We start from the raw sequence: 352,497 nt of genomic DNA, 5'->3' as shown, positions 1-352,497 counted from the left end.
CTACCCCTCGCCGCCCCCCCCCTTGGGTGCCCTTTATCATCCCCCCCGGGCCGCGCCGCGCGGGGCGCCGCGCCGCCGGCGCGCCCCCGCCGCGGCCGTGTCACCCAGGGACTTGCTCAGCGTGCGTCGGTGAAGGTCTCCCCCCACTCCGCCTTCTCGACCAGCAGGGCGGGCGGCTGGAACCGATCGCCGTAGCGCTCGGCGAGTTCACGGGCGCGTGCCACGAAACCGGCGACACCGGCACCTGCCCCGGCGCCCCCTTCGTAGCCGTTGATGTACTGGAGCACACCGCCGGTCCAGCCCGGGAAGCCGATGCCGAAGATGGAGCCGATGTTGGCGTCGGCGACGGACGTCAGGACGCCCTCTTCGAGGAGCCGGACGGTGTCGAGCGCCTCGGAGAAGAGCATGCGCTCCTGCATGTCCCGGAACGGGATCTGGTGTCCGGGCTTCGTGAAGTGCTCGCGCAGCCCCGGCCACAGGCCGGCCCGCTTGCCGTCCTCGCCGTACTCGTAGAAGCCCGCGCCGCCGCTGCGTCCGGGGCGTCCGAACTCGTCGACCATGCGGTCGATGACGGCCTCGGCGGGGTGCGCCTGCCAGGTGCCGCCCGCCTCCTCGACGGCCCGCTTCGACTCGTTGCGGATCTTCCGCGGCAGGGTGAGGGTCAGCTCGTCCATCAGGGAGAGCACCTTGGCCGGGTAGCCGGCCTGGGCGGCCGCCTGCTCGACCGACGCGGGCTCGATGCCCTCGCCGACCATCGCGACACCCTCGTTGATGAAGTGGCCGATCACCCGCGAGGTGAAGAAGCCGCGGGAGTCGTTGACGACGATGGGCGTCTTGTTGATCTGCCGGACCAGGTCGAAGGCGCGCGCGAGGGCCTCGTCGCCGGTGCGCTCGCCCTTGATGATCTCGACGAGCGGCATCTTGTCGACGGGCGAGAAGAAGTGCAGTCCGATGAAGTCGGCCTGGCGCTCCACGCCTTCGGCGAGGGCGGTGATGGGCAGGGTGGAGGTGTTGGAGCAGAGCAGCGCGTCGGGGGCGACGACGCTCTCGATCTCCTGGAACACCTTGTGCTTGAGGGTCGTGTCCTCGAAGACGGCCTCGATGACCGCGTCGCAGCCGGCGAGGTCGGCCGCGTCGGCGGTGGGCGTGATGCGGGCGAGCAGCGCGTCGGCCTTCTCCTGGCTGGTGCGGCCCTTGGCGACGGCCTTGGCGCACAGCTTCTCGGAGTAGCCCTTGCCCTTCCGTGCCGCCTCGGCCGACACGTCCTTCAGGACGACGTCGATGCCCGCGCGGGCGCACGAGTAGGCGATGCCCGCGCCCATCATGCCGGCGCCGAGGACGGCGACCTTGTGGACCTTGCGCGCCTCGATGCCCTTGGGGCGGTTGGCGCCGGAGTTGACGGCCTGGAGGTCGAAGAAGAACGCCTGGATCATGTTCTTCGAGGTCTGGCCCGCCGCCAGTTCGACGAAGTAGCGGGCCTCGATGACCTGGGCGGTCTCGAAGTCGACCTGGGAGCCTTCGACGGCGGCCGCGAGGATGTTGCGCGGGGCCGGGTACGGTGCGCCGCCCGTCTGCTTGCGCAGGGTGGCCGGGAAGGCGGGCAGGTTGGCCGCGAACTTCGGGTTGGCCGGGGTGCCGCCGGGGATCCGGTAGCCCGGCTTGTCCCAGGGCTGCTGCGACTCGGGGTTGGCGTCGATGAAGGCGCGGGCCTTGGCGAGCAGTTCCTCGGGTGTGGCGGCCACTTCGTGGACGAGGCCGTTGTCCTGGGCGCGCCGCGCATTGTACTGGGTGCCCTGGAGGAGGACCTTCAGCAGCGCGTCGGCGATGCCCAGCAGGCGTACGGTGCGCACGACTCCGCCGCCGCCGGGGAGCAGGCCGAGGGTGACCTCGGGGCAGCCGATCTTGGTGCCGGGGGTGTCGAGGGCGACGCGGTGGTGGCAGGCCAGGGCGAGTTCGAAGCCGCCGCCCAGGGCCGCGCCGTTGATCGCCGCGACGACCGGCTTGCCCAGGGTTTCGATGCGGCGCAGGTTGCGCTTGATGGCGAGGCCGCCGTCGAGCAGGTCCTGGGCGGTCTCGGGGGTGACGCGGATGAGGTCGCGCAGGTCGCCGCCCGCGAAGAAGGTCTTCTTGGCGGAGGTGAAGATGATGCCGCGGATGGAGTCCTGCTCCGCCTCCAGGCGGTCCGTGATCGCGGCGAGCGAGTCGCGGAAGGCCGCGTTCATGGTGTTCGCGGACTGGTCGGGGTCGTCGAGGACAAGGGTGACGACGCCGGTGTCGTCCTGTTCCCAGCGGATGGTGGTGCTCTCGGTCATGTCAGGGGTCTCCGTTGAGGTCTGAAGTCTCTGCTGCCGCTGGGGACTAGATGCGCTCGACGACGGTGGCGATGCCCATGCCGCCGCCCACGCACAGGGTGGCGAGGCCGTACCGCTTGTCCTGGCGCTCCAGTTCGTCGATGAGCGTGCCGAGGATCATCGCGCCGGTGGCGCCGAGCGGGTGGCCCAGCGCGATCGCGCCGCCGTTGACGTTGACCTTGTCCAGGGACAGGCCCATGTCCTTGACGAAGCGCAGCACGACGGCCGCGAACGCCTCGTTGATCTCGACGAGGTCGATGTCGTCGATGGTCAGCCCGGCCTTGGCGAGCGCCTTGCGGGTGGCGGGCGCGGGCCCGGTGAGCATGATGGTCGGCTCGGAGCCGGAGACGGCGGCGGAGACGATCCGCGCGCGCGGGGTGAGGCCGTGGCGCTCGCCGACCTCCTTGGAGCCGATCGCGACCAGCGAGGCGCCGTCCACGATGCCGGAGGAGTTGCCCGCGTGGTGGACGTGGTCGATCTTCTCGACCCAGTGGTACTTCTGCAGGGCCACCGCGTCGAAGCCGCCCAGCTCGCCGATGTCGGCGAAGGACGGCTTCAGCTTGGCGAGCGAGTCGGCGGTGGTGCCGGGGCGCGGGAACTCGTCGTGGTCGAGGACCACGAGTCCGCTGCGGTCCTTGACGGGGACGACGGAGCGCTCGAAGCGGCCCTCCTTCATGGCGTTGGCCGCACGCTCCTGCGAGAGGGCCGCGTACTCGTCGACGTCGCGCCGGGAGAAGCCCTCGATGGTGGCGATCAGGTCGGCGCCGATGCCCTGGGGCACGAAGTTCACGGCGAGGTTGGTCATGGGGTCGTTGAACCAGGCGCCGCCGTCCGAGGCCATCGGCACCCGGGACATCGACTCCACGCCGCCGGCCAGGACGAGGTCCTCCCAGCCGGAGCGCACCTTGGCGGCGGCCAGGTTGACGGCTTCCAGGCCGGACGCACAGAAGCGGTTCTCCTGGAGGCCCGCCACGGTGTCCGGCAGTCCGGCCGCGATCGCCGCGATCCGGGCGATGTCCGAGCCCTGGTCGCCGACCGGGCCGACGACGCCGAGGACGATGTCGTCGACGGCGGCCGGGTCGAGACCGGGGAAACGGTCACGGATCTCGTGGATGAGTCCGACGACCAGGTCGATGGGCTTCGTGCCGTGCAGGGCGCCGTTCGCCTTGCCGCGGCCGCGCGGAGTGCGGATCGCGTCGTACACGTACGCTTCGGTGCTCACTGACAAGCCTTTCCGGGAGGGTGAGGGTTTTCTACAGCCAGCTCTTGACGGTCTCGACCAGGCGGGCCGGGTCCGGGCCCACCGGGACGACGTTCAGCATCGTCACGCCCGCCTCGCGGAACGCGGCGACGCGCTCACGGACGTAACCCTCCGGGCCGCACAGCGACATGAGCTCGCAGAGTTCGTCCGGGACGGCCGCCTCGGCCTCCTTCTTGCGGCCGGACAGGTACAGCTCCTGGATGAGCCGGGCTTCCTTCTCGTAGCCGTACGCGACGGCGAGGTCGTTGTAGAAGTTCTTGCCGGGCGCGCCCATGCCGCCGACGTACAGGGCGATGTTCGGGCGGGCCAGGTCCCGTGCGGCGGCCGCGTCCTCGCCGATGGCGAGGAGTCCGCCCGCGACGATCCGCAGCGGCCCCAGGGCGGGGTCGCGGCGGGCGGCGCCTTCCGCGAGCGGGGTCCCCCACACGTCTTTGGCCTTCTCGGGGACGAACAGGGTGGGCAGCCAGCCGTCGGCGATCTCGGCGGTCATACGCACGTTGGCGGGGCCGAGGGAGGCGACGTACAGGGGCACCGCGGGGCGCACGGGCTTGGTGAGGATCTTCAGGGGCTTGCCGAGGCCGCCGGGCCGGGGCATGTCCGTGATGCCGTGGTGGTCGATGACCTCGCGGCGCAGGATGCGCCGGGTCAGCTCGATGGTCTCGCGGGTGCGGCCGAGGGGCTTGTCGTACGCCTTGCCGTGCCAGCCCTCGACCACCTGCGGGCCGGAGGCGCCGAGCCCGATGACGGCGCGCCCGCCCGACATGGCGTCGAGGCCGGCGGCGGTCTGGGCGATCAGGGCCGGGGTGCGGGAGTAGACGTTGAGGATCGCGGAGCCGATCTTCATCCGTTCGGTACGGGCGGCCAGATAGCCCATGATCGTGGGGGCGTCGAAGCCGTACGCCTCCGCGACCCAGACGGCGTCGAGGCCCGCCGACTCCAGTGCGGCGGCCCGGTCCGCGGCCGCGCGCGGGTCGCTCGCGTAGTCGAGGGGGATCGAGAGTTCCATCAGTCGCCGTCCTTCTCGGGGTCGGTGATGAGCCGGGGTACGTCCCAGTCGCGGGCCACTTCCGTGGTGTCGGCGCCCGGCAGGACGGGGCCGGTGCGGACGGTGGTGGGGGTCTCGGTGAAGCGCGGGGCCGGCGCGGGCTGGGTGATGCCGCCGTGGTCGGTGAAGGTGCCGCGGGCGGCGAGGTGCGGGTGGTGCGGGGCCTCGCGCAGGGACAGGACGGGGGCCACACAGGCGTCGGAGCCCTCGAAGACGGCCGTCCACTCGTCCTGGGTACGGGACTTGAAGCGGGCGGCGACGCGTTCGCGCAGCTCGCCCCAGCGGGTCCAGTCCTTGCGGGCGGGGGCCAGCTCGTCGAGGTCCATCAGATGCAGGAACTCCTCGTAGAACTGCCGCTCCAGGGCGCCGACCGCCATGTACCTGCCGTCGGCGGTCTCGTAGGTGCCGTAGTAGGGGCAGCCGCCGTCCAGGAGGTTGGCGCCGCGCCGGTCCTGCCAGCCGCCGGCGGCCAGCATGCCGTGGATCATCGCGGAGAGGTGCGCGGCGCCGTCCACGATGGCGGCGTCGACGACCTGGCCGGTGCCGGTCGCGCGCGCGTGGTGCAGGGCGGCGAGGACACCGACGACCAGGTAGAGGGAGCCGCCCGCGTAGTCGCCGACCAGGTTCGCGGGGATGGCCGGGGGCTCGTCCGGGGCGCCGATCATACCGAGGGTGCCGGTGAGGGCGATGTAGGCGATGTCGTGGCCGGCGCGCTGGGCGAGCGGGCCCTCCTGGCCCCAGCCGGTCATCCGGCCGTACACCAGCCGCGGATTGCGGGCGTGGCAGTCCTCGGGGCCGACGCCGAGGCGCTCGGCGACGCCGGGGCGGAAGCCCTCGATGAGGATGTCGGCCCGTTCGACCAGGTCGAGCACGCGCGACGGGCCGTCCGCCGACTTCAGGTCGACGAGCACCGAGCGCTTGTTGCGGTTGGTGACGTCGTAAGCCGGGTCGATGCCCAGGCCGTTGCCGCCCGGCCGGTCCACCCGTACGACGTCGGCGCCCAGGTCGGCGAGGAGCATCGCGGCGAACGGGCCGGGTCCGATCCCGGCCAGCTCGACCACGCGCACGCCCGTGAGCGGGCCCTGTCCCGGTGTCGGCGTCCCGGCCGTCCTCATGCCACCCCCATGTGACACAACTGATGTAACACCAGTGATGCTAAGAACGTGTTCCACCCGGCACAAGACCTGGCGAGCAAGCGCTTAGCCAAGTTACCCGGAAGTCCCCTCGTCCAGCGTGGTCCGCCGGAGGTCAGCGCGCGTCGAGTTCCGCTATGAGCCGCTTGGGGGCGATCACCCGGTAGCTCTCCTCGACCCAGTCGCACAGCAGCCCGGCGGCCGGGGCACCCGGCTCCTGCAGCGGGATCCGCACCCAGCCCGCCCGGCCGAGGCCGTTGACCTTCGCGACGCTCTCGTCCCAGGGGAACTCCTCGACCGTGCCCGGCAGCCCGAGAGCGAACTCTCGTGCTTTCTCCCACTTCTTCAGGGCGTTGCTGGACACGGCCATCGGCTGCCTCCGGGCTGGTCGTCGTGCTCCGCACACCTCACGCTAGCCTCAGCCACCGACAGCGGCGCGGGTTGCACGACCGAGAGGTGTCATGAGCAGGCTGAGCAGAACGGACCGTCCGTACGACATCGTGCTCTTCGGAGCCACGGGCTTCGTCGGAACGCTCACCGCGGAGTACCTGGCCGCACACGCGCCCGAGGACCTGCGCTGGGCGATCGCCGGCCGTGACGAGAGCCGGCTGCGGGCGCTGCGCGAGCGGCTGCCGGGCGGTGCGGAGGTCGGGGTGCTCCGGGCGGACGTCACCGAACCCGGGACACTGCGCGAACTGGCCGGGCACGCGCGCGTGGTGGCCTCGACCGTCGGGCCGTACGTGCGCCACGGCGAGGAACTCGTCGCCGCCTGCGCGGACAGCGGTGCGGACTATCTCGACCTCACGGGCGAGCCCGAGTTCGTGGACCTGATGTACGTCCGCCACGACGCACGCGCGCGTGAGACCGGCGCCCGGCTGGTGCACGCCTGCGGTTTCGACTCGGTGCCGCACGACCTGGGGGTGTACTTCACGGTCCGGCAGCTGCCCGAGGGCGTACCGCTGACGGTGGACGGATACGTGACCGCCGACGCCACCTTCTCCGGCGGCACCCTCGCCTCGGCACTGACCCAGATGGGGCGCGGCCGGCAGATGCTCGCCGCCGCGCGCGACCGCGGCCGGCACGAGCCGCGGCTGATGGGACGCAGGGCTTCGGCGCCGACCGGCGCGCCACGGTTCGCCAAGGAGGTCGGGGCCTGGGCCCTCCCCCTGCCGACCATCGACGCGCAGATCGTCCGGCGGTCGGCGAAGGCCGTGGACCGGTACGGCCCGGACTTCCGCTACCGGCACTACGCGGCCGTCAAGCGGCTGCCAGTCGCCCTGGGCTCGGTCGCGGCCGTGGGCGCGGTGGTCGCCGCCGCTCAGCTGCCGCCCGCCCGGCGCTGGCTGTCGGACCGGCTCAAGCCCGGGGACGGGCCGAGCGCCGACAAGCGCGCGAAGAGCTGGTTCTCGGTCAGGTTCGTCGGCGAGGGCGGCGGCCGGCGGGTGTTCACGGAGGTCTGCGGCGGCGACCCCGGTTACGACGAGACCGCGAAGATGTTCGCCGAGTCGGCCCTGTCCCTGGCCTTCGACGAGCTGCCGCCGACGGCCGGACAGGTCACGACGGTCCAGGCGATGGGCGACGCCCTGACCGAGCGGCTGCGCACCGCGGGGATCACGTTCAGGGTGGCGGCGGCCTTCTAGCGGCGGCTAGAGCGACCACCCCAGTACGGTGTAGATCATCCCGCCTATCCAGCCGAGCCCCGCCAGCACGGCGAGTACCAGCACGGCCGTCACGGCGCGCTCGACGGGGCGGTTGGGGTCTGCGAGGGGCTTCGCGGCACGTGATGTCGTCATGCGCCACAGCGTGCCGGTCGCCGCGGGGCCGTCACATCCGTACAGCTACTCACACGACGTACTCAGGCGTCGTACTCAGTCGTCGTACTCAGGCGTCGTGCTCGGCCGGCGGCCAGTCCCCCAGCGCTTCCGCGATGCGGTCCCGTACGGCCGGATCGTGTGCGGCGGTGGCGAGCCGGACCGCGATGGGGCCGATCCGCCACCCCGCGTGGTAGTCGAAGAACGGCGGGGGTCCCGCCTCGTTGTGGGCGAGCTTGCCGACCAGCTCCGCGAGGCTGACCAGGAGTTGCTGCTCCTGCGTCGGATGCTCCCAGGCCGCGAGTCCTCGCCCGCGGACCAGCTGGAACACCTCGCGCCCCCGGCTCCAGCGGTCGCGGTCGTCCGCGAGGTCCAGCGCGGCGTCGATCTCCGGTGTCCGGCCCAGCCCCTCCGCCGCCGCCCGGAGCACCCGGCCCGCCCAGACGACGGGAAGGGACTGGCGCTCGAACAGGGAACGGCCCCAGCTCCGTTCGGGATCCGCGGCCGCATGCTCGACGAGGGGGCTCCGCCCGCGCGTCGCCTCGCGCAGCGCGCGCCGGCAGAGTGCGTCCGCCCGGCGCGTCGTCTCCGGGAGCCGGTACCGCGGGGTGAGCGCGAGGGTGTGGGCGCAGGCGTTGTCCAGGCTCACCCGGTGGCCGACGGAGACGAAGACCGGCTTGACCGAGTCCCGGGTGCGCAGGGCGCGGCCGACCTCCTCGGCGCCCGCGAGGAGCGGAGTGCCGCTGCCACGCCGGGGGTCCGGGTCGTCGTACGTGAAGGTGAACGGGTTCTTGGCGACGCCGACGGTGGGCAGTCCGGTGAGCACGCCGAGGTGGCTGGCGAGGCCGAAGCGGCGCGGGTGGGCCAGTCCGTAGCCGTCGCACACCACCAGGCCCGGCGGGTGGGGAAGGGCGTCGAGGGCGGCCAGGACGGTGGGAATCTCGCGGAAGGCGAGCAGCCCGGGGACGTACGGGAAGGAGATCCGCCCGACGGCCGTCGCCTCGGCCACCACGTCCAGCGTCGCCGCGTCCAGCACGACGGCCGCGGCCGCGACGACGTCCCGCTCGTCGTCGTAGGCGACGTCGACCCCGGTGACGTACCCCGTCCCGGGCGGCGGCCCCGGCTCGTCCAGCACCACCCGTCCGCGCAGTTCGTCCTGTACGGCGCGGGCCTGCTCCTCGGTCGCGGGCCAGCCCGCGGGCACACGTACGGTCGTCATGGTGGGGTCGACTGTACGGGCCCGGACGGCCGCGCGGGCGCCCAGGGGTAGCCTCGTGATCATGTTCGTACTGGACCTCATCTACACCGCACCGCTCGACGCCGTGGACGCCGTGATGCCGGCGCACGCGGCATGGCTCGACGAGCAGTACGAGAAGGGCCTCTTCCTCGTCTCCGGGCGCAAGGACCCCCGCGAGGGCGGGGTGATCCTGGCCGTCGCGGAGGACCGCGCGCGTATCGAGGACGTCGCCGCGGGCGATCCGTTCGTCGCCGCCGGGGTGTGCACCTACCGCATCACGGAGTTCATCGCCACCAAGGCGGCGCCCGGGCTGGAGCGCTACCGCGAGACGCTCGGCTGAGCGCGCGGGCTCAGCTCTTCTTCCCGCCCAGCGCGCGCCGCAGCTGCTCCTTGTTCATGTCCGAACGGCCCTTGACGTTGCGCTGCTTGGCCTCCTCGTACAGCTGGTCGTAGGTGGGCCCCTGGGCACCCTGGTGGGACCGCCTGCCGCCGCGCTCGCCGGACGACATGTCCTGGGTCGAGGTGCGACTGGCGGTCTTCGACTCACCGGCCCTGGCGCGTTCCTTGTTGACCGTCCGCGCCGCGATCTCCTCGGCGCGCTCCGTGCTCTCGCCCCGGTCCAGGGCGCTCTGCTTGATGTGCTCGTACTGACGTTCCCGCTTGGGACCTGCACCGCGTGGCACGGCCGCTCACTTCCTCTCGTGTCGTGTGCGGCGACCTCTCGTGTCGTGCACGACGACCGAGTACCCGCGTCGCGGCCCGCCGCATCAGCTCTCCAGCCGCGCCACGCGCCCCTTCTCCCCGGCCGCCCAGCAGCCCAGGTCGGGGGTGCAGTCCACGGTGTCGTACGAGCCGGTGTCGACCGTCCGCCAGGTGCGCCCTGCGTCGGTGGTCAGGTCGGTTCCGGTGGGGCCGACGGCGAGCGCGGCGCCACGGCTGTGCGGGAGCCAGGCGGCGCCGGAGCGGTAGGCGGGCGGCGGCGTGCCGGCGGGCCGCCAGCTGCGGCCGCCGTCCGGGGTGAGCGCCGCCGCCTGCGGGGAGGGCTGGTCCGCGCGGTAGTCGCCGCCGACGGCCAGGCCGTGGGTGCGGTCGCGGAAGGCGAGGGCGAACACGCCGCGGGCCGGGTCGCCGGCCGGGACCGGCGTGTCGGTGGCCGTCCAGGTCAGGCCGCGGTCCGTGGAGTGCAGCACGCGCGCGCGTGCGCCGCCGCCGGTCGCCAGCCACGCGTCCTTGGGACCGGAGGTGACCAGGCACTGACCGCTCGCCGCGAAGCCCGCCTCGCCGTCCAGCGCGGCGGGCATGCCGTCGGAGGCCAGCACCCGCCAGGTGCGGCCGCCGTCGCCGGTGGACAGGATGCGGAACCTTCCGTCCACCGGGTCGCTCATGGCGAGGCCGTGGCGGCGGTCGAAGAAGGAGAGGCAGTCGTAGAACGCCTTCGGGTCGGTGTTGCGGAACGACTCCGTCCAGGTCGCCCCGCCGTCGTCGGTGCGGTAGACGCGGGAGTCCTCGCCCTCGCCGATGGCCAGCACCACCGCGCGGCGCGCGTCGAACGCCTCGATGTCCCGGAACTGCAGAGCGGCCGCGCCCGGCGGGGAGACGTTGCGCCAGCTCGCCCCGCCGTCCGTGGTGCGCAGGACCGTACCGCCGGATCCGGCCACCCAGGCGGTGTCGCGGCTGACGGCGGACAGCCCGCGGTAGCGGATGTCGGGGGTGCCGGTGTCCTTGAGTTCCCAGTGCGGTGCGCGGTGGCCGCCCCGCGGCGCGGCGTGCGCCGGTGCGAGCGTCAGCACGGCCAGCGCCGCCCCGCAGGCCACCCCCGCGGCCACCATCCGGCTGGTACGGGTCGTACGTCTCGTTCGTCGCGTGCTCCCCAAGCGCCTCATGGCGGGCGAAGCTAGCCCACCGCCCCGGCGTCGTCCAGGGGGCCCGGGCGCCGCTCACGGCGGTGCGGAACACACCTGCCCCTCGCGTGCATGGACGCGGTGACCGAGGTCACTCGAATTTCGTGTGCACGGATTGGCTGATTCCGTCGTCTCTTCCAGTGCCAGGTCTCAGCCACCCGGAAGTTCGTCCAGCCGTCACGAGGGAGCAAGGCGTTGTCCATCGTCATCGAGCAGCCCGTAGAGGCCCGACTCGTCGCCGCCGCACCGCGCATGCCGAGCATTCCCGCCACGCTGCGCTACGACCGGCAGGACCCGTTCGCCGTCCGGATGACCTTCCCCGCCCCGGCCACCCTGGAGGGCGTGGAGGTGTGCTGGAGCTTCGCCCGCCAGCTCCTCTCCGCGGGCCTGCACGGCCCGGAGGGCCACGGCGACGTCCGGGTGCGGCCATACGGGTACGACCGCACCGTGCTGGAGTTCCACGCCCCCGAGGGCACCGCCGTCGTGCACGTCCGCACGGGCGAGATCCGCCGGTTCCTCCAGGCCACGAACGAGCTCGTGCCCGAGGGCCTGGAACACCTCCAGCTGGACCTCGACCACCAACTGGCCGAATTGATGCGCGACGCCTGCTGACCTACCGCTCCCGCGTCAGCAGGGTGTTGAGCTCCCCGTAGTCCAGCCCCTGCTCCTGCGCCCGGTACGTCCCCCGCCCGGTACGTCCCCGCGTCCAGCAGCTCCCGCGCCGCGTGGCGGACGACCGCGTAGGCGGCCTGGGCCGGGCCGGACACGGCGCTCACCCGGGCCACGCCCAGGGCGGCGAGTTCGGCGACGGACGGTGCGCCGAAGGTGTCGATCCGGGCGTTGACGAACAGCGGCACACCCTGCGTGTCGGCGGCCTCGCGGGCGACCGCGATGCTCCCCCAGACTTCGTCCGGGGGGACCCCCATTTCGCTTCGCTCGCCTGTTCGGCGAGCGGCCGCAGCGGGCCGCTCCCCTCCTCGTACAGCGCGTCCTCGATGTTGATGCCCACCGCGCCCGCCGCGAGCACCGCGCGGACGGTGTCGGCGACACCCGCCGGGTCCTTCGCGTAGCCGCTCTCGACGTCGGCGCTGACCGGGACGCGGACCGTGGCGGCGTCCTCGGCGAGCCGGGCGCTCATCGCGTTCCAGGCGTTCGGCAGGACGAGCGGACGCCCCGGGATGTGCAGGGCGCGGAAGGCGAGGGCGCGCTCTCGCAGGGTGTTCTCGTTCGTCATGCGGACGACTCAACCAGCCGGGGCGGGGCGCGGGCTGGCAGGAACCCGGCGTGTACGTGGGGCCGGTGCGGGCTCGCGGTGCGGGCTCGCGATTAATTGCGTTGACGGCCCGGCGCGCCCCTCGTAGGTTGTTCAGCGGTCCTGTTGCCGTCGATTGGAGAAGGACGTTGCTCGTCTGAGGTCCTGAGACACCGCGTCACACCCGTCGGGTGTGTGCGTCGTGTGCGACCTCGGCGTCCGAGCCGTCCTCCGGCACAGGGCCTTCGTGTGCCCCCGGTTCCCCGGTCCGCGCCCCGCGGTGTCTCGACACGCGTTCACCCCGACCGCACCCAGCAACCGCGAGGCCTTGTGTCCACTTCTCTCAGCTGTACGTCCCTGTCCTTCGGCTGGCCCGACGGCACCACCGTCCTCGACGGCCTCGACGTGGCCTTCGGCCCCGGCAGGACCGGGCTGGTCGGCGTCAACGGGTCAGGAAAGTCGACCCTGTTGAAGCTGATCGCCGGTGAGCTCACCCCGTCGGACGGCACCGTCAAGGTGACCGGCGAGGTCGGCTACCTTCCACAGAACGTCACGCTCGACACCGCCCTGCGCGTCGACGAGGCGCTCGGCATCGCCGCCCGGCGGGCCGCACTGCACGCCATCGAGGCGGGCGACGCGTCCACGGAGCACTTCGAGACGATCGGCGACGACTGGGACGTCGAGGAGCGCGCGCTCGTCACCCTCGGTGAACTCGGTCTCGGGCACATCGGCCTGGACCGCACGGTCGGCGAGGTGTCGGGCGGCGAGTCGGTACTGCTCCGCCTGGCCGCGCTGCTGCTGCGCCGCCCGGACGTGCTGCTGCTCGACGAGCCCACCAACAACTTGGACCTGTACGCGCGCAGGCGGCTGTACGCGGCCGTCTCGTCCTGGCCGGGCGTGCTGGTCGTCGTCAGCCACGACCGCGAACTCCTCGAACTGGTCGACCAGATCGCGGATCTGCGTGCCGGGGAGATCACCTGGTACGGCGGCAACTTCTCGGCCTACGAGGAGGCCCTCGCCGTGGAGCAGGAGGCGGCCGAACGCATGGTGCGGGTCGCCGAGGCGGACTTTCGCAAGCAGAAGCGCGAACTGGTGGACGCCCAGGTCAAACTGGCCCGCCGCAAGCGCTACGGGCAGAAGATGTGGGAGCAGAAGCGTGAACCGAAGATCGTGATGGGGGCACGCAAGCGCGCGGCGCAGGAGTCCGCGGGCAAGCACCGCATCATGCACGAGGAGAGGCTCGCCGAGGCCAAGGACCGGCTCGACGAGGCGGTGGACGCCGTACGGGACGACGACGAGATCCGCGTCGACCTGCCGTACACGGCCGTGCCGCCGGGCCGGAACGTGCTCACCCTGCGCGGCCTGGAACTGGCGCACGGGGCGCGCGTGGAGGGCATCCTCGACCTGCGCGGTCCCGAGCGGATCGCGCTGATCGGGCGCAACGGCGCGGGCAAGACGACCCTGCTGCGCACCATCGCCGGGGAGCTGGCGCCGGTGGCGGGCGAAGTGGAGGCGCATGTGCCGCTGCGGTTCCTGCCGCAACGGCTGGACGTCCTCGACGGCGAGCTGTCCGTCGCCGAGAACGTGGCCCGGTTCGCGCCGGGCGCCACCAACAACCGGGTCCGGGCGCGTCTGGCCCGCTTCCTGTTCCGGGGCGCCCGCGCCGACCAGAAGGCGGCCACGCTGTCCGGCGGCGAACGCTTCCGGGCGGCCCTGGCGGCGCTGATGCTGGCCGAGCCCGCGCCGCAGCTCCTGCTGCTCGACGAGCCGACGAACAACCTGGACATGGCGAGCGTGCGCCAGCTCACGACCGCCCTGGAGTCCTACGAGGGAGCGCTGATCGTGGCCGGCCACGACGTGCCGTTCCTCAGGTCCCTCGGCATCACCCGCTGGCTGCTCCTGGAGGAGGGAGAACTGAAGGAGACGACACCCGAGGAGGTCGGGGACCCGGCCTGACCGTCCCCTCGGAGCGCCTTCGCCGGGACACGGCCCGGCACCGGGGTTTTGTACACCCGGTCCGGGCCTGCATGATGGCGGACCGGCGTCGCATCGTGGGCGCCGTATCGACCCGCCGATTCGGAGACCCGTCGTGCCCAGCAAGAAGGCCCTCGTCCGCCACCCCAGCCCGCGCCTCGCCGAAGGCCTGGTGACGCACATCGAGCGGGAGAAGGTCGACGCAGAACTCGCCGTGGAGCAGTGGGAGGCGTACGTCGAGGCGCTGCGTACGCACGGCTGGGAGACGGTCGAGGTGGACGCGGCCGACGACTGTCCGGACTCGGTGTTCGTCGAGGACACCGTGGTCATGTACAAGAACGTGGCGCTGATCACCCGGCCGGGTGCCGAGTCCCGGCGGGACGAGACCGCCGGGGTCGAGGAGGCCGTGGCCCGCCTCGGCTGCTCCGTCAACTGGATCTGGGAGCCGGGCACCCTGGACGGCGGTGACGTCCTGAAGGTCGGCGACACGATCTACGTCGGCCGGGGCGGGCGCACCAACGCGGCCGGGGTGCAGCAGGTGCGGGCCGCCTTCGAGCCGCTGGGCGCGCGGGTGGTGGCCGTACCGGTGAACAAGGTGCTGCATCTGAAGTCGGCGGTCACCGCGCTGCCCGACGGCACGGTGATCGGGCACATCCCGAACGTGGACCGCCCCTCCCTGTTCCCGGGCTTCCTCGCGGTGCCCGAGGAGGCCGGCGCGCACGTGGTGCTGCTCGGCGGCAGCAAGCTGCTGATGGCGGACAGCGCGCCCAAGACGAAGGAACTGCTCACCGATCTCGGCCATCAGGTGGTCACGGTGGACATCAGCGAGTTCGAGAAGCTCGAGGGTTGTGTGACGTGCCTCTCGGTGCGACTGCGGGGGCTGTACGCCTGATCGAGTGATCCATCACCCCAACAGCCCCGGGACCTGCGCCTCCCGGGGCCGCTTGACATGTCCTGGTACAGCAGGGGAATGGCGTCTGATCAGCGATCTTTACGCCGCGCTTAACCTACGGCTTCGTAACCTACGGCTTCGTAGCCTACGATCTCGTAGGTTCCGGCACCGCTCGCCGGTTCACCTCCTTCATCCCCCTTTGTACGGCGTCCCCCTGGAGTTCCCGTGACGATCACCTCTCCTCACCTCGGCAGCCCGTCCGTGTGGACCGACGCGAAGCTGCTGTACGCGCTCGAGGAAGTGGTCGAGAAGGAGCTGAACCGCCATCTGAAGGTCGCCAAGGACTGGATGCCCCACGAGTACGTCCCGTGGACCGACGGCCGCAACTTCCCCGGCCAGTTCGAGGACGGCGAGGCCTGGGACAAGGAGCACTCCAAGGTCACCGAGATCGGCCGTATCGCCCTCGTGGTCAACCTTCTGACGGAGGACAACCTCCCCAGCTACCACCACGAGATCGCCTCGCTCTTCGGCCGGGACGGCGCCTGGGGCACCTGGGTACACCGCTGGACGGCCGAGGAGGGCCGGCACGGCATCGTGATGCGCGACTACCTGCTCACCTCGCGCGCGGTGGACCCGGACAAGCTGGAGCAGTTCCGCATGTCCCACATGAGCGAGGGCTTCGAGTCCGACAACCGTCACTCGATGCTGCACTCGATCGCCTATGTCGCCTTCCAGGAACTCGCGACCCGTATCTCGCACCGCAACACCGGCCACCAGTCCGGCGACCCGGTCTGCGACCGCATGCTGACCCGCATCGCGACCGACGAGAACCTCCACATGGTCTTCTACCGCAACCTGCTGAAGTCCGCCTTCGAACTCGCCCCCGACCTGACCATGCAGGCCGTGCGGGACGTCGTCGTGAACTTCCGCATGCCCGGCCACGGCATCCCCGGCTTCGAGCGCGCCGCGGCCCAGATGGCGATCGGCGAGGTCTACAACCTCCGCATCCACCACGACGACGTCCTCCAGCCCGTGCTGCGCTTCCTGAAGATCATGGAGATCGACGGGCTCGGCCCCGAGGGGAAGCAGGCGCAGGACGAACTCGGCCTGTTCATGGGCGGTCTCGACGCGGAGGCGCTGAAGTTCGACGAGAAGCTGGCCGCGCGCAAGGCGCGGATGGCGGCGCGCGCCGGGGCCTGACCGGCAGCACCCGACCGTACCCTGCGGGGCGCACCGATTTGTCGGTGCGCCCTGTCAGTGGCGTGCGGCATCATGCCGCCATGCGTGACCACACCAGGGCGGAACAGGCAGTCGGCTTTCTGCTCGGCCTGATCGACGAAGAAACCGCCGGCCGGATCCGGGCGCGGACCGGCCTGCCCGGCCCCGAACACCCCGCGGCGGTGCGGCGCCGGCTCGACCGCGCGTGGGCCTGGGCCAATGTGCTGCCGTCCTCGGTGGTGCTGTGGGTCCTCGAGGAGGACGACCCGGACCTCAACGCGGTGGTGTGGCGGTTCGTCGGCACCGACGCCGCGCTGCGCCGGGCCGTCGCGCGGGGCGTGCCGTTCGGTCCCGGGCGCACCGAGCCGCTCCCGGTGCACCCCACCCTGCGGGGCGAGGAACCCGAGGTGCCCGAGAGCTATGTGCGGCACGGCCTCGTGGGCGCGCTGCGGGAAGTGACGTCCCTTCAGCAGGCCCGGGCGGCCGGGTCCATGGTCCTGACGCGCACCGACTGGGCGGCGGTCGCCGAGGCGCACGGCGAGCGTCCACTGCCCGGGTACGCGCGCTGGGCGCTGTCCGTACGCCCGGACTGCCCGCCCGCGCTGCGCGAACGGTTCGGTTCGCACCGCAAGTTCACCCACCGGGTCCGTCTGGCGGGTGTGCTCGACGGCCCGGCCGAGTACGCGACGGCCCACGGCCCCGCCGTACACGCGCTCCAGGTCCTCTCCATGGGGCATGTGCTGTTCCCGACCCGCATCAAGGAGGCCGAGCAGGCGTTGCGCCCGCTCGTCCAGGACCAGCTGGGCGACCGCGAGGACGCCTGGGCGGTACTGGCCCAGCTGGTCGAGACGTTCCACGGCAACGCCACCGAGCTGGTGCTGACCGCGAGCGCCATCGCCTGAGCCGAAAGGGCGAAAGGGCGAAGGGGCGAAGGCGGCGGGCGGGCGTCCCGGACTGCGTGATCGCGGCTCTTGCCGGACGATGGAAGTCGGGGCGCCGGGACATCGTGGAGGTGCGGAACAGTGTCGGACAAGGAACCACAGACCCGTACCGGCGAGGAGCCGCTGTCCGAGGCCTGGAAGACGGCGGTGACGGTGCTGCAGGAGGTCAGACCCCCCTTCGTGCCCGAGGGCGCCTCGGGTACGACCATCGTGGTCGAGTGGCCTCCCGGCGACCCCGGGACTCCTCCGCACCGGCACCCCGGGCCGGCCTTCGGATACGTGCTCGAAGGCGCGGTCCGCTTCGAGCTGGAGGGCGAGCCGGAACGTGTGGTCGAGGCCGGCGGGACGTTCTGGGAGCCGGGCGGTGACGTGATCCACTACCAGGACGGCAACGCCCTGCCGGACGCACGGACCCGATTCGTCGTGACCATGCTCTGTGCGCCGGGCCGGCCGATGCTCACGCTGGTGGACGAGGAGGAACTGGCTCGGCGGGCGCATCTGCGCGCCCCGCGGCCCGTGGATTAGGGGGGCGGGGCGGCCGGATTCGAACCGGCGTGTTCTGGTTTTGGAGACCGGTGCGCCTGCCTCTGCGCTACGGCCCCGCCCTTGCCGCAGAGCGTAATGCCTTGGCCCGTTGTCAGTGCGGGCTGGTACCAATGAAGCACCGGGGGAAGCGCGTTACAGGGGGCACGGGGGCTTCGCATGGCGTACGGGGAGCGGGGGCGACGGCGCCCTCATGTGGTCGACCTCACCGACCGCCGGGCACTTGAGCGGTACCGCCCGGCGGATCCGGCGGTGGTCGAGGAGGCGCGGCGGCTGAAGGAGGCCGCGCTGCTGGACTTCGGCCTGACCGAATCGGCGGTGGCGTCCTGGCTGTACGCGAAGTGCCATCACCAGATCCCGACGACCGCGGTGGACACGGCGGCCGTGGTCGCCTCCGGCGACGGCTCCTGCCTGCTGCTGTACAACCCGGACTTCTTCGTCGCGCTGGGCCTGGACGGCGTGAAGTTCGTGCTGTTCCACGAGGCGCGGCATCTGGTGCACCGCCATCTGTTCGCGGACGCCGAGCTGCGCGAGGACCCGGTGTTCGAACTGGCCGCCGAGGTGTCCATCAACCATGTGGCGCTGGTCCGGCTGGGCCGCGAGGAGCTGCCACCGCTCGACGGCCGACCCACGGGCGTCGACCCGCGCAAGGTGTACGACGCCTACTGGGAGGACCTGACGACGCACGGCCTGGAGCCGGTGGCGTACGAGACGTTCACCCACACGGACATGCGGGTGTACGGCGAGCTGAAGCGCATGCGCCATCCTCCCGTCCCGGAGCGGCGGTTGTGCGTGCATCTCGAGGGCGGGCTCGTCCCGGCCGACCAGGAGACCGTCGACGCGGTGACGTCCTCCGCGCTGCTCAACTCCCTGCTGGCGGCCCGGCGCGGGCACCCGGGCGCGGAGCGCGAGCTGCTCGACCTGATGGGCCGCACCGAGGAGGGCTCGGCGCGGGCCGCCCGCATCTGGGGCAACCTGGGCGCGGGCATGCTCCGCGGCGAGACCACGCGCACGCGTACGGTCGACTGGTGGCAGCGCTGGCTGGTCGACGTGCTCGGCTCGAAACTGCGCGACGGTGAGCGGCTGGTGTACCCCAAGAAGCGGGGCGCGCTGCTCGCGGCCCTCGGCCAGGACCCGATGCTCTCGCGGCGGGGCCCGGTGCGGGACAAGGTGCTGGTCATCGCGTACGACACCTCGGGCTCGATGCCGGACCACGTCATCACGTGGCTCACCGAACTCGTCGGCCGGATCGACGGGGTGGAGGCGCACTGGCTGTCCTTCGACGCCGTGGTGATGCCGTTCAGACCGGGCGAGCGTGTGTACGGCGGCGGTGGCACGAGCTTCCAGGCGGTCGCGGACTACGTGGAGGGCCGCACGGAGGTGAACGGGCGCCGCTTCGACGTGACCCCGGACGCCGTGGTGATGCTCACCGACGGATACGCCCCGGCGATCACCCCGGCCGAGCCGGGCAAATGGATCTGGCTGATCACCCAGGGCGGCAGCGACTGGCCCGAGACGCACACACCGGCGATGGACTGCCATCGCGTCACCACAGGATCACGGTAGATGACCACGAAAGCACAGCACACAGACCACACGGGCCACACAGACCACATGGACCACATGGACCACACGGGCCCACGGCAGTCGACCGCCTCACGCCTGGAGGCCTTCATCGACGCGATGATCGACATGGGGCAGACCGGGCAGGTCTTCGGCGAGCACGGCATCGGCAAGACGGCGACGTTCTTCTCCCACCTCGCCCGCGCCCACCCGGACGCCACGCTGGTGTACGTACCCGCGGCGAACCTGACACCCGACGACCTCCTCGTCAACGCGCCGGTGCGCGACCCGCGGACCGGTGAACTGGTCCTGCGCCAGCTGGTGATGAGCCAGCTCAAGCCGGGCAGGCCCTTCGTGCTGCTCATCGACGACTCGCTGCAAGCGGGCGACACGATCCAGTCGCAGCTGATGCAGATCGCCTGCAACTGGACGCTCGGCGAGCACGATCTGCGCGCCCTGGGCTGCGTCGGCGTGTTCCTGACGGACAACGAGTCACTGGCCGAGACGTCGGCGCGGCGCGGCGACCTGGCGCTGCTCGACCGCATGGTGACGATCCGGATCACCGCGAACGACACGTCCTGGCGGCGCCATCTTGCGGCCAAGTACCGCCAGTGGGACCTGCGTCCGGTGTTCTCCCTGTGGGCCTCGCTCTCCCCGGAACTGCGCGAGCTGCTCTCCCCGCGCACCCTGGACCACATCCTGGCCAACGCCAGGGAGGGCTTCCCACTGCGCTGGGGCCTGCCCCTGGTCGACGGCGAGCGGCTGCGGCTGGCCGAGCCGGGCCCTGACGGCCGCCCGGGTCACAACCGCACGTCGGAGATCCTCGACCGGATCGCCGAAGCGCTCGGCACACGCAACCCCGCCACCGTCCCCGACCCTGTGCGGCAGGTCGTCCGGGCCGCCCTGCGCAACCGGTGGACGGTGCTGCTGCAGGGCCCGCCGGGCTGCGGCAAGACGGAGCTGGTGCGCGAGACCCTGCGCGAGGGGCTCGGCCGGGAGGCGCTGTACTTCTCCCTGCCCGTGACGAACGTCGAGGATCTGTGCGCACCGATCCCGTCCCCGGACGGCACGCTGGACAACCTCCTGGCCGCGCCCTTCACCGGCCCCGAGCCGAAGGCGATCGTGTGGGACGAGTACAACCGGCCCAAGGACAAGGCCGCGTTCGCCAAGCTCATGGAGGTCACCCAGGAGTGGTCGCTGGCGGGGCGGCGGATCGAGAACCTGCGGGCGCAGATAGCGGTCCAGAACCCGCCGTACCACCTGGGCCGCAAGCTCCTGGTGTCCCGGAACAACATCGCCCAGGCGACCCGTTTCACGGCGTCGCTCACCGTGGAGCCGGAGGACATCCCGGCCAACGAGTGGCTCCTTGCGCGGTACGGCACGGACGCCGAGACGGTCCTGGAGTGGTGGAAGCACGACATCGACGACGACGGGCGCGCCTGGATCACCAAGCGCACCCTGGAGCGCCTCATCAAGCTGCATCGGCGGGGACTGCCGCTGGAGATGGGCACCGTCTACCTCGGCGACGGCGAGTACGCGCCCGTGCCGCTCACGGCCCTGATGGACCGTCTGCGCGGCCGCCCGGTCACGGGCCTGCACGAGCTCGCCCAGGACGCCGACATGTGGGAGGAGCGCCTGCGCCGAGCGGCCGGTCGCTCGGACGAGGGCGAGAACGACAGTGACGTGGTCCATCAGATCCTCGCCAACGCGGAGCTGTCCCAGCTGAAGAAGCACCGGGCGGTGGTGGCCCGGCTGGTGGCGCTGCTGCCGCCCAAGCTGCGGGCGACGTATCTCGTGGGAGCGTCGCAGCAGCAACAGCGCTTCTGGACGGAGGTGTTCACCAGGCTGCGGCGGACCTGAGGCGGCGCTGGGCCCCGGCCCGGCTCAGGCCTGAGGCGGGGCCGTGCGGTGCACGCTGCGGATGGCCGCCACGTCCGCCGGGACGGCGGGTGCGGGGATGTGTGCGCTCAGAGCGTCCAGACGGCGTTTGACGCTGGCCGCGATGCCGTTGCCGAGCCGGAAGCGGGTGGCCGTGGTGGCGTGGGCCGCGTGGTCGAGGAGGCGGTGGGCCTCGCGGCTGCGCATCCCGGTGTGGGTCAGGACGAGGTGGACGAGCCGGTGCTCGCCCTCGGCGAGGGCCGCGGCGATGGTCTCGGCGGCCGTCAGGTCGAGCCGGTTGTCCTCCGCCGCGAGCACCGCCGCCGCCCGGACCCGGCCGAGGTCCAGCAGCGTCACGCCGGCCGCGGTCGCCGCCGTCACCAGACGGGCCGCGGCCGCCGGTCCGATGCCGTTGCTGGCCACGGCGAGCCGGGTGAGCCGCCCGTACGGTGCCCGTTCCAGGGCCTCGGCCAGCCGGAGTGCGCCCGCGTCTCCCAACCGGGCCGCGGACACGTACAGTTCGTCGACCGTTCCCCCGGCGACGACCGCGGCGAGCGCCCGCGCGCCCGCCTCCCCCAGCGGGTTGCCGCCGACGAAGAGCCGCTCGATCCGGCGCCCGCCCTCGGCGGCCGCCAGCAGCGCGTCGGCCAGGACGGCGGCGCCCGGTGCGTCCAGTTCGGTCTGGACGAGGTCGAGGGTGCGCAACGACCGTGCGGAATCGATGAGTTCGGCCGCGGCCTGCCCGCCCCCGCTGCCCAGCGGGTTCCTCTTCAGCCACACACCGGTGACGACCTGCGGCGAGGCGCGCAGACTGTCGGCGATCCGGCAGGCGCCGCCCGCGGTGATCCCGTTGCAGCCGAGGTACAGCGTCTCGACGTCCCCCGTGCTCTCGGCGACGGCGGCCGCCCCGTCGTCGCCGAGCGCGTCGGTGCCGAGCAGCAGGTGCCGTACCGGAGACGGCCCTTGGGCGAGCGCGTCGGCGATCAGCGCGGCGCCCTCCGCTCCGACCCCCTGCTTGCACAGGTCGAGCCGCCCGTCGGGCAGCGCCGTACCCGCCGTGAAGTCCAGCCGCTCACCGGCCGGGCGGCCCGCGCGCAACCAGTCCAGCAGGGGCGCCAGTTCGGCGAGGGGACGCGGCACGACGTACGGCACCCCGGCGAAGCCGCCCATCTCCTCCTCGGGCTCCTCGCTCACCACTCCGCCTCCCGGTAGTCCTTCAGGAACACCCCCGACACCGGGTCCCCGGCCTCGCCGCGCACGATCGGGTCGTACACCCGGGCCGCCCCGTCCACGATGTCGAGCGGTGTGCGGAACCCGGCCTCGGCCATACGGGCCTTCTTCGGGACCGGGTTCTCGTCGGTGATCCAGCCGGTGTCGACGGCGCACATGTGCACGCCCTGGGCGGCGAGTTCCGCGGCGCTGGTGCGGGTGAGCATGTTCAGGGCCGCCTTGGCCATGTTGGTGTGGGGGTGGCCCGGCATCTTGTTGCGGACGGCGAAGCGGCCCTCGACGGCGGTCACATTCACCACGTACCGGCGCGGATGGGGCGCGGTCAGCAGCAGGGGCAGCAGCCGGTCGCAGAGCAGGGCCGGGGCAAGGGCGTTGACGAGCTGGGTCTCCAGGACCTCGGCCGGGTCGAGCGCGCCGAGCCGGGCCGACCAGGAGTTCTCCGGGGACGGGTCGGGCAGCAGCCCGGCCTCGTCGGCCTCGCGCAGGGCGACCGGCAGCGCGGCGGCCGAGCCCTCCAGCATCCGCATCGGCCGGAACCCGGGCGCCTGCCGGGCCCCCGCGGGCAGCGCGTCGTACTCCCCGGCGGCCAGCAGCGCATACGACTCGGGCGGCCGCCGCACGGTCTGCGCGGCGTTGTTGACGAGGATGTCCAGCGGCCGGCCCTCCTGCCGCAGTTCCTCGCACAGCCCGAGCACCTGGCGCGGGTCGCGCAGGTCGACGGCGAGGACGGTGAGCCGGTCGAGCCACTGCGCGCTGCCCTCGGCCGCCCGGAAGCGGCGCACGGTGTCGTGCGGGAAGCGCGAGGTGACGAGCACTTCGGCGCCGTCCCGGAGCATCATCAGGGCGAGCTGGAAACCGATCTTCACCCGGCCGCCGGTGAGCAGCGCCCGGCGGCCGCTCAGGTCGGTGCTCAGGGCGCGGCGGGCGGTGTTGTCGGCGGCGCACCCGGGGCAGAGCCGGTGGTAGAAGGTGTCGACCTGTCGATAGGTCGACTTGCAGACGTAGCAGGTGCGCGGCCGGAGGAAGACTCCCCCGGCGCCGGACGCGGCCAGCGGGGCGTCCTCGCGGCGGTCCGGGGCGCCGGTCGCGGTCGCCGCCATGGCCGCCGCGTCGGCCGCGGACACCTCGGCGCCCCGCGCCTTGCGGCGCCGCAGCCGGCCGTCGCGCGCGAAGGACGCGGCGACCTGCTCGGCCCGCAGTCGCACCGGGTCGTCGACGGGCAGCGCGCGCAGCTTGCCCACCATATGGTGGAAGGCCGCGAGTTCCGCCTCGGTGATCATGTCCGCGGTCGTGTCGGTGATCGCCTCGCCCATCCGTACCCGCCCCGTGTCCGCCGTGCCGTGGTCCCGGCCGGATTCGAACCGGCGTATCCACCTTGAGAGGGTGGCGAGTCTGCCTCTGCTCTACAGGACCGAGAGACACATCTGGACGCCATATCCGGATGCTCACCCGGATCCTAACCGCTCTCGTGGTCGCGCTCTGCCGTCGTCGTGCTCTGCCGTGGATCGGACCGGATTCGAACCGGTGTGTCCTTCAATGCCATGAAGGTGCGCCTGCCTCTGCGCTACCGACCCCCGCACGCCCGGACGACCGGATTCGAACCGGTGTGGCCGCCCTGGCAAGGCGGTGCGCCTGCCTCTGCGCTACGCCCGGACGCGTTCCCGGATCTTAACGGCCGGTGCGGGGTGACGCACCGTCCGGGCTTCACAGCGATGCCCGCCGGAGTTCCAGCCGTTCCTTCTCCGACAGGCCGCCCCAGACGCCGAAGCGCTCGTCGTTGTCGAGCGCGTACGCCAGACAGGCCGAGCGGATCGGGCACAGGCCGCAGATCCGCTTCGCCTCCCGTACCGAGCTGCCGGGCTCCGGGAAGAAGAAGTCCGCCCCCGTTTGCGCGCACAACGCCTCCTCCTGCCAGGCAAGGTCGGGCGAGGTGATCGTTTCGATGTGCATGAGCAGGATCGTGCCGCCCCGCGAAAAACGTTCGATCAACGCCGGGTCAACGCCGCGGCCGGGGCGTGTACGGGGCCTGCCTGCCGCCCCGATGATGCTCCCCCGGCACGCGGCGGCGCACGGCGGCGCGCGGGGCCGGGATGAAAACATGAGGAACGCGGCTGGTCACCCAGGGTAGCAGCGGTGGGCGCTCGGCCCGCGGACGCGCTGCGGCGGCGGTTGTCAGTGGGCGGTGCAAGACTCGGCAGTGCACTGAGAACGGGACCCTTTTGAGGAGGGCGAAGATGCTCACCACCCGTTTCGTCAACGGCGCACCCAACTGGATCGACGTCGGCACATCCGACATCGAGGGCGCCACCTCCTTCTACGGCGGTCTCTTCGGCTGGCGGTTCCAGTCGGCGGGGCCCGAGGCCGGCGGTTACGGCTTCTTCCAACTGGACGGCAAGACCGTGGCCGGCGGTATGCAGACCACTGCGGAGCAGGGTCCGCCCGCCTGGACCGTGTACTTCCAGACCGCGGACGCGCAGGCCACCGCCAAGGCCGCCGAGGGGGCGCACGGCAGCGTGCTGCACCAGCCCATGGACGTGATGGGGCAGGGCCACATGGCGATCCTCGCCGACCAGGCGGGCGTGCCCTTCGGGCTCTGGCAGCCGGGCCAGACCAAGGGTGTGGACAAGGCGAACGAACCCGGTTCGCTGTGCTGGGTCGAGCTGTACACGCCGGACATCGCCGCGGCCGCCGCGTTCTACAACCAGGTGCTCGGTCTGGAGACGTCCGCCGTGCCCTTCCCCGGCGGCACGTACACCTGCGTCAACCCCACCGAGGGCGGTGAGGACGCGATGTTCGGCGGAATGGTCCCGCTGGCCGACGACCCCACCGAGGCCGAGGCCGGCGCCTACTGGCTGCCGTACTTCGAGGTCGAGGACACCGACGCGGTGGTCGAGAAGGCGCAGCAACTGGGCGGCAAGGTCCGCATGCCCGCCACGAGCATGGAGGGCGTCGGCCGGATGGCCAAGCTCGCCGACCCGTACGGCGCCCGCTTCGCGGTGATCAAGAGCGAGTCGCAGGGCTGAGACCCGGCATCCCCGGCGAGGGCGTGAGGCACCCCGGCCCGTCAGCGGCAACGAGGGCCGGGCCGGGGGCCTACGCGGAGGCGCGTCGTACCAGCGTGGTCGGCAGGATGACGCCGGAGGGCGTGTCCGCCGCGGAATCACCTTGGTTGCCGCGGTCCAGGCCGCGCAGCAGGAGGCGGGCCATCAACCGGCCCATCTCCTCTATGTCCTGACGGATCGTGGTCAGGGGCGGGTCGGTCTGTTCGGCGACGGGCAGCATGTCGTCGAAGCCGATCACGGCGACGTCCTCGGGCACCCTCCGTCCGCTCGCGCGCAGCACCCGCAGCGCTCCGGAGGCGCCGAGGTCGTTCGCGGCGAACACCGCGTCCACGTCGGGGCAGCGGTCGAGGAGTTCCCGCATCGCGCGCTCGCCGCCGGCCGGGGTGAAGTCGCTCTCCACGATCAGCAGCGGGTCGGCGTCCCCCATCACGTCCCGGAACCCGTCGAGCCGGTCCACCGCGGAGGTCTGGTCGAGGGCGCCGGTGATGTGCGCGATCCGCCTCCGGCCGAGGCCGACGAGATGGCGTACGGCCTCACGGGCCCCGCCCCGGTTGTCGCTGTCGACGTACACCGCGTCGGGCGTGCCGTGGCTCCAGCCGGGCCGGCCGCCGAACACCGTGGGGACGCCCGCGCCCCGGATCAGCCCGGGCAGCGGATCGTCGAGGTGCAGCGAGAAGACGAGCGCGCCGTCGACATGGCCTCCGGCGAGATAGCGGGCCACGCGGGCGTGATCGTCCCGGCCCTCGGTCAGCAGCAGCACGAGCTGGTTGTCGTGCGCCGTCAGCTCCTTGCTGATCCCGCGCAGTTGCAGGGCGAAGAAGGGGTCGGCGAAGACCCTGGTCTCCGGTTCGGCGATGACCACGGCGACGGCGTCGTGCCGCTTGGTCACCAGGCTGCGCGCGGCCTGGTTGGGCACATAGCCGAGCTCCTCGACCGCCCGCCGGACCCGCTCCACCAGCGGCTCCCGGACTCCGTCCCCACCGTTGACCACCCGGGACACGGTGGCCCGTGACACCCCCGCCCGCGCGGCCACGGCCTCCAATGTGGGACGCGGCGCTGTCTCGGTCACTTCGCGACTCCTCATCGGCGATTGCGGATCAGGATATCCCCGAGCGAGGACCGTCGTGAGAGCGCTCTCGACATGGGAAAGGAGTTGCGGCCCTTCGAAGGTGCGTAGGTCGTCCTAGGCGCCGTTCGGCTTCGGCGGTGGTGGGTCTTGTTCTTCGCGTCGGGCTCGGCTCGGCTGGACGCGCTTGGGCTCTCCGGGCATCTTCGGGTACTCGGGCGGGTAGGGCAGGTCGCCCAGTCCGTGGTCGTGCTCATCCTTGCGCGCGAGTTCGAGCAGTGCTTCGAGGGAGAAGGCGTGGTCGTCCATGTCGGCGTGCACGTCGCCGAGTTCGGCGAAGCGGGCGGGCATGGTCGCGAGGTCGAAGTCGCGGGGGTGGGCCTCGGCAACTTCCTCCCAGCGCAGGGGGGCCGAGACCGGGGCGTGCGGGCGGGGGCGTACGGAATAGGCGGAGGCGATGGTGCGGTCCCTGGCGGTCTGGTTGTAATCGATGAAGATGCGCTCGCCGCGCTCCTCCTTCCACCACTTGATCGTCACGTGGTCCGGCATCCGCCGTTCCATCTCCCGGCCCACGGCGATCGCGGCGCGGCGCACCTGGGTGAAGGTCCAGCGCGGTTCGATGGGCACGAAGACATGCAGTCCGCGGCCGCCGGAGGTCTTGGGCCAGCCGCGCAGTCCGCCGAACTCGTCGAGGACGGTGCGCAGTTCGTGGGCGGCGCGGACGGCGTCGGCGAAATCGGTGCCGGGCTGCGGGTCGAGGTCGATGCGGAGCTCGTCGGGGCGGTCGACGTCGGTGCGGCGCACCGGCCAGGGGTGGAAGGTGAGGGTGCCGAACTGGGCGGCCCAGAGGACGGCGGCCTCCTCGGTGGGGCACATCTCGTCCGCGGAGCGGCCGCTGGGAAAGGTGATGTGGGCGGTGGGGATCCAGTCGGGCATGTTCTTGGGCGCCCGCTTCTGGAAGAAGGACTCCCCCGTCACACCGTCCGGATAGCGCTCCAGGGTGGTGGGGCGGTCGCGCAGGGCGCGCAGGATGCCGGGGCCGACCGCGATGTAGTACCGGGCCAGGTCCAGCTTGGTGAAACCGCGCTCGGGGAAGAAGACCTTGTCCGGGCTGGACAGCCGCACGGTCCGGCCGCCCGCCTCCAGTTCCACCGCGTCACCCATGCGGCCACGGTAGGCGTACCACGCACAGCGCGCACACCGGGCGGGGGCCGCGGTATGCGCGCAGAATCGGAGCATGGATCTCCCGGTGATGCCGCCCGTGAAGCCGATGCTCGCCAAGTCGGTGGCGAAGATCCCGCCGGACATGCACTACGAGGCGAAGTGGGACGGCTTCCGGGCCATCGTGTTCCGTGACGGGGACGAGGTCGAGCTCGGCAGTCGTACCGGGAAGCCGCTGACCAGGTACTTTCCCGAGCTGGTCGCGGCGTTGAAGGAGCGGTTGCCCAAGCGGTGCGTGCTGGACGGCGAGATCGTGATCGCCCGGGAGGGGCGGCTCGACTTCGACGCGCTGACCGAGCGCATCCACCCGGCGGACTCCCGGGTGCGCACGCTGGCGGAGCGGACGCCCGCCTCCTTCGTCGCGTTCGACCTGCTGGCCCTGGCCGACGAGTCACTGCTGGACGTCCCGCTGACGGACCGCCGGGCGCTCCTCGTCAGGGCGCTGTCCGGGGTGACGGCACCCGTCCATCTGGCACCGGCGACGACCGACATCGACGTGGCGCGGCAGTGGTTCGAGCAGTACGAGGGGGCGGGCCTGGACGGGGTCGTCGCCAAGCCGCCCGCCGTGCGCTATCTGCAGGACGAGCGGGCGATGTTCAAGATCAAGCACGAGCGTACGGCGGACGTCGTCGTGGCGGGCTACCGCTTCCACAAGAGCGGTCCGGTTGTGGGCTCGCTACTGCTCGGTCTCTACGACGACCGGGGCGCCCTGCAGCACGTGGGCGTGTCGGCCGCGTTCGCGATGAAGCGCCGCGCCGAACTGGTCGAGGAACTGGAGCCGCTGCGTATGACGGATGTGGCCGGGCATCCGTGGGCGGCCTGGTCGCAGGAGGCCGCGCACGAGACGGCCCGGCTGCCCGGGGCCCCCAGCCGCTGGTCGGGCAAGAAGGACCTGTCCTGGGTGCCGCTCAGGCCGGAGCGGGTGGCCGAGGTGGCGTACGACCACATGGAGAACGGGGTCCGCTTCCGGCACACGGCCCGCTTCCGCCGCTGGCGCCCGGACCGCACCCCGGAGAGCTGCACCTACGCCCAGTTGGAGGAGCCGGTGCGCTACGACCTCGCGGAGATCCTCGGCAGCCCCGGCTGACCGGCCCATCCGCCAAGCTCGATCAGAATCACGCGGGTATGGCCATCAATGAACTTACGAGCGCACAATCGACGCACAGAATTGGTGGCAACGGTGGCGACGGTGGGCATGGGGCACAGAGCGCGCACACGACGCGCCGCGACGACAGCATTTCTGGCCGCCGCGCTGACGGCTTCTCTCGCGGCGGGCTGCACCTCGGGACACGCCCCCGGCCCGGTCGACGACGGCCGCGGCGGGACCAGCGGGCCGGCCCCGGCCCCCGGCGGCGGCACCGGCCAGGTGCTCGCCGTGAAGATCGACAATGTGCCCGCGGCCCGCCCGCAGACGGGACTGGACTCCGCGGACGTCGTGTACGCGGAACAGGTCGAGGGCGGGCTGAGCCGGCTGATGGCGGTGTACGCGACCAAGCTGCCCAAGGTCATCGGGCCGGTGCGCAGCGCCCGCGAATCCGATCTGGAGCTGCTGCGCCAGTTCGACCGGCCGACGCTCGCCTTCTCGGGGGCGCAGACCAAACTGCTGCCGCTGATCGACAAGGCGCCGCTGCGGCCCGAGACACCCGACAACGCGTCCGACGCCTTCTTCCGCGGCAGCGACAAGGCCGCGCCGCACAACCTCTATCTGCACCCGGACCGGCTGCTGTCCGCCACGCCGGGCGCGGCCGCGCTGACCACCGGCTTCCACTACGGCGCGGCACCTGCGGGCGGGCGGCCCGCGACCTCGCGCACCGTGCGCTACCCGGTGGCCGAGTTCACCTTCACCTGGTCCGCCGACCGGCACCGCTGGCTGGTCGCGATGGACGGCACGCCCACGAGGACGACCGACGGGAAGCGGGTGGCACCCGCAACGGTCGTCGTGCAGTACGTGAAGGTGCACGAGTCCGCGTACCACGACGTCCTCGGCAACAACACGCCGTACACCGAGACGGTGGGCACGGGGAAGGCGGAGGTGCTGCGGGACGGGCGCGCCTTCGACGCGACCTGGACCCGCGCGGCCGCGGCCGACGGCACGGAGTTCACCACCGCCGACGGCACGCCCATGAACTTCGCCGAGGGCCAGGTGTGGGTGGTGTTCGCGCGGTCCAGCCGCTGATTGCGCGTGAGGGTGACCCTGTTGGGCGTAGCTTCGGCGGCACCAGGCAGCCTGCGCCGGAGCGTGCCTAGGGTGGGGACATGTCCACTGTTCTGATCACCGGTGCCACCTCCGGACTCGGCCGGTACGTCGCCTTCGAGCTGGTCCGTTCCGGTCATGTCGTGCTCGCCCACGGGCGTGACCCGGAGCGGACGCGGCGGCTCGTCGAGGAGTTGCGTGCCGAGGGCGAGGCCGAGGGGTTCGTCGCGGACCTCGCTTCGCTCGCCCAGGTGCGCGAGCTGGGCGCCCGGGTGGCACAGGCGCGGCCCGGGCTCGACGTGCTGATCAACAACGCCGGGGTGGGCGCCGGGCCGCGTGGCTCCGGCCGCGAGCTGAGCGCCGACGGGCACGAGCTGCGGCTGGCCGTGAACTACCTCGCCCCCGTCGTGCTGACCCGCGCCCTGCTGCCGGTGCTGCGCGCGAACACGCCGTCCCGGATCGTCAACGTCGGCTCGGTCGGCCAGGAGCCGGTCGACTTCGCCGATCCGGAGCTCACCCGCGGCTACAGCGGCGTGTCGGCGTACTGCCGCAGCAAGTTCGCCCTCGCCGCCCATACGTTCACGCTGGCCGAGGAGCTGGCGGGCAGCGGTGTGTCGGTCAATGTGCTGCACCCCGCGACCTACATGGACACCGCGATGGTCCGCGAGGGCGGGATCACCCCCTGGAACACGGTCGCGGACGGAGCGACGGGCGTCCTGGCCCTGGCCACCCGGGACTTGGGCTCGGGCGGCTACTTCGACGGCACGCAGCCGGCCAGGGCGCACGAGGGGACGTACGACCCCGAGGTACGAAAGCGCCTGAAAGCGGTCACCGAACAGTTGCTGGCGATCTGAGGCGACGCGGTCAGCTGAGGTCCCGGCCCGTCTCCAGTGCCTCTCGCGCCTGCGCCACCAGCCCGTCCGCCCCGCACGAGCGCGCGAGTGCCATGCCCCGGTTGAGCTCGGCGACCGAACGGGACGCGATGCCGTACTCGACACGGGCGGCCGCGTGTTCGTACTGGCAGGGCGAGGCCTCCAGGTAGGCGACGGCCTGCGCGGCCGGCCGTACCGCGCGCTGCCCGGTCTCCAGGGCGGCCGCGCAGCGCAGGGCCTCGCCGATGGCGGTGTCCGTGCCGAGGCGCTCGGCCTGGCGGCGGGCCTCGGTGGCGAGCCGGGCGGCGCGCGGCGGGTCCTGCACGGCGAGGGCCTTGGCGAGGTCGACGGCCCAGGGCGCGAGGACCGGATGGTGACCGCCCCGGGCGGCCGCCGCCTTCTCGGCCGCCTCCAGTTCGTTGATGCCCTCCTCGGTGCGGCCCACGGCGAGCAGCAGCCGGCCGCGCACGGAGCGGGGGCAGGGCAGCACGATCGTCGACGGGTAGGGCGGTGCGAAGCCGTACCGCTCGGCCACCGCCCAGGCCTCGTCCACATGGCCGCGGGCCAGCAGCGTGTCGACGAGTCCGCAGGTCGCCGACCAGTACAGGGGCAGGCCACGGCCGACGCGTTCGGCCAGTGCGAGGGACTCGCGCAGGATGGTCTCCGCGTCCCTGAGGCGGCCCTGGCGACGGTAGGCGAGGCCGAGGAACGCGTTCGCCAGGGAGAGATGGCCGCCGCTCCATCCCGCGGTCGTATAAGCCCGTAAGGCCTCGGCGAACAGGCTCTCGGCGCGGTCGAGCCGGTCGGCGTAGGTGTAGGCGCTGCCCAGCATCATCAGCAGTTCGACGCCCCACTCGGTGTCGGTCCAGCCCAGACCGGGGGCGAGGCGGCCGTTCACGAGGGCGCGGTCGCACAGTTCGACGACCTCCTCCACGCTCTCGCCGTGGGTCATGGCGTCGAAGCCGCGCAGGATCAGCAGGGCGCGCTCGGAGTTGTCACGGCCGGTGCAGGTGCGGGCGAGGTCGGCGAGGCGTTCGGAGCGGCCGGGTGAGGCGGCCTCGCCGTGGATGCCCTCCCACATGAAGTGCACGGCCTGCAGCCGCAGCCGGGCGGGCCCGGGTTCATGACGCGCGGCCTCGGCCTCCACCGTGCGGACGGCCTCCTCCAGCTGGTCGTTGTGGAGCAGCGCCTGGGAGAGGCGGAAGACGGCGTCGACGCGTTCGTCGCCGTCGAGACCGGGCATGCCGAGCGCGCTCTGCAGATGGTCGATCGTGGTCGCGGGCGCGGTCAGCAGCGTGGCGCAGCCCAGTTCGTAGAGCACGCGCGCGTGGACCTCGGGCACGGGCGGTTCGACCAGGGCGCGTTCCAGACAGCGGCGGGCCGCGTCCGGGGCGCCGACGGCCAGATGTTCCCGGGCCGCCTCGCGCAGCTGCTCGACGAGTTCCTCGTCGTCGTCCGGGTGCACCTGGAGGAGGTGCCGGGAGGCCGCGGCGGCACCGCGCCCGGAGTCGGTGACGACCTGGGCGGCGATGCCGTGCATGGCGGTGCACAGGGCCTCGGGGATGGAGTTGTAGACGGCGGAGGCGATCAGCGGGTGGACGAACTCCAGGTCGCCGTCGTCGGGCCGGGCGGCGGCGGGGTCGGGTTCGGTGAGGATGCGGGCGCCGCACAGCAGTTGGGCACAGCGTTCGGCGTCGTCCATGCTCATGGTGGCGAGCTGGGCGACCAGGTCCACGGTGATGCCGGTGCCGAGGATGGCGGCCGCCCAGGCGAACCGGGTGGCGTCGATGCCGAGGCCCTCCAGCCGGGCGACGAGTCCGCCGCCGCGGGCGGAGCGGTTCAGGGGGCGGAGTTCACCGGCGTGGGCCTCGACCGGATGGAGGTCGCTGTCCTGCACCTTGGCGAGGAGTTCGACGGTCTCGTACGGATTGCCGCCGGTGACGGCCCAGACCTCGCGGCAGAACGGGGCGTCGGCGTGCCGGCCGAGGGTGGCACGGGTGAGTCCGGCGGTGGCGTCCGGGGTGAGGGCGCTGAGACTGCTGACGGGGCGGCCCGCGGTGGCGGCGATCGCGTCGAGGTAGCGGGCGCTGTCACCGGACACCTCACCGGGCCGGCGGGCGACCACGACCAGGACGGACAGATCGTCGAGGCGCTCGGTGAACGCGGTGAGCCAGCGCAGGGTCTCCTGGTCGGCCCAGTGCGCGTCGTCGACGAGCAGCACCAGCGGCCACTCCCGTTTGGCCAGTCTGCGGACGGCCGCGACCAGGCCGTCGCACACGCCCTGCGGGTCGGCCTGCCGCTCACCGGGCTCCGTTATGCCGAGCGCGGGCCCCGCGATGTCGTACCAGTCGCCGAGGTACTCACGGGCCTCCTGTGGCATCAGCGAGACCAGCGCGGGCTGCAGCAACTGCCGTACCACGTTGAACGGGACGGACTTCAGGTTCTCGCCGCCCCGGGTGGACCACACGGTGCACCCGCGCCGTTCGGCGATACGGCGGATCTCGGTCAGCAGCGCCGTCTTGCCCAGTCCGGCGTCACCCCGGAACACGAGCAGGTTCCCGGAGGACGAGCGGTCCGCGCACAGGGCGTCGAGCGCCTGTGTGACGGCGGCGATCTCCGCGTCGCGCTCCCACAGGGAAGGCGAAGCGGCCACAGGGGGCCGTGCCTCCGTCATCCCGTTACCTCCCCTGGTGTCGCCCGAACGACGTACAGACCACGAGCGTATCCGTCGGATTGGCTGTGCGGAGGCCGCTCCGGGCACGTGTTGCCACGACGGGGGAACAGGGACGCGTGAGGACGACGTGCCCCTGCCCGGACCTGCCGCTGTGGTGTCGACAGACCGTCAACAGGGCTGGGAATGAAGCTGACTTTCGAAGATCGCCGGACCCCGCGACAGGCCTCGTCCGCAAGGGCGCTGGCCGCTGGGTCGGTGGGCAATTTCATCGAGTGGTACGAGTTCGGTGTGTACGGGTATTTCGCGACGGTCGTCGCGCAGCGGTTCTTCACGCCGGAGGGCGGCGGCGCGGTCGAGGGGCTGGTGAAGGCGTACGCGTCCTTCGCGCTGGCGTTCTTCTTCCGGCCGGTCGGCGCCGCCCTGTTCGGCCGGCTGGGCGACCGGATCGGGCGGCGGCCGGTGCTGATCCTGGTGGTCGCCCTGATGACCGGGGCGACCACGCTGATCGGCGCGCTGCCGACCTACGCCACGGTGGGCGCCCTGGCCCCCTGGCTGCTCACCCTTCTGAGGGTCGTTCAAGGGCTGTCCGCGGGAGGTGAGTTCGGGGGCGCGGTGTCGGCGATGACGGAGTTCGCCCCGCCGGGCCGGCGCGGGCTGTACGGCGCCTGGCAGTCGTTCACGGTGGCGCTGGGGCTGCTGGGCGGGGCGGGTGCGGCGGTCGGTCTGGCGACCGTGCTGACGGAGAATCAGTTGAGCACCTGGGGCTGGCGGTTGCCGTTCCTGCTGGCGCTGCCGATGGGGCTGGGGGCGCTGTGGCTGCGGGTGCGGCTGGAGGAGACACCGTCGTTCAGGGAGCGGGCGCCGGACGCGGAGCGCCTGCCCCCGCGCGGGGTCGTGCGGGCGGTCGCGCTGGGGGCCGGACGGGTGATGGGCTGGTCGGCGGCCGGGTACACCTTCCTCGTGGTCCTGCCGTCGTATCTCCAGACGGCGCTGCACGCGGACTTCCGGCAGGCGCTGACCGCCACGGTTCTGGCCAATCTGGGCTTCGCGGCGGCGATCCTCCCGGCGGGGCTGCTCAGCGACCGGATCGGGCGGCGGCCGGTGATGCTGACGGGGGCGGTGCTGGTGGTGGGGGCGGCGGTGCCGCTGTTCGACCTCCTCCAGGACGCGGGGACTTCGTCCCTGGTGAAGGGTGCGGCCGTGTGCGCCGCCGGGGCGGTCGTGGGGCTCATGGCCGGGCCGGGGCCGGCGATGCTCGCCGAGCTGTTCCCGACGCGTGTGCGCTGTACGGGGCTGGGACTCGCCTACGCCCTGTCCAATGCCGTGTTCTCGGGGTGCGCCGGGCTCATCATCACGGAGACGGTGAAGCGCACCGGAAACGTGGACGTGCCCGCGTACTACGCGGCGGCGACCTGTGCGGTGAGCGCGCTCGCGCTCCTCGGGCGCCCGGCCGGGAAGGCGGATGGACCAGGTGCTGGTGATCGGACTGATGTCCGGGACGTCGTACGACGCCGTCGACGCGGCGGCGGCCGAGCTGCGCCTCGGCGGTGACACGCTCGTCCTGAAGCCGCTCGGGATGGTGAGCGAGCCGTACGACGACGCACTGCGGGAATCCCTCGCGGCGGCGCTGCCCCCGTCGGCCGTCCCGCTGGCGGACGTGTGCCGGCTCGACACCCGGATCGGGCAGGCGTTCGCGGCGACGGCCGTCCGGGCCGATCGTGAACTGTGCGACGGGCGGGCCGAGTTGATCGCCTCGCACGGGCAGACCGTCTACCACTGGGTGGACGGCGGCCGGGTGCACGGGACGCTGCAGCTCGGGCAGCCCGCGTGGATCGCGGAGGCGACGGGGCTGCCCGTCGTGGCCGACTTCCGGCCGCGCGACGTCGCCGCCGGCGGCCAGGGCGCACCGCTGGTCAGCCTGGTCGACCTGCTGTGGCTGCGGGGCAGGCAGGGCACGCCGGTCGCGCTGAACATCGGCGGGATCGCCAACCTCACCGCGCCGGACGGGACGGCCTTCGACACCGGTCCCGGCTGTGCGCTGACCGATGCCGCGGCCCGGGAGTTCAGCGGCGGGCGGCTGGCGTACGACGCCGACGGCGCGCTGGCCGCCCGCGGCCGGGTGCACGGCCCGCTGCTGGACCGGCTGCTGAGGGAGCCGTACTACACCCGGCCCGCGCCGAAGACCACCGGCAAGGAGCTGTTCCACCCCGGATATGTGCGGGCGGCCGGGCTCGACGGCCTGCCCGCGGACGATGTGCTGGCGACACTCACCCAGTTGACGGCGCGCACGGTCGCGGACGCCGTACGGTCCGTGGGCGCCACGGAGGTGATCGCCTCGGGCGGCGGCACGCGCAACCCGGTGCTGATGGCGATGCTGCGGGACCGGCTGCCCGGGGTGGCGGTGCGCACCTCCGACGAGTTGGGCCTGCCCTCGGCCGCCAAGGAGGCGTACGCCTTCGCGGTCCTCGGGTTCCTCACGGCGCACGGGCTCGCGGGCACCGAACCGGTGAGCACCGGCGCCCGGCATCGAAGCGTCCTGGGGTCGGTGACCCCGGGGCGGGGCGGGCTGCGGCTGCCCGCGCCCGCGCGGCACGGGCCGGTGCGGCTGGAAGTGGAGTGACCATGGCCGGGAGAGCACGGTCCCGGATCGCCGACACGCAACTGTTGCGGGGCCTCTCATCCCGCTTTCACCGACGCCTCATACGGTGGGGGGCATGACGCAGGTGACTCCTCCGGGGTGGTACCCCGACCCCGGGCAGACGAATGACGGTCCACCCACCGAGCGCTGGTGGGACGGCGGGGCGTGGACGGACCAGACCCGCCCCGCCGGGTCGGGGGCCGCCTGGGGTCCTCCGACGCAACCGCAGGGCACCGGCCCGTACCCGGCCTATGGCGGCCACTCCGAATATCCCGGGTATCGCGCATATCCCGGGTATCCCGCCCAGCCACCGGCCGGCTCCCGGCGCGGTCTGCGCACGGGGATAGCCGTAGCGGTGGCCGTCGCGGTGCTCGCGAGCATCGGGGTCGGCGTGTACGCGCTCGCCAAGCACGACTCCGGCGGCGGTGACCGGGCCGGTTCGCGGCAGGGCCAGGACGGGCCGGGCGGGCGGGGCGGCCCCGAGGGACAGAACGGCGGCCAGGGCGGACCGGGCGGCGGCTCGGGCGGCCCCGGCGGTCAGTCGCCGTCGCCGGGCCAGTCCGAGGCGCCGAAGGTCGAGGGCGGCGGCAGCGTGCCGGACCCGATCAACGGGATCAGCCTGCCCGTGCCCGAGGGCTGGACCGGGCAGGCCATGAACGTGGGCGCGCAGATCACGTCGAACGACTCGTACAAGTGCCCGGGCGACACGTCCAAGTCGTGTGTCCCCGGCGGCGCCTACTCGGCACCCGCGGCGCTGTTGCGCACCAAGGGCAGCACGGCCGAGGAGGTCGCCAAGGCGGACATCGCGGCGAACGCCAAAGAGTCCTACGGCGGCACCACCTACGGCAGCATCACCTCGCACGAGGTGCTCGCCTCCGAGGCGGTGACCGTGGCCGGGCAGAAGGGCTATCTGGTCCGCTGGAAGGCGGTCACCAGCAAGGGTGCCGACGGCTACGTCGAATCGCTCGCCTTCCCCTCCCCTGCGAGCCCCGCCCGGATGGTCGTGGTCCGCTTCGGCATCGACGTCGGACAGAAGCTGTCGGTCATCGACGAGATCACCAAGGGGATCAAGGTGTCGTCCGGCGGCGGCAACGGCCAGAACGTCTGACTCCCCCGGCCCGGCCCGCCCCGGCACATGATGCGGCCGGGTGGGGTGCCCCTCCGCTCAAGGGGAACCCCACCCGGCCGGGGGTGTGCGCCGCCCCCGTCCCCACGGTGCGGCGCGAGCAGGTCACCGTCCAGTCATCCCACGGACGGCGGCCTGGGTCTCAGGTCAGTCCGAGCGAGGGCAGCACGGCGGCCTCCACGAACCGGACGAGATAGTCGGAATCGGCGTACTGCCCGCTCAACACGGGCCGCACGCGCAGCACTCCGAACATCATGGCGGGGATGTACTCGAGCGCCGGATGACCGGCCCGCACCTCGCCCCGCTCGACGCCCCGCCGCAGGATCTCCTGGAGTGCGGCGATCTCGGGATCGACGAGGGCCTCGCGCAGCGCCTGCTGCAGCTCGGGGTCCTGGGTGATGGCGTGGCTGAGGGCCTGCAGCAGCCGGGTGTCCTTGCCCGACCAGTCTCCCGCGTCCCGCGCGGCCTGGCGCAGGTCCTCGGCGAGTGATCCGGTGTCGATGCCGGCGAAGCGCGCCTGGCGGTTGGACCGCAGCGCCGCGGCCACGAACTGGGGCTTCGTCTTCCACTGGCGGTAGAGCGTGGACTTGCTGCACCGGGTGCTCGTGGCGACGCCCTCCATGGTGACGGAGTCATAGCCGCACTCGCGGATCTGTTCGAGCACGGCGTCGAAGAACTCCTGCTCACGCTCGGGCGTGATCTTGGAGCGGCGCGAGGCGGCGACCGTCTCCGGTCCGTCCGCGGCCTGCGACGTCATGCGTCTCTCCTCACTCGTGTGCGACTCGTGCGCCCTGCCGTTGCTCAAGGCTGCCTGAAGCGGTCCTCAAGCGCGGCTTCGAAACCTGTAACCAGTGTGTCGTACGTCTATCGATACGCCAGTGTACCGGTACTCGCACGTATCGGTACACTGGCGTATCGGTACGGAGACGTCTCGATGAGTTCGGACTGTGGTCCGGGTCTCAGTACGCACCACCACACGCACCGCCGTCAGCGAAGGGGCCGGGGGATGAATGCCCGCACCGAGCCTGCAGAACCCGGGCCAGGAGCCATAGCCAGGCCTCCGCTCGGCCGTGAGCTCCTGCTCGTCGCAGGGCTCTTCCTCGTCTACAAGCTCGGCCGGCAGCTGGCCACCGGCCACACCGGTGAGGCCCTGCACAACGCCCGTCGCGTATGGGACCTGGAACGGGCGGTGCACCTTCCCGGCGAGGGCGACGTGCAGTCCGCGCTGCTGCACAACGGCACCCTCGTGCACCTCGCGAACACCTACTACGCGACCGTCCACTTCCCGGCCACCCTGGCCTTCCTGGTCTGGCTGTATCTGCGGCGCCCGGCGCACTACGTCTGGGCCCGGCGGGTCCTCGCCGTGGTCACCGCGGCCGCCCTGGTCCTGCCCTTCACGTTCCCGCTGGCCCCGCCGCGCATGCTGGCCGCGACCGGCCTGGTGGACACGGCGCGGCTGTACGGCCCTTCGGTCTACGGACCCCCGCGCACCGACCACCTCTCCAACCAGTACGCGGCGATGCCGTCGCTGCACTTCGGCTGGGCCCTGATGGTGGCCGTCGGGCTGATCGTGGCGACCAGGTCCCGCCGGCGCCTGCTGTGGCTGCTGCATCCGGCGATCACGCTCGCGGTGATCGTGGGCACGGCCAACCACTACTGGCTGGACGCGATCGTCGCCACGGCCATGCTGGGCGTCGCGCTCGCCCTCATCCCTCCGCCGCACCGCACGGCGACCACGGCGGGACGGGGCAGGCGCACGCTCGTACCGGAGGAGCCCGTCCTGGTGGGAGCGGCCCGATGAGCGCCGTCCTGGTCGCCGTCGTCCTGTCGCTGGTCTCGGCCGTCGCCTACGCGGCCGCCGCGGTGGCGCAGGAGCGGCTCGCCTCCCGCGGCCCGGACGCGGGCCTGCTGCGGCTGCTCGGCACCGGCGCGTGGTGGTCGGCGGTCGGGCTGAACGCGGGCGCGGCGCTGCTGCATGTCGTGGCTCTCAAGTACGGCCCGCTGACCGTGGTGCAGCCGCTGGGCGCGCTCACCCTGGTCGCGGCGGTCCCGATGGGGGCGCGGGCGGCCGGACGGAAGGTCAGCACGGCCGAGTGGCGGGGCACCTCGCTGACGCTGCTGGGGCTGGCCGCCCTGCTGGTGACCGCCTCGGGCCCGGCTCCCGACCGGGTGCTGAGCCTCACCGAGGCAGTGGCGGTCGCCGGGGCGACCGCCACCCTGATCGGCGCGCTGTCCTGGCCCGGCGCCCGGCCCGGTCTGCGGCACGCGACGGCGTCCGGCTTCGCCTCCGGCGTGGCCTCGGCGCTCACCCAGACGGTGACCGTGGCGGCGACGGACCGCACGGGACCGGCGCTCGGCGTGGAGGAGGTCGTGGTGGCGCTGCTCGTCGCCGCGTTCGCCACCGGCGGGCTGCTGCTGTCGCAGACGGCCTACCGGGGCGGTCTCGGCGCCCCGCTGGCGGTGGTGACGCTCGCCAACCCGGTGGCGGCCGCGGTGATCGGCCTGACGCTGCTCGGGCAGGGGCTGCGGGGCGGCGGCGCGGGTGTGCTCCTCGCGCTGGCCGGGGCGGGTCTTGCGTCCTGGGGTGTGGTGCTGCTGACCCGGCAGACACCCGCGCCGGACGCGGGCGACGAGGAGCATCCCGTGGCCGCGGTGCTCGCGCTGGAGCGGGGGACGGCGTCGCCCGAGCCGGTCCTGGTGCCACGGCGACCGGAGCGCGGACACCTCACTCCGCTGTAGCAATTCCCCCGGAACGTCACATTCTCCCGTCAAGACACAAAGGCGGCGGCCGGCGCGTGCGAATCCCGCACGCACCGGCCGCCGTTGCCGTTGTGTCTGTTCGAGCCGTCGCCCGGCTGGGTCAGCCCAGGCCCCGCGAGTCCTGCTTGAGCGCCGTGTCGACGGTCAGCGCCGTCGCCACCACGAGGCTCAGCAGCGGCTCGGGGAGCTGGTAGTGGATCTGCAGGACGTAGTTGTCCGCGGTCGTGAACAGCGTCTTGGCGAGGCCTTCCCAGGTCTTGGTGATCCGGGCGACCTCGTTGTCCGCGTGGTCGACGATGGCGAAGTTCCACGCCCGCCAGTTCTCCGCCTTGATCGCGCCGACCTGCTGGCCGTTCGCGTTCATCGCGAAGTTGATCTTCCCGATCATGTTCTGCTGGACGATCTCGCCCACCGGCGAACCGTCCGGACGCGACACGATCACGCGCGACTTGAGGAACTTCGCCGGCCGGGTCAGCAGCAACTGCGGCCGGCCGTGGGCGTCGCGGATCTCCAGCTTGTGCGTCAGGAACTGGTCGAGGCTGGAGACGAACCGCAGGATCTTCCTGAGCACGCCCTGGCCGACCTCGGTGACCGAGCCGATCTGGTTGCCGTTCTGATCCATGACCTTGTACTCGTTGGTCAGCTCGATCAGCTTGGCCTTCTGGTTCACCACCAGGACCGGCTCGGTGAACAGGGTGCCGCCACCGGGGCCGCCCGCGGCGACCCCGGCCTGCTGCTGCACCTGACGCTGCACCTTCGCGTCGGCGCCCGCCTGGTGCGGGACGCCGGCCTGCGGAGGCGCCTGCTGAGTACCTTGCTGGGCCGGGCTGGTGTGGTCGGTCCACTGCGCGCCGTCCCAGTAGCGGAGCGTCTGGGCTGCCCCGTGGGGATCGGGGTACCAGCCTGCAGGAGTGTTCGATTGCGTGGTCACCGGGGCACACTACCCCGAGCCGACCAGGAGCTGACCAGCCCCCACGATGCGGTATTCATCGCCCTGTTACGCCGTGAGGATCGCGGGGTCACTGACACCGGAACACCCATTCTCGACATGTCCGGCGAAACGTCGCAAAAACACGGGGTCGTTGTCGGACGTGACGGTGAGGTCGTACCAGCGCCCGCTCGCCGCGAGGTCGACGGCGTGCCGCACCCTGGCGCCCGGGCGCACCTGGAAGGTCAGGGGCCGGCCGGTGTAGCCGTTGACCAGCTCCAGCTCGACGGTGCGCGAGCCCTTGTTGGTGAAGGTGAGCTCGACGTGGTCGCCGCCGTGCCGTGCGGTGACCTCGGGGCCGGCCGCCTTGCCCGGGCCCTTGAAGACGCGCAGGAAGCCGTTGGGGCCGTGCACGGTCAGGTCGTACGAGCCGTTCGAGTACGCGGAGTTCCAGGTGTCGGCGACCGTCCTGCCGGCCTCGGTGGTGTAGCTCCAGGGTCCGTCGGTGCGGTTTCCGGAGGTGACCAGGAAGGCGGCGCCGGCCTCGGCGCCGGAGGCGAAGGTCAGCGTGAACTTTCCGGCCGCACTGTCGGCCGAACCGTCCACGAAGGGGACGTACTTGAGCGGGCGGGTGGGCTTGCGGCCGCGCTCCTGCCGGGGCAGGGCAGGGTTGGCGGGCGGGGTCGGGACGTAGTCCGGGTGGCGGTCGTGGTCCGGCGGACGGTAGCCGTCGGTGTCCGGGAGCGCGACCGGGCGGGTGTCCTTGCGGGAGAAGTCGAACGCGGCGGTCAGATCGCCGCATATCGCGCGCCGCCAGGGCGAGATGTTCGGCTCGTGCACGCCGAAGCGGCGCTCCATGAAGCGGATGACCGAGGTGTGGTCGAGGGTCTCGGAGCAGACGAAACCGCCCTTGCTCCACGGGGAGACGACGAGCATCGGCACGCGCTGGCCCAGACCGTAGGGTCCGGCCACATGGCCGGCGTCGCCCTTGAAGAGGTCCGGTCCGGCGTCGACGGTGGACCTGCCCTGGGCCGCGGAGGCGGGCGGGAACGGCGGGATCATGTGGTCGAAGAAGCCGTCGTTCTCGTCGTACGTGATGAACAGGGCCGTCTTCGCCCACACCGCCGGGTCGGCGGTGAGCGCGTCGAGGACCTGGGCGATGTACCAGGCGCCGTAGTTGGCGGGCCAGTTGGGGTGCTCGGTGAAGGCCTCGGGGGCGACGACCCAGGAGATCTGCGGCAGCTTGCCGCCCTTGACGTCGGCCTTGAGCTGCTCGAAGAAGCCCTCGCCCGTGCGGGCGTCGGTGCCGGTGCGGGCCTTGTCGTAGAGCGGGTCGCCGGGCTGGGCGTTCTGGTACTGCTTGAAGTAGAGCAGCGAGTTGTCGCCGTAGTTGCCGCGGTAGGCGTCCGGGATCCAGCCCCAGGAGCCGTTCGCGTCGAGGCCGTCGCCGACGTCCTGGTAGATCTTCCAGGAGATCCCGGCCCGCTCCAGGCGCTCGGGGTAGGTCGTCCAGCCGTAGCCCGCCTCGTCGTTGCCGAGGACGGGGCCGCCGCCCTGGCCGTCGTTGCCCGTGTAACCCGTCCACAGGTAGTAGCGGTTCGGGTCGGTGGAGCCGATGAACGAGCAGTGGTAGGCGTCGCAGATGGTGAAGGCGTCGGCGAGCGCGTAGTGGAACGGGATGTCGTCGCGGGTCAGGTACGCCATCGTCGTGGAGCCCTTGGACGGCACCCACTTGTCGTACTTGCCGCCGTCGAAGGCCGCGTGGCCGTCGTTCCAGCCGTGCGGGAGGTCCTGGAGGAAGGCCATGCCGAGGTCGTCGGCGTCGGGGTGGAAGGGCAGCAGGTCCTTGGTGCCGTCCGACTGGTACCAGACCGGCTTGCCGTCCTGCCGGGTCACCGCCGGGCGCGGGTCGCCGAAGCCGCGGACGCCTCCGAGCGAACCGAAGTAGTGGTCGAAGGAGCGGTTCTCCTGCATCAGGACGACGATGTGCTCGACGTCCTCGATCGATCCCGTGCGGTGGTTCGCGGGCAGCGCGGCGGCGCGCTGGATGCTGTTGGAAAGTGCGGTGAACGCCGTGGTGGCGCCCGCGAGTTGGAGGAATCGGCGCCGGTTGACTTCGGGCATGAGCGAGGAACCTCTCATCCTGATGTGCGGGATGGCCGGAACGTGGAACGGATGACGGAACGTGCGCGGTGCGAGTGTTCCAAGAGCAGCAAACGACAGGGAAGGGTGCGATGGCGCCGATGTGACGCCCGACGGTACGCGGGGTCAAGTCCTCATCAAGTAAGCGCTTCGCGGAAATTGACGCCGCCCCGCCGGAGCGGAACTGACTCCCCGGTCGCCGGAAAAGATCATATTGGCGTCTTTTTGCATTGCATGCTCTCGGACGGCCGCTTTCTGGCCTAATAGGTACCCTCACGCCGCCGCGACGAGCGGCGCCGGATGAGCACATCGGGGGCAGAGCGTCAGCGCGCGCTCTTCGTACGAGGGGGATCCGCAACCATGGCCGAGCAGTTAACCCTGCCCGAAATGCGGGCATTTGCCCAAGAAACGCTAAAAATGCTCGGTGTGCAGCAGACCGACGCGCACGAGCAACGTTCGGCGGTGCAGGCGCTGGCCGAAGAGCTGGCCGCCCGCGCGGCCCAGCCGGTCACCTTCGGCGTCGTCGGTGAATTCTCGGTCGGCAAGTCCCTGCTGCTGGGCACGCTCCTGGGCAAGTCCGACCTGCTGCCGGTGGAGAACCGCAAGGCCACCGGCAACATCACGGTGCTACGGCTGCGACAGCAGCCGGCCGGCGACGAGGAGGGCCGCCCCCAGCAGACGTACGCGGACCCGACGGCCGAGATCCACTACCTCACGGCCAAGCGCCTGGGGGAATGCGTACGGACCATCCTCGACGAACTCGCCGACGGCCTCGACCACGAGCACCCCGAACTCGTCGCCGGCGCGGTCCTGCGCAGCCTGGACCCGCTCAACAGCCCCGAGGGCTGGACCCTGTTCGACCAGTGGGTCGGCTGTCTGTGGCCGGAACAGGGCCCCGGCCGGCCCGATCCGCTCGTGGATCCGCTGCGCATCGCCTCCACGCACCGCGCGGCCGCCGCCGAACTGTGCCGGATCCGCGACGCCTGGCTGAGCCAGGACGGCGTCATGGGCACGGTCCAGCGGCTGCCCTCCAAGCATCTGCGCGAAGCCCTCGACCACGGTGTGGAGGAACGGATCCCGGCCAGGCTGCCGCTGCGCCGCGTCCAGCCGTTCACCCCGGCCGAGATCAGGAACGACACCGAGGCGCTCAGCCGCAGCTTCGACCTGATCGAGCGCGTCGTGCAGGACGTGTACGTCTCCCCCGGGCACTGGGAACTGAACGAACTGCTGGCCGACCACGAGGTGCAGTTCCTCGACTTCCCCGGTATAGGCGGCGCCGGCTCGTACGGCCGCGACACCCATCTCAGCCGCCGTGAACTCGCGGACGTGCACACCATCCTCGTGGTGCTGGACGCCCGACGCGCGGGCACCCAGGGCGTCGAGAGCTTCTGGGGGATGCTGACCCAGGACGGCCGCAGCACCGAGGTACTGGGCAAGGCCGCCCTCGTCGCGGCCAGCTTCTTCGACCAGGTTCCGGTGCCCGGCGCCCCGGAGACCGCGGCCGACGCCACCGAACTGCTGCACGCCTCGGACGAGTTGAACGCCATCCACGTCCACTCCGACAAGTTCGTCCGGGGCCGCGAGGAGGCGGTGGTGCTGACCTCCGCGATCACCGCGATCCGCCGCTACGGCCTGCCCTACGCCGCCTTGTCGCCGGGTTCGCAGGCCCGGATCGACGACGCCCAGCGAGCCCTGGACGCACGCGACGAACAGGGCGGCGGCACGGGGTGGACCGCGCTGGCCGACCGCTTCCAGTCCCTCGCCCCGCACGGCCACTGGGCGGACCGGCTGCGCGCGGTCGCCGACGACGGCGGAGTGCGCAGGCTGCACCGGCTGATCGAGGAGCATCTGAGAGCGAACGGCGTGGCCCTCAAGCAGGAGCTCGCCGAACGCTCCCGGCGCAAGCTCTGGGACGCGCTGCGCGCCCTGCAGTACCAGGTGCGCCAGGAGACCGGGCCCACGGTCGCCACCTCCGCGGAATTCCGTGAACTCACCGAACGCCTCGGCCAGTACCGCGGGCTGCTGGCCGCCCTCATGGCCGAGCTCGACGAGCTGCGCGCCACGGCTCCGCAGGACGTCGCCGCGTCACCCCCACCGCTGAGCCTGGCCGGTGCCGCGGCCGAGGTCCGGCAGGCGGTGTACGAGTGGGGCGAGTGGGACCTCCTGCTGCAACGGGCCCGGAACGACGAGAACGGCCTGGTGTCGCGCAGCGCACCACCGCGCCCGGCCGGTGAGTTCAGCATCGTGCTGCCCGGCCGGGTCAGCGCGCCCGCCCCGGCCACCGGGGTCCGCTCGACCGACACGACCAAGGGCTACATGACGCGCTTCGCCGCCCTCGTGGAGGGTCACACGGACCGGGACCGGGAGCGGCTGGACACCTGGCTCGGCGCCTGGCAGGAGAGGTGGGAGGCCGAGTTCGAGGGCCTGCGCTCCTGGTTCGAGGAGCCCGGCACGCTGCCCCTGCTGAGCGAGGTCTATCTGAGCCACCTCGGCGACCCGGAGGAGGTCGAGAACCGGCTGACGCAGCTGTGGACCGCGCTGCACCCCGCGGAGGTCGTCGGCCACCAGCGCCGCCAGCACCACCAGGACGGCGGCCCCCGGGAGAACCCGGCCGACCGCTTCCCGGGACTGGCCGACCACGCGCTGCCCTGGCACCACGCCATGCCGGAGGGCGAGCTCATGACCGAGCGTCAGGAACGCCACCCGATCATCGTGACGCGGCTGCGGCAGTACACCGCCGACGCGGCGGCGGCCGTCGTCACCGAGCGCCTCAACCGGCTGCTGAGCGGCCGGGTCGACGTACTGCACACCTTCTACGAGAAGACGGCGCAGTGGGTGCTCGCCGATCACGACATCCGCCCGCCGCGCGGCACTCCCGGTGCCCGGCACGCGGCCCAGGGCGAGGCGCCGGCCGACGGTCCGGGAGGTGCACCGGGTCCCGCCGACGATCGCGGCAACCAGCCCATCGACGTGCTGATGAGGACTTGGAGGAAGGCCTGATGCCCGAGCTGGTGCTCTCGTTCGACGTGCCGGACACCACTGACGGCGCCAAGTCGCCGTACGTCCGCTCCCGGGGCTCCCGGGAGTTCGTCCTGCACGCCCAGGACGGCCGCTATCCGCTGCCCGTGGTCACCCTGCGACTGGCCGCCGCCCACGACAACCCGTACTTCAACACCACGCTTCCCGGCAGACTCACGATGCGGCCGGGCGACGGTTCGGTCCTGCCGCCCCGGCTGGAACAGGCGCTGCGGGCGGCCTGGCTGCAAGCGCACTCGTCCACCAAACACATGCTGGCCGACACCGTGCTGTCCAGGGGCGCGTTCGTCGACACCTCCTTCCTGCTGTCCGGGTCCGCCACGCAGCCGAACGAGCCGTGGACGAACGGCCTCCCGGTGCGCGTCGACGTGACCTGGGAGCTGGACTACCAGAGCAAGGCGGGCCGCGACATCGTCCAGGGCACCGTGCTGCTGGAGTTCCGGCCGCCGCACGAGGAACCGGAGCCCACGGCCGGGGAGGAGGAGTCGTCGCTGCCGGAGTTCCTGACCCTGCGCAAACCGTCCGACCGGCACTTCCAGGAGTTCGTGGTCGTCGACTTCGGCACCACCGCCTCCACCGTCACACTGCAGAGCGCCGCCAAGGTCACCCAGTTCCCGGTCGACCCCGCCCAGGGCAGGGCGCTCGGCACGATGCTCGGCGAACTGCTCGACCCGCGGCCCGACTGGCCCGCCCCGTACCGGACCGCCGTCGACAACCTGCTGGCCTCTCAGGTGCGCCTGGGCTCGGGAGAGACCGTCCGCGGACGCGAGGCCCTGGACCTGATGCGCGAGGAGAACCCGGACGCGGTGGACGCCCTCCTCCTGGCGATGGAGCAGATCCGCCAGCACGGCGACACGGAACTGCGCGAGTGGCTGGTCCCCCGGCTGCACCGCGGCTACTCCCGGGTCACCGATACGCCGCCGCTGCGGATGCACTCACTGCGCCCCGTCCAGTTCCAGGGGAAGAACGCCGAACTCACCTACGCGCCCGCGAGCGCCCTGCTGGAGGACGACTCCGACGGTCCGGCCGGGGCACCCGAGCAGCGCCGCTTCCAGCTCGTCGACGCGCCCGCCGCGATCACCGGGCTCAAGCGTCAGGTGATGCGGCTGCGGCCCGGCGACGTCCCCGGCTCCGACCTCAGCGCGATCCATCTCACGCAGCACATGTATCTCCAACTGGTCAGCGCAGCCGAAGAGTTGACCCGGGACTCGGCCACCGACAGCAGCACCGTGCAGACCGTCGTCGTCACCTATCCGACCACCGCCCTGCCGGAGGTCAAGGACCGGCTGCTGACGCTGGTGAAGAAGGCGCTGAACGCCCAAGTCGTGGTGATGGACTACGACGAGGGCCTCGCCGCCGGTCTGTTCTTCGTCATGCGCGAGCTGTCGGGCAATCTCAACCTGGGCCTGGAGGCACTGCGCGCCCGCTCCCGCCGTGTCGTACGGGTGCTGCCCGCGCGGTCCGCGGCGGGGCCGGAGGACGAGGCCGCCCGCGAGCGCCGGGTTCCGGTGCTGCCCGCGACCTGGCACCGCACCATGCTGGTCATCGACATCGGCGGCGGCACCACGGACATCGCGCTGCTCAGGCTGGTGCTCACCGACGTCACTCCCGAACGGCCCGGCGGCGACCCGGCGTTCCTTGGCCGGCGCTACCGCCTTGAGCCCCTGCTGCTCGGTTCCACGGGACACGAGCAGCTGGGCGGCGACCTGCTCACGCTCCAGGTCTTCCACTGGCTCAAGGCCGTGCTCGTGGACGCCCTGTGGGAACCCCCGGGCGGCACGCCACCGAACCGCCGGTCACTGGCGGCCCAGGTCGCCGAACAGGCCGGACGGCAACTGGAATCGGTGGTGAGCGCGGACATCAAGGAGGTGCTCGACCGCTGCATCCCGACGCGTTACGACGCCTCGACCCTGCAGCCCCAGCTCGCCCGGGACCGGTTCCACGCGCTGTGGCAGCTGGCCGAGCGGACCAAGTGCCTGCTGGGGGCCGCCGATCCCGCCGAGCCCCCGGTGCTGCGGAAGGACGACGTGCACGAGATCGTGCAGAGCGCGGACGTGCCGCTGAGCAATCCCACCGGTGACCTGCCCCTGGATCCCGGGCAGTTCCGGCGGCTGATGCGACCGGTGCTGGAACGGGCCGCGGAGATGGGCGCCGATCTGGTGCGCAGCACCTTCGAACGCGAATGGGACGTCGACGCCGGGGCCGCCGGGACAGGACGGGCCGCCGCGTTCCCGCCCGTGCTCGATCAGGTCGTCATCTCCGGCCGGACCAGCAGCATGCCCATGGTCCAGGAGACGATCGCGGACGTGCTGACCCGGGCGGACGCGGGCTCACGGCGCAAGTTCGGCTGGAACCCCACCGCGCTGGCCATCGAGACCGGGTTCGCGGCCAAGCAGGCCACCTCCCTGGGCGCGGCCTGGGCCCATGCCATCAGCAAGCGCGCGGGCGTGGCCGCCGCGGCGAAGCAGCAGAACATGAGCGAACTGGACATCGTCACCCACGGCCTGTTCGCCAGCCTGCCCTGCGACCTCGGACCGCTCGGCCAGGCGGGACGCCGGCTCGTCCTGCTGCGGGCCGGCGAACCCTTCGTCGAACTGGACGAGGTCGGCACCCGCGGCATCCGCTCGCGCCACTGGAACGAACTGCCCGAGCTGCTCGAACTGCACCGGTTCACCTCCTCCTCCCGGTCCATCCAGTGGGGCAGCTTCGACCTCGCGCTGGCCGCGGCCCGGGACCGGCTGGACCTGTCGGCACCGGTCTGGAGCGGCCGCCGCGCCAAGTACCTGATCGAGGTGGACCAGCAACTCGTCCCGCAGATCCTGATCTGCTCCGGCGCCCCCCACTACTACGTCGACTCCGAGAGCCACCACCTCCCGCTCGCCGACCTCGTCCCCGACGCCCACTTCGACCCCGAGGTCAGCCGCTGCCGCCTGCCCGGACGGCTGTGCGTCCCGGACGCCGGCGGCGCGCTCGTCGAGGTCTTCCCCCGGCCCGCCGCCGGATCCTCCGAGGAGGAGTACTTCCCGGACGTCTTCCACCCGGACCGCGACGGCACCCAGCGCACCGTCCCCGGCCGCAGGGCCGTGATACCGGTGCCGCCCATCGGCCGGCAGTACGAGTTCCACCTCGACGACGGCAGCGGCAACACGCGGAAGCTGGAGAGCCTGGCGGTCCTCGACGCCGCCTCCAACGGCCCCCAGCGCCTGCACATGGCGACGCTCGACGCCCGCGGGCACCTCCGTGTGTTCCGTGGCGCGGTGCCCTTCGCCGAGACGAGGCACCTGCCGGAGGTGGAGCGGTTCCCCGGGCGGGTCTACCGGCGCCGTATGGACGAGGGCCGCCCCGACTTCAACGACCTCTGGAATCCCCTGACGGGAGAGCACTGATGGACGACACCGGAGCACTCGCCGCGGCGACTCCGGCCGCGCGCCGGAGCACGGCCCCGGCCGGCCCGGCGGACGTCGGCGACCTCCTCGGCTCCTTCTCGGCCGCCGTCACCGAACTGGCGGACCTGCCGTCCGCGAGCCGGGACGTGCTCATCGACGGCCTGCGTGCCTGCTGCGCACGGATGGCGGCGCAGCTGCACGACGAACGGCTCAGCACCGACCCCGAGCGCGCCCAGGTGCTGGCCTACGACGCGCTGAGCGCCGTAGGGCTGCTCGCCCACCGGCTGGGCCGCAGCACACCACCGGCCGCCCGACGGACCACGCCTGCACCGGATTCCCCGGCCGCGCCCACCGTGCGGCACGGGGCGGGCAGCGCGGCCGGGGCCGCCCGGGCGAGTGACGCCGACGAGGCCGACGCGGACCGTACGGACAAGGACCCCCTGCCCGCACCGGTTCTCCCGGCCCACAGCGGGTCGGCCCACAGCGGGTCGGCCCGCGCGGACGGCGCCGTTCCGGTGGGGCAGGGCGCGGGTCTTCCGCCTCGGGAGGGCAGCCCCGCCGCACGGACGGTGAGCACGGCCGGGCAGCCCGCCACGCCGCCCAGACCCACCTATCCGCCGCTGCCGGTGGACCACACGGAGCGGCTGCGCGGGGCGCTGGCCGAACGGTTCGAGAGCCTGTACAAGGACCCGGACACCAAGCCGTGGCTGGACACGCCGATCCCGCAGCTGAAGCCGAAGGGCTGGGGCGGCATCGCGGAGCCGACGACGGTCGAGGAGATCTGGTGCGCCGCGCACATGGCCCTGCTGCATCTGCCGGCCGAGCAGATGGACCGATGGCGCGACGACCTGTGGCGGACGGCCCGCTCGGCGGCCGAGGACGACATCCGGTTCACCTCCGAATGGAGCGCGGCCAGGGCTCCCGAGGACCCGAGCGTCATCATTCCGGCCCTGCCGGGTCACTGCACGGAGGAGCGACTGGCCGTCCGGCCCGACACGGAAGGGGAGTTGCCGGCTTCGCTGCCGCCCGCCCTGGCCGCCGCGGCGCGGGCGGGCGAGCCGGACCCGCGGCACGAACGATGGCGGGTGTGGGCGGTGCGGGCCGGGCAGATCCTGCGGCTGACCGCGCTCGACTCCGCTCTGGTGCTGCGCTGGAAGGGCAAGGTCGCCGGGCCCGTCGACCAGGACTACTTCACCACGCTGCTGGAGGAGCGGCTGCGCAGGCTCATGACGGACGGCACGTTCCGCGCGGAGTACGAGCTAGACGCCCTGATCGGTTCCGTGCTGCGGCCCACGGTCGCCGCGCTGGACAGCTGGTGGTGGCAGTGGCGCATCGCGCCCTGGGCGGACCTGGCCGGCTCCGCACCGCGCGCCGGCTACGAGTTCTTCCCGCACCAGAACATGAAGTTCATCGATCGTGACCAGGTGTCGCGGTTCACCGTCGGGGAGAACGTCCCGGGGCGCGCGCAGCCCTCGGCCCCGCTGGTCCAGTGGGTGCTGCACGCCCTGGTGCGCCGCCCCGGCTCCCAGGAGAAGGGCCTCGGTGTGGTCGTCGTCCAGCAGCCGAGCGTGTCCGGGAGGACGAGATGACGGTTGTGACTGCCCTGCTCGCCGCCCTCGGCGCGCTCCTCGCGGGCGCCCTGTCCCTGCTCTTGCGGCTGCGCCACCTCTTCGGCCGGGAACGCCGGCAGCTGCGGGACGAGATCGCCCGTCTGGAGGCGGCGCTGCCGCCGGCGGACATCGCCCAGGAGCTCTGGCGCTCCCGGGCCGAGGCCGAGGACGCGGTCCGGGAGCGGGAGACGGCGCGCACGAGGGCGGCGCTGTTGGAGAACACGTTGGCCGAGGCCCTCACGGACCGGGAAGAGCTCGGCAGGGGGCGCGACGAACTCCTGGCGGAGCGGGACCGACTCGCCGAGGAACGCGACCGCCTGACCGCCGCCCGGGACGAACTCACCGATCGCCACGGCAAACTGACGGCGAAACTCGAACGCCTCCGCAAGGACCACAAGCGGCTGTCGGAGCAGCTGGCCGAGACCCGGTCGCAGCGTGACGAGGCGCAGCGCGTGGCGGACGAGGAGGCGTCGCAGCGCAAGCTGGCGGAGGAGCGCGCGCTGCCGCGCGACAGCGCCCAGATGAGCCATCCGGGCATGCGTGCGCAGCTCGACCGCATTCGCAGACTGATCGATCCCGGCGGCACCTCGGCACAGCCGCTGTCGAACATCCGCGACCTGTTGCCCGTGATGCCCCAGCACCCCTCGCTGAGCGCCGACGCGGTGGCCGACAGCGTCGTCGACGGTGCCGATCTGGGCGCGGTGGTGGTCCGGGCGGTGTCGACGTGTGGCGACCGGCACCGAAGGGAGCGGCAGCACCGCCGCGATGCCGTGCTGCTGCGGATGCCCACGGCGCGGGGCCGGCGCCATCTGCTGAGTACGGTCGCGGCCGGAGCGCCGGACGGCGCGTGGTCGCAGTCCGCGGCGGCACATGTGTGCCGGGCGCTGGAGATGCAGGTGGTGCGGAGCGCGGACGCCCTGGCCGAGGGGCTGTACGGCCCGGCGACCGATCCCGTTCCGTCGGGGGCGCAGGCGGCACTGCGGCTCGCCCTGCGCGATGTCGGCCGGGCCGTCGAGGTGGAGGGCAAGCAGCGCGGGTGGATCGCCCTGGACGGCTCGCCCGCGGAGCGGGCGACCGCGGCCGGGGTGACGGCCGTGCTGACCCCGCTGGACGACCGGCAGTCCCGGACGCATCTCGTGTTCGGCGTCGGCGACGGGTCCGTGCTGCGGCTGCGCAAGGGGCGCTGGGAACAGGTGTTTGCCGCCGCGGGAGCCCCGGGCGCGACGGCCGGGCCGCTGCCGGACAACACCGCGGTGAACTGGGCCCTGGTGGAGACCCTGCCCCGGGAGCTGCTGGTGGTGTGCACCCGTCCGGTGACGGACCTGCTGCTGCGGGAGGACACGGGACGGCAGTTCGCCGACCTGTGGTCCGCGGGGCAGCCGACGCTGCCGTGGTTCCTGTCCAGTGTCGTCGCGAAGGTGGAAGCGGCGGTGGAGGACCGCAGCCTGGTGTGTCTGTGGGACTTCGGGTACGGGGCCGACGCGGAGGAGGACCTCTTCTGGGACGCGGGCCACGTCGGCTCGCCCGGTTCACCCGGTTCGCCGGTGGGCTGAGGACCCGTCAGCCGACCAGGCCGTGGCGTTGCCCCAGGGCGTCCGCCCTGGGGTCCGCGGGGTTCCGCCGCCGCAGGATGGTCACGAGCACTCCGGCCACCGCGCGCACACCGGCGTCGGACCTGTCGGCTGCGGGGCCGAGGCGGTCCCGCAGCCTCCGCAGAGCCTCCTCGGCATGGGCCACGGCCTTGTCGTGCTCCCTGGGGTCGGACACGCGCCGGGCGAGGTCGGAGTGGTATCCGGCGAGATTGCACAGCGACTGCGCGAGGCGCTCCTCGAAGGCGGGGTTCTCGGCGGCGAGCAGCTCACGGGTGCGGACCGCGGCCCTGCCCCGTCTGAGCGCGGTCGGCAGGTCGCCCGCGTCGGCGGCGAGGCGGCCCAGCAGGTCGAGGACCTCGCTGAGTTCCTCGAAGCCGGACGTCCCCCCTGCGTGCAGCTGCCCCAGGATCGCCAGCGCCTCGTCGCCCGCCTCCCGCGCCTTCGGGATGTCGCCCACGCTGCCGTACGCCGCGCACAGCACCGACAGCGCGTCCGCCAGCCCGGCCTCGTGCCGCCGGTCGGGTCCCGGTTTCGCCGCGCGGAACGTCTTCACCGCCTCCTCCGCCAGCCGCACGGCCGAGGCACGTCGGTCCTCCTCGGCGGCCTGCTGCAGGACGCTGGCGATGTTCACGAGGATGCGGGAGCGCTCGGTCGGCTTCAGCACCGGCTCCTCGGTCCGCCGCACGAGCAGCAGCGCCTCCTCGACGGACTGCCACGACTTCTCGGTCTGTCCGTCACCCAGTTCCAGCGACCCGAGCGTGGCCAGGGCGCTCGCCAGGCCCGCCCGGTGCGCGGCCGGATGGTGCTCGGCCAGCACACGCCATGCGTCGACCGCGCGGCCGGCCTCGCGAAGGGCCTCATGCGACTGGCCCGCCCGGGAGTAGGAGCGGACACGTTCGTCGGCGCTGCGGGCCAGGTCCACGCCCGTGGTGGCCCGGTCCGCGTCGTAGGGGGCGAGGCGGCGGTCGATCGCGGCGACTCCGACCGCGAGGTCGGCACCACGGTGCCTGGGCAGCTCCGCACGGATCCGCACCAGCAGGTCGGTGTGCTCGGTGGTCTCGGCGAAGGTGGCGAGGAAGGTGCCACCGGCGCGCACCGCGAGCTTCGGGTGGTCCCGCAGCAGCGGATGCAGGACCGCGCTCGCGACATGGGACCAGCGGCGTGAGGTCTCCGCGAGCATGGTCATCGCGTACGGCGTCCACGGCGGCCCGTCGGGTTCGGAGCCCGACGGGAGGAGCAGCCGTTCGGCGAGTTCCTGCGCCTCCATCTGGGCGGGGTAGTCCGCACTGTGGCCGGGGATGGTGAGCGCCAGGAAGTCCTCGCCCAGCCGGTCCGGGTACAGCGGCTCCAGGGCGGCGCTCTGGGCGCCGTCGAGGGGCGGATAGCACTGGCGGTGGAGGTTCAGCAGCGGGTCGATGACCTCGTCGGCCCCGATGCCGGCGCGGCGCAGGGCCCTGCGCGCCTGTCGCACCGGAAGTCCGCCGGTGACCGTGGCGACGAAGACGGCTCGTCTGACCTGGTCGAGCGTGAGCCCGAGGAAGTCGCGGTGGCCCAGGACGTCCTCCCACTGGGCGCGCTCGCGGGCGAGCAGATCCGCGGACACGGCGACCGGGTCGACGGGGGCGGGCGTACCGGACAGCTGTGCCAGCACGTCCACCAGGGCCGCCATGTGCACCGTCAGGACGAGGGAGAAGTCGCGCAGGTTCCAGTCGGGTTGCCTCTGGACGGGTTTGGGGCGCACCCGTTCGAGGGGGATGCCGAGTGCCTGGGCGTAGCCCTCGCGCGCGGTCTGGAACTCCATGGGCCGGTGGCTCGGGTCGGGGGTGTGCGAGATGAGGGGGACGGCGTTGTGCAGGGCGATGACGGTCGGCAGGCGCGAGGTGAGGGCGGTCCACCAGTGGCCGGTCATCCGGGCGAGCAGCAGGACCCGTAGGGGGCCGGAACCGGACGAGGCGACGAACTCCAGCAGCGTGCTCAGTTCCTCGGTCGGCCACCGGTCGGCGTAGTCGACGACGACGAGGGTCCCGGCGCCGGCGGAGCGCCAACGGCCCCCGGTGGCCTCGCGCAGCACGGAGACCTGCTTCGGGCGTCGGACGGCGTGCCAGGCCTGCCAGCCCTCCTTCGCCCATTCCTCGGCCAGATGGCGGGCGAAGCGCGTCTTGCCCTGGCCGCCACCGGCGTACAGGACCCTGAGGCGCGCGCCGCCGCCCTCGCGCCAGACGGCGAAGCTCACCAGTTCGCGTTCCCGGCCGTGGAAGGGGACGACGGCGCGGTCGGCCCGCAGCAGGAGGCTCGGGGTGATCCGGGCCCCGTCCGGTTCGACGGGGTCGAACTGCTCGGGGTAGCGCCGCAGTACGCAGCTGGAGCCCGGGACGCTCACCACGTCGGGCGTCTCGTTGTCGACGGCCCCGACGACATCGGACCCGGGGTCCGGCGGGGGACGCCACTGACGGTTGCGGACGAGGGCGAGGTGATCGCCGTGGCCGGCCTGGCTGTGCCGGGGACGGGGCATCCGGCGCTCGCGCAGCCCGCGGACGACGGCGGTCGTGACGGCGCGCAGGGTGAGAGCCCGGTCCGGTGAGGGCACACCACCGCGCAGCGTCTTGAGCAACTCGCCCGTGAAGACGGTGTGTTTCTCGCCAGGTACGGCGATCGAGACACTGTCGCGGGCGGACGAGGTCAGGATGTAGGCACTGCTGGGTTCGATCTCCCGGTCCATCACGGACTCCATGTCCGACATGGCGGTCGCCATACCGCTCCAGCAGCAGTCCAGGATGATCACCGCATGGCGGGCCCTGCGTTCGGTGACGATCTCCCTGATGTCGGCGAACGGAATCTTCCGCGCGCTGAGGGTGTCACCGGTGGAGGCGACGGTCGGCAGGACGAGCTGTGACTTGAGGACGGCTCCGTGGCCCGCGAAGTACACCACCACGGTGTCCTCGGCGCTGTTCGCGGCGGACAGCACGCGCACGAGGACTTCGGTGGGGTCCTCGGGGTCCTCGATCACATCGCAGTGTTCCGGGGGCAGGCCCCAGAGGTCCGGGTCGGTGAGGACCTTCTTGAGGTCGGCGAGGTTCGCCGCGACCGCGGGCAGGGGTTGCCAGCGGGCGGGGTCGGCGTAGCGGGTGACCCCGATGAGGACGGCCCGTGACTTCGCCGGGTCCGGGTGGTGGATCACGCTTCGCCACCGGGGACGAGTGGTTCTTCCTCGCCCGACGGCTGCTGGTCCTCGCCCGACGCCTCGTCGCCGCCCTGGGCGAGAAGTTCGAGCAGTTGCCGTGACATCCCAATGGCGGCCTGATGGTCGCGGGCCTGGCGCACCTCGAACTCCACGCTCCGCGATCCGCACGTCACCTTCATGGTGATGCTCCGCTGACGGCCCGCCAGCCAGGCGGTGAGGGCCTGGACCAGGGCGGCACCCACCCCGCCCGCCCCGAGCACCATCACCAGGTCCTTGATCACGCCGCTCATCGCACCGTCGACGGCGGGCGCCGGCCGCGCTTCGACGGCGAGCGGGCGCAGCTCCGGGTCCCGGGCCAAGTCGTGACGCAGCTCGTCGAGTTCGATGTGCGGCCGCTCAGTGCCGAGGATCTCCACCACCAGCTTCATCGCCTCAGCTTGGCAGATCCCGCACCAAACCATATGACGTTCGGGCAAACCACTGAACGCACGGATGTCCCATGACATGCCCCCGGAGGAGCGGACCCGCGCTTCGCCGCGCTGCGCACCCTGTGCGTGAGCAGAGACGAGCGGCGGCGAAGCGCGGAACTCCTCGGGCTACGACGTCAGATATGCCTCCACCTCACTGAACTGGCCAGCGGGCCAGCCGGTGTTGGCGCTGACCGTCAGTCGCAGATGGCGCAGGCTGGTGCCAGCCGGCAGGGAGACGGTCGCGGTGTTTCCGGTTGCCGGGTCGAAGCGGTAGCCCTGCGGGCCGACCACGGTCGAGTAGGTGGCACCGTCGGTGCTGCCCAGCACGGTGATGGTCTGGGTCCGTGCGCCCCAGGCGGACGACGGCGGCAGCTTCAGCACCAGTCGGCGCACGGCCTCGGTCGAGCCGAGGTCCACCGTCCAGGACTGCGGGAAGGCGTTGTTGGTGGACTCCCAGTAGCTGTTCGGGTCGCCGTCGACCGCCTTGCCGGGCGTGTAGACGTCCTGCGAGCCGGTCGCGGTGGCCGGGCGGCCCTTGGCCAGGTTGCGGTTCGGGTCGGGGTCCGGGTTGCCCTGGCCGGGCTGGGGCCAGGTCGAGCAGTCCGACCAGGTGCTGCTCCAGCCGGAGTTGCCGCCGCCGTCGGTGAGCGCGAACGATCCCGAACTCGCGGGGTAGGGGCAGTTGTAGACACCGGCCGCGCCGACACCGGTGGCGGTGACGTTGCGGAAGGTTGCGGCGCCCTGGGCCTCGGCCTGGACCACGACCGTGCCGGTGTTCCGCACCGTCGCGCCGTCCACGGTGACGTTCCTGACCGGGTACCCCTGCCCGCCGCCGGAGACGAACTCGAAGGCGCCGTAGGGGCTGTCCGTGATCGTCGTGTTGGTGATGCTGACGGTGGCGTTGATGGCGCTGTCGTACGAGTCGACGCGCAACGCCCCCATCGGATGGTTCCAGTTGGGATTCATGGCCCCTGTGCGGACGAGGGTGTTGCCGTCAACCGTGATGGTGCCCGCGAGGGGGTGGAAGGGGTCGAGGAACTTCTGGTTGGAGATCGCGATGCCGCTGCCGAGGGCGTTGGTGTCGGAGATCAGGTTGTTCCTGACCGCGATGTCGGTGCCGCCGTAGATCGCGATGCCGTTGGCGAGGTTGGGCTGCGAGATGGTGTTGTTCTCGAAGCTGCTGTTCGTGTCCGGCGCGTACAGGGACCACATCGCGAGCGAGTCGTCGCCCTGGTTGCGCAGGAAGTTGTTGCGGACGCGGACGCCCCTCGCGGTGCCGTTGAGGTTGAGGCCGTCGGCGGTGGTGTCGAGGATGCGGTTGTTCTCGACGACCAGGTTGTCGTTGTTACCCATCAGCCAGAGGCCGACCTTGAGGTGCTGGAGCCACATGCCCGATACCGAACTACCCGGTCCGAGCGACCCGTTGACGAAGTTGTCCGGGTTCGAGTCCACCCGCTCGGTGACCTCGCCCAGTACCGCGAAGTCCTTGATGTGGACGTTCCCGGAGGAGGACGACTGGTCGATGAAGCGGGAGGTGTGCACGACGGAGTACCAGCTGCCGGCGCCCTGGAGGGTCACGTTCTGGACGCCGCTGAGCGAGGACGTGAGCCGGTAGTCGCCGGGCGGGATCCAGACCACTCCTCCCTGTGCGGCCGCGACGGCGTCCCGGAACGCCTGGGTGGAGTCGCTCTGACCGCTGGGGTCGGCGCCCTTGGAGGTGACGGACACCGAGCCGGCGGGCTGCGACGCGGCCGCGGCGACCTGCTCGAAGTCGGCGACGTCGACGGTGACCTGGGTGCCGGTCGACTGGAACGCGATCCTGTCGCCCGCCTGGACGTCCCGGCCGAGCAGCAGCCGGGCGTCGTCGAAGAAGTGGTGCGTCCTGGCGCCGGGGATCCAGCCCGTGTCGATGTACGAGTACTTGGAGGTGACGGGCAGGGATTTCGCGAGCCTGGTGCCGTTGACGTACACGTCGAGCGTGCCGGACTGACCGTCCGGGACGCTGTAGGCGACGTTCACGGCATTGGCCGCGCGGGGCACGGTGAACTCGACCCGTTGCCCCGAGCCGAGCCGGACGGCCTTGCGTCCGGAGGCCTCGGAGGCGAGGGTGCCCTGGGTGTAGTCGGGTCCGATCTTCGTGCCGTCGGTGGTCGCCGACTCGGCCTCGACGGAGGTGAAGGGGAGGTTGGCGCCCGCTGCCGCGTGGGCGGCCGGGGCGAGGGCGACGAGCATGCCGGCGGCGAGGGCGACGGCCGCGCCGACGACCGGCACGCGCCTGACATCTCTGGGGGTGCTCTGCTGCATGTGCTGATCCCTTCGTGGTGGGGGTGCGGGGATAGCAAGGGGCGGCGGGCGGTGGCTCAGACCCGGAGCCAGGCCGCCGTGTCCTGCGGGAGGCGGCCCCGGTGGTCCAGCGGGCCGCTGGCGAGCAGGAGTCGGGTGTGCGGGGGCAGTTCGGCGGGGGCGGCCGCGAGGTTCACCACGCAGACCGCACCACCGGCTCCCTCCGCGCGTGTGAAGGAGAGGACGCCCTGGGGGGCGGGCAGCCAGGTGAGGGGGCCGTCGCCGAACGACGGGCGCAGCCGGATCGCCTCGCGGTAGAGGCGGAGCATGGAGTCCGGGTCGCTCTGCTGCCGGTCCACCGCGTACGAGGGCCAGGCGGCCGGCTGCGGCAGCCAGGGTTCCTCGTGGGAGCCGAAACCCGCGTACGGCTCCCCCGCCGCCCAGGGCAGCGGCACCCGGCAGCCGTCGCGGCCCGGGGCGGTGCCGCCCGAGCGGAAGTACATCGGGTCCTGTGTCCGGTCCGGGGGGATGTCGGCCTCCGGCAGCCCCAACTCCTCCCCCTGGTACACATAGACCGCCCCGGGCAGGGCCAGCGACAACAGCGCGGCCGCGCGGGCCCGGCGGGTGCCGAGGGCGAGCTCCGTCGGCGTACCGAAGGCCTTGGTGGCGAAGTCGAAGCCGGTGTCCTCACGGCCGTACCGGGTGACGGTGCGGGTCACGTCGTGGTTGCACAGCACCCAGGTGGCCGGTGCGCCCACCGGCGCGTGTTCGGCGAGGGTGGTGTCGATCGACGTGCGCAGCCTCGTGGCGTCCCAGGGGCAGGCCAGGAAGGAGAAGTTGAAGGCCGTGTGCAGCTCGTCGGGGCGGAGGTAGCGGGCGAAGCGTTCGGGGTCGGGGAGCCAGACCTCGCCGACGAAGACGCCGTCGTACTGGTCGGCCACCGCACGCCAGGAGCGGTAGATGTCGTGCAGCTCGTCGCGGTCGACGAAGGGGTGCGGGTCGCGGCCCCCGGCGAGGTCGGGGAGGTCCGGGTCCTTGGCGAGCAGGGCCGCGGAGTCGATGCGGACACCCGCCACGCCCCGCTCCAACCAGAAGCGCAGGATGTCCTCGTGCTCGCGGCGGACGGCCGGGTGCGCCCAGTTGAGGTCGGGCTGCTCGGGTGTGAACAGATGGAGGTACCAGTCGCCGTCGGGCAGCCGGGTCCACACGGGCCCGGTGGAGCCGACGAACTGGGACGGCCAGTCGTTCGGCGGGAGTTGGCCGTGCGCTCCGCGCCCCGGCCGGAAGTGGAACAGCTCGCGCTCGGGGCTGCCGGGGCCCGCCGCGAGCGCCGCGCGGAACCAGACGTGCTGGTCGGAGACATGGTTGGGCACCACGTCGACGATGGTGCGGATGCCCAGCTCCCGCGCCTCGGCGATGAGTTTCTCGGCCTCGGCGAGTGTCCCGAAGGCCGGGTCGACGGCGCGGTAGTCGGCGACGTCGTAGCCGCCGTCCTTCATGGGCGAGAGGTACCAGGGGTTGAACCACAGGGCGTCCACGCCGAGTTCGGCGAGGTACGGGAGCCTCGCCCGGACGCCCGCGAGGTCGCCGACGCCGTCGCCGTCGCCGTCCGCGAAGCTGCGTACGTACACCTGGTAGATGACGGCGGAGCGCCACCAGTCAGCGTTTCGGGCATGGGTGGGCTGTCCCACGGTGCCTGCCTTTCTGTGTCGGGGAGAAGGGCGGTGTCAGCCCTTCGTGCTGCCCGCGCTGATCCCGGCGATGATGTGCCGCTGGAAGACGAGGAACAGGGCGACCATCGGGATGCTGGCGATCACCATCGCGGCGATGAGCACGGTCAGCTGGATGTTCTGCGACAGCTGGACGAGGGCCACGCTGATCGGCTGCTTGTCGGTGTCGGAGAAGACCATCAGCGGCCACAGGAAGTCCTGCCACACGGCGACCAGCGCGAAGATCGACACCACTCCCAGGACCGGCCGCGACATGGGCAGCACGATCGACCACAGGATGCGCAGCCTTCCGGCGCCGTCGATCTCGGCGGCCTCCAGCACGTCGCGCGGCAGCTGGTCGAAGAACCGCTTCAGCAGATACAGGTTGAAGGCGTTGGCGACGGCCGGCAGCCAGATCCCGAGGGGGTCGTTGAGCAGGCTGGTGTGGATCAGTGGCAGGTCGGCGACGGTGAGGTACTTCGGTACGACCAGTGCCTGCGCCGGGACCATGAGCGTGGCCAGGATGCCGCCGAGGATCACCTTGCCGAAGGCGGGCCGCAGCCGGGAGAGGGCGTAGGCGGCGGCCGTGCAGAACACCAGCTGGAACAGCCAGGCTCCGGACGCCTGGACCACCGTGTTCCACAGATGCCGGGGCAGTTGCATGAGGTCCCAGGCGTCGGTGTAGCCGCTGAGGTGCCAGTGCTCCGGCACGAGGGTGGGCGGGGTCCGCGCCACCTCGTCCGGCGACTTCGCCGCGCCGGTCACCATCCAGTAGACCGGGAAGAGGAAGGCGAGCGCGAAGAGGACGACGACGCCGGTGAACACGGTCCAGTAGACGGCCTTGCCGCGCGGGCGGGCCAGCGTCGCCGGGGAGACGAGGGTCCGGGTGCTCATGCGTCCCCCTCGGAGCGGGTCAGCCGCAGGTATACGGCAGAGAAGAGCCCGAGCAGCACCAGGAGCATCACGCTGAGCGCGCAGGCGCCGCCGAAGTCGTTGTAGAGGAAGGCGTACTTGTAGATCAGATAGAGGACCGTGACGGTGGCGTTCTCCGGTCCGCCGCCCGTGATCACGAAGGGTTCGGTGAAGACCTGCATGGTGGCGATGATCTGAAGGAGCATCAGCATCAGGACGACGAAGCGGGTCTGGGGGATCGTCACATGCCGGATGCGTTGCAGCAGTCCGGCTCCGTCCAGTTCGGCCGCCTCGTACAGCTCGCCGGGGACGGACTGGAGCGCGGCCAGATAGATCAGGACCGTGCCTCCCATGTTGGCCCAGGTCGCGACGATGACGAGGGAGACGAGGGCGGTGTCGGCGCCGTTGGACCAGTTGGAGGTGGGCAGATGCAGAAAACGCAGCGCCTCGTTGGCGAGGCCGGCTCCGGGGTCGTAGAACCACTTCCACAGCAGGGCGCTGACCACCGGCGGGATCATCACCGGCAGATAGACCACGACCCGGAAGAACGCCTTGGCGTGCCGCAACTCGTTGAGGACCAGGGCGAGTACGAAGGGGATCGCGAAGCCGATGAGCAGGGCGAGCAGGGTGAAGGTGAGGGTGTTGCGCCAGGCGGCCGTGAACTCCGGGTCGTGCCAGACACGGGTGAAGTTGGCGGTGCCGACCCACTGGGGCGGGGAGCCGGGCGTGTACTTCTGGAAGGCGATGACGACCGCGCGGATCGCCGGGTACCAGGAGAACAGGGCGAAGCAGAGCAGCCCGCCGAGGAGGAAGGCGTAGGCGCGGGCCTGGTCGGCCAGGCGGCGCCGCCTGCGGTCCCCTGCCGGAGGCGGCGCCTGTACGGGGTGTACGGCGAGCTGCTCGACGGGTCGCGGCGCAACCGTCTTCGTCATCGGTGTCAGCCCCTGGCCAGGATGCCGTCGATCTTGCCGGAGGCGTCCTTGAGGAGCTGGTCGATGTCGGCGTCCTTCTTGGTGAGGACGGCGGAGACGGCCCCGTCGAGGACGGAGTAGATCTGCTGGGCGTCCGGCGGCTCGATCTTCATCCGCAGCCGCTGGTTGCCGTCGAGGAAGGCCTGGTAGTTCTCCACCGGGACATTGGCGTTGGCCTTCTTGACCTGCTGGTCCTTGGCGTCGGCCGGGCCGGTGAACAGCCGCGGCTCGGGCAGGCCCACCGGCGCGTCGTGCTGCTTGGCGCGGGCGTAGTCGCCGAGGAAGCCGTCGCCCGGGGTGAGGAACATGTCGTCGAGCCACTTCAGGCCGGCCCTGATCTGCGCGGGCGTGTCCCTCTTGTTGAACATGTAGCCGTCGCCGCCGATGAGCGTGCCCTTGCCGCCGGGCATGGGGGCCAGGGCGAGGTCCTTGTAGCTGCCGCCCTTCTCCTTCACCAGGATCGGGATGTTGTCCGGCGCGGAGAGATACATGCCGAGCTTGCCCGAACCCATCAGCTGCTGGACGTCGTTGATGACGAGGAGCTGCTTGCTGCCCATCGAGTCGTCGGTCCACCGCATGTCGTGCAGGTTCCGCAGGACGGCGTGGCCCTCCGGGGTGTCCACGGTGGCCTTCTTGCCGTCGGCCGACACGACGTCACCGCCCTGTGAGTACAGCTCGGCCGTGAAGTGCCAGCCGCCCTGGTTCTGGGCGCTGTAGTCGGCGTAGCCGACGGTGCCGCCGCCGAGCGCGGCGATCCTCTTGGCGTCGGCGCGCACCTCGTCCCAGGTCGCCGGGGGCTTGTCGGGGTCGAGGCCGGCCCTCTCGAAGAGCCTGCGGTTGTAGATCAGCCCCATGGAGTAGCCGGTGCGCGGTATGCCGTAGACCTTGCCGTCGACGGTGTAGATGTCGCGCAGCTGCTGCTGGATGGTGGGGTAGCTCTTCAACTCCTTGAGGTACGGGGTGAGATCGGCGGCCTGGCCGATGTCGACGACATGGCGGGCGTCGGTGAAGTACGTGTAGAAGACGTCCTCCATCTGCCCGCCGGCGAGCTTGGCGTCGAACGTCTTCGGGTCCTGGCAGGGGAACGCGTCGTGTGCGACGACGTCGATGTCAGGGTTCCGCTTCTCGAAGGAGGCGATGTCCTCCTCGAAGAACGCGCGGTCGACCTTGGCGCTCTTGGGCGGCTCGCAGTTGACGGTGATGCGGGTCTTGCCGCTCGCCGTGTCGTCGCCCGATCCGCAGGCGGAGGCGGAGAGCGCGAGGGAGGAACAGACGCCTAGCGCGAGGAAGGTACGGCGGAACCCGGTGCTTCTCATCGGTGGACCCCTCTGGGCAGGAGCGGTGGGCGTCGCACACTCAAGCACCGGCGACATCCATCCGCAAGATGTCGCGCAGAATCTGTAATTATTTGACAGCTGAGTGGATCTCAGCAACGAGGGGCTTGCGCGGTCGATCCGCGGACCACCAGTTCCGGCTCGAAGAGCAGTTCGTCGGCCGCTACGGCACTGCCGCCGATCTGCGCGTTCAGCAGTTCCACGGCGGCCTTGCCCATGGACTCGATGGGCTGGCGGACCGTGGTGAGGGGCGGCTCGGTGCAGTTCATCAGCGCGGAGTCGTCGTATCCGACCACCGAGATCTGTGAGGGCACGTCAAGTCCCTTGCGCCGGGCGGCTCGTACGGCTCCCAGGGCGAGCGGGTCGCTGGCGCAGATGAACCCGGTGACCCCGCGGTCGATGAGCTTGGCCGCCGCCGCGTGGCCGCCCTCGATGGAGAACATGGCGCGGGCCACGAACTCGTCGGGCAGCGCTCCCCCGGCGATCGCCCGCGCCGCCGCCAGCTTCCGCGCCGACGGCACATGGTCCCCGGGACCGAGCACCAGGCCGATCCGCTCGTGCCCCAGGGAGGCGAGGTGCCGCCAGGCCTGCTCCACGGCGACCGCGTCGTCGCAGGAGACGCCCGGGAAGCCGAGGTGCTCGATGGCCGCATTGACCAGCACCACCGGGATGTTGCGGTCGGCGAGCAGCCGGTAGTGGTCGTGCGGGGCATCGGCCTGGGCGTACAGCCCGCCGGCGAAGACGACCCCGGAGACCTGCTGCTGCAGCAGCAGCGTCACATAGTCCGCCTCGGAGACCCCGCCCTTGGTCTGGGTGCACAGCACCGGGGTCAGTCCGAGCTGGGCCAGCGCGCCACCGATGACCTCGGCGAACGCCGGGAAGATGGGGTTCTGCAACTCCGGGAGGACCAGCCCCACCAGCCGCGCGCGCTCGCCGCGCAGCTGGGTGGGCCGTTCGTAGCCGAGGACGTCGAGGGCGGACAGCACCGCCTGTCGCGTGGCTTCGGAGACACCGGGCTTGTTGTTGAGCACCCGGCTGACCGTTGCCTCGCTGACCCCGACCTTCTTCGCCACTTCCGCAAGTCGTCGCGTCATGAACGCAAGAATAGCGCAAGAAACGCAAGTCATTTGCGTGAAGTGACCGAGGAGATGCGCGCCTCCAGTTCGAGGGCCATCGGAGCGGCGGTGAAGATCGAGGAGTAGGTGCCGACCACCAGCCCCACGAGCAGGGCGAGGGCGAAGTCGCCGAGCGCCTCGCCGCCGAGCACGGCCAGGGCGGTGAGGATGAACGCCGCCCCCATGCCGGTGTTGACCGTACGCGGCAGCGTCTGCAGGATCGCCTGGTTCGTCAGGTGCGCGAGACCGGCCCCGGTTCCCGAGCGCCTGCGTTCCCTGATGCGGTCGAAGACCACGACGGAATCGTTGACCGAGTAGCCGATGACGGTGAGCAGGGCGGCGATGAAGACACCGTCGACCGGCTTGCCGAGCCAGGCGAAGACACCCACGAGGATCAGCACGTCGTGGGCGAGGGCGGCGACCGCGGCCGTACTGAAGACCCACCGGAACCGTGCCGCGAGGTACAGGAGTTGTGCCCCGAGCGCCACGGCGAGGGCGATCAGCGCCCCCTGCCGCAGTTCCTTGCCGAGGCTGGGACCGACCATGTGGTCGCGGACCTTCTGGGTCGCTCCCCCGAGGCCACGCACGGTCTCGGTGACCCGGGCTTCCTCGGCATCGGTCAGCCGGCCGGTGCGCAGCGCGAGTTGCTCCTGTCCCGAGGACTGCACGACGACACGTGGGAATCCGGCGTCCGCGAGGGCGGCACGGGCCCGGTCCGGGTCGACCGGGGTGGCGGTGGAGTACTCGATGAGCCGTCCGCCGGTGAACTCGATCCCGAGGTCCAGTCCGCGGGCCGCGATGCCCGAGGCGGCCAGGACGAGTGCGGCACCGGAGAGGGCCAGCCACCGTCGCGGGTGGCGCATCAGCTGGGGGTTACGGCGGACGAGCCGGTCCCGGACGGCGCCGGTCCCCGCGATGCCGGTCAGGCGGGGGCGCCGGCGCACCCATGCACGGTCCACGGCGAATTCGGCGAGGACACGGGTGATCACCAGGGCGCTGATCATGGAGGCGAGCACGCCGATGCCCAGGGTCACCCCGAAACCGCGCACGGGCCCGGAGGCGAGGAAGAAGAGCAGCGCGGCGGCGATGAGCGTGGTGATGTTGGAGTCGGCGATGGCGCTCAGGGCGTTGCGGAATCCCGCGGCCAGGCTGGAGCGGGGACTGGGGCGCCGGCGTGCGGCGAACTCCTCTCGGGCGCGCTCGAAGACGAGCACATTGGCGTCCACGGCCATGCCGATCGCCAGCACGAAGCCCGCGAGACCGGGCAGGGTGAGGGTCGCCCCGAGGGCGGCGAGAGCGGCGTAGGAGACGAGGCCGTAGCAGAGCAGGGCCACGGTGGCGAGGACGCCCATGAGCCGGTAGACGACCATGACGAACAGGGCGGTCAGCGCGGTGCCGATGACGGCCGCCCAGGCGCCTGCCCTGATCGCCTCGGCGCCCAGGGTGGGGCCGACCGTGCGCTGTTCGACGGTCTCGACCGGCACCGGCAGGGCTCCGCCGTTGATGAGCAGGGCCAGCTCGCGGGCTTCGGCGTCGTCGAAGGCGCCGGTGATCTCGGTGGAGCCTCCGGCGATGCCCGACCGGCAGGGGATGGACGGCGCGACCTGCGGGGAGGAGATGACGGTGTCGTCCAGGACGATGGCGATACGGCGCGTGGGGTCGCCCACGGGGCGGCAGGCGGCCTCGCCGGTCAGGGTGGCCCAGCCGGCGCGGCCCGCGCCCCTGAAGTCGACGGCGACGTGCCAGCCGGAGCCGCTCTGCTGGTCGAAGCGTGCCGCGGCCTCCTTGACGTCCTCACCGGTCAGGGCGGCGCCGCCGAGCCGCAGCAGCCGGCCGGACTCGTCGGGCAGGACGTGTTCACCCGGACGCTTCGACTCCGGCCGGGAGCCGTCGCCCTCGGCCGTGCCGAGCACGGGGTGAACGGTGAGCTGGGCGGTACGGCCCAGGACGGCGGCCGCCTTCTTCGGGTCCTGCACGCCGGGCAGTTCGACGATGATCCGGTCGGTGCCGGAGCGGACGATGCCGGCCTCGGACACGCCCAGCGCGTCGACACGCCCGCGCAGCACCTCCGCGGCGCGGTCGGTGGCCTCCGCGCCGGAGGCGGAGGAGGAAGAAGAAGGAGCGGGCCGGGTTTCCAGCACGATCTGGGTCCCGCCCCGCAGATCGAGTCCGAGGTGGACGGGCACGGTCAGGGCGACGTACAGCGACACGGCGACGACAGCGAGCGCGACGCATGCCCGTACACGGACAGAGCGCAACAAGGGGAGCCTCCAGCAGGCGCGTGGGGGCGCACCACGGCCGTGGCGGCGGTGGTGCGCGAGGGACGAAGGTCTCAGCTGTCCCTGGGTGCGGGAGGCGCCCGCCCGCAGTCGTCCGTCGTGAACCGCGCGGAGACCGGCGGGCCGGTCGTGAAGGGTGACGTGGTGGCCCCGGGAGCGCCGAACGACTCCACCCGGGCGCTGGGGGGAAGGTGACCCGCCTGTGCCGGTCGCTCGCCGGGACCGGAGCGGTCGGCCCGGGCGACGACGCAGGCGTCGGCGTGGGCGTCGGCGGCGGTGAGGGCGGGGTCGGTGATGGAGGCGGTGGTGGAGGAGGTGGCGACCGTACGGGGCGGTGCGCTGCTCGGTGCGGACGGCGGTGTGCCCGCGACGAGGCCGGTGAGCAGTGCCAGAACCGCGGTCACCAGGACGGCGAGCGCGTACACCGGCCGCCGGCCAACAGGGGCAGGGGCGGTGCGCGGCGACCGGGGCATGCCCCTCCCCCTCTCTCAGGTGTGGTCGTGCTCTCGTGGTGCGGTCGTGCGCCGGTTCAGAGTTCGATGAGGCCGACGCGGATGGCGTAGCGGGTGAGTTCGAGACGGTCCCGCAGGCCGAGCTTGTGCAGCAGGTTCGCGCGGTGCCGCTGGACGGTCTTGACGCTGATGAAGAGAATCTCGGCGATCTCCTTGGAGGAGTGGCCCTCGGCGACGAGCTTGAGGACCTCCTCCTCGCGGGGCGTCAGGACCTCGTCGCGGGCTTCCTCGCCGTGGCGGACCCGGTCGAGGTAGTTGCGGATCAGGGCGGTCACCGCGCCGGGGTACAGGAAGGGTTCGTCGCGCATCGCGGCCCGGCAGGCGGCGACCAGGTCCCGGTCGGCCACGGACTTCAGGACGTATCCGCAGGCGCCGGCCTTCAGCGCCTGGAAGAAGTACTGCTCGTTGTCGTGCATCGTCAGCATCAGGATGCGCAGCCCCGGCTTGAGCGCGGCCAGTTCCCGCGTGGCCTGGAGACCGGTCAGCCGCGGCATGGCGATGTCCAGGACGGCGAGGTCGACGTCGTGGGTGCGGGCCAGGGCGATGGCCTCCGCGCCGTCCCCTGCCTCGGCGACGACCTCCAGGTCCGGCTCACGGTCGAGGATGAGCCGTACCCCGCGACGCACCAGGGCATGGTCGTCGGCCAGAAGGATGCGGATCGGGGACGACGGGTCGGAGGCGGTCATGACTGCTTTCCGGGAACGGGGACGGCGGGGACGGCTGGGACGGCGGGAGCGGAAGGGGCGGCGGGAGCGGAGGTGGCGGGTCCGGGCCGGAGCGCCGGAACGGGTACGGTCAGCCGGATCCGCGTGCCGGATCCGGGCGTGGAGGAGATGTCGAGCGTGGCCCCGATCAGCAGGGCCCGCTCACGCATACCGCGGATTCCGGCGCCTTCGCAGGTGGCGCCCGTGCCCCGGCCGTCGTCGGTGACACCGAGCTCCAGCGTGCCCGGGCCGTGGCGCAGGCTCACCTCGGCGTGCTTCGCGTCCGCGTGCCGGGCGACGTTGGTCAGCCCTTCCTGCGCCACCCGGTAGAGCACGAGTTCGGTCTCCGGCTCCAGTGCGGGCAGATCGGCGTCGAAGCGGCGCCGTATCCGCAGACCGGTGTGCTCGGCGAACTCGGTGCTGAGCGAGGTCAGGGCGCTGACCAGGCCGAGGTCGTCCAGCACCCCCGGCCGCAGCCGGCGCACCAGCCGGCGGACCTCGTCCAGACTCTCCCGCGTGATCTCCTGGACCTGCTGGAGCTCACCGCGCAACGGCTCGGCCGCGTCGTCCGACGCCCGCTTCAGCGACAGCAGGATCGCGGTCATGCTCTGGCCGACCTCGTCGTGCAGTTCCTGGGCTATGCGGCGCCGCTCGGCCTCGGCCGCGAGCAGGACGCGGGCGCTGCTCGTGGCCCGTTCGCTCTCCAGCCGGTCGAGCATGAGGTTGAACGTGCGTATCACATCGGCGACCTCGCCGCTTCCGTCCGCCGGCAGCCGCTGGCCTGGACGCAGCAGGTCCACGGTGGTCATCAGCCGGGCGAGCCGGGCGAGCGGGGCCAGGCCGAGCCGCAGCAGGGCCGCGTTGGCGACCAGCATGACGACCAGGCCTCCCACCAGCACCACCGCCTCGGTCAGCACGACGGGTACCGAGACGGTGACCGGAGCCCACAGCAGCAGGGCCGTGGCGCTGCCCAGCACCACGCCATTGAGCGCGAAGATCCGCCAGAACAGGGACACAGGGGTACGCCTCCTTCCAGGCACTGTCTTCCTCCACTGTCGGTCATCGCGCGCCGAGAAGTGACCCACGGGGCCCCTGCCGCGGTCGGGCCCGCGGCCAGCCTGCCGTGCCGCGGCGGCCCGGGCGATGGGATACGGACCCCATTTACCGGGGTGCGCGGCCCCCATGCCCGGTCGGATGGGGCCTTCGACCGCGGGGAGATGGGTATCGCGCCCCATGGGACTTTCCCGTCCGGACGGCGAAGGTGAATACGGAGCATCCGACCGACCGAGGGAGAGGACCGCCTTGTCACTCGACACGTCCCGCAGCGAGCTTCCGGCCGCGCACGAGGCACGCCGACGCCTCCAGCACGCCCGCGACGCACGGCTGATCCAGCTGCAGGCCCTCGGGGAGGTCGGCGGCCCGGCGCACGACGATCCGCTCGTCTCCCACCAGCAGGAGGCCATCCGGCGGGTACTCCAGCAGATCGACGACGCCTTCGACCGTGTCCAGGACGGCACCTACGGCACGTGCCTGGGCTGTGCCAGGCCCGTGCCCCCGGAACGCCTGGAGATCCTCCCGTACACCCCGTACTGCGTCGCGTGCCTGCGCCATTCCTCCTGACCGTGCCCCGGCCGTCCCGGCCGTCCTCCGTTTCCCGCCCGAGGGGTGAAGTGGTGAAGAACCCGGTCACCGGCGTGCCGAAGCCGGCTCTGTCCGTCGAGGACCTCGTCGCGCTCCGTGAGCTCCTGCACGAGCAGCGTGTGTTCCGCCGGGAGCAGCTGCGGCAGATGACGGCCGCTTCCCCGACCCGCGTGGACGGTCCGGGCGAGCCGTGGGCCCCCTCGCAGGCCGAGGTGCGCGTCAAGCTCGCCGCCTCCGCCCACATGGTGCTGGCCGACGTGGAAGCGGCTCTGGAGCGCATGGCCCGGGGACGGTACGGCGTCTGCCATCTGTGCCGGCGTCCGATAGCCCGTGAGCGGCTGATGATCGTTCCCCAGGCCCGCTACTGCTCCCGCTGCCAGCAGGTGAGGGAGGCCGGCCGGTGAGTACGGCACACCGCCTTCGCGTCACCGCGGAGGAGCCCGCACCACGGCCGGGGTACCGGCCCCGCTCCGGCGTCGCCCTCGACCTGGGCAGTGCCCGCACCCGAGCCTGGATCGGCGACCCGGAAGTCGTTCTGGAGGGGCCGACCATCGCCTGGCCCGGCGCCGCCCGTCCCGTGCGGCGCGGCGCCATCGTGGACACCCCGGGCACCTCCCGGGTCCTGGAGCAGCTGCTCGGCGACCGTCTGTCCGGCCCGTGCCGCCCGCTGGTGGTCGTGACCGTGCCCGCCCTGGGAGGTGTCGCCTTCCGGACCGAGGCCCGTACCGCCGTCGAGGTCCTGCGGCCGCGGTCCGTGCTGACCGTCCCGGCGGCGCGGGCGGTGGCGTGCGCCGCGGGCGCTGATCCGGCCCGCACGCTGCTCGTGGTGGACGTCGGCGCCCAGCTCACCGAGGTGGTGCTGCTGGCGGACGGCGCCGTCGTCGACGCCCGGTGCACGGTCCTGGGCACCGACGACCTCGACGACGCCGGCACCGTCACGGATCTGGTCGACGCGGTGGCCGGCATGGTGCACGCGATGCTCGGGCAGGACCGCACGTCACAGACCGCCGACGCGCTGCGCCGGGGGCCGCTCCTGGCCGGCGGAGGTGCGCTGCGTCCGGGGTTCGCCGATCGTCTCGCCGACCGGTTGGACGCTCCCGTACGGGCTGTTCCCGCACCCCACACCGCTGCCGTGCGCGGTGCCGCGGCGCTCCTCGCCGCCGCCCATGCCCACCCGTCGGCCGGCGGCGAGGTGCGCCCCGCAGCCCGTCCCCACCAGGGCCCGTCCGGCGGACCGGGCGGGCACGAAGCAGCGGTGCCGGATCGGCCGGGGTGAGCCGGCCGGCGAACGTGCCCACGCGCAAGGAGGACCACATGGCCGACGACATACCCGAGGCCCAGCCACCGCCCGCGGACCCGCTCCCCGTGCCGCCGTGGCGGTGGCGCCACAACCCGCTGCGCCGCCCCACGGACGTGCTGCGGGCGTGGTGCGGGCTCGTCGTGCTGCTCGCCGCGGCGGTGGCCGCTCCCGTCACCGCGCTGCTGGTCGACGCCGCGGTCCACCGTCACCACGAGCGAACCGCCCTGGAGGAGGGCCGCACCCTGCACCGCACCACGGCGGTCCTGGTGCACGACGCCCCTCGCCATCCCGAACCGGGCTCGGCCGAGGCGCGGCATGCCCGCTATCCGGTCGAGGTCCGCTTCACCGACGCCCATGGACACCGGCACACCGGACGGACGGACGTGATGGCCGGCGCGGCCGCCGGTGAGACGGTCGCCGTCTGGCTGGACGGCGACGGCAGGATCACCGATCCGCCCCTGACCCCGGACGAGGCACGAGACCGGGCCGTGGGCTGGGCCGTGCTGGCCGCGCTGGCCGTCGTCCTGGGCGGGGCCGGAGTGCACAAAGTGGTCTGCACCGTGCTGGACCGGCGCAACCTCGCCGCGTGGGCCAGGGAATGGGCCGAGACGGCACCCCGCTGGTCGGCCCGCGGGTGACACCCGGAGCACCACCTCCACCTCACGACCGGGCTCGGCTCACCCGGAACCGGCTGACCCCGACTCCGCTCGGCTAGATCCTGCTCTCCGTCGCCGTGTCCGACGACAATCGCTGTGCGACGTAGATCGGGATCACCGACAGCAGGACGAGCACCGCCGCCACCACGTTCACCACCGGCGCCTGCTGGGGCCGGGTCATGTTGTCGAAGATCCAGATGGGCAGGGTCTGGATGCCGGGGCCGGCCGTGAACGTGGTCACCACGATCTCGTCGAAGGAGAGCGCGAAGGCGAGCAGTCCGCCCGCGAACAGCGCCGAGCGCACCAGGGGGAAGGTGACGTCGGCGAAGGCCCGGAACGTGTGGGCACCCAGGTCCATCGCCGCCTCCTCGTAAGAGCCGGAGGTGCGGCGCAGCCGGGCGACCACGTTGTTGAAGACGATGACGATGCAGAAGGTGGCGTGTCCGACGACCACCGTGAACAGGCCCAGGCCCACCCCTAGCGGCTCCAGGACCGTGCCGAACGCCGAGTTGAGCGCGATGCCGGTGACGATGCCGGGCAGCGCGATCGGCAGGACGACCACGAAGGAGAGGGCGTCACGGCCGAAGAAGCGGTGCCGGGCCACGGCGAAGGCGATCAGTGTGCCGAGGACGAGGGCGATGGCCGTGGCGCCGAGCCCGGCCTTGACGGAGACCCACAGGGCGCTGCGCGCACCGGAGTTGTTCCAGGCCACCGACCACCAGTGGGTGGTCAGTCCGGGCGGCGGCCAGCTCGCGCTCCGGTCCGGGTTCAGCGAGTTGGCGAGGACCAGCAGCAGCGGCACGTAGATCACCGCGAAGCCGAACCCGGCGGCGACGCGCAGCGCGATGCGCGCGGAACGCGAGAGCTGCATGAGGAGAACACCCCTTTGGAGGCTGCTGAGCGTTGGAGGCTGCTGAGCGTCAGAGGCTGCTGAGCGCGCCCGTGCGGCGCATCGCCAGCAGATAGACCACGATCACGACGACCGGGACCGTGCCGAGCGCGGCGGCCATGGGCAGGTTGAGTTCGATGTTGGAGTAGACGAGATTGCCGATCAGCTGCGTCTTGCCGCCGACGATCTGCACGGTGATGTAGTCGCCGAGGCTGAGCGAGAAGGTGAAGACCGAGCCGGCGGCGACGGACGGCAGCACCATGGGCAGCACGACCGAGCGGAAGGTGCGGCCGGCCCGGGCGCCCAGGTCGGCGGAGGCGTCGAGCAGATTGGCGGGCAGCTGTTCGAGGGCCGTGTGGATCGGCAGGATCATGTACGGCAGCCAGAGGTACGTCAGGGTCAGTACCGCGGCCGGGAGTCCGAACCCCGGCCCGCTCAGCCCGAACGGCTCCAGCATCCAGTCGGCGAGCCCGCCCTGGGACAGGATCAGCCGCCAGGCGTACACCTTGACCAGGTAACTCGCCCACAGCGGGGTGAGGATGGCGACCACGAGCAGCGGGCGCCACTTGGGGCGGGCCACCCGGGCGGTGTAGAAGGCGACCGGGAACGCGATCACCACGCACAGGACGGTGACCGCGAGGGCCACGCCGATGCTGCGCAGGATCACCTGCCGGTAGACGGGGGTGGTGAACAGCTCGTGGAAGTTGTCGGTCGACCAGACCTTCACCACCTCGGAGGTGAAGGAGTTCGTCGTCCAGAAGGCGGAGACGAACAGCACGGTCAGCGAGCCGAGGTAGAGCATGACCAGCCACAGCAGCGGGGCGGTCAGCAGCAGGGCGAGTCCGATCCGCGGGCGGCGGTGCAACAGCCCGGCGGCCCGCCGGACGGTGCCCCCGGAGGGCTGCCCGGCGGTCTGCGCGACGACGGTCATGGCAGGTTTCAGCCCTTGATCTCGGTCCAGGCCTGGACCCACTTGGCGTACGGCACGCACCTGACGTCGGTGCGGCCGTCCAGGCACTGCTCGATGGGCGTGTTCCAGAAGGCGATGTTCTTCCAGTAGGCGGTGTCGGCCGCGTGGTAGGTGGCGCAGAAGTTCTTGTCGCTGGTCTCGTCGCAGGCCCTGGCGTTGGCCGGTGCCTCGCCGAAGTACTCGGCGACCTGGGCGTTGACCTTCGGCGAGACGATCCAGTCCAGCCACTTGTACGCGCAGTTGGGGTGCTTGGCCTTGGCGTAGAGCATCCAGGTGTCCGACCAGCCGGTGGAACCCTCCTTGGGCACGAAGGCCTTGACCTTGGCGCCCTCGTCGGCGGCGAGGTTGGCGATGACCTGCCAGGTGGTGCCGACCACGGAGTCGCCGCTCTTGAAGGCGGAGGTCTCCTTGAGGTAGTCGCTCCAGTACTCACCGATGTTCGCGTTCTGCTTCTTCAGCAGGGCGACGGCGTCGTCGAACTGCTTCTGGTCGAGCGCGTAGGGGTCCTTGATGCCCAGCTCCGGCTTGGTGGCCTTGAGATAGAGCGCCGCGTCGGCGATGTAGATCGGGGAGTCGTAGGCGGTGACATGGCCCTGGTACTTCGCGGCGTCGTCGAAGACCGCGGACCAGGACGTCGGGGCGGGCGTGACCTTCTGGGTGTTGTACATCAGCAGATTGGCGCCGCGGCCGTGCGGGATGCCGTACGCCTTGCCCTTGACCGAGTTCCAGGCCTGGAGCTTCAGGTCGCCGAAGACGTCCTTGTAGTTCGGTACGAGGCCGGTGTTGACGGGGGCGGCGTCGCCGGAGGCGATCAGGCGCAGGGACGCGTCGCCGGAGGCCGACACGGCGTCGTACTCGCCCGTCTTCATCAGCTTGACCATCTCGTCGGAGCTGGCCGCGACCTTGGAGTGGACCTGGCATCCGGTCTGCTTCTCGAAGTCGCCGACCCAGTTCACCTTGGGGTCGTTGGAGCCGTCCTCGACATAACCGGCCCAGGCGATCAGGTTGACCTGGCCCTCCGTCTTGCCGAGCTTGGACTGCGCCTTGAGGTCGGGGGGGTTGAGGCCGGTGGACGAGGAGCCGCCGGAGCCGGAGGATCCGCAGGCGGTGGCGACGAGGAGCAGCGCGGCGGCGGCCGCGACGTGCAGGGTTCGGGTGTGGCGCACGGCGTTCTCCATGGGTGAGCAGGGGTTCAGCGGGCGGCGTCGGGGACCTGGACCGTGTGGCGCGGATGCCACTGGAGGCGAACCCGGGCGCCGCGGTAGGCGGCGACGTCCTCGGCGGAGGTCTCCAGGTTCTGCTGGAGGGCGGTGAGGCGGCCGCCGGCGTCGAGGTCGACGAGGAAGCGGGTCGCGTCGCCCAGGTAGACGACCTCGGCGACGGTGCCGGTGGCCGAGGCGTGCTCGGACTCGTCCGCCGTCGCGGACTCCTTGAGGACGCGGATCTTCTCGGGCCGGATGCTGTAGGTGCCGGGGGTGCCGACGACGCGCTGGGCGGACTCGCCCACCAGGAGGTTGGAGGTGCCGACGAAGGACGCGACGAACGGGGTCGCCGGGCGCTCGTAGATCTCGGCCGGGGTGCCGACCTGTTCGACGACGCCCTGGTGGAAGACGGCTATGCGATCGCTCATCGTCAGCGCCTCCTCCTGGTCGTGGGTGACGAACACGAAGGTGATGCCGACCTCGCGCTGGAGCGCCTTGAGCTCCATCTGCATCTGCTCGCGCAGTTTGAGGTCGAGGGCGCCGAGGGGTTCGTCGAGCAGCAGGACACGGGGGCGGCCGACCAGGGCGCGGGCGAGGGCGACGCGCTGGCGCTGCCCGCCGGAGAGCTGGGCGGGGCGGCGCTTGCCGTATCCGTCCAGGCGCACCTCGGCCAGCGCCTTGCGGGCGCGGACCAGGCGCTCCGCCTTGGGCACCTTGCGGACCCTGAGGGGGTAGGCGACGTTCTGTTCGACCGTCATGTGCGGGAACAGGGCGTAGTCCTGGAAGACGGTGTGCACGTCCCGCTCGAAGGGGGCGAGGCCGGTGACGTCCTGCCCGGCCAACTCGATCCGGCCGTCGGTGGGGGTCTCGAAGCCGGCGATCAGGCGCAGGACGGTGGTCTTGCCGGATCCGGACGGGCCGAGCATCGAGAAGAACTCGCCGTCCCGGATGTCCAGGTCGACACCGGCGACGGCGGCGGTCTCCCCGAACGACTTCCGCAGCCCTTCGAGCCGGATCGCAATTCCCTCCATGGGCGGGAACCTTTCTGGCGCTCTTGATCGTTGAAGGGAAACCTATGAAGTCATATGTCAAATCTCAAGACTCCCTTAGGGTAAAGCTTGAGTCAACGTGCAAGGTGGTGACCGTGAAGCAACCGACGGACGGTGGGGCGCGCAGAGCCGTGTTCGCGCCGGTCGACAACCGGGCGCGGGTGGAAACGGTCGTCCGCAGGCTCGGCGACGCCATAGAGCTGGGGCTGCTCGCCGACGGGGAGCAACTGCCCGGGGAGAGCGAGCTGGCCGGGCAGCTCGGCGTGTCCACGGTGACCCTGCGGGAGGCGCTCATGGCGCTGCGCCAGCAGGGCCTGGTCACCACCCGCCGGGGACGCGGCGGAGGCAGCTTCGTCTCGCTGCCCGCCGTGCCCGGCGAGGAGCGGCTCAAGGCCCGGCTGCGCGGCTGGAGCACCGAGGAGCTGCGCGACCTCGGCGATCACTGGGCCGCCCTGTCGGGCGCCGCGGCCCGGCTCGCCGCACAGCGCACGGAACCGGACGACCTGATCCAACTGCGGCGTACGGCGGTGGAGTTGGCCAAGGCCGAGGACGCGCCGGCCCGCAGCCGGATGTACGGCCGCTTCCATGTGGAGCTGGCCGCGGCCGCGCAGTCCGCCCGGCTCACCCGCGAACAGGTGGCCCTGCAGACGGAGGTGGGCGCGCTGCTGTGCCTCGTGTTCGGGGACGACGAATATCGTGAAGAAGCCGCAGACCGTCACCGCTCCGTAATCTCGGCCGTGCAAGATGGGGCGCACGCCTCGGCCGGCACGCTGGCCGAACGGTGCGTACAGGAGTCGACGGCACGGCTCATCGCGGTGCGCCTCACGCTGTAGGACTCGTCACCGGTCCCCGTCCGCTGGAGGGCGCCATGAGCAGGAGCCCCGGTTTCGGCGCCGCCACGACGCTCGACGCGTCGGCGGAGGAACGCGTGGCGGCCCGGGTGGGCGACGCGATGGAGGCGGTCTTCGCCGCGGTCGCCGAGACCCGCGCCGACACGGCCGAGCTGCTGGCCCGGGTGCACGCACGGGACGGCCGGCCCGCCTCCGCCGACCTGGCCGCGCTGCGTCCGGGGCTGCACCTTCGGCTGGCACGCCAGGAGTTGGTCTCCGGTGTCGGCTTCGTCGCGGCACCGGGTCTGCTGGCCGACGTACCCGCCTGGCTGGAGTGGTGGCAGTCGACCGCCGAGGGGGACGTACGGCCGCTGCTGCTCGACCTCGACCCGAACCGGTCGGCGTACTCGGACTACACGCACTGGGACTGGTTCGCGCTGCCCCGTGACACCGGGCGGCGGGCCGTGGCCGGGCCGTACGTCGACTACCTCTGCTCCGACGAGTACAGCCTCACCCTGTCCGCGCCGGTGGAGGTGGCGGGCCGGTTCGTGGGGGTGGCCGCGGCCGACGTGTATCTGCGGCACTTCGAGGCGACCGCGCTCCCCCTGCTGCGCGAGCTGTCCGGCCCCGCCCATCTGGTGAACGCCCGCGGCCGCGTGGCGGCCTCCGCGGACCCGGCCCACCTGGCCGGCTCGCTCACCAGGGGCCCGGACTTCGCGACGGTGCTGGAGCGGGCGCGCGCCACGGCGTTCGGCGGGACGCGACTGGTTCCGTGCCGCGGGGTGCCGCTGGTGCTGGTCGTGGGGGCGGGCTGAGCGGGGCGCGGCCCGGTGGAAACGGGGCGGGTGTGCCGCCCGGCGCCGTCGGCGACCTGAACGCCGACGGTGCCGGGTCAGGCGTCCGTGGTCGGTACGACGCTCAGGTGCGTGGCGCTGCCACGCGCGCGGCGGGGGCGGCGCGGGGCCGCGCCGGGGCGGCGGGAGTCGCGCAGGACCAGGGTGAGCCGCGTGTACCCCATGGCCTCCAGCATCTTGGGGGTGTCACCGACGATGCGGCACTCGGTCGCGCCCCAGCGCGGGTCGGGGTGGAGCAGGGGGCGGACGGCGCCGTCGTGCTCCACCGCCTCGTCCCCCACGGCCCGGATCCAGTGCGGCAGACCGTGCCGGTACGCGGCCTCCATGATGGGGTCCTGGGAGATCTCCCGGCGGATGGCCTGCAGTTCGTGGTCATGGCCGTAGCGCTCCATGGCCGCCTTGAAGTGCGCCAGCATCGGCAGGCACCAGCGCGCCTCGTGCTCCCCGAGGACCGTTCCCGCGTCGGGGTGGAACAGCACGAACCGGAGCAGGTTGTCGCCCGGCATGGCCGTGGGGTGCGGGCCGATCCCGCGGAAAAGTGTCTCGAACGCGCCGTTGGCCAGGACCACGTCCCAGCGGTGGTCGAAGACAACGGACGGGAAGGCGACGGCCTCCAGAAGCGTGGCGTAGTCCTGGAGATATGCCTGGGCCTCGAGACTCTCGGGGACGGGCCGCGGCGCCGACCGCTGCCCACCTGCCTGATATGCCATCGGGAGGTCACCCCTCTTGCCTATGCGGCCTTCACGCGGCGATGTGATCCTGCTGCCCCGACAAGAGTCGTGTCAACTATCGTGGCATTTCATGCCTGTTGACGGCTGAAATTGGCCACAGTTGTGGCGAGACCTGGATGTGAGTTCGAACCACCCGCTACTCTCCGGGAAGTTCACGCCACTCGCTTGTGAGAACCCCTTGAAGCCCCTGAGAGACGTAGGAGTTCTGTCGGTGACGGATGGCTACGAGGATCCGGGCGCCACGGCGACCGCCCAGCTGCCGGCCGTCGTCGCCCGCGTCGCCGCGCTCGCCGACCGGCTCGGCGTACCGAACGCCGAGGTCTTCGACGTCCGGCGCCTGAGTGTCGCCAGCGGCGTCCCCGAGCCCGTGGTCAGGGCCTTGCTGAGCGGGCGGCCCGCGGGCGAGCCCGATGTGCAAGCCCGGTTCCTGCAGCGCCTCGACCTGCTGCGCCGGACCCGGCTCAAGCCGAACGGGCGCAAGTACACCCAGCAGGAGATAGCCGACGGCGCGGGCATGTCCCGGCAGCAGGCCGGCGCGCTCATCAACGGCGACCGGCGCCCCACCATGGAGCACTGCGACGCCATCCAGCGCTTCTTCCGGGTGCACGCGGGCTTTCTCACGGCGGAGGACCCCGAGGCCCTCGCGGGCGCTCTGCAACGCACCGAGCAGGAGTTGCTGCAGAAACTCGCCGACCGTGAACGGGCCGCGGCCGAGTCCGTGGCGGACCCGCTGGAGCGGCTGCTGCAGGACCACGGCGTCCGCGGGATCGCCTGGCGCGCCGCGCAGCTGCCCACCGACCAGCACCGGGACAAGGTCGCGGAGTGGCTCGACATGCTCCTGGAGAGCGTCAAACGGCCCGAGTCGTGAGCCGGGGGAGAACTGTGGGCATCGGCAGGGACATGCGCAGGCTGTGCGGCGAGCTCGTCGGGGAGCTGACGCTGCCCGCACCGGCCCGGCCGCACGACCTGTACACCGCGCTGTGCGAGGCGATGAGCCGCCGCCGCGGCCGTCCCGTCCTCTTCCGTGCGGCCGCCTTCCCGCCCGGGACGGCCAGCGGGCTGTGGCTCGACATGACCGACCGGGACCTCATCGTCGTCGAGGAACGCACGGCGCCCGACCACCAGTTGGTGATCCTCGGCCACGAGCTGTGGCACATGAAGGCCGACCACGGCGGCCACCACGTCGAGGGCGTCTCGGTCGCGACCCGGCTGCTGGACAACGACACGGACCAGGCGGCGCTCCAGGCGACCGTCCAGCGGGTGGCCGCCCGCACCCGCTTCCATCTGGACGAGGAACGCGACGCCGAGACCTTCGGCCTGCTGCTGGCCAGCAAGTGCCGCACCTGGCTGGCGGGTTCGGCCCTGCGCGGCCCGGTGCAGCGCAACCACCTGGCGGGCCGTATCGAGGCCTCCCTGGGCTATCTGGGACCGCAGGGCTGAGCGTCGCCCCGCCCCGGCCGGTGCGGTTCCGCCTGCGCTGAGCGGGCGAACCGGGGCGATGGGTCCCCCCGCACGAGCGAAGCCCGGAGTGCGGGAGAAAGGGCGTTGTCAGTGGTGGACGGCAAGCTGGAGGTACGTGTCCTGCGGGCGCGTGACCGTGAAGCCGACCGGGGAGAGCCGACCGATGCCCACCGCCGTACTGACCGACCATGAGCGCACCGCCGTACAGGCCTACTTGCGACTGCTGCATACGGTGCGTGCGGCCTTCGACGGCCCACCGGACGGCAGCCGCGGCGGCCGTCCGGCCGTGGTCCCGCCCACCGTGCTCGCCGAGGCGGAGCAGGCACTGGCGGACGCGGGGCTCACGGGCAACGAAGAGGCGTTCTTCCGGCTGCTGCAGATGTGGTGTCCGCAGCCCTGAGGCCGACGCCGGCCCTCAGGAGTGGGGCACGACCACGGCCGTGGTCACGACTCCGCGCCGGACGCTCCACCGGCCCTCGAACCGCTGGACGCGCCGACCGTCCACCAAGGGGCCGGGGACGAGGAGTTCGGCGCGCAGATCGCCGTGCGGCCGCTCGCCGGGGTCCGCGAGGACCTCGATGTCGGCCTCGGTGAAGTCCAGCCAGCGTCCGGTGAGGGGGAACCACGCCTTGTAGACGGACTCCTTGGCGCTGAACAGGATCCGGTCCCAGTGGATGCCGGGGCGCTCCGCGGCGAGCCCGCGCAGGCGCTCGCGCTCCGTGGGCAGGAAGACGAAGGAGACGACGTCCTCGGGCAGCGGTTCGTCCGGTTCGGCGTCGATGCCGAGGGAGGCCAGGTCGGCGGCGCGGACCAGGGCGGCGGCGCAGTAGCCCTTGCTGTGGGTCATGCTGCCGACCAGGCCGGCCGGCCAGCGCGGGGCTCCGCTCTGGCCGGTCAGAACGGGCTGCGCGGGTACGCCGAGCTTCTCCATGGCCCGCCGGGCGCAGGCGCGCACGGACGAGAACTCGCGGCGGCGCTTGGCCACGGCCCGGACCATGAGCGCCTCCTCCTCGGGATAGAGCGGGGCTTCCTGGATCGCGTCGTCACCGTGCAGTTCCACGGCCACGACCGAGTCCGGGAGCAGCTCCTCGATCACCGGATCCGACCTCCATCGGCAGAATGCGGCGCAGCTTTCCCGGGGGTTCCGGGCGCTTGCGCCACTCGCGGGGATATCCCACGGACACCTCTTCGAAGCGGACGCCGTCGAGCCAGGTGGTCCGCGGGATGTGGAGATGACCGTAGACCATGGTGTCGACGCGGAATCGGCGGTGCCAGTCGGCGGTGAGGCCGGTGCCGCACCACATGGCGAACTCGGGGTGCCACAGGACGTCGGTGGGGTGCCGGTCGAGCGGATAGTGGTTGATCAGTACGGTGGGCAGGTCGTCCGGGAGTTCGGCGAGCCTGCGTTCCGTCGCGGCGACCCGGGCGCGGCACCAGGCCTCGCGGGAGGGGTGGGGGTCGGGGTGCAGCAGGTACTCGTCGTTGCAGACGATGCCGGTGCCGTGCGCGTAGGCGAGGCCCTCCTCCTTCGTCGCGCAGCCGTCGGGCAGGAACGAGTAGTCGTACAGGAGGAACAGCGGCGCCACGGCCACCGGACCGCCGGGGCCGTCCCAGACGGGGTAGGGGTCCTCCGGGGTGGTCACGCCCAGCTCCCGGCACATCCCTACCAGGTACTCGTAGCGTGGGACGCCGCGCAGGGTGACGGGGTCCTTGGGGTGGGTCCACAGATCGTGGTTGCCGGGGACCCACAGCACCTTGCGGAAGCGGCCGGCGAGCGTCTCCAGGGCCCAGCGGATGTCGGCGACGGTCTCCGCGACGTCTCCGGCCACGATCAGCCAGTCGTCGTCCGTCTCGGGGCGCATCTGTTCGACGAGCGCACGGTTCTCGGCGTACGCGATGTGCAGGTCGCTGATGGCCAGCAACTGCCCGGCACCATCGGCCGTGGACTCCACCCGTCACCCCTTCCGATCACGCCACTGGCAACACGAGAACATATTCACCGCCCCCGGACAAGGGGCAACCGATCCGGACGGCGCGGCGCCACGGCCCGGGCCCCGCCGGCACCGCTCACCCGCCCTTTCCGCACGGCTGCGTCGTCCGGGTGAGCCGGGGCCGGGAGGCGTCCCGCTGGGGCGGGAGAGTGGTCGTGAGGGAGATGGTTTGGCAGCAGCCGGGAATCCGTAACATTCGCGTTGCACGACGGGGCCCTTGAAAGCCGTATGATCGCCCCAACACCACCGCCACGAACTTCCCTTCGCGTAGGGCGGTTTGGTGTCCCTCCAACCACCCTGCCCGGGCACGGGCCGCTCCGCCCTGCCCGAAATCCCCGAAAGGCGGCCTGCATGATCTCTCGCGTACGCGTCTGGCTCAACCGCACGTACGCGGAGAACGTGTTCTTCATGGATCAGCTGCGGAGAAATCCCAGCGACCGCGCGGTCGAGATCCATGCCACGCACGGCGACGCCGACTCCCCCGTGCTGGCCGCCGCCGACACCGCCGACCTGGAGCCGGAGTGCCTGTCCCCGGCCGCGTACGTCGAGTACGCCCTGGACCAGTGCGCACGGCGCGGCATCGACGTGTTCGTGCCCCGGCTGCACCAGGCCGCGATCGTGGCGCACCGCGCCGACTTCGAGGCGGCCGGTACGGCCCTGCTGGCGCCGACGCCGGAGGCGGTGGCCGTGTTCGAGGACAAGGCGACGGCCTACGAGGCGGTGCGCTCGGTCGGCGTGCCGGTGCCGCCGTGGTGGCGGGTGCGGACGGCCGAAGAGCTCGTCACGGCCGTCGAGCAGCTGGAGGCGGACGGTCACAGGGCCTGCTTCAAGCCGGCCGCGGGCGCGGGCGGTGTGGGCTTCCGCGTCATCACGCGCGCCCCGTTCTCGCTTCTGCACCTCAATGGCTTCCCGGGTCCCCACGTCCAGCTGGACCTGGTCGTCGAGGCGCTGGAGAAGGCCGATCACCCCGTGGACTGGCTGGTGATGCCGCGTCTGGAGCAGCCGGAGGTGTCGGTCGACTGCCTCACCGGTCCCGACAACCGGATCCGGCTGGCCGTCGGACGCACCAAGAACGGCCGCCGCCGCGGCTTCACGCTCGACGAGCGGTGGCTGGCGCCGGCCCGGCTGATCGCGGGCGGCTTCGGGCTGCACCACCTGTCCAACATCCAGTTCCGGATGTACGGCGACCGTCCGGTGCTGCTCGACGTCAACACGCGTCCGGCGGGCGGCCTGCACCAGCTGGCGCTGTGCGGGGTCAACGCCCCCTGGGCGGCCGTACAGCTGGCGCTCGGCGAGGACCCCGGCGAGATCGAGCCGCCGTTCCTGGGCCAGGACTACACGGTGGTGTCCGGACCGCGCCCGCTGCGCCCGGTGACGCTGCCGCACCAGCGCTCGACGGAGACCGAGCCGCTGCTCCCGGCGATGCCCGCGCCCGCCACCGGGCCCGCCGCGGAGCACACGACCGAGGCCGGGACCCCCGCCCCTGCCCCCGCCACCGCCTCGGCCATCGCACCGGCCTAGGCCCGGCCGTCGAGTCCACACCGGTCTGGACCAATCTTGGCGCAGCCCCTTGACACCAAGATTGGTCCATACCAACTTGGTTGCGCACCCCATCCACACTTCCCTGCACTCCCGAACACCCCCATTCCTACAGGGAGATCGCGTGCGCAACACACTCAGACGTTCCAGACGTCGCCTGCTCGCCCTGGTCGGCTCCGCGGCCCTGGCACTGGCCGGAGCCATCGCCCTGCCCGGTACGGCCCACGCGGCCAACATCCTCACCAACCCCGGCTTCGAGTCGGGCGGCCTCTCCCCCTGGACCTGCACCGGCAACCTCGGCTCGGTCGTCTCCTCCCCCGTGCACAGCGGCTCCAAGGCCCTTGCGGGGGCGGCGAGTTCGAGCGACAACGCACAGTGCACCCAGACCGTCGCCGTCCAGCCGAACACCACCTACTCGCTCAGCGGCTGGGTCCGCGGCTCCTATGTCTACCTCGGGGTGAACGGCGGCGCCTCGACATGGACGACCTCCCCGTCCGCCTACAGCCAGCTGTCGGTGTCCTTCACCACCGGCGCCTCCCAGACCAGCGCCACCATCTACGTCCACGGCTGGTACGCGCAGGGCACGTACTACGCCGACGACATCAGCCTGGACGGCCCGGGCGGCGGAGGCGGCGACACCCAGGCGCCGACCGTGCCCACGGGTCTCACCTCGACGGGCAAGACCTCGTCGAGCGTGTCGCTGAAGTGGAACGCCTCGACGGACAACGTCGGGGTCACCGCCTACGACATCTACGCCGGCTCCAACCAGCTGCTCAGCGTGTCCGGTACGACGGCCACGGTCAGCGGGCTCTCGCCGAGTACGGCGTACACCTTCACCGTCAGGGCCCGGGACGCGGCCGGCAACAGGTCCGGGGCCTCCAACTCCGTCTCCGTCACCACGGACGCGGGCAGCGGCGGTACCGGCTTCAAGCAGGCCGCGCCGTATCTGTACGAGGGCTGGGGCGACCCGCCGAGCCCGACCACGGTGATGAGCGCTACGGGCGTCAAGTGGTTCACGATGGCGTTCGTGCTGGACTCCGGCGGCTGCACCCCCGCCTGGGACGGCAGCCGGGCGCTGACCGGTGGCGTCGACCAGACCGCCATCAACCAGATCCGCTCCGCGGGCGGTGACATCGTCCCGTCGTTCGGCGGCTGGCAGGGCAGCAAGCTCGGCGCCAACTGCTCCACCGCGAGCGCACTCGCCGGGGCGATCCAGAAGGTCATCGACGCCTACGGCCTCAAGGCCGTCGACATGGACATCGAGAACTCCGACGAGTTCGAGAACGAGGCCGTCCAGGCGAAGATCCTCACCGCCCTCAAGACGGTCAAGGCCAACAACCCCGGCCTGAAGACCATCGTCACCTTCGGCACCTCGACGACCGGCCCGACCTACTACGGCAACCGCCTCATCGAGCAGGCCCAGTCGCTCGGCGCCAACATCGACGTCTTCACCATCATGCCGTTCGACTTCGGCGGCGGCTCCGACATGTACGGCAACACCGTCAACGCCGCCGAGGGTCTCAAGGCCAAGCTCAAGTCGACCTTCGGCTGGGACGACGCCACCGCGTACTCGCACATCGGCATCTCCGGCATGAACGGACTGTCCGACCAGCAGGAGACCACCACCCCGGCGATCTGGACCCAGATCCGCGACTGGGCCAACTCCCACCACATCGCCCGGCTCGCCTTCTGGTCCGTCAACCGCGACCGGCCCTGCGCGGGCGGCGGCGTGGTGAGCAACTGCTCCGGCATCAGCCAGAACAACTGGCAGTTCACCTCGATCACGGCCGGCTTCACCGGCTGAGCGCACCACCGCGCACCACCGAGCACCACTTCTGACGTCCTCCCGGCCCCTGGGCCGGGGGGACGTCTTCCTTCCCTGAAATTTTTTCTGGCCGGGGTGTATCAGATGCCGTTCCGCGCGCTCATAAGGGTGAAGCACCAAGGGGGGAGCACGGGGGAAGTACCGGGGGGAAGTACGGGGGACAACGGGGGAAGCACACGGGGGAACGGGGGATCGGGCCGGCCGGCCGCTGTCACGGGGAGCGACCGGCCGGCCTGAATGAACCCACCGATCAACCCACCGGCGTGAAGCGCCGTCAGGAGCGGCCCGCCCCGCGGTAGAGCTCCAGTTCACCGTCCAGCTCCACGGCGAGCACCGTGGCATGCGGGTCGAGGTCGGCCGCGGCGGGCGGATCGATCCACAGCACACCCGGCGCCTCGTGCAGCCCGCCGATGACCCGATGGCCGAGCTCCCTGCCGCTGCGCAGCACCGTCACCCGGCGCACCCCGCTGCGCAGCCCACGCACACCGAACGCGGCGCGCGGGGCGTCGAACAGCATCAGGTACAGGGTGCGGTGGTCCTGCGAGAGCGTGCTCGGGCCGTGGTGATGGCCGGCCGGCAGCCCCCGTACGGTCCCGTACACCGCCTCGGCGTGCCTGCCGATCCAGTCGCCGAGCCCCTCCAGCCGCTCCGCCTGCTCGGCCGGTACGGTCCCGTCCTCCCGCGGGCCGACGTCGAGCAGCAGGTTGCCACCGCCGCCGATCGTCTCGGTGAAGTAGCGGATCAGCTGGTCCACCGACTTGTGGTGATGGTCGTGGTGCTGGAAGCCCCAGGAGTCGTTGATCGTCAGACACAGCTCCCAGGGGCCCTCCGGCGGGACCACGGGAGCTCCTTGCTCGGGCGTCGCATAGTCGCCCTCGCTCAGCATGCGCGCGTTGAAGACGACGTCCGGCGCGTACGAGCGGACGAGCGCGGCGAGTTCACGGATCCGCCACTGTTCCTCGCTGCGCTCCCACTCGCCGTCGAACCACATCAGATCGGGCCGGTGACGCTCGGCGAGTTCGCGGATCTGGCCGTCCCGGTAGGCGATGAACCGCTCCCAGGCCGCCAGGTCCTCGCACTCGGCCGCGACCTCGGAGTAACGGTTGTCCTCCTGTTCCGGTGGGCGGCCGGGCCTGCGGGTGGAGGCGTAGTCCGGGTGGCTCCAGTCGGAGTGCGAGTAGTAGAGACCGACCTTGAGGCCCTCCTCGCGCAGGGCGTCCGCGTAGCCGGTGATCAGATCGCGGCCCACGTTCAGCCGGCCGTGGGCGCTGTCCCACAGGGCGACGCCGTCGTGGTGCCGGCTGGTCAGCACGACGTACCGGGCGCCCGCGCGGGCGAACAGCCTCGCCCAGTCACGGGGGTCGTAGCGGGCGGCCGTGAACCGGTCGAGCTGGGACATGTACCGGTCGTAGGGGACGATGTCGTCGTAGAACGACCATGATTCCTGGACGCCGTCGACGGCGTAGATGCCCCAGTGGACGAAGATCCCCAACTTGGCGTCGGTGAACCAGGGTTGTATCGCCACGGGTCAGCTCACCTCGGCGCGCCGCAGTCGCAGGGTCAGGATCTGGAAGGGCCGCAGCGCGACCGGGATCGCGCCGGTGGCATCGGTGTCGAGGTCCGTGTTCTCCAAGGGGCGCTCCAGCAGGTCGGTGACCTGGGCGCCGGCGAGCGGGAAGCCGGTGCGCAGGGCGCCCTGGGCCCGGCCGCCGCGGGACTCGTAGAGCCGGACGACGACGTCGCCCGACCGGTCGTCGGCGAGCTTGACCGCCTCGACCGTCACACCCGCGCCGTCCACCGAGACCACCGGCTCCGGCTCGCCCGCCGCCTCCGCCACGCGCAGCGGCAGATTGAGGGCGTAGCCCTCGGCGACCGCGTCCTCGATGCGCGCGCCGGGCAGCAGGGAGTAGATGAACCGGTGCCGGCCCTGGTCGGCCTCGGGGTCGGGGACACGCGGGGCGCGGACCAGGCTGAGCCGGACCGTGGTGGTCGTGCCTCCGTCCTCGCGGACCGTGCGGGAGACGTCGTGGCCGTACGTCGAGTCGTTGATGACCGCGACACCGTAGCCGGGTTCGCCGAGGTGCACCCAGCGGTGGCCGGACACCTCGAAGCGGGCCGCCTCCCAGCTGGTGTTGGTGTGGGTGGGGCGCTGGACATGGCCGAACTGGATCTCCGCGGAGGAGTGCGCGGCCCGGATGTCCACCGGGAAGCCCGCCTTGAGGATCTTCTCGGCCTCGTGCCAGTCGATCTCGGTCTCGAAGTCGATCCGGGGGCTGCCCGCCCGGACGGTGATCGTCTGGGTGATCCTCGACCCCTTGCCGAAGGAGCGCTCCACGCGGATCGCGCCGACGAGCGGACCCTGATCGACCACCGTGACCGACTCGGCGTCCAGGAGGTCCGTGTACCGGTTCTTGTAGTGCTTGTCGATGTCCCAGGCGTCCCAGTAGTTGGGCAGGTCCGTGTGCAGGCGCAGCAGATTGCCCCGGTCCGCGAGGACCTCACGGTTCGCCCGCAGGTCGACGACGGACGACAGTGTGCCGTCCCGGGCCACCGCCACCCGGACCAGCCCGTTGTCGAGGACCCGCCCCGACACCGTGACCGGCCGCGAGGGTTCGGCGTCGCCGAGGGGCGCGCTGCCGTTCGCGGGCACCTCCAGGTACGCCGGTGTGCCGTCCGACGTGCGGACGACCTCGGCGCGGTCGTACGGGCTGGTGTTGAAGACCCGTGCCCCGCCGTTGCCGAGCGCGGCCACGGCCTCGGCGGTGAGCTGCTCCAGCTCCCCCGCCACCCGGGCGTACTCGGCCTCCGCCTCGCGGTGCACCCAGGCGATGGAGGATCCGGGCAGGATGTCGTGGAACTGGTGCAGCAGCACCGTCTTCCAGAGGCGGTCGAGCTCCTCGTACGGGTACACGTATCCCGGTGCGTGCAGCGCGGCCGTCGTCGCCCACAACTCCGCCTCGCGCAGCAGGTGTTCCGAGCGGCGGTTGCCCTGCTTGGTGCGGGCCTGGGTGGTGTAGGTGGCGCGGTGCAGCTCCAGGTACAGCTCGCCGGCCCACACCGGGGCGTCCGGATACTCGGCGCGTGCCTTGGCGAAGAACGCGTCGGGGTGTTCGATCTCGACCCGGGCGGAGCCCTCCAGGTTCTTCAGGCGGCGCGCCCGTTCCATGATCTCGCGGGTGGGGCCGCCACCGCCGTCGCCCCAGCCGAAGGGGGCCAGCGAGCGGGTCGCGCCGCCCTTCTCACTGTAGTTGCGCACCGCGCGGGCCATCTCCGTGCCGCTGAAGCGGGCGTTGTAGGTGTCGATCGACGGGAAGTGGGTGAAGATGCGGGTGCCGTCGATGCCCTCCCACCAGAAGGTGTGGTGGGGGAACTTGTTGGTCTGGTTCCAGGAGATCTTCTGGGTGAGGAACCAGTCGTTGCCGGCGAGCCTGGCGAGCTGCGGGTAGGCGGCGGTGTAGCCGAAGGAGTCGGGCAGCCAGACCCCCTTGGTCTCGATGCCGAAGTGCTCCATGAAGAAGCGCTTGCCGTGGATCAGCTGACGGGCGAGCGCCTCGCCGCCGGGCAGGTTGCCGTCGGCCTCCACCCACATGCCGCCGACCGGCGCCCACTGGCCCTTCTTCACGGACTCCTGGATACGGGCCCAGACGTGCGGGTAGTTGTCGCGCACCCACTCGTACTGCTGGGCCTGCGAGCAGGCGAAGACGAACTCCTCGTACTCGTCGGCCAGGGACGTGACGTTGGAGAAGGTGCGGGACGTCTTGCGCTTGGTCTCGCGGATCGGCCACAGCCAGGCGGAGTCGATGTGGGCGTGGCCGACGCCGGAGACGATGTGGGCGCTGGCGTGGGCGGGCTTCGACAGCACCGGCTTCAGGGCCGCGCGCACGGCGGGTGCCGAGCCGGAGACGTCGTCCAGGTCCAGCAGGTCCATCGCCCGGTCGAGGGCGTGCATGATCTCGTGCCGGCGCGGGTCGTGCTCGCCGAGTTCCAGCATCAGCTCACGCAGCACCTGGACGTCGAGGTCGAGGTGCCAGACGTCCTCGTCGAGGACGGCGATGTCGGCGCGGCGGAAGGTGTACAGGGGACGGTCGCCCGCCGTCAGCACATCGCCCAGCGGGGTCGGGGCCGCGAAGTCGCCCGCGAGGATGTCGGGGTTGGAGGCGGCCTCGACCAGATAGTCGACCTGCTCCCCTCCCGTCGCCGGGTCGGCGATTGGCACGTACTGGTTGAGCGGGTTGACGGCCTTCAGCGGGGTGCCGTCGGTGCGATGGACGAGGGCCTCGGCCTGGTTGCCGGGCCAGTCGCCGACGAAGCCGAGGTCGATCACGGCCTCGACGCGCCGGCCCGCGTAGGCGGCGGGCACCTGTCCGCGCATCCGGAACCAGGTCGTCCCCCACGGCGGGCCCCATGGGGTGTCCATCGCGAAGGGCTCGTACGGGGCGGCCGCGGCCTCCTCGAAGGGCACGGGCTCCCCCGGCGCCTGCCATGCCTCCACCGCGAGGGGGACGGTGGCCGCGTAGGTCGCGGGCTTGATGCGCTGGTTGTGGAGGCGCTCTACGCGCTCCTCGATCCGGCGGCGTTCGTCGTGCATGGAGGTCTCCAGGAAGCGAAGGGAAAGCGCTTACACAAGATATGCCAGGCCGGGATGGACGGCGGTGTAGCCCTCGACGAGCCGACGGGCCACGTTCACGGAGTCGACCAGCGGATGGAGCGCGAAGGCCTTCACGGCCGTCGTACGGGAGCCGGACTCGGCGGCGGCGAGCACCTCGCGCTCGACCGCCTTGACCGCGCACACCAGTCCCGTGGCGTGGCCGGGCAGCGGGTCGACCGCGACCGGGTGCGCTCCGTTGGCGTCGACCAGGCAGGGGACCTCGATGACGGCGTCACGGTCGAGCACGGAGAGGGTGTTCGCGTTGCGCACGTTCAGGATCAGGGTGGTGCGTTCGTCGCGGGCGATGGCCCGCATCAGGGCGAGGGCGACCTTCTCGTAGCCGCCCGAGAGATCGTCGGCGTCACGCTCGCCGGCGCCGGCCGTCTCCCGGTTCTCGGACATGTAGGTGGCCTCGCGCTCGGCGCGGGTGCGGTCCCAGGCGGCGAGGGCCGGCGCGTCCGGGTCGCGCATCTCCTCGTAGAAGTGGGCCTGCTGGTCGCGCAGGAAGGCGCCGCGGGTCTTCCCGGCCTGCTGGTAGGCGCGGACGGCCTCGCGGTTGAAGTAGTAGTAGTGCAGGTACTCGTTGGGGATCGCGCCCAGGGACCGCAGCCAGTCGGTGCCGAAGAGCTTGCCCTCCTCGAAGGAGCCGAGCAGGTCGGGGTCGGCGAGCAGGCGCGGGAGTTCGTCGCGTCCGGCGACCCGCAGGCCGCGCACCCAGCCCAGGTGGTTGAGACCGACGTAGTCGATCCACGCCTCCTTGGGGTTCGCGCCGAGCACCCGGGCGATACGGCGGCCGAGGCCGACGGGTGAGTCGCAGATGCCGATGACGCGGTCGCCGAGATGGCGGGACATGGCCTCGGTGACCAGGCCGGCCGGGTTGGTGAAGTTGATGACCCAGGCGTCGGGGGCGAGGCGGGCCACCCGGCGGGCGATGTCGACGGCGACGGGGACCGTCCGCAGCCCGTAGGCGATGCCCCCCGCGCCGACCGTCTCCTGGCCGAGCACGCCCTCCGCGAGCGCCACCCGCTCGTCATCGGCGCGGCCCGCCAGACCGCCGACACGGATCGCGGAGAAGACGAAGTCGGCGCCGCGCAGGGCCTCGTCGAGGTCGGTGGTGGCCGTCACCCGGGGCGCGTCGGCGACGGCCGACGCCTGTTCGGCCAGGACGCGGGCGATCGCGTGCAGCCGGCCGTCGTCCAGATCGTGCAGGACGACCTCCGTCACCCGCCCCTCGCCGCGGTCGGTCAGCAGCGCCCCGTACACGAGCGGCACACGGAATCCGCCGCCGCCCAGAATCGTCAGCTTCACGACTGCACCTTTCCTGCCAGGACCACCTCGACGCCCGCCTCCTCCAGGGAGGAGCGCGTCACCGGGTCGACCGGCGCGTTCGTCACCACCACGTCCAGGTCCTCGGGACCACAGACCTTCGCCATTCCCGTACCCGGGAACTTCGCCGAGTCGGCGAGCAGGACGACCTTTTCGCCTGCCTTGATCATGGCCCGTTTGACCGGCACCTCGACCACGGTCGTGTCCATCACCTGCCCGCCGGGCCGCACTCCGCTGGTGCCGAGAAAGAGCCAGTCGGCGTGCAGCTGGCGCAGGTTGTCCTCGGTGAGGAAGCCGACCAGGGAACGGTACTCGCGGCGGACCATGCCGCCGAGCAGCACCAGCTCGATGCCCTCGTCGTCGGCCAGCTCCTCGTAGACCACCAGGTTGCTGGTGATCACGGTGATCCGGCGGCCGTGCAGCTGACGTGCCAGCCGGTAGGCGGTGGTGCCGATGTCGAGCAGCACCGACTGGCCGTCCGCGACCATCGCCGCCGCGCGCGCCGCTATGGCGTCCTTCTCGGGCACGCGCACCTCGGCGACCTCGGCGAAGGGCTGGTCCCCCTCCTCCACGACCGCGCCGCCGTGCACCCGCGTGAGCAGGCCGTCCTCCTCCAGTTTGAGCAGATCGCGCCTGATCGTGGCCGGGCTCACGCCGAGCTGTTCGGAGAGGTCGGTCACGGCCGCGGGGCCGCCGGAGCGCAGGGCCCGGAGGATGAGTTGATGTCGTCGTTCTGCCAGCACGCCATGAACACTACTCGTCATCTTCAATCAAATCCATGCTCAGTTCTGCTCGGGTATTGACCAATCCCATGGAGCGGCGCACGATTCCGGTCACCGATTTGAAGAGTTTTGACGAGCCGTGCGGACGAGAGGACGTATCCGTGGACGACGACCGGCCCGACGTGCTGCTGACCGGGCTGCTCTTCTACGACCTCGTCCTCACGGGCCTGGGCAGGCCGCCCGCACCGGGCGAGGAGATCTGGACGACCGGCATGGGCTGCGGCCCCGGCGGCATCGCGAACCTGGCGGTGGCCGCGTCCCGGTTCGGCCTCAGGACCTCGCTGGCCACGGTCTTCGGCGACGACTTCTACGGCGAGCACTGCCGCGCCGTCCTCGCCGAGCAGGAGGGCGTCGACCTCTCCCTGTCCCGTACCGCCGACGGCCACCCCACCCCGGTGACCGTCTCCCTCGCCTTCGACCACGACCGGGCCCTGGTCACCCACGGCCAGGAACCCCCTTACTCGCAGGACGCGTTGATGGGCGACCCGCCCGAGGCGCGCACCGCCCTCGTGCACCTGGAGGCCGAACCGCGCGAGTGGATCGCCAAGGCGGCCGCGCACGGCACGCACGTCTACGCCGACGTCGGCTGGGACCCCACCCGGCGATGGTCCACCGACCTGCTCGACCAGCTGGCCCTGTGCCATGCCTTCCTCCCCAACGAGACCGAGGCGATGGCCTACACACGCACCGACAGCGCGCCGGCGGCCCTCGGCGCACTCTCCGAACTCGTACCGGTCGCCGTGGTCACCCGCGGCGGTGAAGGGGCCATCGCCGTAGACCAGACGACCGGCGAGTACGCGGAGGCCCCGGCGCTTGACATCGATGTCCTCGACGCCACGGGCGCCGGTGACGTCTTCGGCGCGGGCTTCGTCGCGGCCTCGCTGGGCGGGTGGCCGCTGGAGCAGCGGCTCAGGTTCGCGGTGCTCGCGGCCTCACTGTCCGTGCGGCACCACGGCGGGGCGCTCGCGGCCCCCGGCTGGTACGGCGTCGACCGCTGGTGGCGCTCGCTGACCGACCCCGGGCTGCGGCGGTCGTACGGCTTCCTCGCGGACCGCATCCCCGCGCGGGTGGGCCCGCCGGTGACCTACGCCCCCGTCACCCCTCCCGCACGGCAGCACTGATCCCCGTACGTAAGTCCCGAACAGATCCGAAAGGCGGTGGGAGCTGTGCGGCTCTCACGAAGAGGCCTGCTGCGCGCGGGCCTGGCCGGTTCGGCCGCCACGGCACTCGGCGGCCTGGCGACCGGCTGTGCCGTTCCGACCGGTTCGACCGGCCGGAACATGGTCCTGTGGTACTGGGACGGCGGTCTCGGCGACACCGTCGTCGAGAAGGCCAGGGCCCGCTACGGCGGCACCGTGAACCTGCGGGCCGTCAAGATCGGCGGCTACTACCGCGCCAAGCTGATCACCACGATGACCGGCCGCGCCCACATCCCCGACATCGCGGGCCTCAAGGGCGAGGACATGGCGTCCTACCTCCCAAACGCCGACCAGTTCGTGGACCTCAGGACGCTGGGCGCGGACAAGTACCGCGGCCAGTACCTGCCGTGGAAGTGGGACCAGGGCCTCGCCGACGACGGCACCATGGTCGGCTTCCCCATCGACTGCGGCCCGGTCGCGCACTTCTACCAGTACGACGTCTTCCGCAGGGCCGGGCTGCCGTACGAACCCGCCGACGTCTCCCGGGAGCTGAACACCTGGGAGAAGTTCTTCTCGGCCGGCGAACGGCTCAGGAAGCGGATACCGGGGACCTGTCTGCTCACCGACGTCAACTCCGTGTTCGAAAACGCGGTGCAGCAGGGCAGCAAGCGGTACGTCGACAGGGACCGCCACTTCATCGGCGACCAGGAGCATGTGCGCGCCGCCTGGGCGCTGGCCGTGGAGGCGAAGCGGCGCGGGATCGTCTCGGACCTGGTCAGCGGCACGCCGGACCAGCAGTCGGCGATCCAGGACGGCAAGCTGCCCAGCCAGCTCGGCGCCTCCTGGGCCACCAACGACATCAAGAGCGGCGTACCGAGGACCAAGGGCCGATGGCGGGTGGCCCAGATGCCCGTACGGCCCTCGAACAACGGCGGCTCGTTCCTGTCGATCACCAAGGCGTGCCGGGAGCCCGAGCGGGCCTTCGAGATCATCACCTGGCTCCTCGACGCGGCCAACCAGGCCCAGGGATTCGTGGACGCGGGCCTCTTCCCGTCCACCCCCGCCTCCTACGGCCTCGAGCAGCTGCGCGAGCCCGACCCGTTCTTCGGCGGCCAGGTCACGATGGACGTCTTCGGGCCCGCCGCGCGGCAGATCGCGCTCGCCTACAACAGCCCGTTCGACGTGGCGCTCGGGCAGCCCCTCAAGGACGAGATCAAGAACGTCGGCGTCCTCGGCAAGGACCCGAAGAAGGCATGGAGCGACGCCATGAGCAAATGCCGACGCATAGCCGAGCACCTGGGGGTGAGCCACTGATGGCCACCGTCCCCGCATTGGAGAAGCCCTCCGCGGCCCTGGCGTCGGCGCCCGCCGCGCGACCCCGGCAGGGGTGGCGCAAGTACTGGCACCTCTACGCCGCCATCTCCCCCTTCTATCTCCTCTTCCTCGCCTTCGGCCTGATCCCCGTCGGCTTCTCGCTCTATGTCTCCCTGCACCGCTGGGACGGCCTCGGCTCGATGGAGTGGGCGGGACTGTCCCAGTACCAGTACCTGCTGGGCGACAGCGACTTCTGGAGCTCGGTCGGGAACACCGTCGTCATCTGGGCGCTGGCCACCTTCCCCATGATCTTCCTGGCGATGGTGACGGCCGTGATGCTCAACTCGGCGGTCCGCTTCAAGAACGTCTACCGCTTCGCCTACTTCCTGCCGAACGTCACCTCGGTCGTGGCCGTCGCGATCATCTTCGGCTCGGTGTTCTCCACCAACTTCGGCCTGGTGAACGCCCTGTTGCAGGCCGTCGGCCTGGACCAGGTGGCCTGGCTGAACACTCCGTGGGGCATCAAGGTCGCCATCGCGACCCTGATGACCTGGCAGTGGACGGGCTACAACGCGATCATCTTCCTCGCGGGGCTGCAGACGATCCCCGGTGAACTGTACGAGGCGGCCCGGATGGACGGTGCGGGACCCGTGCAGACCTTCTTCCGGATCACCCTGCCGATGATGCGGCCGGTGCTGCTGTTCGTGCTCGTCGTGTCCACCGTCACCGGCTTGCAGAGCTTCTCCGAACCGCAGGTGCTGCTGCAGACGACCGCCAACGACTCGACGTTCTCAGGCGGTCCGGGCCATGCCGGCCGGACGATGGTCCTCTACTTCTTCCAGCAGACCTTCGACAACAACGACTTCGGCTACGGCGCCGCCGTGGCGTGGGGCGTCTTCCTCGTCGTCATCCTCTTCTCGATCATCAACTGGCGCCTGGTGCAGCGCCGGGGCGAAGACTAGGGAGGCCGCTCGCCATGGCATCCATCAAGGGAACCCGCGGCCGGGGCATCGCGCTGCACGCCGTGCTCGTCATCGGTCTGCTGCTGTCGGCCTTCCCGTTCTACTGGGCCGTCATCATGTCGACGCACGCCTCCAGCGAGATCTTCTCGTACCCGCCGAAGCTGCTGCCCGGCTCGCACTTCTGGGAGAACGCCCGCCATCTCCTCGACAACATCGACTTCTTCGGCTCGATGGCCAACTCGCTGCTCGTCGCGGGCTCGGTGACCTTCCTGGTCCTGCTCTTCGACTCGCTGGCGGCCTTCGTCTTCGCCAAGTTCGACTTCCCCGGCAAGAACGTGCTGTTCGCCCTGCTGATGGTCATCTTCATGGTGCCGGCGCAGCTCGCCGCCATCCCGCAGTTCGTGATCATGGCGAAGCTCGGCTGGATCGGCTCGATGACCTCGCTGATCGTCCCGGCGGCGGCCAACGCGTTCGGCATCTTCTGGATGCGCCAGTACATGAAGGGCGCCATCCACGACGAACTCCTCGACGCCTCCCGGATCGACGGGGCGAACTTCCTGCGCCAGTACTGGCACGTGGCGCTCCCGGTCGTCCGCCCCGGACTCGCCTTCCTCGGCATCTTCACCTTCATGGGCCAGTGGAACGACTACGCCTGGCCCCTGATCGCCCTGACCAACCCGGACAACGTCACCCTCCAGGTCGCGCTGTCCCAGCTCAACGGCACCCATGGCACGACCGACTACGGCATGGTGATGACCGGCGCGCTGCTCGCCCTCGTCCCGCTGCTGCTCGTGTTCGCGATCGGCGCCCGGCAGATCATCGGCGACCTCGGCAAGGGGGCCATCCGCTGATGTCCCGCGATCCCCTGATCGCCCTGCGCCCTTGGGAGGCACCCGAGGTGACCTCCTGGGGGCGGTTGCCGATGAGCGCCGTCGACCGCCGCCCGGGTGCCGTGTCCCTGGACGGCGACTGGCGGTTCCAGCTGCTGCCGGCGCCGGACGCGCCGGACGCCGGCAGCTGGTCGACCGTGTACGTTCCCGGTGCCTGGACCATGCAGGACACGGACGACCTCCCGCAGTACACGAACGTCCGTATGCCGTTTGCCGCATTCCCTCCCCACGCGCCCGCGGCCAATCCGACGGGCGTCCACGAGCGCACGGTGGACGTCCCCGCCGACTGGGCCGGCCGGCGGATCGTGCTCCAGGTGGGGGCCGCCGAGAGCGTGCTGCTGGTGCACGTCGACGGGCGGCCCGTCGGCATCTCCAAGGACTCCCGTCTGGCTGCCGAATTCGACCTGTCCGACGTCGTACGCCCCGGTGAGCGGACCGTCGTACGGCTGACCGTGGTCAAGTGGTCGGACGCCTCGCACATCGAGGACCAGGACCAGTGGTGGCACGGCGGGATCACCCGCTCGGTGCTGCTGTACACCACGGATCCGCTGCACCTGGCCGATGTGACCGTGCGGGCACGCCGGGACGGCTCGCTGCGGGTGGACTGCCGGGTGCGGGACGCGGGCGGGGCGCTGCCCGAAGGGTGGTACGTCACCGGCGAGCTGGACGGTCGTCTCCTCGCGCAGGACGCCGGGTTCGACCGGGTCAACGCCGAGGAGGAGCGGGTCTCCGACTTCCTGGGCGAGGCACGGCTGACGGCCACGGTGCCCGAGGTACGCACCTGGAACGCCGAGACGCCCGAGCTGTACGCCCTGACCGTCCGCCTGCACCGCGCCGACGGAACGGTCGCCGACACCTCGTACCACCGCGTCGGCTTCCGCGACGTCGAGATCGTCGGCCGGGACCTGCTGGTCAACGGCGAGCGGGTGTTCATCAGGGGCGTCAACCGGCACGACTTCCATCCACTGACGGGACGCACGGTGTCGTACGACGACCTGCGCGCGGACCTGGCCTTGATGAAGCGGTTCGGCTTCAACGCGATCCGCACCTCCCACTACCCGAACGACCCGGCGTTCTACGACCTCGCCGACGAGCTCGGCTTCTACGTCGTCGACGAGGCGGACATCGAGTCGCACGACCACGCCCACGAGATCGCCGACGACCCCCGCTATCTGGGCGCCTTCGTGGACCGCGTCTCGCGCATGGTGCTGCGGGACAAGAACCACCCCTCGGTGATCGTCTGGTCGCTGGGCAACGAGTCCGACTACGGGGCCCACCACGACGCGGCGGCGGGCTGGGTGCGGCGGCACGACCCGACCCGGCCGGTGCAGTACGAAGGGGCGGCAAGACGCGGCTGGGCGGACCCGGCGCTCGCCTCGGACATCGCCTGCCCCATGTACGCGCCGATCGAGGACTGCGTGGCGCACGCGCTGTCCGGGGAGCAGACCAGGCCGCTGATCCAGTGCGAGTACTCGCACGCCATGGGCAACAGCAACGGCACGCTGGCCGACCATTGGGCCGCCATCGAGGCCACCCCGGGTCTTCAGGGCGGGTTCATCTGGGAGTTCTGGGACCACGGAATTCTTCAGCGCGTGAGCGACGGAAGACCGGCCGGACGCGCAGGCGCCGGGCTGTATGACAACGGTGTCGCCGCGCCCGGCCATCGCTGGGCGTACGGCGGCGACTTCGGCGAGCCGATCCACGACGGCGCGTTCGTCGCGGACGGTGTCGTCCTGCCCGACCGCACCCCGAAGCCCGTGCTGTACGAGCACCGGGAGCTCGCGGCGCCGGTGCGGATCGAGTGCTTCCGGCACGAGGGGATCGTCCTCTCCAACCACCAGCACTTCCGGGGCCTGGACTGGCTGTCCGGCACATGGGAACTGGCCCTGGCGGACGGCCGTACGCTGTCCGCGCCCGCCGCGCTGCCCGGTCTGCGGCCCGGCGAGACGGCGGCCGTGCCGCTGCCCTTCGCGGTGCCGGGCGACGGCGGCGAGGCCTGGCTGACGCTGCGGGTGAGCACGGCGGAGGACCTGCCGTGGGCACCGCGCGGGACCGAGGTATGCGTACCGCGGATCCGGCTGCGCGGTCCGGCCGTACCGCTCGAAGACGCTCCCGCGGACCGGGCCGTCGAGGTCGACGGCGAGGGTCTGCTGATCCATCCGCTGCTGACGGCCGCGCCGGCTCTCTCGCTGTGGCGGGCGCCCACCGACAACGACGAGCTGGGCGGCATGGCGCAGCGCTGGCGGGCCTGGGGACTCGACTCGCTCGTCCGCAAGGTCGTGTCGGTCCGGCGGGACGGCGGCCGGGTGACGGTACACGCCGAGTACGCCGGGACGGCCGGGGTCGTACGGCACCGGCAGGTGCTCACGCCCGTCGAGGGCGGTGTGCGGGTGGATGAAGAGGCGGAGCTGCCACAGGAGTTCGAGGACGTGGCGCGGGTCGGCACGGTCTTCGAGACGATGCCGGGCCCGGAGCTGCTGGAATGGTTCGGGCAGGGGCCCTGGGAGTCGTATCCCGACCGGAGCGCGGGGGCGCCCGTCGGCCATCACCGCGTCCCCGTCGACGAGTTGTTCACGTCCTATCTGCGTCCGCAGGAGAGCGGCGGCCGGCACGGCGTACGGCACTTCACCCTGTCGGCACCGGACGGCACCGGCCTCGCGGTGGTGCTCGACGAGCCGCGCCAGGTCTCCGTCACCCGCCACCGCGCCGAGGACCTGGCCGCCGCGGCGCACCACGACGAGCTGGTGCCGCGGCCCGGCTGCGTCGTGCACATCGACGCGGTGCACCGAGGGCTGGGCACGGCCTCGTGCGGACCCGACACCTCGCCCCGGTACCGCATCCCACCGGGTGTCCACCGCTGGAGCTGGGCCCTGCGCGTTCGCTGAAGTCCCCCGGTTCCCCTGGTCCCACCCACCTCATTCTCCCCGGCCTCACCACTCTCACGGAGCACACGTGTGTACTTCCCATGACCACAGCCAGGGCGAGGCCGCGCAGGCCGACGCCGGAAGACGCAACTTCCTCAGGGCCACCGCGCTGCTCGGCGTCGCCGCCACCGCCGGGGTCGCCCTGCCGGGCGTCGCCGAGGCCGCCGAGAGGAGCGGCTGGCGGCCCGACACCGCGAGCGGCCGTTTCACCCTCGCGGTGATGCCCGACACCCAGTACCTCTTCGACGGGCCCAGCATCGACAAGGCGCCGATCGAGGCGTCCCTGCGTTATCTGCTGGAGCACGGCAAGGAGGACAACATCGTCTTCCTGTCCCACCTCGGCGACCTCACCCAGAACGGTGCCCCGGCCGAAGTCGCCGCGATCAGCGAGGCGTTCGGGATCCTCGACCGGCGCGGAGTCGGCTACAGCGTCCTGGCCGGCAACCACGACGTGCGGTCCTCGACGGACGACCAGCGCGGCGCGACGCCGTATCTGGACGCCTTCGGGCCGAAGCGCTTCCAGGGGAAGCCGACGTTCGGCGGCGCCTCCCCGGACGGCTACAACACCTTCCATCTGTTCCGGGCCGCCGGGCGCGAGTGGATGGTGCTGGCGCTGGACTGGCGGCTTTCCGCGCAGGGGTATGCCTGGGCGAAGGACGTCCTCGCCGCCCACCCCAAGACGCCGGTCGTCCTCACCACGCACGAACTGGTCGCCGAGGACGACACGTTGTCGGCCTACGGGCAGCAGCTGTGGGACCAGCTGATCGAGGACCACGACCAGATCTTCCTCGCACTGGGCGGCCACTACTGGCCCGCGGGGCGGGCGGTCCGCAAGAATGCCGCGGGCAACGAGGTGCATCTGCACCTGACGAACTACCAGAACCGCTACTTCGGCGGCGCGGCGATGATCCGCCTCTACCACTTCGACCTCGACCGCAGGGTCATCGACGTCGAGACGGTCTCCCCGTGGATCCTGGGCCGCGCCCAGCGGGGGCTCAACGAGCTGGAGCGGCAGGAGATCGAGCTGAGCGGCGACGCGGACCGCTTCTCGGTCGAGATCGACTTCGCGGAGCGCTTCTCGGGCTTCGCCCCCGTGCCCGTGCGTCCCGCGCGGCCCGCGTCAAAGATGCTGATACCGGGGACCATGGCCTACTGGCGGTTCGAGTCGGCGCCCTCCGGCACCGTCCGTGACCTCTCGGGGCGCGGCAACGACCTCACCGTCGTCCCGGTCGGCGGCGGCACGCTCGGCTGGTCGCCCGACCACCACCCCGACCAGCCCGGCCACGGCAGCCTGGAGTTCCAGGGCTACAAGTCCCCACTGAAGGGCGCCTATCTGCGTACCGTCGACGGGGCTCCCCTCAACTCGGCCACCTTCGCGCACGGTTACACCATCGAGGCGTTCTACCGGCTGCCCGCCGACTGGGAAGCCGGCCACAACGCCTGGTCCGGCCTGATCAGCCGCACCGGCAACAACGGCTCCGTCGGACCGGTCACGGACGATCCCGACGAGCCGCTCGCCACGCTGTCCATCTCCGACGGACCGGGCCCGCAGTGGGCGGTCCATCCGCTCAACCAGCGGCAGCTCGCCACCAACTGGGGTGACGAGACCGCCCGCGAGACCTGGTGGCACCTCGCCGTCGTCAACGACGGACGCCACACGATCATGTACGTCCAGGGCTGCCCGGTGGCCCGCAACCCGCACGCCGCCGCCGTCGGCATCGCCTCGGCAGGGCAGCCCTGGCTGCTCGGCGGCTACGAGTACGCCGGGAAGATCGACCAGATCCTGCACGGCCGGCTCGGTGACGTCCGGATCGTGTCCCGGGCGCTGCCCGTCACCTCCTTCATGACCCACTGACCCCCCTTCACGAGGATCACGAGGACCACCATGCCCGAGCAGCAGCTGCCCGAATGGGCCGACCCGGCCATCGCCCCCGCCGACCTCGACGCCCAGGGTGTGTCGAGACGCCAACTCCTGGGGCGCGCGGGCCTGTTCGGCGCCGCGTTCGCCCTCGGCGGGGCGGCCACCCCGGCCGTCGCCGCCCCCGGCCGGGACCTCGGCGGCGAGGACCCGCGCCTCGCCTATCTGGTCGGCGACCACCACGTCCACTCCGTCTACAGCCACGACGCGAAGTACACCTTCTCCCAGCAGGCCCGGGCCGCCGCCAAGTACGGCCTCGACTGGATGGTGTTCAACGAGCACTCCAACTTCGGCCACGCCCACTACGGCGCCGAGCTGGAGCACCAGGAGATCCTCAAGGCCCGCGCCGAGAACCCGCGCCGGCTGATCTTCCAGGGCCTGGAGTGGTACATCCCGGCCGCCGAGCACTGCACGGTCTTCGCGGCCCCCGGCCCCAACGAGGTCGACCTGCTGACCCGGTTCGAGCTCGCCTACGACGGCAAGCTGCTCGGCTACGCCGACGGCGCCCCCGACAACCCGAACACGGCCCGCAACGAGGCCCACGCGGTCAAGGCCATTCAGTGGCTCGCCCAGCAGCGCCGCGCCGGCTATGTCGACGACGTCCTGGTCCTCGCCAACCACCCGCTGCGCCTGGGCATCGACTCCCCGCACGAGATGCGCAACTGGCGCGACGCCGCCCCCGAGATCATGATCGGCATGGAGGGCGCGCCCGGCGCCCAGGGCGCGGCCATCCCCGGCTGGGGCGGCGCCACGGCGATCCGCGGCGAGTACCAGAACGCCCCGTCCGCCAACTCCTACGCCGGATACCCGGCCGGCGCCTATCTCACCTACGGCGGCTTCGACTGGGCCACCGCCACCGTCGGCGGGCTGTGGGACTCGATGCTGGCCGAGGGCCGGCTGTTCTCGATCACCACCAACTCCGACAACCACCGCACCGTCTTCGACACCTGGAAGAACGGCGACTGGCCGGCCGGCCGGAACTTCGACAACACCGGCAGGCTGCCCGACCCGGTCGACACCGACGCCCCGCAGCCGGGCAGCGACTTCTGGCCCGGCGAGTTCAGCCGAACCCACGTCGGCGTGACCCGCTACGGCTACCGCGCGGTGATGGCGGGCCTGCGCGCGGGCCGGGTCTGGCTCGACCACGGGCATCTGCTCGACGGCCTCGACGTGCGCCTGAAGCGGGACTGCGACTCCGGGCGGGGCGTCACGCTGGGCGGCCGGCTGCGGGCCCGCAAGGGCGAGCGGATCACGCTGTACGTGACGGTGACGACCGCCTCCCGGGCGAACCCGCACGGCGTCCTGCCCCAGCTGGCGCACGTGGACGTGATCCGGGGCGCGGTGCGCGGCCCGGTGACCGACCGCGACACCTGGCAGGCGCCCGACACCAAGGTCGTACAGACCAAGGACGTGTCCGGCCGCAAGGGGACGTACACCCTGCGCATCCCGCTGGCCGCCGGGGACGAGTCCTTCTACGTCCGGCTGCGCGGCAGCGACGGCAACCGCAACGGCGCGGGCTGGCTGGGCGCTTCCGTGGACCCGCACGGACCGGTCACCCACGAGCCCGGCCAGGGTGACCCGTGGGCGGACACGTGGTTCTATTCCAACCCCATCTTCGTGGACGTGGAAGGTCGTTGATGAAGCGTCAGCTTGTCACCCTCGCCGCATTAGCCGCTGCTCTGCCCCTCGGAGCCCCGAGCGCATTCGCCTCCGGGGAACCGCACTGGGCGCGGACCGGAACGTCGTACACGGACACCCTCGGCGGCGGGCAGGGGCTCGCGAGCCGCGCGGACGGCTCGCTGCTGTACCGCGGGCTGCTGGACATCCCGCTGGACCTGCGGATCAAGGGCTGGAACCACGTGGGTGACCCGGACATCGCGCAAGGCTATGTCTTCGACGCCTACCAGGGCGCGGACACGGCCACTTCCAAGATGTACGCGGTCACCATGCCGTCCGGACAGCGCTACGAGTACACGCACCGGCTGAACCCGGGCGAGAAGGTCAACAACTCCTTCGCCACCGTCTCCCCGGACGGGCAGTGGCTGGTGTCGGGCGAGTGGGGCGACCAGAGCAGGCTGCAGGTCTTCCCCGCTCCCCTGCTCAACCCGTCCACCCCCGCCAGGGGCGGCGACCTGCCGGAGGCGGGGCAGATCACCCTGGACAAGCCGGTGCGCGACATCCAGGGCTGCGACTTCGTCACCGAGACCCGCCTGGTGTGCGCCTCGGACGACGCCTCGGGAACGCTGTTCCCCGAGATCCGGCCGCTGCTCCAGGTCGACCTTCCGCACAGGCTGGACGGGCAGCCGGTCACCGGCTCGGTGAAGAGCCTGTTCGCCCTGCCGCAGACCAGCATCTGCTCGGGCACCTTCGAGGCGGAGGGCGTCGACTACGACACGAAGACCGGCACCCTGCGCGCGGAGGTGATCCCCCCGGGCGTGTGCGCGGCGGCGACGACGGTGTACTCGTACCGGCAGGGGTAGCCGGGCCGGGGTGCAGGCGCAGAACCGTGACGGGCTCTGGAGGGCGTCGGCGGTCGGCCGGTTCCGGGAGTCGGCACACGGCTCGGCCACGACCCGAGTGCGATCGCCGGCTCGTGGGCGCGCTCACCGAGTCGGCGGCTGCGACGGGCGCCGGCCGAAGGACTGCGTCCGGGAGTCGCGGTAAGGCGAGGGCGCTCGACCGGCGTCCGGCGAAGGGACCCCCGGTCACGTCGACCCGAGTCCCGGGGGGCCGAGTCCCGGCAGCGTGAGTCCCCGTGCCGTGGGGCTGCCGGCACGGGGACGGGCGCGGGACGGGCGGTCACCGCTCGGGGATCAGCAGTTGCCCTTCGTCGTCTTGCCTTCGAAGCGGTCGCCGAGCCAGGCGACCATGTCGCCGACCGACTGCGGGTCGCCGGTCAGGTGATCGCCGACGTACGGCGTCCACTGGGTGGTGATGCCGGCGGAACAGTAGGCGCGGCGTGTGCTGTTGGCCATGTCGGCGGGGATCACCTCGTCGAGCAGGCCGCGGTACTGCAGCACCGGGAACCCGATCTCGTAGCGGGCGCCCGAGCCGGGGGTGCCGACGCCGACGCCGAGCTTGTTGGCCTCGACGGCATCGCCCCAGGTGGTGCCGTCGGGGGCGTGCAGGGCGTACAGCTGGTCCAGGGTCAGCCCGTCCTTGGTGTACTGCTCGACCCGGGCGCCCGCGAACCGGCTGACGGTGCCGAGCGCGCACAGCGACTCGGCGTCCTTGACGGCCTTGCGGCCGCTGTCGTTGAGGATCTCGTCGAACGGCATGTCCGGGTGGGTGATGGACAGACCGATGAACGCGTCGATCAGGAACCCGGCGAAGAACTGCCCGTCGAGGTTGCCGGCCACCTGCTTGAGGTCGGCGGGGATCCCGCCGGAGGCGGCGCCGACGACGTTCAGCTCGGGCGCGTACGAGCGGGCGAGCTGGGCCGCCCACAGACTGCCCGAACCGCCCTCCGAGTAGCCCCAGATCCCGACCCGGGCATCGGGACTCACCCCGCTGCCGGGCACCCGGGAGGCCGCACGGGCCATGTCGAGGGCGGCGTGACCGGCCTCGGCGCCCGAGGCGTACGGGTGGACCTGGCCGTCCATGTATCCCTGGCCGTCGGTCGCGGCGACGGCGTAACCGGCGTTGAGCAGCGCCGCCATGTTGGGGCCCTCGTACGCGTCCTGGTACTGGCCCGCCAACTGCTTGGAGAACGCGCACTGCGGTCCGATGCCGAGGGTGCCGGGCACGAACGCGACGAGCGGCCGTTCGCCCGGTCCGGTCCACGGCTTCTTCGGTACGACGACGGTGCCGGCGACGGAGACCGGCTTGCCCCGCCCGTCGGTGGAGCCGTACTGGACCTTCCAGGCGTCCAGCGGCGGACCGCCGATCACCATGGGCAGCGAGTCGACGTGGCGGCAGGCGACGACGGCGCCCGGAGCGGCGGTCGCGCGGTCCGGGGGGCGGTATATGTCGGCGTCGGCGGCGGAGCACGCAGCCGGCGTGCTGGCCGCCGCGGTCACCGCCGGCACCGCCAGCAGTCCGCCGAGCAGACCCGCGGCGGCGAGCAGTGCGGCTCTCCTCGGCAGCTGCTTCCTCAGCGGCTTCCTCGACCTGTGTGACATCACTTCAGAGCGTTCCTTCCGTGGGGTGGAGAGGTACGTGAAGCAGAGCAGGCCGTGAGGTTACGGAACCGTAGGTAAGCGCTGATAGTTAAAGGACGATGAACCGGCACGGGCAGGGCTGTGCGCCGATGACTAGCCTCGTGGCGGCCGCAGAACGACGGATCCCGCATCCGACGCGTGATCGGATGCGGGGTCCCGGTGGTATACGGCTGGTCGGTCAGCCGGGCAGTGCGGCCAGCAACCGGCGGTCGCGGGGCGCCGGTTTGCGGTCGAGGCGGGCGTCCAGCAGTCGGCGGGCCGCCTCGCAGCGGCCGTCCGCCACCAGCGCGTACAGCAGCGTCTCCTCGACGACCTCGCGCTGGGCCGCGCTGCCGCCGACCCTGCGCAGCACGGGCAGCAGCGCGTCGAGACCGCGGGCCGCCTCCTTGAAGCGCTCCTCGACGAGCGCGGCGAACGCCTCGCACAGCGGCGCGACGACCTCCCGCTGCACGGGGTCGGCCCCCGCCGCGTGGTCGCGCAGCCTGCGCAGGGCGGCCAGATCCCCGGCGGCGGTCAGGGCGACCGCGGCGTGCAGTGCGGTGAACGCGGTCGCGGGCCGCTCCAGCACCTCACGGCCGACCGAGTCCAGCACGTCCGCGGTGGGCAGTTCGCCCTGCCAGCTGTCGCTGAGCCGCGCCCGCCAGAGCAGCGACCCCGAGTCGACGAGGGCCCGCATTCCGGTCACCCGGCCGGGCGCGAGCTGCGCGAACCAGCGCCTGCGGACCGCGGCCGGGTCGTCGAGGGCCAGTTCGTGCAGGGCGATGTGCCAGGAGAAGTGCGCCCGGTGGACCGCGCCCCGGCCCCGCCCCGACACCCAGCGGTCGAGCCAGTCGCGGCCCGCCTCGTGCGCGCCGGACTCGTAGTGCACATGCGCCAGGGCGTGCACGGCGTGTCCGGAGGCCGGCTCGACGGCCAGGGCCCGGTGGGCGAGTTCGCCCGCCTCGTGCAGCCGGCCCTGCCCCTGGCGCAGGAACGCGAGCAGCGAGGTGTGGAACCAGTGCCCGTCGTAGGCCGGTGACGTCAGTTCGAGCAGACCCAGCGCCTCGTCGTCCTGGAGGTCGCTGACGCCGGAGAAGGCGATGGTGGGCACCGCCGCCGCGAGCGCGAGCGCGTCACCGGGGTGCTCCCCGAGATGGCGTACGAGGGCCTCGTCCCCGTCGTCGCCGGTGACCCGGCGGCTGATCACGTCCACGAAGGAGCGCTCGCGCTCGTCGGCCCGCTCGCGGGCGCAGCGCTGCGCGTCGGCGAGGGCGCGCGGCACGTCGACGGCGGCCGAGCACTCGTGGCCGAGCAGGGCGAGGGCGGCATGGCCGAGGGCGAAGCCGGGATCGAGGGCGACCGAGCGGGCGAAGGCGTCCTCGGCGCCTGACCGCACCCTGAGGACCCGGTCGAGTCCGGTGCGGTAGGCGGCGGCCGCCTCGGCGTGGGTGGTCAGGGCGAGTCCGTGCCCGTCGACGGGTCGGCGGCTCGCGCGGGGCTTGGGGGTGAGCGGCGCCAGCAGCTGCTGCGCCAACTCGGCCGCCTGGACGCGGATTTCGGGGATGGCGGTGGTCTCCCACAGCTCGCCGCGGCGCGGGAAGCCGAGGGTGAACAGCGGCAGCCCGGTACGGCCGTGGGCGTCGAGGAGTCGCCCGTCACGGGTGGCCGCGCCCATGCCCAGCGGGCCGTGCACGGCCGCGCCGGAGGCGAGCAGCGAAGCCCACAGCGGGTCGTCGAGGCGGCGCCCCGGCCCGGTGCAGTCGACCACCCAGCCGACGCGCAGCGTCCGGCCGCCGGAGAGTTCGACGGCGAGGGTCCCGTCCTCGTTGGCGGTGGCCCGGACGACCGTACCGGTGTGGACGTGGAGGCGGCGGGCGGTGCGGGCCCGGGAGACGTGCTCGGCGGTGGCGGGGGCCATGCGGTGGCGGTGGGTGTTCCACAGGGCGCCCTCGCGGGCCAGGAACTCCTCCCGTTCCTCGGGGGTGAGGCTGCGCCACAGCCGTACGGTGTGCGGGCGCAGGCTGTCCAGGCCGGGGCGCCAGTCGCCGTGGGTGCGCACCGAGCGGCTGAGGTGGCGGTAGACCGCCCGGCGCAGCCTGCCCAGGGACGTGTCGTCGAGGCCGTCGGGTGCGGTCATCACCCCGGCCGGGCGCAGCGCGTGCGGCTGGGGCAGCAGTCCGCTGCGGGACAGGGCGTGCACGGTGCGGCCGGGGCGGTCGAGGGTGAGGGCGAGGTCGACGGCGGTCAGGCCGGTGCCGACGAGCAGCACGTCGTCGGTGCCCTCGCGCGCGCCGTCCAGGGCGCCGGGCGCCCATGGCTCGCCGACGAAGCGGGGCGAGTCGCGCAGGGCGGGCGGGGCCCAGGCCGCGGTCGCACCGGCGGGGCCGGTGGCGAGGACGGCGGCGTCCGCGGTCAGTTGTCCCCCGTCGGCCAGGCGGAGCTCCACCCGGCCGTCGGGGGTGCCGGTACAGCTCTCCGCGCGGGTGCGCAGCCGGCGCACGGCGACCGTGCCGTGGGCGCGGACGACGGCCTGGCCGAGGGTGTCGGCGAGATAGGCGCCGTAGCGGTAGCGGGTGGCGAAGTCGGCGGCGGTGACCGACGCTTCGCCGTGCCGGCACAGCCAGCGGGTGAAGTGTCCCGGCTCGTCGGGGTAGGCGCTCATGTTTCCCGCGGGGACGTTGAGCCGGTGGCGGGGGTCGGGCGTGGCGTAGGCGGTACCGCGACCCGCCTCCGGTGCCGGGTCGACGAGGACGACGTCCAGGGGAGTCCGGCGGCGGGTCGCCGTCTCGCAGAGCTGGACGGCGGTCAGGGCGCCCGCCGCGCCGGCTCCGACGATGGCCACGGTGTGCCGCTTGCGGACTTGGGTCACGGATACCTCCGGCGGGGGGGTGGGTCGTCTTCTTCTTGCTGTTCCGAATTCTTCCGATACCTGCGGGGGCCCCGGCAACCGCGCTTTCCGGCCGTCTCGGCCCACGTGTCCTCACCGGAATCTCAGCAAGCACCCCTCGGATTCAAAGGGTCGGTACAGACAAGTGACGCAGGATGCGCAGGCACGGACGGACAACTCAGGAAGGCGTGTCGTGGGCGTCTCGCACATTTCCAACCGGTCGGGACGGCAGTCCCGGTGGACCCGGCGCGGGCTCCTCGCCGCGTTCGGGGCGGCTCCGGCCGCGGCCCTCGCGGGCTGCGGTGGAGCGGCGGACGGCTCGCCGGCCGCGGACGGCAAGGACGCCACGGGCTCCGCGCGGACCGTCACGGACAGGAAGGCGACGATCGCGGTCACCCCCGCCTCCGGCACCAGAAAGGCCGGATTCGACAGCCCCGTCGAGGTGACCGTCACGGACGGCACCCTGGCCTCGGTGACCGTCACCGGCAACGACGGCTCCACCCTGTCCGGCTCCTACGACGACGCCCGGACGACATGGACCTCGGCGAAGAACCCCTACTCCGGCACGAAGTACACCGTGACCGCCAGGGCGAAGGGCGCCGCCGAGGAGACCGTGTCGACGTTCACCACCAAGTCGCCCGGCGCGACGTTCGTCGGGTACTTCACGCCCGAGGCGAACTCCACCTCCGGCGTGGGCATGCCGGTGTCGATCGACTTCACGCACGCGGTGCGGGACCGGGCGGCCGTGCAGAGGGCGATCACGGTGACCGCCGAGCCGGCCGTCGAGGTGGTCGGCCACTGGTTCGGCGACACCCGGCTGGACTTCCGGCCGGAGACCTACTGGGCGGCCGGGACGAAGATCACGCTCAGTCTGCGGCTGAAGGACGTCGAGGGGGCGGACGGGGTGTACGGCGTCCAGTCGAAGGACGTCACCTTCCACATAGGCCGCGAGCAGATCAGCACGGTCGACCTGGCGACGAAGGAGATGACCGTCCAGCGGGACGGCAGGACCCTCGCCACCTACCCGGTGAGCGGCGGCAACGCCCGGCACACCACCTGGTCCGGGATCATGGTGATCAGCGAGCGGTTCAAGCGGACGCGGATGGAGTCGTCGACGGTCGGACTCGGCGACGAGTACGACATCCCGGACGTGCCGCACGCCCAGCGTCTGACCACCTCCGGCACCTTCGTCCACGGCAACTACTGGGCGTCCACCTCGGTGTTCGGGCACCAGAACACCAGCCACGGGTGCGTCGGCCTGCACGACGCGAAGGGCGCGAGCGACAGTTCCGTGGCGGGCTACGAGTTCTACGAGAGCTCGATGCTCGGCGATGTGGTGATCGTGAAGAACTCGGGCGAGCGGACCGTGGAGCCGTCCAACGGCCTCAACGGCTGGAACCTGTCCTGGGCGGACTGGAAGGCGGGCAGCGCGGTCCAGGTCCGCGGCGGCTTCACTGGGTGAACTCCCGTGAGAATCAAGCACTTTCTTTGTTTCAACTCTTGACGACCGGAGGAGCGGAGAGCACATTGGGCGCACTTTGAGAGCGCTCTCAGAGCCTGCCCCCAAGGTCGGCTCCGAAGGTCAGCCCTCTAGGTCACCCGCGCTTCCCCTCCCCGTACCCGAGAGGCACCCCCATGAGTGAAACCTCCGGCATACCCAGACGGCGGCGGGCCCTCGTCGCCGTGCTCGCGACGATCGGTCTGGCCGTCACTGCTGCCACGGTCGCCACCCTGCCCGCCAGCGCCTCCGCCCCCACACCCCCGTCCGGCTGGTCCCAGGTCTTCCTGGACGACTTCAACGGTTCCGCGGGCTCGGGCGTCAACACCTCGAACTGGCAGTACGACACCGGGACCTCGTACCCCGGCGGCCCCGCCAACTGGGGCACCGGCGAGGTCGAGACGATGACGTCCAGCACCAGCAACGTCTCGCTGGACGGCAACGGCAACCTCCGCATCACCCCGGTGCGCGACGCGTCCGGCCACTGGACGTCGGGCCGCATCGAGACCACCCGCACCGACTTCCAGCCCCCGGCCGGCGGCAAGCTGCGGGTCGAGGCCCGCCTCCAGATGCCGAACGTCACCGGCACCGCGGCCGAGGGCTACTGGCCCGCCTTCTGGATGCTGGGCGCCCCCTACCGCGGCAACTACCAGAACTGGCCGAGCGTCGGCGAGCTGGACATCATGGAGAACGTGCAGGGCCTGAACAAGGTCTGGGCCACGATGCACTGCGGCACCAACCCCGGCGGCCCGTGCAACGAGACCTCCGGCATCGGCAACAACGTCGCCTGCCCGAACACCACCTGCCAGTCCGGCTTCCACACCTACACGATGGAGTGGGACCGCTCGGTGAGCCCCGAAGCGATCCGCTTCTACGTCGACGGCGTCAACTACCACACGGTGACGGCGAACCAGGTCGACGCGACGACCTGGGCCAACGCCACCAACCACGGCTTCTTCGTCATCCTGAACGTGGCGATGGGCGGCGCCTTCCCGGACGCGCTCGGCGGCGGTCTTGACGGCGACACCCAGTCCGGGCGCCCGATGGTCGTCGACTACGTACAGGTCCTCCAGTCCGGCAGTGGAGGCGGGGGCGGCACCACTCCCCCGCCCTCCGGCAACCGGGACGCCTACAGCGCGATCCAGGCCGAGTCGTACGACAGCCAGTCCGGCGTGGGCACCGAGACGACCACGGACACCGGCGGCGGGCAGAACATCGGCTGGCTCGCGAACGGTGACTGGGCGCAGTACAAGGGCGTGAACTTCGGCTCGACGCCGGCCACGCAGTTCTTCGCCCGGGTGGCGAGCGGTGCGGGCTCCGGGGTGAGCGGCCTGGTCGAGGTCCGCCTCGACAGCCGTACGAACGCGCCCGTCGGAAGTTTCGCGCTGGCCGACACGGGCGGCTGGCAGTCCTGGCGGACGGTCCCGGCCAACATCAGCTCGGTCACCGGCACCCATGACGTGTACCTCACCTTCACCAGCGGACAGCCGGCCGACTTCGTGAACGTGAACTGGTTCGACTTCGGTCACTGACAAGGGAGTTACCGCATCCGGCGGCGCCGGGCGGCTCGACCTCCGCGCAGGGGGCGGCCCCTGGCGTCGCCGCCGTGCACCCCGTGCCGATCAGAACAGCCGGGCCGCTTCGGTAGGTCTCGGAGGCGACGGGTAGGTTCTCCGTGGGAGACGACGAAGTGCGGGGGACCGGGGGACCCATGACGAACCAGCCGGGGTACGGCCAGCAGCAGCCACAGGGGTTCGGGCCTCCGCCGCCGCAGTACGCCCCCGTGCCGCAGCAGTACCCGCAGACGCCGGCGCCACCCGCGCCGCCGGTGCCGCCCGGACCGGCGCCCGCGGGACCGGAGTTCCTGGCTGTCGACCGTCACAACTCGATCGTGGTCGACATGAACGGCGTCGCCTTCGAGGACCATGACGTCATCGCCGAGTTCCCCTGGCCCGAGATCCGCAGCGTCCACTACAAGGCGAGTCCCTCGGGCAAGGCTCTGATGATGGCCGTCGTCCACCTCGACGGCAGGGTCTACGAGTGCGTCGTGGCGGCGAAGCCGCGCGAGGTGCTGGGGCAGTGGTTCGCGCAGCTGGCGGCGGTGCTGGGGTACTACCGTCCGATGGGGTACTAGCGCCCGATCGGGAACTGGCGGGTACTAGCGCCCGATCGGGAATTGGCGCGCCCGATCGGGTACGGGCGACCGGGGCTTCCCCCTTCCGGCCCGGACCGCTACCGCAGCTCCGCCCGGAATCCCACCGGCGTCTGTCCCGTGTGCAGCTGGAAGAACTTGGAGAAGTTCGCGGCGTCGGGGAAGCCGATCGCCGCGCCCACCCGTCCGATCGGCAGGTCCGTGTGGGCGAGCAGGCGCTTGGCCTCCAGGATGACGCGCCTGTCGATGAAGCCCTTGGGCGTCTGGCCGGTGGCGGCGCGGACCGCGCGGACGAGGGTGCGGCGGGAGTAGCCGAGGGTGTCGGCGTACGCGCTGACGCTGTGGTTGGTGGCGAAGCCCTGCTCGACCGCGTCGCGGAAGAGGGTGAACGTCGAATCGGCCTGGAGCCGGGCGGCCTCCGCGGAGCTGGCCGCGAGGTGTGCCAGCCGGAGCAGGAACGCGGTCAGGGAGTGGCGCAGCACCGCCGTGTGCAAGGTCAGCGGGAGGGTCGAGGTGTCCTCGTACTCGCGTTGCAGCTGGGCGAGGGCCGCGCGCAGGGCGGCGAGCTGGGCCGGGTCGGGGCGCAGCAGCGGCGGCAGGTCGTAGCGGTACAGGCCGGTGTCCTCCACGGTGGCCCGGGGCAGGAAGCCGGGCTGCATGGTCAGAACGGTTCCGTGGTACTCGTCGGTGTCCGAGAAACGGTGGACCTGCCCGGGGCGGATCCACAGCAGATCGCCGGCCCTCGCCTCGTACTCGGCGAAGTCGATCATGTGTCGTACGGGGCCGTGGTCGAAGACCATGACCACGTGGAAGTCGATGCGGTGGACGCGGTGCAGCGGGGCGGCGGCGTGCCAGGTGTGGCCGGCGCCCATGGGGCCGGTCTGCATGCCCACGCCGCAGACGCTCAGATCGACCGGGAAGGGGAAGGTTCTGATCCCGTCTCCGCCGCCCTCTTGGGCCGTTCTGTCCGCCATGTCTTTCCCGTGCCGTCCCTCGGGTGCCGCCGGTGTCCCACTTTCACCAAAGGCTGGCACACCCCGACCTTCCCTCCAAAAAGTCAGACTTTTACTTTTGAACGCGTCCGGTCAGCAATCTCGCTTCCATCGAGGACTTCTTGAAGATGAGCACGCCGACCTCCGACGGCTTCGAGCGACAGCAAGGGAGTTGACGCGTGATGAGCGACAAGCCTGCCAAGGGCGCGGCGGAGGTGCGCCTCCCCGTCGTCCCGGCCACCGACTGGCTGAACCCCCTGCGCGACGCGGGCGACCGCCGGCTGCCCCGTGTCGCGGGCCCGTCCGGTCTGGTCATCTTCGGCGTCACCGGTGACCTGTCCCGCAAGAAGCTGATGCCGGCCGTGTACGACCTGGCCAACCGCGGTCTGCTGCCGCCGGGCTTCTCCCTCGTCGGCTTCGCCCGCCGGGACTGGGAGGACCAGGACTTCGCGCAGGTGGTGCACGACGCCGTCCGCGAGCACGCGCGCACCCCGTTCCGCGAGGAGGTCTGGCAGCAGCTCGCCGAGGGCATGCGGTTCGTCCCCGGCGACTTCGACGACGACACGGCGTTCAAGCAGCTCAAGAATGCCGTCGAGGAGCTGGACGCCTCCCGGGGCACCGGTGGCAACTTCGCCTTCTACCTCTCCGTGCCGCCCAAGTTCTTCCCGAAGGTCGTACAACAGCTGAAGAAGCACGGCCTGGCCGCCGCGCCGGAGGGCTCCTGGCGGCGCGCGGTCATCGAGAAGCCCTTCGGCCACGACCTGGAGTCGGCCCAGCGGCTCAACGCCGTCGTGCACGACGTGTTCGAGCCCGACCAGGTGTTCCGCATCGACCACTACCTCGGCAAGGAGACCGTCCAGAACATCCTGGCGCTGCGCTTCGCCAACCAGATGTACGAGCCGATCTGGAACCGTTCGTACGTCGACCATGTGCAGATCACCATGGCCGAGGACATCGGCATCGGCGGTCGCGCCGGCTACTACGACGGCATCGGCGCCGCCCGTGACGTCATCCAGAACCATCTGCTCCAGCTGATGGCGCTGACCGCCATGGAGGAGCCGATCGCCTTCGACGCGGACGCGCTGCTCACCGAGAAGCTGAAGGTGCTGAAGTCGGTGCGGCTGCCCGAGGACCTGGGCGCGCACACCGTACGCGGACAGTACGCGGCGGGCTGGCAGGGCGGCGAGAAGGTCATCGGCTACCTCCAGGAGGAGGGCATCGACGGCAAGTCGAAGACCGACACCTACGCCGCGATCAAGCTGGAGGTCGACAACCGCCGCTGGGCGGGCGTCCCCTTCTATCTGCGCACCGGCAAGCGCCTCGGCCGCCGCGTCACCGAGATCGCGGTGGTCTTCCAGCGGGCCCCGCACTCCCCCTTCGACTCCACGGCCACCGAGGAGCTGGGGCAGAACGCGGTCGTCATCCGCGTCCAGCCCGACGAGGGCATGACCGTGCGATTCGGGTCGAAGGTGCCGGGCACCTCGATGGAGATCCGGGACGTGACGATGGACTTCGCCTACGGCGAGTCGTTCACGGAGTCCAGCCCGGAGGCGTACGAGCGGCTCATCCTGGACGTACTGCTCGGCGACGCCAATCTGTTCCCCCGTCACCAGGAAGTGGAAGAGTCCTGGAAGATCCTCGACCCGATCGAGGAGTACTGGACGGAACACGGCCGGCCGGCGCAGTACGCGTCGGGCAGCTGGGGACCTGAGGAAGCCGACGAGATGCTCGCACGAGACGGACGGAGCTGGCGCAGGCCATGAAGATCGACCTGACCGACACCACGGCAAGCAAGATCAACAAGGCGCTGGTGCAGGGCCGCCGCGCCATCGGGACCCCGGCCGTGGGGATGGTCCTGACGATGGTCATCGTCACGGACGAGGAGAACGCCTACGACTCGATCAAGGCGGCCGAGGAGGCCTCGCACGAGCACCCCTCGCGCACCCTGGTCGTCATCAGGCGGCAGTCCCGCACCCCGCGGGAGCGCACCCGGTCGCGGCTGGACGCCGAGGTCCGGGTCGGTTCCGAGGCGGGCGCCGGCGAGACGGTGGTCCTGCGGACCTTCGGCGAGGTCTCCGACCACGCCGCCTCCGTGGTGCTGCCGCTGCTGCTGCCGGACGCCCCGGTCGTCGTCTGGTGGCCGGCGGACGCGCCCGAGGTGCCCGCCAAGGACCCGCTCGGCGCGCTCGCGCAGCGCCGGATCACCGATCTGTACGCCGTCGAGCGCCCGCTGGAGGCCCTCGACGCCCGTGCCCGCGCCTACATGCCCGGCGACACCGACCTCGCCTGGACCCGGCTGACCCCGTGGCGCTCGATGCTGGCGGCGGCCCTGGACCAGGCCCGGGTGCCGGTGATCTCGGCCGCCGTGGAGAGCGAGGCCGAGAACCCGGCCGCCGAACTGCTCGCCCGCTGGCTGGGAGTACGGCTGAAGGTCAAGGTCGACCGCGTGGTCACCGCCGGACCGGTCGTCACGGCCGTACGCCTCGGCACCGCGGGCGGCGAGATCGTCATCGACCGGCCCGAGGGCCCGCTGGCCACGCTGACCCTGCCGGGCCAGCCGCCGCGCACGCTCGCCCTGAAGGTCCGGGCCACCTCCGAACTCATCGCCGAGGAACTGCGCCGCCTCGACGCCGACGAGATGTACGCCATCGCCCTGCGCGCCAAGGACACCGAGGAGCACTCCTGACATGTCCGGCACCCCCAAGCTCACCCGGCGCCCCGAGTGGACGGCCCTGGAGGACCACCGCGCCCAGTGGCAGAACCGGCTGCGGGACCTGTTCGCCGAGGACCCCGCGCGGGCCGAGCGGTACCACGTACGGGTCGGCGACCTGCTCATCGACTACAGCAAGCATCTGATCACCGACGAGACCCTGGCCATGCTGCAGGAACTGGCCACCGCGACCGATGTCTTCGGACTGCGGGACGCCATGTTCCGCGGGCAGAAGATCAACGTCACCGAGAAGCGCGCCGTCCTGCACACCGCACTGCGCGCCCCGCGCGAAGCGGTGATCGAGGTCGACGGGGAGAACGTCGTCCCCGCGGTGCACGCCGTGCTCGACAGGATGAGCGACTTCGCGAACCGGGTCCGCTCGGGCGAGTGGACCGGCCACACCGGCAAGCGGATCCGCACCGTCGTCAACATCGGCATCGGTGGCTCGGACCTGGGCCCTGCCATGGCCTACGAGGCGCTGCGCCCGTACACGGCACGGGAGTTGGCGTTCCGGTTCGTGTCGAACGTGGACGGATCGGATCTGCACGAGGCGGTACGGGACCTGGACCCGGCTACGACACTGTTCGTCGTCGCGTCCAAGACCTTCACCACCATCGAGACGATCACCAACGCCACCTCGGCGCGCTCCTGGCTGCTGCGGGGCCTCGACGGCGACGAGAAGGCGGTGGCCAGGCACTTCGTGGCGCTGTCGACGAACGCCGAGAAGGTGGCGGACTTCGGCATCGACACGGCCAACATGTTCGAGTTCTGGGACTGGGTCGGCGGCCGCTACTCCTACGACTCGGCGATCGGCCTCTCCCTGATGATCGCCATCGGCCCGGACCGGTTCCGGTCGATGCTCGACGGCTTCCACCTGGTCGACGAGCACTTCCGCACCGCGCCCGCCGAGGCCAACGCCCCGCTGATCCTCGGCCTGCTCGGAATCTGGTACGGCAACTTCTTCGACGCCCAGTCGCACGCGGTGCTGCCGTACTCGCACTATCTCTCCAAGTTCACCGCCTACTTGCAGCAGCTGGACATGGAGTCCAACGGCAAGTCGGTGGACCGGCAGGGCGAGCCGGTCCAGTGGCAGACCGGCCCGGTGGTGTGGGGCACGCCCGGCACCAACGGGCAGCACGCCTACTACCAGCTCGTCCACCAGGGCACGAAGCTGATCCCGGCGGACTTCATCGGCTTCGCGCGGCCCGTCGACGAGCTGAGCGGTGAACTGGCCGCCCAGCACGACCTGTTGATGGCAAACTTCTTCGCCCAGACCCAGGCCCTGGCCTTCGGCAAGACCGCCGACGAGGTCCGCGCCGAGGGCGTACCCGAGGAGCAGGTGCCGCACAAGACGTTCAAGGGCAACCACCCCACCACCACGATCCTCGCCCGCGAGCTGACCCCGTCGGTCCTCGGCCAGCTGATCGCGCTGTACGAGCACAAGGTGTTCGTCCAGGGCGCGGTCTGGAACATCGACTCCTTCGACCAGTGGGGCGTGGAGCTCGGCAAGGTCCTCGCCAAGCGCGTCGAGCCCGCCCTCACCGAGGGCGCGGACGTCCCCGGTCTCGACCCGTCCACCCGGGCTCTGGTCGCCGCGTATCGCCAGCTCAAGAACACCCGGAACGCCCAGAACACCCGCAACGCGCAGAACGTTCGGAACGCTCAGGAAGAAGTGAACTGACCATGCAGCTCGGACTCATCGGTCTCGGCAAGATGGGCGGCAACATGCGCGAGCGGATCCGCCGCGCCGGCCACACCGTCCTCGGCTACGACCGCAACCCCCAGCTCTCCGACGTCGCGGACGTGGCCGAACTCGTCGCGCGGCTCGACGCCCCGCGCACCATCTGGGTGATGGTCCCGGCCGGCACCGCCACCCAGTCCGTCATCGACGAACTCGGGGAGCTGTTGGAGGCCGGCGACACCGTCGTCGACGGCGGCAACTCCCGCTGGACGGACGACGAGAAGCACGCCGCGGAACTCGGCGCCAAGGGCATCGGCTTCGTCGACGCGGGCGTCTCCGGCGGCGTCTGGGGCCTGCAGAACGGCTACGCCCTGATGGTCGGCGGCGCCAAGAAGGACGTCGAACGGCTCCAGCCGATCTTCGAGGCGCTCAAACCCGAGGGGCCGTACGGCTATGTCCACGCCGGCAAGGTCGGCGCCGGGCACTTCTCCAAGATGGTCCACAACGGCATCGAGTACGCGATGATGCAGGCCTACGCCGAGGGCTGGGAGCTCCTGGAGAAGGTCGACTCGGTGGACAACGTGCGCGAGGTGTTCCGCTCCTGGCAGGACGGCACCGTCATCCGCTCCTGGCTGCTCGACCTCGCGGTCAACGCCCTGGAGGACGACGAGCACCTGGAGAAGCTGAAGGGCTTCGCACAGGACTCCGGCGAGGGCCGCTGGACCGTCGAGGCGGCCGTGGACCACGCGGTGCCGCTGCCCGCGATCACCGCCTCCCTCTTCGCACGGTTCGCCTCCCGCCAGGACGACTCCCCGCAGATGAAGATGATCGCCGCCCTGCGCAACCAGTTCGGCGGCCACGCGGTCGAGCCGACGAAGGAGTGACCGCGTCCTGGCTGTGTTGATCACGAGCGTCGTCAACGCTCGTGATCAATGCACCTAGCGCTTGGGAGCGCCGTAGGCCCGCTCGACGTGCAGCCGCAGGACGAGCCGCCGGTCGCGGACCATGGCGGCCCGGTAGTCGTCCCAGTCGGGGTGTTCGCCCACGATGTCGCGGTAGAGCCGGACGAGTTCCTCCACCGTCTCGTCGTACGGGTCCTGCGCGACGGGCGAGAGGTCGGCCGTGCCCTCGGCGACCGTGTACGCCCACCGGTCACCGCTGGTGACGTGGTACGAGGCACGGGGATCCCGGCGCAGGTTGCGCGTCTTGGCACGGTCGTCCGTGACCGAGACGCGGATGATCCGCTCGTCGGGGTAGTACGCGTGGCTCACGTTCGACAGCTGAGGGCGCCCGTCACGCTTGAGCGTGACCAGTACCCCGCCGTGGCGGTCGGAGAGCAGCTTCAGCAGTGCGTCCTGCGCGGCGTCCTCAGTCATACCTGGAACAACGGGGCGGGGCGGTCCGCGCATTCCCGCCCGGACGCCTCCTGTTCGGGGCGGCAGAGACGGGTAGTAGACAGTGTCTACCGAGCCTTGGTAGACACTGTCTATGAGTGAGTCCGATACGGGTCTGCGAACCCGGCTGGTCGATGTCGGCGTGGCACTGGTGGCCGCCGAGGGCGCCCAGGCGCTGACCCTGCGGGAGATCGCCCGCCGTGCGGGGGTCTCGCACGGTGCGCCGCGCCGCTACTTCCCCACCCATCTGGAGCTGCTGTCGGCCATCGCGCGCCGTGGCTTCGACGCGCTGGCCGACCGGGCGGGCGCGGTGCTCGACCACCGCGCGGTGCCGCCGCGCGCACAGCTGACGGCGCTGGCGGACGTCTATCTGCGGTTCGCGCTGGAAAACCCCGGCATGTACGAGCTGATGTTCCGTCACGATCTGCTGGAGAGCGGGCACTTGGGCCTGCGCGAGACCAGCCTGCCGCTCTTCGGCCTGCTGACGGACCTGGTCGGCAGGGTCCGGCCGGACGCGAACGCCTCCCTCGTGGCCGGGGCGTTGTGGGCGAATCTGCACGGCATCGCCCAGCTGTGGAGCTGGCAGAGCCTTCAACTCGCCACCGGCGCACAGGACTTCGCCCCGCTGCTGCGTTCCGCCCTGGACGCCCACCTTGGGCCGGACGGCGCGCGGTGAACCGTCGGCTCACGCTGGCGAGCAGCGTGGTGGGCGCCGTCGTCGTCGCCCTGGACGGTACGGTCCTCACCGTCGCGCAGCCCACCCTGCAACGGGATCTGCACGCGTCGTTCGCGCAGGTCCAGTGGACCAGCACCGCCTATCTCATCGCGGTCGCGAGCCTGCTGGTGTTCGCCGGGCGGCTCGGCGACCGGTACGGGCAGCGGCGGGTGTTCGCCTGCGGCATGCTCGGGTTCGGGGCGGCCTCGGCGGGCATCGGCCTCGCGCCCGGCGTGGGCTGGGTGATGGCGCTGCGCGTCGCGCAGGGGGTGTTCGGCGCGCTGCTGCAACCGGCCACGCTGGGGATGCTGCGCGCGGCGTACCCGCCGGACCGGCTCGCGATGCCACTCGCGGTGCGGACCAGCGCCATCGGCCTCGCGGCCGCCGCGGGCCCGGTCCTGGGCGGGGCGCTGGTGACCGGGCTGGGCTGGCGGGCGGTCTTCTTCCTCAATGTGCTGCCCGCGCTCGGCTTCGGCGTGCTCGCCCTCGCCACCCGCGGCCCCGACCTCGCCGGCGCTCCGGACAGGCCGCTGGACGTGCCCGGCGCCCTGCTGCTCGCCGTGACGCTCGCCTGCCTGGTCCACTCACTGGTCGCAGCGCATCCCCTCGGCCTGTGCCTGACGGCGCTCACCGGCGCCGCCTTCGTCCGGCACGAACGCCGTACCGCGAGCCCGCTGCTGCCACCGGAGGTGATCGGCTCGGCGTCCGTCGGCGCGGCGCTGGGCATCCTGGTCGCCGCGTCGGCGTCCCTGTTCGGCACGCTGTTCGTCGCCACCTACGTCCTGCAGCGCACCCTCGGCCTCGACCCGTTCCACAGCGCCCTGCGCAGCCTGCCGCTGGCGGTGCTGATGGTGCTGTCGGCCCCCGGCTGCGCCGTACTGCTGCGCAGGGTCGGTGCCCGCCGTACGACGGGAGCGGCGACGGCGGTCCTCGCGCTCGGCGTCCTGCTGCTGTCCCGGGCGTCCGGCGCCCTCGCCCTGGGCTGCGGGTTCGCGCTGCTGGGCGCCGGGTTCGGCACGGTGATGGTGGCGGCCACCCATGTCGTCGTACGGCAGGCGGAAACCGGTTCGGCCGGAGTCGCGGGCGGACTGCAGCAGACCGCCCTCAACATCGGCCCGACGCTGGGCGTGGCCGCGGCCACCGCGCTCATGGGCGCGGGCACCGCGCTGCCGCTGACGGTGCTGGCCGCCGTGGCCGCGCTCGGCGCAGTGGCTGCCTTGGCGCTTCCCGGGCGCGGCGTCGTGTCGATCACACAACACGCTGATGAGCGGGCACTTTTCCGTGTTTCTGAGCGACGATGAGATCTGATGAGGTCGGGAGCCGCCCCCGAGGGGTATGCCGGACCGCATCGCGTACGACGCGACCGGAGGAGAGCGATGGCACAGCTGCGACAGGAAGTCGAGCCGGACGAGGTCGGGCTGGACGCCAAGGCCCTTGACCGCCTCGACCAGCACTTCGCGCACCACGTCGACGACGGACGCCTGCCCGGCTTCCTGGTGTCCGTGGCCCGCGGCGGCCGTGTCGCCCACCTCACCACGCACGGCCACCGCGACATCGCGGCCGGGCTGCCGGTCGAGCCGGACACGCTGTGGCGGATCTACTCGATGACCAAGCCGGTCACCGCGGTCGCGGCGCTGCTGCTGGTGGAGGAGGGCAGGCTGTCGCTGGACGACCCGGTCGGCCGTCACCTTCCCGTGTTCGCCGAGCCGCGGGTGTATGTGAGCGGAGCCGGGGCCGAGGTGCGCACCCGCCCCGCCGACGGACCGATCCTGATCCGGCACCTTCTCACCCACACCGCGGGCCTGACGTTCGGCTTCTACTACTCCCATCCCGTCGACGCCCTCTACCGCGACGCCCACCTGGAGTCCTCGGTACCGCCGGGCGCGGACCTCGCCGAGACGGTCGACGTGTACGCGAGCCTGCCGCTGCAGTTCGAGCCGGGGACGCAGTGGAACTACTCGGTCGCCTCCAATGTGCTCGGCCGGGTCATCGAGGTGGTCTCCGGGCAGCCGCTGGACGAGTTCTTCGCCGAACGGATCTTCCGCCCCCTGGGCATGACGGACGCCGGGCTCCACATCACTCCCGAACAGGCCCCGCGGCTCTCGGAGTTGTACGGCGAGACGGACGACGGCGGCATCGCGCCCATCCCCGGGCTCCCGCTGCGCGGCCGGCCGCGCTTCCTGTCCGGCAGCGGCGGCATGGCGGCCACGGCGTACGACTACCACCGCTTCATGGAGATGCTCCGCCGGGGCGGCGAACTGGACGGCACCCGCCTCCTGTCCCCCGGCACGCTCGCCCTGATGACCAGCAATCACCTTCCCGGCGGCGTCGACCTGCGCACCTTCGGCGCCCCGGCCCACCAGGAACCCGGCAACGAGGGCGTCGGCTTCGGCTTCAACGTCTCCGTCGTGATCGACCCGTCCCGCACCCTCGCCCCGACGGGCCTGGGCACGTACGGCTGGAGCGGCGTGGCGACCACGACCTTCTGGGTCGACCCGAGCCGCGACCTGACGGTGCAGTTCATGACCCAGGTACGGCCGAAGACGCTGAAGGTGTTCCCGGAGCTGAAGCGGCTGGTGCACGAGGCGGTCGTCGACTGAGGACGAACCGGCTTCACGGCACGGCCCCGGCTCCGTCACACCAGATTGGCCTCCGGGCGCGGGGCGTCGGCCGCGAAGCGTGCGGCGCTCAACGGGCCGACGTCCAGGAAGGGTTCGCGGCCGAGGTACAGGTCGCGGACGACCTCGCCGACGGCCGGGCCCTGCAGGAAACCATGGCCGGAGAAGCCCGTCGCGTACAGGAAGCGGGAGACCGAAGTCGCCTCGCCGATCAGGGCGTTGTGGTCGGGGGTGTTCTCGTACAGGCCCGCCCAGCCGCCGGTGCGGCGCAGGTCGAGCAGGGCGGGCGCGCGCCGCTGCATCGCCTCGTACAGGCGGGGGATCCAGCGGTCGTGGGTGTCGGTGGCGAAGCCAGGTTTCTCGTCGGGGTCGGACATGCCGAGCAGCAGGCCGGGGCCCTCGGCGTGGAAGTAGAGGCTGGTGGTGAAGTCGATCGTCATGGGGAGGGCGGGAGGCAGGCCCGGGACCGGTTCGGTGACGGCGACCTGCCGGCGCAGCGGCTCCACCGGCAGGTCGACGCCCACCATCGCGCCGACGGCCCGCGACCACGCCCCGGCCGCGCAGATCACGGTGTCGGTGGCGATCCGGCCCAGGGTGGTGGTCACGGCGGTGATGCCGGCGCCGTGCAGTTCGATGCCGGTGACCTCGGTGTGGCGCAGGATCCGGGCGCCGTGGGCGCGGGCGGCGGCCGCGTAGCCGTGGACGACGGACTCGGGGGTGCAGTGGCCGTCGTCCGACGACCAGGCGGCGGCGAGCAGGCCGTCGGTGGTGATGAGCGGGGACAGCCGGCGGGCCTCCCCCGGGGTGATCAGACGGCTGGGCACACCGAGCGAGTTCTGCAGCCGGACGCCCTGTTCGAAGGAGGCCACCTCCTCGGGCGTGGACAGCAGGAAGAGGTAGCCGACCCGGTGCAGCCCGATGTCGTACCCGGTGTCCTCCTCGAACCGGCCGAACGCCTCCAGGCTCCTCGCCCCGAGCTGGATGTTGAGCGCGTCGGAGAACTGCGCCCGCACCCCGCCCGCCGCCTTCGACGTGGAGCCGGCGGCGAGCTCGTCCCGCTCGACCAGCACGACATCGCGTACGCCGGCGCTCGCCAGGTGGTAGGCGATGCTGGTGCCCATCACCCCGCCGCCGATGACCACGACCCGGGCCTGGAGATTCACGCGCGTGCCTCCTTCGCCGCGCGGATCACGGCCCAGGCCGCCGCGGCGTCCTGGATGCCGAGTCCGACGCTGTTGTAGTAGACGATGTCGTCGGGCGAGGTGCGGGCGGAGCGCCGTCCGGTGAGCACCTCGCCCAGCGGGACCAGGTCCGCGGGCGCGAGCAGGCCCTCGCGCAGCGCGTCCACGACGGGTCCGGCATGTCCCGCGGCCGTCGCCGGATCGTCCACGACGACGGCGGCGGCCCGTCGTACGACCTCGGTGTCGACCTCGCGCCGGGTCGGCTCGAACGAGCCCACACTGACCACTGTGCACCCGGGCGCCAGCCACTCACCACGCACCACGGGTGTCGTGCTGAGCGTGCAGGCGGCCACCAGCGAAGCCCCGGTCACGGCCTCCTCGGCGCTGTCGGCCGCGCGCACCGGGACGTCCAGTTCGGCCAGGGTCCGCGCGGCGCGGGCGCGGTGCGCGGGGGTCGGGCTCCACAGCCGTACGGACGTCACCTCCCGCACCCGGGCGATCGCCCGTACGTGGGCGAGGGCCTGGGTGCCCGAGCCCAGGACGGCCGGCTCCACGACGCCGGGGACGGCCAGCGCGTCCACGGCCACGGCGCTGCCCGCGGCCGTGCGCAGGGTGGTCAGCGCGGTGCCGTCCAGCACGGCGGCGAGCCGGCCGGTCACCGGATCCAGGGCGGTGACGACCGCATGGACGGTGGGCAGCCCGGCGGCCGCGTTGCCCGGGTTGACGCTGCCGAACTTCGCCACCGGGCCGGTGTCCGCCGAGAGCCGGGCGAGGTAGGCGAAGACCACGCTGTCGTCGAAGCGGCTGGGCTCCATGATCTTCCCGGGCAGGTCGGCGTCGCCGGTCCCGAGCGCGGTGAAGGCCGCCCGCTGCGAGGCGATCGCCGCGTCGAGGTCCAGCAGCCGCGCCACCTGCTCGCCGGAGAGAAAGAGGACGTCGTCGGTCATCCCCACATCCTGTCCGGGCCGTCGCCCGGCGAATCAGGACCAGTGGGCGACGGCGTCCAGATGGGGCAGGTTGTGGTCCAGACGCTCCCGCTTGGTGCGCAGATAGGTGATGTTGTTCTCGCACGGCTCGATCAGCAGCGGAACCGTCTCTGCGACCTCTATGCCGTGCTGGAGCAGCGATTCGCGCTTGCGCGGGTTGTTGGACATCAGACGTACGGAGCGGACCCCCAGGTCGCGCAGGATCCCGGCGGCGACGCCGTAGTCGCGGGCGTCGACCGGCAGGCCCAGGGCGAGGTTCGCCTCCACCGTGTCCAGGCCCTCCGCCTGCAGGGCCATCGCGCGCAGCTTGGCGAGCAGACCGATGCCGCGGCCCTCGTGCCCCCTCAAGTAGACGACGATGCCGCTGCCTTCGGCGACGACCGCGCGCAGCGCGGAGGCCAGCTGGTCGCCGCACTCGCAGTGCTGGGAGCCGAACGCGTCGCCGGTCAGGCATTCCGAGTGCAGCCGGGTGAGAACGTGCTCGGTGCCGATGTCGCCGTAGACCAGGGCCACTTGCTCGTCACCGCGGTCGTGGTCCAGGTAGCCGACCGCCTGGAATTTCCCGTACACGGTGGGCAACGGTGCATTCACGACGCGTTCCACGCCCGAACGCCGTGGGGTCTTCTGGCCGAGTACGCCGATGTTTTCTGTCATGATCTGATTCCTAAGCAGAGACGAAAGGCCGTGAAAAGATGAGTGGTTCGGGCGCGCCTACGGCGGCATACGGGCTGTTGCCGGCGGACACCACGGACGACGTACGGACGCGGGCGGCCGGCGTCTCAACACAGGTCGCCGTCCTTCCGGTCGGGAGCTTCGAACAGCACGGTCCCTTCCTTCCCCTGGCGACCGACACCCTGGTCGCCTGTGCCGTCGCGCGGGAGATCGCCGCAGCGTACCCGGTGCATCTCCTTCCTCCCGTGACGATCGCCTGCTCGCACGAGCACGCGGCCTGGCCCGGTACCGTCAGCATCTCGTCCGTGACCCTTCATGCGGTGGTGCGGGACATCGCCGCGTCGCTGCGCCGGTCGGGCGTCGACGCGCTCGTCGTGGTCAACGGCCACGGCGGCAACTACGTACTGGGAAACGTCGTTCAGGAGTCCTCCGCGCGCGGGGAGCGGATGGCGCTGTTCCCGGCCCCGGAGGACTGGGAGGAGGCACTGGAGCGGGCCGGCGTGCGGACCTCGATGCTCACCGACATGCACGCGGGGGAAATCGAGACCTCCATTCTGCTGCACGCTCATCCCGAATTGGTCCGCCCTGGTTACGAGTCCGCCGATTTCACGGCGGACGACCGCCGTCATCTACTCACCACGGGAATGTCCCGCTATACCGAATCGGGCGTCATCGGCCGTCCTTCCCTGGGGTCGGCGGAAAAGGGGAAGGAACTGCTGGCGAGCCTCGCCGAATCCTTCGGCGCGTATTTCGAGTTGCTCACGTCCACGGACGGGCCGGGGTAGTCCGACCCGGCGCGGGAGCGCAGCCCGGTGTACCAGCGCACGACCAGGACGACGGCGCCGGGCAGGCTCGCCACGAAGCTCAGCACGCCGTACACGACCGCGACGGCCACTCCGCTGCTCGCGCCCAGTCCGGCGGCGCCGAACGCCCAGGCGGTGACGCCCTCCCGGGGGCCGAACCCGCCGACGTTCAGCGGCAGGCCCATGGCGACCAGGGCGAGGACCGCGATCGGGACCAGCACCGCGACGGAGGCGCCGGAGCCGGCGACATGGGCCGCCACGACGAACATCGCGACGTGCCCGGCGAGGACGACCACCGAGGAGAGCGCGACGCCCGGCCCGTTGCCGCGGGACAGCAGACCCTGGCGCGCCTCGCCGAGGGTCCTGCGCAGCGCGCCGCCGCGCCGCGCGGGCGCGCGGTTCATCCGGAGCGCGAGGACGACGGCGAGCGCGCCCGCCGCGGCCAGGGCCACCAGCGGGGCGAAGCCGCGCACGTCGTCCCGCACCGGGGACGGCAGGGTCAGCAGGGCCGCACCGCCGAGGACGGCCAGCGCGATCTGCCCGGCGACGCGCTCCAGGACGACCGCCCGCACGGCACGGCCCATGTCGCCGGCGCTCTGCCCGTGCCGGACCGCGCGGTGCACATCGCCGAGGACACCGCCGGGCAGGGCCGCGTTGAGGAACAGCGCGCGGTAGTAGTCGGCCACGGCGGGCCCGAGGGGCAGCCGGATCCGCAACCCCCGGGCCACCAGCTGCCAACGCCAGGCGCTGAACACGGTGGTGACCACCCCGACGGCCACGGCGGCCAGCAGCGTGGGCGAATCGATCCGCCGCAGCCCGTCCAGGAAGACGCCGGTGCCGAGCTTCCACAGCAGCGCGGCGAGGATGGCGACCCCGGCTACGGTGCCGAAGTGCGCGCGCACGGCCCGGAGGTCGAGCCGGCCGAGGAGGCGGCGCGGGCCGGTGCCGTGCCGTTGCCCGGCATCCGGGGCGCCGTCCGGGGCCGCGAGGGCACCGGCCGGGTCGACCGGGGAGCCGGCGTCGGACGCCTGGGCGGGTACGGCGAGACAGCCGTCGTCGGACGCCTGCGCGGGTACGGCGAGACTGCCGTCGTCGGACACCTGGGCGGGTACGACGAGACAGCCGCCGTCGGACGCCTGCGCGGGTACGACGAGACCCCCGCCGTCCTGCGGGCCCGCGGTCGCCGCGGTGCCGGTCCTGTGCACGCGCGCGCGTGCCGGTGCCGTGGGCGTCACGCGCGCGTGGCCGGCCGCCCGTATCGTGCGGGACGTCGCCCCGGCGCCCACCGTCCCGGTGCTCATGACGCCCCGCCCCTGGGCCGGGGCAGCGCCAGTACGTCGCTGTGGTGGACGACGACGTGCAGCTCACCGGCCTCGCAGGCGGCCAGCCGCTCCTGGAGGTAGCGGTCGGCGCGCTCGCGCAGTTCGGGGCGCTGGTCCACGGCCGCGCCCACCCAGCCACGCAGCCACTGGGCGGTCAGCGCCGACTCGGCCGGGCCCAGCCGCCACGGGCTCGGATTCACCTTCACCGTCGCGCCGCGCTGGCCGAACACCTCGCAGGCCACGGTGACCGCGTCGGGGCCGAGGAGGCCGCCGCGGCGCTGGTGGGCGTTGAACGCCTCCGCCAGGTCGGCGTCCAGCGGGTCCGACGGGGTGAGTTCGACGCGTCCGGCCACCGAGAGGGTCAGCAGGGCCGGGCAGCCGGCCCCGACGCAGGCGTCCGCGAGGGTCTCGACCTCCTCGCGGGTGAGGACGTCGAGCAGCGCGGAGGCCGTCACCAGGGAGGCGCCGGTCAGCGCGTCCGGGGTCAGCCGGGCCATCTCGCCGCGGCGCGTCTCCACCGTGACCCGGCTGCCGTCGGCGGCGGCGCGCGGGGAGGCCACGGCGGCGAAGTGCAGGAGGTAGGGGTCGCGGTCGTGCAGGATCCAGTGCTGGGCGCCGTCGAGCCGGGGCGCGAGCCAGCGGCCCATCGAGCCGGTGCCGCAGCCGAGGTCGTGCACGGCGAACCCGCCCGTGTGCCCCGGCAGGTTGGCGAGCCGGATGCGCAGCGGGTCGAGCAGATCGAGCGCGCGGGCGGCCGCGTCGGCGCTCTCCCGCAACTCCAGCCACTCGGGCGCGTACCGCGGCGGCTCCTCGGACCCGCCCTCCCGCAGCCGCACGGTGGCCCGCTCCCCGGGCCGGGCCACGGGCCCGGCACCTGCGATCACGTCGGACACCCCCTCCTCGCTCTCCGGTCCGGACACGGGCGCACGCTCCTCGCCGCGCGGCCCCGGCTGCGCCGGGATCGCCCCGGTCGGCGTGGTCACCGTCGTCTTCCTCATGCCGCCCTCCGGGGTTCGTCAGGGAGCCTCAGCAGGACTCCGGCCAGGCTGCGGGCCGTGGTCGCCCAGCCGTCGAGGGCCGCACGGCGGCCGCGGGCGGCGGCCTTGAGCCGGCGGCGCACATCGGCCTCGCCGAACCAGCCGCGCAGTTCGGCGGCGAGCGCGGCGGGGTCCTCCGGCGGCACGAGGATGCCGGGCACGCCGCCGTCGGGGGCGCGGCCGACCGCCTCGGGCAGACCGCCGACATCGGTCGCGAGGACCGGGATGCCCCGGGCCAGGGCCTCCGTGACGGCCATGCCGTACGTCTCCGCGTACGAGGTGAGGACCATCAGGTCGGCGGCGGCGTAGCTGGCGTCGAGGTCGACGCCGGCGCGGGGGCCCACCAGGTGCAGACGGTCCGTCAGGCCGTACTTCGCGATCAGGGACCGCAGATGTGCGACGTACTCCGGGTCGTGCCCGAGTCCGCCCACGCAGACGCAGTCCCACGGCAGGTCCCGTACCGTCGCCAGGGCCTCGACCAGCCGGTGCTGCCCCTTGCGCGGGGTCACCGCGGCCACGCACAGCAGATGCGAGACGCCGTCGGTACCGGGCGCGAGCGGCGCGATGTCGGCGCCGGGGGCGGCGACATGGACCCGCTCGGGGGCGAGGCCGTGGTGGGAGACGAGGCGGCGGACCGCCCAGTCGCTGGTGGCCACGACGGCGGGTACGGCCCGCAGCACCGCGCGCTCCCGGGCGTCCAGGTCCGCGGCCACCGACGGGTCGAGGCCCGTCTCGTCGCCGAGCGGGAGGTGCACGAGCACCGCGAGGCGCAGGCGTTCCGCCTCGGGGACGACGATCTCGGGGACGCCGCAGGCGACCAGCCCGTCCAGCAGGACGACCGTGCCGTCCGGCAGTTCCCGCAGCGTGCGGGCGAGTTCGTCACGGGCGGCCGCACCGGGCCGGGGCCAGGCCCCGTTGACGGCGTGCTTGGTGACCTGCCAGCCGAACCCAGGCAGGTCCAGGCAGACGCGCCGGTCGTAGGCGTTGCCGCCGCTCGGCGAGGCCGGGTCGTCGACGCCGCCCGGCATCACGAAGTGCACGGTGCGCAGGGACATGGGCATGATCCCGACGTTCGCAGGGGCGGCCGCGCGCTGCGCGGGCACATAGGTCAGGGCCGGGGCCCGGTCGATGGCCATGTCGGTCACAGGCCACGCTCGTAACTCGCCCAGGCGACATGTGACTCGTGCAGGGTGACCGTGATACCCGCCAGACCCCTGGCGCCTTCGCCCAGGGCGCCCTTCTCGATGCGCTCGGCGAGCCGGTCGGCGATGACCTTGGCGAGGAACTCCGTGGAGGTGTTGACGCCGGCGAAGTCGGGCTCGTCGTCGAGGTTGCGGTAGTTCAGCTCGCTGACGACGGCGCCCAGTTCCTGGGTGGCCAGTCCGATGTCGACGACGATGTTGTCGTCGTCCAGCTGCTCACGGCGGAAGGTGGCGTCCACGAGGAACGTGGCGCCGTGCAGTCGCTGCGCGGGCCCGAACACCTCGCCGCGGAAGCTGTGGGCGATCATGATGTGATCGCGGACGGTGATGCTGAACAACGGACGACCCTCCAGGTGCGGCACGTCTGGCCCCTCCGGCCCCTTGCTGGCGGGGATGCTGTGTAGTACGGCTCTTCGCTTCCCCGTGTTCAGCTCCCTCTCACTCTTTTCTCAGGTCAGACCCTTTTGTCGTCCGGGATTGAACGGGTCCGTCAGGCTGTGTCCGCGAGGTCGGCGTACCTGACCCGGTGGCACAGGGCGGGGATCTCTCCCGAGGCGAGCCTCGGCAGCACCGCCGGGAGCTCCTCGAACGGGCTCTCCCCGGTGACCAGCGCGTCCAGCGCCGGGTCGGCGAGCAGGTCGAGGGCCAGGGCGAGCCGGTCGGCGTAGCTGCGACTCGCGCGGGCCGGGGAGACGGTGCCGACCTGGCTGCTACGGACGGTGAGCCGGCGCGAGTGGAAGGCCTCGCCGAGCGGGAGGGCGATGCGCCGGTCGCCGTACCAGCTCAGTTCGAGGACGGTGCCCTCGGCGCGCAGCAGTTCGAGGGAGCGGGCGAGTCCCTGTTCGGTGGCGCTGGCGTGGACGACCAGGTCGCAGTCGCCGAGGGCGTCCTCGGGCGAGGCGAAGCCGACGCCGAGGGCCTCGGCGGTCTTGGCGCGCGCCGGGTCGGCGTCGACCAACTGCAGCCGCACTCCCGGGAAGCGGGCCAGCAGGGCGGCCACCGAGCAGCCGACCATGCCGCCGCCGACCACCGCGATCCGGTCGCCGACCAGGGGGGCGGCGTCCCACAGGGCGTTCACGGCCGTCTCGACCGTCCCGGCGAGGACGGCCCGTTCGGCGGGCACGTTCTCCGGCACCGGGGTCACCGCGTTCACCGGAACGACGTAGCGGGTCTGGTGCGGATACAGACAGAAGACGGTTCGGCCGGTCAGCTCATCCGGTCCCTCCTCCACGACCCCGACATTGAGGTAGCCGTACTTCACCGGTCCGGGGAAGTCGCCCTCCTGGAACGGCGCCCGCATCGCGGTGTGCTGGCCGGCCGGGACGCCCCCGCGGAAGACGAGCGTCTCCGTGCCGCGGCTCACGCCGGAGTAGAGCGAGCGCACCAGCACCTCACCCTGGCTGGGCCCCGTGAGGGTGACGTCACGGATCTCGCCGTGGCCCGGCGAGCTCAGCCAGAAAGCGCGCGCGGAGCGGTTCATCGGCATCCTCCTGAACGATCGGGAACCTGTTCACGTACCGAGATGTGCACAGGCCGCGCACAGTACGCGGCGTTGATCGACTCTGTCACTCGGCCGGAGGACGTGCGGTGGCCCTGAACAACACTTACGAAGCAAGGCTGGTCCAGCAGGAGACCGCTGTGGGAGCGGGCGTGCAGATCCTGTTGCTGGCCCTGCTCGGCTCGGCGATCGGCATGGGGCCGGCGGGCTGGCTGACGGGGCTCGCGTTCGCGATCGCGAGCTGGGCGGTGCTCTCACGGGCGCTGCACCGCTCCCGGCTGCGTTCCTTCGGCCCGGCGAACCGGGTCACCCTCGGCCGGGCGACGCTGGTGGGCGGGGTGACGGCGCTGGTCGCGGACTCCTTCGAGAGCTCGCCGCCGGTCACGCTCCTGGTGGGCCTGACGGCCGTGGCGCTGATCCTGGACGGCGTGGACGGGAAGGTCGCCCGGCGCACCGGCACGTCGACGGCGCTGGGGGCGCGTTTCGACATGGAGGTCGACGCGTTCCTGATCCTGGTGCTGAGCGTGTACGTGTCGATGCAACTCGGCCCGTGGGTGCTGCTGATCGGCGCGATGCGCTACGCGTTCGTCGCCGCGGCCAAGGTCGCACCCTGGCTGAACGCGCCGCTGCCGCCGTCCTTCGCCCGCAAGACGGTCGCCGCGATCCAGGGCGTCTGTCTGCTGCTGGCCGGCTCGGAACTGCTCCCGCACGTCGCGAACACGGCAGTGGCGCTGCTGGCCCTGATCTCGCTGCTGTGGTCGTTCGGCCGGGACGTGCTGTGGCTGTGGCGGACGTCCCGGACCGTCGTCGTGGAGGCACCCGCCCTGGAGGCCCGGGAGAAAATGCTGGAGCTAGTCGCGCGGTGACCGTCCCTCCCCCCACACTGCGAAGGGCCCGGACCAGCTGCTGCTCCGGGCCCTTCGCGTACGGCTGTTCCGACCGTCCGACCGTTACGACCGTTCCGACCGGCTCCGTACGATCGCGTAAGCCCCGGCCGCCAGGCCCAGCACGCCGACGATCAGCCCCGCGCTGCCGAGGCTGCGGGCGGTGGAGTCATTCGGGTCGCCCGAGTCCGAGACGGCCTGTGCGGACCCGCTCTTGGCGTCCCCGCTCTTGGCTTCGCCGCCCTGCGCGCCCGACGAACCGGCGCTTTCGTCGTCACCGGCCGTGAGCTTCAGCACCGGCGCGGGATTCTCCGACTCGTCCTCGCCGCCCTGCTCGATCCAGCGGACGACCTTGCCGTCGGAGTAGGTCTGGAGGGTCTTGAAGGTCAGCTGGTCAACGTCCTTGGGCAGTTCACCGAAGGCCACGTCGAAGTCCTCGTACTGACCGGCCCCGATCTTGCCACCGGTCCAGGTGATCGCGGAGACGGCCTCGTCGATGGTCCCGTCGTCGGTCTTGACCGGCTTCTTGAGCTTGGTGGTGGTCACCTTGGCGGTCCAGCCGTCCCGCGGGTGGACGAGCACGCCGAGGACGGGGTGGTCGGTGGGCAGGAAGACCTGCACCTCGGTGGTGCTCGCGCTGTCCTCCTCGTTGGGCACACGGAAGGTCAGCAGACCGTCCGTGGCTCCCTTGGCGTAGCTCTCTGGATGGACGGTGACATGCGCCGAGGCGATGCCCGCGGCACCGAGGACAGCGGCGGCGGCGAGGGCGGTGACGGCGGCGGCACGGCGCAGGGCGATGCGGTTCCTGGACATTGCAGACATGGGTGAGTGGATCTCCGTACGGGGTGGAGGGTGTGAGGCTGACTCAGATCGTGTACGGAATCCGGCCCGGAGGCCCTCGGCGACGCACCGCATACCGGAGTGGAAGCCGGCGCGAGGGGGTGACGACGTCCGGGGCGCTGCGCAGCCCGTCGACCAGCGCCGGCAACGGCGAGCCCCGCCACCAGGCCACCAGCCCCGGCACGAGCGCGACGGCACGGCGCAGGAGCGTCCAGAGTGCGGCCTCGCCGCGCCGCAGCCACCAGGAGGCGACGAGAGCGGCGAGGACGTGCGCGACGGTGACGTGCGTGGTGAGCGCGTGGGGGCGGGTCATGGACGTCATGCTGTGACCGTGCATGACCGCCACGGCGTGACTATGGGAGACCACCGTGCGCATGGCATGCCTGGGCATGGGGGTGGCGGCGGGCCGGGCCACGTCGAAGCCGACGTGCAGCCCCGCCTGGGTGACGAACATGGCCGCGCCGATCCCCGCCAGCGACCGCTCCCTGCCACCGAGCAGCCACCCCAGCGCGAACACACCGAGGAACCCGGCCGCATCGGCCCACAGCGGCGGCATCGCCCCCATCGCGAGCCCGTGCCCGGCGGCAGCGAGCAGCACACACACCGCGGCGAACACAGCGGCGCGCAGACTCCTCACCGCCGGGGACGCGCTCATGGTCGGTGATCCTCCCACGGTGGCGGGACACGTGTCGCGACGACGCTCTGGTTCAGTGCGGACGCACAGGCGAAGTCCCGTCACCCACGCAGCAGTTCGCCCGGTCCGACCTGTGCAAGGAGCGGCGGCTCGCTCTCCCCTTCGTAGGCGAGGTGGAGCTCGCGCCGGGCACGCGTGGCCAGCACGTAGTACGTCATGCGCAGCGCGGCCGAGGTGGGATCGGCAGCCGCGTCGGTGTGCGCGTCGGGGATCACGACCGTGTCGAAGCCCAGCCCCTTGGCGCAGGATCCCCTCGCGGTGGGCGCGGGCTCCCGCACTCGCGCCCACCGGGGGACCGCCTCAGGCGGCCTTGCGTGCGCGGTCGCGGTGGGCGCGCACGATCTCCGCGTACCGGTGTCCGCTTCCCTTGATCGTGCGGACCTGTGTGCGGTAGTCGACGTGGACGAGGCCGAAGCGCTTGTCGTAGCCGTACGCCCACTCGAAGTTGTCCAGGAGGGACCAGGCGAAGTAACCGGCCAGCGGGGCTCCCTTGCGGGCCGCCGAGGCGCAGGCTGCCAGGTGGGTCAGCAAGTACTCCTGGCGTTCGGGGTCGTCGACGGTGCCGTCGGGGCGGACGACGTCCGGGTAGGCCGAGCCGTTCTCCGTGACGTAGATCTTGCGGGCGCCGTACTCGTCCGTCAGGCGCAGCAGCAGGGTCTCGATGCCGCTCGCGTCGATCTCCCAGTCCATGCCGGTACGGGGGACGCCGGGGCGGCGCACGGAGCGGACGCGGGGCGCCGGGCCGGTGGGGTCGTCGGCCACGTACGCCGGGAAGTAGTAGTTGAGGCCGAGCCAGTCCAGCGGGGCCGCGATCGTCGCCAAGTCGTTCTGCCGCTCGGGGAGTTCGACGCCGTACACCTCGCGCATGTCGGCCGGGAAGCCGCGGCCGTGGACCGGGTCCAGCCACCAGCGGTTGACGTGGCCGTCGTGGCGGCGGGCTGCCGCCTCGTCCTCGGGGCGGTCGGTGGCGGGAAACACCGTGGAGAGGTTGTTGACGATGCCGATCCTGGCGCCCGGGGCGGCCGCGCGGATCGACTGGGTGGCGAGGCCATGGCCGAGGAGCAGGTGGTAGGAGGCGCGGACGGCGGCCGTGAGGTCGGTCAGACCCGGGGCCATCTTGCCCTCCAGGTGGCCGATCCAGGCCGAGCAGGAGGGCTCGTTGAGGGTCGCCCAGAGCCGCACGCGGTCGCCCAGGCGTTCGGCGACGGCCGAGGCGTACTCGGCGAACGCGAGGGCGGTCGCCCGTTCCGGCCAGCCGCCGCGGTCCTGGAGGGCCTGCGGGAGGTCCCAGTGGTAGAGGGTGACGCAGGGGGTGATGCCCGCCGCCAGCAGGCCGTCCACCAACTCGTCGTAGAAGGCGAGGCCCTTGGGGTTCAGCGGGCCGTCGCCGCCCGGCATCACCCTGGGCCAGGCGATCGACAACCGGTAGGCGTTCGTGCCGAGTCGGCGCATGAGGCCGATGTCCTCGCGCCAGCGGTGGTAGTGGTCGCAGGCGACGTCGCCGTGATCGTCGTTGTCGATCTTTCCCGGGGTGTGCGAGAAGGTGTCCCAGATCGACGGGGATCGGCCGTCCTCGGCGACGGCTCCCTCGATCTGGTACGCCGCTGTGGCCGTGCCCCACAGGAAGTCGTGCGGGAGTGCGGCGAGGTCGATGCGTTCGGACACGTAAGTCCCTTCGGAACGGGGCGGGTTCACTTGACGGCGCCCGCCGTCAGGCCCGCGACGAGATAGCGCTGCAGCAGCAGGAAGCCCGCGACCACGGGCACGCTCACGACCAGCGACGCGGCCATGATCTGGTTCCAGTAGACGTCGTTGAGCGTGGAGTAGCCCTGGAGGCCGACGGCCAGGGTGCGGGTGGTGTCGTTGGTCATGACGGAGGCGAAGAGGACCTCGCCCCAGGCGGTCATGAAGGCGTAGACGGCGACCGCGACGATGCCGGGGATCGCGGCCGGCACGACGATCCGGAAGAGCGCGCCGAGCGGCCCGCAGCCGTCCACCAGCGCCGCCTCGTCCAGGTCCTTCGGCACCGAGTCGAAGTACCCGATCAGCATCCAGATCGAGAACGGCAGGGAGAAGGTGAGGTACGTCAGGATCAGACCGCCGCGCGAGCCGAACAGGGCGATTCCGGTGGCGTTGCCGATGTTGACGTAGAGGAGGAAGAGGGGCAGCAGGAAGAGGATGCCCGGGAACATCTGGGTCGAGAGCACGGTGACCGTGAAGACGCGCTTGCCTCGGAAGCTGTAGCGGCTGACGGCGTACGCGGCGAACACCGCGATCACCACCGAGCAGACGGTCGCCGCGCCCGCCACGATCAGCGAGTTCACGAAGTACTTCGCGAGCGGGACGGTCGACCAGATGTCGATGTACGGGCGGATCGTCAGGTCGCTCGGCAGCCAGCGGAACTTGCCCGTGACGTCCGCGAGCGGCTTCAGCGAGCTGGAGATCATCACGTACACCGGCACCAGCACGAAGCCGGCGAGCAGCGTGAGGAAGATCCGCCGGGTCCACAGGAAGGAGCGCGGCGGGGCCGTCGGGGAGGCCGACGGGACCCAGGACCGGGCGGGGCTAGACATCGGCGGCCCTCCGTCCGCGTGAGGTGAGCAGCAGATAGACGCCCGTGACGACGAGGAGGAACAGGAGCAGCAGGACGGACATCGCGGAGCCGGTGCCGAAGTTCCAGGTGACGAAGGACGCTTGGTAGATGTGGACCGAGATGAGGTCCGCGGACTCGGGGGCGGCCTTGCCGAACAGGACGTACGGCGTGTTGAAGTCGTTGAACGTCCACAGGAACAGGACCAGGATCAGCACCTGGTTGACGGGGCGCAGGGACGGCAGGGTGATGCGGCGGATCTGCTGCCACATTCCGGCGCCGTCCAGCGCGGCCGCCTCGTACAGTTCGCGGGGGATGTTCTGCAGCCCGGCCATCACGATGAGGAAGGCGAACGGCCAGCCCTTCCACACACTCACCACGAGCAGCGCGACGAAGCTGTTGTCGCCGATGAGCCAGAACGACGGCTTGTCGGTGAGGTGCAGTTGGTCGTGAAGGACGTGGTTCACCAGGCCGTTGTCGTGCTGGAACATGAACACCCAGGTGATGACGGCCGCGTAGACGGGCAGTGCGTACGGCACCAGGAAGAGCGCCCGGAGCAGGCCCCGGCCGCGGAACGTGTCCTGCATGCAGACCGCGGCCGTGGTGCCGATCAGCCAGCACAGGCCGACCGACAGCAGGGTGAAGCCGACCGTGACGAGAAAGGAGTGCAGCAGCGCCTCGCCGACGGGGGCGTTGAAGTCCACCGACATCCGGTAGTTGCCGAAGCCGGACCAGGGGGCGCTGCCCCAGTCGCGGATGTAGAACTGGGTGAGCTCCTTGAAGCTCATCACGATGCCGATCACCATCGGCACCAGATGGACCAGGAGTTCGAGCAGCAGGGCGGGCAGGAGCAGCAGGTACGGCAGTCCCACGCGGCGGATCCGCCCGGGGCGGCGCGAGCCGCGCGCCGCCCCGGGGGAACTCGTGGGGACCGACTCCCTGACGGGGGTGGTGGTCGTCATCGTGCTCACGCCGCCGGCATCTGCTGCTGGGCCTTCTCCAGCTTGGCCTTCACCGAGTCGGTGGTCACCGCGCGTCCGGCGGCGACGTCGGCGAACAGCTCCTTCACGGCGGTGCCGACCGCGGTCTCGAACTGCGACTCCGCGGCGACCTGGGGCAGTGCGGCGGCGCTGGTCGCGAGGGTGTTCTTCAGGACGGCGTTCGCGGGGGTGTTGAAGGCGGCGTCCGCCTGGGCGGTCTTGACCGGCGGGATGGAGCTGTAGGCCTTGTTGAGGATCTTCTGCTCGTCGTCGCTGGTCATGAACTTCACGAACTTGGTGGCGCCGTCGAGGTTGTGGCTGTTCTTGAAGACGGAGATGTTGATGCCCGCGACCATCGAGTTGACCTGCGCGCCGCTGCCGGGGGTGCCGGACTGCACGGGGACGGGGGCGATGCCGTAGGAATCCTCGCTCATGCCCTGCGACTTGAGGTTGGCGGAAGCGGACTGCCACAGCAGCATCGCCTGCTTGCCCTTGGCGAAGTCGCTGACGGACTGGTTCTGCGCGTACTCGGCGTCGCCGGTCGGGATGACCTTGTCCTTGGCCATGAGGTCGACGTACTGCTTGACCGCGGCGACCACGTTGTCGTTGGTGAAGTCGGGCTTGCCGTCGGCGGTGAAGAAGTCGGCGCCGTGCTGCTTGGCGAAGACGAAGACGTGGTGGATGTTCTCCGAGACGTTGGAGCCCTCGGCGCCGAGGACCGACTTGCCCTTGGCGGATATCTTCTTGCCGTCGGCGACCAGTTCGGCCCAGGTGGCCGGGGGCTTGGAGATGCCCGCGTCGGCGAAGATCTGCTTGTTGTAGTAGAGCGCGTACGCCATCGAGTACAGCGGTACGGCCGCCGGGTCCTTGCCCTGAGCGCCCGTCGAGCCCAGCGCGGAGTCGACGAAGCGGTCCTTGCCGCCGATCTTGCCGAAGTTCTTCGCGTCCCACGGCAGCAGCGCCCCGGTCGCCTGGAGCGAGGCGCTCCAGGTGTTGCCGATGTTCAGCACGTCGGGGCCCTGGCCGGAGGTGGTCGCGGTCAGGATCCGGTTGAGCAGGTCCGACCAGGGCACGACCTCCAGCTTCACCGTGATGCCCGTCTGCTGCTCGAACTTGTCGAGTTCGGGCTGGAGGACCTTCTTGTCGATCGCGATGCTGGCGCCCTGGTTGGAGGCCCAGTAAGTGAGCGTCTTCGGCGAGTCGTTGGACCCGCCGCCGCTGGACGAACCACCTCCGCAGGCCGTGGCCGCCAGGGCGAGAGACATGGTGACGGCGCCTACGGCCGCGGCTCGGATGCTGCGCATGGCTCCTGGTGTCCCCTTCCGGGATTGCCATCATGGCTTAATTTAGGACGTGAGTTAAACCTCGGAAGGCTGGTCCGTCAAGGGTTTCGACAGAGCCCGACGAACTCCGGTCACACCCCTTGACGGGTGTGTTCACGCCATGAAGCATTCCCCGGCGAGAGAGCGCTCCCTGAACTCCCCACCGTTCGCTTCCTGAACAAGGAGAGCCGCCCCATGTCATCCCACTCCCCGGACGGCCCCGCTGCGCAGGGCCACTTCGTCGGCCGCAGAACCGTCCTCGGCGCAGCCGCGGCTGCGGCCTCGACGGTGGCAGGCCTGTCGTCCACCCCGGCAACGGCCGCCCCGGCAACGGCCACACCGACAACTGCCGCGCCGACAACTGCCGCGCCGGCAGCGGCAATGCCGGTCCCTTCCCGGGCCCGCCCGCACGCCCTGCCCGGCGGCGGTGACCTCGGCCCCAACGTCCTCGTCTTCGACCCGTCGACCCCGGACATCCAGGCCAGGCTGGACGCGGTGTTCCGGCAGCAGGAGTCGGCCCAGTTCGGCACCGGCCGCTACGCACTGCTGTTCAAGCCCGGCACCTACCACGGGCTCAACGCACAACTCGGTTTCTACACCTCGATCGCGGGCCTTGGCCTCTCCCCCGACGACACGACCATCAACGGGGACGTGACGGTCGACGCGGGCTGGTTCAACGGTAACGCGACGCAGAACTTCTGGCGTTCGGCGGAGAACCTCGCCCTGGTCCCGGCGAACGGCACCAACCGCTGGGCGGTCGCCCAGGCGGCCCCCTTCCGGCGGATGCACGTCCGCGGCGGCCTCAACCTCTCCCCCACCGGCTACGGCTGGGCGAGCGGCGGCTACATCGCCGACAGCCGTATCGACGGCCAGGTGGGACCGTACTCGCAGCAGCAGTGGTACACCCGTGACAGCGCGATCCGCAGCTGGCTCAACGGCGTGTGGAACATGGTGTTCTCCGGGGTCGAGGGCGCCCCGGCGCAGACCTTCCCGAACCCGCCGTACACCACGCTCGACACCACGCCCGTCTCCCGCGAGAAGCCCTTCCTGTACGTCAGCGGCAGCGACCTGCGTGTGTTCCTGCCGGAGAAGCGGACCAACGCCCGCGGTGTCACCTGGGGCAACGGCACGCCGAGGGGTACGTCGCTGCCGCTCTCGCAGTTCTACGTCGCCAAGCCGGGCGTCAGCGCCGCGACCCTCAACCAGGCGCTGGCGCAAGGCCTTCATCTGCTGCTCACCCCGGGCATCTACCACGTGGACCAGCCGATCCGGGTGAACCACGCGGGTACCGTGGTCCTGGGCCTGGGGTACGCGACGATCGTGCCCGACAACGGAGTCACGGCCCTGAAGGTCGCCGACGTGGACGGCGTCCGGCTCGCGGGCTTCCTGATCGACGCCGGGCCGGTCAACTCCCGCACCCTGCTGGAGGTCGGGCCCACGGGCGCCTCCCGCGACCACTCCGCCAACCCCACCACCGTGCAGGACGTGTTCGTCCGCATCGGCGGCGCGGGCGCGGGCAAGGCCACCACCAGCATGGTGATCAACAACCGGCACACCATCGTCGACCACACCTGGGTGTGGCGCGCCGACCACGGCACCGGCGTCGGCTGGGACACCAACCGGGCCGACTACGGAGTCGTGGTCAACGGCGACGACGTCCTCGCGACCGGCCTGTTCGTCGAGCACTTCAACAAGTACGACGTGCAGTGGTACGGCCGCCGGGGCCGCACCATCTTCTTCCAGAACGAGAAGGCGTACGACGCCCCCGACCAGGCCGCGATCCAGAACGGCTCCGTCAGGGGCTACGCCGCCTACAAGGTCGGCGACGGCGTCACCGCGCACGAGGCATGGGGCCTCGGCAGCTACTGCTACTACAACGTCGACCCCACCATCGTGCAGCACAACGGCTTCGCCGCACCGAACCGTCCGGGCGTCCGCTTCCACAACGTCCTGGTCGTCTCGCTCGGCGGGAACGGCCAGTACGAACACGTGATCAACGAGACCGGCACACCGACCTCGGGTACCTCCACGGTGCCGTCCACGGTCGTGTCGTACCCGTGAGCCGGGGGCGGCCCCGCCCGACGAGGGACGGGGCCGCCGTACCGGTCATCACCGCACGAGCACCGCAGCCGGCGCCGGCGCGTAGCCGGTGGGGCGGGCCGTGAACGTGCCGCGGCCCTGGGTCCGGCTGCGCAACCGGGTCGCGTAGCCGAAGAGTTCGACCAGCGGCACTGTTGCCGTCACGACCGCCGCGCCGGCGCGCGCGGTCGAGCCCGAGACGCGACCGCGGCGTGCGGCGAGGTCGCCGAGCACTCCGCCGACGGCGTCGTCGGGCACGGTGACCGTGACCTCTGCGACCGGCTCCAGGAGGACCATCGCGCAGGCACGCAGGGCCTCCCGGAGACCGAGCCGGCCCGCCGTGCGGAAGGCGGTGTCCGAGGAGTCCTTCACATGGGTCGCCCCGTCGGTGAGGGTGACGCGCAGTCCGGTCACCGGGTGGCCGCCGAGCGGTCCCTCGGAGAGGGCGTCCCGGCAGCCGGCCTCGACCGCGCGGACGTACTCCTGCGGTACCCGCCCGCCGACGACCGTCGAGCGGAACTCGAAGCCCTCGGCCAGCGGTTGTACGTCGAGGACGATGTGGGCGAACTGGCCGGCCCCACCGTCCTGTTTGACGTGCCGGAAGACCAGCCCGGACACCCCTCTGCCGACGGTCTCTCGATAACTCACCCTGGGCCGACCGACGTTGACCTCCACCCCGTGGACGCGGCGCAGCTGCTCCGTCGCGACCTCAAGATGCAGTTCGCCCATGCCGGACAGCACCGTCTGGCCGGTCTCGGGATCCGTCCGCACGACCAGCGAGGGGTCCTCCTCGGCCAGCCGCGCGAGCGCGGAGGCCAGCCGGTCGGCCCCGGCCGGGCCGCGGGCCTCGACCGCCACCGAGACCACCGGCTCGGCGACACCGGGTGGTTCCAGGACGAGCGGGGCGCCGGGCGCGCACAGGGTCGAGCCGGCACGTGCGGACTTCAGTCCGACCACGGCGACGATGTCCCCGGCGACCGCCCGGTCGATCGGCGCGTGCCGGTCCGCCCGCACGCGCAGGATCCGCCCGATCCGCTCGGTGCGGCGTGCGACCGAGTCCCACACGGCGTCTCCCTTCTCGACCGTTCCCGAATACACCCGCAGATACGTCAGCCGCCCCGTCGGGGTGATGTTCACCTTGAACGCCAGCGCAGCGAACGGCGCCGCCGGGTCGGCGGTCCGTTCCTCCTCCACGCCCTGGTGCGTGCCCCGTACGGCGGGCACGTCCAGTGGCGACGGCAGATAGGCCACGACGGCGTCGAGCAGTGGCTCGATCCCCCGGTTGCGGTAGGCCGAGCCACAGAGCACCACCACTCCGTCGCCGCTGCGGGTCAGGTCCCGCAGCGCGGAGACGAGGGTCGGCGTGGCAACGGTGGACTCCAGGCAGAACTCCTCCATCGCCACCGGATGCAGCTCGGCCACCGCCTCCTCCAGCACCCGGCGCCGCCGCCCGGCCTCCTCGCGCAGCGCCTCCGGCACCGGCCCTTCCACGGCGTCGCCACCGCCGTCGGACCACACCAGCGACCGCATGCGCAGCAGGTCCACCACGCCGGTGAAGCCGTCCTCGGACCCGATCGGCAACTGCACGACGAGCGGAGCCGGGTGGAGCCGCCGTCGGATCGACTCGACGGCCGCGTCCAGGTCGGCGCCCGCGCGGTCCAGCTTGTTGACGAACGCGATCCGCGGTACGCCGTGCCGGTCGGCCTGCCGCCACACCGACTCGCTCTGCGGCTCGACCCCCGCGACGGCGTCGAACACGGCGACCGCTCCGTCGAGCACGCGCAGCGAACGCTCGACCTCGTCGGCGAAGTCGACATGGCCGGGGGTGTCGATCAGATTGATCCGGTACCCGTCCCAGGCGCAGCTCACGGCCGCGGCGAAGATGGTGATGCCACGGTCGCGCTCCTGGGGGTCGAAGTCGGTGACGGTCGTGCCGTCGTGGACCTCACCGCGCTTGTGCGTGGTCCCGGTCGCGAACAGGATCCGCTCGGTGAGGGTGGTCTTGCCGGCGTCGACATGGGCGAGGATGCCCAGATTGCGGACGGCGGTCTGAGTAGTGGTGCGCACGGCCCGGTGCCTTTCGGGAAATGGGGCTGGAAAAGGGCGGCGCGATTTCCCGTGCGGACGCGAACGCGGACGTCGGATGGATGTCAGGTTCTCTGACTGCCCGTCAATAACCAGGCGTACGTGCCTGCGTGAGTGAGGTCAGTCGTGCGTCACGGGTGTCCGGTACCGGCCGCGCAGCGGGCACCGGGCGGACGAGGACACCAGGATCACCTCGTACCGGGCGCGGGGAACGGCGAAAGCGGTGCGGTCAGGCACGGCCCTGCTCCCCTCACTCGTCCCACTGGTCGTCACGGCGCACGACGCACGGCCGAATGACGGCGGCGTGCGGTGTGTCCGTGGCGAGTGTAGGAAGGCCGACACGATCCGGTCATCCGGTTTTCCGACCGGCCGAACCCTGGTCCCGACGCCATGAGTCGACCGCTGCTGGAGTGCCGGTGGAAATGGAGTTCGGCCCGCCGGAAGGCCGTTGACATGCTTCGGAATAGCCGCCGAGAATATGGCGAACAAGGGGTGACCACCCTGGAAACAAAGGCGAACGGGATGGGCGGCATTCATGCCTGTGAGCGACGTCGTCTCCTTGGCCACGACCGGTGTCGTCGCCGACGCCGACGCGCTCCTGGCTGACCGGGACATCCTTTATTCCGGAGCGGCGTGGGCCACCGGACTCGGTGATCCCAAGGATCTGCGAGACCTTCCGGACGGCGATGGAATGGCCGCCTGCCTGAGGCGTTGCGCCATCGACCGGAAACTCGGGGGCGCGGACCCGGGGAGCCGGGCACTACGGGCGTGGCGGACGTACGGCTCCACCGCGCTGCGTGTCCACGCGGCACCGGCGCTGCGGATTTACGTGCGGGACTGGATTACCGATTCCACGGCAGCCGTGTTCGAAAGGTATTTCGTCTCGGTCATGACGGAACAGGGAATCGGAGAACACGCCCGGCCGTTCCGGGTCATGACGGATGACGAAATACGGGTTTCGCGGGCGGTGCTGCTGCTCCGGGATCTCGTGCCGGAAATCGCGGACAGTGTCCTGCCGTTCGTGCACCAGATCGTCGTACTCGACTCGCCCATTCCGAGCCTGTATCTGACCCAGGTACCCGAAACCGTATTCGTATCCGCTGCCACGCTTCACGGAGACACGCTCGGTCTCGCGGACGCCCTGCTCCACGAATCGCTGCACGAGAAGATGGCCGTACTGCGCCTGACCCGTCGGCTCGTACGGCCCGGTTACACCGACGAACACAGCGCGCGCGTACTGCTTCCGTGGAGTCTCGACCAGGCGACACCGAGGTGGTTCACCGCGGGCCGCATCATCTCCGCGGCGCACGTCTACACCCATCTCGCGGTGCTCCACACGACCGCGCTGCGGCAAGGGCGGCCGGAGGCGACCGGCTGTGACCCGCGGACCGTGCGGCAGCGGCTGGCCACGGCCGTGGAGCGCGGCGGGTTTCTGCTCGGGTCGCTCGAACTCGACAGTGTGCGCCGGGAGTTCGGGCCGGACGGGCTGCTGCTGCACCGGGAGCTGACACGGATGCTGGCCGCGGTCCGCGACGAGCTGCCAGCGAGTCTCGTCGGCACGCTCACCACCTGGCACGCCACACCACAGCGCGAGGTGCACACGTGAACTACAAGCTTGCGAAGGGCATTCAGTACCGGCCGTTGAGCATCAAAGGGCGGTTCCTCGCCTTCACCACCACGCCTCCCACGGTGCTGCAGGTCGACGCCGGTTCGGTGTTGCTGCTGAAGCTGTTCGAGCGCGGCCTGACCGGCGACGAACTCGTCGCACGCTACGCGGAGTTGCGCAAGAAGAGCGACGCGGACGCACGCAAGGAACTCGCCCGCCGGGCCGACGGCCTGGCCGGAGCGGGACTTCTCGAAGAGCTTCCCGCCCGACCGTAGGCCCGTAGGCCCCCACACGGTCGAGACGGGAGATGCCCGCACGGGAGGAGGTGTGACCCATGGGTTCCGAAGACAAGTCCAGGATCGACGTCGAGCAACTGGCCGAGCTGGCCGCGGACGCCGAGGACGACGGCAGCTCCACCAGCCCCGTGATCCCCGAGATACAGGCGCAGGCGCAGTACCCCGCGGTCAGCTGATCCGGCAGCGCTCGGACACCGCGGGCCGAGGAGCCCCGGCGGTCCGCAGCCGTACTCGTGGTGGCGCCCGGCCGCGGCGCCACCACGGGCGGCGGCACCGGATTCCGCGCCGCACCGGATTCCGCGCACGCTCCACTCAGCGCCCACCCGGCCGACATCCCCACCCACCAGGCTTCCTCCACGAGGGAGGGACAGGACATGTCCAAGGCACGGCACCTCCTCGGCACCGGCCCCTTCGGGGCGGCGGCGGGCATCCACGCCGACATGGCGACCTTCTCGGAGATCGCGTCCGAGCTGCTGCACGCGCACACGGGGCTCCGTCCCCCGAGCCCCGCTCAGGATGCCGCGCTCATCGAGCACAGCGTCGCACGCTCGACGACGCTCGACTCCTTCCGTGCCCTGCACGGCCGCAAGGACCCCGCCGAGGCGGCCCGCATCCTGCGGCGAGGCGCCCAGCTGTTCGCCTCCGCCGCACCGCAGACCCAGCTCGCGGTGCCCGGCCACGCCTACGCCCTCGCCACCGACTGGTCGGCCGTCGAGGCCGGCCGGGCGCTCAGGACGGTGATCAGTGAGGATCTGGCGGTGCCGCACAGCTATGTGGCCGCGACGCCGCGACACGTCCGGGCCGTCGGAAACGGCCTGCGGCTCATCAAGGCGGCCGTCGGCGAGTTCGGCGCCTCGATCGTCTCCTCCGTGCGGGGCGCGGTGCTGATCGAGGACAGCATCATCGAGTCCGCGTTCATCGTTCCGGCGCCGTTCGTGTCCGTCCTCAACACCCAGGTGCTCGCCAGTCCGCTCAGGACGGCGGATGCCGTGCTCCACGAGGCCGCGCACCAGAAGTTCTACGACCTGCTGGTCTGCCGGCGGCTCGTGAACCCCGACTACGACTACCTGGGCGGCGCGCTGTTCGGCATCCCGTGGAACCCGGTGGCGGGCGAACGACGCCGGATGGACTGTCTGCGCGTCCTGTCCACGATCCATGTGTACGCGCATCTGCTGGAGTTGCTGCTGAGCGTGTGGGAAGGCTCCCTGGCCGACCGGGACGAATGCGACGGCATGCTCACCGAGTACTGGCAGCGGGCGCGGTTCTTCGACGCGGCGGTGCGCAGCGGCGTGGTGCGTTCGGCTCTCGGACCGGACGCGCGGGCGATGGTCGACTGGCTCGCCGCGGTCATGGACACCCACCGGGAGACCCTGGCGGCGGCCGGACGGGACGCGGACGGGCCGTACACGGCGGACGCGCTCGAACAGGTCCATCGGTTCGAGTCGGAGGCCGCTCTCGTATGAACCAGGCGCCCGTATGACACAGGTCCCGGTATGACCCAGGCCCTCGTATGACACAGGCCCCGGCAAACGGCGTCCCGGTTCTTTGGGCCGTTCTCACGGATTCTGAAGAGGTTCCCGGACATTCCCGTTCAGTCCTATTTCTCCGGTCTCGCGCCGGCCCGGCATTTTCCGGACATTCATCTGACTGGCATCGACAACTCGGGAGCTACGACGAAACCCTTTCCGGAGCGCCATGCCGGACAGACGCGGTTCGTCAAGGGGAACCTCCTCGACTCCCGCATCTGGCCGAAAAGCGCGCTGGACTTCGTGCTGTTGGGCAACGCGACGCCCAACTCCTTCACGTCCACGCCCGATACGCGGGAAGTCGTCCGCAACCTGCGGGTTCGAGGCCGGCGGGGCGACCGGCGGCCGGTCCCACGCGGTGTCGACTTCGCCGTGGAGTCCCGGAAGTTGCGCCACAACGACTTCGTCGAGGCGCGCGACAGGGGATGCGAATGCGTTCCCCAGTGTTCCGGGGGATTCATCAAGAGCGCGTGTGGACCTCTCGTGAAGTTCGGGCAATGGCCGAGAAACCGGGACTCGCATACGAGGGACGCATCACCGTGGAAGTCACGGGCGGTGATGTCTCGGTTGGCCGATGGACGCCCTTGTGTTTTGCGCTCAGGCCTAATCTGTTCCCGCAGCAGCTTGATGTGAACGCGGCAAGCGAATGGATTGGACTCGATTGGACACGCAGAAGACGCGGAAGACGACGTTCGCCCCGCTGCGCCGGAGCATGCTGGTCCCCGCTCCCGCCCTGGTTCTGATCGCGGGCACTCTCTTCTCACGCGTCGGCGACTCGTTCGCCTCCCTCGGCATGGTGCTGGACGCGGCGGACAAGGACTTCCGCTTCGGCGTGACGGAGGTCTTCCTCGCCGAGCTCGTGCCCACGGTGATCGGCGCGCCGTTCATCGGGTCGCTGGTGGACCGGGTCAGCGCGCGGTCCGTGTGCCTGTGGGCGCTGGTGGTCCAGGCGCTGTCGCTCGGCGGTGCCGCCGCCGTGGACGCCTTCCATCTGCGCGTGGGCCTGATCGCCCTGTCGGGTCTGGCCGGAGTGGCCTCGGTGGCCGCGGGCTTCAAGATGCTCCCCGTCATCGCGGGAGAGGAGCACACGGGCCGGGCGAACAGTCTGCTCACCGCGGGACTCTCGGTGGCGGGGCTGATCGGTCCCGCGCTGGCGGGCCTGCTGCACTCCGTGTGGGGCACCGCGTTCCTGCTCGGCGCCGACGGTGTCTCGTTCCTGGTGCTCGCCTGGTGCACCGCGCTCGCCGTCCCCCGCTCGGTGGACGTGGCCATCGGCCGCAGGCCCGCGACGAAGCTGTCGGACGGATACCGGGCGCTGCGGCACGCGCCGGTCGTCGGCGCGCTCATCCCCACACTGGCGGCGGCGATGCTGGCCACCAGCATCGAGGGCGTCGCGGGCGTCTACTACCTGCGTGACGTGGCGGACGGCAACGACAGCGTCTTCGGCCTCTTCCTGGCGACCTGGGCGCTGGGCAGCATCCCCGGCGCACTGCTCGCGGGCCGTGCGGGATGGTCGCAACGGCACACCGCGCTCATCCTGGGCGGGGTGCTCGGCATCTCCGTCGGGCTGGTGCTCGCCGGCGCGCTGCCCATGGCCCCGGTGATCTTCCCGCTGTTCCTGCTCGCAGGCTTCGGCAACGGTGTGTGCAACGTGGGTCTACGCAACGCGGTGCACACCAATGTCCCCGCCGAGGTGCACGGCAGCGCCTGGGCCTGCTACCAGGCCCTGTCCCGGTGCTGCATCGGCCTCGGCTATGTGCTGGGCACCCCCAACAGTCTCGTCTCCAGCCGTGGCCAGGTGATCGTCTCCGGCGCGATTCCGCTGGCCTTCGTGGTGTGGGAGATGCTGCGCTCGCTGCGTCGCCGACAGCCGGCGGTGGGAGAGGTCTCCGGCTGACGCACTGACCGGGGCCCACCTGGTTCTCGTACAGGTACCGATCACCTCACCCGCGCCGCCGCAGCCGGCCCGCTCGTCCGACAGGCCCCCTCCGCCCTACGACTCCCACCGGAACGGCCGGGCGTGGAATCCGCCACAATTTGTCCATTTAAGGATGGATGAATGCATAAATGGAGTCCTTGGATCCGGTTGCCCTCCTCCGGTTTCCAGCTCCAGGGACTCAACGACCAGTGGCATGGGAGAAGCGTTTGATCACGGTACGTAAGCGACGCACCGGGCTGATGGCTACGGCCGGCGTATTCGGCGGCGTACTCGCACTCACGGCTCTAGGCGGTACCAGCCACGCTGCCACCAGCGACAATGGCCCCGGGACCGACTCGATACCGCAGGCGCAGACGCAGTCGCCGTCACCGACACAGTCGCCGACGCCGACGCCGACGGATCAGACGGGCGCCCAGGACGTTTCCGACGCCCGAATAAAGATCACGCCCGGGGAAGGTGCCTACAACGTCGGGATCAACGCGCCCGTCACGGTCACCGTCAGCAACGGCAAGCTCACCAAGGTGACCATGACCGCCGTCGCGACCGGTACCGAGATTCCGGGCACCCTGTCCGCGGACGGCACGTCCTGGCAGCCGGACGGCCCGCTGCAGAAGGCCACCAGATACCAGGTCGCCGCGGAGGCCGAGGACGCCCAGGGCCGCTCCGCCACCGGGAACGCCACGATCACCACGATCTCCCCGGCCAACAACTTCATCGGGCACCTCTCCCCCGAGAACGGCTCGACCGTCGGCGTGGGCATGCCGGTGACGGTCAACTTCGGCAAGGCGATCAGCAACAAGGCCGCCGTGGAGTCGAAGATCCAGGTCAGCTCCAGCAGCGGCCAGCAGGTCGTGGGCCACTGGTTCAACGACCACCGCCTGGACTTCCGCCCCATGAACTACTGGCAGCCCGGCTCCACCGTCACCGTCAAGCTCAACGCCTACGGGATCCAGAAGACGGTCACCTTCAAGATCGGCCGGAGCCAGGTCAGCACCGTCGACGCCGAGACGAAGCAGATGACCGTCGTACGGGACGGCAAGACGATCAAGACCATCCCGATCTCGTCCGGCAGCCCCGAGCACCCGACGTACAACGGTCAGATGGTCATCTCCGAGAAGTTCCGGCAGATCCACATGAACGGTGCGACCGTCGGCCTCACGGAGAAGGACGGCAAGCCCTCGTACGACATCAAGGCCGTGCCGCACGCCATGCGCCTGACCTCCTCGGGCACGTTCATCCACGGCAACTACTGGGGTGCCGACTCGGTCTTCGGCAAGGTCAACACCAGCCACGGCTGCGTGGGCCTGAAGGACGTCAGGGGCGGCGGCGACGGCAGGCAGCCCGCCGCCTGGTTCTTCGACAACTCGATGATCGGTGACGTAGTGATCGTCAAGAACTCCGACGACAAGACCACGCTGGCCCCGGACAACGGCCTCAGCGACTGGAACATGCCGTGGAGCGAGTGGGTCGCGGGCAGCGCGACCGGCTGACGCACGTCACACCACGCATGAGACCCTGCCCCTGCATGCCCGGCACAGCCGTCGGGCAGTTGAACGGCAGGGGTGCTCATGCGGCAGACGATCGCCAGGTTGAGAGATGTGTCCTGGGTGTTGGCACCACTCGGGTTGGCCATCCTGGCAGGGGCCATCGGGTACACCCTCGCGAACTACAAGTCGGTCACAGTCATGGGTGACTCGATGAGGCCGACATTCCGCCCGGGTGATCGACTGTTGATCGAACAGATCGACGCGACCGAGATACGTCGAGGTGATGTCGTACTCATCGATGCACCCGAGCGCTATGTGGCCGAACCGGTGTTGCGACGGGTCATCGGGATGGGCGGCGATCACGTGGTGGGGGCCGGGAATCGGGTCACGGTGAACGGAAAGCCACTCGACGAGCCGTATGTGGCGGATGTCTACGAGGACCTGGTGGTGGCCCCGTACGACGTGAAGGTCCCGGAGGGGCGGTTGTTCGTGCTCGGCGACCACCGTGCGAACTCCAACGACTCGCGTTACCACCTCAGTGAGCAGTCAGGCAGTTTCGCGGCCTCCGGGGTACAGGGGCGAGTAATGGAGGACTCCGCCCCGCCGACAGTTCTGGTGACAAGCGGAAGCCTCGGGATTGCGCTGACCCTGCTCGGCATCGGAGGGTACGTGGCCAGACGACGCGCCCAGAGATCGCTTCCGCCCGCCGCACCGTGGCTCGTGGGCTGAGGCGTTGCTGCTACGGGCGTACCCCGACGGTGTCTCAACGGAGTGGATCTTCGTCGGCGGTCCGGGCCAGCAGCTCCCGGGCCTCGTGGATGCGGGGATGGGCCGGATGCAGATACTTCTCGCAGTCGGTCAACGCCCGTCGCGCCGCGGACTCCGCCTCGCTGCGGCGCCCCAGGCCGTACAGGGCTGTGGCAGTGGCCAAGTCCAGGGCCCCGCTCTTCTCCCGAACCCGAACCGGCCTGTGTCGACGGGCCTCAGTCAAGGCTTCCTCGTATCGGCCCTGCCCGTTCAGGCTGCGCACCAGCACGCAGTGCAAAGCGGCAGCCGTGCCCCCGGCCGCACGTGGCAGATTCGCCCGCGCAATGACCTCGGCCTCCGCGTAGCGGCCCTGCCCGCACATCGCATACGCCAGGTTGTCCAAAGCGGACAGTTCGATGCTCCACACCTCGGTGAGATGCGCTTTGCGCGTCGTGGCGCGCAGTACGGCATTCGCCTCGGCCTCAGCCTCCGCGTACCGCCCCTGGTGAATGAGGGCCACCACACGGTTACCCCGAACCACCAGCACCAGTCCCGGATCGACGTCCGCTGCCGGCTCCAACTCCCCGATCAACGTCTCCAACTCGGTGAGCACATCCGCTCCACGCCCGTGAGCCACGGCCACCGCCGTGGCCAGAGCCCTGGCATGCCACACCGTCAGGGGGTTTCGTCTCCGAAGGCGCCGCGGCGCCGCCGCCAGTGCCCTCGCTCCGGCTTCGGCCTGCTCGTACTCTCCTGCCTCAACCAGGTCCCCGAGCCGGTCGAGGGCCACCGCATCCGAACGAGACATACGGGCGTAGGCCCACCAGGGCCGCGCAAGGAACTCCACGAGGCGCGAGGTTACGTGAGGCTGGGCGGCGTTCGTCAGCAGGGTGCGCCTGGGCGAACCAGTCGACCGTGCCACTGGCGTGCCGGATGCGAGGGTCAGCCACGGTGAGTCGCCCCCGACCGAGGACGTCCGGGCCGCCGCTCGGCGGCCGGCCCGGACGTCGGGATCAGGCGAGGTCGAACCGATCGAGGTTCATCACCTTGTTCCACGCGGCCACGAAGTCACGCACGAACTTCTCCTTCGAGTCGTGCTGGGCGTAGACCTCTGCGACGGCCCGGAGTTGGGAGTTCGAACCGAAGACCAGGTCGACAGGGGTGGCGGTCCACTTGACGTCGCCCGTGGCACGATCCCGGCCCTCGAACACGTTCTCCGTCGACGCGGACGCCTTCCATTCCGTGTCCATGTCGAGCAGGTTCACGAAGAAGTCGTTGGTCAATGTCCCGGGCCGGTCGGTGAAGACACCGTGCGGGGACTGCCCGGCGTTGGCGTTCAAGGCCCGCATGCCGCCGACGAGAACCGTCATCTCGGGCGTGGTCAGATTCAGCATGAACGCCCGGTCCACCAGCCGCTGCTCCGGCGGCAGCTTCTCACCGGCTCGCAGATAGTTGCGGAACCCGTCGGCGGACGGTTCGAGCACGGCGAACGACTCGACGTCGGTCTGTTCCTGCGCGGCGTCCGTGCGCCCGGGTGTGAACGGGACCGTGATGTCGTGCCCGGCCTTCTTCGCCGCCTGCTCCACGGCCGCACACCCGCCCAGCACGATCAGGTCCGCGAGCGAGACCTTCTTCCCGCCGGACTGGGAGCGGTTGAAGTCCTGCTGGATCTGCTCGAAGGTCCCCAGCACCTCGGCCAGTTCGGCCGGGTTGTTGACCTCCCAGTCCCGTTGTGGTGCAAGGCGGATACGCGCCCCGTTGGCCCCGCCCCGCTTGTCGGTCCCGCGGAAGCTCGCCGCCGACGCCCACGCGGCGGCCACCAGACGGGAGACGGGCAGGCCTGATGCGAGGACCTTGCTCTTGAGGGCAGCGATGTCCGCCTCCCCGATCAGCTCGTGATCGACCGCGGGGACGGGGTCCTGCCACAGTTGCGGCTCCGGAACCCACGGGCCGAGGTTGCGCGAGGCGGGGCCCATGTCGCGGTGCAACAGCTTGAACCACGCCCTGGCGAACGCGTCGGAGAGTTCGTCGGGGTTCTCGTGGAAGCGCCTGGAGATCGGCCCGTAGACCGGATCCAGCTTCAGCGCGAGGTCCGTCGTCAGCATCATGGGGGCGTGTCTCTTCGACGGGTCATGGGCGTCGGGCACGGTGCCCTGGGCCGCGGGATCCTTGGGGGTCCACTGCTTGGCCCCGGCGGGGCTCTCCGTCAGCTCCCAGTCGTACTTGTACAGGTTGTCCAGAAACCCGTTGTCCCACCGCGCCGGCTCGTAAGTCCAGGCGCCCTCCAGCCCGCTGGTGAACGCATGGGCGCCCTTGCCGCTGCCGGAGGTGTTCCTCCAGCCGAGGCCCTGCTGCTCGATGGGGGCGGCCTCGGGTTCCGGACCGATACTGTCGGCAGGGACAGCACCGTGGCATTTGCCAACCGTGTGGCCGCCGACGATGAGCGCGACCGTCTCCTCGTCGTTCATCGCCATACGAGCGAAGGTCTCGCGGATGTCGTGGGCGGCGGCCAGCGGATCCGGGTTGCCTTGGGGCCCCTCCGGATTCACATAGATCAGGCCCATCTGCACGGCACCCAAAGGCCTGTCGAACTGCCCCGGCCCGCTGTAGCGCTCGTCTCCGAGCCAGGTGTCCTCAGGCCCCCAGAAGATCTGGTCGGGCTCCCAGATGTCCTCGCGCCCGAAGCCGAAGCCGAACGTCTTGAGGCCCATCGACTCGTAGGCACAGTGGCCGGCGAAGATCAGCAGATCGGCCCAGGAGATCTTGCGGCCGTACTTCTGCTTGATCGGCCAGAGCAGCCGGCGCGCCTTGTCGAGGCTCGCGTTGTCGGGCCAGCTGTTGAGGGGGGCGAACCTCTGGGAGCCTGTGCCGCCACCACCGCGGCCGTCGGCCGTGCGGTACGTACCGGCGGCGTGCCAGCTCATCCGGATGAACAGCGGCCCGTAGTGGCCGTAGTCGGCCGGCCACCAGTCCTGCGAGGTCGTCATCAGCTCGAAGAGGTCCCGCTTCAGCGCCTCGACGTCGAGGGTCTCGAACTCCTCTCTGTAGTCGAAGTCCTCACCCCTCGGGTCGGACTGGGGCGAGCGCTGACGGAGAACCGAGAGGTCCACCTGGTTCGGCCACCAGTCCATGTTCGTTCGGGGCCGATGCGGCGTGGGGGTCGGGGCGGGGATGAGCGGGTTCTCGCTTTCACTGGCGGACACGTCGGGCCTTCTCTCTGTCTTGCTGTCCGTTCCTCAACCGACTCAGGATGATGAGATGGCCGCACGAAAGGTCGAATTTACTCCAGTGCGTCTGGATTCATCCGCCATTCAGCGGGTCGCGCTCATGTCCGTGTGATCCACATCGGCCGCGACCACCGAAGCGGACCTGTCCGCCACGACGACGATCATCCGCGCCCCGCCCGGTCTCCTCGTACGGCCGCGCGAGCCGTCGTCCGAGACCTCGTCGAGCGACAAAGAAGCAGCACAGAAGAAGCTCGACGCCCTGCCCTCCGTTACTCGGAAGAAGGAAACACCTCTCGCCCCCGACCAGATCCGGGAGATCACTGAGAGGACCGGAGGCATCGCACAACGCATCCAAGCAGCCGACACCGACAAGAAAGGCCCGCTCTACGAGGCCCTGAGCATCACGATCACCTACGAAAACGCAACAAGGACCGCGACCGTTAGGTCGAGGCCCTCGCTTCCGTATCGTTACTGCGAGTGTCCGAGGGGCGAGTGAACGGCTGACGATACGGTCGTGGCGCAAGGGAAGTTCTGCCTCTGACGAGGTGTGATGCTTCATCGCCACCGCCAACGGCGTGCCACAGTGCAGTCAGATGTACCACTCTGATGAGCATCCAAAGAACTAGGCCAGACATACTCGGCCGTTCAGTGCTGAAGAGGCTCCAGTACGCCCAGGCGCTGCAACTCCATAATGTGTTCGGCTGCACGCCGGGGCGCTTCCCCGCCGGTGACCAGCACACCGGCTTCGATGTTGCGCCGAGCGGCGGACTCGGTCAGGTTGGCGCTGCCGAGGAAGAGCGTGCGGCGATCGGCGACGGCGAGCTTGGCGTGCTGGCGCGAGCCGGCCTGCCTGGCCGGCTCGCGGGCCCAGGCCCACAACTTCACTCCGGGCACCGACGCGAACGCGTCGGCGGGCTCCTTCCCCGAGAGAAGTCCGCCGGCGCCGGCAAGAGTCTCGACGACGATGTGCGTCCGCACGCCTCTGTCCAGTGCCTCGGTCAGGACCCGTGTCAGGGCGGGGTAGGGGCGAGCCGCGTACGTCATGGCCAGCAGTTCGTACTGGGCCGCGTTGATGACCTCGATGAGCACCTGGGCGGTGGCGCGGACAGGTACAGCGGGTGTGGAGGGGCCACTCCAAACCGTACGGACCCGGACCGTGTCCCGGGCCTTCTGCCGGGCGGCGACGTAGCCGCGCAGATAGGCAGCCGCCTCGGCCGGCGGCACCGACTCCGACTCGATCGCGTCGCACAGTCGCGCCACGGCCTCGCCGACCGCCGGTGTCGCCAGCGCGGTCAGTATCCGTTCCCTGGAGCGTGCCCGTGCCAGCAGCCCGACCAGGTCCTTGCTGCGGGAGAGCCCGAGGGCCTCGACGGCAGCCTCGGCGGCGTTCTCGAACGCGGCTCGGCTCACGGCAGCAGGCCGACCGGCGTCAGCACCGGCTCCTTGTCCCCAGCCAGCGGAACGAGGAACCGACGGTCCAGGAACCGGTTGCCGCGTTCGCACGTCGTCTCCGAGACGAACAGGCAGACGTGGCACGCGGCCCCGTGGAGGAAGTCGGCCGGGTCGTGCGGCAGACGCTCGGCACAGAGGGGATCGGCCGAGCAGTGACCGGCGTCGGTCAGGGCCCGACGTACGATCCGGTCGAACTCGTGCTCCTCGGCAAGGGAGACCAGACCGCCCAGGGTGCCCTCGGAGTCGGGAACCGCGGTGTAGATGAGGATGCCTGTCCTCGGGTTCTGCTCGTCCCCCGCGTATATCCGCTCGGCGAGCGAGGCGGAGTTGTACCCGCATTCCAGCGCAATGGTGCGGATCAGCAGGTGGGACAGAGTGTGCAGGGCGATGTACCGGGCTCCGGGCCAGCCGTAGTAGGGGTCGAAGTCACTCGTCTTGCGGTCCGACTTCCGGTTGGCGCGGAATCGTGCGTAGGCCTCTCTGTGCGCCTCCATCTGCGCGGACTTCTCCATGCGGACGACCCACTGTGCCATCAGATCGTCCCATACGCGCAGGAAGACACCCTCGCCGCGGACCTCACTCGCCGGCACCCAGTTGCGGACTCCGCGGGACAGTTCGACTCGCGTGGCGATCTCCGGGGATTCCGGGTCGGGCGCATCGAGCCGGGTGAAACCGATCAGTGCCCGTGCCTCGCGCAGCCGCTCGACCTGCCTGATGTCGGAGAAGAGCTCGCTCAGACGGACGGGCACCGGGACCTGTCGGAGTGCGAAGTCGTCGCTGGGAACGGGGACGGGCCCGGAGAGCGCGTCCCATTCCGGCCCGAAGAGGTCGGCCTGAACGTCGGGCGCGGAGGGAGCGGGTCCGGCCGTCCCCTGTTTGCGCGCTGTGATGGTTGCGACGACCGCGTCGGCGTCGAACTCCTTCAGGAAAGCGAACTTGGGCATGCGGGCCATGAAGTCGAACTGGGTCCGGTCCTCGACGAGTTCGAGGTCGGGCCAGTGGTCGTCGAGGAGCTTGTCGATGTCTCCGCCCTGGGCCTTGGGCAGGGCCAGCGCGCTGAGGGTGAGCGGGAACCACTGGTTGGAGGCGCCCGCCACCATCAGGACGGGCTCCTGCGCGCAGCCGGTCGGCTCGTAGGTCCCCAGGTGCGGGTGTCGACCGCGGCATGAAGGCAGGTTGCGGCGGCCCCGCTCCCCCATGGCTTCCCGGATGTTGCGCTTGACTCCGCAGGCGACGCATTCGATGGTGACGTTGGCCGCCTGGTTGCCGCCGTGGTCCTTCATGCGCAGCTTCGGTCGCGGTGTCTTGCCGCAAGCCTGACCGTGGTGGACGTACGCGGTGTACGGGAACTCGTCGAGATGACCGGCGGTGCAGACCAGGGTGAAGCGGGCGGCCACGGCGAGCGGCTTGCCCCGCTTGCAGTCGTGGACGAACTTCGCCTCGTGCGGTGTCCGTGGGTTGGAGTTGAAGAACACGAACTCTCCGGAGTCGATGGCTGCCAGCACGTTGCACGCGGTGCAGCGCAGCCACTGCGGGAAGGGTGTGACGGGCACGCCGACTCCCTGGGCCGCCCAGCCTTTCGGGTCGGTGTCGGCGCCCTCGAGCCAGGGAGCGGCACGCAGCTGTTCGACCTGTCCGCGCCCGTAGCGCTGGAGGGACCTGTTGACCGCGGCGCGGAGACGGGGCTCGTCGATGTCGTAGTCGGTGATGCCGGAATGGCTCCAGGAATCGATGCCCCTGATGAGGACCGAGAAGTTCGGCAGGTCGACGAGGGCGCCGACACCGGCGGTGAACATGAGGTGGCTGGGCCGTACGGCGCCGACCCTGCGGTTGCCGGCATGGGTGCTCATCGCTGTGCCTTCCTGGCCGTGTCGGCCGTGAGGGGCCCGTACTCGTCGCTGTCCACGGTGGCCGCCATGTCGGGGTCGGACTCGGTCCCGGGTGTGCCGAACGTCCAGTCGGGTCCGCCGCCCGAGGGCTCTTCCAGGAACGCCCCGCCGCCGGGCAGGAGCAGGTTGATCTCGTTCTCCGTCTCACGCATCGACATGCCGACCGTGAGCTCGGTCCACCGGGAGCCGTCGGCCCGCCTGAGGAGTCCGTTCACGACGGTCGTCTTGTGCTTCTCCTTGCGGTAGCCGAGCGCCGAGCTGCTCTCGTCGCGCTTGCGGCGCCATTCGTCCTTCAGCCGGTCCAGCCGTTCGCTCAGGTACTGGCGCGGCCGGTCGCCGCCCACCCGTTCGGCCCGTTCCAGAAGCCGCCGTTCGATGTGCTGCGCGAGCGGTCCGTCGAGGTCGACGTGGTGGGCGTCGAGGTTGCGGGAGGTGTCGTAGGCCGCGTGCCGCAGCGCGGCGACGTACGTGGCGGCGACGCCCCGGTCGAGTGCGCGGCGGGTGTAAGGGGTGACGGAGAGTGCCTCCACCTGACGGTAGAACGTCGCGTGGTAGTGCTCGAAGTCCTCGTAGTGCGCGAGGTCTCGGGGTCGGGACCAGTTGTAGAGGGTCACCACGAGACCTGGACGCCTGGCGTCACGGCCGACCCGGGAGGACGCCTGGATGTACTCGGCGGTGTTCTTGGGCTGGCCGACGACCAGCATCAGACCGAAGCGGGAGACGTCGACACCGACCTGCAGCATGGAGGTGGCGAGTACCACGTCGACGGCCTGCCGGATGGTCGGCGTCATGGAGGCGCGGGGCTCTCGCTTCTCCTTCATGGCGACCGCGTACTCCTGGAAGAAGGCGCGCCGTCGTACCGAGGTGTCACGCTCGGGGTCGAATTCGATCTCCAGCCTCTTGAGGGCGGCCCCGATGTCCGCCGAGGAGATGCGGGAGGTCAGCTCCTGGATGCTGAGCATGCCCGCTCTGCTCACGATGCGGTCCGAGAGTGTGTCCTGGCCCTTGCGGCTGCCGTTGGCACGCACCCGGGTGGTGATGTCGTCGTCCATGTACCGTCGCATGCCGGCGAGTTCACGGGTCGCGTTGAAGTAACCGACGAGGGTCATGTACGGGTCCGCGGGGCTGCCGTAGTCGTCGAAGAGCTGCTGTCCCGCGAGAAGCAGGATCTCCGCGACGCGGATCTCGGCGGCTTTCAGTCGCGTGCCGTGCGCACACACGCCGAGGTAGCGACGGCCCGGGTTCTCCCGGCTCAGTTCCACCTGCCGGGAGAAGAAGGTGTCGCCGACGTCCAGCACCTGGGGCGGGAAGACGGCGACCTCGCGGCCGAAGACACCGCGTACCTGGTCGGCGGCCCGCTTGGTGGTCGCGGTGGACGCGACGATCTTGGGGCCGGTTTCCTGGCGCTGTCCGTGGGCGTCGGTGAAGCTCCACGTGCACAACTGGTCGACGGCGGCTTCGAAGAGGCCCACGGTGGTGCCGAGGGCGCCGGAGATCAGATGCAGCTCGTCCTGGATGATCAGGTCGGGGGGCCGCAGGCGGGTGACGGGCTGGGCGGTCACACCGGGCAGAGCGCCCCGGGCGTTGTGCCGGCCGCCGCAGCCGGTCTTGGCGTCTAGATCGTCGTGCCGGTACCCGTGGCGGGGGCAGAGCTCGGTGACCCTGCCGAACAGCAGGCCCGCGTAGCCGTTCCACGGGAGCTGCGCGAACTTGTCGACCGTGGCGATCAGCAGCGAGGGCGCCAGCCGGTAGATCTCCTCGTCGACGGTGAGGACCGGGATCCCCTCGCCGATCGCTTCGCGACGGGAGAAGGGGCAGCGGTCCTCGCCCTCCGCGCGCGGGCAGTACAGCAGGATGCGGCGGCGGCCTTCGTCGTACTCCATGTTCGAGCGGGCAGTCAGGCCGCTGCCGCACCAGGGGCAGGTGAGGACCTGCAGGACGCGGGCGTGCTTGTCGCTGGCGCTCTCCTTGGCCTCGGCTATCTGTTCCTTCGCCTCGTCGAACCAGTTGGGCGAGACGGAGGTGCCCACCCAGAGTCCGATACGGAAGGGAGTGGAGCCCCAGCGCCGGTCGCGTGCGTACTCCTCGCGGCGCAGCACCTCACAGGCACTCACCAGAGCGGCCGCGCGTTGGAACTGCTGGGCGGTCAGCAGCCGCAGGGTGTAGCGCATGAGCACGCCCACCCCGGCCTCGCCGCTGCGGGCCTCGGCTCCCGAGCCGACCGTGCCCTGCAGGCGCCTGAGCGCGAAGGTGTAGGCGGCCAGGCCCAGATATGCCTCGGTCTTGCCACCACCGGTCGGGAAGAAGAGCAGATCGACGAGGGCTGCACGGCCGGTGCCGCGGTGCGGGTGTCCGGGCTGGGTGAGGGAGGCGACGTTCAGCAGGACGAAGGCGAGCTGGAACGGACGCCAGCTGGCTGCCGCCTTGCCCCTGCCGTGGACCTCCTCCTGCGCCTCCCGGTAGGAGAAGGGGTCGTTCTCTCGGCCGGCGCGGGCGGCCGCGATGGCGGTGTTGCGCCGCTGCAGGGCCATGGCCCGGTTGGCGAAGCGGAAGGCCGCCAGAGCCGTTTCGTCGGCCAGGAGCCGGTCGATGCCGAGGGTGATGCGGTCGCAGACCTCGAGTGCCTGCTCGATCGCGACGTCGGCCGATTCACGCAGGTCGTCGGGGAGCGAGCGGGCTGCCTGGCGCTGCTGTTCCAGCCAGGTGCCGTATCCGTCGGCCAGCGGGGCGAGGGCCGCGCCGAGTTCACTCCGGCGGTCGGGCACGGCGAGCGCGGCAAGTTCGTCCATGCCCAACTCCAGCCCCCGCAGCAGGTCCTGCTCCTCGAGTGCCGGGGCGGTCGTGGCCCGCACGTCGTACTCGGGGAGCCAGACGGTGGTCAGGCGGTGGGCGTTGCGTTCGCCGTCGCGGACGTGCGCGTGCACGGCCACGTTGCGGCCCTTGGCGTGGCTGAGGCTGTCCCGGTAGAGGAGACGCAGCCGCCGCTCCTCGGGATCCTCGGGCACCTTGCCGGGGCCGGCCATGTCGAGGGGATCGTCGACCGGCAGGAAGACCGCGGCCTGGTCATCGGGAAAGGCGGTGACGTCGATCTCGGTCTGGAAGAGCCAGTGGGCGTCGCGTGCGTCCCGGCTGTCCGGCTGCCGGTTCACCAGGGCCAGCTCGACTATGCGCAGGTCTTCGGCGTCCGTGCGGCCGGTGTGCCGGCGTACCTGCACGTCGAGGACGATGGCTTCGCCGTCGAGTTCGACGGCCCGGTCGGCCGCGCCCGTCACGTCGATGTCCACCAGATGCTCGACGGGCTCACGCGACCAGACCCTGCGGGTCGTCCCCCGCTCGGTGGCTTCCTCCGACTGCGTGTAGCGGCCCCAGCGGACCACGGCGCTGAGCGTGCCGACGGACGCCGGGACGGTGAAGGACAGCCCCATGGACGAGGCCCAGATGTGCCCGGCGGCCTGCGGGCTCAACCGGTCCTGCAGGTCGCTGTCGTCACCTTCCTGCTCGTCGCCCGACTCGCCGTCCGCGCTCTGTGCCGCCGCACGGGCGATCCGGTCCGCGGTGACGGTCTGGGGGCGGGGACCGAGCATGCCGACGAGGTAGCGGTCGCGCGGCCCGGAGGAGGCGCTCGGCAAGGTCTCCGTCCCACCGTCCCAGGGGCCCAGCAGGTCCCGGCGGATGTAGGTCACGAGTGCGTCTCGGACCGCGTAGGAGTCCCCCGCCAGGAACGTCTGGGGAACTTCGTCGAGCGGATGCGGGACAGCGGCCTGGGCAGGCTGGGCCGGCATGCGGTGGGTCCTTTCGGACAGGTCCGTTGGGATTCGGGCGTGCGCCGATGGTGTGACAGCATCAGAAATATAGATTGTTGACTGAGTTCACACAATGATTCGCGAACTCTCCGTCGCCCGGCATCCAGACCAGTCTCTAGTCTGGTGCTCGCCCGCCGCCCGCCCGCGACCCGAGGACGCCCATGCCCCGTCTCGCCCTCTCCGACGACTTCGTCGCGGATCTGATCTCGTTGCAGAGACCGGTCCAGAAGGAGGTCAATGACGCGATCCAGATGTTCCGCAGCCTGACCGTGCCTCAACTGCACGCCAGCAAGGGCATGCATCTGGAGAAACTCGAAGGAGCGCGCGACCCCCGGATACGCACGATCCGGATCACCAGGTTCTACCGGGGGGTTCTTCTCGCCCCGGACGACGGGAGCGGGCTGTACACGCTGCTGCGGGTCGCACCGCACGACGAGGCGATCAACTGGGCCTGCAAGCGCGCCTACTCGGTCAACGGGGCCACCGGCGGACTGGAGGTCCGCAATGTCGAGGCGCTCGAGCAGATGGAGACCTATTTCGAGACGAAGGCGGTCGAGACGCCGACGCGTCTGTTCGCCCGGCACTCCGACACCGTGCTGCGCGATCTGGGCATCGACGATCAGGTGCTGCGACTGGCGCGGGTATGCGTCACGGCCGACGACCTGACGGTCATGGCGCCGCCCATGATGCCCGCCGACCAGTACGAGGTACTGGAGTACCTGGCGGCCGACTACTCGCCCGAGGACGTCTGGGAGCAGCTGATCGCTCCGCGCGGGCAGACGGTGCGCACGGCCGCGGGCCGGCCGACCGTCACGCTCAGCGACGCGATCCTCAACACGCCCGACCGACTCGTGGAAGTCACCGGCCCCGGTGAGCTGGAGCGGATCCTCACCGAGGACTTCACCCGCTGGCGCGTCTTCCTGCATCCCGCCCAGCGCCGGTACGCCTACCATCCCGGCTTCAACGGACCGGCTCAGGTGACGGGTGGCCCCGGCACCGGCAAGACCGTCGTCGCGTTGCACCGGGTCCGGCATCTGCTGCGCTCCGGACACGAGGGCGACCGGATCCTGCTCACCACCTTCACCAACGCCATGGCGGCCGCACTGCGGGACAGCCTGGCCCTCCTGCTGGGCGACGCCGACGCCCACCTGCTCGACCGGGTCGACGTCACGACGGTGGACTCGCTGGCCGCCCGGGTCATACGGGAGGCGCGGGGGAGCTCGCCCAAGCCGTTGTCGGCGGCGGCCGAGAAGAGCGCCTGGACCCGCGCCGCCGCCCGCGAGGACCTGCCCTGGTCGGAGCGCTTCCTCTCCCAGGAGTTCCGGGGCGTCGTGCTCGCTCAGGGCCTGCGGACACCCGAGGAGTACCTGCGGTGTGTGCGCCGGGGGCGCGGTACGCAGGTGGGGCGGGTGCAGCGGGCGCGGCTGTGGCGGGTCATGGAACGGTTCACGAGGGACCTGGCCGGGCGCGACTCGGCGACGTACACCATGCTCTGCGACCAGGCCGCCCGGATCCTGGCCGAGAAGGGGCCGCGCTACCGTCACGTCGTGGTGGACGAGGCGCAGGACCTGCACCCGGCCCAGTGGCGGGTGCTGCGCGCCTGCGTCGCAGAACAGGCCGACGACCTGTTCCTCGTCGGCGATCCCCACCAGCGCATCTACGACTCCCGGGTCTCGCTTCGCTCGCTGGGCATTCATGTGCAGGGGCGCACGTCCCGTCTGCGCGTCAACTACCGCAGTACGGAAGAGATTTTGCGCTGGTCGGCGTCGCTCCTGGACGGCCAGCCGGTGGGCCGGCTCGGTGAGGACGACGATGATGAGGGCGGCCCCGACTCGCTGCGGGGCTACCGGTCCGAGCTGCACGGCCGCGTTCCGGTGGCCCGGGGCCACGCCGGCCAGGACGACGAGCTGCGGGCGCTGGTGGAGCAGATCCGGGTCTGGGTGGACCAGAACGGCGTCAAGCCGTCCGAAGTCGCGGTGTGCGCCCGGTTCAACACGCTGGTCGACGCCGTCATCACGCGTCTGCGCCGGGAGGGCGTCCCGGCGGTCGCGGTCAAGGACGATCCAGGCCCGGAGGTGTCGGGTGTGCGCGTGGCGACGATGCACGCGATGAAGGGACTGGAGTTCCGCTGCGTGGCCGTCGTGGGCGTGACGTCGAGCGTGCTCCCCTTCGCTCCGCAGGTGACGCCGGCCGACGAGGACGCCGTTCAGCACCGTTCCGATCTGCTGGCCGAACACTGCCTGCTCTTCGTCGCCTGTACGCGGGCGCGAGACGCACTGGCCATCTCCTGGAGCGGTGAGCGCAGCCGCCTGCTGGACCCGGTCGCAGGCTGAACTGCACAGGGCCCTGCCACCCGGACCGTGAGGGACGCGTGACAGGGCCGGATGCCGAAGTGCTCAGGCCCGTATCTCCCGCACGACGACCGTGTGCGTCTTGTCTTGGGACGCGTCGTACGAGATCTCACGACCGGCGGGCTGCCACATCAGCGCATGGCCGAGGGGGGACGACGGAGAGACGATGTCCGCCTCTTCGGTGGGCAGTTCGGCGACGGTGTACAGGGTGTCCTCGTCGGTGTCACCGTCGAACTCCAGGACCAGCAGCGCGCCCGGGATCACCACGTCCGGCACGGTCGGTTCCCGCCCGATGCCGACGGAGTCGAGGAACGTCCGCAGGAAGGCGAGACGCTTCGTGTGCCGGTCACGCCGGTCGGCCTGGGTTTTCCTGAGGAAGACGAGCTGCGCCGCGTCCGCCCCGTCGGGTGTCTCGTCGGGAGCGTCGAGGGCCGTCTGCAGCTGCTGCACCTCGCGCACCAGCCGCTGGAAGGCCGTGGCGGGGATCTGCCGGACCGGCAGTGAGCCCCGCGTGAGCGGAGTCGGCGCCACGCCGGGCTCCGTCGGCCGGGCCGGGCCGGAGGGTCCGGTTTCGGCGCGGTTCTTCGAAGGCACCGTGGACGGCTTCGCCGGAGCGGGCATCGCCTCCAAGGCTGGATTCCGCAGCGACTCGCGCGGATCCGCGGGGGCGGGTACGGCCTCCACGTCGGGAGCGGATACGGGTACGGTCACCGTTCCCGTGCCGCCCGATTCCTCGCACGGTTCGCTGTCGAGCTCGGTCGCCACGCTCTCGTCGTCCGGCTCCGTCCCTGCGCCCTCGGCGTCGGCTGCGGTGCCCGGCTCCGCCGGCTCGTTCCGTACCGGTTCGATGCCGAGCCGTTCCAGCTCGGCCCAGAGGGGCGCCAGCGCCTGCTCGCGGTCGAGGTGGAACCGGCTGCCCCGGACCCTGACGAACGTCCAGTCGACGCGTTCCAGGTCTCGCTGTCTGGCCGCCGCGGTGGAGGCGTCCTCGCCGTCGGCGAAGGCGTCACCGTCGCAGGCGACCGCGAGTCGGCGCGTCCCGCCCTCCACCACCAGATCGAGGGTGTGGCGCCCCACCCTGTATCCCGGGCGGACCCGATAGCGCCGAGCCGTCAGTTCCAGGTACACCTTCTGCTGGAACAGACTGTCGAACGCTTCGTGCCTGACGTCGGGCAGCACCTCACCCTCGACCGCGGCGGTGTCCTCCTCCGCGGGCCGGGTGAGATGGTCGAGCCACCGCCGGCGCAGGTCGTTCTCGTGGAACTGTTCGGCGCGCGCGCTGTGGAACACCCACACCTGGTCCTGGGCGCGCGATGCCGCCACGTTGATCCGCTGCTCGTAGGTCTTGCCGTTGAAGCCGCCCGGGACGGATCCGGCGCCCGTGGACGGTGAGTTGACGCAGGAGACGAACATGACGTGCCGCTCGTCGCCCTGGAAGTCCTCGGCGTCGCCGACCCGGATGCGCCGCTCCTCGCGCTGTTCGTAGTCGAGGCGGTCGGCCAGCAGGTTCTCCAGTTCCGCCAGGTGTCCCTTGCTGGCGCGGAGGCTGATGACCCCCATGGTCTTGCCGTCGTAGGCAGGGTCGGCGCAGCACCGCACGATCGCGTCGACGAGTGCCTCGGCCTCGGCAGGGTTGCACAGACGGGAGTTGGCACCGAGGGCTTCGCCGTGCTCGACGTGCACGGTGCGGACCGGGGGCAGCCGGTCGGCCCCGTACTGCCGCAGGGGCAGCAGATCGCGGTTGTAGCAGAGGTCGTTGGAGAAGGAGATGATCTCCGGCATGCACCGGAAGTGCTCCTTGAGCATGAGCGTGCCGCGGCCCGCCGAGAGCGCTTCGGTGAGGTCGAAGAAGCTGGAGTCGGGGCCGAACAGGCTGCGGACGTGCGGTTCGAGAGCGGTGAGCAGGCGATCTCTGAGGTGAAAGTACTCGTCCTGCTTGAGGCCGACGTTGGACGGGCTGACCTGCTTGCTGTCGCCGACGACGACCATCCGGTCGGCGAGCCAGCTCAGCAGCATGGCCTCCAGGCCGGACTGGCTGGCCTCGTCGACGATGACGACGTCGAACATACCGGGCCGGTCCATGGGCACCGTCTCGGCGACCTGGTGCAACGGCATGATCCAGGCCGGCACCGCCGTCTGCGCCTTGCGCAGGGCGGCCTGGGCGTCACGGCGGTAGCGGTGCTGGTACTTGCCCTTGATGCGCCGGGCGGCCTGCTGGTAGGCGCTGAGCGCCCGGGACTGGTCGCCGGTGAGCAGGCCGAGGCAGCGGTGCCAGGCGCGGGCGGCGGCAAGTCGCGCGAGCATGATGCGGGCTTCGTCATCGGCCTCGGTCAGCCGCTTGCGCAGGAGGCGTTCGGCCTGGGGATCGGTCAGCCGCTCCATGCGCTCGCGCCACGCGGACCAGGCCCAGGCCTCGGCGAACGAAGGCAGCCGGGTGTCCCAGGCGGTGTCCTCGTGCGTGGCCGTGATGCGTTCGGCAAGTTCCGGGAACGCCTCGCGGACACGGGTGAGGGCCGTGTCCTGTTCGGCTCGCAGCCGCGCGGCCTCACGCACCTCGGCCATCTCGTCGCTGAACGAGCGGTAGCCGTCGGGGTCCCGGTCGCGCACGGCGTCGAGGGCGCGCACGACCGCGGGTGCGGCACCGGGCCGGTCGCTCCAGGCGCGCAGCAGTTCCTCGGCGTCCGCGACGACCTCGCGGGACCGTTCGGCCGCGCGCAGCGTGGTCGCCGCGCGCAGCAGGGTGCGTACGGCGTGCTCGACGGGCGCGTCGTGCCAGGTGGCGACGGCGAGCGCCGGTGACGTGGCCGCGGCGGTCAGGACATCGGTACGCGCGGCGGCGACGGCGAGCAGCGCATCGAGCACCTCCGCCTCCTGACGCAGCCGTGCGAGGCGCGGCCCATGTCCGTTCCAGGCGGCGACGGGAGTGCCCCACTCGGACTCCACCTGCGCCAGGCGCAGTTCGAGCTGTACGCGGGCGAGGACGACGGCCGCCGTCGGGATTTCCTCCGGACTCCGTCCGTCGACCCGTACGGTGTCCACGAACGCGCCGACCGTCTTCGCCAGCCTGGAGCGCATGCCGAGGGGCCCGCGCAGCTTCTGGCCCTGACCGAGCCCGTCGTGCAGAGCGGTGGCCTGGGCGAGCGCCGTGGCCGGGTCGTACTGGTCCAGGCCGCTGACCATGGCCGTGCCCAACGTGGCGAGCGAGGCGTCGACGGCGGCGAGGGTCTCGGTGACGGCGGCCCGCCGGCTGCGCGCCTGCCAGTCCTGGCCCTCGGTCAACTCTTTCAGCAGTGCTGCGGCCCAGTCGCCGGCCGGAGCGGCGAGGGACGCGGCACGGGCACGGGCGGCGGAGAACGCGTCGAGCGCCGAGGACAGCCGCTGCTGTTCGGTCTCGCTCAGGTTCCGCGCGGCCGCGTCGTACTCCGCGCACAGAGGGTCCTGGCGCGCGGCGGCGTGCGCGTCCTCGGCCGACCGTACGACCCGCACGGCCTCCTCGAAGTCACCGGGGCTCGGCAGCTCGGAGGGCCCGGGCACCTCGGCGGCCAGGGCCTGGTGGTGCGGGGTGTACGCGCGGGTGGCGTGCAGCAGGCGCAAAACCTCGGCAGCGGTCAGGGCGGGCTGCTCCTGCGGGACGGGGCCGATCCAGTCGTGTCGTCCCGCCTCCGCGGTGAGGCGCTCGGCGATCTCCTGGAGGCTGCCGCGGTAGTCGCCGATCTCCGCCTCGAAGTGGTGGGTCTCCTGCTCGCGCAGCACCGCGAGGTCGCGCAGCATGGCCTGCTGGGCGGCGCGGGCCTTCGCGAGGCGTGACTGGAGCGCCTTGATCGCCTTCCCGGAGGCCTTCTCGTCGTAGCCGGCGTACTCGCTGAGGATCCTGTGCACGGACGCCTCCAGCTCGCGCTGGGCGGCGGCGCCGTCCTCGGTGCGGCTCACGCACAGGTCGCGGACGGACTCCGGCAGCTTGTCCCGCAGCACGCGCAGGGCGCGCGGGGTGTGGCTGGTGATGAGGACCCGCTTGCCCTGGGCGAGCAGGTCGGTGACCAGGTTGGCGATGGTGTGCGTCTTGCCCGTGCCGGGCGGGCCCTGGACGACGACGAGCCGGTTGGCGCGCAGGCGTTCGGCGATCGTGCGCTGCTCTTCGTTGGCGGGCAGGGCGAAGTACATCTCGTCGCCGTCGTTCGCGGTCCCGCCCTCCGCCGCCGCGAGGTCCGCCGCGGTGAGCGCGCCGTCGCGGCCCGCGATGTAGCTCAGCAGTTCGGTGGGCGGGGTGCCCGCGTCGATCTGCCGGGCGATGGCCTTGAGTGCTTCCATGGTCGAGCGGCGACTGCGCTCACGCAGGACGAGTGCGGGGGTGAGTCCGACGTGCGGAACGTCGAGACTGCGCGGCTTGGCGCGCTCCACGGTCGGTGCGTAGCTACCGGCGCTGTGCGCGGCGTTGACCCAGCTACGCAGGGCGGTGTGCACGGCGCCGAGGTATTCGGGGTCCGTCACGTCCGAGGCGCCTTCCAGTACCTCGACGATCTCCTCCCGCACGGGTCCCGGCACGTGCTGGGCCCCTTCGAGCATGCCCTCTTCGAGTTCCAGGCCGGCGCCGGTCGGGTCCGGGGCGGCGGTGAGGGTGCCGGTGGACGGATCGAGCCGGAGGGTGGCCAGGTGGGTGACGAGGTGGCGTTCCACCCGCTGCCCGGAGGCCGTCTGCCAGGTCAGCCGTCCGAGGCCGAGCACCAGCTCGTAAGCCTCACCGAGGTTGGCGGCGTCCTCGTGCATCTTGTGCAGCCGGTCGTACAGCCGGACGGCAGGATCGATCGCGCGGCGTCGCTCCGCCCAGGCGAGCCATTCCTGTTCCCAGGCCGCGTACAGCTTCTCGATCTTCTCCCGTTGGGGGTGCTCGTCCAGCTCGTGGTAGGTCTTGTCGAGCGGGATGCCCTGCGACCAGTCGGGAAACTCCGGTTCGACGCGTCGGCGCAGGTGCGGGGCGCGGGTCTGCTTGAAGTCGCGGATGCGGGTCTCGTCCACCCAGGGGGCGAGGAGGGCCTTGAGGTGCGGCGCGTCCTCGCGGTCGGGGCGGGTGACGGTCAGCCAGGCCGGCTCGTCGGTCTCGAGCACGCCGTCGATCATCACCTCGACGCCGTCGTCGTCGGGTAGTTCGTCGAACCACACGGTTCCGGCCGCGCTGTCGAGCGTGCGCACGGGGCGCGTCTTGGACTCCTCGGCCTCGGCGAGGAACCGGAAGATCTGCCGCACGCGTGCGGCGTCGAGTGCGCCGGCGGAGAACTGAGCTGAGGGTGACGGCGTGACCTGGCGCCCCGGGCCGGCCGGCTGGGCCGGGGCGGCGTCGAGCGTGGCACGGGCGGTGTACTGCTGCCCGACTCCGCCGGTGGTGGCGGCGAGGTCGCCCCCGGGCTCGGTCTGCGAGCACCCGTCACGGAACACGGACGCGGCGCCGGTGCCGAGGGAGGCCGGACCGGTCGTCGCGGCCGTGGTGAAGGTGACGCTCTCCCGGTCGTGCGCACCCTGGAAACGGACCTCGATGTCCAGGTCGTCGGCGGTTCCGGCCGGGATGCTGTAGGCCCACGTCGCGGAGAGCCTGCGCCCCGTGCGCAGGGTGCCCTCCAGCTCGTCGTCGAGCACGTCACTGCGGTGGTCCTGCACCTGACGGGCCGTCTTGCCATAGGGGCCGCCGCGCACCAGCAGGCTGATGCCGTCCACGTCGACGGGCCGTCCGGTGCCGTTGCTCAGGTGCAGGGTGCAGCGCACCAGGTCGTCACCCGGCCGGTACCCGTGACTGGCGTCGGCCGGCTCGTACGGCACGACATCGTCCACCCGTACGTACAGACCGTCGTCGTACTGGTGAACAGATCCGACCGGCCGCAGACCTTCGCCCAGCCCGCCCTCGTCCTGACTCACACGCCCCACCCCACTGAGTGCTGAGGGCCAGCTCATGACCCGTTCAGTGTCATCTGGCCCAGACCGCCTCAAGCCGCCCACAAGGCGCCCCCCGGCGCGCGAACTTGGGTGTGAACTGAGCACACGCGGCGAGAGTATCAGCAACCCCCGACAGTGCACGCCGCCCTGAAGGCCCACCGGGCCACAAGCCCACTGATGAATGATCAAGCAGCAACTTCAGCGCGCCTCCGGCATCACGATAGAGGTCAACATCGACAAGGGAAAGTCATTGACTCAGTTCACAGTTTGACGGCAGGATTCCGACGGCGTCATCCGCGCGTTGTGCGTGACGCCGTACCCGGAGAAGGGCAATCGCGCCATGGACATGCAACTGGTCGAGGTCTCGCTCCAGTTGGCGGCACAGTGGCTCACCCGCAACACCGACAACCGACCGCTCAGCAAGGGCACGGTGAAGGCGGGTATCACCGTGCAGCTGACCGTCGCGCACGGTGTGCCGCGCACGGCGTTCACCGTGATGGACACAGGCCGCAAGCGCACCGGCCGCGACCGCACCGCGCCCAACTCCGCGTGGAGCGGCGGATCGTCGGTCACGAGCAACGACCAGCTCCTGGACGTGCTCGGCAAGCACCCCGGTATCCGAGACGCCCTGCAGCACGGCATCGCGTTGAACCGCGGGTGCCGCATCACCGTCACGGCCGCGATGATCGGCTGGTACGTCACCACCGAGCCCCGGCCCGACATCGACCACTCCGCCTGGGAGGAGGGAGTCGTCACCGGCGCGCGCCTGGAGCCGGGCGACGCCCGTCTCACGCTGCGCAACACCATGCTCAACCCGATGCCACGTATCTCCAGCCGCTCGGTCCTGACATCGGCGGACAACAACGCCTGATAAGGCATAGATTCAACAGACAGCCGCCCCTGGCGCGAGAAACACCGGGACATGGATGAGCCGGGCCTGTGGCACTCGGCAGGGGGACCCGTGGGAAAGGAGGCGCATGCGCGCCCAGGAGATCACCTTCCTCAAGCTCGTCCAAGGGGACAAGCAGTTCCAGGTGCCGCTCTACCAGCGCACGTACAGCTGGGGCAGGGAGCAGCTCCAGCGACTGTGGGAGGACGTCGGGGAACTCGTCGAACAGCATCTGGCCGGTGAGGCGACGGCTCCGCACTTCCTGGGTTCGGTGGTGCTCGCGCCGGGCCAGATCCAGGCAGGCGGAGTACAGAGATGGCTGGTGGTGGACGGACAGCAGCGGCTGACCACGCTGATGCTGGCCTTCGCTGCGCTACGCGACCATCTGAAGGAGACGGGTGACGCACGCGGTGTGGACCGGGTGCACCGCCAGATACTGGTCAACGAGTTCCACGAGGGCGCGGACCACTACCGGTTGCTGCCCACGCAGGCGGACCGTGAGGCGTACACCGCCTGTGTCCAGTCCCGCGCCGACGCCGGCGGTGGCGACAACATCGGGGCCGCCTATCGGTTCTTCCGCGGTGCGCTCGCCGAGGGCCACGAGGCGGGCGACGAGCGGTGGACCGCGACGGTCGAGACGGTCCTCAAGGACCTGCTGTCCATCGTGGAGATCACCGCCGAGTCCGGCGACAACGTCTATCGGATCTTCGAGTCGATCAACAACACGGGCGTCGGGCTCAGCCAGAGCGACCTGCTGCGCAACTACGTCTTCATGCTGCTGCCCAAGCGAGGCGAGCGGATCTACCAGGAACTGTGGCTGCCCATGCAGCAGAGCCTGGGCCCCAAGAACCTCGAACTGCTGGTCTGGCTGGACCTGGTGGTACGCGGCCACTACAAGACCAAGCAGAGCGAGATCTACCGGGAGCAGCAGAAAAGACTCCAGCCGCTGGCCGGCGATGAGGACGCGCTGCAGGGCGAGATCGAGCAGTTGGCCGCGCGGGCCGGCAGGTTCCTGCGCATCATCGACCCCGGCCGTGAGCACTCCCCCGCTCTGCGCGCGGTCCTGGAACGCCTGGCCTCCTGGGGTGGCCAGACGCACTACCCGCTCGCCCTGCACCTGCTGGACCTCCTCGCGGCCGGCCGGACGACACCGGACGACGCGGCGCAGGCGCTCGGATACGTCGAGTCCTACCTGGTACGGCGCCTGATCTGTCAGACGCCGACCACCAACCTCAACCGGATCTTCATGGAGGCCCCGAAGGAGCTGGAGACCGACCGGCCGGCCGCCGAGGCGGTACGGCGGTTCCTGTCCGGCCGTCGCCGTCGCTGGCCGAGCGAGGAGGAGCTGCGCGAGGCGATCCGCACCAAGCCGTTCTACTGGAGCGGCCGTCCTCCGCAGCGCAGTTACATTCTGCGCCGACTGGAGGAGAGCTACCGTCCGTCCGAGCCCGTGGACTTCGACAAGGCGTCCCTGAGCGTGGAGCACGTCCTGCCGCAGCGACCCGCTCCGGCGTGGTTCGACCTGCTCGCCGAGGAGACGGAGCCGAACCAGACTCCGCAGGAACTGCACGACCTGCTGGTGCACACCCTCGGCAACCTCACGCTGACCGGCGACAACGCCAAGTTGTCCAACCACCCCTTCGAGCGCAAGCAGCAGATCCTCGACTCCAGTGCCCTGCGCATGAACCTCGAGATCTCCTCGGCGCAGCGCTGGGGCAAGGCGGAGATCCTGGCGCGTGCCGACCGTCTGGCCGAGCGTGCGGTGGAACTGTGGCCCGGCCCGATCGGCGGGGTCAAGCCGGCTGGTGAGGAGTCTCCGGGCTGGGCCGAGCTGCGGGCCGCGCTGGTGGCGATGCCGAGCGGCACGTGGACGACGTACGGTGATGTCGCCGAGCTGATCGGCAGCCACCCGGTGGCCGTCGGAGCGTACCTGGGCGGCAACTCGACGGTGATCGGCGCCTACCGGGTGCTCACCTCCGAAGGCAAGATCTCCCCTTCCTTCCGCTGGGCGGACGGCGACGACCGGCAGCCGCCGCAGGAACTGCTGACGAGCGAGGGCGTGCGCTTCGACACCTGGAGCCGGGCGCACCGTTCACAACGCCTGACCGCGGCGGAGCTGGCCACCCTGCTGGGCAAGGACGTGGCACAGCCCGCGGCGCACGATCCGCTCCCCGAGGGGGAGGACGCGGCGGCAGCCGAGCGCTTCCGGGCGCAGTTGCGGGAGAACTGGCCGGACGCGTACGACGGTGTCATGGCGGTCCTCGACTACTGGCGTCGCCAGAGCGGCCATGTCACTTACGGCCGCCACGACGAGACGAGCTGCTTCCCCATGCTCGACGCCGGAACGAGCCGCCGGCCCCACCTGCTCTGGCCGGTCGGGATCTATCCGGTGAGCGGAACCGTCGAGGTCGTCTTCCAATACCTCAAGTCCCGCAGCCCGTTCGACGACACGGAACAGCGGCGGGAGCTCCTGCACCGCCTGAACAAGATCGCGGGCATCGACCTGCCCGAGGCGAAGCTGGAGCTGCGCCCGTCCTTCCCGGTGACCGTCTTCGCCGAGCACGGTGACGAGATCTGCGAGGTGCTGGACTGGTTCGTGGGGGTGGCGGCGCTGGATCTGGCGCGGCGGGACTGAATGCCTGAAGGGTCATCCTGCCCGACGCCCTCGTCCCTCCCGACTCCTGCCCTCCTGTCACACCCTGGCCTGCACAGGCCACCCCTCAGTTCAAGGAAGTGTTCGTGAGTGAGAACGGCTCCGGCGGAAGAGTCCAGCCGGCCCGCCCCGGCGACCCCACCCGCATAGGCCCGTACCGCATCGTCGGCCGCCTCGGCGCGGGAGGCATGGGCACCGTCCATGCCGGAGTCACCTCCGACGGAACGCGGGTAGCCGTCAAGGTGGTGCACCCCGAGCATGCCCAGGATCCCGAGTTCCGGGCCCGGTTCAGGCGTGAGGTGGAACTGTCCTCCCGAGTCACCGGGCCGCACCTCGTCCCGCTGCTCGCCGCCGATCCGGACGCGCAGACGCCGTGGCTGGCCACCGCCTACGTGCCGGGGCCGACGCTGAACCAGCACGTGAGCGCGCACGGGCCCCTGGACGAAGGAAGCCTGTACGCCTTCGCCGCCGCCACGGCACAGGCACTGGCCGCCATTCACGCCGCGGGCGTGGTGCACCGCGACGTGAAGCCTCAGAACGTCCTGCTCACGCCTTCCGGGCCCCGTGTGCTGGACTTCGGCATCGCCCACGCCGCCGACGGCACCAGCGTCACCCGGACCGGGGTGATGACCGGTACCGCCGGCTGGATCAGCCCCGAGCAGTACCGTCAGGGCACCGCGGGTCCGGCGGGTGACATGTTCGCCTGGGGAGCGCTCGTGGCCTACGCGGCCACCGGGCGGCTGCCGTTCGGGGCGGGCGCACCCGACGTGGTGGCCTTCCGGGTGATGTCAGGTGAGGCGGATCTGGACGGTGTCCCCACCGCCCTGCGCGGGATCGTGGAGAAGGCGCTGTCCCAGGAACCCGGTGCCCGCCCGTCGGCCGCCGAAGCCGCCCATGAGTGCGCGGTCCGGCTGGCCTCCGAGGCAACCCAGGTGGGGAGTGCCGGCTCGCGACCGGCGGCGGCCGTGGACATGGTGGCGGCCGTATGGCACGTGCCGGCCGGGGATGATCCGTCATGGCACCTGACGGCGGGCCAGAAGCGGCCGAGGAAGCGACTGGTCGGCGGCCTGGTCCTCGCGGCGGGCGTCATCGGCGGCCTGGCCGGAGGGGTGGCGGCGCTGCTGCCCGGGGACACGGGGACCGGCCGGCACGCGTCGTCGTCCGCGGCCTCGTCGTCCTCGTCGGCCGCATCCGCGCAACCGTCCGCGAAGAGGGCGAAGGGCGACGCGGCGGCGAAGCAGCAGGACGCGAGTGGCGACTCGGCGACCGGGGCGAGCTGGAGCCAGGCGCGAGCCGCACAGGGCGCGGGCGAGCACGACGTGGCGCGCGCGGTCCTGCACGACGAGGGCGTCGTCGCCCAGGAGCTGAGCGACGGCGCCGACTTCTCCCCGGAGGCCGTACGGTTCCACGAGTCCCGCCGGGAGGTCTACCTCTCGTACACGCTCAGCTCCGACGAGCAGGGCGCGATGTACGCGGAGACGGAGATCGCCAGGAACATGTGCCTGACGGCGAGGGATGTCGTACTGCGCCTGCACCCGGATCTGCCGTACCGCAGGTACGTGATGGTGAAGGAGGAGCCGGGTCAGGATCCCGAGGTCACCTGGCAGGACGACTTCCTCACCAACTCCAAGTGCCAGGTGGCGGCCGACGACAGCACCGGGCAGGACCCGAACGGCAACGCGCAGGACTGGGCGCCGGACGAGGACGGCCTCGGGCAGGCGATGATCCCCAGCACCGACGGTGACGAGATCCGGGTCGCCGACCACCTCGCCCGGAGGATCATCCAGCGGAGCAACTCCATGCGCCAGGCCCTCGGTACCGATCGCGTGCTCGGCAACGCGGAGATCAAAGTGGGCTTCGACCCGGGCAACTCGGTGATGTACGTCTGGTCGGACTACGCACCGTGGACCGAGGGAAAGGCCGAGTCGTGGGCGGCCATGGCCGCCGGCGAGGCGTGCCGGGCTCTGGTGGCCCAACGGGAGAGCGCGGGCGACGCGTGGCCGTACTCGCGTTACGCCGTGGCGCAGATCGGCGGAAACCACTACTTGATGATGCGTTGGGGCGACGCCACCACACGGGCCGCCTGCCCTGCCTGAGCGAAAAGCCGGAGTCGAGTCCGGGATGGACCCTCGGCCTTGTCGGGTGTCCGCAGTTCACCAGCGATCACAGTCGAAACGGAGAAGTTCAGTGAGCACTTACGCCGCCCCACTCGTCGACGGTGCAACCCCGATGAGCGCGTACGAGAAGCAGGTATGGGACACGCTCGACGAGCACTGGCAACGCCGCAACAACCGCCGTGGGATGCCGAACTGGGCGAGTACCGCGCTCAGTCGCACCGGTGAGGTCGCGGGCAACGCCGCGAGACGGGTCAAGGACGCCGTGCCGGAGGCGGTCTCGGAACCGATCCGTCGCGCAGGCGACGCGGTCGCCGACAAGGCCCTGCGACCGGCACTCGCCGGCGCGGCAGCGTTGCTCGAACTGGTCAACGACTGGGCCATGGAGCTCAACGACCCCGAGAACGTCGAGGAGCTCGCCCGCAAGCGAGGCTTCGACATCGACAGTTTCACCGAACTGCGGCAGCAGGACCTCAAGGTCTGCGACCGGCTGCTGACCCGCAACACCCTCAAGTGGCGGACCACCGGCGCATTCGAAGGCGGCGCCATGGGCCTGCTGGCCATGGTCCCCGTCGCCGGTATCCCCGCCGCGATGACAGCGGACATCCTCGTCGTCCAGGTCCTGAGCACGTCGATAGCAGCGCGTATCGCGTACTCCTACGGCTACGACGCCAAAGACCCCGAGGAGCAGGACTTCATCCAACGCCTGGTGCAGCGGTCCTTCATGGCACAGGCGGCCAAAGCCAAGCCGTTGCGTGAGGCCGCACGGGCGGCGGACGCGATCAAGGGACGCGTGAACTGGTCGAACAAGCTCCGCCAGGACCACCGTCTCCTGGCCGCCCTTGAGAAGTTGATGCAGCAGCTCGGCCCGGCCGGCTCAAGGGTGCCGGTCAGAAACGTCGCCAAGGTCGTGCCGGTCGTGGGAATCCTCATCGGTGCCGGCATGAATTCCGCGGTCCTCGGCAGGGTGGCCGCCGACGCCCAGCGGTACTGCCAGACCCGATTCCTGTGCGAGAAGTACGGGTTGCCGCTGCCGGCCGCACTGGCGACCGACCAGGACGACGAGCCCGAGACCGACGCCACGTAGGTGACGCCGCTGGGTCTACGGCAGCGGCTCGCGGACCTCGGCTCAGGGGTCCCGAGATGTACCCGAATCACCGCGGGTGTCGGTCACGTCGCCCTCTTCGCCGTTCGCGGGTCGCCGCCGGGCAGGGGGCGTGCGCCTTGCAACGGGTTCTGCCCCTTCTTCCCCTGCCGCGTCTTCTTCGCCCGCGCCGACTGCTTCACCGCCGTGGCTTTCTGCGCGTCCGCCGCCTTCGCGGCACGCCGGCTCTGCCTCGGCTTTCGCGCCGGTGTGTCCGGTCTGCTGTCCAGCCAGCGGCGGGTGGTCGCCATCTCCGCGACCAGCTCGGTGCGTTGTGGTTCCGGCAGCCTCGTCAGCGCCTCGTCCGCCCGTGCCATGAGAGCCGCGGCATACCTGGGCCTGGGTCCGCGTCTCTGCCGTGCGCTGCGCAGAGCGTGCCGGATCTCCGTGTCCCGGAGCAGGGGAACATCGGCGAACTGCTTCGGCTTTGGCCGGGCCGCCTGCTGCTGAACCTTGCCGCCCTTGGCATGGACGATGGTCTGGCGCTGAGCGGGCTCCGCACTCTGTTGTGCGGCGAGCCGACCGTCCACGGTGAGCGGCAGCCGGGGCGGAGCCGTGCGGGAGGGTACCCCGTACACGGCGAACGCCCGGTCCGCCTCACGCTGGCACCAGCGCTTGAGGACCGCCGCCGTCGCGGTAGCCCCGCATCCGACCGCGACGGCCACATTCGCCACGTAGGGCGGCGGGTCGCTCTCGCCGGTCCGGAGGAGCGCCGACAGCAGCGGGCTCCCCTCACCGCCGCTGGTCCGCTCCACGGCGACCAGCAGAGCGACCCGGTCCGGGACCGACAGCCCGAGCAGGTCGCTCCCGGCCGTTCGGGCCAGCGCCTCCCAGGTGGGCCGGGTCCGGAACCTCGCGGCGCTCACCAGCGCCTCCTTCAGCGCAAGCACCTGCTCCTCGCGGGACCGCCGCACCGGCGCGGCACCGCGCCAGGCTCCCGCGTCGGCGGCCGGCCCGGTACCCGAACGCCGGCGCGGCTGCACTCCCGGGACCCGGAGCCCCTCAGGGGTCATCGCGCAGACGTCGAGGGACACCCAGTCGGTGCTTCGCCGGGGGTCCTCGGCCCTGAGGCGGATGCGCCGTACAGCGCCCTGCGTCTCGAAGCGGAAGCGGAGCAGATACCCGTACTCGTCGTACAGCTCCTCCATGGTCTCCGGCTGAGCCGTGCCCGGACCGAAGACCCAGTCGAGGGTGGCCGATTCGCTGGAGAGCCTCTGGCGGGCCTGCTCCCACTCGGTGTGCGCGAGCCTGCTGAACTGGAAGCGCACATGCTGCCTGGCCGCGCCCACCCGGAAGTCGACGGCGTCCCCGGGACCGATTCCGAGGTCACGCGAAGTGGCCCGCGCCTTCAGCCTGTTGCGTCCGGCCCATGCGGCGAGATCGTCCTTGATGAACAGGTGGTCCGCGCTGGCCGCGCCGGTGGCCGTACGGTGGCAGGAGGTGTGGGGTCGGTGAGCGAAGTGGCACACCTTGTCGCGGTACAGACGGTCCGACAGCTCGTTTCCGCATCCGCCGAGCTGGGTGCCGCACCAGTAGGTGTAGGCGGGGTGGCGCCGGCGCCAGCGGGTCAGTTCGTCCGCGTCCGTCGGCAGGATGATCGCGCGTCCGGAGTTCCGGCTCCCGATCACCGCGGTCTGCACGAGTCTGCCGTCTGAGCCGATCACGAGTGCCCCCCTGGCCACGCGCCTGCCGGGAGAGCGGGCGACGGTCGATCGCCCTCAGTATGTGATCCATGCACTGAGTTCACAAGGGGTGGACGTCCAATTCGAGCGTTCGGGTCGCGGCATTCACGTCCCGGCCTGCGAAGGCCCCATGCCTTATCTCCTGGAGGACGCCTCAGTCCGAGAGAGCCCTGATGGATCGCTGCCCCTGCTGTCGGCACTCGTGATGCTGAAAGACAGCGGCCGACCGTCCAGCGGCTTCTTCAACTCGCCCGGCGTGCACCGTACCAGCGGCCTTGTGACGACACGCTGCTCTGGATCCGGGAGATCGAGAAGCCGGGCGGAGCACTACGCCGTTCACTGACGGTCTCCCGCGTCGGCGCTGCGGCGGCTTTCGTGGGTGGGTGTGTCACGAGCGCGTGGTACGGAGCGGCACCTCGGCCCAAACGGTCTTGGTGTAGCCGTCGTTGCTCGTGCAGCCCCAGCGATCCGTGTAGGCCTGTACGAGGATCAGTCCGCGCCCCGAGCTCTCGTCGGCGGGCTGTGGAGTCACGGGCGGCGCCGGGCGTTCGGGGCGGGTGTCCGTCACCTCGATGCGGAAGGTCTGGGGCAGGTGGAGCAGTGTCAGGCGGAAGTCCCGGCCGGGGAGGCTGCCGTGGCGGACGGCATTGGAGGCGAGTTCGGCCGTGACGAGGGCGACGGTTCGGGCGGGGTCGGAGTCGTACGGGAGGCCGGTCCACTCGGTGAGCTGCTGAACGGCGAGTTGGCGGGCCAGGCGGGCGCCACGCCGGGTGCTGCTGAAGCGCAGGGTCAGGTGGTGGGTGGGGGTGCGGGGCCGCGTCTCGTCGGCGAGGTGGGGCTGTGTCACGTCATCAGCGTGATGGGGTGAGTGGGGCGGTGACCAGGTACGACGGCCGTACGTCGGGGGCGTCGTACGGAGGGGGCGGTGTGCGGTGGCGTCGGCTGTACGGGGCTTGTACGGGTCCCGGGCCGTGTCCCTGTTTCTGCGGGCAGCGTTGGACATGGCCCCGGTGGCGTGTGTCGGGTGACGCGCGTGGCCGGGGGTGGTGGCGGGGTCTGCTGCGGGACGGAAGGGCGTGGGAGCGTGACGACGGTACGGGATGCGCAGAACAGGCGGGCGGTGAAGGCGAAGGAGGAGGGGCCCGATCTGCCGGGCGTGTGGGCGGCGTACGGGGTGCTGCTGCAACACCTTCGGAAGCGGGCCGGGTTGAGCCAGCAGCAGCTCGGGGACGCGATCGGATACTCGCTGGAGTTGGTGGCGTCGGTCGAGCAGGGGCGGCGGCCGGCTAAGGCGGCGTTCACTGCGGCGGCGGAGCGGGTGCTGGAGGCCGGTGGGGTGTTGGCGGTGCTCCAGGACGAGGTGGATCGGGCGAAGTTGCCGCGGTTCTTCCGGAACTTCGCGGTGATCGAGGCGGAGGTGGTGAGCCGGTTCTCCTACGATCCGCTGCTGGTGCCGGGGCTGTTGCAGACCGAGGCGTATGCGCGGGCGGTGTTCGCCGGGCATTGTCCGCCGCTGAGCGAGGAGATCGTCGACCAGCACACGGAGGGGCGGCTGAGTCGACAAAAGCTGCTGACGCGGGGGCCGCTGGCTGAGTTGTCGTTCATCATCAGTGAGGAGGCGTTGCGCGATCCGGTCGGCGGCCCAGAGGTGATGCGCGAGCAGTGGCAACGGCTACTGGAGGTCAGCTCGTTGCGGAACGTGGAGATCCAGGTCATGCCCGCTGGACGGGGGTTCCATCCGGGCAAGAACGGCCCGTTCGTGGTGGCGGAGTTGCACGAGCATCGGTGCCTCGGGTACTTCGAATCCCAAGGAGTCGGGTGCGTCATCTCAGAGCCCGCCGAGGTCAGTGCCTTCGCCTTGCGGTATGGCAAGCTGCGATCGCAGGCCCTGAACGTTGAGGAGTCTGTGCGGCTCATCGAGCGGATGGTGGGAGAGACATGAGCGTGGAGCGGGTGGTCGAGAACGTGGACGCGCTGCACTGGTTCAAGAGCAGCTACAGCGGATCGGACGGCGGCGACTGCGTGGAGGTGGCCGCCGGTATGGACGCCGTGCACGTACGGGACTCCAAGGCCGTGGGTGGTGGGCCGGTGCTGCGGGTCGGCCGGGACGAGTGGGCGGCGTTCGTGGCGCTCGCGGTGGGGTAGAGCCGCGCGAGGCTTCTGAGCGGAACAACGGGCTCGCTCGCGGCACTTGGGGTGACGCGAGCGAGCCCGTTGTCATGCCGTTGGCTCAGAACAGGGCGCCCTCGGCGCCGTCACCGAAATCCGAACCACCTCGTGCGCCCATCTGCTCCTTGCGCTTCCGGATAGCTTCCGCAGAGGGCGGCGGCATGTCGGGGTGCTTTTCCCTTGCCTTCCTCTCCGTCTCCTTGTGCAGACCGAGGTGTACCTCGTCGGCGTACGCCTGATGGTTCAGCTGACGCAGGCGGTCGATGATCTCAGTTCGGGCGAGCAGGCTGATGGTGTAGCGGACGCCTTGGTCGGTCTCCTGGAAGCCGTGGTCAAGCGGGTACGTCTCCTGGGCCGGATCGGCGGGGGGAGTCTGCCCAGAATCGTCCAGGAGGTCATGCCAGCCATACGCCTCAATGGCAGCTTTGTCGATATCCTCGTGGATGCGCCGCAGTTCAACGATGTCCTCGTCTTGGCAGTCGGGGTCGTGAATCAAGTTGTAGGTGTCGGTGAGTCCCGCACTGCGTGCGAGCATCAGATCGCGGCGGTAGCTGTCGAGGGATATTCCAAGGACACGGAGGCGAGGAGTGAGTGGAGGACGAACGAGGGTCTCGAAGACATCGGTGGGCGTGTAGCGAACTCGTGTTTCGAGAGTGGACGCACGGTCGATCGCCCACCAGTAGTGCGGTGCGCTGGAGAGAAAAGCGAGCAGAGCGGGATCGTCCGACGCGAAAACGCCGATCATGTTCGAGAACACCTGCCCAGTCGGCACCATTGCTGGCATGACCACTTTACTTACCAATGCGATGACAACGCACTTATCTAGTGACGCGATGGCCGCTCGCATATCTGGGGCGGGACGCGTGAATCGCCACCACAGTTCACGTCGACTCTTGTCCTTGCTCTTGGAGCGCTCGGGTTTTACCTCCAGGATCACCTTTTGGATCGCCCTTTCGTAGCGCTCAGCGCGCTCCAGCGGCCACGTTCGAAAATCGATGATCCATCGATCCGTCCCATGAGAGGGGCTCTGGTTGACATCCTCACCATTCAAGAAAGGAAGGAGGACATCAGCATATTTCTCATCCTCCGCGATCCATGCACGCGCTTCGGATTCGAGGAGCGTGAATCCCATGCCCAGTACAGTCGAGCCCAGGAATACCTTTCCACCATTACCTACGAGGGGTGCCACCCAGGACTTCTCACGCGTAGCGGGGTTCAGTGAGGTGGAGATTCCCTTTGGCGTCATCCTTCCATCCAGCACAGACGCCGCCCTTTCAGCGATCTTCGCCTTACTGGTCCATACTGCGCAGTACTCCAATACCGCCGAGTTCGACGGCCATGGGGCACTCTTAATGGCACGCCTGATGGTGGTGCCTGCCTCGTCCAATTGATCAAGGCCGACCTCCCGAGAGACACCCTGCGCCAAGGTGTTCGTGGCGATCAGGCCGGTCTGACCTTCGCTATTCAGTAGCTCGTGAGCTCGTAGCTCGAAGTAAGCCACAAGATCTGCGCTGCCACGCTTGCCTTTCGCCATGTAGTCGACCATGTACTCTCGATAAGCGTCGCCCATCGCGCCAGAGAGCTTCTGCCCACCCAAAAACGGCGGATTCCCCACAACCGCATCGAACCCACCCCTCCGCGTAAACACCTCCGGAAACACCAACGGCCAATGCACCGGCCGCCTCTCCAACGCCCCCTCCGGCAGCTCAGCCCCCAGCCACTCCTCCGCCCTGGCCCGAGCCTCGCGCACTACCTCGGAGTCATCCTCGACCCCGTCCTCCATAATCCGCTGGACGATCCACGCTGCCTGCGGGAACAGGTCCCGCACCCGCTCCCCACCGTCCTCCGCGTACCAAGGCACCCGCCCCGAAGCACAAGTACCCAGCGCCGCCCCCGCGATCAGGTCACCCACCAGCCGCAGCCGCCGCGAATGCCGGTTGACCTCCTCCAGCCGCTCCCGCTTCCTCTGGAGCGCCGGCAGGTCCACGCCCTTGATCGCCGTGATGGCCAACCGCTCCCGCGTCAGCTGGTCCACCAACTGCCGTGCCTGCTCGGCCAAAATGTCGGCCTGCTGCTCCGGCTTCATATGCACGCCCTGGATCTGCTCCATGCTGTGCACGCCCAGCAGCGAATCCCCGCACACGAGCCGGTCGTCCAGGAACGTGAAGGGCCGCCCCGGGTCCATCGACACCAGCCACAGCGACAGCTTGGCCATCTCCACCGCCATGGGGTTGATGTCCACCCCGTACAGGCAGTGCTCGATGACCTGGCGCCGGGCTTCGACGACCACCGGGTCCTGTTCCGCGTCGGCCGCCGTCACGGCCTCCACGGCGCGCCCCGCCCGGTAGACCATCGCGTCCGCGTGGCCCTCATTCTCCCAAGCCTCTATCAGCCGGTCGCCCAGGTAACGGCAGGCCGCCACGAGGAACGCCGCCGAACCCATCGCTATGTCCGCGACCTTCAGGTCGAGGATCTGCTCGGAGGACTTCAGCCGCCACTCCCCCGTGTCCGCCGTCTGAAGCGGGCCCGGCTCGTACACCAGGGGCTCCAGCGCGTGCAGCACGACCTCCTCCGCGAGGAAGCGGGGCGTGTAGTGCGTACCGGTGTTCTTCCGCAGGGACGACTCGGTGACGTACAGGGCGCCGTTCGGGATGACCGTCGGCAGGCCCCGCAGGTCGTCGCGGAGGATGCCGGCGAACGGCAGCAGCCGCTCCGTCAGAGCCGGGTCCTTCGTCACGGCGTTGAGGCGGCGACGGGTCTCCGCCGCGGCCTCGGACCCCACCGGGGCGAGCTTCTTCTCCAGCTGCCCGGCCGTCGCGGGCGGCTTCGGGTCCTTCCACTTCTCGTGGATCGCCTTCGCCAGGGTCTTCAGCGAGCCGCCCGACTTCGCTGCCAGGGACTCCAACTCCCGCAGCGACACCTCGTGTTCCAGCCCCTCCGGGCCGATGAGCCCCAGCATGTGCTCGGTCGCGCGGCGCCCGTCGTAGGACAGCAGGCCCTCGTACACGTAGCCGATCTGCTCGACGTCCAGAGCGCGGAAGCTGAGCGTGCGGACCTCGCGGTCCTTGCCCTTGCCGACGCGGACCTCCTGCACCGCCTGGAGCATGTGCAGGACCGTGCGGTCGTCTATGGGGAGGAGCGGGGTGGTGCGCTCCAGCCAGGGGTAGGCGTCGGGGTCGAAGATCGAGCCGTCGTAGGCCGGGAGGTGGAGGCCGGAGCCGGGGTGGTCCACTCCCCCGTGTACGGCGTGGAACAGGGCTATCAGGCGGTGCCACGCCGACCTGGTGTGCTCCAGCGACGCCTCGCCCTCCTCGTCCGCGCGGGCCTTCAGCTCGTCGCGCAGGAAGCGTGCGGAGTACGACCGCGCGTACACCTCGTTGTCCGCCGGGAGCAGTCCGCGTTCCTCGGCGAAGAGGAGGAACACTATGCGCATCATCACGGCGACCGAGGCGCGGTACACCTCGCCGGCGCTGACGCCCGAGGCGTACAGGCCGGGGGCGCCGTCCTCCATCGCCCGTACGTCGGCACGGCCGATCGCGTCCACCAGCAGCTCCACCGCCTGGCGGACCTGGACGCCCAGCGCCTCGGTGACGTCCTCGCCCGCCGCGAGGCTCTCCTTGAGCAGGCCCACCAGCGTCTCGGGCTCGTCGTACTCGAAGAAGCGGCGGCGGCGCAGCAGCGAGACGAAGGCGCGGACGACGTTGCGCTCCGCCGCCTCGTTCCAGCCGATCGCGTCGAAGACGGCCGTCGTCGTGACTCCACCGAGCGGCGCCCAGACCAGGCACCACCAGCGGCCGTCGGTCACCAGGCCCAGCGGCACCCCGTGGTGGCGCAACAACCGGGCCAGACGGTCGGCCGGGGCGGCAGCCCAGTCACCGCCGCCTCCCGCCCGCGCGGTGGGCGCCGTGCCCGCCGGGACCGTCAGGCCGAGCAGCCGTACCCGCTTGGCGGCGGCCTCGGTGCTGGGCTCGGTCGCGAGGTCAGTGCCCGGGTCGACGATGGCGAAGTCGGGGCGGACCTCGGTGTTGTGCTCAGCGACGCGCAGGGTGAGGCGGTCCAAGCCGTGATGCTCCGACTCCCCCACGCGGAGCGTCAGCGCGTCGTTCCAGCCCAGCAGGCGGCTCAGGATGTACGCCACCCACTCGTCGCGGCCCGCCGTCGTGTCCGTCTGCCAGTCCGCGTGACGGGCGCGCAGCCGGGCCCGTTCGTCCTTCTCCAGGGCATCGAGCTGGGGCCAGGCGCGCAGCAGGACGGGCATGGTGAGGAAGGGGCCGGAGACCTCGGTGAGGTCCAGCCACTCCTGGTGCTGGCGGCGGCCGTCGGCGGCCTGCGCCTTGGCTGCGGCTATACCGGAGTTCGCGGGGCGGCGGGGGCTCATCGGCGGGCCTCCTTTGCGGGAACGACGAAGACGACGGCGGCGGGGAAGAGGTGGGAACGGGGCTCGCGGTAGCGGGCGGCGATGGCGGCGAGTTCGCGCTCGCGCTCGGCGGGGAGGCCTTCGAGGCGTTCGCGCCAGCGGCGGCGGTCGTCCTCGAACTGGCGGCGCTCGTGGCCGGTCAGCTCGTGGGTGGAGAGGAGGGCGAGTTGCTCGCCGTCGCCGTCGCCCTCCTCCCTGAGCTTCGCGCGCAGGGTCGCCTCGAAGCGGTCGAGGGTGGCGGTGATACGACGCTCCTCCTCGGCCCGGCGGTCGGCGAGCCGACTCTCCAGCTGGCGGCCGAGTTCGGTGGCGCGGGCTTCCAGGGAGCGGTAGAGCGGGTCACGGAGCACCGGCCAGGCCTCGGTGAATTCCTTGCGCAGGTGCGGGGCGGCCTCGGCGCCCTCCGTGAGCGCCTGGGAGAGGACCCTGCCCTGCTCGTTCACCGACTCCCAGCGGCGGAAGCGGCCGGTGTCGCCGAACCAGCCGCCCGCGTAGAGGACTTCCTCGTGCAGGCGGGTGCCGTCGGTGCCGACGAGGACGTAGCGGGCGTAGGCGGAGACCAGTGTGGTCGTGAGCGCCGGGTCGTCGGTCACGACGGCGGTGACGCGGCTGAGGCCGACCGAGTCGGCGTTCCAGACGGCGGCGGTGAGCAGGCGCGTCGACAGGGCGACCAGGGGGTGCTTGAGGTGGGCGAGGACCACGTCGTCGCCGGCCTGGGCGGCGGCCACCGGCGAGAAGGTGAGGGGGCGCTGCTCGCCCTCGCGGAGCTTGTGGGCGAGGCCGCGGGTGGCGCGCTCCCAGCTGCCGGAGAGGGGCTGCACCTCGAAGAGGTCGCCGGGCTCGAACTGCTCGGCGCAGAAGGCGGAGGGCAGGAGAGGCGGCTGGTGGTCGAGGGCGAGGGCGGTGTCGACGACGCGCTTGACGTTGGCCGGGGTCAGGCCGAGGGCGGAGACGGTGCCCTCGTACTGGTCGGCGAGCCGCTTGGTCTGGGCGGTGACGTTCTGCTCGGGCGCGACCTCGCCGCCGGTGCGGCGGCCCTTGATCGGCTTCGGTTTGGCGTTCTCGATGTCGACGGGCGCGGTGTCGCCGGTCATGCGGCGCTGTACGGCGTCGGCGAGGACGGCGTTGACGGAGCCGAGGTCGTGCTCCATGCGCGCGACCTTCTTGGCGACGCGGGAGAGGAATTCGAGGTCGGCCTCGTAGGAGCCGGCCTGTGCCTGCTGCCATCCGGAGCCTATGAAGTGGTAGATCTCCGGGTCCCGCTTCTGGCCCCAGCGGTCGATGCGACCTATTCGCTGTTCGAGCTTGTTGGGGTTGAAAGGTATGTCGTAGTTGATCAGGCGGTGGCAGTGGTTCTGGAGGTCGATGCCCTCGCCGGCCGCGTCGGTGGCGAGCAGGATGCGCACCTTGCCCTCGGGGAGGGACGGGTCGGCCTGGAAGCCGAGGCGGATGCGCTCGCGTTCCTCGGCGGACAGGCCGCCGTGGAGGCGTTCGACACGGCCGCCGCCGGTGAACTCCTCCTGCTGGAGCAGGTCGTACAGCCATTCCTGGGTGTCGCGGTACTCGGTGAAGACGACGACCCGCTCGTTGGTCCAGAACGTGCCGTCGGACGGGCGGCAGATCGCCTTGAGTTCGCGGATCAGCGCCTCGGCCTTGGAATCGGGCGCGGCCTCGTGGGTGAGGGCCCAGCGCTCCATCTCCTGCAGCAGGTCCAGTTCCCGGCCGTCCTCGGCGGGCGTGAGCGAGGTGGAGCGGGTCAGGGCGTCGTCCTCGGCGTCGACGAGGCCGGTGTCGTCCAGGTCGGCGACGAGGTCGGCGAACTCCTCCAGCCACTCGGGGACTTCGGCGGCTGCCGCGCGTCCCTTCGCCGGTCCCGTGTCCTCCAGGTGGGAGAGGTAGACCTGGACGGTGTGCAGGAAGGCGGCCGGTGAGGAGAACAGGCGCTTCTTCAGCAGCAGGGTCACCAGGTCGGCGGCGCGGCGCCCGCCACGGGCCTTCGGCGTGAGCTTCTTGCGGCGCTGCTCGGCGAACGACCCGAGCAGCTGGTGGATCTCACGTTCCTCCGGCGTGTAGTCGACGGAGAGTTCCAGGGTCCTGCGGGTGCGGAAGCGCGGCGTGCCGTCGGCATTGGTGACGGTCGACTTCAGGCGTCGTACGACGGTGTCCTTCAGGGCTTCCTTGTCGGGGTCGACGCCGCGCGCGAAACGCTGGTCGTCGATGAGTTCGAGCAGGGCCGTGTAGGACTCGGGATAGCCGTTGTGCGGGGTGGCGGAGAGGAAGAGGCGGTGCTCGAAGTGCGGGACGAGGCGCCGGATCAGCTTGGTCTGCTGGGAGTCGACGGCGTACACCTGCTTGGGTGCGGCCGGCGCGACGTGGTGGGCCTCGTCGAGGACGAGCAGGTCGAAGAACCGCTTGTGCTCGCCGTCGCCGCTCGCCTCGGGTGCGCCGATGACCTCGTCCAGAAGGCGCTGCGCCTTCTGGCCGCGCAGCCAGGGCAGGGAGACGATGGTGAGGGGGTGGACGCGGAAGGGGTTGGCTGCCGTGCCGTGGGTGCGGCGCAGGCGGGCGCAGTGCTCGGAGTCGACGATGGTGAACTCCAGGCCGAACTTCTCGGCCATCTCGTCGCGCCACTTGAGGGTCAGGCCGGCCGGGCAGACGACCATGGCGCGGCGGGCCCGGCCGCGCAGCAGGAGTTCCTGCACGACGAGACCGGCCTCGATGGTCTTGCCGAGGCCGACGTCGTCGGCGAGGAGGAGGTTGACACGAGGTGCGCCGACCGCGCGCGACACCGGCTCCAGCTGGTACGGCTCCACGGCGACGCCGGAACGGAACGGGGCCTGGAGGGTCCTGGCGTCGGCGGAGGCGACGGCGGACCAGCGGACGGCGTCGAGGAACGCGGCGAGGCGGTTCGGGGAGTCGTATGAGTCGGTGGAGGCATCGGGGAGGGATCCGGCGGGCAGCACCCGGCGGCCGGGCTCGACCTCCCAGATGACGGAGAGGGTGTCGCCGAAGCGGCCGTCGGCGACGGACTGGAGGTGGACCAGGGTCGCGCCGCGGCGGTCTTCGTCGCCGTCACCGGCTCGCGGGGAGGGCTCGACCCGTGCCACCACCCACGACTGTCCGCGGACCTCGACGAGATTGCCTTCCTCGGGGAGCTGTCCGGCCCCCGTCCGCCCGGTCGCACGCTGAACTGCCGACGTCATGAGCGTTGTTCCCCTCGGTGTTTCCTGCGCCGTCCGTAGACCGTGACCTGTCTCCCCACCGGAACGGCGCGACGGAGCGTAACACGATCCGTCAACTGTGAACAGAGCTTACAAAGTTGCATTGTGGCTGAGATGCCACTGCGTCAGCTCATCCGTCGCAGCCGCTCCAGCAGCGTCCGGCTGCGTCCGCTTCCGGCGCCGGTCGAGGGCAGGACTGTGTCCTCCTCGTCGGCCAGGCGCCGCAGCAGTTCCTCGGCGGCATGTCTTTCCCCGGTGCGGATCAGCAGGACGGCGATCTCGTAGCGGGAGTCCAGCACCGCGGGGTGGCCCGGCCCGAGCAGGCTGCGCTGTTCGGCCAGGACCGACTTCAGCTCGTCCAGGGCCTCCCGAGTGCGGCCGAGTGCGCCCAGGCACAGGGCGGCTCCGGCCCGTGCGGCGAGCAGGCCGGCACGGTCGAGTCCTGGGGCGACCATCAGCTCCTGGTACTCCTCGAGAGCATGAGCTGGACGGCCGGCGCTGCGCAGGGCCTCGATCTCGGCAAGGCGTGGATGAGGGGGCGCCGACTCGGCGGCGGAAGCCGGCCGGGGCGCCCAGGCGGTGAGCAGGGCCGCCACTTCGGCGGCCGAGCCAGGCCGGTCCTCCGGCTTCTTCTCCAGCAGCCGCTCGACCAGGGTCCGCAGGCCGTCGGGGACGTCGGGGCGGCGGTCGGCCAGCGGTGGGACGGGCTCGTTGGCGTGCCGGTGGTACAGCATGAAGGGACTGCCGTCGGTGAACGGTGGTGCGCCGGTCAGCAGTTCGTACAGGACGCAGCCCAGCGAGTAGAGGTCACTTGCGGGCACCGTACGTCCCACGGCCTGTTCGGGCGCCATGTAGACGACCGTGCCCGGGGTGGCGTTGGAGGCGGTGAAGTGCGTCTCGCCGGACTGCGGTTCCAGGGCCGCGGCCACCCCGAAGTCCAGGACCTTTATCCCTCCGTCCGGGGTGATCATCAGGTTCGACGGTTTGAGGTCGCGGTGCACGACGCCCTGGATGTGGGCGTAGGAGAGCACTTCGGCGGTGCGGCGGGCGACGTCCGCCGCTTGCTCGATGCCGAGCGGCCCGTCGTCCTTGAGGACGGCGTCGAGAGCTCGGCCGGGGACGAGATCCATGACCAGGTAGAGCTCGCCCTCGTGGTTGCCGTGGTCGTGGACGGCGGGGACACCCGGATGGCGCAGACGACTGGTCAGGCGGATCTCGCGCAGGAACCGACGTTCCAGGGTGCTGGGTTCGGCACCGCGACCGCGGGTCGCCAGGAGTTTGACGGCCACTTCGCGGTGACGGTCGCGGTCGTGCGCCGCCCAGACGACGCCCATGCCGCCCCGGCCGAGTTCGTGCGTGAGCTCGTACCGCCCAAGGCTTCGCCGCATCGCGCCCCGTCCCCAGTCCCGGCGCTCCCCGCGCCCGCCGCCTCCCGGCAGCCGGGCACGTCACGGCACCCGGCCGACGAGATCATTGTGTCACCGGTCACGGCACTTCCAGCCCCTAGGTACCCAGAAAGACGATTCCTGCAACCACCCTCCTGGAGTGCCGGGAAGAAGCGGTGTGACTCACAGGGGCATCGGCCCCTGCGGGACCAGGAACGGCCGGCGGGGATCCTCGGGCACAGTGCGCCTGACGGCCAACTCGGGATGCGGGTCCGGCAGGTGGGGCGCGAGGGCCGCGTAGACCTCGGCCGCGGAGGAGGGACGGTCCTCGGGCCGCTTGGCGAGCAGGGCCGAGAGCAGGTCCTGGAGGTCGCCGGGCACGTTCACCCCGGAGTCGGCGACGAGGGGCGGGGGCGAGGCGAGATGGTGGGAGGACAGGAGTGCGGGCTGATGGGTGGGGAAGGGCGTCGCGCCCGTCAGCATGTGGTGCAGCAGGCAGCCCACGGCATACAGGTCGCTGCGGCCGTCGAGCCGGTCATGTCCCGCCAGCAGTTCGGGAGAGGCGCAGAAAAGGTTGCCGATGCCCTCGCCGGTCGTCGTCAGCCGCGGATCCGTGTCACTGAGCAGCTTGACCAGGCCGAAGTCCAGGATCTTCACGACGCCGTCCCGCCGGATCATGATGTTCTGCGTCTTCAGGTCCCGGTGGACGAGATCGGCCGCATGGACCGCGGACAGTCCCGCGCAGAGCTGTGCGGCGACGGCGACCGCCGAGGGCAGGTCGAAACGTCCCTCCTCCTGCTGGTCGAAGAGGTACTCGAGAGTGGTGCCCTCGATCAGTTCCATCACCAGGCAACAGATGTCGTCCGTGAGCGACGCGTCGAAGACGGTGGCGACGTTCGCGTGATCCAGGCGTGCGGCCGCCCGCGTCTCCCTGCTGAACCGTGTGAGGGCCGCGTCGCGGCTGCTCGCCACGGCCAGCAGTTCCGTGGCGACGGTCTTGATCGCGACGGGCCGGTCGAGGGGCAGGTCCCGCCCCTGCCACACCTGCCCCATGACGCCACGTCCCAAAACCGACTCCAGCCGATAGCGGCCGCAGAGCACCATTCCCGGCGCAAGACCCGGCATCTTCCCTGACCTCCACATTCCCCACACATCACTGTGGAACGTAAGCTCTGTGAACAGAGTCAATGAGCGTAGTAGCCTTCCCTGCCATACGGCCGCTGGGACGCCGACCTCGGCTCAGCCGCCATACACCTCGGAGACTGATCGATGAGTACCCCCGACGCCGTACCAGTCAGCCTGGCCGAGATCGCCCGGATCGCAGGCGTCGGGCGAGCCGCCGTGAGCAATTGGCGCCGACGCCACGATTCCTTCCCCACTCGGATCGGCGGCACCGACGTCAGCCCGCAGTTCTCGCTGGCCGAGGTAGAACAGTGGCTGCGCGACAACGGGAAGCTCAAGGACATCGGCGGTAAGGAACTCCTCTGGCCACGATTCGAGATTCTCGGCAGCCGGAACGAGTCAGGTCTGGCCGTGGCCGAGGCCGCCCGCCGAATGCGGTCCCCAAGGGCGCGGATCACCCACCCCGAACTCTCCCCGCAGGCTCGTGAGCTGGTGGCCGAGGCGGCGAAGCTGGGGCGGGCGGAGGGGCCGCGCGACACCTTCGAGTTCCTGCTGCAACGGTGGCTGGAGACCCATGTCCGGCAGCTCAGCACCACGCCACCACCCCTCGCCACGCTGATGACCCGGATCGCCCTCACCGTCCGTCTCGGTCCGCAGGACGGCGGACTGACCGTGTTCGATCCGGCGTGCGGCACGGGACACCTGGCGGCAGCGGCCGCGCAGGAGTACGACGGCCCGGGCCTCGAGCTGCTCGCGTGCGAGCGGGATCCGGCGCTGGCCGCGCTGGCATCCACCCGGCTCGACTACGTCGCGGACGACCGTGACATCCGCACCCGGATCGCCGCGTCCGACGCACTGCGGGATGACCCCTTCACCGGGGCCAAGGCCGATATCGCGCTGTGCAACCCGCCGTTCAACGAACGTGACTGGGGGTACGAGGAACTCGCAACGGACCAGCGCTGGGCCCACGGGCTGCCCCCACGGACCGAGCCCGAACTGGCCTGGGTCCAGCACCTCCTCTCCCACCTGAAGCCCGGCGGCGTCGCCGTGGTCGTCCTTCCACCCGCGGTCGCGTCACGCAAGGCGGGCCGGCGCATCCGCGGCTCGCTGCTGCGCACCGGAGCGCTTCGGGCGGTGGTGTCCTTGCCTCCGGGCAGTGCCCAACCGCACAGCGTGTCCCTGCAGTTGTGGGTCCTGCGAGCAGCGGCGGACGGCCCTGCCGGCCCTCCCCCGAGCCAGGACGCCCTCCTGGTGGACGCCACAGGCTTCGCACGATCGGGAACACGCGAGCCGAGCCCCGACTGGGATGCTCTCGGTTCCTTCGTCCTCACCGCGCTGGCGACCCTCGACCACCCCGGGCAGGAGCCGCCGCAGAGCGCCGTGCGCGTTCCCTTGCTCGACCTGCTGGACGACGAGGTGGATGTCACTCCAGGGCGTTACACCGCGTCGGCGTCGGAGCCGTCGCCGAAAGAACTCAGCAAGAACTGGAGCGAGTTCGGAGCCCTGCTGACCGAGCTGGCCGATCAGGCACAGCATCTCTTCGTACTCGATGTCGAGACCGGCACCCAGCAGACCACGACGACGGTGGGAGACCTGGTGAAGGCAGGCGCGCTGACGCTGCGCGCCGGTCTGCAGCCCCTGGAGACGACGGCACCTGTCAGCGGGAACGCCGTGCCGCTCCTCACCATCACCGACCTGCTGCACGACGGTGCTCCCAGCGGGCTGCTGGCCACCACATCCGCCCACACCCTTGCCGAAAAGGGCGATGTAGTGGTCGCCGGGGTGATCCGGGCCTTCAAGGCCTGGGTGCACGAGGGCGCACCGATGGCTCTCGGCCCCCAGCTCTACGCCCTGCGGGTGGACTCGGAGAGGCTCGATCCCCACTTCCTCGCCGGCTGTCTGCGCGCTCCGGCCAACGGGCGCCAGGCAGGCACCCATGCTTCCAGCTCCTCCCGAGTCGACATCCGGCGGTTGCAAGTGCTCCAGCTTCCCCTGGAGAAGCAGATGGTTTATGCGGAGACGTTTCGCCGCCTCAGAGCCTTCGAGGCACTCGTCGCCAGAGCCGAGCGTTCAGGTAAGGGGTTGGTGAGCGACATGAGCGACCACCTAGCCGCAGGTGGAATGACTACCTGACCCTTACCTGACCCGTCGGTCCCCCGGCTCAGCAAACACTGGTGACGACCATGCGGTTGTCGATCCGGAAGCCCCAACGGTCGCAGCGACGCGGCACTGCTGACTCGGGTTGACGACTGCGTTCGAAGTCCGCGTCATCGAGTCCTGGGGCGACCCGAGCTGTGCGGCGACGGCGTCGTATGCACGTCGTGAGGAAGGGAAGCCACGACCGGGTCACCTGATCTTTGCACTGCCGCAGGTGAACGTCGTCTCTTGAAGCAGCTCAGGTGTGATGCGGACGCCGCTCAGATGCTCGGCCAGCGCGAACGCTGCCGGTGCGGACAGGTCCTCCGCGGTGTCGGATGTCTCCTCCCAGGACTGGAAGCCGATGTCGTGCATGGCTTTCAGGGGTTCGTCGGGGCTCGTTCCCCATCGGCTGTCGGGAAATCCGGGCTCGAAGGCCAGGCGGTTCGTCGTGTCGTCGGCCCAGAGAAACGAGTCGACGCCGTTGATGTTGACGAAGTGCGAGATCCAGCTGGTGCCGGCGGATGCCGGCAGGGCTTTCTCTTCGGTGACGCCGAGATAGCCGTTGGGCTCGATCAGTAGCGTCCAGTCCCCGATGCTCGCCATGGCGATCAGCTGCCGGGTGTCGTCGGATTCCAGGAGGTCAAAGGCCGCCTCTACTATTTGCTCCGCCCCGGTGCGCGGAGGCCCCTCACGTCCCTGGAGACGATGGAGAACCTCTGAAGGCGGCACGCTGTGCACCAGGGTGAAGCAGTATGCCTCTGCGAGCCCGGGAAAGCGCTCCTCGAACCACACATAGCCTGCACCCGTGGGTTCGGCCAGACCTGTGTGATGGGCACCGGCGCAGCCGCATGTCCGGCAACGCAACGCTGGTGATCGTGTTGTCCAACAGGACCATGAACTGGCCGGTGCAGGTCAAGCAGTCATACTCAGTGCCGGCTCGACCGCTGACGTCGCGGCCAGCAGGCGCCCGACGAGGTCGGCGAGTCGCACCGCCTGGCCGGGGTTGAGCCGGGGGTCGCAGGCGGTGCGGTACCGGTCGGCCAGGTAGGCATCATCGACGTCCGCGTCGACGCACTCGGTGACGTCGTCGCCGGACACCTCCAGATGAACGCCACCCGGAAGCATCCCCGTGTCCTGGCAGGCCGCGAAGAACGCGTGCAGTTCCTCTTCGATCGCCGGCATCGTCCGGGTCTTCACGCCCCGCGCGCTGGTCGTCCCGTTGCCGTGCATGGGATCGCTGACGAAGCGGTCGGCGAGTCCCAAGTCCGCCGCGGCGGTGAGCAGTTCCCGGCAGCGTTCATGGGCATGGGCGCGACCCATGCGGAAGATGAAGGTCAGCCGTCCGGGCAGGTTGTCCGGGTTGAGCACGGCGTGCAGGGAGAGCAGGTCCTGCGGGGCGCAGCCGGGTCCGACCTTGACGGCGATCGGATTGGCGATTCCCGTGGCGAATTCGATGTGCGGACCGGTGAGGGAGCGGGTGCGTTCCCCGATCCACAGCAGGTGCGCGGACATGTCGTACCGGTGGCCGTCGTCGGGGCAGCGCCGGGTCTGGGGCCGTTCGTAGTCCAGCAGCAGGGCTTCGTGGGAGGTGAACACGCCCGAACCCGCCATGAATGAGAGGGTTTTGCTCGATTCCTGGTAGGTGCGCAACAGGTTGCGAGGGTTGGGTGTGCGCCCTCGTTCGGAGAAGTTCACGGAGTTCACGGCGTCGCCGAAGTAGGAGGGCAGGGCGAGTTCACCGCGTCGCTCGACGGGTGAGGAGCGGGGCTTGGCGTACTGGCCGGCGATCCGGCCGACGGTGACGACCCGGGCTCCGGAGGCCGCCGTGATCCGGTCGGACATGGTGCGCAGCAGGTCCAGACGGTTCACCACAGAGCGGGGGGTGTTGTCCCGGAAGGTCTCCGCGCAGTCCCCGGCCTGGAGGAGGAAGGCGGGCGTCGCGAGCTCGGAGCGCAGGGCACGGCAGTCCGCGGCCGACACGAGCGGGTCCACGTGGCGGAGAACCCTGCGCACGTGTTCCGCCTCGAACGCGTCCGGCCACCGCGGCTGGTGGTGTTCCCCCGCGACGGCCCGTGCGCCGTCCGCCGTCGGCCGTTCGTTCACGGACGCGCTCGCCGGCGCCCCGGTCGCGAGGAACCGGGGGTTGAAGACCTCGTGCACGAGCACCGTGACGCGGTTGGAGAACGCGATCTCGTAGGCGCGGCCGGGCGAGCCGGCCGGGAGCATGCCGAAGTGGTCGGTGGTGACCCCGACGGCGAAGATCCGACGCCGCTCGAACAGCCCCAGTTGCCGGGTGTGCAGTCCGAAGGGCGTATCGCCGGTGGGTATGACGTGGTCGCGGTCGCTCCGGCGGAAGGTGATGAGGTTCTCGCTCACCACCGCGCCTGCGCTGTCACGCAGCCGGGAATGGCGGATACCCAGGTCGGTGTGCGGGACGGCGTCGAAGACCTTGGCGAGATGGCCGGACGGTGTAAGCGAACCGATGTCCATGTCCGGCAGCACCTCCGCGGACAGCGCGGAGCCCACGAGCGACTGCAGCAGTACGGTCGTGGAGCCTTCGTTGTGCAGCATCATGCGGGTCGGTGAGGGCAGGGCAGGTGGTGCCGCGAATTCGGGGTACGCAAACAATCGGAACACCCTTTTTCATGGAATGGTCATCGTGATGCATGCGGATGGGGACGGCGAAGTGATCGGCCGACGCGCCGACGGGGTCCCTCCTCGGGCGACCCGCGTTCAGGACACACCGGCCGGCTCGGCGTGCGCACGGGCCTCGGCGACCGCCTGTCCGATCAGCTTCGCCGCCACCTCGGCGCCGTTGCTGGTGGGTGCGATCGCCCGCGATGCCTCGGTGGTCGTCCGGGTGAACGTGTCCGACGCGGAGAACGCGTCCTGCAGAATGCCGAGGAGCGTCGCCGCGTCCGGTTCCGTCACCGTGGTGTAGCCGAGCAGCGCGAGGCGGCGCATCGCCTCGAGTTCGTGGTATTCGTCGCGGCCGCTGAGCACGTAGGCGACAGGGGCGTTCATCACCGCCATCTCCGTCACCGAGATCCACCCCGGGGGCGAGAGCACGACCTTGGCGTGCTTGACCAGGGAGTGCCAGTCGGTGACGTAGTTGAGGAACACCACGCCGTCGATGTCCTCGGTGAACTCCTGCCTGCCGATGACCACGAGCCGGGCCTGCGGATGTGCCGCCCTCAGCTTCTCGAAGGCGGCGAGGTAGTTGGCCAGCAGGCGGTCCTTGTTCTCGGTGAACATCGTGGTGCCGCCGAACCCGGCGACGATGTACTGGCTCCCGGCGAGGCCGAATCGTTCGTCAACCTCCTCGCGCGGGGCCGGATCGGCGGCGCACGCGTCGCGCACGATCGGTCCGACGAAGTGGCCGTTGCCCGCCGCGATGGCGCGGAACACGGGCGTGCCGCAGTCGAGTTGGTCGACGGTCGGCTTGTCCGTGAGTACCGCCCGGGCGCGCCGTGTCACCCAGTCGAACAAGGTGGTGAGCGAGGAGCGGATGGCGTCCACCTCGTCCGTGTCGCCGATGATGAAGCCGGCTTCCACCAGACTGTCGTTGTCGAGCTGGCCGAGCGTGAAGTCGTAGCGCTCGGTGATCAGGACATGAGGCACGCCCGAAACCTCGGCTGCCAGGCTGGCGGCCACGTTGTAGTCGCTCACCACGACGTCGGGCCGGACGGAGGCGATGAGTGCCACCGCGTTGAGCATCCTGTCGCCGCTGATGAACGTCCGGTCCAGATAGCCGGTGACGTACGTGGTCCAGTCGAAACTCCGGCCGAGCTGTGAGGTGTTGGCGTGGTCCCGTTCGGCCGGCGCCACATGCACCTGTACCCCGTGGGCTTCGAACATCGGGGTGAAGACCGCGCTCTTGGAGCCGAGATACACGTGCTGCTCGGACTCGGGAAACAGCTCGCGCACCTTCGCGGCGACCGCGAGGGCCCGCATGTTGTGACCCGTGCCGGTTTCGGCCGGGAGGTAGAGAACCTTCATCTGAAGACACCTTTCGGGGTTGGGCCGTGGGTGGCGGTGCCGGTCACGGCGGCATCGGACCGAGGCCCCCGGGCACGGCGTCGCGGACGTCACGCGCACACACCGCCGCTTCGTCGCGGCGGGGGGACAGGGTCGTCAGGAGGGGGAACCGGGCGGTGGCCCCGGTGCCGGAGCCCCCGATCGAAACAGCGCGCGGGACGCGATCTGGACGGACGTGGGGTCGCATCGGGCTCGGGAGCCACTCTCCCGCCCCACCCCCGTATGAGTGTTTACTGGCGCGCCGCCCAGTATGCTGTCATCTCTTGGCAGCCCAAAGGACGCCCCTTCAGGGGCCGGCCGGGGACGCTCGCCGATCAGGCGTTCGCCAGCTCCATCACGTACCGGCCGTAGCTGGACGACGGCGAGATCTCCTTGCCGAGCAGGGCCAGTTGCTCCTTGCCGACGTAGCCCATGCGGTAGGCGACCTCTTCGAGACAGGAGATGCGGATGCCCTGGCGCTTCTCCAGCACCTGAACGAACATCGCCGCCTCGAGGAGGCTGTCGTGCGTGCCGGTGTCGAACCACGCCGACCCCCGACCCAGGTTGACGAGCCGGGCGCGCCCCTCGCGGACATAGGTGAGGTTGAGATCGGTGATCTCCAGCTCGCCGCGCGCCGAGGGGGTGAGCCGGGCGGCCCGGCTCACCGCGTCGGCGTCGTACATGTACAGCCCGGTGACGGCGAGGTTGGAGGCGGGCGCGACGGGCTTCTCCTCCAGGGTGACAATGGTCCCGTCGTCATCGACGGTCGCCACGCCGTAGCGCTCCGGGTCGCTGACCGGGTAGCCGAACAGCGTGCAGCCGTCGAGCCGTTCGGCCTCCTGGCGGAGCATGTCGGGCAGCCGGTGCCCGTAGAAGATGTTGTCGCCGAGGATGAGACAGATGTCCTGCCCGTCCGTGAACGGTCCGCCCAGGACGAGGGCTTCGGCGATCCCGCGTGGCGCCTGCTGCACGGTGTAGGTGAGCGAGATGCCGAGGCGAGCGCCGTCGCCGAGGAGCGACCGATAGGTCGCCACGTGGTCGGGGGCGGAGATGATCAAGATCTCCTGGATGCCGGCCTGCATCAGGACGGACAGCGGGTAGTAGATCATGGGCTTGTCGTAGACCGGCAGCAACTGCTTGGAGTGCACGCTGGTGAGGGGGCGCAGCCGGGTACCAGAGCCGCCGGCGAGGATGATGCCGCGCATGGGACTTCCTTCGGGTTCGTCGGTCGTCTGTCGCAGGGATGGGCGGCGCGCCCGTCAGGCGACGCTTTCGCTCGTCAGGGGCTGCCACCAGGCGACGCTGTCGCGATACCAGGCGATCGTCTCGGCGAGCCCGTCCTCGAAGGCGACCTGCGGACGGTAGCCGAGCGCCCGCAGCTTACCGTCGTCCAGTGAGTAGCGGCGGTCGTGGCCCTTGCGATCGGGCACCGGTCGCACGGACGACCAGTCGGCTCCGCAGGCGTCGAGGATCAGGCCGGTGAGGTGGCGGTTGGCCAATTCCCGTCCTCCGCCGATGTTGTACACCTCTCCTGGCGCACCCTTGGCCAGCACGAGGTCGATGCCACGGCAGTGGTCGTCGACGTGGAGCCAGTCACGGACGTTGAGTCCGTCGCCGTACAGCGGCACTGTGCCGCCCCGCAGCAATGTGGTCACGAAGAGGGGGATGACCTTCTCCGGGTACTGGTACGGGCCGTAGTTGTTGCTGCAGCGCGTGATGCCGACGTTCAGGCCGTGGGTGCGGGCGTACGCGAGGACCAGAAGGTCGGCGCCCGCCTTGGCGGCGGCGTAGGGGGAGTTGGGAGCCAGGGGCCAGTCCTCGGTCCACGAGCCGGACTCGATCGAACCGTACACCTCGTCCGTGGAGACGTGGACGAACCGCGGCACGCCTGCGCACAGGGCTGCCTGCAGCAGGTTCTGGGTGCCGAGCACATTGGTGTGGACGAATTCGGCGGAGCTGTGGATGGATCGGTCGACATGGGTCTCGGCGGCGAAGTTCACCACGGCGTCCACATCGGACAGCAGGTCCGGGACGAGTAGCGGGTCGGCTATGTCTCCCTCGACGAAGCGCAGCGCGGGATGTACCGCGACCGGGGCGAGGTTGGCCAGGTTGCCCGCGTAGGTCAGTTTGTCGAGCACGGTGACGCGGTCGGCGGGAATGTCCGAGCGACCGTCAAGAAGCCTTCTCACATAATTGCTGCCGATGAAACCGGCACCACCCGTGACTAATACATGCATGAATTATCTCACCCTTCGACGGTGTTACTCGCGGTTCTGCGGTGTTCCGCACCGTTCCCAGGGATGCAAGACGGAAGGAAACCGGAATGAGATACCCGTTTCCTCGTTGCCCCCGTTCGCTCCAGGCAGGTCTCTGACCGAAGCAGCTCCAATGATCGTAGAACATCGAACATGCCTGCGCAACACTATACTAGCCAACCCGCTAGCGAGATGATGCGACGCCGACCACACTCAAAGTAACGAGTTTCCCAAGTCCACACCTGGGAAACGGAAGTGGAATATTTCATTCCTCAAGTTGTCACATGGATGAAACCTTTGTTACAGAGGATTGACCGGCGGCGGATCGTCAAGAATTTCAGCCACCTCTTGCACGGCCACGGTCCGAAACATTAGTTTCAGGCAACATGGAACATTCCCTCACACCGTTATCCGAGCCGCTGCCCCAGGGGATAGGGGATTCGTCGGCGTTCGTCGAGGCGGGCACGGAGGTGGCGCCCGGAACGACCGTGGGTCCCGGCGCGTGGATCCGCTTCGGCACCGTCGTGCGCGCGTCCGTCGTGGAGGGCGGTGTCTTCATCGGGTTCCGCTGCCGGATCGACAGCGCGCGCATCGTCTCGGGCTGCCAGATAGCCTCGATGTCCCGCATCGGCCGATCGGGGGCCGCTCCCGTCCTGGTGGAGGCCGGGGCCTGGATCGGCGCGCGGGCCGTGGTGGATCCCGGGGTCCGGATAGGCCCGGGGGCCGTGGTCGCGGCCGGCGCTCATGTCACCGCCGACGTCCCCGCGGACACGATCGTTGTGGGGCGACCGGCGCGCGTCCTGCGCCGGCGCGATGTCATCGAGGACGGGGCGCCCGACTTCACCTCTGTCGTCGCCCGCGTACGGGCCCGCGCCGACTTCGGCCGCAAGCCCCTGCCGGCCGGGTGGACCTCGGACGGGGGCGGGCTGCTCGACGCGGACCTCTCCGGCGACCCCGCCGTCCACCTGGGGGCCGGAGTGGTCGCCATGGGGCGCGCCGACGGCCCATCGCCTCGGGGCGGCCTGCGGGTCGGCTCGGGCGTGCGGATCGGGGCCGGGTCGGTGCTGGAGGGCTCCGACGGCATCGACATCGGCCCGGGCACGGAGTTGGGAGCACGCGTTCTCGTGGTCTCCAGCGGCCACGATCTGACGCGGCGTTCCCTGCCCTGGCAGGGCGGCCCCGTCCTCGTCGGCGCCGGCGTCCGGGTCGGCGCCGACGCTACCCTGGTCGGCCCCTGCGCACTGGGCGACGGAGCCGTCGTCGCCCCGGGCGCTGTCGTCATCGGTGACGTCCCGGCCGAACACACCACCGCCGGGGTGCTGGCGCCCCGCCACGGGAGCCGTCCGTGAGAATTCTCCGACGCCCCACCCGACCGGTCGGCGGCACACGGCGAGCGCCCTCGCCCTCTCCCGCGAACTGGGCCGCCAGGCACCGGAAGACGAACTCACCGTCCCGTGGGCTCCTCGCGCTCCACGTTCGACCCCACCTTCGGCGCGGCCGGGGTCACGGTGACCGACACGACGGAGCGCACGCCCGGGCACGCGCCACGGACCGGTCTGCGGCGCGAGCTCGAATGGACGACGTACATCGGCGACTTCATCGGCCCCGCCTTCCTGGACGGCGAACAGGTGCTCGGCCATCTGGCGCACTACCGGGAGCGCCGACCGACCTCGTGTTCGGCGTCCAGGACATCCGCGCCGGTATCGGCGGCTTGCCCCACGCGTTGGTCACCGACCGCCATGACATCCCCGTCCGCCATCTCGTCGAGAGCGCCCTTGAGGCGAGCCGTTTCCGGGTCGACCGCCGGGGCATACGCCGGGGCAGCGACTCCCTGCACGCCGCCTTCACCGGGCCGTGCGTACAGCGGAGGTGATCGTGACCGGCCGGCCCTGGGTGCTCGAACCGGACGGGGAGATCTCCGTCGCCCGCGCCCAGCCCGGGAACCGAGCCGTCCTCACCGGACCCAGCGTCCCTGACCTGCCGGAGCGCGAGGCCGGGACCGTTCTGCGCACCCGCCTCGGTCCGGGAACCCGGCCCCCTCATGGTCGGCTCGATCGACTGCGGCGCGGCCGTGTCCGTGGAGAGCGGGCAGCGGCTCGCCGAGTACTGCGTCCTCGTCCACCGGCGCCTGCGCCTGCGGTACCCGGACCTCCGGCTCGTCCTGCTGACCCATGAGGGGACGGAGGCTCCGGACGGCGTGGTCGTGCGCGACTTCCTGCGCGACCGGATGACGCTACTGCAAGAGGCCTTCCTGGTGACGACACCCGACCGGGCGACGGGGGTGGCCATGGCGCTCTTCCCACCCTCTTCGTCCTCGGCGGACCCGACGAGTACCGCGAGACCGAGGAGTTCAAGCCGCTCGCCCGACTCGGACTCCCCGCCTTCACCGCACCGGAGATCGACCAACTGGCCTGATTGACCGGGTCGTTCACCGGTAGCCGCGCCACTGCGACACCCCCTGTCCGGCTCACCGTGGCCTTCGGCATCGGCCCAGCCTGCGCACACCTCGCGGCCGCTGCCCGCACCGCTCACGCCGGCCGCTTCCCGCCTCGTACCGCCCGCCGCGACCGTACGCACTCCCGGGTGGCCGGCGGGGGCGCGACAGCACCGACAGGACTCAACACCCAGGCAAACCTGTGCCGTTGGTCCCCGGCCCTGCTAGGATCCTCGTAATTCGATGTTTCACGAAACACGAACACCGGGAGTGGCGAACAAGCCATGCAACGAAAAGGAACCTGATGACCAGTCCTCCCTCCCTGCGCGCCTACATCCTGAAACACCTCCTGGACGACCACGCCCGCGTCCCCGCGGTCCTCGGCCGGGACTCCACCGACGTACTCACCCCCGACCGCACCCTGCGCGACGCCGCCCTCGCCCTCCTGGTGCTGCCCGGGCCGGGTGACGAGGTCCTCGTGGCCCGACTCCTCGCGGCACTCCGGGAGTTCACCGATCCGGAGCAGCCCGGCTTCCGCGAGTTGCTGGACGTCACCGGAGCACCCCAGCCGGTCGGCGACGTCCGCACCCCCTCGGCGCAGGCACTGGCCGCCTGGGCCCTGCATCGGGCGGGCACCCTGCTGAACGACGCCGCGCTCACCGTCGAGGCCCGGGAGCACCTGCTCCGCCTGACCCGGGCGGCCCTCGCGCACAGGTGGCCCGCCCGGCTCGACCGCTCCTGGTCCACCGTCCTGGACGGAGCGAGCCCCCTGGAGGAGACCGCGGTCCTGATTCTGGCCGCCGACGCCGTGGCCGAGGACGGCTCGGCGTTCCTCGACGAGGCCGCGGACCACCTGGAGCGGTACCTCCATGGCGACGCCGTCTGGGCCTGCCTCACCCCGCGAGGCGAACCGGACACCCTCCACGGCCACCGCACCCGGGCGAGCGCCCTGGCCGCCCTCGCCTGGACCGCGCTCCACAAACGCGGCCGCGGCGGCGCGGCCGACCGGGCACGGCGGGCGCTGCTGCACGTCCACGCCCACCACGGCCACACCGGTGCCCACGGCTACTGGGACCGCAGCGACGCCCACTCCGTGGTCCGCGTCGACCCGATCGCCGCCCTGCACGGCCGCCCCGACTCGCCGTTCCCGTCGAAGCTCGTCGCCGACCATGCCCTGCTCGTCCTGGCCGCCCGCGGCGCCGCCCCCATCGGCACCGGCGACGCCGACACCGACGTACGCCTCAAGGCGCTCGCCGAGGAGGCCACGGCCGAACTGGAGCGGTACGGCGATCCCTTCGCCGGAGGGGTGTTCCACGGGCAGGGCAGCTGGTTCTCCACCCCCGTCGACCCGACCGTCCCGCTCGCCCGGCATGTCATGGTGCCGCCGCGCAGCACCGGCTCGTTCGCCGTCGGTAACACCACCTACGTTCCCTTCCACGGCAAGCACGCCCAGACCCAGTTGCTGGCACTGGCCGCCCTCGGCGACCGGGTGCCCACGACGCGGAGCGCGCCGGCCCTGGTCGAGCGGCCCGAGCCGGAGCCGTTCGACAACGATCTCGGCCACGTCACCACCGCGCCCCTGTCCGAGGGCCGGATCGATGTCGCCCACTACCTGCGTTGGCTCCGGTCCACCGCCTCTGGTCTTGGTTACGGTCTCACCCCCTACCGTTCGCCGCTGAGCCTGCGCTCCGACCGCACCGCGCAGACCTTCTCCGTGCTGCACGTGGTATCCGATCTGATGGCCCTGGGCGAGCCCGTGCCGAACGTGCCGGGCGTGCTCACCGGCATCTTCGCCACCCAGAACCCGGACGGCGGTTTCGGCGAGCAGCCGTCCCTGCCTTCCGAGACGTTCACCACCTACTGTGCGGTCCTGACGGCCGTCGTCCTCGGTGGCGGCGACCACCCCGCATTCGACCGCGAGGGCTGCGTGGCGTTCCTGCGGTCCTGCCAACGCCCGGAGGGCGGGTTCGGAAACGCGGCAGGCTACCCGTGCGACGCCTGGCACTCCCACCTCGCCACGCTGACCTTGGTCGCACTGGGCGCCCGCCCCGAGCGGGAGGACGATCTGGTGGCGTACCTGCTCGACTGCCAGAACCCGGACGGGGGTTACGGCAACCAGCCCGGTTCGCCGTCGGACACGTTCGCCACCTTCCGCGTGGTCGGCGCCCTGATCGCGCTCGGCCTGCACCCGCCGCACGCGGAGAAGACCGTCTCATGGCTGCGCGGTCTGCAGACGGATGCAGGCGGCTTCCGCTACCGGGAAGGCGGCGCGGAGAGCTTCGTGGGGTCGTACCACGCCATCGCGGCGCTCTACATGCTCGGCGCCATGCCCGCCGACACCGAAGCCTGCAAGCAGTGGATCGCGATCCGGCAGAGCGCCGACGGCGGCTTCTCCCGCGCACCCGGCGGCCCTTCGGAGACCACCGATGAAGGGTTCATCGCGATCCAGGCCCTCCACATGCTCGAAGGGAAACTCAACCGCTCCTGGGCGGTGATGATGACATGACCAGTACCTCCCCCCTCTCCTCGATTCCGACCGCGACGGACCCGAAGACGGCCGCGCCCTCGGCGCGAACCGTCTCCTTGCTGGCGTTCGCCACGATGTTCGTCATCGGAACGGACACCTTCCTCGTCGCGCCCCTACTGCCGACACTGACCCGCACCTTCGACGTCTCTTCCGACATCTCCGGCTGGATGGTCAGCGCCTACGCCCTCGGCTACGCGGTCTTCGCCCTGATCGCCGGGCCGCTGTCGGACGGGCGCGACCGTCGCCGGGTGCTGCTGACCGGGCTGGTGGGGTTCATCGTGATGACGACCCTGTGCGGATTCGCGCAGGGCTTCTGGACGATGATCCTCTTCCGGTTCCTCGCCGGTGTGAGCGCCGCGTTCGTCTCCCCGCAGATCTGGGCCTCCATCCCCGTCCTGGTCAAGCCCCAGGAGATCGTGCGGACCATGGGCTTCGCCACGGCGGGCCTGTCGATCGCGCAGTTCGCCGGCATCCCGCTCGGCAGCTGGCTCGCCGCCGACTCCTGGCACCTGCCCTTCTGGACCATCGGCGCGGTCTCCGTGCTGCTGTGGTTGCTGCTCGCCCGCTACTTCCCGTCGGTGCCGGGCCGCCCCGGGGCCCCCACCGGGGCGCGGGCCGTCCTCGGCACCTACCGCACGGTACTCGGCGCAGGACGGCTGCGCTGGTTCCTCCTCGGCTACCTGGTCTTCCAGACCGGCAACTTCGAGGCCATCTCGTTCTTCGGGTCATGGTTCACCAAGGACTTCGGCCTCAGTGTCGGGTCCGTGGGCACGGCCATGATGGCGGTCGGCGCGGGCAACGTGATCGGCTCACTGTTCGGCAGCAGGCTCGTCCAGCGCCTCGGTCTGTACCGCTCGCTGCTGACAGCCGTACTGGTCATGGCCGTCCTGTACTGCCTGGTCCCGCTGTCCCCGAACCTCCCCACCGCGCTGGTGCTGCTGGCGCTCGTCATGATGGTCGGCGGATTCCTCTTCCCCGTCTTCATGAGCATCCTTCAGCAGCAGACCGAGACCGCCCGCGGCACGGTCTCCTCGCTGGCGAACTCCGCGATGTACGTAGGTACCACCGTCGGCGGCGCCGTCGGCGGTGTCCTGCTCGGCAAGGTCGACGGCTTCTGGGGCGTGGCCGCGTTCACCGTCGCCGCGTACCTGGTCTCGCTCGCGGTGTACGCCGCCTCGGGCGCCTTCCGCAAGCAGGAGGCCGGCGCATGAACACGGCCGTGCTCTTCGACCGGTACGGAGCACCGGACGCGCTGTACGCCACCGACGTGCCCATCCCCGCCCCAGGACCCGGCGAGGTCGTGGTCCGCTACACCGCGATCGGGGTCAACCCGATCGACTGGAAGATCCTGAACGGTGGTCTGCGGGCGCACATCCCCATGGAGCTGCCCGGCGGCTGCCTGGGCGTCGAGGCCGCCGGAGTGGTCGTCGACGTCGGTGCCGGCGTACGCCGGTTCCGGGTCGGCGATCCCGTCATCCGTCACGGACGGCCCGGCGCCTACCGGGAGTACGAGGCCGTCCCCGCCTCCCAGGAGGCCGACGAACTCACGCCCCAGTCGGGCCGGTTCTCCGCCGAGCAGGCCGCTGTCCTGCCCGTGGCCGCGGGCACCGCCTACTCCGCCCTCCGCCAGGTCGGGCTGCGTGCCGGTGAACGCCTGCTGGTGCACGGCGCGTCCGGCGGAGTGGGCCTCGCCACCGTCCAACTGGCCCTGCTGATGGGCGCCGAGGAGGTGGTCGGCACGGCCTCGGCCCACCACCACGATCTGCTGCGACGGCTCGGGGTCACCCCGGTCGAGTACGGCGACGGTCTCCTCGAACGGCTGGAGGAACTCGGCCCGTTCGGTGCGTCCGTCGACTGCGCGGGCGGCTCCCAGCCGACCGGGGTCGCGGTACGCCTGGTGAGCATCCCAGAGCGCCGAGTCACGGTCGCGGACCTCCAGGCCCGTGCTCGGGGTGTCCCCTTCCTGGACCACGTCCCCCTGGAACTGGCGTCCACGCTGGACCTGATCGGTCACAGCCCCTTCGAACTGCCGATCGCCGCCCGCTTTCCGCTGGCGAAGGCCGGCGAGGCGCTCGAACTCGGTATGCGGGGCGGAGTCGGCGGAAAGATCGTGCTCCTCCCGGGACAGTGACCAAGCGGACGCGGGCCGCGCGGCGACCGCCGGCCCGCGTCCGCTCCTCCACCCCTCCCCACGACCACGGATCGCTCCATGACCTACCGCTATGACGCCGACGTCGATGCCGTCGCACACTTTGACGCCTTCGACCTGACCGACTCGGAAGCGACCCGGAAGCGCTGCCAGGCCGCGCCCATTCAGTGCCGGGCCCGCGGGCGGCGACGAGACCCTGCCGGCGATGCTCAACTTCCATGGGGCGGCTTTGTGTTCGGGATGACATCGGACGACGACCCCAACTGCCTCGACATCGCGCGCCGCGTTGACGCCCTGGTCGTCTCCGTCGGCTACCGCCTCGCGACGCCGGCCCTATCGCCGTCCACGGAACCAGCGCCGGCGCCGGCGGCGGCCTGGCCGCGGCCGTGGCGCTGCCGACCCGGGACCGGGCGTCCCCGCCCTCGCCTTCCAATGGCTGGAACCCGCCGAACGCGCGGACCGGCTGGCACCCCTACCTCGGCGAGCGGTCGGACGGGGACGACGTACCGGTGAACACCGCGCCCCGCCCGCGTGAAGGACCTGTCGGGCCTGCCCCCGGCGTGCATCGTCGCGGTGGAGTTCGACCCGTGCCCGGACGAGGCGGTCGCCTACGCGCAGAACCTCCTCGCCGCGGAAGTGCCGGTCGAGCTGCATGTGTTCCCCGGGGCCTACGATCTGGCCTTCTGATCCCGACGGCGCAGGTCGCCCCTCGGCGGACGAGAAGCGCGCCACGGTGCTGCGCCGGGCACTGCACAGCTGACCCGGCGGGCAGCGGGGCTCGTGCCGGGGCGGAAGGCACGGACCCCGGACCGTCGGCCGTAAGCTCCCCGGAAACCCAAGGTTCTATTATCGTAGAACGTTGAATCAGGCAGGCCGGAGCCTCGTGTCGGGCAGAGTCCGGCGCCGGCTCACACGTCAACCAGGAGGTCGCGCATGCGCAGCCAGCTCTACCACCCCGATCGGCGCGAGATCTCCCTGGACAAGGTGCTGCACGCACTGAGCGACCCGATCCGCCGGGACATCGCGCGCGTCATGCACACGGAGGGCTCCCGCACCTGCGGCCAACTCGACTACCCGATCGCCAAGTCGACGCTCTCGCACCACCTGAAGGTCCTGCGCGAATCCGGCGTCATGCACACCGAGGTCCGGGGAACCACCCGGATCATCACCCTGCGGCGCGACGACCTCGACGCCCGCTTCCCCGGCCTGCTCGACGCCGTGCAGGTCACAAGACCCGCACCGGACGAGAAACCGGCCGCTGTTGTGGGGACGCTCACTTGACCTGACACCGGTGTCAAACCATAACGTCTCGCTCATCCGTCCTGCGACGCGGGAGAAGCCGGATGGCGCTCACGCCACGGCACACGACCCCACGCAGGCGGTTGACCACAGAGGGTGGCGCAGGGCCCTGCCCAGGGCCTGGATCGGGACGGGCTCCCCAGGCTCGACGAGACCTGCCCCGCCCTCTCGAAACGCCTGAAGGGATCATCGATGACCTCGACCGTACCGCGACGCGTTGCCCACAAGGCCGGCATCGACCTTCCCGTGGTCGGACTCGGCACGTGGCGTACCTTCAGCCATCCGGATCCGGACCGGCTCGCGGGGGTGTTACGGGCCGCCCGCGAGGCCGGCGCCGAACTCGTCGACACCGCTCCGGTCTACTCGGACGCGGAACCCCGTCTCGCGGCACTGCTCCGCGGCGACCGCACCTTCTTCGTCGCGACCAAGATCTGGGACACCGACCCCGACGCCGTCGAAGCGGTGTTCAGAAGTCAGCTCGCCGCCTACGGACGCCCCTCGATCGATCTTCTGCAGGTCCACAATCTCAACGGCTGGCGCCGCAACCTGGAGTGGCTCGACCGGCAGAAGACGGCCGGGCGCGTCCGGTTCACCGGTGTCACCTACCAGTTCGACCACGCCTTCGGTATCGGCGGCAGCCGCGCGGATCTCATCCGCGTGATCGACGACGGCCTGGTCGACTTCGTGCAGATCAATCTGAACGCGGCCGAGACGTCGCTGGCCGAGGACGCCCTCCCGGCGGCCGCCGAGTCCGGGATCGGCGTAGTGGTGATGCGTCCGTTCGGTGAGGGCGAGCTGCTCGCCTCGCCTCCGCCCGCCGAGTGGCTGCGCGAACTCGGTTGCTCCACCTGGCCCGAGACTCTGCTGCGCTGGGTGCTGACGCATGATCAGGTCACGTCGGTGCTCACGGCGACGTCCCGGCCGCAGCACTTCAGCGCGAACGCGGCCGCGGTGCGCTCGGGCCCGCTCGGACCGGACGAGGCGGCCGAAGTCACCAAGTACGCGCGGTCGGTCCTGGGCGCGGGGGCGAGGCGGTGAACCGGGCCCCTCGATCGGCTTCCAAGTACACTGCGCAAAGTCGGCATTCACTGTCCACATCGGCGTGTCATGGTGAACGGAGCGGCAAGTTGGACGTTCGGGACGGCGGTGAGAGCTTTACTGGTCGGCTCAATTACCTCTTCTCGGTGGCGGGCGGCCCCGACCACGAGAACAGGTGGCGTAATTTCGGCACCGGCGAGGTCGCGGACACGATCAGCCGGCCCGAAGGCAGGTACGCCGTCAAACTGTCCCGCAGCTACCTCGGCATGCTCCGCTCCGGAAGGTACACGAACCCGTCCATCGCCGTGGTCGTCGCGCTCGTGCGGTTCTTCAACGACCACCTGCCCGAAGGACATCCGGAGATCAGCGTCGACTGGCTCACCTCCGGCTCTTCCGGAACGAAGAATCCCACCGCCGACGGCAGGGAAGCCCTCTCACCACTCGCGGACCAACAGGTCCGGCACATCGCCATGCGTGCGGGAAAGATGACGCCCGAATTGCGGAATCAACTCATCGCAATCCTAGACATGATGGACGGAAACAAGTGACGGCCATTCGGTTGCCGAATATCCACTCCTGCCGAAAATTCGTCCGCTCGCTGCAACTGGACCCCTACGCGACCGCCTACGAACTGTGTGACCAGATCAGTTCGCTGCGGGCCAGGCCGATACGCGTCGTGGAATCGCGACTGCCGATCCCGGGCCCGATGGGGGTCTGGGTCTGCCGGGCGCACGACGACGTCGTGGTCGTCCAGGAGTTGGCCACCGGCGCCCACCACGACCACATCGTGCTGCATGAACTCGCCCACATACTGTGCGAGCACGAAGGCGAGACGTTCCCCGAGTACGAACCCGTACTCCCCATACTCGACCAAGAACGGGACGGCGGCGCGGTCCTGCGCCTCCGCTCAGCCTACGACTCGGAGACGGAACGCGAGGCCGAACTGCTCGCCGCTGCCTTCGCCGAGCAGATGACCGACGACCGCACCGAGCCGGGCATCTCGTGGGACGTGCACCGGTACTTCGCCGGGGACTGAGCCGACATGGCCACCACGGTTCAGTACATCCTGTCCGGCTTCCTGTGTGTCGCCCTGCTGGCGAAGATGGCCGAGGTGCGTCTGAAGCAGAGACGCGACCCGCAGGCGACCATGCTGATCGTGGCGCTGGGCAGTTTCACCATCGCCGCCCTGGTCGGCATCCCCGTCGCCCGGCAGCACATTCCGTTCGAGAGCGTGCCAGGCGTCGCGTCCATCACGATGGACACCGGCGTGTCCGTGAGCCTGGCGCTCCTCACCGCCTATCTCTGGGCTCCCCTGGAGCCCCACAGCACGGTTCCCTGGTGGCGGGGACGGCTGTTCCTGTCCGCGTGGGCGGTCAGTGTGCTCCTCGCGGCCCTCATGGCGGCGACCCCGCCCCGGCTGCGCACCAATCCGCTGCAGAACGAGTACACCGGCGACTGGCGGATCGTCGGCATCTACGTGCTGGGGAACCTGTTCTTCCTTTACTGCTCCACAGCCTCGGCGATCGCCTGCCTCCGCATCACCCGGATCGTACGCGGCCACGTCACCATCGCTGTGGCCGTGGGCGCGATCGGAATGGCCGCGTACGCGGTCACCTGTGTCAACCGCCTGGTCCTGGTGCTCACCCAACTGCTCGTGGGAAACGGCTGGTTCGCCTGGTACAGCGTGCTCAACTTCCTGTTCACCGAAGCCGCCGTCCTGGCCAGTGTGCTCGGTGTGCACTTCACGGCCCTCTGGCGATTCGCGGCGGCATGCCGTCGGTGGTACGACGATCTGCGCGCCTTTCTCCTCCTGGGGCCGGTCTGGCGGCGGCTCACCACGATGTACCCGGACGTGGTGCTGCCCAGGGAACACGGTCTGCGCGGGCTGTGGGACCGCCTCGACGTCTCCTACCGGAAATACCGGCGGGAGATCGAGTGTCAGGACGCGTTGCTGTTGTTGACGGGCAGCAGTCCCCCCGATGAGCGGCGAACGGCCGCGCATGATGCCGGATTGAACGACGACCAGGTGCGGCTACTGCACTCGCTGTCGTCCATGAGCCGCACCACGGTCTGAGGCCCGAGAGGGAGCTGCGATGCGCATCGGAGAACTGTCGGAACGGTCGGGAGCGAGCGCGCGCTCCATCCGGTACTACGAGTCCGCGGGCCTGCTGTCGTCCCGGCGCGCGAGCAACGGTTACCGCGAGTTCGACGCCGGCGCACTGGAGCAGATCGCCAAGATCAAGCTGCTGCTGCGGGTCGGGCTGGACATGGTCGACATCGTCACGGTCCTCCCCTGCGTCAACGCGCCGTCCATCGCGCACTGCGCCCAGGCCCAGCAGCGCTTCGACGAGCAGATCGAGCGCATCGAGCGCCAGCAGGAGCTGCTGACGCGTGCCAAGTCGCTCCTGCTCGAACTGCGTACGGAAGGAACCGCCGCCGCGTCTCTGCCGCCCGGGGGTTCGATCCGCGCGGTCAGCGCGAACGTGACAGCAGGGATCCGCTGATCACCGGCACGACCGCACGGGCCGAACCGAGTCGGTGTGCCTCACAACGAAGTCTCCATCGCTCTCGGCCTGGCCTGAGTCCTCGGAGCGATCCGCAGAATGCTGGACTTCTCCGAGCAGCCTCCGGTCCACCAGCTACGTCTTTTGCGCGGGCCACCGCTTGCCCGAACACATCCCCTCCAGCAGCTGGGACCGCAACCTCAACACCGGCGAACCCCTTCCGCAGCGGAACGGACCCTGCGGCTGCCGATAAATCATCCGCCCAGACCGGCCCCCTTGATCGTCGATCTATGGCCTTGCCGCCCACCATTCCCCGTGTCTGCCCGTGGCCCAGTGCGCCCTCTCCGATCCGCGACCGTGTCTACTACCGATGCGAGTACAAGGAACAGGAAGCAGCCCTTTGCCCCGGGCTCGACCACCCGCGGACCATCAACCTGCGCGAAGACATCGTGTGCCGGGCACTCGACACGTGGATCGCCCGCGCCTTCGCCCCGGACCGGCTCACCGCCTCCCTAACCACGCTCAGCCACGCGAGCGTCGCAGCGAGCCCCGCGCAGCCCCAGACCCCGGAGCAAGCCCAAGCCCGCCAGGCGATCAAGGAATGCGAGCGGCGCCTCGCCTGCAGGACAAGGAGACAGCACAGAAGAAGCTCGACGCCCTTCCCACCATCACCCGGGAGAAGAAACCACCGCTCACCGCCGACCAGATCCGGGATATCACTGAGAGTCTCGGAGACATCGCACAACGCATCCAGACCGACTGACGCCGGGAAGAAGGGCCCCTGTACGAGGGCCCTGGGCATCACGATCACGGACGACAACGCAACGAGGACCGCGACCCTTAGGTCGAGGCCCTCGTATCCGTATCCCTACAGCAAGTGCAAGTGTCCGAGGGGCGAGTTGACCGCTGACGATACGTTTGTGGTAGCGCAAGCGGGGCTGCGTTTTTGGAGCCAATCGTGAGCCTCGCCCGACACTCTGTCAGAGTCACGGCTGCGCCACCAGCACGACACTGCTCACCACGTGTACCCGCCCCATATTCACCGGATCGCCCACGGTCACTCGCCAGGTTCCCGGGCTAGGAAGTGTGAGCCGAGTGCCGTAGCGGCCCTCCCCGTGATTGCGCAGGATCGTGCGTCCGCCGGAGCTGCCCATCTCCACATCCTCGGCGCTGGCGGACAGCAGCAGCCGGTCATCGTCGACCGACACCTCTACGAGGCAGTCCGTTCCGCCGACGATCTCGGGCAGGCCGACAGTCAGTTCGTGCCTGCCGTCGAGGAACTCGTGGATCGCGTGCGGTAAGCAGTGCCTCCAGCTGGTTCAGCAACGCCGGTTCGTTCTGCAGTGCCCCGTGCTTCTGAGCGAAGAAGCGCACGGCGGAGTCGTCCTTCGACTGGGCCGGGAAGCAGGAGAACCGGGGAACCGTGCCGTCGCCGCTGGCAAAGGGGCTGCGGGATCTTCGCGGCCGCGGCCGTTGTGTTCGTCCTCAGCGCGGTCATCGCGGGGATCGTCGGCGGAGGGAAGGGCAGCACCGCCAAGACTGAGGCGAAGCCGTCGCACGCAGCAGCCGGCCACTCTGCGGCGCTGGGCCGGAGTATACCGAGCGCAACCGGGGCGAAGGCACGTGCGGCAAGTCCTCACCCGACCTGTTCGGCACCGCCAGCGCGCGACGTCGACCTCTGGATGAAGGTGCCTGGCCTGCCGGACAGCGCGCAGGTTCTCGGGAACTGGGACTACGGGCTGTGCGATGGCACGTTCCAGTCTCTCCAGCACACTTCGCCGACCGGGCCCGGGTAGTGCACCGAGGCGGCGTAGGCCTCCGACAATCCCGGCTACAACTCCGATGCCACGCCGGCCGCGCGCCTGAAGAAGGTGCAGGTCGAGATCGGCCCCGCCTGCTGACACCGTGTGATCCGAGCTGAGACAGAGATGGGGGAGAACTGATGCGTATTGGCACCAAGATCGGGCCGATCGGCGTGGGCGTGCGTGTCGGTGGCCGCCGCAGTCGCGGGGGCGAGGCCCCGGACCGATCGGGGTCGTGCTGTTCCTGGCGTTCCTGTGGCTCGTGGGCACGGTGCTGAACCACATCTGACCGGACTGATACGGCAAAGCGAAGGGCGGGCACTGCTGCCCACCCCAGGGCTTCGGCGCGAAGGTGCTATGGGCGGGTAATCCGGTTTGCGGTTCCGGGGTGTTCTGTGGGGGTACGGAGCGGGCACGCCCCCGGTGATCATGTGAGTGTCTACGTCCCATGATCACGCTGGAGGACCGTGCCCGCCGCTGCATCCTCTCCCGTCCCGGCCGTACTTGACCAACTCGCCTGTGACCCGGTCCTGGCCGAGGAAGAGTGCCCTGGTCTGCTGTCCTGTCTGGCCCGGGTATCCGACCCGCGTGATCCGCGGGGCCGACTTCATCCGCTGGCCGGTGTGCTGGCGATCGCGGCCGCCGCCGTACTGACCGGAGCGAACTCGCTGCTGGCGATCAGCGAGTGGGCAGCCGACGCGCCGCAGGACGTGCTGGCCCGACTGGGCGCCCGTCGCGATCCCTTCAGCGGGCGCCGCCAGGCGCCCTGCGAGGCGACCATCCGCCGTGTCCTCGCCGGCGTCGACGGCGACGAGCTCGACCGGGCCGTGGGTGCCTGGCTCACCGCCCGTCGTGCTCGGATGGCCGCGACGGGCCTGCGTGCCGTCGCGGTGGACGACAAGTCGCTGCGCGGTGCGGCCCCGAGCCCACGGCCGCAAGATCCATCTGCTGTCTGCCGTCGACCACACCACCAGCGTGGTCCTGGGACAGGTCGACGTGGAGGAGAAGACGAATGAAATCCCCTGCTTCCAGCCGCTCTTGGACGCCATCGACCTCACGGACACCGTAGTGACCAGCGACGCACTTCACACCCAGCGCGACCATGCCGCCTACCTGCTCCGGCGCGGCGCCCACTACATCGTGATCGTCAAGGGCAACCAGAAAAAGCTCCGCAAGCAGCTCGAGAAGCTGCCGTGGGAGAAGGTCCCGCTCCAGGAGCGGACCCGCGAGCACGGGCACGGCCGAGCCGAGATCCGCAGGCTCAAGGTATGCACCGTGAACAACCTGCTGTTCCCCGGCGCACTGCAGGCCATCGAGGTCAAACGCCGCCGCGTGAACCGCAGGACCGGCAAGATCAGCTTCAAGACCGTCTACGCAGTCACCAGCCTCGGCGCCGAGCAGGCCTCTCCCGCCCGGCTCGCCTCCTTGATCCGCGGGCACTGGCAAGTCGAATCCCTGCACCACGTCAGAGACACGACCTTCGCCGAGGACGCCTCCCAGCTCCGTACCGGCAACGCGCCCAGAGCCATGGCCACCTGGCGCAACCTGGCCATCGGCGCTTTGCACACCGCCGGACACCAGGCGATCGCCGCAGCCCTCCGGCACAACGCACGTGACGCCACCCGGCCCCTGACCATCCTTGCCATCCCGTGATCAAAAACAGGACATTACGACTTCGCGCTGAAGGCCCGCTCAAGCACCCCCTCCGGCGCGGGAGCCGAGGTCGTGCGCCGCCGGTAGTACGCGATCGCCGACACCGCGAGGAGCGGAGCCCAGGCGAGCAGCGGGGCGTAGCAGGCGACGAGGAGAATCGTCTGGGCCCCGGTGTCCGTGAGAACGTCATCCGCCAGATTGCGGCCCTGAACGAAGCCGACCAGAAGGCTCAGAGCGAACAGCAGGAACGCCCCGACGAGCGCCGGGACCACCGCCGCGAGCGGGCGCACCGGACGGCCGCCGATCAGCGGGATCCAGCGCGGCACGACCTCACCCCACGGTTGCACCAGACCGAGCGTCAGTAGGGCGAGACCCTCCGTGACCGCCGTCAGAATCAGGACGTACGCCACGCCCCAGCCCGTGCGCAACGGCTCCGATGTCACCGGGAGCCCGGCGGCCAGAGCGAGCCGCCACAGGCCCGAGGGCAAGGTGACCAGCGGTACGGCGTAGGCGCTGCGGATTGCCCAGCGCTGTACGCCCGGAGCTGTGTATTTGAGCATGTGATCGACTTTCGTCGCTTCGGCGCCGCCGCGCCTCAGCCTGTGGGGTCATCCGTCTCCCCCATGCGGGGGAGACGGACCGGCACCCCTGGACGGTCACGTCGGCTGGTTTCCGTGCTTGCGTACCGGCAGCGGGTCGTGCTTCTCGCGCAGCATCGCGAGGGCGCCGATCAGCACCTCGCGGGTCTCGGCGGGGTCGATGACGTCGTCGACCAGACCGCGCTCGGCGGCGTAGTAGGGGTGCATCGGCTCGGCCTTGTAATCCTTGCCAGCAGGGCACGGGTCGTCTCGGGGGCGTCCGAGGAGTGTGATCACGGGATGTAGACACTCACATGATCACCGGGGGCGTGCCCGCTCCGTACCCCCACAGAACACCCCGGAACCGCAAACCGGATTACCCGCCCAGAGCGCCTTCGCGCCGAAGCCCTGCTGCCCACCCTTCGCGGCTACGGCGGTGAAGCTCACCGCAGGGGTACTCACTGCCTGCCGCACGCTGCCGTCGCGACTCAGGCCTTGTTGACCATGGCCGCGCGTCCGGGTCCTTCAATCCGGAACGAGACGGTGTCCCCGGGGTGGATCTCGTCGGGGTCGATCATGAGGTCGTCTACCGTGAAGTACAGCACGGGACCACCTCGGTCGTTCTTTATGCTTCCCTCGCCCGGTTTCGCGTCCCACTCATGGATCTTGCCTTGGTCCATGGCTGTGTCTCCTTGGTTTGAGGGGGGACGAGCTCCGGTCTCATGCCGGGCTCGCTCCCAGCGAACGCGAAGCCACGTGCGACAGCGACCGCTGTGCGTCGAAAGGGTGAGACGGCCGCCAGCCCTCCGACGGGCGTTCAGCGCTCCCACACCTCCGGGCCGCCACCGTGCCACTCGATCAGCGGCGAGCTCACCACGTCCACGACGTCCAGCCCCTCCAGGCCGGCCCGCTCCAAGAACACCGCGAGATCGTGCAGACCGTATGCGGTGCCCAGGGTCTCGCTGTCGACCTGGACGCGCCGGCCGCCTCCCTCTGCGGGCGGGAACACGATCACGCGACGGTCAGCCATATCCTCAGCCTGGCCGAGTTGCAGGTGAGGCGCACTCGGGAGACGGCTGTCAGTAGCGGTCGGCCGTCCCACGGGATCGCGTTGCCGTCCGTGGCTCTTTGTGGCCGAGTACCACCGCCCGGTGTACCGTCGTGATTAGCAGTCGTGGTTCCGAAGTCCCGTTCGCCCGTGATTGTCATCGCGGGCGTTTTTGCTGTTCAACGCCTCTCCGGACCAGGGCGATCACCTCCGGGTCCCGCACGGTGCGGGGCCCGATTCGAGTCCCCTCGAAGGAGACAGGCACATGACGCAGGGCACTGTGAAGTGGTTCAACGCGGAGAAGGGCTTCGGCTTCATCGAGCAGGACGGCGGCGGCCCGGACGTCTTCGCGCACTACTCGAACATCGCCACCCAGGGCTACCGCGAGCTTCGCGAGGGCCAGAAGGTCGAGTTCGACGTCACGCAGGGCCAGAAGGGCCCGCAGGCGGAGAACATCCGACCCCTGTAACGCCCATACGCCAGAGAAGCCCCAGCCGGTGCCTGCATCCCGGCTGGGGCTTCTTCGCGGTCCTACCCGCCCTGCCCCAGAGGTTTCCGGTCCCCCGGCAGAGCGAGCGCTGTGAGTGGCCGCCCCCGTCGAGCGCCAGGGACGACCACGTCCTCACTGTGGGCTGTGCGTCAGTGCGCTCAGCGTCCGCAGCTCGGCCACCGACGCTGATACGGCGGGCCAGCCGCGTGCGCCCCGCGGGCCTCTGACGGCGTCGCCTGCTCGATGCCTCTTTCTGCGCCCAGTGCTCCGGCCACGGTTTCAGCGCCGGACGACGGCCGCATTGATACGGCCTGAGAACGACCTTGAGCCCGGACTGTTCCCACTGGTGGAGGTGAACAGCTCTGGGCTCGCTCCCGTTGACGAACAGCTCGCCCTGATCGGTGAGCCAGCGCCTGTGCGCATTCCGGCCGCCGAATGGACGGCGTGGCTGGCCGACGAGTCGGTTCGAGCCCATTACCGGGCCAAGCTCTACCGCGCATCGTCCAATTCCGACTGCTGGTTCTGAACAGCAGGGATCTCCAGCACGGGTCACGCCAGTTCCCGGGCAGCGTCACGGCCGGGAAGGACTCGCCGTGGCACAATGCCGGGCCACCTGTACGGACACCAGCTGGCACACGGTGTCATCCCTCGCCTCGGCTGGCGAAACGACAGCCCGACTGTTTGCCATACCCGTGACAACCACTCGCGCCAGCAGGCGACACACCTCCGGCTGGGCACAGCGGCCGAGAACCGGGCTGAATGGCTGGCCCGCCGGCACGCTCCGGGGAGTCCTCTGGCCGGCCTCCGCGGCCCCGCTCGCAGCGGCTGATGGGTTGCCAGTGCTCTCCGGTCGACGCTCCGAACGGGGTGACTTGCTGGCCGCAGGACACCGGCAGACCCGTCCACGACGGGTTCTCCGAGCCCCCTCTGCCGATGCTCACCTATTGTCAGCTCCACGACCTCGGTTTGGACGCCATGGGCCGAAGCGCCTGTTGCCAGGAGATGTCACCGTTCCCTGACCCGAGCAGGCCTCCGCGTGCCAAAGTAGAGGCTGACGAGGGGGATTGAGGGCCATGAGGGCGCGCAGACTGTTGACCTTCGCCGACGCGCTTGTACTCCTCGGCGCCGAACCACCGCGGCTGGCGGCACTGGACCAGGCGCTGGGCGGGGCGCTCAACCTGGCCACTGGCGGGGTCAGCAGCACTGTGATCGGCATGGCGGACGCCAACGGCCGTCTCATCGGGCTCGGCCGTGATGCGGCACGAAGCGTCGGCGCGCGGCTCGGGCGGATCCAGGGCCGGGCGGAGCGTACAGAACTGCTGCGCGCGGCGCACACCGTGATCGTGGTGGTGGCGTTCTTCGAGGCGATGACGGAGCTGGATCTGCCGTTCGGCTTGGATCAGGTGGAGCTGACACGCAGCGAACAACTCGCCCTCGCCCGGTCGGATTCGGCATCCTCTTCCTCAGCCTCTCAGTCCACTGGAGTTGTGGCCCTGCTCCTCGATGCCGACCTGCCCTGTCCGGCGCCACACACCACGTCAGATGCGGTCGGGGCAGCCCTGCTGGTCCGCTACGGCGAATACGCCGACAGGTTTGTGCGCTTCCTTCAGGGCTTGGCCGTCTGGGAGAGGCTTCCTCAACGTCGGCGCGAGCAGGCCAGCGACAGCCTCACCCGGGTCCTGCCGAGGAAGGCTCAAGAGCGCTACCAAAGCCTGTACGTTCAACTAGCCGCGCATGCACCGGAGTTTGCGTTCTGGACGACGCAACTGGCGCAGCAGGCCACCCATACAGAGGTCAGCCGGGCCCTTGTGGGGGTGGAGACACTCCTCACCCGAACAGCCGAGGCCTTGTACCCGCCGGTCGACGTGGCAGCAGCTCTCGCACGCGCCCACCGCGTGGCGCTGGGCCGCACCGTGCTCGACGCCGAGGCCGCGCCGGACGGCATCCGAATCCCCACCACAGAGGAGCTCTATCTCGACCCGGACTTCCGAGTGAGCGACGTGCCCGGATCCAGCGAGCCGACCGACGAGCAGTGGTGGGAGCGCATCCCGGTCCGCCGGGATCTGACACGGTATCTGGCCGGCGCGCTCACCTCGCCGCATCTCGCAGAAGCGCCACTGCTGGTACTGGGGCAGCCCGGAGCGGGCAAGTCCGTACTCACTCGCGTGCTGGCCGCGCGGCTTCCGGCAGTCGGCTTCCTCCCCGTGCGCGTGCCACTGCGGGACGTCCGCGCGGAGGACGACCTCCAGGAACAGATCGAGCAGGCGATCAGGGCCGCCACCGGCGAGAAGGTGAGCTGGCCGGAACTGGTGCGCTCAGCAGGCGGCAGCACCCCCGTGCTGCTCCTGGACGGCTTCGACGAGTTGCTGCAGACCACTGGCGTGCACCAGAGCAACTTTCTCGAACGCGTTGCCCAGTTCCAGGAGCGCGAGGCGGATCAGGGCCGTCCTGTCCTGGCGCTTGTGACCAGCCGGACCGCCGTGGCGGATCGGGCCCGCTTTCCCGACGGTCTGGTAGTGCTTCGTCTGGAACCCTTCCGGCCCGAGCACATCAGACAGTGGCTGACTGTGTGGAACGCAGCCAACGCGGCCGGGTTCGCCGCCGCCGACCGCTCACCCCTGGCCTGGGAGCACATCGAGCGGCATGCGGAACTCGCCGCCCAGCCTCTGTTGCTGACCATGCTCGCGCTGTACGACGCCACCCAAGGAACGCTCCAAGACGCCGGTGACAACCTTGACGTGACAGAGCTGTACGAACAGCTGCTCTCCTCGTTCGCCCGACGCGAGGTGGAGAAAACGACCCAGGGCGCGATACCCGAGGAGGAAACGGCCGAGCTCGTCGAGCGGGAATTACAGCGTCTGTCGCTGGTGGCCTTCGCTCAGCTAAACCGCGGCCGCCAGTGGGTGTCGGCCACAGAGCTGGAAGAGGACCTCACGGCAGTGCTCGGGCGACAGCCGGTGCAGGCCAGCGGGTTCCGCGCCCCCCTGAACCCCGCCGAGGTGGTGCTGGGCCGGTTCTTCTTCGTCCAGCGCGCCCAGTCCAGGCGGGACGGGCAGATACTCGCCACCTACGAATTCCTTCACGCGACGTTCGGCGAGTACCTCGCGGTGCGACTTGCCCTGCATCTGCTCACGGACCTTCTCTCCCCCCGCCCTGCACTCGCACTCGGCGGTCACCACATCCACGACGACCTCGCCTACGCGCTTCTTTCCTATACCTCGCTGGCATCCCGCCAGATGCTGCGCTACGCACGCTCCTTGACCGGATCGATGCCTGAGAATGAGCGCTACCGCCTCGTCCGGCTCCTCGTCCGGGTCCTGGGCCAGCACGAGACCCGCACGACGGATCAGCTTCCGGGCTATCAACCGGCGCTGCTGCGTACCACATCGCGCCACGGTCTCTACGCGTCAAACCTAGTTCTGGTGATCGTTCTGCTCGCACGGCACTGCCCTGTGTCGACACTCTTCCCGGAATCGGATGATCCGGTAGGCACCTGGCACAGGCACTGCCTGCTGTGGCGTTCAGCGATGGACGAAAGCCAGTGGACGGACTTCGCGGTGTCACTGCACGTCCATCAGTACTGGGACAATGGTGGGCGGGCCCTGAGCGTATCCCTGCGGCCTCACGCCGCCAGGCCACCCGAGCCACTCGACATGAACTGGCTGTTCCGCTATCCGCAGGCGCATGGCGGCTCGGGCTGGTCGCGCTCCTACTGGGAAGATCTGTGGCTCAAGATGGCCATATCCGGCGGCACGAACGACTCGGTGCTACGACACAGTCTCGATCCCGTGTTCCGCTGGCTCGGCCAGGCAGTGACGGTCTTCACTCCGGTTGAGGGCGCGCCGGCCTCATCGCTCGCCCACGACCTCCTCGAATTGCTGCTCGCCGACCGTGGAGCGGTGACCGACGAGCAACTCGGCGATCTTCACACGCGAGCTCTCCGCGGCGTACGGTTGATGTTTCCGACAGCCTCCAAGTACCTGATACGAACCGTGGACGCACTATTCACTGCGTTCTCCCGGGACAGGGAGCGACTGCCTGAAGCTACATCCGACGCTTTCGGGGAGTTCCTGCAGAACGACATGGTCCCCCTGCTGCTCGGTGAGCACGAAAGGGTGACGACACCTCCGCCGTCCGTCCGTCATGCCCTGTTCCAGGTTCTATGGCTGCACGAACGTGTACTGTCCAGGCTGCTTCCGCCGGATCTTCTGGAGCGTCTGAACGAGTACCGACTGAGGCACATCGTGCGCTCGCACCCGCCGACTTCGTCCGACTGAGCCCTGCCCCTGCCGAAAACCTCATCCGCCTGGTGGGAGCGCCTAATGGGGGGTGCGCGGGGTCGGGGGGCTCGGGTGCTCGGAATGGGGCGTCTCGTACGGATGGTGACTGCCCCGGCATGATGGTCCGTCGTGCTGCTGCGACTGGCCTACCTCACCGTGACGAACGCGTTCGCCCTGCTGCGCCTGCTACCGATGAGTGACCGGGACAAGGACGCCGAGATCCTCGCCCTGCGTCACCAGATCACGGTCCTGCAGCGCCAACTCGGCAAGGAGAAGGTGCGGTTCACCCCGAGCGATCGGGCGTTCCTGGCGTCGTTGCTGAACCGGCTTCCGGTGGAGGTGCTGCGCCGGGTACGGCTGTTGGTGCGGCCGGAGACGGTGCTGCGCTGGCACCGCGATCTGGTCGCACGCCACCACGCTGCCGCCTCCCGGCCCAAGCGCCCGGGAAGACCGCGGACCGTGCACTCCATCCGCGCCCTGGTCCTCCGCTTCGTCCGGGAGAATCCCAGCTGGGGCTATCGCCGCATCCATGGCGAACTCCTCGTTCTCGGGATCCAGGTCGCGGCCTCCACTGTCTGGGAGATCCTGAAGGAGGCCGGGATCGACCCGGCGCCCGAGCGGGCCTCCAGCACCTGGGCGGACTTCCTGCACTCCCAGGCCGACGCCCTGCTGGCATGCGACTTCCTGGAGACGGTCACCCTGTCCGGAGCACGGATGTATGTGTTCACGGTGATCGAGCACGCCAGCCGCCGGATCCGGATACTCGGTGCCACCGCGCACCCGACCGCATCTTGGGTGACCCAGGCCGCGAAGAACCTTGTCATGGACCTCGAGGACGCCAGCTGCCGGGCGCGGTTTCTGATCCGGGACCGGGACGGGAAGTTCCCCGCCCTGTTCGACACCATCCTTAACGATGCGGGGATCGAGGTGGTGCTCAGCGGCGTGCGGATGCCGCGCATGAACTCGATCATGGAACGCTGGGTACAAACCTGCCGACGCGAACTGCTGGACCCCACCTTGATCTGGAACCAGCGGCACCTTCTCCATGCACTACGGGAGTTCGACGAGCACTACAACTCCCACCGGCCGCATCAGGGCATCGCCAACGCCCGCCCGCTCCACCCGTTGCCAATGCCGGTCACCGATCCGGAGCAGATCACCCACCTCGACATACGACGACACGAACGACTCGGCGGCATCCTCCACGAGTACCAACATGCCGCCTGACCTCGACGGATGAGGTTTTCGGCAGGCGCAACGCGACGACATCCTCGTCATGGGAGAGGCGCATGCCCGGCAGGTGCTTGCCGCCTACCAGAGGCGCCACAACGAGCATCGAGCCCGCCAGGCGCGCAACCAGCTACCACCCGATGCCCAGAAACAGCCCACCGCGATAGACAGCGGCGCCCACAAGCTGCTGCGCACCCGGATCCTCGGCAGCCTCATCAGCGAGTACATTTACGCCGCGTGACCTGCAGCGACGACTTTTCGAGCGGCACAGGTCGACCTCGTCGGTGTCTTCGGCCCTCCACTGCTGATCCGCCGGGTCGTCCCCGCGGTTTTGGACAGGAGGACGACCCGGCGGCGGTGCCGGACTCGTAGTCGGCCGATGATTGGCAGTGGCACCACAAAAGCGGCGTCGCTGGGCGTGGTAACTGGTGAGCCGCGTGACGAAGCCCGTGTGAAGGCCTGGCGGGGCAGGTGAGTTCGTCGCGTCAGGTGTTCGCGTCGTGGGGGACCCCTCGTTACGGGGTGGCATCAAACGACTCGGCCACCGCGCCTTGTCGGCCGAGGTGCCGACCGCGCCCAGCGACTGCAGCACGCCAGCGACTCGCAGAGCCCCGCGTGATCCTTGAAGGTGGCGACCGACCCATGGTCGCGGTAGAAGATCGCTCCAGGTGGCTCGCGCGGTCTTGGCAGCAACCTGGAGGACGTCGGTGACGACCTCGGTGCGCAGGTGGTCCGCGTCCGCCCAGCCCACGAGCCGGCGCGAATAGCAGCCGATGACGGCAGCCACGTAGAGATTGCCGCCACCGGCGACCGGCACGTAGGCGATCTCCCCGACGTAGCACCGGTGTGGCGCGGGGCGGTGCCATCACCCGTGCGACGCGCCTGTGATTGCCCCGGTCCTCCGCGGGCATGTTGTCGTTTCATTGGGCGGTGATCCGAGGTGCTCCGCCCGTGTCTGCGGTGTAGATGGCCCGGATCTGCTCGGCCAAGACGGCACCGGCAGCCGCGCGGCGGGGACGCCCGACAGCACCCTTGAGCTAGGGCGAGTAGGGGAAGCGCTCGATCTCGAGCAGCTGACACGGTCGCTACGCCTCAAAGGTGGCGGATTTCTCGGCAACGAACTGAACGCGACTCACCAGCGCGTCTCACTCGGCGACCTACTTGGCCGCCTGAGACGCGATCCCCCGCTCGGTGTTCAGCTTGGTCGCCTCGCGCGTAGCGCCGCTCTCTCGGCCTCGGACCGAGCGATCATCATCTGCTCCGGTGTCTCGTCCTCACACACCACCCGCGTCAGGGTCGCTGTGCCGTCGGCGGCGGTCTTCTTGCCGGCCCTGTACAGCTCGACCCCGCGCGTCGCAGCCCCACGCGCGGTCCCCGGATCCGCCGCACTCCTCTTGGGCCTGCTGCACGAACCGGTGCAGCAGACCCCTTGCAGTCCAGTTGCCGCGCTGCAACGGAGGCAGACACGCTGTCACCAGCGCGCCGCTCGCCCACCGGAAGTCGGAAGAGCCTGGTCGACGGAGTCACCTGGACGGCGCTCTCATCGAGTTGATGCGCGAGCGACTGCGGCACCAAGTCTCTGCACGTCACACACCCGACGAATGAACGACGCCACGTGCCAACCGAGTGCACCGTCACTTCGAAGACCAACCCCTCCCGGAGAGTCGGCAGGCGTATCTCAGTGACTGGCGTCGGCACGCGGGCGCGGCGGGCGCGCGGTCCGCGCCGCAGTTGCCAGGCCGGCCCGCGCCCGCGAAACAAGCCCTCGAATACCGGCCGGCGCGAGGAAGACAACCGCCAGGAAGATGACCCCGAGGAGCAGCTGCGGCTCGCGCACGATATCCGACACCACCGCCGGACCGGAGCCGGCTACCGAGTCACCCAAAGCAGGCAGGCGCTGCAACAAGAGTGCATAGACGGCGCCACCGACAGCGGCGCCGGCTACCGAGCCTGAGCCTCCGATCACCACCATGAACATGAGCGAGAGCGAGAACGTCATTGTCGTCGTCGTCGGATCCGCACCGGAGAGGATGATCGTGTACGCAACGCCACAAAGGGCAGCCATCCCCGAACTCACTGCCATGATGACGAGCTTGGTCCAATAGACGTCATACCCCATTACTCGCATACGGAGTGGGTTATCCCGCATACCGCGGAGGATGAGACCGAATCGCGTGCGCGTGAGGAGGACGGCCGATGCGATGACCACGACCGAGACCACAACGGCCAAGCTGTAGACGTTGGAAACGTTGCGGATGCCGATGAAGTTCTCGGGGATTTTCTCCGAGGGAAGCCTCAGTCCCGATTCGCCGTTCGTGCCGAAATATCCGCGCGTCACCATCACCGAAACCAGCTCGAGGAACGCCAGTGTCACCATCGCGTAGGCGAGCCCGTCGACTCTCAGCGAGACCATCCCGAGCATGAGGCTGGCCGCGAAGACCGCGACTACAGCCAAGGACGCGGCGGCCCAGAACGACAAACTGGTGTAGTTGAGCATCATCGCGAACACGTAAGATCCGCCGGCGAAATAGACCGCATGGCCGAAGGAAAGCAGTCCCGTCTGACCGAGCAGCAGATCGAAGGTGACGGCGAGCGCGGCAGTGATCACCACGATAGCCAAGAGCCGAAGCGAGCCCGGCATGCCGGTGCTCGACGGCAGGATCCCGAACGTTGGCAGATCGAGCGTGGGCAGTATGAAAAGGAAAACCACAAGCACTGCCGAGGCAGCGAGGACGCGGACACGACGCATTTCAGACGCTCCTTCCGACACGACCGAACAGGCCCTGCGGGCGCAGTAGCAGCACCACGACAAGCAGCGCAAGAACGACAATGTCGCCGGCGCCCGCCTTCACGTAGTAGTTGGCGAACTGCTGGATCACTCCGGCGATCGCGGCGGCCACGAAAGCACCTCTCAGCGACCCGAGACCGCCAATGATGAGGACGATGAAGGCGTACACCAGGTAGGTGTCGCCGAGGGACGGAGTCGCTGCACGCACGTACACCGCGGCAAGTGCGCCGCCGAGGCCTGCCGCGAGACCGCCCAGGACGAAGACCAAGGAGAACGAGCGCGACACATCGATCCCCAGGCCGCGCACCATGTCGGCGTTGTCAACGCCGGCGCGCACGATCAGACCGTGCCGGGTGCGAGCCAGGAAGAGCAGGAGTCCGCCGTGGAGCCCGATCGCGGCAAGGATGGTGAGGACCATCGAGATCGGGATGACTGCACCGAAGATGTGGATGGAGTTGTCAAGCGCCTTGGGAAGCGGCATGTGGACTTCGTCGGGGCCTTTGACCGATTCGATGAGCGCGGCCATGATCAGCGCGGCTCCCATGGTGACCAGAAGCTGGGCGAGGTGGCCCCGGCTGTACATGGGCCTCACCAGGAGCCGTTCGATCACGTACGCGACAAGTCCACCGACCGCGGTGGCCGCGAGGACGGCAAGGAGAAAGCCGGGCACCGAGGGCGTGCCTAGGTGAGCCATGGTCTCGATCGCCGCGTAGGCCCCGACCGTCACCAGCGCGCCGTGCGCGAAACTCAGCACGTCCAGCAGACCGAAGATGATGCTGAGTCCGGAGGCGAGCAGATAATACAGTGCACCGATGCTGAGTCCGGCGACCGTGAGCAGGACAAAGGTATCCATCACACTTCCTCCGAGCGACCGACGCCGAGGAAGCCGCGCAGCTTGTCGCGATCGACCAGCATCTCGCCGGTTCCACTGGCCACGACCGTTCCTTCACTGATGACGACGACATCGTCTGCCAGTTGTTGGGCGGCTGACAGGTTCTGCTCGACCATGAGGATGGTCACTCCTTCCTTGACGCGAGCCAGCACGTCGACGACTTCCTGCACCACACGGGGCGAAAGGCCCTTGGTGGGTTCATCGACGATGAGCAGCTCACACTCGGACAAGAGGCCCCGGCCGAGCGCAACCATCTGCTGCTGGCCACCCGAGAGCGAGCCGGCGTTCTGTGACCGCCGGTCGGCAAGATCGGGGAAGAGGTCGAAGACCAGGTCGTATCGGGGTACCTGCCCTGCTCGCTCGGCAAGGCGCAGGTTCTCTTCGACCGTGAGACTGCGGAACACGTCGCGATCTTCGGGCACATAAGCGATTCCAGCGCGGACCCTCTTGTGCGTCGGAAGCCTGTCGATCGGATGACCGAGCAACTCGATGTGGCCGCTGGCTTCGACGTAGCCCAGTATCGAACGAAGCAGGGTCGTCTTGCCGACACCGTTGCGGCCGAGGATCACCGTGGTCTGGTTGCGTGGCACTTCGAGGTCAACGCCATGCAAGATCTGGGAGGTCCCGATGCGCGCACTGAGATGCCGGACCGAGAGGACCGATCCGATGGTGGTCACAGTTCTTCTCCCATGTAGGCGGTCTGCACCTCGCGGTTGTTCATCACGTCGTCGGGATGGCCCTCGGCGAGGACCTCCCCGTGATGGAGCACCACGAGCCGATGCGCAAGTTGCAGCACGACGTCCATGTGGTGCTCGACCAACATGACCGAGGTTGTCGGAGTGGCGAGTCGCTGGATGAGCTCGACCAAGTCCGGCACGTCTTCGGCGCTCACCCCTGCCATCGGCTCGTCGAGCAGCACCATGTCCGCGCCACTCACCAACGAAATAGCGATCTCGACCTTGCGACGTTCTGCGTGTGACAGGGAGGAGACTCGCTGGTGCGCTTTCGCTCCGAGGCCCACCATCTCCAACGACTCACCGGCCTGTTCGCGCAGATGCCGGGCGTTCGTGCCGATTCCGAGCAGTCCCCGGATTCCGCTTGCATGGGGGCCGCCCGCACCGAGAGCGACGTTCTCCGAGAGCGTGAGCTGGTCGAAGAGGTAGGACGTCTGGAACGTGCGGCCCAGGCCGAGGCGGCTGCGATGATGCGGCCCGTGCCTGGTGACGTCCCGGCCTTGCCAGGTGATGGAGCCTGACTGCGGTCGGACAGTCCCGGTGATGACGTTCATCAAGGTGGTCTTGCCTGCCCCGTTGGGCCCGATCAGGCAGACAATCTCACCTGGCGCGACGCGAAGTGACACGTCGGTGAGAATGCGGGCGGCGCCGATGCGATACTGAATGTCAGCGAGCTCAAGGGCCGATCCGGCGCTCATTGACTCCCCTTTCTTGTCCATCCTGGGACCATTGCCCGGGTCAGTGGCAGACGGTGTGATTTCGACGGTTGCAACTCGGGCCTGACAGAACTCAGGAGGGTTGTGGGACGCCGGCTCTCCAGCCGGCGTCCCACAACCGTTGCTCTCGTTACCCGACCCTCACTGGCCGATGGCCTTGACGACCGGCGGAACCAACTCGGACGCCGGCACGGCCTTGACGAGCTTCGGACCCCACTGGCCGTTGTGCTCAGTGAGTTGGACGATGAAGCGCGGGAGAATGATCTGGTTGTCCTTCCCGCGGATCTGGACCTCGCCCTGCGGTCCCGTGAACGACCAGTCCTTCACGGTCTTCGCCAGTGACTTACCATCCGAGGCGTCGCCGTTGGTCAGGGCGTGGTAGACGATCTCGGCCGCGGTCCAGCCCATCGAGTCGTCGTACTCGACCGTGTGGTTGTGCGCCTTGCCGTACTTCTGCAGCGCCAGATCCTGCTCATTGCCCGTGGCGCCCGGGAAGTAGGCGATCGAGAATCGCGTGTCGTTCACGAACTTGCCCAGCGACTCCGCAATCGTCTTGAAGCTGTCCGACTTCATCAGTGCGGCATACAGGTGGGATTCCTTGAACACGCCCTGCGCGGCCAAGGCTCGATAGAGCTGCAGTTGACCGGGAGCCAGCCACGAGGTCGTGACGAAGTCGGGATGAGGCTTCGCCACCTTTTGGGCCACCGTGGTGAAGTCGGCGGTATCGGTCGGTTCCAGGAACGACTTGACCGTCGCACCGAGGGGCTTGAGCACGGCCTTGACGCCCGCTGCCTGGGTCTGGCCGAACTCATAGTCCGGGTCGATGGTGGCAACGGTCTTCCCGGCCACGTCGCCGACGATCTTGGCGTCGATCTCGTTGCCGCTGCGCGAGGCGCCGAACGGCGCGAAGACACGGTCGTCCATCCCCACCAGGTCCGTGGTGCCGGAGTCGCCGGCAACGAACAGCACGTTGTTCTGGATGGCCAGGTTGGCGACCGCGAGTGCGACCGGCGACGAAGTCGGTCCCACCAGTACCTGAGCGCCGTCGCTCAGCAGGTTGGTCGCGACATTGGAGCCGACGGTCGCATCCCCGGTGTCGTCACGTTCGATCAGCTTGATCGGCTTGCCGTCGATCTCCATCTTGCCGTGCGTCAGGTAGTCCAGGCCCGCACGGAACCCGTTCTCCCAGTCGGTCGAATAGGTCGAAAGCGGACCAGTCTTGGACACGACCATGCCGACAGTGAAGGCGTCGCTCGAGGAACTGCCCGACGCGCCACCGCATGCACTGAGCGCGAGGAGCGAGAGCGCTGTGCCAGCCGCAACCCCACCTGTGCGAACTCCGGCACGTCGACGAATCATCTTGAGCTTCATTGGTCTCCTCGTTCTTTGAGTCCGGATCAGGCATACGGAGTGCCGCTCGGAGTCACCTGCTTGCCCGTCACGACCCGAGACCGACAAGCGACGTGCGCAACATTAAAGATGTCGAACATTAAGAGCAAGGTCTAGTTCTGAGCAATCTGCACGTGTCTGCACAGACGAGTCCACGCGCGGGGCCAGGACCCACCTTGCAGCCCTCAGACGAGTCCGTCCGAACACGGTCAGTGGTCATAGGCGGTCAGTGAGCGGCTGACCGCCTGACCGGTCCAGAAGTTGTGCCAGATCGCGGCAGCCAGGGCCAGGACGCGCTGGGCGACCCGGATCGCGACGCCCTCGACGGTGCGTGCGCCGTGTTGTTCCAGGTCGAGCTGGCCTTGAGGGTGTCGTTGACCGACTCGATGAGCCGGCGGACCTTCTTGAGCATCGGCTCGCCGGCCCGCATGACTTCCTTCTTGCGGGACGACCGCAGCCCCCAGAAGGGGCGTGAATGCGACGCGCAGTAGCCGTAGTTGGCCCAGCCCGCCAACTCGGACCGTTTGACCGTGGGGCGGTGCCGGAGTCCTGCGGGATGAACGGGATCATGTCCCGGTAATGCGCAGGCACAGCAACTCCGAGTGACTGAGCTTCGGCGGCCGTCCGGGCAGCCGTGCCAAGTCAGCGCCCGCATCCATGTGGACTGACTCGTCTCAGAGCGTGTAGCCGCCGTCGACGTCGATCCACTGACCCGTGACATAGCTGGCGGCCTCTGAGAGCAAGAAGCACACAACGTTGGCGACCTCTGACCCCAGGCCCAGTCGACCCAGCGGGATGTCGCGCTTGTTGCGCTCACGCATCTCGGGCGATACGTCGCCAGAGGTCTCGAGAGTCACGCCCATTCCATCGGCCATGACACCTGGGCCGACGGCGTTGGCGCGCACTCCGTAGCGGCCTTCCTCGAGCGCAAGCGCGTGGATGAGTGCTTCGATACCGCCCTTGGGCGCTGAGGAGAGAGCGTCACGAGCTGGAAAGCGTCGGAGGGCGAACGTCGTAACAGCTGTGATGGTGCCGCTGCTCACGCGCAAGTGCGGCAGCGTCGTGCGCACCAGCTCGAAGAAGGCAAAGAGTTCCTGATCGATGTGGCGGCGGAACTGCTCGCTCGACCATGTGCTGACGAAACGCTGGTCGGCATACGGTCCCGCCGCATGGACGACCGCGTCGATTCGTCCCCACCTTTCCAGCAACTGCCCAACGAAGTCGTCCATCTGGGCCGGATCGCTGAGGACGGGACGCCCGAAGATCACATCCGCGCCCGCCCCGCGAAGATCCTCAGCGAGGGAGTTGGCCTTGTCTTCGCTTCGGTTGTAGGTGAAAGCGACTCTGTAGCCGCGTGCCGCCAGCTGATCACAGACGGAGCGGCCGACGCCGCCTGTCCCACCCGTGACCAGGGCGACGGGACCAGCCAGGGCTGGGGACGGGACGGTCATAGCTCTTCTCTCTTCTTAGAGTCAGGTTGACAACTCTCGCAACGAGGGCCGTGGCTCCCCAGGCGCGTGCAGCACCCAGGTCGTCCGCACTCGCTTACGAGGCAGTAGCAGCGCGGAGCGACACCGCGTCGCGCAGATAGCGCTCGACGGGGTACTCCGTCAGGTAGCCGTAGCCGCCATGGCTCTGCAGGGCAGCGGCGGCCACGTCAATGGCGCCATCAGCGGCGCGGGTCAGCAGCCCGGCCGTGGCCGATGGCTCCTGGTCGATGCCCATCGCCTCCGCCAGCAGTCCACGCACCCAGGCCTGCTGCTCGTACACCGAGCGGTGCACCGTGGGCAGGTCGATAAGCGGGCCGCCGAACTGGCGGCGACTCGCGGTGTAGGCAGCGGAGGTGTCAGCGGCAGCGCCCGCGATGCCGGCGGCGACGACCGCCCCGCCGAGCCGCAGCAGCGCGCGTGCCGCCGAGGCGTCCGCCCCAGATAGCTCAGTGGCGGCACCAATCGTGGCGCTCATCGTGAGAGCGCCTGCCAGCCCGGTGCGGGCGACCGGGATGGTGGCCGCGTCGTCGGGGGCGACTAGGAGACACCGAGCGCCGTCGAGCAGCAGCAGGTGCGGCGCCGGGTGGGCCGCGTCGAGACGGGCGACCGAGCCAGTGACGGTGGAGCCCTCCCAGCTCAGCGCGGCCAGCGGACGGCGTGCCTCGAGCACCGCGACTGCCGCCGTGGCGCTGTGCAGGCCGCTCGCCAGCGCGGCCAACGCCGGGTCCGCGAGGACCGGGCCGAGCGCGGCGAGCGCCGCGTGGGCCTGGACCGAGGCCCAGCCCAGCGCCGGCCAGTAGCGGCCGAGCCGCTCCCAGACCACGACTGCCGCGGCCCGGCCGGCGCCACCGCCGCCGTGCTCCTCGGCGGCGGCCAGGGTCCACACGCCGAGCCCGGCGAGCTCGGCGACCAGGGCTGCGACGATCTCGGGGTCGTCGGAGAGCACCGTGCCCCGGCCTGCGGCAATGCTGTCGAGCAGCTTGAGGAGGTCCTGCTCGTCCTCGGCCAGACGGGGTCCGTACCACGTCATCGGTGCGGTGACCAGCGGTGCGCTCATGACCAGAACTGCTCCGTGTCGGGCTCCCGGCGCTCGCCGAAGGCCGCGCTCAGCTCGTGCGCCTCCTTGGTGGTGAGGTAGTAGGAGAGCTGCTGGTCGTGGGCCATCCGGGCCTGGCCGGAGACGCCATTGTGACGCGCGGAGAAGGCGCCCTTGAGCCCGGCGATCGCCATCGGGCTGCGGGTGGCGATCTCAGTGGCGAGCTCTACGGCGCGGTCGCGTGCCTGCCCGGCGGGCACCACCTCGTTGACCAGGCCCATCGCCAGCGCCTGCTCGGCGTCGTACTTGCGGTTGAGGTACCACATCTCCTTGGCCCGCTTGCGGCCGACGGTGTCCTCGAGATACCAGGTGCCATAGCCGGCATCGAAGCTGCCGACCATCGGGCCGACCTGGCGGAACACCGCGTTCTCGGCGGCCACGGTGAGGTCGCAGACCGTGTTCAGCACGTTGCCGCCGCCGACCGCGAATCCGTTGACTGCGGCAACGATCGGCTTCGGGATGGTGTCGATGGCCTGGTAGACGTCGATGATCGGCAGCACCTGGGACTGGTCGAGTGACGTCACCGGGTCGTGCTCGCCGCCAATGCAGAAGAACTTCTCGCCGGCGCCGGTCAGCACCGCCGCGCGCAGCTGCGGGTCGAGCCGGAACCGCTGCAGCGCATCGACGAGCTCCAAGCAGGTCTGGTGGCGGAGCTTGTTGCCGGCCTCGGGTCGGTTGATCGTGATGACCAGGACGGCGCCGTCCCGGTCGATGAGGATGTCGTCGTAGGTCATCTCAGCTCTCCTTCGCCCGGAAACCCGAGCCGCTCTTGTTACCCAACCGGCCGGCGGCCACCATCTGCCGCAGCAGCGGCGGCGGGGCGTAGCGCCGGTCGAGGGTGGCCTGGTAGGCGCTCTCACTCGCATGCAGGTGGACGTCGAGGCCGAGCATGTCCAGCAGCTCCAGCGGGCCGGCCTTGTAGCCCAGGCCCAGCTTGAGGGCGACGTCGATGTCCTCAGCACTGGCGAGGCCGTCGTCGTAGGCCTGCACCACGTCGTTGAGATACGGGATCAGCAGCGCGTTGACCAGGAAGCCCGGGCGGTCCTTGACCACCACCGGCTCCTTGCCGGGCAGCGACGCGACCAGCGCGACCAGCCGCTGTACCAGCGACTCGTCGGTCTGAACCGCCCGCACCACCTCGATGGTGGGCATCAGCGGGGCGGGGTTGAAGAAGTGCAGCCCCGCGACCCGGCTCGGGTTGGGGACGGCGGTGGCGAGGTCGGTGACCGAGAGCGCGGAAGTGTTGGTGAGCAGCGGCGTCTGCTCGCCGACCACGGCGGCGACCTCGGCCAGCAGCGCCTTCTTCACCTCGGGGCGCTCGGTGACCGACTCCACGACGAGGTCGACGTCCGCGAGGTCGGCGACGTTCACAGTGCCCTCGATGCGGGCCAGCAGCGCGTCCCGCTCGGCCTCGGTCAGCTTGCCACGGCGTACCCCGGTGGCGAGGAAGTCACCGACGAAGGCGAAGCCGGCGTCGAGCCGCGCCTGGTCGGCCTCCAGCACCGTGACCCGGTGGTCGGCAGAGGCGAAGACCTGTGCGATGCCGGCACCCATGGTGCCGAAGCCGAGCAGGCCGATGTGTTCCTTGGAGGTCATGCTGGTCTCCTCACGACCCGAAAAGGCGGGTGTCGTCGTAGGTGTAGAAACCGCGGCCGGTCTTGCGGCCCAGGTCACCGGCGGCGACCATCCGCTCGACCATGGGCGGCGGGAAGAATCGGGGGTCGCGCAGTTGCTCGTAGAGCCGGGTGGCGACCTGCTGGTGGATGTCCATACCGACGATGTCGAGCAGCTGGAACGGGCCCATCGGGTGGCCGAGCGAGCCCTTGACCGCGGCGTCGATCTCGTCGCGGGTGGCCAGGCCGTTCTCCAGCGCGTCGATGCAGGAGTTCTCCCACGGGATGAGGAAGCGGTTGACGATGAAGCCCGGGCGGTCCTTGGTGACGACGCTGGTCTTGCCCAGGCCCGCGAGAAACTCCACCGTGGCGTCGTGGGCCCAACTTGCGGTGTGGCGCCCGTCGGCCACCTCCACCAGCTTCATCAGCGGCGCGGGGTTGCAGTAGTGGGTGCCGACCACCCGCTCCGGTCGCCGCGAGCCCGAGGCGATGCCGGTGACCGAGAGTGTCGAGGTGTTGGTGTGGAACAGAGTGGTCTCGGCCACGATGTCGTCGAGCTGGCCGAAGAGGTCCTTCTTCAGGGAGAGGTCCTCGAAGACCGCCTCGACGAGCACGTCGCTGGCGGCAAGCTCCTTGAGGTCGGTGGCGCCGACCAGCTTTGCCTTGGCGGCCTCCGCGTCGGCTGCGGCGAGCTTGCCGAGCGAGACGCTGCGGTCGAAGAACGAGCGGACCGTGCCGAGTCCGCGCTCCAGGTTGGCCTCGTTGACGTCGAAGAGGATGGTGCGATGACCGGCTCTCGCCATCACGGTGGCGATCCCCGACCCCATGGTCCCGGCGCCGAGCACGGCGACGGTCTTGCGTTCGTTGCTCACTTCTTCTTCCTCCGGAGAGCGTCTTGTCGGGGGTGGTGTCAGTGGGCCAGGGCCGCGACGGCCCGTCCTGTCTCGCGGCCGATGAGGAGCCGCTGGATCTCGTTGGTGCCGTCGTAGATCTGGGTGACCTTGGCGTCACGCAGACATCGCTCGACGCCTAGCTCGGAGAGGTCACCGAGGGGGCCGAGCAGCCGGGTCGCGGCGACGGCCGTCTGCCAGCCGAGGTCGGTGCAGGACTGCTTCATGATGCCGATCTGGCCCGGCGTGGTCTTCGGGTCGGCGTCGACCTGCCTGGCCACCGCGTGTAGCAGCAGCCGGCCCTGCAGGATCCGGCCGCGCAGGTCGGCGAGGGCGAAGGCCAGCTCGTCGGGCAGCTTGGGGCCGTGCTCGCGCACCAGCGCCGACAGGGTCCTGGCGTACGCTGCCCGGGCGAGACCGACGCCTTGGGCGGCGGCGCTGATCCGGGACTTGACCACCGAGCTCATCACGATCGCCCAGCCGCCGCCCGCGTTCCCGAGCAGGTTGCCGGACGGGATCCGCACGCCGTCGAAGAACAACTCGGCGGTGCTGGAGCCGTGCATGCCGAGCTTGTCGAACGGCTTGCCGTGACCCACCCCGTCCCAGCCGCCCTCGACGACGAACGCGGTGACACCGTCGCGGCCCTTTCCGCGGTCCACCGTGGCGAAGCAGATGATCACGTCGGCGCGGTCGCCGGTCGTGATGAAGGTCTTCTGTCCGCTCAGCACCCAACTGTCGCCGTTGCGCCGCGCGGTAGTGGTGAGGCCGGCGACGTCGGAGCCGGCGTCGGGCTCGGTGATCCCGAGCGAGCCGTAGCGCGACCCGTCGAGCAGGCCGGGGATGTAGCGCTCCTGCAGCGCCGCGTCGCCTGCGAGCAGGATCGGGTACGCCGCGTGCATCTGGGTCATGAAGACCAGGCTGGTGGCGGCGCAGCCGGCCGCGATCTCCTCCATCGCGACGGCGTAGGAGACGTTGGAGTCGGCCGAGCCGCCCAGGCGCTCCGGGAAGAGCAGCCCGCCGAGGCCGGCGCGGCTGAGCTCGGCGACGCCGTCCTCGGGGAATCGATGCGTCAGGTCGGTCTCCCGGGCGCGGGGCGCGATCCGCTCGGCGACGAGCTCGCGGGCCAACCGACGGACCTGCTGCTCACGCGGCGTCAGCGCGGCGTCGGCGACCGGCTCGTCGAGCGCGTCGTGCAGCGCCAAATAGGCACCGGGATCGGAGTCGAGCGTGAGCGCGGTCATCGGGCCTCCTGCGTGGCATCCGGAGCGGGGAAGCGAGGGTCGCGTCGCTCCAGGAAGGCGGCCACGCCCTCGGTGGACTCAGCGCCGGCGGTGGCCGCCACGGCGAGGCTCGCCTCGAGCGCCAGCCCCGCCTCCAGCGAGGCGTCACGGCCACGGTCCATTGCTTCGAGGATGGCCCGCACTGCCAGCGGTCCCTTCGACACGATCCGCGCGGCCACATCGTGGGCGGAGTTCAGCAGCTCCTCCGGCGCGACCGGTGGCAGCGGGGCCAAGCCCAGTGCATGTGCCCGGTCTGCGCTGATCCGCTCGCCGGTGAGCATGACGTGTGCCGCCACTTGCGGCCCCACGGCACGAGGGAGCCGCTGAGTGCCGCCGTACCCGGGGATCAGGCCGAGGCCGGCCTCGGGCAGGCCGAGGCTCGCCCGGTGGGACACGATGGCGAAGGTGCACGACAGGACGAGCTCGAACCCGCCTCCCAACGCCAGCCCGTTGACCGCGGCGATGGCAGGTACACCACAGCGCTCCAGGGACCGGAAGACCCCCTGGCCTCGAGCGAGCAGCACCCTGGCCTGGTCGACGTCGAGGTCCGCGAGCTCCTTCAGGTCTGCGCCGGCGCAGAACGCCTTCTCCCCCGAGCCGGTCACCACGATCGCCCTGACCCCGCTGGTGGCCACGTCCGAAACGGCGTCCGCCAGGCCGTCCAGCACTGCGGCGTTGAGGGCGTTGAAAGCCTCGGGCCGGTTGATCGTCAGGGTCAGTACGTCGCCGCTGCGCTCGGCGTGCAGCACGTCATCGGTCATCGCTGGGTCCTTTCGAGGTCGTGGGGCATGCCGACGATCTGCCGCTGCACCAAGTCATGGATAACCTCCGCGCTGTACCCAAGCTCGGTGAGCAGGGCGTGGCTGTCGGCACCTAGTGCCGGGAAGGGGTCGTTGCGCAACTCGGGCATCGAGGCGAGGCGGAACGGAGGCCGCAGGCTGACCAGTTCGCCTTCGTAGCCTGGCACTGGGAGCAATGTTCCCCGGGCGATCACTTGAGGATCTCGCACCACCTCGGACAGCGACTGCACCGGCGCCGCCGGGACATCGGCAGCGGAAAGCCGTGCCAGCCATTCGTCGGCCGTGCGATCGGCGAGTCGCACCGCGACAGCGGAGGTGATTCGCTCGCGGTGAAGGCGGCGACCCGCATTGTCCAAGAGGTCCGGATCGGCAGCCAGCTCGGGAAGATCGACCACCCCGCAGAAGCGCTGCCACATGGCATCGTTTCCGATAGCCACGACAATCGAACGATCCCGGGTCTCGAACGGCTGATAGACCGCGAGTACGGAATCGGTGCCGCCACTGGGCGCAGGCTCGGTCTCGCCTGCGCTGTATGCCGCGATGCGCGGGGCCATCAGCGCCAGATCGGTGTCGAGAAGAGAGACATCGACGATTTCACCGACCCCCTCGCGTTGCTGACGCACGAGGGCGGCGTTGATGGCGATGGCAGCGCACATGCCGGTCGCAATGTCCGACAGTGCGGTCGAGACACGTTGAGGAGTCCCGCCCTTGGCGCCCGTTACCGACATGAGTCCCGATCGCGCCTGGGCAACAAGGTCATAGCCGGGTAGGCCACTGTCGGGCCCGGTGAGCCCGAAGCCCGACATTGCGCAGTAGACCAGCCTCGGGTTCCGGCTGAGCAACGTCGGCCCATCGATCCCCATGCGCTCCAGCTTCGCGGGGTTCATGTTCTGCAAGAACACGTCGGCGGTGTCCAGCAGTGCCAGCAGCAGTTCCTTGCCCTCGGAGTCACGCAGGTTGATCGCGACCGAGGCCTTGTTGCGGTTGGCAGAGGCGAACCACGCCGACGCACCGGACACGAACGGCGGGCCCCACTGGCGAGTGTCGTCGCCGTGCAGCGGGTTCTCCACCTTGACCACATCGGCACCGAGATCAGCGAGATACATCGAGGCGGTAGGACCGGCGTAACTCGTCGTCATGTCGACGACGCGGATGCCGGCGAGGGGAGATGTAACGGCCTTCACAGGCTCAAGAATGTCCGACATTAGAACCTACTGTCAATGTTGGTCCAAAGGGGGATGAGCTGTGGCCCTCGTAAGCGGCATGAGGGCAGGGCTCCGCGCCGCGCGCCTGCCCAGAGACGCGCGGCGGGGACGCCCACCGGCTACATGGAGCGGGCGATGAGCTCCTTCATCACTTCGTTCGCCCCGCCGTAGATGCGTTGCACGCGAGCGCCGGCGAAGATGCGCGCGACGGGGTACTCCAGGATGTATCCGTAGCCGCCGAAGACCTGCACACAGCGGTCGGCGACAGTGAAGAGCATGTCCGTGGCCAAGAGCTTGATCTGTGAGGCGGTCGCCGCATCGAGCTCGCCATGGGCATGGAGGGCGATGCAGTGGTCCAGGAAGACCCGGGCCGCCTTCACCTCGGTGGCGCACTGGGCGAGCACGAACCTGGTGTTCTGCAGGTCCCACAGTGTGCCGTTGAAGGCTTCGCGCTCCTTGGCGTGGGCCACCGCCAGTTCGACGGCGAGCTCGGCCTGGGCGACCGCGCCGATCGCGATGGCCAAGCGCTCCTGGGGAAGCTGCGCCATCAGATAGCCGAACGCGCCACCCTCCTCGCCCAGCAGGTTGCCGACCGGCACCCGGACGTCGTCGAAGAACAGCTCACGGGTGTCCTGGCCACGCTGGCCCATCTTGTCCAGCGGAGCGCCCCGGGTCAGGCCAGGCGCATCGCCATCTACCAGAAGCAGCGAGAGCCCGCGGGCGCCGGGGCCGCCGGTCCGCACCACCGCCACGATCAACCCGGCCAACGCGCCGTTGGTGATGAAAGTCTTGGCACCATTGAGGACGTAGTGGTCCCCGTCGCGCCGGGCGCTCGTCGCGATCCTCTTGAGGTCGCTGCCCGTGCCCGGTTCGGTCATCGCGACCGCGCCGATACATTCGCCGCTGGCCAGCGCTGGAAGCCAACGGCGGCGCTGCTCCTCGTCGCCGTAGTTGAGGACGTAGTGGGCCACGATGGTGGAGTGGATCGCGTAAGCGATCGTGTCGTCGCCCACTCGGCTCTGTTCCCACAGCACGACGGCCTCGTGGAGAAACGTCCCCCCGCCTCCGCCGTACTCCTCGGGAACGCTCGGGCAGAGCAGGCCGGCCTTCCCTGCCTCCAACCACGTCTCGGGGTCTGCCTGGTGCTGCTTTTCGAAGCGTGCGATGTTTGGTACGACCATTCGCTCGAAGAACGACCGCGCCATGGCGGCCACGTCACCGAGCTCCTCATCGATCCACATCGGGGCGTACGTCGGCATACTCACGTCAGCGCCATCCCGCCATCGATCGCAAAGCTGGAGCCGGTGACATAGGTCGCAGCATCGGACGCGAGGAACACTGCCAGCGGACCCAACTCGGAAGGCTCCGCCACACGACGCTGCGGGATCGCAGAAAGCATGACCTCGTTCGTCTTCGGGTCGGCCATTCCTTCTTTGGTGATCTCTGTGGCGAAGTAGCCTGGTGCGATCGCATTCACCGTCACGTTGTGGCGGGCCCACTCGCGCGCGAGTGCGCGAGTGAAGTGAGCCAACGCCGCCTTCGACGTCACATAGGCAGTGTGCTGAGGAACCGCCCGCGTAGCCCAAGCGGATGTGATGTTGATGACCGTGCCCTTGCGGCGGCGCACGAGCTCTGCCCCGATGCTGCGGGTCAGATTCACCGCTGCGATGAGGTTGAGGTCGATGATGGCAGTCCAGTCTTCTGCGGACGTCTCCAGCAGCGGAGTCGGGTAGTGCATGCCTGCGTTGTTCACCAGGATGTCGACGCCACCGAAGCGCTCAAGGGTCGATCCGAGGATGAGCTCTCCTGCCGCAGGATCAGTGACGTCCGCGACGACGGTATGCACCTGCTCTCCAGTCGGGTCCGCCAGCTCGCACGTCTCTGCGAGGGCGTCGGCCGTCCGGGCGGCGATGGTGACCTTGGCGCCGGCACGGACATAGGCGGCAGCAATCGCCTGTCCGATACCCCGGCTTGCGCCAGTGACGACAGCGACCTTCCCCGCCAGGGGTCGCTCAAGGGTGTTGCTCATGAAGTTCCTTACGTGGAGGTATGAGGAATCAGCCGACGACGGACCTGGCGAGCACCGCGGCCTTCAGCCGCATCGCCTTCTTGTCGAGCTTGCCGATGCTCGTCTTCGCGATCTCGGGGACGAATTCGATGAAGTCAGGCAACCACCAGCGCGGCACGCTCTCCTCAAGGAAGGCGCTGAGCTCGGGGCCACTAAGGGTCGAGCCTTCCACTCGGGTGACGAAGGCAAAAGGTCGCTCGCCCCACTGAGCGTTCGGGACCGCGACGACCGTCGCCTCGCGCACGTCCGGATGGGCCACGATCGCGTTCTCGAGTTCGACCGAGGAGATCCACTCTCCGCCCGACTTGACGAGGTCCTTGGTGCGATCGACAAGTCGAATCACGCCGTCTTCGTCCATCGTGATGATGTCACCGGTGCGCATCCATCCGTCCTCGGTGAAACGGTCCTGGTTCTGCTCCGGAGCGTCGTAGTACGCCGACGCGATGGTATTTCCGGTCAACATCATTTCGCCGCCCACGGACTCATCGGTGCGTATACCGATCAGCGGAAACGGGCGCCCTTGGGCCAGACGTGCCGACATCCACTCCGGGCTGTCGGGCACGAGTCGCGCCGGCGGGCGCCCCACTCCGATGAGCGGATTGCATTCGGTCATGCCGAATCCGATGACCGCAGGGATGCCGACCTCGTCGAAACGCCGCATCAACGCCTCGCTGATCGGCGCGCCTCCAGCGATGACGTCGCGCAGGGAGGACAGGTCCGGGATGTCGTCCAGGTAAGCGATGCCGTGCCAGATCGTCGGGACCGCGGCGGCGAAGGTCACCCGTTCGTCGGCGATGATCTGTGCCAGTCGCTCAGGGGAAGAGTTCTCGCCAGGCAGCACGAGCCGGGCGCCTGTCATGAAGCATGCGTATGGCAGGCCCCATGCGTTGGCGTGGAACATCGGCACGATCGGAAATACAGTGTCACGTTCGGCGATCGCGTAGAAGTCCGGCAGGCTCTGCAACAAGGTGTGCAGCACCGTCGAGCGATGGGAGTAAACCACGCCCTTCGGGGTCCCCGTTGTGCCCGACGTGTAGCACATGCCGGCCGCGGAGTTCTCCGGAATCACAGGGAACTCGAAGTTGGGATCACCCTCGGCGATGAGACGTTCGTAGTCAAGCGCTCCGGCCCGCTCACCGGAACCGATGACGACCTCGCAGGCAAGAGATTCCACCTCGGGGAAACGGTCGCTCAGCGAACCATCGATGAAGGCCATCTTGTCGCCGGCGTGATCGACAATGAACCGAATCTCTTCGCTGTGGACGCGGATGTTGATCGGATGGAGAACCGCACCCATCGCAGGAACGGCGAGATAAAGCTCGAGGTGCTCCTGGGTGTTCCAGGAGAAGGTCGCCACTCGGTCACCGATGCCCACACCGAGACGCTGGAGGGAGGAGGCGAGCCGCCGGACGCGCTCAACGGTCTCCCCCATCGTGCGAACCGTGCGCTCATTCCCACGGAACGAGATCACCTCTTGGTTCGGGAAGAAGCGCTCGGCACGCTCGACGAACTCGCTCAAAAGCAGCGGCCGCTCATTCATCAGCCCCGGGAACGGGAGGTTTGCCATATCGATGTTCTCCCTCACACGCGCTCGATGATTGTGACGTTGGCGAGTCCGCCGCCCTCGCACATTGTCTGCAGTGCGTAGCGGCCACCACGCCGCTCCAGCTCCGCCAGAACGTCGCCCATGATGCGCACGCCGGTAGCGCCGAGCGGATGGCCGAGCGCGATCGCGCCGCCATTGACATTGGTGCGCTCAAGCGGAATGCCGGTGTCGCGGAGCCAGGCCAGCACGACGGGCGCGAACGCTTCGTTGATCTCGAACAGGTCGATGTCATCGACGCTCAGGCCCGCACGGTCGAGAGCCTGCCTGGTCGCCGGAATCGGAGCCGTCAGCATGAAGACCGGGTCCGACCCCAAGACGGTCATGTGATGCACCCGCGCCCGCGGGGTCAGGCCATGGCGCGCGAGTGCCGCCTCCGATGCGACCAGCATGGCTGACGCTCCGTCGGCGACCTGGCTCGAGGTCGCCGCTGTAACCATCCCGCCCTCAGTGAGGGTACGCAGGCCGGCCATCTTCTCCAGCGAAGTGTCGGGGCGTGGAGTCTCGTCACGGGAGAGACCATCGACGGGAACGATCTGAGCGTCGAACAGGCCTGCACTGACGGCCGCGGCCGCGCGCTGGTGGCTGAGCAGCGCAAACTGCTCCAACTCGGCACGAGTCAGGCCCCAACGGTCCGCGATCAGCTCCGCCGCGCGGAACTGGGTGATCTCCTGGTCGCCGTACCTCTTGCGGAAGCCCACCGAGCCGGAGAACGGGTCGGGAGCTGTGTCCGTCTGCCAGCTTGCGGCGATCGGCACTTGGCTCATCGACTGGACTCCGCCGGCGATCACGAGATCGGCGGTGCCGCTCATGACGGCCTGCGCGGCAAAGTGGACGGCTTGCTGAGACGAGCCGCACTGACGATCGATGGTGACCGCCGGCACGCTCTCAGGAAGGCCGGCCGAGAGCCAGCTTGTGCGGCCGACGTTGGCCGCCTGCGAACCGATCGGATCCAGACAACCGAAGACGACATCGTCGACGACGGCTGGGTCCACGCCGGTGCGGTCGACGAGGGCTCCCAAGACTGCAGCGCCCAGGTCGGCCGGATGGATGTTTGCGAGACCACCACCGCGCCGCCCCAAGGGCGTGCGAACAAAATCAACGATAAATGCATCAGCCACTAGGGACTCCGTACGTACTAAGTTCGAGTATGCCGGGCCTGCGGCCCGATCAGGCGGTAGCGAAGAGGACGCCGAGGTTGCTGTAGTCAAACGCATCAGATCGCGTGAGCTCGGACGTCCGTATCCGCGCCCACACCTCACGCGCGGACCCATGGACGCGATACACGGCCACCGAATCGAAGGGACGCCCCTCGGCCAACTCACCGAATGGATTGGCCTCCGAGTGGGGTTTGATGTCCGAGATGTCGTATCGCACCGCCTCGGTCAACTCCGGAAACGCCGCGAGGACCTCAGGGACGTGGACCGTGTCGTACCACGCGACGAACTCTTCCTGTCTACCCTCTGCCGCTCGGGCGAAGATCACCAACAGCTCGCAAGCTGAACCAATATGCACGGCACTCATAATGTTGGACATTCACCTGATGGTCAAGGCCTGCGAGTGACGGCAGTGACCTCAGCAGTGACCGAACCGCCGGGCTCGACGACATCGAGTGGGCCGGCCAGGTCACCTCGCGCCGCCGCGATCTCATCGGTGCGCTCGCCGAGACCGTGCTCGACAGGCAGCTCCCTCCGTTGGAACACACCGCCGTCGACCTCGCCCTCGACCGGGCGGTCCGCGGCGCCGACGTCCCCGTGCCCCCGATGGTTGTCGACCGACTCCTCACCCTCGAGTGGCGCCTGCGGGGGCGTGTGCGAGGAAGTAGGTGATCTCGCGGTGGAGTCGGCCGTCCTTGCCGCGTCGGTTGGGATGCAGGCTGCGGCGCAGCACCAGCCAGTGCGTGAAGCCGTCGGCACGGCTCTCGTCCTTCACCTGGACGGCGAAGGCCGTCCAGTCGTAAAGTCCTTCACCCTTGGCGCCGTCGCCGCAGGAACGGCGTTTCATCGCTCACGGTCCGAGGTCCACTCCTCGGGCACGTACAGGCGGCGGTCGATGAAGGCGTGCCCTGTGGCGGTGGCGTAGGTGAGCATCACCATGGTCTGGCAGTTGCCGACGTCGCCGGTCAGTCCGCAGTGCTGGAAGGCCACCCCGACCGACTTGGTGCCCTTCTCCTGGGCCATGGCGCTGCTGAACATGCGTGTTTGGGGAGGAGTTTGCTGCCGTGGCGCCGTCTCCGCCGAGGAGAGATTACCCCGCCTGCGACAGGCCGCGACGGTATACATTATGCCTAGGTGCAAACGTCAGACATTAGCCACCCTTTGCACGTAACATCAACATCCACTAGCCCGGCACGTAGCGCATCGGCTACGGCGCGTGATCGGCAATGAGAGAAACGGGAGGGCAACAAGATGGCCATGAAAGCGAACGGCGACGCACCCCGCAAGGTGATCGGCCGGACGGTGCTGCGGCCGCGTGAGCAGGTCGAGGAGACCATCAGGGCCGCCATCCTGTCCGGCGAGCTCAAGTCCGGCGAGATGCTGCCTCCAGAGGCGGAACTGGCGCGCCAATTCAACGTCAGCCGGACGACCTTGCGCGAGGCCCTGCGGGTGCTGACGTCACAACATCTGATCACAAAGGTGCCTGGGGCCAGGGGCGGCAACTTCGTACAGTCGATCGACTACCACTCGCTGGGCGACGTCATGATGGAGTCGGTCGACAACCTCCTCGCCCTGGGCAGTATCGAGTTCGACGAGGTGGCCGAGGTGCGGCAGCAGCTCGAGGTGCCTGCCGTACGCCTTGCGGCAGTCAATCGGACTGACGAGCACATCCAGCAGTTGACCGCGATCGTTGAGCGGCAGAAGACCGCATCGGTGGACGATCCCGAGATCCCAGAGCTCGACCGCCAGTTCCACACTTTGATTGCGCGTGCCTCTGGCAATCGGGTGCTGGCCAGCTTCGTCACTGCTCTTCACCACGCCACAGAGCCGGTGCACTACCTGGACCTCTCGCCCGAGGTCGGCCGCGAGACCGTCAAGCAGCACCAGCAGATCGTCCGGGCCATCCAGCGGCAGGACCCGGACGCAGGCGAGACGGCGGTGATCAAGCATCTCACCTACCTGAGGCGCCACATCACAGCACATCGGACTCGCTGACGGCATGCTCCTCAGGGCGCCCTGCACACATCTAAATGTTGGACCTTGCGCGGCCTGTCTATTGTCAGTAACGTGCCTGTCGTCGCACCATCTGTGTCCCGCGCTACACCACCCGGTGTCGCCGGCAGCGCGGATCACTACGCCGAGGTGCTCGGGAAAGACGAGGCCCGTCAGGCCTGCCTGTGCCAAGGCCCGCACGCTCTCGTGGGCGAAGGCATGGGTTGCGTCGTCGTAGCCCAGCGGCCGTCGTCCTCCAAGCCGGACCGGGGCGTCGTGGAGTTCGAGGTGCGCGTCACCAACCAGCACGACGTTGTCGTCCAGCACGGCACAAAGACCATGCTCATCGCCCGAAAGGACCCTCGATGGCCTCCGCCTTCCTGTACGCCGCCGCGCGGACGCCGTTCGGCCGCTTCGGCGGTGCCCTGGCCGGCGTGCGTCCTGACGACCTCGCCGCCACGGCGCTCGACGGCGTGCTGGCGAAGGTACCCGAGCTGGACCCGGCCCTGATCGGCGACGTCGTCCTCGGCAACGCCAACGGCGCGGGCGAGGACAACCGCAATGTCGCCCGCATGGCCGTGCTGCTGGCCGGGCTGCCGGTCTCGCTGCCCGGATCGACGGTCAACCGGCTCTGCGGGTCCTCGCTCGATGCCGCGATGACCGCGTCACGGATCGTCGAGACCGGCGACGCCCACGTCGTGCTGGCGGGCGGCGTGGAGTCGATGACCCGTGCGCCGTGGGTACTGCCCAAGCCCTCCCGTGCCTACCCTGCGGGCAATGTCACGGCTGTCTCCACCACGCTCGGTTGGCGGCTGATCAATGAGAAGATGCCGGCCGAATGGACAGCCTCACTGGGCGAGTGCAACGAGCAGCTTGCCGACCGGTTCCAGATCTCCCGGGAACGCCAGGACGCCTTCGCCGTCCGCTCCCATCAGCTCGCCGACGCGGCCTGGGCGGCCGGACGGTACGACGACCTGGTGGTCGCTGTCCCCGGCGTCGACCTGGCCTGTGATGAGGGGATCAGGCCGGGCTCGACGGTGGAGAGGCTCGCCGGGCTGAAGCCGTCGTTCCGCCCCGACGGCTCGATCACAGCGGGCAACGCATCTCCACTCAACGACGGCGCCTCCGCCCTGGTGGTCGGCTCGGAGGAAGCCGCCTCGGTCATCGGCACCGCACCGCTGGCCCGGATCGCCGGCCGTGGTGCCCACGCGCTGGCGCCGCAGGACTTCGGGTTCGCGCCCGTGGAGGCCGCCAACGCCGCGCTCGCCCGTGCCGGCATCGAGTGGGCGGACGTCGAGGCCGTGGAGCTCAACGAGGCGTTCGCGGTCCAGTCCCTGGCCTGCGTCGATGCCTGGAAGATCGACCCTGGCATCGTCAACACCTGGGGCGGTGCGATCGCGATCGGCCACCCCCTCGGCGCATCCGGGGGGCGCATCCTCGGCACCCTCGCCCACCGGCTCATCACCGACCGGCAGCGATGGGGTGTCGCCGCTATCTGCATCGGCGTCGGCCAGGCCCTCGCCGTCGTCATCGAGAACGTCACCCTCGGATCGGAGAACTCATGAGCCTTCCCAACAGCGTCGGTGTCTACGGTGGCGGCCGGATGGGAGCAGGCATAGCGCACGCCTTCCTCCTGGCCGGCACCTCGGTGACCGTGATCGAGGCCGACGAGGCAGCCGCGGCAGCGGCCGATGGGCGTGTTCGCGACAGCCTCACCAAGGCGGCCGAACGCGGGAAGCTCCGCGAGCCGCTCCCGCAGGTTGCGGAGCGCCTTACCGTGACGACAGACGCGTCGGCGCTCGCCTCGTGTGTGCTCGTCATCGAGGCGGTCCCCGAGTCCGTCGAGTTGAAGACGTCAGTGCTCACCCGCGTGGAGGAGCTTGCCCCCGAGGCGTTCCTGGCCACCAACACCAGCTCTCTCTCCATCGACAACGTCGCGACGTCGCTGGCGCGGCCGGAGCGGTTTATCGGCCTGCACTTCTTCAACCCCGTTCCCGCCAGCGAGCTGGTGGAGATCGTGATCGGCTCGAAGACGTCAGCGGATCTCGTCGCCGACGCCAAGGAGTGGGTGAAGGCCCTGGGCAAGACGGCCATCACGGTGACCGACTCCCCAGGCTTCGCCTCCTCACGCCTCGGTGTCGCACTTGCCCTCGAAGCGATGCGGATGCTCCAGGACGGTGTCGCCTCGGCTGCGGACATCGACACCGCCATGACGCTCGGCTACAAACACCCGATGGGCCCTCTGAAGACCACGGACGTGGTGGGTCTCGACGTCCGGCTTGCCATCGCCGAACATCTGGCGAAGGAGGTCGGACCACACTTCGAGCCGCCCGCCATCCTGCGTGAGAAGGTCGCGGCCGGGCACCTCGGCCGCAAGACCGGACAAGGCTTCTACACGTGGTAATGCCAACGCGCACAAGTTAACTGCGTGGGCCGTACCTCGATGGAAATGGGCATCCGCGTGGAAGCCGAACACGTGCAGAGCGCCACAAGTCGACATGCAAACAACTCCGACTTCGAGGCGTTCGCCGGCGAAGCCTGCACCCGAACCGACCGAACATCTGGCTGTCCGGGATGCCACGTCGAGAACGCTGCCGGCCGCGAAGCAGCCCAACCCTGATTGGCAGGACACAAGTTATGAGTCTGAAGATCCTGGTTACCGTGAAGTACGTGCCCGACGCCACTGGCGACCGGCACTTCGCCGATGACCTGACCGTCGACCGGGACGACGTGGACGGTCTGCTCTCCGAGCTGGACGAGTACGCGGTCGAGCAGGCGCTGCAGATCGCCGAGAACTATGACGGTGACGGCGACGCCGAGGTGACCGTGTTGACGGTGGGTCCGGAGGACGCCAAGGACGCGCTGCGCAAGGCGCTGTCCATGGGTGCGGACAAGGCGATCCACGTCGAGGACGACGACCTGCACGGCACCGACGCCATCGGCACCTCGCTGGTGCTGGCGAAGGCGGTCGAGAGGGCCGGCTTCGACCTGGTGATCTCGGGCATGGCCTCCACCGACGGCACCATGGGTGTCGTTCCCGCGCTGCTGGCCGAGCGTCTGGGTGTCCCGCAGGTCACGCTGCTGTCTGAGGTGTCGGTCGAGGACGGGGTGGTGAAGGGCCGCCGTGACGGGGATGCCGCCTCCGAGCAGTTGGAGGCGTCGCTGCCGGCGGTGGTGTCGGTGACGGACCAGTCGGGTGAGGCGCGGTACCCGTCGTTCAAGGGGATCATGGCGGCGAAGAAGAAGCCGGTTGAGTCCTGGGACCTGTCGGATGTGGACATCGAGGCCGACGAGGTCGGCTTGGAGAACGCCTACACGGTGGTGGAGTCGGCGGCCGAGCGTCCGGCGCGGACCGCGGGCACGATCGTCAAGGACGAGGGCGAGGGCGGCAAGCAGCTCGCCGAGTTCCTCGCGAGGCAGAAGTTCATCTGAGGCCCGCTCGCTTCCCGCCCCTTCACACTTCGCAAGCAGGAGAGAAGAAGTCCCATGGTTGAAGTTCTCGTCTACATCGACCACGTGGACGGTGCCGTCCGCAAGCCCACCCTGGAGCTGCTGACCCTGGCCCGCCGTATCGGCGAGCCGGTTGCGGTCGCCCTCGGCAAGGGCGCCGCCGATACGGCTGCCACGCTCGCCGAGCACGGCGTGAACCGCGTCCTGACCCACGACGCCCCGGAGTACGCCGAGTACCTGGTGGTGCCGAAGGTGGACGCCCTGCAGGCCGCCTATGAGCAGGTGTCCCCGGCCGCCGTGCTGGTCCCGTCCTCGGCGGAGGGCAAGGAGATCGCGGCGCGGCTGGCGCTGCGGATCGGTTCGGGCATCATCACCGACGCCGTCGACCTTCAGTCCGGCGACGAGGGCCAGGTGGCCACGCAGTCGGTGTTCGCCGCGTCGTTCACCACCAAGTCCCGGGTGTCCAAGGGCACGCCGGTGATCACGGTCAAGCCGAACTCGGCCGCCGTGGAGGCCACTCCGGCCGCGGGTGCAGTGGAGGCGCTGTCGGTGTCCTTCTCCGAGCAGGCGACCGGCACGAAGATCACGGGCCGTACGCCGCGTGAGTCGACGGGTCGTCCGGAGCTGACCGAGGCCGCGATCGTGGTCTCCGGCGGCCGTGGTGTCAACGGTGCCGAGAACTTCTCGATCATCGAGGCCGTCGCCGACTCCCTCGGTGCGGCCGTCGGTGCCTCGCGTGCCGCGGTGGACGCGGGCTGGTACCCGCACACCAACCAGGTCGGCCAGACCGGCAAGTCCGTCTCGCCGCAGCTGTACATCGCCAACGGCATCTCCGGTGCGATCCAGCACCGGGCCGGCATGCAGACCTCGAAGACCATCGTCGCGGTCAACAAGGACCCCGAGGCCCCGATCTTCGACCTGGTCGACTACGGCGTGGTCGGCGACCTGTTCGAGGTCGTTCCCCAGCTCACCGAGGAGATCAAGACCCGCAAGGGCTGAGTCCCGCGAGAAACTGAAGGCGTTTACCATGCAACTCGCCGCGATCATCGCGTCGTTGGTCATGGCGGTGGTGGGTGTGGCGCTGTTCGCCCGAGCCATCCGTCAGAACTTTCTGTTCGTGCGGCTCGGGCAGAGCGTCCCCAAGGGCACCCGCACCGACCGTCCGAAGCAGCGGAGCCTGACGCTGCTCAGGGAGTTCCTCGGGCACACCCGGATGAACCGCTGGGGCATCGTCGGTGTCGCGCACTGGTTCGTGGCGATCGGCTTCTACACGCTGCTGCTGACGATCGTGAACGCCTTCGGCCAGCTGTTCAAGGCCGACTGGATCCTGCCGGTCATCGGTGACTGGGCGCCGTACAACGTCTACGTCGAGTTCATCGGCACCATGACGGTGGTCGGCATCCTGGTCCTGATCGCCATCCGGCAGCTGACCCGGCCGGGCGGGGCGGGCCGCAAGTCCCGTTTCGCGGGCTCCAACACCGGCCAGGCGTACTTCGTCGAGGCCATCATCCTCATCGTCGGCGTCTGCATCTTCATGCTGCACGCGCTCGAGGGCGCCCAGCACCACGTGGACGGCTACGAGGCCTCGTTCTTCCTCTCGTACCCGGTGCTCGCGGCGCTGAAGGGCCTGGACGTCTCCACCCTCCAGAACCTCACCTACTTCTTCGCCGGCCTGAAGATCGCGGCCTCCTTCACCTGGATGATCGTGGTCTCGCTGAAGACCGACATGGGTGTGGCCTGGCACCGCTTCCTGGCGTTCCCGAACATCTGGTTCAAGCGGAACGCGGACGGCGAGACCTCGCTCGGCGCGCTGCTGCCGATGACCTCGGGCGGCAAGCCGATCGACTTCACCGACCCCGGTGAGGACGACGTCTTCGGCGTCTCCCAGGTCGAGCAGTTCTCCTGGAAGGGCCTGCTGGACTTCTCCACCTGCACGGAGTGCGGCCGCTGCCAGTCGCAGTGCCCCGCCTGGAACACCGGCAAGCCGCTGTCGCCGAAGCTGCTGATCATGTCGCTGCGCGACCACGCGCACGCCAAGGCCCCGTACCTGCTGGCCGGCGGCGGCAAGACCATGGAGGGCGAGGAGAAGGCCTCCGAGGAGCAGCTGAAGGACGTTCCCGCGGCCGCGCTGGCCGAGGCCGAGCGCCCGCTGATCGGCACCGCCGAGGAGAACGGCGTCATCGACCCGGACGTCCTGTGGTCCTGCACCACCTGCGGCGCCTGCGTCGAGCAGTGCCCGGTGGACATCGAACACGTCGACCACATCGTCGACATGCGCCGCTACCAGGTCATGATCGAGTCCGCGTTCCCGTCCGAGGCGGGCACGATGCTCAAGAACCTGGAGAAGAAGGGCAACCCCTGGGGCCTGGCCAAGAAGCAGCGCCTGGAGTGGACCAAGGAGGTCGACTTCGAGATCCCGGTCGTCGGCAAGGACATCGAGGACCTCTCCGAGGTCGAGTACCTGTACTGGGTCGGCTGCGCCGGCGCCCTCGAGGACCGGGCCAAGAAGACCACCAAGGCCTTCGCCGAGCTGCTGCACATCGCGGGCGTCAAGTTCGCGATCATGGGCGGCGACGAGAAGTGCACCGGTGACTCCGCCCGCCGCCTGGGCAACGAGCCCCTCTTCCAGGAGCTCGGCATGGAGAACGTCGCCGCGCTGAACATAGCCTTCGGCGAGGACATGGACGAGGAGGGAGAGGTGGACGAGTCGACGAAGAAGCCGAAGTCGGCGAAGAAGATCGTCGCGACCTGCCCGCACTGCCTCAACACCATCGGCAACGAGTACCCGCAGCTCGGCGGCGACTACGAGGTCATCCACCACACCCAGCTGCTCCAGCACCTGGTCGACGAGGGCAAGCTCATCCCCGTCACCCCGGTCGAGGGCATCATCACCTACCACGACCCCTGCTACCTGAGCCGCCACAACAAGATCTACACGCCCCCGCGCGAGATCATCGCCAACGTCCCTGGTCTCAGGAACGAGGAGATGCACCGCCACAAGGAGCGCGGCTTCTGCTGCGGCGCCGGCGGCGCCCGGATGTGGATGGAGGAGCGGATCGGCAAGCGCATCAACAACGAGCGTGTTGATGAAGCCCTGTCGTTGAACCCCGACATCGTCTCCACCGCTTGCCCGTTCTGCCTCGTCATGCTCACGGATTCCGTGAACGGCAAGAAGAACGAGGGCAAGGCCAAGGAGTCCATCCAGGTCGTCGACGTCGCCCAACTCCTCCTCGACTCCGTCAAGACACCGGCCCGGGACCTCATCGAAGAAGTTTCTGCCGGCATGTAGCGAGCGTCTCTGACGCGTAAATAGCTCCAGGTCAGGGTGAGTCTGGGCAGGGTTGGGTGCCCGGTGGTCGTCGCGGCCGCCGGGTCTTTGGCTGTGGGTGGTCAGGCTGCGCCTTCGATCGGGTTGAGGGTGACGGTGTAGCCGAGCTGGTTCAGCCGGTTGATGGCCTGGCGGGTGGCGCGTTCGGGGTCACGCTGGATGAAGTAGGTGCCGCCGAGTTCGTGGTAGGGGACGTTGTCGGTGAGCATGTGCCAGATGGCGGTGATGATCGAGTGCTCGACGGCGACGAGGGCCTTGAGCGGGCCTCGGCGGGCGGCCAGACGCTTGTAACGGGCCTGCAGGTAGGTGTCTTTGCTTCTCGTCACGCTGAATGCCGCGGTCCCGAGGGCGCCCTTGAGGTAGGGGTTGCCGGGGCGGACCTTGGTGTTCTTGGTGCGGCCGGCGGACTCGTGGTGGCCGGGGCAGACCCCGGCCCAGGACGCGAGGTGCTTGGCGGAGGCGAACCGGGTCATGTCACCGCCGGTCTCCGCGATGATCACCTCGGCGGTGGTCTGGTTGACGCCGGGGATGGTGTCGAGCAGGTCGAGGGCGCATAGCCGGACCAAGAACGCGTGGTGCTCGCGGAACCGCCCGGTCAGGGCCTCGGTCAGTTCAGGGAGTGATGTAGGAGACGTTCGGCCACTGAGAGTCGCCGGTCTCCCGCGCGGCCTTCAGCCGCCGGGCCGCGAGCTCCTTGGAGAAGGTGACACGCATCCGGGCCGGCCGGTCCTTGCCGGGCAGGATCTCCGGCTCGTCCAGATACGACTTGGGCAGCGCCTTGAGCCGGTAGAGCAGGTCCCGCGGCGGTTCGAAGGCGATGGTGCCGTCGTCGTCGCGGCGCAGCGACAGCATGTTCTCCGGGTTGGGGCGGCAGACCTGCTTCAGCGCCTCCTCGAAGTAGTCGGCCGTGGACGCGAAGAGCCGGGGCACCACCGCGCGGGAGACCTGCGGCTGGTCGTGCACGGCGCCCACCTGGCCGAGCAGCCCGGCGAGGAAGGCGGCCCCGCCCTGCTGGGACTGCTTGATGGACTCCTCGACCGTGCGGCCGGCAATCAGGTCCTGGGTGAGGCGGCTCTCCTCCTCCTTGGCCCGGTACAGGCCGGTAACCGCCTCGGCCGATCCCTCGATCCGGTGGGCCTCCTCCTCGCGTGCGAGGAGCTTCTCGCCCACCAGGCGGTCGTCCAGTGTGCGGGGCTCTCCGGTCGTCTCGTCCGTGCGCCAGGGGACGTCGCCGGTGAGGATAAGCGCGCGGAATTCGGGCCGGTGCGTCTGGCCGTAGCGGTCGATACGGCCGTTGCGCTGCTCGATGCGGATCAGGGACCACGGCAGGTCGTAGTGGACCAGGCGGTGGCACTGCTGGTGGAGGTTGACGCCCTCGGAGGCGACGTCGCCGGTGAACAGGATGCGCACGGGATCGTCGCGCAGCCCGAACTTCTCGACGATGTCCTGCTGTTCCTGGTCGGTGGTGGCCTCGCCGGGCATGACCTGCACCGCTCCGCCGAAGGCCAGCCAGGGTTTCTTCTCGTCCTTCTTCCCGGCCGGGACCGCGGTGCGCGGGAAGCCGAGGGCCGCCGGTACGGTCTCGGCGAGCCATCGCAGGGTGGGGATGCTCTCGGAGAACACCACCACGCGGGTCTCAGAGCCGGGCCCGACCCCCATGTCTTTCAGCTCGTCCACCAGCGCCTGGAGTTTGGCGGAGTCCTGGTCCTCGATCTGCTCGGCCAGCTGCTGCAGGTCGACCAGGGCGGCCCGCTCAGTCTTCCGCGCCGCCTCGCGGACGGCCGGGTCCTCCGGGCGGGTGCGCCGCTTGGCGCCGACGTCGGTCTTTGTCCGGCGGCGGGTTGTCCAGGTTGCCGATCCTGGTCTTGATCGTTGCCAGCAGGGCCTTGTGCGAGGACAGGAACGACTTCAGCAGCCGGTACGGGACGAGCTGGTGCCGGCTCGCCGAGGGCGCGGTCGGATCGGCGGGGATCCAGCGCGTGGCCAGCTCCCTGAAGACCGCGAGTTCCTTGTCGGTGGCCGGTACGTGGATCGGCCGGGAGGGGCCGCGGTCCGCCCAGGCGTTGTCCCTCAGCGACTCCCGCACCTCCGGCGAGGTTTTCGTACGCCGGATATAGAGGTGCTTGAGGTCGTCCACCTCGTACTGGGACGGATTGGCGATCGCCGCCTCGTCGAGCATTCTGATCAGCTCGGCGAAGGAGACGGCGTCGCCGTTGTGCGGGGTGGCCGAGGCCAGCACCAGTGCGTCCGTCCTGCGGGCCAGCAGCCGGGCCAGCGCGTTGTTCTTAGTGCCGCGGTTGACGAGGTTGTGGGACTCGTCGATGACGACGGCGTCCCAGTCCGTGTGCTCCAGATGGTGGGCGTACATGTCGCTCTTCAGCGTATCCACGGAGATGATCACGCGCTTGAAGTACGCGAACGGATTACGGCCCGCGGGGATGTCCCGCTGCACCCGCTGGATGCCGGTCGAGTCCAGCCGAACCAGCGGAATCCCGAACCGGGTCCACAGCTCCCGTTGGAACTGCTCCAGCACGTGCTGCGGCGTCACGACCAGGATCCGCTCGCCCCGCCCACGCCGGATCAGCTCCGCGAGCAGGACCCCGATCTCCAACGTCTTGCCGAGGCCCACGACGTCCGCGATCAGGATCCGCGGCTGTGGGTTTTTCATCGACAGTGCCAGCTCGGCCGGCCGCAGCTGGTGGACCTGCTGGTCCATGAGGAAGCCGTCCGCCAGCGCGAGCCCATGCTCGGTTTGCGGCAGAAACGTCTTCCGCACGATCGCCTCGAGGAAGAGCCGGGACCGTCGTTGGTTGGGCGAGTCGTCCGCCACCAGTTCCGTCTCGCGCGGGTCCAGCATCTGCACGACGTCCAGCCGGTCGTAGAAGACCGCGTCCATGCCGCGGACGAACGGCGAGATGCCCGTGACCTCCACCATCCAGCCGTCACGGGTCCACTCACACTTCCGCACGAGCCACAGGTCCTCACGAATCAGAACCTGCGCCCCCGGGGCGTAACCGCCCGTCGACGGCCGCTGGTGCTGCGGTGACGCGGCCTCGGCCTCGCGGGCACCCTGCGCTACATCGCTCCGACCGGCCACGGTTTCTGTCCCGACGCCCAACGTCCGCTCCACTCCTTACCCACGGCTCACCGCACGCGGGGCGTGCTCAAACCCGTCCCGGAATCGCCGTCCACAAGTTTCTCACCAGCCACTGACACCGTCGGTCACAGGGCGGCATCGACCGCATACTGAGCGCGCAGCTCCTCGGCAACTCGCTTCGACGCAGGCGGCCGCCCACGGGTGGGCCGAGGCTTCGGCCCTGTCTCCTGCCGTACGGCAGGCTCGCCTGGCACGTGGGCCGGGCCCTCCTCGTGATCTGCCTCGCCGTCCCTCTCGTCCGCCTGCACCACGTCGCCTGCGCGGCGCCCGTCGAGCGGCGAGTCGACGCCACCGGCCTCTTCCAGCCTGGCCTGGTCCTCGAGCAACTTCTCGAATGACGGTGACAGTGGCCCCTCCGCCTCGTCCTGCGAACCGCCCTCGATGGTCCTCGCGATCAGCGCCAGCCGAGCGTCCGCCGGACTCAACCCGGCTTCCTTCAGCAGCTCCGTGCATGTCCGCGCGACGGCGTCGAGCTTCGGCCGGTCGTCGGGTTCGTGTGCGAGCATCGACGCGACGAGCGGCCGCAGCCCCTCCGGTACCCCGCTCAGATCCGGGCCGATGGCGGGATTCGCGACCTGCATGGCGACCGCCTCCCACGCCACGCCGTCATAGGGGTAGTGGCGGGCCGCCGCATAAAGCAGCACCGTGCCCAGTGCATACACATCCGCTGCCGGTGTCACCTTCGGATGCCCGCTCGCTTGCTCCGGCGGCATGCACCGCACCGTGCCGATGATCATGCCGCTGTGCGACAGGGACTCCTGCGCGGCGTCCATGAAGGCACCGAGCCCGAAGTCGATGATCACGGGGCCGTCCTTGCCCATCATGACGTTCTGGGGCTTGAGGTCCCGATGCACCAGGTCCGCCGCGTGCACTGCCTCCAGCCCCTCGGCCAGCAAGGCACCGAGGCTGGCAACCAGCGGCAGCGGCAGGACACCGCCCTGATCCACACAGGCCAGCAAGGTACGCCCGGCCACATACTCCATGGCCAGCCAGGGGCGGTCGGCAAACGGATCGGCCCCGACCAGCCTTTGCTGACTGACGCAGACGTCCCCGACGAAAAGGCCGAGCAGGCGCCGCTCACCTACCGCATCAACCATCTCGCCTCGGCCACCGGAGGCGTGGTGTCCGTTGCCCTGGGAGACACGCCGCGCAAGGCCATCACCGCGATGGTCTACCACGACTACTCTCAGCTGCCGGTGCTGGACGAATCCGGAAGGCTGTGCGGAGTGGTCACGTGGGAGTCCATTGGCCGCGCCCGTATGTCCGGCGGCCCTCTCACGCTGGCCGACATCTCCACTCCCGACCCTCTCAATCTGCTCGACCAAACGGAGCTCCTCCCCTGGGTCCCTCAGATCCAGCAGCGCGGGTACGCCTTCGTCCACGACAGCCAGCACAAGATCACCGGCATCGTCACCGCATCCGACCTCAGCATCCAATTCGGCGTTCGCGTCCAGCCGTTCGTTCTACTCGAAGAGCTGGAGCAGCGTCTGCGACGACTGATCAACCAGGCTTTGGACCGCGGCACCCTGATACTCGACCAGATCCACCTGAAACTCCTGCCGCACCGCAGGAAGAGAGTTCATGCCGCGGACGACCTCACCCTGGGCGAGTACCCCCACGTGCTCGAACCGGCAGAACACTGGGAAGCGCTGGACTGGGACGCCGACCAAAGCCTCGTCGTCGACTCGCTGAACGAATGCAAGGAGTTCCGGAACAGGCTCATGCACTTCAGCCCGGACCCCCTCCCGGACAGCGAGTTCGCTCCGGTTCGCGGTTTGCTCGAAGTGCTCCGGGCCCTGGACCCGACCGCCTGATGACTATTTCGCAGGACCTGCTTTGAACAGCGGGTCCTGGCACTGCCCGGGAGCATCACCGCCGGTAGTCGCCCCGGAATCTACTCTCAACCAAGAACGGCAAAACGGGGTAAGTCACCGGTCCAAGACCGTAAGAGCAGACGAATCGGCTGTACGCCGGGATTAGCCGCCTTGCCTCAAACGGTCATTAACCAGCGCAGGACGGCAAAACCGACGTGCAACATCTCTATGCGGGATGTGTCAGCACCGACGAGTCACCTGGTCCCGGCGCCAGCAGCGCATGCCTCAGCCCCCAGCCGAGCCATACTCAAGTACGGCCAACCCCCAGAGGGTCCACGTGACCCTCCCCGACAAGCCACCCAGTGTGACGGAGTCCGTCGCAGCCGCCCTCCTGGAGCTCCTTCGCGCCATGATCGTCGATCGGGGCCAGGAGGGCCTCGATCCCGAAGACACCTAAGCGGGCGGGGGTGGGCACGGCTGGCTCTTCTCGCCCGTTCGAGGTACGACAGACCGCCATATAACACCCGCAACGCGCTCCACGCCGTACATCCCGGGGGTCTGACCGCACGTGATCCGTTTCGCCTTCGCCGGACGCTGTTCCACCGAGGATCTTCAAGATCCCGAGGCCTCCAGAAACTGGCAGCTCACCCGCGCCCGAGCCCTGATCGAACCTGCCGGCGGCCAGATCGTCACCGAGTACTTTGACATCGGCCACAGCCGCTCTCTGCCCTGGCAGCGCCGCCCCCGCGCCAACGAACTCCTCCAAGCCCTCCGCGATCCGAACCGGGGGTTCGATGCGGTCGTGATCGGGGAGCCGCAGCGCACCTTCTACGGCAACCAATTCGGCAACACCTTCCCCGTCTTCGTGCACTTCCATATCCCGCTGTGGGTGCCGGAGGTCGGCGGCCCGATCGACCCGAACAACGAGGCACACGACGTCGTCATGTCCGTCTTCGGCGGCATGAGCAAGGGCGAACGCAACCGCATCAAGATCCGGGTGCGCACCGCAATGGGCTCGCAGGCCCAACTCCAGGGCCGCTACCTCGGCGGCCGACCGCCCTACGGCTATCGGATCACCGACGCCGGAACCCATCCCAACCCCGCCAAGGCAGCCGCAGGACAACGCCTGCACAAACTCGAACCCGACCCCACCACCGCGCCCGTCGTCCTGCGCATCTTCACCCAGTACGTCGACGGCATGAGCGACGAAGCCATCGCCCTCCGACTCAACCACGACGGCATCCGCTGTCCCTCCGCCCACGACGCCGCCCGCAACCCCCACCGGACGAAGAAGGGATGGCAGGCCGGTGCGGTCAGGGCGATCCTCCACAACCCCCGCTACACCGGCCACGAGGTCTGGAACAAACAACGCAAGGAAGAACGCCTCCTCGACATCGACGACGTCACCCTCGGCCACCGCACCACCATGACCCACAACCCCCGCGAGGAGTGGATCTGGTCCAACGAACCAGCACACGAGCCGCTCGTCACCAAGGAGCTCTTCGAGGCCGCCCAACGAGCCCGCAGGCAACGCGCCCGCGCCTACCAGCGGCAGGAACGCCCCACACGACGCAGCGACCGGCGGCCCTACGTCCTGCGAGGACGGGTGAGGTGCACGCTGTGCGGCCGCAAGATGCAGCCCTCCCCGATCCGCGACCGCGTCTACTACCGGTGCGAGTACAAGGAACAGGAAGCAGCCCTCTACCCCGGGCTCGACCACCCGCGCACCATCAACCTGCGCGAAGACATCATCTGCCGGGCACTGGATACATGGATCGCCCGCGCCTTCGCCCCGGACCGGCTCACCGCCACCCTCACCGCGCTCAGCCACGCGAGCGTCGCAGCAAGCGCCGCGCAGCCCCAGACACCCGAGCAGGCCCAAGCCCGCCAGGCGATCAAGGAATGCGAGCGGCGCCTCGCCCGCTACCAGGCCGCCCTCGACACCGGAGCCGACCCAGCCGTCGTCACCCAGTGGATCAACGACGCCCAACGCGACAAGGAAGCGGCACAGAAGAAGCTCGACGCACTGCCCGCCGTCACCCGGAAGAAGGAACCACCGCTCACCCCCGACCAGATCCGGGGATTACTGAGAGACTCGGAGACATCGCACAACGCATCCAGACCGCCGAAGCCGAGAAGAAGGAGCCCCTCTACGAAGCCCTGGGCATCACGATCACATACGACAACGCAACGAGGACCGCGACCGTTAGGTCGAGGCCCTCGCTTCCGTATCGCTATAAGCGGTGTCCGAGGGGGGACTTGAACCCCCACGCCCGATAAAGGGCACTAGCACCTCAAGCTAGCGCGTCTGCCATTCCGCCACCCGGACCAGGTGTCTGTCGCCTTGCCGGGGGTGTTCCCCTCGGCGACACGGACAACAATACCAAGCTTTCGGAGTGCGTTTCACCTGCGTATCCGTACGACGACCCGGTGGCGGCCGGCCGTGACCGGCGCCACCGGATCAGGGGTCACGGCATGAGCTGGTAGTCCGGGAAGTTTCCGGGCAGCCGCTCTCCCGCCGGGCCCTGGGTCACCGCGCGTACCAGGAGCTCGCCGCCGACGAAGGCGCCGCGCCAGGAGGCGCCGAAGCCGCCGAACAGTTCGTCGCGGTCGCCGCGGGAGCGGGGCTTGCCGTGGCCGACCTTGAACGCGCGGATCTGCGGGGCCAGCCGGTCGTAGGCGGCACGGTCATCGGTGGAGAGGGTGGCGACCAGCGCGCCGTTGGACGCGTTCATGGCGGCGAGCAGCTCCGCCTCCGTGTCGACCAGGACGATGGTGTCGACCGGGCCGAACGGCTCCGCGTGGTGCAGCGGGGAGGAGGGGGGCGGGCTCAGGAGGGTGACCGGCTGGACGTACGCCGAGGTGTCCTGGCCGGGCAGGAAGCGGGCGTCGGACAGGCTGCCGCGGTGCAGCGGGACGGCGCCGCGGTCGATGGCCTCGGCGACCTGGGCCCGCAGCTCCGTGGCCTTGGCCGCGTTGATCACCGGCCCGAAGTCCAGCTCGGGCGGAAGGTCGTCGGGGTGCCCGACGGCCAGCGGGTGGCCGACCTTGATCCTGCGGACCGCGGGGAGGTAGGCCGCCAGGAACTCGTCGAACAGGGTGCGCTGGACCACGAAGCGCGGGTATGCCGTGCAGCGCTGCTTGCCGTAGTCGAAGAGCTTGGGGATGACGGCTGTGAGGGCGTCCCAGTCGGAGAAGTTCCAGATGCCCCAGGTGTTGAGTCCTTCCTGTTCAAGGACGTGCCGCTTGCCGAGGTCGGCGACGGCTGTGGCCACCGCGGCGCCGGTGTCGCGGCCGCCGACGAAGGAGACGCAGCCGATCTCGGGCGCGCGGACCAGCGCCTCCGAGAGCTCGCCGCCGCTGCCGCTGACGAGGGTGACCGGGATGCCCTCGCGGGCGATCAGCGCCGAGGCCAGGGTGAGGCAGGCGACGCCGCCGTCGGTCGGCGTCTTGGCGATGACCGCGTTGCCCGCGAGCGCCTGCACCAGCATGGCGTGCGCGAGCACGCTCATCGGGTAGTTCCAGCTCGCGATGTTGGACACCGGCCCGTCCAGCGGGGCCCGGCCGGCGACCATCGGCTCGATACCGTCGACGTACCAGCGCACGCCGTCGATCGCCCGGTCGACGTCGGCCTGGGCGAGCCGCCAGGGCTTGCCGATCTCCCAGACGAGCAGCAGCGCGAGCAGTTCGCGGTGCTCGGTCAGCGCGTCGAGGGCGGCCGCGACCCGGGCCCGGCGCTCCTCCAGCGGGACATGCCGCCAGGCGCGGTGCTGGTCGAGCGAGGCCCGTACGGCCTGCTGGGCGGTGGTCCGGTCCAGCCGGGGCGCGCCCGCGATCGGGCTGCCGTCGACCGGGGTGGTCGCGGGCAACGCCCGGCCGTCCGGCTGCCAGGCGGCACCGTAGAGGTTGAGGACGCGGTCGTCCCGGAAGGCCTCGGGGGCGACGGCAAGGCAGCGCCGCCAGGCGTCGCTCCAGGAGGTACCGGGCTTCAGCGTGAGGGTGGGGCGGGTGGTGGTGAGCGTGGGTGCCATTCGTCTGCTCCGCTCTCGGGGCGGCGATCGGGGCGGGGTGTGGCAGGGCGGGGTGTGGCAAGGGTCGTCCCCGACGCCTGAGCCCGCTTCGACGCGGACTCGGGCGGGGAGACACGGGCTCGCGCGGGGGGACACGGACTCCGGCGGGGGCGGGAGGCCGCGTCCGGGACGCGCTCTTGGCCGTAGGGGAACATCGTGACCGGTCGCTCGGTGGTCGGGAACATGGCGACCGGTCACTTGGTGGCCGGGAACATGGCGACCGGTCACTTGGTGGCCGGGAACATGGCGACCGGTCACTTGGTGGCCGGGCTCGTCGCGGCTGCACTGCCGACCGGGCTCATAGCGGGCGGGCGGCCCTGCCGTGGTCCCGAGTCAGTCCCGGGTGCTGTCTCTCCGGGTTTCCAGGATCTCCAGTACCAGTCGTGCCGTTTCCGTGGGTGTCCCGCCCACCCGTACCCCGGCCGCCTCCAGTGACTGCTTCTTCGCAGCCGCCGTGCCCTTCGAACCCGACACGATCGCGCCCGCGTGCCCCATCGTCCTGCCCTCGGGCGCGGTGAACCCGGCGATGTAGCCGACGACGGGCTTGGTCACGTGCTCGCGGACGTACGCCGCCGCGCGTTCCTCCGCGTCTCCGCCGATCTCCCCGATGAGGACGATCAGCTCGGTGTCGGGGTCGTCCTGGAAGGCGGTCAGGCAGTCGATGTGGGTGGTGCCGACGACGGGGTCACCGCCGATTCCGACACACGTGGAGAAGCCGATGTCACGCAGTTCGTACATGAGTTGGTAGGTCAGCGTGCCCGACTTGGACACCAGGCCGATCCGGCCGGGCTTGGTGATGTCGGCGGGGATGATGCCCGCGTTGGACTGGCCGGGGGTGATCAGACCGGGGCAGTTGGGGCCGATGATCCGGGTGCCCTTCGACCGTGCGTACGTGGTGAAGGCGACGGAGTCATGGACGGGGATGCCCTCCGTGATGACGACGGCGAGGCCGATGCCGGCGTCGGCGGCCTCGGTCACGGCCGCCTTGGCGAAGGCGGGCGGGACGAAGACGACGGTGACGTCCGCGCCGGTCGCCTCGATGCCCTCGCGGACCGACCCGAAGACCGGGACGGCACGGTCGTCGAAGTCGACGGTGCGGCCGGCCTTGCGCGGGTTGACGCCGCCGACGACGTCCGTTCCGGCCGCGAGCATCCGGCGGGTGTGCTTCGTGCCCTCGCCGCCGGTCATGCCCTGGACGAGGACCTTGCTCTCCTTGGTGAGGTAGATCGCCATGTGCCGGCTCCTCAGGCTGTGTGGGCGAGTCGGGCGGCCTGGCGGGCGGCGTCGTCCATCGTGGTGGCCTGCTGGACCAGCGGGTGCGCCCGGACGTCGAGGATCGCGCGGCCCGCCGCCGCGTTGTTGCCGTCGAGGCGTACGACCAGCGGCTTGGTCAGCCGTACGGTGTCCAGGGCCCGGACGATGCCCTCGGCGACCGCGTCGCAGGCGGTGATCCCGCCGAAGACATTGACGAGGACCGACTTCACAGCCGGGTCGGAGAGGATCAACGCCAGCCCGTCGGCCATGATCTGCGCGGACGCGCCGCCGCCGATGTCCAGGAAATTGGCCGGGCGGGCGCCGCGGCCGGCGACCACGTCGAGGGTCGACATGACCAGCCCGGCGCCGTTGCCGATGATGCCGACCTCGCCGTCGAGCTTGACGTAGTTGAGACCGCGGGCGGCGGCCACGGCCTCCAGTGGGTCATGGTGATCCGTGTCTTCGGCACCCCAACGGGCTTGTCGGAAGCGGGCGTTGTCGTCGAGGGTGACCTTGCCGTCGAGGGCGAGTAGCTGGCCCTGGCGGGTGCGGACGAGGGGGTTGACCTCGACCAGCAGGGCGTCCTCGCGGACCAGCACCTGCCACAGCCGTACGAGGACGTCGACGGCCTGCGGCGGGAGCCCTGCCGCCTCGGCGATCTCGGTCGCCTTGGCCGAGGTGACTCCCCGGGCCGGGTCGACGGGGACCCGGGCCACGGCCTCGGGCCTGCTCGCCGCCACCTCCTCTATCTCCATGCCGCCCTGCGCGGAGGCGATGGCGAGGAAACGGCCGGCGGTGCGGTCGAGCACGTAGGAGACGTAGAACTCGGTCTCGATGTCGACGGGTTGGGCCAGCATCACCTTGCGGACCGGGTGTCCCTTGATGTCCGTGCCGAGCATCCGGCGCGCCGTCAGCTCGGCCGCTGCCGGGTCGGCGGCGAGTTTCACTCCGCCCGCCCTGCCCCGGCCGCCGGTCTTCACCTGCGCCTTGACGACGGCCTGGCCGCCGAGCCTGCGGGCGATCTCACGGGCCTCCTTGGGCGAGTCCGTGACCTGGGCACGCGGCACCAGGATGCCGTGTTCTTCGAGGAGTTCCCTTGCCTGGTGTTCGTACAGGTCCAAATCCGGCTCCTGTCTTGAAAGTGTCGCACGCCCCCTGGACACCACCCACCGGATGCGGGATAACAAGCTTCATACAGTATTCGTCGACTGTATGCAATGTACCAAGAGAGCGTTCCAACCCCTACGAAGGGACAGGACTTCGCCATGCCCGACGACACCCAGGACGTGATTTCCGGTGGTCATCTCGTTGCCAAGGCGCTGAAGGCCGAGGGGGTCGACCGCATCTACACGCTGTGCGGCGGCCACATCATCGACATCTACGACGGCTGCGTCGACGAGGGCATCGAGGTCGTCGACGTACGCCACGAGCAGGTCGCCGCCCACGCCGCCGACGGCTACGCCCGCATCACCGGCAAACCCGGCTGCGCGGTCGTCACCGCCGGCCCGGGGACCACCGACGCCGTCACCGGTGTCGCCAACGCCTTCCGCGCGGAGTCGCCGATGCTCCTCATCGGCGGCCAAGGAGCCCTGACCCAGCACAAGATGGGGTCCCTCCAGGACCTGCCGCACGTCGACATGATGACGCCGATCACCAAGTTCGCGGCCACCGTGCCGGACACGGCGCGCGCGGCCGACATGGTGTCGATGGCGTTCCGCGAGTGCTACCACGGCGCGCCCGGCCCCTCCTTCCTGGAGATACCGCGCGACGTCCTCGACGCCAAGGTGCCGACGGCGAACGCGCGGGTGCCGAGGCCCGGCGCCTACCGCGCCTCCACCCGCTCGGCCGGCGACCCCGAGGCGATCGAGAGGCTCGCCGACCTCCTCGTCCACGCCGAGAAGCCCGCGATCCTGCTGGGCAGCCAGGTCTGGACGACCCGGGGCACGGCAGCGGCCATCGACCTCGTACGCACCCTCAACGTCCCGGTGTACATGAACGGCGCGGGACGCGGCACCCTGCCGCCCGGCGACCCCCACCACTTCCAGCTCTCCCGCCGCTACGCCTTCTCCCACGCCGACGTCATCGTCATCGTCGGCACGCCCTTCGACTTCCGCATGGGCTACGGCAAACGGCTCTCCCCCGAGGCGACCGTCGTGCAGATCGACCTCGACTACCGGACCGTCGGCAAGAACCGGGACATCGACCTCGGGATCGTGGGCGACGCCGGCCTGGTGCTGAAGTCGGTGACCGAAGCCGCCTCCGGGCACGCTTTCCACGGACACGGCAACGGCGGCGCGTCGAAACGCAAGGAGTGGCTCGACGAACTGCGCGCCGCCGAGCAGACCGCGATCGAGAAGCGGCTGCCGAGCCTGAAGTCGGACGCCTCCCCCATCCATCCGTACCGTCTCGTCAGCGAGATCAACGACTTCCTCACCGAGGACTCGATCTACATCGGCGACGGCGGCGACATCGTCACCTTCTCCGGGCAGGTCGTCCAGCCCAAGTCGCCCGGCCACTGGATGGACCCGGGCCCGCTGGGCACCCTCGGCGTCGGCGTGCCCTTCGTGCTCGCGGCCAAGCAGGCGCGGCCCGACAAGGAAGTGGTGGCCCTCTTCGGCGACGGCGCGTTCTCCCTCACCGGCTGGGACTTCGAGACCCTCGTCCGCTACGACCTCCCCTTCGTCGGCATCGTCGGCAACAACTCCTCCATGAACCAGATCCGCTACGGCCAGGCCGCCAAGTACGGCACCGAGCGCGAGCGGGTCGGCAACACCCTCGGCGACGTCCACTACGACAAGTTCGCGCAGATGCTGGGCGGCTACGGCGAGGAGGTCCGCGACCCCGCCGACATCGGCCCCGCGCTGCGGCGCGCCCGCGAGTCGGGAAAGCCCTCGCTGATCAACGTCTGGGTCGACCCGGACGCGTACGCCCCCGGAACCATGAACCAGACCATGTACAAGTGAGGTGAACGCCCATGACCGCCAGGGCACTTGAGGGCATTCGCGTCCTCGACATGACCCATGTCCAGTCCGGCCCCTCCGCGACCCAGCTGCTCGCCTGGCTCGGCGCCGACGTCGTCAAGCTGGAGGCGCCGACCGGTGACATCACACGGAAGCAGTTGCGCGACCTCCCTGAAGTCGACTCCCTCTACTTCACGATGCTCAACTGCAACAAGCGCAGCATCACCCTCAACACCAAGACCGAGCGCGGCAAGGAGATCCTCACCGAGCTGATCCGGCGCTCGGACGTCATGGTCGAGAACTTCGGACCGGGCGCGATCGACCGGATGGGGTTCACCTGGGACCGCATCAAGGAGATCAATCCGCAGATCGTCTATGCCTCCATCAAGGGGTTCGGGGACGGCCCGTACACCGCTTTCAAGGCGTACGAGGTCGTCGCGCAGGCCATGGGCGGGTCGATGTCGACCACCGGCTTCGAGGACGGACCGCCGCTGGCGACGGGGGCCCAGATCGGGGACTCGGGGACGGGTGTGCACGCCGTGGCGGGGATTCTCGCGGCCTTGTTCCAGCGCGAGAAAACCGGGCGTGGGCAGCGGGTCAACGTGGCCATGCAGCACGCTGTACTCAACCTGTGCCGGGTGAAGCTGCGGGACCAGCAGCGCCTGGCACACGGGCCGCTCGCTGAATATCCCAACGACGACTTCGGCGCGGAGGTTCCCCGCTCCGGAAACGCGTCCGGCGGCGGCCAGCCCGGCTGGGCGGTCAAGTGCGCGCCGGGCGGCCCGAACGACTACGTCTACGTCATCGTGCAGCCCGTCGGCTGGCGGCCGATCACCGAGCTGATCGGCCGGCCCGAGCTGGCCGACGACCCCGAATGGGCGACACCGCAGGCCCGGCTGCCCCGGCTGAACAAGATGTTCCAGCTGATCGAGGAATGGTCCTCGACGCTGCCCAAGTGGGAGGTGCTGGACAGGCTCAACGCCCACAACATCCCCTGCGGGCCGATCCTGTCCACCAAGGAGATCATCGAGGACGAGTCGCTCATCGCCAACGAGATGGTCGTCCGCGTACCGCATCCCGAGCGCGGCGAGTTCGTGACCGTCGGCAGCCCGCTCAAGCTCTCCGACTCCCCCGTCGAGGTGACCGGTTCCCCGCTGCTCGGCGAGCACAACGAAGAGGTCTACGTCGGCGAGCTCGGCCTCGGCGACGAGGAACTGCGCCTGCTCAAGTCGAACGGAGTGATCTGACGTGATGGCCGAAGACCGGGTGCAAAGGGTGCGGTCGCTCCTCGACTCCGTGCGCGCCCGGGGACGTACCGCGCTGACCGCGCCCGAGGGCAAGGTGATCGCCGACGCGTACGGGATCGCCGTACCCGGCGAGGAACTGGCGACGGACGTCGACGAGGCGGTGGCGTACGCGGCACGGTTCGGCGGGCCCGTGGTGATGAAGATCGTCTCCCCGGACATCCTGCACAAGACCGACGCCGGAGGGGTGATGGTCGGTGTCGAGGGCGCGGCGGACGTACGGGCGGCCTTCCACCGGATCGTCGAGAACGCGCGCGCGTACGACCCCGAGGCCCGTATCGAGGGCGTCCAGGTGCAGGAGTTGCTGCCGCGGGGCCAGGAGGTCATCGTCGGCGCGGTGACCGACCCGACGTTCGGGAAAGTCGTGGCCTTCGGCCTCGGCGGGGTGCTGGTCGAGGTGCTGAAGGACGTCACCTTCCGGCTCGCGCCCGTCGACGGCGACGAGGCGCTGTCCATGCTGGACTCCATCGGGGCGGCGGAGGTGCTGCGCGGGGTGCGCGGTGCGCCGGGCGTGGACCGGTGGGCGGTCGCCGAGCAGATCAGGCGGGTGTCCCAACTGGTCGCCGACTTCCCGGAGATCGCCGAGGTGGACCTCAATCCGGTGATCGCCACCGAGCAGGGCGCGGTCGCGGCCGACATCCGGGTGATCCTCGCCGAGAGGCAGCCGCCGCCCCGCAGGAAGTACACCCGCGAGGAGATCCTCACCTCGATGCGGCGGCTGATGCAGCCCGCCTCCGTCGCCGTCATCGGCGCCTCGAACGAGCAGGGCAAGATCGGCAACTCGGTGATGCGCAACCTCGTGGACGGCGGCTTCGCCGGGGAGATCCACCCGGTGAACCCCAAGGCCGATGACATTCTTGGCCGCAAGGCGTACAAGAGTGTCACGGACGTTCCCGGTGAGGTGGATGTGGCGGTCTTCGCGATACCCGCCAGGTTCGTGGCCGCGGCGCTGGAGGAGGTGGGGCGCAAGAAGATCCCCAACGCCGTGCTCATCCCCTCCGGGTTCGCCGAGACCGGCGAGCATCAACTGCAGGACGAGATCGTGGCGATCGCCGAGCGGCACGGCGTGCGCCTGCTCGGTCCGAACATCTACGGCTACTACTCCACCTGGCAGGACCTGTGCGCCACGTTCTGCACGCCGTACGACGTCAAGGGCGGTGTGGCGCTGACCTCGCAGTCCGGCGGCATCGGGATGGCGATCCTGGGCTTCGCCCGCACCACGAAGACGGGCGTGTCGGCGATCGTCGGCCTCGGCAACAAGTCGGACCTGGACGAGGACGACCTGCTGACCTGGTTCGGGGAGGACCCGCACACCGAGTGCATCGCGATGCACCTGGAGGACCTCAAGGACGGGCGGGCCTTCGTGGAGGCGGCACGAAGGACCGTGCCCAGGAAGCCCGTTGTGGTGCTGAAGGCGGGCCGCACCGCGGCCGGCGCGAAGGCCGCGGGCTCCCACACCGGCGCCCTGGCCGGCGACGACGCCGTGTACGACGACATCCTCCGGCAGGCGGGCGTCATCCGGGCCCCGGGGCTGAACGACATGCTGGAGTACGCGCGCGCGTTGCCGGTGCTCCCGGCCCCGAAGGGTGACAACGTCGTGATCATCACCGGCGCCGGGGGCAGCGGTGTGCTGCTGTCCGACGCGGTGACCGACAACGGCCTGTCCCTGATGGAGATCCCACCGGACCTGGACGAGTCCTTCCGCCGGTTCATCCCGCCCTTCGGTGCCGCGGGCAACCCGGTCGACATCACCGGCGGCGAGCCCCCGTCGACCTACGAGGCGACGATCCGGCTGGGCCTGGCGGACCCGCGTATCCACGCGCTGGTCCTCGGCTACTGGCACACCATCGTCACTCCTCCCATGGTCTTCGCCGAGCTCACCGCCCGTGTGGTGGCGGAGTTCCGGGAGCGCGGCATCGAGAAGCCCGTGGTGGCGTCGCTCGCGGGTGACGTCGAGGTCGAGGAGGCGTGCCAGTACCTCTACGAGCGGGGGGTGGTGGCGTACCCGTACACCACCGAGAAGCCGGTGGCCGTGCTCGGCGCCAAGTACCGCTGGGCGCGGGCGGCGGGACTGTTGGGGGGCGGTTCATGAGGTGAGTGAGTGCGGGGCCGGCCGACGGTGCGCGTCGGCCGGCCCCGGGACCCGTGCGCGCACGAAAGGCATTGGACAGGGGGCGCTGGCCAGAACTTTCGACGCAAGGGGTGCAGAACAGTCATGACAACAACCGACTTTTCAAGGTCCGTCCCGTACAGGGAGGTGACGGACCGAGGCGGCCGCGTGTACCGGATCGGCGAGAGCGATGTCGACCTCATGGGCCGTAGGCGCAGCTGGATGGTGGTCCTGCCCTGGGTGGGCATGATGGGCATCAGCTCCGCCGAGTACGCGTTCACCTCGGCGGAGGACACACTCCACGAAGCGCATCTGTGGAGCAGCGGACACATCTTCTGGCTGATGGGCGTCTGGGTGTTCTTCCAGGCGGCCGTGGCCTTCCCGGCCGGGCAGCTGCGGGAGAGCGGACGGCTCCCCGCCCGTACGGCCATGCTGATCGGAGCGCTCGGCACGCTGCTGGGTTATCTGGCGCTGGCCTTCGCACCGAACGTGCTCGTCGCCTATCTCGGCTTCGGTGTGTGCAGCGGCATCGGCGCCGGACTCGTCTACGCGACGTGCGTGAACATGGTCGGCAAGTGGTATCCGGAGCGCAAGGGCGGCAAGACGGGCTTCGTCAACGGCGGTTTCGCGTACGGGTCCGTGCCGTTCGTCTTCCTGTTCACCTCCGTGCTCGACCTGAGCAACTACCGGGTGGTGCTCAGCGCGGTGGGCGTCGGGCTGTGCCTGGTGGTGGCCGCGGCGGGCTGGTTCTTCCGGGACCCGCCGAAGAACTGGTGGCCCGCGCACATCGACCCGCTGAAGGCGGCCGACGACCCGAGGATCCGGCGGGCGCTGGCGAAGAACCCGCCGGCGGTCAGGCAGTACACCCCGAGGGAGGCGGCCCGTACGCCCGTCCTGTGGATGATGTGGTTCTGTCTGCTGTGCACGGCCGGCATCAATATCTTCGGCATCGCCTTCCAGGTGCCGTTCGGCAAGGACATGGGGTTCGCGGGCGGGATCGTGGCCACGGCGATGTCCCTGAAGGCCATCGTCAACGGCACCGGGCGGGGCGTCATCGGCTGGATCTCCGACCGCTACGGGCGCCGCAACACGCTGATCATCGTGTGCCTCGTGCTCGGCACCGCCCAGTTCGGGGTGCTGGTGTCGGGCCAGATGGGCAGCATGCCGTTCTTCCTGTTCTGCTCCATGGTCTCCGGCTTCGGCGGCGGCGCGATCTTCCCGCTGTTCGCGGCCATGACGGCGGACTACTTCGGCGAGAACAACAACGCCGCCAACTACGGCCTGGTGTACAGCTCGAAGCTGATCTCGGGCCTGGTCGGCTCCGGTCTGGGCGCGGTCGTCGTCGGTGAGTGGGACTACCACGGCGCGTTCGTCCTCGCCGGCTGCATCGGTCTGGCCTCCGCGGTTCTTGCTCTCTTCCTGAAGGCGCCGGGCAGGCCGAACGCCCGGCGCATCGTCCCCAACCCGCACCCGCTCGGCGAGGAGATGGCGTGACATGACGGCAGACCCCATGGCCACCGGCAGCACCACCGGCGCGGAGCATCGTCCTTATCGCGAAGTGACGGACGCGCACGGTCGCGTGTACCGCGTCGGCGAGACCGACCGGGACATCCTCGGCCACTCACGCAAGTTCATGGTCTACCTGCCGTGGATCGCGATGATGGGCATCAGCGTCTTCGAGTACGCGTACGGCTCCGCGGAGGACACCCTGTCCCATGCGCACGGCTGGACGCAGAGCAACACCTTCTGGATCCTCAGCGTCTGGGTGTTCTTCCAGGCAGGCGTGGCCTTCCCGGCGGGCTGGCTGCGGGAGCGGGGGATCCTGAGCGCGCGGGGGGCGATGTACGCCGGTTCCGCGATGTGTCTGGTCGGCTTCCTCGCCCTGTCGCATCTGAGCAATGTGTGGCTCGCCATCCTCGGCTTCGGCGTGGTCGGCGGGCTCGGATCGGGTCTGGTCTACGCGACCTGCATCAACATGGTCGGCAAGTGGTTCCCCGAACGGCGGGGCGCGCGCACCGGTTTCGTCAACGGCGGCTTCGCCTACGGTTCGCTGCCCTTCATCTTCATCTTCAACTATGCCTTCGACACGACGAACTACCACCGGGTCCTGGACCTCATCGGCTGCTACGTCATGATCGTGGTGTTCGTCTCCGCGGTCTTCTTCAAGGACCCGCCGAAGAACTGGTGGCCCGCGGACATCGACCCGCTGACGTTCTCCGGCGACGCCGGGAAGGCGCGCAGCCTCGCCAAGAATCCTCCCGCGGTACGGCAGTTCACGCCCCGCGAGGCGATCCGCACCGGCATGCTCCCGCTGATGTGGATCTCCATCGTGATGACCGCGGGTGTGTCGATCTTCGGGATCTCCTTCCAGGTCGACTTCGCCAAGGACGTGGGCTTCGGCCCATTGGTGGCGGCCTCGTCGATGGGCGTCATGGCGGTCATCAACGGCGTCGGCCGCGGGTTCGTGGGCTGGCTGTCCGACCGGTTCGGACGCAAGTCGACGCTGGTGTTCGTCATCGTGGTGCTGGGTCTTGCCCAGTTCGGGGTGATCTGGGCGGGCGACGTGAGGAGCGAGTGGCTGTTCCTGTTCTTCGCGTTCCTCTCCGGCTTCGGCGGCGGCGCGTTCTACCCGCTGTTCGCGGCACTGACCCCGGACTACTTCGGCGAGAACTTCAACGCCACCAACTACGGCCTGGTGTACAGCGGCAAACTGGTCAGCGGCCTGTTCGGCGGCGGCCTGGGCTCGATGGTGGTCGGCGCATGGGGCTACGACGGCGCATACGCCCTGGCCGGCTGCGTCTCGATGCTCGCGGCGGCAATAGCCCTGCTCCTACGCCAACCGGGCAGAAGCCCCGAGGCAATGCCAACGGCAACCTGACCGCAACGCACGCCAACTCTCGCTGGTCTGCTGCTTGTTGGGGGCAGACCAGCGGTGCCGTACTGGAGGTGCAGAAGCCCTTAGACCCTGCCGTAGGGCCGGGCCGGCACCTCGTCGGGGCGAGGTCCCGGCTGCGCGAGGATGCGCAGGACGAAGCACGTACGCGCCGGCCGGCTGCGTCTCGCTGCTCGCGGCGGCGGATAGTCCTGCGCCGCGGCAACCGGGCCGAGCCCCCGAGGCAACGCCAACGGCGACCTGACCGCAACGCACGCCAACTCTCGCTGGTCTGCTGCTTGTTGGGGGCAGACCAGCGGTGCCGTACTGGAGGTGCAGAAGCCCTTAGACCCTGCCGTCGGGCCGGGCCGGCACCTCGTCGGGGCGAGGTGCCGGCTGCGCGAGGATGCGCAGGGCGGAGCACGTACGCGCCGGCCGGCTGCGTCTCCCTTCTCGCGGCGGCAGATGGTCCTGCGCCGTGGCAACCGGGCCGAGCCCCCGAGGCAACGCCAACGTCGACCTGACCGCAACCCACGCCAACTCCCGCTGGTCCGCCCCAGGTTGGCTGGGGGCGGATCAGCGGCGCCGGCGGCGCTGGCGGGAGGTGCCGCGCCGTTTCTCCTCCGTCGGTGCTCAGGGCTCGGCGCGGTCGTGATATGAGCGTCGGGTGTGTTCCGTGTGTTCGCGCATGAGGTCCGTGGCTTGCTGTTCGTTGCGCGCGGCGATCGCGGCGATGAGGGCGCGGTGCTCGATCCAGGACTGGTGGCCGCGCTGGCGGGCCACCGGTGTGTAGTACCAGCGGACGCGGCGGTCCACCTGGCCGGCGAGTTCGGCGAGGACCGCGTTGCCCGCCAGGTCCATGATCTTGGCGTGGAAGCGGGCGTTCAGGGCGACGGCGGCGTCCACGTCGTCGGCGGCCACGGCCTTCTCGCCCTCGGCGCACAGCTCCTCCAGCGCCCCGATTCCGGCGCTGCCCGCGTTCGCGGCGGCCAGCCGGGCCGCCTCGGCCTCCAGGAGCGTACGGACCGTGAGGAGCTGGTCGGCCTCCTCCTCGGTCGGCTCGTGCACGAACGCTCCCTGGGCGGGCCGCAGATCGACCCAGCCCTCCGTGTTGAGCCGCTGCAGCGCCTCCCGCACGGGTTGCCGGGAGACGCCCAGGTGCCCGGCGAGCTCGCTCTCCACCAGGTGCTGGCCGGGCTGCAGCGCGCGGGTGGTGATGAGTTCGAGCAAGGCCTCGTAGACACGGTCGCGCAGCGGGCCGGGCCGTTCGAGCTTGGGCACCGCACCCTGCGGCAGTCCGGGCGACAACATTCGCGCTCCCCCTCCTCGACAGGGCCGGAAGCCCAGTATCGATTGTCTTTCGTCTACAGTCTACGGCGCACAAACGCCACGAAGAGGGGGAGTTGGGCGCATCACACCGCGGACGGGGCGCGCGGCGGCGCCCACCCGCCCGCGCGGCCCCTCACGGGCACCGTACGACCTGACCGGCGTACGACAGGTTGCCGCCGAAGCCGAACAGCAGCACTGGGTCGCCGGCACGGATCGCGCCCTGCTCGACGAGCTTGGACAGCGCGAGCGGGATGCTGGCGGCGGAGGTGTTGCCCGAATCGGCGACATCACGCGCGACGACGGCGTTGACGGCGCCGATCTTCTCGGCGAGGGGCTCGATGATGCGCAGGTTGGCCTGGTGCAGCACGACCGCGGCGAGATCCTCCGGTGCGATGCCGGCCTTCTCGCAGGCGCGGCGCGCGATGGGCGGCAGCTGGGTGGTGGCCCAGCGGTAGACGCTCTGCCCCTCCTGCGCGAACCGCGGCGGGGTGCCCTCGATCCGCACGGCGTGCCCCATCTCCGGCACCGACCCCCACAGCACGGGCCCGATCCCGGGCTCCTCCCCCGGCCCGCACGCCTCCACTACGGCGGCCCCCGCCCCGTCGCCGACGAGGACGCAGGTGGTGCGGTCGCTCCAGTCGGTCACCTCGGACATCTTGTCGGCGCCGATCACGAGCGCGCGGGTAGCGGCACCCGCGCGGAGGGTGTGGTCGGCGGTGGCCAGCGCGTGCGTGAACCCGGCACAGACGACGTTCACGTCCATCGCGGCGGGCTGCGGAATGCCGAGCCGGGCCGCGACGCGGGCCGCGGTGTTCGGCGAACGGTCGATCGCGGTGGAGGTGGCGACGAGCACCAGGTCGATGTCGCCCGGCGTCAGCCCCGCCGCCGCGAGCGCCTTGGCGGCGGCGTACGCGGCGAGCTCGTCCACGGGCTCGGCGGGCCCCGCGATGTGCCGGGTCCGGATGCCCACCCGGCTGCGGATCCATGCGTCACTCGTGTCGACCATGCCCGCCAGGTCCTCGTTGGTGAGTACCTTGGCGGGCTGATAATGGCCGACTGCGGTGATGCGCGAGCCGTTCATCTGGGGCTCCCCCTCGTTGCCGTTGGTTGCGGGACGCACCAGTCTTGTCAGTGACTCACGGGTACGACGGCAGGCGAAGCCACAGGATTCGGGCGCCCTCGTTGTCGGCTTCCATCAGACCTTCGGACGTCCGACCATCCCCCTCGGCAGGTGCCGGATCCCTGCGCAGGCGCCGGAACCAGGCACCGGAAGCGCGAATGCGCGGACCCTTGTCGCGCCACCTTCCATACTGTAGACAATATTTCGTCGACAGGATTCGAGCCGAACGGAGCGTTTCCGTGAAAGTCGCAGTCCTCGGCGCCGGTGCGATCGGCGCCTACGTCGGTGCCGCGCTCCACCGCGCGGGCGCCGATGTGCATCTCATCGCCCGTGGACCGCACCTCGCGGCCATGAGGCGGCACGGAGTGCGGGTGCTCAGCCCGCGCGGCGACTTCACCGCGCGCGCCCACGCCACCGACGACCCGGCCGAGATCGGCCCGGTCGACTATGTCTTCCTGGGCCTGAAGGCCAACTCGTACGCGGCGTGCGGGCCGCTGATCGAGCCGCTGCTGCACGACACCACGTCGGTGGTCGCGGCCCAGAACGGCATCCCCTGGTGGTACTTCCACCGGCACGGCGGCCCCTACGACGGCCACCGGGTCGAGAGCGTGGACCCGGGCGGCGCGGTCAGCGCGGTGCTGGCGCCCGAACGGGCCGTCGGCTGTGTCGTCTACGCGGCGACGGAGCTCGAAGGACCGGGCGTCGTACGGCACTTGGAAGGCACCCGGTTCTCGATCGGCGAGCCCGGCCGCGACATCTCGCCCCGCTGTCTGGCCTTCGGCGAGGCCATGCGTTCGGGCGGCCTGAAGTGCCCGGTCGAGCCGGATCTGCGCAACGACATCTGGCTCAAGCTGCTCGGCAACATCTCCTTCAACCCGATCAGCGCGCTGGCCCGCGCGACCATGCGGCAGATGTGTCTGCACGGCGGCACCCGCCGGGTCATCGAGACCATGATGCGCGAGACGCTCGCCGTCGCCGAGGCCCTCGGCTGCGAGATCGGCGTGTCCATCGAGCGGCGGCTGGCGGGCGCGGAACGCGTCGGCGACCACCGCACCTCCACGCTCCAGGACCTGGAGCGCGGCAAGCCGCTGGAACTCGACGTGCTGCTCGCGGCCGTCGTCGAACTGGCGGAGATCACCGGCGTGGAGGTGCCCACCCTGCGCACCGTCCACGCCATCTCGGACCTGCTCGCGCTGAGGAGCGCCGCATGAGCAAGCGTGCACCGAAGACCTACACCCGGCTCACCCACCCGCTGGTGCGGGACTCTCGCGACGAGCCCTTCCGGCGGGCGGACTGGGACGAGGCCCTGGACCGGGCCGCCCGCGGACTGGAACGCGCGCGCGGCTCGTTCGGGATGTTCTCCTGCGCCCGCGCCACCAACGAGATGAACTACGTGGCACAGAAGTTCGCCCGGGTAGTGATGGGCACCAACAACGTCGACTCCTGCAACCGCACCTGCCACGCGCCCAGCGTCGCCGGTCTGTCGGCCGCGTTCGGCTCGGGCGGCGGGACGTCGTCGTACGAGGAGATCGAGCACACCGACGTCATCGTGATGTGGGGCTCCAACGCCCGCTTCGCGCACCCGATCTTCTTCCAGCACGTGCTGAAGGGCATCCGCAACGGCGCCCGGATGTACGCGGTCGACCCACGACGGACCTCCACCGCCGAGTGGGCGGAGAGCTGGCTCGGCCTGAACGTCGGCACGGACATCCCGATGGCCCACGCGATCGGCCGCGAGATCATCCACGCGGGGCTCGCCAACGAGGCGTTCATCGAGCGCGCCACCACCGGATTCGAGGAGTACAAGGCACTCGTCGAACCGTGGACGCCGTCGCTCGCCGAGAAGGTGACGGGCGTACCGGCCGCCGCCATAAGGGAGTTGGCGCACGCCTACGCCCGTGCCGAACGCGCCCAGCTGTGCTGGACCCTCGGCATCACCGAGCACCACAACGGCACCGACAACGTCCGCGCGCTGATCAACCTGTGCCTGCTGACCGGCCACGTCGGCCGGTACGGCTCCGGACTGCAGCCCCTGCGCGGCCAGAACAACGTGCAGGGCGGCGGCGACATGGGCGCGATCCCCAACCGCCTGCCCGGCTTCCAGGACATCCTCGACCCCGGCACCCGCCTGAAATTCGAGACCGCCTGGGACACCGTGATCCAGCCGCACTACGGGCTGAACCTCACGGAGATGTTCGAGGCGATGGAGGAGGGCTCGCTCAAGGCCGTCTACTGCATCGGCGAGAACCCGGCGCAGTCGGAGGCGGACAGCGATCGGGCGGTACGCCGGCTGCGGGCCCTCGACTTCCTGGTCGTGCAGGACATCTTCCTGACGAAGACGGCCGAACTCGCGGACGTGGTGCTGCCCGCGACCGCCGGCTGGGCGGAGACGGAGGGCACGACCACCAACAGCGAGCGCCGGGTGCAGCGCGTACGGCGGGCCGTGACCCCGCCCGGCGAGGCGCGCGAGGACATCGACATCATCTGTGAGCTGGCGGCCCGGCTCGGACACGAGTGGAAGTACGCGGATGCCGAGGCCGTCTGGAACGAGCTGAGGTCCCTGTCGCCGGACCACTACGGGATGACGTACGCACGCCTGGCGGAACACCAGGGCATCCAGTGGCCCTGCCCGAGCACCGAAGGGCTCGAACCGACCTATCTGCACGGCCGGTTGTGGGAGAAGGAACCGGCGCGACGCGGCAGGCGGGCACCCTTCGGGATCGTCCGGCACGACCCGCCCGTCGACCTCACCGACGAGGAGTACCCCATCCGGCTGACGACCGGGCGGCGGCTCGACTCGTACAACACCGGGGTGCAGAGCGGCGGTTTCGCCTCCCCGCTGCGGCGCGGCGAGTACGTCGAGCTGAGCCCCGAGGACGCCGAGCGGTACGGGGTCGTCGTCGGCGAGGAGGTCGCGGTGACCTCGCGGCGCGGATCGGTGGTGGCACCGGTGTGGATCGACACGGCGCTCAGGCCCGGGCTCGCCTTCATGACCATGCACTTTCCCGACGAGGTGGACACCAACCGGCTGACGATCGAGGCCAATTGCCCGATCGCGGGCACGGCGGAGTTCAAGGCCTCGGCGATCCGGATCGAGAAGCTCCCGGTTGCGACCTACGTGAGGTGACGGCGTGGACCTGCACTTCGGCGACAGCAAACCGACGGACGAGGAACGCGCCGCCGTCGACGCCCTGTTGGGGCCACCGGAGTCCTCCTGGGAGGGCGCCGACCGCAGCGACGCCGACCTGAGGTGGGCACGCGGCGGGCGCTCCGCCCGGGACCGGCGCGACCTGCTGCTGCCGGGGCTGCACGCGCTCAACGACCGGATCGGCTGGATCAGCGAGGGCGCCCTCGGCCATCTGTGCCGGAGGCTGACGGTGGCGCCGGCGGAGGCGTACGGGGTCGCCACCTTCTACGCGATGTTCTCGCTGCGGCCCCGGCCGGCGACCGTGCTCCACGTCTGCACGGACCTGGCCTGCACGGTCGCGGGGGCGGACGGGCTGTGCTCCGGCGTCGAGTCCCGGCTGGGTCCCGGCAGCGGGGTGAGCGTCGAGCGCAGCCCCTGTCTCGGCCTGTGCGAGCGGGCTCCGGCCGCGCTCGTGATCAGGGCCGGGGACCCGGTGCGTACGGCCGTCTCGGCACCGGCCACCGTCGAGGCGGCCGTACACGCGGCGAGCGCGCCCGACTCGGCGCCCGGGGAACCGCCCGCCGCACGGGCGGTCCCGCAGGCGGGCGACCCGTCGCTGGTCCTGCTGCGCCGCGTGGGTGTCGTCGACCCGTCCTCGCTGGACGACTACCGCGCCCACGGCGGCTACAGCGCCCTGCGCCGCGCCTTCGAACTCGGCCCGGCCGGAGTCATCCGGGAGATCACCGACTCCGGCCTGGCCGGGCGTGGCGGCGCCGCCTTCCCCACCGGCCGCAAGTGGCAGGCCACGGCGTCACAGCCCGATCACCCCCACTATCTGGTGTGCAACGCCGACGAGTCCGAGCCGGGCACCTTCAAGGACCGCGTGCTCATGGAGGGCGACCCGTACGCGCTCGTGGAGGCGATGACGATCGCGGCGTACGCGACCGGCGCGCACACCGGATACCTCTATCTGCGCGGCGAATACCCGCGGGCGATGCGCCGGGTGCGGCACGCCGTCGAACAGGCACGGGCCCGCGGTCTGCTGGGCGACGACGTCCTCGGCCAGGGCTATGCCTTCGACATCGAGATCCGGCGGGGAGCGGGGGCGTACATCTGCGGCGAGGAGACGGCCCTGTTCAACTCGATCGAGGGGTATCGCGGCGAGCCGCGGGCCAAGCCTCCGTTCCCGGTGGAGAAGGGCCTGTTCGGCAGGCCGACGGTCGAGAACAACGTCGAGACGCTGGTCAACGTCCTGCCGATCCTGACCATGGGCGCACAGGCGTACGCGGCGATCGGCACGAGGACGTCCACCGGCCCCAAGCTGTACTGCGTGTCGGGCAGCGTCGAGCGGCCCGGTGTCTACGAGCTGCCGTTCGGTGCCACGCTCGGCGAGCTGCTCGCCCTGGCGGGGGTGCGTCCGGGGCTGCGGGCGGTGCTGCTGGGCGGCGCGGCCGGTGGCTTCGTACGTCCCGACGAAATGGACGTCCCGCTCACCTTCGAGGGCACGCGGGAGGCGGGCACCACGCTCGGCTCGGGGGTCGTGATGGCCTTCGACGACACGGTTCCGCTGCCCCGGCTCCTGGTGCGCATCGCCGAGTTCTTCCGCGACGAGTCCTGCGGCCAGTGCGTGCCCTGCCGGGTCGGCACGGTCCGCCAGGAGGAGGCGCTGCACCGGCTCGCGCAACGCTCGGGAGCCGCCGCGGCCGATGACCTCACCGTGCTCAGAGAGGTCGGCCGCGCCATGCGGGACGCCTCCATCTGCGGTCTGGGACAGACCGCCTGGAATGCCGTGGAATCCGCCGTCGACCGTCTGGGGGCATACGAATGACCGCGATACCGCTGGGTGCGCCGCGCCGGCTGGTCGAGTTCACCCTCGACGGGCAGGAGGCGAGGGTGCCGGAGGGCTCGACGATCCTCGACGCCTGCCGGGCCGCCGGGAAGGACGTCCCGACGCTGTGCCAGGGGGACACCCTCAGGCCCAGGAACGCCTGCCGTGTCTGTGTCGTCGAGGTGGAGGGGTCCAGGACCCTGGTCCCGGCCTGCTCCCGCGGGGCCGAGCCCGGCATGGAGGTCCGCACCGGCACCGAGCGGGTCCGGCACAGCCGCAGGATCGTGCTGGAGCTCCTCGCCTCCTCGGTGGACCTGTCGACGACGCCCCGGGCCGCCGAGTGGATCAAGGAGTACGCGGCGAAGCCGGACCGCTTCGGCCCGGACTCGGCCCGTCTCGACGAGGAACCCAGGATCGACAACGATCTGTATGTGCGCGACTACGACAAGTGCATCCTCTGCTACAAGTGCGTGGACGCCTGCGGCGACCAGTGGCAGAACACCTTCGCGATCTCCGTCGCCGGCCGTGGCTTCGACGCCCGTATCGCCGTCGAGCACGACGCGCCACTGACCGACTCGGCCTGTGTGTACTGCGGCAACTGCATCGAGGTGTGCCCGACGGGGGCGCTGTCGTTCAAATCGGAGTTCGACATGCGCGCGGCGGGTACCTGGGACGAGTCGAAGCAGTCCGCGACGACCACGGTGTGCGCGTACTGCGGGGTGGGCTGCAACCTCACCCTCCATGTGCAGGAGAATGAGATCGTGAAGGTCACCTCGCCGCACGACAACCCGGTGACCCACGGCAATCTCTGCATCAAGGGCCGATTCGGCTACCAGCACGTACAGAACCGGGGCTGATCAGGACATGGGACGAGTCACGGAACGACGCAAGGTGATCCGCATCAGGGACGGCGCCGTCTCCACCCGCCCGGACACGCTCGTCGCCGAGGAGCCGCTGGAGATCCGCCTCAACGGCAAGCCCCTCGCGATCACCATGCGCACACCGGGCGACGACTTCGCGCTGGCCGCCGGCTTCCTGGTGAGCGAGGGCGTACTGGCGGCCGCGTCCGATCTGCAGAACATCGTGTACTGCGCGGGCGCGACGGTCGACGGCTCCAACACCTACAACGTGGTGGACGTACGGACCGCGCCGGACGTCGTCATTCCCGACATCACGCTGGAGCGGAACGTCTACACCACCTCGTCGTGCGGCCTGTGCGGCAAGGCGAGCCTCGACGCGGTCCGTACGACGGCGCGCTGGCCCATCTCCGACACGCCCCCCGTCCGCATCGAGCCCACCCTGCTCGCAAGCCTTCCCGACCGGCTGCGGGAGTCCCAGCGGGTGTTCGACCGGACCGGTGGACTGCATGCGGCGGCCCTGTTCACCGAGGACGGGGAGCTGCTCGACATACGGGAGGACGTGGGCCGGCACAACGCGGTCGACAAGCTGGTCGGCCGCGCCCTGCAGAACGGCGACCTGCCCCTGTCCCGCACCATCCTGTTGGTGTCGGGCCGGGCCTCCTTCGAGCTGGCGCAGAAGGCCGTGATGGCGGGCATCCCGGTGCTGGCCGCGGTCTCGGCCCCGTCCTCCCTGGCGGTGGACCTGGCCGCCGAGACCGGCCTGACCCTGGTGGGCTTCCTGCGGGGCAGCTCCATGAACGTGTACGCGGGTGAACACCGGCTTGCCCTGAAGGCCGCGGCCGCCCAGGCCTGACCGGCCCCCCGCGACACGGCGGCGGGCCCCCGCCGGCGGGGAGCGCCCCCTGCGCCGGCGGGGCTGCTGCATTTTTTGCTCGGTCGCCTGCGGGGCGCCCAAGCCGGTGTTGAGCGGCCGATCGTGCTCAGCCCTTCGGGCCTCCGCGCGTTCGACCGCTCAACACCGGCGCGCCCCTTCGGCTCCCTCGGGCCGGCGCGTTGGGAAGCGTGGCGTTGGTGGGCCCTCACCGTTTGTTTGTGTGGGCTCGTTGGCTGGTCAGGGGGTGTTAAAGCGCATCGCTCCCGGCGAAGACACCACCGAACCCAGGCGTGGGAAGTCCAGGCGCACCGATGCCTCGTGTTCCGGTGTGGTGAACGCTGCCATGGCCTTCTCCACGAAGACCAAGTCGTAGCCAAGGTCGTGCGCTGCCCGGGCGGTGGACTCGACGCCCAGGTTGGTGGCGATGCCGCCGAACACCAGTGTGGTGATGCCACGTTGCCGCAGACCCGCGTCGAGGTCCGTGCCCTGGAAGGCGCCGATCGTCCGCTTCACGATCTCCAGGTCGCCGTCCCGCAGCAGTCCGGCGACCAGTCCGCTGCCGGGCGGCTGCTCGGCGACCGCAGGCCGTTCGACACGAATGAGCACGACGAGTGCCCCGGCCGAACGGAAGGCGTCCGCCAACTCCTCGGCAACGCTGAGGACTTCGGTGCCTTTACGAGGCTCCAAGGGCAGCGCGACGATGCGGTCCATCAGATCGACGAGGACGAGTGCGGTGCGCGCCGGATCGAGCGCCAGGGGTGCGGTCATGACGGAACGTTAGCCGCCATCAGCCGTCCGTACCGGAAATCCGGATCAACAGTCCCATGAACTGGTCACGTTCGGCGGAAGACAGCGGGGCGAACGGCGCCCCCGCACCGCGAAGTGGCTGCACGCTCCTTGTGAGGCGCCCGAGGCCCCAACTACCGTCGATGAAGTGCACATCGGACGTCGGATGTCCGAATGTCCCGATGACCGGATGACTCATGTCCCTATGCCTCCGACGCATGAAGGGCAGGTCGCACCATGCCGTCAAGAGTCCGCGCACGACTGAGAGCCACCCTGGCCGCCGCCTTCGCGGCGGCCGCGCTGTCGGTGCTGGCGAATCCGGCGCACGCCGCCCAACCGGCCGCCGACACCCCCGACTTCGAGCAGCAGATCCTCTTCAAGGCGTCGCAGGACCCCGGCTACGCCTGCTTCCGCATCCCGGCCGTCGTGCGGACCACCGACGGCACGCTCCTCGCGTTCGCCGAGGGCCGCGTCCTCAACTGCGGTGACGCGGCCGACATCGACATCGTGGTGAAGCGCTCCACCGACGGCGGGCGCACCTGGGGCCCGCTGCGGGTGGTCAACGAGGGCGCCGGCGACACCCATGGCAACCCGGCGCCGATCGTGGACCGCGAGACCGGCCGCATCCTGCTGGCCGAGACGTACAACACGGGCCGTACGGACGCCGCCAGCTGCTCCGTCCCCTGTGATCGCACCCCGCATCTGCAGTACAGCGACGACGACGGACTGACCTGGTCGAAGCCGCGCGATCTGAGCCCCGAGATCCTGCCCGCGGACTGGAACTCCTGGTATGCGACCGGCCCGGTGCACGGCCTCCAGCTCACCCGTGGCAAGGACGTCGGCCGGCTGGTCTTCGGCGTCAACACCGAGACCTGGGACGGCAGCCGGGTCACCGCGAATCACGGGGCGCTGATCGTCAGCGACGACGGCGGCGACCACTGGCGGATCGGGGCCACCGACACCTGGCCCATCGCCGAGGACCGCACCTTCCGGCAGAAGCCGTCCGAACTGACCCTCACCGAGCGCGTCGACGGCTCCCTCCTGGTCAGCGGGCGCGAACAGGACGGCACCGACCTCGGCCATCGCACCCAGACCGTGAGCCGCGACGGCGGCGACAGCTTCGTCGCCCCCTTCCGCGACCTCCCCGACCTCTACACCCCGCAGGTCCAGGGCTCGACCCTGCGTCTGGGCAACCGCATCCTGCTGGCCTGCCCCGGCGACCCCGACCGCCGCCGGACCATGATGATCCGCTCCTCCTACGACGGCGGCCGCACCTGGGACAGCGTGGACCGCGGCACGGTCGTCACCACGGACCAGTCCGGCTACTCCGACATGGCGCGCATCGACCACGACACCGTGGGGCTGATGTACGAGGGCGGGGCGGTCGACGCGCGCGACGAGATCCGCTTCGCCCGCTTCACCGAGGACTGGCTCCAGCCGCGTCGTGGGCCCGACCCGACCACCGCCGACCGCGCCCGGCACGCCCCGGGGGCGGCCGTCCTCGGCGGCGCCGAGGAGACCGACGGAGTGGCGGGCGGTGCCCTGAAGTTCGACGGCGTGGACGACGCCGTACGTCTGCCGTACCACGACGAACTCCCGCTCGGCACCAAGGACTTCACCGCGTCGCTGTGGTTCCGGTACTCGGCCGCCACCGGTGAGCAGCCGATGCTGTGGATGGGTGGCATCGGCTCCACGCAGCCGCAGGTGTGGTTGCGCGGCGAACCGGACAGCAACCGGGTGCGGGCCCTGATGACCGTACGCGAGGGCGCGTCGACCGTGCGCACGGCGTCGCTGTGGACCACCGGGGCGTACAACGACGACCAGTGGCACCATCTGGCACTGCGCCGGGGTGGAGGACGGCTGTCGCTTTTCCTCGACGGTGTGCAGTCGTCCGTCGCCGATGTGGCGGGCTCGGTGAGCCGCAACTCGCCGTTCGGTGTGCACATCGGCCAGCGCATGGACAGCCGGGCCTTCTTCACCGGGGCCATCGACGACGTCCGCGTCTGGGACCGCGCGCTGAGCGACGACGAGCTGTCCGACCCGCAGGTGCTCCGGTCGGTGAAGGACACCGTGCTGTGGCTGCCCATGGACCATGTGAGCGGCGGCCACTAACGTCCCGACGGTGCCCGAGGACGCACGAGCACGACGGCGGACGGGAACCGGGGTCGGCCTGCTGCTGACCCTGGTCCTCGCCGCCGTGCTGCTCACCGCCCTCCCCGAGGACCGGCACGGGGAGGGCGGGGGTGGGTGCGGGGCCCGTACGGTCGCCTCCTGGACGTACGACGGCGCGCTCACCGGCGCCTTCGCCCGGTACGGCGACGATCCGGCCCGTACCGACGACTGGACCGGCGGCGACGGCACCCACTCGGTGCAGCTGCCGGACGGGCGGGTGCTGTGGCTGTTCTCCGACACCTACCTCGGCCAGGTGCACGGGCCGCCCAACCCCTCGGGCGAACCCCACGCCTGGCGTGACGCCTCGGCCCCGATGGTGCGCAACTCGGCCGTCGTGATGGACCGGGGCCGCCTGACCGCCACCCTCCCCGCCCCGCTGTTCCCGGACCCCGCCCCGGACCAGTGGCGCTGGCCGGTCGCGGCCCGGGTCGAGCCCCGCTCCCCCGGCTCGGCCGAGAGCGTCGTCAGGGTGCTGCTGTGGGTGCGGACGGCCGGCCGGATCCCGTGGATCTACGGCGTGCCCGGCGCCACCGAGGTCGCCACGCTGTCGCTGCCCGACCTGCGGGTGGAGTCGGTCGTACCGGTCCTCGACCAGCGGCAGGTGCCGGATCCGTCACGGCGCGTGCTGTTCGGGACCACGCTCGTCGCGCGGGGCGGCTGGACGTACGTCTTCGGCGGTGACGACGGCCAGGCGGCCGACCGTCGCCCCTCGTCCGCCTATCTGGCACGGGTGCCGGAGGGCAGACTGGCCGAGCCGGGGGCCTGGCGGTACTGGGACGGCTCCGCGTGGACGTCCGCGTCCGCCGCGCGCCCGGTGCTCGGGGACGGGCGGCGCACCGGGGTGGGCAGCGCGTTCTCGGTGGTCCGGGACGAGGGGACGTACGTCCTGTTCACCATGGCGGCGGGCACGGCCGGTCTGACCAGGGTCACCTGGTACTGGGCCTGCTCCCCCACCGGCCCGTGGCACGGACCGGGCCGGGGCTTCGGCGCGCGGCTGCCGCGCGGGCAGGTGGCCGCGTACAACCCGCAGGCGCAACCCGCGCTCGGCGCCGGGGGCGGGCGGCTGGTGCTCAGCTACGACGTCAACTGGCTGGAGACCACCACCGCCTCGGCCGGCATCAGCGGGAACGTGGACCTGTACCGACCGCGGTTCGTGACCCTCCGGCTGACGCGGACGGGCTCGTGACCTCGGGGTCGTGTGCCCGGCGCTTGGCGATGACCGCGCACACCATCAGCTGCATCTGATGGAAGAGCATCAGCGGCAGCACGGCCAGGGAGGCGTGCGCCCCGAACAGGACGCTCGCCATCGGCAGTCCCGAGGCCAGGGACTTCTTCGACCCCGCGAACTGGATGGCGATCCGGTCCCCGCGACCGAAGCGCAGCGCCTTGGCGCCGTACCAGGTCAGGGCGAGCATCACAGCGAGCAGCGCCGCCTCGACGACGAGCAGTCCGGCCAGCCGTGCGGGGCTCACCCGGTGCCAGATCCCCTGGACCATGCCCTCGCTGAACGCGGTGTAGACGACGAGCAGGATCGAGCCGCGGTCGACCAGGCCGAGGACCTTCCTGTGGCGGGCGATGAAGGTGCCGATCCACGGGCGCAGCACCTGGCCGGCGAGGAACGGGACCAGCAGTTGCAGCACGATCTTTATCAGTGAGTCGGCGGAGAATCCGCCGCCGCCGCTGCCGAGCAGCGCGGCCGCCAGCAGCGGGGTGAGGACGATGCCGACGAGCGAGGAGAAGGAGCCGGCGCAGATGGCGGCGGGCACATTGCCGCGGGCGATCGAGGTGAACGCGATCGACGACTGGATCGTCGACGGCACGAGGGTGAGGAAGAGCAGGCCCTGGTAGAGCGGTTGGGTGAGCAGCACCGGCACGAGTCCGCGGGCGGCCAGGCCGAGCAGCGGGAAGATCACGAAGGTGCAGGCCAGGACGGTGGTGTGGAGCCGCCAGTGGCGCAGCCCGTCCAGCGCCTCACGGGTGGACAGCCGGGCGCCGTAGAGGAAGAACAGGAAGGCGATCGCGGCGGTGGACGCGCCGGAGGCGACATCGGCGGCCGTACCCCGGGCCGGGAGGAGCGCCGCTACGCCCACTGTCCCGAGCAGCAGCAGGATGTACGGGTCGATCGGCATCCGACTCGGCCGGCGCAGGCGTTTCACGGTGCTCCACTTGCTGTACGTCTCGTGAGGGTCCGGATCGGGGCCGCAGGGCCCCTCTCCATCGTCCTCCCCCGGCTGTCGATCGGGAATCAGGCATACCACTCTGACTGTCATCACGTTCCGCGATAGCCTATGGGCGTGTACGACCCCTCCCAGCTGCGGACCTTTCTGGCGGTCGCCCAGACGCTCAGTTTCACTCAGGCCGCCAAGCGGCTCGGGCTGCGCCAGTCGACGGTGAGCCAGCATGTGCGGCGCCTGGAGGACGCCGCCGGGCGGCAGCTGTTCGCCCGGGACACCCACTCCGTGGAGCTGACCGAGGACGGCGAGGCCATGCTCGGTTTCGCCCGCCGGATCCTGGAGGTGCACGAGCAGGCGACGGCGTTCTTCACGGGCACGCGGGTGCGCGGCCGGCTGCGTTTCGGCGCGTCGGAGGACTTCGTCCTGACCCGGCTGCCGGAGATCCTGGAGGGCTTCCGGTACGACCATCCCGAGGTCGACCTGGAGCTGACGGTGGAGCTGTCCGGCACGCTGCACGAGCAGCTGACCGCGGGGAAGCTCGACCTGGTGCTGGCCAAGCGGAGGCCGGAGGATCCGCGCGGCGAGCTGGTGTGGCACGACGAGCTGGTGTGGATCGGCGCGGACCGGCTCCGCCTGGACCCCGAGCGCCCGGTCCCGCTGATCGTCTATCCCCCGCCCGGCATCACCCGGGCACGGGCCCTGGAGGCACTGGAGCGGCAGGGCCGCCCGTGGCGCATCGTCTGCACCAGCGGCAGCCTCAACGGTCTGATCGCGGCGGCCCGCGCGGGCCTCGGCGTGATGGCCCACTCCCGGGGGCTGGTGCCGCCCGGCCTGTTCCGGGTACCCGACCGAGCGGGTCTGCCGGAGCTGGGCAAGGTGGACTTCGTCCTGGTGCACGGCCGACGCCGCCCCTCCGCGGAGGACGCGGCGAACGCACTGGCGACAGCCGTCCTGACGGGCGGCGACCGGCTGCATCCGCGTCGGCCCGGCGGACGCTGATCCGACAGCCGATCTGGGCCGTAATCGGGTCGTACAGATTCAGTGGAGATTGCGGTGTCGAAACTTACTGAAGCGTAAGTATTCTGTCCGACCCTTCCCCATGTGAGCGCATTTTCCAGACGCCGGCCCGCCCATTCGTGAACATTGCTCGATTTCGCACCCCCTCCCGTACCGCGTCCCCGTGGGGTAGCTTTCACGGCCTACGCGGAGCGCCACTGAGGAGCGAGGAGCGGGGAGCGGGGTTTGCACGAGTTCACCAACCCTCCGTTGGCGTCGCCGCCGCCGGTGGGCGGTCTGGCCGACGCCGTCTTCGAGCATGCCCTGGAAGACCCGCTGCACGTCGCCCTGGGCCGCAAGGACGAGCTCGGACAGTGGCGTGACGTGACCTCGGCCGAGTTCCGGGACGAGGTCCTCACCCTCGCCAAGGGGCTGCTCGCCCGCGGCATCCGGTTCGGCGACCGGGTCGCCATCATGTCCCGCACCCGCTACGAGTGGACCCTCTTCGACTTCGCCCTGTGGACCATCGGCGCCCAGGTGGTGCCGGTCTACCCCACCTCCTCCGCCGAGCAGTGCTTCTGGATGCTGTACGACGCCGAGTGCACGGCCGCGATCGTGGAGCACGAGGACCACGCGATGACGATCGCCACCGTCATCGACCGGCTCCCCCAGCTGCGCCAGCTGTGGCAGCTGGACTCGGGCGCGCTGCAGGAGCTGTACGACGCCGGTGCGCACCTCGACGACGAGACGGTGCACCGGCACCGGCGGGCGGTGACCCCGGACTCCATCGCCACGATCATCTACACCTCGGGCACCACGGGCCGTCCCAAGGGCTGTGTCCTGTCGCACGGCAACTTCATGTTCGAGGCGGACACGATGATCGGCCGCTGGGAGCCGGTGTTCCACTCCAAGAAGGGCGACGAGGCGTCGACGCTGCTGTTCCTGCCGCTGGCGCATGTCTTCGGCCGGATGGTCGAGGTGGCCGCGATCCGCGGCGGCGTCCGCTTCGGGCACCAGCCGCAGCTGAACGCCGCCGCGCTGCTGCCCGACCTGGCGGCCTTCAGGCCGACCTTCATCCTCGCGGTGCCGTACATCTTCGAGAAGGTGTTCAACGCGTCCCGCCGCAAGGCCGAGAAGGAGGGCAAGGCCGGGCCGTTCGAGAAGGCCGTCGAGATCGCGGTGAAGTACGCGGAGGCGGTGGAGGCCAAGGCCTGGGGCACCGGACCCGGCCCCTCGGCGGGTCTGCGCATGCAGCACCAGCTCTTCGACAAGCTGGTCTACTCCAAGGTGCGCGCGGCGATGGGCGGCCGTATCCGCAACGCGATGTCCGGCGGTTCGGCGATGGACCGCCGCCTCGGTCTGTTCTTCGCGGGTGCGGGGGTGCAGATCTACGAGGGCTACGGCCTCACCGAGTCGACCGCGGCCGCCACCGCCAACCCTCCCGAGCGCACCCGCTACGGCACGGTCGGGCAGGCCATACCGGGGACGACGGTGCACATCGCGGACGACGGGGAGATCTGGCTGCACGGCGGCCATGTCTTCCAGGGCTACCTCAACAACCAGAAGGCCACCGACGCGACGCTGCACGACGGCTGGCTGGCCACCGGCGACCTGGGCTCCCTGGACGAGGACGGCTATCTCACCATCACCGGCCGCAAGAAGGAGATCCTGGTGACCTCCGGCGGCAAGAGTGTGTCGCCCGGTGTGCTGGAGGAGCGGGTCCGCGACCATCCGCTGGTCAACCAGTGCATCGTGGTCGGCAACGACCGCCCGTACATCGCCGCCCTGGTCACGCTGGACACCGAGGCCGTCGAGCACTGGCTGCAGATGCGCGGCAAGCCGCAGCTGAGCGCGCCCGAGCTGGTGCGCGACGCCGACCTGGAGACGGAGGTGCGGCGCGCGGTGGTCGCCGCCAACACCCTCGTCTCACAGGCCGAGTCGATCCGTACCTTCCGTATCCTGGCCCAGCCGTTCACCGAGGAACACGGCCTGCTCACCCCGTCGTTGAAGCTGAAGCGCAAGGCGATCGAGAACGCCTACGCCAACGAGGTGGAGGCCCTCTACCGGGCCTGACGCACCGTCAACTGATGGTCACGCGGAAGATCTTGTCGGATCCGTCCGCCGCACCTCCGTTGTTGTCGCAGTTGGTGGTCGACAGCCACAGCTGGTCGGAGCCCGGGACCTTGGTGACCGTGCGCAGCCGGCCGTAGGTGCCGACGTAGTACGCGGTCGGCGTGCCGACGCTCTCGTTGTCGCCGTTGATCGGGATGCGCCACAGCCGTTCGCCGCGCAGGGACGCCATGTAGATCACGTTGCGGACGATGGCGATGCCGCTCGGGGATGCCTCCGAGACGTTCCAGGTGGCCTTGGGGTTGGTCATGCCGGCGACGCTGCAGCTGCCCTCGCAGGTGGGCCAGCCGTAGTTGGCGCCCGGCTTGATCAGGTTCAGCTCGTCCTTGGAGCTGTTTCCGAACTCCGCCTCCCACAGCCGCCCGTTGCGGTCGAAGGCGAGGCCCTGAGGATTGCGGTGGCCGTAGCTGTAGACGTAGTTGCCGAACGGGTTGCCGGGGGCCGGCTTGCCGTCCGTCGTCATGCGCAGGATCTTGCCGTTCAGGGAGTTCTTGTCCTGGGCCAGGTCCGGTGTCTGGGCCTCGCCTGTGGAGACGTACAGATACCCGTCGGGGCCGAAGGCGAGGCGGCCGCCGTTGTGGTAGCGGTTCTTCTTGATGCCCTGGAGCAGGACCGTGTAGTTGCTCAGCGAGCTGCCGTTGTACGTCATGCGGACGACGCGGTTGCCCTCGGATGCCGTGTGCATGAAGTAGACGTAGTGGTTGCTCTCCCACCGGGGGTCGACCGCGACCCCGAGCAGACCGCCCTCACCATTGGTGGTGACGGCGTTGGGAACCGTGCCGACCTGGGTCTTCGTGCCGTCCTTGGCCAGCTTCCGGACACGGAAGTCGTCCCGCTCGGTGACCAGGGCGGACTGGCCGTCGGGCAGCCAGTAGGTGCCCCAGGGGATGGTCCAGCCGGTGGAGAACGTGGCGATGGAGGAGGGCACCCCGCCGTCGGTGGCACAGGCCTTGGTGGTGAAGGTGACCGTGTTGCCGGGCGGGGAGACATTGCCGGCCGCGTCGCGGGCGACGACGTTCAGGGAGTACGGGCTGTTGCAGGCGAGGCCGGTGAGCGTGGTCGACGTGCCGGAGGTGACCGTCTTGTAGACGGTGGATCCGCTGCGGATGTCGTACGCGGTGACCCCGCGGTCGTCGCTCGACGCGCCCCAGCCGAGGTCGACCGAGTTCGCCGTCACGTTGGCCGTGGACAGGGTGCCGGGCGCGGTCGGCGGTGAGGTGTCGGAGCTGGGCTTGGTCGTGCAGTCGACGACGGGACTGGCCGGTGAGGTGTTGCCCGCCGCGTCGCGGGCGATGACGGTGAGGTTGTAGGTGGTGTTCGGGGTGAGCCCGGTCAGCGCCTTGCTGGTCGCGCTCCCGGGCGCCTCACTGATCTTGTTGCCGTGTTCGTAGATGTCGTACGCCGCCACGCCCACGTTGTCCGTGGACGCGCCCCAGCCGAGGGTGAGGCCGCTCTCGCCGATGTCGGAGCAACCGGGCTGGCCGGGGCGGGTGGGGGCCTGGCCGTCGGCCGCGGCGGCGAGGCTGACGCGGTCGAGGTTGGGCCCGCCGTTGGCGGTGGTCGCGGTCGCGCGGATCTTGTTGGTGCCCGCCGCAAGGGGGATGTTGACGCTCCTGGTCGTCCAGGTGTTCCAGTCGGCGGTGGCCGGGAAGGAGACGCCGGACGCGACCACCGTGCCGCCCACGGAGATGTCCATGGGCCGGTCGGTGGCCGTTCCGTTGGCGAAGCGCAGGGTGAGCGACGAGGTGCCCGCGGCGGCCGCGTTCACCGTGAACTCCACGTACGAGCCCTTGACGTTGGCGTAGTCGACGAAGCCGCTGCCCGTGTAGCCGGTGTGGTTGGTGGCCACGGTGCCCTGCGAGATCAGGGCGTCCTCGGCCTGGTAGTCGGTGGCCGCGAGGGCGGTGCCCTGGCTCAGCCCGGCCAGCGGCAACGCGAGGGCCACGGTCAGGCCGTACGGCAGAACTCTCTTGAGATTCATGGGTGTTCCCCTCAGCCCGGGTACTGGGCGAAGACCTTCAGGTAGTCGTACGGCTGCTGTGACACGCCGCTGCAGGAGTCGCCGTCGGTGCCGGAGCCGCAGGCGCGGTCGCGGTTGACGGACCAGTAGGTGAGGCGTCCGATGTGGTGCTGCTGGGCGTAGGCGAGCATGGTCTTGAAGTCGGCGACGCGGACGCGCTCGCCGGAGTCGTCCGTCTTCCCATTCATGGACGACAGCCCGATGTGGGCGTAGGCGGTGGCGTCGCCGTAGCCGTACGCCGCCTTGACCCGCGCCTTGAGGCCTTCCATGGCCCGGGTGGTCAGGGTGCCCATGTCGGTGGTGCCGCCGCCGAAGTCGAACGGCATGATGCACCAGACGTCGTTCGCGAGCCCGGAGGCGGCCGCCCGCTCGATCATGTCGACACCGGTGGAGTCGGGGCCGCCGGTGGTCGTGCCGAAGGTGATGACGGTCTTCAGGCCGGGGTTGTCGGCCTTGACCTTCTTCAGCGCGTCGACGACGCGTTGCCGCACGGTGGCGTTCGCCCACTCGGTGTTCTCGATGTCGATGTCGAGGGCCTTCAGCCTGTAGGCGTTGATGACCTTCTGGTACGCGCCGGCGAGCGCGGAGGCGCTGGAGCACTTCTCACCGAGCTTGGCGCCGCTCCAGCCTCCGACGGAGACGATCACATCGCCGCCTGCCGCTCTGATCGCGTTGATCTTCGACTGGTCGTTGCCGCCGGTCAGCGGGCGCGAGCCGTCCCACTTGGGGTTGCAGGTGCCGTCGGAGAGGACGAACGCCAGCGTGAACCACTTCACGCCGGTCGCCGACATGACCGAGGTGGGGCTGGGCGGGTTGCCCCAGCCGAGGTACTCGTAGGGGGCGACGGCGAAGCCCGGAGAAGCGGCCGCCGACCGCGTGGAGACGACGGGTTCGACGCGGATCAGCCGGGTCTCGCCCGGGCGCAGGGTCGCGCTGTAGGAGTCGGCGATCACACCCTTGTGGGAGCCGGACCAGAGGTCGGTGACATCACCGGAGCCGGTGAAGCCGACCTGGGACCAGTTCACACTGACCGTGGCGCGGCCCGAGGTCCCGGTGTTGAACAGCGCCACCACGTAGTCACCGCTGTTCTCGCGTTTGCTCCAGACCTGCTTGACACCACTGTTCACAAGCCGTTTCGCGGCGACGCCGTCCTGGTCGACGCCGATGAGCCGGTCGTTGGTGAGCATCGCCTTGTCGACGGAGTCGAGGTGGGTGAGGTCGGTGCCGAGCAGCAGGGGCGCGCCCGCCATCGCCCACAGGGTGAGGTGCGAGCGCCGCTGGTCGGCGGTGAGCCCCACCTGGTCGCCGTTGCCGATCTCCAGGGAGTCCAGATCGTTCCAGCCGCCCGGACCCGCGTACGGCTGCCAGTCGGCGGCCGAGGTGAAACGGCCGGAGACGTGCGACCAGTCGGTGAGCGGGTAGCCGCTGCCGTTCGCGCCGGGCCCGCAGTAGCACTCCACATCGCCCTGGGTGCGCCAGCTGTTGGCCAGCTTCCGCCAGGTGGCGGCGTTCGCGATCGGCAGATTGTTGGAGAGGGCGAAGGTGATGGGCCGCCCGGTGGCGCGCAGGGCCTTGTCCCAGGCCTGGATGTCCGGGACGTCCTGGCTGCCCACACCGTCGATCTTCAGATAGTCGACCCCCCACGAAGCGAACTGCCGTGCCCAGGAGTTGATGAAGTCCTGCGCGCCCGGCTTGGAGTAGTCGATGTAGTACATGTTCTTGCAGTTGTAGTTCTTCTCCGTCTTCGAAGTGTCCGCGATGTCCTTCGCGTGATACGGAGTCCCTTCGATCGGCGTATTCGCGGTGACCGCGTTCTTGGCGATGCCCGGGGTGACGTAGAAGCCGAACTTCAGCCCCTTGGAGTGGACGTAATCCGCGAGCGCCTTGATCCCGGACGGGAACTTGGCGGGGTCCACGGCCCAGCGGCCGTAGGAGTCGACGACGAACCCGTTGGAGTCGCACTTCTGCCAGAAGTCGTCGAGGTTGACCTGGACGAACCCATGGTCCTTGAGCCCGCTCGCCACCAGCGCATCGGCCTGTGCCTTCAGCTTCGCCTCGGTGGGCCAACGGCGCACGAAGCTCCAGCTGCTCCAGCCCATGGCGGGTCGGAGGGACTGGCCGTTGTCCGACTTGGTGGTGAAGGCCGCCGGGGTCGCGTACGCGGTGCCGATCCACGCCTCGTCGATCCGCAGCCGCTTGTAGCGGGCGGTGTCGGTCGAGGCGGCCCAGGTGGAGTCCACCTCCAGGCGTACGTAGCGGGCGTTCGCGGCGGTGAGGTCGATGCCCTGGATGCCGCGCCGGCTGGGGAGTTGCCCGGTCTTCACCGCGCTCCCCCAGGTCGAGCCGTCGTCGCTCAGGAAGACCTTGTAGTCCTTGATGCGGGCGGACTGCTCGGTGGCGGAGCGGGCGTAGGCGACCGAGTCCTCCCGCTGGTTGAGGCCGAGGTACTGCACCTTCTTCGCCGCACCGAGGTCGAAGGTGAGGGTCACGGGCAGGGTCTTGTCGTTGTCCCAGTAGGTGAGGTAGTCGCCGTCACCGGCGGCGGAGCCGGTGTGGCCGCTCGCCGAGGCGCTCGCGGAGACCTTGACGCCCGTGAGGATGCCCTGGCGCCCGTCCGTGGTGACCTTGAAGACGGTGTCGTACGGGTCCCAGTTGCCAAGGCCGGTGAGCGTGAGCACGCCGCCGGACTGTGACCACGAAACGGCCGCTCCGGTACGGAGGTCGGTGACGGAGGCAATGCGGTATCCGTTGTCCCGGATGCGCAGGGTGCCGGTGCTGGGCGGGGTCAGGACATGGATGTACTGGCGGTTCTGGTCCGTCCTGCTGATCGTGGTCACACCGTGCGCGCCGTCGTTCCAGAAGCCGGGTTTGAGCCCGCCGTACAGATAGCCGCCGCCCTCGGTGCCGTGCAGGGACTCCCAGATGGGGTCGAGATAGCTGTTCGCGAAGGTGTTGAAGGCGGCCTGGTTCGCCGGGAACCTGCCGTTGACCTGGGCGGTCTCGGCCATCAGCGCCTTCACCGAGGAACCGGCGTTGGTGACGAGCCGGCCGAGGGTGAGCCTGCGGTCGACCGTCGGGTCGGAGCCGTCATACCACCAGGCGCCGGCCGAGGGCAGCTTGAAGTCGGCCTCGGTCAGGCGTGGTTGAGCCGTGTAGAGGGCCTGCGGGTAGTCGTAGGCGGGCGTCATCCCCGTCTTCTGCTCATTGCTGATCATGTCCATGATCGGCGTGTCTTCGTTGTTGTTGCTGAGCGTGTAGTTCGGGCGCTTCTGATAGATCTGCGCGTAGAGGTTGTGGCTCTCCCAGTACGCGTTGTCGTTGTCGATCCAGAAGCCGCCGAGGTCGGGATAGCGGTCCATGACCTCGAAGAAGTTGTCGTAGCTGAACTGCCCGAAGCCGTCCCGGGTGGTCAGGTCGACGTTCTTGCCCTTGTAGGCGGAGTAGGCGGCCGAGTCGAGCCATTCGTGGCCGCCCTCGTCGTGCCACTGGGGGTCGTCGGTCATATAGAGGATGACCTTCATGCCCTTGGCCTTGGCGGCGGTGATCAGCTCGCCGAGGAAGTCCCGCCTGGTGGAGCAGGAGCCCGGGATCCTGGACGGCCAGGGGCGGGCGTAGCCCAGCCGGCTGTGGAAGGTGGCCAGGACGAGGTACTGCGTATGCAGCTTGCGGGCCTCGTTCACCCAGTAGTCCGGTGTCCAGCCGCCGCTGGTGACGTCGTTCTCCCAGGCGCTGCAACTGGTGTGGGCGGGGGCGGTGCGCAGGCCCCAGTGCAGGAAGAGACCGCCGACGGAGTTGCGCAGGAAGTCCTGGCGCGGGTTGTCGAGGTCCAGGGGCCTGGCCGGGGCACCGCAGTTCTCGGTGGACCCGGTGGCCGAGATCCGCAGCGCGCCGCCGGAGGTGTTGTGACTGTCCGTCAGGCAGTAGCCGCTGACGCTCTGGAAGCCGGTGTCGTGCGGGGAGTCGCTCCCGCGCTGGGCGGTGAAGCGGGTCAAGCGGATGTTGCTCGCCGCGTTGGCGATGACCGCGGGCCGGCCGTCGTTCGCGGCGAACTTCACGGAGCTGTCGGTGAAGCTGACGTCGTCCGCGTTGTGCAGGTACCAGCCGTAGGCCGGACGGGTGCCGATGGCCTTGGGGTTGTAGTCCTTCGGGTCGTTGACCGGCACGCCCGTGGACATGGTGCCGTTGCCGCCGGGCACGGTGATGTCGACGTGCCTGAACGAGATGCCGTTGATCCGGTGGCCGTTCTCGCCCCACAGGGTCGGGCTGAAGGAGGGACTGTTGCCGGTGGCCGTGATGTTGTCGTACGTCACGTTGCTGATCGAGCCGACGCCGGGACTGTTGCCGCACCGCTTGCGTGTGCCGATCTTCTCCATGATGGGCGAGTGGACGCCGGTCATGGTGATGTCGCGGTAGTGGACGTCGGAGATCTTCGCACCGTCCATGGACACCATGCCGAGGCCGGACTTGTCGGCGCCCTCGATACGAATCTTCTCGAACTGGTAGTCGGAGAAGTCACCGCAGGTCTCGGAGCCGAACATCAGGGCGTTGCAGCACCGGGCCGACAGATGGGAATCGCTCACCCGCACATGGCCGTTGGGCAGCTTGGCGCCGAGGGCGTAGTCGCTCTTGAAGACCAGGGCGTCGTCATTGGCCTTGATGTCCGCGCGGGTGACCGTGACATCGGTGGTGGAGATGATGTTCCAGCCGTCGCGGTCGCTCGCGGTGTCGATGGTGAGGCGGTCCGAGGTGACGTTCTTGCACCCGTTGACGAGAGCCGCGAAGTGGCCGCCCCGGCGCAGGGTGAGACCGTCGCCTAGGCGCAGCCCGTCGCACCTCGTCAGCGAGATGATCTTGTCGGCCTCGCCGGACCCGGGGTTGCCGGTGATCAGGTTGCCGGCCCCGTCGATGACCCCGCCGCCGACGAAGCCGATGTTGGTGAGCCGGTCGCCGTAGATCATCGCGTTGTGGAAGTGGCTGTGCCCGTAGTCCTGGTACTTGTCGTACGGGTTGGACTCGGGCGGGTCGTAGGTGTCCTCGGAGGAGCCCTGGATCGTGGCGCCCGTGTCGACCTGGAGCGTCACATTGCTTTTCATGTGGATGGTGTTCTTGGACTTGTAGGTGCCGGCCGGGAAGCGGACGGTGCCGCCGCCGGCCGAATTGGCTGCGGTGATGGCCTTGTTGACGGCGGGGGTGTCATTGGCGGATCCGTCGCCCTTGGCGCCGTAGTCGCGCACGTCGAAGACGGCGGCCGCGCGCGGGGGCGGCTGGGGGACGGCGAGGGCCGCGGGGTGGGCGAGGCCGAGGACGACGGCGAGGACGGACAGCACGATCACCGCCGCACCTCTTCGGTGGGGGGTGGTGGAAGGCATATGACGGGCCCCTCAGACGAGTTGGTAGCCGCGGAGATTGGTGAGGAGCAGGTAGGTGTCCTGCAAGGAGCCAGAGGTGTCGCCCAGGGAGCGGTAGATGCCCCACTTCGGGCGGACGCGGTCGGCGAGGAAGGTGTCGACGCCGGTCCTGGCCTTGTCGACGACGGTCGTGGAACCGCTCTTGAGGATCCAGCGGACCGAACCGGCCGAGCCGTTGCCGACCTTGATCTGGAAGTCGACGTCGGTCCACTTGTCGTGCAGCGGCGCGAGGTCGGTGCGGCCGACGAGAATGTCGTCGATGGCCAGTTTCAGCTCGATGGTCTGTACGCCTCCCCCAAGCTCTCGGCTTCGCTCGAGCAGGGAGGTGCCCCCATCCCGGCGCAGGGACTGCACGACGATCGGCAAGGTGCCGTTGCCGGGCTGCTTCATCTGCATGATGTGGGTGAAGGTGGTGGTCGCCTTCAGCGAGCTCGGGATGTACATCGAGTAGGTGATCCGCCAGGTCTGGCCCTGGGTCCACTTCAGATAGCCGCTGTCGCTCGTGCGCAGGCCGGTGACCTCCTGGCGCTGGCGGTCGGTCGAGGTGTCGCGGTCGACCTTGTGCATGGTGAAGCGCCAGTTGTCGCCGGTGGGGTGGATGTGCGGCCGCCCGGCCGGGTGGGAATTCGCACGGTCGTCCTCGACGGTCTCGAAGGCGCCGAGGCCGTCGCGGCTCGCCGAGGGCGCCCACTTCAGCTGCCAGGACGCGGCCGAGGCGGGTGGGGCGGGCAGGCCGACCGCGGCTCCCGCGGCGCCGCCGAGTGCGGCACCGAGCACCGCCCTTCTGGATGTGCTCATGACACTAATCTCCTCGCAGCTGCTCGTTCATGATCAGAAAGGCCCCGAGGCCGTGGAAGTCGTTCGTGGCCCGGGTGCGGGCGATGTAGTACGCGTAGTCGCCGACGTTCGTGCCGATGGAGATGTCGGCGAGGTTGGTGCGGCCGTCCGTGCCGATCGACACCTTCGCCAGCACGCCCTCGTAGCCGCGCCGGGCTACGGCCGCGAAGTGCCGGTCCAGATAGCCCTGTTGGGCACCTCGGGACAGCGCGTAGGTGAACATGCTGGAGCAGGACGTCTCGGTCCAGTTGTCGGCGCGTCCGCCCTTGTCGACGACCTGGAACCAGCGTCCGGTCGCCGGGTCCTGGTACTTCTCAAGACCGGCCGCGAGCCGCCGCAGGATGTCGAGGAGCTGGGGCCTTCGCGGATGGCCGGCCGGGATCGCGTCGAGCACATTGACGATCGCCATCGAGTACCAGCCGATCGCCCGGCACCAGTGCTCGGGCGCGAGCCCGGTGTGCGGGTCGGCCCAGCTCGCGGTCCTCGACTCGTCGTAGGCGTGCTTGAGCAGTCCGTTCGCCACCTGGAGATGGCCGCCGTAGACGGCGAGTTGCCTGGCCGCCTCGTCGTTCGTGTACGCGCTGTCGCCGAACTCCCTGCCGTACTCGACGAGGAACGGGTTCACCATGTAGACGCCGTCGGCCCAGAGTTGATGGGCGCGGCTGCTGTTGTCGGCGTGCCAGAAGCCGCCGTCGGTGGTGCGCGGGTAGGTCGTCAGACGGTCGCGGATCTTCTTGGCCGCCTTGCGGTAGCGGTCCTGGCCCGTCTCGTGGTGCAGGATCACCAGGAGCCGGCCGGCCTGCATGCTGTCCAGGTTGTCGAAGGACTGGCCGATGGAGCCGTCGCTCTTCACGAAGCGGTCGACATAGCTCTTGATGTAGGTGAGGTAGCGCGCGTCGTGGGTGCGCCGGTAGGTGAGGTACTGGCCGTAGAGGTAGAGGCCCACCGGGTACGACCAGCCGCCGATGCCGGCCGGTGTGTAGCGGGCCATGGTGGAGTCGACCACGGCCGTGGACCAGTCGGTGGCGGCCGCGGGCCGGTGCGGGGCGGGGGCGGCGGCGGCCGGGGGGACGGCGGCGGGCAGTGCGGCCAGGCCACCCGTGGTCAGCGCGAGTGCCGCCAGCACCGCCCGCAGACGTCGGCGTCTCATGTTCCTCCTTCGCGATAGGCGTACGCGAGGTCTCGTCCGGTGTCCGCGAGACGCACTAGGTCGCGTACGAGGTGGTGGTCGGGGGCGTGCCGGCAGGCGGGGTCGGTGCGGGCGGCGTCGCCGGTGAGCGCGTACGCCTGGCAGCGGCAGCCGCCGTGGTCGGTGGTGCGCAGGGCGCAGTCGCGGCAGGGATCCGGCATCCAGGACTCGCCGCGGAACGCGTTGAAGGCCTTCGACCGCCGCCAGATCCAGTCCAGCGGGCGGTCCTTCACGTTCGGCGGGTCGAGGCCCGGGAGGGCGGCCGCGGCGGGGCAGGGCAGAGTCGTGCCGTCGGGGGCGACGGTGAGCGAGACCCTGCCCCAGCCGCCCATGCAGGGCTTTGCCGTGGCATCCACCAGGTCCGGCGCGACCCACACCAACTCCGGCCCGTCACGGAGCCGTTGACGCCAGCCGGTCACCGTGTCGTGGGCCCGCCGGGTCTGCTCGGGGGTCGGCAGCAGGACGGTCCGGTTGCGCAGCGCCCAGCCGTGGAACTGGGTGTTGGCGAGCTCGATCCGGTCCGCGCCCCAGGCCACGCCGAGGGCGATCAGGTCGTCGAGGGCGTCGAGGTTGCCGCGGTGCAGGACGACGTTGAGCCCGAAGGGGACTCCCGCCGCCCGGATCAGCCGGGCGGCCCGCTCCTTGGCCGCGAACGAGCGGGCGCCCGCGATGCGTTCGGAGGCCACCGGGTCCGCGTGCTGGACGGAGAGCTGGACGCTGCGCAGTCCGCCGTCCACGAGTGCGGCCAGCCGCCGCTCACCCAGTCCGAGCCCGCTGGTGACGAGCTGGGTGTACAGGCCGGCGGTGTCGGCGGCGGCGACAATGTCCGGCAGATCCCGCCGCAACAGCGGTTCACCGCCCGACAGATGGGTCTGTACGACGCCCAGCGCGGCCGCCTGCCGGAACACTCCGGCCCACTGCTCCGCGGTCAGCTCTTCTGACCGACCGACCAGTTCGACCGGGTTGGAGCAGTACCCGCAGCGCAGCGGGCAGCCATGGGTGAGTTCCGCGAGCAGGGCCCACGGGGGATCCGGGGTCATGTCAGCCAGCCTTCCTTCCGCAACGCCGCGAGAAAGTAGGGGACTTCGGCGGCGACCGGTGCCCCCGGGTATCCCGCGCGCAGTTCGGCGACGATCTCGCGCACCTCCCGGCTGCCGTCGCACAGCCGCAGCACGCCGCCCGCCCGGCCGTGCAGCACGACCACGCGTTCGGGCAGCAGCAGGAGATCGGTGCCGCGCACCCGGTCGTGGCGCAGCAGCACGCCCCGGGACAGGACGGGACGCCAGGTCATGGCCCGCCCCCGGCGCCGCTGTCGCCCTCGTCGACACAGTCCAGCAGCGCCCACAGCACCTCGCACTTGAAGACCAGTGCGGCCACGGCCCGTTCCTGCTGCTCACGGGTGCGGGCCCAGGCGTGGACGAGGGCGAGGGCCTCCTCACCGTCGCGGGCGCCCTGGCCGACGCGGGTGCGGAAGTAGGCGAGGCCGGCCGGGTCGATCCACGGGTAGTGGCGTTCGAAGGCGGCGATGCGGATGCGCATCAGGTCGGGTGCGGACAGCTCCGTCAGGGATGCGGCGACGGCCTCCAGCGCGGGACGCCGGCGGCAGAAGGAGACGTACCGCTCGACCGCGTGGCGCACCCCGGGCAGCACCCGGGTGGTGTCCCACAGTTCGTCCCGGGTGAGGCCGGCCGCCTCGCCGAGCCGCAGCCAGCGTTCGATGCCGCCCTCGCCCTCGGCCGTGCCGTCGTGGTCGCGGATGCGGCGCAGCCAGGCGCGGCGGAGCGCGGGACGGTCGAGCTTGGCGAGGACAAGGGCGTCCTTGACGGGGATGTGCCGTTGGTAGTGGAAGCGGTTGGCGATCCAGCGGCGCAGTTCACCGGGGGTGAGTTCGCCGCGGTGCATCCGCAGGTTGAAGGGGTGGCGGTCGTGGTAGCGCTCGGCGGTGACGGCGCACAGCCGCCGGGTGAACTCGGCGGCCGGCCACGGGGGCGGGGTGCCGTCGGCGCGTACGGGTGTCGCGGTCATGGTGCGGTTCGCCGTGCCTCGGGTCAGCGGTCGCCGAGGGCGTAGGCGGTCACTTCGAGTGCGGTTTCCACAACGGTGTAGCCGGGGCTTTGCCAGACGTTTTCATCCGATGTCTCCTGAACGATCCGTTCCATCTGGCGGGCCTCGGGCAGGGTCTCATTCATGTGCACGTACCTGCTTTCCTGAGGGTGGGGGGTCTCAGATGCGCAGACAGGCGCCAGTGGCGTCGGCTGTTCACATGCGTGCACCGAGTTCATCGACGCGTTCGACGGCGGGATTCAGAGTCCCGGGATGACGGGCCGCGGTCAATGGTCCGGACCGATAACGTCGGATGCATTTCCGGCCATTCTCCGTGTCCGCAACTGACTCACCGGTCAGTTCCGACGGATTCCGCGGTCAGGAATGCATCCTGGCTCGTGATCGTTGACGATGGTGGTACCACCTGTCGACAAGCGAAGGATCAAGAGCTCGTGAGCAGCAAGGTCCCCCCGATCATCCTCAACAACGGCGTCGAGATGCCGCAGCTGGGCTTCGGCGTCTGGCAGGTGCCGGACGACGAGGCCGAGCGTGCCGTCGCCACGGCGCTCGAGGCCGGGTACCGCAGCATCGACACAGCGGCGATCTACGGCAACGAAGAGGGCACCGGCAGGGCGATCGCCGCCTCCGGCCTGCCCCGCGAGGACGTCTTCGTCACCACCAAGCTCTGGAACAGCGACCACGGGTACGACGCCGCACTGCGCGCCTTCGACGTGTCCCTGGAGAAGCTGGGCCTGGACTACCTCGACCTGTACCTGATCCACTGGCCGCTGCCGTCCCGGGGCGCGTACATCGAGACCTACAAGGCCTTCGAGAAGCTCCTCGCCGACGGCCGGGTGCGTGCCATCGGCCTGTCCAACTTCCTTCCGGAGTACCTGGAACACCTGCTGGACCGGACGTCGGTCATCCCGGCGGTCAACCAGATCGAACTCCACCCGCATCTGCAGCAGCACGCGGCCCGCGCGTTCCACGCACAGCAGGGCATCCACACCGAGGCGTGGTCCCCGCTCGGCCAGGGCAAGGGGCTGCTGGAGGTGCCGGCGATCGTCGCCATCGCCCAGAAGCACAACCGCACCCCGGCCCAGATCGTGCTGCGCTGGCACCTCCAGCTGGGCAACATCGTGATCCCCAAGTCCGTGACGCCGTCCCGGATCAAGGAGAACATCGACGTCTTCGACTTCCGCCTGGACACCGAGGACCTCGCGGCGATCAGCGCGCTGAACGAGGACCGGAGACTGGGTCCGGACCCGGCCACCTTCGACATGGGCTGAGGCCCGTCCTCGGCCGGGCAGGGCCTGGGCCCTGTCGTCGAATCCCCGTCGTCCGCCCGAAGGGCGGGCCCGGCAGCGTCATGAGGGCCCCTGCTCGAGCGCAGCCGAGAGCTTGGGGGAGCGTGCATGGCGTCGGCGGGCGGACGGGGATTTGACGACAGGGCCTGGCACCGAGGCCCGCTTCCGTACGGGTTCCGTACGCGTGTGTGCCCCGCCGGGCGGTCTCCCGTCCGCCCGGCGGGGCACACGCGTGACAGGGCGAGGCGCCGGTCAACTGCCGGGCACAGGGCCTCAGTCGGGGTGCACGTCCGCGTGGACGACCTCGAACTCCTCCAGACCGATCACGGTGACATGCGCCTTGGCCGTCCCCTCGTGCCGGGCCATGGCCTGGGCCGAGCGGGAAGCGGCCATGGACTCGTGGTCGACGAACAGGATGTGGACCATGCCGCGTCCGCGATCCCGGTCCACGAGCAGGGAGGCCCTGGCCAGCCCGTGGAGGGTCTCCAGCCGGGGCAGCACACTGGCCTGGAACGTATCGGCGACCAGTTCCGTGTCCTCGGGCTCGAACTCCAGCCTGGTGATGCGCAGGCCCCCGGACGTCCTCGGCATCTGCTGCGCATGGAAGACCGCGGCCTCGTAGTTCTCGACCGCCACGGTCCCCGCGAACGGTTCCAGCAGGGCACCGCGTCGCTCGCGCATCACCTCGTCGCTGTTGTGTCTGGCCTCCTTGGAGGTCCACCAGCTCGCCGAGAAGAGCTTGCCCAGCTCCCGGTCGACGAAGACGCCCGCACCGCGGTAGCCCGGACGTTCTTCGAGCAGGTCCCGGCCCTCCGTGTTCAAGGCTCTGATGGCCGTATCGATCTTCGTGGGATCGCCGGTCACATAGACGGTCCGTACGAACATGACGCCTCGCCTCCCAGAAACCATGTGCATATCGGGCGCAAAATTCCGGAACGGCCGATATCGCCAGTGTTCTCTGGCGGGCAGATCACCGCAAACGGCACACGGAACACCCGTTCGCGCCACAGGGCTTGACGGGGCCACGTAAAGAGCGCCAAGTTGTACGGAACCCGGTAAGGAAAGTTTCCTAACAGAAGGGTCCCCCACAGTGCGCGTTCGAACACTGACCCTCGCCGCGGCCTCCGGGGCCGCACTGCTCGCCGCCGGCGTACTCCCCGCAAGCGCCTCCGGCGCCACCCCGAGGTCCGCCCAGGAGGGCTCGGTCAGCGCGGCCGATCTGCTCGCCAAGGTGAAGTCCTGTTCGCAGATATCCAACGGCAAGTACAAGACCGACGACGAGACCTCGGCCACCGTCCCCGTGTGCGGCAAGAACGGCGCGGTGTTCTGGAAGGCCGACATGGACATCGACTGCGACGGCCAGCGCACCACCAACTGCAACGAGAACCGCGACCCCTGGTACCAGGACGACACGGCCTTCCACCAGTCCAACGGCAAGCCCCTGAAGGCCGAGACACTGCCGTACGTCGTCGTGCCCAGCTCCAGCAGCATCTGGAACTACTCCAGCGCCGGCATCAAGGGCGGCGGAGTGGTCGCCGTCATCTACAACAACAAGGTCGAGTACGCGGTCGTCGGCGACACCGGCCCCACGAAGATCATCGGCGAGGCCTCGTACGCCACCGCCAAGGCGCTCGGCATCGACCCCGACCCGGCGACCGGCGGCGTGGACTCCGGCGTGACGTACATCCTGTTCAAGAACTCCAAGGCCTCCCCCATCGAGAGCCACAGCGCGGCGGTGACTCTCGGCGACCAGCTGGCGAAACAGTTCCTGCAGAGCAACTGAGCCGGGAGGGGAGAAGGGCCCGGTACCGCGCCTGGGGCGGTACCGGGCCCTGTGCGTACGTCAGTTGGGCTGCCCGACCGGCCGGACGACCACGGTGTTGACGTCGACACCGTCGGGCTGCCGGACGGCCCAGACGACCGTGTCGGCGATCTGGTCGGCGGTGAGGAGGTGGCCGGGCGGAAGGCTGCCCAGGCCGTCCCAGAACGGGGTCTCCACCCGGCCGGGGGCGACCAGGGTCACGCCCACGCCCCACTCGGTGACCTGACGGCGGGTGTTCTCGGCGAGGCCGGTGACCGCCCACTTCGTGGCGCCGTACAGATTGCCGGGCGTGTTGACGAACCCGGCGACACTGCCGACGAGCACGATCCTGCCCCGGGTCTCCTTCAGGGCGTCTACGGAGGCGCGGACGAGGAGGGCCGGGCCGAGCACGTTGGTCAGCACCATGTCCGTCCACCCGGCGGGATCGCCCTCCGCGACCGAGTCGTGGGTGGCGGAACCCGCGTTGGCGACGACAGTGTCGAGCCGCCCGAACTCCTTCAGCGTGGCGGCGACGGCCGCCTGTACGTCCTCGTACTCGGCCGCGTTCCCGACGATCGTCAGCAACCCGTCCGGATTGCCGAGCCCCTCCCTGAACGCGCGCAGCCGCGGCTCGCCCCGCCCGGTGACGGCGACCCGGTGCCCGGCGTCCAGCAACTGCCGGGCGACGGCGGCACCGATGCCGCTGCCGCCGCCGGTGATGAGCGCGACCGGAGAATCGGTCATGGTTACCCCCTGTGGTTCGGTGAACTACGGGAGTTCATCATTTCGAGCGCTCTCGAAGTCAAGCGGCACACGTACCGCGGTACGGCACCGAGGGCAGATAGCGGTGCCACTCCGCCTTCGTGGCGCCGCCGTTCGCGCGCGAGCACACCTCGGCGGCCGCGCGCTCCGGCGCCAACGCGCTGACCCGGTCCGCCAGATGGGGCGTCGCTAGATGCAACTCGGCGTCGTCCGCGCCGAATCCGACCGCGAGGGCCGGGCCGTCCCCGGCGGGGAGGGCCGCGGGCCCGAGGTGTGGCTGCGCGGTCTCCCACACCTGCACGGAGCCGTCCGGCGCGCCCGCCGCGAGCAGTGAGCCGTCCTGGGAGAAGGCCAGGGCGAGCCGGTCGGCGGTGCTTCCGGTGGCTCGCAGGACGGCGATCCGGTGGCGGGCGCGGAGGTCCCACAGGGTGAGGCGGCCACGGTAGTCGGCCGTGGCGAGTTGGCGGCCGTCCGCGCTCATGGCGCCCGCGGTGAGCAGGTCCTCCCCGGTGACGGCCGTCCTCTTCCTGCCCGTCGCGAGGTCGACGAGCGATCCCTCACCGGTGAGCGCGGTACGGCCCACCGGGTCGACCACCACCGCTTCGGCTCCGCGCACGCTCGCGCGGCGGGGCCGGGCCGGCCGTCCGTAGGCGTCGAAGGCCGCCCTGCCCGCTGCCCTCTCGCGCCAGGTCCTGCCGGTCAGACCGTGCAGGGAGAGGGTGTGGACGCCGACGGTCCGGCCGTCCTCCTCATAGCGCAGTACGCCGTCGGCCGGGTCGAGGCGCAGTCCGGAGACCGCCGTACCCCCGACGGGAAGGGTGAGGAGCGGCTCGCGCGGGCCGCCGCCGGCCGAGGCCGGAAGGTCCGTCCGCCACAGGGCCAGGGAGCCCTGGGCCCAGGTGAGCGCGTAGGGACCGGCGAACACCACCTCGTACGCGTCACCCGCCACGGGCAGCCGAGGCCGTTCCCGCCCGGTACGGAAGTCCCAGGTCACCACGCCGGACGTGGTGGCGGTCGCGACGGCCCCGCCGTCCGGGGTGAAGGTGAGCACGTCGCCCCGGCACAGCAGCCGTTCGGTGGCCGAGGGCACTCGTGTGCCGACTCGGCGGCCCTCGGCGAGGTCGAGCACCCGCAGCGTCCGCCGGTCTTCTTCGCACCAGGCGGCGTAGCGGTCGTCACCGCTCAGCACGGGGCCCGCACCGCCGCGGTCTCCTCGTCCGTACCGTGCCAGCAGCGTCCGGGCGCGTACGTCCCACACCTCGTAGACCGCGTGCTCACCAGCGAGTCGGCGTATCCAGAAGGTGTGTCCGCTCGGTCCGAACCCGGCACCGTCGGTGTCCTGCCACGAGCCGGTCGGCAGCCGACGTGTGCTCCCGTCCAGCAGATCGGTGACCCGCAGGCCCTCGCTCGATGCCGGATCGCGGTAGGCCAGCAGGCGGCCGTCGGCGCTGACGTCCGTGTATCCCGCGGACAGTCCCGGGCGGGCGAGGGACCGCAGGCGCCGGTGCGTACGCACGTCCCACTGGACCGCCTTGTCGTGCGCGACCGTCGTCAGGATCCGCCCGTCCGCACTGAGACTCGACGGCGCGTTGAGGGTACGGCCCCCCTGCTCCGGCTCGGTGAACACGTCCTGCTCGCTCTGCGCGGCGGCCGTCCGCAGCGCCTGGCGCGTCTCGGGCAGGTCGGCGGTGCGCCAGGCCGCGAGGGCCAGGCGCATCGAGGTGCGCGGTTCCGAGGCACGAAGGCTGTCCGCGAGCGCGGCCACCCGGCGGGCCTCCGCCTCGTCGCGCTGCCGCTCGCTCACCCCGCTCTGCCGCCAGGCCACCGCACCCGCGGTCACGGCGAGACACAGCAGCGCGGCGAGTGCCGCGGTGAGCGCGCGCAGCCGCCGGGTCGCCCGGGTCCTCGCCCGCTGCCAGCGTTCGTACGCCTCGACGCTCGCCGTCAGGAAGTCACGCTCCAGGCGGCTCAACTCGCCCTGGTACGAGTCGGGTTCGGCGAACAACTCGCGTGCCTCGGTCAGTCGTACCCCCCGGTACAACGCCCCCGTGTCCCGGTTCAGTTCGGCCCAGTTCCGGGCCGCTTCGGTGAGGAGGCGGTGGGTACGCAGGCGTTCGCGGTCGGTGTCGACCCAGCCGCGCAGCCGGGGCCAGGCGCCGAGCAGGGCCTCGTGGGCGAGGTCGACCGTGTCACCGTCGACGGTCAACAGGCGGGCGCGGACCAGGCGTTCGAGAACACCGGCGGTGTCAGGGCCGGTGCCGAGTTCGATACGGTCGGCCGGGCGCCGGGTGTCCTCGGTGCCGTCCCCTGGGCTGACCAGCCGCAGGAGCAGGGCGCGGACGGTGGCGGCCTCGGCGGGGGTGCAACGGGCATACACGTCCTCGGCGGTGTGGGCGACCGCGCCCCGGATGCCGCCGATGGACTCGTAGGCGGCCAGGGTGAGGGTCTTGCCGGTGCGCCGCCGCCAGACCTCGCGCAGGGCGTGGGCCATCAGCGGGAGCCCGCCGGGTTCGCCGGTGGCGTCGGCGACGATCCGGGCGGTCAGGTCGCGTTCGACGACCAGACCGGCCGCGGCCGCCGGTCTGACCACGGCCTCCCGGAGCCGCTGCGGCGGCATCGGGCCGACCAACAGAGTCGAGTCGCGCAGCGCCTCCGCGAGGAGGCCGTGCTCTGCGCAGCGTGCGTAGAAGTCGGCGCGTACGGCGATGAGCACGCGCAGCCCGGCGGCCGGGTCGAGCGCGGTGAGCAACCGGCCGATGAACAGCTCGCGTTCGGCCGGATCGGCGCACAGTGCGAAGACCTCCTCAAACTGGTCGACGACCAGGAGCGTGTCGCCGGGAGCGTCGTGCGGGGTGAACAGGGCTTCGTGGGTGCGGGCCGGACGGCTGCCGGGGGTGAGGACGCGGATCGCGGCCGAAGGCCGGTCGTGTGCTTCCCGCAGGGCGGGGATCAGTCCCGCCCGCAGCAGTGACGACTTGCCGCTGCCGGACGCGCCGACGACCGCACCGACCCTGAACCGCCCCACGTGGGCGACGAGTTCGGCGACGAGGTCGTCGCGGCCGTGGAAGTGGTCGCGGTCCCCGGTGCCGAACCGGGCGAGTCCCGGGTACGGGCTGTCGGTGTCCTGCCCGGGGGACCGTTCGTCGGCCGCCTCGGCGACGGCCGTCCGCCAGCGCCGCTCCCACTGTCTCGGGTCGCCGCCGCACGCGGAGACGTACGCGGTGACCACGGGCAGGGTGGGCAGCCGCTCCCCGGCGGCCGCCGCCGACAGCGTCGGCCCGGAGTAGCCGGCCCGGTGCGCCATCGCGCGATAGGTCGGCGTGCCCGCCTCGTCGCGCAGCTTGCGCAGCTCGTAGGCGAACCGCTGCACCGCTCCCGCCCCCGGATCCAGCGGCTTCTCACGACGCCCCATGCACGTCTCCCCCGTCCATCGCGGCCGCCTTCCACGCTAACAACCCGCGTACGGCGATTGATTGGCGCTCGGGACGGGGGCTGCCCATCAATCGTGCGGCACCTGGACTCGTCGGTGCACGTCCATGCGGCCCCGCTCACCGGGGCCTGCCGTCCCGACACGCACCGGAGCCCGCCATCGCCACCGTCACCCGGCCCCCGAGGACCGCACTCCCGACCGCCGCACCGAACGTCCCCCGCCGGTACGTCCATGTACTCGCGCCCGTCGTGCTCTCCCTGGCCCTCGGCCTGTGGGGCGTACGGCGCGACGGGAGCCTGTGGCGGGACGAGGCGGTGACGTACGACATGGCGCGGCGCGGCCTGCCCGAGCTGTGGCGGACGCTGGAGCGGGCGGACGCGGTGCACGGCCTGTACTACCTGCTGATGCACGCCCTGTTCCGGGTCTTCGGGTGGGCCGATGCGCTGCTCGTGCTGCGGCTGCCGTCGGTGCTGGCGACCGCGGTGGCGGCCGGGACGCTGGCGCTGCTGGGCGGCCGGCTCGCCGGGCCGCGCGCGGGACTGGCGGCCGGGCTGGTGTTCGCGGTCCTGCCGCCGGTCCAACGGTACGCGCAGGAGGGCCGTTCGTACGCGCTGGTGTGCGCGCTGGTCGTCTGGGCGTCGTATCTGCTGGTCCGGGCGGTGGAGTCGGGCACCGGGCGGGCCTGGGCGGCCTATGGCACGGTGGTGCTGTCCGCCTGTCTGCTGCACGAGTTCGCGGTGCTGGTGGTGGCCGCGCACGCGGTGGCCGTACCCCGCGCGGCCCGCCGTGACTGGGCGCGTGCCGCGCTCCTCGCCGCGGCGGGCGTGGCTCCCCTGGCCGTGGTGAGCATGGGCCAGTCGGAGCAGGTGGCCTGGATCGGCGGCATCGGGGCGGGCGCGCTGGTGGGCTTCGCCGGGCCGGCGCTGCTCGGGACGGTCTGTGCCGCGCTGCTGCCGCGACGGCGGGACGCGGGGTGCGTCGGTCTCGTGGGGCTGGCCCTGCCCCTGTTCGTCCTGCCCGGACTGCTGCTCCTGCTGGTGTCGCTGGTCAAGCCGCTGTACGTGGACCGTTACGTCCTCTACGGCCAGGCGGGGACGGCGCTGCTGGTCGGCGCGGCGCTGGACCGGCTGCTGCGCGCGGGAGGCCCGATCCGGGCCGGGGCGGCGCTCGCCGCGGGGGCCACTGTCGTCGCGCTGCTTCCGGTCACCCTGAGTCTGCGCACCCCGCACAGCCGCGTCGACGACGTGACCGCCGTGGCCGCGGCCGTCTGCACGGCGGGCGAGGGCGCCGACGGGATCCTGTACACGCCCTCCCGGCGCCGGGTGTGGTCCCTGGTCCAGAAGGATTCCTTCCGCGGGCTGCGCGATCTCGCCCTGGCCCGCGGCCCGGCGGACTCCGGCACGCTGTACGGCACCGAGGCCACCCCCTCCGTCATCCGGGCCCGTGTCCTCGCCGCCCGGCGGATCGTCGTCCTGCGCGACCCGGCCGGACAGCCACTCGACGCCACCCCGCAGGAGGAGACGAAGCGGCAGGTACTCGCCGAGCACTTTGACGAGTGCGGCACCCGAAAGGTGCGGGGTGCACGGGTGAGTGTGTACGCACGCCCGGGACAGTGCTGAACCGCCGCGGCCCCGGCACGCCCCTCCGTCATCCGCCCGCGTCCTCGCCGCCCGGCGGATCGTCGTCCTGCGCGACCCGGCCGGACAGCCACTCGACGCCACCCCGCAGGAGGAAACGAAGCGCCCGGGGCAGTGCTGAGCCCTCGTGGCCCGGCGGCTACACGGGTCGTACGGCCGTGTGCACCGTGTACGCGGACAGCACGAACACGTCCGGCCGCCGGTGCACGCTCGCCGGGTCCGCTGGGTCGAGGAGCCGGTCCAGCGTGGCGCGGTCGTCGGCGTCGAGGGCGTCGGCGGCGGCGTCGCGGACCCGGGACAGGGTCGTGGCGATGTAGGCGCGGGCCCGGTCGGAGGCGGGTGCGGGCAGGTCGAGCAGGAAGCTGCGGGTGCGGGTGTGCTTCAGGCCCGCGGCTGCCAGCAGGGCGGGCCAGTCCTCGGTCACGGCGACGGCGCCGGGCAGGTCGGCCCGCATCCGTGCGAACCACTCCTCCTCGACCACGTCGAGCCGCGCCTGCAGCCCCGGCCGCCCGATGCCGATGTCCCGGGGCAGGAACCGGGAGGGCAGGCCGCCCTCCAGCAGCGCCAGGGTGCCGCCGGGGGCCAGCCGGGCCGCGAAGGCCGCGAGCCCGGCCCGCTGGTCGCCGAGGTGGTGCAGGCTGCGGCTCGCCCACAGCAGATCGGCCGGGTAGTCCAACTCGTCCAGCACACCGGGGAGTTCACCGGTCAGGGTGCCGAAGCGGTCCCCGACGCCCTGGCGGGCGGCACGGTCGCGGGCCCGCTCCAGCAGCGGCTCGGTGCCGTCCACGGCCATGACCCGGGCGCCCGGGAACGCCTCGGCGAACAGGCACGACACGACACCGGGCCCGCTGCCCGCGTCCACGATCAGCCCCGGCTCGGTCACCTCCTTCGCCAGCCAGGCCATGGCCCGTTCGTAGACGGGGGCGAGCAGCTCCGCCTGCGCCTCCAGGTGCGGCGCCATGGCCGCCCAGTCGATGTCAGTGTCTTCGTGGCCGTGTCCGTGGCCGTGGTTGTGCTGCTGGTGGTGCGCCATGGTGGTCAGCCTCTCGTCCGCGTGGGGCCAGCTTGCGCCGACGCACCGGGCCGGGGCCAGCTCTGTTGCCGGGGCGGCAAAAAACGGGGTGCGTACGGCAACACCGGTCGCCGAGGATGGCCCGATGGACGACGAGCTGGTGGAGCGGTTCATCGAGGACGGGTTCGTGAAGATCGAGGGCGCAGTCCCGAAGCGCGTCAGCGAGGACTGCGCGCGGCTGCTCTGGCGGGAGACGGGTTACGACCCGGATGACTCCGGCAGCTGGAAGGACCCGGTGGTGTGGGTGGGCGGCATGGCCCAGGGACCGTTCGCGGCCGCCGCCAACTCCGCCGTACTGCACGAGGCGTTCGACCTGCTGGTCGGTGAGCGGCGCTGGGTCCCGCGCTATTCGCTGGGGAGCTTCCCGTTGCGCTTTCCGCACGCGCAGGAGCCGGACGACGCGGGCTGGCACATCGAGGGCAGCTATCTTCCGGAGGGCGCCACGGCGTGGCACACCAACCTGCGGTCGAGGGAGCGTGCGCTGCTGATGCTGTTCCTGTTCGGCGAGGTGACCGAGGAGGACGCCCCGACCCGGATCAGGGTCGGCTCGCACCTCGACGTACCGCCGGTCCTGGAGCCGTACGGCGAGGCAGGCGCCTCGTTCCTGGAGCTCGGCCCGCAGGTGGCCACCGCCTCCGCGCACCGCCCGCTCGCCTATGCCACGGGCAGTCCCGGCGACGTCTACCTCTGCCACCCCTTCCTGGTGCACGCCGCCCAGCCGCACCACGGAACCCGGCCCCGGTTCATGGCTCAGCCGCCGCTGCACCTGGAGTCGCCGCTGGAGCTGGACCGGCCGGACGGCGGCCACTCGCCGGTGGAACGCGCGATCCGCCGGGGTCTGTCCCCGAAGGGCTGACCCCGACGGATCACCGTCACCGCGTTACGGCAGCGGCGGGTAGGCGTTCTGCATCAGCTGCTGGAACTGGGCGGAGAACCAGTGCCCGGACAGCGGCGCGTTCGGCAGGGCGCCGGACATGCTGTTGCCGTTGCGGGCGTTGCCCGTGTACGTCGGGTCGCACATTCGGTCGAAGCCCTTGCCCTCGTCGTTGGCGATGGCGGTGCTGGAGCCGTCGGACTCACCCGGCGGCTTCATCCACACATAGGCGTCGATCCCGGTCGCCGGGGCGGCCTGCGGACGCTCGCCGAGGCCGGCTCCGGACTGGTTGCACCAGTTGCCGACGTGGATCCGGCGGTCGTAGCGGCCGCCGTCGATGTACGCGTCCACGCTGGTCTGCGGGCCGGGGCCGGTCGGGCGTGCGGTGCCGCCCCAGCCGTTGCGGGAGGTGTCGATCAGCATGCCGATGCCGGAGTTGAAGCCGACCGAGACGAGTTGGTTGCGGAAGGCCTGTGCGAAGGACTGTTCGTCGACGTAGCGGTTCCAGTCGACCCACTTCGACTGGCGGACGGAGGTGCCGTTAACCGTGTCGTTGACGGTGAAGTTGTTCTCCTTCAAGGCGCTGTAGTTCGCGGTGTTGGTGATGAAACCGGCCACGTCGTCGACGGTCGCGCCCTCGCTGGTGGCCGCCTGCTTGAACAGGGTGGCCGCGGGGCCGAAGTTGTCGTCCCAGCCGAGCCAGCCGTGGTGGCCGGCGTCGAGGTAGTTGTAGACGTTGGGGATCGCGCCGAGCTTGGCGAGGGCGTAGCCGACACCCTTCACGTAGTTGCCGTTGGCGAGCATGGTGTCGCACGCGGGCGTGGCGGTGGCGCGGCTGCCGGTGTTGGTGACGAGGTTGGGCAGCGAGTCGATCTCGATGGTGGTGACGATCCTGAGGGAGGCGTACTTGCTGTCGGAGAGGATCGCCGCGATCGGGTCGATGAACTGCGTCTTGTACTTGTCGATCTCGGTGGCGCCCAGCTCGCCGTTGGACGCGAGGGCCGCGCAGTCGCGTCCCGGCAGGTCGTAGACGACCAGTTGGACGACCTCTTCGTTGCTGCCCTTCTGGGCGAGGGCCGCGTCGAGATGGGCACGCAGGCCCATGCTGCCGTTCGCGCCGTTGATGGCGGCGATGCGGTCGAGCCAGACGCCGGTGGGCTGGTTGGAGACGCGGCTGCCGCCGGGCTCCGCGGCGGCCTTCGCGGACCACTCCGGGTTCACGTACACCTTGGCGCCGGCGTACGGGTTGTCGACACGGTTGCCGGTGCCGCCACCGCCGCCCCCTCCGCCACCGCCGCTGCCCCCGTCGTCGACGTTGCAGGTGACGCCGTCTAGCGTGAAGGCGGTCGGGACGGCGTTGGTGCCGCTGTAGGAGGCGTTGAAGCCGAAGCTGACCGAACCGCCGGTCGCCAGGGTGCCGTTGTAGGTCTCGTTGTCGGCGGTGACGGCGGTACCGCTCTGGGTGAGCTTGGTGTTCCAGTAGTTGGTGACCTTCTGGTTGCCGGTGTACGCCCACTTAACCGACCAACTGCTCTTGGCGGCACCGTTGTTGGTGACGGTGACGGCGGCGGTGAAGCCGGTGTCCCACTGGTTCTGCACCTTGTAGTCGACGGTGCAGGGGACGGCGGACGCGGCGGCGTTCGCCGGTGCGGTGGTGAGGGCCGTTCCCGAGGCCCCGGCGACGAGCGCCAGGGCGGCGAGTATCGCTGTTCTGGTACGACTCATGAGTGCGGGTTCCTTCTTCGGTGGGGCTACGGGTTGATGGCGCGCAGGTGGTCGCGCAGGCCGGTGCCGTACGCGGTGGGGGTTCCGTCGAAGCTGGTGATCAGGGACGGGCCGGAGGAGCAGTCCCAGGTGTTCCAGGTCCAGCCGAGGTAGGACAGGTTCCGGTCGTCGAACCACTTCATGACCTGGTCGACGAACCCGTGCGAGCAGGTGTTCTCACCGATCTCCCCGGCGACCAGCGGCACCTGGGCCGCGACCGGGGCGAGGGTGGAGTTCCAGCAGCTCTCGTTCGCGCAGGTGTTGAAGTTGTAGACGTGGTAGGCGGCGACGAGATCGCCGGTCGGGTCGGTCGGCCGGTACGTCAGCCACTGGCTCAGGTCGTTGGAGTACGCGAGCCCGCCCGCCATGATGACGTTCTTGGCGCCGGTGCCGCGTACGGCGTCGACGAGGTCCTGCATTCCGGCGACCTCGTACGAGATTCCGGGGCAGTTGCCGCCGTCCTTCCAGCACTGCCAGGCCTGGGTGGTGGTGGTGGAGGTCGCCCGGTCCGGGTACGGCTCGTTGAACAGGTCGAACACGGCGGCCGGGTCGCCCTTGAAGGTGCCGGCCACCGAGGACCAGAACGAGGGGCTGTACTGCATGTCGGGCATCGGCTTCTGGCAGGTGGCGTGTACATCGGAGCAGCCCGCGGAGTTGCCGGTGTACTGGCCGTAGGACCAGTGGAGTTCGAGGACCGGTGTCATGCCGTGCGCCTCGACCCGGGCCACCAGGTCCTTGACGGCGTTGATGTAGTTGGTGCCGGCGTACTCGGGCTTGATGTTGGAAAGGCCCAGCCAGCACTCCTCGTTGAGCGGGATGCGTACCGTGTTCGCCTTCCAGTCGGCGATCGCCCTGATCGCCGCGTCGTCCACGGGACCGTCCCAGATGCCGTAGCCCTGGACGCACATGAACTCGCCGCCGGAGCGGTTCACGCCGAGCAGCCGGCGGGTCTTTCCGTCGGCGTCGACGAGCTTGTTGCCAAAAACGTGCAGGGCGGGTGCCGTGCCGTTGCCCGGTGACGGCTCGGTCGGGGTGGGCGAGGGCTCCGCATCCACGTTGCACGTCGTCCCGTTGAGCCTGAACGCGGTCGGTACGGCGTTGCTGCCCGACCAGGAGCCGAGGAACCCGGCGCTGACACTCGCGCCGGTGCCGAGCGAGCCGTTCCAGCTCTCGTTGGCGGCGGTCACGGTGGTGCCGGACTGGGACCACTTGGCGCTCCAGCCCTGGGTGACCTTCTGGCCGCTCGCGAAGTCGAAGGTGAGACTCCAACCACTCAGCGCGGCCGTGTTGTTGGTGATCTTCACGGCACCCTGGAAGCCGGTGTCCCACTGGCCGGTGACGGAGTACTCGACCGTGCAGGCGGGTGTGGCCCCGGACGCCGAGACCACCGGCACCAGTGCGGACCCGACGAGGGCGACCGCACCGGCGACGGCTAAAAGTACTGAACGCGGGGGGTGTCGCATGAGCGACTCCTTGCAGCTCGGACGCGTGACGTGCGCGTCGACCGAACGGAATCGCTCCCACTGGTGCGAAGGAAGGTAGCGCCAAGTGACGGCGATGGACAGGGGAGTCGCTTGACTTTTCCTCAATGGCGTCTGTCGAATCTTTTCGACTCTTCAAGCATCTTGACCGCCCTTACCCCCGTCCCCACTATGGGAGCGCTCCCACTGGTTCAAGCCTTGACTTCTCCCCACGTCTTGTCAGCGCAAGGAGGAACCAGCACATGCATCCCGGACATCCCGGACGCAGACGCAGAGCCGTACGGCGGTTATGGACCGCCGTCGGCGCCGCGCTCGCCCTTCCCCTGTCGATGCTCGCCACGGGGACGACCCCCGCACAGGCGGCGACGGTTCAGTGCAGCGTCGACTACAGGACCAATGACTGGGGCTCCGGTTTCACCGCCGACCTCACCCTCACCAACCGCGGCACGGACGCGATCAACGGCTGGACGCTGACGTACGGCTACACGGGCAATCAGAAGCTCGTGAACGGCTGGAACGGCAGCTGGTCCCAGTCCGGCCAGTCGATCACCGTGCAGAACGCCTCGTACAACGGGACGATCGCCGCGGGCGCCGCCGTCTCGACCGGCGCGCAGTTCGGCTACAGCGGCACCAACGCGGCCCCGGCCGCCTTCGCGGTCAACGGTACGACCTGCACCGGTGCGCACCAGCCACCGGTCACCGTGCTGACCAGTCCCACTGCGGGCGCCGTCTACACACAGGGCGAGGCCGTACCGCTCGCGGCGACCGCGGCGGCGGCCGACAACGCGACGGTCAGCAAGGTCGAGTTCTACGACGACACCACACTGCTCGGGACGGACACGAGCGCCCCGTACACGCTCCCCGTCTCCAGTTTGACCGTGGGCAGTCATTCTCTGGTGGCGAAGGCGTACGACAGCCTGGGGGCCGCAGGCACCTCCACTCCCGTCGGCATCACGGTCGCCTCCGGTCCCGCCCTGGTGGCCTCGCCCACCCAACTGGGCATCCAGCAGGGGAAGACCGGCACCTTCTCGGTGAAGCTCTCGACGCAGCCGAGTGCCGATGTGACGGTGGGCGTGGCCCGTACGGACGGCAACACCGGGCTGTCCGTCACCGGCGGTTCGTCGCTCACCTTCACACCGTCCAACTGGAACACCGCACAGACGGTGACCATCACGGCCGACTCCTCCGGCACGGGCGCGGCGACCTTCACCGCCTCGGCGACCGGCTACACCGAGGCGACGGTCACGGTGACGGAGCTGGCGGGGTCGAAGGCGTACGACGCCCGCTTCCTGGACCTCTACGGGAAGATCACCAACCCGGCGAACGGCTACTTCTCCCCCGAGGGCATCCCCTACCACTCGGTCGAGACGCTGATCGTCGAGGCCCCGGACCAGGGACATGAGACCACGTCGGAGGCATACAGCTACCTGCTCTGGCTGCAGGCCATGTACGGCAAGGTCACGGGTGACTGGTCCAAGTTCAACGGCGCCTGGGATCTGATGGAGAAGTACATGATCCCGACCCATGCCGACCAGCCGACCAACTCCTTCTACAACGCCTCGAAGCCGGCGACGTACGCGCCCGAGCTGGACACGCCCGACGAGTACCCGGCGAAGCTGGACACCTCGGTGCCGGTCGGTTCTGATCCGATCGCCGGTGAGCTGAAGTCGGCGTACGGCACGGACGACGTCTACGGCATGCACTGGCTGCAGGACGTGGACAACGTCTACGGCTACGGCAACGAGCCGGGCAAGTGCGAGGCGGGCCCGACGGCCACCGGACCGTCGTACATCAACACCTTCCAGCGCGGTCCGCAGGAGTCCGTCTGGGAGACGGTCCCCCAGCCGACCTGCGACGCCTTCAAGTACGGCGGCAGCAACGGCTATCTGGACCTGTTCACCGGCGACTCCTCCTACGCCAGGCAGTGGAAGTACACGGACGCCCCGGACGCGGACGCCCGCGCGGTGCAGGCCGCGTACTGGGCGGACGTATGGGCGAAGGCGCAGGGCAAGGGCGGTGACGTGTCGGCCACCGTCGGCAAGGCCGCGAAGATGGGCGACTACCTGCGGTACGCGATGTACGACAAGTACTTCAAGAAGATCGGCAACTGTGTCGGTCCCTCCACCTGCGCGGCGGGCACCGGCAAGAACTCCTCCGACTATCTGCTGTCCTGGTACTACGCCTGGGGCGGCGCCACCGACACCAGCGCGGGCTGGGCCTGGCGCATCGGCTCCAGCCATGTCCACGGCGGCTACCAGAACCCCCTGGCCGCCTACGCGCTCAGCTCGTACGCCGATCTGAAGCCCAAGTCGGCGACGGGCGCGGCGGACTGGTCGACCTCGCTCGGCCGGCAACTGGAGTTCTACCGCTGGCTCCAGTCGTCCGAGGGCGCCATCGCGGGCGGCGCGACCAACAGCTGGCAGGGCCGGTACGCCACCCCGCCGTCCGGTACGCCCACCTTCTACGGCATGTACTACGACTGGCAGCCCGTCTACCACGACCCGCCGTCCAACCAGTGGTTCGGCTTCCAGGCGTGGTCGATGGAGCGGGTCGCCGAGTACTACCAGCAGACGGGGAACGCCACGGCGAAGGCCGTCCTCGACAAGTGGGTCAAGTGGGCGCTGTCCAAGACCACGATCAACCCCGACGGCACCTACCTCATCCCCTCCACTCTCCAGTGGTCGGGCCGGCCCGACACCTGGAACGCGTCGAGTCCCGGCTCCAACAGCGGACTTCACGTCACCGTCGCCGACTACACGAACGACGTCGGCGTGGCCGCCGCGTACGCCAAGACCCTGACGTACTACGCCGCCAAGTCCGGTGACGCGACGGCGAAGTCGACGGCCAAGGCGCTCCTCGACGGCATGTGGAACAACTACCAGGACAGCCTGGGCATCGCCGTCCCGGAGACCCGCGCCGACTACAACCGCTTCGACGACAGTGTGTACGTCCCGAGCGGCTGGAGCGGCAAGATGCCGAACGGCGACGCGATCAACTCCTCCTCGACCTTCGCCTCGCTGCGTTCCTTCTACAAGAACGACCCGGCCTGGTCGAAGATCGAGAGCTATCTGGCGGGCGGCGCCGCACCGAGTTTCACGTACCACCGCTTCTGGGCCCAGGCGGACATCGCCCTGGCCATGGGCTCGTACGCGGAACTCCTCGAATAGTTCGCATCGCCCCATCGGGGCGCTTCTTCGGCGGTCCCCACCCACACTGGGGACCGCCCTCCCCCCAGGAGAGGACTCCTCCCGTGCGAAGAACCCGCATCCTCACGGCCGTGCTGGCGCTGGCCGCCGGGCTGCTCGCGGGCAGTCCGCCCGCCCTGGCCGCGAGCAGCCCGAAAGTGCCGCTCGCGGCCGACACCTACACCTGGAAGAACGCCCGTATCGACGGCGGCGGCTTCGTCCCCGGCATCGTGTTCAACCGCTCCGAGAAGAACCTGGTCTACGCCCGCACCGACATCGGCGGCGCCTACCGCTGGCAGGAGTCGACGAAGACCTGGACCCCGCTGCTGGACTCCGTAGGCTGGAACGACTGGGGACACACCGGTGTCGTCAGCCTGGCCTCCGACTCGGTCGATCCGGACAAGGTGTACGCGGCCGTGGGCACGTACACCAACAGCTGGGATCCCGGGAACGGGGCCGTGCTGCGCTCCGTGGACCGGGGCGCGAGCTGGCAGAAGGCCGACCTCCCCTTCAAACTGGGCGGCAACATGCCCGGCCGCGGCATGGGCGAACGGCTGGCCATCGACCCGAACAGGAACAGCGTGCTGTACCTGGGCGCGCCCAGCGGCAAGGGCCTGTGGCGGTCGACGGACTCCGGGGCGACCTGGTCGCAGGTGACGTCCTTCCCCAACCCCGGCAACTACCGACAGGATCCGAGCGACACCTCCGGGTACGCGAGCGACAACCAGGGCGTCGTCTGGGTCACCTTCGACGAGTCCACGGGCACGTCGGGCAGCGCGACGAAGACGGTCTACGTCGGGGTGGCCGACAAGGACAACGCGGTGTACCGGTCGACTGACGGGGGCACGACCTGGTCCCGGCTCGCCGGTCAGCCGACCGGATATCTGGCCCACAAGGGCGTGCTGGACGCGAAGAACGGCTACCTGTACCTGGCCTACAGCGACAAGGGCGGCCCGTACGACGGCGGCAAGGGCCAGTTGTGGCGGTACGCGACGGCGACGGGAACCTGGACGAACATCAGCCCGGTCGCGGAGGCCGACACCTACTACGGATTCAGCGGGCTGACGGTCGACCGTCAGCACCCCGGCACCGTCATGGCCACCGCCTACAGCTCCTGGTGGCCGGACACCCAGCTCTTCCGCTCCACGGACAGCGGCGGCACCTGGACGAAGGCGTGGGACTACACGTCGTACCCCAACCGCTCGAACCGCTACACGATCGACGTCTCGTCCTCCCCCTGGCTGACTTTCGGAGTGAACCCGTCGCCGCCCGAACAGAGCCCGAAACTCGGCTGGATGACGGAGTCGCTGGAGATCGACCCGTTCGACTCCGCCCGGATGATGTACGGGACGGGCGCGACGCTCTACGGCACCGAGAACCTGACGAACTGGGACAGCGGCGGCCAGTTCACGGTGAAGCCGATGGTGCGGGGGCTGGAGGAGACGTCGGTCAACGACCTGGCCGCTCCCCCGTCGGGCGACGCCCGGCTCTTCAGCGCGCTCGGTGACATCGGCGGCTTCCGGCACACGGATCTCACCGAGGTCCCGTCGATGATGTACACCTCGCCCACCTTCTCCACGACCACGAGCCTCGACTTCGCCGAGACGAACCCGAACACGGTGGTCCGGGTCGGCAATCTGGACTCGGGCCCGCACATCGCGTTCTCGACGGACAACGGCGCCAACTGGTTCGCGGGGACGGATCCCTCGGGAGTGAGCGGCGGCGGCACGGTCGCGGCCGGCGCGGACGGCAACCGGTTCGTGTGGAGTCCGGTCGGAGCGGGCGTGCAGTACGCCTCGGGCTTCGGCACCTCGTGGGCGGCGTCGAGCGGCATCCCCTCCGGGGCGGTCGTCGAGTCGGACCGGGTCGATCCGAAGACCTTCTACGGCTTCAAGTCGGGCAAGTTCTACGTCAGTTCGGACGGCGGTGCGAGTTTCACGGCGTCCGCGGCGACCGGTCTGCCCAGCGGTGACAGCGTGCGCTTCAAGGCGCTGCCCGGCACCAAGGGCGACGTGTGGCTGGCGGGCGGGGCGAGCGACGGGGCGTACGGCCTGTGGCACTCGACGGACGGCGGCGCGACCTTCACCAAGGCGGCCGGCGTCGAGCAGGCCGACACCATCGGCTTCGGCAAGGCGGCGCCGGGAGCCTCGTACCAGACCCTGTACACCAGCGCGAAGATCGGCGGCGTGCGCGGCATCTTCCGCTCCACGGACAAGGGCGCGACCTGGACCCGTATCAACGACGACGTCCACCAGTGGGGGTGGACGGGCGCGGCGATCACCGGTGACCCGAGGGTGTACGGCCGGGTGTATGTGTCGACGAACGGCCGCGGAGTCGTCTACGGCGACTCGTCCGATACCGGCGGCGGTACGGATCCGGCACCGACCGGTGCCTGCACGGTGACCTACAAGATCACCAACCAGTGGACGGGCGGCTTCCAGGCCGACGTCCAGCTGACCAACACGGGCTCGACCGCCTGGAGCGGCTGGTCACTGGGCTGGTCCTTCCCCGACGGCCAGAAGATCACCCAGCTGTGGAACGCGGACTGGACCCAGGTGGTGGCGGCGGTGAAGGCCAGGAACGTGAGCTGGAACGGCACGGTGGCGGCCGGCTCGTCCGTGGGCTTCGGCTTCACGGGGAGCTGGACGGGCGCCAACACGAAACCCACGACATTCAAGCTGGGCGACCAGACCTGCACGGTCGCCTGAAAAGAGGGAGGGCGCGTGCCGCACCGGGCACGCGCCCTCCTGTGTGCCCTCTACGGCGCGTACACCGTGGGCCGGGGAGCGGTGGCCATCCCGGCGCCGATGAAGAAGCTCGGGTGCGGGGGCTGGTTGTACGCGGTGTTCTGCCAGGCCAGGGCCGTGCGGTACTGCGTGTCGTGGAGGAGGGTCGTGATGCGTGTGCTCGTTTCGTACGGGGTGGAGTAGATCCTCAGGGCCTTGTTGTCGGTCGTCGGCCAGATGACCTCCTCGCGCCAGTCGCCGAGGATGTCGCCGGACAGGGCCGGCGTCGCCTTGGTGCCGTTGTCGGAATGGACACCGGAGGCGGTCAGCAGGCGGGTGTCGGCCGAGGTGCCGTACTTGTCGATGTGGGTGTCGTCGAGGAGTTCACGGACGGGGTCGCCGTCCCACCAGGCCAGGAAGTTGATGCTGGAGGGCTTACGGCTCGCAACGACGTTGCCCCGCGGGTCGCGTACGCCGTCCGCGCGGGACGACCAGGACTCGGCGCCCGCACTGCCGGCCCAGATGTCGCCGGAGACACCCCGGCCGTTGTCGCCGTTGGCCGGTGTGGACCACAGGATCTGTCCCGTCCTCGCGTCGGCCATCCAGGACGAGGGCTTCGAGCCGTCCTCGTCGACCTTGAACTCCTCAAGGCCCGCCCGGGACGGCTCCAGGTCGCCCACGTGCAGGGCGTCGCCGTGGCCGTTCTTCGTCGTCCACAGGCCGTGGCCGTTGTCGTCCACGGCCATCGAGCCGTACACGATCTCGTCCTTGCCGTCCCCGTCCACGTCGGCGACCGACAGCTGGTGATTGCCCTGGCCGTCGTATCCCTTGCCGCTGTTGGTGGAGGAGTTGGTGTCGAACGTCCAGCGGCGGGTGAAGGAGCCGCCGCGCCAGTCCCAGGCCGCGACGACCGTGCGTGTGTAGTAGCCGCGCGCCATGATCAGGGAGGGGCGGGAGCCGTCCAGATAGGCCGTGCCCGCGAGGAAGCGGTCGACGCGGTTGCCGTACGAGTCGCCCCAGGACGAGACCGTGCCGCGCGCCGGGACGTAGTCGACGGTCTGCATCGCCTTGCCCGTCTGCCCGTTGAACATGGTCAGATACTCCGGTCCGGACAGGATGTAGCCGCTGGAGTTCCGGTGGTCCGCCGACGCGCTGCCGATCACCGCGCCGGTGCCGTCGACCGTGCCGTCGGCGGTCTTCGCGGCCACCTCGGCCCTGCCGTCGCCGTCGTAGTCGTACACCTGGAACTGGGTGTAGTGCGCGCCGGAGCGGATGTTGCGGCCCAGGTCGATGCGCCACAGACGGGTGCCGTCGAGCTTGATGCCGTCGAGGACGGTGTTGCCGGTGTAGCCGGACTGGGAGTTGTCCTTGGCGTTCGTTGGCTGCCATTTGAGAACGACGTCGAGCTGCCCGTCGCCGTCGAGGTCGCCGACGGAGGCGTCGTTCGCCTCGTAGGTGTAGGTGACGCCGTCGGGGGTGGTGCCGCCTGCGGGCGGGGTGATGGGGACGTCCTTGTAGCCCGTGCGGAACTGGATCGCGTGGACCGAGTCGGCCTGCTCCACCCCGTTCACGATCGCCCGTACCGTGTAGTCGGCCTGGGCAGGGGCACCGGAGTGGAAATAGTCGGTGGACCCGGTGACCGGGGCGGAGTTGACCTTCGTACCCGCGCGGTAGACGTTGAAGGAGACATCCTCGGGGTCGGTGCCGAGCCAGCGCCAGCTGACCAGGTTGCCGCTGTCGGTGTGGACGCTGACCACGCCCCGGTCGAGCGCCTCGACCTGCCTCGCGGTGGCGGCCGCGGCGGTGCCGGTGGAGACGCCGGTGAGACCGGCGCCGACCAGGGCGGCCACCGCGGTCAGCGCGGAGAGGACGGCGCTGCGGCGTCTGCGGTGGGCGGGGGGATGCGGGTGCTTCACGTGACGTACCTCCCGGGGAGGACGGACGGGTTCCCGTCTCAGTCGCCGCCGCTCGCACGGGAGTTGCCGTAGGTTTCGGCCAGTTCGGTGACGGTCCGCGCGATGCGCTCGCGCAGCTCGACGGGTGCGAGGACCTCGATGTCCGTGCCCAGGCGCAGGAATTCGGCGTGGGCGTGGTCGACGGACTCGATGGGGACGGTGGCCAGAGTCCAACCCCTCTCGTCCGTAAGGCCGTTGGAGACCGCCGCCTCCCCTGCCGGTCCGGGCAGCCGGGCGCCGGGGGCCAGTCGGACGAGCGCCTCTCCCCCGCGCAGTCGGTCGTGGAAGTCCCGCTGGTACGCCGTCCAGTAGGCGGCCAGGTCGAAGTCCTCGGGACGGGTGAACTCCTTTCCGGAGACGGTCAGTTCGAGGATCTGGTCGACCCGGAAGGTGCGCGGGCCCGGTCCGGCGACGACATACCAGCGGCCCGCCTTCAGGACCAGTCCGTACGGCTCCAGACGGCGGCGTACGTCGGTGGGCTCGCGCCAGCGCCGGTACAGGACGTCGAGGACGCGGCCGTTCCAGACGGCGTCGGCGACGGCGGGCAGGTGCGGGGTGTCGTCGGCGCCGGCGTACCAGCCGGGGGCGTCGAGATGGAAGCGTCCGCTGACGCGGTCTGCGTGGGCGCGCAGTTCCGGTGGGAGCGCGGCGCGCACCTTCAGCTGGGCGGCGGCCAGCACCGGGCCGAGTCCGAGGTCGGCGGCGGGACCGGGGGCGCCCGCCAGGAACAGGGCCTCGGCCTCGTCGGTGGTCAGACCGGTCAGGCGGGTGCGGTAGCCGTCGAGGAGGCGGTAGCCGCCGGCGTGGCCCGCGTCGCCGTACAGCGGAACGCCCGCCGCGCTCAGGGCCTCGACGTCCCGGTAGACCGTGCGGACGGAGACCTCCAGCTCCTCGGCGAGCTGGGCGGCGGTCATCCGGCCCCGGGTCTGCAGGAGCAGGAGGATCGAGACGAGTCGGCTGGACTTCACTGCCACAGGATGTCAGTGAAGCTGGCTTAGCGTCCCGTGCATGGCCTTCAAGGAGAAACTGCTGACCGTGCTGCCGCCGATCGAGGTGGCCGGCCGGCACGTCAAGCGCTATCACGTCACCGCGGACCCCGGGGGCATCGCGCCCGAGGTGGAGAAGGCGGCGTACACGATCCTGCCGCAGCTGCTGCCGGAGCCGGACGGCACGCCGCCCGCGACGTTCGTCGTGCTCCACCGGGGCGGGGACACCGGCGCCTATCTGAACGCGTACAGCTGGGTGTGGGACAACGTCCTGCACTTCAGGGGCGCCTCGGCGGGCCAGCCGGTGCTCGGCTGCCCCGACGAGGACCCGACGCACTTCATCCGGCCGGAGCTGCCCTGGATCGGCTGTGTGTGGGAGCTCCCGCCGATCCAGCACGAACGGGACGCCTGGGTACGGCATCTGCTGGCGCCCGAAGTCCCGGACCTGGAGGCCTACTTGACCGACAGCCTGCCCGAGGGAACCACGGGGGACCGTTCATGAGCAGCCCGCACGACTTCGACTTCCTCCACGGCGAGTGGGAGGTCCGCAACCGCCGCCGCACCGACTTCCTGGACCCCGGCAGCGACTGGGAGGAGTTCGCCGCCACCAGCCACTGCCGGCCGCTGTTCGGCGGGGCCGCGAACATCGACGAGATCGACATGCCGCGCCTGGGGTACCGGGGCGCGACCCTGCGGCTCTTCGACCGGGAGACCGGCGACTGGTCGCTGAACTGGGCCTCCAGCCGCAGCGGGACGCTCTTCCCGCCGGTCTTCGGCCGGTTCACGGGCGACCGCGGCGAGTTCTACGGCGACGACACGCACGACGGGAAGGACGTACGGGTGCGGTTCGTGTGGTCGGGGGTCTCCCCCGCCGCGGCCCGCTGGGAGCAGGCGTTCTCGATGGACGGCGGGGAGACCTGGGTGACCAACTGGATCATGGAGTTCGGCCGGCCTGCGGCTTCCTGAAGGACCGCACGCGGAAACGGGGGTCGGGGCGGGGCCGGTCCTGGTCCGGCAGGGCCGCCAGCGCCTCGGCGAGCCGGTCCGTCAGCGGGTCTTCGGGCGTCAGCATGGTGAACCAGCCGCGCCGCAGATTGGCGATGGTGCCGCGGGGGCTGCGGCCCTGGCCCAGGCCGGGGAAGGACGCCTGCCCGGCGGGGAGGAGTCCGTGCTCCGCGGCGTGCGCTGCCACCGTGCCGGCCGCGTCGGGGGCGGGGCGGCGTGGCCGCGGGACGAGGACGGCGTCGATGTCGCTGCCCACGTCGTGCGCCTCGGCCTTGTCGACCGTGGTGACGAACACCCCGCCCGGCCGGAGCACGCGGGAGCACTCGGCGAGGATGGAGCCGACGTCGGCGGGGTCGTCCATCAGATGCAGCAGCCAGACGCTGGTGACCGCGTCGAACGTCCCGTCGGGGAACGGGAGTCGGCGGCTGTCGGCCAGCACGACCGAGCCGGGCAGTCGGGCGGCGGCCATCCGTGCCATGCCGTGGGCGAGGTCGGCGCCCGTGACCGTCATCTCCGGCCGGGCCGCCGCCAGCCGCCGGGTCACGATGCCGGTGCCGCAGGCGAGGTCGAGGAGTCGGCGGGCGCCGTCGGGGATCAGGCCGAGGACGGCGTCGGCGGCCGCCTCGGCCCGTGGTTCGCCGCCGCGTGAGGCGTCGTAGGCGTCGGCTTCCTTGTCGTAGTCCAGCACGTACCTCAGTGTGCCCCGTGACCTGGGGCGATGTCCTCCACCCGGCGGGCGAGTCCGAAGTCCTTGGCGGTGACGGCACCGCCGGCGCTGTGCGTGTTCACGGACAGGGTCACCGTGTTGTAGCCGAGGGTGAGGTCGGAGTGGTGGTCGAGCTCGTCCTGGATCCGGGCGATGTGCACGACCAGCGCCGCCGCCGCGAAGTGCGAGCCGAGCCGGTACGAACGGGTGATGCGGTCCCCGTCGAGCGACCAGCCCGGCAGCTCGGCGAGCCGGTCCTCGATCTCCTTCTGGGACAGCGGTTCGACGGGCATGGAACGGCTCCCTTCCTGGGCTCACGTACCCGCTCAGCCTGCCACAGACGTGCCCGCTCAGCCTGCCGCAGCCGAGCCCACCTCAACCCCCTGCGAACTCCGCCGCCAGGTCGTCCGCCAGCACCGCGACCCGCGCCCGGCCCTCCACCCGCCCGACCCACGCATGAGGCAGACCCACATCGCCATGACACGCGCCGAACAGATCGCCGCAGCCAAGCCCGCTCAGCCCCCTGCGAACTCCACCGCCAGGTCATCCCCAGCACCGCAGCCCGCGCCCGGCCCTCCACCCGCCCGACCCACGCATGAAGCAGACCCACATCGCCATGACACGCGCCGAACAGATCGCCGAAGGCGAACCCGCTCACCCCCCTGCGAACTCCGCCGCCAGGTCGTCCGCCAGCGCCGCGACCCGCGCCCGGCCCTCGACCCGCTCGACCCAGGCATGAGGCAGACCCACGTCGCCGTGGCGTGCGCCGAGGAGGTTGCCGCAGATCGAGCCGGTGGAGTCGCTGTCACCCGAGTGGTTGACGGCCAGCAGCAGGGCGTCCTTGACGCGGGGTTCCGCCAGGGCGCAGTAGACGCCGATGGCGAGGGCCTGCTCGGCGACCCAGCCCTCGCCCAGTGACTCGACCTTCTCCGCCGTCGGCGTCCCCTGCGCGGCGAGCTCGACGGCTTCGCGCAGGGCGGCCGAGGTCTCCTCGTGGCCGGGGTGGGTCTCCAACTCCCGTAGCGCGCGCAGCACCGAGCCCTCCAGGGAGTCCCCGGCGACGAGGTGCGCCACGATCGCGGCGAGGGCGCCCGCCGCGTAGTAGCCGGTGGGATGGCCGTGGGTGATCTGGGCGCCGCGGGCGGCCATGGCGAAGGCCGCGTCGGCGGGGTTGACGAGGCCGAAGGGGGCCGAGCGCATCACCGCGCCGCAGCCCTTGGAGTCCGGGTTGACCTGCCCCGGCCTGCCGTCGAGCGCGAGCCACGGGTCGGGCGCGTACATCTGGGCGATCCCGGACAGGCAGGCGTTGCCCGGGGCGCGGCGGGCGTACAGCCACTCCTCGGTGATCAGGCCGGCCGGCGAAGCGCCGCCCTCGGTGGGTGCGGCCCGGTCCGGGCCGGGCTTCGACTGGGTCTGCAGCCACCGCTCGTAGGCCTGGCGCAGCAGCAGGGACCAGGCGCCGCCGATGCCCTTGGCGCGTTCCCGTGCGTGGGCCTGGACGAGGGCCTCGGCGGTGAACAGGGTCATCTGGGTGTCGTCGCTGATCCGGCCCACCACGCCGTGCGCGCCGGGTACGAGCCCGGTCACCCCGCGGGCACCGTGGGCCGCGCGGATCCGGTCGAGGGAGGAGAACTCCACGGGATAGCCGAGGGCGTCACCGAGGGCGCCGCCGAGGAGGCAGCCGCGGACCCGGGCCCGGTACACCGCCGTGGCCTCCCAGGACGGTTTCCAGGGCTCGTTCATGCGCACACTCCTCGACTACGGTCGTCCGTATGACCAGTGTCGCGTCCGGCCCCGCCCCGTCCGCCACCACCCCCGACCCCACCGCCAACGAAAAGGGTGTGGGTCCGCTGCTGCGTGCCTGGCGGGAGCGGCGCCGGGTCAGCCAGCTGGAACTGGCACTGCGTGCCGACTCGTCGGCGCGGCACATCAGCTTCATCGAGACGGGCCGTTCCCGGCCGAGCGAGGAGATGGTGCTGCGCCTGGCCGAGCACCTGGACGTGCCGGTACGGGAGCGCAACGCGCTGCTGCTGGCGGCCGGTTACGCCCCGCACTATCCCGAGACCCCGCTGGACGACCCGGCGCTGGACGCGCTGCGGGACGGGATGGAACAGCTGATCCGGGGTTACGAGCCGTATCCGGCGCTGGTCGTCGACGCCACGTACACGGTCGTCGCGGCCAACCGGGGCATCGCCATGCTGCTGGACGGCGTACCGGAGTCCCTGATGACGCCCGCGCCGAACGCGATGCGGCTGACGCTGCATCCGGAGGGTCTGGCGCCGCGCATCCGCAATCTGCGCGAGTGGCGCGGCCATCTGCTCGCGCAGATGGAACGGCAGATCGCCCTTCATCGCTCCGACGCGCTGCGGGAGTTGTACGAGGAGGTCGCGGCCTACCCCGTCCCGCGGGGCACGCCCGAGGACGAACCGGCCGAGCCCGCCGCGTACTTCGCGCTGCCGATGCGGATCGAGCACGAGGGGCGGATCCTGTCGTTCGTGTCCTCGATCTCCACGTTCAACACGCCGATGGACGTGACAGTGGCCGAGTTGGCGATCGAGACGTTCCTGCCCGCCGACCCGGCCACCGCCAAGTACCTGCATACGCCGGTGGGTTGACCGGCATGTGACGCGTGCGTCTGCGTCGGGCACGTGTGCGATACGGCATCGCGTGACACACTGCACGCAGACTTCGGCGCGTAGGGGAGGCGTGGCGTGAGTGAGCGGCGGGCTGCGCCGACCGTGGGCCAGGTGGTGCTCGGGAAGCGGCTGCAGGAGCTGCGCGAGGCGGCCGGCCTCAAGCGCGAGGAGGCCGCCCGGGTGCTGCGGGTGGCTCCGGCGACCGTACGGCGGATGGAGATGGCCGAGGTCGCGCTGAAGATCCCCTACGTGCAGGTGCTGCTCACGACGTACGGCGTCGCCGACGAGGAGGCGGCCGCGTTCGTGGAGCTGGCCGAGGAGGCCAACCAGCCGGGCTGGTGGCAGCGGTTCCACGATGTGCTGCCGGACTGGTTCAGCCTGTATGTGAGCCTGGAGGGCGCCGCCCGGATCATCCGCTCCTACGAGCCGCACTTCGTGCCCGGCCTGCTGCAGACCGAGGGCTACGCGCGTGCGGTGCTGGAGGCCGGGACGATCGGGAGCTGCGGCCCGGAGGCGATCGAGCGCCATGTGTCGTTACGCATGGCACGGCAGAGCCTGCTGGAACGGGAACATCCGCCCCATCTGTGGGTGATCATGGACGAGACGGTGCTGCTGCGCCCGGTGAGCGAGCACGCCGAGGTGATGCGCGACCAGCTGGACAAGCTGCTGGAGTACGTGGAGCGGGACCGGATCACCCTCCAGCTCGCCGAGTTCGCCGCAGGACCGCATCCGGGGACGTACGCCCCCTTCACGCTGTTCCGGTTCGCGGAGCCCGAGCTGCCGGACATGGTCTTCACGGAGTATCTGACCGGCGCCCTGTATCTGGACTCGCGGTCGGAGGTCGGGGCGCACCTGGAGGTGCTGGACCACATGACCGCGCGGGCCGCGTCCGCACAGCGCACCGAGAAGATCCTGCGTGAGTACCGGAAGAACCTCTGAGGACGGAGCAGACAGCGCATGAGCGAATCCGAGGCCGGGCGCATCACCATCGACACGAGCAGGCCGCATCCCGCACGCGTGTACGACTGGTGGCTGGGCGGCAAGGACAACTACCCGGTGGACGAGGAGCTGGCGCGGAAGATCCTGGCCGCGGACGGCACGGCGGTGCGCGGGGCGCGTGCCAACCGGCGGTTCATGCACCGCGCCGTGCGTACGGCGGCCGAGGCGGGGATCCGTCAGTTCCTGGACATCGGCACCGGCATTCCCACCGAGCCCAATCTGCACCAGGTGGCGCAGGGCGCGGCCCCTGAGTCGAGGGTGGTGTACGCGGACAACGACCCGATCGTGCTGCGGCACGCCGAGGCACTGCTGAAGGGCTCCGCCGAGGGCAGCACGGACTACGTCCACGCCGATGTCCGCGACCCCGACACCATCCTGCGCCTGGCCGGTGAGTCCCTGGACTTCGGCCGGCCCGTCGCGCTGTCGCTGGTGGCGCTCACCCACTACCTGGGTGACGAGGACGATGTGTACGGCCTGATCGAGCGGTACGTCGCACGGCTCGCCCCGGGAAGCCATCTGATCCTCTCCCAGGTCACGCAGGATCTCAGCCCCGAGGGCGTGGCCCGGGCGGCGGAGCTGTTCCGCAGGAGCGGCACGCCGTTCTATCCCCGTACGCTGACGGAGTTCGCCAGGTTCTTCGACGGCCTGGAGCTGCTCGGCCCCGGTGTCATCCCCGTCTACGGCTGGCGGCCGGACCCGGAGGACGTGGCCGCGCAGGCGGAGGGCGTCGTACCCGTGTACGCGGGGGTCGCGCGCAAGCCCTGACCCGGACGGGTGCCGCAGACAGGTGCGCATCCCTCCTCGCCCCTAGGTTGGGACCAAGGGCGAGCAAGGGAGCGCGCGTGTCCGACCGCGAGCGGCGGCCGGCCTCCGACGACGCGAAGGAGGCCTGATGCCCTCGGACGCGGTCCTGTACCAGGCGGCTGCGCTCTGCCTGACGTATCCGGACGACGACTTCGTCGCCCGGCTGCCGCTGCTGCGCGAAGCCGCGCCGCAGTTGCGGGAGTTCAGCGACTACGCGGCCGCGACCCCGCCGTGCGAACTGGCCGAGCACTATGTGCGGGTCTTCGGGCTCGGGCACCGGCACGGCCTGTATCTGAGCCGGTGGAACAACGGCTGCATCGGACGGCGGGGTAAGTCCCTGGACCGGTTCGAGGACGTCTACCGGGAACACGGCCTGGAGTTCAGCTGCGAGGAGCTGCCCGACTTCCTCCCGGCGGTGCTGGAGTGCACCGCCCGTACCGGCAGCACGGAGCTGCTCACGGAACACCGCGACGCGCTGGAGGGCCTGCGCTCCCGGCTGACGGAGTTCGGTACGCCGTACGCATCCGTACTGGACGCGGTCTGCGCGACCCTGCCGACCGCGTAGCGGGAGTCGGCTACGCGGCACCGCCCTTCGCGTCGCGTTCGTCGTCGACGATCTCCGCGTCGACCACGCCCTCCTCGTCCTGCGGCGGTGCGGCGCTCTCCCCGGGAGGCGGAGTCTCCTGCTGGGTCTGCGCGTACATGGCCTGCCCCATCTTCTGGCTCACGGAGGCGAGTTTCTCGACGCCGGCGCGCAGGGCGGCCGTATCGGCATTCTGTTCAAGGAGGGTCTTCAACTCCGTGGCCGCCGCCTCGACCTCGGACTTCGTCTCGGCGGGCACCCGGTCCTCGTTGTCCCGGATGAACTTCTCGGTCTGGTAGACGAGTTGTTCGGCCTGGTTGCGGGTCTCGGCGGCCTCCCGGCGCCTGCGGTCCTCGTCGGCGTACTGTTCGGCCTCCCGCATCATGCGGTCGATGTCGTCCTTCGGGAGGGCCGAGCCGCCGGTCACCGTCATCTTCTGCTCGCGCCCGGTGGCCAGGTCCTTCGCCGAGACGTGCATGATCCCGTTGGCGTCGATGTCGAAGGCCACCTCGATCTGCGGGACTCCGCGCGGGGCGGGCGGCAGGCCGGTGAGGTCGAAGACGCCGAGCTTCTTGTTGTAGGCGGCGATCTCCCGCTCGCCCTGGTAGACCTGGATGCCGACCGAGGGCTGGTTGTCGGTGGCCGTGGTGAAGATCTCCGAACGGCGGGTCGGGATCGTGGTGTTGCGCTCGATGAGCTTGGTCATGATGCCGCCCTTGGTCTCGATGCCCAGGGACAGCGGGGTGACGTCCAGCAGGAGCACGTCCTTGACGTCGCCGCGGATGACGCCCGCCTGCAGGGTGGCGCCGACCGCCACCACCTCGTCGGGGTTGACGCCCTTGTGCGGGTCCTTGCCGGTGAGTTCCTTGACCAGGTCGGTGACGGCGGGCATCCGGGTCGAGCCGCCGACCAGGATGACGTGGTCGATCGCGGAGAGCTTCACGCCGGCGTCCTTGACCGCCTGGTGGAAGGGGGTCTTGCAGCGGTCGAGCAGATCGGCGGTGAGCTCCTGGAACTGGGCACGGGTCAGCTTCTCGTCCAGGTGGAGGGGGCCTTCGGCGGAGGCGGTGATGTACGGGAGGTTGATCGTCGTCTCGGTCGAGCTCGACAGCTCGATCTTGGCCTTCTCGGCGCCCTCGCGCAGCCGCTGCAGCGCCATCTTGTCGTTGCCCAGGTCGACGCCGTACTGCCCCTTGAACCGCTTGACCAGGTGTTCCACGATCCGCTGGTCCCAGTCGTCGCCCCCGAGGTGGGTGTCGCCGTTGGTGGCCTTCACCTCGATGACACCGTCGCCGATCTCCAGGAGGGAGACGTCGAAGGTGCCGCCGCCGAGGTCGAAGACGAGGACGGTCTGCTCCTCGCCGCGGTCGAGGCCGTAGGCGAGGGCGGCGGCCGTGGGCTCGTTGATGATCCTGAGCACCTTCAGACCGGCGATCTCCCCGGCCTCCTTCGTCGCCTGCCGCTGGGAGTCGTCGAAGTACGCCGGTACGGTGATCACCGCGTCGGTGACGTCCTCGCCGAGGTAGGCCTCCGCGTCCCGCTTCAGCTTCTGCAGCACCCGCGCCGACAGCTCCTGGGCCCGGTAGCGGGTGCCGTCGACGGTGCCGCTGTCCGGGAAGCGCCAGGCCCCGTCGCCCATGTGCCGCTTCACCGAGCGCGCGGTGCGCTCCACGTTCGTCACGGCCTGCCGTTTGGCGACCTCGCCGACCAGTACCTCGCCGTTCTTGGCGAAGGCCACGACCGACGGCGTGGTCCTCGCCCCCTCGGCGTTGGCGACGACGGTGGGCTCGCCGCCCTCCAGGACGGCCACCACCGAGTTCGTCGTGCCGAGATCGATCCCGACCGCGCGTGCCATTGCTGTCCCCTTCCGCCCGGCGTTTCCCCGACTCCAGCACAAAACTTGAGCGGGCCGTTGTCAATGCCGGGTACCCCGAAACGGCGATGCCGCGCCCTGCGGGGCGCGGCATCCAGGGACGTGGTGCGGGTCAGGCGAGCTTCGCCGACAGGGTGATGGTGGTGCCGGTCAGGGCCTGGCTGACCGGGCAGTTCTTCTTGGCGTCCTCGGCGGCCGCGGCGAAGCCGTCCTCGTCCAGACCGGGGACGGTGCCTTCGACGGTGAGGTGGATGCCGGTGATGCCCTCACCCGGCTGGAAGGTGACGTCCGCCGAGGTGACGAGCTTGGTGGGCGGGGTGCCGGCGCCGGCCAGGCCGTGCGACAGCGCCATGGAGAAGCAGCTGGAGTGGGCGGCGGCGATCAGCTCCTCGGGGCTGGTCTTGCCGTTCGCCTTCTCCGCGCGCGACGGCCACGACACCGGCTGCTGGCCGATGCCGGAGGAGTCGAAGGTGACGACGCCGTTGCCCTCGATCAGGTTGCCTTCCCAGACGGTGTGTGCGGTGCGCGTGGTGGCCACGGTTGTTCCTTTCGCGTGGGAGCCCCATTCCGGGTTCTGCGTGTCCCATCCGATCACATCCGGACTCACCGCACCTTGAAGACGGGCCCACGCGGGGTGAACGGCAGCCGGCCGCCCTGTGGGATCAGATAGGCGTGCTCGCGCCGCACGCGCAGTACGTCGCACCAGCCGTCGGTGATGACCAGCACCGGGGCGCCCGGCGGGAAGTCGTCCGCCCGGTGCAGCAGGTCGATCCCGGGCTGCAGGACCGTACCGCCGCGGCCGTGCACCCGTACCCGCCCGGCGATGTCGGCGACCGGCAGATAGCCGGCGTCGTGCGGGGCGGCGTCGCAGAAGACCACCCGGGCGGCGGGCACGTCGCGGGCCTCGGCGTACGAGGCGATCGCGCCGAGCGCCTTGCCGAGCAGCGTGCGGTCCATGGAACCGGAGGTGTCGAGGACGACGCCGAAGGTGCAACGGGCGACCTCCTCGGGCGGGAACCAGTGCCCCGCGCGCGGGATGTCGGGGGTGGACGACTGCCGGCGCGAGGGCCGCGCGTACGACCGCACCGCCTCCGGACGCGGGACGAACTCGTCGAACCAGCGGGCGAGTTGTGCGTCCCAGGGCAGCGGCGGGTGGCTGAGCGCGCGGATCTCCTCGACCAGGCCGCCGGGCAGGAAGCCGCGCTCCTGCGCCTGGTGCAGGTCCAGGCCCTGGGCGAGGCCCCGGCGGTAGAACTCGTCGAGGTCGACGTAGTCACGGGGCGGGCCGAGCGGGGCGCCGAGCATGTCACCGAGGCCCTTGCCGCGCAGGGTGGCCAGGCGCCGCATCCGGCGCAGGTCGCCGGCGATCCGGTCGTACACCTCCTCGGCGGACAGCCCGGTCAGCTCCGGGTCGTGCAGCGCCCCTTGGGGCATGGTGCCGACGCCCATCTCGACGAGCCAGGCGTTGATGACGTAGTCGCAGGCGATGTTGAACAGATAGTGGTCGCGAGTGCCGCGGCGGTCGCCGTGGCGCAGGGCGGCGTGCAGCATCTCGTGGGCGAGGACGAACCGCCACTCCTCGTCCTCCAGGGTGCGCAGCGGGTTGACGTAGATCTCGCCCGCCTCGGCGTTGACGGCGGCGACGGAGATGTCATGGGCGCGGGCGAGTTCGGCGTCGGCGACCAGCCTGATGCCGGCCGCGATACCGCCGAGCAGCGGATAGGAGGAGATGAACCAGCTCAGGGCCTTCTCCCAGGGGCGCGGCGGGGTCGCGGCGCCGGTCATGGAGTCGCGGCGGCCGCCCGCCATGTCCATTGCCGTGGCCATGGTGCGGGTCAGGGCGTGCGCGAAGGCGAGCTGCCAGTCCGGGGGCTGCCCGGCCCACTTGTTCCAGGACACCAGCAGCTGGTCGGGCTCGCCGCCGGCGGTGCCGCAGCGCTCGTACGCGGCCGGGACGCCCGTACGGCGCCACTGCGCGGCGAGCTGTTCCTCGTCGCCGTCGGGGTACGTCGGCGGCAACCGCTCCGGTGCCTGGCCGACGGGAAAGGTCTGCAGGAAGCGGTTGACGACGGCGCAGCGGGCGGCGAGGTCGTGGCGGTCGGGCTGGGTGCGTTCGCCGGTGGCGGCCGGGAGGTGTCCGAAGCCGAGGTGGAGGGTGGCGTGGGCGAGGGCCCAGGCCCATTCGGCGGGCTCGGCACGGCGGGTGGGGTGGGCGTGCAGCACCCCGTCGGAGTCGGCGCGCACGAGACCGTCGCGCGGCGCGAGACCGCAGTCCGGATGGCGGCAGACGGTGAACTCCACCGCACGCAGGGCCGGATTGGCCCGCAGCAGCGCCACACCCGCCGCGAACTCCTCCGCGGCCAGGTCCTTCTTCTGCTGCTGCTTCACCGCACGCACCCGGCTCACCGGCGCGCCTCCACCAGCCGGGGCATGTCCCGCGCCGCCTCGATCAGGAACCAGGCGGGCAGCACACGATCACCGTCGGCATCGGCGCGCACGAGCCCCTCGCGCGGCGCGAGACCGCAGTCCGGATGGCGGCAGACGGTGAACTCCACCGCACGCAAGGCCGGGTTGGACCGCAGCAGCGCCACACCCGCCGCGAACTCCTCCGCGGCCGGGTCCTTCTTCTTCTCCTGCTTCGCCGCACGCACCCGGCTCACCGGCGCGCCTCCACCAGCCGGGGCATGTCCCGCGCCGCCTCGATCAGGAACCAGGCGGGCAGGACGGGGTTGCCGTCGGTGTCGGCGGCTATGACGCTCTGCGCGACCTCGACGGAGATCTCGGCGAGCTGCACGAGCAGGGACTTGGCCCGGTAGGCGGTCTGGCGTCCGTTCGCCGACATGTGCTCCTTGCTGACGGGCAGTTCCTTGACGAGGCGGCCGCGGAACGACTCCGCGAGGTAGTACAGCAGGTCGCGGTCCTCGACGCGGTGCGGCCAGCGGGCGTCGCCCTTGAGGATCGCCTCGATGCCGAAGCGGCTGCGGACGATCTTGACGTAGCCGCAGAAGGCGGTCGCGTGGGCGGGGGTCAGGGTGCCGTGGGCGAGGACCTTGAGGGTCTCCTCGTCGAGGTCCCGGCCGAAGGAGTGCAGCGCGTCGGAGAGCATGTGCCAGGAGCGCGGGGTGGAGAACGGCTCCTCGGTCTTCGGCGGTTTGGACCACAGATGGTCGGGCCGGTCGGTGACGTGGTCCACGATCCAGGGGTGGATGCCGTTGCCCGCGGCCCAGGCGAGCCAGTCCCGGGCGGAGGCCTCCAGATGGACGTGGGCGAGCCGGTTGACGAGGGCGGAGGCGATGGGGCGGGCGAGGGCGTTGTCGGTGGCCCGGTTTCCGGCGCCGACGACGATCGAGCCCTTGGGCAGCTCGTAGGTGCCGATACGGCGGTCCAGGATCAGCGAGTAGAACGCCTTCTGCACGTCCGGGGTGGCAGCGTTCAGCTCGTCCAGGAACAGGCAGTACGGCTCGTCGCGGGCGATCGCCTCCGGCGGGCAGAACACCGACCGTCCCTCGCGGATCTGCGGGACGCCCATCAGGTCCTCGGGGGCGAGCTGGGTGCCGAGCAGGCTCACGCAGTCCAGGCCCAGCGACGCGGCGAACTCCCGGACCAGGGAGGACTTTCCGATGCCGGGGGCACCCCAGATGAAGACGGGGCGGACGGTGGCGAGGCCGAGCAGCAGCTCGGGGAGACGGGCAGGGGTGACCGTGACGGCAGCCTGCAAGACCAGGGCTCCTTGGGGAGGTTCGAGGGCGGGCGACTCGAACAGTGTGGGCGCGTGTCCCCTCGGCCGCAGCCGATTTTCAGGCGGCCCGCTCCTCCTCTGCCTGAGGGGTGAGCGGCACCTGGGGGCCGTTCTCCTCGCGCAGCCAGCGGCGCAGCACGCGGTGCACCTGCTCGGCGCCGACCGGCTCCTGTCCGTCGTCGCTGGGCGCGGACAGGGCGAGGGGCGACAGCAGGAACGGTTTCGCCTGGGCGCCGCCGAGTCCGCCGTGGGAGCCGATCTGCTCCTCGAAGGCGAGGACTTCGCCGCCGGCGGGGTCGTACCAGGAGTTGACCATGATGTCGGCGGTGTGCGGGAAGGAGTGCGTGCGGCGGACGGCGTCGGCGGCGCCGGGGCCGAAGCAGGACAGCGGGCCGGGATGGCCGTCGAGCCGGTCCAGCGGGATCTCCGCGCCGTTCGCGCCGAGCACCAGCCCGCCGTGCCGCTCGCTGCGCACCAGCAGGAAGCCGATGCCGGGGTGGTTGGCGAGGGTGCTGAGCAGGGCGGGGTGACGGGCGTCGATCTCCTCCTTGGTCATACGGTGCGGCACGTCCGGGAAGGAGACCAGACCGAGGTTGCCGGAGGCGAGCACGATCGGTTCCGAGTGGCGGCCGGCGGGGCGGTGGCGTTCGCCGCGCTCCTCGACGGGCCTGTGCAGGGCCGCGCGTACGGCGGCTCGTGCCTCGGCGCCGGTCGGGGTCTCCCCTGGTCGAGCGAAGCCGAGAGCTTGGGGAAGGGTCCGCTCGGCCCGGCGCGGTACGGGCAGTCCGCTGCCGGCGCGGACGAGGTCGCCGAGGGTGAGGCCGTAGCGGGCGTGGAAGGTCTCGCCGGGGCTCTGGCCGTGGTCGGAGAGCACGACGATCCGATAGGGGCGCGGGGCGTGTTCGGCGACCTTCTCGATGAGGGCGAGGCAGCGGTCCAGGCGCTGCAGCACCTTGTCGGCGTCGCGGCTGCGCGGCCCGGAGTGGTGGGCGACCTCGTCGTAGGCGACGAGGTCGGCGTAGACGGCGGTACGTCCGGCGAGCAGGTCGCCCATCACCGCGGCGACGACCACGTCCCGTTCGACGACGGTCGCGAAGGCACGGACGAAGGGGTAGAGCCCGCCGCGCTTGACGCGTGGACGCTGCCCCCGTGCCCGGGCCCGGGAGGACTGGCCGATCTCCCGGCAGACCTCCGCGGCGAAGGAGAGCGCGGTGCGGACGGCGTTGGCCGGGTCGGAGAAGTAGGCGAAGTAGCCGGCCCGGGAGCGGTTCTCGCGGCCGCGGCGGCGGGTGGCGATGGACAGGACGAGGGCCTGTTCGCCGGCGCCGCCGCTGAACAGGTTGCCGCGGCTGGCGCCGTCCACGGAGAGCAGTCCGCCGTCGCGGGTGCGCTCCACGGCACGGCGCTGGAGCTCGGCGGCGCTGGTCGGGCGGTTGCAGACCATCACCTCGTGGCTGTCCTTCTCGTACCAGCGGAACGCGGGGACGTCGAAGTTGGAGCCGTGCAGGATGCCGAGCTGGCTGGCGCCGGTCTGGCTGGACCAGTCGGTGCGCCAGGGGGTGAGCCGGTGGGTGGGCGGCAGGCCGTCGGCGGCGCCGGTCCAGCGGGCGACGGTGGGCATGAGCCCCTTGCGGACGGCGTCGGTGAGGACGTCGTGGCCGACGCCGTCGAGCTGGACGAGGACGGTGCCGGGGGTGGCCGGGCAGGGCGGGTGGGAGCCGCGGCGGCGGTCGGCGAGCCGGTAGAGCCTGCGCCGGTAGGCGTCGTCGTCACGGACGGCGAGGGCGGCGCCGGTGGCGGAGGCGACGGCGGACATCACGGCGGCCACGATGACGGCGGTCTCGGGGGCGGCCTCGCTGCTGCCGGAGGGGTTGATGCGCAGCGCGACGAGCAGCAGGGAGCCGTTGAGGAAGAAGACCAGCAGGCCGAGGACGAGGGCGGGCACGAGCAGCAGCAGCCGTACCAGGAGCGGCCAGACCACGGCCGACAGGATGCCGAAGGCACCGGCGCCGAGGGCCGCGGTGACCGCGATGCGGGTGGCGCTGTCGCCGTCGGCGGACTGGAGCTGGAAGTCGGGCAGGATTCCGGCGAGCACGAGCATGGTGAGGGTGGAGACCGCCCACACCGTGACGCTCCGCCCGATCTGACTGGCGATCCGCCGCCAACGCCCGCCACGCACGCCCCGCACACCTCACGTCCCGGCCCGTCACCGGCGCGGGCCTTGCTCCACCTTGTCACAGGGGGGCGGGCCGGACATCAGGGACCTTCGCCGCAGGACCCAGGGGGTGTGGTCCGGATCATCCCGGCTTCTAGCGGCCGTCGTACCCCGCGGTCGGCATCGACAGGCGCCGGTGGACACGGGCCTTCATCTGGGCGTCGTACAGCGGTTCCGCGCAGCCGACCGTCTCGACCCGCACCCCGCGCCGGGCACACTCCGCGGTGAACTCGTCGGCGGAGGACAGGGCGCTCTCCAGCACCCGCCGGCTGGGCGCGACGAACAGGTCCACCCCGGGCCGGACCCCGTCCCACAGCACGCAGTGGTCGGGGCGCAGACCCCGCACCAGCAGCTCCCGCGCCACGACATAGCCACGCTCGGCGGCCCAGCGCGCGCACATCGCGTGCTGACTGCGGGAATCCACGAGGAAGGGATCCGCCTCCAGCTCCTCCAGCGGCGTCAGACTGGCGATCGCCGTGACCCGAACCGGTCCCATGGTGGCCCCCTCACCTCCGGGTTTCGCCGCCGACCCTACTCCTGCCCGTAGGCTTCGGGGAGTCGCGCGAAGGAGGCGAAGAGGGTGCCGGTGGAGATCACCTGGTGGGGTCACGCCACCTGCACGGTAGTCGACTCGAACATACGTGTGCTCACCGATCCCCTGTTCGCCGGCAGACTCGCGCACCTGCGCCGCCGCCGGGGTGCGCTGCCCGCCCCCGACGCCCGCCGGGCGGACGTGGCACTCGTCTCGCATCTGCACGCCGACCATCTGCACCTGCCCTCGCTGGCCCGGCTCGCCCCGGGCACGCGCCTGCTCGTGCCCCGGGGCGCACCACGGGCGGTACCGGGGCTGCGCCGGCTCACCCATCTGCGCATCACCGAGGTGGCCCCCGGAGACGAGACCGTGATCGGTGACCTGGTCGTCAGGGCGGTGTCAGCACGTCACGACGGGCGACGGCTGCCGATCGGCCCGCACCGCTGCCCAGCCCTCGGGTACGTCGTCGAGGGCGAGGCACGGACCTACTTCGCCGGGGACACCGGCCTGTTCGACTCCATGGCAGAGGAGGTCGGGCCGGTGGACGTGGCGCTGCTGCCGGTCGGCGGCTGGGGACCGTACCTCGGCCCGGGGCATCTGGACGCGGGACGCGCCGCCCAGGCTCTGGCCCGGCTCGCGCCGCGCAGCGCGGTGCCGGTGCACTACGGCACATACTGGCCCATCGGCATGGATGCCGTGCGCCCCCATGAATTCCATGCGCCGGGTGATGAATTCGTGCGCCTGGCCGCCGAGTACGCGCCTCAGGTGACGGTGCACAAGCTCGGGCACGGGGAGGGCGTGCGGCTGGAGGTCGCGCGGTGAACTGGCTCGCCGACGCCGCGCGGGCGGCCGTGCCACCGGAGTCCACCCAGCAGGCGATCGGCTATCCGTCGCTGTTCCTGCTGGTGCTGATCGGGGCGCTGGTGCCGGTGGTGCCGACCGGGGCGCTGGTGAGTTCGGCGGCGGTGGTGGCGTTCCATCAGACAGCGCCGTTCTCGCTGGCACTGGTGTTCGTGACGGCGTCGCTGGCCGCGTTCCTGGGGGACGCGGCGCTGTATCTGCTGGGGCGGCGCGGGATGGGCTCGAAGAACGGGTCGCGGTGGCTGGCCGCGATCCGCGCGCGGGCGCCCGAGGACCGGCTGACGCAGGCACAGGGGAAGCTCGCGGAGCACGGTGTGGCGGTGCTCGTGCTGTCCCGGCTGGTGCCGGCGGGCCGTATACCGGTGATGCTGGCCTGTCTGCTGGCCGACTGGCCACTGCGCCGCTTCGCCCGCGGCAACCTGCCTGCCTGTCTGGCCTGGGCGGTGACCTACCAGCTGATCGGGATCCTCGGCGGTTCGCTCTTCCCGGAGCCGTGGCAGGGCGTGGTCGCGGCCGTCGCGCTGACGCTGCTCATCACCGTGACACCGAGCGCCTGGCGGCGCCTGCGGAAGGCTTCGCCGGTCCAGCGGTCGTCGGGATGAGCGCGCCCCGCCGGCCGGACGGGGCCACGCTCCGCAGGTCCTAGTCCAGTACCCGTGAGCCTCCCACCGGCAGGTCCCACAGGGCCTCGCGGTCCAGTCCCGCCGCCGCCCACGCGGCCTGCACCCGGGTGAGCGGCTCCAGGACCGGCTCGGCGGAGAGCACGAACGTGCCCCAGTGCATGGGCGCCATGCGGCGCGCGCCGAGGTCGCGGGCGGCGCGGACGGCCTCCTCCGGGTCGCAGTGGACGTCGCTCAGCCACCAGCGCGGGTCGTAGGCGCCGATGGGGAGCAGCGCGAGGTCTATGCCCGGGTAGCGGCGGCCGATGCGGGAGAACCAGTGGCCGTATCCCGTGTCGCCGGCGAAGTAGACGCGCTGTCCGTCCGGGGCGGTGAGCACCCAGCCGCCCCACAGGCTGTGACAGGTGTCGGTGAGGGTGCGCTTGGACCAGTGGTGGGCGGGCACGAAGTCGAAGCGGACGCCGGACAGTTCGGCCGCCTCCCACCAGTCGAGCTCGGTGACGACGGTGAACCGGCGGCGGCGGAACCAGTTGCCGAGTCCGGCCGGGACGAACACCGGTGTGTCGCGCGGGAGCCGGCGCAGGGTCGGGGCGTCCAGGTGGTCGTAGTGGTTGTGACTGATCACCACGGCGTCGACGCGCGGCAGCGCCTCCCAGGCGACCCCGACGGGGGTGACCCGGGCCGGGGTGCCGAGGATCCGGCGCGACCAGACGGGGTCGGTGAGGACGGTGAGCCCGCCTATTCGCAGGACCCAACTGGCGTGGCCCGCCCAGGTGACGGCGGTCGTGCGGGCGTCGGTGCGGGGCAGCGGGCCGGGTTCGAAGGGGAGGTGCGGGATGTCGGCGAGGCCGTCGGGTCCGGGCCGTACGGAACCCTCGCGGGCGAAGCGGGCGATGGCCTTGAAGCCGGGCAGGGGGGCGGTGAGCCGGTCGTGGAAGGTCCGCGGCCAGAACCGGAGTTCGCCCAGGGGGCGGGGGTCGGCGAGAGGCGGGAACGGGGGCGCGAAGGAGGTGGGGGCGGGCGGGGCCGCCGGGGCCGGCGGAACGTCGGCTTCCCTGGTCGTCGTCGTGGTGGTGGACCCGAGCGGCTGCGTCTGCTGCGTCATCGAGGAGGCTCCCATCGCTGAGCGTCGTCGCGGAGATCGTCGAAGACCGACCTCAAGGAGATCAACGCGCGTTGCACGTGTGGCAGTTCCAACGGTGAGGGTGACATGAGGCATTCCGTGCGTTCCTCGTCCGTACCGCCGAGCAGCGGCCCCGTGGACAGCCGCACGCGCAGCGCCCCCAGGTCGTCGCCGAAGCGGTGGCCGCCGGGCGCGGGCATGCCGAGCCCGGCGGTGAGGAAGTCCTCCAGTTCCTGTGCGTCGCCGATGTCGTGCGCGCCGAGCGCGGAACGCAGCTCGGCGAGATCGACGTACAGGTGGCGGCCGGCCTGCGGCGGCCGGGACAGGGCGCCCGCGGCGACGACCGCGGCGTGCACGGCGTCGGCCACGCGCGCGTGCAGGCGTACGGCGGCGTCGCGGCGTACGGTGACCGGCTCGGGTTCGCCGAGCGCGTACCCGGCGGCGGCCGCGACCGGTCCGGCGACGCGCGCCCCCAGTGCGGTGAGCACGTCCAGCACGCGCGCGTGCAGCGCCTCCCCGGTGTCTCCCTCGGGGAAGCGGGCGACGGCCGCGGGCCAGCCCGGCGGCAGCAGGGCACCGGCCAGGTCGGTGACGACGGTGACCCGGTCGGGGAGCATCTCGGCGGGGCTGAGCAGCACGGTGTCGTGCGGGTCGTGCAGGGTGTCGCGCCAGGTCTCGTCGCTGACCAGGTGCAGTCCCTCGCCCTCGGCGGCCTCGACGGTCTCGTGCAGCAGCTCGGGCGGTGCGACGGTGGCGGTCGGGTCGTCGGCGACGGAGAGCACGAGCAGCCGTGGGTCGCCGCCCTCGGCGCGGACCCGGCGCACGGTCTCCAGCAGGGCGTACGGGTCGGGTACGCCGCCGCACTCGGCCGGTGTGGTGACGTGGAAGACGGGTCTGCCCAGCAGGCGCGCGTACGGTGCCCACCAGGCCGCGCAGGGCCTGGGCACGAGGACGTCACCGCCGAGCGCGGCGGTCAGGGCGAGCAGCAGCGACGGCGCTCCGGGTCCGGCTGCCACGCGGTCCGTCCCGGTGGACAGTCCGCGCCGCGCCCAGTAGCCGCCGGCCGCCTCCAGGAGCCCGGGGCCGCCGCCGACCGGCTCCTCCCCGGGACGGCTCGCCGCCGCGGCGAGCACGGCGGAGAGCTCCGGCAGGACGGGCAGTCCGTCGTCGGGCAGGGGCGGCCCGTAGCGGACGGGGCCGTGGCCTTCGAGGTGCGTCCGCCGCATGTCCGCCTCCGCGCAGTCCGTGGTGCCGTGTGCCGTCCGTACGGTCCGTGCTCTGTCGTCGGCTGCTCCCTCGGCCGGTGTCAGCCGTCCCCGGCCTGCTCCCGGTGCCATACCAATCGGTGCACGGCCGCACCGAGCGCGCCCGCGATCAGCAGTCCGCCGACGACCAGCGCCGGTACGGACCCGGTGAAGGCACCGCCCTCCCCAGCGTCCACACCGTGCTGGACGACGGCCGGGCCGCAGGTGGAGTCGCCCCGGGGCGCGGAGCACGTACGGCCGCCGTCGCTACAGGATGCACCCCCGGGCTCCCCGCACTCCCGCCCGTTCCCGGAGGGCTCCCAGCCGTCCCCGGAGGGTTCCCGGCCGTCGCCCGACGACTCGCGTCCGTCACCTGACGTCTCCCGGCCATCGCCCGACGACTCGCGTCCGTCGCCTGAAGCCTCCTGACCATCGCCCGACGTCTCCCGGGCGTCCGTGGACGTCTTCCGGCCGTCGCCCGCGGGCTGGGACTGCGCGCACTCTCGCCCCTGGCCGTCCCCGCACGACTGCGACGCACCGCAGGCCTTCGCGTCATCGCACGGCCGGGTGCCATCGGCGTCGACGCCGATGTCCGAGCCGGAATCGGCACCCTTGACCGTGCCCGGGCCGACCACGGTGCCGGCGGCGTCGGCAGCGACATCGGCATCGGCATCGGCATCGGCGGCGACATCGGTTCCGGTGTCGGCGCGGGGCATCGAGAGCTCGGCGCTCCAGGACTGCCCCTGCGCACCGGCCGCGGCGGGGCACGTGCCGTCGACCGACGTCCGCGCGGCGTCCTGCGCGGCCGCGTCCGGATCGCTCTTGACGTCCTCACCGGAGGCAATCCGGGCGGTGCCCCGATAGACGGTCCCGATGGTTCTGGCGGCCCCGGCCGTCCCGGCCGTCCCGGCCGTACGGCCGTCCGCGGCGCTGACCCGGCGCAGCCGCACCGTTCCCCCCTCGAAGGCCCGCGAGGAGGCGTCGATCGTCTCCGGGGCGGTCCCCTCGACCGCATCGCAGGTGACGGAGACGGTGACGCTGCCACCTGGCCGGACGCTGCCCGGGCTGACCTCCGCGGCGGGGTCGGCCCGGGCGGCCGGTATCGCGATGCCGAGGGCGGCCGCGGCCAGGGCGGTCGCGGACAGAGCACGAGCGGTGCGTCGCATGGGACGGGCTCCTCAGACGGACGGCTGCGGGGGCACCTGGGTCGTGCCTCCCGCAGCCATCACAGCCCGCCGGGCCGCACCTCGCGCGCGGCCGGACCCCATTCGCGGGAACGCGACCGGCCTATCGGGTGACGTCCACGGCCCGCGGGCACAGGGCGCACCCCGCGCACCCCGCGGGCTCCGCCCCTACGCCACGTCCCGCATCACCCGCTACGCCACGTCCCGCATCACCTGGTCGCGCAGCCGCTCGCAGCACCGGCTGATCAGCCGGGACACGTGCATCTGCGAGATGCCCAGCTGCTCGGCGATCCTGCTCTGTGTCATGTCCCCGAAGAACCGCATGTAGAGGATCACCCGCTCGCGCTCGGGCAGGGCGGCCAGCCGGGGCCTGACGGCCTCCCGGTCCACGACCGTGTCGATCGCGGGGTCGGCCGAGCCGAGCGCGTCGGCCAGCGAGTACCCGTCCCCGCTGCCGGGCAGCTCCGCGTCCAGGGACAGCGCGGTGAAGCTGTCCAGCGCCTCCAGTCCGGCCCGGACGTCCTCCTCGCTCAGGCCGGCGTACTCGGCGATCTCCGCGACGGCGGGCCGCGGGCCCGCCCCGGTCTGCGAGAGTTCCCGACAGGCGAAGCGGACCCGGTTGCGCAGGTCCTGGACCCGGCGCGGCACGTGCAGGGTCCACATGTGGTCGCGGAAGTGGCGCTTGATCTCACCGGTGACGGTGGGCACGGCGTAGCTCTCGAAGGCCTTGCCGCGCCCGGGGTCGAACCGGTCCACGGCCTTGACGAGACCGAGGGCGGCGACCTGGCGCAGATCCTCGAAGCTCTCGCCGCGGCTGCGGAACCGTCCCGCGATCCGGTCGGCCATGGGCAGCCAGGCCTCGACGATCTCGTGGCGAAGCCGGTCGCGCCGCGGCCCCGAAGGGAGCGCGGCGAGTTCGCGGAACGCCTGGGCGGTGTCGGGTGCGTCGTCGTGCGGGTGCTGCTTCGTGCTCGCTCGATTCGGCATGGTGCGTCGCAACTCCCCTGGACTGCTGGGTCGGACGGTCACCGTGGGAGCGCCTGAGCGGCCCCGGACGGACACACCCGTGGCGACTGGTTCGCCGCTCCCACGGACGTGCCTCCGGTCCGAAGCACTGACTGTGCGCCTGCCCGTCGCCTCCGGGGGCAAACACACGGATGCGTGGGGTGTCGGCGGCCCGTGTTCGGGTACGCGGAGCACACTCCCTGAACACGCACCCCCTGTACCCCTGGAGGGAGCCATGCAGCGAGGCAGCGCCCGGCTGAGCGCTCACCGGGACGACGAGATGAAGCACGAGCTCCAGGACCTGCTCAGGTCGGGGCACCCCACCCGCACCGAGGAGTGGCAGGACCCGGAGCCCCCCGCCGAGGACGACCCCGAGATCTGGCGCGGTCCGGTGGTGCCGGGCAAGAGCGAACGGCCGCCCATGGCGACGGTACGGCTGGACCTGGCCCGGCATCTGGGGCGCAGTGACTTCCCCGCGGCACCGGGCGAGCTGGCCGGCGCCCTGCACCGGGGGCAGGCCCCCGACGCGCTGATCCAGGCGGTCCGGCGGCTGCCACGCGGCGCGCGCTACGCCAACGTCCAGCAACTGGCCGAGGCACTGGCGGGCCGTACCTGAGCCTGGAAGGAAAGCGATCGGGCGCCTCAGGCGCCGGGAATCGCCGCTCCGCCGCAGCCGCGCTCGCGGGCTCCCTCGCGGGTGCGGCCGGCGACGACCGGGCGGCGCGGATTGCGGCGCAGATACTCGCCCTCAAGTTGCGCCATGCGCTCGTTGTGGGCCCGCAGTGCGTCGTTCGAGCCGTACAGCAGGGTGTCGTGGCGCGTACGGTGGATCGTCTCCAGCTCCTTCATGAGCTGCTGGTCGTCCAGACGGTCCGGGTCGACTCCGGTCATGATGGTGCCCCGCTCGTCGTGGTCGCTTTTCTGCCTCCACTGTACGAACATTCCGGCCCCCCGGCCTCCGTGGCTACCGGACGCGCGCCACCCGGCGCTCGTCCCACACCGGCTCGGGTGTCTCCCGTACCCGGCCGTCGCTGCCGAAGACCAGATAGCGGTCGAACGAGCGCGCGAACCAGCGGTCGTGGGTGACCGCCAGGACCGTTCCGTCGAAGGCCTCAAGGCCCTCCTGGAGAGCCTCGGCGGACTCCAGGTCGAGGTTGTCCGTGGGCTCGTCGAGGAGCAGCGCGGTGACGCCCTGGAGTTCCAGCAGCAGGATCTGGAACCGCGCCTGCTGGCCGCCGGAGAGGCGGTCGAAGGGCTGCTCGGCCTGCCCCGTCAGTTCGTAGCGGCGCAGCCGGGACATGGCCGCGCCCCGGTCCTGGGAGTGTTCCTTCCAGAGGATGTCCAGGAGCGTGCGGCCCTCCAGTTCGGGGTGGGCGTGTGTCTGCGCGAAGTGGCCGGGGACGACCCGGGCGCCGAGCTTCCACTCCCCCGTGTGCGCCACGTCCTCGCCCGCGAGCAGGCGCAGGAAGTGCGACTTGCCGGAGCCGTTGGAGCCGAGGACGGCGACCCGCTCGCCGTAGAAGACCTCCAGGTCGAAGGGTTTCATCAGGCCGGTCAGCTCAAGTCCCTTGCAGGTGACGGCCCGTACGCCGGTGCGGCCGCCCTTCAGGCGCATGGTGATGTCCTGCTCGCGCGGCGGCTCGGGCGGCGGTCCGGCCTCCTCGAACTTGCGCAGCCGGGTCTGGGCGGCCTGGTAGCGGGAGGCCAGCTCATGGCTGATGGACGCGGCCTGACGGAGGTTCAGCACGAGCTTCTTCAGCTGGGCGTGCTTCTCGTCCCAGCGCCTGCGCAGCTCCTCGAAGCGGGCGAAGCGTTCGCGCCGGGCCTCGTGATAGGTGGCGAAGCCGCCGCCGTGCACCCAGGCGTCGGCGCCGGCCGGACCCGGTTCGACGGAGACGATCTTCTCAGCGGCGCGGGAGAGGAGTTCACGGTCGTGGGAGACGAAGAGGACCGTCTTGCGGGTCTCCTTCAGGCGCTCCTCCAGCCAGCGCTTGCCGGGCACGTCGAGGTAGTTGTCCGGCTCGTCGAGCAGCAGCACCTCGTCGGTGCCGCGGAACAGGGACTCCAGGACCAGCCGCTTCTGCTCGCCGCCGGACAGGGTGCGCACCTGCCGCCACTGCGCCCGCTCGTAGGGCACGCCGAGCGCGGCCGTGGTGCACATGTCCCACAGCGTCTCGGCCTCGTAGCCGCGCACCTCGGCCCAGTCGGCGAGGGCCTGCGCGTACTGCAGCTGGGCGGCCTCGTCGTCGACGGTCATGATCGCGTGCTCGGCCTTGTCGACGGCCCGCGCGGCCTCCCGGATTCGGGGCGGTGCGACGGACACGAGCAGGTCGCGCACGGTCGTCTCGTCCCGTACGGACCCGACGAACTGGCGCATCACGCCCAGGCCGCCACTCACGGTGACCGTGCCGCCGTGCGGCTTCAGCTCGCCGGAGATCAGCCGGAGCAGGGTGGTCTTGCCCGCGCCGTTGGGGCCGACCAGGGCGACGGCGGCGCCCTCGCCCACCCGGAAGGACACATCGCCGAGCAGGGCCCTCCCGTCGGGGAGGTAGTACTCGAGGTGCGCGGCTTCCAGATGTCCCATGGGGACGCATTCTGCGGGGCACCCCCCACCTGCGCAAACCGTTATCCGGCCGCGTCCCCTGGCCTGGGCCGGTGCGGACGAAGGGCGCCGAGGCCGGTCCGGCCCAGCGGCTGCGGCCGCCCCGTCGGGCCGCCCTCCCCCGCCGGCACCACGACCGCCCCCGCCCAGGACAGGGCCTTCCAGCCGTCGGACGGGGAGCCCTCCAAAACGACCACACCGGTGTTGTCCAGCGGGCGGTCCGCGGCGAAGGGGATGTCGACGTTGTCGGCGCGGGCGGCCGTCCACATCCGGATCGCCGCGCCGTGGCTGACCATGGCCACGGTCGAGGCGCCGCTCCCCGCGGCCTCGGCGATCACGGCGTCGTAGCGCCCCAGCACCTCCGCGCCGCTCTCCCCGCCCGGCATCCGGAGCCCGGTGTCGCCGGCCGCCCACGCGAACACGATCTCCATGTAGAGCCGGCCGCGCTCCGAGTCGCCGGGAAGCATCTCCAGGTCCCCGGCGGACACCTCGCGGATGCCGTCCCGGACGAGCACGTCGAGACGGCGGGCGGCCGCCAGCGGGGCCGCCGTCAGCTGCGTACGGATCAGGGTGGAGGCGTAGACGGCCTCGATGCCCTCGTCCACGAGCGCCCGCGGCAGCGCGGCGGCCTGCCGCTCCCCGAGCGCGGTCAGACCGGGCCCGGGTACGGCGGTGTCCAGCAGGAAGTCGACGTTGGACGGGGTCTGGCCGTGGCGGACGAGGAGCAGGCGCATTCGGGCTTCCTCTCACTCGTTCGCACCGCCGGCGCACGAAAAGGGCCACTTCAGGGTACCCGCCCCGGCATGAGCCCAGACGTCGATCTCACTGTCCCGAAGCCCGGCCGGCACATCCTGCGCGACCGGCTGCTCGGCCTCGACTCCCGTCTCTTCGAGAGCGCCGCCGAGCGGCACTGGCCCGGTGCCGAGCGCGTGCTGCCGCGGCTGAGCCGGAGCGCGAACCACGGGGTGCTGTGGTTCGCGACCGCGGCGGCGATGTCGGCGGTCCGCACACCGCGCGCCCGCCGGGCGGCCGTCCGCGGCATCGCCTCCCTGGGCCTGGCCTCGCTGGCCATCAACACCCTCGGCAAGCGTTCGGTGCGCCGCCCCCGGCCCGTCCTGGATCCGGTCCCGCTGGTGCGGCAGCTGAAGCGGCAGCCGATCACCACGTCGTTCCCGTCCGGGCACTCGGCGTCGGCGGCCGCCTTCGCGACCGGGGTGGCCCTGGAGTCCCCGGCCTGGGGCGCGGTGATCGCGCCGGTGGCGTTCTCGGTCGCCATGTCCCGTATCTACACCGGCGTCCACTTCCCCAGCGACGTCCTCGCGGGAGCCGCCCTCGGCGCGGGCGCCGCGTTCGCCGTACGGGGCCTGGTGCCGACGCGCGCCCAGCTCACCCCGCCGGCCCGGCCGCGCGCGGACCCCCCGGCGCTGCCCGACGGCGACGGCCTGGTGGTCGTCGCCAACCGGGCCTCGGGCACCGCCGACCGGGTGCGCGCGCTGCGGGACACGCTGCCGAAGGCGGAGGTCGTCGAGTGCGAACCGGAGGACATGAGCGTCGAGTTGGAGAAGGCGGCCGCGCGGGCCCGGGCCCTCGGGGTGTGCGGCGGCGACGGCACGGTGAACGCGGCCGCGGCGGCCGCCCTGCGCCACGGCCTGCCGCTCGCGGTGCTGCCCGGCGGCACCCTCAACCACTTCGCGTACGACCTGGGCGTCGAGGACGTACGGGACGTGGGTCGGGCGGTCCGCCATGGCGAGGCCGTACGGGTGGACGTGGGCCGGTTCGTCTCCGGGCACCAGGAGGGCATCTTCCTCAACACGCTCAGTCTGGGCGTCTATCCGGAGCTGGTGCGCGAGCGGGACAAGTGGTCGCACCGCATCGGCGGCCGGCCCGCCGGGGTGCTCGGCGCGCTGCGCGTGCTGCGCGCCGGCCGGCATCCGCTGGAGGTCGAACTCGACGGCCGGAGCAGGCCGTTGTGGCTGCTGTTCGTCGGCAACTGCACCTACCACCGCGTGGGTCTCACACCCGGGCGGCGCATGGATCTTGCGGACGGCCTGCTGGACGTGCGTGTGGTGCACGGCGACCGCCGACCCGCGCTACGGCTGCTGGCGGCCGCCGTGGCGGGCCCGCTGACCAGCTCCTCGACCCATCGGGCGGTCAAGCTGCGACGGCTGCGCATCACCGGTGTCGCACCTGGCACACCCCTTGCGTACGACGGTGAAGTCACCACGGCGGCGGGCGAGGTGGCGGTGGAGAAGCTGCCCGTGGGGCTGATCGTGTACCGCCCGGCGCACCCGGAGTGGTCCCTGATCTGATCACCTGTCAGTCCACATGACGAAACAAGGGTCTCATCATTCGGCACGGGCGCTTACCGTGGTGCGTACCGCAGAGCGAGAAGGGGTTGCCATGCCGAAGCCTCAGGAGACCGCCGTCTACACCCACGGGCACCACGAGTCGGTGCTGCGTTCGCACACCTGGCGGACCGCCGCCAACTCGGCGGCCTATCTGCTCGGTTCGCTCAAGCCCCATATGAAGATCCTGGACATCGGCTGCGGCCCCGGGACCATCACCGCCGACCTGGCGGCACTGGTCCCCGACGGGCATGTCACCGGCGTCGACCACGCGCCCGGGATCCTCGACCGGGCCCGGGCCACGGCCGCCGAACGCGGCCTGGCGAACGTGGACTTCGCGGTCGCCGACGTGCACGCCCTGGACCACCCGGACGACACGTTCTGCGTGGTCCATGCGCACCAGGTGCTGCAGCACGTCGGCGACCCGGTGCAGGCGCTGCGCGAGATGCGCCGGGTCACGAAACCCGGCGGGTTCATCGCCGTACGAGACTCTGACTACGCGGCGATGACCTGGTACCCGCAGGTGCCGGGGCTGGACGACTGGCTGGACCTGTACCGCCGGGTCGCCCGTGCCAACGGCGGTGAGCCGGACGCCGGCCGGCGGCTGAAGTCCTGGGCGCTGGCCGCCGGGCTGACGGACATCACGGCCACTTCCAGCACCTGGACGTTCGCCACGTCACAGGAGCGCGCGTGGTGGAGCGCTCTGTGGGCGGACCGCACCGTCGACTCCGCGTACGCGGACCGCGCGACCGAGGCCGGTCATGCGACCGCCGGGCAGTTGCGGGCCGTTTCGGAGGCCTGGCGGGAATGGGGACAGCGGGAGGACGGCTGGTTCGCCGTACTGCACGGAGAGATCCTCTGCCGCAAGCAGGGCTGATCCGGGGCAGCGACCCGGCCGGGGTCGGCACGCGTCACCGCTCCTCCTCCGACAGGTCATCGGTGAACGAGTACGCCGCCCAGGGTCCGGTGAGTTCCACCCGCATGCCCGGCGCTTCGTCCTTCGTACGGTCGACCAGTTCCACGAATTCCTCGGACCGGGAACGCGGCACCAGATAGGCCCCGTTGAGCACGTTCTCTCCCGGGTCACCGGAGGGCGCCGCGTTCTGCGGGGCGTGCAGCCGGGATTCCTCGGCATGCCGGGAAAGCAGTGTGTGCAGCCGGTTCGCGAATTCCTCGGCCGTCCGCCACCTGTCCTCGTGGCGCTGGTCCGACGGCTCCGGCTCCGGCTCCAGGAACACTTTCACGCCCCACTCCACCCGGCCCTCCAGCCGGTCGAGGGTGCGCCGGAAGTCGTCCTCGCGCTCCTCGATCATCACGCGTACGGCGCTGTCGTCCCGGAAGACGGTGGCGGGCCGGAGCGGCAGGGGCGTGGTGACGGTGGTGAGCGCGTCGATCACGCCCTGGTGGGCGCGGCCGGTCGCGCTCCGCCAGTCCGGGTCCGCCAGATGGGCACGGAGCGGCAGCTCGGCGAAGTCACCCTCCGGGACCGTGCTGACGACCGCGACCAGGCCGTGGTGTCTCAGCAGTCCCGGCGGGGTGCCCCCGACGCCCGTCAGCTGGGACTGCAGGGCCGCGTCGAACGGGCGGCAGATCGCGTAGACATACCGCAGACCGGTCATCCCGCTCATGGAGCCTCCTTCTGACCCGCTCCAGGACGGCGTCGTCCTCGCTCAGCGTACGACCGCCTCCTCCACCAGCAGCCGGCCGGCCGCCGCGATCGCCTCGGCGTCGATGCCCGCCGCGTGCAGCTGCTGGTCCGGCGCGGCCGAGCCCGGCATCGTACGGACCGCGAGGCGGACCAGGCGCGGCACGGGCCTGCCGTCGGAGAACGCGTCGAGGACGGCGTCCCCGAGGCCGCCCTCCTCGTGGTGGTCCTCGACGGTGAGCAGACAGCCCGTCTCCTGCGCCGCCTGCCGCAGCGTGCGCCGGTCGACCGGCTTGACGGAGTACAGGTCGACGATCCTGATCCGGATGTCCTCGGTCTCCAGCGTGTCGGCCGCGGCCAGCGCCTCGTGCACGGTGACCCCGGCCGCGACCACGGTCAGCCGGTCCTCTTCGGAGGAGCGCAGCACCTTGCTGCCGCCGACCGGGAACTCCTCGTCCGGGTGGTAGACGACCGGGCTCTCGCCGCGCGTGGTGCGCAGATAGCGGATGCCGTCCAGGCCGGCCATGGCGCCCACGAGCTTCGCGGTCTGGTTGCCGTCGCACGGGTAGAGCACGGTCGAGCCGTACACCGCCCGGAACATCGCCAGGTCTTCCAGGCCCATCTGGGAGGGCCCGTCCTGACCGATCGCCACGCCCGCGTGCGAGCCGATCAGGTTGATGCCGGCTCCGCTGATCGAGGCCATGCGCACGAAATCGTACGCGCGCGTGAAGAAGGCGGCGAAGGTCGAGGCGAACGGCACCCAGCCGCGCGCGGCGATGCCGACGGCGCAGGCGACCAGCTGCTGTTCGGCGATGTAGCACTCGAAGAAGCGGTCGGGGTGCTCCTTGGCGAAGTACTCGGTACGGGTGGAGTCGCCGACCTCGCCGTCCAGGGCGACGACGTCGCCGCGGGCCGTGCCGAGCGCGGCGAGCGCCTTGCCGAAGGCGTCCCGGGTGGCGACCTTGTCGCCCCTGTCGTAGCGCGGGAGTTCGAGCGCCTCGGTGCCGACGGAGTGCAGCATCCGGGCGCCGAGCGGCTCCTGCACCCGGACATGGAGATCGCGCGGACCGCCCAGCTCGGCGACCGCCTCCTCCGGGTCGGGCAGCGGCTTGCCGTGCAGGCCCTCGCGGTCCTCGACGGAGGCGACGCCCTTGCCCTTGAGGGTGCGGGCGAGGATCACGGTGGGCTGCCCGCTCGTGGACTCGGCCTCGCGGTAGGCGCGGTCGACCGCCTCCAGGTCATGGCCGTCGATCTCCACGGTGTGCCAGCCGAAGCCCTGGAAGCGCCGCGCGTAGGCGTCCAGGTCGTGGCCGTGCCGGGTGGGGCCGCGCTGGCCGAGCCGGTTCACGTCCACGATCGCGATCAGGTTGTCCAAATGCTCGTACGATGCCTGCTCGGCGGCCTCCCAGATGGAGCCCTCGGCCAGCTCGCTGTCACCGCACAGCACCCATACGCGGTATTGGGTGCGGTCCAGCCGCTTGCCGGCCAGCGCGATGCCGACGCCGACCGGCAGGCCCTGGCCGAGCGAGCCGGTGGCCGTCTCCACCCAGGGCAGCCGCCGTGACGTCGGATGCCCCTCAAGGCGGCTGCCGAGCCTGCGGAAGGTGAGCAGTTCGGTGTCGTCGACGACACCGGCCGCCTTGTACATGGAGTACAGCAGCGGCGAGGCATGCCCCTTGGACAGCACGAGGCGGTCGTTGCCCGGGTGGGACGGGCGGTCGAAGTCGTAGCGCAGATGGCGGGCGAGCAGCACCGCCATCAGGTCGGCGGCGGACATGGACGACGTCGGGTGCCCGGACCTCGCGGCAGCGGCGGCCCGCACACTGTCCACCCGCAACTGCTGGGCTACTTCGGCCAGTTCGGCGAGTTCGGCGGTGTTCATGAGTCTCCTTCCGCGGGGATGTCGGCGCGCTTCACAGGGCCGGGGGTGAGGTGGTACTCCGGACCGCTGGGTACTCGGGCCAGTTCCGGAGAGGCCGTGTCGAGGGGCACGGACCAGGACCGGACGAGCCCCAACTGGGTTCCCTGGGGCGGCAGTACGGCGTCCAGGAGCCAGTCGGCGGCGACGCGGACGCGGTTGGGGCCGGCGGGCAGCGCCGCGAGGTGGTAGCCGCGGGCGACCGCGGCGGCCGGCAGACCGGACAGGGGCACGCCCAGCGGGTCGGCGGCTGCCTCGGTGCCGCCCAGATCCACCACGAAGCCCAGGTCGCGATGGCGGTACGGGCGGCTCTCCCCGATGCCGAGCGAGGCGGCCACATTGTGCGCGGCGACCTTTCCCTGCCGCCAGGCGTGCTGTGCCGTCATCGGCGTGAACGTCCCGGGGTTGGTCAGGTCGGGCACGGCGGCCGCGTCCCCGCAGGCGAACACCCCTGCCCCGCCGGGCACTTGCAGATAGGGGTCGACGATGAGCCGGCCCCGCTCCAGCGGCCGCCCGGTGGCCTCGACGAGCGGATCGGGCCGCACGCCCACGCACCAGACCAGGGACCGCGTCTCGACGAACTCCCCGTCGCTGAGCAGGACTCCGTCATGGGTGGCCTCCTTCACGGAGGTGCCCGTGCGGACCTCGACGCCCCGCCGCCGCAGCACGCGGTCGGCCGAGATCGAGAGCCGCTCGTCCATCCCGGGCAGCACATGCGATGCGACGTCCAGGAGCAGCCAGCGCGGGCGCACCCCGGCCGGCAGCGCATTCCTGCGCGCCAGATCCATGGTGAGCAACTGCATCTGCGCGGCCACCTCGGTACCGGTGTAGCCCGCGCCGACCACCACGAAGGTGCACCGGGCCGCGGCGCTCTTGGGGTCGTCGGAGCTGGCGGCGAGCTCCAGCTGCCGGGTCACGTGGTCACGCAGGTACAGCGCCTCGGGCATGCCGCGGAAGCCGTGCGCGTGCTCGGCGACGCCGGGGACCGGCAACAGCTTGTTGACACTGCCGACGGCGAGCACGAGCCGGTCGTAGCCCAGGGTGCCTACGCCGCCCTCCGGGTCCGTGTAGTGCACGGTGCGCCCGTCGAGGTCGACGTGGCCCGCCTCGCCCAGCACCGGGCGCACGTCGCGCAGGGTGCCGCGGAGGGAGACGGTGACCCGGCGTGGCTCCAGGATGCCCGCGGCGACCTGGGGCAGCAGGGGGAGATACAGGAAGTAGTCGGTCGGGTTCAGCAGGGTGACATCGGCCCGCTGCCTGGTCAGCCGGGAGAGGATGCGGGCCGTGCGGTACCCGGCGAAACCGGCGCCGACGATCACGATGCGGGGTCGACTCACAGTACGCCTCCGGCGGTGTGGCTCGTCCGAGGCATACCGCGTCCCCCTGACCGGGGCGCCCAAACGTCCATACATCGGGGCCCGGGTGGTGCGGGCGGGACACCCGGCCGGTCTCACGCCCGGTGGTGCGGCGCCTCGGGGTCGGTGCCGGGCCAGCGCGGCGGCTCCGACGGCATGGGCGGGTAGGGCGTCGGGTGCGGGTGGCTCGGCCTGGCCATGCCGCGCAGCGCGTAGGCGATCACGCCGAGGATCGTCGCGGTGATCAGAGCCGCCGCCCAGCCCGGCAGGCCGGTCGCCAGGGCCAGCCCGAGGGCGAGGGCGAGAGCACCGCCCGCATACAGGGCGACGGCGCCGGACGCGCCGTACAGCAGGGCCGTACGGCGCTGCTTGCGCGTCTGCTCGCGCAGCTCGTCGCGCACGGTCTCGCGTGCCACCTGCGCCAGCTCGTCCACCAGCTCTTTGTCCAGGTGTGCAAGGTGATCCAAGGGCTCCATGCGGCCCGTGTACCCCTGCCCACGGGACCGTAACGCGGCCGCCGGGCGGGTCGCCGTCGCCCCGTCCTCACGCGGTCGATCCGCCGAAGCGATCTCCTCCTGCGGCCGCCGGAACTAGGCTCGTGCGCATGGAGATTCTGGGCGCCTCGCTGCGCATCTGCGTCGACGACCTCGAAGCCGCGGTCCCCTTCTACGAACGCCTCGCGGGCAGTAGAGCTCTCCGGTTCGAGCGCGGCGGTGTCCAGGTCGCCGCGGTCGGCTCCTTCCTGCTGATGAGCGGCCCCGAGGCCGAGCTGGAGGTGCTGCGCAAGGTGGCGGCGACGATAGCCGTCAAGGACGTCGAGGACGCCCACCGGACACTGGCCGAGCTGGGCGCCCGTATCGTCGCGGGGCCGGTCGCGACGCCGGCGGGCCGCAATCTGATCGCGATGCATCCCGACGGGGCGATCTTCGAGTACGTGGACCACGGGGGCTGAGCCCCGGCGGTGCCCCCGGCCGGGTCAGGACGTGTCGGGGCGCATACGGAAGTCGTGGCGGCCGGGCAGCGGATCGTCGCCGAGGCGGGCCCACAGCCGGTGGACCACGGCGGCTGAGCCCCGGCAGTGCCCCCGGCCGGGTCAGGGCGTGTCGGGGCGCATCCGGAAGTCGTGGCGGCCGGGCAGCGGATCGTCGCCGAGGCGGGCCCACAGCCGGTGGACCACGGCGGCTGAGCCCCGGCAGTGCCCCCGGCCGGATCAGGGCGTGTCGGGGCGCATCCGGAAGTCGTGGCGGCCGGGCAGCGGATCGTCGCCGAGGCGGGCCCACAGCCGGTGGACCACGGCGGCTGAGC

General features: G+C 70.6%; 281 protein-coding genes, 5 tRNA genes and 6 pseudogenes. 131 read left to right on the top strand and 161 right to left on the bottom strand.

Going from position 1 to position 352,497, the window contains the following annotated elements:
* Positions 1–116 precede the first annotated feature (116 nt).
* From AB0I54_RS07585 to AB0I54_RS07565, 5 genes are all read right to left on the bottom strand, one after another.
* Positions 117–2,312, bottom strand: coding sequence for a 3-hydroxyacyl-CoA dehydrogenase NAD-binding domain-containing protein (locus AB0I54_RS07585; RefSeq protein WP_363294970.1), 2,196 nt, complete (start codon positions 2,310–2,312; stop codon positions 117–119).
* Between the two features lie 46 nt (positions 2,313–2,358).
* Positions 2,359–3,573: an acetyl-CoA C-acetyltransferase gene (locus AB0I54_RS07580; protein WP_363294969.1), complete on the bottom strand. Its 1,215-nt coding sequence runs from the start codon at positions 3,571–3,573 to the stop codon at positions 2,359–2,361.
* 31 nt (positions 3,574–3,604) lie between these two features.
* Positions 3,605–4,618 (bottom strand): LLM class F420-dependent oxidoreductase, encoded by a 1,014-nt coding sequence (locus AB0I54_RS07575; RefSeq protein WP_363294968.1) that lies wholly within the window; start codon positions 4,616–4,618, stop codon positions 3,605–3,607.
* A complete protein-coding gene (locus tag AB0I54_RS07570; RefSeq protein ID WP_363294967.1) occupies positions 4,618–5,772 on the bottom strand; it encodes a CaiB/BaiF CoA-transferase family protein in 1,155 nt (384 codons plus the stop codon). Before AB0I54_RS07570 ends, AB0I54_RS07575 begins: the two co-directional genes overlap by 1 nt.
* Positions 5,773–5,905: 133 nt before the next feature.
* The gene (locus AB0I54_RS07565) at positions 5,906–6,160 is read right to left on the bottom strand and encodes a hypothetical protein (RefSeq protein ID WP_363294966.1); all 255 of its coding nucleotides are present in this window, start codon (positions 6,158–6,160) and stop codon (positions 5,906–5,908) included.
* 91 nt (positions 6,161–6,251) lie between these two features.
* Here AB0I54_RS07565 and AB0I54_RS07560 point away from each other — a divergent pair, with 91 nt between their 5' ends.
* Positions 6,252–7,430: a saccharopine dehydrogenase NADP-binding domain-containing protein gene (locus AB0I54_RS07560; protein WP_363294965.1), complete on the top strand. Its 1,179-nt coding sequence runs from the start codon at positions 6,252–6,254 to the stop codon at positions 7,428–7,430.
* Positions 7,431–7,436: 6 nt separating this feature from the next.
* On the opposite strand, the gene AB0I54_RS07555 is transcribed toward AB0I54_RS07560, so the two are convergent.
* Positions 7,437–7,583: a hypothetical protein gene (locus AB0I54_RS07555; protein ID WP_363294964.1), complete on the bottom strand. Its 147-nt coding sequence runs from the start codon at positions 7,581–7,583 to the stop codon at positions 7,437–7,439.
* Between the two features lie 553 nt (positions 7,584–8,136).
* Positions 8,137–8,820 (bottom strand): annotated as a pseudogene (locus tag AB0I54_RS07550) (endonuclease V); the annotation flags it as partial.
* 61 nt (positions 8,821–8,881) lie between these two features.
* Between AB0I54_RS07550 and AB0I54_RS07545 the strand changes: the two are divergent.
* Positions 8,882–9,178, top strand: coding sequence for a YciI family protein (locus AB0I54_RS07545; RefSeq protein WP_363294963.1), 297 nt, complete (start codon positions 8,882–8,884; stop codon positions 9,176–9,178).
* A gap of 10 nt (positions 9,179–9,188) precedes the next feature.
* Here AB0I54_RS07545 and AB0I54_RS07540 read toward each other — a convergent pair whose 3' ends face one another.
* Both AB0I54_RS07540 and AB0I54_RS07535 read right to left on the bottom strand, forming a co-directional pair.
* Positions 9,189–9,521, bottom strand: coding sequence for a plasmid stabilization protein (locus AB0I54_RS07540; RefSeq protein ID WP_363294962.1), 333 nt, complete (start codon positions 9,519–9,521; stop codon positions 9,189–9,191).
* Between the two features lie 84 nt (positions 9,522–9,605).
* A complete protein-coding gene (locus tag AB0I54_RS07535) occupies positions 9,606–10,667 on the bottom strand; it encodes an oxidoreductase (protein WP_363294995.1) in 1,062 nt (353 codons plus the stop codon).
* 267 nt (positions 10,668–10,934) lie between these two features.
* On the opposite strand from AB0I54_RS07535, the gene AB0I54_RS07530 reads away from it, so the two are divergent.
* A complete protein-coding gene (locus tag AB0I54_RS07530) occupies positions 10,935–11,351 on the top strand; it encodes an SsgA family sporulation/cell division regulator (protein ID WP_363294961.1) in 417 nt (138 codons plus the stop codon).
* 160 nt (positions 11,352–11,511) lie between these two features.
* Here the strand turns inward: AB0I54_RS07530 and AB0I54_RS07525 are convergent, their stop codons facing one another.
* Positions 11,512–11,973 carry an isocitrate lyase/phosphoenolpyruvate mutase family protein gene (locus AB0I54_RS07525; RefSeq protein ID WP_363294960.1) on the bottom strand — a complete coding sequence of 154 codons (462 nt, stop codon included), beginning with the start codon at positions 11,971–11,973 and terminating at the stop codon, positions 11,512–11,514.
* A 348-nt stretch (positions 11,974–12,321) separates the two neighbouring features.
* Here AB0I54_RS07525 and AB0I54_RS07520 point away from each other — a divergent pair, with 348 nt between their 5' ends.
* The 5 genes from AB0I54_RS07520 to AB0I54_RS07500 all read left to right on the top strand — a co-directional run bounded on the left by AB0I54_RS07520 (position 12,322) and on the right by AB0I54_RS07500 (position 17,541).
* Complete coding sequence (locus AB0I54_RS07520) at positions 12,322–13,947, top strand: ABC-F family ATP-binding cassette domain-containing protein (RefSeq protein WP_363294959.1); 1,626 nt, start codon at positions 12,322–12,324, stop codon at positions 13,945–13,947.
* A 133-nt stretch (positions 13,948–14,080) separates the two neighbouring features.
* On the top strand, positions 14,081–14,857 hold the full coding sequence (gene ddaH / locus AB0I54_RS07515; RefSeq protein WP_363294958.1) for a dimethylargininase: 777 nt from the start codon (positions 14,081–14,083) through the stop codon (positions 14,855–14,857).
* 225 nt (positions 14,858–15,082) lie between these two features.
* Positions 15,083–16,057 (top strand): acyl-ACP desaturase, encoded by a 975-nt coding sequence (locus tag AB0I54_RS07510; RefSeq protein WP_363294957.1) that lies wholly within the window; start codon positions 15,083–15,085, stop codon positions 16,055–16,057.
* An 80-nt stretch (positions 16,058–16,137) separates the two neighbouring features.
* Positions 16,138–16,977: a hypothetical protein gene (locus AB0I54_RS07505; RefSeq protein WP_363294956.1), complete on the top strand. Its 840-nt coding sequence runs from the start codon at positions 16,138–16,140 to the stop codon at positions 16,975–16,977.
* A gap of 162 nt (positions 16,978–17,139) precedes the next feature.
* Positions 17,140–17,541 carry a cupin domain-containing protein gene (locus AB0I54_RS07500; RefSeq protein ID WP_363294994.1) on the top strand — a complete coding sequence of 134 codons (402 nt, stop codon included), beginning with the start codon at positions 17,140–17,142 and terminating at the stop codon, positions 17,539–17,541.
* Between the two features lie 3 nt (positions 17,542–17,544).
* Here AB0I54_RS07500 and AB0I54_RS07495 read toward each other — a convergent pair.
* Positions 17,545–17,620, bottom strand: a tRNA-Trp gene (locus AB0I54_RS07495).
* A 98-nt stretch (positions 17,621–17,718) separates the two neighbouring features.
* Here AB0I54_RS07495 and AB0I54_RS07490 point away from each other — a divergent pair.
* Both AB0I54_RS07490 and AB0I54_RS07485 read left to right on the top strand, forming a co-directional pair.
* Positions 17,719–19,125, top strand: coding sequence for a hypothetical protein (locus AB0I54_RS07490; protein ID WP_363294955.1), 1,407 nt, complete (start codon positions 17,719–17,721; stop codon positions 19,123–19,125).
* 48 nt (positions 19,126–19,173) lie between these two features.
* A complete protein-coding gene (locus AB0I54_RS07485) occupies positions 19,174–20,982 on the top strand; it encodes an AAA family ATPase (protein ID WP_363294954.1) in 1,809 nt (602 codons plus the stop codon).
* A gap of 24 nt (positions 20,983–21,006) precedes the next feature.
* Here AB0I54_RS07485 and AB0I54_RS07480 read toward each other — a convergent pair whose 3' ends face one another.
* The 6 genes from AB0I54_RS07480 to AB0I54_RS07455 all read right to left on the bottom strand — a co-directional run bounded on the left by AB0I54_RS07480 (position 21,007) and on the right by AB0I54_RS07455 (position 24,180).
* Positions 21,007–22,194 carry a ribonuclease inhibitor gene (locus tag AB0I54_RS07480; RefSeq protein ID WP_363294953.1) on the bottom strand — a complete coding sequence of 396 codons (1,188 nt, stop codon included), beginning with the start codon at positions 22,192–22,194 and terminating at the stop codon, positions 21,007–21,009.
* The gene (locus AB0I54_RS07475) at positions 22,191–23,543 is read right to left on the bottom strand and encodes an SDR family oxidoreductase (protein ID WP_363294952.1); all 1,353 of its coding nucleotides are present in this window, start codon (positions 23,541–23,543) and stop codon (positions 22,191–22,193) included. The genes AB0I54_RS07480 and AB0I54_RS07475 overlap by 4 nt, the downstream gene beginning before the upstream one ends.
* 28 nt (positions 23,544–23,571) lie before the next feature.
* Positions 23,572–23,643 (bottom strand) — tRNA-Glu (locus AB0I54_RS07470).
* Positions 23,644–23,731: 88 nt separating this feature from the next.
* Positions 23,732–23,804: transfer RNA gene (locus tag AB0I54_RS07465), tRNA-Ala, on the bottom strand.
* A 7-nt stretch (positions 23,805–23,811) separates the two neighbouring features.
* A tRNA-Gly gene (locus AB0I54_RS07460) sits at positions 23,812–23,883 on the bottom strand.
* A gap of 51 nt (positions 23,884–23,934) precedes the next feature.
* A complete protein-coding gene (locus AB0I54_RS07455) occupies positions 23,935–24,180 on the bottom strand; it encodes a WhiB family transcriptional regulator (RefSeq protein WP_363294951.1) in 246 nt (81 codons plus the stop codon).
* A gap of 284 nt (positions 24,181–24,464) precedes the next feature.
* On the opposite strand from AB0I54_RS07455, the gene AB0I54_RS07450 reads away from it, so the two are divergent.
* On the top strand, positions 24,465–25,253 hold the full coding sequence (locus tag AB0I54_RS07450) for a VOC family protein (RefSeq protein WP_363294950.1): 789 nt from the start codon (positions 24,465–24,467) through the stop codon (positions 25,251–25,253).
* Positions 25,254–25,323: 70 nt separating this feature from the next.
* Here AB0I54_RS07450 and AB0I54_RS07445 read toward each other — a convergent pair whose 3' ends face one another.
* Together AB0I54_RS07445 and ligD are read right to left on the bottom strand one after the other, a co-directional pair.
* The gene (locus AB0I54_RS07445) at positions 25,324–26,361 is read right to left on the bottom strand and encodes a LacI family DNA-binding transcriptional regulator (RefSeq protein WP_363294949.1); all 1,038 of its coding nucleotides are present in this window, start codon (positions 26,359–26,361) and stop codon (positions 25,324–25,326) included.
* A gap of 114 nt (positions 26,362–26,475) precedes the next feature.
* Positions 26,476–27,522, bottom strand: coding sequence for a non-homologous end-joining DNA ligase (gene ligD / locus AB0I54_RS07440; protein ID WP_363294948.1), 1,047 nt, complete (start codon positions 27,520–27,522; stop codon positions 26,476–26,478).
* 73 nt (positions 27,523–27,595) lie between these two features.
* Here ligD and AB0I54_RS07435 point away from each other — a divergent pair, with 73 nt between their 5' ends.
* The 3 genes from AB0I54_RS07435 to AB0I54_RS07425 all read left to right on the top strand — a co-directional run bounded on the left by AB0I54_RS07435 (position 27,596) and on the right by AB0I54_RS07425 (position 30,627).
* On the top strand, positions 27,596–28,666 hold the full coding sequence (locus AB0I54_RS07435) for an ATP-dependent DNA ligase (protein WP_363294947.1): 1,071 nt from the start codon (positions 27,596–27,598) through the stop codon (positions 28,664–28,666).
* 108 nt (positions 28,667–28,774) lie between these two features.
* Entirely contained in the window at positions 28,775–29,755 is a 981-nt protein-coding gene (locus AB0I54_RS07430) for a DUF3048 domain-containing protein (RefSeq protein ID WP_363294945.1), read from the top strand.
* Positions 29,756–29,835: 80 nt separating this feature from the next.
* Entirely contained in the window at positions 29,836–30,627 is a 792-nt protein-coding gene (locus AB0I54_RS07425; protein WP_363294944.1) for an SDR family NAD(P)-dependent oxidoreductase, read from the top strand.
* A gap of 10 nt (positions 30,628–30,637) precedes the next feature.
* Here AB0I54_RS07425 and AB0I54_RS07420 read toward each other — a convergent pair whose 3' ends face one another.
* A complete protein-coding gene (locus AB0I54_RS07420; RefSeq protein WP_363294943.1) occupies positions 30,638–33,319 on the bottom strand; it encodes an AAA family ATPase in 2,682 nt (893 codons plus the stop codon).
* 183 nt (positions 33,320–33,502) lie between these two features.
* On the opposite strand from AB0I54_RS07420, the gene AB0I54_RS07415 reads away from it, so the two are divergent.
* From AB0I54_RS07415 to AB0I54_RS07405, 3 genes are all read left to right on the top strand, one after another.
* A complete protein-coding gene (locus AB0I54_RS07415; protein WP_363294942.1) occupies positions 33,503–34,870 on the top strand; it encodes an MFS transporter in 1,368 nt (455 codons plus the stop codon).
* Positions 34,791–35,939, top strand: coding sequence for an anhydro-N-acetylmuramic acid kinase (locus tag AB0I54_RS07410; RefSeq protein WP_363294993.1), 1,149 nt, complete (start codon positions 34,791–34,793; stop codon positions 35,937–35,939). Before AB0I54_RS07415 ends, AB0I54_RS07410 begins: the two co-directional genes overlap by 80 nt.
* A 94-nt stretch (positions 35,940–36,033) precedes the next feature.
* Complete coding sequence (locus AB0I54_RS07405; RefSeq protein WP_363294941.1) at positions 36,034–37,065, top strand: DUF2510 domain-containing protein; 1,032 nt, start codon at positions 36,034–36,036, stop codon at positions 37,063–37,065.
* Between the two features lie 160 nt (positions 37,066–37,225).
* Here AB0I54_RS07405 and AB0I54_RS07400 read toward each other — a convergent pair whose 3' ends face one another.
* Positions 37,226–37,840, bottom strand: coding sequence for a TetR/AcrR family transcriptional regulator C-terminal ligand-binding domain-containing protein (locus AB0I54_RS07400; RefSeq protein WP_363294940.1), 615 nt, complete (start codon positions 37,838–37,840; stop codon positions 37,226–37,228).
* Between the two features lie 249 nt (positions 37,841–38,089).
* Between AB0I54_RS07400 and AB0I54_RS07395 the strand changes: the two genes are divergently transcribed.
* Entirely contained in the window at positions 38,090–38,884 is a 795-nt protein-coding gene (locus tag AB0I54_RS07395) for a phosphatase PAP2 family protein (RefSeq protein WP_363294939.1), read from the top strand.
* Positions 38,881–39,822 carry a hypothetical protein gene (locus AB0I54_RS07390; protein ID WP_363294938.1) on the top strand — a complete coding sequence of 314 codons (942 nt, stop codon included), beginning with the start codon at positions 38,881–38,883 and terminating at the stop codon, positions 39,820–39,822. The genes AB0I54_RS07395 and AB0I54_RS07390 overlap by 4 nt, the downstream gene beginning before the upstream one ends.
* 121 nt (positions 39,823–39,943) lie before the next feature.
* On the opposite strand, the gene AB0I54_RS07385 is transcribed toward AB0I54_RS07390, so the two are convergent.
* Both AB0I54_RS07385 and AB0I54_RS07380 read right to left on the bottom strand, forming a co-directional pair.
* Positions 39,944–40,774, bottom strand: coding sequence for a phospholipid scramblase-related protein (locus AB0I54_RS07385; RefSeq protein ID WP_363294937.1), 831 nt, complete (start codon positions 40,772–40,774; stop codon positions 39,944–39,946).
* A gap of 66 nt (positions 40,775–40,840) precedes the next feature.
* Positions 40,841–42,895, bottom strand: a complete 2,055-nt coding sequence (locus AB0I54_RS07380; RefSeq protein WP_363294936.1) for a phosphocholine-specific phospholipase C — start codon at positions 42,893–42,895, stop codon at positions 40,841–40,843.
* Positions 42,896–43,339: 444 nt separating this feature from the next.
* Between AB0I54_RS07380 and AB0I54_RS07375 the strand changes: the two genes are divergently transcribed.
* From AB0I54_RS07375 to AB0I54_RS07360, 4 genes are read left to right on the top strand one after another with little or no spacing between them, the layout of a single operon-like run.
* Positions 43,340–45,913, top strand: coding sequence for a hypothetical protein (locus tag AB0I54_RS07375; RefSeq protein WP_363294935.1), 2,574 nt, complete (start codon positions 43,340–43,342; stop codon positions 45,911–45,913).
* Entirely contained in the window at positions 45,913–49,335 is a 3,423-nt protein-coding gene (locus AB0I54_RS07370; RefSeq protein WP_363294934.1) for a hypothetical protein, read from the top strand. The genes AB0I54_RS07375 and AB0I54_RS07370 overlap by 1 nt, the downstream gene beginning before the upstream one ends.
* Positions 49,335–50,924 carry a hypothetical protein gene (locus AB0I54_RS07365; protein WP_363294933.1) on the top strand — a complete coding sequence of 530 codons (1,590 nt, stop codon included), beginning with the start codon at positions 49,335–49,337 and terminating at the stop codon, positions 50,922–50,924. Before AB0I54_RS07370 ends, AB0I54_RS07365 begins: the two co-directional genes overlap by 1 nt.
* On the top strand, positions 50,921–52,498 hold the full coding sequence (locus tag AB0I54_RS07360; protein ID WP_363294932.1) for a hypothetical protein: 1,578 nt from the start codon (positions 50,921–50,923) through the stop codon (positions 52,496–52,498). Before AB0I54_RS07365 ends, AB0I54_RS07360 begins: the two co-directional genes overlap by 4 nt.
* A 7-nt stretch (positions 52,499–52,505) precedes the next feature.
* Here AB0I54_RS07360 and AB0I54_RS07355 read toward each other — a convergent pair whose 3' ends face one another.
* The 12 genes from AB0I54_RS07355 to AB0I54_RS07300 form a co-directional block, all read right to left on the bottom strand.
* Positions 52,506–55,715, bottom strand: coding sequence for a caspase family protein (locus tag AB0I54_RS07355; RefSeq protein WP_363294931.1), 3,210 nt, complete (start codon positions 55,713–55,715; stop codon positions 52,506–52,508).
* Entirely contained in the window at positions 55,712–56,146 is a 435-nt protein-coding gene (locus tag AB0I54_RS07350) for a hypothetical protein (RefSeq protein WP_363294930.1), read from the bottom strand. Before AB0I54_RS07350 ends, AB0I54_RS07355 begins: the two co-directional genes overlap by 4 nt.
* A gap of 168 nt (positions 56,147–56,314) precedes the next feature.
* On the bottom strand, positions 56,315–58,492 hold the full coding sequence (locus tag AB0I54_RS07345) for a discoidin domain-containing protein (RefSeq protein ID WP_363294929.1): 2,178 nt from the start codon (positions 58,490–58,492) through the stop codon (positions 56,315–56,317).
* A gap of 56 nt (positions 58,493–58,548) precedes the next feature.
* Positions 58,549–60,162, bottom strand: coding sequence for a glycoside hydrolase family 13 protein (locus AB0I54_RS07340; RefSeq protein WP_363294928.1), 1,614 nt, complete (start codon positions 60,160–60,162; stop codon positions 58,549–58,551).
* Between the two features lie 36 nt (positions 60,163–60,198).
* Positions 60,199–61,074 (bottom strand): carbohydrate ABC transporter permease, encoded by an 876-nt coding sequence (locus tag AB0I54_RS07335; protein ID WP_363294927.1) that lies wholly within the window; start codon positions 61,072–61,074, stop codon positions 60,199–60,201.
* Positions 61,071–62,024: a sugar ABC transporter permease gene (locus AB0I54_RS07330; RefSeq protein WP_363294926.1), complete on the bottom strand. Its 954-nt coding sequence runs from the start codon at positions 62,022–62,024 to the stop codon at positions 61,071–61,073. Before AB0I54_RS07330 ends, AB0I54_RS07335 begins: the two co-directional genes overlap by 4 nt.
* A gap of 5 nt (positions 62,025–62,029) precedes the next feature.
* Positions 62,030–63,379 carry an extracellular solute-binding protein gene (locus AB0I54_RS07325; RefSeq protein WP_363294925.1) on the bottom strand — a complete coding sequence of 450 codons (1,350 nt, stop codon included), beginning with the start codon at positions 63,377–63,379 and terminating at the stop codon, positions 62,030–62,032.
* A gap of 110 nt (positions 63,380–63,489) precedes the next feature.
* On the bottom strand, positions 63,490–64,491 hold the full coding sequence (locus AB0I54_RS07320; protein ID WP_363294924.1) for a LacI family DNA-binding transcriptional regulator: 1,002 nt from the start codon (positions 64,489–64,491) through the stop codon (positions 63,490–63,492).
* A 29-nt stretch (positions 64,492–64,520) separates the two neighbouring features.
* Positions 64,521–66,773, bottom strand: a complete 2,253-nt coding sequence (gene secD, locus AB0I54_RS07315; protein WP_363294923.1) for a protein translocase subunit SecD — start codon at positions 66,771–66,773, stop codon at positions 64,521–64,523.
* Positions 66,774–66,844: 71 nt separating this feature from the next.
* Complete coding sequence (locus AB0I54_RS07310; protein ID WP_363294922.1) at positions 66,845–67,264, bottom strand: hypothetical protein; 420 nt, start codon at positions 67,262–67,264, stop codon at positions 66,845–66,847.
* A 56-nt stretch (positions 67,265–67,320) separates the two neighbouring features.
* Complete coding sequence (locus AB0I54_RS07305; RefSeq protein WP_363294921.1) at positions 67,321–67,989, bottom strand: response regulator transcription factor; 669 nt, start codon at positions 67,987–67,989, stop codon at positions 67,321–67,323.
* Positions 67,986–69,023 carry a HAMP domain-containing sensor histidine kinase gene (locus tag AB0I54_RS07300; protein WP_363294920.1) on the bottom strand — a complete coding sequence of 346 codons (1,038 nt, stop codon included), beginning with the start codon at positions 69,021–69,023 and terminating at the stop codon, positions 67,986–67,988. The genes AB0I54_RS07305 and AB0I54_RS07300 overlap by 4 nt, the downstream gene beginning before the upstream one ends.
* Positions 69,024–69,309: 286 nt before the next feature.
* On the opposite strand from AB0I54_RS07300, the gene AB0I54_RS07295 reads away from it, so the two are divergent.
* From AB0I54_RS07295 to AB0I54_RS07280, 4 genes are read left to right on the top strand one after another with little or no spacing between them, the layout of a single operon-like run.
* Positions 69,310–69,627, top strand: coding sequence for a TraR/DksA C4-type zinc finger protein (locus AB0I54_RS07295; RefSeq protein ID WP_363294919.1), 318 nt, complete (start codon positions 69,310–69,312; stop codon positions 69,625–69,627).
* A 53-nt stretch (positions 69,628–69,680) separates the two neighbouring features.
* Positions 69,681–70,052, top strand: coding sequence for a TraR/DksA C4-type zinc finger protein (locus AB0I54_RS07290; protein ID WP_363294918.1), 372 nt, complete (start codon positions 69,681–69,683; stop codon positions 70,050–70,052).
* Positions 70,049–70,924, top strand: coding sequence for a rod shape-determining protein (locus AB0I54_RS07285; protein ID WP_363294917.1), 876 nt, complete (start codon positions 70,049–70,051; stop codon positions 70,922–70,924). Before AB0I54_RS07290 ends, AB0I54_RS07285 begins: the two co-directional genes overlap by 4 nt.
* Before the next feature lie 38 nt (positions 70,925–70,962).
* Positions 70,963–71,586, top strand: a complete 624-nt coding sequence (locus AB0I54_RS07280; RefSeq protein WP_363294916.1) for a hypothetical protein — start codon at positions 70,963–70,965, stop codon at positions 71,584–71,586.
* Between the two features lie 73 nt (positions 71,587–71,659).
* Here the strand turns inward: AB0I54_RS07280 and AB0I54_RS07275 are convergent, their stop codons facing one another.
* From AB0I54_RS07275 to AB0I54_RS07260, 4 genes are read right to left on the bottom strand one after another with little or no spacing between them, the layout of a single operon-like run.
* Positions 71,660–72,475, bottom strand: a complete 816-nt coding sequence (locus AB0I54_RS07275; protein WP_363294914.1) for an ABC transporter permease — start codon at positions 72,473–72,475, stop codon at positions 71,660–71,662.
* Between the two features lie 49 nt (positions 72,476–72,524).
* Entirely contained in the window at positions 72,525–73,424 is a 900-nt protein-coding gene (locus tag AB0I54_RS07270; protein WP_363294913.1) for an ABC transporter permease, read from the bottom strand.
* Positions 73,425–73,432: 8 nt separating this feature from the next.
* Complete coding sequence (locus AB0I54_RS07265; RefSeq protein WP_363294912.1) at positions 73,433–74,641, bottom strand: ABC transporter substrate-binding protein; 1,209 nt, start codon at positions 74,639–74,641, stop codon at positions 73,433–73,435.
* A gap of 14 nt (positions 74,642–74,655) precedes the next feature.
* Positions 74,656–75,696, bottom strand: a complete 1,041-nt coding sequence (locus tag AB0I54_RS07260; RefSeq protein WP_363294910.1) for an ABC transporter ATP-binding protein — start codon at positions 75,694–75,696, stop codon at positions 74,656–74,658.
* Positions 75,697–75,803: 107 nt separating this feature from the next.
* Between AB0I54_RS07260 and AB0I54_RS07255 the strand changes: the two genes are divergently transcribed.
* On the top strand, positions 75,804–76,547 hold the full coding sequence (locus tag AB0I54_RS07255) for a GntR family transcriptional regulator (RefSeq protein ID WP_363294909.1): 744 nt from the start codon (positions 75,804–75,806) through the stop codon (positions 76,545–76,547).
* 35 nt (positions 76,548–76,582) lie between these two features.
* Positions 76,583–77,359: a cache domain-containing protein gene (locus AB0I54_RS07250; RefSeq protein WP_363294908.1), complete on the top strand. Its 777-nt coding sequence runs from the start codon at positions 76,583–76,585 to the stop codon at positions 77,357–77,359.
* A 77-nt stretch (positions 77,360–77,436) separates the two neighbouring features.
* Here AB0I54_RS07250 and AB0I54_RS07245 read toward each other — a convergent pair whose 3' ends face one another.
* Positions 77,437–78,108, bottom strand: coding sequence for a hypothetical protein (locus AB0I54_RS07245; RefSeq protein WP_363294907.1), 672 nt, complete (start codon positions 78,106–78,108; stop codon positions 77,437–77,439).
* Positions 78,109–78,340: 232 nt separating this feature from the next.
* On the opposite strand from AB0I54_RS07245, the gene AB0I54_RS07240 reads away from it, so the two are divergent.
* The 3 genes from AB0I54_RS07240 (at position 78,341) to AB0I54_RS07230 (ending at position 79,990) form a co-directional block, all read left to right on the top strand.
* Complete coding sequence (locus AB0I54_RS07240; RefSeq protein ID WP_363294906.1) at positions 78,341–78,997, top strand: helix-turn-helix transcriptional regulator; 657 nt, start codon at positions 78,341–78,343, stop codon at positions 78,995–78,997.
* Between the two features lie 32 nt (positions 78,998–79,029).
* Positions 79,030–79,569 carry a toxin-antitoxin system, toxin component gene (locus AB0I54_RS07235; RefSeq protein WP_363294992.1) on the top strand — a complete coding sequence of 180 codons (540 nt, stop codon included), beginning with the start codon at positions 79,030–79,032 and terminating at the stop codon, positions 79,567–79,569.
* Between the two features lie 184 nt (positions 79,570–79,753).
* Positions 79,754–79,990, top strand: coding sequence for a hypothetical protein (locus tag AB0I54_RS07230; protein WP_363294905.1), 237 nt, complete (start codon positions 79,754–79,756; stop codon positions 79,988–79,990).
* A gap of 15 nt (positions 79,991–80,005) precedes the next feature.
* Here AB0I54_RS07230 and AB0I54_RS07225 read toward each other — a convergent pair whose 3' ends face one another.
* Together AB0I54_RS07225 and AB0I54_RS07220 are read right to left on the bottom strand one after the other, a co-directional pair.
* Positions 80,006–80,686: a 4'-phosphopantetheinyl transferase superfamily protein gene (locus AB0I54_RS07225; protein WP_363294904.1), complete on the bottom strand. Its 681-nt coding sequence runs from the start codon at positions 80,684–80,686 to the stop codon at positions 80,006–80,008.
* On the bottom strand, positions 80,634–81,542 hold the full coding sequence (locus AB0I54_RS07220; RefSeq protein ID WP_363294903.1) for a metallophosphoesterase: 909 nt from the start codon (positions 81,540–81,542) through the stop codon (positions 80,634–80,636). Before AB0I54_RS07220 ends, AB0I54_RS07225 begins: the two co-directional genes overlap by 53 nt.
* A 390-nt stretch (positions 81,543–81,932) precedes the next feature.
* Between AB0I54_RS07220 and AB0I54_RS07215 the strand changes: the two genes are divergently transcribed.
* Positions 81,933–83,102: an ATP-grasp domain-containing protein gene (locus AB0I54_RS07215; protein ID WP_363294902.1), complete on the top strand. Its 1,170-nt coding sequence runs from the start codon at positions 81,933–81,935 to the stop codon at positions 83,100–83,102.
* Positions 83,103–83,244: 142 nt separating this feature from the next.
* Positions 83,245–84,924, top strand: a complete 1,680-nt coding sequence (locus AB0I54_RS07210) for a carbohydrate binding domain-containing protein (RefSeq protein ID WP_363294901.1) — start codon at positions 83,245–83,247, stop codon at positions 84,922–84,924.
* Between the two features lie 295 nt (positions 84,925–85,219).
* Here the strand turns inward: AB0I54_RS07210 and AB0I54_RS07205 are convergent, their stop codons facing one another.
* From AB0I54_RS07205 to AB0I54_RS07190, 4 genes are read right to left on the bottom strand one after another with little or no spacing between them, the layout of a single operon-like run.
* Entirely contained in the window at positions 85,220–86,470 is a 1,251-nt protein-coding gene (locus tag AB0I54_RS07205) for an alpha-L-fucosidase (protein ID WP_363294899.1), read from the bottom strand.
* Positions 86,471–86,473: 3 nt separating this feature from the next.
* Entirely contained in the window at positions 86,474–89,533 is a 3,060-nt protein-coding gene (locus AB0I54_RS07200; RefSeq protein WP_363294898.1) for a glycoside hydrolase family 38 C-terminal domain-containing protein, read from the bottom strand.
* Positions 89,534–89,563: 30 nt separating this feature from the next.
* Positions 89,564–90,901 (bottom strand): 6-phospho-beta-glucosidase, encoded by a 1,338-nt coding sequence (locus tag AB0I54_RS07195; protein WP_363294897.1) that lies wholly within the window; start codon positions 90,899–90,901, stop codon positions 89,564–89,566.
* The gene (locus tag AB0I54_RS07190; RefSeq protein WP_363294896.1) at positions 90,898–91,662 is read right to left on the bottom strand and encodes a DeoR/GlpR family DNA-binding transcription regulator; all 765 of its coding nucleotides are present in this window, start codon (positions 91,660–91,662) and stop codon (positions 90,898–90,900) included. The genes AB0I54_RS07195 and AB0I54_RS07190 overlap by 4 nt, the downstream gene beginning before the upstream one ends.
* A gap of 140 nt (positions 91,663–91,802) precedes the next feature.
* On the opposite strand from AB0I54_RS07190, the gene AB0I54_RS07185 reads away from it, so the two are divergent.
* From AB0I54_RS07185 to AB0I54_RS07150, 8 genes are all read left to right on the top strand, one after another.
* Positions 91,803–92,822 carry a carbohydrate kinase family protein gene (locus AB0I54_RS07185; protein WP_363294895.1) on the top strand — a complete coding sequence of 340 codons (1,020 nt, stop codon included), beginning with the start codon at positions 91,803–91,805 and terminating at the stop codon, positions 92,820–92,822.
* A gap of 45 nt (positions 92,823–92,867) precedes the next feature.
* Complete coding sequence (locus tag AB0I54_RS07180; RefSeq protein WP_363294894.1) at positions 92,868–94,154, top strand: substrate-binding domain-containing protein; 1,287 nt, start codon at positions 92,868–92,870, stop codon at positions 94,152–94,154.
* On the top strand, positions 94,154–95,116 hold the full coding sequence (locus tag AB0I54_RS07175) for a sugar ABC transporter permease (RefSeq protein ID WP_363294893.1): 963 nt from the start codon (positions 94,154–94,156) through the stop codon (positions 95,114–95,116). Before AB0I54_RS07180 ends, AB0I54_RS07175 begins: the two co-directional genes overlap by 1 nt.
* A gap of 14 nt (positions 95,117–95,130) precedes the next feature.
* Positions 95,131–95,967 carry a carbohydrate ABC transporter permease gene (locus AB0I54_RS07170; RefSeq protein WP_363294892.1) on the top strand — a complete coding sequence of 279 codons (837 nt, stop codon included), beginning with the start codon at positions 95,131–95,133 and terminating at the stop codon, positions 95,965–95,967.
* Positions 95,967–98,891, top strand: a complete 2,925-nt coding sequence (locus AB0I54_RS07165; protein ID WP_363294891.1) for a glycoside hydrolase family 2 TIM barrel-domain containing protein — start codon at positions 95,967–95,969, stop codon at positions 98,889–98,891. Before AB0I54_RS07170 ends, AB0I54_RS07165 begins: the two co-directional genes overlap by 1 nt.
* Before the next feature lie 67 nt (positions 98,892–98,958).
* A complete protein-coding gene (locus tag AB0I54_RS07160) occupies positions 98,959–100,785 on the top strand; it encodes a LamG-like jellyroll fold domain-containing protein (RefSeq protein ID WP_363294890.1) in 1,827 nt (608 codons plus the stop codon).
* Between the two features lie 30 nt (positions 100,786–100,815).
* Complete coding sequence (locus AB0I54_RS07155) at positions 100,816–102,486, top strand: PHP domain-containing protein (RefSeq protein WP_363294889.1); 1,671 nt, start codon at positions 100,816–100,818, stop codon at positions 102,484–102,486.
* Positions 102,486–103,328 carry a hypothetical protein gene (locus AB0I54_RS07150; RefSeq protein WP_363294888.1) on the top strand — a complete coding sequence of 281 codons (843 nt, stop codon included), beginning with the start codon at positions 102,486–102,488 and terminating at the stop codon, positions 103,326–103,328. The genes AB0I54_RS07155 and AB0I54_RS07150 overlap by 1 nt, the downstream gene beginning before the upstream one ends.
* A 333-nt stretch (positions 103,329–103,661) precedes the next feature.
* Here the strand turns inward: AB0I54_RS07150 and AB0I54_RS07145 are convergent, their stop codons facing one another.
* Both AB0I54_RS07145 and AB0I54_RS07140 read right to left on the bottom strand, forming a co-directional pair.
* The gene (locus tag AB0I54_RS07145; RefSeq protein WP_363294887.1) at positions 103,662–104,969 is read right to left on the bottom strand and encodes a lipase family protein; all 1,308 of its coding nucleotides are present in this window, start codon (positions 104,967–104,969) and stop codon (positions 103,662–103,664) included.
* Between the two features lie 217 nt (positions 104,970–105,186).
* On the bottom strand, positions 105,187–107,856 hold the full coding sequence (locus AB0I54_RS07140; RefSeq protein WP_363294886.1) for an FAD/NAD(P)-binding protein: 2,670 nt from the start codon (positions 107,854–107,856) through the stop codon (positions 105,187–105,189).
* Positions 107,857–108,067: 211 nt separating this feature from the next.
* Here AB0I54_RS07140 and AB0I54_RS07135 point away from each other — a divergent pair, with 211 nt between their 5' ends.
* The 3 genes from AB0I54_RS07135 (at position 108,068) to AB0I54_RS07125 (ending at position 111,506) form a co-directional block, all read left to right on the top strand.
* Positions 108,068–109,336, top strand: a complete 1,269-nt coding sequence (locus AB0I54_RS07135) for an Ig-like domain-containing protein (protein WP_363294885.1) — start codon at positions 108,068–108,070, stop codon at positions 109,334–109,336.
* A 173-nt stretch (positions 109,337–109,509) separates the two neighbouring features.
* Positions 109,510–110,904, top strand: coding sequence for a glycoside hydrolase family 16 protein (locus AB0I54_RS07130; RefSeq protein WP_363294884.1), 1,395 nt, complete (start codon positions 109,510–109,512; stop codon positions 110,902–110,904).
* A gap of 179 nt (positions 110,905–111,083) precedes the next feature.
* A complete protein-coding gene (locus AB0I54_RS07125; protein WP_363294883.1) occupies positions 111,084–111,506 on the top strand; it encodes a hypothetical protein in 423 nt (140 codons plus the stop codon).
* Between the two features lie 98 nt (positions 111,507–111,604).
* Here the strand turns inward: AB0I54_RS07125 and AB0I54_RS07120 are convergent, their stop codons facing one another.
* Entirely contained in the window at positions 111,605–112,498 is an 894-nt protein-coding gene (locus AB0I54_RS07120; RefSeq protein ID WP_363294882.1) for an AraC family transcriptional regulator, read from the bottom strand.
* A gap of 200 nt (positions 112,499–112,698) precedes the next feature.
* Between AB0I54_RS07120 and zwf the strand changes: the two genes are divergently transcribed.
* Genes zwf through gnd form a run of 4 tightly spaced genes read left to right on the top strand, consistent with a single transcriptional unit; the run spans position 112,699 to position 117,791 of the window.
* The gene (gene zwf, locus AB0I54_RS07115; protein ID WP_363294881.1) at positions 112,699–114,279 is read left to right on the top strand and encodes a glucose-6-phosphate dehydrogenase; all 1,581 of its coding nucleotides are present in this window, start codon (positions 112,699–112,701) and stop codon (positions 114,277–114,279) included.
* Positions 114,276–115,202, top strand: coding sequence for a glucose-6-phosphate dehydrogenase assembly protein OpcA (gene opcA, locus AB0I54_RS07110; RefSeq protein WP_363294880.1), 927 nt, complete (start codon positions 114,276–114,278; stop codon positions 115,200–115,202). The genes zwf and opcA overlap by 4 nt, the downstream gene beginning before the upstream one ends.
* Before the next feature lies 1 nt (position 115,203).
* A complete protein-coding gene (pgi, locus tag AB0I54_RS07105; protein ID WP_363294879.1) occupies positions 115,204–116,907 on the top strand; it encodes a glucose-6-phosphate isomerase in 1,704 nt (567 codons plus the stop codon).
* A 2-nt stretch (positions 116,908–116,909) separates the two neighbouring features.
* Positions 116,910–117,791, top strand: a complete 882-nt coding sequence (gene gnd, locus AB0I54_RS07100) for a phosphogluconate dehydrogenase (NAD(+)-dependent, decarboxylating) (protein WP_363294878.1) — start codon at positions 116,910–116,912, stop codon at positions 117,789–117,791.
* Between the two features lie 54 nt (positions 117,792–117,845).
* Here the strand turns inward: gnd and AB0I54_RS07095 are convergent, their stop codons facing one another.
* Positions 117,846–118,283, bottom strand: a complete 438-nt coding sequence (locus AB0I54_RS07095) for a PPOX class F420-dependent oxidoreductase (protein WP_363294877.1) — start codon at positions 118,281–118,283, stop codon at positions 117,846–117,848.
* 112 nt (positions 118,284–118,395) lie between these two features.
* Between AB0I54_RS07095 and AB0I54_RS07090 the strand changes: the two genes are divergently transcribed.
* The 3 genes from AB0I54_RS07090 (at position 118,396) to AB0I54_RS07080 (ending at position 121,616) form a co-directional block, all read left to right on the top strand.
* On the top strand, positions 118,396–118,977 hold the full coding sequence (locus AB0I54_RS07090) for a TetR/AcrR family transcriptional regulator (protein WP_363294876.1): 582 nt from the start codon (positions 118,396–118,398) through the stop codon (positions 118,975–118,977).
* The gene (locus AB0I54_RS07085; protein WP_363294875.1) at positions 118,974–120,317 is read left to right on the top strand and encodes an MFS transporter; all 1,344 of its coding nucleotides are present in this window, start codon (positions 118,974–118,976) and stop codon (positions 120,315–120,317) included. Before AB0I54_RS07090 ends, AB0I54_RS07085 begins: the two co-directional genes overlap by 4 nt.
* 75 nt (positions 120,318–120,392) lie before the next feature.
* Positions 120,393–121,616, top strand: a complete 1,224-nt coding sequence (locus AB0I54_RS07080) for a serine hydrolase domain-containing protein (protein ID WP_363294874.1) — start codon at positions 120,393–120,395, stop codon at positions 121,614–121,616.
* A 35-nt stretch (positions 121,617–121,651) separates the two neighbouring features.
* Here the strand turns inward: AB0I54_RS07080 and AB0I54_RS07075 are convergent, their stop codons facing one another.
* Genes AB0I54_RS07075 through ribA form a run of 3 tightly spaced genes read right to left on the bottom strand, consistent with a single transcriptional unit; the run spans position 121,652 to position 124,455 of the window.
* Complete coding sequence (locus AB0I54_RS07075) at positions 121,652–122,797, bottom strand: FAD-binding oxidoreductase (RefSeq protein WP_363294873.1); 1,146 nt, start codon at positions 122,795–122,797, stop codon at positions 121,652–121,654.
* A complete protein-coding gene (locus AB0I54_RS07070) occupies positions 122,794–123,762 on the bottom strand; it encodes an ornithine cyclodeaminase family protein (protein WP_363294872.1) in 969 nt (322 codons plus the stop codon). The genes AB0I54_RS07075 and AB0I54_RS07070 overlap by 4 nt, the downstream gene beginning before the upstream one ends.
* A gap of 33 nt (positions 123,763–123,795) precedes the next feature.
* A complete protein-coding gene (gene ribA / locus AB0I54_RS07065) occupies positions 123,796–124,455 on the bottom strand; it encodes a GTP cyclohydrolase II (protein ID WP_363294871.1) in 660 nt (219 codons plus the stop codon).
* 38 nt (positions 124,456–124,493) lie between these two features.
* Between ribA and AB0I54_RS07060 the strand changes: the two genes are divergently transcribed.
* Entirely contained in the window at positions 124,494–125,258 is a 765-nt protein-coding gene (locus tag AB0I54_RS07060) for a creatininase family protein (protein ID WP_363294870.1), read from the top strand.
* 116 nt (positions 125,259–125,374) lie between these two features.
* Here the strand turns inward: AB0I54_RS07060 and AB0I54_RS07055 are convergent.
* From AB0I54_RS07055 to AB0I54_RS07035, 5 genes and pseudogenes are all read right to left on the bottom strand, one after another.
* A pseudogene (locus AB0I54_RS07055) lies at positions 125,375–126,577 on the bottom strand (lysylphosphatidylglycerol synthase transmembrane domain-containing protein); the annotation flags it as partial.
* On the bottom strand, positions 126,574–127,596 hold the full coding sequence (locus AB0I54_RS07050) for a trans-aconitate methyltransferase (protein WP_363294869.1): 1,023 nt from the start codon (positions 127,594–127,596) through the stop codon (positions 126,574–126,576). The gene AB0I54_RS07050 and the pseudogene AB0I54_RS07055, both read right to left, overlap by 4 nt.
* Positions 127,593–128,780, bottom strand: a complete 1,188-nt coding sequence (locus AB0I54_RS07045) for a glycosyltransferase family 4 protein (RefSeq protein ID WP_363294868.1) — start codon at positions 128,778–128,780, stop codon at positions 127,593–127,595. The genes AB0I54_RS07050 and AB0I54_RS07045 overlap by 4 nt, the downstream gene beginning before the upstream one ends.
* Positions 128,777–129,175, bottom strand: a complete 399-nt coding sequence (locus tag AB0I54_RS07040; RefSeq protein WP_363294867.1) for a 6-carboxytetrahydropterin synthase — start codon at positions 129,173–129,175, stop codon at positions 128,777–128,779. Before AB0I54_RS07040 ends, AB0I54_RS07045 begins: the two co-directional genes overlap by 4 nt.
* A gap of 152 nt (positions 129,176–129,327) precedes the next feature.
* Positions 129,328–130,317 (bottom strand): zinc-binding alcohol dehydrogenase, encoded by a 990-nt coding sequence (locus tag AB0I54_RS07035; protein WP_363294866.1) that lies wholly within the window; start codon positions 130,315–130,317, stop codon positions 129,328–129,330.
* A gap of 107 nt (positions 130,318–130,424) precedes the next feature.
* Here AB0I54_RS07035 and AB0I54_RS07030 point away from each other — a divergent pair, with 107 nt between their 5' ends.
* On the top strand, positions 130,425–131,201 hold the full coding sequence (locus AB0I54_RS07030) for a CDP-alcohol phosphatidyltransferase family protein (protein ID WP_363294865.1): 777 nt from the start codon (positions 130,425–130,427) through the stop codon (positions 131,199–131,201).
* A gap of 84 nt (positions 131,202–131,285) precedes the next feature.
* Here AB0I54_RS07030 and AB0I54_RS07025 read toward each other — a convergent pair whose 3' ends face one another.
* The 7 genes from AB0I54_RS07025 to AB0I54_RS06995 all read right to left on the bottom strand — a co-directional run bounded on the left by AB0I54_RS07025 (position 131,286) and on the right by AB0I54_RS06995 (position 137,627).
* The gene (locus AB0I54_RS07025) at positions 131,286–132,032 is read right to left on the bottom strand and encodes a YcnI family protein (protein WP_363294991.1); all 747 of its coding nucleotides are present in this window, start codon (positions 132,030–132,032) and stop codon (positions 131,286–131,288) included.
* Between the two features lie 52 nt (positions 132,033–132,084).
* A complete protein-coding gene (locus AB0I54_RS07020; protein WP_363294864.1) occupies positions 132,085–132,714 on the bottom strand; it encodes a hypothetical protein in 630 nt (209 codons plus the stop codon).
* Between the two features lie 80 nt (positions 132,715–132,794).
* A complete protein-coding gene (locus AB0I54_RS07015; protein WP_363294863.1) occupies positions 132,795–133,031 on the bottom strand; it encodes a hypothetical protein in 237 nt (78 codons plus the stop codon).
* A gap of 22 nt (positions 133,032–133,053) precedes the next feature.
* Complete coding sequence (locus AB0I54_RS07010; RefSeq protein ID WP_363294862.1) at positions 133,054–134,418, bottom strand: GH1 family beta-glucosidase; 1,365 nt, start codon at positions 134,416–134,418, stop codon at positions 133,054–133,056.
* A 26-nt stretch (positions 134,419–134,444) separates the two neighbouring features.
* Entirely contained in the window at positions 134,445–135,326 is an 882-nt protein-coding gene (locus AB0I54_RS07005) for a carbohydrate ABC transporter permease (protein ID WP_363294861.1), read from the bottom strand.
* Entirely contained in the window at positions 135,319–136,305 is a 987-nt protein-coding gene (locus tag AB0I54_RS07000) for a sugar ABC transporter permease (protein ID WP_363294860.1), read from the bottom strand. Before AB0I54_RS07000 ends, AB0I54_RS07005 begins: the two co-directional genes overlap by 8 nt.
* Before the next feature lie 5 nt (positions 136,306–136,310).
* Entirely contained in the window at positions 136,311–137,627 is a 1,317-nt protein-coding gene (locus AB0I54_RS06995) for a sugar ABC transporter substrate-binding protein (protein WP_363294859.1), read from the bottom strand.
* A gap of 213 nt (positions 137,628–137,840) precedes the next feature.
* Here AB0I54_RS06995 and AB0I54_RS06990 point away from each other — a divergent pair, with 213 nt between their 5' ends.
* Positions 137,841–139,706, top strand: coding sequence for a coagulation factor 5/8 type domain-containing protein (locus AB0I54_RS06990; protein ID WP_363294858.1), 1,866 nt, complete (start codon positions 137,841–137,843; stop codon positions 139,704–139,706).
* A 48-nt stretch (positions 139,707–139,754) separates the two neighbouring features.
* Here AB0I54_RS06990 and fusA read toward each other — a convergent pair whose 3' ends face one another.
* The gene (fusA, locus tag AB0I54_RS06985; protein WP_363294857.1) at positions 139,755–141,791 is read right to left on the bottom strand and encodes an elongation factor G; all 2,037 of its coding nucleotides are present in this window, start codon (positions 141,789–141,791) and stop codon (positions 139,755–139,757) included.
* 553 nt (positions 141,792–142,344) lie between these two features.
* On the opposite strand from fusA, the gene AB0I54_RS06980 reads away from it, so the two are divergent.
* The 7 genes from AB0I54_RS06980 (at position 142,345) to lepB (ending at position 149,392) form a co-directional block, all read left to right on the top strand.
* Entirely contained in the window at positions 142,345–143,415 is a 1,071-nt protein-coding gene (locus tag AB0I54_RS06980; RefSeq protein ID WP_363294856.1) for a hypothetical protein, read from the top strand.
* The gene (locus tag AB0I54_RS06975; protein WP_363294855.1) at positions 143,412–143,690 is read left to right on the top strand and encodes a hypothetical protein; all 279 of its coding nucleotides are present in this window, start codon (positions 143,412–143,414) and stop codon (positions 143,688–143,690) included. The genes AB0I54_RS06980 and AB0I54_RS06975 overlap by 4 nt, the downstream gene beginning before the upstream one ends.
* Positions 143,691–143,749: 59 nt before the next feature.
* A complete protein-coding gene (locus AB0I54_RS06970; RefSeq protein ID WP_363294854.1) occupies positions 143,750–143,887 on the top strand; it encodes a hypothetical protein in 138 nt (45 codons plus the stop codon).
* A 198-nt stretch (positions 143,888–144,085) separates the two neighbouring features.
* On the top strand, positions 144,086–145,174 hold the full coding sequence (locus tag AB0I54_RS06965; protein ID WP_363294853.1) for an HEXXH motif-containing putative peptide modification protein: 1,089 nt from the start codon (positions 144,086–144,088) through the stop codon (positions 145,172–145,174).
* A 724-nt stretch (positions 145,175–145,898) separates the two neighbouring features.
* Entirely contained in the window at positions 145,899–147,134 is a 1,236-nt protein-coding gene (locus AB0I54_RS06960; protein ID WP_363294852.1) for an MFS transporter, read from the top strand.
* Between the two features lie 281 nt (positions 147,135–147,415).
* Positions 147,416–148,666, top strand: coding sequence for an Ig-like domain-containing protein (locus AB0I54_RS06955; protein WP_363294990.1), 1,251 nt, complete (start codon positions 147,416–147,418; stop codon positions 148,664–148,666).
* Positions 148,667–148,744: 78 nt separating this feature from the next.
* Positions 148,745–149,392: a signal peptidase I gene (gene lepB / locus AB0I54_RS06950; RefSeq protein ID WP_363294851.1), complete on the top strand. Its 648-nt coding sequence runs from the start codon at positions 148,745–148,747 to the stop codon at positions 149,390–149,392.
* Between the two features lie 34 nt (positions 149,393–149,426).
* Here the strand turns inward: lepB and AB0I54_RS06945 are convergent, their stop codons facing one another.
* From AB0I54_RS06945 to drmA, 6 genes are all read right to left on the bottom strand, one after another.
* Entirely contained in the window at positions 149,427–150,023 is a 597-nt protein-coding gene (locus AB0I54_RS06945) for a tetratricopeptide repeat protein (protein WP_363294850.1), read from the bottom strand.
* Positions 150,024–150,423: 400 nt separating this feature from the next.
* Positions 150,424–152,613: a catalase/peroxidase HPI gene (gene katG, locus AB0I54_RS06940; protein WP_363294849.1), complete on the bottom strand. Its 2,190-nt coding sequence runs from the start codon at positions 152,611–152,613 to the stop codon at positions 150,424–150,426.
* A 108-nt stretch (positions 152,614–152,721) separates the two neighbouring features.
* A complete protein-coding gene (locus AB0I54_RS06935) occupies positions 152,722–152,868 on the bottom strand; it encodes a hypothetical protein (RefSeq protein WP_363294848.1) in 147 nt (48 codons plus the stop codon).
* A 414-nt stretch (positions 152,869–153,282) separates the two neighbouring features.
* Positions 153,283–154,047: a DISARM system phospholipase D-like protein DrmC gene (drmC, locus tag AB0I54_RS06930; RefSeq protein WP_363294847.1), complete on the bottom strand. Its 765-nt coding sequence runs from the start codon at positions 154,045–154,047 to the stop codon at positions 153,283–153,285.
* Positions 154,044–155,939 carry a DUF1998 domain-containing protein gene (locus AB0I54_RS06925; protein WP_363294846.1) on the bottom strand — a complete coding sequence of 632 codons (1,896 nt, stop codon included), beginning with the start codon at positions 155,937–155,939 and terminating at the stop codon, positions 154,044–154,046. The genes drmC and AB0I54_RS06925 overlap by 4 nt, the downstream gene beginning before the upstream one ends.
* Positions 155,936–159,760 carry a DISARM system helicase DrmA gene (gene drmA / locus AB0I54_RS06920; RefSeq protein ID WP_363294845.1) on the bottom strand — a complete coding sequence of 1,275 codons (3,825 nt, stop codon included), beginning with the start codon at positions 159,758–159,760 and terminating at the stop codon, positions 155,936–155,938. Before drmA ends, AB0I54_RS06925 begins: the two co-directional genes overlap by 4 nt.
* Before the next feature lie 182 nt (positions 159,761–159,942).
* On the opposite strand from drmA, the gene AB0I54_RS06915 reads away from it, so the two are divergent.
* A complete protein-coding gene (locus AB0I54_RS06915) occupies positions 159,943–162,114 on the top strand; it encodes a UvrD-helicase domain-containing protein (protein ID WP_363294844.1) in 2,172 nt (723 codons plus the stop codon).
* Positions 162,115–162,177: 63 nt separating this feature from the next.
* Here the strand turns inward: AB0I54_RS06915 and AB0I54_RS06910 are convergent, their stop codons facing one another.
* Positions 162,178–168,036, bottom strand: a complete 5,859-nt coding sequence (locus AB0I54_RS06910) for an AAA domain-containing protein (protein ID WP_363294843.1) — start codon at positions 168,034–168,036, stop codon at positions 162,178–162,180.
* Between the two features lie 358 nt (positions 168,037–168,394).
* On the opposite strand from AB0I54_RS06910, the gene AB0I54_RS06905 reads away from it, so the two are divergent.
* The 4 genes from AB0I54_RS06905 (at position 168,395) to AB0I54_RS06890 (ending at position 174,797) form a co-directional block, all read left to right on the top strand.
* Positions 168,395–168,925 carry a hypothetical protein gene (locus AB0I54_RS06905; RefSeq protein ID WP_363294842.1) on the top strand — a complete coding sequence of 177 codons (531 nt, stop codon included), beginning with the start codon at positions 168,395–168,397 and terminating at the stop codon, positions 168,923–168,925.
* 106 nt (positions 168,926–169,031) lie between these two features.
* Positions 169,032–171,578, top strand: a complete 2,547-nt coding sequence (locus AB0I54_RS06900; RefSeq protein WP_363294841.1) for a DUF262 domain-containing protein — start codon at positions 169,032–169,034, stop codon at positions 171,576–171,578.
* 104 nt (positions 171,579–171,682) lie between these two features.
* A complete protein-coding gene (locus AB0I54_RS06895) occupies positions 171,683–173,692 on the top strand; it encodes a serine/threonine-protein kinase (protein ID WP_363294840.1) in 2,010 nt (669 codons plus the stop codon).
* A 91-nt stretch (positions 173,693–173,783) separates the two neighbouring features.
* Complete coding sequence (locus tag AB0I54_RS06890; protein WP_363294839.1) at positions 173,784–174,797, top strand: EcsC family protein; 1,014 nt, start codon at positions 173,784–173,786, stop codon at positions 174,795–174,797.
* 83 nt (positions 174,798–174,880) lie between these two features.
* On the opposite strand, the gene AB0I54_RS06885 is transcribed toward AB0I54_RS06890, so the two are convergent.
* Together AB0I54_RS06885 and AB0I54_RS06880 are read right to left on the bottom strand one after the other, a co-directional pair.
* Positions 174,881–176,518, bottom strand: a complete 1,638-nt coding sequence (locus tag AB0I54_RS06885; protein WP_363294838.1) for a hypothetical protein — start codon at positions 176,516–176,518, stop codon at positions 174,881–174,883.
* Positions 176,519–176,924: 406 nt separating this feature from the next.
* A complete protein-coding gene (locus tag AB0I54_RS06880; RefSeq protein WP_363294837.1) occupies positions 176,925–177,383 on the bottom strand; it encodes an ATP-binding protein in 459 nt (152 codons plus the stop codon).
* 273 nt (positions 177,384–177,656) lie between these two features.
* Here AB0I54_RS06880 and AB0I54_RS06875 point away from each other — a divergent pair, with 273 nt between their 5' ends.
* Together AB0I54_RS06875 and AB0I54_RS06870 are read left to right on the top strand one after the other, a co-directional pair.
* Positions 177,657–178,478 (top strand): helix-turn-helix transcriptional regulator, encoded by an 822-nt coding sequence (locus tag AB0I54_RS06875; protein WP_363294989.1) that lies wholly within the window; start codon positions 177,657–177,659, stop codon positions 178,476–178,478.
* Positions 178,475–178,681 carry a DUF397 domain-containing protein gene (locus AB0I54_RS06870; RefSeq protein WP_363294836.1) on the top strand — a complete coding sequence of 69 codons (207 nt, stop codon included), beginning with the start codon at positions 178,475–178,477 and terminating at the stop codon, positions 178,679–178,681. The genes AB0I54_RS06875 and AB0I54_RS06870 overlap by 4 nt, the downstream gene beginning before the upstream one ends.
* An 85-nt stretch (positions 178,682–178,766) precedes the next feature.
* Here the strand turns inward: AB0I54_RS06870 and AB0I54_RS06865 are convergent, their stop codons facing one another.
* The 4 genes from AB0I54_RS06865 to AB0I54_RS06850 all read right to left on the bottom strand — a co-directional run bounded on the left by AB0I54_RS06865 (position 178,767) and on the right by AB0I54_RS06850 (position 188,832).
* A complete protein-coding gene (locus AB0I54_RS06865; RefSeq protein ID WP_363294835.1) occupies positions 178,767–182,963 on the bottom strand; it encodes a DNA methyltransferase in 4,197 nt (1,398 codons plus the stop codon).
* A 116-nt stretch (positions 182,964–183,079) separates the two neighbouring features.
* Positions 183,080–186,325 (bottom strand): DISARM system SNF2-like helicase DrmD, encoded by a 3,246-nt coding sequence (drmD, locus tag AB0I54_RS06860; RefSeq protein ID WP_363294834.1) that lies wholly within the window; start codon positions 186,323–186,325, stop codon positions 183,080–183,082.
* Positions 186,326–186,468: 143 nt separating this feature from the next.
* Positions 186,469–187,731, bottom strand: coding sequence for a serine/threonine-protein kinase (locus AB0I54_RS06855; RefSeq protein ID WP_363294833.1), 1,263 nt, complete (start codon positions 187,729–187,731; stop codon positions 186,469–186,471).
* A 180-nt stretch (positions 187,732–187,911) separates the two neighbouring features.
* A complete protein-coding gene (locus tag AB0I54_RS06850) occupies positions 187,912–188,832 on the bottom strand; it encodes a serine/threonine-protein kinase (RefSeq protein ID WP_363294988.1) in 921 nt (306 codons plus the stop codon).
* Between the two features lie 165 nt (positions 188,833–188,997).
* On the opposite strand from AB0I54_RS06850, the gene AB0I54_RS06845 reads away from it, so the two are divergent.
* Positions 188,998–190,983: an N-6 DNA methylase gene (locus AB0I54_RS06845; protein WP_363294832.1), complete on the top strand. Its 1,986-nt coding sequence runs from the start codon at positions 188,998–189,000 to the stop codon at positions 190,981–190,983.
* A gap of 213 nt (positions 190,984–191,196) precedes the next feature.
* Here AB0I54_RS06845 and AB0I54_RS06840 read toward each other — a convergent pair whose 3' ends face one another.
* The 5 genes from AB0I54_RS06840 to rfbB form a co-directional block, all read right to left on the bottom strand.
* Complete coding sequence (locus AB0I54_RS06840) at positions 191,197–191,853, bottom strand: DUF6461 domain-containing protein (RefSeq protein WP_363294831.1); 657 nt, start codon at positions 191,851–191,853, stop codon at positions 191,197–191,199.
* Between the two features lie 48 nt (positions 191,854–191,901).
* Positions 191,902–193,563, bottom strand: coding sequence for a 3-deoxy-7-phosphoheptulonate synthase (locus AB0I54_RS06835; protein ID WP_363294830.1), 1,662 nt, complete (start codon positions 193,561–193,563; stop codon positions 191,902–191,904).
* Positions 193,564–193,722: 159 nt separating this feature from the next.
* Entirely contained in the window at positions 193,723–194,988 is a 1,266-nt protein-coding gene (locus tag AB0I54_RS06830; RefSeq protein ID WP_363294829.1) for a hypothetical protein, read from the bottom strand.
* Between the two features lie 353 nt (positions 194,989–195,341).
* Positions 195,342–196,211, bottom strand: coding sequence for a glucose-1-phosphate thymidylyltransferase RfbA (gene rfbA, locus AB0I54_RS06825; RefSeq protein WP_363294828.1), 870 nt, complete (start codon positions 196,209–196,211; stop codon positions 195,342–195,344).
* A gap of 54 nt (positions 196,212–196,265) precedes the next feature.
* Complete coding sequence (gene rfbB / locus AB0I54_RS06820; protein WP_363294827.1) at positions 196,266–197,243, bottom strand: dTDP-glucose 4,6-dehydratase; 978 nt, start codon at positions 197,241–197,243, stop codon at positions 196,266–196,268.
* Between the two features lie 404 nt (positions 197,244–197,647).
* Here rfbB and AB0I54_RS06815 point away from each other — a divergent pair, with 404 nt between their 5' ends.
* Entirely contained in the window at positions 197,648–198,610 is a 963-nt protein-coding gene (locus tag AB0I54_RS06815) for a DapH/DapD/GlmU-related protein (protein ID WP_363294826.1), read from the top strand.
* 95 nt (positions 198,611–198,705) lie between these two features.
* On the opposite strand, the gene AB0I54_RS06810 is transcribed toward AB0I54_RS06815, so the two are convergent.
* On the bottom strand, positions 198,706–198,861 hold the full coding sequence (locus tag AB0I54_RS06810; protein ID WP_363294825.1) for a hypothetical protein: 156 nt from the start codon (positions 198,859–198,861) through the stop codon (positions 198,706–198,708).
* Between the two features lie 72 nt (positions 198,862–198,933).
* On the opposite strand from AB0I54_RS06810, the gene AB0I54_RS06805 reads away from it, so the two are divergent.
* The 13 genes from AB0I54_RS06805 to AB0I54_RS06745 all read left to right on the top strand — a co-directional run bounded on the left by AB0I54_RS06805 (position 198,934) and on the right by AB0I54_RS06745 (position 209,975).
* Entirely contained in the window at positions 198,934–199,134 is a 201-nt protein-coding gene (locus AB0I54_RS06805) for a hypothetical protein (RefSeq protein WP_363294824.1), read from the top strand.
* 168 nt (positions 199,135–199,302) lie between these two features.
* Positions 199,303–199,680, top strand: coding sequence for a hypothetical protein (locus AB0I54_RS06800; protein WP_363294823.1), 378 nt, complete (start codon positions 199,303–199,305; stop codon positions 199,678–199,680).
* Between the two features lie 319 nt (positions 199,681–199,999).
* A complete protein-coding gene (locus AB0I54_RS06795; protein ID WP_363294822.1) occupies positions 200,000–202,201 on the top strand; it encodes a prenyltransferase/squalene oxidase repeat-containing protein in 2,202 nt (733 codons plus the stop codon).
* A complete protein-coding gene (locus tag AB0I54_RS06790) occupies positions 202,198–203,433 on the top strand; it encodes an MFS transporter (protein ID WP_363294821.1) in 1,236 nt (411 codons plus the stop codon). The genes AB0I54_RS06795 and AB0I54_RS06790 overlap by 4 nt, the downstream gene beginning before the upstream one ends.
* Positions 203,430–204,353 carry an NADP-dependent oxidoreductase gene (locus AB0I54_RS06785; protein WP_363294820.1) on the top strand — a complete coding sequence of 308 codons (924 nt, stop codon included), beginning with the start codon at positions 203,430–203,432 and terminating at the stop codon, positions 204,351–204,353. Before AB0I54_RS06790 ends, AB0I54_RS06785 begins: the two co-directional genes overlap by 4 nt.
* Before the next feature lie 549 nt (positions 204,354–204,902).
* Positions 204,903–205,058, top strand: a complete 156-nt coding sequence (locus AB0I54_RS06780; protein WP_363294819.1) for an alpha/beta hydrolase fold domain-containing protein — start codon at positions 204,903–204,905, stop codon at positions 205,056–205,058.
* Positions 205,059–205,304: 246 nt separating this feature from the next.
* Positions 205,305–205,652, top strand: coding sequence for a helix-turn-helix transcriptional regulator (locus AB0I54_RS06775; protein WP_316755467.1), 348 nt, complete (start codon positions 205,305–205,307; stop codon positions 205,650–205,652).
* A gap of 210 nt (positions 205,653–205,862) precedes the next feature.
* Positions 205,863–206,708, top strand: coding sequence for an aldo/keto reductase (locus AB0I54_RS06770; protein ID WP_363294818.1), 846 nt, complete (start codon positions 205,863–205,865; stop codon positions 206,706–206,708).
* An 89-nt stretch (positions 206,709–206,797) separates the two neighbouring features.
* Complete coding sequence (locus tag AB0I54_RS06765; RefSeq protein ID WP_363294817.1) at positions 206,798–207,256, top strand: hypothetical protein; 459 nt, start codon at positions 206,798–206,800, stop codon at positions 207,254–207,256.
* Positions 207,253–207,744 (top strand): hypothetical protein, encoded by a 492-nt coding sequence (locus AB0I54_RS06760; RefSeq protein WP_363294816.1) that lies wholly within the window; start codon positions 207,253–207,255, stop codon positions 207,742–207,744. The genes AB0I54_RS06765 and AB0I54_RS06760 overlap by 4 nt, the downstream gene beginning before the upstream one ends.
* 6 nt (positions 207,745–207,750) lie before the next feature.
* On the top strand, positions 207,751–208,782 hold the full coding sequence (locus AB0I54_RS06755) for an MAB_1171c family putative transporter (RefSeq protein ID WP_363294815.1): 1,032 nt from the start codon (positions 207,751–207,753) through the stop codon (positions 208,780–208,782).
* 19 nt (positions 208,783–208,801) lie between these two features.
* Positions 208,802–209,212 (top strand): MerR family transcriptional regulator, encoded by a 411-nt coding sequence (locus AB0I54_RS06750; protein WP_363294814.1) that lies wholly within the window; start codon positions 208,802–208,804, stop codon positions 209,210–209,212.
* Positions 209,213–209,813: 601 nt separating this feature from the next.
* The gene (locus AB0I54_RS06745) at positions 209,814–209,975 is read left to right on the top strand and encodes a hypothetical protein (RefSeq protein ID WP_363294813.1); all 162 of its coding nucleotides are present in this window, start codon (positions 209,814–209,816) and stop codon (positions 209,973–209,975) included.
* A 223-nt stretch (positions 209,976–210,198) separates the two neighbouring features.
* Here AB0I54_RS06745 and AB0I54_RS06740 read toward each other — a convergent pair whose 3' ends face one another.
* On the bottom strand, positions 210,199–210,420 hold the full coding sequence (locus tag AB0I54_RS06740) for a hypothetical protein (protein WP_363294812.1): 222 nt from the start codon (positions 210,418–210,420) through the stop codon (positions 210,199–210,201).
* Positions 210,421–211,481: 1,061 nt separating this feature from the next.
* Between AB0I54_RS06740 and AB0I54_RS06735 the strand changes: the two genes are divergently transcribed.
* Positions 211,482–212,030: a transposase family protein gene (locus AB0I54_RS06735; protein ID WP_363294811.1), complete on the top strand. Its 549-nt coding sequence runs from the start codon at positions 211,482–211,484 to the stop codon at positions 212,028–212,030.
* A complete protein-coding gene (locus AB0I54_RS06730; RefSeq protein WP_363294810.1) occupies positions 211,927–212,667 on the top strand; it encodes an ISAs1 family transposase in 741 nt (246 codons plus the stop codon). The genes AB0I54_RS06735 and AB0I54_RS06730 overlap by 104 nt, the downstream gene beginning before the upstream one ends.
* 14 nt (positions 212,668–212,681) lie before the next feature.
* Here the strand turns inward: AB0I54_RS06730 and AB0I54_RS06725 are convergent, their stop codons facing one another.
* From AB0I54_RS06725 to AB0I54_RS06710, 4 genes and pseudogenes are all read right to left on the bottom strand, one after another.
* Positions 212,682–213,227: a hypothetical protein gene (locus AB0I54_RS06725; protein WP_363294809.1), complete on the bottom strand. Its 546-nt coding sequence runs from the start codon at positions 213,225–213,227 to the stop codon at positions 212,682–212,684.
* A gap of 96 nt (positions 213,228–213,323) precedes the next feature.
* Positions 213,324–213,494 (bottom strand): annotated as a pseudogene (locus AB0I54_RS06720) (carboxyl transferase domain-containing protein); the annotation flags it as partial.
* 239 nt (positions 213,495–213,733) lie between these two features.
* The gene (locus tag AB0I54_RS06715; RefSeq protein ID WP_363294808.1) at positions 213,734–213,925 is read right to left on the bottom strand and encodes a hypothetical protein; all 192 of its coding nucleotides are present in this window, start codon (positions 213,923–213,925) and stop codon (positions 213,734–213,736) included.
* Between the two features lie 137 nt (positions 213,926–214,062).
* Positions 214,063–214,275, bottom strand: coding sequence for a hypothetical protein (locus AB0I54_RS06710; RefSeq protein ID WP_363294807.1), 213 nt, complete (start codon positions 214,273–214,275; stop codon positions 214,063–214,065).
* 283 nt (positions 214,276–214,558) lie between these two features.
* Here AB0I54_RS06710 and AB0I54_RS06705 point away from each other — a divergent pair, with 283 nt between their 5' ends.
* The 5 genes from AB0I54_RS06705 (at position 214,559) to AB0I54_RS06685 (ending at position 220,534) form a co-directional block, all read left to right on the top strand.
* Positions 214,559–214,762: a cold-shock protein gene (locus AB0I54_RS06705; protein WP_363294806.1), complete on the top strand. Its 204-nt coding sequence runs from the start codon at positions 214,559–214,561 to the stop codon at positions 214,760–214,762.
* A 367-nt stretch (positions 214,763–215,129) separates the two neighbouring features.
* Positions 215,130–215,309, top strand: a complete 180-nt coding sequence (locus tag AB0I54_RS06700; protein WP_363294805.1) for a hypothetical protein — start codon at positions 215,130–215,132, stop codon at positions 215,307–215,309.
* 565 nt (positions 215,310–215,874) lie between these two features.
* Positions 215,875–219,060, top strand: a complete 3,186-nt coding sequence (locus AB0I54_RS06695; protein WP_363294804.1) for a hypothetical protein — start codon at positions 215,875–215,877, stop codon at positions 219,058–219,060.
* A 132-nt stretch (positions 219,061–219,192) separates the two neighbouring features.
* Entirely contained in the window at positions 219,193–220,290 is a 1,098-nt protein-coding gene (locus AB0I54_RS06690) for an integrase core domain-containing protein (RefSeq protein ID WP_363294803.1), read from the top strand.
* Positions 220,291–220,339: 49 nt separating this feature from the next.
* Positions 220,340–220,534 carry a hypothetical protein gene (locus AB0I54_RS06685; protein WP_363294802.1) on the top strand — a complete coding sequence of 65 codons (195 nt, stop codon included), beginning with the start codon at positions 220,340–220,342 and terminating at the stop codon, positions 220,532–220,534.
* Between the two features lie 280 nt (positions 220,535–220,814).
* On the opposite strand, the pseudogene AB0I54_RS06680 reads toward AB0I54_RS06685, so the two are convergent.
* The 22 genes and pseudogenes from AB0I54_RS06680 to AB0I54_RS06575 all read right to left on the bottom strand — a co-directional run.
* Positions 220,815–221,638 (bottom strand): annotated as a pseudogene (locus AB0I54_RS06680) (DDE-type integrase/transposase/recombinase); the annotation flags it as partial.
* Positions 221,639–221,971: 333 nt separating this feature from the next.
* Positions 221,972–223,042 (bottom strand): branched-chain amino acid ABC transporter permease, encoded by a 1,071-nt coding sequence (locus AB0I54_RS06675; protein ID WP_363294801.1) that lies wholly within the window; start codon positions 223,040–223,042, stop codon positions 221,972–221,974.
* A gap of 1 nt (position 223,043) precedes the next feature.
* Entirely contained in the window at positions 223,044–223,934 is an 891-nt protein-coding gene (locus AB0I54_RS06670) for a branched-chain amino acid ABC transporter permease (protein WP_363294800.1), read from the bottom strand.
* On the bottom strand, positions 223,934–224,650 hold the full coding sequence (locus AB0I54_RS06665; RefSeq protein ID WP_363294799.1) for an ABC transporter ATP-binding protein: 717 nt from the start codon (positions 224,648–224,650) through the stop codon (positions 223,934–223,936). Before AB0I54_RS06665 ends, AB0I54_RS06670 begins: the two co-directional genes overlap by 1 nt.
* Complete coding sequence (locus AB0I54_RS06660; protein WP_363294798.1) at positions 224,647–225,426, bottom strand: ABC transporter ATP-binding protein; 780 nt, start codon at positions 225,424–225,426, stop codon at positions 224,647–224,649. The genes AB0I54_RS06665 and AB0I54_RS06660 overlap by 4 nt, the downstream gene beginning before the upstream one ends.
* 138 nt (positions 225,427–225,564) lie before the next feature.
* On the bottom strand, positions 225,565–226,794 hold the full coding sequence (locus AB0I54_RS06655) for an ABC transporter substrate-binding protein (RefSeq protein ID WP_363294797.1): 1,230 nt from the start codon (positions 226,792–226,794) through the stop codon (positions 225,565–225,567).
* Between the two features lie 227 nt (positions 226,795–227,021).
* A pseudogene (locus AB0I54_RS06650) lies at positions 227,022–227,350 on the bottom strand (hypothetical protein); the annotation flags it as partial.
* 136 nt (positions 227,351–227,486) lie between these two features.
* Positions 227,487–228,263 (bottom strand): SDR family oxidoreductase, encoded by a 777-nt coding sequence (locus tag AB0I54_RS06645; RefSeq protein ID WP_363294796.1) that lies wholly within the window; start codon positions 228,261–228,263, stop codon positions 227,487–227,489.
* Positions 228,264–228,357: 94 nt separating this feature from the next.
* Positions 228,358–229,359, bottom strand: a complete 1,002-nt coding sequence (locus AB0I54_RS06640; protein ID WP_363294795.1) for an acyl-CoA dehydrogenase family protein — start codon at positions 229,357–229,359, stop codon at positions 228,358–228,360.
* Positions 229,356–230,132, bottom strand: a complete 777-nt coding sequence (locus AB0I54_RS06635) for an enoyl-CoA hydratase-related protein (RefSeq protein ID WP_363294794.1) — start codon at positions 230,130–230,132, stop codon at positions 229,356–229,358. Before AB0I54_RS06635 ends, AB0I54_RS06640 begins: the two co-directional genes overlap by 4 nt.
* A gap of 1 nt (position 230,133) precedes the next feature.
* A complete protein-coding gene (locus AB0I54_RS06630) occupies positions 230,134–230,994 on the bottom strand; it encodes a 3-hydroxyacyl-CoA dehydrogenase family protein (protein ID WP_363294793.1) in 861 nt (286 codons plus the stop codon).
* A gap of 10 nt (positions 230,995–231,004) precedes the next feature.
* Positions 231,005–231,883 carry a 3-hydroxyacyl-CoA dehydrogenase family protein gene (locus AB0I54_RS06625; protein ID WP_363294792.1) on the bottom strand — a complete coding sequence of 293 codons (879 nt, stop codon included), beginning with the start codon at positions 231,881–231,883 and terminating at the stop codon, positions 231,005–231,007.
* Positions 231,884–231,921: 38 nt separating this feature from the next.
* The gene (locus tag AB0I54_RS06620) at positions 231,922–233,142 is read right to left on the bottom strand and encodes an acyl-CoA dehydrogenase family protein (RefSeq protein ID WP_363294791.1); all 1,221 of its coding nucleotides are present in this window, start codon (positions 233,140–233,142) and stop codon (positions 231,922–231,924) included.
* The gene (locus tag AB0I54_RS06615; RefSeq protein WP_363294790.1) at positions 233,139–233,942 is read right to left on the bottom strand and encodes an enoyl-CoA hydratase-related protein; all 804 of its coding nucleotides are present in this window, start codon (positions 233,940–233,942) and stop codon (positions 233,139–233,141) included. The genes AB0I54_RS06620 and AB0I54_RS06615 overlap by 4 nt, the downstream gene beginning before the upstream one ends.
* Complete coding sequence (locus AB0I54_RS06610) at positions 233,939–235,186, bottom strand: CoA transferase (protein ID WP_363294789.1); 1,248 nt, start codon at positions 235,184–235,186, stop codon at positions 233,939–233,941. The genes AB0I54_RS06615 and AB0I54_RS06610 overlap by 4 nt, the downstream gene beginning before the upstream one ends.
* Positions 235,187–235,305: 119 nt before the next feature.
* On the bottom strand, positions 235,306–236,427 hold the full coding sequence (locus tag AB0I54_RS06605) for an acyl-CoA dehydrogenase family protein (RefSeq protein ID WP_363294788.1): 1,122 nt from the start codon (positions 236,425–236,427) through the stop codon (positions 235,306–235,308).
* A gap of 20 nt (positions 236,428–236,447) precedes the next feature.
* Complete coding sequence (locus tag AB0I54_RS06600; RefSeq protein WP_363294787.1) at positions 236,448–237,215, bottom strand: glucose 1-dehydrogenase; 768 nt, start codon at positions 237,213–237,215, stop codon at positions 236,448–236,450.
* 28 nt (positions 237,216–237,243) lie between these two features.
* Positions 237,244–238,839, bottom strand: coding sequence for a long-chain-fatty-acid--CoA ligase (locus tag AB0I54_RS06595; RefSeq protein ID WP_363294786.1), 1,596 nt, complete (start codon positions 238,837–238,839; stop codon positions 237,244–237,246).
* Positions 238,836–239,978 carry an acetyl-CoA C-acetyltransferase gene (locus tag AB0I54_RS06590; protein ID WP_363294785.1) on the bottom strand — a complete coding sequence of 381 codons (1,143 nt, stop codon included), beginning with the start codon at positions 239,976–239,978 and terminating at the stop codon, positions 238,836–238,838. The genes AB0I54_RS06595 and AB0I54_RS06590 overlap by 4 nt, the downstream gene beginning before the upstream one ends.
* A 49-nt stretch (positions 239,979–240,027) precedes the next feature.
* Positions 240,028–240,393: a hypothetical protein gene (locus AB0I54_RS06585; protein WP_363294784.1), complete on the bottom strand. Its 366-nt coding sequence runs from the start codon at positions 240,391–240,393 to the stop codon at positions 240,028–240,030.
* A gap of 246 nt (positions 240,394–240,639) precedes the next feature.
* Positions 240,640–240,861, bottom strand: coding sequence for a hypothetical protein (locus tag AB0I54_RS06580; protein WP_363294783.1), 222 nt, complete (start codon positions 240,859–240,861; stop codon positions 240,640–240,642).
* Positions 240,858–241,052, bottom strand: coding sequence for a transposase (locus tag AB0I54_RS06575; protein WP_363294782.1), 195 nt, complete (start codon positions 241,050–241,052; stop codon positions 240,858–240,860). Before AB0I54_RS06575 ends, AB0I54_RS06580 begins: the two co-directional genes overlap by 4 nt.
* Before the next feature lie 213 nt (positions 241,053–241,265).
* Between AB0I54_RS06575 and AB0I54_RS06570 the strand changes: the two genes are divergently transcribed.
* The 6 genes from AB0I54_RS06570 to AB0I54_RS06545 all read left to right on the top strand — a co-directional run bounded on the left by AB0I54_RS06570 (position 241,266) and on the right by AB0I54_RS06545 (position 248,745).
* Positions 241,266–242,009 (top strand): FadR/GntR family transcriptional regulator, encoded by a 744-nt coding sequence (locus AB0I54_RS06570; protein WP_363294781.1) that lies wholly within the window; start codon positions 241,266–241,268, stop codon positions 242,007–242,009.
* Between the two features lie 362 nt (positions 242,010–242,371).
* Positions 242,372–243,571 carry a thiolase family protein gene (locus AB0I54_RS06565; RefSeq protein WP_363294780.1) on the top strand — a complete coding sequence of 400 codons (1,200 nt, stop codon included), beginning with the start codon at positions 242,372–242,374 and terminating at the stop codon, positions 243,569–243,571.
* The gene (locus AB0I54_RS06560; RefSeq protein WP_363294779.1) at positions 243,568–244,410 is read left to right on the top strand and encodes a 3-hydroxyacyl-CoA dehydrogenase family protein; all 843 of its coding nucleotides are present in this window, start codon (positions 243,568–243,570) and stop codon (positions 244,408–244,410) included. The genes AB0I54_RS06565 and AB0I54_RS06560 overlap by 4 nt, the downstream gene beginning before the upstream one ends.
* 233 nt (positions 244,411–244,643) lie before the next feature.
* Complete coding sequence (locus AB0I54_RS06555) at positions 244,644–245,438, top strand: electron transfer flavoprotein subunit beta/FixA family protein (protein WP_363294778.1); 795 nt, start codon at positions 244,644–244,646, stop codon at positions 245,436–245,438.
* Between the two features lie 54 nt (positions 245,439–245,492).
* Positions 245,493–246,455 carry an electron transfer flavoprotein subunit alpha/FixB family protein gene (locus tag AB0I54_RS06550; protein WP_363294777.1) on the top strand — a complete coding sequence of 321 codons (963 nt, stop codon included), beginning with the start codon at positions 245,493–245,495 and terminating at the stop codon, positions 246,453–246,455.
* Positions 246,456–246,483: 28 nt separating this feature from the next.
* Complete coding sequence (locus tag AB0I54_RS06545) at positions 246,484–248,745, top strand: (Fe-S)-binding protein (protein ID WP_363294776.1); 2,262 nt, start codon at positions 246,484–246,486, stop codon at positions 248,743–248,745.
* Positions 248,746–248,846: 101 nt separating this feature from the next.
* Here the strand turns inward: AB0I54_RS06545 and AB0I54_RS06540 are convergent, their stop codons facing one another.
* The 4 genes from AB0I54_RS06540 to AB0I54_RS06525 form a co-directional block, all read right to left on the bottom strand.
* Positions 248,847–249,350 (bottom strand): transposase, encoded by a 504-nt coding sequence (locus AB0I54_RS06540; protein ID WP_363294775.1) that lies wholly within the window; start codon positions 249,348–249,350, stop codon positions 248,847–248,849.
* Positions 249,351–249,396: 46 nt separating this feature from the next.
* Complete coding sequence (locus AB0I54_RS06535) at positions 249,397–250,461, bottom strand: helicase-related protein (RefSeq protein WP_363294774.1); 1,065 nt, start codon at positions 250,459–250,461, stop codon at positions 249,397–249,399.
* A 76-nt stretch (positions 250,462–250,537) separates the two neighbouring features.
* Positions 250,538–251,752 carry a DEAD/DEAH box helicase gene (locus tag AB0I54_RS06530; RefSeq protein ID WP_363294773.1) on the bottom strand — a complete coding sequence of 405 codons (1,215 nt, stop codon included), beginning with the start codon at positions 251,750–251,752 and terminating at the stop codon, positions 250,538–250,540.
* A 254-nt stretch (positions 251,753–252,006) separates the two neighbouring features.
* Entirely contained in the window at positions 252,007–253,038 is a 1,032-nt protein-coding gene (locus AB0I54_RS06525; protein ID WP_363294772.1) for a serine/threonine-protein kinase, read from the bottom strand.
* 21 nt (positions 253,039–253,059) lie between these two features.
* Between AB0I54_RS06525 and AB0I54_RS06520 the strand changes: the two genes are divergently transcribed.
* Positions 253,060–253,755, top strand: coding sequence for a CBS domain-containing protein (locus AB0I54_RS06520; protein WP_363294771.1), 696 nt, complete (start codon positions 253,060–253,062; stop codon positions 253,753–253,755).
* 568 nt (positions 253,756–254,323) lie between these two features.
* The gene (locus AB0I54_RS06515; RefSeq protein WP_363294770.1) at positions 254,324–256,018 is read left to right on the top strand and encodes a recombinase family protein; all 1,695 of its coding nucleotides are present in this window, start codon (positions 254,324–254,326) and stop codon (positions 256,016–256,018) included.
* Here the strand turns inward: AB0I54_RS06515 and AB0I54_RS06510 are convergent.
* The 4 genes from AB0I54_RS06510 to sucC all read right to left on the bottom strand — a co-directional run bounded on the left by AB0I54_RS06510 (position 256,000) and on the right by sucC (position 260,200).
* Positions 256,000–256,084: transfer RNA gene (locus AB0I54_RS06510), tRNA-Leu, on the bottom strand. The two genes, AB0I54_RS06515 and AB0I54_RS06510, sit on opposite strands and share 19 nt — an antisense overlap.
* Before the next feature lie 139 nt (positions 256,085–256,223).
* Entirely contained in the window at positions 256,224–257,786 is a 1,563-nt protein-coding gene (locus AB0I54_RS06505) for an aldehyde dehydrogenase family protein (RefSeq protein WP_363294769.1), read from the bottom strand.
* Positions 257,787–258,158: 372 nt separating this feature from the next.
* Positions 258,159–259,058: a succinate--CoA ligase subunit alpha gene (gene sucD / locus AB0I54_RS06500; RefSeq protein WP_363294768.1), complete on the bottom strand. Its 900-nt coding sequence runs from the start codon at positions 259,056–259,058 to the stop codon at positions 258,159–258,161.
* 11 nt (positions 259,059–259,069) lie between these two features.
* Positions 259,070–260,200, bottom strand: coding sequence for an ADP-forming succinate--CoA ligase subunit beta (gene sucC, locus AB0I54_RS06495; protein WP_363294767.1), 1,131 nt, complete (start codon positions 260,198–260,200; stop codon positions 259,070–259,072).
* Between the two features lie 144 nt (positions 260,201–260,344).
* Here sucC and AB0I54_RS06490 point away from each other — a divergent pair, with 144 nt between their 5' ends.
* From AB0I54_RS06490 to AB0I54_RS06470, 5 genes are all read left to right on the top strand, one after another.
* Positions 260,345–262,042 (top strand): thiamine pyrophosphate-binding protein, encoded by a 1,698-nt coding sequence (locus AB0I54_RS06490; RefSeq protein WP_363294766.1) that lies wholly within the window; start codon positions 260,345–260,347, stop codon positions 262,040–262,042.
* A gap of 11 nt (positions 262,043–262,053) precedes the next feature.
* The gene (gene frc / locus AB0I54_RS06485) at positions 262,054–263,286 is read left to right on the top strand and encodes a formyl-CoA transferase (protein WP_363294765.1); all 1,233 of its coding nucleotides are present in this window, start codon (positions 262,054–262,056) and stop codon (positions 263,284–263,286) included.
* 4 nt (positions 263,287–263,290) lie between these two features.
* Complete coding sequence (locus AB0I54_RS06480; RefSeq protein WP_363294987.1) at positions 263,291–265,435, top strand: acetate--CoA ligase family protein; 2,145 nt, start codon at positions 263,291–263,293, stop codon at positions 265,433–265,435.
* Positions 265,436–265,558: 123 nt separating this feature from the next.
* Entirely contained in the window at positions 265,559–266,947 is a 1,389-nt protein-coding gene (locus tag AB0I54_RS06475; RefSeq protein WP_363294764.1) for an OFA family MFS transporter, read from the top strand.
* A gap of 1 nt (position 266,948) precedes the next feature.
* Entirely contained in the window at positions 266,949–268,331 is a 1,383-nt protein-coding gene (locus AB0I54_RS06470) for an OFA family MFS transporter (RefSeq protein ID WP_363294763.1), read from the top strand.
* Positions 268,332–268,958: 627 nt separating this feature from the next.
* Here the strand turns inward: AB0I54_RS06470 and AB0I54_RS06465 are convergent.
* Entirely contained in the window at positions 268,959–269,636 is a 678-nt protein-coding gene (locus AB0I54_RS06465; protein ID WP_363294762.1) for a GntR family transcriptional regulator, read from the bottom strand.
* A 151-nt stretch (positions 269,637–269,787) separates the two neighbouring features.
* Positions 269,788–270,735 carry a beta-ketoacyl-ACP synthase III gene (locus AB0I54_RS06460; RefSeq protein WP_363294761.1) on the bottom strand — a complete coding sequence of 316 codons (948 nt, stop codon included), beginning with the start codon at positions 270,733–270,735 and terminating at the stop codon, positions 269,788–269,790.
* Between the two features lie 278 nt (positions 270,736–271,013).
* Between AB0I54_RS06460 and AB0I54_RS06455 the strand changes: the two genes are divergently transcribed.
* From AB0I54_RS06455 to fdhD, 5 genes are read left to right on the top strand one after another with little or no spacing between them, the layout of a single operon-like run.
* Positions 271,014–271,985 carry a 2-dehydropantoate 2-reductase gene (locus AB0I54_RS06455; RefSeq protein ID WP_363294760.1) on the top strand — a complete coding sequence of 324 codons (972 nt, stop codon included), beginning with the start codon at positions 271,014–271,016 and terminating at the stop codon, positions 271,983–271,985.
* Positions 271,982–273,901 carry a molybdopterin-dependent oxidoreductase gene (locus AB0I54_RS06450; protein ID WP_363294759.1) on the top strand — a complete coding sequence of 640 codons (1,920 nt, stop codon included), beginning with the start codon at positions 271,982–271,984 and terminating at the stop codon, positions 273,899–273,901. The genes AB0I54_RS06455 and AB0I54_RS06450 overlap by 4 nt, the downstream gene beginning before the upstream one ends.
* Positions 273,902–273,905: 4 nt before the next feature.
* Positions 273,906–275,729, top strand: coding sequence for an NAD(P)H-dependent oxidoreductase subunit E (locus AB0I54_RS06445; protein ID WP_363294758.1), 1,824 nt, complete (start codon positions 273,906–273,908; stop codon positions 275,727–275,729).
* Positions 275,726–276,586, top strand: a complete 861-nt coding sequence (locus AB0I54_RS06440) for a 2Fe-2S iron-sulfur cluster-binding protein (protein WP_363294757.1) — start codon at positions 275,726–275,728, stop codon at positions 276,584–276,586. The genes AB0I54_RS06445 and AB0I54_RS06440 overlap by 4 nt, the downstream gene beginning before the upstream one ends.
* A gap of 7 nt (positions 276,587–276,593) precedes the next feature.
* Positions 276,594–277,442: a formate dehydrogenase accessory sulfurtransferase FdhD gene (gene fdhD, locus AB0I54_RS06435; protein WP_363294756.1), complete on the top strand. Its 849-nt coding sequence runs from the start codon at positions 276,594–276,596 to the stop codon at positions 277,440–277,442.
* Between the two features lie 258 nt (positions 277,443–277,700).
* Here fdhD and AB0I54_RS06430 read toward each other — a convergent pair whose 3' ends face one another.
* A complete protein-coding gene (locus tag AB0I54_RS06430; protein WP_363294755.1) occupies positions 277,701–278,231 on the bottom strand; it encodes an isochorismatase family protein in 531 nt (176 codons plus the stop codon).
* Positions 278,232–278,486: 255 nt separating this feature from the next.
* Between AB0I54_RS06430 and AB0I54_RS06425 the strand changes: the two genes are divergently transcribed.
* Both AB0I54_RS06425 and AB0I54_RS06420 read left to right on the top strand, forming a co-directional pair.
* Positions 278,487–280,361: a sialidase family protein gene (locus tag AB0I54_RS06425; protein ID WP_363294754.1), complete on the top strand. Its 1,875-nt coding sequence runs from the start codon at positions 278,487–278,489 to the stop codon at positions 280,359–280,361.
* 10 nt (positions 280,362–280,371) lie between these two features.
* Positions 280,372–281,607: a DUF4185 domain-containing protein gene (locus AB0I54_RS06420; RefSeq protein ID WP_363294753.1), complete on the top strand. Its 1,236-nt coding sequence runs from the start codon at positions 280,372–280,374 to the stop codon at positions 281,605–281,607.
* Here AB0I54_RS06420 and AB0I54_RS06415 read toward each other — a convergent pair.
* Entirely contained in the window at positions 281,540–282,550 is a 1,011-nt protein-coding gene (locus AB0I54_RS06415; RefSeq protein WP_363294986.1) for a bile acid:sodium symporter family protein, read from the bottom strand. The genes AB0I54_RS06420 and AB0I54_RS06415 overlap by 68 nt on opposite strands.
* Positions 282,551–282,715: 165 nt before the next feature.
* Between AB0I54_RS06415 and AB0I54_RS06410 the strand changes: the two genes are divergently transcribed.
* Both AB0I54_RS06410 and AB0I54_RS06405 read left to right on the top strand, forming a co-directional pair.
* Positions 282,716–283,594, top strand: a complete 879-nt coding sequence (locus AB0I54_RS06410; RefSeq protein ID WP_363294752.1) for a LysR substrate-binding domain-containing protein — start codon at positions 282,716–282,718, stop codon at positions 283,592–283,594.
* A 243-nt stretch (positions 283,595–283,837) separates the two neighbouring features.
* A complete protein-coding gene (locus tag AB0I54_RS06405) occupies positions 283,838–285,664 on the top strand; it encodes a long-chain fatty acid--CoA ligase (protein ID WP_363294751.1) in 1,827 nt (608 codons plus the stop codon).
* A 7-nt stretch (positions 285,665–285,671) separates the two neighbouring features.
* Here the strand turns inward: AB0I54_RS06405 and AB0I54_RS06400 are convergent, their stop codons facing one another.
* The 8 genes from AB0I54_RS06400 to AB0I54_RS06365 are packed head-to-tail and all read right to left on the bottom strand — an operon-like array spanning position 285,672 to position 297,364.
* Positions 285,672–287,702, bottom strand: coding sequence for a PQQ-dependent sugar dehydrogenase (locus AB0I54_RS06400; protein ID WP_363294750.1), 2,031 nt, complete (start codon positions 287,700–287,702; stop codon positions 285,672–285,674).
* A gap of 11 nt (positions 287,703–287,713) precedes the next feature.
* A complete protein-coding gene (locus tag AB0I54_RS06395; RefSeq protein WP_363294748.1) occupies positions 287,714–293,110 on the bottom strand; it encodes a glycosyl hydrolase family 28 protein in 5,397 nt (1,798 codons plus the stop codon).
* Between the two features lie 12 nt (positions 293,111–293,122).
* Positions 293,123–293,947: a heparin lyase I family protein gene (locus AB0I54_RS06390; RefSeq protein ID WP_363294747.1), complete on the bottom strand. Its 825-nt coding sequence runs from the start codon at positions 293,945–293,947 to the stop codon at positions 293,123–293,125.
* A gap of 4 nt (positions 293,948–293,951) precedes the next feature.
* Positions 293,952–295,136 (bottom strand): glycoside hydrolase family 88 protein, encoded by a 1,185-nt coding sequence (locus AB0I54_RS06385; RefSeq protein WP_363294746.1) that lies wholly within the window; start codon positions 295,134–295,136, stop codon positions 293,952–293,954.
* Positions 295,133–296,215, bottom strand: coding sequence for a pyrroloquinoline quinone biosynthesis protein PqqE (pqqE, locus tag AB0I54_RS06380; RefSeq protein ID WP_363294744.1), 1,083 nt, complete (start codon positions 296,213–296,215; stop codon positions 295,133–295,135). The genes AB0I54_RS06385 and pqqE overlap by 4 nt, the downstream gene beginning before the upstream one ends.
* Positions 296,212–296,466, bottom strand: a complete 255-nt coding sequence (gene pqqD / locus AB0I54_RS06375; protein ID WP_363294743.1) for a pyrroloquinoline quinone biosynthesis peptide chaperone PqqD — start codon at positions 296,464–296,466, stop codon at positions 296,212–296,214. Before pqqD ends, pqqE begins: the two co-directional genes overlap by 4 nt.
* Positions 296,463–297,200, bottom strand: coding sequence for a pyrroloquinoline-quinone synthase PqqC (pqqC, locus tag AB0I54_RS06370; protein ID WP_363294742.1), 738 nt, complete (start codon positions 297,198–297,200; stop codon positions 296,463–296,465). Before pqqC ends, pqqD begins: the two co-directional genes overlap by 4 nt.
* A gap of 23 nt (positions 297,201–297,223) precedes the next feature.
* Entirely contained in the window at positions 297,224–297,364 is a 141-nt protein-coding gene (locus tag AB0I54_RS06365) for a pyrroloquinoline quinone precursor peptide PqqA (protein ID WP_363294997.1), read from the bottom strand.
* A gap of 306 nt (positions 297,365–297,670) precedes the next feature.
* On the opposite strand from AB0I54_RS06365, the gene AB0I54_RS06360 reads away from it, so the two are divergent.
* Entirely contained in the window at positions 297,671–298,507 is an 837-nt protein-coding gene (locus AB0I54_RS06360; protein ID WP_363294741.1) for an aldo/keto reductase, read from the top strand.
* Positions 298,508–298,798: 291 nt separating this feature from the next.
* Here AB0I54_RS06360 and AB0I54_RS06355 read toward each other — a convergent pair whose 3' ends face one another.
* Positions 298,799–299,410, bottom strand: coding sequence for a hypothetical protein (locus AB0I54_RS06355; protein ID WP_363294740.1), 612 nt, complete (start codon positions 299,408–299,410; stop codon positions 298,799–298,801).
* Between the two features lie 205 nt (positions 299,411–299,615).
* Here AB0I54_RS06355 and AB0I54_RS06350 point away from each other — a divergent pair, with 205 nt between their 5' ends.
* Complete coding sequence (locus AB0I54_RS06350) at positions 299,616–300,308, top strand: glycoside hydrolase family 75 protein (RefSeq protein WP_363294739.1); 693 nt, start codon at positions 299,616–299,618, stop codon at positions 300,306–300,308.
* Between the two features lie 60 nt (positions 300,309–300,368).
* On the opposite strand, the gene AB0I54_RS06345 is transcribed toward AB0I54_RS06350, so the two are convergent.
* Positions 300,369–301,070 (bottom strand): SDR family oxidoreductase, encoded by a 702-nt coding sequence (locus AB0I54_RS06345; protein ID WP_363294738.1) that lies wholly within the window; start codon positions 301,068–301,070, stop codon positions 300,369–300,371.
* Between the two features lie 58 nt (positions 301,071–301,128).
* Positions 301,129–304,500 carry a hypothetical protein gene (locus AB0I54_RS06340; protein ID WP_363294737.1) on the bottom strand — a complete coding sequence of 1,124 codons (3,372 nt, stop codon included), beginning with the start codon at positions 304,498–304,500 and terminating at the stop codon, positions 301,129–301,131.
* 266 nt (positions 304,501–304,766) lie between these two features.
* Here AB0I54_RS06340 and AB0I54_RS06335 point away from each other — a divergent pair, with 266 nt between their 5' ends.
* The gene (locus AB0I54_RS06335; protein WP_363294736.1) at positions 304,767–306,137 is read left to right on the top strand and encodes a glycosyltransferase family 39 protein; all 1,371 of its coding nucleotides are present in this window, start codon (positions 304,767–304,769) and stop codon (positions 306,135–306,137) included.
* 157 nt (positions 306,138–306,294) lie between these two features.
* Here AB0I54_RS06335 and AB0I54_RS06330 read toward each other — a convergent pair whose 3' ends face one another.
* On the bottom strand, positions 306,295–307,188 hold the full coding sequence (locus tag AB0I54_RS06330) for a class I SAM-dependent methyltransferase (RefSeq protein WP_363294735.1): 894 nt from the start codon (positions 307,186–307,188) through the stop codon (positions 306,295–306,297).
* A 124-nt stretch (positions 307,189–307,312) separates the two neighbouring features.
* Here AB0I54_RS06330 and AB0I54_RS06325 point away from each other — a divergent pair, with 124 nt between their 5' ends.
* Positions 307,313–308,083 carry a phytanoyl-CoA dioxygenase family protein gene (locus AB0I54_RS06325; protein WP_363294734.1) on the top strand — a complete coding sequence of 257 codons (771 nt, stop codon included), beginning with the start codon at positions 307,313–307,315 and terminating at the stop codon, positions 308,081–308,083.
* Positions 308,084–308,107: 24 nt separating this feature from the next.
* Here AB0I54_RS06325 and AB0I54_RS06320 read toward each other — a convergent pair whose 3' ends face one another.
* Entirely contained in the window at positions 308,108–309,826 is a 1,719-nt protein-coding gene (locus tag AB0I54_RS06320; RefSeq protein ID WP_363294733.1) for a glycoside hydrolase family 6 protein, read from the bottom strand.
* A 26-nt stretch (positions 309,827–309,852) separates the two neighbouring features.
* Entirely contained in the window at positions 309,853–311,328 is a 1,476-nt protein-coding gene (locus tag AB0I54_RS06315) for a cellulose binding domain-containing protein (protein ID WP_363294732.1), read from the bottom strand.
* A gap of 260 nt (positions 311,329–311,588) precedes the next feature.
* On the opposite strand from AB0I54_RS06315, the gene AB0I54_RS06310 reads away from it, so the two are divergent.
* The gene (locus AB0I54_RS06310; RefSeq protein ID WP_363294731.1) at positions 311,589–314,513 is read left to right on the top strand and encodes a glycoside hydrolase family 48 protein; all 2,925 of its coding nucleotides are present in this window, start codon (positions 311,589–311,591) and stop codon (positions 314,511–314,513) included.
* 83 nt (positions 314,514–314,596) lie between these two features.
* Entirely contained in the window at positions 314,597–317,239 is a 2,643-nt protein-coding gene (locus AB0I54_RS06305) for a cellulose binding domain-containing protein (RefSeq protein ID WP_363294730.1), read from the top strand.
* 50 nt (positions 317,240–317,289) lie between these two features.
* Here AB0I54_RS06305 and AB0I54_RS06300 read toward each other — a convergent pair whose 3' ends face one another.
* Positions 317,290–319,173, bottom strand: a complete 1,884-nt coding sequence (locus AB0I54_RS06300; protein ID WP_363294729.1) for a rhamnogalacturonan lyase — start codon at positions 319,171–319,173, stop codon at positions 317,290–317,292.
* 38 nt (positions 319,174–319,211) lie between these two features.
* Positions 319,212–320,180: a YafY family protein gene (locus tag AB0I54_RS06295; RefSeq protein ID WP_363294728.1), complete on the bottom strand. Its 969-nt coding sequence runs from the start codon at positions 320,178–320,180 to the stop codon at positions 319,212–319,214.
* Between the two features lie 40 nt (positions 320,181–320,220).
* On the opposite strand from AB0I54_RS06295, the gene AB0I54_RS06290 reads away from it, so the two are divergent.
* Positions 320,221–320,700 (top strand): hypothetical protein, encoded by a 480-nt coding sequence (locus AB0I54_RS06290; RefSeq protein ID WP_363294727.1) that lies wholly within the window; start codon positions 320,221–320,223, stop codon positions 320,698–320,700.
* Positions 320,697–321,164, top strand: a complete 468-nt coding sequence (locus AB0I54_RS06285; RefSeq protein WP_363294726.1) for a hypothetical protein — start codon at positions 320,697–320,699, stop codon at positions 321,162–321,164. The genes AB0I54_RS06290 and AB0I54_RS06285 overlap by 4 nt, the downstream gene beginning before the upstream one ends.
* Here AB0I54_RS06285 and AB0I54_RS06280 read toward each other — a convergent pair.
* The 3 genes from AB0I54_RS06280 to AB0I54_RS06270 form a co-directional block, all read right to left on the bottom strand.
* Positions 321,133–321,891 carry a class I SAM-dependent methyltransferase gene (locus tag AB0I54_RS06280; RefSeq protein WP_363294725.1) on the bottom strand — a complete coding sequence of 253 codons (759 nt, stop codon included), beginning with the start codon at positions 321,889–321,891 and terminating at the stop codon, positions 321,133–321,135. The genes AB0I54_RS06285 and AB0I54_RS06280 overlap by 32 nt on opposite strands.
* Positions 321,892–321,896: 5 nt before the next feature.
* Positions 321,897–322,202, bottom strand: a complete 306-nt coding sequence (locus AB0I54_RS06275) for a 4a-hydroxytetrahydrobiopterin dehydratase (RefSeq protein ID WP_263214450.1) — start codon at positions 322,200–322,202, stop codon at positions 321,897–321,899.
* A gap of 361 nt (positions 322,203–322,563) precedes the next feature.
* On the bottom strand, positions 322,564–323,652 hold the full coding sequence (locus tag AB0I54_RS06270; RefSeq protein WP_363294724.1) for an ADP-ribosylglycohydrolase family protein: 1,089 nt from the start codon (positions 323,650–323,652) through the stop codon (positions 322,564–322,566).
* Between the two features lie 29 nt (positions 323,653–323,681).
* On the opposite strand from AB0I54_RS06270, the gene AB0I54_RS06265 reads away from it, so the two are divergent.
* The 4 genes from AB0I54_RS06265 (at position 323,682) to narJ (ending at position 326,913) form a co-directional block, all read left to right on the top strand.
* Entirely contained in the window at positions 323,682–324,524 is an 843-nt protein-coding gene (locus AB0I54_RS06265; protein ID WP_363294723.1) for a helix-turn-helix transcriptional regulator, read from the top strand.
* A gap of 96 nt (positions 324,525–324,620) precedes the next feature.
* A complete protein-coding gene (locus AB0I54_RS06260) occupies positions 324,621–325,484 on the top strand; it encodes a helix-turn-helix transcriptional regulator (RefSeq protein WP_363294722.1) in 864 nt (287 codons plus the stop codon).
* Positions 325,485–325,502: 18 nt separating this feature from the next.
* Positions 325,503–326,309 (top strand): SAM-dependent methyltransferase, encoded by an 807-nt coding sequence (locus AB0I54_RS06255; protein WP_363294721.1) that lies wholly within the window; start codon positions 325,503–325,505, stop codon positions 326,307–326,309.
* Between the two features lie 127 nt (positions 326,310–326,436).
* Complete coding sequence (narJ, locus tag AB0I54_RS06250; RefSeq protein WP_363294720.1) at positions 326,437–326,913, top strand: nitrate reductase molybdenum cofactor assembly chaperone; 477 nt, start codon at positions 326,437–326,439, stop codon at positions 326,911–326,913.
* 10 nt (positions 326,914–326,923) lie between these two features.
* Here narJ and dnaK read toward each other — a convergent pair whose 3' ends face one another.
* The 7 genes from dnaK to AB0I54_RS06215 form a co-directional block, all read right to left on the bottom strand.
* A complete protein-coding gene (gene dnaK, locus AB0I54_RS06245; RefSeq protein ID WP_363294719.1) occupies positions 326,924–328,786 on the bottom strand; it encodes a molecular chaperone DnaK in 1,863 nt (620 codons plus the stop codon).
* 130 nt (positions 328,787–328,916) lie between these two features.
* The gene (locus tag AB0I54_RS06240; RefSeq protein ID WP_363294718.1) at positions 328,917–329,342 is read right to left on the bottom strand and encodes an OsmC family protein; all 426 of its coding nucleotides are present in this window, start codon (positions 329,340–329,342) and stop codon (positions 328,917–328,919) included.
* Between the two features lie 65 nt (positions 329,343–329,407).
* Positions 329,408–331,210: a hypothetical protein gene (locus AB0I54_RS06235; RefSeq protein ID WP_363294717.1), complete on the bottom strand. Its 1,803-nt coding sequence runs from the start codon at positions 331,208–331,210 to the stop codon at positions 329,408–329,410.
* Positions 331,207–331,464, bottom strand: coding sequence for a hypothetical protein (locus AB0I54_RS06230; RefSeq protein ID WP_363294716.1), 258 nt, complete (start codon positions 331,462–331,464; stop codon positions 331,207–331,209). The genes AB0I54_RS06235 and AB0I54_RS06230 overlap by 4 nt, the downstream gene beginning before the upstream one ends.
* Complete coding sequence (locus AB0I54_RS06225) at positions 331,461–332,522, bottom strand: MoxR family ATPase (RefSeq protein ID WP_363294715.1); 1,062 nt, start codon at positions 332,520–332,522, stop codon at positions 331,461–331,463. Before AB0I54_RS06225 ends, AB0I54_RS06230 begins: the two co-directional genes overlap by 4 nt.
* A 79-nt stretch (positions 332,523–332,601) precedes the next feature.
* The gene (locus AB0I54_RS06220; protein ID WP_363294714.1) at positions 332,602–334,731 is read right to left on the bottom strand and encodes a phage holin family protein; all 2,130 of its coding nucleotides are present in this window, start codon (positions 334,729–334,731) and stop codon (positions 332,602–332,604) included.
* Between the two features lie 121 nt (positions 334,732–334,852).
* The gene (locus AB0I54_RS06215; protein WP_263214422.1) at positions 334,853–335,254 is read right to left on the bottom strand and encodes a hypothetical protein; all 402 of its coding nucleotides are present in this window, start codon (positions 335,252–335,254) and stop codon (positions 334,853–334,855) included.
* Between the two features lie 84 nt (positions 335,255–335,338).
* On the opposite strand from AB0I54_RS06215, the gene AB0I54_RS06210 reads away from it, so the two are divergent.
* A complete protein-coding gene (locus AB0I54_RS06210; protein ID WP_363294712.1) occupies positions 335,339–336,112 on the top strand; it encodes an MBL fold metallo-hydrolase in 774 nt (257 codons plus the stop codon).
* The gene (locus tag AB0I54_RS06205) at positions 336,109–336,753 is read left to right on the top strand and encodes a VTT domain-containing protein (RefSeq protein WP_363294711.1); all 645 of its coding nucleotides are present in this window, start codon (positions 336,109–336,111) and stop codon (positions 336,751–336,753) included. Before AB0I54_RS06210 ends, AB0I54_RS06205 begins: the two co-directional genes overlap by 4 nt.
* 40 nt (positions 336,754–336,793) lie before the next feature.
* On the opposite strand, the gene AB0I54_RS06200 is transcribed toward AB0I54_RS06205, so the two are convergent.
* From AB0I54_RS06200 to AB0I54_RS06185, 4 genes are all read right to left on the bottom strand, one after another.
* Positions 336,794–337,876 carry an MBL fold metallo-hydrolase gene (locus AB0I54_RS06200; protein ID WP_363294710.1) on the bottom strand — a complete coding sequence of 361 codons (1,083 nt, stop codon included), beginning with the start codon at positions 337,874–337,876 and terminating at the stop codon, positions 336,794–336,796.
* The gene (locus tag AB0I54_RS06195; RefSeq protein ID WP_363294709.1) at positions 337,873–339,120 is read right to left on the bottom strand and encodes an aminotransferase class I/II-fold pyridoxal phosphate-dependent enzyme; all 1,248 of its coding nucleotides are present in this window, start codon (positions 339,118–339,120) and stop codon (positions 337,873–337,875) included. The genes AB0I54_RS06200 and AB0I54_RS06195 overlap by 4 nt, the downstream gene beginning before the upstream one ends.
* 80 nt (positions 339,121–339,200) lie before the next feature.
* Positions 339,201–340,304 carry a hypothetical protein gene (locus AB0I54_RS06190; protein WP_363294708.1) on the bottom strand — a complete coding sequence of 368 codons (1,104 nt, stop codon included), beginning with the start codon at positions 340,302–340,304 and terminating at the stop codon, positions 339,201–339,203.
* A gap of 210 nt (positions 340,305–340,514) precedes the next feature.
* On the bottom strand, positions 340,515–341,309 hold the full coding sequence (locus AB0I54_RS06185) for an RNA polymerase sigma factor SigF (protein WP_363294707.1): 795 nt from the start codon (positions 341,307–341,309) through the stop codon (positions 340,515–340,517).
* 253 nt (positions 341,310–341,562) lie between these two features.
* On the opposite strand from AB0I54_RS06185, the gene AB0I54_RS06180 reads away from it, so the two are divergent.
* Positions 341,563–341,943, top strand: a complete 381-nt coding sequence (locus tag AB0I54_RS06180; protein WP_363294706.1) for a DUF2795 domain-containing protein — start codon at positions 341,563–341,565, stop codon at positions 341,941–341,943.
* Positions 341,944–341,969: 26 nt separating this feature from the next.
* Here AB0I54_RS06180 and AB0I54_RS06175 read toward each other — a convergent pair whose 3' ends face one another.
* Genes AB0I54_RS06175 through AB0I54_RS06165 form a run of 3 tightly spaced genes read right to left on the bottom strand, consistent with a single transcriptional unit; the run spans position 341,970 to position 344,663 of the window.
* Positions 341,970–342,269 carry a DUF6158 family protein gene (locus AB0I54_RS06175; RefSeq protein ID WP_363294705.1) on the bottom strand — a complete coding sequence of 100 codons (300 nt, stop codon included), beginning with the start codon at positions 342,267–342,269 and terminating at the stop codon, positions 341,970–341,972.
* A gap of 22 nt (positions 342,270–342,291) precedes the next feature.
* Positions 342,292–343,911, bottom strand: a complete 1,620-nt coding sequence (locus tag AB0I54_RS06170) for an ATP-binding cassette domain-containing protein (protein ID WP_363294704.1) — start codon at positions 343,909–343,911, stop codon at positions 342,292–342,294.
* 41 nt (positions 343,912–343,952) lie between these two features.
* Positions 343,953–344,663, bottom strand: a complete 711-nt coding sequence (locus AB0I54_RS06165) for a histidine phosphatase family protein (RefSeq protein ID WP_363294703.1) — start codon at positions 344,661–344,663, stop codon at positions 343,953–343,955.
* A gap of 69 nt (positions 344,664–344,732) precedes the next feature.
* On the opposite strand from AB0I54_RS06165, the gene AB0I54_RS06160 reads away from it, so the two are divergent.
* Positions 344,733–346,238, top strand: a complete 1,506-nt coding sequence (locus AB0I54_RS06160) for a phosphatase PAP2 family protein (RefSeq protein ID WP_363294702.1) — start codon at positions 344,733–344,735, stop codon at positions 346,236–346,238.
* A gap of 16 nt (positions 346,239–346,254) precedes the next feature.
* Positions 346,255–347,151, top strand: a complete 897-nt coding sequence (locus AB0I54_RS06155; RefSeq protein WP_363294701.1) for a methyltransferase domain-containing protein — start codon at positions 346,255–346,257, stop codon at positions 347,149–347,151.
* Between the two features lie 34 nt (positions 347,152–347,185).
* On the opposite strand, the gene AB0I54_RS06150 is transcribed toward AB0I54_RS06155, so the two are convergent.
* From AB0I54_RS06150 to AB0I54_RS06135, 4 genes and pseudogenes are all read right to left on the bottom strand, one after another.
* Positions 347,186–347,893: a GvpL/GvpF family gas vesicle protein gene (locus AB0I54_RS06150; protein ID WP_363294985.1), complete on the bottom strand. Its 708-nt coding sequence runs from the start codon at positions 347,891–347,893 to the stop codon at positions 347,186–347,188.
* A gap of 51 nt (positions 347,894–347,944) precedes the next feature.
* A complete protein-coding gene (locus AB0I54_RS06145; RefSeq protein ID WP_363294700.1) occupies positions 347,945–349,801 on the bottom strand; it encodes a transketolase in 1,857 nt (618 codons plus the stop codon).
* On the bottom strand, positions 349,798–351,174 hold the full coding sequence (locus tag AB0I54_RS06140; protein WP_363294699.1) for an NAD(P)/FAD-dependent oxidoreductase: 1,377 nt from the start codon (positions 351,172–351,174) through the stop codon (positions 349,798–349,800). Before AB0I54_RS06140 ends, AB0I54_RS06145 begins: the two co-directional genes overlap by 4 nt.
* Positions 351,175–351,374: 200 nt before the next feature.
* A pseudogene (locus AB0I54_RS06135) lies at positions 351,375–351,668 on the bottom strand (phage holin family protein); the annotation flags it as partial.
* 128 nt (positions 351,669–351,796) lie between these two features.
* Here AB0I54_RS06135 and AB0I54_RS06130 point away from each other — a divergent pair.
* Entirely contained in the window at positions 351,797–352,144 is a 348-nt protein-coding gene (locus AB0I54_RS06130; protein WP_363294698.1) for a VOC family protein, read from the top strand.
* The last annotated feature ends 353 nt before the right edge of the window (positions 352,145–352,497 follow it).

This window comes from Streptomyces sp. NPDC050625, assembly GCF_040654755.1.
Taxonomy (GTDB): domain Bacteria; phylum Actinomycetota; class Actinomycetes; order Streptomycetales; family Streptomycetaceae; genus Streptomyces.
The sequence above is the reverse complement of the archived record's forward strand: the minus strand, read 5'-3'. Positions and strand labels throughout refer to the sequence as shown.

Bases quoted from the DNA above. Each gene is read 5' to 3' on its own strand.
- AB0I54_RS07585 (WP_363294970.1), bottom strand. From the start codon at position 2,312: ATGACCGAGAGCACCACCATCCGCTGGGAACAGGACGACACCGGCGTC.
- AB0I54_RS07575 (WP_363294968.1), bottom strand. From the start codon at position 4,618: ATGGAACTCTCGATCCCCCTCGACTACGCGAGCGACCCGCGCGCGGCC.
- AB0I54_RS07570 (WP_363294967.1), bottom strand. From the start codon at position 5,772: ATGAGGACGGCCGGGACGCCGACACCGGGACAGGGCCCGCTCACGGGC.
- AB0I54_RS07565 (WP_363294966.1), bottom strand. From the start codon at position 6,160: ATGGCCGTGTCCAGCAACGCCCTGAAGAAGTGGGAGAAAGCACGAGAG.
- AB0I54_RS07560 (WP_363294965.1), top strand. From the start codon at position 6,252: ATGAGCAGGCTGAGCAGAACGGACCGTCCGTACGACATCGTGCTCTTC.
- AB0I54_RS07555 (WP_363294964.1), bottom strand. From the start codon at position 7,583: ATGACGACATCACGTGCCGCGAAGCCCCTCGCAGACCCCAACCGCCCC.
- AB0I54_RS07545 (WP_363294963.1), top strand. From the start codon at position 8,882: ATGTTCGTACTGGACCTCATCTACACCGCACCGCTCGACGCCGTGGAC.
- AB0I54_RS07535 (WP_363294995.1), bottom strand. From the start codon at position 10,667: ATGGTGGCCGCGGGGGTGGCCTGCGGGGCGGCGCTGGCCGTGCTGACG.
- AB0I54_RS07525 (WP_363294960.1), bottom strand. From the start codon at position 11,973: ATGACGAACGAGAACACCCTGCGAGAGCGCGCCCTCGCCTTCCGCGCC.
- AB0I54_RS07505 (WP_363294956.1), top strand. From the start codon at position 16,138: ATGCGTGACCACACCAGGGCGGAACAGGCAGTCGGCTTTCTGCTCGGC.
- AB0I54_RS07490 (WP_363294955.1), top strand. From the start codon at position 17,719: ATGGCGTACGGGGAGCGGGGGCGACGGCGCCCTCATGTGGTCGACCTC.
- AB0I54_RS07485 (WP_363294954.1), top strand. From the start codon at position 19,174: ATGGACCACATGGACCACACGGGCCCACGGCAGTCGACCGCCTCACGC.
- AB0I54_RS07475 (WP_363294952.1), bottom strand. From the start codon at position 23,543: ATGGGCGAGGCGATCACCGACACGACCGCGGACATGATCACCGAGGCG.
- AB0I54_RS07455 (WP_363294951.1), bottom strand. From the start codon at position 24,180: ATGCACATCGAAACGATCACCTCGCCCGACCTTGCCTGGCAGGAGGAG.
- AB0I54_RS07450 (WP_363294950.1), top strand. From the start codon at position 24,465: ATGCTCACCACCCGTTTCGTCAACGGCGCACCCAACTGGATCGACGTC.
- ligD (WP_363294948.1), bottom strand. From the start codon at position 27,522: ATGGGTGACGCGGTGGAACTGGAGGCGGGCGGCCGGACCGTGCGGCTG.
- AB0I54_RS07435 (WP_363294947.1), top strand. From the start codon at position 27,596: ATGGATCTCCCGGTGATGCCGCCCGTGAAGCCGATGCTCGCCAAGTCG.
- AB0I54_RS07430 (WP_363294945.1), top strand. From the start codon at position 28,775: ATGGGGCACAGAGCGCGCACACGACGCGCCGCGACGACAGCATTTCTG.
- AB0I54_RS07425 (WP_363294944.1), top strand. From the start codon at position 29,836: ATGTCCACTGTTCTGATCACCGGTGCCACCTCCGGACTCGGCCGGTAC.
- AB0I54_RS07420 (WP_363294943.1), bottom strand. From the start codon at position 33,319: ATGACGGAGGCACGGCCCCCTGTGGCCGCTTCGCCTTCCCTGTGGGAG.
- AB0I54_RS07415 (WP_363294942.1), top strand. From the start codon at position 33,503: ATGAAGCTGACTTTCGAAGATCGCCGGACCCCGCGACAGGCCTCGTCC.
- AB0I54_RS07405 (WP_363294941.1), top strand. From the start codon at position 36,034: ATGACGCAGGTGACTCCTCCGGGGTGGTACCCCGACCCCGGGCAGACG.
- AB0I54_RS07400 (WP_363294940.1), bottom strand. From the start codon at position 37,840: ATGACGTCGCAGGCCGCGGACGGACCGGAGACGGTCGCCGCCTCGCGC.
- AB0I54_RS07395 (WP_363294939.1), top strand. From the start codon at position 38,090: ATGAATGCCCGCACCGAGCCTGCAGAACCCGGGCCAGGAGCCATAGCC.
- AB0I54_RS07390 (WP_363294938.1), top strand. From the start codon at position 38,881: ATGAGCGCCGTCCTGGTCGCCGTCGTCCTGTCGCTGGTCTCGGCCGTC.
- AB0I54_RS07380 (WP_363294936.1), bottom strand. From the start codon at position 42,895: ATGCCCGAAGTCAACCGGCGCCGATTCCTCCAACTCGCGGGCGCCACC.
- AB0I54_RS07370 (WP_363294934.1), top strand. From the start codon at position 45,913: ATGCCCGAGCTGGTGCTCTCGTTCGACGTGCCGGACACCACTGACGGC.
- AB0I54_RS07365 (WP_363294933.1), top strand. From the start codon at position 49,335: ATGGACGACACCGGAGCACTCGCCGCGGCGACTCCGGCCGCGCGCCGG.
- AB0I54_RS07360 (WP_363294932.1), top strand. From the start codon at position 50,921: ATGACGGTTGTGACTGCCCTGCTCGCCGCCCTCGGCGCGCTCCTCGCG.
- AB0I54_RS07350 (WP_363294930.1), bottom strand. From the start codon at position 56,146: ATGAAGCTGGTGGTGGAGATCCTCGGCACTGAGCGGCCGCACATCGAA.
- AB0I54_RS07345 (WP_363294929.1), bottom strand. From the start codon at position 58,492: ATGCAGCAGAGCACCCCCAGAGATGTCAGGCGCGTGCCGGTCGTCGGC.
- AB0I54_RS07335 (WP_363294927.1), bottom strand. From the start codon at position 61,074: ATGAGCACCCGGACCCTCGTCTCCCCGGCGACGCTGGCCCGCCCGCGC.
- AB0I54_RS07330 (WP_363294926.1), bottom strand. From the start codon at position 62,024: ATGACGAAGACGGTTGCGCCGCGACCCGTCGAGCAGCTCGCCGTACAC.
- AB0I54_RS07325 (WP_363294925.1), bottom strand. From the start codon at position 63,379: ATGAGAAGCACCGGGTTCCGCCGTACCTTCCTCGCGCTAGGCGTCTGT.
- AB0I54_RS07320 (WP_363294924.1), bottom strand. From the start codon at position 64,491: ATGACGCGACGACTTGCGGAAGTGGCGAAGAAGGTCGGGGTCAGCGAG.
- AB0I54_RS07310 (WP_363294922.1), bottom strand. From the start codon at position 67,264: ATGCCCCGGTCGCCGCGCACCGCCCCTGCCCCTGTTGGCCGGCGGCCG.
- AB0I54_RS07305 (WP_363294921.1), bottom strand. From the start codon at position 67,989: ATGACCGCCTCCGACCCGTCGTCCCCGATCCGCATCCTTCTGGCCGAC.
- AB0I54_RS07280 (WP_363294916.1), top strand. From the start codon at position 70,963: ATGGCCGACGACATACCCGAGGCCCAGCCACCGCCCGCGGACCCGCTC.
- AB0I54_RS07275 (WP_363294914.1), bottom strand. From the start codon at position 72,475: ATGCAGCTCTCGCGTTCCGCGCGCATCGCGCTGCGCGTCGCCGCCGGG.
- AB0I54_RS07270 (WP_363294913.1), bottom strand. From the start codon at position 73,424: ATGACCGTCGTCGCGCAGACCGCCGGGCAGCCCTCCGGGGGCACCGTC.
- AB0I54_RS07265 (WP_363294912.1), bottom strand. From the start codon at position 74,641: ATGGAGAACGCCGTGCGCCACACCCGAACCCTGCACGTCGCGGCCGCC.
- AB0I54_RS07260 (WP_363294910.1), bottom strand. From the start codon at position 75,696: ATGGAGGGAATTGCGATCCGGCTCGAAGGGCTGCGGAAGTCGTTCGGG.
- AB0I54_RS07250 (WP_363294908.1), top strand. From the start codon at position 76,583: ATGAGCAGGAGCCCCGGTTTCGGCGCCGCCACGACGCTCGACGCGTCG.
- AB0I54_RS07245 (WP_363294907.1), bottom strand. From the start codon at position 78,108: ATGGCATATCAGGCAGGTGGGCAGCGGTCGGCGCCGCGGCCCGTCCCC.
- AB0I54_RS07235 (WP_363294992.1), top strand. From the start codon at position 79,030: ATGCGCAGGCTGTGCGGCGAGCTCGTCGGGGAGCTGACGCTGCCCGCA.
- AB0I54_RS07230 (WP_363294905.1), top strand. From the start codon at position 79,754: ATGCCCACCGCCGTACTGACCGACCATGAGCGCACCGCCGTACAGGCC.
- AB0I54_RS07215 (WP_363294902.1), top strand. From the start codon at position 81,933: ATGATCTCTCGCGTACGCGTCTGGCTCAACCGCACGTACGCGGAGAAC.
- AB0I54_RS07200 (WP_363294898.1), bottom strand. From the start codon at position 89,533: ATGCACGACGAACGCCGCCGGATCGAGGAGCGCGTAGAGCGCCTCCAC.
- AB0I54_RS07175 (WP_363294893.1), top strand. From the start codon at position 94,154: ATGGCCACCGTCCCCGCATTGGAGAAGCCCTCCGCGGCCCTGGCGTCG.
- AB0I54_RS07170 (WP_363294892.1), top strand. From the start codon at position 95,131: ATGGCATCCATCAAGGGAACCCGCGGCCGGGGCATCGCGCTGCACGCC.
- AB0I54_RS07165 (WP_363294891.1), top strand. From the start codon at position 95,967: ATGTCCCGCGATCCCCTGATCGCCCTGCGCCCTTGGGAGGCACCCGAG.
- AB0I54_RS07155 (WP_363294889.1), top strand. From the start codon at position 100,816: ATGCCCGAGCAGCAGCTGCCCGAATGGGCCGACCCGGCCATCGCCCCC.
- AB0I54_RS07150 (WP_363294888.1), top strand. From the start codon at position 102,486: ATGAAGCGTCAGCTTGTCACCCTCGCCGCATTAGCCGCTGCTCTGCCC.
- AB0I54_RS07145 (WP_363294887.1), bottom strand. From the start codon at position 104,969: ATGTCACACAGGTCGAGGAAGCCGCTGAGGAAGCAGCTGCCGAGGAGA.
- AB0I54_RS07130 (WP_363294884.1), top strand. From the start codon at position 109,510: ATGAGTGAAACCTCCGGCATACCCAGACGGCGGCGGGCCCTCGTCGCC.
- AB0I54_RS07125 (WP_363294883.1), top strand. From the start codon at position 111,084: ATGACGAACCAGCCGGGGTACGGCCAGCAGCAGCCACAGGGGTTCGGG.
- AB0I54_RS07120 (WP_363294882.1), bottom strand. From the start codon at position 112,498: ATGGCGGACAGAACGGCCCAAGAGGGCGGCGGAGACGGGATCAGAACC.
- zwf (WP_363294881.1), top strand. From the start codon at position 112,699: ATGAGCGACAAGCCTGCCAAGGGCGCGGCGGAGGTGCGCCTCCCCGTC.
- opcA (WP_363294880.1), top strand. From the start codon at position 114,276: ATGAAGATCGACCTGACCGACACCACGGCAAGCAAGATCAACAAGGCG.
- pgi (WP_363294879.1), top strand. From the start codon at position 115,204: ATGTCCGGCACCCCCAAGCTCACCCGGCGCCCCGAGTGGACGGCCCTG.
- gnd (WP_363294878.1), top strand. From the start codon at position 116,910: ATGCAGCTCGGACTCATCGGTCTCGGCAAGATGGGCGGCAACATGCGC.
- AB0I54_RS07095 (WP_363294877.1), bottom strand. From the start codon at position 118,283: ATGACTGAGGACGCCGCGCAGGACGCACTGCTGAAGCTGCTCTCCGAC.
- AB0I54_RS07090 (WP_363294876.1), top strand. From the start codon at position 118,396: ATGAGTGAGTCCGATACGGGTCTGCGAACCCGGCTGGTCGATGTCGGC.
- AB0I54_RS07080 (WP_363294874.1), top strand. From the start codon at position 120,393: ATGGCACAGCTGCGACAGGAAGTCGAGCCGGACGAGGTCGGGCTGGAC.
- AB0I54_RS07070 (WP_363294872.1), bottom strand. From the start codon at position 123,762: ATGACCGACGACGTCCTCTTTCTCTCCGGCGAGCAGGTGGCGCGGCTG.
- ribA (WP_363294871.1), bottom strand. From the start codon at position 124,455: ATGACAGAAAACATCGGCGTACTCGGCCAGAAGACCCCACGGCGTTCG.
- AB0I54_RS07060 (WP_363294870.1), top strand. From the start codon at position 124,494: ATGAGTGGTTCGGGCGCGCCTACGGCGGCATACGGGCTGTTGCCGGCG.
- AB0I54_RS07050 (WP_363294869.1), bottom strand. From the start codon at position 127,596: ATGAGGAAGACGACGGTGACCACGCCGACCGGGGCGATCCCGGCGCAG.
- AB0I54_RS07035 (WP_363294866.1), bottom strand. From the start codon at position 130,317: ATGAACCGCTCCGCGCGCGCTTTCTGGCTGAGCTCGCCGGGCCACGGC.
- AB0I54_RS07025 (WP_363294991.1), bottom strand. From the start codon at position 132,032: ATGTCCAGGAACCGCATCGCCCTGCGCCGTGCCGCCGCCGTCACCGCC.
- AB0I54_RS07020 (WP_363294864.1), bottom strand. From the start codon at position 132,714: ATGAGCGCGTCCCCGGCGGTGAGGAGTCTGCGCGCCGCTGTGTTCGCC.
- AB0I54_RS07005 (WP_363294861.1), bottom strand. From the start codon at position 135,326: ATGTCTAGCCCCGCCCGGTCCTGGGTCCCGTCGGCCTCCCCGACGGCC.
- AB0I54_RS07000 (WP_363294860.1), bottom strand. From the start codon at position 136,305: ATGACGACCACCACCCCCGTCAGGGAGTCGGTCCCCACGAGTTCCCCC.
- AB0I54_RS06995 (WP_363294859.1), bottom strand. From the start codon at position 137,627: ATGCGCAGCATCCGAGCCGCGGCCGTAGGCGCCGTCACCATGTCTCTC.
- AB0I54_RS06990 (WP_363294858.1), top strand. From the start codon at position 137,841: ATGTCATCCCACTCCCCGGACGGCCCCGCTGCGCAGGGCCACTTCGTC.
- AB0I54_RS06980 (WP_363294856.1), top strand. From the start codon at position 142,345: ATGCCTGTGAGCGACGTCGTCTCCTTGGCCACGACCGGTGTCGTCGCC.
- AB0I54_RS06970 (WP_363294854.1), top strand. From the start codon at position 143,750: ATGGGTTCCGAAGACAAGTCCAGGATCGACGTCGAGCAACTGGCCGAG.
- AB0I54_RS06965 (WP_363294853.1), top strand. From the start codon at position 144,086: ATGTCCAAGGCACGGCACCTCCTCGGCACCGGCCCCTTCGGGGCGGCG.
- AB0I54_RS06955 (WP_363294990.1), top strand. From the start codon at position 147,416: ATGGCTACGGCCGGCGTATTCGGCGGCGTACTCGCACTCACGGCTCTA.
- lepB (WP_363294851.1), top strand. From the start codon at position 148,745: ATGCGGCAGACGATCGCCAGGTTGAGAGATGTGTCCTGGGTGTTGGCA.
- AB0I54_RS06925 (WP_363294846.1), bottom strand. From the start codon at position 155,939: ATGAGCACCCATGCCGGCAACCGCAGGGTCGGCGCCGTACGGCCCAGC.
- drmA (WP_363294845.1), bottom strand. From the start codon at position 159,760: ATGCCGGCCCAGCCTGCCCAGGCCGCTGTCCCGCATCCGCTCGACGAA.
- AB0I54_RS06915 (WP_363294844.1), top strand. From the start codon at position 159,943: ATGCCCCGTCTCGCCCTCTCCGACGACTTCGTCGCGGATCTGATCTCG.
- AB0I54_RS06905 (WP_363294842.1), top strand. From the start codon at position 168,395: ATGGACATGCAACTGGTCGAGGTCTCGCTCCAGTTGGCGGCACAGTGG.
- AB0I54_RS06900 (WP_363294841.1), top strand. From the start codon at position 169,032: ATGCGCGCCCAGGAGATCACCTTCCTCAAGCTCGTCCAAGGGGACAAG.
- AB0I54_RS06870 (WP_363294836.1), top strand. From the start codon at position 178,475: ATGAGCGTGGAGCGGGTGGTCGAGAACGTGGACGCGCTGCACTGGTTC.
- AB0I54_RS06865 (WP_363294835.1), bottom strand. From the start codon at position 182,963: ATGCCCGTCCTGCTGCGCGCCTGGCCCCAGCTCGATGCCCTGGAGAAG.
- drmD (WP_363294834.1), bottom strand. From the start codon at position 186,325: ATGACGTCGGCAGTTCAGCGTGCGACCGGGCGGACGGGGGCCGGACAG.
- AB0I54_RS06855 (WP_363294833.1), bottom strand. From the start codon at position 187,731: ATGCGGCGAAGCCTTGGGCGGTACGAGCTCACGCACGAACTCGGCCGG.
- AB0I54_RS06850 (WP_363294988.1), bottom strand. From the start codon at position 188,832: ATGGTGCTCTGCGGCCGCTATCGGCTGGAGTCGGTTTTGGGACGTGGC.
- AB0I54_RS06845 (WP_363294832.1), top strand. From the start codon at position 188,998: ATGAGTACCCCCGACGCCGTACCAGTCAGCCTGGCCGAGATCGCCCGG.
- AB0I54_RS06835 (WP_363294830.1), bottom strand. From the start codon at position 193,563: ATGATGCTGCACAACGAAGGCTCCACGACCGTACTGCTGCAGTCGCTC.
- AB0I54_RS06830 (WP_363294829.1), bottom strand. From the start codon at position 194,988: ATGAAGGTTCTCTACCTCCCGGCCGAAACCGGCACGGGTCACAACATG.
- rfbA (WP_363294828.1), bottom strand. From the start codon at position 196,211: ATGCGCGGCATCATCCTCGCCGGCGGCTCTGGTACCCGGCTGCGCCCC.
- rfbB (WP_363294827.1), bottom strand. From the start codon at position 197,243: ATGCATGTATTAGTCACGGGTGGTGCCGGTTTCATCGGCAGCAATTAT.
- AB0I54_RS06815 (WP_363294826.1), top strand. From the start codon at position 197,648: ATGGAACATTCCCTCACACCGTTATCCGAGCCGCTGCCCCAGGGGATA.
- AB0I54_RS06810 (WP_363294825.1), bottom strand. From the start codon at position 198,861: ATGAAGTCGCCGATGTACGTCGTCCATTCGAGCTCGCGCCGCAGACCG.
- AB0I54_RS06800 (WP_363294823.1), top strand. From the start codon at position 199,303: ATGGTCGGCTCGATCGACTGCGGCGCGGCCGTGTCCGTGGAGAGCGGG.
- AB0I54_RS06795 (WP_363294822.1), top strand. From the start codon at position 200,000: ATGACCAGTCCTCCCTCCCTGCGCGCCTACATCCTGAAACACCTCCTG.
- AB0I54_RS06790 (WP_363294821.1), top strand. From the start codon at position 202,198: ATGACCAGTACCTCCCCCCTCTCCTCGATTCCGACCGCGACGGACCCG.
- AB0I54_RS06785 (WP_363294820.1), top strand. From the start codon at position 203,430: ATGAACACGGCCGTGCTCTTCGACCGGTACGGAGCACCGGACGCGCTG.
- AB0I54_RS06775 (WP_316755467.1), top strand. From the start codon at position 205,305: ATGCGCAGCCAGCTCTACCACCCCGATCGGCGCGAGATCTCCCTGGAC.
- AB0I54_RS06770 (WP_363294818.1), top strand. From the start codon at position 205,863: ATGACCTCGACCGTACCGCGACGCGTTGCCCACAAGGCCGGCATCGAC.
- AB0I54_RS06755 (WP_363294815.1), top strand. From the start codon at position 207,751: ATGGCCACCACGGTTCAGTACATCCTGTCCGGCTTCCTGTGTGTCGCC.
- AB0I54_RS06750 (WP_363294814.1), top strand. From the start codon at position 208,802: ATGCGCATCGGAGAACTGTCGGAACGGTCGGGAGCGAGCGCGCGCTCC.
- AB0I54_RS06745 (WP_363294813.1), top strand. From the start codon at position 209,814: ATGCGAGCGGCGCCTCGCCTGCAGGACAAGGAGACAGCACAGAAGAAG.
- AB0I54_RS06725 (WP_363294809.1), bottom strand. From the start codon at position 213,227: ATGCTCAAATACACAGCTCCGGGCGTACAGCGCTGGGCAATCCGCAGC.
- AB0I54_RS06715 (WP_363294808.1), bottom strand. From the start codon at position 213,925: ATGGACCAAGGCAAGATCCATGAGTGGGACGCGAAACCGGGCGAGGGA.
- AB0I54_RS06710 (WP_363294807.1), bottom strand. From the start codon at position 214,275: ATGGCTGACCGTCGCGTGATCGTGTTCCCGCCCGCAGAGGGAGGCGGC.
- AB0I54_RS06705 (WP_363294806.1), top strand. From the start codon at position 214,559: ATGACGCAGGGCACTGTGAAGTGGTTCAACGCGGAGAAGGGCTTCGGC.
- AB0I54_RS06685 (WP_363294802.1), top strand. From the start codon at position 220,340: ATGGGAGAGGCGCATGCCCGGCAGGTGCTTGCCGCCTACCAGAGGCGC.
- AB0I54_RS06675 (WP_363294801.1), bottom strand. From the start codon at position 223,042: ATGCGTCGTGTCCGCGTCCTCGCTGCCTCGGCAGTGCTTGTGGTTTTC.
- AB0I54_RS06670 (WP_363294800.1), bottom strand. From the start codon at position 223,934: ATGGATACCTTTGTCCTGCTCACGGTCGCCGGACTCAGCATCGGTGCA.
- AB0I54_RS06660 (WP_363294798.1), bottom strand. From the start codon at position 225,426: ATGGACAAGAAAGGGGAGTCAATGAGCGCCGGATCGGCCCTTGAGCTC.
- AB0I54_RS06655 (WP_363294797.1), bottom strand. From the start codon at position 226,794: ATGAAGCTCAAGATGATTCGTCGACGTGCCGGAGTTCGCACAGGTGGG.
- AB0I54_RS06645 (WP_363294796.1), bottom strand. From the start codon at position 228,263: ATGACCGTCCCGTCCCCAGCCCTGGCTGGTCCCGTCGCCCTGGTCACG.
- AB0I54_RS06640 (WP_363294795.1), bottom strand. From the start codon at position 229,359: ATGAGCGCACCGCTGGTCACCGCACCGATGACGTGGTACGGACCCCGT.
- AB0I54_RS06635 (WP_363294794.1), bottom strand. From the start codon at position 230,132: ATGACCTACGACGACATCCTCATCGACCGGGACGGCGCCGTCCTGGTC.
- AB0I54_RS06630 (WP_363294793.1), bottom strand. From the start codon at position 230,994: ATGACCTCCAAGGAACACATCGGCCTGCTCGGCTTCGGCACCATGGGT.
- AB0I54_RS06620 (WP_363294791.1), bottom strand. From the start codon at position 233,142: ATGACCGCGCTCACGCTCGACTCCGATCCCGGTGCCTATTTGGCGCTG.
- AB0I54_RS06615 (WP_363294790.1), bottom strand. From the start codon at position 233,942: ATGACCGATGACGTGCTGCACGCCGAGCGCAGCGGCGACGTACTGACC.
- AB0I54_RS06610 (WP_363294789.1), bottom strand. From the start codon at position 235,186: ATGTCGGACATTCTTGAGCCTGTGAAGGCCGTTACATCTCCCCTCGCC.
- AB0I54_RS06605 (WP_363294788.1), bottom strand. From the start codon at position 236,427: ATGTGGATCGATGAGGAGCTCGGTGACGTGGCCGCCATGGCGCGGTCG.
- AB0I54_RS06600 (WP_363294787.1), bottom strand. From the start codon at position 237,215: ATGAGCAACACCCTTGAGCGACCCCTGGCGGGGAAGGTCGCTGTCGTC.
- AB0I54_RS06585 (WP_363294784.1), bottom strand. From the start codon at position 240,393: ATGTCCAACATTATGAGTGCCGTGCATATTGGTTCAGCTTGCGAGCTG.
- AB0I54_RS06580 (WP_363294783.1), bottom strand. From the start codon at position 240,861: ATGAAACGCCGTTCCTGCGGCGACGGCGCCAAGGGTGAAGGACTTTAC.
- AB0I54_RS06575 (WP_363294782.1), bottom strand. From the start codon at position 241,052: ATGTTCAGCAGCGCCATGGCCCAGGAGAAGGGCACCAAGTCGGTCGGG.
- AB0I54_RS06570 (WP_363294781.1), top strand. From the start codon at position 241,266: ATGGCCATGAAAGCGAACGGCGACGCACCCCGCAAGGTGATCGGCCGG.
- AB0I54_RS06565 (WP_363294780.1), top strand. From the start codon at position 242,372: ATGGCCTCCGCCTTCCTGTACGCCGCCGCGCGGACGCCGTTCGGCCGC.
- AB0I54_RS06560 (WP_363294779.1), top strand. From the start codon at position 243,568: ATGAGCCTTCCCAACAGCGTCGGTGTCTACGGTGGCGGCCGGATGGGA.
- AB0I54_RS06555 (WP_363294778.1), top strand. From the start codon at position 244,644: ATGAGTCTGAAGATCCTGGTTACCGTGAAGTACGTGCCCGACGCCACT.
- AB0I54_RS06550 (WP_363294777.1), top strand. From the start codon at position 245,493: ATGGTTGAAGTTCTCGTCTACATCGACCACGTGGACGGTGCCGTCCGC.
- AB0I54_RS06545 (WP_363294776.1), top strand. From the start codon at position 246,484: ATGCAACTCGCCGCGATCATCGCGTCGTTGGTCATGGCGGTGGTGGGT.
- AB0I54_RS06525 (WP_363294772.1), bottom strand. From the start codon at position 253,038: ATGGTTGATGCGGTAGGTGAGCGGCGCCTGCTCGGCCTTTTCGTCGGG.
- AB0I54_RS06505 (WP_363294769.1), bottom strand. From the start codon at position 257,786: ATGGCACCCACGCTCACCACCACCCGCCCCACCCTCACGCTGAAGCCC.
- sucD (WP_363294768.1), bottom strand. From the start codon at position 259,058: ATGGCGATCTACCTCACCAAGGAGAGCAAGGTCCTCGTCCAGGGCATG.
- AB0I54_RS06490 (WP_363294766.1), top strand. From the start codon at position 260,345: ATGCCCGACGACACCCAGGACGTGATTTCCGGTGGTCATCTCGTTGCC.
- frc (WP_363294765.1), top strand. From the start codon at position 262,054: ATGACCGCCAGGGCACTTGAGGGCATTCGCGTCCTCGACATGACCCAT.
- AB0I54_RS06480 (WP_363294987.1), top strand. From the start codon at position 263,291: ATGGCCGAAGACCGGGTGCAAAGGGTGCGGTCGCTCCTCGACTCCGTG.
- AB0I54_RS06475 (WP_363294764.1), top strand. From the start codon at position 265,559: ATGACAACAACCGACTTTTCAAGGTCCGTCCCGTACAGGGAGGTGACG.
- AB0I54_RS06470 (WP_363294763.1), top strand. From the start codon at position 266,949: ATGACGGCAGACCCCATGGCCACCGGCAGCACCACCGGCGCGGAGCAT.
- AB0I54_RS06465 (WP_363294762.1), bottom strand. From the start codon at position 269,636: ATGTTGTCGCCCGGACTGCCGCAGGGTGCGGTGCCCAAGCTCGAACGG.
- AB0I54_RS06460 (WP_363294761.1), bottom strand. From the start codon at position 270,735: ATGAACGGCTCGCGCATCACCGCAGTCGGCCATTATCAGCCCGCCAAG.
- AB0I54_RS06450 (WP_363294759.1), top strand. From the start codon at position 271,982: ATGAGCAAGCGTGCACCGAAGACCTACACCCGGCTCACCCACCCGCTG.
- AB0I54_RS06440 (WP_363294757.1), top strand. From the start codon at position 275,726: ATGACCGCGATACCGCTGGGTGCGCCGCGCCGGCTGGTCGAGTTCACC.
- fdhD (WP_363294756.1), top strand. From the start codon at position 276,594: ATGGGACGAGTCACGGAACGACGCAAGGTGATCCGCATCAGGGACGGC.
- AB0I54_RS06430 (WP_363294755.1), bottom strand. From the start codon at position 278,231: ATGACCGCACCCCTGGCGCTCGATCCGGCGCGCACCGCACTCGTCCTC.
- AB0I54_RS06425 (WP_363294754.1), top strand. From the start codon at position 278,487: ATGCCGTCAAGAGTCCGCGCACGACTGAGAGCCACCCTGGCCGCCGCC.
- AB0I54_RS06415 (WP_363294986.1), bottom strand. From the start codon at position 282,550: ATGCCGATCGACCCGTACATCCTGCTGCTGCTCGGGACAGTGGGCGTA.
- AB0I54_RS06400 (WP_363294750.1), bottom strand. From the start codon at position 287,702: ATGAATCTCAAGAGAGTTCTGCCGTACGGCCTGACCGTGGCCCTCGCG.
- AB0I54_RS06395 (WP_363294748.1), bottom strand. From the start codon at position 293,110: ATGCCTTCCACCACCCCCCACCGAAGAGGTGCGGCGGTGATCGTGCTG.
- AB0I54_RS06390 (WP_363294747.1), bottom strand. From the start codon at position 293,947: ATGAGCACATCCAGAAGGGCGGTGCTCGGTGCCGCACTCGGCGGCGCC.
- AB0I54_RS06385 (WP_363294746.1), bottom strand. From the start codon at position 295,136: ATGAGACGCCGACGTCTGCGGGCGGTGCTGGCGGCACTCGCGCTGACC.
- pqqE (WP_363294744.1), bottom strand. From the start codon at position 296,215: ATGACCCCGGATCCCCCGTGGGCCCTGCTCGCGGAACTCACCCATGGC.
- pqqD (WP_363294743.1), bottom strand. From the start codon at position 296,466: ATGACCTGGCGTCCCGTCCTGTCCCGGGGCGTGCTGCTGCGCCACGAC.
- pqqC (WP_363294742.1), bottom strand. From the start codon at position 297,200: ATGACCGCGACACCCGTACGCGCCGACGGCACCCCGCCCCCGTGGCCG.
- AB0I54_RS06365 (WP_363294997.1), bottom strand. From the start codon at position 297,364: ATGAATGAGACCCTGCCCGAGGCCCGCCAGATGGAACGGATCGTTCAG.
- AB0I54_RS06355 (WP_363294740.1), bottom strand. From the start codon at position 299,410: ATGTTCGTACGGACCGTCTATGTGACCGGCGATCCCACGAAGATCGAT.
- AB0I54_RS06345 (WP_363294738.1), bottom strand. From the start codon at position 301,070: ATGACCGATTCTCCGGTCGCGCTCATCACCGGCGGCGGCAGCGGCATC.
- AB0I54_RS06340 (WP_363294737.1), bottom strand. From the start codon at position 304,500: ATGGGGCGTCGTGAGAAGCCGCTGGATCCGGGGGCGGGAGCGGTGCAG.
- AB0I54_RS06330 (WP_363294735.1), bottom strand. From the start codon at position 307,188: ATGGCGCACCACCAGCAGCACAACCACGGCCACGGACACGGCCACGAA.
- AB0I54_RS06325 (WP_363294734.1), top strand. From the start codon at position 307,313: ATGGACGACGAGCTGGTGGAGCGGTTCATCGAGGACGGGTTCGTGAAG.
- AB0I54_RS06320 (WP_363294733.1), bottom strand. From the start codon at position 309,826: ATGAGTCGTACCAGAACAGCGATACTCGCCGCCCTGGCGCTCGTCGCC.
- AB0I54_RS06315 (WP_363294732.1), bottom strand. From the start codon at position 311,328: ATGCGACACCCCCCGCGTTCAGTACTTTTAGCCGTCGCCGGTGCGGTC.
- AB0I54_RS06310 (WP_363294731.1), top strand. From the start codon at position 311,589: ATGCATCCCGGACATCCCGGACGCAGACGCAGAGCCGTACGGCGGTTA.
- AB0I54_RS06290 (WP_363294727.1), top strand. From the start codon at position 320,221: ATGGCCTTCAAGGAGAAACTGCTGACCGTGCTGCCGCCGATCGAGGTG.
- AB0I54_RS06285 (WP_363294726.1), top strand. From the start codon at position 320,697: ATGAGCAGCCCGCACGACTTCGACTTCCTCCACGGCGAGTGGGAGGTC.
- AB0I54_RS06275 (WP_263214450.1), bottom strand. From the start codon at position 322,202: ATGCCCGTCGAACCGCTGTCCCAGAAGGAGATCGAGGACCGGCTCGCC.
- AB0I54_RS06270 (WP_363294724.1), bottom strand. From the start codon at position 323,652: ATGAACGAGCCCTGGAAACCGTCCTGGGAGGCCACGGCGGTGTACCGG.
- AB0I54_RS06265 (WP_363294723.1), top strand. From the start codon at position 323,682: ATGACCAGTGTCGCGTCCGGCCCCGCCCCGTCCGCCACCACCCCCGAC.
- AB0I54_RS06255 (WP_363294721.1), top strand. From the start codon at position 325,503: ATGAGCGAATCCGAGGCCGGGCGCATCACCATCGACACGAGCAGGCCG.
- narJ (WP_363294720.1), top strand. From the start codon at position 326,437: ATGCCCTCGGACGCGGTCCTGTACCAGGCGGCTGCGCTCTGCCTGACG.
- dnaK (WP_363294719.1), bottom strand. From the start codon at position 328,786: ATGGCACGCGCGGTCGGGATCGATCTCGGCACGACGAACTCGGTGGTG.
- AB0I54_RS06215 (WP_263214422.1), bottom strand. From the start codon at position 335,254: ATGGGACCGGTTCGGGTCACGGCGATCGCCAGTCTGACGCCGCTGGAG.
- AB0I54_RS06200 (WP_363294710.1), bottom strand. From the start codon at position 337,876: ATGACGCAGCAGACGCAGCCGCTCGGGTCCACCACCACGACGACGACC.
- AB0I54_RS06195 (WP_363294709.1), bottom strand. From the start codon at position 339,120: ATGCGGCGGACGCACCTCGAAGGCCACGGCCCCGTCCGCTACGGGCCG.
- AB0I54_RS06190 (WP_363294708.1), bottom strand. From the start codon at position 340,304: ATGCGACGCACCGCTCGTGCTCTGTCCGCGACCGCCCTGGCCGCGGCC.
- AB0I54_RS06185 (WP_363294707.1), bottom strand. From the start codon at position 341,309: ATGCCGAATCGAGCGAGCACGAAGCAGCACCCGCACGACGACGCACCC.
- AB0I54_RS06180 (WP_363294706.1), top strand. From the start codon at position 341,563: ATGCAGCGAGGCAGCGCCCGGCTGAGCGCTCACCGGGACGACGAGATG.
- AB0I54_RS06175 (WP_363294705.1), bottom strand. From the start codon at position 342,269: ATGTTCGTACAGTGGAGGCAGAAAAGCGACCACGACGAGCGGGGCACC.
- AB0I54_RS06170 (WP_363294704.1), bottom strand. From the start codon at position 343,911: ATGGGACATCTGGAAGCCGCGCACCTCGAGTACTACCTCCCCGACGGG.
- AB0I54_RS06165 (WP_363294703.1), bottom strand. From the start codon at position 344,663: ATGCGCCTGCTCCTCGTCCGCCACGGCCAGACCCCGTCCAACGTCGAC.
- AB0I54_RS06160 (WP_363294702.1), top strand. From the start codon at position 344,733: ATGAGCCCAGACGTCGATCTCACTGTCCCGAAGCCCGGCCGGCACATC.
- AB0I54_RS06155 (WP_363294701.1), top strand. From the start codon at position 346,255: ATGACGAAACAAGGGTCTCATCATTCGGCACGGGCGCTTACCGTGGTG.
- AB0I54_RS06150 (WP_363294985.1), bottom strand. From the start codon at position 347,893: ATGACCGGTCTGCGGTATGTCTACGCGATCTGCCGCCCGTTCGACGCG.
- AB0I54_RS06145 (WP_363294700.1), bottom strand. From the start codon at position 349,801: ATGAACACCGCCGAACTCGCCGAACTGGCCGAAGTAGCCCAGCAGTTG.
- AB0I54_RS06130 (WP_363294698.1), top strand. From the start codon at position 351,797: ATGGAGATTCTGGGCGCCTCGCTGCGCATCTGCGTCGACGACCTCGAA.